This window comes from Romboutsia sp. LXY-2 (genome assembly GCF_056171995.1).
On the sequence record NZ_JBKFGI010000001.1, the window covers coordinates 115,344 to 576,716 of the forward strand.

Annotated in this window: 442 protein-coding genes, 1 tRNA gene, 1 pseudogene, 4 riboswitches and 2 other annotated features (1 of these 450 cut by a window edge); of the genes and pseudogenes, 85 read left to right on the forward strand and 359 right to left on the reverse strand. The window is 28.8% G+C overall.

Features of this window, described 5'->3' with window-relative positions; translation table 11 throughout:
• Positions 1–4: 4 nt before the first annotated feature.
• The 6 genes from ACI48P_RS00570 to ACI48P_RS00595 form a co-directional block, all read right to left on the reverse strand.
• A complete protein-coding gene (locus ACI48P_RS00570; protein WP_475212417.1) occupies positions 5–1,582 on the reverse strand; it encodes an aldehyde ferredoxin oxidoreductase N-terminal domain-containing protein in 1,578 nt (525 codons plus the stop codon).
• Between the two features lies 1 nt (position 1,583).
• On the reverse strand, positions 1,584–2,366 hold the full coding sequence (locus tag ACI48P_RS00575) for an ABC transporter ATP-binding protein (RefSeq protein ID WP_475212419.1): 783 nt from the start codon (positions 2,364–2,366) through the stop codon (positions 1,584–1,586).
• A gap of 1 nt (position 2,367) precedes the next feature.
• Positions 2,368–3,354, reverse strand: a complete 987-nt coding sequence (locus tag ACI48P_RS00580) for a FecCD family ABC transporter permease (RefSeq protein WP_475212421.1) — start codon at positions 3,352–3,354, stop codon at positions 2,368–2,370.
• Between the two features lie 6 nt (positions 3,355–3,360).
• Positions 3,361–4,404: an ABC transporter substrate-binding protein gene (locus ACI48P_RS00585; protein WP_475212423.1), complete on the reverse strand. Its 1,044-nt coding sequence runs from the start codon at positions 4,402–4,404 to the stop codon at positions 3,361–3,363.
• Between the two features lie 466 nt (positions 4,405–4,870).
• Positions 4,871–5,767 carry a restriction endonuclease gene (locus ACI48P_RS00590; protein ID WP_475212425.1) on the reverse strand — a complete coding sequence of 299 codons (897 nt, stop codon included), beginning with the start codon at positions 5,765–5,767 and terminating at the stop codon, positions 4,871–4,873.
• 112 nt (positions 5,768–5,879) lie between these two features.
• Positions 5,880–6,539 carry a hypothetical protein gene (locus ACI48P_RS00595; RefSeq protein ID WP_475212427.1) on the reverse strand — a complete coding sequence of 220 codons (660 nt, stop codon included), beginning with the start codon at positions 6,537–6,539 and terminating at the stop codon, positions 5,880–5,882.
• 470 nt (positions 6,540–7,009) lie between these two features.
• Here ACI48P_RS00595 and ACI48P_RS00600 point away from each other — a divergent pair, with 470 nt between their 5' ends.
• From ACI48P_RS00600 to ACI48P_RS00620, 5 genes are read left to right on the forward strand one after another with little or no spacing between them, the layout of a single operon-like run.
• Entirely contained in the window at positions 7,010–8,896 is a 1,887-nt protein-coding gene (locus ACI48P_RS00600) for a BglG family transcription antiterminator (RefSeq protein ID WP_475212429.1), read from the forward strand.
• Positions 8,886–9,317: a PTS sugar transporter subunit IIA gene (locus ACI48P_RS00605; protein WP_475212431.1), complete on the forward strand. Its 432-nt coding sequence runs from the start codon at positions 8,886–8,888 to the stop codon at positions 9,315–9,317. The genes ACI48P_RS00600 and ACI48P_RS00605 overlap by 11 nt, the downstream gene beginning before the upstream one ends.
• A gap of 11 nt (positions 9,318–9,328) precedes the next feature.
• Positions 9,329–10,696: a fructose-specific PTS transporter subunit EIIC gene (locus ACI48P_RS00610; protein ID WP_475212433.1), complete on the forward strand. Its 1,368-nt coding sequence runs from the start codon at positions 9,329–9,331 to the stop codon at positions 10,694–10,696.
• A gap of 29 nt (positions 10,697–10,725) precedes the next feature.
• Complete coding sequence (locus ACI48P_RS00615; protein ID WP_475212435.1) at positions 10,726–11,910, forward strand: MalY/PatB family protein; 1,185 nt, start codon at positions 10,726–10,728, stop codon at positions 11,908–11,910.
• 47 nt (positions 11,911–11,957) lie between these two features.
• Complete coding sequence (locus tag ACI48P_RS00620; RefSeq protein ID WP_475212436.1) at positions 11,958–13,529, forward strand: PTS transporter subunit EIIC; 1,572 nt, start codon at positions 11,958–11,960, stop codon at positions 13,527–13,529.
• A gap of 95 nt (positions 13,530–13,624) precedes the next feature.
• Here ACI48P_RS00620 and ACI48P_RS00625 read toward each other — a convergent pair whose 3' ends face one another.
• The 18 genes from ACI48P_RS00625 to ACI48P_RS00710 form a co-directional block, all read right to left on the reverse strand.
• Positions 13,625–14,290, reverse strand: coding sequence for a GntR family transcriptional regulator (locus ACI48P_RS00625; RefSeq protein WP_475212438.1), 666 nt, complete (start codon positions 14,288–14,290; stop codon positions 13,625–13,627).
• 76 nt (positions 14,291–14,366) lie between these two features.
• Positions 14,367–15,776 carry an aldehyde dehydrogenase family protein gene (locus ACI48P_RS00630; RefSeq protein WP_475212440.1) on the reverse strand — a complete coding sequence of 470 codons (1,410 nt, stop codon included), beginning with the start codon at positions 15,774–15,776 and terminating at the stop codon, positions 14,367–14,369.
• A gap of 94 nt (positions 15,777–15,870) precedes the next feature.
• A complete protein-coding gene (locus tag ACI48P_RS00635) occupies positions 15,871–16,932 on the reverse strand; it encodes a DctP family TRAP transporter solute-binding subunit (protein WP_475212442.1) in 1,062 nt (353 codons plus the stop codon).
• A 28-nt stretch (positions 16,933–16,960) separates the two neighbouring features.
• Positions 16,961–18,238 (reverse strand): TRAP transporter large permease, encoded by a 1,278-nt coding sequence (locus tag ACI48P_RS00640; protein WP_475212444.1) that lies wholly within the window; start codon positions 18,236–18,238, stop codon positions 16,961–16,963.
• A gap of 16 nt (positions 18,239–18,254) precedes the next feature.
• Entirely contained in the window at positions 18,255–18,761 is a 507-nt protein-coding gene (locus ACI48P_RS00645) for a TRAP transporter small permease (protein ID WP_475212446.1), read from the reverse strand.
• Positions 18,762–18,883: 122 nt separating this feature from the next.
• Positions 18,884–20,062, reverse strand: coding sequence for a M20 metallopeptidase family protein (locus tag ACI48P_RS00650; protein WP_475214108.1), 1,179 nt, complete (start codon positions 20,060–20,062; stop codon positions 18,884–18,886).
• Positions 20,063–20,143: 81 nt separating this feature from the next.
• Positions 20,144–21,337, reverse strand: a complete 1,194-nt coding sequence (locus tag ACI48P_RS00655) for a M24 family metallopeptidase (RefSeq protein ID WP_475212448.1) — start codon at positions 21,335–21,337, stop codon at positions 20,144–20,146.
• Between the two features lie 21 nt (positions 21,338–21,358).
• Positions 21,359–22,585: an aminotransferase class I/II-fold pyridoxal phosphate-dependent enzyme gene (locus ACI48P_RS00660; protein WP_475212450.1), complete on the reverse strand. Its 1,227-nt coding sequence runs from the start codon at positions 22,583–22,585 to the stop codon at positions 21,359–21,361.
• A gap of 252 nt (positions 22,586–22,837) precedes the next feature.
• Positions 22,838–23,905, reverse strand: coding sequence for an ester cyclase (locus tag ACI48P_RS00665; protein ID WP_475212452.1), 1,068 nt, complete (start codon positions 23,903–23,905; stop codon positions 22,838–22,840).
• Positions 23,906–24,042: 137 nt separating this feature from the next.
• Positions 24,043–25,641, reverse strand: coding sequence for a sodium:solute symporter family transporter (locus ACI48P_RS00670; RefSeq protein ID WP_475212454.1), 1,599 nt, complete (start codon positions 25,639–25,641; stop codon positions 24,043–24,045).
• A 148-nt stretch (positions 25,642–25,789) separates the two neighbouring features.
• Positions 25,790–27,094 carry an MFS transporter gene (locus tag ACI48P_RS00675; RefSeq protein ID WP_475212456.1) on the reverse strand — a complete coding sequence of 435 codons (1,305 nt, stop codon included), beginning with the start codon at positions 27,092–27,094 and terminating at the stop codon, positions 25,790–25,792.
• 277 nt (positions 27,095–27,371) lie between these two features.
• Positions 27,372–28,388 (reverse strand): LacI family DNA-binding transcriptional regulator, encoded by a 1,017-nt coding sequence (locus ACI48P_RS00680; protein WP_475212458.1) that lies wholly within the window; start codon positions 28,386–28,388, stop codon positions 27,372–27,374.
• A 270-nt stretch (positions 28,389–28,658) separates the two neighbouring features.
• Positions 28,659–29,594, reverse strand: a complete 936-nt coding sequence (locus tag ACI48P_RS00685) for a zinc ribbon domain-containing protein (protein ID WP_475212460.1) — start codon at positions 29,592–29,594, stop codon at positions 28,659–28,661.
• Between the two features lie 113 nt (positions 29,595–29,707).
• Positions 29,708–30,316, reverse strand: coding sequence for a transcriptional repressor LexA (gene lexA, locus ACI48P_RS00690; protein WP_475212462.1), 609 nt, complete (start codon positions 30,314–30,316; stop codon positions 29,708–29,710).
• Positions 30,317–30,485: 169 nt separating this feature from the next.
• Positions 30,486–31,799 (reverse strand): sarcosine reductase complex component B subunit beta, encoded by a 1,314-nt coding sequence (grdF, locus tag ACI48P_RS00695; protein WP_475212464.1) that lies wholly within the window; start codon positions 31,797–31,799, stop codon positions 30,486–30,488.
• A gap of 24 nt (positions 31,800–31,823) precedes the next feature.
• Complete coding sequence (grdG, locus tag ACI48P_RS00700) at positions 31,824–33,110, reverse strand: sarcosine reductase complex component B subunit alpha (RefSeq protein ID WP_475212465.1); 1,287 nt, start codon at positions 33,108–33,110, stop codon at positions 31,824–31,826.
• A gap of 40 nt (positions 33,111–33,150) precedes the next feature.
• The gene (gene hydA / locus ACI48P_RS00705; RefSeq protein WP_475212467.1) at positions 33,151–34,560 is read right to left on the reverse strand and encodes a dihydropyrimidinase; all 1,410 of its coding nucleotides are present in this window, start codon (positions 34,558–34,560) and stop codon (positions 33,151–33,153) included.
• A 167-nt stretch (positions 34,561–34,727) separates the two neighbouring features.
• Positions 34,728–35,465, reverse strand: coding sequence for an isochorismatase family protein (locus ACI48P_RS00710; RefSeq protein ID WP_475212469.1), 738 nt, complete (start codon positions 35,463–35,465; stop codon positions 34,728–34,730).
• Between the two features lie 405 nt (positions 35,466–35,870).
• On the opposite strand from ACI48P_RS00710, the gene ACI48P_RS00715 reads away from it, so the two are divergent.
• Positions 35,871–36,182, forward strand: coding sequence for a hypothetical protein (locus tag ACI48P_RS00715; RefSeq protein WP_475212470.1), 312 nt, complete (start codon positions 35,871–35,873; stop codon positions 36,180–36,182).
• A gap of 139 nt (positions 36,183–36,321) precedes the next feature.
• Here the strand turns inward: ACI48P_RS00715 and ACI48P_RS00720 are convergent, their stop codons facing one another.
• The 9 genes from ACI48P_RS00720 to ACI48P_RS00760 all read right to left on the reverse strand — a co-directional run bounded on the left by ACI48P_RS00720 (position 36,322) and on the right by ACI48P_RS00760 (position 47,366).
• Positions 36,322–37,701: a sigma-54 interaction domain-containing protein gene (locus tag ACI48P_RS00720; protein ID WP_475212472.1), complete on the reverse strand. Its 1,380-nt coding sequence runs from the start codon at positions 37,699–37,701 to the stop codon at positions 36,322–36,324.
• Positions 37,702–37,921: 220 nt separating this feature from the next.
• Positions 37,922–38,284, reverse strand: coding sequence for an HIT family protein (locus ACI48P_RS00725; RefSeq protein ID WP_475212474.1), 363 nt, complete (start codon positions 38,282–38,284; stop codon positions 37,922–37,924).
• A gap of 147 nt (positions 38,285–38,431) precedes the next feature.
• The gene (locus tag ACI48P_RS00730) at positions 38,432–39,487 is read right to left on the reverse strand and encodes an ABC transporter ATP-binding protein (protein ID WP_475212476.1); all 1,056 of its coding nucleotides are present in this window, start codon (positions 39,485–39,487) and stop codon (positions 38,432–38,434) included.
• On the reverse strand, positions 39,487–40,467 hold the full coding sequence (locus ACI48P_RS00735; protein ID WP_475212478.1) for an ABC transporter ATP-binding protein: 981 nt from the start codon (positions 40,465–40,467) through the stop codon (positions 39,487–39,489). The genes ACI48P_RS00730 and ACI48P_RS00735 overlap by 1 nt, the downstream gene beginning before the upstream one ends.
• A gap of 16 nt (positions 40,468–40,483) precedes the next feature.
• Positions 40,484–41,368, reverse strand: a complete 885-nt coding sequence (gene opp4C / locus ACI48P_RS00740; protein ID WP_475212480.1) for an oligopeptide ABC transporter permease — start codon at positions 41,366–41,368, stop codon at positions 40,484–40,486.
• A 10-nt stretch (positions 41,369–41,378) separates the two neighbouring features.
• Entirely contained in the window at positions 41,379–42,344 is a 966-nt protein-coding gene (locus ACI48P_RS00745; RefSeq protein WP_475212482.1) for an ABC transporter permease, read from the reverse strand.
• Positions 42,345–42,436: 92 nt separating this feature from the next.
• The gene (locus tag ACI48P_RS00750) at positions 42,437–44,107 is read right to left on the reverse strand and encodes an ABC transporter substrate-binding protein (protein WP_475212484.1); all 1,671 of its coding nucleotides are present in this window, start codon (positions 44,105–44,107) and stop codon (positions 42,437–42,439) included.
• A 261-nt stretch (positions 44,108–44,368) separates the two neighbouring features.
• Positions 44,369–44,812: a GNAT family N-acetyltransferase gene (locus ACI48P_RS00755; RefSeq protein WP_475212485.1), complete on the reverse strand. Its 444-nt coding sequence runs from the start codon at positions 44,810–44,812 to the stop codon at positions 44,369–44,371.
• A gap of 19 nt (positions 44,813–44,831) precedes the next feature.
• A complete protein-coding gene (locus ACI48P_RS00760; protein ID WP_475212487.1) occupies positions 44,832–47,366 on the reverse strand; it encodes a DEAD/DEAH box helicase family protein in 2,535 nt (844 codons plus the stop codon).
• Between the two features lie 104 nt (positions 47,367–47,470).
• On the opposite strand from ACI48P_RS00760, the gene ACI48P_RS00765 reads away from it, so the two are divergent.
• Positions 47,471–47,779, forward strand: coding sequence for a phosphoribosyl-ATP pyrophosphohydrolase (locus ACI48P_RS00765; RefSeq protein ID WP_475212489.1), 309 nt, complete (start codon positions 47,471–47,473; stop codon positions 47,777–47,779).
• Between the two features lie 287 nt (positions 47,780–48,066).
• On the opposite strand, the gene ACI48P_RS00770 is transcribed toward ACI48P_RS00765, so the two are convergent.
• From ACI48P_RS00770 to ACI48P_RS00805, 8 genes are all read right to left on the reverse strand, one after another.
• Entirely contained in the window at positions 48,067–48,237 is a 171-nt protein-coding gene (locus tag ACI48P_RS00770) for a hypothetical protein (RefSeq protein ID WP_475212491.1), read from the reverse strand.
• A gap of 132 nt (positions 48,238–48,369) precedes the next feature.
• Positions 48,370–48,462, reverse strand: a complete 93-nt coding sequence (locus ACI48P_RS00775) for a DUF2196 domain-containing protein (protein ID WP_475212493.1) — start codon at positions 48,460–48,462, stop codon at positions 48,370–48,372.
• Positions 48,463–48,711: 249 nt separating this feature from the next.
• Entirely contained in the window at positions 48,712–49,617 is a 906-nt protein-coding gene (locus ACI48P_RS00780) for an HNH endonuclease (RefSeq protein WP_475212494.1), read from the reverse strand.
• Between the two features lie 218 nt (positions 49,618–49,835).
• Positions 49,836–50,183, reverse strand: a complete 348-nt coding sequence (locus ACI48P_RS00785) for a hypothetical protein (protein ID WP_475212496.1) — start codon at positions 50,181–50,183, stop codon at positions 49,836–49,838.
• Between the two features lie 301 nt (positions 50,184–50,484).
• The gene (locus tag ACI48P_RS00790; RefSeq protein WP_475212498.1) at positions 50,485–50,793 is read right to left on the reverse strand and encodes a hypothetical protein; all 309 of its coding nucleotides are present in this window, start codon (positions 50,791–50,793) and stop codon (positions 50,485–50,487) included.
• 142 nt (positions 50,794–50,935) lie between these two features.
• Positions 50,936–52,738 (reverse strand): DUF262 domain-containing protein, encoded by a 1,803-nt coding sequence (locus ACI48P_RS00795; protein ID WP_475212500.1) that lies wholly within the window; start codon positions 52,736–52,738, stop codon positions 50,936–50,938.
• A 3-nt stretch (positions 52,739–52,741) separates the two neighbouring features.
• Positions 52,742–54,061, reverse strand: coding sequence for a DUF262 domain-containing protein (locus ACI48P_RS00800; protein ID WP_475212502.1), 1,320 nt, complete (start codon positions 54,059–54,061; stop codon positions 52,742–52,744).
• Between the two features lie 138 nt (positions 54,062–54,199).
• A complete protein-coding gene (locus tag ACI48P_RS00805) occupies positions 54,200–54,340 on the reverse strand; it encodes a hypothetical protein (RefSeq protein WP_475212504.1) in 141 nt (46 codons plus the stop codon).
• 194 nt (positions 54,341–54,534) lie between these two features.
• Here ACI48P_RS00805 and ACI48P_RS00810 point away from each other — a divergent pair, with 194 nt between their 5' ends.
• Entirely contained in the window at positions 54,535–54,720 is a 186-nt protein-coding gene (locus ACI48P_RS00810) for a hypothetical protein (RefSeq protein ID WP_475212505.1), read from the forward strand.
• A 394-nt stretch (positions 54,721–55,114) separates the two neighbouring features.
• On the opposite strand, the gene ACI48P_RS00815 is transcribed toward ACI48P_RS00810, so the two are convergent.
• The 3 genes from ACI48P_RS00815 to ACI48P_RS00825 form a co-directional block, all read right to left on the reverse strand.
• Positions 55,115–56,869, reverse strand: coding sequence for a Dam family site-specific DNA-(adenine-N6)-methyltransferase (locus ACI48P_RS00815; protein WP_475212507.1), 1,755 nt, complete (start codon positions 56,867–56,869; stop codon positions 55,115–55,117).
• Between the two features lie 118 nt (positions 56,870–56,987).
• Positions 56,988–57,917 carry a type II restriction endonuclease gene (locus ACI48P_RS00820; protein WP_475212509.1) on the reverse strand — a complete coding sequence of 310 codons (930 nt, stop codon included), beginning with the start codon at positions 57,915–57,917 and terminating at the stop codon, positions 56,988–56,990.
• 57 nt (positions 57,918–57,974) lie between these two features.
• Positions 57,975–58,664, reverse strand: a complete 690-nt coding sequence (locus ACI48P_RS00825; RefSeq protein ID WP_475212511.1) for a TRM11 family SAM-dependent methyltransferase — start codon at positions 58,662–58,664, stop codon at positions 57,975–57,977.
• 254 nt (positions 58,665–58,918) lie between these two features.
• Between ACI48P_RS00825 and ACI48P_RS00830 the strand changes: the two genes are divergently transcribed.
• Positions 58,919–59,164 carry a hypothetical protein gene (locus tag ACI48P_RS00830; protein ID WP_475212513.1) on the forward strand — a complete coding sequence of 82 codons (246 nt, stop codon included), beginning with the start codon at positions 58,919–58,921 and terminating at the stop codon, positions 59,162–59,164.
• A 344-nt stretch (positions 59,165–59,508) separates the two neighbouring features.
• On the opposite strand, the gene ACI48P_RS00835 is transcribed toward ACI48P_RS00830, so the two are convergent.
• Together ACI48P_RS00835 and ACI48P_RS00840 are read right to left on the reverse strand one after the other, a co-directional pair.
• Positions 59,509–59,754 carry a WYL domain-containing protein gene (locus ACI48P_RS00835; protein ID WP_475212515.1) on the reverse strand — a complete coding sequence of 82 codons (246 nt, stop codon included), beginning with the start codon at positions 59,752–59,754 and terminating at the stop codon, positions 59,509–59,511.
• Positions 59,754–59,996 carry a WYL domain-containing protein gene (locus tag ACI48P_RS00840; protein ID WP_475212517.1) on the reverse strand — a complete coding sequence of 81 codons (243 nt, stop codon included), beginning with the start codon at positions 59,994–59,996 and terminating at the stop codon, positions 59,754–59,756. The genes ACI48P_RS00835 and ACI48P_RS00840 overlap by 1 nt, the downstream gene beginning before the upstream one ends.
• A gap of 607 nt (positions 59,997–60,603) precedes the next feature.
• On the opposite strand from ACI48P_RS00840, the gene ACI48P_RS00845 reads away from it, so the two are divergent.
• Entirely contained in the window at positions 60,604–61,434 is an 831-nt protein-coding gene (locus tag ACI48P_RS00845) for an N-acetylmuramoyl-L-alanine amidase (protein ID WP_475212519.1), read from the forward strand.
• 80 nt (positions 61,435–61,514) lie between these two features.
• Here ACI48P_RS00845 and ACI48P_RS00850 read toward each other — a convergent pair whose 3' ends face one another.
• The 17 genes from ACI48P_RS00850 to ACI48P_RS00930 form a co-directional block, all read right to left on the reverse strand.
• The gene (locus ACI48P_RS00850; protein WP_475212520.1) at positions 61,515–62,972 is read right to left on the reverse strand and encodes a YjiH family protein; all 1,458 of its coding nucleotides are present in this window, start codon (positions 62,970–62,972) and stop codon (positions 61,515–61,517) included.
• Positions 62,973–62,993: 21 nt separating this feature from the next.
• On the reverse strand, positions 62,994–63,941 hold the full coding sequence (ftcD, locus tag ACI48P_RS00855; RefSeq protein ID WP_475212522.1) for a glutamate formimidoyltransferase: 948 nt from the start codon (positions 63,939–63,941) through the stop codon (positions 62,994–62,996).
• A 293-nt stretch (positions 63,942–64,234) separates the two neighbouring features.
• Complete coding sequence (locus tag ACI48P_RS00860; RefSeq protein ID WP_475212524.1) at positions 64,235–65,611, reverse strand: sigma-54-dependent transcriptional regulator; 1,377 nt, start codon at positions 65,609–65,611, stop codon at positions 64,235–64,237.
• On the reverse strand, positions 65,604–67,523 hold the full coding sequence (locus ACI48P_RS00865) for a transporter substrate-binding domain-containing protein (RefSeq protein ID WP_475212526.1): 1,920 nt from the start codon (positions 67,521–67,523) through the stop codon (positions 65,604–65,606). The genes ACI48P_RS00860 and ACI48P_RS00865 overlap by 8 nt, the downstream gene beginning before the upstream one ends.
• A 199-nt stretch (positions 67,524–67,722) precedes the next feature.
• Positions 67,723–68,208 carry a DUF4231 domain-containing protein gene (locus ACI48P_RS00870; protein WP_475212528.1) on the reverse strand — a complete coding sequence of 162 codons (486 nt, stop codon included), beginning with the start codon at positions 68,206–68,208 and terminating at the stop codon, positions 67,723–67,725.
• Between the two features lie 140 nt (positions 68,209–68,348).
• Complete coding sequence (locus ACI48P_RS00875; RefSeq protein ID WP_475212530.1) at positions 68,349–71,684, reverse strand: HD domain-containing protein; 3,336 nt, start codon at positions 71,682–71,684, stop codon at positions 68,349–68,351.
• A gap of 245 nt (positions 71,685–71,929) precedes the next feature.
• Positions 71,930–72,661, reverse strand: coding sequence for an NERD domain-containing protein (locus tag ACI48P_RS00880; RefSeq protein WP_475212532.1), 732 nt, complete (start codon positions 72,659–72,661; stop codon positions 71,930–71,932).
• 170 nt (positions 72,662–72,831) lie between these two features.
• The gene (gene rpmA / locus ACI48P_RS00885; protein ID WP_475212533.1) at positions 72,832–73,122 is read right to left on the reverse strand and encodes a 50S ribosomal protein L27; all 291 of its coding nucleotides are present in this window, start codon (positions 73,120–73,122) and stop codon (positions 72,832–72,834) included.
• 81 nt (positions 73,123–73,203) lie between these two features.
• The gene (gene rplU, locus ACI48P_RS00890; protein WP_475212535.1) at positions 73,204–73,515 is read right to left on the reverse strand and encodes a 50S ribosomal protein L21; all 312 of its coding nucleotides are present in this window, start codon (positions 73,513–73,515) and stop codon (positions 73,204–73,206) included.
• Positions 73,516–73,839: 324 nt separating this feature from the next.
• The gene (locus ACI48P_RS00895) at positions 73,840–74,175 is read right to left on the reverse strand and encodes a hypothetical protein (RefSeq protein ID WP_475212537.1); all 336 of its coding nucleotides are present in this window, start codon (positions 74,173–74,175) and stop codon (positions 73,840–73,842) included.
• Between the two features lie 196 nt (positions 74,176–74,371).
• Complete coding sequence (locus tag ACI48P_RS00900) at positions 74,372–74,542, reverse strand: hypothetical protein (RefSeq protein WP_475212539.1); 171 nt, start codon at positions 74,540–74,542, stop codon at positions 74,372–74,374.
• A gap of 136 nt (positions 74,543–74,678) precedes the next feature.
• A complete protein-coding gene (ggt, locus tag ACI48P_RS00905) occupies positions 74,679–76,289 on the reverse strand; it encodes a gamma-glutamyltransferase (protein ID WP_475212541.1) in 1,611 nt (536 codons plus the stop codon).
• Positions 76,290–76,292: 3 nt separating this feature from the next.
• Positions 76,293–77,204 (reverse strand): DMT family transporter, encoded by a 912-nt coding sequence (locus ACI48P_RS00910; protein ID WP_475212542.1) that lies wholly within the window; start codon positions 77,202–77,204, stop codon positions 76,293–76,295.
• Positions 77,204–78,385, reverse strand: a complete 1,182-nt coding sequence (locus ACI48P_RS00915) for a M20 metallopeptidase family protein (protein WP_475212544.1) — start codon at positions 78,383–78,385, stop codon at positions 77,204–77,206. The genes ACI48P_RS00910 and ACI48P_RS00915 overlap by 1 nt, the downstream gene beginning before the upstream one ends.
• Position 78,386: 1 nt before the next feature.
• Entirely contained in the window at positions 78,387–79,688 is a 1,302-nt protein-coding gene (locus tag ACI48P_RS00920; RefSeq protein WP_475212546.1) for an L-cysteine desulfidase family protein, read from the reverse strand.
• A gap of 97 nt (positions 79,689–79,785) precedes the next feature.
• Positions 79,786–81,210 carry a YfcC family protein gene (locus ACI48P_RS00925; RefSeq protein ID WP_475212548.1) on the reverse strand — a complete coding sequence of 475 codons (1,425 nt, stop codon included), beginning with the start codon at positions 81,208–81,210 and terminating at the stop codon, positions 79,786–79,788.
• 170 nt (positions 81,211–81,380) lie between these two features.
• On the reverse strand, positions 81,381–82,409 hold the full coding sequence (locus ACI48P_RS00930; protein ID WP_475212549.1) for a uroporphyrinogen decarboxylase family protein: 1,029 nt from the start codon (positions 82,407–82,409) through the stop codon (positions 81,381–81,383).
• Between the two features lie 246 nt (positions 82,410–82,655).
• On the opposite strand from ACI48P_RS00930, the gene ACI48P_RS00935 reads away from it, so the two are divergent.
• Positions 82,656–83,393: a GntR family transcriptional regulator gene (locus ACI48P_RS00935; RefSeq protein WP_475212551.1), complete on the forward strand. Its 738-nt coding sequence runs from the start codon at positions 82,656–82,658 to the stop codon at positions 83,391–83,393.
• Positions 83,394–83,583: 190 nt separating this feature from the next.
• Here the strand turns inward: ACI48P_RS00935 and ACI48P_RS00940 are convergent, their stop codons facing one another.
• The 4 genes from ACI48P_RS00940 to ACI48P_RS00955 are packed head-to-tail and all read right to left on the reverse strand — an operon-like array spanning position 83,584 to position 88,336.
• A complete protein-coding gene (locus ACI48P_RS00940) occupies positions 83,584–84,765 on the reverse strand; it encodes a MalY/PatB family protein (protein WP_475212553.1) in 1,182 nt (393 codons plus the stop codon).
• A 44-nt stretch (positions 84,766–84,809) separates the two neighbouring features.
• Positions 84,810–86,882 carry a molybdopterin-containing oxidoreductase family protein gene (locus ACI48P_RS00945; protein WP_475212554.1) on the reverse strand — a complete coding sequence of 691 codons (2,073 nt, stop codon included), beginning with the start codon at positions 86,880–86,882 and terminating at the stop codon, positions 84,810–84,812.
• 21 nt (positions 86,883–86,903) lie between these two features.
• A complete protein-coding gene (locus tag ACI48P_RS00950; RefSeq protein ID WP_475212556.1) occupies positions 86,904–87,656 on the reverse strand; it encodes an amino acid ABC transporter ATP-binding protein in 753 nt (250 codons plus the stop codon).
• Positions 87,657–87,670: 14 nt separating this feature from the next.
• Positions 87,671–88,336: an amino acid ABC transporter permease gene (locus ACI48P_RS00955; RefSeq protein ID WP_475212558.1), complete on the reverse strand. Its 666-nt coding sequence runs from the start codon at positions 88,334–88,336 to the stop codon at positions 87,671–87,673.
• Positions 88,337–88,532: 196 nt separating this feature from the next.
• Here ACI48P_RS00955 and ACI48P_RS00960 point away from each other — a divergent pair, with 196 nt between their 5' ends.
• A complete protein-coding gene (locus ACI48P_RS00960) occupies positions 88,533–89,339 on the forward strand; it encodes a transporter substrate-binding domain-containing protein (RefSeq protein ID WP_475212559.1) in 807 nt (268 codons plus the stop codon).
• A 207-nt stretch (positions 89,340–89,546) separates the two neighbouring features.
• Here the strand turns inward: ACI48P_RS00960 and ACI48P_RS00965 are convergent, their stop codons facing one another.
• Both ACI48P_RS00965 and ACI48P_RS00970 read right to left on the reverse strand, forming a co-directional pair.
• Positions 89,547–94,559, reverse strand: coding sequence for an NPCBM/NEW2 domain-containing protein (locus tag ACI48P_RS00965; RefSeq protein ID WP_475212560.1), 5,013 nt, complete (start codon positions 94,557–94,559; stop codon positions 89,547–89,549).
• A 184-nt stretch (positions 94,560–94,743) separates the two neighbouring features.
• A riboswitch (cyclic di-GMP riboswitch) is annotated at positions 94,744–94,826 on the reverse strand.
• Positions 94,826–95,035, reverse strand: coding sequence for a DUF5616 domain-containing protein (locus ACI48P_RS00970; protein ID WP_475214110.1), 210 nt, complete (start codon positions 95,033–95,035; stop codon positions 94,826–94,828). Its footprint overlaps the riboswitch before it by 1 nt.
• A gap of 113 nt (positions 95,036–95,148) precedes the next feature.
• On the opposite strand from ACI48P_RS00970, the gene ACI48P_RS00975 reads away from it, so the two are divergent.
• A complete protein-coding gene (locus ACI48P_RS00975) occupies positions 95,149–96,078 on the forward strand; it encodes an FUSC family protein (RefSeq protein ID WP_475212562.1) in 930 nt (309 codons plus the stop codon).
• Positions 96,079–96,247: 169 nt separating this feature from the next.
• A complete protein-coding gene (locus ACI48P_RS00980) occupies positions 96,248–96,748 on the forward strand; it encodes a cupin domain-containing protein (RefSeq protein WP_475212564.1) in 501 nt (166 codons plus the stop codon).
• Positions 96,749–97,150: 402 nt separating this feature from the next.
• On the opposite strand, the gene ACI48P_RS00985 is transcribed toward ACI48P_RS00980, so the two are convergent.
• From ACI48P_RS00985 to ACI48P_RS01015, 7 genes are all read right to left on the reverse strand, one after another.
• Entirely contained in the window at positions 97,151–98,143 is a 993-nt protein-coding gene (locus ACI48P_RS00985; protein ID WP_475212565.1) for a DUF4179 domain-containing protein, read from the reverse strand.
• Positions 98,136–98,705 (reverse strand): sigma-70 family RNA polymerase sigma factor, encoded by a 570-nt coding sequence (locus ACI48P_RS00990; RefSeq protein WP_475212567.1) that lies wholly within the window; start codon positions 98,703–98,705, stop codon positions 98,136–98,138. The genes ACI48P_RS00985 and ACI48P_RS00990 overlap by 8 nt, the downstream gene beginning before the upstream one ends.
• A gap of 534 nt (positions 98,706–99,239) precedes the next feature.
• A complete protein-coding gene (locus ACI48P_RS00995; RefSeq protein WP_475212569.1) occupies positions 99,240–100,439 on the reverse strand; it encodes an abortive infection system toxin AbiGii family protein in 1,200 nt (399 codons plus the stop codon).
• A gap of 3 nt (positions 100,440–100,442) precedes the next feature.
• Positions 100,443–101,264 (reverse strand): abortive infection system antitoxin AbiGi family protein, encoded by an 822-nt coding sequence (locus ACI48P_RS01000; RefSeq protein WP_475212571.1) that lies wholly within the window; start codon positions 101,262–101,264, stop codon positions 100,443–100,445.
• Positions 101,265–101,494: 230 nt separating this feature from the next.
• Entirely contained in the window at positions 101,495–102,508 is a 1,014-nt protein-coding gene (locus ACI48P_RS01005) for a retron St85 family RNA-directed DNA polymerase (protein WP_475212573.1), read from the reverse strand.
• Positions 102,509–102,794: 286 nt separating this feature from the next.
• Entirely contained in the window at positions 102,795–103,115 is a 321-nt protein-coding gene (locus tag ACI48P_RS01010) for a hypothetical protein (RefSeq protein WP_475212575.1), read from the reverse strand.
• Positions 103,116–104,018: a phosphoribosyltransferase-like protein gene (locus ACI48P_RS01015; protein ID WP_475212577.1), complete on the reverse strand. Its 903-nt coding sequence runs from the start codon at positions 104,016–104,018 to the stop codon at positions 103,116–103,118.
• A gap of 543 nt (positions 104,019–104,561) precedes the next feature.
• Here ACI48P_RS01015 and ACI48P_RS01020 point away from each other — a divergent pair.
• Positions 104,562–105,545, forward strand: coding sequence for a M20/M25/M40 family metallo-hydrolase (locus ACI48P_RS01020; RefSeq protein WP_475212579.1), 984 nt, complete (start codon positions 104,562–104,564; stop codon positions 105,543–105,545).
• 132 nt (positions 105,546–105,677) lie between these two features.
• Here ACI48P_RS01020 and ACI48P_RS01025 read toward each other — a convergent pair whose 3' ends face one another.
• Positions 105,678–106,430: an EFR1 family ferrodoxin gene (locus ACI48P_RS01025; RefSeq protein ID WP_475212581.1), complete on the reverse strand. Its 753-nt coding sequence runs from the start codon at positions 106,428–106,430 to the stop codon at positions 105,678–105,680.
• A 4-nt stretch (positions 106,431–106,434) separates the two neighbouring features.
• Complete coding sequence (locus ACI48P_RS01030; protein WP_475212583.1) at positions 106,435–107,130, reverse strand: hypothetical protein; 696 nt, start codon at positions 107,128–107,130, stop codon at positions 106,435–106,437.
• Positions 107,131–107,652: 522 nt separating this feature from the next.
• Here ACI48P_RS01030 and ACI48P_RS01035 point away from each other — a divergent pair.
• The 7 genes from ACI48P_RS01035 (at position 107,653) to ACI48P_RS01065 (ending at position 114,978) form a co-directional block, all read left to right on the forward strand.
• Entirely contained in the window at positions 107,653–108,687 is a 1,035-nt protein-coding gene (locus tag ACI48P_RS01035) for a cache domain-containing protein (protein ID WP_475212585.1), read from the forward strand.
• 33 nt (positions 108,688–108,720) lie between these two features.
• Positions 108,721–109,749: a sigma-54 interaction domain-containing protein gene (locus ACI48P_RS01040; RefSeq protein ID WP_475212587.1), complete on the forward strand. Its 1,029-nt coding sequence runs from the start codon at positions 108,721–108,723 to the stop codon at positions 109,747–109,749.
• Positions 109,750–109,940: 191 nt separating this feature from the next.
• Positions 109,941–111,113: a sensor histidine kinase gene (locus ACI48P_RS01045; protein ID WP_475212589.1), complete on the forward strand. Its 1,173-nt coding sequence runs from the start codon at positions 109,941–109,943 to the stop codon at positions 111,111–111,113.
• A 37-nt stretch (positions 111,114–111,150) separates the two neighbouring features.
• Positions 111,151–111,891 carry a response regulator transcription factor gene (locus ACI48P_RS01050; protein WP_475212591.1) on the forward strand — a complete coding sequence of 247 codons (741 nt, stop codon included), beginning with the start codon at positions 111,151–111,153 and terminating at the stop codon, positions 111,889–111,891.
• 225 nt (positions 111,892–112,116) lie between these two features.
• The gene (locus tag ACI48P_RS01055; protein ID WP_475212593.1) at positions 112,117–113,163 is read left to right on the forward strand and encodes an IS1595 family transposase; all 1,047 of its coding nucleotides are present in this window, start codon (positions 112,117–112,119) and stop codon (positions 113,161–113,163) included.
• Positions 113,164–113,369: 206 nt separating this feature from the next.
• Complete coding sequence (locus tag ACI48P_RS01060) at positions 113,370–113,696, forward strand: PadR family transcriptional regulator (protein ID WP_281537581.1); 327 nt, start codon at positions 113,370–113,372, stop codon at positions 113,694–113,696.
• Positions 113,683–114,978, forward strand: coding sequence for a DUF2812 domain-containing protein (locus tag ACI48P_RS01065; protein WP_475212595.1), 1,296 nt, complete (start codon positions 113,683–113,685; stop codon positions 114,976–114,978). Before ACI48P_RS01060 ends, ACI48P_RS01065 begins: the two co-directional genes overlap by 14 nt.
• A 332-nt stretch (positions 114,979–115,310) precedes the next feature.
• Here ACI48P_RS01065 and ACI48P_RS01070 read toward each other — a convergent pair whose 3' ends face one another.
• From ACI48P_RS01070 to ACI48P_RS01135, 14 genes are all read right to left on the reverse strand, one after another.
• Positions 115,311–117,395 carry a hypothetical protein gene (locus ACI48P_RS01070; protein ID WP_475212597.1) on the reverse strand — a complete coding sequence of 695 codons (2,085 nt, stop codon included), beginning with the start codon at positions 117,393–117,395 and terminating at the stop codon, positions 115,311–115,313.
• A 309-nt stretch (positions 117,396–117,704) separates the two neighbouring features.
• The gene (locus ACI48P_RS01075; RefSeq protein ID WP_475212599.1) at positions 117,705–118,451 is read right to left on the reverse strand and encodes a hypothetical protein; all 747 of its coding nucleotides are present in this window, start codon (positions 118,449–118,451) and stop codon (positions 117,705–117,707) included.
• A 12-nt stretch (positions 118,452–118,463) separates the two neighbouring features.
• The gene (locus tag ACI48P_RS01080; protein WP_475212601.1) at positions 118,464–119,147 is read right to left on the reverse strand and encodes a phosphate propanoyltransferase; all 684 of its coding nucleotides are present in this window, start codon (positions 119,145–119,147) and stop codon (positions 118,464–118,466) included.
• Positions 119,148–119,171: 24 nt separating this feature from the next.
• A complete protein-coding gene (locus tag ACI48P_RS01085; RefSeq protein WP_475212603.1) occupies positions 119,172–119,804 on the reverse strand; it encodes a BMC domain-containing protein in 633 nt (210 codons plus the stop codon).
• Between the two features lie 79 nt (positions 119,805–119,883).
• Complete coding sequence (gene cutD, locus ACI48P_RS01090; protein ID WP_475212605.1) at positions 119,884–120,828, reverse strand: choline TMA-lyase-activating enzyme; 945 nt, start codon at positions 120,826–120,828, stop codon at positions 119,884–119,886.
• 4 nt (positions 120,829–120,832) lie between these two features.
• Positions 120,833–121,114, reverse strand: coding sequence for a hypothetical protein (locus ACI48P_RS01095; protein ID WP_475212607.1), 282 nt, complete (start codon positions 121,112–121,114; stop codon positions 120,833–120,835).
• Positions 121,115–121,116: 2 nt separating this feature from the next.
• On the reverse strand, positions 121,117–122,124 hold the full coding sequence (locus ACI48P_RS01100; RefSeq protein WP_475212609.1) for a DMT family transporter: 1,008 nt from the start codon (positions 122,122–122,124) through the stop codon (positions 121,117–121,119).
• A gap of 21 nt (positions 122,125–122,145) precedes the next feature.
• Positions 122,146–125,550: a choline trimethylamine-lyase gene (gene cutC / locus ACI48P_RS01105; RefSeq protein ID WP_475212611.1), complete on the reverse strand. Its 3,405-nt coding sequence runs from the start codon at positions 125,548–125,550 to the stop codon at positions 122,146–122,148.
• A gap of 16 nt (positions 125,551–125,566) precedes the next feature.
• Positions 125,567–126,718 carry a 1-propanol dehydrogenase PduQ gene (locus ACI48P_RS01110; protein ID WP_475212613.1) on the reverse strand — a complete coding sequence of 384 codons (1,152 nt, stop codon included), beginning with the start codon at positions 126,716–126,718 and terminating at the stop codon, positions 125,567–125,569.
• Between the two features lie 32 nt (positions 126,719–126,750).
• Positions 126,751–127,017 (reverse strand): EutN/CcmL family microcompartment protein, encoded by a 267-nt coding sequence (locus tag ACI48P_RS01115; protein WP_475212615.1) that lies wholly within the window; start codon positions 127,015–127,017, stop codon positions 126,751–126,753.
• Positions 127,017–128,642: an acetaldehyde dehydrogenase (acetylating) gene (locus tag ACI48P_RS01120; protein WP_475212617.1), complete on the reverse strand. Its 1,626-nt coding sequence runs from the start codon at positions 128,640–128,642 to the stop codon at positions 127,017–127,019. The genes ACI48P_RS01115 and ACI48P_RS01120 overlap by 1 nt, the downstream gene beginning before the upstream one ends.
• A gap of 201 nt (positions 128,643–128,843) precedes the next feature.
• Positions 128,844–129,146 (reverse strand): BMC domain-containing protein, encoded by a 303-nt coding sequence (locus ACI48P_RS01125; protein ID WP_475212619.1) that lies wholly within the window; start codon positions 129,144–129,146, stop codon positions 128,844–128,846.
• 243 nt (positions 129,147–129,389) lie between these two features.
• Positions 129,390–129,671 carry a BMC domain-containing protein gene (locus ACI48P_RS01130; protein WP_475212621.1) on the reverse strand — a complete coding sequence of 94 codons (282 nt, stop codon included), beginning with the start codon at positions 129,669–129,671 and terminating at the stop codon, positions 129,390–129,392.
• 42 nt (positions 129,672–129,713) lie between these two features.
• Entirely contained in the window at positions 129,714–130,010 is a 297-nt protein-coding gene (locus ACI48P_RS01135) for a BMC domain-containing protein (RefSeq protein WP_475212623.1), read from the reverse strand.
• A 397-nt stretch (positions 130,011–130,407) separates the two neighbouring features.
• A riboswitch (cyclic di-GMP riboswitch) is annotated at positions 130,408–130,493 on the forward strand.
• 179 nt (positions 130,494–130,672) lie between these two features.
• Between ACI48P_RS01135 and ACI48P_RS01140 the strand changes: the two genes are divergently transcribed.
• A complete protein-coding gene (locus ACI48P_RS01140) occupies positions 130,673–132,223 on the forward strand; it encodes a hypothetical protein (RefSeq protein WP_475212625.1) in 1,551 nt (516 codons plus the stop codon).
• A 98-nt stretch (positions 132,224–132,321) separates the two neighbouring features.
• Here the strand turns inward: ACI48P_RS01140 and ACI48P_RS01145 are convergent, their stop codons facing one another.
• From ACI48P_RS01145 to htpG, 11 genes are all read right to left on the reverse strand, one after another.
• Positions 132,322–133,881, reverse strand: a complete 1,560-nt coding sequence (locus ACI48P_RS01145; RefSeq protein ID WP_475212627.1) for a ClC family H(+)/Cl(-) exchange transporter — start codon at positions 133,879–133,881, stop codon at positions 132,322–132,324.
• A 185-nt stretch (positions 133,882–134,066) separates the two neighbouring features.
• On the reverse strand, positions 134,067–135,437 hold the full coding sequence (locus tag ACI48P_RS01150) for a PTS ascorbate transporter subunit IIC (RefSeq protein WP_475212629.1): 1,371 nt from the start codon (positions 135,435–135,437) through the stop codon (positions 134,067–134,069).
• A 114-nt stretch (positions 135,438–135,551) separates the two neighbouring features.
• A complete protein-coding gene (locus ACI48P_RS01155; protein WP_475212631.1) occupies positions 135,552–135,824 on the reverse strand; it encodes a PTS sugar transporter subunit IIB in 273 nt (90 codons plus the stop codon).
• A 1-nt stretch (position 135,825) separates the two neighbouring features.
• The gene (locus tag ACI48P_RS01160) at positions 135,826–136,227 is read right to left on the reverse strand and encodes a PTS sugar transporter subunit IIA (protein ID WP_475212633.1); all 402 of its coding nucleotides are present in this window, start codon (positions 136,225–136,227) and stop codon (positions 135,826–135,828) included.
• A 17-nt stretch (positions 136,228–136,244) separates the two neighbouring features.
• Complete coding sequence (locus ACI48P_RS01165) at positions 136,245–138,260, reverse strand: BglG family transcription antiterminator (RefSeq protein WP_475212635.1); 2,016 nt, start codon at positions 138,258–138,260, stop codon at positions 136,245–136,247.
• 187 nt (positions 138,261–138,447) lie between these two features.
• A complete protein-coding gene (locus ACI48P_RS01170) occupies positions 138,448–138,777 on the reverse strand; it encodes an IS30 family transposase (protein WP_475214112.1) in 330 nt (109 codons plus the stop codon).
• 414 nt (positions 138,778–139,191) lie between these two features.
• The gene (locus ACI48P_RS01175; protein ID WP_475212637.1) at positions 139,192–139,812 is read right to left on the reverse strand and encodes an SGNH/GDSL hydrolase family protein; all 621 of its coding nucleotides are present in this window, start codon (positions 139,810–139,812) and stop codon (positions 139,192–139,194) included.
• 172 nt (positions 139,813–139,984) lie between these two features.
• Positions 139,985–140,227, reverse strand: coding sequence for a hypothetical protein (locus ACI48P_RS01180; protein WP_475212639.1), 243 nt, complete (start codon positions 140,225–140,227; stop codon positions 139,985–139,987).
• Between the two features lie 266 nt (positions 140,228–140,493).
• Entirely contained in the window at positions 140,494–141,840 is a 1,347-nt protein-coding gene (locus tag ACI48P_RS01185) for an APC family permease (RefSeq protein ID WP_475212641.1), read from the reverse strand.
• A gap of 352 nt (positions 141,841–142,192) precedes the next feature.
• On the reverse strand, positions 142,193–143,599 hold the full coding sequence (locus ACI48P_RS01190) for a M20/M25/M40 family metallo-hydrolase (protein WP_475212643.1): 1,407 nt from the start codon (positions 143,597–143,599) through the stop codon (positions 142,193–142,195).
• A gap of 270 nt (positions 143,600–143,869) precedes the next feature.
• Positions 143,870–143,954, reverse strand: a riboswitch (cyclic di-GMP riboswitch).
• A gap of 144 nt (positions 143,955–144,098) precedes the next feature.
• Positions 144,099–145,982: a molecular chaperone HtpG gene (gene htpG, locus ACI48P_RS01195; protein WP_475212645.1), complete on the reverse strand. Its 1,884-nt coding sequence runs from the start codon at positions 145,980–145,982 to the stop codon at positions 144,099–144,101.
• Between the two features lie 244 nt (positions 145,983–146,226).
• On the opposite strand from htpG, the gene ACI48P_RS01200 reads away from it, so the two are divergent.
• The 3 genes from ACI48P_RS01200 to ACI48P_RS01210 all read left to right on the forward strand — a co-directional run bounded on the left by ACI48P_RS01200 (position 146,227) and on the right by ACI48P_RS01210 (position 147,783).
• Entirely contained in the window at positions 146,227–146,652 is a 426-nt protein-coding gene (locus ACI48P_RS01200; protein ID WP_475212647.1) for a hypothetical protein, read from the forward strand.
• 75 nt (positions 146,653–146,727) lie between these two features.
• On the forward strand, positions 146,728–147,261 hold the full coding sequence (locus tag ACI48P_RS01205) for an N-acetyltransferase family protein (RefSeq protein WP_475212649.1): 534 nt from the start codon (positions 146,728–146,730) through the stop codon (positions 147,259–147,261).
• 180 nt (positions 147,262–147,441) lie between these two features.
• Positions 147,442–147,783, forward strand: coding sequence for a DUF4870 domain-containing protein (locus ACI48P_RS01210; protein ID WP_475212651.1), 342 nt, complete (start codon positions 147,442–147,444; stop codon positions 147,781–147,783).
• Between the two features lie 73 nt (positions 147,784–147,856).
• Here ACI48P_RS01210 and ACI48P_RS01215 read toward each other — a convergent pair whose 3' ends face one another.
• From ACI48P_RS01215 to ACI48P_RS01260, 10 genes are all read right to left on the reverse strand, one after another.
• Entirely contained in the window at positions 147,857–148,495 is a 639-nt protein-coding gene (locus ACI48P_RS01215) for an SGNH/GDSL hydrolase family protein (protein WP_475212653.1), read from the reverse strand.
• Between the two features lie 126 nt (positions 148,496–148,621).
• Complete coding sequence (locus tag ACI48P_RS01220; RefSeq protein WP_475212655.1) at positions 148,622–149,785, reverse strand: cyclically-permuted mutarotase family protein; 1,164 nt, start codon at positions 149,783–149,785, stop codon at positions 148,622–148,624.
• Positions 149,786–149,980: 195 nt separating this feature from the next.
• Positions 149,981–150,892 (reverse strand): dihydrodipicolinate synthase family protein, encoded by a 912-nt coding sequence (locus tag ACI48P_RS01225; protein WP_475212657.1) that lies wholly within the window; start codon positions 150,890–150,892, stop codon positions 149,981–149,983.
• A gap of 40 nt (positions 150,893–150,932) precedes the next feature.
• On the reverse strand, positions 150,933–151,634 hold the full coding sequence (locus ACI48P_RS01230; RefSeq protein WP_475212659.1) for an N-acetylmannosamine-6-phosphate 2-epimerase: 702 nt from the start codon (positions 151,632–151,634) through the stop codon (positions 150,933–150,935).
• Positions 151,627–152,649 (reverse strand): ABC transporter ATP-binding protein, encoded by a 1,023-nt coding sequence (locus ACI48P_RS01235; RefSeq protein WP_475212661.1) that lies wholly within the window; start codon positions 152,647–152,649, stop codon positions 151,627–151,629. The genes ACI48P_RS01230 and ACI48P_RS01235 overlap by 8 nt, the downstream gene beginning before the upstream one ends.
• Positions 152,642–153,646, reverse strand: coding sequence for an ABC transporter ATP-binding protein (locus tag ACI48P_RS01240; protein ID WP_475212662.1), 1,005 nt, complete (start codon positions 153,644–153,646; stop codon positions 152,642–152,644). The genes ACI48P_RS01235 and ACI48P_RS01240 overlap by 8 nt, the downstream gene beginning before the upstream one ends.
• Before the next feature lie 11 nt (positions 153,647–153,657).
• The gene (locus tag ACI48P_RS01245) at positions 153,658–154,581 is read right to left on the reverse strand and encodes an ABC transporter permease (RefSeq protein ID WP_475212663.1); all 924 of its coding nucleotides are present in this window, start codon (positions 154,579–154,581) and stop codon (positions 153,658–153,660) included.
• A gap of 11 nt (positions 154,582–154,592) precedes the next feature.
• Positions 154,593–155,555: an ABC transporter permease gene (locus ACI48P_RS01250; RefSeq protein WP_475212664.1), complete on the reverse strand. Its 963-nt coding sequence runs from the start codon at positions 155,553–155,555 to the stop codon at positions 154,593–154,595.
• Positions 155,556–155,835: 280 nt separating this feature from the next.
• Positions 155,836–157,506, reverse strand: coding sequence for an ABC transporter substrate-binding protein (locus ACI48P_RS01255; RefSeq protein WP_475212665.1), 1,671 nt, complete (start codon positions 157,504–157,506; stop codon positions 155,836–155,838).
• A gap of 108 nt (positions 157,507–157,614) precedes the next feature.
• Positions 157,615–158,439, reverse strand: a complete 825-nt coding sequence (locus ACI48P_RS01260) for a MurR/RpiR family transcriptional regulator (RefSeq protein WP_475212666.1) — start codon at positions 158,437–158,439, stop codon at positions 157,615–157,617.
• Between the two features lie 461 nt (positions 158,440–158,900).
• Here ACI48P_RS01260 and ACI48P_RS01265 point away from each other — a divergent pair, with 461 nt between their 5' ends.
• A complete protein-coding gene (locus ACI48P_RS01265) occupies positions 158,901–160,313 on the forward strand; it encodes an MATE family efflux transporter (RefSeq protein WP_475212667.1) in 1,413 nt (470 codons plus the stop codon).
• Positions 160,314–160,429: 116 nt separating this feature from the next.
• On the opposite strand, the gene ACI48P_RS01270 is transcribed toward ACI48P_RS01265, so the two are convergent.
• From ACI48P_RS01270 to mobB, 11 genes are all read right to left on the reverse strand, one after another.
• Positions 160,430–162,043 carry a sensor histidine kinase gene (locus ACI48P_RS01270; protein ID WP_475212668.1) on the reverse strand — a complete coding sequence of 538 codons (1,614 nt, stop codon included), beginning with the start codon at positions 162,041–162,043 and terminating at the stop codon, positions 160,430–160,432.
• A 209-nt stretch (positions 162,044–162,252) separates the two neighbouring features.
• Entirely contained in the window at positions 162,253–163,548 is a 1,296-nt protein-coding gene (gene brnQ, locus ACI48P_RS01275) for a branched-chain amino acid transport system II carrier protein (RefSeq protein ID WP_475212669.1), read from the reverse strand.
• A gap of 455 nt (positions 163,549–164,003) precedes the next feature.
• Positions 164,004–164,669 (reverse strand): hypothetical protein, encoded by a 666-nt coding sequence (locus ACI48P_RS01280; RefSeq protein ID WP_475212670.1) that lies wholly within the window; start codon positions 164,667–164,669, stop codon positions 164,004–164,006.
• Between the two features lie 67 nt (positions 164,670–164,736).
• Complete coding sequence (locus ACI48P_RS01285; protein ID WP_475212671.1) at positions 164,737–166,227, reverse strand: S8 family peptidase; 1,491 nt, start codon at positions 166,225–166,227, stop codon at positions 164,737–164,739.
• Positions 166,228–166,408: 181 nt separating this feature from the next.
• A complete protein-coding gene (locus ACI48P_RS01290; protein ID WP_475212672.1) occupies positions 166,409–166,849 on the reverse strand; it encodes a hypothetical protein in 441 nt (146 codons plus the stop codon).
• A 142-nt stretch (positions 166,850–166,991) separates the two neighbouring features.
• A complete protein-coding gene (locus ACI48P_RS01295; protein ID WP_475212673.1) occupies positions 166,992–167,798 on the reverse strand; it encodes a sulfite exporter TauE/SafE family protein in 807 nt (268 codons plus the stop codon).
• Between the two features lie 142 nt (positions 167,799–167,940).
• Complete coding sequence (locus ACI48P_RS01300; protein WP_475212674.1) at positions 167,941–169,170, reverse strand: aminopeptidase P family protein; 1,230 nt, start codon at positions 169,168–169,170, stop codon at positions 167,941–167,943.
• A gap of 183 nt (positions 169,171–169,353) precedes the next feature.
• Positions 169,354–170,304 (reverse strand): glycosylasparaginase, encoded by a 951-nt coding sequence (locus ACI48P_RS01305; protein WP_475212675.1) that lies wholly within the window; start codon positions 170,302–170,304, stop codon positions 169,354–169,356.
• Between the two features lie 26 nt (positions 170,305–170,330).
• Positions 170,331–173,483: a beta-galactosidase subunit alpha gene (gene ebgA / locus ACI48P_RS01310; RefSeq protein WP_475212676.1), complete on the reverse strand. Its 3,153-nt coding sequence runs from the start codon at positions 173,481–173,483 to the stop codon at positions 170,331–170,333.
• 31 nt (positions 173,484–173,514) lie between these two features.
• The gene (locus ACI48P_RS01315; RefSeq protein WP_475212677.1) at positions 173,515–174,708 is read right to left on the reverse strand and encodes a molybdopterin molybdotransferase MoeA; all 1,194 of its coding nucleotides are present in this window, start codon (positions 174,706–174,708) and stop codon (positions 173,515–173,517) included.
• A 1-nt stretch (position 174,709) separates the two neighbouring features.
• Entirely contained in the window at positions 174,710–175,213 is a 504-nt protein-coding gene (gene mobB, locus ACI48P_RS01320) for a molybdopterin-guanine dinucleotide biosynthesis protein B (protein WP_475212678.1), read from the reverse strand.
• Between the two features lie 309 nt (positions 175,214–175,522).
• Here mobB and ACI48P_RS01325 point away from each other — a divergent pair, with 309 nt between their 5' ends.
• Entirely contained in the window at positions 175,523–176,587 is a 1,065-nt protein-coding gene (locus ACI48P_RS01325; protein WP_475212679.1) for a 4Fe-4S dicluster domain-containing protein, read from the forward strand.
• A 183-nt stretch (positions 176,588–176,770) separates the two neighbouring features.
• Here ACI48P_RS01325 and ACI48P_RS01330 read toward each other — a convergent pair whose 3' ends face one another.
• From ACI48P_RS01330 to ACI48P_RS01355, 6 genes are all read right to left on the reverse strand, one after another.
• A complete protein-coding gene (locus ACI48P_RS01330) occupies positions 176,771–177,460 on the reverse strand; it encodes a radical SAM protein (protein ID WP_475212680.1) in 690 nt (229 codons plus the stop codon).
• A gap of 13 nt (positions 177,461–177,473) precedes the next feature.
• Positions 177,474–178,034 carry an ECF transporter S component gene (locus ACI48P_RS01335; protein ID WP_475212681.1) on the reverse strand — a complete coding sequence of 187 codons (561 nt, stop codon included), beginning with the start codon at positions 178,032–178,034 and terminating at the stop codon, positions 177,474–177,476.
• Between the two features lies 1 nt (position 178,035).
• The gene (locus ACI48P_RS01340; protein ID WP_475212682.1) at positions 178,036–179,004 is read right to left on the reverse strand and encodes a nucleoside hydrolase; all 969 of its coding nucleotides are present in this window, start codon (positions 179,002–179,004) and stop codon (positions 178,036–178,038) included.
• Positions 179,005–179,330: 326 nt separating this feature from the next.
• The gene (locus tag ACI48P_RS01345) at positions 179,331–179,837 is read right to left on the reverse strand and encodes a hypothetical protein (RefSeq protein ID WP_475212683.1); all 507 of its coding nucleotides are present in this window, start codon (positions 179,835–179,837) and stop codon (positions 179,331–179,333) included.
• Between the two features lie 179 nt (positions 179,838–180,016).
• Positions 180,017–180,388: a NifB/NifX family molybdenum-iron cluster-binding protein gene (locus tag ACI48P_RS01350; RefSeq protein ID WP_475212684.1), complete on the reverse strand. Its 372-nt coding sequence runs from the start codon at positions 180,386–180,388 to the stop codon at positions 180,017–180,019.
• 2 nt (positions 180,389–180,390) lie between these two features.
• Positions 180,391–180,759 (reverse strand): ArsR/SmtB family transcription factor, encoded by a 369-nt coding sequence (locus tag ACI48P_RS01355; protein ID WP_475212685.1) that lies wholly within the window; start codon positions 180,757–180,759, stop codon positions 180,391–180,393.
• A 343-nt stretch (positions 180,760–181,102) separates the two neighbouring features.
• Here ACI48P_RS01355 and ACI48P_RS01360 point away from each other — a divergent pair, with 343 nt between their 5' ends.
• Complete coding sequence (locus ACI48P_RS01360) at positions 181,103–181,540, forward strand: OsmC family protein (protein WP_475212686.1); 438 nt, start codon at positions 181,103–181,105, stop codon at positions 181,538–181,540.
• 169 nt (positions 181,541–181,709) lie between these two features.
• Here the strand turns inward: ACI48P_RS01360 and ACI48P_RS01365 are convergent, their stop codons facing one another.
• From ACI48P_RS01365 to ACI48P_RS01390, 6 genes are all read right to left on the reverse strand, one after another.
• Positions 181,710–184,097: an EAL domain-containing protein gene (locus tag ACI48P_RS01365; RefSeq protein WP_475212687.1), complete on the reverse strand. Its 2,388-nt coding sequence runs from the start codon at positions 184,095–184,097 to the stop codon at positions 181,710–181,712.
• A gap of 229 nt (positions 184,098–184,326) precedes the next feature.
• Positions 184,327–184,506, reverse strand: a complete 180-nt coding sequence (locus ACI48P_RS01370) for a hypothetical protein (protein ID WP_475212688.1) — start codon at positions 184,504–184,506, stop codon at positions 184,327–184,329.
• Between the two features lie 174 nt (positions 184,507–184,680).
• Entirely contained in the window at positions 184,681–185,562 is an 882-nt protein-coding gene (locus ACI48P_RS01375) for a hypothetical protein (RefSeq protein ID WP_475212689.1), read from the reverse strand.
• Positions 185,559–186,077: a sigma-70 family RNA polymerase sigma factor gene (locus ACI48P_RS01380; RefSeq protein WP_475212690.1), complete on the reverse strand. Its 519-nt coding sequence runs from the start codon at positions 186,075–186,077 to the stop codon at positions 185,559–185,561. The genes ACI48P_RS01375 and ACI48P_RS01380 overlap by 4 nt, the downstream gene beginning before the upstream one ends.
• Positions 186,078–186,208: 131 nt before the next feature.
• Positions 186,209–187,051, reverse strand: a complete 843-nt coding sequence (locus tag ACI48P_RS01385; RefSeq protein ID WP_475212691.1) for a pentapeptide repeat-containing protein — start codon at positions 187,049–187,051, stop codon at positions 186,209–186,211.
• A gap of 321 nt (positions 187,052–187,372) precedes the next feature.
• Positions 187,373–187,507, reverse strand: a complete 135-nt coding sequence (locus ACI48P_RS01390; RefSeq protein WP_475214114.1) for an ATP-binding cassette domain-containing protein — start codon at positions 187,505–187,507, stop codon at positions 187,373–187,375.
• 142 nt (positions 187,508–187,649) lie between these two features.
• Between ACI48P_RS01390 and ACI48P_RS01395 the strand changes: the two genes are divergently transcribed.
• The gene (locus tag ACI48P_RS01395; protein ID WP_475212692.1) at positions 187,650–188,030 is read left to right on the forward strand and encodes a hypothetical protein; all 381 of its coding nucleotides are present in this window, start codon (positions 187,650–187,652) and stop codon (positions 188,028–188,030) included.
• 103 nt (positions 188,031–188,133) lie between these two features.
• On the opposite strand, the gene ACI48P_RS01400 is transcribed toward ACI48P_RS01395, so the two are convergent.
• From ACI48P_RS01400 to ACI48P_RS01410, 3 genes are all read right to left on the reverse strand, one after another.
• Positions 188,134–189,036 (reverse strand): NAD(P)/FAD-dependent oxidoreductase, encoded by a 903-nt coding sequence (locus tag ACI48P_RS01400; protein ID WP_475212693.1) that lies wholly within the window; start codon positions 189,034–189,036, stop codon positions 188,134–188,136.
• Between the two features lie 38 nt (positions 189,037–189,074).
• On the reverse strand, positions 189,075–189,551 hold the full coding sequence (locus ACI48P_RS01405) for a glutathione peroxidase (RefSeq protein WP_475212694.1): 477 nt from the start codon (positions 189,549–189,551) through the stop codon (positions 189,075–189,077).
• A gap of 275 nt (positions 189,552–189,826) precedes the next feature.
• The gene (locus tag ACI48P_RS01410; protein WP_475212695.1) at positions 189,827–191,689 is read right to left on the reverse strand and encodes a sensor histidine kinase; all 1,863 of its coding nucleotides are present in this window, start codon (positions 191,687–191,689) and stop codon (positions 189,827–189,829) included.
• Positions 191,690–191,952: 263 nt separating this feature from the next.
• Here ACI48P_RS01410 and ACI48P_RS01415 point away from each other — a divergent pair, with 263 nt between their 5' ends.
• Positions 191,953–192,912 (forward strand): calcium/sodium antiporter, encoded by a 960-nt coding sequence (locus ACI48P_RS01415; RefSeq protein ID WP_475212696.1) that lies wholly within the window; start codon positions 191,953–191,955, stop codon positions 192,910–192,912.
• A gap of 108 nt (positions 192,913–193,020) precedes the next feature.
• Here ACI48P_RS01415 and ACI48P_RS01420 read toward each other — a convergent pair whose 3' ends face one another.
• Positions 193,021–193,518, reverse strand: coding sequence for a hypothetical protein (locus tag ACI48P_RS01420; RefSeq protein ID WP_475212697.1), 498 nt, complete (start codon positions 193,516–193,518; stop codon positions 193,021–193,023).
• A gap of 192 nt (positions 193,519–193,710) precedes the next feature.
• On the opposite strand from ACI48P_RS01420, the gene ACI48P_RS01425 reads away from it, so the two are divergent.
• Positions 193,711–194,703, forward strand: coding sequence for a catalase family protein (locus tag ACI48P_RS01425; RefSeq protein WP_475212699.1), 993 nt, complete (start codon positions 193,711–193,713; stop codon positions 194,701–194,703).
• 56 nt (positions 194,704–194,759) lie between these two features.
• On the opposite strand, the gene ACI48P_RS01430 is transcribed toward ACI48P_RS01425, so the two are convergent.
• Positions 194,760–195,323 (reverse strand): peptidylprolyl isomerase, encoded by a 564-nt coding sequence (locus ACI48P_RS01430; protein WP_475212701.1) that lies wholly within the window; start codon positions 195,321–195,323, stop codon positions 194,760–194,762.
• A gap of 288 nt (positions 195,324–195,611) precedes the next feature.
• Between ACI48P_RS01430 and ACI48P_RS01435 the strand changes: the two genes are divergently transcribed.
• Positions 195,612–196,001 carry a 3D domain-containing protein gene (locus ACI48P_RS01435; protein ID WP_475212704.1) on the forward strand — a complete coding sequence of 130 codons (390 nt, stop codon included), beginning with the start codon at positions 195,612–195,614 and terminating at the stop codon, positions 195,999–196,001.
• 50 nt (positions 196,002–196,051) lie between these two features.
• Here ACI48P_RS01435 and ACI48P_RS01440 read toward each other — a convergent pair whose 3' ends face one another.
• The 3 genes from ACI48P_RS01440 to ACI48P_RS01450 all read right to left on the reverse strand — a co-directional run bounded on the left by ACI48P_RS01440 (position 196,052) and on the right by ACI48P_RS01450 (position 200,502).
• Positions 196,052–197,572 carry a sensor histidine kinase gene (locus ACI48P_RS01440; protein WP_475212706.1) on the reverse strand — a complete coding sequence of 507 codons (1,521 nt, stop codon included), beginning with the start codon at positions 197,570–197,572 and terminating at the stop codon, positions 196,052–196,054.
• Positions 197,573–197,722: 150 nt separating this feature from the next.
• Positions 197,723–197,944, reverse strand: a complete 222-nt coding sequence (locus tag ACI48P_RS01445) for a YdbC family protein (RefSeq protein WP_475212708.1) — start codon at positions 197,942–197,944, stop codon at positions 197,723–197,725.
• Between the two features lie 185 nt (positions 197,945–198,129).
• Positions 198,130–200,502, reverse strand: coding sequence for an ATP-binding protein (locus ACI48P_RS01450; protein ID WP_475212712.1), 2,373 nt, complete (start codon positions 200,500–200,502; stop codon positions 198,130–198,132).
• A 226-nt stretch (positions 200,503–200,728) separates the two neighbouring features.
• Between ACI48P_RS01450 and ACI48P_RS01455 the strand changes: the two genes are divergently transcribed.
• On the forward strand, positions 200,729–201,256 hold the full coding sequence (locus ACI48P_RS01455) for a folate family ECF transporter S component (RefSeq protein ID WP_475212713.1): 528 nt from the start codon (positions 200,729–200,731) through the stop codon (positions 201,254–201,256).
• A gap of 44 nt (positions 201,257–201,300) precedes the next feature.
• Here ACI48P_RS01455 and ACI48P_RS01460 read toward each other — a convergent pair whose 3' ends face one another.
• From ACI48P_RS01460 to ACI48P_RS01565, 22 genes are all read right to left on the reverse strand, one after another.
• Positions 201,301–203,283 carry a sensor histidine kinase gene (locus tag ACI48P_RS01460; protein ID WP_475212715.1) on the reverse strand — a complete coding sequence of 661 codons (1,983 nt, stop codon included), beginning with the start codon at positions 203,281–203,283 and terminating at the stop codon, positions 201,301–201,303.
• A 152-nt stretch (positions 203,284–203,435) separates the two neighbouring features.
• On the reverse strand, positions 203,436–204,431 hold the full coding sequence (locus ACI48P_RS01465) for a GIY-YIG nuclease family protein (protein ID WP_475212717.1): 996 nt from the start codon (positions 204,429–204,431) through the stop codon (positions 203,436–203,438).
• Positions 204,432–204,593: 162 nt separating this feature from the next.
• The gene (gene saoL / locus ACI48P_RS01470) at positions 204,594–205,223 is read right to left on the reverse strand and encodes a MerB-like organometallic lyase SaoL (protein WP_475212719.1); all 630 of its coding nucleotides are present in this window, start codon (positions 205,221–205,223) and stop codon (positions 204,594–204,596) included.
• Between the two features lie 10 nt (positions 205,224–205,233).
• Complete coding sequence (saoA, locus tag ACI48P_RS01475) at positions 205,234–206,004, reverse strand: ABC transporter ATP-binding protein SaoA (RefSeq protein WP_475212721.1); 771 nt, start codon at positions 206,002–206,004, stop codon at positions 205,234–205,236.
• A complete protein-coding gene (saoP, locus tag ACI48P_RS01480; protein WP_475214116.1) occupies positions 206,004–206,771 on the reverse strand; it encodes an ABC transporter permease subunit SaoP in 768 nt (255 codons plus the stop codon). The genes saoA and saoP overlap by 1 nt, the downstream gene beginning before the upstream one ends.
• Positions 206,768–207,565, reverse strand: a complete 798-nt coding sequence (gene saoB / locus ACI48P_RS01485; protein WP_475212723.1) for an ABC transporter substrate-binding (seleno)protein SaoB — start codon at positions 207,563–207,565, stop codon at positions 206,768–206,770. Before saoB ends, saoP begins: the two co-directional genes overlap by 4 nt.
• Positions 207,552–208,661 (reverse strand): ABC transporter substrate-binding subunit SaoX, encoded by a 1,110-nt coding sequence (gene saoX / locus ACI48P_RS01490; RefSeq protein ID WP_475212725.1) that lies wholly within the window; start codon positions 208,659–208,661, stop codon positions 207,552–207,554. Before saoX ends, saoB begins: the two co-directional genes overlap by 14 nt.
• A gap of 39 nt (positions 208,662–208,700) precedes the next feature.
• The gene (saoC, locus tag ACI48P_RS01495) at positions 208,701–209,162 is read right to left on the reverse strand and encodes a Cys-Cys-COOH (seleno)protein SaoC (protein ID WP_475212727.1); all 462 of its coding nucleotides are present in this window, start codon (positions 209,160–209,162) and stop codon (positions 208,701–208,703) included.
• Positions 209,149–210,228 carry an efflux transporter SaoE gene (gene saoE / locus ACI48P_RS01500; protein ID WP_475212729.1) on the reverse strand — a complete coding sequence of 360 codons (1,080 nt, stop codon included), beginning with the start codon at positions 210,226–210,228 and terminating at the stop codon, positions 209,149–209,151. Before saoE ends, saoC begins: the two co-directional genes overlap by 14 nt.
• Before the next feature lie 9 nt (positions 210,229–210,237).
• A complete protein-coding gene (gene saoT, locus ACI48P_RS01505; protein ID WP_475212731.1) occupies positions 210,238–210,492 on the reverse strand; it encodes a thioredoxin-like (seleno)protein SaoT in 255 nt (84 codons plus the stop codon).
• A gap of 69 nt (positions 210,493–210,561) precedes the next feature.
• On the reverse strand, positions 210,562–210,894 hold the full coding sequence (gene saoD, locus ACI48P_RS01510) for a DsrE-related protein SaoD (RefSeq protein WP_475212733.1): 333 nt from the start codon (positions 210,892–210,894) through the stop codon (positions 210,562–210,564).
• 241 nt (positions 210,895–211,135) lie between these two features.
• A complete protein-coding gene (gene larAH10, locus ACI48P_RS01515) occupies positions 211,136–212,422 on the reverse strand; it encodes an NPN-dependent 2-hydroxyacid racemase, LarAH10 family (protein ID WP_475212735.1) in 1,287 nt (428 codons plus the stop codon).
• Positions 212,423–212,563: 141 nt separating this feature from the next.
• Positions 212,564–213,523, reverse strand: a complete 960-nt coding sequence (locus ACI48P_RS01520) for a bile acid:sodium symporter family protein (RefSeq protein ID WP_475212737.1) — start codon at positions 213,521–213,523, stop codon at positions 212,564–212,566.
• A 510-nt stretch (positions 213,524–214,033) separates the two neighbouring features.
• On the reverse strand, positions 214,034–215,239 hold the full coding sequence (locus tag ACI48P_RS01525; RefSeq protein ID WP_475212739.1) for a diguanylate cyclase domain-containing protein: 1,206 nt from the start codon (positions 215,237–215,239) through the stop codon (positions 214,034–214,036).
• A gap of 126 nt (positions 215,240–215,365) precedes the next feature.
• Positions 215,366–216,130, reverse strand: coding sequence for a formate dehydrogenase accessory sulfurtransferase FdhD (fdhD, locus tag ACI48P_RS01530; RefSeq protein ID WP_475212741.1), 765 nt, complete (start codon positions 216,128–216,130; stop codon positions 215,366–215,368).
• A 178-nt stretch (positions 216,131–216,308) separates the two neighbouring features.
• Positions 216,309–217,082, reverse strand: a complete 774-nt coding sequence (locus ACI48P_RS01535; protein WP_475212743.1) for a formate/nitrite transporter family protein — start codon at positions 217,080–217,082, stop codon at positions 216,309–216,311.
• Between the two features lie 23 nt (positions 217,083–217,105).
• Positions 217,106–218,074 carry a sulfite reductase subunit C gene (gene asrC, locus ACI48P_RS01540; RefSeq protein ID WP_475212746.1) on the reverse strand — a complete coding sequence of 323 codons (969 nt, stop codon included), beginning with the start codon at positions 218,072–218,074 and terminating at the stop codon, positions 217,106–217,108.
• A 12-nt stretch (positions 218,075–218,086) separates the two neighbouring features.
• On the reverse strand, positions 218,087–218,878 hold the full coding sequence (gene asrB / locus ACI48P_RS01545) for an anaerobic sulfite reductase subunit AsrB (RefSeq protein ID WP_475212748.1): 792 nt from the start codon (positions 218,876–218,878) through the stop codon (positions 218,087–218,089).
• The gene (gene asrA / locus ACI48P_RS01550) at positions 218,879–219,883 is read right to left on the reverse strand and encodes an anaerobic sulfite reductase subunit AsrA (protein WP_475212751.1); all 1,005 of its coding nucleotides are present in this window, start codon (positions 219,881–219,883) and stop codon (positions 218,879–218,881) included.
• Between the two features lie 145 nt (positions 219,884–220,028).
• Positions 220,029–220,694, reverse strand: a complete 666-nt coding sequence (locus ACI48P_RS01555) for a Crp/Fnr family transcriptional regulator (protein ID WP_475212753.1) — start codon at positions 220,692–220,694, stop codon at positions 220,029–220,031.
• Positions 220,695–220,703: 9 nt separating this feature from the next.
• Complete coding sequence (locus tag ACI48P_RS01560) at positions 220,704–221,213, reverse strand: nitroreductase family protein (RefSeq protein ID WP_475212755.1); 510 nt, start codon at positions 221,211–221,213, stop codon at positions 220,704–220,706.
• A gap of 42 nt (positions 221,214–221,255) precedes the next feature.
• Complete coding sequence (locus ACI48P_RS01565) at positions 221,256–222,224, reverse strand: P1 family peptidase (protein ID WP_475212757.1); 969 nt, start codon at positions 222,222–222,224, stop codon at positions 221,256–221,258.
• Between the two features lie 256 nt (positions 222,225–222,480).
• On the opposite strand from ACI48P_RS01565, the gene ACI48P_RS01570 reads away from it, so the two are divergent.
• Positions 222,481–223,194, forward strand: coding sequence for a hypothetical protein (locus tag ACI48P_RS01570; RefSeq protein ID WP_475212761.1), 714 nt, complete (start codon positions 222,481–222,483; stop codon positions 223,192–223,194).
• A 117-nt stretch (positions 223,195–223,311) separates the two neighbouring features.
• Here the strand turns inward: ACI48P_RS01570 and ACI48P_RS01575 are convergent, their stop codons facing one another.
• The 4 genes from ACI48P_RS01575 to ACI48P_RS01590 all read right to left on the reverse strand — a co-directional run bounded on the left by ACI48P_RS01575 (position 223,312) and on the right by ACI48P_RS01590 (position 228,005).
• A complete protein-coding gene (locus tag ACI48P_RS01575; protein WP_475212764.1) occupies positions 223,312–223,863 on the reverse strand; it encodes a helix-turn-helix domain-containing protein in 552 nt (183 codons plus the stop codon).
• A 32-nt stretch (positions 223,864–223,895) separates the two neighbouring features.
• Positions 223,896–224,795, reverse strand: coding sequence for a glycyl-radical enzyme activating protein (locus ACI48P_RS01580; protein ID WP_475212767.1), 900 nt, complete (start codon positions 224,793–224,795; stop codon positions 223,896–223,898).
• A 13-nt stretch (positions 224,796–224,808) separates the two neighbouring features.
• Positions 224,809–227,181, reverse strand: coding sequence for a glycyl radical protein (locus ACI48P_RS01585; RefSeq protein ID WP_475212769.1), 2,373 nt, complete (start codon positions 227,179–227,181; stop codon positions 224,809–224,811).
• A gap of 383 nt (positions 227,182–227,564) precedes the next feature.
• Positions 227,565–228,005: a hypothetical protein gene (locus tag ACI48P_RS01590; protein WP_475212771.1), complete on the reverse strand. Its 441-nt coding sequence runs from the start codon at positions 228,003–228,005 to the stop codon at positions 227,565–227,567.
• A gap of 389 nt (positions 228,006–228,394) precedes the next feature.
• On the opposite strand from ACI48P_RS01590, the gene ACI48P_RS01595 reads away from it, so the two are divergent.
• Complete coding sequence (locus ACI48P_RS01595) at positions 228,395–231,544, forward strand: DEAD/DEAH box helicase (protein WP_475212773.1); 3,150 nt, start codon at positions 228,395–228,397, stop codon at positions 231,542–231,544.
• A gap of 150 nt (positions 231,545–231,694) precedes the next feature.
• On the opposite strand, the gene ACI48P_RS01600 is transcribed toward ACI48P_RS01595, so the two are convergent.
• The 3 genes from ACI48P_RS01600 to ACI48P_RS01610 all read right to left on the reverse strand — a co-directional run bounded on the left by ACI48P_RS01600 (position 231,695) and on the right by ACI48P_RS01610 (position 235,242).
• Positions 231,695–232,582, reverse strand: coding sequence for a PfkB family carbohydrate kinase (locus tag ACI48P_RS01600; RefSeq protein WP_475212775.1), 888 nt, complete (start codon positions 232,580–232,582; stop codon positions 231,695–231,697).
• A 31-nt stretch (positions 232,583–232,613) separates the two neighbouring features.
• Positions 232,614–233,771, reverse strand: coding sequence for an XRE family transcriptional regulator (locus ACI48P_RS01605; RefSeq protein WP_475212777.1), 1,158 nt, complete (start codon positions 233,769–233,771; stop codon positions 232,614–232,616).
• Positions 233,772–233,991: 220 nt separating this feature from the next.
• Entirely contained in the window at positions 233,992–235,242 is a 1,251-nt protein-coding gene (locus tag ACI48P_RS01610) for a GntP family permease (protein WP_475212780.1), read from the reverse strand.
• Positions 235,243–235,422: 180 nt separating this feature from the next.
• Here ACI48P_RS01610 and ACI48P_RS01615 point away from each other — a divergent pair, with 180 nt between their 5' ends.
• Positions 235,423–235,968: a helix-turn-helix domain-containing protein gene (locus ACI48P_RS01615; protein ID WP_475212782.1), complete on the forward strand. Its 546-nt coding sequence runs from the start codon at positions 235,423–235,425 to the stop codon at positions 235,966–235,968.
• Positions 235,969–236,054: 86 nt separating this feature from the next.
• Here ACI48P_RS01615 and ACI48P_RS01620 read toward each other — a convergent pair whose 3' ends face one another.
• The 5 genes from ACI48P_RS01620 to ACI48P_RS01640 form a co-directional block, all read right to left on the reverse strand.
• Positions 236,055–236,600: an NADH peroxidase gene (locus ACI48P_RS01620; protein WP_475212784.1), complete on the reverse strand. Its 546-nt coding sequence runs from the start codon at positions 236,598–236,600 to the stop codon at positions 236,055–236,057.
• Between the two features lie 156 nt (positions 236,601–236,756).
• Positions 236,757–237,995, reverse strand: coding sequence for an MFS transporter (locus tag ACI48P_RS01625; RefSeq protein WP_475212786.1), 1,239 nt, complete (start codon positions 237,993–237,995; stop codon positions 236,757–236,759).
• A 149-nt stretch (positions 237,996–238,144) separates the two neighbouring features.
• Complete coding sequence (locus tag ACI48P_RS01630) at positions 238,145–240,148, reverse strand: fructose-1,6-bisphosphatase (RefSeq protein ID WP_475212787.1); 2,004 nt, start codon at positions 240,146–240,148, stop codon at positions 238,145–238,147.
• Between the two features lie 218 nt (positions 240,149–240,366).
• The gene (locus tag ACI48P_RS01635) at positions 240,367–240,864 is read right to left on the reverse strand and encodes a PTS sugar transporter subunit IIA (RefSeq protein WP_475212789.1); all 498 of its coding nucleotides are present in this window, start codon (positions 240,862–240,864) and stop codon (positions 240,367–240,369) included.
• A gap of 31 nt (positions 240,865–240,895) precedes the next feature.
• Entirely contained in the window at positions 240,896–241,849 is a 954-nt protein-coding gene (locus tag ACI48P_RS01640; RefSeq protein WP_475212791.1) for a calcium/sodium antiporter, read from the reverse strand.
• 185 nt (positions 241,850–242,034) lie between these two features.
• Between ACI48P_RS01640 and ACI48P_RS01645 the strand changes: the two genes are divergently transcribed.
• Positions 242,035–242,874 carry a hypothetical protein gene (locus ACI48P_RS01645; RefSeq protein ID WP_475212793.1) on the forward strand — a complete coding sequence of 280 codons (840 nt, stop codon included), beginning with the start codon at positions 242,035–242,037 and terminating at the stop codon, positions 242,872–242,874.
• Between the two features lie 75 nt (positions 242,875–242,949).
• Here the strand turns inward: ACI48P_RS01645 and ACI48P_RS01650 are convergent, their stop codons facing one another.
• Together ACI48P_RS01650 and ACI48P_RS01655 are read right to left on the reverse strand one after the other, a co-directional pair.
• Entirely contained in the window at positions 242,950–244,536 is a 1,587-nt protein-coding gene (locus tag ACI48P_RS01650; protein ID WP_475212795.1) for an AbgT family transporter, read from the reverse strand.
• Positions 244,537–244,897: 361 nt separating this feature from the next.
• Positions 244,898–247,999: a helicase C-terminal domain-containing protein gene (locus tag ACI48P_RS01655; protein ID WP_475212796.1), complete on the reverse strand. Its 3,102-nt coding sequence runs from the start codon at positions 247,997–247,999 to the stop codon at positions 244,898–244,900.
• A 167-nt stretch (positions 248,000–248,166) separates the two neighbouring features.
• Between ACI48P_RS01655 and pdaA the strand changes: the two genes are divergently transcribed.
• Positions 248,167–248,988 carry a delta-lactam-biosynthetic de-N-acetylase gene (gene pdaA / locus ACI48P_RS01660; RefSeq protein WP_475212798.1) on the forward strand — a complete coding sequence of 274 codons (822 nt, stop codon included), beginning with the start codon at positions 248,167–248,169 and terminating at the stop codon, positions 248,986–248,988.
• Between the two features lie 45 nt (positions 248,989–249,033).
• Here pdaA and ACI48P_RS01665 read toward each other — a convergent pair whose 3' ends face one another.
• Entirely contained in the window at positions 249,034–249,537 is a 504-nt protein-coding gene (locus tag ACI48P_RS01665; RefSeq protein WP_475212800.1) for a hypothetical protein, read from the reverse strand.
• Positions 249,538–249,675: 138 nt separating this feature from the next.
• Here ACI48P_RS01665 and ACI48P_RS01670 point away from each other — a divergent pair, with 138 nt between their 5' ends.
• Both ACI48P_RS01670 and ACI48P_RS01675 read left to right on the forward strand, forming a co-directional pair.
• A complete protein-coding gene (locus ACI48P_RS01670) occupies positions 249,676–250,659 on the forward strand; it encodes a zinc dependent phospholipase C family protein (protein ID WP_475212802.1) in 984 nt (327 codons plus the stop codon).
• Between the two features lie 16 nt (positions 250,660–250,675).
• Positions 250,676–252,112 carry a CehA/McbA family metallohydrolase gene (locus tag ACI48P_RS01675; RefSeq protein ID WP_475212804.1) on the forward strand — a complete coding sequence of 479 codons (1,437 nt, stop codon included), beginning with the start codon at positions 250,676–250,678 and terminating at the stop codon, positions 252,110–252,112.
• A 6-nt stretch (positions 252,113–252,118) separates the two neighbouring features.
• On the opposite strand, the gene ACI48P_RS01680 is transcribed toward ACI48P_RS01675, so the two are convergent.
• The 4 genes from ACI48P_RS01680 to ACI48P_RS01695 all read right to left on the reverse strand — a co-directional run bounded on the left by ACI48P_RS01680 (position 252,119) and on the right by ACI48P_RS01695 (position 255,175).
• Entirely contained in the window at positions 252,119–252,817 is a 699-nt protein-coding gene (locus ACI48P_RS01680; RefSeq protein ID WP_475212806.1) for a SpoIVB peptidase S55 domain-containing protein, read from the reverse strand.
• 81 nt (positions 252,818–252,898) lie between these two features.
• Complete coding sequence (locus tag ACI48P_RS01685; protein ID WP_475212807.1) at positions 252,899–253,132, reverse strand: hypothetical protein; 234 nt, start codon at positions 253,130–253,132, stop codon at positions 252,899–252,901.
• A 318-nt stretch (positions 253,133–253,450) separates the two neighbouring features.
• Positions 253,451–254,239, reverse strand: coding sequence for a GNAT family N-acetyltransferase (locus ACI48P_RS01690; protein WP_475212809.1), 789 nt, complete (start codon positions 254,237–254,239; stop codon positions 253,451–253,453).
• A 129-nt stretch (positions 254,240–254,368) separates the two neighbouring features.
• Positions 254,369–255,175, reverse strand: a complete 807-nt coding sequence (locus ACI48P_RS01695) for a MerR family transcriptional regulator (RefSeq protein WP_475212811.1) — start codon at positions 255,173–255,175, stop codon at positions 254,369–254,371.
• Positions 255,176–255,316: 141 nt separating this feature from the next.
• Between ACI48P_RS01695 and ACI48P_RS01700 the strand changes: the two genes are divergently transcribed.
• From ACI48P_RS01700 to ACI48P_RS01710, 3 genes are all read left to right on the forward strand, one after another.
• Positions 255,317–256,657, forward strand: a complete 1,341-nt coding sequence (locus ACI48P_RS01700; protein WP_475212813.1) for an MATE family efflux transporter — start codon at positions 255,317–255,319, stop codon at positions 256,655–256,657.
• Between the two features lie 95 nt (positions 256,658–256,752).
• Positions 256,753–256,905 (forward strand): hypothetical protein, encoded by a 153-nt coding sequence (locus tag ACI48P_RS01705; RefSeq protein WP_475212815.1) that lies wholly within the window; start codon positions 256,753–256,755, stop codon positions 256,903–256,905.
• A gap of 180 nt (positions 256,906–257,085) precedes the next feature.
• Positions 257,086–257,220, forward strand: a complete 135-nt coding sequence (locus tag ACI48P_RS01710; RefSeq protein ID WP_475214118.1) for a YvrJ family protein — start codon at positions 257,086–257,088, stop codon at positions 257,218–257,220.
• An 82-nt stretch (positions 257,221–257,302) separates the two neighbouring features.
• On the opposite strand, the gene ACI48P_RS01715 is transcribed toward ACI48P_RS01710, so the two are convergent.
• A complete protein-coding gene (locus tag ACI48P_RS01715) occupies positions 257,303–257,440 on the reverse strand; it encodes a Mor transcription activator family protein (protein ID WP_475212817.1) in 138 nt (45 codons plus the stop codon).
• Positions 257,441–257,661: 221 nt separating this feature from the next.
• Between ACI48P_RS01715 and ACI48P_RS01720 the strand changes: the two genes are divergently transcribed.
• Positions 257,662–257,904 (forward strand): hypothetical protein, encoded by a 243-nt coding sequence (locus ACI48P_RS01720; RefSeq protein WP_475212819.1) that lies wholly within the window; start codon positions 257,662–257,664, stop codon positions 257,902–257,904.
• A gap of 79 nt (positions 257,905–257,983) precedes the next feature.
• On the opposite strand, the gene ACI48P_RS01725 is transcribed toward ACI48P_RS01720, so the two are convergent.
• Positions 257,984–258,634 (reverse strand): Dph6-related ATP pyrophosphatase, encoded by a 651-nt coding sequence (locus ACI48P_RS01725; RefSeq protein WP_475212821.1) that lies wholly within the window; start codon positions 258,632–258,634, stop codon positions 257,984–257,986.
• 64 nt (positions 258,635–258,698) lie between these two features.
• Positions 258,699–259,127, reverse strand: a complete 429-nt coding sequence (locus ACI48P_RS01730; protein ID WP_475212823.1) for a DMT family transporter — start codon at positions 259,125–259,127, stop codon at positions 258,699–258,701.
• A gap of 181 nt (positions 259,128–259,308) precedes the next feature.
• Here ACI48P_RS01730 and ACI48P_RS01735 point away from each other — a divergent pair, with 181 nt between their 5' ends.
• Together ACI48P_RS01735 and ACI48P_RS01740 are read left to right on the forward strand one after the other, a co-directional pair.
• The gene (locus tag ACI48P_RS01735; protein WP_475212825.1) at positions 259,309–259,482 is read left to right on the forward strand and encodes a hypothetical protein; all 174 of its coding nucleotides are present in this window, start codon (positions 259,309–259,311) and stop codon (positions 259,480–259,482) included.
• Between the two features lie 79 nt (positions 259,483–259,561).
• Positions 259,562–260,110 (forward strand): DUF308 domain-containing protein, encoded by a 549-nt coding sequence (locus ACI48P_RS01740; protein ID WP_475212827.1) that lies wholly within the window; start codon positions 259,562–259,564, stop codon positions 260,108–260,110.
• Positions 260,111–260,173: 63 nt separating this feature from the next.
• Here ACI48P_RS01740 and ACI48P_RS01745 read toward each other — a convergent pair whose 3' ends face one another.
• Together ACI48P_RS01745 and ACI48P_RS01750 are read right to left on the reverse strand one after the other, a co-directional pair.
• Positions 260,174–260,743, reverse strand: coding sequence for an ANTAR domain-containing response regulator (locus ACI48P_RS01745; RefSeq protein ID WP_475212829.1), 570 nt, complete (start codon positions 260,741–260,743; stop codon positions 260,174–260,176).
• 38 nt (positions 260,744–260,781) lie between these two features.
• Positions 260,782–262,095, reverse strand: a complete 1,314-nt coding sequence (locus ACI48P_RS01750; protein WP_475212831.1) for a glutamine synthetase family protein — start codon at positions 262,093–262,095, stop codon at positions 260,782–260,784.
• Positions 262,096–262,281: 186 nt separating this feature from the next.
• Between ACI48P_RS01750 and ACI48P_RS01755 the strand changes: the two genes are divergently transcribed.
• The gene (locus ACI48P_RS01755; RefSeq protein WP_475212833.1) at positions 262,282–264,369 is read left to right on the forward strand and encodes a glutamine synthetase III family protein; all 2,088 of its coding nucleotides are present in this window, start codon (positions 262,282–262,284) and stop codon (positions 264,367–264,369) included.
• A gap of 63 nt (positions 264,370–264,432) precedes the next feature.
• On the opposite strand, the gene ACI48P_RS01760 is transcribed toward ACI48P_RS01755, so the two are convergent.
• Together ACI48P_RS01760 and ACI48P_RS01765 are read right to left on the reverse strand one after the other, a co-directional pair.
• A complete protein-coding gene (locus ACI48P_RS01760) occupies positions 264,433–264,948 on the reverse strand; it encodes a deoxycytidylate deaminase (protein WP_475212835.1) in 516 nt (171 codons plus the stop codon).
• Positions 264,949–265,082: 134 nt separating this feature from the next.
• Positions 265,083–266,549 carry a VanW family protein gene (locus ACI48P_RS01765; protein ID WP_475212836.1) on the reverse strand — a complete coding sequence of 489 codons (1,467 nt, stop codon included), beginning with the start codon at positions 266,547–266,549 and terminating at the stop codon, positions 265,083–265,085.
• Positions 266,550–266,734: 185 nt separating this feature from the next.
• Here ACI48P_RS01765 and mnmL point away from each other — a divergent pair, with 185 nt between their 5' ends.
• Complete coding sequence (gene mnmL / locus ACI48P_RS01770; RefSeq protein ID WP_475212837.1) at positions 266,735–267,673, forward strand: tRNA modification radical SAM protein MnmL/YtqA; 939 nt, start codon at positions 266,735–266,737, stop codon at positions 267,671–267,673.
• 40 nt (positions 267,674–267,713) lie between these two features.
• Here the strand turns inward: mnmL and ACI48P_RS01775 are convergent, their stop codons facing one another.
• Entirely contained in the window at positions 267,714–268,640 is a 927-nt protein-coding gene (locus tag ACI48P_RS01775; RefSeq protein WP_475212841.1) for a DMT family transporter, read from the reverse strand.
• 193 nt (positions 268,641–268,833) lie between these two features.
• Here ACI48P_RS01775 and ACI48P_RS01780 point away from each other — a divergent pair, with 193 nt between their 5' ends.
• On the forward strand, positions 268,834–269,418 hold the full coding sequence (locus ACI48P_RS01780) for a zinc dependent phospholipase C family protein (protein WP_475212843.1): 585 nt from the start codon (positions 268,834–268,836) through the stop codon (positions 269,416–269,418).
• 63 nt (positions 269,419–269,481) lie between these two features.
• Here ACI48P_RS01780 and ACI48P_RS01785 read toward each other — a convergent pair whose 3' ends face one another.
• The 3 genes from ACI48P_RS01785 to ACI48P_RS01795 form a co-directional block, all read right to left on the reverse strand.
• Complete coding sequence (locus ACI48P_RS01785) at positions 269,482–270,270, reverse strand: Cof-type HAD-IIB family hydrolase (protein ID WP_475212845.1); 789 nt, start codon at positions 270,268–270,270, stop codon at positions 269,482–269,484.
• Positions 270,271–270,279: 9 nt separating this feature from the next.
• Entirely contained in the window at positions 270,280–271,515 is a 1,236-nt protein-coding gene (locus ACI48P_RS01790) for a competence/damage-inducible protein A (RefSeq protein ID WP_475212846.1), read from the reverse strand.
• A gap of 145 nt (positions 271,516–271,660) precedes the next feature.
• Positions 271,661–271,734 (reverse strand) — tRNA-Cys (locus ACI48P_RS01795).
• 265 nt (positions 271,735–271,999) lie between these two features.
• Here ACI48P_RS01795 and ACI48P_RS01800 point away from each other — a divergent pair.
• Together ACI48P_RS01800 and ACI48P_RS01805 are read left to right on the forward strand one after the other, a co-directional pair.
• The gene (locus tag ACI48P_RS01800) at positions 272,000–272,896 is read left to right on the forward strand and encodes a D-alanine--D-alanine ligase (protein WP_475212848.1); all 897 of its coding nucleotides are present in this window, start codon (positions 272,000–272,002) and stop codon (positions 272,894–272,896) included.
• A gap of 41 nt (positions 272,897–272,937) precedes the next feature.
• Positions 272,938–274,392: an aminotransferase-like domain-containing protein gene (locus ACI48P_RS01805; protein ID WP_475214119.1), complete on the forward strand. Its 1,455-nt coding sequence runs from the start codon at positions 272,938–272,940 to the stop codon at positions 274,390–274,392.
• Positions 274,393–274,414: 22 nt separating this feature from the next.
• Here the strand turns inward: ACI48P_RS01805 and ACI48P_RS01810 are convergent, their stop codons facing one another.
• Positions 274,415–275,761, reverse strand: coding sequence for a glycosyltransferase family 2 protein (locus ACI48P_RS01810; protein WP_475212850.1), 1,347 nt, complete (start codon positions 275,759–275,761; stop codon positions 274,415–274,417).
• Positions 275,762–276,035: 274 nt separating this feature from the next.
• Here ACI48P_RS01810 and ACI48P_RS01815 point away from each other — a divergent pair, with 274 nt between their 5' ends.
• The 3 genes from ACI48P_RS01815 to ACI48P_RS01825 all read left to right on the forward strand — a co-directional run bounded on the left by ACI48P_RS01815 (position 276,036) and on the right by ACI48P_RS01825 (position 279,396).
• The gene (locus ACI48P_RS01815) at positions 276,036–276,743 is read left to right on the forward strand and encodes a M15 family metallopeptidase (RefSeq protein WP_475212852.1); all 708 of its coding nucleotides are present in this window, start codon (positions 276,036–276,038) and stop codon (positions 276,741–276,743) included.
• 38 nt (positions 276,744–276,781) lie between these two features.
• Entirely contained in the window at positions 276,782–278,704 is a 1,923-nt protein-coding gene (locus tag ACI48P_RS01820) for an ABC-F family ATP-binding cassette domain-containing protein (RefSeq protein WP_475212854.1), read from the forward strand.
• A 155-nt stretch (positions 278,705–278,859) separates the two neighbouring features.
• On the forward strand, positions 278,860–279,396 hold the full coding sequence (locus ACI48P_RS01825) for a GerMN domain-containing protein (RefSeq protein WP_475212855.1): 537 nt from the start codon (positions 278,860–278,862) through the stop codon (positions 279,394–279,396).
• A gap of 96 nt (positions 279,397–279,492) precedes the next feature.
• On the opposite strand, the gene ACI48P_RS01830 is transcribed toward ACI48P_RS01825, so the two are convergent.
• Positions 279,493–280,314: a tetratricopeptide repeat protein gene (locus tag ACI48P_RS01830; RefSeq protein ID WP_475212857.1), complete on the reverse strand. Its 822-nt coding sequence runs from the start codon at positions 280,312–280,314 to the stop codon at positions 279,493–279,495.
• 183 nt (positions 280,315–280,497) lie between these two features.
• Positions 280,498–280,718, forward strand: a binding site (T-box leader).
• A 93-nt stretch (positions 280,719–280,811) separates the two neighbouring features.
• Here ACI48P_RS01830 and ACI48P_RS01835 point away from each other — a divergent pair.
• Both ACI48P_RS01835 and ACI48P_RS01840 read left to right on the forward strand, forming a co-directional pair.
• Positions 280,812–282,191 (forward strand): YjiH family protein, encoded by a 1,380-nt coding sequence (locus ACI48P_RS01835; protein ID WP_475212859.1) that lies wholly within the window; start codon positions 280,812–280,814, stop codon positions 282,189–282,191.
• Positions 282,192–282,414: 223 nt separating this feature from the next.
• Positions 282,415–283,053 carry a cysteine hydrolase family protein gene (locus ACI48P_RS01840; RefSeq protein ID WP_475212861.1) on the forward strand — a complete coding sequence of 213 codons (639 nt, stop codon included), beginning with the start codon at positions 282,415–282,417 and terminating at the stop codon, positions 283,051–283,053.
• A gap of 44 nt (positions 283,054–283,097) precedes the next feature.
• On the opposite strand, the gene ACI48P_RS01845 is transcribed toward ACI48P_RS01840, so the two are convergent.
• Positions 283,098–283,688, reverse strand: a complete 591-nt coding sequence (locus ACI48P_RS01845; protein ID WP_475212863.1) for a DUF3867 domain-containing protein — start codon at positions 283,686–283,688, stop codon at positions 283,098–283,100.
• Between the two features lie 132 nt (positions 283,689–283,820).
• Complete coding sequence (locus ACI48P_RS01850; protein ID WP_475212865.1) at positions 283,821–284,726, reverse strand: S66 peptidase family protein; 906 nt, start codon at positions 284,724–284,726, stop codon at positions 283,821–283,823.
• Between the two features lie 267 nt (positions 284,727–284,993).
• Between ACI48P_RS01850 and ACI48P_RS01855 the strand changes: the two genes are divergently transcribed.
• Entirely contained in the window at positions 284,994–285,422 is a 429-nt protein-coding gene (locus tag ACI48P_RS01855; RefSeq protein ID WP_475212867.1) for a YrvL family regulatory protein, read from the forward strand.
• 19 nt (positions 285,423–285,441) lie between these two features.
• Here the strand turns inward: ACI48P_RS01855 and ACI48P_RS01860 are convergent, their stop codons facing one another.
• From ACI48P_RS01860 to ACI48P_RS01870, 3 genes are read right to left on the reverse strand one after another with little or no spacing between them, the layout of a single operon-like run.
• Positions 285,442–286,356, reverse strand: coding sequence for a DMT family transporter (locus ACI48P_RS01860; RefSeq protein WP_475212869.1), 915 nt, complete (start codon positions 286,354–286,356; stop codon positions 285,442–285,444).
• A 45-nt stretch (positions 286,357–286,401) separates the two neighbouring features.
• Positions 286,402–287,688, reverse strand: coding sequence for a Gfo/Idh/MocA family protein (locus ACI48P_RS01865; RefSeq protein WP_475212871.1), 1,287 nt, complete (start codon positions 287,686–287,688; stop codon positions 286,402–286,404).
• 13 nt (positions 287,689–287,701) lie between these two features.
• Positions 287,702–288,976: an HD domain-containing phosphohydrolase gene (locus ACI48P_RS01870; protein WP_475212873.1), complete on the reverse strand. Its 1,275-nt coding sequence runs from the start codon at positions 288,974–288,976 to the stop codon at positions 287,702–287,704.
• Between the two features lie 128 nt (positions 288,977–289,104).
• On the opposite strand from ACI48P_RS01870, the gene ACI48P_RS01875 reads away from it, so the two are divergent.
• Positions 289,105–289,449, forward strand: coding sequence for a RidA family protein (locus tag ACI48P_RS01875; RefSeq protein ID WP_475212875.1), 345 nt, complete (start codon positions 289,105–289,107; stop codon positions 289,447–289,449).
• 202 nt (positions 289,450–289,651) lie between these two features.
• Positions 289,652–290,275, forward strand: a complete 624-nt coding sequence (locus tag ACI48P_RS01880) for a GntR family transcriptional regulator (protein ID WP_475212877.1) — start codon at positions 289,652–289,654, stop codon at positions 290,273–290,275.
• Between the two features lie 26 nt (positions 290,276–290,301).
• Here the strand turns inward: ACI48P_RS01880 and glpK are convergent, their stop codons facing one another.
• Positions 290,302–291,807, reverse strand: a complete 1,506-nt coding sequence (gene glpK / locus ACI48P_RS01885) for a glycerol kinase GlpK (protein WP_475212879.1) — start codon at positions 291,805–291,807, stop codon at positions 290,302–290,304.
• Between the two features lie 202 nt (positions 291,808–292,009).
• A complete protein-coding gene (locus ACI48P_RS01890; protein WP_475212881.1) occupies positions 292,010–292,627 on the reverse strand; it encodes a YitT family protein in 618 nt (205 codons plus the stop codon).
• A 506-nt stretch (positions 292,628–293,133) separates the two neighbouring features.
• Between ACI48P_RS01890 and ACI48P_RS01895 the strand changes: the two genes are divergently transcribed.
• A complete protein-coding gene (locus tag ACI48P_RS01895; protein ID WP_475212883.1) occupies positions 293,134–293,589 on the forward strand; it encodes a hypothetical protein in 456 nt (151 codons plus the stop codon).
• A 56-nt stretch (positions 293,590–293,645) separates the two neighbouring features.
• Here the strand turns inward: ACI48P_RS01895 and ACI48P_RS01900 are convergent, their stop codons facing one another.
• Positions 293,646–293,915 (reverse strand): TIGR03905 family TSCPD domain-containing protein, encoded by a 270-nt coding sequence (locus tag ACI48P_RS01900; RefSeq protein WP_475212885.1) that lies wholly within the window; start codon positions 293,913–293,915, stop codon positions 293,646–293,648.
• Positions 293,916–294,094: 179 nt separating this feature from the next.
• On the opposite strand from ACI48P_RS01900, the gene ACI48P_RS01905 reads away from it, so the two are divergent.
• Together ACI48P_RS01905 and ACI48P_RS01910 are read left to right on the forward strand one after the other, a co-directional pair.
• Positions 294,095–294,514, forward strand: coding sequence for a hypothetical protein (locus ACI48P_RS01905; RefSeq protein WP_475212887.1), 420 nt, complete (start codon positions 294,095–294,097; stop codon positions 294,512–294,514).
• Positions 294,515–294,611: 97 nt separating this feature from the next.
• Entirely contained in the window at positions 294,612–295,367 is a 756-nt protein-coding gene (locus ACI48P_RS01910; protein WP_475212889.1) for a peptidylprolyl isomerase, read from the forward strand.
• A gap of 51 nt (positions 295,368–295,418) precedes the next feature.
• Here ACI48P_RS01910 and ACI48P_RS01915 read toward each other — a convergent pair whose 3' ends face one another.
• The 3 genes from ACI48P_RS01915 to ACI48P_RS01925 form a co-directional block, all read right to left on the reverse strand.
• On the reverse strand, positions 295,419–295,835 hold the full coding sequence (locus ACI48P_RS01915; protein ID WP_475212891.1) for a CBS domain-containing protein: 417 nt from the start codon (positions 295,833–295,835) through the stop codon (positions 295,419–295,421).
• Positions 295,836–296,039: 204 nt separating this feature from the next.
• Positions 296,040–296,240: a cold-shock protein gene (locus tag ACI48P_RS01920; RefSeq protein ID WP_475212893.1), complete on the reverse strand. Its 201-nt coding sequence runs from the start codon at positions 296,238–296,240 to the stop codon at positions 296,040–296,042.
• A 175-nt stretch (positions 296,241–296,415) separates the two neighbouring features.
• The gene (locus tag ACI48P_RS01925; protein ID WP_475212896.1) at positions 296,416–297,561 is read right to left on the reverse strand and encodes an amidase domain-containing protein; all 1,146 of its coding nucleotides are present in this window, start codon (positions 297,559–297,561) and stop codon (positions 296,416–296,418) included.
• 296 nt (positions 297,562–297,857) lie between these two features.
• Between ACI48P_RS01925 and ACI48P_RS01930 the strand changes: the two genes are divergently transcribed.
• A complete protein-coding gene (locus ACI48P_RS01930; RefSeq protein ID WP_475212900.1) occupies positions 297,858–298,679 on the forward strand; it encodes a pyridoxamine kinase in 822 nt (273 codons plus the stop codon).
• A gap of 373 nt (positions 298,680–299,052) precedes the next feature.
• Complete coding sequence (locus ACI48P_RS01935) at positions 299,053–299,373, forward strand: YlbF/YmcA family competence regulator (protein WP_475212903.1); 321 nt, start codon at positions 299,053–299,055, stop codon at positions 299,371–299,373.
• A 129-nt stretch (positions 299,374–299,502) separates the two neighbouring features.
• Here ACI48P_RS01935 and ACI48P_RS01940 read toward each other — a convergent pair whose 3' ends face one another.
• Positions 299,503–300,585 (reverse strand): hypothetical protein, encoded by a 1,083-nt coding sequence (locus tag ACI48P_RS01940; protein WP_475212906.1) that lies wholly within the window; start codon positions 300,583–300,585, stop codon positions 299,503–299,505.
• 283 nt (positions 300,586–300,868) lie between these two features.
• Between ACI48P_RS01940 and ACI48P_RS01945 the strand changes: the two genes are divergently transcribed.
• Positions 300,869–301,153, forward strand: coding sequence for a hypothetical protein (locus ACI48P_RS01945; protein WP_475212909.1), 285 nt, complete (start codon positions 300,869–300,871; stop codon positions 301,151–301,153).
• Between the two features lie 64 nt (positions 301,154–301,217).
• Here ACI48P_RS01945 and ACI48P_RS01950 read toward each other — a convergent pair whose 3' ends face one another.
• The 3 genes from ACI48P_RS01950 to ACI48P_RS01960 form a co-directional block, all read right to left on the reverse strand.
• Entirely contained in the window at positions 301,218–301,742 is a 525-nt protein-coding gene (locus tag ACI48P_RS01950) for a hypothetical protein (RefSeq protein ID WP_475212912.1), read from the reverse strand.
• 129 nt (positions 301,743–301,871) lie between these two features.
• On the reverse strand, positions 301,872–302,906 hold the full coding sequence (locus ACI48P_RS01955) for a M42 family metallopeptidase (protein WP_475212915.1): 1,035 nt from the start codon (positions 302,904–302,906) through the stop codon (positions 301,872–301,874).
• Positions 302,907–303,000: 94 nt separating this feature from the next.
• On the reverse strand, positions 303,001–304,323 hold the full coding sequence (locus tag ACI48P_RS01960; RefSeq protein ID WP_475212918.1) for a nucleoside recognition domain-containing protein: 1,323 nt from the start codon (positions 304,321–304,323) through the stop codon (positions 303,001–303,003).
• Between the two features lie 128 nt (positions 304,324–304,451).
• Here ACI48P_RS01960 and ACI48P_RS01965 point away from each other — a divergent pair, with 128 nt between their 5' ends.
• The gene (locus ACI48P_RS01965) at positions 304,452–305,585 is read left to right on the forward strand and encodes an MGDG synthase family glycosyltransferase (protein WP_475212923.1); all 1,134 of its coding nucleotides are present in this window, start codon (positions 304,452–304,454) and stop codon (positions 305,583–305,585) included.
• Positions 305,586–305,591: 6 nt separating this feature from the next.
• Here ACI48P_RS01965 and ACI48P_RS01970 read toward each other — a convergent pair whose 3' ends face one another.
• From ACI48P_RS01970 to ACI48P_RS01995, 6 genes are all read right to left on the reverse strand, one after another.
• Entirely contained in the window at positions 305,592–306,281 is a 690-nt protein-coding gene (locus ACI48P_RS01970; RefSeq protein WP_475212925.1) for a hypothetical protein, read from the reverse strand.
• Positions 306,282–306,578: 297 nt separating this feature from the next.
• A complete protein-coding gene (locus tag ACI48P_RS01975; RefSeq protein ID WP_475212928.1) occupies positions 306,579–307,430 on the reverse strand; it encodes a M23 family metallopeptidase in 852 nt (283 codons plus the stop codon).
• A 208-nt stretch (positions 307,431–307,638) separates the two neighbouring features.
• Positions 307,639–308,667 (reverse strand): galactose/methyl galactoside ABC transporter permease MglC, encoded by a 1,029-nt coding sequence (gene mglC / locus ACI48P_RS01980; RefSeq protein WP_475212930.1) that lies wholly within the window; start codon positions 308,665–308,667, stop codon positions 307,639–307,641.
• The gene (gene mglA, locus ACI48P_RS01985; protein WP_475212931.1) at positions 308,651–310,192 is read right to left on the reverse strand and encodes a galactose/methyl galactoside ABC transporter ATP-binding protein MglA; all 1,542 of its coding nucleotides are present in this window, start codon (positions 310,190–310,192) and stop codon (positions 308,651–308,653) included. The genes mglC and mglA overlap by 17 nt, the downstream gene beginning before the upstream one ends.
• A gap of 103 nt (positions 310,193–310,295) precedes the next feature.
• Positions 310,296–311,330, reverse strand: a complete 1,035-nt coding sequence (gene mglB / locus ACI48P_RS01990; RefSeq protein WP_475212933.1) for a galactose/glucose ABC transporter substrate-binding protein MglB — start codon at positions 311,328–311,330, stop codon at positions 310,296–310,298.
• A gap of 282 nt (positions 311,331–311,612) precedes the next feature.
• Positions 311,613–313,511, reverse strand: coding sequence for a type I glutamate--ammonia ligase (locus tag ACI48P_RS01995; RefSeq protein WP_475212934.1), 1,899 nt, complete (start codon positions 313,509–313,511; stop codon positions 311,613–311,615).
• 306 nt (positions 313,512–313,817) lie between these two features.
• Here ACI48P_RS01995 and ACI48P_RS02000 point away from each other — a divergent pair, with 306 nt between their 5' ends.
• Entirely contained in the window at positions 313,818–314,591 is a 774-nt protein-coding gene (locus ACI48P_RS02000) for a 3'-5' exonuclease (protein WP_475212936.1), read from the forward strand.
• Between the two features lie 49 nt (positions 314,592–314,640).
• On the opposite strand, the gene ACI48P_RS02005 is transcribed toward ACI48P_RS02000, so the two are convergent.
• From ACI48P_RS02005 to ACI48P_RS02015, 3 genes are all read right to left on the reverse strand, one after another.
• The gene (locus tag ACI48P_RS02005) at positions 314,641–314,967 is read right to left on the reverse strand and encodes a hypothetical protein (RefSeq protein WP_475212939.1); all 327 of its coding nucleotides are present in this window, start codon (positions 314,965–314,967) and stop codon (positions 314,641–314,643) included.
• Between the two features lie 100 nt (positions 314,968–315,067).
• Positions 315,068–315,820: an exodeoxyribonuclease III gene (locus tag ACI48P_RS02010; protein WP_475212941.1), complete on the reverse strand. Its 753-nt coding sequence runs from the start codon at positions 315,818–315,820 to the stop codon at positions 315,068–315,070.
• Positions 315,821–315,844: 24 nt separating this feature from the next.
• Entirely contained in the window at positions 315,845–316,798 is a 954-nt protein-coding gene (locus ACI48P_RS02015; protein ID WP_475212943.1) for a galactose-1-phosphate uridylyltransferase, read from the reverse strand.
• 390 nt (positions 316,799–317,188) lie between these two features.
• Between ACI48P_RS02015 and ACI48P_RS02020 the strand changes: the two genes are divergently transcribed.
• Positions 317,189–318,418 carry a pyridoxal phosphate-dependent aminotransferase gene (locus tag ACI48P_RS02020; RefSeq protein WP_475212945.1) on the forward strand — a complete coding sequence of 410 codons (1,230 nt, stop codon included), beginning with the start codon at positions 317,189–317,191 and terminating at the stop codon, positions 318,416–318,418.
• Between the two features lie 165 nt (positions 318,419–318,583).
• Here the strand turns inward: ACI48P_RS02020 and ACI48P_RS02025 are convergent, their stop codons facing one another.
• The 4 genes from ACI48P_RS02025 to ACI48P_RS02040 all read right to left on the reverse strand — a co-directional run bounded on the left by ACI48P_RS02025 (position 318,584) and on the right by ACI48P_RS02040 (position 323,514).
• A complete protein-coding gene (locus ACI48P_RS02025; RefSeq protein WP_475212946.1) occupies positions 318,584–319,036 on the reverse strand; it encodes a MarR family winged helix-turn-helix transcriptional regulator in 453 nt (150 codons plus the stop codon).
• A 194-nt stretch (positions 319,037–319,230) separates the two neighbouring features.
• The gene (gene yjeM / locus ACI48P_RS02030) at positions 319,231–320,745 is read right to left on the reverse strand and encodes a glutamate/gamma-aminobutyrate family transporter YjeM (RefSeq protein ID WP_475212949.1); all 1,515 of its coding nucleotides are present in this window, start codon (positions 320,743–320,745) and stop codon (positions 319,231–319,233) included.
• Between the two features lie 325 nt (positions 320,746–321,070).
• The gene (gene purB / locus ACI48P_RS02035; protein ID WP_475212951.1) at positions 321,071–322,513 is read right to left on the reverse strand and encodes an adenylosuccinate lyase; all 1,443 of its coding nucleotides are present in this window, start codon (positions 322,511–322,513) and stop codon (positions 321,071–321,073) included.
• A gap of 92 nt (positions 322,514–322,605) precedes the next feature.
• Entirely contained in the window at positions 322,606–323,514 is a 909-nt protein-coding gene (locus tag ACI48P_RS02040; RefSeq protein ID WP_475212952.1) for a tyrosine-type recombinase/integrase, read from the reverse strand.
• Positions 323,515–323,612: 98 nt separating this feature from the next.
• Here ACI48P_RS02040 and ACI48P_RS02045 point away from each other — a divergent pair, with 98 nt between their 5' ends.
• Positions 323,613–324,446 carry an undecaprenyl-diphosphate phosphatase gene (locus ACI48P_RS02045; RefSeq protein ID WP_475212954.1) on the forward strand — a complete coding sequence of 278 codons (834 nt, stop codon included), beginning with the start codon at positions 323,613–323,615 and terminating at the stop codon, positions 324,444–324,446.
• Positions 324,447–324,491: 45 nt separating this feature from the next.
• Here the strand turns inward: ACI48P_RS02045 and ACI48P_RS02050 are convergent, their stop codons facing one another.
• The 35 genes from ACI48P_RS02050 to ACI48P_RS02220 all read right to left on the reverse strand — a co-directional run bounded on the left by ACI48P_RS02050 (position 324,492) and on the right by ACI48P_RS02220 (position 364,378).
• On the reverse strand, positions 324,492–326,270 hold the full coding sequence (locus ACI48P_RS02050; RefSeq protein ID WP_475212957.1) for a DNA helicase: 1,779 nt from the start codon (positions 326,268–326,270) through the stop codon (positions 324,492–324,494).
• A gap of 103 nt (positions 326,271–326,373) precedes the next feature.
• A complete protein-coding gene (locus tag ACI48P_RS02055) occupies positions 326,374–326,655 on the reverse strand; it encodes a hypothetical protein (RefSeq protein WP_475212960.1) in 282 nt (93 codons plus the stop codon).
• Positions 326,656–326,731: 76 nt separating this feature from the next.
• Complete coding sequence (locus ACI48P_RS02060) at positions 326,732–327,667, reverse strand: YbgA family protein (protein ID WP_475212962.1); 936 nt, start codon at positions 327,665–327,667, stop codon at positions 326,732–326,734.
• A 296-nt stretch (positions 327,668–327,963) separates the two neighbouring features.
• Positions 327,964–329,505, reverse strand: a complete 1,542-nt coding sequence (rny, locus tag ACI48P_RS02065) for a ribonuclease Y (protein WP_475214121.1) — start codon at positions 329,503–329,505, stop codon at positions 327,964–327,966.
• A gap of 248 nt (positions 329,506–329,753) precedes the next feature.
• Complete coding sequence (gene recA, locus ACI48P_RS02070; protein ID WP_475212966.1) at positions 329,754–330,803, reverse strand: recombinase RecA; 1,050 nt, start codon at positions 330,801–330,803, stop codon at positions 329,754–329,756.
• 259 nt (positions 330,804–331,062) lie between these two features.
• The gene (pgsA, locus tag ACI48P_RS02075; protein ID WP_475212969.1) at positions 331,063–331,605 is read right to left on the reverse strand and encodes a CDP-diacylglycerol--glycerol-3-phosphate 3-phosphatidyltransferase; all 543 of its coding nucleotides are present in this window, start codon (positions 331,603–331,605) and stop codon (positions 331,063–331,065) included.
• On the reverse strand, positions 331,592–332,926 hold the full coding sequence (gene rimO / locus ACI48P_RS02080; RefSeq protein ID WP_475212971.1) for a 30S ribosomal protein S12 methylthiotransferase RimO: 1,335 nt from the start codon (positions 332,924–332,926) through the stop codon (positions 331,592–331,594). The genes pgsA and rimO overlap by 14 nt, the downstream gene beginning before the upstream one ends.
• Positions 332,926–333,978 carry a tRNA 2-selenouridine(34) synthase MnmH gene (gene mnmH, locus ACI48P_RS02085; protein WP_475212975.1) on the reverse strand — a complete coding sequence of 351 codons (1,053 nt, stop codon included), beginning with the start codon at positions 333,976–333,978 and terminating at the stop codon, positions 332,926–332,928. Before mnmH ends, rimO begins: the two co-directional genes overlap by 1 nt.
• 2 nt (positions 333,979–333,980) lie before the next feature.
• Positions 333,981–336,380 carry an FtsK/SpoIIIE family DNA translocase gene (locus ACI48P_RS02090; protein ID WP_475212979.1) on the reverse strand — a complete coding sequence of 800 codons (2,400 nt, stop codon included), beginning with the start codon at positions 336,378–336,380 and terminating at the stop codon, positions 333,981–333,983.
• Positions 336,381–336,511: 131 nt separating this feature from the next.
• Positions 336,512–337,312 (reverse strand): ClpP family protease, encoded by an 801-nt coding sequence (locus ACI48P_RS02095; protein WP_475212982.1) that lies wholly within the window; start codon positions 337,310–337,312, stop codon positions 336,512–336,514.
• 81 nt (positions 337,313–337,393) lie between these two features.
• A complete protein-coding gene (gene dapG / locus ACI48P_RS02100; RefSeq protein ID WP_475212986.1) occupies positions 337,394–338,608 on the reverse strand; it encodes an aspartate kinase in 1,215 nt (404 codons plus the stop codon).
• Positions 338,609–338,617: 9 nt separating this feature from the next.
• Positions 338,618–338,863: a YlmC/YmxH family sporulation protein gene (locus ACI48P_RS02105; protein ID WP_475212989.1), complete on the reverse strand. Its 246-nt coding sequence runs from the start codon at positions 338,861–338,863 to the stop codon at positions 338,618–338,620.
• A 24-nt stretch (positions 338,864–338,887) separates the two neighbouring features.
• The gene (locus ACI48P_RS02110) at positions 338,888–340,129 is read right to left on the reverse strand and encodes a M16 family metallopeptidase (RefSeq protein WP_475212993.1); all 1,242 of its coding nucleotides are present in this window, start codon (positions 340,127–340,129) and stop codon (positions 338,888–338,890) included.
• A 103-nt stretch (positions 340,130–340,232) separates the two neighbouring features.
• Positions 340,233–340,982, reverse strand: coding sequence for a polysaccharide deacetylase family protein (locus ACI48P_RS02115; RefSeq protein WP_475212997.1), 750 nt, complete (start codon positions 340,980–340,982; stop codon positions 340,233–340,235).
• A 251-nt stretch (positions 340,983–341,233) separates the two neighbouring features.
• A complete protein-coding gene (locus ACI48P_RS02120; RefSeq protein WP_475212999.1) occupies positions 341,234–343,345 on the reverse strand; it encodes a polyribonucleotide nucleotidyltransferase in 2,112 nt (703 codons plus the stop codon).
• A 174-nt stretch (positions 343,346–343,519) separates the two neighbouring features.
• Positions 343,520–344,365: a DegV family protein gene (locus ACI48P_RS02125; RefSeq protein WP_475213001.1), complete on the reverse strand. Its 846-nt coding sequence runs from the start codon at positions 344,363–344,365 to the stop codon at positions 343,520–343,522.
• 260 nt (positions 344,366–344,625) lie between these two features.
• Positions 344,626–344,880 (reverse strand): 30S ribosomal protein S15, encoded by a 255-nt coding sequence (gene rpsO / locus ACI48P_RS02130; RefSeq protein ID WP_475213003.1) that lies wholly within the window; start codon positions 344,878–344,880, stop codon positions 344,626–344,628.
• A gap of 103 nt (positions 344,881–344,983) precedes the next feature.
• Positions 344,984–345,913 carry a bifunctional riboflavin kinase/FAD synthetase gene (locus ACI48P_RS02135; RefSeq protein WP_475213005.1) on the reverse strand — a complete coding sequence of 310 codons (930 nt, stop codon included), beginning with the start codon at positions 345,911–345,913 and terminating at the stop codon, positions 344,984–344,986.
• A gap of 56 nt (positions 345,914–345,969) precedes the next feature.
• Positions 345,970–346,875 (reverse strand): tRNA pseudouridine(55) synthase TruB, encoded by a 906-nt coding sequence (gene truB, locus ACI48P_RS02140; RefSeq protein WP_475213007.1) that lies wholly within the window; start codon positions 346,873–346,875, stop codon positions 345,970–345,972.
• Positions 346,876–346,886: 11 nt separating this feature from the next.
• Positions 346,887–347,861, reverse strand: a complete 975-nt coding sequence (locus tag ACI48P_RS02145) for a DHH family phosphoesterase (protein WP_475213009.1) — start codon at positions 347,859–347,861, stop codon at positions 346,887–346,889.
• Positions 347,854–348,243, reverse strand: a complete 390-nt coding sequence (gene rbfA / locus ACI48P_RS02150; protein WP_475213011.1) for a 30S ribosome-binding factor RbfA — start codon at positions 348,241–348,243, stop codon at positions 347,854–347,856. Before rbfA ends, ACI48P_RS02145 begins: the two co-directional genes overlap by 8 nt.
• Positions 348,244–348,264: 21 nt before the next feature.
• A complete protein-coding gene (infB, locus tag ACI48P_RS02155; protein ID WP_475213013.1) occupies positions 348,265–350,214 on the reverse strand; it encodes a translation initiation factor IF-2 in 1,950 nt (649 codons plus the stop codon).
• A gap of 14 nt (positions 350,215–350,228) precedes the next feature.
• Positions 350,229–350,549, reverse strand: a complete 321-nt coding sequence (locus ACI48P_RS02160; RefSeq protein ID WP_475213016.1) for a L7Ae/L30e/S12e/Gadd45 family ribosomal protein — start codon at positions 350,547–350,549, stop codon at positions 350,229–350,231.
• Positions 350,539–350,814 (reverse strand): RNase P modulator RnpM, encoded by a 276-nt coding sequence (rnpM, locus tag ACI48P_RS02165; protein ID WP_475213018.1) that lies wholly within the window; start codon positions 350,812–350,814, stop codon positions 350,539–350,541. The genes ACI48P_RS02160 and rnpM overlap by 11 nt, the downstream gene beginning before the upstream one ends.
• Before the next feature lie 12 nt (positions 350,815–350,826).
• Positions 350,827–351,879 carry a transcription termination factor NusA gene (gene nusA, locus ACI48P_RS02170; protein ID WP_475213021.1) on the reverse strand — a complete coding sequence of 351 codons (1,053 nt, stop codon included), beginning with the start codon at positions 351,877–351,879 and terminating at the stop codon, positions 350,827–350,829.
• A gap of 28 nt (positions 351,880–351,907) precedes the next feature.
• Entirely contained in the window at positions 351,908–352,369 is a 462-nt protein-coding gene (gene rimP / locus ACI48P_RS02175; RefSeq protein WP_475213025.1) for a ribosome maturation factor RimP, read from the reverse strand.
• A gap of 173 nt (positions 352,370–352,542) precedes the next feature.
• Positions 352,543–353,127: a 4Fe-4S binding protein gene (locus ACI48P_RS02180; protein WP_475213027.1), complete on the reverse strand. Its 585-nt coding sequence runs from the start codon at positions 353,125–353,127 to the stop codon at positions 352,543–352,545.
• Between the two features lies 1 nt (position 353,128).
• Complete coding sequence (locus ACI48P_RS02185; protein WP_475213029.1) at positions 353,129–353,332, reverse strand: DUF362 domain-containing protein; 204 nt, start codon at positions 353,330–353,332, stop codon at positions 353,129–353,131.
• A 220-nt stretch (positions 353,333–353,552) separates the two neighbouring features.
• Entirely contained in the window at positions 353,553–354,008 is a 456-nt protein-coding gene (locus tag ACI48P_RS02190) for a hypothetical protein (RefSeq protein WP_475213031.1), read from the reverse strand.
• A 276-nt stretch (positions 354,009–354,284) separates the two neighbouring features.
• Entirely contained in the window at positions 354,285–355,256 is a 972-nt protein-coding gene (locus ACI48P_RS02195) for a carbohydrate kinase family protein (RefSeq protein ID WP_475213033.1), read from the reverse strand.
• Between the two features lie 15 nt (positions 355,257–355,271).
• Entirely contained in the window at positions 355,272–355,667 is a 396-nt protein-coding gene (locus ACI48P_RS02200) for an RDD family protein (protein ID WP_475213034.1), read from the reverse strand.
• Complete coding sequence (locus ACI48P_RS02205) at positions 355,657–357,105, reverse strand: glycoside hydrolase family 32 protein (protein ID WP_475213036.1); 1,449 nt, start codon at positions 357,103–357,105, stop codon at positions 355,657–355,659. The genes ACI48P_RS02200 and ACI48P_RS02205 overlap by 11 nt, the downstream gene beginning before the upstream one ends.
• Positions 357,106–357,189: 84 nt before the next feature.
• The gene (locus tag ACI48P_RS02210) at positions 357,190–358,575 is read right to left on the reverse strand and encodes a PTS transporter subunit EIIC (protein ID WP_475213038.1); all 1,386 of its coding nucleotides are present in this window, start codon (positions 358,573–358,575) and stop codon (positions 357,190–357,192) included.
• A gap of 246 nt (positions 358,576–358,821) precedes the next feature.
• A complete protein-coding gene (locus tag ACI48P_RS02215; RefSeq protein WP_475213040.1) occupies positions 358,822–359,802 on the reverse strand; it encodes a LacI family DNA-binding transcriptional regulator in 981 nt (326 codons plus the stop codon).
• A 277-nt stretch (positions 359,803–360,079) separates the two neighbouring features.
• Complete coding sequence (locus ACI48P_RS02220) at positions 360,080–364,378, reverse strand: PolC-type DNA polymerase III (RefSeq protein WP_475213042.1); 4,299 nt, start codon at positions 364,376–364,378, stop codon at positions 360,080–360,082.
• A gap of 169 nt (positions 364,379–364,547) precedes the next feature.
• On the opposite strand from ACI48P_RS02220, the gene ACI48P_RS02225 reads away from it, so the two are divergent.
• Positions 364,548–365,225 (forward strand): hypothetical protein, encoded by a 678-nt coding sequence (locus ACI48P_RS02225; RefSeq protein ID WP_475213044.1) that lies wholly within the window; start codon positions 364,548–364,550, stop codon positions 365,223–365,225.
• Positions 365,226–365,368: 143 nt separating this feature from the next.
• Here ACI48P_RS02225 and ACI48P_RS02230 read toward each other — a convergent pair whose 3' ends face one another.
• On the reverse strand, positions 365,369–367,420 hold the full coding sequence (locus ACI48P_RS02230; RefSeq protein ID WP_475213046.1) for an SH3 domain-containing protein: 2,052 nt from the start codon (positions 367,418–367,420) through the stop codon (positions 365,369–365,371).
• Positions 367,421–367,795: 375 nt separating this feature from the next.
• On the opposite strand from ACI48P_RS02230, the gene ACI48P_RS02235 reads away from it, so the two are divergent.
• Positions 367,796–368,686 (forward strand): hypothetical protein, encoded by an 891-nt coding sequence (locus tag ACI48P_RS02235; protein WP_475213047.1) that lies wholly within the window; start codon positions 367,796–367,798, stop codon positions 368,684–368,686.
• 186 nt (positions 368,687–368,872) lie between these two features.
• Here ACI48P_RS02235 and ACI48P_RS02240 read toward each other — a convergent pair whose 3' ends face one another.
• Together ACI48P_RS02240 and ACI48P_RS02245 are read right to left on the reverse strand one after the other, a co-directional pair.
• On the reverse strand, positions 368,873–369,352 hold the full coding sequence (locus ACI48P_RS02240; RefSeq protein WP_475213049.1) for a hypothetical protein: 480 nt from the start codon (positions 369,350–369,352) through the stop codon (positions 368,873–368,875).
• 165 nt (positions 369,353–369,517) lie between these two features.
• Positions 369,518–369,772 carry a Mor transcription activator family protein gene (locus ACI48P_RS02245; protein WP_475213051.1) on the reverse strand — a complete coding sequence of 85 codons (255 nt, stop codon included), beginning with the start codon at positions 369,770–369,772 and terminating at the stop codon, positions 369,518–369,520.
• 148 nt (positions 369,773–369,920) lie between these two features.
• Here ACI48P_RS02245 and ACI48P_RS02250 point away from each other — a divergent pair, with 148 nt between their 5' ends.
• Positions 369,921–370,064: a hypothetical protein gene (locus ACI48P_RS02250; RefSeq protein ID WP_475213053.1), complete on the forward strand. Its 144-nt coding sequence runs from the start codon at positions 369,921–369,923 to the stop codon at positions 370,062–370,064.
• Positions 370,065–370,225: 161 nt separating this feature from the next.
• On the opposite strand, the gene ACI48P_RS02255 is transcribed toward ACI48P_RS02250, so the two are convergent.
• The gene (locus tag ACI48P_RS02255) at positions 370,226–370,477 is read right to left on the reverse strand and encodes a hypothetical protein (protein ID WP_475213055.1); all 252 of its coding nucleotides are present in this window, start codon (positions 370,475–370,477) and stop codon (positions 370,226–370,228) included.
• A 239-nt stretch (positions 370,478–370,716) separates the two neighbouring features.
• On the opposite strand from ACI48P_RS02255, the gene ACI48P_RS02260 reads away from it, so the two are divergent.
• The 3 genes from ACI48P_RS02260 to ACI48P_RS02270 all read left to right on the forward strand — a co-directional run bounded on the left by ACI48P_RS02260 (position 370,717) and on the right by ACI48P_RS02270 (position 371,450).
• Complete coding sequence (locus ACI48P_RS02260; RefSeq protein ID WP_475213057.1) at positions 370,717–370,935, forward strand: DUF1659 domain-containing protein; 219 nt, start codon at positions 370,717–370,719, stop codon at positions 370,933–370,935.
• A gap of 34 nt (positions 370,936–370,969) precedes the next feature.
• Positions 370,970–371,200, forward strand: coding sequence for a DUF2922 domain-containing protein (locus ACI48P_RS02265; RefSeq protein WP_475213059.1), 231 nt, complete (start codon positions 370,970–370,972; stop codon positions 371,198–371,200).
• Between the two features lie 127 nt (positions 371,201–371,327).
• Complete coding sequence (locus ACI48P_RS02270) at positions 371,328–371,450, forward strand: YvrJ family protein (protein ID WP_475214123.1); 123 nt, start codon at positions 371,328–371,330, stop codon at positions 371,448–371,450.
• 254 nt (positions 371,451–371,704) lie between these two features.
• Here ACI48P_RS02270 and ACI48P_RS02275 read toward each other — a convergent pair whose 3' ends face one another.
• The 27 genes from ACI48P_RS02275 to ACI48P_RS02405 all read right to left on the reverse strand — a co-directional run bounded on the left by ACI48P_RS02275 (position 371,705) and on the right by ACI48P_RS02405 (position 390,061).
• Positions 371,705–372,094, reverse strand: coding sequence for an SdpI family protein (locus ACI48P_RS02275; RefSeq protein WP_475213060.1), 390 nt, complete (start codon positions 372,092–372,094; stop codon positions 371,705–371,707).
• Between the two features lie 524 nt (positions 372,095–372,618).
• A complete protein-coding gene (locus ACI48P_RS02280) occupies positions 372,619–373,107 on the reverse strand; it encodes a hypothetical protein (RefSeq protein ID WP_475213062.1) in 489 nt (162 codons plus the stop codon).
• A 135-nt stretch (positions 373,108–373,242) separates the two neighbouring features.
• Positions 373,243–373,419: a hypothetical protein gene (locus ACI48P_RS02285; protein ID WP_475213064.1), complete on the reverse strand. Its 177-nt coding sequence runs from the start codon at positions 373,417–373,419 to the stop codon at positions 373,243–373,245.
• Positions 373,420–373,569: 150 nt separating this feature from the next.
• Positions 373,570–373,998 carry a DUF5301 domain-containing protein gene (locus tag ACI48P_RS02290; RefSeq protein WP_475213066.1) on the reverse strand — a complete coding sequence of 143 codons (429 nt, stop codon included), beginning with the start codon at positions 373,996–373,998 and terminating at the stop codon, positions 373,570–373,572.
• Positions 373,999–374,758: 760 nt separating this feature from the next.
• Complete coding sequence (locus ACI48P_RS02295; RefSeq protein WP_475213068.1) at positions 374,759–375,022, reverse strand: hypothetical protein; 264 nt, start codon at positions 375,020–375,022, stop codon at positions 374,759–374,761.
• Positions 375,023–375,229: 207 nt separating this feature from the next.
• A complete protein-coding gene (locus ACI48P_RS02300) occupies positions 375,230–375,652 on the reverse strand; it encodes a hypothetical protein (protein WP_475213070.1) in 423 nt (140 codons plus the stop codon).
• Positions 375,653–375,765: 113 nt separating this feature from the next.
• Positions 375,766–375,966: a nucleic acid-binding protein gene (locus ACI48P_RS02305; protein WP_475213072.1), complete on the reverse strand. Its 201-nt coding sequence runs from the start codon at positions 375,964–375,966 to the stop codon at positions 375,766–375,768.
• A 919-nt stretch (positions 375,967–376,885) separates the two neighbouring features.
• Positions 376,886–377,176: a hypothetical protein gene (locus ACI48P_RS02310; RefSeq protein WP_475213074.1), complete on the reverse strand. Its 291-nt coding sequence runs from the start codon at positions 377,174–377,176 to the stop codon at positions 376,886–376,888.
• A 105-nt stretch (positions 377,177–377,281) separates the two neighbouring features.
• The gene (locus ACI48P_RS02315) at positions 377,282–377,719 is read right to left on the reverse strand and encodes a GNAT family N-acetyltransferase (RefSeq protein ID WP_475213076.1); all 438 of its coding nucleotides are present in this window, start codon (positions 377,717–377,719) and stop codon (positions 377,282–377,284) included.
• 83 nt (positions 377,720–377,802) lie between these two features.
• Entirely contained in the window at positions 377,803–378,558 is a 756-nt protein-coding gene (locus tag ACI48P_RS02320; protein WP_475213078.1) for an aminoglycoside adenylyltransferase domain-containing protein, read from the reverse strand.
• Between the two features lie 132 nt (positions 378,559–378,690).
• Complete coding sequence (locus tag ACI48P_RS02325; RefSeq protein WP_475213080.1) at positions 378,691–379,077, reverse strand: hypothetical protein; 387 nt, start codon at positions 379,075–379,077, stop codon at positions 378,691–378,693.
• 257 nt (positions 379,078–379,334) lie between these two features.
• The gene (locus tag ACI48P_RS02330) at positions 379,335–379,919 is read right to left on the reverse strand and encodes a type 1 glutamine amidotransferase family protein (protein WP_475213082.1); all 585 of its coding nucleotides are present in this window, start codon (positions 379,917–379,919) and stop codon (positions 379,335–379,337) included.
• Between the two features lie 124 nt (positions 379,920–380,043).
• Positions 380,044–380,562, reverse strand: a complete 519-nt coding sequence (locus ACI48P_RS02335) for a GNAT family N-acetyltransferase (RefSeq protein ID WP_475213083.1) — start codon at positions 380,560–380,562, stop codon at positions 380,044–380,046.
• A 143-nt stretch (positions 380,563–380,705) separates the two neighbouring features.
• Positions 380,706–381,176: a GNAT family N-acetyltransferase gene (locus tag ACI48P_RS02340; RefSeq protein WP_475213084.1), complete on the reverse strand. Its 471-nt coding sequence runs from the start codon at positions 381,174–381,176 to the stop codon at positions 380,706–380,708.
• The gene (locus ACI48P_RS02345) at positions 381,166–381,582 is read right to left on the reverse strand and encodes a ParB/RepB/Spo0J family partition protein (protein ID WP_475213086.1); all 417 of its coding nucleotides are present in this window, start codon (positions 381,580–381,582) and stop codon (positions 381,166–381,168) included. The genes ACI48P_RS02340 and ACI48P_RS02345 overlap by 11 nt, the downstream gene beginning before the upstream one ends.
• Before the next feature lie 111 nt (positions 381,583–381,693).
• The gene (locus ACI48P_RS02350) at positions 381,694–382,212 is read right to left on the reverse strand and encodes a GNAT family N-acetyltransferase (RefSeq protein ID WP_475213088.1); all 519 of its coding nucleotides are present in this window, start codon (positions 382,210–382,212) and stop codon (positions 381,694–381,696) included.
• Between the two features lie 155 nt (positions 382,213–382,367).
• The gene (locus tag ACI48P_RS02355; protein WP_475213090.1) at positions 382,368–382,670 is read right to left on the reverse strand and encodes a GNAT family N-acetyltransferase; all 303 of its coding nucleotides are present in this window, start codon (positions 382,668–382,670) and stop codon (positions 382,368–382,370) included.
• A gap of 9 nt (positions 382,671–382,679) precedes the next feature.
• Positions 382,680–382,832 carry a hypothetical protein gene (locus tag ACI48P_RS02360; RefSeq protein WP_475213092.1) on the reverse strand — a complete coding sequence of 51 codons (153 nt, stop codon included), beginning with the start codon at positions 382,830–382,832 and terminating at the stop codon, positions 382,680–382,682.
• A gap of 223 nt (positions 382,833–383,055) precedes the next feature.
• Positions 383,056–383,442: a hypothetical protein gene (locus tag ACI48P_RS02365; RefSeq protein WP_475213094.1), complete on the reverse strand. Its 387-nt coding sequence runs from the start codon at positions 383,440–383,442 to the stop codon at positions 383,056–383,058.
• 72 nt (positions 383,443–383,514) lie between these two features.
• Positions 383,515–384,012 carry a M50 family metallopeptidase gene (locus tag ACI48P_RS02370; RefSeq protein ID WP_475213095.1) on the reverse strand — a complete coding sequence of 166 codons (498 nt, stop codon included), beginning with the start codon at positions 384,010–384,012 and terminating at the stop codon, positions 383,515–383,517.
• A gap of 324 nt (positions 384,013–384,336) precedes the next feature.
• Positions 384,337–384,939 carry a histidine phosphatase family protein gene (locus ACI48P_RS02375; protein WP_475213097.1) on the reverse strand — a complete coding sequence of 201 codons (603 nt, stop codon included), beginning with the start codon at positions 384,937–384,939 and terminating at the stop codon, positions 384,337–384,339.
• A 27-nt stretch (positions 384,940–384,966) separates the two neighbouring features.
• Positions 384,967–385,485 (reverse strand): GNAT family N-acetyltransferase, encoded by a 519-nt coding sequence (locus tag ACI48P_RS02380; RefSeq protein WP_475213099.1) that lies wholly within the window; start codon positions 385,483–385,485, stop codon positions 384,967–384,969.
• Between the two features lie 20 nt (positions 385,486–385,505).
• Positions 385,506–385,994, reverse strand: a complete 489-nt coding sequence (locus ACI48P_RS02385) for a hypothetical protein (RefSeq protein ID WP_475213101.1) — start codon at positions 385,992–385,994, stop codon at positions 385,506–385,508.
• A gap of 136 nt (positions 385,995–386,130) precedes the next feature.
• Positions 386,131–386,445 carry a hypothetical protein gene (locus ACI48P_RS02390; protein ID WP_475213103.1) on the reverse strand — a complete coding sequence of 105 codons (315 nt, stop codon included), beginning with the start codon at positions 386,443–386,445 and terminating at the stop codon, positions 386,131–386,133.
• Positions 386,446–386,964: 519 nt separating this feature from the next.
• Positions 386,965–387,405: a hypothetical protein gene (locus ACI48P_RS02395; protein WP_475213105.1), complete on the reverse strand. Its 441-nt coding sequence runs from the start codon at positions 387,403–387,405 to the stop codon at positions 386,965–386,967.
• Positions 387,406–387,712: 307 nt separating this feature from the next.
• Positions 387,713–388,996, reverse strand: coding sequence for an FAD-dependent oxidoreductase (locus ACI48P_RS02400; protein WP_475213107.1), 1,284 nt, complete (start codon positions 388,994–388,996; stop codon positions 387,713–387,715).
• A gap of 96 nt (positions 388,997–389,092) precedes the next feature.
• Positions 389,093–390,061, reverse strand: coding sequence for a hypothetical protein (locus tag ACI48P_RS02405; protein WP_475213108.1), 969 nt, complete (start codon positions 390,059–390,061; stop codon positions 389,093–389,095).
• A gap of 214 nt (positions 390,062–390,275) precedes the next feature.
• Here ACI48P_RS02405 and ACI48P_RS02410 point away from each other — a divergent pair, with 214 nt between their 5' ends.
• Positions 390,276–390,938 carry a TMEM164 family acyltransferase gene (locus ACI48P_RS02410; RefSeq protein WP_475213110.1) on the forward strand — a complete coding sequence of 221 codons (663 nt, stop codon included), beginning with the start codon at positions 390,276–390,278 and terminating at the stop codon, positions 390,936–390,938.
• A gap of 125 nt (positions 390,939–391,063) precedes the next feature.
• Here ACI48P_RS02410 and ACI48P_RS02415 read toward each other — a convergent pair whose 3' ends face one another.
• The 20 genes and pseudogenes from ACI48P_RS02415 to ACI48P_RS02510 all read right to left on the reverse strand — a co-directional run bounded on the left by ACI48P_RS02415 (position 391,064) and on the right by ACI48P_RS02510 (position 405,729).
• The gene (locus ACI48P_RS02415) at positions 391,064–391,222 is read right to left on the reverse strand and encodes a hypothetical protein (RefSeq protein ID WP_475213112.1); all 159 of its coding nucleotides are present in this window, start codon (positions 391,220–391,222) and stop codon (positions 391,064–391,066) included.
• Between the two features lie 193 nt (positions 391,223–391,415).
• Entirely contained in the window at positions 391,416–391,595 is a 180-nt protein-coding gene (locus tag ACI48P_RS02420) for a hypothetical protein (protein ID WP_475213116.1), read from the reverse strand.
• A gap of 84 nt (positions 391,596–391,679) precedes the next feature.
• Positions 391,680–391,907, reverse strand: a pseudogene (locus ACI48P_RS02425) (IS1595 family transposase); the annotation flags it as partial.
• Between the two features lie 430 nt (positions 391,908–392,337).
• Positions 392,338–392,904: an accessory gene regulator ArgB-like protein gene (locus ACI48P_RS02430; RefSeq protein WP_475213118.1), complete on the reverse strand. Its 567-nt coding sequence runs from the start codon at positions 392,902–392,904 to the stop codon at positions 392,338–392,340.
• A gap of 79 nt (positions 392,905–392,983) precedes the next feature.
• Positions 392,984–394,300, reverse strand: coding sequence for a GHKL domain-containing protein (locus tag ACI48P_RS02435; RefSeq protein WP_475213119.1), 1,317 nt, complete (start codon positions 394,298–394,300; stop codon positions 392,984–392,986).
• Complete coding sequence (locus ACI48P_RS02440; protein ID WP_475213121.1) at positions 394,294–395,007, reverse strand: LytR/AlgR family response regulator transcription factor; 714 nt, start codon at positions 395,005–395,007, stop codon at positions 394,294–394,296. The genes ACI48P_RS02435 and ACI48P_RS02440 overlap by 7 nt, the downstream gene beginning before the upstream one ends.
• A gap of 363 nt (positions 395,008–395,370) precedes the next feature.
• Positions 395,371–396,810 (reverse strand): leucyl aminopeptidase, encoded by a 1,440-nt coding sequence (locus tag ACI48P_RS02445; protein WP_475213123.1) that lies wholly within the window; start codon positions 396,808–396,810, stop codon positions 395,371–395,373.
• A 58-nt stretch (positions 396,811–396,868) separates the two neighbouring features.
• Positions 396,869–397,315 carry a MarR family winged helix-turn-helix transcriptional regulator gene (locus tag ACI48P_RS02450; protein ID WP_475213125.1) on the reverse strand — a complete coding sequence of 149 codons (447 nt, stop codon included), beginning with the start codon at positions 397,313–397,315 and terminating at the stop codon, positions 396,869–396,871.
• 172 nt (positions 397,316–397,487) lie between these two features.
• Positions 397,488–397,910 carry a spore germination protein GerW family protein gene (locus ACI48P_RS02455; protein ID WP_475213127.1) on the reverse strand — a complete coding sequence of 141 codons (423 nt, stop codon included), beginning with the start codon at positions 397,908–397,910 and terminating at the stop codon, positions 397,488–397,490.
• On the reverse strand, positions 397,864–398,541 hold the full coding sequence (locus ACI48P_RS02460; protein WP_475213128.1) for a DUF2953 domain-containing protein: 678 nt from the start codon (positions 398,539–398,541) through the stop codon (positions 397,864–397,866). Before ACI48P_RS02460 ends, ACI48P_RS02455 begins: the two co-directional genes overlap by 47 nt.
• Positions 398,542–399,292: 751 nt before the next feature.
• The gene (locus ACI48P_RS02465) at positions 399,293–399,796 is read right to left on the reverse strand and encodes a GNAT family N-acetyltransferase (protein WP_475213129.1); all 504 of its coding nucleotides are present in this window, start codon (positions 399,794–399,796) and stop codon (positions 399,293–399,295) included.
• 53 nt (positions 399,797–399,849) lie between these two features.
• Positions 399,850–400,650: a DUF2785 domain-containing protein gene (locus ACI48P_RS02470; protein WP_475213131.1), complete on the reverse strand. Its 801-nt coding sequence runs from the start codon at positions 400,648–400,650 to the stop codon at positions 399,850–399,852.
• A 47-nt stretch (positions 400,651–400,697) separates the two neighbouring features.
• Positions 400,698–400,877 (reverse strand): hypothetical protein, encoded by a 180-nt coding sequence (locus ACI48P_RS02475; RefSeq protein ID WP_475213133.1) that lies wholly within the window; start codon positions 400,875–400,877, stop codon positions 400,698–400,700.
• Between the two features lie 130 nt (positions 400,878–401,007).
• A complete protein-coding gene (locus ACI48P_RS02480) occupies positions 401,008–401,184 on the reverse strand; it encodes a hypothetical protein (protein WP_475213135.1) in 177 nt (58 codons plus the stop codon).
• A gap of 20 nt (positions 401,185–401,204) precedes the next feature.
• A complete protein-coding gene (locus ACI48P_RS02485; RefSeq protein WP_475213137.1) occupies positions 401,205–402,191 on the reverse strand; it encodes a lipoate--protein ligase in 987 nt (328 codons plus the stop codon).
• Positions 402,192–402,203: 12 nt separating this feature from the next.
• On the reverse strand, positions 402,204–403,061 hold the full coding sequence (gene lipA, locus ACI48P_RS02490; protein WP_475213139.1) for a lipoyl synthase: 858 nt from the start codon (positions 403,059–403,061) through the stop codon (positions 402,204–402,206).
• Between the two features lie 118 nt (positions 403,062–403,179).
• On the reverse strand, positions 403,180–403,602 hold the full coding sequence (locus ACI48P_RS02495; protein ID WP_475213141.1) for a VOC family protein: 423 nt from the start codon (positions 403,600–403,602) through the stop codon (positions 403,180–403,182).
• Between the two features lie 87 nt (positions 403,603–403,689).
• Positions 403,690–403,833 (reverse strand): hypothetical protein, encoded by a 144-nt coding sequence (locus tag ACI48P_RS02500; protein WP_475213143.1) that lies wholly within the window; start codon positions 403,831–403,833, stop codon positions 403,690–403,692.
• A gap of 60 nt (positions 403,834–403,893) precedes the next feature.
• Positions 403,894–404,328, reverse strand: coding sequence for a hypothetical protein (locus ACI48P_RS02505; protein WP_475213145.1), 435 nt, complete (start codon positions 404,326–404,328; stop codon positions 403,894–403,896).
• Positions 404,329–404,352: 24 nt separating this feature from the next.
• Complete coding sequence (locus tag ACI48P_RS02510; RefSeq protein WP_475213146.1) at positions 404,353–405,729, reverse strand: MATE family efflux transporter; 1,377 nt, start codon at positions 405,727–405,729, stop codon at positions 404,353–404,355.
• A 174-nt stretch (positions 405,730–405,903) separates the two neighbouring features.
• Between ACI48P_RS02510 and ACI48P_RS02515 the strand changes: the two genes are divergently transcribed.
• Positions 405,904–406,431 carry a TetR/AcrR family transcriptional regulator gene (locus tag ACI48P_RS02515; protein ID WP_475214125.1) on the forward strand — a complete coding sequence of 176 codons (528 nt, stop codon included), beginning with the start codon at positions 405,904–405,906 and terminating at the stop codon, positions 406,429–406,431.
• Between the two features lie 142 nt (positions 406,432–406,573).
• On the opposite strand, the gene ACI48P_RS02520 is transcribed toward ACI48P_RS02515, so the two are convergent.
• The gene (locus ACI48P_RS02520) at positions 406,574–406,909 is read right to left on the reverse strand and encodes a winged helix-turn-helix transcriptional regulator (RefSeq protein WP_475213148.1); all 336 of its coding nucleotides are present in this window, start codon (positions 406,907–406,909) and stop codon (positions 406,574–406,576) included.
• Between the two features lie 162 nt (positions 406,910–407,071).
• On the opposite strand from ACI48P_RS02520, the gene ACI48P_RS02525 reads away from it, so the two are divergent.
• Positions 407,072–407,566 carry a lactoylglutathione lyase family protein gene (locus ACI48P_RS02525; RefSeq protein ID WP_475213149.1) on the forward strand — a complete coding sequence of 165 codons (495 nt, stop codon included), beginning with the start codon at positions 407,072–407,074 and terminating at the stop codon, positions 407,564–407,566.
• 189 nt (positions 407,567–407,755) lie between these two features.
• On the opposite strand, the gene ACI48P_RS02530 is transcribed toward ACI48P_RS02525, so the two are convergent.
• From ACI48P_RS02530 to ACI48P_RS02565, 8 genes are all read right to left on the reverse strand, one after another.
• On the reverse strand, positions 407,756–409,087 hold the full coding sequence (locus ACI48P_RS02530; RefSeq protein WP_475213151.1) for an alpha/beta hydrolase: 1,332 nt from the start codon (positions 409,085–409,087) through the stop codon (positions 407,756–407,758).
• 196 nt (positions 409,088–409,283) lie between these two features.
• Positions 409,284–409,823: an SMC-Scp complex subunit ScpB gene (gene scpB / locus ACI48P_RS02535; protein WP_475213153.1), complete on the reverse strand. Its 540-nt coding sequence runs from the start codon at positions 409,821–409,823 to the stop codon at positions 409,284–409,286.
• Positions 409,823–410,551: a segregation and condensation protein A gene (locus ACI48P_RS02540; protein ID WP_475213155.1), complete on the reverse strand. Its 729-nt coding sequence runs from the start codon at positions 410,549–410,551 to the stop codon at positions 409,823–409,825. The genes scpB and ACI48P_RS02540 overlap by 1 nt, the downstream gene beginning before the upstream one ends.
• Positions 410,552–410,577: 26 nt before the next feature.
• Positions 410,578–411,168, reverse strand: coding sequence for a site-2 protease family protein (locus ACI48P_RS02545; RefSeq protein ID WP_475213157.1), 591 nt, complete (start codon positions 411,166–411,168; stop codon positions 410,578–410,580).
• 186 nt (positions 411,169–411,354) lie between these two features.
• Positions 411,355–412,506, reverse strand: a complete 1,152-nt coding sequence (locus ACI48P_RS02550) for a D-alanyl-D-alanine carboxypeptidase family protein (RefSeq protein WP_475213159.1) — start codon at positions 412,504–412,506, stop codon at positions 411,355–411,357.
• A 44-nt stretch (positions 412,507–412,550) separates the two neighbouring features.
• Positions 412,551–412,760 (reverse strand): CD1290 family small acid-soluble spore protein, encoded by a 210-nt coding sequence (locus ACI48P_RS02555; RefSeq protein WP_475213161.1) that lies wholly within the window; start codon positions 412,758–412,760, stop codon positions 412,551–412,553.
• Positions 412,761–412,913: 153 nt separating this feature from the next.
• Positions 412,914–413,249 carry a YlbF family regulator gene (locus tag ACI48P_RS02560; protein WP_475213163.1) on the reverse strand — a complete coding sequence of 112 codons (336 nt, stop codon included), beginning with the start codon at positions 413,247–413,249 and terminating at the stop codon, positions 412,914–412,916.
• Positions 413,250–413,387: 138 nt separating this feature from the next.
• Entirely contained in the window at positions 413,388–415,025 is a 1,638-nt protein-coding gene (locus tag ACI48P_RS02565; protein ID WP_475214127.1) for a ribonuclease J, read from the reverse strand.
• 260 nt (positions 415,026–415,285) lie between these two features.
• On the opposite strand from ACI48P_RS02565, the gene ACI48P_RS02570 reads away from it, so the two are divergent.
• The gene (locus ACI48P_RS02570) at positions 415,286–416,023 is read left to right on the forward strand and encodes a metal-dependent hydrolase (RefSeq protein ID WP_475213165.1); all 738 of its coding nucleotides are present in this window, start codon (positions 415,286–415,288) and stop codon (positions 416,021–416,023) included.
• Between the two features lie 19 nt (positions 416,024–416,042).
• Here the strand turns inward: ACI48P_RS02570 and ACI48P_RS02575 are convergent, their stop codons facing one another.
• The 18 genes from ACI48P_RS02575 to ACI48P_RS02660 all read right to left on the reverse strand — a co-directional run bounded on the left by ACI48P_RS02575 (position 416,043) and on the right by ACI48P_RS02660 (position 434,407).
• A complete protein-coding gene (locus tag ACI48P_RS02575) occupies positions 416,043–416,483 on the reverse strand; it encodes a Fur family transcriptional regulator (protein ID WP_475213167.1) in 441 nt (146 codons plus the stop codon).
• Between the two features lie 88 nt (positions 416,484–416,571).
• The gene (locus tag ACI48P_RS02580; protein WP_475213169.1) at positions 416,572–417,465 is read right to left on the reverse strand and encodes an LCP family protein; all 894 of its coding nucleotides are present in this window, start codon (positions 417,463–417,465) and stop codon (positions 416,572–416,574) included.
• Positions 417,466–417,593: 128 nt separating this feature from the next.
• Positions 417,594–419,315, reverse strand: coding sequence for a hydroxylamine reductase (gene hcp, locus ACI48P_RS02585; RefSeq protein ID WP_475213171.1), 1,722 nt, complete (start codon positions 419,313–419,315; stop codon positions 417,594–417,596).
• A 107-nt stretch (positions 419,316–419,422) separates the two neighbouring features.
• Positions 419,423–420,061 carry a hypothetical protein gene (locus ACI48P_RS02590; RefSeq protein ID WP_475213173.1) on the reverse strand — a complete coding sequence of 213 codons (639 nt, stop codon included), beginning with the start codon at positions 420,059–420,061 and terminating at the stop codon, positions 419,423–419,425.
• Between the two features lie 339 nt (positions 420,062–420,400).
• Complete coding sequence (locus ACI48P_RS02595) at positions 420,401–420,586, reverse strand: DUF1858 domain-containing protein (protein ID WP_475213175.1); 186 nt, start codon at positions 420,584–420,586, stop codon at positions 420,401–420,403.
• Complete coding sequence (locus tag ACI48P_RS02600) at positions 420,576–421,262, reverse strand: nitrite/sulfite reductase domain-containing protein (RefSeq protein WP_475213177.1); 687 nt, start codon at positions 421,260–421,262, stop codon at positions 420,576–420,578. The genes ACI48P_RS02595 and ACI48P_RS02600 overlap by 11 nt, the downstream gene beginning before the upstream one ends.
• A 76-nt stretch (positions 421,263–421,338) precedes the next feature.
• Positions 421,339–421,527, reverse strand: coding sequence for a ferredoxin (locus ACI48P_RS02605; protein WP_475213179.1), 189 nt, complete (start codon positions 421,525–421,527; stop codon positions 421,339–421,341).
• Between the two features lie 55 nt (positions 421,528–421,582).
• Positions 421,583–423,241 carry a hydroxylamine reductase gene (gene hcp, locus ACI48P_RS02610; RefSeq protein WP_475213181.1) on the reverse strand — a complete coding sequence of 553 codons (1,659 nt, stop codon included), beginning with the start codon at positions 423,239–423,241 and terminating at the stop codon, positions 421,583–421,585.
• Between the two features lie 287 nt (positions 423,242–423,528).
• Positions 423,529–423,804 (reverse strand): DUF1292 domain-containing protein, encoded by a 276-nt coding sequence (locus ACI48P_RS02615; RefSeq protein ID WP_475213183.1) that lies wholly within the window; start codon positions 423,802–423,804, stop codon positions 423,529–423,531.
• A 67-nt stretch (positions 423,805–423,871) separates the two neighbouring features.
• A complete protein-coding gene (ruvX, locus tag ACI48P_RS02620; protein WP_475213185.1) occupies positions 423,872–424,297 on the reverse strand; it encodes a Holliday junction resolvase RuvX in 426 nt (141 codons plus the stop codon).
• 176 nt (positions 424,298–424,473) lie between these two features.
• Positions 424,474–426,645, reverse strand: coding sequence for a hypothetical protein (locus tag ACI48P_RS02625; RefSeq protein ID WP_475213187.1), 2,172 nt, complete (start codon positions 426,643–426,645; stop codon positions 424,474–424,476).
• 7 nt (positions 426,646–426,652) lie between these two features.
• A complete protein-coding gene (locus ACI48P_RS02630; protein ID WP_475214129.1) occupies positions 426,653–426,910 on the reverse strand; it encodes an IreB family regulatory phosphoprotein in 258 nt (85 codons plus the stop codon).
• Positions 426,911–426,935: 25 nt separating this feature from the next.
• Complete coding sequence (alaS, locus tag ACI48P_RS02635) at positions 426,936–429,581, reverse strand: alanine--tRNA ligase (protein WP_475213189.1); 2,646 nt, start codon at positions 429,579–429,581, stop codon at positions 426,936–426,938.
• A gap of 93 nt (positions 429,582–429,674) precedes the next feature.
• Positions 429,675–429,894: a binding site (T-box leader), on the reverse strand.
• A gap of 76 nt (positions 429,895–429,970) precedes the next feature.
• Entirely contained in the window at positions 429,971–431,053 is a 1,083-nt protein-coding gene (gene mnmA, locus ACI48P_RS02640) for a tRNA 2-thiouridine(34) synthase MnmA (RefSeq protein ID WP_475213190.1), read from the reverse strand.
• 183 nt (positions 431,054–431,236) lie between these two features.
• Positions 431,237–431,686 carry a Fe-S cluster assembly scaffold protein NifU gene (nifU, locus tag ACI48P_RS02645; RefSeq protein ID WP_475213192.1) on the reverse strand — a complete coding sequence of 150 codons (450 nt, stop codon included), beginning with the start codon at positions 431,684–431,686 and terminating at the stop codon, positions 431,237–431,239.
• Positions 431,687–431,728: 42 nt separating this feature from the next.
• Entirely contained in the window at positions 431,729–432,922 is a 1,194-nt protein-coding gene (nifS, locus tag ACI48P_RS02650) for a cysteine desulfurase NifS (protein ID WP_475213194.1), read from the reverse strand.
• A 17-nt stretch (positions 432,923–432,939) separates the two neighbouring features.
• Positions 432,940–433,398, reverse strand: a complete 459-nt coding sequence (locus ACI48P_RS02655; RefSeq protein WP_475213196.1) for an RrF2 family transcriptional regulator — start codon at positions 433,396–433,398, stop codon at positions 432,940–432,942.
• A gap of 334 nt (positions 433,399–433,732) precedes the next feature.
• On the reverse strand, positions 433,733–434,407 hold the full coding sequence (locus tag ACI48P_RS02660; RefSeq protein ID WP_475213198.1) for a hypothetical protein: 675 nt from the start codon (positions 434,405–434,407) through the stop codon (positions 433,733–433,735).
• A 346-nt stretch (positions 434,408–434,753) separates the two neighbouring features.
• On the opposite strand from ACI48P_RS02660, the gene ACI48P_RS02665 reads away from it, so the two are divergent.
• Positions 434,754–435,101: a hypothetical protein gene (locus ACI48P_RS02665; RefSeq protein ID WP_475213200.1), complete on the forward strand. Its 348-nt coding sequence runs from the start codon at positions 434,754–434,756 to the stop codon at positions 435,099–435,101.
• A 136-nt stretch (positions 435,102–435,237) separates the two neighbouring features.
• On the opposite strand, the gene ACI48P_RS02670 is transcribed toward ACI48P_RS02665, so the two are convergent.
• From ACI48P_RS02670 to ACI48P_RS02715, 10 genes are all read right to left on the reverse strand, one after another.
• On the reverse strand, positions 435,238–437,622 hold the full coding sequence (locus ACI48P_RS02670; protein WP_475213202.1) for a glycosyl hydrolase family 18 protein: 2,385 nt from the start codon (positions 437,620–437,622) through the stop codon (positions 435,238–435,240).
• A 210-nt stretch (positions 437,623–437,832) separates the two neighbouring features.
• Positions 437,833–437,915: riboswitch (cyclic di-GMP riboswitch) on the reverse strand.
• A gap of 319 nt (positions 437,916–438,234) precedes the next feature.
• Positions 438,235–439,125, reverse strand: a complete 891-nt coding sequence (locus ACI48P_RS02675) for an AraC family transcriptional regulator (protein WP_475213204.1) — start codon at positions 439,123–439,125, stop codon at positions 438,235–438,237.
• A 178-nt stretch (positions 439,126–439,303) separates the two neighbouring features.
• Positions 439,304–439,876 (reverse strand): DUF2238 domain-containing protein, encoded by a 573-nt coding sequence (locus ACI48P_RS02680; RefSeq protein WP_475213206.1) that lies wholly within the window; start codon positions 439,874–439,876, stop codon positions 439,304–439,306.
• Positions 439,877–440,058: 182 nt separating this feature from the next.
• Positions 440,059–440,544, reverse strand: coding sequence for a thiol peroxidase (gene tpx / locus ACI48P_RS02685; RefSeq protein WP_475213208.1), 486 nt, complete (start codon positions 440,542–440,544; stop codon positions 440,059–440,061).
• A 132-nt stretch (positions 440,545–440,676) separates the two neighbouring features.
• On the reverse strand, positions 440,677–441,390 hold the full coding sequence (locus ACI48P_RS02690) for a DUF434 domain-containing protein (RefSeq protein ID WP_475213210.1): 714 nt from the start codon (positions 441,388–441,390) through the stop codon (positions 440,677–440,679).
• 96 nt (positions 441,391–441,486) lie between these two features.
• A complete protein-coding gene (locus ACI48P_RS02695; protein ID WP_475213212.1) occupies positions 441,487–442,299 on the reverse strand; it encodes a ZIP family metal transporter in 813 nt (270 codons plus the stop codon).
• Positions 442,300–442,493: 194 nt separating this feature from the next.
• On the reverse strand, positions 442,494–445,088 hold the full coding sequence (gene clpB / locus ACI48P_RS02700; RefSeq protein WP_475213213.1) for an ATP-dependent chaperone ClpB: 2,595 nt from the start codon (positions 445,086–445,088) through the stop codon (positions 442,494–442,496).
• 248 nt (positions 445,089–445,336) lie between these two features.
• The gene (locus ACI48P_RS02705; RefSeq protein ID WP_475213215.1) at positions 445,337–446,230 is read right to left on the reverse strand and encodes a CAP domain-containing protein; all 894 of its coding nucleotides are present in this window, start codon (positions 446,228–446,230) and stop codon (positions 445,337–445,339) included.
• A gap of 257 nt (positions 446,231–446,487) precedes the next feature.
• A complete protein-coding gene (locus ACI48P_RS02710; protein WP_475213216.1) occupies positions 446,488–446,874 on the reverse strand; it encodes a DUF1284 domain-containing protein in 387 nt (128 codons plus the stop codon).
• Positions 446,875–446,876: 2 nt separating this feature from the next.
• Positions 446,877–447,410: a biotin transporter BioY gene (locus ACI48P_RS02715; protein WP_475213218.1), complete on the reverse strand. Its 534-nt coding sequence runs from the start codon at positions 447,408–447,410 to the stop codon at positions 446,877–446,879.
• Positions 447,411–447,632: 222 nt separating this feature from the next.
• Between ACI48P_RS02715 and ACI48P_RS02720 the strand changes: the two genes are divergently transcribed.
• Complete coding sequence (locus tag ACI48P_RS02720; RefSeq protein WP_475213220.1) at positions 447,633–448,151, forward strand: nitroreductase family protein; 519 nt, start codon at positions 447,633–447,635, stop codon at positions 448,149–448,151.
• Between the two features lie 215 nt (positions 448,152–448,366).
• Here ACI48P_RS02720 and ACI48P_RS02725 read toward each other — a convergent pair whose 3' ends face one another.
• From ACI48P_RS02725 to ACI48P_RS02755, 7 genes are all read right to left on the reverse strand, one after another.
• Positions 448,367–449,602 carry an NAD(P)/FAD-dependent oxidoreductase gene (locus ACI48P_RS02725; RefSeq protein ID WP_475213222.1) on the reverse strand — a complete coding sequence of 412 codons (1,236 nt, stop codon included), beginning with the start codon at positions 449,600–449,602 and terminating at the stop codon, positions 448,367–448,369.
• Positions 449,592–450,047, reverse strand: a complete 456-nt coding sequence (locus ACI48P_RS02730) for a 4Fe-4S dicluster domain-containing protein (RefSeq protein ID WP_475213224.1) — start codon at positions 450,045–450,047, stop codon at positions 449,592–449,594. Before ACI48P_RS02730 ends, ACI48P_RS02725 begins: the two co-directional genes overlap by 11 nt.
• A complete protein-coding gene (gene cooS / locus ACI48P_RS02735) occupies positions 450,040–451,941 on the reverse strand; it encodes an anaerobic carbon-monoxide dehydrogenase catalytic subunit (protein ID WP_475213226.1) in 1,902 nt (633 codons plus the stop codon). The genes ACI48P_RS02730 and cooS overlap by 8 nt, the downstream gene beginning before the upstream one ends.
• 256 nt (positions 451,942–452,197) lie before the next feature.
• The gene (locus ACI48P_RS02740; protein ID WP_475213228.1) at positions 452,198–453,496 is read right to left on the reverse strand and encodes a hypothetical protein; all 1,299 of its coding nucleotides are present in this window, start codon (positions 453,494–453,496) and stop codon (positions 452,198–452,200) included.
• 398 nt (positions 453,497–453,894) lie between these two features.
• A complete protein-coding gene (locus ACI48P_RS02745) occupies positions 453,895–454,740 on the reverse strand; it encodes an ABC transporter substrate-binding protein (RefSeq protein WP_475213230.1) in 846 nt (281 codons plus the stop codon).
• A gap of 31 nt (positions 454,741–454,771) precedes the next feature.
• Positions 454,772–455,440: an ATP-binding cassette domain-containing protein gene (locus ACI48P_RS02750; protein WP_475213232.1), complete on the reverse strand. Its 669-nt coding sequence runs from the start codon at positions 455,438–455,440 to the stop codon at positions 454,772–454,774.
• 13 nt (positions 455,441–455,453) lie between these two features.
• On the reverse strand, positions 455,454–456,101 hold the full coding sequence (locus ACI48P_RS02755; RefSeq protein WP_475213234.1) for an ABC transporter permease: 648 nt from the start codon (positions 456,099–456,101) through the stop codon (positions 455,454–455,456).
• Positions 456,102–456,514: 413 nt separating this feature from the next.
• On the opposite strand from ACI48P_RS02755, the gene ACI48P_RS02760 reads away from it, so the two are divergent.
• A complete protein-coding gene (locus ACI48P_RS02760) occupies positions 456,515–457,492 on the forward strand; it encodes a substrate-binding domain-containing protein (protein ID WP_475213236.1) in 978 nt (325 codons plus the stop codon).
• Positions 457,493–457,599: 107 nt separating this feature from the next.
• Here the strand turns inward: ACI48P_RS02760 and ACI48P_RS02765 are convergent, their stop codons facing one another.
• Positions 457,600–458,121, reverse strand: coding sequence for a GNAT family N-acetyltransferase (locus ACI48P_RS02765; protein ID WP_475213238.1), 522 nt, complete (start codon positions 458,119–458,121; stop codon positions 457,600–457,602).
• Between the two features lie 33 nt (positions 458,122–458,154).
• Entirely contained in the window at positions 458,155–458,886 is a 732-nt protein-coding gene (locus ACI48P_RS02770) for a gamma-glutamyl-gamma-aminobutyrate hydrolase family protein (RefSeq protein WP_475213240.1), read from the reverse strand.
• A gap of 255 nt (positions 458,887–459,141) precedes the next feature.
• Between ACI48P_RS02770 and ACI48P_RS02775 the strand changes: the two genes are divergently transcribed.
• Complete coding sequence (locus ACI48P_RS02775) at positions 459,142–461,001, forward strand: sensor histidine kinase (RefSeq protein ID WP_475213242.1); 1,860 nt, start codon at positions 459,142–459,144, stop codon at positions 460,999–461,001.
• A 36-nt stretch (positions 461,002–461,037) separates the two neighbouring features.
• Positions 461,038–461,199, forward strand: coding sequence for a hypothetical protein (locus ACI48P_RS02780; RefSeq protein ID WP_475213243.1), 162 nt, complete (start codon positions 461,038–461,040; stop codon positions 461,197–461,199).
• A 43-nt stretch (positions 461,200–461,242) separates the two neighbouring features.
• On the opposite strand, the gene ACI48P_RS02785 is transcribed toward ACI48P_RS02780, so the two are convergent.
• Positions 461,243–461,373, reverse strand: partial view of a sulfate/molybdate ABC transporter ATP-binding protein gene (locus ACI48P_RS02785; protein WP_475213244.1) — the 3' portion only. Its footprint extends 916 nt past the window's final position; only the last 131 of its 1,047 coding nucleotides appear in the window; its start codon lies beyond the right edge, outside the window; it ends in the stop codon at positions 461,243–461,245.

Sequence of the window (461,373 nt, forward strand, 5' to 3'; positions counted from 1 at the left end):
TTTTTTATATTGCAAAGTATCTATATAATACCTTAGTAAATGGCGGTATATTTTTTACAATACTATCATTAGCACACTTACCTTCATAATCAAGTTCTATTTTCATACAATCTTTAGCATAATTTATTAAATCTAAAGGTGTAACTTCTATTCCTGTTTTATAAGTAAATAACTTAGCCATTAAATCTAGTGACTCTTCACTGTTAACTGTGGCAAAAGATGAAAATATACAAAAACCTAAGTTTTCAAGTACAAATATCTGAGCATACAATAATTCCATATCACTCATGTCACTTAGTTCTTCACTAAATTTATGTAAAGATACTTTAAAATTACTTTCATCTTGAATAGCTTTTCTATCTAATAATGACTCTAAATTTTTGTTATCTTTATATAATTGTGATATGCCATGAGTTCTTGACGCTACTAGCCTTCCTATTATACTTCCTTTATCTATTTCATATAACAAATCTAGTATATCTTCTTTAGTTGAAGGTAATTTAGTTGCTTCAAAATACACCTTGGCAGCTGTTACAAACTCAGTACCTACTATACCTAGTTCGTAAGCTTTACTTCTTACTTCTTTAGTAAATTCATAGTCATCTATATCAAAACATGACTTTAAAGCTTCTCTTACTTCACTTTCATCTGGTGATGAATATACATCTCCATCATTTACAGAGTGTCTATTTAAACATCCTATTACACACATAGGTGCACAACAAAAGTTAACTTTTTTATCCCTTTTATTAGGATTTTTATTTTCTTTAACAGTCTTAGTATTATCTTTATCTTCTTTTAAGCTTGCTAGCACTTTTTCTTTGTCTTTTAATAATCTTATTAAAGTAACAGAACCAAAGGCTGGTAATGCTCCTCCACAAATACCATTTTCCATTATTAACCTTGCAAACTCTTTGCCTGTAGAACTAAAGTTTTTTTCATCTACACATTCTCTATTAAGATATCTATCTCCAGTTACTACTACTGCTCTAAGATTTTTGCTACCAAATACATCTCCAAAGCCACTTCTTGGACAATGGTACTCTGGTTCTCCATCTGGATAAGTACATATAAAGGTACTTAGTGACATTTGCATGTCAGCAGATTTACCAACTGCTATAATTCCTGCATCACTTCCAAATCTAGCTTTTAACTTTTTCATCATAGAAGATGTGTTGTTGTTTTCTAGCTCTGGCATAGATATTATTTCTATTTTATCTTTACTGATATGTAATATTGTATTTTTCTCATTAGCTATTCCCTTTACTACTAGTCCTGCAAAAGCTAATGATGCAAGTTTTTGAGGAAAATTACCTGTTGTGTTACTAAGTTGTATTCCTTTGTTTTTATCTTTTTTAGTGGCTATCATTACTCTACACGAACTTGCCACCTTACACCCTGTAAGTAATCCCGGTACAAATGCAATTGCATTATCTTTAGAATATCTACTTACACTAGTAGGTACATTTTCTTCTATTAAGTTCATTGCGAGACCACGACCGTAATGCCCTTTTTCTTTTAAGTCATAATCCTTGTAAGATACTTCATTTGTACTTAAATCTGCTATTAATATTTTCTCCATCCTATTCCCCTTTTACCACAAAATATTGATTCTTATAATCAATAAGGTCTATTCCTTCATAAATTACTGATAATTTTTCTTTTATCTCGTTTTTTGAATGTTTGTTAGTATCAATGTGCTCTGCTATTTTCCCATCTTTTAATACTAGTATCTCATCACAATATTTAAGTGCATAATTTGGATCATGAAGTGTAATTAAACCACATGATTGATTTTCATAAAGGACATGTCTAATCTTATTTAATATCATATGGTGATTAGGAAAATCTAGAGCACTATCTGGCTCATCAAAAAACATTATTGGTGCTTGCTGAACTATTGCTCTAGCAAGTATTGTTAACTGTTGTTGACCACCGCTAAGCCTCTGATAATCCTCCTCATACTTTTCCTCTAGACCTAAAGATTCTAGTACTTCCTTTGCAAACTTCTTTTGTTTAGAAGATGGTGACTGCATAAATTTTAAATATGGATTAAATCCCATAGAAACAACATCTAAAGTAGAAATGTTATAAGCAAAGTTACTTTTTTGTGGTACATAGCTTATATACTGTGCCTTTTTCTTATTCTTTAACTTTTTTATTTCTTCACCACAGGCTATACATTTATCACTTTCTGATGGTATTAGTCCACAAATAGCTTTTAACATTGTTGTTTTTCCTGCTCCATTTAGACCTAAAAGTGCAGTTAATTTTCTTTTTCTAAGATTTAAACTTACACCTTTTATTATCTCAGTATTATCATAAGTAACACGTAGATTATCTATTTCAAATAAATTTTCTTTCATATCATCGTCCCTGCTTATAAAGTAAATATACTAAGAATGGCACACCAATAGCTGAGGTTAAAATACTTATTGGAATCTCACTACTACCTAGGCTTCTTGCTAAACAATCAGCAAATAGCAATATAATTGCTCCAACAATTCCACTTAACATACAAGTACTAAAATCACTTTTCTTTAATAGTATTCTAGCTATATGAGGTGATACCAATCCTATAAAACTAATCACTCCCGTAACACATACTGTAGATGCAACTAATAATGTTGAACTCATTAGTACAAAACAACGCGTAATACCTACTCTAACTCCCAACATCTTAGCTTCGTCATCATCTAAAGCTAATAAATTTATTTGCCATCTTAATAAAATAATACCCACAAATCCTATTAAGAATATTGGTAGTACCCACTGTAGTTTTGTTAATGTAATATTTGCAAAACTTCCCATAGTCCAATAATCAATAGAAGCTAATTGTTGCTCAGGATCTGCAAAGTACTTCATAGTCATAATAATAGAATCAGAGATTGCTTTAATGGCAATCCCTGCTAATATATAAGTACCTGAAGATCGTTGTTTTATTAAAGTGGTCAAGCCTATAACAGACATAACTGCAAGTAAACCACCTGTAAAGGAACTAAATACCGATGCTAATATCCCCCCCTGAAAACATACTATTGCAATAGCTGCTCCTGCATTTGCTCCAGAAGATACCCCTATCAAGTCTGGTGCTGCCAATGGATTTTTAAAGATTGTCTGGTATATAGATCCTGCCATACTAAGTCCTATGCCCGCTAACATTGCCATTATTACACGTGGTAATCTTAAGTTAAAAAATACATTTTTTGACATTGTATCAACTTCGTTGCCACTTATTATATCTATTATCTCAGGAATAGATATTTCATATTGTCCTATTGTTAAAGATACAATAAATGTAATAACAGCTAAAAATGTTCCTATAATGAATATTCTTTTAGAACGCTTTTTCATTTTATATTATTTCGTGATTAAAGCTTTATCTATATCAATATTGTAGAATTCTTTATAGAACTTAGCTGCATCATCTTTAAATTTATCAAATGAATAATTTTCTTCATTTATTATACTTGCTAACCACATACTTCCAAGTACACCTGATGGCACTGGAGAATCCCAAGCTTCAAAATCTGATGGCATTTCAAATACTTTACCATTTTTAACTGCATCTAAGTTTGCTAATTCTTTATTATTTAATACATCTTCTTTAGTAAATTCTGCTTCTGGTATTATTACTATCATATCTGGGTTGTAAGCTATTAATTTTTCATAAGATATAGTGGCCCAAGATGGATCAGTAATATCTTTTGCTACATTTACTCCACCAGCTTTTTCTATAACGCTATTTTGATACATTGCACCTGTTGCTACTGATAATATATCGCTTGTTCCTGCTAAATAAACACTAGGCTTTTCTGTATTATCTTTTGTTAATTTTTCTAATTCACTATATTTTGAATCATAATATGATATAAGTTTTTCTGCTTTTTCAGTTGTTCCTGTTGCTTTTCCTATCATTTCTATTGTTTCTTTTAAAAGTTGTTCATTTTCTGGATTTACTACTATAACTGTTATACCCATATCAGCTATAGTTTTTGCTTGATCTGTTAGTTTTTTAGGTAGGATTACTAGATCTGGTTCAAGTGCCAAGCATCCTTCTAGATTAAATTCTTTTGCTGTTCCTACATTTGGTAATTCTAAAAGCTCTGGTGCTGCTAGTTTGTACATTGGTCTTTTTTCTGCTTTTGCTTCTATACCTACTATTTTATCTTCTAATCCTAGTGCTACTAGCATTGATGATGATATGTAATATCCACTAACTATTTTTTCGTAGTTTCCTTTAACTTTCACTTCTCTTCCTGCGTGATCTGTTATTGTTAATTCCTTATGCGTTTCTTCTTTTGGTGTGTCTTTTTCCTTGTCTTTAGATGCGCTACACCCAATTAAAGATGTAGTCATCATCATTACTACTAGAAGCAATGATATTAATTTTTTAAGTTTCATTTGTATCTCTCCCCCTACATGTTTTTACATATTTTTTCATTTTCCCCTATGCAAATATAAGTATATCATCGATTTTTAATTGGGTTAAATTGTAAATAACTATATGCTTTAGGTTGATTATAGATATTATAAATAGAATGTTTAAACTTATCTCTGTCTATAATGTTTAATTGCTTATGCTTATAAAATAATAAAAATCGTAGGCTAATTACCTACGATTTTCATTGTTATTATAAGTTTTCTTTATAAATATCTCTTTACTTTATGTGTTCAATATCCACTTCTAAAGTAATAGATACTTCTGTAATAAAAGCTATTCGTATATTGAGATATATTTCTCTTGTGTTTACTCCTTTATCATTTTATAAGTAATTCATTCACTTAACCTATATTCTGTCTTTTTTGAGAAAGAGCTACCAGAGTCTCTTCAGTACTACAATTTTAATCTATACCCCTACAAAATTTCTTACTCTAAATATTCATTGAACACATCTGTATCAATCATTTTAATTTCAAAAACTTTTTTAACTGTAACCCCAAAATTGTGCTCAATCATCAATTTCGCTAATTTTTCACCATCAATTAAAATAATATGCTGATCTTTGGCATATTCAGATGCATGTTTTGAGAATTTCGCAGTTGTTACAAATAGCCCTTTTCCACCTTTTCCCGAAATAGCACCCACAAAGCTCTGTACATCAGGTCTTCCTACTGTTCTACTCAAATCCCATTTCTTGGCTTGAATATAAATTAAATTAAATCCAAGTTTGTCCTCCATAATAATACCGTCAATACCTTCATCCCCAGTGATAGACGTCGTCTTTCCAGCATTTTCAAATGCACCATATCCCATTTTTGATAATAAATCAATTACCATTTGCTCGAATGCAGTTGGTGAGAGCTTTACAACCTCGGTCAAAAGATCATCGGATAAACTTTTGTTAATTTTTCTAAAAGAATCTTCAAATGTATCATCTGGCGTATTGTTTGGATTATCAGGATTAGGTTGCATATCTTGATTCTCACCCTGAAATTCTCTAAAGCTTTCAAATCTCATTAAGTAGTTACTATCAATAACACTAAGATTCTCATTAAGTACTTCTAAACCACTATCAGTTATAACAAAGGTAGCTCGTGCAGGACTATTTATTAATCCCGCCTTCTTTAAGTATGTCCTTGCCCAACCAATACGATTGACAAATACTGTTTGTCTTCCACTAGGAAGCAATTCTGAAAGATCTTTTTCTGTCAAATTGAAATACGTACTTACATGCTGCTTTAATTCTTTCAATGTATGTATCTGCCCATCTTTTAGGTATTCAAGAAAAGGTTTATGCATCTCATAGTATTTTGGTAATTCCATTTTAATACCTCCCAATATTGCATAATCATTAATTAGTATGATTTTCATATATCTTACTGGTTAATTTAAGTTGAAAATATACTACAAGAACGTTGTAGCAAAATTATCTACCCTAATTAACCAATAGTGATTTTGTATTATTATTAATTTCAAAAACATTACTGCTATTGCTATATTCAATTTTTCTTAACAGCTGTACTCCTAATACTCTTGCAGCATAATATGATGTAAGAGCCTCATACGCATTAAAAAGTCTCTCTCTAGATTGGTCTTGATTAACCTCGTGTTTAGATAAATTATATATTTTTACAAAGTTCTCAAGGGCAATAATAGTACTACTAGTTAATATATTTAACCCTTTTATTAACTGCACTGCTTTACCAAGAGTAGTATTATGAAATCGTAAATCCCCAAATACTTTATACGCCTTTAATACTAGTCTACATACAGTTTCTAAGTGCATACCACAATTTTGGACAACATATCTTGCATGTATTCTAATATCACACATATCAATTTCAGATCTTACATATTGCAGTGGTCTATACAATGATCTTTCAATCCCACCCGGAAATGGATTTTTAAGAGGATCTGCTGGCATTGCATAAGCACCTATTCCACCAATATTCTGATCTATAATCCAAAGTTTATCCGCCTGATATTTTTCTTTCTGTCCAAGTTCTAAAAAAATAAAATCTCTAATGCCTTTTTGTATGTCGCTATCAAGAACACTGTCAAATAAATATATCAATGGTTTATGTGTCAATTCCATTTATTCTACCCCCATTTTAATGTTCTGTACTTAGAGTTGCCCTGAACTTCACAACCATTAGCCTCTAAAAACTTATACGTTTGTAAATTATCCTCACACTATCTAATTACAAATTCATAGATTGATATTTTACATACCCATCTTATATTATACATTTTTTACCAACCATTCGCTATTATACTTAAAAGAGACTATGTTTAAGCGCTATTATGTTGACTTAGACTTAGCCTCTAATACTAGAGCAATCTCTAGTTTTTTCATCTGTCTTATCAACAGAGATTTAATCTTTTCAAATCAATAACACTTATAATAAAATATATTTCGGGTAATAGATAATACTACAACTACCAAAATCCACTAACTCTTTTGTCGTATTTTGTTGTACTTTGCAAAATTGTCACTTTCAAGTGACAACTATACATATTAAGGAAAACGAATTTTTAAAATATAATTAACTTAGGTGAAAGATTATGAATGAAAAAAACAAAATGATTCTATCTTATCTTAAATCTAACGAAACTTACACACAAAGTAGCGCATTAGCTAAATACTTAAATGTAAGCGAAAGAACTATAAAAAGATATATAAAATCAATTAATGCAGATTTAGAAAAACATGGTGCAAAAATAGACTCTACTAAAGGATTAGGATATAAGTTATTAATATTTTCTAATGAAGATTTTAATAGATACTTAAGTATGAATACTGGTATAAGTGAAAAAAAATCATCTATAACAATAGACTTACTAATAAATATACTAAAAGATTATCCTATAAAGTTAGATTCTATAGCCACAAAATTATACACAAGCAGGTCTACTCTTCAAGCTGAGCTGTCTAATATTAGGGATTTGTTAGATGAATATAACATAAATCTCCAATACAAACCCTACACAGGACTTTATTTAGAAGGCAAAGAAGAAGATATAAGAAAGTGCTATATAAGGTACTTATTTAAAGAAGATAGTCCAAATGAAATACAATTATTAACGGACTTAGGAAATGTAAATAACGAACTTATAGCAGTTCTTAAAAAGTATATTGAAAGAAAAATTATAGAAAAGAAAATTGATAAAAATGACTATGAAATAGAATATCTAACAAAGTTCATTGCTGTTTCTTGCTTTAGAGCAAAGCTTAATCATAACTTAGATAAAAGCTTATCTGAAAATAAAAACTATGAACGCGTATTTGACAATGAATTTAATAACTTGTTAGAAGATATTTTTAAAGTAAGGTTATCTGATGATGAAATAAATTATATAAACGTGTTAATTAAATCAGATGATATAAATTCAACTGATGAAATTATTAATAAAGATAAAATAAAAAAACTTATTTCAGAATCTATAAGACAAATTGATATTAGATACAAATCATTTTTAAATGAAGATTCATTACTTATATCAAGTCTAACTAACCATATTTTAAATTCTTATCATAGATACAATTTAAATATTGATGTTGAAAATATTATTTTAGACCAAGTAAAAAGGTCTTACCCTGATGCATTTAATTATGCCTTAGATTTATGTAGTATTTTAGAAAACAATCTTAATATTAACATAAATTCTAATGAAGTTGGTTATATAGCAATACACTTTGCAACATCTATTGAAAGAGCTAAGCAAAAAACAACTTACAAGGCAATAATAGTTTGTAATACTGGAATGGGAACTTCTGAACTAATAAGAATAAAGTTAAGAAGATACCTTCCTCAAATAGAAGTTTTGGGCTGTTATCAAGTTCACTACTTAGAACATATTAACTTAGAAGAAATAGATTTTATTATATCTACAATAAATATTGATAAACCACTTATAAAAGATAGGGCTCTAATTACTGTATCACATGTTTTAAATGATGATGATATCCAAAATATAGAGCATGAACTAAACAAAATATATTTACAAGGTTATCTAAAATCACTTTTCAATGAAAAAGTATTTTATAACAGGTTAGATGTTAAAGATAAAAATCAATTACTTGAGTATGTATGCTCAGACATGGTAAACAAAGATTTTATAAGCTCTGAAGACAAAGAAATTATTTTAAATAGAGAGAAATTATCTTCTACAGAGATTTCAAACTTAGTGGCAGTACCTCATTGTATTTCAGCAAAAAATAAAAATTCAATAGCTATATGTACTCTAACAAATCCAATTAACTGGGGAAATGCAAGAGTCAAACTAGTATTTGTTGCTTGTTTAGACCCAGATAAAAAAGAAAATAAGCATGTATTCCCTTTTATTCACTCTAGAATAAAAAAAGGAAAAATAGTAAATGATTTGTGTGAAAGTACTAGCTTAGAAAACTTTATAGAAATTTTAATGAGGGATAATGATTATGATAGTTAAAAAAGATTTAGTTTTTAGAGATAAATTAGATGCCCTTACAAATATAGCAAAACTGGCTGAGGATGAAGGTTTTATAAGTAATTATAGACTATTCCTAAAAGGGCTAATAGAAAGAGAAAATACATTTAGTACAGGCATGGGTGATGCTATAGCTATCCCCCACTGCAAATGTGAAGATATACAAGAAGTATTTATTATTATTTGTACCTTAAAAAACAAAATACAGTGGCAATCTATAGACAATCAAGATGTAGATTTTATTATTACACTTGGTATACCTAGTAATAAAATAGATAACAATTACCTAAGCATTATGTCAAAGTTGGCCAAGAAACTAATGAATAAGGAATTTATAAAAGAATTAAAATCCTTAGATAGTGAAATAGAAATAATAAATAAAATTAAATCTACAATAAGCTAGGATGTGATTTTATGGGATATAAAATTGTGGGCATAACAAATTGCCCTATCGGTGTAGCACATACTTATATGGTAGCTGAAGAACTTACTAGCTTAGGTAAAAAACTTGGTCATCATATAAAAATCGAAACTCAAGGCGCTTTAGGTAATGATTTACAACTTACAGAGGAAGATATTCAGGAAGCTGACTATGTTGTTTTAGCAATAGGTATTGCTTTGTCTGATGAAGAAATGAAACCTTTCTTAGGTAAAAAAATATTAAGAAAAGATATTAATGAAGTACTAAGAAATCCTAATATAGTATTTGACAATCTTGAAAAAGAAAGCAAAGTCTATAAAGGCAAAAGAACTGATAAAAATATAGGATTTTTCAAGCATATAATGACTGGTGTATCTTATATCATTCCACTTGCTATTGCATCTGGATTATTAATATCTATTTCATCCATACTCTCAAAAGGAGAAATGCCTCAGATTGGATCATATGCATATTTACTAACTTCAATTGGTGTTATAGGTACTGAGATGATGATACCAATACTTGGTGCATATATCGCCTACTCTATAGCATCAAAGCAAGCTTTAATACCTGCTCTTTTAGGAAGTTATTTAGTATCTAGTGAAAGGCTACTTCAGACAGTAAATAGCGGAGGTTTTTTAGGCGCTATAATAGTAGGATTTTTAGTTGGTTATTTTGTAAAATACCTAAAAAGCATAAAGATAGATAAAAATTTTGCTCCAGCTATGTCCTTCTTAGTAATTCCTTTTATTAGTACCTTGTTTATAATTACGATAGTATTTTACTTCATAGGTCCTTTTGTAAGTACCATAATGAGTATAATGATGGGCTTTCTGAATTCTCTATCTACCACAAGTTCTATAATCGTTTGTGTAATAATTGCAATAATGTTGGTTTTAGATATGGGTGGTCCTATAAATAAAACAGCTTATCTATTTGCACTTAGTATGGCTAAAGAAGGTAACTATATTTACTTTGGTACAGTGGCAATAGTAACAATCTTACCTACTGTTTCAATAGGACTAGCAACAATGTTAAAACCTGATTTATTTAATAAAGAGGAAGTTGAAAACGGAAAATCATCATTTATAGTTGGGTTGTTTGGAATTACTGAACCTGCAATAGCTTATGCTGTAAATGATCCTAAGGCTGTTTTAACATCTCAAATAATAGGAGCATCTGTAGCTGCTATTTTAGGTAATTTTTTAGGAGTAAAACGTATTGCTCCTGGGGCGAATGTAATAGATCCTTTTTTAGGTAATGTAACTCCATTTTTCGGATTTTATTTATGTATTATTGTCGGAGTTATAATTAATACTTTATTACTTATTTTTATTAAAGAAAGATATACAAAAATTTAAAAATAAATTAGAAATTTAGAGGTGAGATTATGTATGATTTTAATTTTAAACCAGACCGTGTTTCTGAAAAATGTAGAAAATGGGATTTAGATATTATAAGAAGCAAGTTTGGAGATGTTGATGAAGACTTCATTCCTATGTGGATAGCTGATATGGACTTTAAGATACCTTCTCAAATAGAAGCTAAGTTTATAGAAGCTATAAAACGTGGTGTCTTTGGATACACATACTGTTATGACGAGTTTTATGATTCAGTAATAAACTGGCAAAAAGATATGCATGATGTGGAAATTAAGAAAGAAGAAATAACTCTGACTTATGGAACAGTATCAACTATTCACTACACTCTTCAAGCTTTTTGCAATGAAGGTGACAACATAATACTTAACACACCTGTTTATGATCCTTTTGAATCAGCTGCTAAAAAACAAGGTGTAAATGTAATAAAAAACACTTTAGATGTTATAGATAACAGATATTATATAAACTTTGATAGATTAGAAAAACAAATTAAAGAACATAAACCAAAGCTTATGTTATTCTGTACTCCTCACAATCCATCAGGAAGAATATGGACTTTAGAGGAAATAGAAAAAGTTGCAAAACTTTGTTTAGACAATGGCGTAATATTAGTTGCAGATGAAGTACATGCAGAACATATACACTTTGGAAAATTTGAATCTATCTTTAAATTAAGTAATGAATTATTAAAAAACATTATATTATTAACATCACCAAATAAAGGCTTTAACTTAGGTGGACTTAAAACATCTTATTCGATAGTTAGAAGCGAAAAAATAAGAAAAACATTTAGAGATAAATTAACTCAAAACTCTATAACATCACCTAACGTATTTGGAATTATAGGGTTGATAACTGCTTATGATGAATGTAGATATTGGTTGTCTGAAGTTAATGATTATATAAAAGAAAACTACAATACAGTAGAAAGCTTTATAAATAACAAACTACCAATGCTTAAACTAATGAAAATGGAATCATCATATTTAGCTTGGGTAGATATAAGTGAATTAAACATTAGTGCAACAGAATTTACTAATAAATTAGCTCTTGAGACTGGTGTATTAGTAGAAGATGGCTCGCACTTTGTACAAGATGGGGATAAGTTTATAAGACTAAATCTAGGCACACAAAAAGATAACGTATGTAATGCCTTAGATAGAATAGAAAAGTTTATAAACAATTTAAATTAGTTTGAAATAATATTTCATATATATTACAACTTGGAGGAGAATGAGACATGAAACAGAAATTATTTAATTTTTTCCAAAAGCTTTCTAGAGCTTTCTTATTACCTATAACATTGATATCATTTGCATCTATGTTACTAGGATTAGCATCAGTTTTCTTATGGCATGATCAATTAAAGGAAATGATTCCTTTCCTTAACACGCCTGGTGTTCAATACTTTGCAAACTTAATGAGTACTATAGCAAACGTTATGATGAACAATATTTCTCTACTATTTGCAGTAGCTTTAGCATTTGCTATGGCTAAGGAAGATAAAGAATTCGCTGCTTTAGGAGGGCTAGTAGGTTACTTAGCATTCTTAATGGGTATGGGTACTTTAATAAGCTTTAAGCCTGAAGTAGCCGCTATGTTCCCAGAAGCAACTTTAAAGCCAATACTTGGTATCCAAACAATAGATACAGGTATGGTTGGTGGTATAGTAGTAGGTTTACTTGCTTCTTACATCCACAACAGAACTCACAAGATACAATTACCAATGGCTATATCATTCTTTGGTGGAAATAGATTCGTACCAATAGCTTGTGCAGTATTATTCGTATTATTAGGACAAGTATTCCCATTCATATGGGCTGGAGTTTCTGCAGCAATAAACACAGCTGCACAAGGTGTTGCTAATGCAGGAGTATTTGCACCATTCTTATATGGATTTGGTGAAAGATTATTAATACCAACAGGACTTCACCACGTTTGGAATGCAGTTATAAGAGATACAGCAGTATCAGGAGTATATGCTTTCCCAGATGGTAACGTAATAGAAGGTTCAAGACTTGCTTACAACTACTACTTATCAACAAACGTATTACCTGATGGAACTACAATAGCAGAAATGGTTAAGTTCTTAAGAGGTGGACAAGTTCCAATGACATTATTTGGACTTCCAGCAATAGCACTTGCAATGTACCACACTGCTAAGCCAGAAAATAGAAAATCTATAAAGCCTTTATTACTTACAGGAGTATTCTCTATATTAATAGCTGCAGTTACTGAGCCAGTAGAGTTTGCATTTATGTTTGCATCTCCAATATTATACTTTATATATGCTATAATAACTGGTTTAAGTTTCATGATAAGTTTCATACTTCAAACTGGTATGGGCGGATCTGAACCTAACTTAATAGGACTTGTTTTATACGGTGTATTAAGACCAGAATCTAGATTCTTTATACTATTATTACTAGGTATACCATTTGGACTTGGATGTTACTTCTTATTCAGATGGTGGATAGTTAAGTTTGATGTTAAGACTCCAGGTAGAGGTGGAGAATATGATCAAAACATGGAAATGGTGGATGATGCAGATAAAAATGCTGACCCAACTGTTTTAAAAGCTAAGGTTATAATAGCAGGCCTTGGTGGTAAGGATAACTTAGATGTTGTAGATTGTTGTATGACTAGACTTCGTGTTACTGTTAAGGATATGAGCTTAGTTGATGAAGCTAAACTTCAAACAACAGGATGCATGGGTATTGTAAAAGTTGATGAACATAATATACAAGTTGTATATGGTCCATCTGTAAATGTTATAAAAAATGCTACTAACAAGCAGTTAGCTTTAGCATAAATAAAGGGTGTCGCGTTTTGCGACACCCTTTACTTAATTTTTGTCTATAGTGAATTTTTTTTATTATCTTAGCTTATATACAATACCTTTTCACATTATAAAATACTTTGTCTATAACTAATTATATGATTAATCAAATACTCATTTGTTTTCTCTATATCTTTTTTCTTTAATCCATCAATTATTAATCTATGCTCTAATCCGCTTTCATCAATATTTTGCTCTATATTAGTATCCAATATCATCGCAAGCTGTAAATTTAGATACATGTCATTTAAAATTTTTATTCGTAACTTACTTCCCGATCTATTCCATATATATCTATGAAATTCTATATCTTTTTTACTCATTTCATAAACTTTACTAGATATATCCTTACTAGAACTTGCTATCTCATCCATTTCTGATGTTATTTTTTCCATATACCTAAAGTCATTTTCATTTAAGATATCTTCTTTAATAAGGATTTTTATAATATCACCCTCAAGTGAACATCTTATTGAAAATATTTCTTGAATATCCTCTTTTGACTTCATAGGTACACAGCTTCCTTTTCTTGGAGAGAATTCTATCAATCCTTGTTGCTGAAGTACTTTTATAGCTTCTCTTATTGGAGATCTACTTATCTGTAAGTCCTCAGCAATTGTTCTTTCTATTATTCTGTCTCCTGCTTTATACTCACCTTTAAATATTTTTTCTGTTATGTAATCTATTACTACATTGCTTAAACTAGAATTTAATTGATAGTAATTATTTTCCATGAATCCTCCCCACATCTTAGGTTATTGAAATACTTAGCTTTTACCTAAGTATTTCAATAACTTTATTATTATAACTCTATTTTACATATATACTCTTTACTTCTAAAAATTCAGAGTATCCCTCTTCACCACCTTCTCTTCCAAGACCTGATTGCTTATATCCTCCAAAAGGTGCATCTACATCCCACTCACCTTTATTTACGTATACTGTTCCTGTTCTCATTTTTCTTGCTACTTCATTGGCTTCATTTTCAGGACCAAATACAGCTCCTGCTAATCCATATATACTATTATTTGCTATATCTATTGCATTTTCTTCACCATCATAAGGTATAACAACTAGGACTGGACCAAATATTTCTTCTTGGGCTATTTGCATATTATTATTAACATCAGTAAATACTACTGGTTTTATATAATATCCCTTTTCACAACCTTTTGGTAATTCTCCTAGGAGCATTCTAGCACCTTCTCTTACACCAATTTCTATATACTCTTTAACTCTATCGAATTGCTTTTTTGATGCCAAAGGTCCTATATCAACAGTCTTATCATCTGGAGTACCAAATTTGTAGTCATCAGTTTGCTTTAATATTATTTCTTCAACTGATTTTAAATCTTCTCTTGGAACTAATAATCTAGTAAATGCATTACAAGTTTGCCCCGTATTTAAGTATACCGTATCTAATGTAGATTTAACACCCAATTCATAATCTCCACCTTGTAATAATATAGTAGCTGATTTTCCTCCAAGTTCAAGTGCAAGTTTCTTTATAGTATTAAGTGCAAGTCTTGCAACTTCTCTTCCTGCTTCTGTTGACCCTGTAAATGATATCATATCTACATCCTCATGAATAGCAAGCGCATTTCCAACTTCTCCTCCTCTTCCACAGACTAAGTTGTATACCCCATTTGGATATCCTGCTTTATCTATCATTTCTGTTAATATATAAGCTGTTAATGGAGTCATTTGACTAGGTTTTAGTACTACACAGTTACCAGCAAGTAAAGCTGGAACAACTTTTTTTACTATTTGCTCTAACGGGAAATTCCATGGAGTCAATCCCCCAACTATACCTACAGGTTCTCTCCTAATAATTGAACCTGTTAATTTCTTTTCATATTCAAATTCTTTAGCAATTTTAATATAATTTTCGGCTTCTAATATAAACGGATCTACATGAACATCTCTTGATACTTTATAGGGTGACCCTAACTCTTTAGTTATAGTCTCTATTAATAGTTCTCGATTTTCTTTTAATCCATCTACCACTTTTTGCATTAATGTGATTCTATTTTCTAAAGTTTCATATTGCCATGTATTAAATGCTTCTTTAGCACTAGCAACAGCTTTATTTACATCTTCTTTATTCCCTCTTGGGACTTTTGCTATTATTTCTTTATTAGCAGGATTTTCGATTTCTATAAACTCATTACTACTTCCATCTATCCATTCTCCATTAATATATAACTTTTCAAAGTTCATATTGTTATCCCCCTTAAATTTGTAGTTTATCGATTATCGACCAATGTTTACCGTCCATAAATTCAATTTTATTTTTTATATAATTATCATAAGTTTAATTATTATTTATATCTTCAACCTCTTCTATCAACAATTCTAATATTGCCTCAGCATGTTCTCCATACATTTTGATATATTTTTCATACGCATATGATGATTTTTCTTTAAAAGCTACACGTTCTTCTTCGGTAAGCTCTTTTAGTTCTACATCCGTACTATCTAACATTTTTTCTAGAGCATTATTATTTAAATTTTGCTCAATTAAATATGATTCATAATGCATTTCATCTACAACTTCTAATATCAAGTCTTGAAGTTCTTTAGGCAACCCATCAAAGAATTCTGGATTTGTACAAGTCGTAGCTACATATAAACTAGGATTTGATAATGTCAAATAGTCTTGAACTTCTGTAAACTTCATTTCTTCAATTGCTGACAGCGGGTTTTCTTGTGCATCTATCATTTTAAGTTGTAATCCGCTATACACCTCCATATATGGCATTGGTGTTGGATTTGCACCATAAGCCTCGTATGAAGCTAATAATATTGGTGATTGCATTGTTCTTATTTTTAGATTTTTAAAAGCATCTGGTGAATTAAGCTCTTTATTTGAAGTCCATTGCTGAAATCCTTCCTGCCAATAAGAAAGTACTTTTATATCTTTTTCTAAATATCTTTCACTAAGTAATTCATTTATTGCCTTACTTTCTTTTAATATTTTCATATTAGTCTCCATATCATCCGTGAATAAGAAATGAAGAGAAAATATATTTGATTCTGGAACTAATGTACCTATATTTCCAGGTGACATAATAGCAAAATCCACACCACCATTTTGTAATAATTCTGCTTGTTGTAGTGCATCTCCTATTTGATTTACTGGATATATTTCAATTCCTATTTTACCATTTGATTTTTCATCTATTAACTCTGCAAATTTATATGCATATTCAGCTTGCAAACTAATTGGACTTTCTTCATGGACAAGTCTAAATATATACTTATCTTTCTCCTTATCATAGTAAGACTCTAAATTATTACTATCTTCACTAGTACAACCACTAATACCAATACACAACATAATTGAGGTAATAGTAACTATTAATTTCTTTATCATAAATTCACCTTCCATGGATTAATATTTTTTACTTGGTTATATTTAGTAATATTAATGATAATTGAGGTAATACGGTTATTATTACTGTACATAAAATTAACATTAGTAAATATGGTTTTAATCCTGACACTACCTCCATGAATTTCTTGCTAAATACCACACATGCAGTAAATATATTACATCCAAATGGTGGTGTAACAGATCCTATTGCTGCTTGTAGTGTAACTATTATACCTAGGTGAACTGGGTCTATTCCGGCTTGAACAGCTATTGGGTAAAATATTGGTGTAAGTACTATTATTACAACCAGAGAGTCTACAAACATACATCCAATAAAGAAGAATATTGTAATTACTACTAATACTTTAAAAGCAGATGGGTTTCCACCTAATAATGTGCCTGTAAGCATTTCTGGTATTTTTGCATATGACATAACCCAAGAAAATATTTGACCTGCAGCTAATAATATAAATATCGCCGATGTAACTACTGCTGTAGATAACAGTATATCTTTTAAATCTTTTAATTTTATTGATCTAAATACGAAAAGTTCAAGTATCAATGCATACAGTACTGACATAGCAGATGCCTCTGTCGGACTGAACATTCCTGAATATATACCGACAAATATTATTATAGGAAATCCAAGTGGAGCAATCGCTTTTTTTATTGAATTGATTTTCTCTTCTTTTGTGGACTTCTTTGCTCTTGGTATGTTAGCTTTCTTTGCAAAGAAAAAAGAATATATTGAAAATGTTGCTAATATAAATAGTCCTGGTAATATACCTGCTATAAATAAATCTCCTACCGATGTACCTGTCACAACACCATACATAATCATTGATATACTAGGAGGTATAAGAAGTGCTATTATAGATGATGATATTATTAAAGCCAATGAATCTTTATCTTTATATTTAGACTCAGAAAGTCTTTCATGCATAGGTTTACCTATTGCAACTACTGTTGCTTGAGTGGAACCAGATATAGCTCCAAATAATGTACAAGTTGCAGCAGTTGTAATAGCAAGACCTCCACTAATATGACCAACAAAAGTCTCAACTAAGTCTAATAATCTTCTCGAAGTTTGACCTACACACATTATGTCTGCAGCAAGCATAAACATAGGTACAGATAATAAAACAAATGGTGATACACCCGCTACTAGTTGTTGTATTACAATAAATGGTTCTACATTTTGCATAGTTGTTAAAAGTAAAAATAAAGGAGCTACTATTAACGGTATCATTAGGGGATATCCCATAAATAATAATACCAACATTATTACTACTAATAAAATCTCCATATTATATTCTCCCCCCCTATATATTTTTGGCTTTATCCGGAGTATTTTCTTTGCCTTCTCTCATACATTCTATAAATTTTATAACATACGTTAGCCCACATAGTAAAAATCCAATAGCTACTATACCTGTATTTATATAGTAAGGTAATTGAAGCGCAGGTGTAACTCTTTCAAGTTCTCCTACTCTTATAGAATATAATATACTTAAATATCCCATATAAAAGCAAACCACTGAAGTTGTAGAATATATTATGTTTTCAACTATTTTTCTCTTTTCTTTTGGTAGTAGATCTATTATTGCTGACATATTTATATGTTTATTATTTCTTGCTGCATATGCTAATCCCATAAAACTTGAAAAAATGACCATAATCTGACATACTTCTTCTGCAAAATACCAGGTCGATCCTGTAATTAATCTTGATAAAACATTACCAATTAAAACTACAGCTATTATACCTATCGATATAGCTAGTAACCATTCTTCTATTTTATAAACTAACTCTAACTTTGATTTTTTCATATTTACCCCCTTGTATAATAATGAAAGCAATACCCCAAAGTCATAAATCTTTAATAGCTGTTAGTATAAACTTATTTAACAACTTAGAAACTAAATAAGTTTATTTTAGAAAAAAATCTAAATTATGTTAAATATGTTAGTGTATTTCTTACATGCATTTCTACTCCTACTATCAGATTATCTTCATCTATATTAAACTTTGGATGGTGATGAGGATAATCAGTTTTTTTATCTTTATTACCCGTACCTAAGAAATAGAAAACACTTGGAATCACTTTAGAAAACTCAGCAAAATCTTCCCCTGCTATATAAGAATACTCAACAACTTCACTACCATTAACTGTTTTTAATGCAGACTTTCTAGCTAGCTCCACCATATCTGAATTATTTATTATAGCTGGACTTGGATTAAAGTATTCAATTTCATATTCAGTACCAGACAAATAGCATACTCCTTTAATTATCTTTTCAAACTCTTCTTTTAGTAACTTTCTTTTCTTATCTTCATCTTTATATAAAAACCTTAATGTACCTTCTAATACTGCACTTTCAGGTATTACATTACAGGCATTACCCGCATCCACTCTACCAAACATTATAACTGTTGGCTCTCGTGGGTCTAATACTCTAGTCTGAATTTGTTGGGACGATTGAATAATTTGTGCTGATGCTATTATTGGATCTATAGCAGTGTGAGGTGATCCAGTGTGACCTCCTCTTCCTTTTATAGTAATCTTAAATTCTTCTAACGCCGCCATAACCGCACCATTTGATATTCCGATTTTGCCGCTCTCAAGTTGAGTCCATATATGTATGGCTGATGCTGCGTCTACTTTAGGATTTTCTAATATTCCTTCTTTTATAGTATCAAGAGATGACGACCCTTCTTCATTTGGTTGAAATAATAACTTTACATTTCCATTTAACTTATCTTTATTTTTACTTAATATTTTAGCCGCTACTAATAACATTGCTGTATGTGCATCGTGTCCACACGCATGCATGTTTCCATGATTTTTTGATTTATAATCTACCTCTGTTTCTTCTAACACAGGCAATGCATCTATATCTGCTCTTAATAAAATTGTTTTTCCAAAATTTTTTCCCTTTATTAATCCAACAACTCCTGTTTTACATATAGTACTTACCTCTATATCTAAATCTTTTAAATAATTATAGATTTTCTTTGATGTTTCTACTTCTTCATATCCTAACTCTGGATTTTCGTGAAATTCTCTTCTCAAATCTATAACTTCTCTCTCATACCCCTTAACAGTTGACTTTATATCCAAAAGACTCATCCTTTCATAGTTCTTATATATAGTGCTATATATATAGCGCAAAATCACTCTACCTATATAGCACTTTTCATAAAGATTTGATTACTTAGTTAATAATGCTCTTTCATAGTTTGTAAATGTTTCACATCCATCTTTAGTCACTCTAAATGATTCACTTATTTCAACTCCACAGTCATCCAGCCATATACCTGGTATCATATGGAATGTCATATTTTCTATTAATACTGTCTTATCCCCTGGTCTTAAACTAGCTGTATGCTCACCCCAATCTGGTGGGAAGTTAAGACCCATTGAGTACCCTATTCTAGAATCTTTAATAAATCCGCTCTTAGCAATAGATTTTGCCCATACTCTTTCAACCTCTTCACAAGTCATACCTGGCTTTATAGTTGCCAATGTTTCATTTACCCCTTCGGCTACTACTTTTCCTAAATCCTTCACTCTTTCAGGTACATTTTGTCCTAATATCATAGTTCTCGCTAATGGACAATGATATCTTTTATAATTTCCTGCTAACTCAAGTATTACAGTATCCCCATCTTTATACACTTCATCAGTCCAGCTTAAGTGTGGAGTTGATGTTCTTTTTCCAGCAGGCATCAGTGGTATTATAGAAGCATAATCTCCTCCATATTCTTTTGTTCCACTTATTAACGCTTTATAAACTTCCGCCGCTGCATCGCATTGTCTAACGCCTATATCTACACTGTCATAAGCTACTTTCATTCCTATTTCAACAATTCTTGCTGCTCTTTTTATAAATTCAATTTCATTGTCTGATTTAACTATCTTTACCCAGTTTACTAAGTTATTTCCATCTAAGAATCTCGCATTTGGAAGTGATGATTCTAATCTTTCTTGACACTTAGCTGTATAATAATATGCATCCATTTCTGTTGCAATATTTTTGTTATCTAATCCCTTAGATATTAATATATCTGCGACATATTCCATAGGATGTTTTGTCATAGAATGAACATAGTCATCAGTGTAGCTAAATATATTTTCATTATCTAACCAAGTTGTAAGCCTTGCAGAATTTGAATCTTGACCTCTTCCTATCCAAAGTGGTTCTTCTAATTGTGTTGCTACTACAACACATTGATGAACATAAAATGACCATCCATCAAATCCTGTTACATAATTCATATTCGCCGGATCTGTAATTACTAAAACCTCGATCCCCTTTTGTTGCATACTTTCCTTAACATTCTTTAATCTTTGATGGTATTCTTCAACACTAAAATTTAACCATCTTTCATCTAAATTACCCATCTCATTCTCCCCCTTTATATATTAGAAGCAATAATGTAGCTTATCAAATTTCTTAACAAATTCTTTTACTTCTTTTGATACCTCTGTTACATCTTTTTTATCTATTATTATATCTTTGAATAATTTAGCTATTTGCTTCATATCTTCTTCCTTTGCCCCTCTTCTTGTCATTTCTGGAGTACCTATTCTTATTTGAACACTCTCTCCTGAGAAATCATCTGAACATAATATAGATGCTGATTCTAATAATTTTCCTGGTGCTGTCTCTAAAGGATACTTATCTATATCTACCAACATTAAATGAGTATCTGTAAACCCTTTTTCTTTATTTCCAATAACGTCAAATCCTAAATCATATAACTCTTTTGCTAATGCCTTTGAGTTTTTTACAATTTGATTTGCGTATTCTTCTCCATACTCCTTCATCTCTAATAATGATGCCGCAAATGCTGGTAATCTGTTTAAATGATGGCTTGTTACTAATGATGGAGATAATGCATTACCTATTTTTTCTATATATTCTTCAACATTTGAAACTACAAATCCACCTTGAGGTCCAGGGAATGACTTATGTGTGCTACCAAACATTATATCTGCACCATTTTCTATCGGATTTTGCATTACCTTTCCTGCTATAAGTCCTGTAACATGAGATGCATCATAAGCTACTATAATATTTTTATCCTCTACAAATTTCCTAAATTCTTTTACTGGTTCTGCAAATATAGTTCCAGAACCTCCAAATATAACCATCCTAGGATTACATTTTTTACAAAGCTCTATTAGACCGTCTAAATTTACCTCTCCATTTGAAAAAGGCATATACTCTACTTTTATAGTTTCAGCAAATTGACTAATTTGTCTCATTGGACCTACAAGCCCATGTCCCCAATCTTTTAGTGATACTTCTACTACTGTATCTCCTGGTTCTAAAATTCCAAGTACTACAGCCATACCCGCCATATGTCCACTTATAGGTCTTAAGTCTACATATTTACCACCAAATACATCTATTACTAATTGATGAGTATCTAATTCAACTTCATTTATATATTTATTCCCCGTATATTCTCTATCCTCTGGTTTTAACGTTGTGTAACATCCATATCTATTACTAAAATCACAACTTAAATAACTTCTTACAGTATCACTTGCACAATTTTCAGACGCAATTAAATTTAAACAATTATTTCTATAAGCTAAATGTTCATTTAGCTTAGCATTTATATCTTCTAAATTTTTAAACATTATTTATCCCCCTTCGCGTTAGTCGTTTGTCTATTGTCGACCAACTTTTATTGTTAATATAATTGTAGTAACGTTTTCATAGATTCGCAATAGCTTTTTGTTAAAATTTTAATATTTTATATAAAATAAAAACTAATAATTCTTGTCATATCCATAATATGAAACAAATTATAATAGCCCTAGGTCTATAATTATTACCTAGGGCTAATCTATTTATATATATTTCAATCTTATCTGTTTTGTAAGTTTATATTAACCTATAAACTCTGGATTTAATATCTTTTGAGTTCTTTCGAATATATCAAGTCCTTGTTGCTTTAACCAGAATGGTAAATCTATTAATACCCAGTTTTCACAAAGCTTGTCACCTTCTCTGTAGTATACGTCTACAACTTGCATATCTGCACTAGTTCCACCAGCTGGCATTCCTAAGAATCCACCGATTGATCTGTTAGATAAGTTTGGCCATCCGAAGAAGCAAGAGAAGTTTCCTTCTGCAAATCTACATACGTGTCCATTAAACTTCTTGTCCGTTAAGTTATTTCTAAATGGTAATTGATGTTGCATTTGGTATCTAGGTATAGTGTATGTTGCTCCTATTCCTGCTGGTCCGTACCATATCATGTCTTTAGACCAAGATAATTCTAATACTTCAGGTGGGCATCCCATAGCTCCACTTCTATTTAATACATCTAAATCTTCAACCATTTTGTTTACTAAGTTTACAGTTTTTACTCCTTCTTCTTCTGGAGCATCTTCAAATAATAATCCATCATGGTTTCTTGGACCTGGATATACGAAGTATTGTCCTGTTGATGGTGGTAATGGGTAACATCCAGCTTGTACCATCATTCCTAATAAGTCTACAAATAAACCTGTCTTAGTTATTTTTCCATTTTCAACACAACTGAATTCTGCATATCTTAAACTTACCATTTTTCCTGTTGCTCTTATTCCTAAGAAATCTTTATCGAATAATCCCATAAAGTGACCCATACTCATTACCCATTGTTCTTTGCTTGAGTCTTTTCCAGTTGTTGGATCTACTTTAACATCATTTGTTCCAGCTATGAATATATCTTGTCTTCTTTGCATACGCTTTAAAGACTTAGATAATGGTGCCCAGAATACTTCAACAACATTCTTCGCTCCTTCTTGTTCTCTGAAAGGATATACCCCTCTCCATAAATAATCTTCACTTGTATGCTCTTTTAATACGTCTGTAATAGACTCTACAGTTGCATTTTCACATTTAACAGCAGCTTCTAAAGCGTCGAAATAATTTCTTACTACTCTTTTACTTTCTTGGTACTTACTCATAATTTCCTCCCTGAGTTTATCTTATGTTTTTATTTTATGTTTTTTATTTATATATATTTAGCATACTATTATGCTAATCAAAACCAACTCTTAATTTGTAATTACCTTTAATTAGCATAACAGCATATTCAATTAATTTATTTAGCTATTATCATTAAAACTACAAATTGTAATATAAAAAATCCTAATAATATATAACTATATCTGTCTAGCTTAAATGGAAGTAAACTCACTCCATCTTCATATATGTTAGTAGACTTTATTAATTCTTTTCTATATCCGAAAACTGTATATTTTAGCGATTCTTTATTACTCTCATCCTTAAATAATATACTAGCCACATATCCTATAACTAAAGTTAATACCATGCCTATTGCAGAGTTCCACATCCAAGTTAAACCTGTGTTTTTCCCAAATACTATCATTATTATGAAAGCAGTTATCGTACCAATACTTACACCTTTATCATTTGATTTGTTTGTTAACATTGCAAGGATAAATACTCCACAAGCTGGACCACTTATATATGATATATAACTTCCTATAACTTCAAGTATTGATTTAGTAGTTCCTGAAAAGGCTATTATAGTTACAAATACAATTAATATTCCCCATATAAGAGATATAAACATAGATATTTTTAAGCTAGCTTCTTTGCCTTTACTTATATATGGTTCATATATGTCTTTTATAAATACTGTTGACATAGAGTTTAGTATGGAATCAACACTAGACATTGCTGCTGCAAATAGTCCTGCTAATAATAGGCCTATTAAACCCACTGGCAAATCTCTTATAAATGAAATCATAATATCATTAGTGTTATCAAATGCTCTTCCACCGTATTGTACAAATAATAAACTTCCAAGTAATATGAATATAAAGAATAATGTGTTCATAAGTATTCCACTTATAACAAAAGATCTTTTTAAATCTTTTATAGACCTTGAAGTATTCATTCTTTGTACTTGAGATTGATCAAATGCAAAGTATCTAAGCCACATTACACTACCACCTATTAAAGCAACTAATGCTCCATTTTCATTAATAAGTGATGTTTGTATAGAAAAATCTATAGCATTTAGCTTCCCAGCTTGTTGTGCCATTTCTAAGGTTTCAAAAAATCCTATTCCACTATTTGAGAAAGTATATATAATACCTCCTAATACACCACCCCATATAACTATCATCTGTATGGCATCTGTCCATATAACAGCCTTCATACCTCCTAATAGAGTGTATATAATTGCTGTCAATACAATTATTGGTATTATTATATTCATATTCATTCCAGTAAATCTTTGTAATACTAAGGCTGGTATGAATACCATCGAGCTCACTTGAATTAATGAGTTTATTAAAAATGCTATTACTGTTACTAATCTTGTTCTCTTACCTAATCTAAGCTCAATATACTCATATACTGAAGTTAGCTTTAGGTTGTATAATACTGGTGTGAATATTGTTACACTTAAAAATAAACTAAACGGAACTGCTATATTTTGCATAAATGGAAGGAGTCCATTTTTATATCCCCATCCAGGTCCACCTATAAATGAGTTACAACTAATCATAGTAGCTGCAATAGATAGTCCTACTGGAAACCAAGACATTGACCTTCCTGCTAAAAAGTAGTCTTCTTGATTTTCATTATCTTTTCCTATAAAGTACCCCATTAATAGCATAAGTGCCATATAAGCTACAATTATTATGATGTCTATATTAGATAGTATCAACTATACAAACCTCCTCTCTTAGATGTCTAACTGTATTTGTTTTTTAGATAAATTTTGAGTAAATATGGTTAATATACTATTAAATCAACCATATTTACCCCACTATCAATTTTTTATATTTAACTAGTACTGACTCACAAATTAATTACTATGCTGCATCAAGCTCACTTGCATTTGGATCATAACCTTTGTATAACTTTCCTGCTTTTAATGTTTCAGGAAGGTTAAGCCATATTATAGCTGCTATTGCAAATATTATTGGCGCTCCCCACATTGCAACTTGTAAGCTTGCTATTTCTCCAACGAATACTACTATTGATGGAGCGAATAATGATATTATTCTTCCTCCATGGAATAAAGATGCACCCATACTTCTTAAATGCTCTGGGAATATCTCTGTGAAGTATCCACCCCATATAGATGCTGAGTTTAGACCTACTCCATATAAGAATCCTATTATACTTAATATCATTACGTTTGATGGTGCTACGAAGTATATACATAACATCGCTGATGATAAGAAGAATCCTAGCGCATTTATCTTTCTACCAAACTTATCTGCCATCATACCCCATAAGAATCCGCCTATTAACTGCCCAGAAGATGAAGCTGATATTAGTATACCCATTGTAGCTAAATCGAACATTCTAACATCTTTTAAGTAAACTGTAACGAATCCGTTAAAGAACTGGAACCCCATGAAGTTAAGTCCTGATAGTAATATACAGAATATAGTGAACTTAGCATATTTCTTGCTAAACATTTCTCCCCATGTTCCTTTTCTAACCTCTTTAACTTCTTTAGTTTCTTTTACTTCATTACTTGAACCATAAGGTATTACTTTTTTATCATCAGCAACAAAGAATACCATAACAAATGCAGCTATTATTGGAGGAACTCCACCTATCCACATTAATGTTTCCCATCCTTCAGTACCAACTATACCACCAAGGTTAGCCATTACTATTGTAGCTATTGGGAATAATATAGAAGCTGTAGCCACTACCTTACCTCTAACTTTCGGTTGGAATAATCCTACCATTGTAGAAACTGCCACTGTGTAGTATCCACCTAAAGATATACCTATTATAAATCTCATAGCCATCCATATTTCAAATCCAGTAAATGTCATATTAATTATTGTACATATACCATTAACCAAAGTTATTGCAATTAACGTTTTCTTTCTACCTATATTTTCAGCAAACCATGCACAGGCAAAAGCTCCTATTAATGCTCCTAGAGACTGTGCTGTATAGAACATTGCAGTTTGTTGCATTGTCATTCCATAGTTTTCCACTAAAAACGGTCTAACATAATCTATTACAGAGAAATTATAACAATAGAAGAAATATCCTACTAATATAGTTATATAAGCTATCATTCTCTTTGACATCGGTATATTGCTCATATGTATCTTACTGATACTGCTTTTTTGATTTAAATTACTCATTTTGACCTCCATGTTTAGTTAAACCTTGTAATTTTTTCTATTATATTTTATAATTACATTTGAGTTTATTTTTTATGTTTTTATTTTATATAAGTAAAACAAGTCTTTGATTTGTTTTACTTTTTTTTATTTAGTATAAAATAATCCACTGCTTAATAATTCATCATTTCGGCATACGTATTCCAAAATACCAAAATAAAAAGTCCTCACATATCTCCTTTCTATATAGTAGTTAGATTTATATAAATACTAAGAATTATAATTCTTAGTATTTATATTACTCTATCGGCTTTGTGGATTTTCTTATGACTAAGTTTGGACTAACTTTTTCTATTATTATAGAGTCATTTGATTTATTTATTAATTCAAATAGTATACTCAAAGTTCTACTAATTAATCTTTCTATCGGCTGATGGATAGTAGTTAATTCATAAGATTTATAAGATGCTTGTGGTATATCATCAAACCCAATTATTGATATATCTTTAGGTACATTCAAATTGGATTCATACTTTATTGCATCCATTATACCCATTGCAATAAGGTCACTTACACAAAATATTGCATCTGGTATATTTTCTTCTCTCAGTATATTTAGTCCTACTTTATAACCATCTTCATATTCATAGTCACAGTATTTTTCTTCTATATTTGTTATACCATTACTGTTTAAAGTATTAAAAAATCCTTCTTTTCTATCACTAACTGTAGATGCTAGATTTTCATATCCAACATAAACTATATTTTTATGGTCCGTATTTAAAAATAGCTTTGCTGCTAGCTCACCAGCTTCTATATTATCACTATATACACAACTTACATTGCTATTTGGTTTATGTATGTTAAATAATACTACTGGAAGCTCGTTTAATACACATTCGTTAGCAATTTCTTCAGAAAGTGCTGATGATGTTATTATTACCCCATCTACCTGATACTGAAGTACTTTATCTACTATGTCTTGTATATCTAGTTTTGTATCTAATGTAAAAATTAGTGGTTGACATCCATTTTCTTGTATCTTTGATGTCAATCTTGTTATTATTTTAGAGTAAAAGGGACCTATTGGATTTCCAACTACTACACCTATCATGTTAGTTTTTTTGCTTACTAGGCTTCTTGCTATTATATTTGGTTTATAGTCTAATTGCTTAGCTGCTTCTAACACTTTTATTCTTATCTCATCTTTTACATTTCTATCCGTTTTGGGATTAAATACCCTAGATACCGTAGACTGAGACACTCCAGCAAGTAAGGCTACATCTTTTGACGTTGCTCCTTTGATTTTATCCATGCTTTACTCCTTTAAGGACTACGTATTCCATTTACTTTTTTATAGTATCACAATCATTTTATGATGTAAATATTTTTTTTATGATTTCAATCTTTTTATCTTCTCAATGTATTATTTATTGTTTTTATTTCTTCTTATTCATTTTACTTTATATAAGTAATTTGAACTGCTCCCTGTCAATTATACAGGAAGCAGTTCATTGTCTAGATAAGATTATTTTTTAAGTTATAAGTTTGATTCTATAAATTATTAAACTTTAAGATATATGATTTATATACTTTTTACAAACTCATCATATTCATTTCTTTTAGAAGCTAAATTACTATCTACCTTAGCTTTATTACTTTTTAAATTACTTAATATACTTGCAACACTTCTTTCTAAGTTACATACATTTTCATAAGAATCTCTTATATGACTATCTACTGAAAGATCACTAAATATATTATCAAAGAAAATATCAAAAGTCTTAGTAGTACTTGAAAAACCTACACCCTCAATGTTTACATCTTTTAACTCTTTATTAAAAGATTTTGTTAAACTAGAAATCCTAGCAAAATGACTTTGAGCATCATCAATTTTACTGTGCTTAGCCATTGAAGTTAAGAAGTCACCACCAAACAAATCTAAAGTACTCCAGTTTTTTGCAGAGTTTAATAGTTTTTTAGCTTGTGATATTTCACTCATTAAGCTGTCTCCAACATAAATTGATTCATTAATTTCTTTAATTTCTTTTAGATATGCATCTATTTTTTCTTCCATATCTATAATTTTATTTTTAGTATTTTCATCGCCGTATACATTTATTAACTCTATCTTTTGCTTTAGTAAATTATCATAATCACTTTTATAGTTTGTTATATCATTTAACCTTTCATTTACTTCTCTAATGTCCGCTTTTATTAGATTCACTCTAGACTTACAGCTATCGTATTTGATTTTTGCCATTATGTATTCTTGTTCTTCTTTTTGCAGTTTCTCTTCTTTGTTACCTTTTACAGTAGATAAAAAGTTTGATAAAGATAGCTTTTTTAAATTATCAACATCTTTCTTCTCTTTACTTAGGCTATCTTCTAAAATGCTTAGCTCCTCTTCACCTTTAAATAATTCTTTTTTAAGCTCATCTAGCTTATTTTCTAATACATATTTTTTTGCCAGTTCATCTTTTACTTTGTTTATTTTTATATTTATTTGTTCTAACATCATAATCCCCTCCACTTTAAGTCTACCATAGTTATTCTTTTAATAGATTATTAAACAATAAATTATTAATCTTACCCCATAAATTCATTTTAAGTTCTTTATCTTAATTTTTAAGATTAATTAGGCTTTATAACCCCTACTGCACTCCCTATAATTCTCGCATCTTCAACATTTACTATTATAGGTTCATAGTTAACATTTTCAGGTATAAGTATTAACTTGTTACCTTTCACTTCAAATCTTTTAAGTGTGGCATGTCCATCAACTTCAACAGCTACTATACTTTTTTTGCTTACTTGAGTCTCTTTCTTTATTACAACATAATCTCCATCATCTATACCTGCATCAATCATACTGTCTCCCCTTATTTTCAGCATGAATAAATCCTTGGTCCATCTTATAGCATCTCTTGGGATGTAGAAGTATTCTTCGTAGTCTTCATACATGTATATTGGTGATCCTGCTGAGATTTCACTTAGTAATGGTAGTCTTAATCCTTCTACTTCTTCTCCTGATGAAGATGATATTACGCAGTGATTTATAGATGAGTCTTTTTCAAATAAGTATTCCCTTCTATTATCTAGCCCTACATATTTATATTTTTCTATACAGTCATATATGTTATATGATTGTTTATTGTCTTCTTCTTTGTCATAAGTCAAGCCAAAAGATAGTTGCTCTTGATTAGCTTTATCTGTATTTTTGCTTTTGATTTTCTTCTTCATGTATATTCACCCTTTTCTTTAGCTAATGATTAATATATACTGAAAAACTTGCTAGTTTATTTTTACTTTTATATTTATAAATTTATTATATATTATAACATTATTCTTTAGTTTAATAAACTAAAGCCCTATGTCATCTTATACGACATAGGGCTTTATATTACTTTTCTTAATTAGATTCAAATACAGTCTGACTATCTATCTCTGTTTGAAGTGCTTTTAATCCTCTTAATACCAAGCTTCTTCTTATCTTCTTACTATCAACATCACTTAAGTTTGGATCACCTAAAGGATATGGTATACCTACTGCTGGTACTATTCTATTTGCGCCTATTGTTAAAGATATCGGAACCACCGTGCATATATGAACAACTGCAATCCCTGCTCTTTCTATTTCTTTTACCATCGTTGCACCGCAACGTGTACAAGTACCTCACGTAGAAGTAAGTATAACAGCCTCAACACCATCTGCTACTAACTTCTTAGCAAAATCTTCACCAAATCCTTTAGCATTACCAACACTTGTTCCAGTACCTGTTGTAGTTACAAAATAATTAGCTAACTCTCCTATTACATTTTCTTTTTCTAAATCTCTTAAAACATCTAGTGGAACTACTAAGTTAGGATTTTCTAGTACATAAGCTCTGTCATATCCTCCATGTATTGTTGTAAAATCATCTTTTGACATAGAGTCCATTCCTGTTAAATCATATATACCATACTTTGTAGCACTTGAAGATTCTATTCTATCTGGGTTATCTGTTGGTACTATACCTCCTGATGTAACTAATGCAACCTTTACTTTTGATATATCAGCTATTGCTTTAGCAGGCTCCACTCTATCAAACACTGGCATTGGATACTCAGTTGTATATTTTTCTTTATTCATTTTCTTAACTAGCATTTCTACTGCTCTTTCAGATCCTCTTAGCTCATGGAAGTAGTTAATTCTTATTCCTCTTTGCATATATCCTTCAACTTCCGGTGGTCCTACTTCTTCGCCTTTTGCTAGTTTTAGACCTATGTTTGCCATCTTAGGAACTGATTTTCTTAAATCTGCTGCTGAGTTTCCAGTTGATACTATATATAAATCTAGCTTAAACATATCAGCACCTGGATTTTCAATATACATTCCTGTGACTACTGGTATATTTAATTCTTCTTCAACTTTTTTACAAATAGTACCACAAGCAACTCCATATCTTCCTGCATTAAAAGCTGGCCCTGCTATAAATAGGTCTGGTTTTTCTTCTTTTATCATTTCTAATAATACTTCACAAGCTTTATCTATATTTTCCCCAAAATATGAATCTCCACAGATTACTGTTGATACTATTTCAGCTTCATCACCTAAGCACTTTTGAAGAGCTAATCCCGGACCTACTATTCCTGCTCTTTTTTCAGGTTTTATATCTGCTTTTTCTTCTCCTCCAATTCCTGCAAAGAAATTGTTTATATAATGAACTACCCTTATTTTACTCATAAAAATTTCCCCCTATTTTTAATATTAATAGTATCTAGCTGTTAGGTGGTTGTATCCATTTGCTATTGTAGAAGCTATTATTATTTGTAGCTCTGCATACATACTTCCATCTTCTTCTATACAACCTTTATATCCACCTATCATCATCTCTACATACTCTAGAGTCCCTATTACTTTATCCATAGCTGGGAAATGTACCACTAAGTTACCTTGGCCACAAGATACCAATGCATCAGCTTCTTTAGTTGCATCAGCTACTGATTGACTCTTACCATCTTTTCCAGGAAACTCATCTGTTATTAATACAACATCTGCCCCTACATCAGTACACTTTTTGCAGTTCATCATTAAGTCTGTATCTGGGTTACCATAGCCTTCTTCTGTTATGATAATTCCATCTACACCTAAGAATTCAGTTAACTTTGCAACCATGTCAGAACTTCTTTCTTTATCCATTAAGAACACATTTTCATTAGTTAATATTACTCCCACAAAGTTTAAATCTTTTCCATGTCTTTTATATAAGTCTTCTATTACAGGATTGTTTAAATGATGGAAGGTAGTTACCTTATCACATGGTGCAACACAGTTTCCTGATATTATAGCTCCATCCATTATTTCTGTAGGATACATAAATGTAGGAACCATCTCTTTTGCATCTACTCCATAATAGTATGTATCATGAAGTAAACCTTGAGATTGTAACATATGAACATAAGCTACTGTTGGAAGATTTTCGTATTCTTTTACTTGTTTTAATAATGGCTTTGTTTCGTAAGTTACTATTTCATCTGGCTCTAATTCTTTACCTGCCTGACCTATATATGTAGCTACCTTAAGGCCTGCCATTCTTGCAGCTGCTTCATAGCTGTGAGTTTCTAAGTTTTCCTTAGGTTCTACTACTACACAAACATTGTTTGTTTGAGAAAATGGTGTATACTTTGCAGTAGGTCCACTCATGTCTATTACACCTTCTTGGAAGCCTACTATACTACCACAAGTAACTACACAAGCTCCTACTAATGCATGAGTTCTTCCTTCTCCTACTGTTTTTACCTTACTTATAACCCCTGGGAATATTCCACTTTCCGAATCTACTTTAACTCTAGGCTCTATACAATCTTTTACTGGAGCAATTCTTATTGATTCTCCCGGTCTAGCTAGCTCAACTTTAACTCCTTTTAATCTTTCATCTTCTAATACTATTTTTTCTATATCCTCTTTATTTACGTAAAGTGTTGATTTTACTACCTTAGTTTCTTCTCCAAATTGTACATCCTTTATAAATATTTTACCTAATTCTAACTTCATTAAAATACCCCCTTTTATTTATAAAGTGTCTTTAATCCTACTAATTAGGTATTAATGATTCTTCTCTAAATCCGTCATAGCATAGTGCATATGGCTTTGGTTTAATGTATTTTCCCTTACCTAATTCCCCTACAAATTTTCCTCTATTAGCTACAAGGCTACCACGTAAAAATACCTTATCAGCTATACCACATCTTTCAAATCCTTCAAATGCCGCATAGTCTGTTCCTTCATAGCTATCTTTATGTGTAATAACACCTCTATAATTAGGATCATATATTACAATATCTGCATCCGAACCTGGAAGTATAGCTCCTTTTTGAGGATATAATCCCACTACTTTTGCAGGTGTAGTTGAGAATATTTCTACAAATCTTTGTCTAGATATTTTACCTTTTTCAACACCTTGAGTCCAAAGCATAACCATTCTATCTTGAACACTAGGGCAACCATTAGGAATTTTTGCAAAATTATTAAGTCCATCTTTTTTCTTTTCAAATCCACCTGCTACAGCTGCATGATCTGAACCTACAGCAAGAAGATAATTATTTTTTATTGCATCCCACATAGCATCAAGATGTTCATCTGTTCTAAGAGCTGGCGAGCAAACATATTTAGCACCTTCAAATTTAGGCTTTTCTAAGAAAGATTGATTTAGAGTAAGATAATGAGTACATGTTTCACCGTATACCGGTAATCCTTTTTCATTAGCATTCTTAATATGTTCCATTGCACCTTTTGATGAAACATGAACTACAAATAAAGGACATTCTGCAAGTTCTGAAAGATAAATAGCTCTTCGTGTAGCTTCATCTTCAACGATAGGAGGTCTTGAATATGCATGATAAACTGGTTCTGTCTTCCCTTGTGCTAATAGCTGATTTTGAAGAGTATAAACCATATCTCCATTTTCAGCATGGACCATAATAGTTATCCCGTAATCTTTAGCTATTTGCATTCCCCTAAATATCAAATCATCTGGTACCATAAATGGAGTGTACTTATACGCCATAAAAAACTTTAGTGTAGTAACACCTGCATCTACCATTTTAGGAATCTCGTCTAGTAAACTATCACTTGTATCCATAACCATTCCATGGAATGAATAATCTGATGATGATTTATCCTTTGCAAATTCTTTGTCTTGTATCTCTATAGATTCGATTATCCCTTTTCCTTTTATTTGAGGAGCAAAGTCAACTATAGTTGTTGTTCCTCCAACAAGTGCAGCATGAGATGTTTCAAAAGAAAGTGTATTAAAAGAACCCATATGAACGTGTTCGTCTACTCCACCTGGCATTACATATTTATTAGAGGCATCTATTACCTCATGGCCATCCTCACATAAGTTAGGACCAATTTTTTTTATTTTTTCTCCTTCTATAAGTATGTCTGAAACATATTCGTCATTAGCAGATATAATCGTACCATTTTTTATAATTATCCCCATTAACATACCTCCTACAAAATTCACTTCGTTCATGTCGCCAACGTCTGTTCGGCAGGCTCACATCCCGTTGCTCAAATTTCACTTTATTCACTTCGTTCAAAATAAGGAGGCACTTTTATTTTGTGCCTCCTAAGTTGGTAAATTATATGTTATTTACATTAAGTAGATTATTTGTTATCCATTTTTCTAGATGGTTTTGTGTATACACTTGAGTCTATTCCCTCTAAGTACTCAACAACTTCTTCAACTGAAACTACATCACAGAATTTAGCTTCCATATCAAATAAGTTCCACTCAACAACACCAGGAACTCTATCTCCTACTGTTCCTCTTGGTACTATTGTTTTGAATCCATATCCTGTAGAGTCCATTACTGTATGTCTAACACATGCACAAGAAGTAGCTCCCATTACTATAAGTGTATCTACTCCTAGGTAGTTAAGTGTTTGAGCTAAATGAGTTCCAAAGAAGTTAGATGCATATTTTTTATGTATAACTGGCTCTTCTGGTTGTGGGTTTAATTTAGGATCTATATCCATCCACTCAGAGTTTATATCAAGAGCACTCATAGGTATTTTTTCATCCCATCTTGGTAAATCCCATTGTGCATCTCCTACGTATCCAGTAGTAGTGTGGAATATTGGTACTCCAGCTTTTCTTCCTGCTTCTAATACTTTTAGTGATTCTGCACAAACTTCTTCAGCTTTATCACAAGTGAATGGGTGTCCTTCGCTCATCCAAGCTTTAGCCATATCTACAGTTGTTATAGCTGGTGCTTTACCATATCCCATCTTTCTCATGAATCCTCTTTCTTTATATACTTCTCTAGCTTCGTCAAAAGCTTTTTTTAATAGTTCCTCATCAAATAGATAGTTATCAACAAATTTAAAATCTTTATTCTTCATAATATAATCTTCCCCCTATGTATTTTATTTAAGGATTTTTTCCTTTGCCTTAATATATAGCAAGGTCCGTGCCAAAAATAAATATAGGTGAAATCAAGTTATATAGCTATTTTTATACTATAAGATAATTTAGTCTTTGCAATTTTGCAAATTTAATTTATCCTAATATCTCCAATTCGTTTAAATAGTGGTTTTATCATTTCTGCAAAGAGAAATAGTTTTTTGCATTATTGCAAAGAGTGTGCAAAATTATCCTAAATTTCTTTATATAATAGATTTTCTTTAATATTTTTTATTTTATTTTGCTATGTTAAACAAAATTGTTGTTAACTATTTATTCCTTAAAATAGGCTATAATATAAGTATAATATATACTTAACATTCCAATAAAAAGGGGGAAACTAAGTGAAATTATATGCAAAACTATTCATATTCATAGCATTTATTAGATTATTTGAGAGTTTATTAAACATAAATAGAAAAAAATTGTCATCTTATGAGTCTAAAAGGTTTGAGGTTTTAGATGATAAATATTATAAGATTGTTTTTATCAGTGACGTTATACTATTTATGATAATCTCAATTATAACTTTATTGTCACCCAAGATAGATAGCCTAGGTTTATACTCTGCTATATGCTCTCTAATGGTTGTATTAACAATAGAGTTTTGTAAGTCTATAGGTTTAAGAAAGATGTATATAAAAAAAATCACATAATATTAAAAGAAATGAATAGTCTTAAGACAATTCAAATTAACTATAAAAATGACTGGTAATTTATAACACATTGAATACAGTATAAAACCAGTCATTTTTAAGTACACATTTTAACAACCAAAATGTTTAACGTATCCTACTATTTAAATTTTAATTTATACTTGTTCATTTTGCGTGACAAAGTAGAATAGTGTATTCCCAAAACCTTTGAAGCTTCTTCTAGGGTATTGTATTTTGTTATTGTATCTTCTATAATTGTTTTTTCGTATAAATTCATAAGATAGTTTAATTTTTCTTTTTGAATTAAATTACTTCCGCTTTTGTAATCGGATATCATTATTTGTGATAAGATTTTTCCTGGTATCATTTCTACTTCTATTGTCTTTTCACTTAAAACAAATAGATATTCAACTAAGTTTTCAAGCTCTCTAACATTCCCAGGATAATCGTATCTTAGGAGATAGTCCTTCGCTTCATTAGATATGTCTTTATGTGTCTTGTACTTATTGTTAAGTTTTTTTATAAAGTAATTTATAAATACTTCTACATCTTCTTGTCTTTCTCTAAGTGGAGGTATTGTAATTGGAAAAACATTAAGTCTAAAGAAAAGATCTTGTCTAAACTTTTTATTTTCTACTTCTTGTTCTAAGTTTCTGTTTGTAGCTGCAATTACCCTTATATCAAGTTTGATACGATTTTTTCCACCTACTCTTGTAATCTCTTTTTCTTGAATAGCACGTAGTAATTTTGATTGTACTGATAGTTCTAACTCTCCTATCTCATCAAGAAATAAAGTACCTTCATTTGCAAGTTCAAAGAATCCTATTTTTCCATTAGAAGAAGCCCCCGTAAAAGCCCCCTTTTCATATCCAAATAGCTCTGATTCAAATAGCTCTTTTGGTATTGCTGCACAGTTTACTTTTATAAATATATTATCTTTTCTTGAGCTTAGGTTATGAATATATTTACTTAATACTTCTTTACCAGTTCCTGATTCCCCATATATCATAACTGTAGAGTCAAACATAGCTACCTTTGCTGCAAGATTTTCAGTATCTTTCATTGCTTTACTTACAAAGATATAGTCTTTGTTTTTGTTTATTATACTTTTCAAGTGGCTAATCTCTTGATTTGCTTTTTCCTCTTTAGCAATATGTCCTTTTATTACTTCTTTTAATTTTATAAGATCTTCTATATCTCTAGTATTGTTTACTACACCTATAATATTTTTATCATTATCAAATATAGGCTTTGCAGAGCTAATAGCTGACTTGCCAGTTATGTATCTATGTCTTGTAGAAATAGATTTTTTATTTTTTAATACTTCTAAAGATATTGCTCTGTTTATAGTTTTATTGCTTAAAAGAGTTGTTAGGTTTTTGTTTATTATATCTTCTCTTTTTAAGCCTGTTATATCTTCATATTGTGAATTTACATATATTATATTTCCTTCTCCATCTGTAATCAGTATTCCATCATAAGATGAGTCAATGGCATACTTATAAAAGCTGCTATTCAAAATTACTCCCCCTTTATTACTGACAACTAATTATTAATTATCTACTTTAATGATTTATTCTATTAATAATTGTCATATCCTTTAGTTATAGAAAGTATTGTCTAAATTAAGATTATTTTCTTATATTATATATAAAAGCCCTAAGTCATAAATCACGACTCAGGGCTTACTTATCTCCTATCACTAGTACGTCTGATTGCTAGTGAAGTGGTATTTTAATTTAATATTTCATTTTCTCTGGTATTACTCCTCTTACACCACCTTGTGGTGCATTGGTATCACCTTTGTATCTTGGGATTAAATGGACATGTACGTGCATTACTGTTTGTCCTGAGTCTTCACCACAGTTTACTCCTACATTGTAGGCATCTGGTGAGTATTTTTCATCTAGTAGTTTTTTACCTTCGTCTACTAGTTCAAATATTTTATCTCTTTCTTCTTTTGTTATGTCAAAGAAGTCTTTTACATGTCTTTTAGGTATGAAAAGCATGTGACCTTTGTTTACTGGAAATTTATCAAAAATTGCAAATGCAAGTTCATTTTCTAGTATGTAATCTTCTATATCACAAAATATGCAGCTCATTTTTTCCTCCTTGTTTCTGTCTTTTTCCTTAAAAAATATTTTCTAGTATAATTTTATATAATTAATCATGTTTTAACAATTTGTTTTTGATTATTTTTACAAAAAACCCCCTGCGTCTCGAATTTCGACTTAGGGGATTTTCTTCTCTTATTTATATAAATGACAACATACTTTATTTCCATTATCAACAATCTTCCAATTAGGACTTTCTTTTTCGCAAATATCTAACTTATATGGGCACCTAGTATGAAAACCACAACCATTAGGTATATTAACAGCACTAGGAATACTTCCTTTTAATATAATTCTTTCTTTAACTTCCCTTGGATTTTGTATTGGTACAGATGATATTAATGCCTTTGTATATGGATGTTTTGGATTATTATAAACCTCTTTTGCATTACCATACTCAACAATCTTTCCTAAATACATAACAGCTATTTCATCACAAAATGATTTAACTACACTAAAATTGTGTGAAATAAATAAATATGTTAGTCCAAATTTATCTTTTAAATCTAGCATTAAGTTTAGAATTTGAGATTGAACTGATACATCTAATGCAGCAGTTGGCTCATCACAAACAATAAATTTAGGATTCATAGCTAAAGCTCTGGCTATTCCAATCCTTTGTCTTTGACCACCGCTAAACTCATGAGGATATCTAAATATACTGGTAGAATCCATACCACATAGATTTAGTATTTCTATAGTTTTATCTTCTACTTTATCTTTAGTAACTATATTATGTTTCTTTATTCCTTCAGCTACAATTTGACCTACACTTTTTCTAGGATCTAAACTTGCATATGGATCTTGAAATATTATTTGTATATCACGTCTTAAATTCATCATTTCTTTAGATGATATTTTGATATTATTCTCAACATCAAATAATACATCTTTACCATTATAAACAACTTTTCCACCTGTAGGAGATGTTAATCCTAAAATAGTTTTTCCGATAGTTGATTTTCCACATCCTGATTCACCAACTAATCCAAGTATGGTATTTTCTTTTATTGAAAAACTTACATCATCTACTGACTTTACATATTGATTATTTTTGCTGAATGCTTTCTTTCTAATTGGATAGTATTTTTTAAGATTCGAAACTTCAAATATAATTTTATTACTATCACTCTTAACCTTACTCTTGCTATTACTATTACTATTACTATTACTATTACTATTACTATTCATTATTTCACATCTCCTTTCTCAAGTTTTTTAGCATTAATACATCTTATCTTATGCCCATTTTCTAACTCTACCATATTAGGGTTTTCTTTAGTGCACTCAACAGAACTCTCCAAGCACCTTTTATAATAAGGGCATCCCTTTACTTCTTCATACAAGTTAGGAACATTTCCTTCTATAGAGTTAAACCTTCCATTAAAATTATCTGGCATTGCATCTAATAGTGCCCTTGAATATGGATGTTTTGCATTATCAAAAAACTCGCCTACACTACATTCTTCTACTACTTGTCCAAAATACATAACCGCTACTCTTTGAGCTAATTCTGCAATCACACCTAAATCATGAGTAATTAATATAATTCCACTATTACTTTCCTCTTTTATATCCTTAAGTAAATCTATTATCTCAGCTTGTGTTGTAACATCTAGTGCAGTTGTAGGCTCATCTGCAATTAGAATATCTGGATTACAAATCATACCCATAGCAATCATTATTCTTTGTTTCAACCCGCCACTTAGTTCAAATGGGTACTTATTTAAAACAGATTTTGGATCAGGTATTTTTAATTTTTCTAATAAATCTATTAACTCTTCCTTACAATTATTTTTCTTATCAGGTCTATGTATTTTATAAACCTCTCTTAATTGTTTATATACTGTTGTTACAGGATTTAGTGATGTCATAGGTTCTTGGAATATCATAGATATTTTATCTCCTCTTACCTTGCACATCTCTTTTTCTTTTAGCTTCAATAAGTCTTTTCCCTTAAATACTATTTCTCCTGAATCTATTTTTCCCGAAGCATTATTTATAAGACCCATTATAGCTAATGAGGTTACACTTTTTCCACTACCCGATTCTCCAACTATTCCTAACACTTCTTTAGGATTAACATTTAAGCTTACTCCCTTTACAGCCTGAACTCTACCCATTGCTGAATTGAAGGAAACTTTTAGGTCTTTAACTTCTAATATACTCATTATCATTTCCTCCTTATTATTTAATTTTAGGATCTAGTGCATCACGTAGACCGTCCCCTACAAAATTTATAGATAAAACAGTTAATATTATCAAACTTCCTGCTGGTATCCACAACCACCATTCTCTCTGTAAAGTTCCGATATTTTGTGCTGCTATAAGCATATTACCCCAGCTAGGTTGTGGTAACTTTACACCTATACCTAAGAAACTTAATGAAGCTTCTGTTAAGATTCCATTAGCTATAGCAAGTGTTGCAGCAACTAGCACTGGAGATAGTATATTTGGCAATATATGATTTCTTATTATTTCAAAAGAAGATAGTCCCATAGCCTTTGCAGCTAATATATAGTCGTTCTCCTTCAATGATAATATTTCAGCTCTTACTATTCTTGCAATATTTGGCCACATTAAAAAACCTATTATTATGATTAAATTTTTTACACCTGGTCCAGTTATCGCTGCAACTGATACTGCAATAACAAAGAATGGAAAGCACATAATAATATCTATTATTCTCATTATAATTTTATCTACTATACCACCAAAGTAGCCAGCTATTGCTCCTAAAGTCACACCTATTAATAGCTGAACTGTCATAGATGCAATTCCAACCAATATTGATACCCTTCCACCATATATTAATCTTGTAAAAACATCTCTACCCAAATCATCTGTACCCAAAATATAATCTTTACTTGGTGGCATTTTTATATTAAATAAATCAGTTTCACTAATAGTATAGTTTGTAAGTAAAGGTGCACATATAGATATTATTACTAATGCCACTATTATAAAAAGTCCAGCTACTGCTAACTTATTTTTTAAAAACTTACGAAATGATATTTCAGTTAGTGATACATATTTTTCATCCTTATTTTTTTTAATAATAGTTGTAGTCATATAGCCCTCCCTATTGCTCTAATCTTATTCTTGGATCAACTACCACATATAATATATCTGCTACAATATTTGCAATTACAATTACTACTGCAATAAGCATTGTTATTCCCATTACTAACATATAGTCTCTATTCATTATTGCATTATAGTTTAATGTACCTATACCCGGCCATACAAACACAGTTTCTGTAATTAAAGCACCTGAAACTAATGATGGCAGTTGTAAACATAGTACTGTTATTATAGAAATCATTGAATTTCTTAATCCATGAGTCCATATTGCTTTATTTTTAGTAAGCCCCTTAGCTTGAGCTGTTCTCATATAATCTTGGCTAAGTGTATCTATCATTGATGATCTTGTATATCTTATCAGTGTAGCTGTTTGAGTAAGTGATAAAACAGTAACTGGCAAAATCATATGTTTAATAATATCCATAAGACGTGAAATACCAGTATAGCTAGCTGTCAACGTCTCCATACCTGATGATGGAAGTATAGCTAAATCATATCCAAACCACTTAACAAGTAATAATGCAAAGAAAAATGTTGGTATAGAAATACCTATAAATGAAATAAAGGTTATTATATAATCAATCCATGTATTAGATTTTGAAGCAGTTACTACACCTATTACTATTGCTAATACTGAACTTATAACAAATGATACTATTGATATTAATATAGTATTTTTTAGTGCTTCAACTATAATTGAAAATGCTGGTGCATTATATTGAGTTGAATAACCAAAGTCTCCTGTTAGTGCTCTTCCTATCCATTTTATATACTGAACATAAATTGGATCATAATATCCAAGTGATCTTAGTTTTTGTTCTATTACTTCTGGCCCTAAGTTAGGGTCAATCATATTTAGGTATGGGTTACCCGGTTGCATATGAATTAATGTAAACACCGTTACAGATACACCAAACAACACAATAAGTGCAACCCCAATTCTTTTAAGCAAGAATTTAGCCATAACTTTAATCTCCTCCCATGTAAAAATATTTTAAATCCTATTCACCTTAAAAAATGGGTTGTTTTCAAGAAACAACCCACTTAGTCTAATATCTATTTAATTGACCAATTGTGAACATTGTAGAATTCATTAAATGTTGATGGCTCATATCCTTCTAACTTAGGATTATATACTCTTTCTATATCTTGACAGAATAAGTATGCTTGAGGAACATCTTGATTTAATATTTGCCCAAACTTAGAATAAATCTCTTTTCTTTGAGCTTGATCTAATACTGCATTTCCTTCTTCAATTAATTTATCTGTTTCTGGATTTTCATATGCAACTATGTTGTATCCTACTACACCTTTATCATGAGATATAGCATCTGAATGCCACATTGCTCTTGGGTCTGGATCTAATGATAATGTATTACCCATCATATATAAATCAAAGTCATGATTTGCAACTACTTTATCCATAACAGCTGAGAATTCCATAGATTCAATATCTACTTTCACTCCTATAGCCTTTAAGTTCTCTTGAATTACTACTGCAGTTTTTTCTCTTACTGGATTATCAGTTTGGCAAACTAGTTTTAACTCTAGCTTTTCACCTTTACTATTTTCAACTATTCCATCTTTAGCTTTATCTTCCCATCCAGCTTCTTTTAATAGATCTTTAGCTTTTTGTTCATCATAGTTATAATCATTTAATAATGACTCATTTGGGTATGCCCAAAGAGATGGAAGCATTGGAGCATTAACAACTTGTCCACGACCTTCAACAACATTATCAACTATTCCTTGGCGATTTATTGCATGCATAAACGCTTGACGAACTTTAACATCTTTTAATTCTTCTTTTCTTAAGTTGAATCCCATATATGTAAATTGGAAGTTAGGATATGCTTCTGTTTTATATCCTTCTTTAACTAAAGCATCTATATCTGCTTTTCTTAAAGCTTCAACATTTGCTATATCTATAGAAGCATTTTTAAATTCTGCTTGCGTAGTATCTGCGTTTATAACTTTGAATACTAAATTAGGAGTTTTAACTTCCCCTCCAAAGAAATCAGATACAGCTTGGAACTTAACAAAAGATCCACTTTTGTATTCAGTTAATTTATATGGTCCACATCCTATTGGGTTGTTTAACAATTGAGTTTGATTTTTCCATTCTCCTGGAGCAATATCTCCCCATATATGTTCTGGTAATATATTTACTGTTCCTAAGTTTGTAACTGCTGGTGCATATGTATTTTCAAATACTATTTCAACAGTGTCTTCATCTACTACTTTTATACCTTCTACACTCTTTGCTTTACCATCATGGTATTCTTTAGCACCTTTTATATTTTGAACATCACCATAGTAGCCACCTGTATAGTCTCCAGCTGCCATGCTAGTAAATGTGAACGCTACATCTTCTGCTGTAACCTTTTCTCCATCATGCCAAGTAGCGTTTTCTTTTAGATCATAAGTTATTGTTTTTTCATCATCAGATATTTTGTAATCCTTAGCTAAATATGGTTCTAACTCACCCTTTGGATTTACAGTCATTAGAGAGGCATATGCTACTGAATTTACATAGTTATCTATAGATATGTTTGATATAAGAGGATTAAATATCCCTTGTGGTGACATATTCATAGAATATACTATTGTATCTTTGGCACCTTGGTTTTCGCTTGAGGCATTTCCCTTATCAGAACTACATCCTGCTAATGTTGTTGCTAGCATAGTTGTTGATAAAAGTACACTAATTAATTTTTTTGATTTCATATATATCCCCCGTACTTTGTCATTTTATGGAATTAACCCACGTCTTCTATTATAATCACTCCTTATTTATTAGTAAAATTGCTTGTATCTATATGTTATGTTTCAGATATAGTTTTTTTCTATTCGATTTCTAATTATATAAGAACTGCGGTTGATTTAGTTGATAATAGGTTGAGAATTATATGATTGATTAAAGCCCTAGGTCATGTTTTTTGACTTAGGGCTTTTGATACTTTTTATTTATGATTAGCTTTTTAGTTTTTATTTTTTGTATAGCATTTCTAGGTGCTCTATATCATCTTCTAGGTAGATTTCTGATACTTGTTCAAATCCTAGGCTTTTGTAGAAGTCTATAAGGTAGGCTTGTGCTGATATTCTTATTTCATTTTCATTCATAGTTTCTGTTATGAATTCTATTGCTTGTTTTAGCATTTCTTTTGATAATCCATTTTTTCTGTGGGGTTTTTTTGTTAGTACTCTTCCTATTGAGGTTTCTTTGTAAGAGATTCCTTTTGGGATTATTCTTGAGTATGCTATTATTTGGTTGTTTTCTTCTAGGTACAGGTGGTATGATGCTAGGTCTTTTGTGTCTATATCTTGGTATATGCAGTTTTGTTCTACTACGAATACTTCTGATCTTACTTTAAGTATTTCGTATAATTCTTTTGTACTTAGTTCATCAAATTTTTTAATTTTCCAGTTCATTATGTCTTCTTCCTTTTTCTTATTTGGCATCATTTTCAAATCTATTTTTATAATACTCTTTTGTTCTAAATTCAATAGCATCCTTAACATTATTTAAGAATACTTCATTATTAATAAATTGCTTTAACTCTTTGTTTAAGCATACTTTATCATCTTCAATATAGAAAAATTCACTACTACTTTTGCATAAGAAATGTACAGGATTTTTTCTTGCTAAGTTTATATATTGTTGCGGTTTCCAATCCCTAAACTTTGAGGTAGACTTATCTCTTAACATATCAACTGCATTTGAACCTTTATGGTAGAATTCTTTAAAAGACTTATATAAATCCTCATCATTTATCTCAAGTTTCATTTCTCCATTATTATAAAATGCTAGTATTACTGGAATTTTATAAGTTTTGCTCATACTAGTATTTTCAATAAATTTTATAAATTCATATCCAATACCATCAAGAGCTGTTTTTTCATCTGTATCAAAATCTCCAACACTATCTAAGTATCCTATATAATCTTTAAATACATTAACCTTTGCTTTCTTTTTCATATTAGAATAAACATCATCATCCATGTATGTAAATAACTCTACCCTTGATGGTATATGCCCTAAGTCTTCTTTTACTTTAAAGTATTCTTCTTTTATAAAATCCTCTAACTTTTGATTAGCTTTTTGCATTCTTTCAAAAATATCTATTATTCTAAAGTCAAAATCAACAAAGCAATCTTCAGGATAATTTTCTTCACATAGGGGGTCGTGTTTCTTTACGCCTTCTTTTGGTGAAGTATTTCCTGATAACAGCAATGGTACTAAATTTGCTTTTTTATAGTTTCCTATAAAATCTAGAACGTTAAGATATTTTTTACTTTTGTCTTTTCTAAGTCCCCTTCCTAACTGTTGCAAGAACACGGTTGGAGACTCTGTTGGTCTTAAGAATAAAACCATATCTATACTCTTAACATCTAACCCCTCATTGAACATATCTACTGAAAAGATTATCTGTAAATCTTCATCTCTAAGTTTCTTTAAAGCTATACTTCTTTCTTCGTTATATTCACCTTCGTTACCACTATACACTGCACATGCGCTTATACCATTTTCATTAAAATATTTAGCCATAAACTCAGCATGAGCTTTACTTGTACAAAATCCAAGTGCCCTTTTAGACTTATATTTTTTGTAGTGGTTTAGAATTAACTCTGCTCTATTATTAATACTTAAAGCTGTCTCTAGTTCTTTTTCATTGTACTTACCATTCTTAAACTCTATATCATCATAATCTATACTGTCATCATAAATTCCATAATATCTAAAGGGTACTAACCATCCTTTATCAATTGCATTTTTAAGGGTTACTTCATATACAGTGTTATAATCACAAATACTAAATACATCTTTATTATCTAGCCTATCTGGTGTTGCCGTTATACCTAGCATAAACTTTGGCTCAAAGTAGTTTATTATGTTTTGATAGTTTTTTGATACTGCATGATGAAATTCATCTACTACTACATAATCAAAATAGTCTTTTGAAAAATACTTTTCATTTAGGTATTCAGGTTTACCTAAACTTTGTACTGAAGCAAAGATTATGTCTTTATCAGTATCTTTGGTTGAATTCATAAAGAATCCCATGTTGTATTCTTCTTCACTTATGCTATCCTTATTGTTTAAGTCATAAGAATATGCACTAGAGCTATCAGCTACTTTTTCATAATCTTCACTATTACTATTAATTATTTTATCTCTTCTTATATTTTTAAAACTATCATAAGCTTGTTTAAGTATTTCTTCTCTATGAGCAACAAATAATATCTTTTCATATTCTCTACTGTCAAAAGCTGCTAAGTAGGTTTTCCCTATTCCTGTTGCTGCTACTACAAGCCCTTTATCATTTCCTTCTTCTCTAGTCTTTTTTAGCTCATACAGTGCTTCTATTTGTGCTCCTCTTGGTTCAAATAAATCTACCATTTTAGGTTCATCATAAGAGTAATTTAGTTCTTCTTTTTTGCTTTCTGCTCCCAGGTTTAACTTTGGCTTTTTCCATGTTTTTGAATATCTTTCAAGTTCTTGGTCGTTTACTATTATTGATTCGTTGTTAAACAAGTCTTCAAACATATTTTTGAAGTATGTAAAGTCTTCTAGGTTTTGTTCTTTATCTATTCTATAGTTCCATTCTATTCCACTGGTCCATGCTGATCTTGAAAGGTTGGATGATCCTATGAAGATTTCGCCTCCATTGTTGTATTCAAACATGTATGCTTTTGCGTGAAAGCTTCTTTTTGTATCACTATAAAATCTTAGGTCTAGGTTGTCTCCTAGAAGATCTTTGATTAGGTATAGTGCTGATGGCTGAGTTATATTTAAATAGTTTCCTGTAAGTATTCTTATTGGAATGTTTTTATCTTTTATTAATTTTAGGTCTTCTTGGATTAGTTTTACTCCTGATTCCATTAAGAAGGAAACTATGATATCTATTGATTTTGCGTTGTGTATGCTTTGCTGTAGGTGTTTGTACAGGTGGTCTTGGTGACCTGTTATACAGTTTAGGTTCATAGCTTTTTCCTTTCTTTGTTCTAATAGTTATATTTTAACATGTTTTGACAGATTAGATTCTTACATTTATAATTTTAGGTAGAATTATTAATTGGAGGTTTTTTATGAATGTTTATGATAAATTGGTAAGGGATAGGATTCCTGAGATTATAGAGGCTAGTGGTAAGAAGTGTGAGGTTGAGGTTGTTAGTGATGAGGTAGCTTTAGAGTACCTTTATAAGAAGTTAGAGGAAGAGGTTAGTGAGCTTTTAGAGGATAAGAATCTTGAGGAGATTGCTGATGTTATGGAAGTTCTTTTTGGTATTGCTTGTAAGATGGGCTATTCTGAAGAGGATATTCTTAAGAAGAGGGATGAGAAGAATTCTAAAAATGGTGGATTTAAGGAAGGTATTGTACTTAAAAGTGTTTATTAATATAATTGCATATATACAATTATCCCATCCTAATTAAGGTATGGGATAATTTTTCTATTATAAAAATTTATGTGATGTAATAATTGAGAATGTATCATCTAAAGTTATATTTGACTCTTTAATAAAAGCTATTGAAGCCTTCTATGGCTTTATATAGCCTTGGCTTAAGTAAAATTTAAAAGGTGTCTTTCTATATCTTCTTAATATTCGCTATTATTTAACCTTTCCGCTTCATTTTCTTCATTTAACCGATATTCTCTTTGATATTTTTCTTGTGATTCTTCTAACTATAGATTGTAATTTTGTTTTGGATATTTAAATATCTTCTCTGTTACGTTAGCTTTTCTTACATTCAGAACTGTCGGCTTTCTATATGATTCTAATACCTCTTTTGGCAGGACTATTCCATCTATTTCTTTTCTTCTAAATTCTATCTGTTTGATCAAGAATAAAAGCATAAGATTCAACCTATGCTTAAGTACTATTTTTTATATTTGTATTTCTTTAACTCTTCCTACTATGCCACTTTCAAGCATTACTTTTATTTAATGGTGATGATTTTGTGAATTAGTAAGAATTCTTTTTACTATTCATTCAGTTAACTTTCCAATTCTTTGGTCTTGTTTTTGTACTGCATATACTTTTGACCCTATTTTTATATCACTTCTTTTAGTTACGACCATAATTTATACCTCTTGCTTTCTTGTAAGATATTTTATTATATCCAAGATATCTATATAAAAATCTTAATTGAATATTAATGCGTCTATTACATCAATATAATAGTTTCACTAATTCTAGCTTACTTTTACTGAATATTAAGCGCTTTACTAGCTCTGTAGTTATTAATAAGCACTAGATAATCAATTGGTCGTCATCTCTAGTTGTCTTACTACTTCTCTTTTATCTTACTTTCATTGCAATCATATAATTTAATATTTTACACCTTTTGTCCTATTACATTTCCAACATAGAGTTTGTAAATTACCTTCTTCTGTTAAACCACCTTTTGCTAAGGGTTTTATATGATCTATCTCTAATAATAGGTTTGGCTCTTTTTCACTTGATATCCCACAACTTTTGCAACTATAATTATCTCGTATTTTAATTTTTTCCCTTAATGATGAAGTCATTAATGCTCTTTGACCGCCAACGCTCTTCCTAAATTTAATTATTTCTGATAAATAGTTAATGAATCTATCTAGATTTTCAATATTAAATACAACATCACAATTCATGGAGCTATTTCCTCCAGCACTAACATATTTAAATTTGAATTTTGGAAAATATAACTGACTAAGATCTATATCTTGAAATCCTAGTTTTTGAATTAGTGTTTTTTTACTAAATATTTTAATCAAAGTAGGTATTTCATTGCTAATACTTTCTACTATCTTATCCCTCTGATTTTTCAATAAAACTTTTCCTTGCTCTGCTGCAGAAAAATCATTCAGAACATGTTCAATATTTTCTAAAGTTTCTTCATTAGCTTTCATATTAAAATACTTACAAATATATTTAAATGGTTGTTGTTGTGCATTTTTACAAACAGTTAAAGAACAGTCACATGTATTTTGTTCTTGCCTCAATTTTTTTAACTCTGGTCTTTTATAATTATACACGCTCTTATCAATATAATTCGCTTGCCCATAATCAATTTGTTTAAATCCTATAAATGCATTCTTCAGACCCTCAATATGTTCATTTAGGTCATTACATTCCTTTGTATATTCTTGAATATTATCTTTAATTCTTAAAAACTTTTCACTTTTAAAATAGGAATATGCATAAACTAAGTAAACTATTAACAAAGTTGTAATCATAATTATAAATATCATTTTACTACCTCCTTATTCAAAATCCAATCTTAACCAAAACTTAGTAAAAGTATCAACATATTCTTTTATAAAACTAATCAATAATTTTATATTATCGCTACCTCATAAATACTTGTTTAATATTATCATCCTCAAGTTTTTAATGATGTATTCACATATATTTACATAACTTCCATTTTACAGTCTCTTAAATCTTTCACATATATCATTTTTATTAATTATTTTATTATTAATCTGTACGAAAAAATATAATCATGTATTTCAGGTTTATATTTTTTTACCCCATCATATCTATACTTTCTTTCTCCTTTTAATTTACTTTTTATTTCACGTATATCAACTATTTCTTTTGTTGGTATAATCCTATGTTTATTCTCTACTTCATCTAATAATAGTATATAATTTTTATTTTCTAGATACTCTATTAGATCTATAGGATTCAAATCACTGTATGTAATTATTCTCTCAGGTTCTTTGTAGTTACCTCCCTCTGTAAAGTAAAAATAACTATCATTTATCCAAATTTCATATAAGTTATCTGGATACATATAAACTTTTTTCTCCATAATAAAATCCCCCCTCACTACTAGATATATTCTAGTAGCGAAGGAGGTATAACATCTTTTCAGTTTCTTTAATTTATATGAAGAGTGTGTGCTGCTTTTTACTAATTGCATAAGTTACTTTATTATTATGATAAATAAGTACGCTAAAGCATTATCTTAGTTCTTAAATTTTTATTTCCTAAGCTAATACTTTTATTTTTAAGTAACTATTTAATAATACCCATGTTATCTTTTCTTCATTGTCTAATATTAGAGTATCCATATTTTGCCCTAATAATTTTATGCTATAATCAAATTGAATTTATACAGATATATAAGCTCCATTGCTATAGTACGCCAAATTCATGTTTACTAGTACTCCACCTATAGTTGTATAGTTACAAGGATTACTTTCTGCCCTTTTCCCAAATGTAGTGTTAAACCATTGTCTATCTATAAATTTATAATCCTGTAATGTAGATATGGCTATTTCTAATTCTTTAAATAAGACCTTTTTAGAATTTTCCTTACCTATCCTATATCTAAAACCATCATTATCAACTTTAGTTATAAAAGTTGTTTTGGTAGGCTTTGGTATAATTACTCCTTCATATATATAATCATTAAACATCATATTCACCCTTTCCATAGTATATATCTATTTTACATGTATAGCTATACTCTTATATGATTCCAATGCCCTAGTGATACTTCCATACATAAAGTGGCTCAGTTACTAACTGTTTAGACACTCTCTGGAATATTATTTACTTTTACCATGTTACTTGTTTATGAAGTATATTAAACATTTCACGCTTATGTATTTCTAAAATTTCTTTATTCCATACATTTTTATTCTCTACAAGCATCTCCTTCATAATTTTTAATTTAAGACTTTGATCAATAACATTTTTATATGAATTTATTTTTCCTGCTGGTGGCAAATTAGAAAACTTAGAATTTCCAGATACCGTTATCAATGCCAAGTTACCAAAACTATTCAAATCATCATCTTCCAATTTCATATAATTCTCTGTATCTATTGGGTTTTGCGGGTAAAAATGCTCTATTGAATTTCTAAATTGGAACTGCCAGTCATCCTTCAATGATGAAATAATTTCTTTATTTTTGTATGAATATCCATCTCTATATAATATATAATCCAAATATGTAAATACAATACGCTCAAACCCAAATCCTTCACGACCTTCATAATCAGAATTCTTTACTTTTCCTTCACAATATTTTTCTAATATAGTTAAAATATCACTACTTTCATTATCCATTAAACTTCTTAATACTAATGAAATCCAGTGCATGGTCTTAGGTGATGTGTATGTAATACGTAAGCAAGATTGTAATGTCCTTGCTTGCTTATTGTTATTATCATCATCTCCTCCAAACGTTCCTACATATTTTGGCTTTAAATATATACTTTTATTATCCCTATATGATTCTAGACGTTGCAAAGACCATTTACCCGTATCTTTATAATCCTTTGCAAACTCTCTCTTTAAAATGTATTTGTCAAACAACACTCTGCATCTTAGTAAATTATATAAAAAGTTCTTTGCTGTATCTTCACTTTCCCAATTTTTTTCTATATTCTTTAAGAAATTCTTATCATCAAGCATTGATTCATTTTCCTCTAAATTAGATATAGACTGATTTACCTGCAATATAAAATTAGGGAAAGAAATAATAGATTCAAATCTCTCATTTTCCTCTTCATCTTTTGATAATCTATTTTTAGTAGGCATAGACAATTCTAGTATTTCGTATAAAGTTTTGCTATCATCATTTAAATTATCATCTTCTTCAATACTAACTATTGCCTTAACTTTATCAAAACCACTCACTTGAGGCTCTAAACTACTCCAGCCATCACCAAAAATTTCTTTTCTAATTTTAGAATCAAAGTTCATTTGTACATATGAATCCATCTTAGAACAAGCTTCCCAAATAAGTGCTCCAACCTTCTTATCCTCTTTTGTTGATAATTTACTCAATAGCTTAGCTTTTGCTATTTCATGTACTTCTAATTGTTCACCGCGCGTATTCATAATTTCAAAGTAATGGTTCAAATCTATATTTTGTGGTACTTGAATTCTAATTAATAAAACACTATTTAATTTATCTTTAAACTTATTTTCATTAATTTGATTGTTATTAAAGTAATCTTTAATGATTTTATAACCATTAATGAGTTCCTCTGATTTTAACTCATCTAAAATAGTATCATTTTCATCTTCGCCAATTACAGAAAGTGTTCTATTAGATTTATCTCTTGCTTCAAAATGTAGCGAATCTTTTAACATATTAATTTTTAGATATCGTTCTAATAAATATAGTGTTGTTAGACGTTGCTGTCCATCTATGACTTCATAAACATCTGATTCTTTTTGATTAACAATCAAATTACCTAAAAAATACCCCCCATCTGAAGTATAAATATCATCAATCAATTGCTCAATTTGCTTTGATTTCCAAGCATAGTTTCTTTGGTATATAGGAACCTCATATTTTACATTACTAAACACCTTTGATACTTTTATTATTTTTGGTTTTTGTTTCATTTTCTACCACCCATTTACCTCTCGTAATAATTCCCATACTTTTTTATACTTAGTTATTTGATTCTTTACTTGTATTTCATCTACTTTTTCTAAAAAAATAAGATTTAATTCTCCAGGTTCATTCATTTCATTAATCTTAGCAAACATATCTAAGCCCGTATTGATTCTGTCATGTTTTCCAAGAGCATAATTATTAATTGTCTGTGGGTAAACTAACATCATTGTCAATCTAAGAGAGTAACTCCACGTATATAACTGTTTTAATACTGCATCATTGATTGAATCAATGCCAAATCTATCTGCAAAAAATAATAATACATTTTCATAGAGTTCCTTTATATAAATATCACCTGTTCTTTTGCTTGGTATTTCCTCTATATCTTTGTGAAAATGTTCAATTTTTTTTATTATTTGCTCAAGCAATCCTTTGTAATGAAGGGTATATGAGAAAAATCTTTTACCTGCAATTAATTGTTGAGTTAATTGGAATTGATTTAGTGATTTAGATGCTAGTATTTCCATGCTGCCATTGTTGTTCATTTGCTCAATAAAAAGATTTGAAGCCTTTTGATAAATAGCATAATTATAGAGATTATTACTCTTAATCCCCTTAAAAGTTGCAATTTTTTCACTTGAATAACCCAAACCATTTTTCCATTTGTACCATTGAGTAAGAGGAAATAGGTAGGATTTAAATAACTTTCCTAAGTCTTCCTGATCATTATTTTCCCATCTCTTAATAGTCTTTATTTTTATGTTTTCTTCTTCATTGTTCATTTCTCTCAAGTGATAAGATTTTAATAAATCATGAGGAGATAACTCCTTACCTCTTGAGTTTTGAGAGTCAAAAAATTGGAACGCTTCTTGTTCTTCATCTGTTACTATTTTTACTATGGTACAGTTGTCTAATAAGTATTTTTCATAGTATTCACGTTCATTTTCTTGTAATTCTGAGACTCTCTTTTTTAATGTATTTAAATTATTTATAATTGCATTTATAGAAAGAGAGTTGTACTTTTCGTTTAGTATACCTTTCTCTTTATATCTATCTTTATCTAAAAGGCAATATAGTAATATTGATAATGTTGTAATACGTTGCTGTCCATCAACTATATAATACTTATCGTCTTTTTTGTGTAAGATAACAGAACCAAATCTATATTCATTTAAACTTTGTTTATAGGCTTCATAAGTATCCATAAACAATGTATTTGTAGATGAAGAACTCCAGCTATACGGTCTTTGATATTCTGGAATAGCTAAATCTAATTCTAGTAATTCTTTGATTGTAACAATTGATAATTCATTTTCGATTAACCCCATCTTTATATCCCTTCTATTATGTACTTTCTATTAGCTTTTATATTATATGATGAAAATATCATCTACGCCATAAAAAAAGTGCCTTCAGACACGTTTTTCACCCCCATTAGTTTTCTGAGACACTAGGTGCCTCAGCTGCTAAGCTTTATTATTTATTATATCCTCAACTTCTTCTACTGTAATACCTGTTCCTACTTCTGTTTGATATCTATTGATTTTACGTTGTGTATGCTTTGTTGCAGGTGTTTGTACTGGCAGTCTTGGTTTACTATTATGCAATTTAGATTTATAGCTTTCTTGGTTCTAATAGTTATATTTTAACATGTTTTGACAGATTAGATTCTAATTTTAAAATTTTATTTAGTATATTATGGTAGGTTTTTTAGATGAAAATTTATGATAAATTAGTTAGAGATATGATTCCTTAGATAATCCATACTTCTGATAAGATATGTGAGGCTGTTAGTGATGATGTGCTTTGTAGTATATTTAGTAAGAAGTTAAATGAAGAAGTTATTGAGCTTTTAGAAGATAAAAATCTAAATGAGATTGCTAATAAATACGAATATAGTGAACTCGTTCTTATGAATAAAGCAACTCAAAAGAAGAGCTATAAATGGAGCTTAAAAAATATTATTTTAAAAAAACTTATTAGTTAAGTCTATGACTAAACTTTTTATTTTCAATTTCTTGCTATTTATAATAATTTTTCAGTATTCTTAACGCCATTCAACGGTATAAATTACTAACTTAAGGACCTTGTAATAACTAAAGTCGACGTGATTTTATTTGTTCTATATAAAACTAAAAATATTTGTATAAAATATCTAGTATAAATAGTAATAAAAAAAATCACTATCTATATTCCAGATAGTGATTTTTGACATAAACTTACTTTATTATATCTTACATGTAAATCTATAGTATTATATATTTTATTAACTTTTAACATTTATAAACAATTTTATAACTATCCTTATTCCCTGTCTTAATATAAAAATCTCTGCAAAATTATCTAGGATATTATTCCAACCCTAATCTATACATATAATTTTATCTATAGTTCATAACTAGTATTTCGGTTATATTGCCTCTTCCTTTTCCATTTGAATTTATCATTCTGCTTGCATTAACTCTTTCTATACTAAATTTATTGTACAATTTGTCAAAAAACAAATCATTCACATCTAAATTTTTAGGATCTGAGTTACTAAGCATTAACATCGCTCCTCTCGCTTCCATTTCATCGTAGAATTTTGAAAGCTCTATTTGTGCATCATCATTAAAACCACTCTTATTATAATCATTAAATCCACCTTTAGTAACCGGTCTATATGGAGGATCAAAATAAACTAATGTATCACTATTAATATACTCTTTTAACTCTTTATAATCTTTGTTTTCTATAATTATCTTATCTTCACCTTTAGCATTTTTTACGTTTAATAATGCAGACATACTTCTTAATTGTTCTTCATCATACATAGAAGGATTTTTATGTTGACCCCAAGGTACATTGTATCCCCCCTTCTTATTTTCTCTATATAAACCATTAAAGCATGTCTTGTTTATAAAAATAAAATTAGCAGCCTGCTTTATATTATCTACACTGTCCCAATTGTTAAACTCATCTCTCACTTTTAAATACATTTCTTTTTGATTATCTTCTTCGTAGCTTAAATATTCTTCTCTCATAATATTAAGTCTGCTTATTAAATCCTCACAATTATCCTTTAGTACTCTATATACATTTATAAGCTTATAATTAATATCATTTATTACTATTCTATTAAAATTATAATTAGATGCTATATAAATGAAAAACGCTCCAGCTCCAACAAATGGCTCTACATATGTATCAATTGTTTTACTTCTTTTTATCTGCTCTGGTAAATTTTCTTCTAAAACTGGTAATAATTGAGTCTTACCACCAGCCCATTTTAAGAAAGGTTTGTTCTTAACCGCGCTCATATCTATAGTCTCTTCCTCTCTGCTAATTCTTTTATCCTTATATGGTTCTACAATATCATCAAACGATACTTGATTTTCATTCAAAGCATCTATCCTTGTTTTTGATATACTTAAATACTCTTCATTTATATCTATACCAATATATTTTCTTTTTAATCTTTTGCATACTACACCAGTTGTTCCACTTCCGTTAAATGGATCTAATACTGTATCATTTTGGTTGGTAGATGCTAATACTATTCTTTCAAGTAGCCATTCGGGCTTTTGTGTTGGATGTTTACCAAATATTTTTTCTTTTTTAGATGTTGTAGATGAACTCCATACATCTTTCATCTGCTTATTCCCATTTAATTGCTTCATTATATCATAGTTGTAAATATGTTTGACTTTTTTAATATCTTTCTTTGCCCATAATATAGTTTCTGTTGAGTGAGTAAAGTATCTACAACTCATGTTAGGTGGTGGATTAGTTTTTTGCCAAGTAATATTATTTATAATTTTAAACCCTAATTCTTCTAGTACATAACCAACCAAATATATATTATGAATTGTGCCCGATATCCATATAGTTCCATTATCCTTTAATTTTTCCTTGCAAATTGATATCCATCTTTTATTGAAGTTATACTTATCATTAAATGATATTGTTTTATCCCATTCTCCCTTGTCTACACTTTCCATCTTTCCTGATTTACAAGTAATACCTCCGCTTGATAAAAAGTATGGTGGATCTGCAAATATCATATCTATTGATTTAGATTCTATATATTCTAAAACACTTATACAATCTCCGTTTATTAATTTTGTATCTCTATCTTCATAGAATATATCTTTCATAATTATTCCATCCTTTTTCTTATATCTACTTATGTTATAATACTTATTTTTGACAAAAAACGCAACAAAAAAACCTCAAATAGAATTTACATATAACTTCCATTTGAGGTAATGTTTCTTATTTAACTATTTCTTCCAACACTCCATCTGCTAGCATTTTTAAATTTAGTATGTAATCATTGTTCATAAAAGTCTCATTTATAGCAGTTTTAGCCGTATTCCACCCTGCTCCATCTGTTATCCATATAAGCTCAAAACCTTGATTAGTTATTAAACTATGTAAATCTTTATATTCACCAGCTGTTGCTTTAAGTTTTGACCCTCCTCCACTATAGAAATTAACTTCTGATAAATATAAGTTTTCTTTTCCTTTTATGGCAAAGTCAAATCTTCTGTCAATTTTATCTGCTTCTACAGTTATATTCCATTTTTCTTTTATTTTTTTGCAGGTAGCTTGAGTCATATATTCAAATCCATTTTCATCACATAAGTTTTTGATAAACACTTCTGTTAATGACTCCATACTTGTACCCGTTCTGTTTTTTCTTCCATTTGTATCCATACCTACTTCTACACCTTTACAGTAGTCTAATAGATTTGATACTTCCTTATCAACTAAAAATTTCTTTATTCCACTTCCTTCAAAAAATAATAGAAAATCTTTTTGTTCTTTATGGCTTAAACTATTTTTTGCCTTGAACAAATGTGATTTATTTTCGGATGTTAATGAATCAAAATCATTAATTATTGCTGTATCTTTTAATTTTGCTGGTCTAATAGCCACTAGTAATAATATCGCTTCTTTAACTTTAGGTGATTTTTCTATTAAATTTAGCACCTTTTCATTAATTAAATTTTCATCTTGACCTATTAGCCCACTTAATAGCTCCAGTTCTACTCTATATTTCTCTGCATTACTCATTGATTTTTTAAAATCTGTGAAGTAGTCCCAAGTGTATATACTATCCTTTAGTGTATTAATAAAATAGTCAAAAACTTCATCTTCACTTTGTTTCTTAATATCATCATAATATTTTAATTTTTTCATATATAATCCTCCTCAGCTTAAACGCATATTTAGATTATATACAATTTTGTTATTTTTTCATATATTTTCCTTTTTAAATACAAATAAATATTCATGTGCAATTAAATAGAATTTCCTACTTTTGCTTATATCCTTCCATTTATCAGTTGACTTACAATTGTGTTGTTCTTTTATTATAATTTCCTTTAATTTAAATCCTTGGTTTATAAATATGCTCATTGTGTTAAACCCTAACGGTACTATAAATCCATTCTTTCTGGTATCTCCTATCAAAATTGCGCAATATTTATCTCTTTTCAATACTCTATAGCATTCTTTTGCTACATCTTTCATCGAATTATAAAATTGCTCTTCTTCTAGTAATGATATGTCTCCATCTATACTTGTACTATATTTTATTATATTAGAGTATGGTGGGTGAGTACAAATTAAATCTATAGCACTATCTTTTATAAAGCTTATATTTCTTGCATCTCCTTTTTTTAATATAAAAGTATCTTTCTTGATATGCTTTGTTCTATCTAAAGATATTTTTAATGCATCATCGTTTATATCTATACCTATACAATTTCTATCTAATCTACAAGCTTCTACTATTGTAGTTCCACTGCCTATAAACTGATCAAGTACTATATCATTTTTATTTGAATACATAGATATTATATTTTTAGGTACATGAGGGCTCCAATTCCCCCTATAATCTCCCTTATGAGATAGCCAATCACCTCTATCTGGAAAACTCCACAATGTAGTGCATTCTAAAAGATTATCTATATTAATCCACTCCTATCATTTTTCCTAATTATGTACAATTTCTTAGTTTATAATTCAAAATTATATTTATTTATAATTTAAAATCTTTCAATTTATTTTCTCAATATATTTTATACCTCAATATAATAGTATCAGATGAAAAATCATTAATTTTTTAACTTCTATTTACTGCCAATCGTATTTGATGTAAAATTTACCATATGGAATATTAGGAGGTGAAAATATCTATGAATTGTACATGTTGTAACCAACCACTAAATAAATCTATAAGAGTTAATGGGTTTAAATCTTGCCCTAGTTGTTCTAGCAATAATTCTGCCAATGAGCATGTATTTTATCCTGAACAAGACTTTGGATTTACAGAAAAACGTATAACAAATAATACCCCGGATGGTATTCAAAGTCATTGTACTTCTTGCAGAGGAGGCAATGGTAATCCAAATGCAGGCACTATGTGTAGCCAAATGCCTTAGCTCTATTTTATTCATAGCTAAACAATATTTAGGATATTTATATAGTTTTCTATGATAATTTTGTTAAGGCATGGATATGACAATTATTCATCCATGCCTTAATTTAATTTACTACACTCCTCTTTAATCATAATAGTTCAATGTACATTCTGAGGATAGTTAGCCATTTTATGATATCTCTTATTTGTCGCACCATAAATATATATAGCTTCATAAGACCTTTCTTCACTCTTCCTCAAATACCATAGTAATCTCATCATTAAAATTTTCATTATGCTTGCTAAACTTCTTACTATATTTCCCTTTCAAATAGTTGGCACAATGCTTCTTATCATTACCTGTAGCTACATACTTAGACCATAACAACTTGCCTCATATATCAAGTACTCATCCTCTATAAAGTCTGAAATTTTTTCATTATTAGTCCATCTTACTTCGCTAAACCTCTTTGCATATGGATAGGTTATTTTTAATTTCATAAATATTAACTCATCTTTAAAAAAACTCCTAGCATTTTTTAGATACTCCCCTAAATCAAAATCTTTCTTTTCAAATTTATCTTCCAATAATCTAATATCATCTATTCTCATTAGTTTGAACTGTCATAAATCTTTTTACTTTCACAGTATCCAACAATATAGTTTGCTTCATAATATGTAAACATAGCATATGGATGGACTATTCTATCTGAAGTTTTTCCATTTGCATTTTGATATTTTATAATTATCTTTTTATTATTTATGATTCCATCATTGATAATTAACCACTTTTCTCTTTCTTCTTTGTATATTAGCTTTGCTTCTGTACTTTTATCGTTAGAGTTTAATTGCACTCTTGATGTATTGTTTTTGGGATTAACTGCTTTTATTTTATCTATTAAAAAATGATAGATGAAATACCATTTTTACCAGATGACAGAAGTGAACTCGGCCACTTTTAAAGTGATACAGTTATAGGAGTTTGAAGGAAAGGTGCTATTGCTACTCATGTTGATAGAAAATTAGATATATTTTCAAATTACACAGTGAAAATGTTTAGTAATATTTCTAAATCTGTTATTAAAACATTTACATGTGACAATGGGAAAGAGAAATCAATGAAAATACAAATGGCCTTCTTAGACAGTACTTTCCAAAGGGCTATAGCTTTGAAAATATCACTCAATAAGACCTTGATATAGCTATACATAAAATTAATCACAGCTCTAAAAAAGTGCTAGATTTTAGAACTGAGCATAAAGTTTTTTAAAATGAAATTAATAAATGGTGTTGCAATTAACTTGACAATTCAAGTTATACAAAACATGGATATTTATATTTTACACAAATATACCTAAATCCCATTTAAACTTATTCCCCAAATATTCACTTTACAATATTTGACATTCCACATACTGAAGTCGTATAATATTATCTCATAACTTTTATATAGGAGGGCATATGACATTAAAAAATAATCGCATCGCTATGACAGTAGCACTAACATTACTATCATCAGCATTATCATCTAATAAAGCTTCCGCACAAGAAGAAACAAAAACTGTACTTATAGACCCAGGACATGGTGGCCATGACAACGGGACTTCTCATAACGGATATTCAGAAGACTTATTTAATCTTCAAATATCAAACAAGGTAGCTCAAAAACTAAAACAACACAATATAAAGGTTTTATTTAGTAGAACAAGTGACTCCTACGTATCACTTTCACAAAGGACAAGTAGGTCAAATAACTCAGGGGCAGATTTATTTATATCAATTCACCAAAATGCATCTGAGTCAAGCTCTCCAAATGGAGTAGAAACTTTTTATATGGGTAACAACAAAAAGCTTGCTAGAAGTATACAACAAAATCTTGTACAGAGTACCTCTGCAACTGATAGAGGGTATAAAGTAGCCAATCTTCAAGTTCTTAGAGATAATAATTTGCCATCTGTATTAATAGAGTGTGGCTTTATATCTAACCCTGAAGAAGGATATAGGTTAAATACTAAACATTATCAAGAAAAAATAGCTGATGGTATAGTTAAAGGTATTCTACAATATTTAAACACAACGCCTTCAACTTCTCAAAATACTTCAACTTATGACTTTAATATTAAAACTGCTCTTAACAGAGTCAATGTAATGAGTGATCGTGATAATAACTCTAAAGTTATAGGTGTATTACCTGCTGGTACAAAGGTTGAGGTTATAGATTCTAAGTTTGATTGGTTAAAAATTAAATATAACGGTGAAATTGGATATGTTTCAGGTGTTTATGTTAAATAGATTTTGACTATATAAAATAATCTCTAAACCATTATTAATTAATGATTTAGAGATTATTATTTTTTCATCTATATATCCCATTAAAATATTATACTAACAAACAAAGCTGCAAATGGTATAGCAATTATAGTTCTCTGTATAAACAACACCACAAGCTTAGGAATACTTACAGGTATACCCGTAGACTTCATAACAACTATAGACTCAGCAAAGAAAATAACCTGCACAGTAGACACCATAACAACAAAAGCCCTAGCCGCCTCACTAATAACACTAGCTTGATCTGCAATAATCAGTGTAGGAATAAACATCTCCGTAATCCCAACTGGTAAACAAGCTGCAATAGCTGCTGCATCCGGCACATTAAATAAATTTAATATAGGTAAAAATACATATCCAAGCCATGTAAACACAGGTGTATTCTTAGCTATAATCATACTAGCAATACCAATAACACACAACAGTGATACAACCTTAGGTAAAACCTTAAATCCATCTATCAAACTATCTTTTATACTCTTAAATAAGTTCTCAGAGAAATATGCTCTCTTAGTAGCTCTGTCAATCCCCTTACTTATCATACCTGAGCCGTATCTAGGTTCATTCTTTAAATCATTTTCACTTTGTAATCTTTCATTAATATATTTATTTTCCATCTTATTTATAGGCGGAATTCTAACCATGAATAAAGTTACTATAAATGTTAATAAGAATGATGCAAAATATATAGGTAAGAAATACTGCTCTACTTGTGCTGTCTTCATAACTACAAATGCATATCCAACACTTACCGCACTAAATGAACTTGCAATTATTGTTGCTTCCTTTTTAGTATACGTTTGATTTTTATATAACCTACTTGTAATAATTATAGACATAGTAGTCGAACCTACAAATGAAGCAGTTGCATCTACTGCACTTTTACCCGGTATCTTAAATAATGGTCTCATAAGAGGCTCAAGTAATACCCCAAAGAAATCTATACTTCCATAGTTTAAAAGGAATGGTACAAAGAATGCTCCAACAGGAACTATCCAAGCAACACCTATAACTATGTCGGGAATCACGACTCCCCCTATTCCATCGCCAACTATAATCTCAGGCATATTAAGACCTGGTACTGTTATATGAAGGCAATACATTATCATAAATACAGCTGCCGATACATAAAGTATTGGATGTATAATAGAATCACTTTTATAGTATTCATGTAGCTTAGTTCCTGGCTTAGATAAATATTTACCGTATACACTAAGCACTGCATTTCCTGTTATGATAGCACATACATACCAAAATCCTGGAACACCTAAGAAACTAACAATAGCGTTATAAATTATTCCAAAAGGTATATTTTGCTTACCATCTTGCTCAATAGGTACGAAGAATATAAATATTGCTATTGCTGAAAATATCAAGAATTTTATTAAGCCACTTTTTTTCTCATCTTTAGTTAGTTGAATAGAGTCCATAACTTTGGAGTCATTTAGTTCTTCACTTGAATAATATTCTTTATGCTTCAGGGCGTTATTACTATCCATACTATCATCCTCCAAAATTTTTTATAAATCCATAAGATGAGTCTCTAATATTTGCTCTTTTCTAAAATCTTCTAATCTAAAATAAAATTCAAATGATTTTAATATTGCATCTAATTTTATTGGTCCTACTAGTTGAGATCCTGTAACTGCTACCCCGTATCTACTAGCTTCTTGTTTACAGAATTCAAAAACTCTATATATAGGAGTATTAATGCAGTCAAACATATTCATAGATACTACAACACCTTCATGTTCTGGGAATTTGATTCCAACCGCTCTTATAGATGTAAACCCTCCGCTTGGTCCTCTTACTCCTTTAGCTATTTTCTTAGCTATTTCTAAGTTTTCTGTTCCTAAAAATACATTGTAAGCAGTTAATCCTTCTTCTTCAGTAGATACAATAGTAGCTCCAGCGCTCTCATGTAATAATCCATCTACACTGTAGTCTGGTTTTCTACTTTCATATTCATCTTTTCTACTTTCATCATCTTTGATTTCACTAAGTAGTGATTTTAGACCCTCAAATTGACCAGCTCTTATAAATGCAAAAGCTTTTCTCTCTTCACTTCTTGCATTTTCACCTGCAAATATTACAGGTACCTTTGTTGCTTCAAAGAATTCTTTACCTATTTCTTCTGCTAATTCTTTCGTTTCTTCTAATGATATATTTTTAAATGGGAATATTGGAAGTGTGTCTTGTGCCCCTATTCTTGGATGTGTTCCTCTTTGCTTGTTCATATCTATTAGTTCACTAGATTTTTTTCCTAGTGCTATTAGTGCTTTTTTTAGAGGTTGTGGCTCTCCTATTAATGTTACTACTGTTCTGTTAAAATCATGCTCTGGCTCATAACTTACTAGTTTTACACCTTCAAAATCTCTTACTTCATCAACAATAGCTTCTATTACGTCTTTTCTTTGACCTTCACTAAAGTTTGGCACTGCCAATACATATTTTTTTTCGTTGTTCATAATATTCCTCCTATAATTTTTATATGATTTCTATAAATTTTTTTATGATTTTTTTATGATTTTCAAAATGATTTATTTGTTATGCTTTCTTTGAGATTATTGTTTATTTGACTATTATATAAAGCAACTACTATGCCACTTTTGAGTGTATTATTTTATTATTTATTTTTCATTGAAATTTCAATATTCTTATCTTAATCTTCATTCTCAAAATATTAATTATTGCCTAAAATTTATAAAAATAGCCCTGCAATTTTTTCCGTAGGCAAAAACTGCAGGGCATTTATTTCACTTTATAATCCATATTCCTTAATCTTATACCTTAAGCTTCTTTCACTAATACCTAGGGCTTCTGCTGTTTTTCTTCTGTTGTTATCAAAATACGCTAGGTTTAACTTTATTGCCTTTAACTCTATATCCTTCATATTTTCTCCTGGTTTAATAATTTCTCCTATGTCTTCATTTATAATATTAATATCCTCATACTCCTTAGGCTTATCTATATATATTTTTTCACTATTTATATCACTAAATATATTTAGATATTCTTCTTTTAAAATATTTGATGTTGCCATTATTACACTTCTCTCAATAATATTTTCTAGTTCACGTATGTTTCCATCAAATTTATAGCTTTCAAGCTTTGCTAGAGCTCTATCAGATATATCATCTATTTTTTTATTAAATTTATCACTATACTTCTTCATAAAATATCTTGCTAACATCTCTATATCACATTTTCTCTCTCTTAATGGAGGTAGCTCAATGTTTACTACATTTATTCTATAATATAAATCTTTTCTAAAATTCCCTGAACTAACTTCTGCTTTAAGATCTCTGTTAGTAGCACAAACTACCCTAACATCTACATTATAAATTTCCCCACTTCCTACAGGACTTACTTCTTTTTCTTGAAGAAATCTAAGTATTTTAGATTGTAGCTGTAAATCCATCTCACCTATTTCATCTAGAAATAATGTTCCTTTATCAGTTTTTCTTATAATACCTATATCATCTTTATAAGCACCTGTAAAAGCCCCCTTTTTATATCCAAATAGCTCACTTTCTAATAAATCTTTTGGTATAGCTGCACAATTGATTACACTAAACACTTGGTCTTTTCTTATACTACTAGAGTGAATCTTTCTGGCTATGAGCTCTTTACCTGTTCCACTCTCTCCGGTTATAAGTATATTTACATTAAAGTCTTTTATCTTGTCTATTACTTTTATAATATTTTTAATTTGTTCACATTGACCTATTATATTTCTTTGAGATTCTTCTTTTAGGGTTGTTATTTCTTTTGACATATTAATGGTATCTTGTGCTTTATCTAGTAATACAAAAAGTTCATCACTTTTTATTGGTTTTGATATGTAATAAAATGCTCCAAGTTTTATAGCTTCTATAGATGTTTCCACACTAGAATAAGCTGTCATTATAATTACTTTTGCATTTTGGTTTATTGATAATATCTCTTTAAGTACATCAAGTCCACTTACCTTATTAAGCCTTAAATCAAGAAGTACTAATTCTATGTTCTCTTTTTCTAAAATTTTTAACCCTTCCTTTGGATTATCACATACATACACCTTATACTTATCTTCTAATAAAAACTTTATAGATGTTAGTATAACTCTTTCATCATCTATTACTAAAATCTTATCCAATCTCAATCACCTTCTTCATTTTTATAATTATCTTTAGACCTTCCCCTTCTTTACTTATTAAGTTAATAATTGAGTTATTTTCTTCTACTAATTTTTTTACAACAAATAGTCCAAGACCTGTACCAGTCATTTTAGTTGTAAAAAATGGCTCAAATGCTTTTCTTTGAGTTTCTTTACTCATTCCATTTCCATTATCAGATATTATTAATATATTAAAATCCTTCTCTTCTTTTATCTCTATATTAATATTTGGATTATTTATGTTTTCTAAGGCATCTTTAGCGTTTAGCATTATATTTATTAATATTTGACTTAAATGATTTTTATCAAATATTACAAATCTACTTTCTTCTTTTACTTCACATCTAAAGTTTACTTCTACTTCTTTCATTTGATTTTTTAGAAATCGTAAAACTGTGTTTATCTCATCTACAAGATTTATTTTTTCTTTTGTTGGTATTTTTGGCGATGTAAATTCTATAAATTCTTTGATTAGGCTGTCTATTCTTTCTATTTGAGTTGGTATATCTTTTGATATGGCTTCTTGAAATTCTTTGTCATTGATTTTTTTAGGTATTAATTCTGCATACATCTTTATTGCGGTAAGTGGATTTCTTATTTCGTGAGCTACTGATGCTATTATTTTTTCCATCATCTCAAGTTTGTCACTTCTTTGAATATCCTCTTCCATTTGCTTTTCGGATGTAGCTTCTATGTACATTGCTATTTTGTATTTTATTTTGTTGTCTATTTTTAGATTTGTAATATAGTATTTTATATATTTTTCATCTATCCACTCACCATCTATTCTTTCTTCGTATTTATCCGTAAGTTCTAGTATGTGATTTTTTATTATATTATTTTTATCATCTATTTTAGAATTATTTTGAATCTTATTTGTAAATATTCTACCTTCTTCTAAGGAAACTACTAGTATTTCCATGAATACATTATTTAGTATTACTTCTCTAAAATCTCTTTCTTCTAACAATTCTTTGTTACTCTTTTTTAGTTTTTCTATTAATAGTCTTTGGCTTTCTGTTTTTTCTTCTACTTGTTTCTTTAGTTCTTCATTCATTCTATTGTGGCTCCTGTAAATGTATATGAATATCATACTCGATACTAAAAATATTATTGTTACTGCCTTCATTCCTTCTTTATATGTAGGTACAGTGTTTCCAAACCATTTTCTATATATGGTGTCATAGGTTCCATTTTTTTTAATTTGGTCAATTCCCTTATTTAGTATTTGTTGTAATTCTTTATTGTCTTTTGATACTGCTATAGCATAATTATTGTTGGTAAATTCTTTTCCTCTAACTGTTACTTCGTGTTCTAGTTTTTCCCTTTGTATTATATTGCTAACCGTTAGTGTATTTCCTATTATTACTTCTATCTCGCCTGATAAGAGGGCTTTTAGAGCTTGTTCTTGTGTATCATAGCGGTATAGCTCAATGTCTTTGTTTGCAATTATATCTTCTCCTGTATCATTTTTTTGTACTCCTACTTTTTTACCTTCAATATCATTTATGCTGTTAATTGTTTCGTTTTCTTTGAGTACAAACATGGACATGGTGTTTTCTATTAATGGTTTTGTAAATGAGAATTTGGATTGCCTTTTTGCTGTTATTGTTATTCCTTGGATTATATCTGATTTGTTATTTTCTATTGATGTGTATACTTCTTGCCAGGACATTGGTACAAAGGTTATTTCTATTCCTGTTGCTAGGGCTATTGCGTTCATGATGTCTATGTTGAATCCTCGATATATTCCTTCTTCGTCGATGTATTCGTATGGTGGATAGTTTTTGTCTCCTGCTACTTTGTATTCTTTGGTTGCTGCTAGTATGTTTAGGGGAGATAGTAGTATTAGTAGTATTGTGGTTATTATATATTTACTTTTTCTTTTCACTAAATCACTTCCTGATATAATTTATATTAGGTTTAATTAAATATATAAGTATGTAATTCCTCTTTTGTATAATAAATTTATTTTGAACTTAATCACTACTTTTATATGATAATTACATCATCTATAACATAAAAAAAGTGCCTTTCGACACTTTTTATACCTAGGTGGTGGTACCCAATATACCTAGGCTTTATAATATTTACACTTCTTTTTCTTGATTGAATTTACCTTTTTCCCAAAGTATTCTTTCATTACTTATTATTAATTCTACTTTTTTAATAAGAATTTTTTCACTATCTACATCATCATAATCATCTATTTTTGAAATACATTTTACACATTCTTGCTTAATTAGCTCTGCATGATTCCTATATCTATACCATGTGTCTTTCATCGTAAATAAAGCTAAAATACTTGTAATTATAGCTGCAATACTCGATATTATAGATACTATTACATCTTTATTATTTATTGATAACTGACTAATAACTGGTATAGATGTATTTATAATGATAGCTACTAAGCTGAAAAAATAGAATGTATTTTTATATATAGTAGCTTTTCTTATATACCAATCTAATAGATGTACTATTCTATCTTTTATAACAGGTGTTTCTATTTTTTCTGTATATATTTGTATTGATTTTAGTTCTTTTTTTAAGTTATTTGTATTTTTACCTAACATTTTTATTATACCTCTGCATTACGATTATTATAATTCATATGATAAAAGTAGTTACAACTTAATAATGTAACTACTCTTAAATACTCTTGTTTATATATTTTTATAGTACATATATCAATTATTTCTATAAATTAACTTTATTATTCTGGTTCAGACACAAGTTCAGTATCAGTTTGTCCAAATGCTACTTCTCTATATTGAATATTTTGTGAATCCTCAATATCTTCCTGATCATTATCACTACTAATGTTGTTATTTTTTGGGCTATGATATTCTTTAGCTACATCAATGCATTCTTGAATAAATATCTTATATGCGTTTTCTACTTCTTCTTTAATATTTTTATCCTTATATTTATCTTTCTCTATAGAGTGTTGAGATACCCAATCTAGTAACTGATTAAAATATCTTTCTCTTTTTATGAAATCTACTATATAGTCAACGTCCTTCTCTGTAAAATATTCTATTGGTATATTATAAAATGGCAATATGATACTATATATTCGTGATGCTCTTAGTTCTAATCCTATACGCCTATCATCTATATCTAAATATCTATCTGTTACTAATACTCTATAATTATCACCACTAATAGATTTTATGGGAGATATTTTAACTCTTTTACTCAAACTTAATAATTTACTAATATAATCAGATTTATTTTCTTGTCGCATAAATCCTAGTGTTTCACACCTATTATTCCTACATAGATGCACTATAATCTCTTCATACCACAAGTTTTCCGTTTCCGGTTGTCTTAATAACATTTTATTTATAAAATTATTATCTATATAAGTATTCATGTGATCATGATACATATACCTATCATTCATTACAAATATATACTTGATATCGCTATACTTATATTTTTTAATAACTTCTTCTAATATCTCATTATTTTCTACATTGCTGTAACATATTATATTTTCTAGATTTTGTAAATCATAATATGAGATACCATCAGAATCGACTAGTTTATTATTATCTAGTATTTTAGGATAGCCCATAATTATTTTCTTCGCTACTTCATCATTTTTAAATATTAGGTTCTTATTTGTGTGCAAATTGTATAGTGTTAAAAAAACTGCGAATTCATCATTATCTAACACTTCAACCTTGTCTATTGAATCGATCTCCTTAATATTATTACCTATTATATTGAATGCCTTTACTATTAGTTCCTCTATCCTGACCTCGATTGATCTCTTTTTAGACCGATCTATATTATTTCTAGATGCATCTAGTATATTTTTAGCTTCTCCTTTGTATATATTAATACTTGGCTCCAAATAATTATAATTCGCCAAAAAATCATCATCACATTCGATTCCCTTAAACATGATATTAGCATCACTAAAATTATTTTTATCTATATTTAAATTTAATATTATACCTTCCTTTTTATCTCTAATTTCTATGTTGAAGATATTTTTATTATCTTGAACTAGTTTAGCATTTTCATCTATTACATATGTTTCATACTTTAAATTTTTATATTCTATTCCTGATCTATTTTTGATAATCTCATCATTTGCAATATATTTATTCTTATTTATATATATATCTAATGCATCTATATTCTTTATAATATGCTTAGTATACTTTTCTATATCATATAATAGTGTATGTTCTACTTGTTCTCTTCTTCTTTCATCAAAAATATCTAATTCCTCATCATAATTATCAAAATCAAATTTCTCAAACTTTTTATATCCAACTATACTACTTATTATGCAATCACTTATTTGTTTTCTTCCTTTAATTTTTACTGTTATCTTACTTCCAATAACATTTTTCTCTTCATCTTTTTTTACCGTTATATATCCATTATTTCTTCTTGATACAAAAGTCAGCTCATACCCTCTATCATCTTCCGATTTCGTATTAATGACAATCTGATCTGTTGCTAAAAATACAGAATGTAAACCAATACCAAAATTACCTGTTGGTCTTAAAAATTCTGGCATATCATTTATAAACTTGCTCAGCTTACGATCTTGATTCCAACTACCACCTACATTCTCCATTCTTTTCAAATCAGAAATGCTTATCCCACAACCTCTATCTTCGATAATAAAACTAATTTCTTCATTTTCTACATCATAACTTAAACTTATATGGATCGGGTAATATGTCTTAATTTTTTGAGGAAGATCATTTGGGAACTCAAAATCATGCTTTTTCTTTATCTCTTCTAATCTACTCTCTGGAATTCCCAATAAAGCATCACTCATTCCATCATATTTTCCATTTTTTATATCTTTCCACATTTGTATCTTAGTTGCATCCATTGCATTTTGTATTAGTTCTCTTATAAATATAAGTTTATCAGAATATATTCCTTGACCTTCAATTAATTCAAATGCTCTTTTCTGATTTATATTAAATTGTAAGTCTAATTGTTCATTAATATTTTCTGAACCTTCTATACTCAAATTAATATTTCCTAAGCTCGGTGGCCCACCTTTAAATCCTTTGGGAACAATATCTGACCATCTACTACTTAAGTTTTTAACTTCTTCCTTAAGCCAATCAAACCAAGCTCTAGTTTCTCTGTATACTTCTGTGTCTTTGCATATTGCAGACACTTGAATTTTCTCTGGAGATACTAAAAATAAAGTAATAGACCTGTGCTTATCTTTATGGATTTTAGATGAATTGGGGAATAATGCAACTTTTTCAAAGGTATCATTAAATCTTCCATCATCTAAATCTAATAAATCTCCTAATCTCAATAAACATGATATAAATCTAGGATGAATTGTATCTGTTCCTATACCATTATCAATATGCTCTAATTCATCAAATGCATCTTCAAAATTTACACCATGAGATACTGCAATTTTTTGGAGTAGTACAATTAGTCTCTTAGGTATTAGTTTATTATAATTTGAATGTAGGCCTATGTTCCCACCTTGACTTATGAAATTAGAGCTTCGAACATTATGTTTACTTCTATAATATTCAGAGTTTATGATAGTTACATAATCTCTTACTTTTATTGCCCAATCGTTTTCTTGTAATCCTTCTTTATTTTCCTGTAGTTCTAATAAATATGTAGCTGCTTGTATTACATCTCTATCATAACTATTTTCTTTTAGTTCATTCAAAAATATCTTAAACGATGGCTCTTTCCATTCTTTTAACAACTCTTCCTGTGCAATGACCATTCCTATATCATGTAAATATGCACTTTCTAAAATTAAAAATGTATCAGTTGGACTAAGTGATTTTATACGTTCTTCCCCTAATAACATTTCAATTTTATTTATTATACTCAATGAATGACTTTCGTCGTGCATACTATAATGTGGAAAATTATAATAAATTGCAGCTAGAGCTCTAGAATGTGCTTCTTTATCTAGTGTCCAAACTGCATATAGGTTTTTATATTTTTCATTATTGCTACATGTATTCTTAAGGTGCTCAGATAGAGAATACTCACTCCACTGACTATCATTATATCTTTCAATCATCCCTGCTCTCCTCAATTTGTTATTTTATAACAATAATTATATATTAATTTACTTTATACATGAATACTACTGTTTATTTTAATTTAATTCTTACTCTTTATATTTCGAACTATTACCTATCATTCTTGTATAAATGTATATTTTTTTAACTTATCTATGTGTTCTATCTCGCTACTTTAATACTATATCTTTCTTCATCTCAATATTGCTTCTCTAATATCCATTTATCCCTACTGTAATATATTTTACTTAAATACATACCTGCACTTAGGATAAGAGCTACATCCTAAAAACTCACCGTACTTCCCCTCTCTTTTAACAAGATCACTCTTACATCTAGGACACACCTTACCATTCTCCTCAATAGTCTCCTTCACACTCTTAACATGAGCCACAGCATCCTGCCTAATACTTCTCATACTATCTAAAAGCATATTCCAACACTCTTTAACCTCTTCATCCCCTAATAACACTTCCTCATAAGAAACAATAGTATCATACAATTCATGCTCATTAATAACCCTAATCCCATCACCACTAACATCTATCTTCCTCAGCTCAGCCCTGTCACCAAATACAATAATAGAATACATCTTATCCTCATTACCAAACACATCAACCAAAGCTTTAATATGCCCTTTGTTTTGCAACACAGGATTATAAAAGGAATTCCTACTACCTCCCATTACCTGAGTCCAATTTCTATCTTTCTCACTACCATAAATACTTCCACTAAAATTTTTATTCTCAATAGCAAAAATACCATACCTAGATATCACCAAATGATCTATCTGTGAAGTCTTATCCCTATACGGAATAATAATATTGTTAATTACCTTATAACGTTCTCTATCAAGCCTATGTAGCCTCATTTCCTGTCTTAGCTCACCCATAGACCCTTTTATCTCTACCCTAGTTTCCTTACTCATACTTTCCTTCTCTTTTTTGAACAACATACCTGCTAACTTTCCTAACATAATCTCTCCCCTAAATGCATCTATTATTTCTTCTACCTACTTACATAATAATATATTTTTATATTTAAGTCATACATATATATTAACTCTAGTAATTTACAATTTCACACACCAAAAAGAGCCATCCACCACAATCATAAATTGCACGTGAACAGCTCCTACATAAAATGTTACTCAGCTATACTTACTGGGTAAACACTAACTTTTTTTCTCTTCTTATCTTTTCTCTCAAATTTAACAGTACCGTCAACTAATGCGAATAAAGTGTCATCTCCACCTATTCCAACATTAGTACCTGGATGTATCTTAGTTCCTCTTTGTCTAACTATTATACTTCCTGCAGTAACTAATTGTCCGTCATATCTCTTTACACCTAATCTCTTAGCTATAGAATCTCTACCATTCTTAGAAGATCCTACTCCTTTTTTAGATGCAAGTAACTGTAAGTTCATTTTTAACATATAAAGTTCCCCTCTATCTTTTATTATTCTTATTTATTCGGGTATTCCCGTTTTAATTTCTTTTCTAACTAGTCGTTAATATTAAGCGTTTATCTTTTCGATAACTATCTTAGTATATGGTTGACGATGTCCTTGCTTTCTTCTGTAGTCTTTCTTAGCTTTGTACTTGAAAACTATTATCTTCTTAGCTTTACCTTGTTCAACAACTTTAGCTACAACAGAAGCACCTTCAACTACTGGAGATCCTACTACTAATTCTCCATCTTTAGTGCAAGCTAATACTTCATTTAAAGTAACAACTTCACCTTCATTAACTTCTAATTTTTCAACAAATAAAACGTCTCCTTCAGAAACTTTATATTGCTTTGAACCAGTCTTTACTATTGCGTACATTACATAATCCTCCTCGGTATTAAACTCGCCTATAAGGTACTTCACTTAGGAAGATTTACAACCTTTTTTGTGCGGTCTTGCATTTACTAATATATAATTTTTTTAGCATTTTGTCAAATCTTAATGAAAACAATATAAAAAAATTCGCTTCGCTCATGTCGCCAACGACTCCGTCCGTTGCTCAAAAGCTTTTTTACTTAAAATTGGTGTATTGGTATCACTTGCTTACATGAGTTTTTCACAGATTTTGAACTATCATAAATTCCTTATACGTAAAAAAGTAGGAGCTGTGCTCCTCCACTTCTGACTCACAATTTTTAACTACTATTCATCAAGTTTATCCTCTAACTTGGAGTTTAGATAGTTTACATTTTTACCTTTTGCTTTTGCATACTCTATTTCAGATTTAGTGGACGTTCCAATATATCCACCTACATTGATTACAAATATTTCATCTGCCATATCAATTTTTCTCTTATGCATATCATCTAGCATTTCTTTTGTATCATCACTCCAAACCTCATTATCACCACTATGACCAAACAATCCTACCGAAATAACAATATTCCCTTGTAAAGTAAGTTCTTTTTGTGCTTTTATAAATTCATCTTTGAATTTTGTACTTCCGCATAACGTAATTACTTTATATTTTTCTACCATGCACTATCCCTCCTAAATTCAAATTTATCTATATGTTATCAGAAGTGTTATTACTTCGTATTATAAAACCCTTGTTATTAAAAAATTCGCTTCGCTTGAGCGACTACGTCTGAGAATCACCTCATCCCTCCAACGACTTCGTCCGTTGCTCAAAAAAAGAGCCTCTCTTAAAAGAGATAGCTCTTCGTATTATTATTTATACTTCTTCAGTAGCTAATACCTCTTCAGCTACTTCTTCTGCTTTATTATAGTGCTCATACCAAATATTAATTATTTGTGATGTTTTAAGTGATTCTAATTTTTGTCTAGTCACCGGATGTCTATAAACATTCACACTATGTAATTCTTTTATTAATTTACTTTTCATCTAAAAATTCCCCCTGTATGTTAAAATTAATTAGATGTTTACCATAAAATGTCTAATTCCCTTAAGCATATTGTATCACATTTCTTCTAGCATCGTAATATTAAAGCTCATTTTTATCATATCCCTAAATTTATATCTACCAAGATGCTATCTGCCCGTCACATCTTGACTCTGTTGCACAGGCATAAGTACCTTGAGAAGTTTTAAAAATAATCTCCCCTCTACCCATAAAGCTTGAATCACTTACTATCTTTACATCGTGTCCCCTATCTCTTAATTCTCTAGTTATATTTTCATCCATTTCCGCTTCTACTTCTACAGTTTTACCTCCAACCCACTGCCATCTAGGTGCATCTAATGCTTCTTGAGGATTCAACCCAAAGTCAATAATATTTGTTAGTACTTGAATATGCCCCTGTGGTTGCATATAACCACCCATAACTCCAAAAGGTCCTATTGCAGAATTTTCCTTACATAAAAATCCAGGTATAATTGTGTTATAAGGTCTTTTAAATGGTTCAAGTACATTATGATGATTAGTATCTAAGCTAAAAGATTTACCTCGATTATTAAAAGTTATTCCTGTTCCAGGAATAACAACTCCTGATCCAAATCCCATATAATTACTCTGTATATACGAAACCATATTTCCCTTACTATCTGCAGTGGCTAAATACACAGTTCCACCACAAGATGGATTTCCTTTCTGAGGATTCATAGCCTTATATTTTATTGATTCACTTCTCTTTTTTGCATACTCGTCATTTAATAACGCCTCTACCTTTACATTCATACAACTTATGTCTGTCACATAACTTTGAGCATCTATGAATGATAATTTTAAGCTTTCAATTATCTTATGAAAATTTTCACTTGTATCTCTTTCTGAGTCTAATTTGAACTCTTTTAATATATTCAATGCCATTAATACAGTTATTCCATGTCCATTAGGAGGCATTTCATATACAGTATAACCTTTATATTCTGTACTTATTGGTTCTATCCACTCTGGTTGAAATTTTTCTAAATCTGATTTTCTTAAATATCCACCGTACTCTATAAAAAAATCTTCTATTTTGTCTGCTAAATTTCCTTTATAAAAACTATCTCCATCAGTACCTGCTATTTCTTCCAATGTTTTAGCTAAATCTATATTATAAAATATATCTCCTGGCTGAGGTACTTTATCATTTTTAGCAAATGTTTCAAACCAGAATTTAAGTTCCTCATGAATTATTTCTTTTTTATAAATATTGTATCCTCTCTCCCACAACTTTGAAACATTTGGCGAAACTGCAAATCCTCCTCTTGCATAATTTATAGCCGGCGTTAAACACTCTAATAGACTTAGAGTTCCATACTTTTTATTCAATTCTACCCATGCTGCAGGCACACCTGGTACTGTTACTGACTTCAATCCGTAGGTTGGTATTGAATCTAATCCCCAATATTCTTCTATTTTCATTTTTTCTGGAGCAAATCCACTTGAATTAAGACCATAAAGTTTCTTCTCTTCCTCTATCCAAACAATAGCAAATGCGTCCCCCCCAATACCATTTCCTGTAGGCTCAACAACCGTTAGTGCCGCTGCTGTTGCAATTGCAGCATCTACTGCATTCCCACCCATTTTTAGTGTGTCTAGCCCAGCTTGAGCTGCTGCAGGTGTTGAAGTCGCAACAGCACCATTTTTTGCATAAACAATATTTCTTGTAGAATTATATTTGTGACTCTGGCTATTAAATATCAAAATCTACTTTCCTCCATCTATGACTTTATTATCATCTATTTCTATTTCGTTTAAATTTTCTTTTTTACTGTAAACAAATAAGATTAAAGCTGCTACTATCACTAAACCTGAACCAATTATACTTAAATAATCAGGTAATTCCCTAAATACTATAAATCCTAATATTCCTGAGAATACTATACTCGAAAAATTGTATATACTTACTTCAGATGCTTTTGCATACCTATAAGATAGTGTTAACATTATCTGACCAATTCCTGCAAATATTCCAATACAAAGAAGCATTATCATTTCTTTGCTATTTGGTATTACAAATTCAAACATCATAAATGGAATACATAATAAACAAGATAATACCGAAAAATGTAGTACTATAGTCATAGAATTTTCCCTATCTCTGATATAACTTATAAGGGTATATGCTCCTCCGGCTGCAACAGCTGATAATAATCCAATTATTGCTGGTAAAACACTAGAATTTAGCTGAGGTTTTACAACAAGTATTGCGCCTATAAATGCCACTAGTAAACATGGTACTTGAACTTTATTTAATTTTTCTTTTAAGAAGATACAAGAAAAAATTGTTACGAAAAAAGGTGAGCTTTTATGTAGAATTGTTGCGTCTGTAACTATCATATTATTTGTAGCATAAAAATACATTACTACCCCTAAAAATCCTAAAATTGATCTCCCTATAAGAAGATGTTGATTTTCTATACTTCCAAAGTATTTAACTTTTGCTTTTCTCACAAAATATAATGCAATAAATATAGTTATAAAGTTTCTAAAAAATACTTGTTGCATAACTGGTATTTTACCAGCGGTTAGCTTTACAAAAATTTGCATTATACATAAAGAAAATGCAGATAGCAGCATATAAACTACTGCTATCTGTCTTTTATTTTTTAAATTCATCAATGTTTCCCCTCTCTCAACCAGCCAATAGCACTTTGGGCATATATGGCGGTTCCAATATAAAAACTATCTTCATTAAATACCGCCCTAGTTGAATGTTGTCCATTTTCATACCCATTGTACTTATCTTTACCTACTCCTAAAAATAAAAATGTACTTTTTACTTCGTCACTTATATGTGCAAAGTCTTCTGAACCCATTTTTACTACTGGAGTATTATCTATCATTTCACTAGGTAAAATCTCTTTTATAAAACCCAAAATTTCATCTGTGAATTGTTCATCACAATGAACCGGTGGAGTTCCGCTTACTACATTTACAGTTGCTTTTGCTCTAAAAGTTTCAGCTGTTAAAGAGCATACCTCTTTTAATCGTTTTAGTAAAAATTCTCTTACTTCTGAGTTGTATGTCCTTAAACTACCTTTTAATACAGCTTTTTCTGGGAAAATATTAAAAGCATCTCCTGCATTAAATGAACAAATTGTTAATATTCCAGTCTCAGATGGTATACATTCTCTAGCTAACAATGTTTGCAGTGATATGTTTATATGTGAAGCTACATTTATTACATCAATACATTCATGAGGTCTCGCTCCGTGACCACTTTTTCCTTCTACTAATATTTCAAATGAATCTGATGAACAAAATGCACATCCTCTTCCATACATTACTTTCCCTAATGGTGATTTAGCATCTACATGAAGAGCTATAGCTCTATCTACAGTAGGATTTTCTAAGATTTTATTTTTAACCATATCCTTTGCACCATTTCCGCCCTCTTCGTCTGGTTGAAATAAAATTTTTACTTGCCCTTCTAATTTATCTTCATTTTCTTTTAATATTTTACAAGCTCCTAATAACATAGCTGAGTGTGTGTCGTGTCCACACATATGAGAGTAATTTGTAATAGATTTAAAATCCAATTCATTTTCTTCTACTAATGGTAGTGCATCCATATCTGCTCTTAATAAAATTACTTTTCCTTCTTTTTTTCCTATTAAAACAGATATACCACAAGTACCTATATCTATTGGCTCTAATCCCATATCCAAAAGTTTTTCTTTTATAAATCTACATGTGTTTTCTAATTCATTTCTTATTTCTGCATGTTTATGAATATATCTTCTATTTTCAATAATCTCAGCCTCTAATTCCTTAGCTCTTCTTAATATTCCACTCATATTAGCAACACTCCTTAGAAGATAACATTATATCTATAATAGCATTATCTACTTTATCCATTCCAAATTTACTTAGTGATCCTAGATTTTTTATTGATTCTTCAGCGCTATTTGTAACTATTCCATTATCCTTATCTACTGTGTACCCACCTTTTGCAAGCATAGCAGATTGTACTCCTGATGATGCTGCCGTAGCTAATTTTAACGCACATCCAGCTTTAGCTCCATCGCATACTACTCCAGTTTGATTAGCAAGAATATTTTTTATTGTTCCTTGTATTGCATCAGTATTTCCATCCATTAGCCACCCTATTGCACAAGATGAACCTGTTGCTGCTGCTATTGAACATCCACAAAGAGAAGATAGTCTACCTATATAATTTTTAATGTATGCTGTTATAATATGGCTTATTGCTAAGGCTTTTGCTAATTTTTCATCACTAACTTCATTCATTTGAGAATATGCTGCTATAGGTAAAATAGCTGTTATACCATGGTTTCCGCTTCCGTTTGAACTCATTACTGGTATTGGAAGACCTGACATTCTTGCATCAGATGCAGCTGCTGTAAGTACTAATGCTAAGTTTGGTAGGTCTTTTGATATTATTCCTTCATCTAATTTTTCTTTCATAGCATAACCTACACCAATTCCAAGCTTGTTTTTTAATCCAAGCTCAGCAGCTTTCATATTGATATCCAAACCATCTAACATAAATTTAATTTCATCTAATTCAAATTTTTCTATTTCTTCTATAATATTTTTTATTGGAAGACTAAATATCTCTTCATCTATTATCATTGAACTGGTATTATTAGCTTGATTTTTTTCTAATATAACTTCTTTATTATTTAGTTTAATGCTAGTTATGTTATCATGCTGGTCTTCTATAATAGATTTTGCTACATTATTTTTTGTCTTTACTATACTCTCAACATATATTCTTTTAGGGCTATCTTTAAATAAGTTTATTTTTACTTTGTTAGCTCTTAATAATTCTTTTGCATAATTAACGCTACTTTCATTTAATTCACTTAATATTGTAAGTTTCTTACTAGGATCTTTTATAGCCGCACCTAAAGATGCCGCTACATCTAATCCAACTTCATCAATATTTGGTATTCCTACAAACATACCATTTTTATAAATATTTGGACTTAGATTTACTTCTACATATTCTATTTCTTCATTTAATTTATTTGCAGCCGCTGCAACACCCAAAGCTATTGCAACAGGTTCTGTACATCCTACAGCAAGTTTTACATCATTGGTTAATATATTTAATATAGTTTCTTTTAATCTCATAAAGTATCTTCCCCCTGTATTGTTTGCTTTTTATGAATTAAAAGAAGCTGGTATAAAATATTTATATCAGCTTCTTAGCATTAATTTAATAAATATTTTAGAATGGCCCTAAGTTTATTACTGTAGCTATTGTTACTAAAACACCACCTATTACTGCATTTGTAGCAATTATCTTCCATATAAACTTAACAAATGTTGGATATTCAACTTTGGCAAGCACACATGCACCTATAGTTGTCGCTGACATTGGTAGTAATAAATTTGTTATTCCATCTCCATACTGGAAGGCCGTTACAACTGTTTGTTGAGTAAGACCTAATACTTCTCCTAATGGAGACATTATCGGTATTGTTGTTAACGCTTGCCCAGAACCTGAAATAATAAAGAAGTTTAATACAAATTGGAAAACATACATGAATAATGCACTTACTACTTTTGGTAATCCTACTAGTAAACCTGAGAAAGTATATACTATTGTATCTATTATATTACCATCCGCTAATACTACACTTATTCCTTTTGCAAATCCTACAACTAATGCTCCCATAACCATTGTTTTTGCACCATTAACAAATTCTGAAGCGATTTTATTTGGTGAATATCCAGCTACTATACCAACAGCTATTGTTAACATTATAAATATACCTGGTGCTTGTGTTTTAAAATCTAATTTTTGAGTTATAGCTCCGTATACAATTATTCCCATTCCTATAAAGAATGTAATTAATATCATTATTTTTCTTTTATCTAACTCTGGTAATTCTACACCACCATCTCTTTGTGCTTCTCTTTCTACATCATATATCAGACTTTGAGTTGGATCTTTCTTAATTTTCATTGCATATTTTATTGTCCAGAATGTAACACTTGAGTATAATAATACAAACCCTAAAACTCTAAACCACATTGCAGAGAACATCGGAAGTCCTGTTATACCATGAGCCACCCCTACTGTAAATGGGTTCATAATCCCGCTTGTTAAACCTACATTACCTGCAGCAACAATAATTGCAATACCTACAAGAGCATCAAATCCTAATGACCTTGCTATAAGAATGCCAATAGGCACAAATGCCAAATATGATTCCATATTTCCTATAAATGATGGTAATAAAGCAAATGCAAATATAATAAAAGGTATAGCCATTATATTTTTATCTTTTGCCCCACCTAGTATCTTATTGAAGAATGCTTGGATTGCACCAGTATTTTCTATAGTCTTAAATGTTCCACCTATAATTAAAACTAAAAATGCTATCCATGCTGTTTCTTGCATACCTCTTGGAATAGATGTAAATATACTCATAATTCCTGCTGGTGTTGATTCTATCCTTGTGTATGAATCAGGATCAACTAATACTCTTCCCGTTGTAGGATCTTCGACTCTTACATATTCACCTGCAGGTATCAAATATGTAAGAATTGCAGCAAATATAATTATTCCAAATATAATTACTAACGTATGAGGAAATTCTCTTTTTTTCTTTACTCTTTCTTTGGTAGTAATTGTTTGTGAACTCATAAATAATCCCCCTCTATTATTTATAGATTTTCTACTTTATTGTTTTCTATTATACTTATATGTTTTTATACAAACACCTTCATTTTTCTTAATTTTCATACAAATATAACCATATAATCTTTATTGCAGATGTGATTTTTGTAATTTGTTGCTTATATATATTAACTTAATTATCCTATACTAATCTCTACTTCATCTAAAACCATTCTAATTGCTCTTAAATTTGTTTCTGATGTTTTTGGATCTGCAACGCATCCTGGACCTACCATAATTCCTATGCCATTAGTTTCTTCTAGTGCCTCTATAACATGTTCTTTTATCTCTTCCTCTGTACTATTTGCCATTATACTGTCATATTGTAATACTCCATCTACAAAATACGGTACTTCTCTAATTCCACCTAAGAAACATTTATTAGTAAGTCTTCTTGCTTCTTTCAAGCTAGGCTTAGTGTGTCTATCATGCCAGTTTAAGCAATTACAAGGATAATCTTTAATTATATCAAACATTATATTATCACCATGTATGTGAACAACATTAAAATACGTTTCATTTACATATGAATTCATTACTTTCAAATCATATTTTTCTCCAAATTCTCTAAATATATCTTCTTCCATTACATCAAAACTTGCACATTGAGTTGCAAAGAAGAATCCGCTAACTCCTATTTCTATATTTCTTTTTATAAAATCTATAGTGGTATCTGTTATGTTTTGAAGTGCTTGATGAACTAGGTCTGGTCTTTCTTTTAGATCTGTAAATAGTCTATCTCCAGCTAATTTTTTAGCTGTGGTAAGTGGACTAAATATAGTCTGTATAAATGGCGTTTCATCCTTAACTAATTTTGATACTTCTTTAGCTAACTGCAATTGTTTTCCCCAGTTGCCGTGAATTCCAGATAATCTTTTTATATTTGTCCAATCTTCTATGTCTTTTATAGCTGTATCTGCTACAATAGGTTCTTTATATTTGTCACAATAAATTTTTAACTTTGCTCCCCAATCTTGTATAGAATATGTTCCGAAAGGCATTAATTTTATAAAGTCATAATCATATTTTTCATTAAATTCCACTTGTGTTTCTGCTAATGTTTTTGGGTCTTGATCTACCTCTGAGAAATGCATCCATGCACTTACTGGTGCTCTATCTACTTCCTTCAACTCTAGAGCTGCTTTTACTCTTTCTACTCTATTCATTTCCAATCCCCCTTGTATCCTTGTTAGGTTGTATTTACAACTTTAAGTTAATAGTATTGAATTGTTGTAAAGTTGTCAACACAAGTTGATGTAAAAAATATCTTTTATTTATAATTACTTTATTATGTATACTACCATTGTCTATATTAGTAAAAAAACAGTATTATTTTGTCAAAAATGTATCCACTTATTTTTTTTATGATATAATTATTTTAACAAATCATGAATATTAAGGGGCGTTGTTGTATGGATGACTTTACACCAAAATATATACATATACAACAGTATATATTGGATTTAATTGAAAATGGGGAACTTAAACCTGGAGATAAGATTCCTTCAGAGAATGTCTTATCTCAACAATTTAACGTAAGCAGAGTAACTTCAAATAGAGCAATAAGGGAACTTTATACTCTAGGAGTTGTTGAAAGGGTTCAAGGGAAAGGTACATATGTTATAGAAAAATCAAATAATAGTGAGTATTCTTCTTTTATGTTTTCAAATAATATACATGCACATATATCTAAGGATCATTTAGGTCAAAAGGAGCATGAGATAAATAAAATAGAGATTATTAAGCCTGATGATGATATTCAGGAGCTTCTTTCGTTAAATTCTTCAGATATGGTATATAAAATTACTAGAACGGTCAATAAAGATAATTGTGTTGTTTCTATAGACTATAGCTATGTGCCTGTTTCTTTATTAAGTGCTCAATGTGATTTCCAAAAACTTGAAAATACTTATTTACATGTATTTTTACAAGAAAATATGTCAAGCACACAAGCTGTTCATCTAGGTGTATACGTTAAATCTAGATTTCCAAATAAGTTTGAGTCAAAATTACTAAGAGTTGATACCAACACACCAGTTTTAGTCTGGGACACACGTATATGTAATGGAAATAAGAATGTAATTGCTTTAACTACAAGCGTTGCAAGATCTGAAAATTATAGACCGTTTATTAATTTTACACTTGATTAATCAAATTTTAAATCTGTATAGATAATTTAATAATTAATTATTAAATGCGAATTTGGTAGATGGTATGAATCTCATATGAATCAATTATAAAGCTTACTCTTTCATACAATTTATTAACTTAAAAAGACTATGCTTTTAACTTTTAGCATAGTCTTTTTACTCTAAATTTTATTGAAAGTCTGTCTCTATATTATTCTATTACAATACTATTAACCTTCTTTTCTATTCTCTCTAAAGCTTCTCTTAAAACATCTCTTTGTGTAGCAATATTTAACCTTTGGAATTGACCATAGTTTTTACCAAAATCACTTCCCTTGTTTAATATAACCCCACAATCATTAATTAAAAATCTACTTAACTCTTCTTCATCCATATTAAGATTAGAAAAATCTATCCATAATAAATAAGTTCCTTCTGGGTGAGTAACTTCTAACTTAGGAATTCTATTTTTTATAAAATCTATAGTAAAGTTCTTATTTTCCTCTAAATAATCCATTAGTTCTTCATACCATACTTGCCCATTTTTATAGGCTTCTTCTTGAGCTATAGTACCCAACAATGTATGACTATCCATGAATAATTTTTCCATATATTTTTGCAATTTTTCTCTTATATCTTTATTTGCAACTATAATATTTGCAGTCTTAAAGCCAGCTATATTAAATGTTTTATTAGGAGCACTACATATTATTGATATATCTTCAAGCTTTTTATCTATTGTTGAAAATACAGTATGCTTATATCCTTTATATACAATATCACTGTGTATTTCATCACATACAACCAATATATTATGCTTTAAGCATATCTCTCCCAGCTTAATTAACTCATCTCTCTCCCATACCCTTCCTATAGGATTGTGTGGGCTACATAATATTATCATCTTAGTTTTATCATTTATTTTATTTTCTAAATCATCAAAATCCATTTTATACTTACCATCTTTAACTATAAGAGGATTATCTACAACCTTACATCCATTATTTTCTATAATATTATAAAATTGATGATATACAGGACTTTGTATAATAATCTCATCGCCTTTATCTGCAAATGCACCTACTACATAACTAATTCCTGGTACTACCCCTGGAGCAAAAACAACCCATTCTTTTTCTATGTTATAATTATGATTTTTTATCATCCATGATTGTAGCGCTTCATAATAAGAATCTGGAGTTGTCCCATATCCAAAAATACCGTGTTCTAATCTTTTCTTAATTCCATCTACTATACTATTCTCTACTTCAAAATCCATATCCGCTACCCACAAAGGTATTGCATCTTCATTATTGAATCTACTTAATAAAGTATCCCATTTTACGCTATTACTACCTTTTCTATCAATTTTTTTATCAAAATTATATTTCATGTTATCATTCCCCTAATAAAATATTTTACTTCTTAGTACACCGTCTATTTATCTATTTTTCTTATTCTCGCTAGTAGAGCTCTATCTGGAGGAAACCCAGTTACAGGATCTAAACATTTATTATCTGTAAGCTCATTAGAATTTGCCGTATCCCATCCATGAGGTATAAAGATACTATTATTAGCTACGTCTTCTGTAATACATACATTAATCTTAATACTTCCTCTTAAACTTTCAACTATTACAGTTTCTCCATCTTCAAGGTTATAATCTCGTGCAGTTGTTTTATTCATCCTTACTTTTGGCAAAGCTTCTTCATTATAATCATTTATAGGTTTAATATTTCTAAATCTTGAATGATAATACTGTACATTTCTCGCTCCAGTTGATAAGGTTAACGGATAATCTTTAACCAAATCTTTACATGAAATAGGACTCTCAGCTGGCTCTTTATAAGTTGGCAGTGGATCTAATCCTAAGCTCTCTAGATAATCAGAATATATCTCTACTTTCTTTGATGGAGTATTAAATCCATATTTCTCATATTTTTTTGTTTCATATGGACCATACTCATATCCATAGTCTATATTTAGCATTTCTTCAAAAGTTTTTTTAGTAGGTTTTAATCTATAATCTATTGCATCTTCTTCTTTCTCCCAAACAAACTCTTCACCATAACCCAATGCTTTTGCCAATTCACTCAAAAACTGCCACTCTGTAACTACATTACTATTAATTATTTTCTTTGATAATCCCATAAGTTCTTTTCCAAATCTCATTGTTCCATTCCATATTTCATTTCTTTCAACATAGTGGGTTCCAGGTATTATTAGATCTGCTAGCTTTGCAGTTTCTGTCATAAAATTATCCATTACAACTAAGAAATCCAATGACTTAAATGCCTCTCTTAACTTATTAGCATCTGGCCATGTAAGTATAGGATTACTTCCTATTACTATCATAGCCTTTAGTGGATATGGTTTTTCGTACAGTATTGCATCACTGAAAATATTAGCTTGTGCTCTTCCGTTTAGCTGATAAAACAATGGATACTCTTTACTTCCTATAGGTTTCTTCATAAGCATTTCTTTATTATTTATAACTACATTACTTAATGGCATAGGTCTATTAATAATTGCACCACCACTTATATCTATATTACCTGTAATAGCTTGAAGTATTGATATGGCTCTTGCACTTTGGAAACCATTACTTTGCAACTCTATAGCTATTCCTGGTGATATATTTGCAGGCTTATTTTGGATATATAATTTAGCAGTCTCAATTATTAATTCTGATGGTACTTGTGTAATTTTCGAAACATAATTTGGTGTATAATCCCTAACCAAGTCTACTAATTTATCAAATCCAACAGTCCATTTTTCAACAAACTCATGATCATATAACTTATCTTTTATTATTAAATGTATTAGACCAAGTGCTAATGCGCCATCAGTTCCAGGTCTTAGTTTCAAATGTATGTCAGCTCTTTTAGCTAATTTAGTTTCTTGTGGGTCTATTACTATTAGCTTTGCACCATTTTTTATTGCTTCATTTATATAAATCATTTGTGGTGGTGAAGAATTTAGAGGATTATATCCCCAAAGAACAATGCACTTACTATTTTTATAATCTGCATTTGGTAATGCACCTACTGTAACCCTATTTGCAATCTCTTTCGATGTGTGACAATGACTTCCTGCTGTAGAGAAATTCGGTGTTTCATATAGAGTGCAAAATCTTTCTGCATAATCAGTAAATTGCATAGCTACACCACTTTGTCCAGTATGCATAGCTAATGATTCTGCCCCAAATTCCGACTTGATAAATTTAAGCTTATCAACTATAATTTCTAAAGCCTTTTCATAGCTTATACTTTCCCAATTACCATCTTTATCTTTTTTTAATGGTAGTACAATTCTATCTGGTGAGTGAACTATATCTGGTAGTGATTTTCCTTTGATACATATAAATCCCTTTGTTAATGGATGTAGTTTATCTCCTCTGACTTCAATAATTTTATTATTTTTTACTACTGCTTCTATTCCGCAAAAAGCATTGCAAATTCCACAGTTTCCTCTTTTTATTTCTGTATCTATGTATTTATCATCAATCATATTCCCTCTCCCAATAATCATTTATCCTGCACAGCATTCTTCCCTATTTATAATATTTAAAAATTGAGCAGTTCTTTTATTTTTAGGATTAGTAAATATGTCTTGAGGTCTTCCTTCCTCAACTATAACACCTTCATCCATGAATATGATTCTATCAGCAACTTCCTTAGCAAAGCATATTTCATGTGTAACTATAAGCATAGTTATTCCTTCCTTAGCAAGAGACTTTATAACGTTTAATACCTCTCCAACAAGCTCTGGATCTAGTGCTGAGGTTGGCTCATCAAATAATATAACACTTGGATTTACTGCCATAGCTCTAGCTATTCCCACTCTTTGTTGTTGTCCTCCAGATAATTTTGATGGATAAAAATCTTTTCTATCTATCATTCCAACCTTATCTAATAACTCTAGTGATATTTCTCTTGCCTCTGATTTGCTTTTTTTATGTACTACTATTAATGCTTCCATAACGTTTTCTAATGCTGTTTTATTCTTAAATAAGTTATAATTTTGAAATACCATAGATGTATTTTTTCTTAACTTTGATATATCTTTCTTTGTAGCTTTACTTATATCTACTTCTGCGTCTCCAATAGTTATCCTACCTTGTGTTGGCTCAACTAAGTAATTTAGACATCTAAGCAAAGTTGATTTACCTGTACCTGAAGGTCCAAGTATTGCAACAACTTCACTTTGATTTATTTCTAAGTCTATTCCTTTTAATACCTCTGTATTGTTAAAGCTTTTATGTAAATTTTCTATTTTTATCATTTATATATATCCCCCTAGTACTTATAACATACTTTGTTTTCTATTTGCTTTTGAATTTGTTCAAATATTATAACTAATATCCAATAAACTACCATAACAGCAAAATATGCTTCAAAGAATTTAAACGTTGTTGCTGAAGCTATTTTTGCCTTTGCAAGCACGTCAATAACCCCTACTGTAAACCCAAGGGATGAACTCTTTATAAGCATTATGAAATTATTTCCTATTGATGGTATAGCAACCCTTATAGCTTGTGGTATTATTATCCTTACCATCGCCTGTATGCTATTCATACCAACTGAACTACAAGCTTCAAATTGCCCTTCTTCAACTGACTCAAGCGCCCCTCTAAAATTCTCTGCCATATATGCTGACATATTTAAGCTTAAAGTTACTATAGTTGCGGTTACCGCACTCATATTTTGAAATGCTGGTATAATCTGAGGAACCCCAAAACTTAAAAAGAATAATTGAGCTAGAAGTGGTGTAGCTCTAAAAAACGAAATATAAATACCTAGTATTTGATTTAATATTTTCACCTTAAAAAATCTAATTACCGATATAACACTCCCTAGTATAACTGTAAATATTAAAGATACTAATGCTATGTATAAAGTTACTTTTACTGCTGAAATTAGTAGTGGATATAAACTCATCATATACTCTACGTCAAATTTCATAAATCTCCCCCCTTAATTAACTACTTCTATTTATTCATGCAATTATAATTATATATCCTTTCTATTATGCATATTAATCGATTTTTCCTATTTCCAAATAATGGAATATAGAAATTTGCGATTTGTTTTATGACATATTCTGTTATAAAATGAGTATGTTTGATTTAATTACACATATTTTAGGGGGATAATCATAATGAGATTAAGAAAAAAAATATCAATTGCTGCAACTTCACTGTTAGTATTTGCTTTACTTACAGGTTGCTCAAGTACAGATGCAAAGGATGATAAATCAGCATCTTCTTCAGATGTTATAACAGTAGGATCCGATCAAACTACTGTACCATTTACTTATATTGAGGATGATAAACACGTTGGATTTGAGGTTGATGTATGGAATGAAATAGGGAAAAGATTAGGTAAAGAAGTTAAATTTGAGATGGCACAATTCTCTTCTTTATTTGGAATGCTAGATAGCAATAAGATTGATACTGTTTCTAACTATGTTACTATAACACCTGAGAGACAAGAAAAATATGACTTTGCTACTACATACTGCTATGGAAGTATTGGTTTTTTAGTTAATCCAAGCACTTCAAATATTAATAGTATAGAAGATTTAAAGGGGAAAAAAATCGGGGTTATTAATGGTTCAGAAACAGTTACTATGCTAGAAAGTCTTAAAAAAGAAAAAAATATTGACTTTGAAGTTATAGTATATGACGATGATGACATTTTATATCCAAGTTTAAAAGCTGGTAAAATAGATTTATATTGTACTAATCTTGCAGTTGCTTTAACTGATATAAAAGATGGACGTACAGATGCAAAAGTTCTTGATTTAACACTTTCTGAAGTAGAATGTGGATATGCTTTTTCTAAAGAAAATTCTAAACTTAAAGATGAAGTTTCTAAAGTTATAAGTGATATGCACTCAGATGGAACTTTGACTAAGATCTCTGAAAAGTGGTTTGGTGGAGATATTACTAAGTCAAATATGTAAATAATATAAAAATACAAAAATAGGTTTATAATATTTTTTATAAATACATTAAAATATAACTAAAAAACAAAAGAGCTGCTCATGACAATATACATTGTACATGAAGTAGCTCTTATTTAATATATTACTCAGCTATTGAAACTGGGTATACACTAACTTTTTCTTCTTATCTTTTCTCTCGAATTTAACAGTTATAGAGTCATCTATCTACAAGTTAGGTTTTGAGTTAGTAATATAAAACTTAGTGTCTCCATAAGATGCAAAGTCTCCTAATAAATTTCCATCGTGATCATTAGCTATTAATTTAAGTTCTCTAACTCCACTTAAATCTATTGAAACAAATTCAGCATCACTATCTTTTCTTATTGTGTTTGATCTAAACACTTCAACACCATCTGCTAATATCCTAAAGTCTATACTTGTTCTATTATCATCGTAATTTTTATCTGTTCCTAAATATGTTGTAAAGTAATTATAATCTTTTCCTTCTAGGTTATATACTATTTCAGAATTTGTAGCAACACCGATTCCTTTATCAAATTCTTTTACAGTACCATCTACTTTTAGCTTTATCTTATTATTAGAACCTACTGCTTTGTCTTTATTTACAGTTCTCCATCCAGTTGTTGCACTTTCCCATACTACATCTGATGCATAGTTTATATCACTATATACTAATATCTCCTTAACCTTAGTAACTATATTATTATCACTATCAGTTACTGTATAAGTTACTTTATAGTTTCCAGTTTTATTAAAATTAAATCCTCCATCTTCAACTGTAATACTTTGAGTTAAGTCGCCATCTTCTATATCTGTAGCTACTACATTATCTAAAAGGTTAAATTCTGTTCCTAACTTCATTTGAACAGTCTCATCACCTATAATTAATGTTGGTTTTGCATTATTATTAGTTAACTTCGGGCTTGCTATAACTGCATGGTCAGAAGAATTTCCATTGCCACCATCGTGAATTTCTATCTTAAGTTCTTTCGCTCCTTTTATATCAGCACTTACATATACTGCATCATCTTTATGTTTTAGTACATTTGTAGTTTTTACTGTTTTTCCATCTACTACTATTTTAAATGTTATAGATGATCTATCTTGTGATTCTATACCCATATCCACACCTAAAAGAGCTTCAAACGTGTCATAATCTTTATCACTTAAATCATATACAATTTCACCATTTGCATGAATTCCAAATCCTTTTTCATACTCTTTTATTTCACCATTTCTTCTTACTTTTATGTTGGTATTTTTTCTTGGTGTTCCATACTGTGTACTTACACTTTTCCATTCTTTATCTGATAAATAGTCATATTCACTTACAACTTCAACTTGCATAGAAGCAAATGACTCTACTCCATTATCTAGTACTTTGTAATCTACATTATATATCCCAGCCTTAGATATATCTATATTATGAGTTATTTCTATATTTTCTAGCTTTTCACCCTTATAGTTAGTAGCGACAACATATTCTTTTAAATCAAATTTTTCATTTACTGCTAAAGTAATTTTTTCATCTGACTTAATATTTGGTTTAAATGCATTAACAATTATGATTTTTCCAGGGTTAAGTTTTAAATCATAAGGTATTACCTCATATCTTGCGTTTTCTGTTATATCTATATTTTCAATAACAAACTGATTAGTTCTGCTAAATCCTATAACCACTCCATCCTTTAATATTTCATATCCTAATAAATGCTTTTTGTTTTCTTCATCCATATCAAAGGTTAAGGTATTAGTTTTATTATTTTCATCTATTTTAGAGTTCACATTTACAGTTAAACTATCAGTAAATCCATTATCTTTATAATCCCTTGCATTTGAATGTATGTACCATATTTTTTGATCTAATTCTGGTAATTTAGAAAGTTCGTTTTTAGCTTCTTCAGATAAAGTAAATCCATATCTTTCAAAGTATTCTGTTAGATTTTTACCTACTATCTCACTAGAGTACTTTGCAAGTGTATCTTTTTTATCTTGATAATCTTCTATACTTGGTCTTTTCTCTCTATACATTCTTTCTAACTGTGACCAGTACCCAACCTTATAAGCTTCTAGTTGTCCAAACATTGCTAAATTAGCACCACTTACTTCCTTATAATTATGGTTTAGTGCTACATTTTTATCTACATAATTATAATCTAGATTACAACCAAAACCTTCTTTGATGTAGATTTCATTAGCCCACATATTATTAGTTACTTCTCCCCATGTTCTTTGAGGTATATCCATTTGATGTCCAACTTCATGCATAGTTCCCCATGCTATACCTTTTATGCTATTCTTATCAGTTCTTAAGAAATCATCTGCAACATGTTTTTGTATACCTATATGGTCTGATGCTGCATACGCTCCTCCAAATGGTTGCATAACTCTGACTGCGGTTCTAACATTTGTAGAGTCGTGCTGTTGTTGTGTTTTATCGTCTTCTAGACCTGCAAATTTAAATCCGTCTTCAAATCTATCACTCCAAACATTTATCCCCTCTTCAACATCTATACCTTCATTTACAAACACTTGATAAGCATCACTTGCAGTACCTGTAAATAATATTCTATCTGAATTATATTCAAATATATCTACTGCTGTATCTGGATTTGCATCCATATATTCTTTATAAGCTTTCAACTCTTCTATAAACTGAGCTTGATTATCACCTGTATTAAATACTGGGAATTTTTGTCCTCCTTCGATAGATACTACCGGTGCCTTACTTTGATTTTCATTTGTATATGGATTTAATAAATATATCGCTCCACCTTTGTTAGCTTTATGTGTCCAGTTTTCATCGTATATTTCAGGTACTATAAATTTATTGTATCCTTGTTTTAATTGATAATTTCTTCTCCAATTTCCATAATGACCTTGTGATTGAGAAAATACTATCTGCGGTAGTGGCTCATCTTTATTAGCCTCAACGTAAACTTCTATAACTTCACCTGGCTTTGCAACTATACCTGTTGTTATAAAGTTTGTACCAAATGAAGACATTAATAAATTATCACTAGCATGACCATGTACATCACCAAGTTGAGGTAGAGTTATTTTGATTTGGTCTTTTTCAAAATCATTGTTTATAACTGAATAAGCTCTATCTATAAACTCTTGTAATCTTTCTTTATTAGGATGATTATTAACTTCATTTTGTAATAAATCTATAGCTTCCTTAGAATTAAATTCTTCTTTTAAGCTTGTCATAGTTCCATCTATAAACATATTGTTTAGCTTTTCATTTATTTCATCTTGTTTGTAGAATAAAAATTCATTTGCCGTTGCCCAGTTTTGATTAGATTTTTTATACTTAAACTTTATTCTCTTAACCTCTGTTGGATTAAATTTCGCTTCTACTAATCCATTTACTCTATTATGAGAACCTGTTGATATTAATTGATATGTATCGCCCTCAGAAGTTTTTGAACCATATATTTCAAATTCTTCAGCAAAACCTTTTGTATCAACTTGTCTAGCTCCGTAAACAATTCTATCTAGTACAATATTTTCTTTAAATTCTATTTCTACTTCATTATTAAAGTCTGCTCCATTAGCTTTATTTGTTTCCCAGTATGTATTTAAATCACCATCTATTGCATTTGCTATAACTTGAGATGAATAATATCCTGCATTGTTTTTTATAGATTTTATATTACTTTTATCTATTTGAAACCTTTCGTTATATGCGCTATTTTCATATAGTTCATATTGAGATGTAATTGCTTGGCTTGGCTTTATTTGTTCATTAGCTAACAAAATTTTAGCATTTTCTATTTTTTCTTTATATACATCATATAATGGATGTATTTTCACTTCATTTTCAAGTTCTTCTAATTTTTCTATAGTATTGAACTCTTCGCTCACTACACTTAAAGTATTATCAATGAACAGTCTATCCATTTTTTCTGAGACTAAATCTTCTTTATAAAAAGCAATTTCACTAATTGTAGCCCAGTTATCTTTTCCTTTATTAAATTTAAACTTCATTCTTTTAAATTCAGTTGGATTAAAGTTAGCTTCTATTAGCCCTTTTACTACGTTATGTTTTCCTGTTGCTACTAATTCATATGTATCTCCTGAAGTTGTTTTTGAGCCATATATCTCAAACTCCTCTGCAAATCCTTTGCTATCAGATTGCCTAGCTCCATAAACTACTCTATCTAATACAACTTTTTCTTTAAAAACTAATTCTAATTCATTTTTAAATGTATCAGAGTTTACTGTATTACTTTCCCATGCAGTGTTTATATCTCCATCAGTTGCATAACTTAGAGGTTTATTCATGTTATGTCCTGCATTATTCTTAATTGACTCTATGTTTGAATTGTCCATTTTAAATACTTCATTATATTTTTCATTATCATAAAAATCAAATGAAGTTATTTTGGCTTCAGTTGCTACTACTTTATCGCTTTCTACAAGTACCTTTGCATCTTCTAATTTTTCTTTGTATGCATCATATAAAAGGTGTGTTTTAAGTTCATTCTCTAAAGCATCTATTTTTTCTATTGAGTTAAACTCTTCACTTACTACACTTAAAGTATTATCAGTGAATAGTCTATTCATCTTATTTATTACTTCATCTTCTTTATAAAACCACATTTCAGAAATACTTGCCCAGTTAGCTGTTCCTTTATCAAATACGAACTTTATCTTTTTTACATTATTTTTTTCAAAATCTATTTCTAAAAAATCTTGTGTATTTTTATGTTCTCCATCAGCTATTTTTACAAATTCTGAATCACTTGAACTAGCTCCATATATAGAAAATTTCTCTGCAAATCCTCTATCTATGCCTCTTCTATTTCCATAAACTATTCTACCTATATCTATATTTTCTTTAAACTCAACTATAACCTCATTTGTAAATATATCACTATTTAACTTTCCTGTATGCCAATATGTATTTATATCTCCATCCACTGCATCTCCTATAGGTCCTCCTAAAGAGTTTCCACCGTTAGTAGTTATAGACTGTATATTACTGTTATCAATTTTGTATGAATCATCATATTGAGATAAATTTTTTGACTCTAATGCTAAAAATTTATTTATTCTTGTTTGTGTATTATGTATTTGACTGTCATTGCTATAACTTTCTACAGTTTTAATATTTGCACTTAATTCCTCTGCAAATACTTTTATTGCAGGTGTACCTGCATTTATTGCTGTTACTACAGATAGACCTATTGCTAGCTTTCTAAATTTCATAATCTTCTCCCTCTAACTTGTATTTTTATTTTCCCCCAGTTAAAGTTCTTTGTAACAAAATTCGCCTTGCTTCATGGCACCAACGACTTCATCCGTTGCTAAAAAAAGCTACTCCAATTTTAGAGTAGCTAAAGTTTGCACAACAAATATAAGTATAATCGTCGTAATACAAAGACATACAATCTCTGGCAACTGGCTGGCATAGTTAAAACCTTAGCCCCTTTAGCTTTGCGTCACTAGATTTCTCTAGTTTTGCCTATTTATTTTTATAGATTATACCATATTATTCCAAATATATACAATATTTTTACAAATTCAAAATTAATATCTATATCAAATTCATTAAAACACTCTAGTATCTTATATCTTAGATTGCCAGAATTAGATACCGGTGAGTCTAGATAAATTTTGACTTGTTTACAATTATGTTTTTCTAAAAATTTACCTATTAGCTTAATGCTATTTCTGATTGATATTTATCACCTTATTGTTGTATTTATATTTGAATTTATTGTTTTAATCTAGTATAATTATCAAAATAATATATACTATAGGATATTAATAATTTGGAGGATAAACCTTATTACTTATGAAGAATATAGGAATGAGAACAATAAAAACAGGACTAGGAATATATTTATCAATACTACTTTCACCATTGATAGTAAAGACCCCTCTTTATGCTGCCATAGCTTGTATGATGTCTATACAAACTTCAGTAAAAGGATCAGTAGTAAAAGGTCTTAGCAGAATAAAAGGGACTATATTAGGAGGTATTATAGGTTTCTTAGTTACATATTTCTTAATGCCTAACAGTGCTATAATCTGTGGTCTTGGAGCTATATTAACAATATATTTGTGTCTTTACCTAAAGATGAAAGATGAAGTATCTATCGCTACAGTTACTTTTTTATCTATAAATTTAGGGGCTATAGGTCCTAATTTGATAGATCATTCTATTCAAAGAGTAATTGATAACTCAGTGGGTGTATTTATAGGTATTTGTATTAACTACTTTTTAGCAAGACCTAATCATGCAAAAGATGTAATCAACACCTTAGAGAACATATCATTAAGTATTGATAAATTTCTTAATTCTAAGATTTTAAAAAAGAAAAAAGTAATATTTGATATTGAAAAATTGGAGTCACTTATTGGTGTGCTTGAAAAAACACATACTGAACTTGTGGTTTCTGTAGACTATGACAGAATCGATGAGAATATAAATTTCGAAGAAAAGGAAAAGTCTATTGAAAATTTAATAACCCTTTGTAGGGAGTTGTATTTTCATATTCAATCTATTATGCATTTAGAAAGAAAGCTATTTTTAAGTAATTTTAATTATAGAAATTTGAAAGAATTATATCCAGACGATAATATCAGCTGGGAAATAGACGATGTTAAGAGCCCAGTTTTTAATTATCATTTGAGTAAAATTTTAAGTAGATACTATATTCTTAATGAAAATTTAGTTAAGATTGGAATAGAATTAGACAACAATAAAACAGATGAAGAATAATATTTATCTTTCATCTGTTTTATTATGTTTAAAAACATAAATATATTATTTATGCTTAGACTGATTCATATCATCCTAAGTTTATTTGTAATTTATTATTATTTTATTTATAATAAATTACAAATAAACTTATATATTAAATATTAAAATAGAATCGGAGGAAGTACATATGTATTCAGCAGAGTATTTCATAAAAAATTTAGATCTTGAAAAACATGTAGAAGGTGGATATTTTAAACAAACCTTTCTTTCAAGTGAAAGTATTACATCAAATGATTTAAAAACAAAATTTGAAGGAGAAAGGACACTTTGGACTAGTATCTATTTTTTATTAATGGATGGTGAAGTATCTAACTTACATAGACTAAAATCTGATGAAATGTGGTATTATCATGCTGGTTCACCTTTGACTGTTTATATGATAAGTCCAGAGGGAGAACTTACTACTCATGAACTTGGACTAAATATTGAAAATGGTGAAGTTCCACAAGTTTTAGTTCCAAAAAATTATATATTTGGTTCTTCTATGAATCATAAAGGGTTTTCGTTAGTTGGATGCATGGTTTCTCCTGGATTTGAATTTAAGGATTTTGAATTGTTTAAAAGAGATTATTTACTAGATTTATATCCTCAACACAAAGAAGTTATACTGAAATTAACTAGAGACTAATCTCTATTAGTCAAAATTAAAAGCAAGTCTTACGAAAATCAACTTAAAATATTTTTGTGTATTCTTAACCAAATTTAAAGAACAATAATCATTAATATTGAAGGACTATGATGAATATATCATAGTCCTTTTTACTTATTTCTTTCATTTTTGCAAAAAGAAATACCTACCTAATAAAAAGTGTCATTTTTAGCAAAGTACACCCACTTGATATAGAAAAATGTTCATGATTTATGCTTAGACTCAAGTGTAAAAAGTACCACGTCGTAAAACACGACGTGGCCTTTGTATTAATATCTATTTAATTTCAACAGTCTTTTCAACAGTCTCTTCTACTGTTCTCACATAATCAACACCATCTATATTTAGTATATCCGAGTGCTTAGAGTTATTATCTGCTACCTAATAATTATATTTATATAATACTACCTTTATATTAGATATATTTTCACGAGCTTCAAAGAAGTGCTTATCTATATTCCCGTAACTTTCTCCACCCTTCATACGTATTTCATTATCTTGTTCATCATACATTTTTACTTCATATAATTGTAGAATATCATCTTCTGTACGGCTCTCATTTCCATAATCTACAGTAACTATAGTCTCTAAAGGTGTAGCTATAACTGAGTCTAAAGTTACTCCATTTGAAAGACTCTCATTAATATTCACTTCTTTTTCAAAACTTCTTTCTACTTCTACAGGTACTTTAAAAGCCCAGCTCCCATTATACATTTTTGTCTCGGGCATAAATGGTATTTTCCTTCCTTGTTTTCTTGTCATAAAAGATGTTATCTTTATCTCAAAATCAAATTTATCTGGTATATCTACTCCCAATGCTTCTAAATTATATGTGTGCATTCCTACAAAAGTTTTATCATCTATAAACCCACCATTTATTCCACTAAATTCCCAAGTCGGAAGCTCCTGATCTGTAAAACTTGCTCTATTATATTCTTCTATAGTACCTAACTGTGTTATGTCTAGATGGTCATATTTTTCTTCTGTATATGTCCATTTAAATGGTTTTTCATTTTCCACTGAATATGTTACATATAGCTTATATCCATCACAAACGACTTCTTTTAAAGTTACACTTATTCCATTAGATGTTACTACTTGATCTATGGCTGTAGCATATTGAGAATATTTTGTTGGAAATAATATCTTTTCCTCAATAATCTCAAAAACATTTCCTATAATAGGTATTTTAGAAGCTAATGCTGGATTTATTATTCCAATGATTATTATTGCTGATATACTTGCAACAATAATGTTCTTTATACTTTTCTTTTTCTCATACGTTTTTTCATGTGAGGCTTTTTTTATTCCTTCTTTAATAAAAGAATCTATTCTATCAGGAACTTCTATTTCATCAAAGTAATTTTTACTCATTTAAATAATCCTCCCTTAGTACATTTTTCATACATTCTCTGGCTCTTCTTAAGTGACTTTTTACAGTATTAATCGGTATTCCCATTACATATGAGATATCTTCAACTGTCATATCATCAAAATATTTTAATATTATAATTGTTTTGTATTCTGGTTTTAAGGTATCTATTGCTTCATGTAAATCCACTTTTTCTTCAATAGTTACTTCATTTTGTATGTATACTATATTTTCATCTATTTGACTTATTGGTATTTTACTTTCTTTTTTTAAGGAAGTTATCGCTATGTTCACAAGTATTTTACATATCCAAGGCTTAAAGGATGTTTCCTTCTTTAAACTCTTTATATTTTGCCATGCTCTGTATGTACATTCTTGTATTAGATCTAATGCCTGATCCTCATTTTTTGTGTAGCTAAATGCAACTTTGTATAAGTAAGATTTATACTTTTTTACTAACTCTTCAAAACATTCTCCGTCCCCTTTTATTGACTTCTTGATTAGTTTTTCTTCAGACCATATTTCTTTTTTACCTTTATTTAATAATAAAATGATATTATCCACTCGATTCCTCCCCTTACTTTTTGTGATCACATATCTATAGACATTAATATTATATATTTGGTTGCAACTTTTTTAATTTTTTTATACAAAAAAATAGACCCTACCATAAATATCGGTAGAGTTGTTCTATATATACTTAGTTTTATTATACATTAACTCTTATTAATTTTATAAGATTAACTTCTTAGTGTGTAAAATAAGCGTCTCACACTTGATAAAAAATATATAATTAAAATCGTTCATTATACACTTTGTTATTTTATTTTTCTTCTATATTTCATTCAGTATATATTTTAATACATAAAAATGACTATATACAATTAAAAACACAACTACAAAATTATCAATGTATTTTTCGCAAATTTCAGTGGTGGAGACGATTCACAACAATAATACCCACAATTTAGTTTTGCACTTTTCTACATAGATTTTGCCCCCATGAGTCATACAAGGATAAAGTCCTTGTTGATAATAATTTTACACACCTATTCTTATTTAACTAATAATAGGTAAAAGTTGGTGTATTATTAAAATCTATACTTCTATTTTTAATTCTTGTGCTCCACTTAATTCTTCTACAATGTTGTCTACCGTACTTATATAATTGTCGTGTTCTTCTTTATTCTTAAAGTGTATACACGATTTATAGATTTTCTTTCCCTCCATATTTGTTATATCTAAATCATAATCGATTATATTTTCACTCTTCTCTTTATTTACCTTAGTGACTATAATATTGTAGATAACAACTATCGTAGGTAATACTATAGTTGAGCCTAAAATATTACATTCAAAGTTTCCAGATGATTGAAAAGCTGCACCTTTTTTACCAAGAAATATATCTTCGTCTAATTCTTTACTCGACTTAAGATTCAATTTATTTATATTTATATTTTCTTTATATGGTTTTTGTTTAACTAGAGTTGTATATAACTCCTCTAGTGAATATATATCTTCTCTACTTATATTTTCTTTTGGTATAACTTTTATATCTATTAGGCTAGTTACTTCTAGCAACTTTTGATAGAAGTCAATCATGTCGGACACTGCTTCATTATTTATATTGGTTTTAAATTTATGAGCTCTATCTCCTAAATCTATTCCCGCAACTTTAAGTTTACCTTCTCCAAACGCTTTATATAATTTAAAATTTTCTATCAGTTGTTCTAGCGAATTACAACTTTCAAAATTTATATCTATATTAAAATCTATTTTTTGCTCTTTTAAATCCATCATATATGAAAACTCTAAATCACTTGAGTCTACGCTCTTAATATTTATCTTATTTATATCTTCTGATGCTTGTCTCTTTACATTTATTATTTTTTTTACATTATCACATTCTAATTGTAGAGTAAATACTTCAAATGGAATAGGTAATAATGCAAGTTCACTAGTAGATATTTTTTCTGCGCTGAACGGAAATTTAACCATATCCTCTACTTTAATTATTTTCGAATCTATTTCTATGCTATTTTTAAATTTTAATGGTTGTTGGGAGCTATATGTATATTGTAATATTTCATCAATGCTCTTATCTTTTAATTCTTTTGATATTATGAAAGATTCTTTCTTAATTATTTTATTAATATCATCTGGTATCATTATACAAGCTCCATCATTATTAGGCTTATAATAAAATCCTTTAGGTAAATCTTTTTCAAGTTGCTTAAGTATTGAGTTTGGGATACTAGTTTCTCTTTTTTGAAATGCTTTTTTAAAACTTGCGCACATATATTATAAATCCTCCCCTATTGAATCTAATATAATTATTTTTGATGCTAAAATAAATTTTTCTTCTATCGATATATCAATCTCATTATTAATATATTGTATAATATCATATCTATCTGCTTCATTTTCTAACAATAGATACTTGATATCACTATATTCAAATTTTAACCATAATTCTTCATAACTTAATATACCTTTAGAAAATGTATTATATGCAGTCTGATTCATATAAATTTCATCAGATATAACTTCTGGTAAATCAATATCATTAGCTATATTGGGTATATATCTCCATTCTTTTTCATCATGAAAATTTGTAGATTCATATTTATCTTTTCTATACATTTCACCTTGTAAAGGTTTTATAAATATCAAATGTTCTAATAAATAATTCTTATACGGTTCTAATATTTGCTCATTCACATCTTCATCTTCTATCTTAAATAAATCTATCAATTCCTTAAATATTCTTGATTTATCATTTATATAATGTATTGGTTGTATTCCATTTTTAATTCCCCATGATTTGTTCATCCCTATTCCTATATTTCCATAATTAGAGCAATGAAATTTGATTTTTTGAACATGTATATCACAAAAACAGGTCATAGGAAAGGCTATTCTATTAACTCCATCTAATCCTAAATAATCTATTACCTCTTCATAATATCTAGGTATAAAAGCCTTATTTCTTAATATCAATTTTAAATACTCAGTTTGTCTCATAAAATTAAATAATGAATTTGCACTTTGTACAGATAAAATAACTTTATCTCTATCTTTATATGCTAATCCTTCCGTTTGTATCTGATTTAACTCACTCACTTTTACTTGTCCCCCTTGTATACCTAAATAAATGCTATTTGATATTGAGTTTTTATAATTGTGTTATCTATGTATAAAAAAAGGAATTTAGCAGTCATAAACCGTTTAAATTCCAATGTTTTTTCGATTAATTGTTGGATACGATTCTCAACAATCAAATCCACAACTTATATAATTATTCTTACATTATAAATCTTCTATAATATTAATATATCAATTCTAATAATGTTTTAACTGTTCCAATTTATACTATCTAATTCATTTATAAATCTTTTTCCACATTCGTATTCAACCATCTTTATAAAATATGCATGTCCATAAAGATATTCTTTGTAAAAAGATTTCCCTTCATTACCTGTATATTTTAAATGCCCATATACCCCAAATTTCTTACAAAAGTAAATATGTTGTCTTAAACTCTTTTTTAGTTCTTTTTTTACACTAAGTCTGTCATTAACAACTAGACCTGTAACCTCTTGCCTGGATTTTCTATACTGTATTTTAAGTTTGTCTAGATTTACTTTAAATCCTTGGCTTTCTATTATTGATTTAATAAATGGCACATGTACAACTATATCTCTATTTCCTGATATAGTTATATCATCAGCGTATCTAGTATAATCACTATTTATTTTTTTAGCTAAACCATCTAATCTTAAATCTATATTCATCATTATTATATTTGCTATATATGGGCTTGATGGTGCACCTTGAGGTAAAGTATCTTTGTAAGTTAGCAACTTTGATAGTACATAACATAACTCTTTTGTATAGCCTAGATTATAAAACATATAAAAAACCTTATTAAAATCTATACTTGGAAAAAAGTTACTTATATCTATATTAACTACTACATCTTTTTTAACATGATATTTAGCATTATCTACAATACTCCTATTTCTTACAAACCCTGTTGCTTTATTATGAACTTTTATATTATATAATATATTATCTAATACCCATCTTTGTATTTTTTTTAAATTATAACTCGGCATTGATATTACTCTATACCTTCCATTCTTTTTAGGTATTTTAATTTCATTATAAAATTCATCAGTATTTACTAAGTAGTAATTTAAAGTTGCTAAGTTAATTCCCATAAGCAAACTTAAATGTTTTTTATCAAAAACTACTGGAACTTCATTATCAATTAATTTCTCTGCATATGTAATACATGCACTTTTATAATAATCATCATATTCTAATTCATTTAATTTTTTTTCTAGCCTATTTAAATAGTCCATTACCCTCACCAATTGTATATTGTCAATAATCTCTACTTAAAATAAATAATATATCATATACCTAATAAACTAATTAAATCAGCTCTTTTGAAAATAGTTTTATTGGATTAAATTGGTTTTTATTTAATCCGATAAAACTGTTGAATTAAATTGCTTTTTATTTAATTCAACGCAGGACTAATAATGATTTTATATTAGTCCTGTATCTATAAAGAAACATTTCATCTTAAATAGCGACTCGCTATTAATTGCTAGAGATTATTGACTTTTTATATTATACCATATTTTACCTTATTTTTTTCATAAATTCATCTGGAATATAAACTTCTTCAATGTTCATTTTTTCATCAGTAAAAAGTTCTTCATCTTCACTCATTGTGTCAAAAAAATCTATATCTTTTAAATTATATTGATCTAAAACTTTAATTCCAATTTCTGTTAGTTTATAATATTTATCTAAAACTAAAGCACCATATTCTTCCATATCATTCAATATAGTTTCTATTTGCTTAAATGTTAATCCAAATAAATTAGATATCTCATTATATGAGTAACTAGATTTCATAGTATTTAGGTAGCTTAATATTAAAATATATTTATATTCCATTTATCCTCCTAATTTCTTTGCATTTCTATTTTGATTTTTTCTATTCTTTTTAGGTCTTCTTCTTGGTGTATATCTATGAAATAAAGGATTCCATTTTTTTTCTTCTCGCAACATCTCACTAGAAAGCCAAAAACTGCTGATTGTATTATTGGGAATATTATGTTCAAATCCAACTAGTAGTTGACTATCTTCATATCCTAATATATTCTTATTATTCTGACCCCAAACATCTGCTTCAAATTTATGTAGTTTATCCTTATGTCCACATTCTAGCCTATCTAGATATACAAATACTTTATCAAATTCATATTTATATTTTAAATATATTTTTAAATCATTATTTTCTTGTTTAAATTTATCTATTTCAATCTTAGCAACTTTAGTAATTGCAACTAAATTTATATATATTTCTTTCTCTCTAATAAAATCTATATTTTTTTCAAGAAATTTTATTATAGTCCCTCCAGTTCCAGATATATCATCAAAAAATATCACAGATTCAATATCATCTGATATTTCTTCTATTCCATGAACTATTGTATCTTTATATAAATATATATTACCTCTTTCTCTATCTATTTCTCTTATCAAAGGAATCATTTCACTTGAGCTATTATACACATTTCCAACAGATGGAAAATGGCATATATTTGCATAATCAATATCTACACATTTCAAGCATTCTATAAGTTGTTCTTCCATTATTTGTTTAATTTCTAATTTATTAAATAATTTGAACTCATTAAAAAGTTCTAATAAAATATTTTTTATCTCGATGTCTTCAGTATTATTTATCCAATTTAATAGTTTTTCTTTTATCCCCCTAGTATAATAAGTTTCTTCTCCATACTTCTCAATAAAAACTCTAATTATTTCATCTATATTAATTATATTATTTTGCATTCTTATAAACCTACATCAATCTCCTATTATTTACTCAATTTTTATTATATCAAATTTTTATAAATAACGTGTGATATATATTATTTATACATTATTTTTATATTTGTTCATAAAATTTATATCTATGCAATATTAATCAATATACACTATTCACTACTTTTACTATAATAAATAAAAAAAGATATTGACTATTTAGCCAATATCTTTTTCATGGATTACAATGATTGCGACGAATCTCATCGCTCCCCTCCAAACTACTTTCAATTATTTCTCTATTACAATCATCTCACTCTCCAAAACATACTCTTAAGAAAATAAATATGTTATCTATTTTTACTCTAACCGTTCCTGATCCTATATTAATATTTTACAAAAAATAATTATATATAAAAATAAACATTTACAATTTAAAACCCTAAACATAAATATATATAGGCCGATAACTATAGAAAGTATTAATTATGAATATTGGTATGTAAATGTGCTACGTCACACTTTTCATTATCTGAATATTCATTCTATTTTTAACAAGGGGGATTTATTATGAAACTAAAGAAAAAATTATTACCGTTAGCTACAATAGCATCTCTTATGCTAACTACAAGCTTGTCATTTGCAGTACCTAATGACTCTGCAAAATATGAGAAGATATTTCTAAACAGAGTTGATTCAGTGAGATCAATGGAACACATCAAGGTGTTATCAGAAGATATAGGACCTAGAATAGCAGCTACTGATGAAGAATATCAAGGTGCTTTATACGTTGCCAGTGAATTTAAAAAGTTAGGCTATGATGTAAATATACAGCCATTTACATATAACAGAGGTGGAGTTGACTATACGTCTTGGAATGTAGTTGCTAGTTTAAAACCATGGACTAAAGGAAATAAAATAGATAAAAACGACTCTAATGAAATAGTCCATGTAACTGCCCATCATGATAGTGTAAAAAATGCTCCTGGGGCAAATGATAATTCATCTGGTACTGCATCTTTGCTTGAAATAGCTAAGGCTATGAATAACATTGATATAGATAAAGAAGTTAGATTTATAGCTACTGGAGCTGAAGAAGTTGGACTTAGAGGTTCTTCTGCATATGTAAATAGCTTAACTGAAGATGAAATAGAAAGAAGTGTTGGATGCTTCAATTTAGATATGGTTGCTACTGCTTATGCACCTGCTAGCGAGTTAGCAGTTTATACTTCTGATGGGCGTGAAAATGTAGTTACTGATGCAATGAAACAAGCTGGTGAAATACTTTCTAATTTATCTACTGATACTGTAGAATATAATGGTGAGTATGATGGACCTATGGGCTCTTCAGATCACGTACCTTTTACTAACAAAGGTATACCCGCAGCTCTATTTATAAATGTTGACCCTTCTAAAAAAGATGACCCAAGAAGTGCTATAGAGCCATACTATCATAAACCAGATGACCATACAGGTAATGTAAGTACTGAAAGATTAGAAAGAACAATTAAATTAACAGGCTTAGCTATATTACAAACACTAAATGTAGACTAAGCATATGGACTATATTTATAAATAATCTATACAAATAAATAATACCCCATGTCAAGGTAATTAGACATGGGGTATTATTATTTCATCAAATTTCAAAGTAAAAATTATTAGAACAAGAATCATATATATACTCTAATAAATTCCTTTATACTGCTCTTTAGGTTTTTTATGTATTAAAACAGTAATAGCTTTTTTAGGACAAGCATTAACACATCTATAACATAAAATACAATCATCATTTTGCAAAATCTCTTTACTAGTTAAATTAAGGTTTTTCATAGGGCAAAGCTTCACACATAAACCACACTTAACACAATCCTCATCAACTTTTACAGAAGACTTATTCTTAGCTTCAATATCAGGCCAGTGTGCACTTTGGCTTTTTCCAACCATATTAGAAACTTTATTAAATCCACGTTTTTTTACTTTCCCCTTTTCTAAATCCTTACAAATACGATTCATCTTTTTATTAGCAGCTGTGATATACTTTTTAGTTTTTTCACCATTTTTTATTGGAAATATGTTAATGTTACATATGTTGTTAGGCATATTAAAGTGCTCTGCATAAATAACTTCACCATAGCCTTCAGGTAAAAGATCTGTAAAAGCTCTCGCACCATCACCAGAAAACATTAGCTGAGTGCAAAATATTATCAGCTTCTTATTTTTTAACTTTTCTACATTTTTAGTAACAAACTCCCTCATTATACGTGGAACATAAGACCCATATATAGGATAACAAAATGCAACTGTATCATGTTTTTCTATCTCTTTTTCAAAATCTATTTTTTCTTCAATAGAGTAACACTTTGCGCCTACTTTTTTACTAAATAAATTTGCTATATACTTTGAGTTACCTGTTCCCGAAAAATATAACATTAGCATAAAATCACCTCCCATCATAATAAAATACTACATCTTCAAAGAATCTCCTTGTTTCTTCTTTTCCCAATGCCTTTTCTAGAACTGAAGTTGATGGGTTTCCTTTATTTATTAAATCATTTATAAAATATTCAAGATGTTTATTTTTTATATCCATCTCTGATTCATCTTCACTAGCACAATCCAAATATGCATCTAATGATTCTAGTACCATCTGACAAAGTAAACTATCATCATTTTTTGTGCCTTTCTTTAAAGGTGAAAACTCATTTCTAAGGGGAGTGTACCAATTTGGATTCTCAATGTAGTTTTCAATGTTACTATATTTCTTATGTATTTTTTTCAATCTGCTGTCTAAGGTTATTGTGTGATTTTTTTCTACTATATGATTTGAGTAAAACTCTATGAACACGGTTCTTTTATTTGCCATTTTTATAAAATCTATAATTACTAAAGGTATATCTTTTTTGAAACTTGGTGTAAATACTACTGTTATCATTTTCATAAGTCCAAAGCCTCTACCCTGAAGTATTGCCATGTTTCCTAAATCTTTTACCTCATATTTTTCTATATTAAACTTTAAAAGATGTATAAGCTTTGGGTAGTAAAATTGTTTTTGAAAGTTTATGCTTGATTGGTTTACTATAAACCTAGATTTGACTTTACCTATTATCTCACTTTTAAATTCTTCAATATCAATCATTTAGCACTCTCCCCCGTCGTGAAACACGACCTCACCTTCATTTTCCTAAATTAGATACTTATGTGAAAAATAATTGTCCCTATTATCTGTTGTAATCATGTCAAATATTATATGATTTGTAATATCATCATAGAACCAATCACTAAAATAATATGAAATCAAATAGGAGCTAAATAAGTTACCATTAATGGTATATCTATCAGACCTCCCTGGGTAAGAACAACAGCCTTCATCTCATATATCTGCTACATTTACTCTTAGGAATTCGGGGAGTGTTGAACTTTGCCTTAGGCTTCCTTCAGATTCCACCTCACGGTGGACACCCTTGCCCTTCACTAACAGTTACAAACTGTAATATGAAAGGAAATTAATTCTATCCTAAATATCTAAGTACCTCCTTGCTAATAATATTGAGATAAAAAATTTACTTATAATTTGCCTTTTTAATATATAATATAATAATGTGTAATAATTCATATTTTTACATTTTATAACATATTTTTAATATCAGGAGGCTAATTCATGCTAAATAAAATGTCCCTTGGACAAAAGATTATTCTTTCTTCATGCATATTCCTTTTTCTATGCTTTGCAGGCATAAATTCAGTAACGCTAAAAAAAATGCATGCATACAGCAAAGAGCAAGGAAATTCGGCAGCAGTTTTTACAAGCAAATATAATAGTAAAGTATTTGAAAATTACTTCGATAAGATAAAAACTATAGGAGAAAGTATTGCTAGCCAATGTGAAACACTAATAGAAAATGAAAACCCATCCAGAGAATTGGTTATATCCACTTTAAAAAATACTCTAGCTACATATGACGATTATATTTTTGGTGCTACAGTTGCATATGAGCCAAATAAGTTTGACAATAATGACTCAAATAGTATCGGTATAGAAGGTAGCGGTGCTAGTGGTGAATTTTCACCATATGTTACTCGTGGAGAAAACGAAATGTATTGGGTTCAGTCTGCATTTTCTGATGATGATACACCTACGCAGAATAAGTGGTATAAAGAGACTAAAGAGAAAAAAAAAGTATATCTTACTGAGCCTACAGTGTATAAGGTCAAGGACAAATCTATTGCAATGGTATCTGTAACTATTCCCATAATTAGAGACAATGAATTTGTTGGAGTTGTAAGTATTGATGCTTCACTAGATTATTTACAAAGCCAAATATCTGATGATAAACCTTTTGGAGGCTTTAGTGAGGTTGTGTCTTCTGATGGTTTATATATTGCCAGCGGTAATGACTCTGACAAAATTTTAAAGCCTATATCATCTTATAATATAGATCCCCTTTTATATCAAGGTGATGGTGATATTAGCAATGTTTATATTGACCCCGAATCTAAAGAAAAATACTTAATGGTAAGTAGCCCTATCACCCTAGATGATTGTGATCAAGTTTGGAGATATATTAGCGTTATTCCTTTTAGTAATATTTTTAATAACTTTAATGTGTACTTTAAAGTCATCTTCTTTGTAGGTTTATTCATATTATCCTTTGTAATATATATAAACTATTGGATAATTTCTAGAGACTTATAGTCTTTTGTAATTTTTTATGGAGGAGTTATAAATATGTCAACAAATAATAATGGAACCATGTACACCTTTGGAAATATTATTGGAAATAACATTAACATTAAAGAAACTATAAATTATTCAAGAAAAATTGCATCTAGAAATTCTTCAGTTTTAACACTTGGTGATACTGGAACAGGGAAAGAACTATTCGCCCAAAGTATACATAATGAAAGCAAATTTGTAAATGGACCTTTTATTGCTCTAAACTGTGCTGCTATACCCGATTCCTTAGTAGAGAGTACCTTATTTGGTACTGTTGAAGGTGCCTTTACAGGAGCTAAAAATACTGAAGGTTTACTTTTTCAAGCTAATAATGGCACAATCTTTTTAGATGAAATTAATTCTATGAACCTTGATGCACAGGCTAAGCTTTTACGCTTTTTACAAAATAAGACTATAAGAAGCATTGGAGGTAAAACTCAAAAGAAAATTAATTGTAGAGTTATTTGTGCTGTAAATAAAAATATAGAAAATGAAATAAAAGAAAATAAAATAAGGGAAGATTTATATTATCGTTTATCGACTATAACTATTAACTTGCCACCTTTAGTTGATAGAATAGATGATATTCCTGTACTTAGTAATTTCTTTATACATAAATATAATAAAGAGTTTGATACTAACATCGTAGGAATAGACGACGCACTAGAGTCAAAACTTATGCATTATAGCTGGCCAGGAAATATACGTGAGCTAGAGCACTTAATTGAAAGTGCAATGAACATGGTAGAGCCTGAGGAAGTATATTTGTCTCTAGATCATCTATCTCCTTATCAAAAAAACAGAATATCTTCTTCTAAACAAACTACTAAAAGCAATAATTCAAGTAATGATACTATAACTTTTAGTGAAGATAAAACCTTAAAAGAGATTCTAGAAGATGTTGAAAGATCCGTTATCCTTAGTAGACTTACTAAAAATAAGGGTAACATAAGCCAAACGGCAAACGATTTAGGAGTCTTTAGACAAGCTTTACAGTATAGAATAAAAAAATACGAAATTGATGAAAGTGAATACAACTAAAACTATGCAAAAACAAAATGCATGCAATAATATATTGCATGCATTTTGTTTTTTATATACTAACTTTATTATAATTATATTTTTTAATACTAGTAATACCAACGTTTATATATACATTGTTATTTTTTAAACTTGGCATGAATATTGCTATTTAGTTATATATAGTGTTTTGCAAAGGGGAAAAATATATTATGAATAATTTAATAGAACTTTTAAGTCCTAATTATATATCTGAATTTCAAAATAAAATATCTGATAGACTCGGTATTTCTGTAGTAATATCAAACTTTATAGGGGATCAAATCGGTCATATGAAAGACTGTACCGAGTTTTGCAGATTAATAAACTCTACTCAAAAGGGAGCAAATCTTTGTAAAAAATCTAAGTCGAGATTTCACAAAGTATATTCATCTAGTAAAAATGAGTGTATCTGTTCTTGTCATATGGGGGTAAAAAACATAGCAAAATCCATAGTTATAGACGGTCAATTAGTAGGAAATGTTATTATCGGTCAATTTATTACTAAAGATGATTATAAGTTATTAGATACTGATAAGATAGCTACTAAACTTGATATAGATAAATCTAATATAGAGAATGCTCTACTTCATGTTCCTATTATATGTGAAAAAACTTTATACACTTATTTACAGTACGTTGATTTTATTGTTAACTACCTAAAAGAAGCATGTATGAAAACGATATATCACAATGAGATTAATACTTTAAAAGAAGAAATAAAAATAGAGAAGCTTAAAACTCTACAAAGCCAAATAAATCCTCATTTTTTATTTAACACATTAAACTCAATTTCTAGAATGGCACTTTTAGAAGATTCACCAAATACTTTAGAAATGGTTTATTGTTTATCTGATTTACTTAGATACACTATAGATAAATATGAAGAGTTTCCAACTATCGAAAGTGAAATAAGTAATATTGAAAAGTATTTATTTATCCAAAGTATAAGATATAAAAATAAATTGGACTTTAATATAGATATTGATAATGAAATTTTAAAATATAGAATACCGGCTATGATACTACAACCAATAGTTGAAAATGCAATAGTACATGGCATCGAACCAAAATCTACACATTCAACTATAGATATCACTGGGAGAATAAAAGATAACCAAATTCAAATCATAATTAAAGATTCTGGTGTCGGAATTGACGACGAAAGACTTAATAAGATAAAAGATAATAATTTCAAAGACTTTGGTATGGGTATTTCAAACCCTCATCAAAGAATAAAACATTATTTTGGGGATAATTTCGGGCTAAATATTGACAGTATCAAAAACGTTGAGACTACTGTAGAGATAAATATTCCTGCTTTTACTCAGTTGTCACTTGGTTAAAAAAATATATATGTAAGAAATAAAAGGGAGAGTTAATATGTATACGATTATGATTGTTGATGATGAGATATTAGAAGTAGAGGCTTTGGAAATGATAATTTCTAAGGAGTTTAGCATCTTTAAAAATATAATAACTGCAAGTAACGGAAAAGATGCCATTTTAAAAGCTAAGCAACATAAGCCTGACATTATTTTAATGGATATTTCACTTCCTGAGATAGATGGCTTTAGTGCACAAGAAAAGATAATTTCTATACTACCTAATACTAGTACGATTATGCTTACTGCTCATTCAAGCTTTGACTATGTCCAAAAAGCTATGAGGCTTAAGGCTAAGGACTATTTGTTAAAGCCAGTTAGGACTAATGATTTAAAATCTTCTATTAAAAAGATTTTAGGTGAATTAAAGGCTAATAATAACCATGCTGAGGAGTTTTTATATCTGAATAGATCTAAGTCTGATATTATTAGAAATACTATAGTTTATATGAATAATAATTATAAGAATAAGATAGATTTAAATTCTATTGCTAATGAGATTCATGTTAATCCTCAGTATTTGAGTAGGGTTTTTAAGAAAGAAATAGGTATGGGGTGTACTGATTATATAAATCTTCTTAGGGTTAATCAGGCTCGTGAGATGCTTGTTGAGACTAGTTATCCTGCTTATAGGATTGCTTGTGATGCTGGATTTAGCGATTCTGCTTATTTTAGTAGGGTATTTACTAAGCATGTTAATTTGACTCCATCTGAATACAGAAAAAGCTTCCTTAGGTAGGTGTGGGTCGCAAAATCGGCGCTTCGGGGATAGTGGCATGATTTCATCAAATACACCTGAGTTATTTATAATGTTTTTAATTCAAACATTTGATATTCTGTACTTTTTATAAGTACATTTATTTTAGGCTATGTTAGCTATCTTAGTGATTAATTATATCTAAAATAGGTTATAATATAGATATTACCTATATTTCAACTTATTTTAGAAAGGATACCTAATATTATGCCGAAAACAGAGATAAAAGATATGATAAAAGATTTAAAAAAGAATGAACTTAGAGAGTTAATTTCAGTAGCACAAGAAGTATTAAGTGGTTTATTTAACTCATCTGAAATTAGAGATAATGTTAAGGAAAGTAGATTCTCTAAGGGATATGAATGCCCTAAATGCCAATGCAAGAATGTAAATAAAAATGGAAAATCTAATGGTAGGCAAAGATACATCTGCAAGCGTTGTCGCACAAGCTTTGATGAGTTCACTTGTTCTCCATTTTCTAATACAAAATTAAGTTTAGATAAATGGCTTAAGTACTGTGAATTAATGATATTAGGACTTTCCATAAGACAATGTGCACAAGAAGTTGGTGTAGGTGTTAAAACATCTTTTTATATGAGACATAGAATTTTAGATGTTATTAATTTATCGCTTAAAGAAGATATAGTTGAAGGTATTGTAGAAGTTGATGAAGTTTTTGTAAGGTGTTCGTATAAAGGTAATCATTCAAAGAATCCAAATTTTGTAATGCCTAGAGAACCTAGAAAAAGAGGTAAAGGTAAAAAAGATAAGAAAAAAAGAGGTATTTCTAGCGACCAACTATGTATAGAAACTGGGATTGACCGTAAAGGAAATATAGTTATGGGAGCAGTTTGCAAAGGTAGAATCACAACTAACAAAATAGTTAGCTTTTTCGATGGCAAATTAGGGGAAGATGTTACTTTTGTAGTTGATAGTCATAGGTCATACGAAGGTATAAAGAAAGACTTGGATGTAGAATTAAAGCAAGTTCCTAGAGGGAAATCTATGCTAGATAGTGTTTACCATCTTCAACATGTGAATGCTCTTCACAGTGGATTCAAGAGATGGTTAATGCCATTTAATGGAGTGTCTAGCAAATATATCAACAACTATTTAGCTTGGTTTAAATTTTTGCAACTAAGCAAGAAGAATAAGAAGAGTGATAGAATCAAAGATATGTTAGTAGATGTAGCTACTAAAGATACCTATGTAACTAGAGCTACTATTAGAAATAGATTTATTGAATTAACTTAAAATAAGGAACTATACTCCAAATTGATGAGACCATTTTGAAATTGGAAAATAATTGAATATAGTATATAATGTTTAATATAGTCAAGTTCGCAATTGTTATATATTGACAATATCGATACACGATGTTAATATTTAATTACAAATATCGTGTATCGATATTGTCTAATATAGTGATAATTTTAGAATATAAAATTAGGAGTGTTAAAATGGCTAGAAAACAATTTCAGACATTGTCAGAACCGATGTATTATATATTATTAGCCTTAACAAGTGAATGTTGTGGCGTAGATATTATGAAAAAAGTTGAAGAAATATCAAAAGGAAGAATATCTGTAGGGCCAGGAACACTATACACATTACTTGGGAAATTTGAAAGTTCTGATTTGATAAGAGAAACAGAAGTTCAGGGAAGAAAAAGAAGTTACATAATAACAAAACAGGGATATGAAGCACTAAATCAAGAATATATACGACTTAAATCCATGGTGAATGAAGGAGCAGAATATATAGGGGGGCATTATGAGGATAAGTAAAAATAAATTTATTAAATTAATACGAATTAAAGAACATGAGTGCAAAGCATTGGAGGAGTATTTAGAAGAAAAATCATTGCAGGGGTGGATGCTAGAGGATATAATATGCGGATTTTTAATATTTAAAAAGGATAAGCCACAAAAATGTAAGTTTGCAGTAGATATATTTACAGATAACAATGAGGATGAATATATAGAATATTGTGAAGCTGGAGGATGGAAGTATTTATTTCAACATAATAAGTTTTTAATTTTTTATACTGAGGATAAAATTATTACACCTATACAAACTGATGAAGAAATAGTATTGAAAAAAGTGAGAAAATCTATTTTTAGAAGTTTATTAAACAATATTTTTCTTATAGGATTAATGATATCTAATTTATTTACAGGTGAAAAAAATGGTTATGGTTTTTTTAGTGAAATAGCTGATAATGGAGCTTTACTTGTAATGGCGTTACTAATTATAATAATTGTAGGTGCTGTAATTGATACAATTAAAGATGGATTATGGTATTTTAAATCTAATAGAGCTTTTAAGCTCAATGAAAATATAAATTATCCTAGTTTAAAATTACTAAAAGTAAAAAATGTTTGTGTTTCCATGTATATGTATATTTTACTTTTAATGATTATTAATTTATTTGGAAATATAGGTAGTGATAAAGGTCATATATTTTTAGCTGTTTTCGTAGTTATATGTGCTGTTTGTATAAGTAGACTTATAAATATACTACTTAAAAAGTATAAAAACGCATGTAAATTACTATCTGTTCTTATTTGTGTTGTTGGAATGTTTATATCTACTTATATTATAGTATCAGGAAGAGAAATGATTAATTATGTAAGAAATGAGAGTCAAACACCTATAATGAGCATAAGTGACTTTATAGATATGAATACAAAAAAAGAATATTTATATTTTGATAGTTCGAAGTCTTTTTTAGCAAGTTCTTATACTTATTCTTATGAAGGATATTATAATGATACAGAAGCTGTAGATAAGGTGGGAAGTGAAGCATATTTTGATTATGAAATATGTAAAAGTAAATATCAGTGGATAATTGATAAAACTTTTGAAACCTATTTAAAGAGGTACAAGTACTTTGAATATGAGGAAGTTAAAGATGATAATTGGGGTGCCTTAACTGTATACAAATCAGATAAATTGAATGGTGGATATTTGCTTAAATATGAAGATAGAGTAATTTCAGTTTCTGGAAGTATAGATTTTAGTAAGAAAAATATAAAGTTTATAAAAGAAAAATGTATTAATTGGTAATAAATAGGTGATGTATTTTTAACTTTTGAATTTGGAGTGACTATAAATTAAACTATAATTTATAAAACAGATTTGATGAACAATATTAATATATTATGCACTAAATATCTCAAATTATATAAATAACCACACTTTAGCTTTAAATCCATTGGAAATACTAAAGTGTGGCTATTTTTTACTATAATTATCACGAAGTAAGCTAACATAGCCTTATTTTAATAATATGAAAGAGGCTTATCTCTATTTGAGACAGCCCCTTTTATAGATTTCAATGGTGGAGACGATTCACAGGAATCATACCCACTATTATAGAATGTATAAATATTTTTTATTTAAAGTATATCCTCTATTGACTCTGAGAAAAATTCCACTATTGACTTCTCAGTTATAAAATAATAACGCTTGTCTTTATTGATGTAATCTACATTCTCTTTGTTTTTTAATGTTTTTGCAGCATTTGTAATAGTTAAATTATGTTTATCAATCAATGTACCTATTTCTTGTGCTGATAGTTTTTTATCTTTGTTATTATATAATATCCTAAGTATTTCTATGTGAACATCTGGTAAACTTTTATCTTTCCATTCATCTATTTTTTCTTGTAGTTTACTTTCAAACTTATTTTTCTTAATTACTGAATTTTTACTAGTACATTTAAAACAATTTTTATTTTCTTGATAAATATTATATTCCAATTCGCTATATACCTTACCACAACTCATACACTCTATAATTTCTATATTACTTAGTACTTTAGGTATAAAATCTGTTAAATCAAATTCCGGTTGTCTCCAATAATCATACTTTCTTCTGAGTTCTGGTCTTCCAAAATCTATTTTCTTCGATATACATAACCCATAATTTAAACTATAATATGATCCCTTTTCCTCTGCTCCTCTTATGCTACCTTCATTAACTTTATTTACTAAGTACGATAATTCTAATGTTTTTAAAAGATATTCATACTCTTTACTTATATAGAAATAAGATGTAGGAAACCAGAAACTATTCCCAGACTTATTATTTTCTATTGTTTCTTTATACAAATCATTATCAAGCTTACCGTCTTGGTAATTTTTTATAATAGTTCTCTTTACACCATATAAATATTTAACAATTTCATCTATTAAGTTTTTTTGTGCAACTTGATCTAATAAGTTTTTATCATCATAAAATGACTGCTTAAACCTTATATCATTTATAAAATCAGGGTATATATTATCATCATAATATTTTAATGCTGCATTCTTAATATTATCAATAGTGATTGGGTTACCATTATTTATTGAACCCAAATAACAGTAATTCAATATAAACCCTAAAGTTCTAGGTATAGCTGCAGTACACTCAAATAATAACTTCAAATATGTACCTAGATTTGCTTTTGATAAATCAAATATATCTTCTATTGCTATTTGATTGTCAGTATATACCTCTAATCTTTTATCTAAAGTTCTTTTTATATAATCCATTGAGTCTTTTTCTATACCCGTATAGTTTTTAGTATTTCTTTCAAATGCATCATAAAAATCTAAAGAAACAGGTATTAACTTTGTCGAATCTGAATTTCCTACATATATTCTTCCAGGGTATGCTGCTATTTTGACATTAAAGTAATCATTATAGGAAGCTATAATAGGTGATATTACTGAGTCTACAATTACCTTTTGCTTATCTTTGCTTAGTTCACTAAAATCATCTAAGAATAAGTATACTTTATTTATACCATTCTTCTTTAATATTTCCTTTATATTATTTAATATTGAACTAACTGAATATATACGAATCTCTTTTTGTATTTTTTTTGTTTTATATTCCGTACTATCTCCTTTATTATAACTACCTGTCATTGCCATTTCTTTAAGTGCTAATTTTCCACCTAGATCCTTTTTGTTATTTATATTTTTAAGTTCTTCTATTTCATACTCCTTTTTAAAATCAACATCCATATATTCTCCATTTTCAATTTTTGAAAATAATGAGTCCATCTCTTTATCATTTATATCATAATGACTAATACGTAGTTTTATTGATTTAAAAATCTCATTTAAAAAATTCCTATATGTTCTCATTTTCACTAATTCGTCATGTTCTTGCTCTGACCCATATGTTTTTATTTCTTCATAACAAGATTGTAAATTTATATATATAGGCAATGTATTTTTTTTATTTTTATTAATATAATCTTCTGCTTTAACAAATATAGTAGATTTTCCAGTACCTCTTCTACCTTTCAAAATAATATGATTATTATCTAATACTTGCCTTAGCATATAGTCATTTTCAAATAAATCAACATATATTTCTGATGTTATTATTTTATCATTTTCATCATATACATCTGGCCTCCCACTTTGCATTAATGATTTAAAAACATTTTCTATATTTCTAGATAATGATATTAATTCTGTCCCCATAAAGTCCTCCTTGAATAAATATATCCCCTCTGATTTAATTCATCATATATTTACTTATTTTTATAAGTTAATTATACATCTACATTCATTAAATTACCATATTTTACATAAAACTAATAATATGTATAAATATCTCCTTATACTAAAAGTTATTTCTATACGTATTTCATATTAATATAGAAATTTGATACTAAGATTATTAAATAACTATGTAAATAAAAAAGATATTATCATAATCACATGATAATATCTTTTCGTGGATTTCAATGGTGGAGACGAGCCTCACAGAACCCCTATTCACCAACTTATTTATCTTTCTACTACATCAATATTCTTTTCCAAAACATAATCTTGGACCAAATTAGTAAGCTTACTTCTTTTACTTATATGAAGCACATCCTTCCCCTCAACATCCTTCATAGTTATATACTTCTTGTCAATAACCTCACTAAAAGCATCATCCTCTTTTTCCCTACACCCCTTAGTAGCATTTTTAGACCCTAGCTCATTAAACAAACTTCTCTTAATCTCATATTCTAACTCAAATAAAGAAGCAGATTTTACCCCAAAGTTTTTCAATTTATCACTATACCCCAAAAGCATGCTGTTATAAGCACTATTCAAGTTAATCTTCTTTATCCTGCTACTTTCAGAATTAGGATTCCAAGCCAAATCAAGTGCCACTATATCCATATTTCTCATAATAGCAATCTGAATATACTCAGAAACTATATCATCAGCAACTCCCAAAGAAACTTTCGCTAACATATTCCTACTTAGAAAAGGTACTAAAACTAAATCAAATTTCTCTAAATAATCCTCTATATCTCCCCCCAAATTTCCCTTACTCGCAATACTCTTTATTTTTTCAAGCTTGCTGTATCCACTACAAGCTTCAGACTCTATATATTCAAACTCTATATTATCAAATCTACTTAATATCTTATAAACCTCATCAATATAAATATCACTCTTATCTAATATTAAGAGTACCTTCTTATTAAATTGGCTTTTTAATAACTTTTCTATTATCTGTTTTATTCTATATTCTTCCATGCTCTACCTCATTTATAAACTTACGTTTACAATCTTTACAGTAGCTTCTCTTCCTAAACAACATGCATTAGCTTCATCAGTATCAAGGTGACACTCTAATTCAAAGTTTTTATCTACTCTTACTAATACATCTGTAAATATTGCTCTTCTCTCACCTGATGTAATTACATTTACTAGTTGTCCATTTTGTACGTTTAATGTCTTTGCATCATTTTCATTCATATGGATGTGTCTTTTAGCTATTATTACATTTTCTTTTAATATTACACTACCTTTAGGTCCTATTACACATACACTGCCTGAGCCTTTTATGTCTCCTGATTCTCTAACTGGACACTTTATACCTAAAGAAAAACTATCAGTTTGAGATATTTCGACTTGTGTAGCTCCTCTTACTGGTCCTAGTATACGTACATTTTGTATGCTTCCTTTTGGACCTGCTATTGTTACTACTTCTTTAGCTGCATATTGACCAGGTTGTTTTAAATCCTTTATTTTATTTAACTCATATCCTGCACCAAATAGTGTGTTTAAGTCTTCTTGACTTAAATGTATGTGACGGTTAGATATTCCAACTGGAATACTATCTGTATTATTAGCATTATTAGCATTACTAGATACGCTAGCTTCTTTAGTTTGAGTATTGTTTTGATTTAATACAAACTCTATTGATTTTAATATTTCATTATTATTCATACTTTTTGCTCCCACTTACAATAATTATTTTTTATTGTTCTTTTTTTCTTCTTTCTTTGCTTTTTTGTTGTTTTTATTTGATTCTTGATTGATTGATTGATTTTTTTCCACTATATTTTGTAATTCTTTTACTTTTTCTTCATTTGATTTTATAGTTATTTCTTCTTGTTTTACTTCTTCTTTTATTTTTGCTTCTACTTCTTTGTTTTCTAATTTTATATTTACTTCTTCATTTTTTACTGAAGTTGTTTCAATTTTTACAGATTCTTTTTCTTGTTCTTCGTTTTTATCTTTTTTTGTAGCTTCAGTTTGCTTGTTATTTTCTTTAGCTTCTATTTTATCTTTTTTTTTTAATTCTTCCATAACTTCTTCATAAGAATTAGGAATTAACATCTTCATAACAAATTCATCTGGTCTTGCTATAGCATGGCTAGTTATTAGTGTCCCTGCTTTACTTGCAGCTTCTGCTCCCACTTCAACTGCTGCTTTTACCGCACCAACATCTCCTGTTACTATTACAGCTACGATACCTGATTTTACTTTGAAGTATTTGTTTCCTATTATCTCAACATTAGCAGCTTTAGTCATAGCATCAGCACCTACTATTGCAGCTATTAGTCCTTTAGTTTCTATAAATCCTATTGATTGAATTTTCATATATATATTCCTCCCTATTCAAAAGACGAAAAATCTTTTCATAAATATATTTAAAGATTTTTCGTCTATATTAAATTTACTAATGTCTTATTAGTTGTATTGGTAAGTTAAATAGTTTAAAGAATTCTTCTTTCTCTATTAACTCATTTTCTAAGTAAGATAAATCATCTTTTATTGTGTACTCTCTGTCTAATTGCTCAAATTTATTTATACCTAGCTTATGGTATGGAAGTACTTCTATTCCTAATAAGTTCTTATTTCTACTTATTATTTCTATAACCTTCATTGCACCTTTTAGTTGCTCCTCTGAGTCATTAAGTCCTTTTATCATAGGCATACGTATTATAATTTTTGCTCCTATATCAAATAGTTTGTATAGGTTTGTTATTATTCTTATGTTATCTACTCCTACTAACTCTTTATGAATCTTTGGGTTGATTTGTTTTATATCATATAAGAATAAGTCTACATATTGTGCTAGTTGTTCATATACTTTCCAATCAGCAAATCCACATGTTTCTATTGCTGTATGTATTCCTTTTTCTTTACATGCCTTTAGGATCTTTAGTGCAAATTCTGGTTGAGATGCAACTTCTCCTCCACTTAATGTGACTCCCCCTCCTGAAGTCATGTAAAATATACTGTCTTCTTCTATGATACTTATTATTTCATCCACTGTTTTTTCCTCACCTGCTATTCTTATAGCTTTGGTAGGACACTTACTTTCACAGTTTTTACAACCTATACACTTTGTACTTCTATCTATTTGATGAATTATATTTCCATCATAACTTCTCTGTATTGTGTGTATTCCTTTTTCACAGTTTGACATACATAATCCACATTTTGTACATCTACTGTCTGTGTACATTATGTCATAATTTCTAGATATTCCTTCTGGATTAGAGCACCATTTACAATTTAAAGGGCATCCTTTAAAAAATATTATTGTTCTAACTCCCGGTCCATCATATATTGAGTACTTTTGTGTGTTAAATATTATACCTGTTTCTTTACTTTGCATTTTCTTATCTCCACTCTTTTGGTAGATAGTTTTTAAGTAAGTTTTTTCCTTCTTCATTTATCTTGTAGTACGTTACTAATACATCATTTTCTATTTCTAGTCTATGTATATCTATTAGTCCGTTTTCCTTCATAGATATTAAATCTTCATCTATAGCTTTAAATTTAAAGTATTTCTCTTGTCCATATTCGCTATGTAATCCTGACATAACATCTGTAGTTGATGCTTCATTTACTTTTGAGAAAAAGTGAAGCATACGAAATCTCATTGGTAATATTTTTTTCATGATTATGCCTCCTTTTTCTTAAACATATCTCTTGGATCTATAGCAACAAGTATTGCACCTATTGTTACAAGTGATGCACCAGCTACTAATGTTGGAGTAATTTCAGCTTGTCCTAATAATATACTAAACATTATTCCAAACATTACATAAGTACTATTTAGGGCCATACCAACTGCAACACCTGACATACTATTACACTTATACCATGCTAAGAATGATGCAGCTGCTGCTATTGCAGCTACAGCTATCACCATCATAGTCATAGGTGTAGCTATGACCTTAGATAATACTCCTAATCCTCCCATTATAGGTAATACTATAACTATGAAGAATAATCCGGAGAAAGCTTGTCTTATATTTATTGCAATATTAGGGTCTATTACAGATGTACCAAATGCCGATAGCGTACCTTCTGCTCCCCATCCTATTGCAGCTACTAATGCACATACTAAACCTAATGTAAAGTTTGGCATATCCCCTGAAGGAGGAATATATCCTATAACTATAGCACCTACTATACATATAGCCATACCTATCATTACACGCTTAGTTACATCTTGCTTTAAGAATATCTTAGCAAGTATTGCACCTACCATTGGGAAAAGTGCTGATATTGGTATTGCGTAAGCTGGCCCTGCAAATTGTATTCCTAATAAATAAGCTCCATTTGCTATAGGACCCCCAATTATTGCAGCTAAACATATCATCATACCTGGCTTAGTTCTTAAACTTCTCCATATTTCCTTTTGCTTTCCTTGTGCTGTATTGTATATGAATAACCATATTGCAGCTAAGCTGTCATTGACAGCAGCCGCAACTAATGGAGCAAGCAATAAGCTTACCCCATCAGTAAAAGGCGCCATAACTAAAGCTATACCTATTACTGCACTTTGTAGTCCAAATGTAAGTCCTGAAAAGACGCCTATTAATGACCCTTTCTTTGCAAAACTTGCCTGTAACTTTTTTTGTTCAAGTATTGCTTCATTACTACCATATTGTAATTCTTGCATATAATTTCCCTCCTACTCTAATTAAAACCTGTCAAGCACTGTACGGCTTATTATCTCATCTTGTACTTCTTTACATAACTCAACGAAGTATGCACTATAACCAGCAACACGTATTATTAAATCTCTGTAGTTGTCTGGATCATTTTGAGCATCCTTTAGTATTTCGTTATCTGTATAACTGAACTGCATTTGACCATTTCCAAGGATAGATGCCGTACGAAGTAAAGTTATTAATCCATTTTCTCCTTCTGGAGTTTCAAGGATTCCCTTTAATAATTTGAAGTTATGAACCATGCCTATGTTCATACTTTCAACACTCATCTTACTTACAGATTTTATAATAGCTGTAGGACCTTTTAAGTCAGCACCTTGTGTTGGACTTATACCATCTGATAATGGAGTCCAGTCAAGTCTACCATTTGCACTTGCTCCTGTTAATTCTCCTATTGGAGTATTATTTGAAATTGATAATGTTCCATGACTAAAGTTTGAATATAACATCTTGTATTGCTTATGAGTATTTTCTGTAAAGCTTATTAAATCTGATGCTATACTATCTGCATAATCATCGTCGTTTCCGTACTTTGGAGCATTTAGACAATCATTTCTTATTCCGTCATATCCAACAAAGTTGTTGTCCATTGCTACTTTTAATTGCTTTAATGTATATTTCTTTTCATCGAATACTAATTTCTTTATAGCAGCCATAGAGTCTACGTATGTTCCAAGTCCTGACCATATAAGTCCAGGTCCTGCATTTACCATAGCGCCTCCACCCATTACGTCTTTTCCAGATTCCATACATCCTTCAACTAATAATGACATTAATGGCTTTGGTGCTAAATCCCTATGAACTCTTTGACTTATTACTGTTCCTATTGCAGATAATTTTGTTATGTGAGCTATTTGCTCTTTAACTGCTGCATCAAATTCTTCATAAGTCTTGAAGTTACCTAAATCTCCAGTATCTACACCTTGCTTAGAATCATATAACTTCATTACTCCACGGTTAAATACAAACTCTATAGCTATTGGCCATTGAGTGTATCCTGTTGATGTCCATTGGTATATACGTCCAGACTTTTGTGGCTCAACGCATCCCATCATACAGTAGTCTCTCGCATCTTCTATTGAGAAACCTTTCATAAGCATCATCTTTATATGAGAATCATCAAAGTGACAAGCAGGGAATCCAAGTCCAGCTTTTACAACTTCAACAATCTTCTTTAAGTACTCTTGTGGAGATTGGTTGTGTATACGACATGCAAGTGTTGGTTGATACATCTTAACTTCTTTTATAACATCCATTATTAAGTATGTTAAATCGTTAGTAGCATCTCTACCTTCTCTTGTTTGTCCACCTATTGTTACGTTAACAAATGGTTGGTATCCAGCGAAGTACTTAGCTCCTAATTCACTTTGTAACCACATCATCTCAGAACACTTTATAACGAAACATCCTAACATCTCGAATGCTTCATCTCTAGTCATTCTACCTTCTCTTATATCTGCTTCATATAATGGATATAAGTATTGGTCAAGTCTACCAAATGATAATCCTGTTTGGTTTTCTTCTACTACGAATAATGAATCTAGAGTCCAGATACATTGTAATCCTTCATGGAATGTTCTTGGAGGATTAGCTGGAGTATGCTTTAGCATATCTGCTATCTTTACTAATTCTTCTCTTCTATTTGCATTTGTTTCTTTTCCTGCAAGTTCTAATGCGTGGTTTGCTAATCTATTTGCATAAGCTATAACACCATCACAAGTATCTATTGCAGCTTTGTAGAAATATATCTTGTCTATATCCCCAGGGTTATCCATAGATAAATTTTCTAAGTTAGCTAAAGCTTCTTCCTTTATTCCGTTCATACCTTTTTTAACTAATATAACGTCAAACCCTGGACAAGTATCTCCACCACCGTTTATTTGGTGATATGATAAATCACTTACGAAAGTTTCTCCAGATAATTCCCAAAGTCCAGCTTCTCTGTATTGAGTCTCACAGTACTCATCTACAGATTTGCCTTCCCAGAATGGGAATATTTCTTCTGTTAATACTTTCTTATCAGCTTCATCTATTATGAATGGATCTTGAGGACGAGCGTGCATAGTATCAAGTTCGTCTCTTACCCATCTCCATGATATGTCTGGAGAGATTGTTCCTGCTCTTGGCTTTCCACATGGATGCCCTACTACTAATTCATCAGCTTGTATTAATAGTGGTGCAGTTTCACAAGCTTCCTTGAAAGATTTTGCTCTTAACATTATCTTTGGAAGTCCTGGGTTTTCTTTTGCTACCTTAGTGAAAGCTAGTGCTCTATTTATAGAAACGCTCGGCTTTGCTTTTAAGTAGTTTTCTTTTAATCTCTTTAGTCTACCTTCTAAACTATCTGTAGAAGTATCAGTAGTGCTACAAGCTGTGTTGTTTACTGAAGCATTGAATAACTTAACATTTAAATTATTGTCTGCTTGTAATAAGTTTTTAAGTGCACATAAGAACATCTCTGATAATTTGTTTATTATTATCTTTGAGTCAGTTAGCTTTCCACCATTTAATAAGTGGTCAAATAATGGATAACCATCTATATCTCTTGTAGCTCTTTCTTCACTAACTTGAGCTAACTTAAGCATTAGTGATTCTACTATTTCAAAAGCCTTAGCTTCATTTAATCTATTGTTTTTCATATCTCTTTCAAAGTATGGATATAAACACTTATCAAGTCCAGCTGGTGCTACTGAATATGCATCACACTCTAATTGCATCATTAATTGGAATAAGAAGAATACTTGTATAGCTTCTTCAAAAGTATCACAAGGGTTAGCTGGAACTTTATTTAGCATGTTTGCTATGTTTAAAAGCTCAGCTTTTCTATATTGATTACTTTCATTTTGAGCCATTTCGTAAGCTCTCTTTGCATATCTACTTGCAAAGTTTATAGCTGAATCACAAGCTATTACAGCTGCTTCTAAAAATCCTCTTTGTTGCTTAGAGTTTTCATCACTATTTGATGCTAATTGTTCTAATTGCTTAAGAGCTTGCTTTTTTATGTTATTAAATCCTTTTGATATTACTATTTCATAATTTGGGCTGTATTTTCTTTGTCCATTTACTTCTACTTCTTCTGAAATAAATGAAAATGCAGATAACCCATCGTTATTATTTAAATCAGGGAATAATAATGCATATCTTGCCTTAGATGAATGACTTCCTACTATCAATTCATCTAATTCTATGTTTATAGAAACTTCATTTAATAATCTATTTAATACCTTAGCTTTTTTTGTTAAAGCAGGTTCATTTCCAAACTCATTTAATGCATTTGACACTATTTCTCCTCTTTGTGTACAAACGCCAGTTGGGTTATTAAGTAATCTATCTTTTAATACTTTAGTTCTTGGCATCATTTCGTTAAAATTCATGTACTTTGCCTCCTTTTTATTTTCCTTCGTATGCTTTCATATAAATGTCTTTTATATCCTCAAGAGTTGGCTCTATTGGATTTGTTGGTGTACAGCTATCGTTTATAGCTAATGTTGATAATGTATCTAGCTCATTTTTAAAGTCGTTTATATCTATGTTTAAATCTTTTATAGACTTTGGCATATTCATTTTATCTTTTAATAGCTTTATAGCTCTTATTAAGCTTTGAACACCTTGCTTATCCGTGACTGCAGGTAAGTTTAGTTCTCTAGCTAAGTTTGCATACTTTTTCATAACTTCATTTTTATTATTTTTATTCATTGAAGAATTGTATTCTACTATGTGTGGAAGAAGTAATGCATTTGCTCTTCCATGTGCTATTTTAAATATTCCACCTAAAGAATGCGCTAAAGAGTGGTTTATTCCTAAAGATGCATTAGTAAATGCTATACCTGCCATACAAGATGCACTATGCATTTTTTCTCTTGCTTCTTTGTTGTTTCCATCTTTATAAGCTTCTACTAAATACTTAAATACTAACTTAACAGCTTTTTCGCTTAATGCATCTGTAAAATCACTTGCATTAGTTGAAACGTAGGCTTCTAGTGCATGACATAATACGTCCATTCCAGTATCTGCTGTTATAAAGTTTGGTACAGATTTTACAAATATAGGATCAAGTATAGCTATGTCTGGTAGCATCCACTCATCAACTAAAACTAGCTTTTCGCTTCCTATTTTTATAACTGAGAATGCAGTAACTTCAGAACCTGTTCCACTTGTTGATGGAACAGCTACAAATGTAGGCTTTTTAAAATCTTGACCTTTTGATTTTTTTAGTTTATCTAAACAGTACATTATAGCTTTACAAGCATCTATTACAGATCCTCCACCTACAGCTATAACTGCATCAAATTCAAATTTGTCCATTTCATTCATACCTTGTGTTATCATAGCTATGTCTGGATCTGGCTTAACATCGCTAAACACTACAGTATTTTTTATTTCTTTTTCATTAAGGATACCTATGATCTTATCTACAAAACCTAATTGCTTCATTATAGAATCAGTAACTATGAATACGTTTTTACAATCTATATCTTTTATACTTTCTATACTATTTTCATTAAAAAGTATTTTGGGTTGTAGCGAGAACTCTTGTGTCATAGTATCACCCCCTATTTAATTTTTCTATATTATTAGATTTGCATATTTTCAACTATTGCTACTATTGACATATCTTGTCTGGCTTCTGTTATCTTACTATCTGGATTTGCTAGGTAGCAATCTCCGACTAAGACAATATCTCCTTGACCAGCTCCTACCTTATCTATAGCCACATATATACAATCATTTATTTCATTTTGTTCTTTATCTACCTGACTTACTATTAATAACTTTGCTCCTGTAAGTTCTGGTGTTTTCTGATTTGAAACAACTCTTCCTATGACCTTTGCCAGTATCATTAGTTCTTTATTTCAGCAAGTACTTGTCTTAATAGCATTGCTACCTTTTCTTCTGTTATCTCTTCATTAGCATTTGATGCATTGTTAGAAGTTGGAACTGTATTATTGAATCTATTGTCATTAGAATTAGCACATACTGAACCAAAACTATTATCTACATTTGTAAACTTTATATCTTCACTTGAGCATGTATTTGCTACTGGTATACTTGCAAATCTTATATCATTATTTGAAGCACAGCAGTTGTTATTTGGTCTTAAGTCTTCTATTTCTCTTACTCCATAAGCAACCTTTTTGATGTTTATTAAATCAAGTGGTCCTATGTTGTTTGAAGTTGAACTCTTTCCTATAGCTCCACATCCAAGCGTTAATGCTGGTACTAAGTTTGTTGATCCACCTATACCACCAAGTGCTGAAGGTGTGTTTACTAGTATTCTAGATGCTGGTATTTCAACAGCAAAACGTCTTACTAAGTTATCATCATTTGCATGCATTGAGAAAGTATGTCCAGCTCCTTCATTAAGTAATATTTCCTTAGACTTTTCAAGTACTGCATCAACACTTTCTTCTACGTAGAATGTAAGTATTGGAGTTAACTTTTCTCTTGAATAAGGAACCTTTTTACCTACTCTACATTCTCTTACTACTAGGACCTTCGCGTTTTTATTTGCATCATGTAATCCAGCTAAGTTACATATATGCTCTACACTCTTTCCTACTATTTGAGGGTTCATTGTTCCGTTATCTCTCATTATGAATTTAGATAACTTCTCAGCTTGTTCTTCATTTAATATGCAAGCACCTTGTGCTTTTAATTCCTCAACAACTATATTTTCCATACATCTTTCTACTATTACAGATTGCTCAGATGCACATATAACGCCGTTATCAAATGTTTTAGAATCTATTATTCTCTTTACAGCTTTTTTAACATCTGCACTCTTATCTATAAACGATGGTCCGTTTCCTGGTCCAACACCTATTGCAGGAGTACCTGAAGAATACGCTGCTCTAACCATTGCTTCTCCACCAGTAGCAAGTATTAATGCTGTATCTTTATTTTTCATTAATTCGTTAGTAGCTTGTAATGTAGGTGTCGTTATTACTCCTATAGCATCCTCTGGACATCCAGCCATAACTGCTGCTTCTTTTAATATTTTTACTGTTTCAAGTATTGAATTTTTAGCACCTGGGTGTGGAGATAAGATTACTGCATTTTGAGATTTTATAGATATCATAACCTTGTATATTACTGTTGAAGTTGGGTTAGTAGATGGTATAAGTGCTGCTACTACTCCTACTGGAGTTGCAACATCTATTGTTTTAGCTTCTTTGTCTTCTCCTATTATTCCAACAGTTTTAGTATCTTTTAAGCTTTCGTATACTACTTTAGAAGCAAATATATTTTTTATTTCTTTATCTTCTGGCTTACCAAATCCTGTTTCTTCATTTGCAAGTATTCCAAGTCTTTTAGCGTTATTATATCCTGCATCTGCTATACTTTTTACTATCTTATCTATTTGTTCTTGATCTAACTTAGCTAAAGTTTGTTGTGCTTTTTTAGCTTTTCTTAGTAAGTCTCTTACTTCTTGTATTGAACGTAAGTCTTTATCTAATAATTCCATTAGTTATACCTCTTTCTTTAAAGTTGCTTCATTCTTGTCTATAATCTTATATAACTCACCATATAAGATTTTTATCTCTTATAAAATCTCACACTTATACCCAAACCATCTACTTGTTTTGGGTATAAGTGCTGCAGATTTCACTATCTTAATTTATGTATTGATTAGTAATTTTTATATTTTATTGTATAAATCTTTATATTAGTTAGCTATATCTTCTATTGTTAAGTTGTGTTGTGATAATATTCTTTCTATATCAGTGTGTGGTCTAGCTATAACATGAGAAGTTATTACCTCTCCAACGTTTTCACCAGCAGCAAGACCTGAATCAACAGCAGCTTTTACAGCTCCAACATCTCCTCTTATCATTACTGTAACCATTCCTGATCCTATGTTTTCGTATCCTATTAACATAACGTTAGCAGATTTAACCATAGCATCTGCTGCCTCTATAGCAGTTACTAAACCTTTAGTTTCTATCATTCCTAATGCTTCGTGTCTCATTTTATATCCTCCCGATTTTATCTCGTGTTATATCTAAATATCACTCTATTTGATGCATGACTTATTTATATTTTGATTCATCTATTTCTGGCTTATATTATTTCATATATTTCAATATATATTTCAACTTATATTCCTATGTCTATTTATATAATTCAATCAGTTTTCTAACTATATATATCATTTACTCAATGGACTTTACTAATTATGCATGGCGTACTTAACTTTATTGTCTATTATTAATTAAACGTTATATTGAGTTATTATTGAATCAATTTCATTGTGTGGTCTTGCTATTACGTGAGTAGATATTATTGTTCCGATTCTCTTAGCTGCATCAACACCTGTGTCTACAGCTACTTTAACAGCTCCTACATCTCCTCTAACAAGTACTGTTATCATACCTGAGCCAACGTTTTCGTACCCTACTAATGTAACATCAGCAGCCTTAGCCATAGCATCTGCTGCTTCTATAGCAGTTACTAAGCCTACTGTTTCTATCATACCTAATGCTTCTTGTCTCATTTTTGCCTCCTTAATTCTTTTACTTCCTAATCAGCTTGTATATTATAATAAGTGTTTATCTAATGAAGATTTCATACATTCAATTTTTTCTATTTCATCATGAGGACGAGCTATTACGTGTGAAGATATTACCTCGCCAACTCTTGTAGCTGCACTTGTTCCTGCATCTATTGCAGCTTTTACAGCTCCTACATCTCCTCGTATCATTACTGTTACCATACCTGAACCTATAGTCTCGTATCCAATCAACGAAACGTTTGCAGACTTAACCATAGCATCTGCTGCTTCTACAGCCGCTACTAACCCTCTAGTTTCTATCATTCCTAGTGCATCTCTCATAGGGGTACCTCCTTATTATTATTTTATTCTTACAAGTTTATTGTATAAAAATATTGATATGAATTCTTTTAATATCTATACCTTTTCTTGTACATTATCGACATTTTTTGTAGAAAATTGTATTTTTATTACTATTTTATTAGTTATATTTATATATAAAATAAAATTAGCTCCTAGACATATGCTAGGAGCTTTTAGTATTATTTTATTTAATTCCTTTATACTGCTCTTTATTATCAGCTTCTTATTTTTAAACTTTTCTACATTTTTAATAACAAACTCATAATCATATTAATGATTTAGTTTTAAAATTATTAAATATTCAAATATAATTTCTGGTAAATTATAGATTTATTATAAAATATATGTTATTCTATTTTTTAAATCGAGGTAAAATTTGATTCAATGGTAAACCTAGGGAAACCTAGGGGCACAAAGCTAAAGGGACTAAGGTTTTATAAACTATGTTAGCCAGTTGCCAAAGAATATACATATTCTTTGTAAAAATTTAATACTCTTTTAACTGACTTTAATTTTATAGCAATTATAATTATATCAAAGAAATATTTATGATACCTAAAAGAGTTGAAATTAGAGGCTTTAAATTTGTTTTATAACTGTACGTTTCTTTAATAAAATTAATATTAAAGGAGAAAGTTAAAATGAACAAAAGATTTTTTAGTTTAGCAGTAGCTGCAGCATTGATTGTTACTAATGTATCAATATCGTCTGCAAATGGAGTTGATGGTAATGTAGAAGTACCAACGTTAGAGGTATCTAGTGAACAAAAATCAGGAGCTAGTTTAGTATCAAAGCAAAGTAGCGTTAAATACTCTGACTTCTTAAAAGATGGTGGAGGATGGCAATGGGTAAATTTAGAACTTAAAGGTGCTAAATTTACTACTAAAGATTATTCTAAGCTAGGACCTGCAATAACTCAAAACTATGATGTACAGACTCAATTAATAGCACCTTCTGATGGAGTTAATTTTGAGTTTGGAGTATATGAGCCAAATCCAGGTATAGAATATATTGATACTTGGGAAATAACAATAGACTCGTCTGTACTTGATATAGACCATGATTTAACTGTAAAAATACCAGTTGTAAATGATTTAGGTGTAGCTGAAACACCTAAGATAGTAGCTAGTAGAACAAGTGTAACTAAAGATGAATTACTAAATGGATTTGATTTAACTTTAGAAACTACTGCTGGAGCTAGATTTAATACATCTTGTACTGCATATGCACCAAGAGTAAGTATTATAAAAACAGCAAATATGTACTTAGAAGTATTACCGTACTGTGATTCTATATCACCTTACAAAATAAAATTCTTTATAAAAGCATCAAATGGTGTTCCATATTATAGAGATGCATTAGAATTCAGAATAGAAGGAGATGCAACAAACTCTAACGTACCAATGATGGTTAAATTAGACATTAAATCAGATGTAAATCAATCTGACTTAGATAAATTAAAAAATATGATAAAAAATGCTCCAGATGTAACTTTAAATGAGTATACTCAAGAAAGTTATGTTAATTTCCAAAGAACTATAAGAGAAGCAACTAGAATTGCATACTCAAGTAACCCTGGTCAAGCGGAAGTTAAGGAGATGATAAATAAATTAGCTGATGCTATAGATAAATTAGAAAAAATAGAAAAACTAGATGAAGTAGTAAATATAGAAGATGAATCTTTAAGAAATGCAATAAAAAATTCTTTAGGATTAAAAAGTGATCTTATAACTGTAGGAGATATGAAAAAAGTTAAGTCGTTAAACTTTGAAGATGATATGTACCTACAAAACTTAAGTGGTATAGAATCTGCAACAAACTTAGAAAGTTTAAATATAAACTACAATGAGGTAACAGATCTATCTCCACTAAAGAACTTAACTAACTTAAAGGATGTAACTGGACTTGAAAATTATGTTATGGCTAAAGAGGTAGCTAAACCTAGCAAAGATAACTTCTTTGAATTAGACTATACAGCTATAGATTTAGATGGGAATATAATAAAGCCTTCAAAAGTAGTATTATATCCAAATCAAAATCCACAAGAGTTAAAATTAGAAGATATATTAGTTGATGGAAAGATAAAGATAGATGCAGATTTAGTAAGTGGTATGGGCTCAGTAGATGTTATATATGAAAGTGGTTATAACAACTTTAGCTTATATTCATTCCATTTCTTAGATAATAAATAATATAAATTACAAATAATATAGATAACAAAAAGGAGTAGATTTTTCTACTCCTTTTAATATACATATATTTTATATACATATATCTATAATCAAGTTATTTAACTCTCTGCCAACCTACTTACCTTTTCTAATATTTCAGAAGAACTGCTTTGATCTGTCATAACAGTCAAATAATCTCCTGCTATTATCTCTGTTGATCCTTTTGGTAATATCTCTTTATTACCTCTAATAATAGCAACAACTAGGCAGTTTTTAGGCCATGAAATATCTTTTATACACTTACCATCTATTTCACTGTTCATATGAACTGCAGCCTCTAAAAGAGTCTTCTTGCTACTACCATCATATTTATTAGTACCTTTACTTAACAATCTTTCTAATAAACTTTCATATATAGGATGTGATTTAAATAAATCAGATGTTAATTGAGCAACTAATACTACTATACAAAGTGCTAATAAATGCTGTAGTGAACCTGTCATTTCTGATATTAATATAATAGCTGTAATTGGAGCTTTTACTATTGCAGCAAAATGTCCAGCCATAGCTAATACTATAAAGTTCATTAAATAGTTACTTGGAATCCCAAAATATAATATTGATATAAGTCCAACTACATTTCCAACCAATGCTCCTAAAGTTAATAGAGGGAAAAATATACCTCCTGGAACTCCAGAACCAAAACTTATAAATGTAAATAAAAATTTAATTATTATGAATGTTAATAGTATAGTTATAGTAAAATTACTTTCTTGTAGACTCATTATAAGCTCATGACCTCCACCTAATAATATAGGTGACATTAACCCTACAAGTCCTGTCATTATAAATGGTATTATTATTTTAATTTCTGTGCTTAATTTACTTTGCTTAAAAATACTTTGAGTTTTTAAAACACCTTTATTAAATATAACTCCACTAATTCCTATTGCTATTCCTAAAAATATAAGTGCCCAATAATATTTTAAAGGCAATGATGTTAGTTTTTCAAAATGTAGTGCTGGAACTAATCCGAAAAATTGTTTAGATATGAAATCTGCTGATAAAGATGCTATCATGGCTGATAATAAAACGATAGGTGAGAAGTTTTTGTGGGCCTCCTCTAGGGCAAACATTACACCTGATAATGGTGCATTAAATGCCGCTGATAAACCTGCACTTGCTCCACTTGTTATTAAATATTTTTCTTCATTCTCTAGCTTATTTAATTTTTTCGATACACCTTCTCCTACACAAGCACCCATTTGTACAGAAGGTCCTTCTCTTCCTACTGATAATCCTACACCTAAGCAGATAAGTCCACCTACAAACTTATGAAATAAAACTCTAAACCAGTTCACCTTTAATCGTCTTGTTAAAATTCCTTCTACTTGAGGTATTCCACTTCCACTTATCATTGGTTCTCTTTTTACTTGTTTTGCTACAATGTATCCTAATAAAATTAATAATGCAAATATTAATGGTATTAGTAATATATTTTCTTTTCCTTTTGAGTATATGTTTATAAATATGTGGCCTAACTGTGATCCTAGTATTCTATATATTACTATTATTACACCAACAGCTATCCCTACTAAAAGAGAATCTTTTATTAGTGTATACTTAGAATTTTGAGACCTTTCTAGTAAATTGTAAACTCTATCTTTGCTACTACGCAAAAAAACATCTCCTTTCATTTAAAGAATTCACGTAAAATAGAGCCCATATAGGCCCTATTTTTGCTCAAGAATATACCTTCCTTATATAATTATAACGCAAAATATTATTATTGCAAATATAGACTCAACAATATATATTATTTTAAGTATACAAAATCCCCCGACATAGTCGAGGGATTTTTATACTAAGCTGCATCAGCTTCTTTATTTAATTGTGCTTTTGATGGTACCTTACTTATTACTACAAGTAAAATAACTATACCTACTAACACTCCTGTAAGTCCTATTTGACCAAATATTTCTTGTACTTTACCTAAGAATATTCCCATTATACCAAAGTCAGCATCTGAGAAAGTAGAGTTAGCTATTCCTAAGTTTCCAAGTACTGGTATTAACGCTACTGGTAACATAGATATTATTATACCATTAACGAATGAACCAACTATCGCACCTCTTCTACCACCTGTAGAGTTACCAAATACTGCAGCAGCTGCTCCTGTAAAGAAGTGAGGAACAACACCTGGTATTATAATTGTTAGTCCCATTGCCCCTAGAGCAAACATAGATACTACTCCACCTACAAATGAACTTAAGAATCCTATAAGCACTGCATTTGGTGCATATGGGAATACTATAGGACAATCAAGTGCTGGCTTAGAGTTTGGAACTACCTTAGTAGCTATTCCTTTAAATGCTGGTACTATTTCATTTAATACAAGTCTAACACCATTTTGTATTAATATAAATCCTGCTGCAAATGTTAATGCTTGCATCATTGAATAAACTATAAAGTTTTTACCACCTGATAGTGTAGTCTCAACAAATTCACTTCCTGCAACCATTGCTACTATTAAGTATAATACTAACATTGTTATAGATATTGATACTGCAGAATCTCTTAAGAAACTTAGTGATTTAGGAACCTTCATTTCTTCAGTAGATTTAGATCCCTTACCTACTAATTTACCTATTAAAGCTGCTACTGCATACCCTATAGATGAGAAATGTCCCATAGCCACTGAATCATTTTTAGTTATTGCCTTCATAAATGGTTGACACATTGCTGGTGATAACACCATTATTAATCCAAGTGCTAATGAACCTGTAAATATTAAATTAAATCCACTCATTCCACCTGAAACTAATATAACAGCTATCATACAAGACATAAATAATGTATGATGACCAGTTAAGAATATGTACTTAAACTTAGTGAATCTTGCTATTAATATATTTGCGATCATACCAAATGTCATTATTAGAGCTGTAGCTGTACCATATTCATCTAGTGCCATAGCAACTACTACTTCATTATTTGGTATTACTCCTTGTACATTAAACCCGAATTCAAACATTTTACCAAATGGTTCAAGTGCTCCAACTATTATACCTGCAGCTGATGATATTACAACAAACCCTACCATCGCCTTTAATGAACCTTTTATAATATCTTCAATAGGTTTCTTTTGAAGTACTAATCCAACTATAACCATTATACCTATAAGAACTGCTGGTTCAGAAACAAAATCTATTAATACTTTTAAAAATTCGTTCATTTTAACTCCCCCGCCATTTTTGTCTTAATAAATTCAATAATATTATTCCAAATTTACTGGCAAGATTTTATTATACTTGCCAGTACTGTAAACTTTAAGTAATCTATTTTTTGATTAACATCCTAATTTTTCTACTAACTTAACCTTTAATTCTTCTTTATCAAATAAAGCTTCTAAAGCTATTAAGTTTGGTAAATGAGAAGCACTTGATTCTAAATCCATTGCAGTTATAAATATATCTGCTTGATCTGCTGTTGCATCTGCTAAAGAACTATGAGATACTTCATATCCACTTAATCCTAATTCACTTAATATTTCATTTACATTCATTTCTACCATAAAGCTTGATCCTAATCCTGATCCACATACTGCCATTATTCTTTTCATACTATATTACCTCCATAATTTCATCTTCATTATTTGAATTTAATATTTTATTTAATTTGTTTTCATCCATACATATACTTGCAATTTTTTGCATAATATCCAAGTGTGAGCTGCTATCCTTAGCACTTAAAGTTATAAATATTTCTATATCTTTTCCTAGGAAATCTACCGCCTTATTTAACTTAAGTAGGCAAAAGTCATTTTTTAGTGCTCCATCTTCTGGTCTTGCATGAGGCATGGCTAACTTTGGAGCCATACAGAAATATGGACCAAACTGATCTATCTTATCCATGATTGCATCATAGTAGTTATCAGAAACAGATTCTCTTTCCTTCAATATATCGCAAGATATTTTAATAGCTTCCTCAAAGCTATTTACTTCATCTAATACCTTTACTATCAAGTCTTCTCCCCCTGTCTTTACGAATACTGTCTTACCATTTCCAAAACTTCACTTTCACAAGTTGCACTTAAAATTTTATCTACATTTTCTTTTTTCGATAACATTTTGTTTATTGAAATCAATGCATTTAAGTGTGATTCTTTATCTTTTGGTGCTAATACTATAAGGATTCTTGCTCTATGTCTTTCACTTTCTGAAAAACATACTGTTTCTTTAAAAGTTGTAAGACTTATTCCTAACCTATTTACACCATTTTCTGGTTTAGAATGAGGAAGAGCTACATTTTCTAAAATAATTATGTAAGGCCCTAATGTTTCAATGTTTCTAATCATAGCCTTCACATAAGACTCTTCTATAACCCCTAAGTTAAGTAAACTTTGTGAACTTACCTTAATTGCATCTTTCCAATCTTTTGCTTCTTGATTTAAGCTAATGGTATTTTTATTTAAAAGGTCTGATAATGACACCTTATAAATTTCTGTTTTTTCTTTACTTGAAAGAATTATATTTTCAATTTCTTCTCTTAGTTTATCTTTGTTATTAATAGTTGCGTATCTCTCAACACTATTTAAAATTCTATTTACAATCTTTTGACTTAAATTGAACTTTGATTGAGTACTAGAAATCTGAGATATTAAATTTTGCTTGTCTAGGTTATTTAGTACTGGATTAACCTTTATTACTTTTCCTTTGTCTTTAGAAATATCAACAGTAGTTATTGCAAAGTCATAACTCTTTTCATATTTTTCAAACTCTTTTAATGATAAAATATCGTTTATTTCTATTAAGTCAAATAAACCTTTTATCTGATTTTTTAATAGTTGTGATGTGGCCATACCATGATTACATACTATAACTATTTGAGGTATCTTTATCTCCACACCCATTTTTACTGCATATCCTCCAAAGTACATTGCTATGTAGGATAATTCATCTTCATTGAAGAAGCATCCAAGTATTTCTTCAACATTTTTCACTATTTGTTTAGTGAATTGGTATATTGATTTATAGTTGTTCATAACTTCATATTTAATTTGGTTAACAAAATATACACCATACCTTAGCTTAAATAGTGATGGCATCAAATGATTGAATATATTTTTTGCTAACTCTTCATAATCATCTATAAATATGCAAGATATTTTTTCAAACTCTTTAACCATAATCATTATTTCATTTTTATATATTTTGCTAATTGGCTGCTTAATAAAGAATTGTCTAATATTACTATCTTTAATGAAAAAAGCTTGTATATAAAATACTTCTTCATCTTTAATGTCTTTGCCTAATACACTTTTTATTTCCAAAAGGATATCGTTTGCAAATTCATTACTATTAAGAGCTTTTAAAGTTTCTATTTCTTCTTTATCAAAGCTTATATTTTCAAAGTTTCTATAGCAATATTTATACATCATAGTTAAATACTTAATGCTATATTCAAATTCTTTTGTATTAGCTAAATCCTTATTATACCTAGTAAGATTTTCTTTTACTTTAATGTACTCTTCTACAAAGTCAAGTTCACTAAACAGATAACCATAATTATTATACAAGTTTAAAATTAAATATCTTATGTCTTTAGACTCGCCTTTAATTTCATAGCCATAGTCTGATTCTATTCTAAGCTTATATCTACTAATATGGTCTCTTGATTCTTTTAAGTCATTTAGTATAGTGTTTCGACTTACATCTAACAGATTACATAGTTTTTCGATCGTAAGTTTTTCTTTATTCGTAAGGATAGAAATTATTATTTTTAAATATCTTTCTTTTGGAGAAAGTATGTAATCCTTACTTGCATATTTTAATAACTTACTTGCTTCTTTCTTATCTTGATCTGTTAGGAAATACCCAAGACCTCTTTTATTTTGTAGCTGAACTGAACTTTTTCGTAAATAATCTTCTAGTTTTTGCATGTCATAATAAACTGTTCTCTTTGACATCTTAAACTTTTTTGAAATTTCTTGTATTGTTATACAATCTTTTTCTATTAAAGTTTTTAGTATTTCTTCTAGTCTTTTGTTTATGTACATTTGTTTGCCCTTCTCTAATATTAATATACTTCTTTTTTATATTGCACAAAAGATTAAAATAAGTCAATATTTTTGTGCAATAAATTGTACCCCTATTTAAGATATCAAACATAACTATTTTTAATCGAAGTTCATTTTTTTCATACCTAAATTGTCAATTTAAATCAGACAAATTACTTATGATTCACTAAGAAACTGGAAGTAATCTTTTAAATCCAGTTACTTTTTTCATAACTTCATCTGGTGTTTGATAGTCTAGAGATTTTCTTGGAATAGAATTCCACTTAGAAGCAATATTATTTAACTCTTCTTGAGAACAAACAGATAAATCTGTATATTTAGGTAATTCTTTCCTAATTATCCCATTTGAATTTTCATTTAGACCTCGTTGTCCTGGGGAACCAGGATCTCCAAAGTAAATTTCAACATTAATTAAACTATCATTTTCGATTTCAGACCACTTTGAAAACTCCTTACCTCTGTCAAAAGTAATTGTAGTTACACAATTATTATCTATAGAAGATAGTCATTTACAAGTTGCCTCTTTAACATCCTCGCTTTTTCTACTAGCTTTAAAAAAACAATATATTTTGATTTCTTCTCTACTAATGTTACTATAGCTGATTTATGTTAATATAATTAAAAGACATTTTTGATACTCCTTTTGTTGATCTTAGTCGGTTGACTAAGTGTATCATAAGTGTCTTTTTTTATTTATATATTTATTTGATTTAATTATATAATTCAGGATATAAAAAATGACCTAAAATAGGTCATCTTAAAAACAAAAAAACTGTTCATAAAAAGGTTGCTTTAATTTTATGAACAGTTTCAATTATATTATCAATACTTCAACATATATCTTTAGCTAAGTCAAATCTGTTTGCGAAATCATATGTTTTATTGAACATATATTTCAGTTTAATTATCACTATTTTAAACTATCTAAGAAGACTGATATAAATTCAGCCTGTAACTTTCTAACTTCTTCTGTAAAATGAACATGGTCACAGTATATATCCTCTCCCAAGTTTTTTGTAAAACTATATAAATCTATGGCTTCAATATTCTTATTAATTATTACTTCTTTTGCTATTCTATTGTAAGATTCTAAATCTTTAATATATCTTAAAAATCCACCTTTTCTTGAATTATGAATAACTTCATTAAAAGGTGTTGTAGTAATCCATATTACTTGATTAGACATATCCATTGCTATATCGATTATTTTACTTAAATTTATTTTGTATTCAATTGGTTTTACTTGTTTCTCTAACGAGTTTCTATCAATCCTAATATCATGCATTGCACAATTTATAAGTAAAATATCATATTTAATATTTTTCTTATTTTCTTCAGTAAGATATTCTAAAACCATATTACTATCACCTGCATTGGCTCCTATTGGTCTATCTAAATCGTTTAACGCTTCTTTAATTCCACTTTTTCTATCATAGTTAAATCTATCTTTTATAATTTCTTTTAAATATGGTCCATAATGTATAGATATACTATCACCTATAATAAATATACTTCTGTTTTTACTTTTCATAAGTTACTTCCCCTTTAACTTGAAATTTATAGAAACTCATATTTAAATTGTATCAAAACTTATAGTAAAAAAGTGCCCACTAAAACAGATGTTTTTATGAACACAAAATAGAGTAACAGTTTTCAGTTCTATCACTTTATTTAATTCCCAATATATTAAGATTGTGAACTTACTATATTGAAGTAGTAATAAAAATGAACACTCCTGTTATGCTAAGAGCAATAACTTCTAACTTTTTTCTTCCTAATTTATAAGAATTATATGCTAGTACTAATAATTCTAATGCCATAAACTTAATACAAAAACCTAGCAATTCAAAATTACGAATAACTCCCATTCCAGATAATATCGATATAATAACAACTATGCAACTCATAGATATAACTAAACATTTAATCAGTTTATTATAATACATCTTTTCCCCCTTTTTAATGATTCATAATATATAACAATTGTTAATTAAATTATAGCAGAATTTAGAGTTTGAAAATATGTACACTAAAACAGATGTTTTCATGAATACTTATTTTTATAACCTTTTGTCACTTTTTACTTTTTTTAATATATTAGCATCACTTTAGTACACAAGTTTTCCATAGATTTTGAAGTATCACAATTTCCTTATAATAAAAAAAGCCTTGCCTCCATAAATATAGGAAGCAAGGCTTTAACTATCTATTTTTATACTGCTTTCTTAAAAGTTTCTGTTTCATTTTTACTACAATTTGATTTATTTATTACAAAGTATATTGGTAAACCAATTAAAGCTATTCCTAAACCAAGTAAAGCATTTTGAGTTTGAGTCATTAAAGTATTAACAACAACATACCCACCACCTATTATAGCGATTAAAGGAACAATCGGATATAGAGGTACTTTATAAGGTCTTTCTAAGTTTGGTTCTCTCTTTCTTAAGATTATAACTCCAACAAATGTAAGTATGTAGAATACCCAAACTATAAATATTGGAACATCTGTTAATAATCCAAAGTTTTGAGTTAAAGAATATAACGCTCCTAATACACTCATTACCCATATTGCATTACCCGGTGCCCCAGCTTTATTTATCTTAGAAACAAAAGGTATATTGTTCTCTACTGCAACAGCATATAGAGTTCTTGGCCCTGTAAGTATTAATGCATTTAATGTACCAAATATTGAAATTGCTATACCTGCAGTAATAAATCTTGCACCTGTTGGTCCAAATATTACGTTAGCAACATCTGATGCTGGTGATTCTGATCCAGCTAAAACATCTGCCGGTAATACCCAAAGGTAAGCCATATTTATTGCTACATATATTAAAGTAACAGCTGTTATACCTATAACTATTGCTTTTGGTAAATCTTTTTTAGGATTTTTCATTTCACCAGCTAAGTTACCTGCACTTAACCAACCTTCATAAGCGAATAATGTCCCAAGTAGTGCTGCACCTAATCCTGTTGCTATATTTATATCTGGATTTGTTATTGGGTATAAGCTTGTAGAAGCACTTCCATCACCTTTTACAAATCCTAATATCATTATTAAAAATAATGGTACTAATTTACATAATGTAGATACAGTTTGTATAGCACCACCTGCTTTTGAACCTAAACTGTTAGCAAATGCAAGTAGTACTATTACTCCAATAGCTATCACAGGTACTGCTGAAGCATCAAGTCCTACAAGTGATGCAAAATTACTAGCAAATATAAATCCTAGTGCTGCCATAAGACCAGGATAATATAATATAGATAACATCCACCCTGTTAAAAATCCAATTTTATTTCCATATATTCTTTTTAGGTATATTACCATACCACCCGTTTCAGGTATTGCTGCTGCAAGCTCTGCAGATGTAAGTCCTGCTGCTATTGTTATAAGTCCTGCTAATCCCCACGCTATGATTCCAAGTCCTGGTGCTCCTGTTGCTGCGAATACTGCATTAGCCTTAAAGAATACACCAGATCCTATTACTATACCAATAACTGTTGATAAAGCTGCAAATAATCCGATGCTCTTTTTTAAGTTTTTCTGATTGCTCATGTTGTCCTCCTTTTTGTAATACATTATAATTTTTAGAAAATTCCCTAAATTAATTAAACTTATTGTAATACATCTTTACCCAAAAATAAACAATTTTTTTACATTTTTTTCGACATATATTCTTTATTTATTAAATTAAAATTGAAGAAATCGTTTATTTTAATAACTCAAGCTAAAAAAATAAATTTAATTATTTTAAAATAAAACATAAAAAAATCATAAATGATTCAACTATATTTATATAGTTAACTTTAGATAACTATATAAATAAGCCAAGATAATTTAATATATTAAATCATCTTGGCTTAAAACAACTATCTCAAATATTGAGCTAATTATACTATTTTGTTACCTATTTTCTTGGCATCTGTTGATTCTCATATTCCATATCTGTTTTTACTATCTTTTTATTAGAATTTCCTGGTTTCTTATTATTCATATCCATAATCATATCTAATACTACAGTAGATGTTTCATATATGTTATTTGGATCTATTTTATCTACAGTATCTTCATCTGTATGATAGTATGGGTCCGGCGAGAATTGTATAAATACTGCCGGTATTCCTGCATATTCAAATGGTGCATGATCACTTGAACCTGAGTTATAATGTCCACCATATTCATATCCTAATTCTTTTATACTTGCCTCTGCAATATCAGTCATCTTATGATCTGCATTATTATTTATATTATATGTTACTAGACTCTCTCCAACTCCAACCATGTCAAGATTTATCATACCTGCTATATCTTTAGCCTCTCCTGAGTCTACAAGTTGGGCAACATATTCATCAGAACCTATTAACCCTATTTCTTCTGCTCCAAATGCCACAAATCTTACATTATATTGTAATTTATTTTTAAATTCTGGTTGAGATAATAATTTAGCAACTTCTAATATAGTAGCAGTACCACTTGCATTATCATTTGCTCCTGGACAACTTACACTATCAAAATGTGCTCCTATTACTATAGTTTGAGGGTTTTTAGCATTTTTGTGAGCTGGTATTTCTCCTATTACATTGTAAGAATAACTATCTTTTTTTACTAAAGTATTTACTTCAAGAGAAGCTTCTACAGTTTGTCCCGAATTTATCTTCGATAATAATGCTTCTCCATCTGCTTTACTCATACCAACAGTTGGCCCTTTACTATCAGCTAAAGAACCCAATGTCCCACTTAATGTTCCATTTGTATTGTTATATATAATTACACCTACTGCACCATTAGCATAAGCATTTTTTGCTTTTTCTGCAAAAGATATGCTACCCCTTTGTATAAGTGCTATTTTACCTTCTAAGTTCACTTCCCTACATTCATCTTCAGTTCCTATTCCAGCATAGGCTAATTCTCCTTTTAATTCTCCATTTGTAGGTTGAGAATATGTCATAGTTTTTACAGAAAGATTTGTCCCATCTACAATACAAGCTGACCCTTCATCTATAAATCCATCTATACCATCAATAGTTCTTAACTCTGTGTTAAGACCAAGTTTATTAAACTGACCTAATATATAATCCGCTGCCTCATGCTCCCCTTCAAATCCAGTTACCCTTGCATTATCTTTATTATTTTCTAATAACTCATCCATAGATAATCTTTCTATGTCTTTAATTATTCTATTAACACTTAATTGTCTCTCTAATTTAGACCATAATCCACTTGCATTGGCTCCTGCAAATGCTGGTGTTGTAAATATAATAGGTGCCGCTATTATAGCTGATGCTGCTATTGCATATATTTTTTTATTTTTCATACTCATCCCCCTGATTACTCTTTAAAATTTTCAACCTAATTAAATCTCTTTCCATAAGATATCAGTAATTGCTAAATAATTTTTTATTTAATCACCTCCATTATTAGTTATAAAACCATACATAATGTGGCACTGTAATTTAACTATTTATAACGTATTTGGCGGACTTGTAGTATATATTTCTTAGATAATAAAAAAACTACCTTTTATTTTTAAAGGTAGTTGCGTTATAAATAAACTTAAATATTTTCACAAAAATACTCAAGTTTATAGTGCAACTGGCTGGCTTATATAAATATACTTAGCCCCTTTAGCTTTGCGTCCTCAGATTTCTCTAAGTTTGCCAATTATATCAGGTTTTTATTAATTTAAATAGTATACGAAGTTTTATAATATTTCAACTACATTTTTAAATTTTCTGAAAATTTTTATTTTATATTTTATAATCATAATAAAAACCCCTCCGTCGCAAAAAATGACTAGAGGGGTTTTTTATAAACTATAATGATATTATCATATTCATAAGTTTGTTATTTCTCTTTATAAATTCATCTAACTCTTTAGAGTCTAATTCTTTATTAGAAAGTAATGCTACATCAACTATTTGATTACAAATTAACTCTACCTGCTCTTTCTTACTTTCATCATCTTTTAGCTCAACAATCTTCTTAACAATTGGACTGTTGTTATTTATAACTAATGTCTTTTCTTCTTCAAAAGACATGCCAAAATCCATACCAGCAAATTGAGACTTCATCTCAGCCATTCTTCTAGAGTGTTCTGAAACTAGTATTATAGCTGGTGTATCTTCACTCTTTAAGCTTTCTACTGTATAAGTTTTTATTCTTTCTCCTACAGCATCCTTAAATAAGTTTTCTATAGTTTCTTTTGTTTCACTGCTAGCTTCTTCACCATTTTTTAGAATATCAGATAAATCTGCATCTATTCTATTGAAACTAACACCTTGATTTTTATATTCTGCAAATGAAATAAAGTGATTATCTATTGTAGAATCAAGTATTACAGCATCTAATTCATAATCCTTAAATAATTTTATATATTGAGCTTGCTGCTGTTCATTACTTACATAGAATACTTTATTTTCATGTTTTTCTTTAGCTTTTTCTAAGTATTCATTTAACGTTACATACTCAGAGTTTATAGTTTTAAATAATATACTATCTTTTACCTTATCATAGAATCCTTCATCTTTTAAGCACCCAAACTTGATAAATACTTGTATATCATCCCAGAATTTTTCGTAATTTTCTTTTTCATTTTTGTGTAATGATTTAAGTTTGTCAGCAACTTTCTTAACAATATGCTTAGATATTTTACTTACATCTTTATCATTTTGTAAGAAACTTCTAGATACATTTAGAGGTAAGTCTGGACAATCTATTACACCTTTTAATAGTAATAAAAACTCAGGTATTACTTCTTTTATATTATCAGCAACAAATACTTGGTTGTTGTATAGCTTAACCTTACCTTCTATAAGTTCAAACTCGTTCTTTAATTTAGGGAAGTATAATATACCTTTTAAGTTAAATGGATAATCAACATTTAGATGTATCCAGAATAATGGCTCGTCAAAAGTTCTAAATACTTTTCTATAAAACTCTTTGTATTCTTCATCAGTACAATCCTTAGGTGATTTTAACCATAATGGATGTGTATCGTTTATTGGTTTTGGTTCTACTACTTCCTCTTTGTTTTCATCCTTAACTTCATCTGATTTTTCTTTAATTGTTTCTAAATATATATCTACAGGTAAGAATGAACAATACTTATCTACTATACTTCTTACTGTATATTCTTCTAAAAATTCCTTGCTATCATCTTCTAAGTATAAAGTAATTGTAGTACCTCTAGTGTCTCTAGTGTCACTTTCACTTATTTCATATTCTAGTCCACCTTCACTTACCCATCTTACAGGTTTAGAATCTTCTTTATAAGATAAAGTATCTATTTGAACTTTTTTAGATACCATGAAAGAAGAATAGAATCCTAATCCAAAGTGACCTATTATATCATTTTCTTCATTCATCTTATCCTTGTATTTATTGAAGAAATCTTCTGCACCAGAAAATGCAACTTGATTTATATATTTATTAACTTCATCAGCGCTCATACCTATACCATTATCTTCAAATATAAGCGTACCATTTTCTTTATCTATTTTTACAGTCACTTTATAATCTTGATTTCCTTGCCCCTGTATTTCTCCAAGTGCAATAAGTTTTTTGTGTTTATTAACAGCATCACACCCATTACTTATTAGCTCTCTGATGAAGATATCCTTATCAGAGTATAACCATTTCTTTATTATTGGAAAAATATTCTCCGTATGTATTGATATACTACCTTTTTGATTTAACATAATATCTCCTCCTGTGTTTCTTTTTTCCCTTATATTTATTATTATAATAATTTTGTTAGCAGTGTCAAGTATAGAGTGCTAATAATTATTTTTTTTAATATATAAGTCTTTTTTCTATATACTCCATTTATATATCTTAAGTATTAATAAGGCCAAACCTTGTAATTATTTATTATATTTTTTATAATCTATACATTAGAACCTAAAATATCAAATAAATTTTAACCAGGAGATTAATATAAATATGAAATTTTATATACCAAATATAATAGCAAATTCACCTACAAAGCTTCCTTTTTTAGAAAAAGTAATTCTTTACTATATAATTGATGAAGCCTTTAAATCACAACTTGATAAAAATCAATCTTCAGACTTAGAAATAGATATAAATCAACTTTTAAATAATTTAAACAACACAACAATAGATTTTGAAGATATAAAATCTCAAACAAAATCAGCAATAAATAATTTAGGAAAAATAAAGCTAAGTCTAGTAGACAACGGATTTCACATAAAACTCGCTCCTATAGAAAGTGTTTACATACTAATTAACACCTTATATATAACCCTAAATCCAATAATCATAGATTACCTAGATCAAATTTTCTCAGGTGAATACACGACCTATGACCTACTTAAAGACCCTATATTACATTCTTCAAAAGAATAAAGGAGTATTAAATTTCCAAATTTAACTAAAAATTGTATAATATAAATAATCAAAATATTAAGGGGTTGAGATTAAATGATAAACTACGAAACAAAAGATGGAAAAGTAATAACGCTAAGACTTCCAAATGAATCTGATGCAAAAGAAGTAATAGAATTTTACCAACAAGTTGCCAAAGAAACAACTTATCTTTCATTTGGAGAAGCTGAATATCAAGTAACAGAAGAACAACAAGTAAGTAGTATAAACTCTGCTAATCAATCTGACAACAATACAATGGTATTAGCTACAATTGATTCAAAATTAATAGGAATAGGGACTATATCATCTAATCAAAAGAAAAAAGGAAAGCATGTAGGAATTCTAGGAATAGTAATAGCCAAAGAATATTGTAATATTGGTTTAGGAAAAATAATGATGGACTATCTAATAGATTGGTGTAAAAACAATAATATAACAACAAAAATCAGCTTATCTGTAAGAAAAGATAATCCAAGAGCAATTCATCTTTATGAGAAATGTGGTTTTGTTACTGAAGGAATATTAGTTAACGAAACTCTAATAGATGGAGAGTATTTTGATATTGTAACTATGGGATTAGTTTTATAATAAATAAAAAATTCGCGACCCTTGAGCGACTTCGTCCGTTGCTCAAATTAACTAAAAAAACTATCAGTTTTGAGATTACTATTTTTCTAATATAATTTATATTTTTGTAATCATTCACCACTAAAACAAATACAAATATAATATAGTGTGTACAAATATAAATTATGGAGGCAAGCAAAAATGGACTCAAAGGCTATAGAAAGAGAACATCTATTAATGCTTATTATGGCAGCTGCAATAATATTATTTAATGTAGTTGGATTTATCGTATGCTATTTTGTTTGGAGAGAACTATCAAAAGACTCTAATTATATATATAGAAATGGAAGAAACTTACTAAACTTTCACATTTCTTTTATAATCTATGAATTTTTAGCAGGTCTTTCAATAATTGTTGTTATTGGAGCATTTTTACTCCCAATAGTTAGCATTGCATACTTAGTTCTTACAATAATAGGCATGATAAAATACGGATTAAATGAAGATTATCAGTATCCTTTTATAATTAGATTTATAAAATAGTATTATAGTAAAAATGGCTATCCATAACAACTTATTGTTGTTTAGGATAGCCATTTTCGAGGGCTGTTTATGTTTAATACTTTATAATATCAGTAACAACTTCATATAGCTTCTTTCCTAATGTTTCATGAGCTTCTTTTGAAAGATGCATATAGTCGTAATCACTGCATATCGCATAAGGCGATGGATTAAAATAATAACATCCAAGTGTTTTTGCAGACTTTTCATAAAGAGGTATTAATTCATAAGACTTCTTAGAACAATCTTTACCCATAGTATGGTAACACTCTACTGTTTTTATTTCTTCTCTTATTGGTAGCGGTGATACTACCAATATTTTTGGCTGGTTATTTCTAAAAGCTATATCACAAGATTTAACCTTTTTTATTAATCTCTCTAATCCTAGTGTTATAGCCTGAGCACTAGCCCCAAATCTATCTTTTGTATCATTAGTTCCAAGCATTATTATAATTAAATCAAGAGGTTCATGAGTCATAAGGCACGGAACTATATAATCAAGTCCACTTAAGCCTTCAAATAGTGGATCTCTAAAAACTGTAGTTCTTCCACTTAAACCTTCCTCTATAACATAATGTTCTTCCCCTAAAAGATTTTGTAAAATACCAGTCCATCTCTCATTTCTATTATATCTACCACCATTTTCTGGATTATATCCATGTGTGTTAGAGTCTCCAAAGCATAAAATATTCATTGTCTTCCTACCACCTTTTAAATTTGTAACAAATTACTTTTACCTAAATTTGTTATTTAGCTTATTTCACTTTATAATAACTTGTTTTCTATAATTATTTAATATATCTATTAGTTTATTGATTCATTAATTAAACATAGTTCCTACATATGTTCTATTAGTTCTCGTTCCTGGCTTTATTTCACCATTTATAGAATATACCTTGCTTCCATCAGTAACTAATCCTGCTCCACAAGGTGCATCAAATGGTACTTCACCAATTGTAGTCCACTTATTTTCCTCAGCATTGAATATTAATACCTTCTTATTCCATCTTAACTCTGATGGATCTGCACCAAAGTACTTTTGCTTAAAGGCATATAATTCATCACCTTTTAAAGTGTTCATTTGTTCTACTGCATAATCATATACAGTTTTATCAAATCCACCTATAACTAACATTTCATCTTCATTAAGCTTTACTGAGCTAGCTCCAAGTAAAGATATTTCTTTATTATCTATTTTTACACCTGACACTTTTTCCCATTTATTATCTTCTATATCATACTTGTATCCATCTGTGTAAGCTACTTTATCTCCACCACTAAATACATATAAATCATCGCCTAATATTTGAGCTACAGCTTGATTTCTAGTTTCAGCTCCTGGCATAGCTGCTATTTCTGTAGTCTTACCTGTTTTTATATCAAACTTATACATTTTGTTGCTTGCCTTACCATTTTGCTTTCCAAGACCTACATATATAGAATTTCCTTCTTTTACAGCTATTCCATCGCTAAATGTAAAAGGTAAATCACCTATTAACTTTTCTTTAAGGTTTCCTTTTTTATCAACAGTAAATAAAGTTACGTTGTTTGCTTCTTTACTATCAGTACTTCCACCTATATAATAAACTCCTTCATCTGTAGTTATAGAGCTTCCGTATCCTATTTCATATTTTAATTTTGTATGGTTAACTTGCTTTAGTCTTCCATTATCTTGTTTTAAAACATAAACATCTGGATAAAGTTTTTTAGCTCCTCCTTCTGCTACTGGCTTATCAGGGAAGTTTGCTCCTCCTCCAGCTATTATATAGTCGCCAGACATACCTACAAGTAATCCAGCAGTTCCTATATTTTTATCATAACCAAACTGTGCTTCTAAGTCCCCTGCATGTTCCCAAAGTATTCTTTCTACATCTAAGTTACTTCTCTTGTCTCCATTTACTATATTCGTATACCCTATACTAGTAATCCCCAATAAAAATGATGTAGATATGGCTATTGCCATTGCTTTTGTTCTTTTTCTCATTTTATCCCCCTAAATTTACTAAAATATTTTAATTAAAAGTTCAACTTTAATTAACTAATTTAGAACATGTTTAAATAAGCTATATTTTTGTATAAAGTATACTACTTTAAGTTATATAAAGCCTATTTAAACATTTATAATTTTGGGTCATATCCATTTATATGGAATCTCAATAGTTTAATAAATATCTTGATTTTACCAAGCTTTAGTTTCTTCTATAGTTTTCTTAATATCATTGTATAAGCTTATTAGATTTTCATCTTCACTGCTTACTGGTAAGAATGGAAGTCTAGGCACTCCTATATCTAAACCGTCTAATTTTATTAATGACTTAACACATCCATATAATGAAGCAAAGCCACACATTCTGTATACATAATCTAACATTATAAATTGAAGCTTTTTAGCTTTATCAAATTCATTTCTGCTTATTAAATCTTCAAGCTTTAAGTATAATTCTGGCATACCAGCATAAGTTCCACCTATACCAGCATCAGCACCCATCATTCTTCCTGCTAAGTATTGCTCATCTGGACCAGTGAATACTAGGAAGTCATCTCCTCCTATAGCCTTAAATCTTGCGATATCATGAGCTGGTTCTGAAGAACATTTAACTCCTTTTACTCTATCATTTTCACACATTCTCTTAAGTAACTTATCTGATAAGTTAAATCCTGTTAATTGAGGTATATTGTATATAAAGAATGGTAAATTACTTGCTTTAGTGATCTCAGTCCAATGAGTATATACGCTTTCTTCTCCTAATCTATAATATACACTTGGAACTGCTGATGTAGCATGTGCTCCACATTCTTCAGCATGTTTTGCAAGTTCACAAGAGTGCTTAGTACTTGCACAACCAACATGAACTATTATAGTCATCTTATCTTTTACTTCATCACAAACTGCTTCAACTACCGATTTTCTTTCTTCATTGTCAAGTAAGAAGCCTTCTCCTGTACTTCCACATACATATAAGCTTTTTATTCCTTTATTATATAAATAGTTTACTAACTCTCTAGTTTTTAATAAATCAACTTCTCCATTTCCTTTAAATGGTGTATTAAGAGCTACTGTAATATTTTTAAATCTTTCCATGTTATTCATTTTATTCTCTCCCTTTTAAGTAATAATATTTTGACTATATTTAAGCTTCTCCCTTAGCAGCACTCAAAAATCTTTGTGCTATTTCTAAAGGTCTAGTTATGGCTCCTCCAACAACAACAGCATAAGCTCCTGCATCTAACATTTCTTTAACTTGGTGAGGATAATGTACCTTACCTTCTGCTATTACTGGTATATCTATATCTTTTACAAGTAGTTTTACAAGTTCTAAATTACCTATATTTACTTTCTTACTTTGTTCTGTATATCCATTCATAGTAGTTCCTACTATATCAACACCACACTTATAGGCGTTTATTCCTTCTTCATAAGTTGAAATATCAGCCATAAGCATTATATCTGGATACTTTTCCTTAATTCTTGCTATAAATTCATTTATAGTTTCATCAGTTGGTCTTTTAGAGAATGTACAGTCAAGTGCTACAATATCACTTCCAGCTTCAACTAGCTCATCTACTTCCTTCATTGTAGGAGTTATATATACTTCACTGTTTTCATATTGCTTTTTTATTAACCCTATTACTGGTAGTTCTGTTTCTTCTTTAATATCAATAACATCTCTTACACCACTAGTTCTTATAGCTGGACTTCCTGCCATTTTTGCTGCCCTTGCCATTAAGTACATTATAGATTTTTCTTCTACATATAGAGGCTCATCAGGTAATGCCTGACAAGATATTATTACGTTATCTTTTATTAATTCTAATATTTCTTCTCTATTCATTTGAAACACCTTCTTCCATCTCCATAGCTGCAACATGACATGCCACAAAATGTTCTTTATCTTCTATCATGTATGATTTCATTTCTGGAACTTCTGTTTTACATATTTCCATACAATGTTTACATCTTGGGTGGAAGAAACACCCACTTGGAGGATTCATAGGACTTGGAACATCTCCTTCAAGTACTATTCTATCTTTCTTATGGTTTATATCTGCTACTGGTATTGCAGAAAGTAATGCCTTTGTGTATGGATGTAGTGTATTTTTATATAAAGACTTTGCATCTGCAAGTTCCACTATTTTTCCTAAATACATAACAGCAATTCTATCACTTATATATTCAACAACACTTAAGTCGTGTGTTATAAATATGTAAGTTAAATTATGCTTTTCTTTTAATTCTTTTAATAAATTTAGTACCTGTGCTTGGATCGAAACGTCAAGAGCTGATACTGCTTCATCACATATAACAAGCTCTGGATTTATAGATAAAGCTCTTGCTATACCTATTCTTTGACGTTGACCTCCAGAGAACTCATGAGGATATCTATCCATATATTCTCTTCTCATATTTACTGCTTCAAGTAAATCTCCTATTATCTTTCTTCTTTCCTCTTTAGAATTTACACCAAACTTTTTTAGAGGATCTGATAATGATTGATATATTGTAAATGATGGGTTTAATGAAGAATGTGGATCTTGGAATACTATTTGTATTTTCTTTCTAGCTAAGTCCATCTCTTCTTTTTTAAGCTTAACTAAATCTTTAGGTCCTTCTTCAAAGTTGTATATCATTTCTCCGGCTGTTGCTTTGTATAATTGAAGAATTGTTTTTCCTAAAGTTGTTTTACCACAACCACTTTCTCCAACAAGACCTAAAGTTTCACCTTTATATATCTCTAAGTTAATATCATTAACTGCTTTTACATAAGTTTTATTTTTATTAAACATTCCACCTTTTACTGGGAAATAATTTTTTACACCTTTTAGTGTTAATAATACTTCCTTATCCATTTAAAGCCACCTCCCTGCATTTTAAACATCTTGCCATATGAGTACCACTAAGTATTACTTCATCTGGCATTTGCTCATCACACTCTTTAGAGTAATAATCACATCTTGGAGCAAACTGACATCCAGGTGGTCTATCAAGTGGATCTGGTGTTGAACCTTTTATTGGATTTATTTCTTGGTCTGCACCCTTTCCTAATACTGGTATAGACTTAAGTAATGCTTTAGTATATGGATGGCTAGGTGACTCTAGCACTTCCTTTGCAGTTCCACTTTCTATAATATTTCCCATGTACATTACAGCAACATCATCTGCTAATTCACATACAACACCCATGTCGTGTGTTATTAGCATTATAGCTGTGTTATACTCTCTTTTTAATTTATCCATAAGTTCAAATATTTGAGCTTGGATTGTAACGTCAAGTGCAGTAGTAGGCTCATCTGCTATTAAAACTCTTGGATTACAACTCATAGCCATTGCTATCATCGCTCTTTGTCTCATCCCACCAGAAAACTCATGAGGATATTGATCTATTCTTTTCTCAGCTAAAGGTATTCCCATATCCTTTAATAACTGTAACGCTCTTTCTTTAGCTTCTTTTTTAGATATATTTTCATGACTTCTAATCATCTCAACTATTTGCCATCCTATTGTATAAACAGGATTTAGAGCTGTCATTGGATCTTGGAAGATCATTGCTATATCTTTTCCTCTAAGGTTTCTCATTTCCTTAGAGTTTTTTTCTAACTTATGTATTTCAATATCTTTACCGCTTTCATCATGGTAAATTATTTCGCCTTCTTCTATCCTTGAAAACTTAGGAAGAAGCTGCATTATTGAAGATGCTGTAACACTTTTTCCACAACCACTTTCTCCAACAATACATAGAGTTTTTCCTCTCTTTATTTCCATAGATACTCCATTTAAGGCTTTATTGCATCTATTATTAGCATAAAAATATGTTTTTAAGTTGTTTACTGTAATAATCTTATCCATGAATTTTCCCCCTATTCAACACTTGTTGGATCCGTAGAGTCACGAAGTCCATCTCCTACGAAGTTTATACTCATAACAAATAATGAAATAACAATACCAACAGGTAACCACATCCACCAGTTATTTTGAAGTGTAAATAAATCTTGAGAAGCATTTAAAATATTTCCCCATGTTGCTATTTCAAGAGGTACCCCAAGACCTAAGAAACTTAGTGCTGCTTCTTCTAATATAAACATCGCCGTACTTAATGTTATATTTACTGATACTGGTCCTATTATATTTGGTAACATATGCTTGTAGCATATTATAAAATCACTAAGTCCAAATACCTTAAGAGACTGTACATATTCTTCTTCTCTTATAGATAATATTTGAGATCTGGCCATTCTGAAGACACTTCCCCATCCGCAGATGATAAATATAATTACTATATTAGAAGCACTCTGACCTATTATTGAAACTAACATTAAAACTAATATTAATTGAGGGAATGACATAAATACTTCAGATAATCTAACTAAAAACTTATCTAATAATCCCCCTTTATATCCGCTGTAGCATCCTAGTGTAACACCTATTAAGGCGCAACCCATAGCACTACCAAATCCTATTAATATAGATAATCTTCCACCATATAAAATTCTTGTAAATATATCTCTTCCTATTTTATCTGTTCCTAATAAATGTTCACTTGATGGTGGTTTTAATATATTTTTCATATCAACTTGTAATGGATCATACTTTGTTAAAAGCGGTGCAAATATACAAGCTAATAATATTATCATAAATATTGCAATCCCTGCTACTGTAAGCTTATTGGCAAGCAATTTACTAACTGCTCTATTTTTAGGTTTGCTGAAAGCTTTATTCTCTTCTAATGCCTTTATTCTATCAAACTTTGCATTTAATCTTTTTTTAGGTGATAAACTAATCATACTTAACCTCCCTACTTCTCAAGTTTTACTCTAGGGTCTAGAATAGCTGTTAGTATATCTACAAGTGTAGATGCTATTAAAACCATAGCTACAAACATCAGTGCAATAACCATTACTACGTTATAGTTTGCTGATCTTATTGCTGTATTAAATACATTTCCTACTCCTGGCCACTGGAATATAGATTCTATTACTACTGACCCTGCTATAAGTGTCGGTAATCTAAATCCTATAAGTACTATAACCGGTGTTAATGATACTCTAAATCCATGTACTAAGTTTACTCTCCACTCTGGTAATCCCTTACTTCTAGCTGTTTTTATGTATTCTTTATTCATAGTATTTAACATACTTGTTCTTGCATATCTCATTACCCCTGCAGTCATCGATAGACCAAGTACAGTAGCAGGTAATATTAGGTACTGCATTCTATCCATAAAACTTACAAGGCCTGGGGCTGTTCTACCTCCTGCTGGAAGCCATTTTAGCTCTAGTGCAAATATTAGTATGGTAACCATACCAAAGAAGAATTGAGGTATTGAAACACCTATCATACCTGCAACTGTTAAAACATTATCTTCTATTGTTCCTCTTCTTATAGCACCAACAACACCTAATATACTACCTAGTACAGTAGATATTAATAAAGCTGCTGCTGATAGCTCTAAAGTTGCCGGTAATGTGTCTTTTATAATATCTATAACTGCCACACCACTACTTGCACTATATCCAAAATTCCCTTGTAATAACTGTGCAAGCCACTTAAAATATCTAACAACAAAGCCGTCATTTAAACCATATGCATCTTTTAAAGCAGCTAATTGGTCAGGAGATAATCTAGCTAATGACTCTGGGTCCATTAAGTGAGATATTGTATCTCCTGGAGTTAAATCTAGTAAAAAATAAATAATAAAAGTTATAATAAATAACATTGGAATCATACCAAGTATTTTCTTTAATGTATATTTAAACATTTTCTCACCCCTTAAAATTTAATTCTCTCATTCAGTGACAATCTACTCGGCACCAACATATCTTATAACTCGAAATTTGCGCCCTTGAGTGACTGTCCATGCAAATTAATTTACTTCGCTTTACTCTCTTATATTTAAATCGGGTTGCACAACCTTAAATTATACAACCCGACTTTTAGAAATTTAAATTTCTATTTATTTTACTTTAAGTAATGTATACATGATAAGTCTTTCCTGAGCATTATTTTAAAATCGTTTATATAAATCTACTAGGATTATTTTATTCTGCTAATGTCCACTTATGGATATCCCACTTGTAGTTGAATTGTGGGTTACCAAGTGCTTCTGGCATACCTTTTATCTTATCACTCTTCATAACAAATATTGGTTGATAATATAAAGGTAAAACAAATAATTCTTCATTTTCATATTTTTGTAATTCGAAGAATGCTTTTCTTGTTTCTTCTGGATCTAGTGTTGAATTAGTTTTTTCTATTAATGCATCTAACTCTGCTTTACCTGGAGTATGAGAGTTTAATGATGCTCCAGTTTGATATCTATCATAGTATTCATGCATTGAAAGTGCAGCAGTTGCTCCATATATTAAGTCATAATCTATTGCAGATGGTCCATTTACAGGATCTGCTGGTAATGACCATAACAATGTAGCTAAATCGCCTTCAACTAAGCTGAATTCCATTTTTATACCAACTTGTGCTAAGTAATTTTGTATTATAGACATTAAATCAACTGTTTGTTGATCATTATAGTAGTATCCAACTTTTAATACAGTGTTAGGATCCCATTTAGCTTCTGCTAATAATGACTTAGCCTTTTCTACATCGTAAGCATAATCATTTAATCCATCAACTTTATCAGCTCCGTTTGGAGTTAAACTATTTGCTGGTATTGCAGCACCTTCAAATATACCATCTAATATAGAGTTCATATCAAGAGCATACATTATTGCTTGACGAACTTTCTTATCAGCTAAAGGTGATGGAGTACCATCTTTTTTATTGAATTTGTTAGCGAAGAATAATCTTGTATATCTAACATCAACTTTTTCAATATCTATTCCTTCATTACCTTCAAGTGCTTTAACATCAGCTATATTCTTAGTGTATGTATAATCTAAAAGTCCAGCTTTTGCATTAGTTACTAAGTTTGGATCACTATCCCCTGGGCTTGGATTTAAGTGCATCTTGTATGATGGTGCTCCATCCCAGTACTTATCAAATCCTGCTAATGTAGTGTAGTTACCCATTTTTACTTCTTCAACTTTGAAAGGTCCAGAACCAACTGGATTTCTAAAGAACTCTGCTTGTTGGAACTTTATTGGATCCACATCTTTTAAATGTTTTTGTGGAAGTGGAGCAAATTGAGTGAATGTAAGTAATGCATCTGGTGCAAACTTAGCAAACTTTATTTCTATATTATTTCCATCTATTACTATTCCTGATATATTATCAGCTTTTCCATCTAAATATTCTGTAGCACCTTCTATAGATTTAAATGTATTTCCAAATACGTTGTTTAAAACTGTAGTTTTTAAACTGTATTCTATACTCCATTTTATATCTTCTGCTTTTATTGGCTCACCATCATGCCAAGTTATTCCATCTCTTAATACAAACTTTAAGTTCATACCATCTTCTGACATTTCGTAAGATTTAGCTAATTGCCCTTCCCCTGGTATTGGATCTAAGTTTTCATCTGCAAATATTAATCTGTCATATAAAACTTTGTTATATACGAAAGATCCTGGATTTAGCCATGGTGTTTCGAAAAATTCTTCTGGTCCACCATTAGCGTAAAGAGTATTTGCTGCTGTTTGTTCCTTTTTAGGAGTATCTTCACCTTCTGGCTTATCAGATGAAGATGAACATCCAACTAAGTTTAGTGCAAGCATTGATGTTACAAGTAAACTTACTAACCTCTTATTCTTCATAAAATCATTCCCCTCTTGTTTTGTTATAAGAAAATTTTAGCTTTCTTATCATATAACTTCTTAAAGCAATTTATTTTATAAGGTATAAAACCTAATAAATCATATTAATTATATGGAAACGCTTTCATAATCCTGCTCAAAAAGTGCATTCAAAGTATTCATTTTTTTCTGGTAATAGCTTTCAATATTGATAAAATACGTGTACAATATATCAACCATTACTAGTACAGGGAACTGTGGTGATATACAATCACCAGCTTCAAGAGAGTTTATTGTTGGAATTAAGATTATCTCATCGCAAAATCCTGATAGCTGGAAAGAGTTGTTTGATGTTATCATTACAACCTTTGCTCCATTAGCTTTTGCTATTCCTAACCCTTGAAGTATTTCCTTTGTTTTTCCACTTAAACTTATTGCTATAATAACTGTATCGTTATCAGCTAATGATGCTAACATCTTAATTCTATGTGAATCGTGTACAGCTTCAATATTTAATCCTAATCTCATAAATCTTAATTGAACTTCCTCGGCTGCTATTCCAGAGCTTCCCATTCCGAATACACAAACCTTTTTTGATGTCGACAATAGATGAGCTACTTTTTTTATTTGATCTTTATTTGTCATCATATGACAGCTATCTAATAAATCTTGATATGTATTTACAACTAAATTAGAAATCTCTTCTCTGTTGTATCTGCTTATATTTTTTTCATATTCAAATATAAATTCCCTAAAGCCCTTATACCCACATTTTTTTGCAAATCTTGATAAAGATGCTTCTGAAACAAATAATTTTTCTGAAACTAATTTTGATGAAAGTTTTTGTTCTTCCCTATTATTAATAAAGAATTCTGCTATTGTTTTTTCTATATTAGTTAAACTATCATATCTTGACTTTAGATTCTTTAAAACAGTATTATCTGAGTATTGCATACTATTTGCTCCTTTTCAATTTATCGTCAAGGTATTTGTTCTTTTGTTCTTTTTTACTTCATTTATACCTTAATTGTATTTACTTATTTAGTATAGCGCAACAATTATGAAAGTTTAGAAAGAAATTTCAGTTTTTTTTCATTTCTTCCAACACTTTCTTTGATTCCTCTGCATTTTTTATGTTATTGATGAAATTAATTTCATAGCAATAACAATTTTTTCGGATTTTTTCAAATGTATACAATATATTATTCATTAATAATCTATGTTTACATCTCCATATTATATTGATTTTGTTCCTTTTATATATATTCTTTTCTTTAGTTAATATATTTTCTAGTATAGCAATAAAAACTTTATTTGTTTAAAATCTTTTTATTACCTAATGTATATAGTGACACACTTATATCCTTATTGCTATAATATAAATTGTAGGCAAAATTTTATATCGGAGGGAGAGTATGGAGTCTAACAGCACAATTTCTCAAGCAGAAATAAGAAAAACCATACAGATAATGGTCCTTCCTATAGTAATCGAAAGTATTCTTCAAATGACATCAGGCTTTGTTTTGACAGGTATGATGGGAAGACTTGATCCTATCTCAATAAGTGCTTTCAGTTTAAGCAATAGAATAATTAACATCACATGGGCAGTTCTTAGAGGTATAACTATGGGAAGTGCAGTTTTCGTTGCACAAGCATATGGTTCTAAAAACACTCAAAGGATAAAATACATTATAAAACAGACTATCTTAGGTCTAAGTGTTTTTATTTTTATAATTCAACAATTTATTTTCCATAACACAGAATTTGTTTTATCAATCTTTAAACCTAGAACTGAATTAATGACAATAGCATCTCAATGTTTAAAAACCTCATCTTGGTCTTTATATTTTATGAGCATAATGCTAATTTGTACATCATCATTACAATCAATGAATAAAGCTAAGATATCTATGCAAATAGCAATGCTAATGAATATAATAAGCATAATGGTTGGCTATTTGTTTATATTTGGAAATTTTGCTATGCCAGAACTTGGTGTTCAAGGTGCAGCTATAGGAACCTTTAGTGGTTATTTTGTAGCATCTTTCTATGGAGCATATCTTCTATTTAATAGACGTAGAGGATATGTATATTTCGGTGAAAAAATCGAGAAAATTAAGTTTAACTTAAAAGTATTTATACAAGGCTTAAAACCAGACTTTGAACAAATAAAAAGTGTCTATCTTATTGGTCTTCCTATATCATTAGAAAATTCCTTCTGGCAATTATCAACAATAATATTAACTAGGGCAATTTTAAATTATGGTGAAGTAACACTTGCAGCTTATCAATTAGGTTTACAAGCTGAATCTATATCATTTATGCCAGCAAATGCATTTGCTATAGCTGCTACTGCTTTTGTTGGTCAATGTGTAGGTGCTAAAAATGAAGAACTAGGCAACGCATATATGAAAGAATTATTTAAATCTACTATAATGATTACTATATTTTGCTCTATTCCACTGTTATTTTTCCCAGGAAAGCTTATGTTACTTCTAACTAACGATCCTCAGCTTATAGATATAGCAGTTAAGTATTTGTTTGTAATGGGAGTTATTCAGATTGCTGGTAATTTAGGTGGAGTAATTAATGGTGCTCTAAGAGGTTCTGGTTCTACTAAACTTCCTATGATGATATCTGCTATTGGTATTTGGGGGATTAGAGTTCCTATGACTGTATTAATAGTATACTTAACTAACTTAGAAATACATTGGGTTTGGGTAGCTATGGGATTTGATGTGTGTGTAAGGTGGATAATAGGGTATTTGATGTACAAAAAGAAAGATATTTACTATACTGGGAGTAAATATATAGAAGCTATAGAATAGTAAAGCGCTGGTCATTCTAACCAGCGCTTATTTTTTATTATTAGATTTTTATATATTCAATTAATTATTATATATTTAACTCATTATTAATTTTTTAACTATAATTTTCATTTTTATTAATATATATCAGAAAACTCTATTTCAAATTTCTTTACAAAAGAATTATATTCAGCATTTAAACTTTTATTGATTTTCTCATCTACTCTTTCATCAATTAACTTGTTTGGTATTTTTACAATAAATTCTGTTCCTTCTCCTAGAGTACTTATAACATCAATAGTTCCACCATGCATTTCAACTAAAGATTTCGTTAGGGACAACCCAATTCCACTTCCTTCACTGATTTTTGTCATCCTATCATTAACTTGAATAAATCTATCAAAGACATTATTTAGCTTATCTTCAGGTATACCTATACCCGTATCTTTAATACAGATCTCTATATATTCATCTTTATTATTAATATTTAAGTATATCTTTCCATTTTCTTTATTAAATTTTATAGCATTAGATAATAGGTTTAAAATAATTCTTTCCATCTTATCCATATCAAAAGCTATTATCTTTTCTTCCATCTCTGTATCAAAAATAATATCAATATTTTTAGAAGTGGAATATTCTTCTATTGAATTAAAGACCTGCTCTACGAAATAAACAATATCTCCATTTTCATAAACCAAATCTAGATATTCAGAGTCTATTTTAGTAGAATCGATCAAGTTGTTAACTAACTTTAATAACCTTAGTGAATTTTGCCTAATTATTTTAATATACTTATCATCATTTCTCTCATTATTAATATTTTGTTTAGATTTTAATTCTAACAGCTGTAAAGAGCTAAATATTAAGTTTAAAGGTGTTTTTAATTCATGAGTAATATTTGAGAAAAACTCCATTCTAAGTCTTTCTAGCTCCATCTCTGATTCTTTTTTATCAGTAATATCACTTATTATTGTTATTTTCTCTGTATCATCAGCCTTATTATCTATATGATAATCTTTATACCTTACCCACTTACCCTCATCGTTTCTTGTGTTTACTTTTATTTCTATATCATAAGTTTTATCAAAATCATATTCTCCAAGCTTTGATTTGCATTCATTATCAAATAAATCATATAAAATATTTGGATTTTTGAGTAATTCATGATTTTTCACTCCAAACATTCTTTCAAAAGAATCATTTACATATATAATATTCTCACTATTTAATAGTATAATAGTATCATTTATAGCATTTAATATTTCATCAAATTGAATATTTTTCCTATGTAATAAATCATTTTGTATTTTTTCATTTGTTACATATCTACCGTTCTTATCCTTATACCATAATATAGATGGTAGCACTACATCATCGTATTCCTTTGTAATATTATTTCTTGGAACTTCGACAAAAGTCATATAAAATCCATTATCATCAACTTTATTAAATTTTACCTCGAAAAGATGATTAACATTTTCTATATAATTTAAAATACAAGGGTCGTTTTTTTTCATTCCATCATTTATAATTTTTAGCCAATCCAATCTGCTATTAAATAATATTTGACTCATGTTTTTACCAGTAATATCATCTTCTTCAAGCCCTAGTTTTTTTGCAAAAGCTTCATTTGTATCAATTATTATTGCATCAAAAATTTCCCCATTTTCATTATAAATGAATTCCCCATAAAAATAAGCAAATCTGCTATTTTTAATAATATCTTTGTATATGTCATTAACCTTCATTCCATCCCCCAAAGTATTTTGCTACATTATTTTTTATTTTATATTTAGATTATATATATTTCTACATTTTCGCTTATTTCCCTCTATATTTTCTTATAATTAGAAAAAGATTGTATCAAATTAACTTGATACAATCTTTCAAATAAATATCTTAAGTTGTCATAAATATTTAATAATTAAAAGTTGTTTTAATGATTAACTTTTTATTTCTATGATACTTTAGACATACTTCCTATTTGCGTTTTATCTTTTATTAAAATCATACCTAATAATCCACCTACTATAGCTGGTATTACCCAGTTAAAACCTATACTTGCAAATGGTAAACTATTTACGAAACCTATTTTTATACCTAAACTATCTACAACTGTAAGTAAACTTACTGCAAGAGTAGCATATGCTGCACCTACGAATACAGAGTTTCTTGTAAATATTTTATTGAATGTGCTCATAACTACTAATAATATTGAAACAGGGTATATTACTGTAAGTATTGGAGCTGCTATAGAAATTATTTTATCCACTCCTAAGTTAGAAGCTGCTGCACTGAAAACACAAATGAATGTAACTATATGAGTGTATTTTAGTTTTTTATTTGTAACATCTTCAAAGTATTTGGCTGTAACTGATGTTAAACCTATTGCAGTAGTTAAACAAGCAAATGCAACTATTAAACCTAATAACATTATTCCTGTTCTTCCTAATAAATCTCTTACTATATTAACTAATAAAGCTGTTTGAGAAATATTTCCATCGTAAATTGTTGATACTGTTGCTCCTAAGTATGCAAGTCCTCCGTAAACTAGTACGAGACCAACTCCTGCTATTGTAGCTGCTTTAACTGCTAATTTAGCATTTTCTTTTTTGTTAGTGTATCCTTTGCTAACTAATGAAGTCATTATTAATGCTGCTACACCACCTATACCTAAGGCATCCATTGTTTGGTATCCTTGAGTTATTCCATTTACAAATAAGTTATCTGATTTTATTTCAGTACTTATCTCTCCTATTGGTGAGAATATTCCCTTACCTATTAAAAATGCTAAAGCTATTAATAAAACTGGCGTTAAGAATTTACCTATAATATCCATAACCTTTGTTGGTCTTAATGTTAACATAAGCGTTAATCCAAAGAATAATACTGAGAATAATACTGGATTGAACGATCCAAATAATGGCATTATACTCATTTCAAATGTTGTTGCTGCTGTTCTTGGTATTACTAGTATTGGTCCTAAACATAACATCATAATTACTTCAAGACCTATACCAAACTTCTTACCAGCTCTTCCTACTACACCTTGGAATGATCCAGCTCTTGCTACTGCATTTAGTGATAATAGTATTATTCCTACATCGGCAATTACAAATCCTAAGAAACTAACTAACCAGCTACTTCCTGATGTAACTCCTATGTATGGTGGGAATATAAGATTTCCAGCACCAAAGAATATTGAAAACAATGCAAAACCTATAATTAATATATCTTTATTTTTTTTATTCATAACTACACCTCAATTTTTCTTAATTTTTTTTATATTCTTAAAATTTATCAATATATATAAAAAAGCCACATAGTATTTTTCACTATGTGGCAATTGGGCCTAGGATAACAAAAGCCACATAGTGATTATCTATGTGGCTTAAGCATAATAAATAACTTTAACCATCATAGATACAAACTTTCAACGTTTGTATCTATGATGACAATTCTATCTCATAAATACAAACCTATCTATAATAGCTAAAGTAATAATTATTTAATTTTAACTGGATAGTTAGATTCATATTGTTTATCATTTTAAAAACTCCTCGTATATTTATTTTATTAGTTTAATTTTTACTTATATTAATAATTTTTAGAAAATTTATATATTTGAGATTTATTATATCCACAATATAAAAAACTGTCAATACATAAAATAATAATTATTTTATATTTTTATTATAAATATTGCTTCTACTGTGTGTTTTTGTTAACTAATAATTCATTAATTTGCTTAAGAAGTTCATTTTCAATTTCTTCCATTGGCTTTTTAGTAGGTGGACATGGATGCTTATATAAAACTGGATTTTGTATACTTCTAACCCCAACAATTTTCATATTATTTTCAGTTATATACTCATTCAACTCCTCTTTTTTTTCATTTAAAGCCTTTGTTCCCGAACATCCCCAACCAAGTAAAACCCAAGGTATTTTATTAATATTTTCTTTAAAATCTTCAAAATCTAAATGTAGTAAAGTCTCGAACTCACAGTCTCTACTTAATTTTTTATAATAATTGTTAGCTTCGTTTATTCCGCCGTTCCTTAAGGTAAAAATATTATAAATATAAAATCTTCCACTCACATTTATTCCATGAGTTTTCTCAATTATTTTAACTAACTGCTTCATAGTTGGGTCTAAATTACCTTGACCTACTACCTCTTCTCCATCAACTAATTCCTTAAACTTTTTTTCATCTTTAAGGTTTGCACTTCCCGGATTAGATAACACGCACGCTCCTATTATCTTTTCATTTTCTCCAAATTGTAAATATGTAGAGTGCCTAAAAATATGTTTACCTTTTTTAATAAAGCTACTGAATACTTTTACTTTTTCATTATCCCCATTAATCTTTTTCATACTCAAGCCCCCCTTCCAAACACACACAAATCACTATTATATGTATATGATTTGGAGGGGCTGAATATTACTTTCTTAGCTTATAAATTATAAATATACATAATAATATTATAAGAGGAATTATTATATAACCACTATTTTTAGCTTTGTATAATAATCCTATTTTATATTCATCATCTACTGAAATATCTTTTAATTCATCACTATTATTTTTATTATCTTTTAATTTATCATCACTAGATGCTAAGTCTTTATTATTATTTTCTTTTTCCTTTTCTTTTATCTCAATGTGACTATCATCATCAGTATTTTCTACATTTTCAATATTATCTTTTTCTTTATCTAAAATTTCTATTTTCTCATCATTATAATCAGTTTCTTTTACATTTCTATTTTCCATAGATATTTTATTATTTTCTATATGTGGTGCTACATTCTCAATATATGCATTTTGCTCTACATCTTTTGATTCATTTAGCATATCCTCTTCTTTAAATTCATTGTTTATTTCTTCACTCTTTTCTTTTTCTTCAATAACTTCTTTATTTATTTCTGCAGTATCGCCCTTATAAGAAATGGAGTTATAAACATCTACTATTCCATAACCTGTATAAATATCAAATCCTGGCGCATCAATATCTTTTGCTGTTTTCTTTATTATACTTGCAACCTGATCTACAGATAATTCAGGACTTTTAGATAATATAAGCGCGGCCTGTCCACTTACAAATGGAGCTGACATTGATGTTCCTGAATCATATCCATATTCTCCACCTGGAAGGGTGCTTAGTATGTTTGTTCCTGGTGCTGATACATCAATATGTTCTCCATAGCTTGACATATAATTTTTATTATCATATTCATCTACATTTCCAACTGCAATTACCTTATCTACGGCTGCAGGATAAAATATAGTATTATCTCCAGAATTACCCATTGATGCTACTAATACTGCATTATTATCATAAGCATAGTTTAACGCTTCTTGAACTGCAGGATCATTATATCCTTTTATCTGTATACTCATATTTATAATAAGTCTTTTTCCTCCCACTTCTTTATAGTGGTCTACTGCATATCTTATTCCTTTTGCTACACTGTTGGATGAGCCAAGTCCAGTATTTCCTAATACCTTTATAGGCATTATCTTTGCTCCTGATGCTACTCCAGCTATACCTATGCCATTGTTTCTTATAGCAGCTGCTATTCCAGCCACATGTGTTCCGTGTCCATTTAAGTCTTCTGTATCATATGTATCTTCTAATGTATTATATCCTTTTACCATACTATCTTTTAAATCTGGATGATTAGAATCTACTCCAGTATCAAGTATCGCTATTACTATATCACTAGATGCTTTTTGAATTTCTCCCCAAGCACCAAATGTATTGGTATTATTAAAAGACCATTGTTCATTAATAAATAAATCATTAGGTATAGATTTATTCACATTTAAAATATTATTATCTTTTTCATAAGCTAAAATATTTAGTGGATTACTGCTAAGTAATATTGTTAAGCTAATTGCTAACCTTAATATCTTTTTATTATTTTGCATACAAATTCCCCCTATATATGCTAAATTATAACATGATATTAATTAGAATACAGACTTTTTTTCTTAGCTATATAAAGCTTCTCCCTTTATTTAATATCTTCTTCCATAAAACAACTATCATTATGAGAAATATCCTACTCTTCTTATAATAAAAAAAGAGGGCACTAATGCCCTCTACAAATTATTCTTTAACAACCATAGAACCATAAATTTTATTTAGTTTTTTTATAGCATCATCAGCTTTTGGATGATGTAAAACCTCTGGGTCTATTTCTTTTAATATTTTATCTCTCCAGTTCGTAGCTCTTTTCTCATTTTTAAAATGAGCTTTAGTTACACCAAGTTTTTTCATTCCAGTTTCTCCGTCTAGTTCTGTAAGATAGAAAATGTATTCACTAGATTTACTTGTAAAATAAGTCTTATTGTCACTGGCGCTCTTATTTGTATAACCTAAATTCTCCATGATGGCCCTAAATTTAACTATCGAAATGAAAACATCTTTCCAACTTCTTCCGTTTATTTTTATATTATCTCCTACATCGGATTTTATCTCTTTTGTAACTTCCCTAAAATTACCTAAAGCTTTCAACTCATCAACAGAATTTACATCAATCCATCTCATACACAAGCTCCTTTATTAATTTATTCACTATATGTATATTTGCAGGATTAATGTAAAATTACTGATTATTTTATTTTTAAAAGATTAATATTGTATACATTACAAATACCAAAAAAACAGCTTTAAATACTAAAATTTTTGACTAAAATAGATTTACAAAGTTAATTAAGATAATTAACACCATACAAACTTTGAAAGATGTTTTAACAGATTTTTTATCTAATTTACTTGATAAATAACTCCCTAAAAATCCGCCTGATATTCCACCTATTACCATAAATGGAAGTACTTCTAAGTTATAAGGACTTAACCCTTCATTCATAAGTACTGTCAGTATCTTAGAGCCTTGAGAGAAGAATATTATAAATATTGAATGAATTGCTGATGATTTAACATCCATTTTTAATATGTACATTAATACTATTACATTCAGTGGACCTCCACCTATTCCTAAAAATGCTGATACCGTACCTAGTAATACTCCAACTGTTAAACAGCTTAATAGCACTTTTACACTAGAACCATCTAGGTTATTTGATTTATTAGAGTTTTTTGATTTTATCTTCTCTTCCATATTATATAGAACTAATACCATTATCATTAGCAAGCACAAAGTAGCAGATTGAATTCTTTGAGCAAATAAATCATTGTTTAGTGCATTAACAAATATACTAAATAAGTTCTTACCTATAGTGCCTCCTAGAATAGAACCAATTGCTAATGCAATAGTTTTTTGACCTTCAAGTTTAACTCCTTTTACTAAACTTCTCCCCAGTGATACTATAGACATAGCAAAAACCGTAAAAGCAGATAATATACCTATGGTTCCTAGGTCATAGTGTCCAAAGGCATCTAATACAGGTTTTATTATTACTCCTCCACCTAAACCAGAAAGAGCCCCTACTGTTGTTGAAATTATTCCAACCATAAAATAAATTATTGAATTCATACTTTACCTCTTTTTCTTTTATTTCATATAAAAACTATTATAACATAAAAAAATTCTATAATTCTTCATCTTTTAAGACATTTAATTCTCGCCTAAATAATAAACCCCTATACCAAAAGCATAGGGGCTATTCTCTATTTTATTATTTTTTCATTAACTCTTCTATTTCTTCTATTTCTACTGGAATATGTTTAGATAGATTTATACAACCATCTTTAGTTACTAATAAATCATCCTCTAGTCTTATTCCTATACCTTCTTCTTCTATATATAAACCAGGTTCGTTAGTTATAACAACTCCTTCTTCTAACTTCCAGTCTGAAGACCATACATCATGAGTATCAAGACCTAAAGAGTGGCCTACTGAGTGGAAATAGTATTTTCCTATTTCATCTTCATTTTTTATTAATCCTATTTCTATACATCCTTTTGCAAGCTCTTTCTTAGCTACATTGTTTAGTTCTACTAAAGTAAGGCCTGGCTTAGTTGCTTTTTCTACTTCCTTCATAGTATTTCTTACTATTGAATAGATTTGCTTTTGTCTCTCAGTAAATTTACCATTTACAGGTATTGTTCTTGATATATCAGAACAATAGTATTTGTACTCAGAACCTAAGTCAAATAATATTAAATCACCATCTTTAGCTTCTTGGTTATTATCTTCATAATGAAGAACTGTTGCATTTTTACCAGCTGCACAGATTGTATGGAAAGCGTGTCCAGATGCTCCTCTTCTCTTTATCTCAAAATCAAAGTAAGCTTCAACTTCATTTTCCTTCATTCCTGGCTTAATATTTTTAGCCATAGCTATTATACCTTCTTTAGTTATATCTATAGCGTCTTTCATTATTTCTAATTCTTCTTCAGATTTAGTCTTTCTTAATTTAGATATCATACCATGAGCATTTTTTATTTTAATATATGGGTATTTAACTCTTAATATATTTGCCATATCTTGTGCTGGTGTACTTGGTATTTCAACTGATTGTCTTTCTAAATCAAGATATATTTTTTCTATTCCCATTCTGTTTATGTAAGAAGATAATGTAGCATCAAACTCATCTAAATATTTAGTTGATTGTATTTTAGAAGCTTCACTTGCTTCATCCTTACTTAATGCTCTTCCTATCCACTTAGCCATTACTTCATCTTCTCTTTCAACGAAAATTGTTTCCACAACGTCGTTAGATGTCTTAAGTATAGTAAGTATTACTTTTGGTGCAGCTACTCCTGTTAAATAGTAGAAGTTTCTGTGTGGCGTAAACTTGTATAATTGATCTCTACTTCTATATGGTGCATTTCCTGCAAACATTATCAGTAGTGAATTTTCCTTCATTTTTTCTACAAGTCTTTTTCTATTAGCTTCAAACATTATTTAATCCCCCTTTGTGATATTCGTTAAATTCATTTACTATTATCAAACCTAATATTTTAGCATTATTTTACATATATTATATCACATATATCTATTTCATCTAACAAATGCTAAAACTTTTAAGTATGATAATATTCATAACTATTATTTCTTTAATTATATATTTTTAATCAAAAAATATTATTCTAACCCTGTTACTATCATCTTTGCATAGTTGTCTAACCATTCTTTAGATGCTTTTTCATAGGTAGTTTTTCCATCAATAAGTTTAGTAAGATATACTGTTGGTTCATGATCTTTTGTACTTACACAAAATGCAAATTTCTTAATATTTGTAGCCACTCCAAATTCACCTTTGTTGTTCATACATATTACAGATATATCTCCAGCTTTTCCTCTTCTTTCTATTAAGTCATTATTTAGCTTACTTACGGCTTTTTGTACGGCTTCTTGTGGATGTAGTCCTTCTCCCATAAGTCTTACTACCTCATAAGATATACATCCTTTCATTAAGTCTTCACCAAGTCCTGTGGCTGAAGCTCCACCTATTTTACTATCTACATAAAAACCTGAACCAGATATTGGAGAATCTCCAACCCTTCCTCTTTTCTTCATAAATAATCCACTAGTTGATGTAGCTGAAGACATTTTACCACTATTATCTAGGCAGACCATACCTACAGTATCATGACCATCATAAGGAACTAATTCTTTTTCTAGATTTTCTTTTCTTTTATTTTCATAGTATTCTTTTGAGATATCTGTGAGATTATTTCTTCTTTCAAATCCATTTTTATGAGCATATTCTTCTGCTCCAGTTCCTACTAAAAAATTGTTATAGTTTTCATTACTTAGTTTTCTCGCAATAGATATTGGATTTTTAAAATCCTTTATTCCTCCAACTGCACCTATTGATAAACTATCTCCATCCATGAATGCAGCGTCTAGTTCAACTTCGCAGTTTTCATTTGGAAGTCCACCATATCCAACTGATCTATAATGAGGGTTATCTTCTACTATTTTTATAGCACCTTCTATTGCATCTAAACAACTTACACCATTAGAAAGCTTAATACTACCTTCCTCTACTCCCTCTATTGCCATTCTCCATGTTGCAATTATTCCCCACATAACCTTATCCCCTTTATATAGATTTTTTATAATAGTTCTTCTCTTCCTAAATGTAGTTCTGATACTTCTTTATTATTAAATATTGATATCCTAAAGCATAAATTAAATTCTTCAAACTTACATCTATATTTATCTAACTGACTTTGTCCACAAGAATTACTTCCAAGCCCATTTTGCTTATAATCAATATTAAGTACTATATAATCTCTCTTAACTAAGTCTATAGTATGTTTTGCAGATTCTAAGTCTATGTCTTCATAGTAAGAAGCGCTAAAATCAAATTTATCCTTAGCTATAGCCATAATTGACATTCCTCTATCGTTTCTTAAACTTACCCAAGAGCAGTCACTTCTGTTTCCATTTTCTTGAGGTTTTATATAGTTTGTAAATAGTCCATCAACACTATTTTCATATATTCCAAATAAGTTAGCTTCTTTACTATCTGAGTATGACTCATAAGGACCTCTTCCTTTATACTTAACAAACTCTAAGTCTTTATTTACTTTCATCTTAAGGCCTATTTTAGGTAACATTTCTGGTGCATTTTCTATTTTTCCAGATGGTACTCCACTTACATTTATCATTATATCTCCACTGCCAAATACTTTATATTCGTAATTAGATTTATAATGCCATGATGAGTTTGTACTTCCGTTTATTGTTTCAACCTTAAATGTAAGTATATTATCTTCAGTTTTATATTCTATATTTCTTATTACTTCATGCATAAGATGTATAAAGTAATTCTTTTTATAGTCTTCAAGTAAATACATATCATTGTCGATTGGAGCTCTCCAGAAGTTTAACTTAGGTCCTTCTTCAACTATTTTGTAATTGTCTCTAGTTATTTCAATAATATTACCTCTAACTAAATCAAAGATAACCTCAAAATTCTCTCCCTTTGCAATCAACTTATAATTATCCTTAATAACTTCTAAGCTACCTTTAGGCTTTATTAATATCTTATCTGTTTTTATTGGCAACTCGAATTGTGCATTTGCAAGTTCATGACCAGCTTTAGCAAAATTACAATCCTCTGATAATACATAAGATATATTTAGATAATATGTTGTACCATCTACCTTAGGAAAATCCAAATTATAAGGTAAGACTATTTGGCAAGTTCCTCTCCCCTCTAAACTTGGCATACTCACTCTTTTACTTTGGATTATTTTATCATCTTCCATTATTGTATATATTAAATCCAATATATCTAGATTTTTAAAATCATATCTATTAATTACTTCTATAATACCTTTTTCTAAATCTATAGCTTTGGTATTTACAGGTTCTATAACTTTTTTATATTCTATAAGTGCCGGTGAAGGTGTCCTGTCAGGCATTATTAATCCATCTATACAGAAGTTTGTATTACTTGGGTCATCGCCAAAGTCTCCACCATATTTATAATAAACTCTGCCATCATCACTTATGCTATGTATACCATGGTCAAACCACTCCCATATGAATCCACCTTGTAATTTATCATACTTATAAAATAAATCTTGATATTCTTTAAGGTTTCCTGGACCATTTCCCATTGCATGACCATATTCACATAATATGTGAGGCTTATTAATATTTTTTATAATATAGTCCATGTTAAACTTTTTATTATTTTCTATCCAAGTATACATAGTGCTATAAACCTCTGAAACAGGACCATCTTCATTAGATACCCTAAAGTCACCTTCATAATGAATTATTCTTGTAGGATCTAACTCATTGCATTTTTTTGCCATTGCTTTAAAGTTACATCCAAAAGATGATTCATTTCCTAGTGACCACATAATTATACATGGATGATTTTTATCTCTTTGAACCATTCTCTCTAACCTACTTACATAAGCTAATTCCCAATCTTTATTATCACTTATCCATTTATAGTCACCAGTTAATTCAAATCCATGGCATTCTAAATCAGTTTCATCTATTACATACATTCCATATTCATCACAAAGCTCATATAAATAACTAGAGTTTGGATAGTGAGCAGTTCTTATAGCATTAATATTATGCATTTTCATCATTATAATATCATTTAATATTTCTTCCTTCGCTACTACCCTTCCATTTTTAGGGTTATAATCATGTCTATTAACACCCTTAAATTTAATAGCTACACCATTTACAGTAAACGTTTCTCCTTTAAGTTCTATCTTTCTAAATCCGACCCTTTGTGGTATTACTTGGATGACTTCTCCATCTTTCATTAAGCTTATTAATAATGTATATAAGTTTGGCTCTTCAGCAGTCCATTTTAGAGGACTATTGACTTTTATATTTGCTTTATATAACTTAAAAGATTTATCTTGATTTTTTTCATTTTTAATTTTGTTTTCATCTTCATTAGTACCATTTTGTAGCTCTTCTATATCGTAACTTGTAAATTTATCTTCTTCACACGCAATACAATTATTATTTTTGTCAAATAACTCAAACTTAATATTTTCATTGCCAATATTTCTTAATTTTAATTCTATACTTAATGTTGCATCTTTATAATATTCATCTAAGTCTGTAATTACAGTAATATCATCTATTCCACTTATTGGCTCACTATACAGTTCTACATCTCTAAATATTCCACTTAACCACCACATATCTTGGTCTTCTAAATATGTACCATCGCTCCATTGATAAACTCTAACACAAATTTGATTTTTCCCCACTCTAACATAATCACTTATATCAAACTCTCCTTGTATTCTTGCACCTTTGCTATATCCTACTTCCTTCCCATTTATCCAAATATTATATGATGAGTCTACTCCATTAAATCTTAATATAATTCTTTCACTAGTCCATGAATCATCAATAACAAATTCTCTCTTGTATATACCTGTTGGATTTTCTGTTGGTACATATGGTGGGTTTATAGGAAAGTTGTACCATAAGTCTGAATAATGCATCTTACCATAGCCTTGCAACTGCCAGTTACCAGGAACTATAATATTATCCCAGTTTTCAATGTTAAATTCTTCTTTATAAAATCCTTCTGGTGAATACTCTGGAGCGTCTAAAAATAAAAACTTCCAGCTTCCATTTAAGTTTTTATAATTATGTGTGTATTTTTTATCCCCCATTAATGCTAGCTTTTTTGATGGAAAGCTTAAAAAGTTTGCTCTAGCATCTAACCTGTTTATTCCATCAATATTCATATTTTCCCATAATTTCATGATACAATCCCCCCAATTTAAAATCTATTTACTATAACCTAATTACCTTTACTACACTGCCAGCCTTAAGACCATCAGTATCTCCCATTATTTCTATTAAGCAGTTTGAGTTTATAGCTGAACTTAGCATTCCATTTCCACTTTTCTTTTGGACTATCTCTACATATTGACCATTTTCATCTGCCATTAACTTTCCTCTTAAATATCTTCTTTGAAAACTTTTTTTATTGTAGTCATTTAACAATATGGCTTTTTCATAATTAATATATATATCACCTTTTCCACTAAGCTTATCTAATGATGGCCTAGCTAATAATTCAAAGGTTGTAAGAGCAGCTGTAGGGTTTCCTGATAAACTAATAATTAATTTATTTTCGTATAAACTACACATTATAGCTGAACCTGGTTTCATATTTATTTTCCAAAATAAAATATTTCCACCTAAAGCTTCAATAACCTTATTCATATAGTCTTTATCCCCAACAGATACCCCACCTGTTGTAAGAATAACATCTACATCATCTTTTATATTAGCTATAACCTTAGCAATACCTTCTATATTATCCTTTGCATGGTTATAAAATGACACTTCATAACCGAGTTCTTTAAGCCTAGAAATTATACTATATTTGTTACTATTAAAAACCTTAGCATCTACTAGTGGTTGTCCAATTTCATATAGCTCATCCCCTGTTGTTATTAGTCCTATCCTTGGCTTTTTATATACTAAAACCTTATCTATTCCCGAGCTTGCTATTAGTCCAATATCAGCATAATCCAGTGTTTTATTTTTTTCTAATATCTTATCATTTATTTTTATGTCTTCACCTATTAAACATATATTTTCATTCTCTATTAATTTCTTATTTAGTATAATTTCTTCTTCATAACTAGTTACATCTTCTTTTTTTATTACAGCCTCTGCCCCATTTGGAATAGGAGCACCTGTCATGATTTTTATCGCTTCATTTTCTTTTATTTCACCTTTGTATGATTCACCTGCATATATACATCCAACTACTTTTAATTTATTGTTATTGCTTACTTTTACTGCATATCCATCCATCGCAGATTTATCAAATGGAGGATTATTAATATTTGAATAAATATCATTAACTAAAACTCTTCCAAGTGAATATAACAAATCAACAGTCTCATATTCCAATGAACTAATATTTTTATTTAGAATTTCTACTGCATCTTCAATATTAATTTTGTCTATCAATTTAACATTCTCCCTCATAACTTTCTTCTATCTCTATTAGATCTGCTAAGCTTTTATAGTCATCATGTCTTAATACAGTTACATCTTCAATTTGTAATTCTAGATCACTTGCTACAGCTATTAACAAATCTTTTTTGCTTATTATTTCACTACAAACATCACTTCTAAAAACCTCTATTTTTCTTAAATTACTTTTTTTATAGCCTTCAACTAAAATAATATCTTTGTCTTTCATCATTTCTATTATTTTATCTAAACTTAGCTCTTCCTCAACTTCTTTTATTATTGCCAGTCTGTTTTTTGAGGATAATACTACTGTAGTAGCACCTGCTTCACTATGCCTATATGTATCCTTGCCTTTTTTATCTATATCAAATCCATGACAACTGTGTTTTATTGTTCCTACATTATGTCCTCTGTATTTGAGTTCTTTTATTAAATTTTCTATAAGTGTTGTTTTTCCAACATTTGAACTACTTCCAATTACGTTAATAACTTTAGTCATATTACCACCTTATTGTTTATTTTCACAATTTTTACTCTCTTTTTAAGTATATATATCTTATGGTTTTTATTCAACGAACTTTATATAAAAAATTCGCTTCGCTTGAGCGACTATGTCTGCGAGCTACTTCATGTCGCCAACGTCTGCTCGGCAAGCTTTGAGCGACTACGTCTTCGAACCACTTCACATCCCGTTGCTCAAACTTAAAGTAGTTGGTATTATAAGTTTATACTACATAGACATGCTTATTACTAAGAACTATAATTATCATATATAAATAAATTCTTTTATCATAAACAGGGGGAAATCATGAAAAGAATAGACGAAAGAGATATAATGTTTTCTAGAGCAAACTATAAAAAAGGAACTGATAGTTATGATGACTACTATGCTCGTCATCCAGAAAAGAAGTCTATAGATGATAGTTTAAGAACTAGACCAAATCTTTGTGAAGAAGGTACTATGACCTATAATGAAATAAACTCAAAAATGGCAAGCACTGCCTTTGAGTTTTTATCAGATATAACCCATCTTTGTGAAGGTCCTATAGCAAATGAAAAAGTCCAAACTAACACTAAAATAATAACTAAAAGAATAAAAGGATTTGCAAAACATTATGGAGCTTGTGTAGTTGGTATTACAAAGCTCAAAGATTATCATGTCTACACTCATAGGGGAAGATTAGAGGAAAACTACGGAGAAGAAATTAATTTAAATCATAAATTTGCAATAGTTTTTGGATATGAAATGGATAGAGATTTAATAAATAGATCACCAATGCTATCAGAAGTTATTGAAACAAGTAAATGCTATGTAGGTGTATCAGTAATAGGTATGGTACTTAGTTACTTTATAAGAAGTCTTGGTTATGATGCTAGAAACCATATGGATAAAAACTATTTATTAATGCCTGTACTTGTGGCTAAAGATGCAGGTATAGGTGATATAGGAAGAAATACAATACTCACAAATAAAGACTATGGCTCTAGATTAAGGCTTGGTGTTGTTACTACTGATTTAGAACTTGAGATAGATGAACCAACTGACTTTGGCTTAGAAGATTTTTGTAATGAATGTAAAAAATGTTCTTTTTTCTGCCCTTCTCAATCTCTTACTAATGATACTAAGCATAATAATCGAGGGGAATATAACTGGACAATAAATGCAGAAAGTTGTTATACAAAATGGAGATATATTGGTACAGACTGTGGTATGTGTATATCGGTATGTCCATTTAGCCAAGACTTAGAAACTATAAAAAATACTGCCTCCTTTAAAAATAATCCACAAGCTATTAAAGATGCTTTGGATGAATATAAGAGAAAATATAAAAATAGACCTTTTGTACCTGGAAATCCAGATTGGCTCAGATAGATAATTTTCAAAGATTTTTTAAACCTAATAATTATTATTAAAATGACTACCTTATTTACTATATTTTAAAGTATGTTCTTATAAATTAATAAAAGACTTAAGTAAATATATATTTAGTTTTCTTAAAATATATATTACCTAAGTCTTTTTAATTTCCAAAAACTATTAATTTATTAATATTAATTAATCTCCTACTCCAAAGTCAGTATTGTTATATAATACCTCAACCTTTGGGTTGTTATCCAAGAATTTATATTTATCTACAAACCAAGAAACTATTTCATCATCTCTTTTAATCTCTGAAGTATTATTAACAAATACATTTATAGTAGCATGATCAAAATTATTTAAAACAATATCCATATCTTTATCAATCATATCTCTTGTTTGACCCTTAATTCCTACCATCATACAAGGAGAATCAAAATATTTCTTTAACTCTACATGATCTTTAAACTTAGCATTTTTATTTAGATATACATTTCTAAAATCATAATCAAAGCTCTCAACTCCAATTTTAAAAGTAATTGGAATACCAAAATAATCTCTCATTTCTTGTACTCTATTTCTATAGCACCAGTGACTTTCCAAGAATAAATGCTCTATATTTTTATCTTCTACTATTTCTTTAATTTTTTCTAGTGTAGATTTTGGTAATTCAAAACAGCTACCAGAATTTATAACCTCAAGTACCTTATACTTACCAGTTACATTTTCTAATACCTCAAAATTTAATTTATTTATTTCTTCCTCAGAATTAGAATTATCTAATATATAATCACAAAAACTACACTTTCCCCATACACAAGGAAACCCTTTAAGAAGAACTATTTCTCTAACATTCTTATTTGTAACTTCACTATATCTGTCCATAATATCTCCTTCTCTACTTGCCTGTCATAGACACCTTTATACTTTTAGGAAGTGCATTTACCGAAAGAGCAACAAGCGCAACTCCTACAAATTTATCTATATAATCTGTAAATACCTGTATTACAAAAACACTTAAAACATCCGGCATTCCTAGTGCTCTCATAATCTGTACAATATATGATGAACCTGAAGATGTTACTCCGCCAAATAAGTATGCAGCTATTATTGCACTTATTATTGAAGTTGGTATTGTAAATATTAACACTCCCAGAGGTGTCTTTTTACCTTCTAGGAATCCTTTGTTATACATAATCCCTGCCAGTAATCCTGTAGATATTTGTACTGGAGCAAAGTAAAGTGAGTATATATCAAAAGTCATACCACTTACTAAACTTCCACAAACACCAGTTATTACTGCATACTTTGGTCCAAGTAAACATGCTATAAGTATTGTTCCTATAGAATCTAAGTATATTGGTAATCTTAGTGTTAAAGCTATAAATGCACCTATTATATTTAAAGCTATTCCAAGTCCTATTAAGCTGATATTCCTTACATTTACGTTTTTATTCATATTATATCACTCCTTTCACAGAGTCTATAACATCTTCATATCCCCTAAATAACCTTTTAAGGAACATTTCCATAAATCTCTTCTCATCAACATCAGTTAAGACAATAGCATTTTTTTCTTTCTTGTAAAAATCAAAGCTATCAACTATTGATTGGCCCATAGCTTTGCCTTCTTCTACTACTTCAACAAAAGACTCAAATCCACTGCACATCTTTCTATCTATAAAATATGCAACTGCTAATGGGTCATTAATAACACATCCTATTATTCCCTCTTGCTCCCAATGGAAATCAATATAAAATCTTGTTATTTCTGTAATGTACTTAGCCATATCTTTATCAAGCCTATTTATAAACTCAATAATATTTGGTGTAAGTACTATCTTTCTTGTTACATCTAATCCTACCATATGAATTTTTTTAGGTAAGTTCTTGTAAACATAATCAGCACCATGAGGATCCACCCAATAGTTAAATTCTGCTACTGGTGAACAATTTCCATGAATCTTAAAAGCTCCTCCCATAGATATACACTCATCTAGGTTTTCAAAAGCTTCTTTATCTTTCATAAGGGCTTTTGCAATGTTAGTTAATGGTCCAAGTGCTATTATAGATACTTTTTCATGTTTCTTTAGTGTATCAATAATAAAATCTACTCCCCCGTCTGAAAAACCGACTCCCTCAATTTCTTCATAGAAGTTTTCTCCAACACCATCTTCTCCATGGGTATCTTGTGCTGTTACAAGCTCTCTTTTTAATGGGTATTCTTCTCCATAATATACTGGTACTTCTAACGAAGAACACATTTGAAGTGCTTTAAGAGCATTTTTTGCTCCTAATTTAGCGGGTACATTACCACTACATGTAGTAATCCCTAGTACTTCTAGCTCAGGTGAATTTAATGCTAGAAGAATTGCCAGAGAATCATCTATCCCTGGGTCACAATCGATTATTACTTTTCTTTTTTCCATAACAATCTCCTCCTCAAAAATTAATAATAAGGAGAACCTTACCACTTTTTTTGCGCACAAAAAAAGCAATATCTAAGGGTAAAACTTATATACTGCCACTATATAAATACCTTAGTTTTTTATACTTGGAGGCTCCCGAACAAGTACTAGATATAGCACATCTAGATTTCTATAATGTTTTTATAACTCATTTATTATATCATATTATATTTTAACTTTTCTACATAAATGTCATATTTTTTTATAAGCTTACCTCATCTATATTTAACAACAGGTAAGATAAGCTTACAATAATTAAATATCTTATTCATGTTAAAACTTATAAATTACTCACTTAGTTGCTCTTTTATTATCAGCAATGATTCATCCCCAGAACCTTTACTAGTATAATAACGTTCTAAGTACTTACTTGCATCTGAAGTGTTAGTTGATTCTAAGAATCCTTGTATATATGATAATGACATACTGTAATAATTTAATGTATTTAATAAAGATAGTGAAAGAGGATTTTTCTCTATATCACCACTTTCAGTTTTATGATATACACCTAATTCGTCTCTAAGATTTCTTATTTGTGATTTAATAAATGCAACATCTTTTAAAAGAGATGAATTATCTTTCTTAGTACTAATTGTGTCTAGTGAATTTGAGCTAAGTATATTTAATTGATTTGAAATACTTTCTAACTCCTTAACATAATTTTTCTCAATATCTACTTTGTCATTACTCGTAGTTGCAAACACCGTATTATAGCAATAAACATTTCTAGAATTAAAATTTAAATTAATAAATGTTATGGTTGATATAAGCATAAAAATAAGTAGTTTTTTCATTATTGTTCCTCCACGATAAAATGTTTTGCTATTATTATTTGTTATAATAACCATTAATACTCATGTACAATAAAATTTTAACTTATACGTAAAAAGATTTATCAGTTTATTATTAGAAAAACTTCTAATAAACCAATAAATCTTTTTAAATGCTTGTTTTAATTTCTTGTTATTATATCTTAGTGATGACTACATCCATCATGAGAACATGTATGAGTTGATGCAAATTCTTCAAGTTTGTTTTCTTTTAATTGTGCTATATTTTCTTCTACAGTACTTCCATTTGCTTTATATACTTTAATACCCATACTATTTAATTTAGATATTGCACCTTGACCAATTCCACCAGCTATAACACAGTCTACTTCTGTTCCTGATAATGCTTTTATTGGTTGGCACTTTCCATGTTCATGACCTAAATCACCATTTTGAAGTTTAGAAACATCTCCACTTTCTGTATCACATACTACAAACATAGGTGCTGATCCAAAATGATTAAATGGCTTACTATTTAATCCTTCATAGTTTTCTACTGGTACGCAAATTTTCATAGTTAAAACTCCCTTCTCATACAACAATTTTTTTTAGATTTACAATTAGTAGAACAATCAATATTAACATCTTTGAAAATATTGATTTTTTTCATACATTCACTAGACCCTTCTCCCAGATTTTTAATAAACTCAACACAGCTCCCAAAAACATCTTTATTGATATGATATATTACATAGTATCCTTCTTTGTATCCACTAATAATATTTGCATCCTTCAATATCTTTATATGTTGAGATACTGCTGAATCTGAAATATTTAGATGTCTAGAAATTCCTTTCTGACATATATTTCTATTTGAAACCAATAATAAAATATTAAGTCTAGTTTCATCACTTAAAGCTTTAAACAACTTTACTAGTTCTTCCATTAAATCTAATATACCCTTCCATCTACTTAAGTATTTACTTAATTAGATAATAGTCCTCTTAATTAAATAAGTCAACCACTTTTTAGAAAATAGTTTTCCAGTTCACCGTACATACTCTACCTATTCATCCATTAAGCCACGTATATCATATTTCAAGCATTATACATAGCTATTAGTTTTTCTTTATTTGTTAATTTTATTATTTAGATGAGTCAATTTAAGTAATAAAATATATTTAAGTATTATTTATACATAAATTTTTCATAAAAATTATATCTCTCTTTAGAGGAATTTGTTTTTTTTTGTAGAAATATATAATAAATAAATTTTAGGGGGAAAAACTATGGAAACTTTCAAAGCAATATCTCATTTAAAAGAAGGGGTAACAGTCGAATCATCATCAAGAAATTTCAAATTAATATTAGATGAACCAAAAGAGCTTGGGGGAAATGATGAAGCTATGAATCCTGTAGAAGCTTTGTTATGTACTTTAGGTTCTTGTCAATGTATAATGGCTAGAATGATTGCTAATAAAATGAAAGTTAATTTAGATGATTTTTATGTTGAATTAGAAGGTGATCTAGATTTAAGAGGATTAAGTGGCGTACAAGGTATTAGACCTGGATATCAAGAAATTAGAGCAACTTTCCATGTAAAATCTAACGATTCTGATGTTAAGGTAAATAAGCTTATTGATACTATTGAGAAGTTTTGTCCAGTTGGAGATAGTATAGCTAATGGTGTTAAAATAAACACAAAATACGTTATTGATAATGTATAAAAACTATAGTAAATACAGTTGATTAAAAAATATTAGATTAGTATTATTTTTTATCCTAGGTTTAAAATTAAAATCAAAAGTATATGTTAAATTAAACATTGGATAAATGAAATTTATAATCATTTAATCAAAAATGATATTTTTCACAAAAAAAGATAGCTTAACTTAGCTATCTTTTTATTAATTTCAATGCCTCTTCTTCTGGTAACGGTTTTGAAAAATAATATCCTTCGACGTAATCAATATCCATATCTTTAAGTCTTTTAAATTGTTCTTTAGTTTCTACACCTTCTGCAACAATAGGTAAATTTAGTGAATGAGAAGAATCTATCATTAGCTTTACTAATTTTATGTACTCATTTCTTAAATCCATTCCCTTAATAAAACTTTGATCAACTTTAACTACAGATAAAGGCAACTGTACTAAATAATTAAATGATGAATATCCTGTTCCAAAGTCATCTAGAGATATTTCTAGACCCATATTTTTCAATTCCTCAATCTTTTTAATGTTTTCATCTATATTTTCTAATAGAACGGTTTCTGTAATTTCTATTCCAATACAAGATATATCTACCTTTAATTTTTCAATTGTATCTTTAATGCTTAAAATAAAGTCATCATCCATAATTTGAGTAGCAGATATATTTACTGATATTACAATCTTATCTTCTCTATTTTCATTTATCCTTTTTGCAAAGTCAAATGCCTTATAAACAATATGCTTTCCAATTGCTATTATCAATTTGCTCTTTTCCATAATTTCTATAATCTTTATAGTTGGTATATTAGAATACTTTTCGTTATTCCATCTAAATAATGCTTCAAATCCCTTTATCACTTTATCTTTTGTATATTGAGGTTGATAATATATATTAATTTCATCATTCTCTATTGCATTCTTTAAGTCTCTTTCTATATTTGTATATAAGTTTTTTTCTGCTTCTAATTCTTTAGTGTATAAAACATATTGATTTTTTCCGTTTTCTTTTGCTTTGTAAAGAGCTATATCGCCTTTATTAAGTAATCTATCAATATTGTTACTGTATTTACAAATGACAGCCCCAATACTTACGTGAATTTGCTCATGATGGTTTTTGTAAGTAACTCCTTCTGAAATTTTTTTTAAAATTTCATCAGCTTTTTTACACATACTCTCTTCATCTATATTGTCATTAAATATTACTACAAATTCATCTCCACCTAATCTAAACAAGTCACCATTAGTGCATACTTCTTTTATTCTCTTTGTCAACCATACTAATGCTTCATCTCCTATGTTATGTCCATAAATATCATTAATGTCTTTAAAATTATCTATGTCAATTACCATAATACCAAGCTTTTCTATATTTAGTTTTTCATTAATTAGTTCATATAAAGCCCTTCTATTATAACTACCTGTTAGTGGATCTGTAAGAGCCTGATGCTTAATTTGTCTCTTTGCTTCTTTTAAATCCGTTACATCAATAATTACGCCACTAACCCCTATTACTTCATTTATCATTGCAAAAACAGGCGTTTTATACACCTCAATATGTCTTTTTCCTTTTATTGTTTCAATTGTTTTTACAACCTTAATAGGCTCTTTCTTCTCCATTACTTCATTATCTTCATTTTTAATTATAAGATACTCTTCTTCACTGCAAAAAGTATCCGTATTTTTTCCTATTATTTTATCTAAAATAGTATTATGATGTTCTGCAAACTTTTTATTAGCATTTAGTAACATACCATTTTTATCATTTAACCACACTGCAAATGGTATGTTATCCATAAGTATTTGTATTCTCGCATCCTTATCTTTTAAATCTGTAATATCCCTCGCTATTCCTATAGTTCCTACTACCTCATCGTATTCATTAATTACAGGAGCTTTGTATACGTTAAACTGTCTATATCCTCTTTTGCCTGGAATTATTTCATTGAATGCTACTCTTTCTCTTTTGTTCATTACCTCTAGGTCGTATTCTCTACATTTCTCATCTTTTTTTCCGTCCCAAACATAATAATCATTTCTTCCTTGTATTTGTTCAAATGTTTTTCCACAATGTTGTCGAAACTCATCGTTTACCTTTATATAGTTACTATCCTTATCCTTAAACCATACCATATACGGAGTATTATTCAAAAGAGCATCAAATTGCATATTCTTCATTTTTGAATCCTTAACAGATTTGATTATTAATATTTGATTATAAATTCTTATTGCCATAACTTCAATTGTATATGGCTTTAATATATAATCATTAACACCTAAATCGATATATTCTTGAAGACTATTAATATCTGCTGAATCTAAACAAGTAATAATATTTGTATCATATTTATAGCCATTACTTTTAATTTTTTTTATTGCTTCTAATGTTTCTTCATGTCCCATAGCTGTATCTATTAATAATAAATCTACTCTGTCATCTAAGATATCATTTACATTTGTGTAGTAATATAAGCTTATATCTTCATTACTTATTCTATTAACCTTACTAATCTCATGTAATATTTCAATAATTTCCTTTGAATCCTTAGAAAGTACAGCTATTTTTACTTTATTCATTCTTGTTGTCCTCCTAAGTAAAACTACTTTACATAAATAGGTTATACAAAAACCTATCTGAAATACAGTAATTTACCCTTTTTTATTCTTAATAACTCTGCTTTTTTAACTAAAATAATATTACCTATTTAAATCCTTTTTATCAATTAAACATTTAAAGGACTATATCAAGACTCACTTCTAAGCCTCATTATAGTCCTAATCAATGCATATATGCAACTATCTTATATCAAAACACCTCATAGCAATTATCTTCTTCATCATTATATGAGATATAACTACAGTTACCAAAGTAATTCATATTACTTTCATAAGGATTTGTGCACTCCATCTTATATGAATTATTAATAGCACAAGCCACCTCTTCAATATATCTATCACCATTATTAAATCCTAAATTATTTTCCATAGACATAACACCCACCTTTTTTTAAATATTTTTAAATTTAATATTTATTGTATTTATTCTGGGCATAAATGTCAATATAATAATTAGAATTTTCTGAATATTCTTTTATTTTTCTATGCACTTATATATATCCATTTATAAATAATAACTAACACTTACTTGCCATCCAACTTATTATTTTATTTTAGGACCTTCCCCTAAGTTTCTATATTCTGTAGAAAAATCCACGTTCAAACTTTCATTACTTTGTAAGTTATTCAAAAATGATTTTGCATCTTCTTCCATATCAAAAGGTCCAAATTGAATTATAAATTTTCCATTAGATTTCTTCTGTACCTCAAGACCAGAATAATAAAATAAATTTTCTTCTGCTATTGCTAGTTCTTCACCATATTCAAAATCTTCACTAACTACATAATAGCCTATTTTATTTATAACATCTTCCTTATTCTCTCTCAATTTTAATTGTATCATTCCTGGCTTCTTAAGTTCAGTGATATCAAAGTATATATCTTTATCAAATTCTACTGCTATTTTTCTGCTGGAATCATCTAATATCATAATACTATATACATCCTTTATAAATGGTAATTTCATTAATCTATCTTCTATATTTGTATTTTCAAATCCTCTAACTCCATTGAACGTAAATACAATAGTATATGGATATTCTCTATATTCTATATCATAACTCGGAGTATAATCAACATAATCACCATTTTTTGTAAAGTAAATATTTATACAGTCATTTTCAAGTGAGTCAAAAATAATATTATTTCCATCAGTTATAACTCCACCAAAACTACTGTTTCCTCTAATTTCTAATACTTTAACTATTTGACCAATTATAGGAACTCTTATTAATTCATTTGCAAAGGATGGAATATTTGACATTGTTGTAAGAATAAAAATACTTATTAATGCTGCTAGTGTAAACTTCTCTATGATTTTTTTCTTTTGGCTCTTCTTATTTTTCTGCCCCTTTTTTATTCCTTTATCAATATATTCATTTAAATTATCTGGAATGTTTATATCGTCGTATTCGCTAAAGTTCATACTTTGCCTCCTTGCAATATGTTTTTAATTTTATTTAATGCTCTATAATGACTAGTTTTCACAGAACTTTCAGGTTTTTTCATAGCCTTTGATATATCAGAAAATGTTAAGTCTGCAAAATACTTTAATACTAAAATTTTTTTTTCATCTTTTTTTAATTTATCTAGGGCAATATATAAATCTGTTTTTTCTTCAATATCATCATACGTATTTACAGTTATCTCTCTGTTACAATCTTCTATATGTATAATTTTCTTACTTTTTCTTAATAAATTAATAGCTTCATTAATAACTATTTTAACTAGCCAAGTATCAAAATATCTAATATCTTTAAGCTTTTCAATATCTCTATAGGCTTTATAAGTCGCTTCAGAAACAACATCCAAGGCCATAGCTTCATTTTTCACATAACAATAAGCAATTTTATAAATCTTTTCTCCATTTATTTTAATCAGCTTTTCAAAGCTGTCACTACATCCATTTTTTGCTTCTTTTATTAATATATAATAATCCAACTAATCACCCCCAAATCACCCTTATATGTATTAGACGATTTAAATGGTAATATAGTTTCATAATTATACAACTTTCCCTTAACATTTTAAGAAAATAAAATATCCCCCTTAAATATTAAGGAGGATAAATGTTATTTTTCCCAGTGTGAGGGCACATTTATATGCTTCGGCAATTTTGTTTTACTATTTCCTTTTGCCGAATTAATTTGAATTTGAGTAATAAATGAACTTTCACTTAAGTTTGCACCTCTTATATCTGTATCCCTTAAGTCTGCACCTATAAAGTTTGCATAGCTTAAGTCTGTATTGCTTAGATTTGAAGCTATAAGAAGGGCACCTTTAAAGTCAGCTCCCTTAAGATTATGTTTTCTTAAATCTTTCCCTATAAAGTCAAAACCTTTTACTTTATTTTTATTATTTTTGCTTACGTCTTTATCTATTAATTCACTTGCTTTTAATAAACATCCATTTACCTTTTGCCTATGCCTAATAACATCCAATTTCATTAGCTCTTTTGCATCTAACCTAGTAAGTGCATTTGTTTCTTTAATTATTTTCACTATATCATCATGAATACTTCTAATAGCTTTATTTTTTAAAGCACTATTAAGGTACCATAGCATTTCATGCAAACTTCTAACAATTAAAAATACTTCAAACATTTCTTTTGATAAATTTTTCTGTTCTCTCCAGTCTTTACCATTATATGTTATTTGAGCGACTTTTTGCCCTGCACCAAAACAGTCATAAATAGTGCACCCTTTAAGTCCCTTGCCCATTAAGTTACTATGTATCGAGCAACTAAAATCATTATTTAAGTTTTTACAAGGAGTTCCTGCCTCTTTATCATTTGGAAAACCATCTGTCTTAGAGAAAAAAAGAGCTACACAACAAAAACCAAAACAACTCTTGCAATCTATTTTTAAATCTTCAAACAAACTATTAAAATTTTTATCTTCACTTGTATTTATCATATATCTACCTCATATCCTAAAAGTATATATTTCATTCTAAAATTATATCATAACTATAACATTAATCAACTAATCTAGTTTTCCTTAATTTTTCCATATCCCAAATAAAATAAGCACCTATAACTTTAATACAGATGCTCATATACATATATGATTTTATTTTACAAACAACATTTTACCTTGATTTAGAGCTCATACACTGTCCGCAAAAGCTGATACTTCCTTTGAATGTGTAACTATAATAATATCTGGATTATGTGAAAGAGCTCTTGTTATAGCAACTCTTTGTTCTCTCCACCTGAAAGCTTTAAAATAGTTCTATCAGCTAAAACCTTCTTTACAAGAGTCTAATCCAGAAACTAGAGATAAGAAAGTAGTCTTTCCTGCTCCAGACTTTCCAATTATTAAATATATTTTCCCATATTCAAAATTAACATTTATATCAATGTAAAAGATATTAGCACCTCTTGATCATATATAACTTTTTTTAATAGTTATAAAAATTTTGAATATTAACATATATCCACATATTTTAATATAAATATGTGTTATATTTATTACATAGATATAATTATTATAAAGGGGTTAAGATTAGTTAATGAAAATAGTACAAAAAATTAATAAAAGCAAGTTTAAAGATTATATTATTGGGGCTCTAATATTTATCCTTTGCTTAGGTACTTTACTTACGCTTAAAATAATAGAGAATATAAACTTTGAACAATATATTGCTTCCCAATTAGATGAAACCGAAGATAAAAATTCTATTGAAGTTTTTTCTCCTAATAGTGAGTATTATGAAAACTTTATAGGTTTGTCAGCAAGTAAATTTATTAATGAGTTAGAAGCAAGTTTTTGGGAAGTAATCGATGACAAAGAATCTTATTCTACGTTCCAGAATGGTAATGGTGATGTTATCACTATCCACTACAATGAAAAAGATATTATTGAAGCTATAGATATTATGGAAATTAATTAATTATTTAATAATACTATTTAAGCGCTATGAATAAATATACTAATTAAAGAAGAAGAACCTATTAATTTTAAATTAATAGGTTCTTCTTTATATATAAATTCTTTTATTTAGTCAATATTTCAGTTTTGTCTTTTTGGCTTTCCTTCTTCTTAAGTTCATCTATATATGCTACAGCTGATAATGCTGCTATATTACCTTCTCCAGCCGCTTTAATATATTGATATGGAGTTCCAACTATATCTCCTGCTGCAAAACATCCATCTAAATTTGTCTTCATTAATCTATTAACACCAACATGGTTATCAACTATTTCTAATCCTGGAACTAGTTGCCCTGGAGATATACTATCTCTTAAAATGAATATTCCATCAGTTACTATTTCAGATTTTTTTAATACAAGCTTATTTACTAAGTTCTCACCTTGTATTTCAACAGGAATATCACGAACTATTTCTATATTACTGTCAACTTCAACCTCTTCTTTATACATTGGTATATAATAAACTTTTGATGCAATTGTTCCTATAAAATTAGCTTCTGCTTCTTCATGCTTATTATAAGATATAATTGTTACTACTTTATCCTTATAAAGTGGTGCATCACATGTTGCACAGTATCCAACACCTCTACCTAAGTATTCTTCTTCACCCTTAAATGGCTTTCCAAAGTTTACTCCTGTAGCTAATATTATTGATGTAGCTTCAAAGTTGTTTTTTGTTCCCATTAGTGCAAAATAGTCACCCATTGAATATATGTTATTTATTTTTTCTTCTGTTATCTCTATATTCATAGTTTCTAAATGTTTTGCAAACTCATCTCTTATTTCTGCTCCACTTTTACCATAAAAACCTAAGTAATTATTTACCTTATGTGCTCTAACTAATTTATTACTAATTTCTTTACTTCCAAATAATATAAACTTCTTATTTCTTATACTTGCATTTAGCGCTGCTGAAAGTCCTGCTGGACCACTACCTATTATTGCTATATCATATCTTTCATTCATAAAAACTTCCTCCTTTGTTATATCATCTGTAAATTTATTTATTTTAATAACTTTTCTATATCATCTTTTATCTTTAATGGAGATATAGTAGGTGCATATCTTTTTATAACATTTCCTTCCATATCAATCAAGAACTTTGTAAAATTCCACTTAATATCTTTAGTTATTAATGCTTTAGAATTATTTTTTAAGTACTTATATAATGGATGTGCATTCTTTCCATTTACATCTATTTTTTCAAACATTGTAAATGTTACACCATAATTTAACTGACAAAAGCTATTTATTTCTTCATTACTACCTGATTCTTGTTTTGCAAATTGATTGCATGGAAAACCTAATATTTCAAATCCACTATCTTTATATTTTAAGTATAATTCTTCTAGTTCTTTAAATTGAGGTGTTAATCCACATTTACTTGCAGTATTTACGACTAATATAGCCTTTCCTTTATACTGTTCCATCTTTATCTCTTGTCCATTCATTTTTCTAGCTGTAAAATCGTAAAATTTCATTTTAGTTCCCTCTCTAATGTTTTTATTTTTAAATAGCGACCATTTTAATTTATATAAATTTAATTTAACTCAACTGATTATATTTTAATAATATATCTGTTTTCTATTTATGTCAACAATAAAATCTATTTTTTATTGTTAACTTTAAAATATCTAGTTGTTTCTATATAATTTAATGTTAAATAAATAAAGTAGTAAAAAAGATTTTCAAATCTTTCTTACCACTTATATAATAATATCTATTAAACATTTTATCCAACTAATAACTAATATAATTATTTAATGGAGGAATATATATCTGAAAATTCAATATCTATATTCTCTACATATTTGTTATATTTTAGTGTGTTTCTATGTTGTTCACTATCTTTACAAATATTTATAGGAATTTTAATAATAAACTCACTACCTTTTCCTTTCTCACTCTTTACACCTATTGTCCCATTGTGAAGATCAACCAATGATTTTACGATGGATAATCCTATTCCACTACCTTCACTGATTTTAGTAATTCTATTGTTAACTTGCTTAAACAGCTCAAAAATATCTTCTAGCTTGTCCTCCGGTATTCCTATTCCACAATCTTTCACACTTATATACACATTTCCTTCTTTAAAAGAAAGGTTAACAAAAATTTTTCCATTCTCTTTATTATACTTTATTGCATTAGAAAGAATATTTAACATTATTCTTTCTATTTTTTCAAAATCAAATGCCATAATTTGTTCTTCTAATTCAGTATCAAAAATAAGACTAATCCCTTCAGCCTTTACATAATTTTGAACTGAGTCACATATGTTTTCAATAAACTCAACAATGTTATAGTTTGAAGGATTGTAATCAAGGCAACCTACATTTAGCCTAGTACTATCTATTAAGTTATTAACCATTTTTAATAGCCTATAACCATTCTGCTTTATAATATTCGTGTACATAATATAACTTTGACTATCTTGATTTTTTTCAATCATAAGCTCTAGCAGTTGTATAGAGCTGAATATTAAATTTAAAGGTGTTCTAAATTCATGTGATAAATTTGCAAAAAACTCCATTCTAAGTCTTTCGAATTCTAGCTCTGCTTCTTTTCTATGAGAAATATCTCTAGATATGCCTAGTACCCCTCCAACATATTGATTTTCATCTAAAAATGGTACCTTTATTGTTTCATAATGCCTTCTTCTTCCATCAATTCCAACCTTAGAATGACTTGTCATTATTGATTTTTTTGTTCTAATTATTTCCTTTTCTTCTTGTTTATACTTAGCAATTTTCTCTTTACTCGTATTTATTTCATCTTCAGTCTTTCCTATAATATCTTCTTTTGATAAGTTATTTTGAATTGCAAAAGCATCATTACAATGCCTAAAAACACCAAAAATATCTTTAACAAATATACTATCTGGTATTGTATCACTAATTAAATTAAGCATTACACCGTCTGATATTTTAGTGTCCATAAATTTACTAATTTCATTTGTATCAATAGCAAGACCTGCTATTCCAATTATTTCGCCTTTACCATCTCTAACTAGATGTATTAACCTATTTATACATCTTTTACCAAAGCATGATATATATTCTCTATATTCCGATTTGCCTTTTAATAGCTCTTGGTCTTGCTCTGTAATAATTTCTGCAACTGATTTGGGGTAGATATCAAAGTCAGTTTTGCCTTTTATGCTATCTGGCTTAATCTCTACAAACTCATCAAAACCTCTACTTATGTATATATATCTCCCATCAACATCTTTTAGCCAAGTATAAACTCCGACAGTATCTAATATTGTTTTCATACCCTTATCTAACTCTATTTTATTACTAAGCCAAACTGCAAAAACATCTGACTCAATTTCTATAATTTCAATTTCATAAAAATCATTTAACAAGCTTATATAAGCCGTAGTTTTAACTATTTCTTTATCATAATTTTTCAGATTTAAGAGTTTTTCTCTATCAAATAATAAACTTAGGTCATATGTATCATTAACATTTAATCTCTCTTTACTTAATTTTTTAAATACTTTATTATATCCTATTATTTTTATCCCACTGGACACGTCTTTAAGGTCATTGCAACTAAACCAAATACATGGTACTGGACTATGTTCTACAATTTTAAAAAACATTTCCTTTTTCATCAAATTCCCCCTCGTTTTGACCATTATTACTCTATTATATTACATTAGCACACAATATAATATGGATAATATTGATAATTGAGAATATTTACTCGACATTATTTTAAATTATAAACTTTGATTTAGACTATTTAACTATTACCAGGTAATAAGATGTATTCATATATGAATTTTTATTCACATTAATTGATTTCATTTGATTATTTTAAGATAAAATAGTATACTATATCCTATCGTATAAATTAAATATTGGGAGGAATAATATGTCATTTTTAGTTCTTATTATAGGATTCATATTCCTAATAAAAGGGGCAGATATATTTGTTGATGGTGCTGCGTCTATCGCTAAGAAATTTAATGTTCCATCAATGGTTATCGGACTTACTATAGTTGCCATGGGTACGTCAGCTCCAGAGGCTGCAGTAAGTTTAACATCTTCATTAGCTGGTCAAAACGACATGGCTGTTGCTAACGTTATAGGATCAAACTTCTTTAACATACTAGTAGTTCTAGGTGTATCATCAATTATAGCAACATTACCTGTTCAAAAAGATACAATCAAAAAAGAAACACCTTTCTTAATATTAGTAAGCTGTATATTATTATTATTTGGATTCGATTTAAAAATAACTAGAATTGAAGGATTAATGTTATTAGTAGTATTTGCATACTTCTTAATAAACACTGTTAAGTCTGCTAAAAAAGCTTCTTCTAACGAATCTTCATCATCTGCTGATGAAAGTGCCATAGCTATAGAAATAGAAGGGGTTGAAGAAGTTGCTATGCCAAAGACTATACTATTCAGCATAATTGGTATAATAGGTATAGTTATAGGTGGGGATATGGTTGTTGACTCTGCAACAAGTATAGCTACATCTTTTGGTATGAGTGCTAACTTAGTTGGTTTAACAATAGTTGCCATCGGTACATCTTTACCTGAGTTTGTTACTTCTATAGTTGCAATAAAAAAAGGTGAGACTGAGATAGCAATAGGAAATGTTATAGGATCAAACTTATTTAACATACTTTTAGTTTTAGGTTTATCTACTTCAATAAACCCAATAGCAATAAGTAGCTTAGCTTTAATAGATATAATGTTCATGGTTTTAATAACAGTTCTTTTATATGTATTTATGAAGCAAAAAAAATCTATTGTTAAGAGCCACGGTTTTGTATTCTTAGCTTTATATATTATGTACATGTCATATACTATAGTAAGATAATATATTTGCTAATATAATATTTTATAAAAATAATTAACTCAAATATATAAGAGTATCCTAATACACAAATATTAGGATACTCTTTTTTATTTATAAAACTATAATATATTATTTACCTATAAGTACCACAGTTCCATTTTCACCATTGTTAACAGGTGCTCCAGGTACAGTTACATTATATATAATTATTTTAAATTCTTCATCTTTTATAATATCATTATTAAAAGTTAATGTAAAAATTCTTTTAGATCCATCTACTGCCTCAATTTTCACCTTATCATCAGTTAATGAATTTTCTGGTGAAACTTGATCATTTTTTCCTAGGGTTGTAATACCCTGGTTTTCAGCATTTATAGTACTTTGAACCCAATAATTCATGGGCTTAGTAGCTAGTTTTGTATCTACATCTCTATCATATGTAATTTCAATTTGATTTGATGATATTTGCTTAGCCGCTATTAGCTTTGGAGTAGGAAATTCCTTATTACTAGTCATATTACTAGTATATACATCCTTTTCCCCATCTACACTTACCATGTTTCCAAGGGATAAAGTCCCTAAAATAATACTACAAGCAAGCAAACAGTAAATCATTATTTTTTTCATTTATAAAGCCTCCTAAAAATTCGTATATGTTATCACTTTTATGTTTTCCAAATTAACGAAAAATATTAGTAAAATATACAAATTTATACATTGTTAATCTGCTTATATATAAATATTTATTTTGAAATATAAAGTTATAGAATCCTAAAAACTAGACTAATATATGAATATAATATTTACTGGAGGTAACATATGATAAATAAATCTGAAGACCAATATATAGAAGAAATGATTCAAATTCTAAAAGAGAAATTAAAAAAAGATTATAAACCCGGAAGTGTAAAAAGGGATGCTCATCCCAAATGTTTAGGATTATTAAAAGCAACTTTTGTTGTGAGCCCTAACCTAGATGATAAATTAAAAGTGGGAATATTTAAGGAAGGCAGCACTTATCCAACCCTTATTAGAATATCTAATTCTAGTCCTAAAATAAATGGAGATAATAAAAAAGATGTTAGAGGATTTGCAATTAAATTATTAGATGTTGATGGAGCAAGATTTATTAGTGATGAAAAAAATACTCAAGACTTCTTACTTGTAAGTGCAAAAACAATGCCCTTAGGAACAGTTAAATTATTTTATGATGCTATTTATTATAATCTTAAAGTTAATCCATTAGTTTATCTTTATAAAACAATATCACAAGGTAATTTGAATAAATTAAAGGAAGTCGCAAAACTAAGAAAGCATCATACAAGTCCTTTAGATATTTCTTACTATAGCACTACCCCCTATTCATTTGGAAACAAATACGTTAAATATAGTATAGTACCTACTTCTAATTATAAAAGTAAATTTCCTAAAAAATTAACATCTTCTTATCTTACAAATAATATGCAAACTCATCTTAAAAATAATATTGCTACTTTTGATTTTATGATTCAATTTAGAAAAAATAATATGCCATTAGATGATGCATCTGTAGAGTGGGACGAGAAAATTTCTCCATATATCAAGGTGGCTGAAATAAGAATAGATAAACAGGATTTTATAAGTCTCAACAGATATGACTTCGCTGAAAAACTATCCTATTCTCCAGCTCACTCCTTGATGCAGCATAAGCCTATTGGTGGCTTAAATAAAGCAAGGTGTATTATATATAAGGATATGTCTATATTTAGGCATAAAAGAAATAATCAACGTATGTTTGAGCCATCAATTAATGATTATAATACTTTGGTTTAATATTATTTAGCTATTTAATATAAATAAGACTGCATATTTACATGCAGTCCTTTATATTAGATTTCTTTTTGTTCTAATTTTATTGGTTCATCATAAGTTATTCCAAAAGTCTCAACCTTTATTTCTTCTATTATTTCAGGATTTATTGGCTCGTTGACAATTACTCCACTTACTCCAATATCAACAGATTTAGTTTCTACACATTCTAATCTTTCTATTTCTTCAAATCCATCGATTACTTTTCCAAATCCTGCATATTTACCATCAAGTTTTTCTTCACAATCACCTACAGTTATAAAGAAACAACTTCCAGATGCTACAGATTTCCCATCTCCACCCATAGCTACTGTCCATTTTGCTACTTTTACATTATTATCATATCCATTTTCTCTAAATTCACCATCTATTAGAAAATCGCAAGCTGGATCTTTATCAAAGGCTGTAAAAGTTGGTTGAATTACAAAGCCAGGCACTATTCTTTTTATTTCTCTATTATTAAAACTTCCTTTTTTTGCAAGAGATATAAAACTATTAACTGTATTTGGTGCTTCCTTTGGAAATAACTCTATTGTTATTCTATTTCCACTTTTCATTAGTATTGTTGCTATTGGATTTTTCATTTTTACCCCCTAAATTTGTTTTAAATTTTTATAGAACAATTCTATACATCATTAATTAAAATCATTTACTATTCCAATTAGCTTCCCTATAGCCCCTATATTTTAATCATAAATAATAATAAATCTATTGTCCACAGTATATATTTTAACTTTTTACAAAAATAGCAATTCTATGTAATTCTCCATAAAAAGTTACAAACTTGTTACTTTTTGTGTATAATATTATCTATCAACAAAAGGAAGTTAAATATATTTGCATGACAAAACTAATAACGAAGGAGTTAAATTATGAAAAAAATATTAATAGTTGCTATAGCCTGTGCCACACTATTCTCTAATACGTATGTAAATACATTTGCTAATGAAAATAGCGAAAAAGTAAGTATGGTAGCATCTGAAAATATGAGCATAAAAACAACTCTTAACGTTAAAGCTACTGCTTATGCTGGTGATACAATAACATCTACAGGTACTACGCCTAGATGGGGAACTATCGCAGTAGATCCAAAAGTAATACCTTACGGAACTAAAGTTTATATACCACAATTTGATATGGTCTTTACGGCAGAAGACTGTGGGAGCGCTATAAAAGGAAATAGAATAGATATTTTTATGGACTCAGAAGATAATTGTGTAAAATTTGGTGTTAAAAACATGGATATTTTAATATTAAAATAATATACGTAAAAAAGCCATATAAAAGATATTCTTTTATATGGCTTTTACAATTATTTTGATATAGCATATATATCAGAAAGCTCAATATCAACATTTTCTACATATTTATTATATTTAATATACTTTTTCTCATATACATCATTTTCACACAAACTTATTGGTAACCTTACTACAAACTCACTACCTATTCCTTTTTCGCTTTTTGCCTCTATTTTTCCTTTATGTAAATCAACCAATGACTTAACAATAGATAATCCTATCCCCCTACCCTCTATTGTTTTGGTGTTATGATTATGTTCCTGATTGAATAATACAAATACATCATCTAATATTTCTTTCTTGATACCACTTCCATTATCTTTTATATTTATAAATAATTCTGTTTCTGTGAATTTTAATACTACCTCAATTTTACCCTTCTCTTTGCTATACTTTATTGCATTTGATAATAAATTTAGCATTATTCTGTCCATCTTTTCTAAATCAAAGGCCATTATCTTTTCTTCTAATTCTGTATCAAAAACTAATTCTACCTTTTCTTCCTTTGCATAGCACTGTAATGAATCACAAATATTTTCTATAAACTTAACTATATCGTAGTTTTCTGGCCAAAATTCTAAACAGCCAATACTTAGCCTTGTATCATCAATTAAATTATTTGCCATCTTCAATAGTCTATAACCATTTTGCTTAATAATATTGGTGTATTTTTTATACTTACTTACATCCTCTCCTTTATCAATCATGTATTCAATTAGTTGAGTTGAACTAAATATAAGATTTAATGGTGTTTTAAATTCATGAGATAAATTAGAGAAAAACTGCATTTTTAAATTTTCGTACTCAAACTCAGATTCTTTTCGGAGGGTAATATCTCTAGATATACCTAATACTCCTCCCATCACCATATTATTGTCTAAAAGAGGTACCTTTATAGTCTCATAATATCTAGTTTTACCATTTTTATCTACAAAAGAATGCATTGAGATCTTTGATTCTTTTTGAATTTCTATTTCTTTTTCTTCTTTTTTATACTTCTCTATTTTCTCCTTTGGAGTGTTTATATCTTCTTCGCTTTTTCCAATAACTTGTTCTTTACTCAGGTTTCGATTATTCGCAAAAACCTTATTGCAATGTATAAATATCCCATCTTTATCTTTTACAAATATACTATCTGGAATAGTATCACTTATTAAGTTTAATAATGTATTGTCTGATATTTTTTGAATTACCTCATCATTATAAATTTTTTTACTAAACCATACTAAGTATAAATTATCATCTATTTTATATATATCCATTTCATAAAATGAATTCAATTGACTTACAAACTTTATTATTCTTACACTATTTTCTTCTATAAAGTTTGTTTTAGTAAACTTCATAGTATCTTCTTTATCTAAAGTATAAATATATTCAAATTCACTATTCCCTATAATATCCCTAAGTTTTTTATTTCGCCCTATAATTTTTATTTCTCCAGATAAATTTCCGTCAATTTTATCAAAACTAAACCATAAACATGGTATTGGGCTATTGTCAAGAATACTCAAATCCCCTATTATCCCCATAAAGCGCCTCCTATTTTTAACAAATACAATTATATTATAATATATACGGTAGGATTTTTGTAATTAATACCATTTTCTTATAATATAAAATTTAATTATTATATATTTAAACTAAAAGAAAGAACTCTATAATATAGAGCCCTTTACTGGTTATATATTCATTTCATTTAATATTACTTTAAGTACCTTTAGTTCTTCATTACTTAGAGTGATCCCTTTTCCCATTTTATCGTGGTCAGGTGACCAATCTCTTATATCAAACTTAGGTGCATTATCATTCCAGCTAACAAGATTTATTTCTTTCTTCCATCCCTTAGATGTATCTGCTATTACTCCTATTTCTTCTATGATTTCAAACTTTATGCCTGCCATTCTAAATCTCCTAACTTTTTTACTCATTTTGCCATATTCTTAAGATAAATAGATATTATAAATATGTATATCTATAGGATATCATAATTGCTCCTATAATATTATTCGAAAATAAATAAATATAATGACGAAATTTTCTAATTGTATTTCTTAAATAAAATATTTATTTTTGTAATCATTAAAATCTAACTATATATATCTGAAAATTCTATATTACATTTTTCTATGTGATAATCACTATTACTTATTTCATTAATTATAGGACTTTCCTCCAAGACTTTTATTGGTATTTCGAATATAAACTCAGAGCCTTGCCCTACCTTGCTGAATACTTTTATATCTCCATCATGTAAATTTAATATTGATTTAACTAAAGACAAGCCTATTCCACTACCTTCACACATTCTCGACAGAGTACTGTTTACTTGACCAAACCTATCAAATATTACGTTTAGCTTTTCTTTCGGTATCCCTATACCATTATCTTTAATTGATACAACTACCTTCTCAGATTCTGTTCCTAATTTAACATCAATGCACCCACCTTTAGGTGTATATTTTATTGCATTAGACAATATGTTTAATATTACTCTCTCTATCTTATCAGGATCACAAGCTGTTATTACTTCTTCTATATTCGTATCAAACACTAAATCAATATCTCTGTTTTCTACATAGTCAGCTACAGATAAGGTTATATCTTCTATTATTTTTACAATATTTTGATTACTCAAGTTTAATTTATAATATCCTATATCTATTCTACTAATGTCTATAAGATTATTTACTAATCTAAGTAATCTGTAAGAATTTTGTCTAATAATATTAGTGTGTTTGTTTAATATTTCTGCATTTATATTATCTTGTTCAATATTCTTTTTAATCAATTGCATTGTACCAAGAATTATGTTTAATGGTGTTTTAAATTCATGACTTATATTTGCAAAGAATTCATTTTTAACACTCTCAAGTTTTATAGCTTCTTCAAGTTTTCTCTTCTCTTCTTCCATTTTCTTTTGATTTGTGATATCTTTTACCGTAACTATAAATTCTTCTTTTTCAATAATATATTTACTACTCCAATCCAGATGTACATATTCATTATTTTTGCATAAAACTCTAAGTGTACTACGCTTTATATCTGTTGGAATATCTTCTAATGATATACATTCAGTTACGAAAGATAATTCATCCGGATGAAATAACTCTGACATATTGATATTTAATAGTTCACTAGCCTCCCATCCAAGTACTTTACTCCAATTGGAATTTACTGATTTAAAGTAACCATCTCTTCCTATTATCCCAACTAAATCTACAGCTGTGTTTAGATATTGCTCTAATTCTTTTTCTGTAGCAGTTCTCATTTCATTTTCTCTTTTTAGCTCTGCCGAAAGCCTATGGTTTTTTATTATCATAGCTATTTTATCGCATAATACCCCCATAAAATCATCTTGGTCATATTTAGGAATTTTTTCGTGTCCATAAGATATATTAAGGGTTCCCAAATATTCATTGTCTAATTTAATACTGTATATACCCAAATAATTCACATTTTTTAAATACTTCATGATTTCGCTACATTCTCTAGCAATTTCTTCTCTTGATTTTAATCCACTATAGGTATTATTATTAAGAACATCTTTAACTGCTTCATCACTTATAGGCACTGATTTAATATTTTTAAGATTCTTTTTTGCTTCTCCTACATTTACAAAAGGAATAAGTGCCTTCTCATCTTTATCATATAGCGTTATTGACAATCCACTTGCATCAAAACAATTTACTATATCATTACCAATTAGATTTAATGTATCGTATAGACTAAATGAATTAGCTTTATTATTATCTTTTATATTAGCTATTAAATTATAATTTTTACTAAGTTCATCCCTTAGTCTCTTCTCTACATTTATATTCTTAGTCGTTGTAATAATATATTCAAGATTATCACCATTGTAAATTGGAGCTCTATATGTTTCATACCATAGTTTTTCTCCATCAACATCTATCAGCTCTTCAAACAATTTTGGTTTCTTCTTAATATTGTCGTCACTAATATACTCATCCTCATAGCCTTCACAAAAATATTGTTTATCATAACTTCCTATAAACTCATTTTGATCAACGCCTGCAAGTTCTGCACAAGTTTTATTTCCATAAATATACTTACCAAACTTATCTTTAATAAGTACACCCATATTAATATTTTCTAATAACATTTCTAATTCTTCTAGTTTATATATTTTCTCTTCTTTTGCTATTAGAAAATATACTTCTTCACCATTGAATTTACCCTTGCTTATTTCGCATGAAATACTTACTTTATTATTGTCCTTTGAATTCAAACAGGTACTAATTTTAAATTCACATAGACTATTATAAAAATTATCTATACTAATTTCACTGTCTGTTAATAATTTCTTTAAATGAAGAGCACAAACTTCTTCTAGTTTATATCCTAATTTTGTTAATAAATTGTTATTACAAAATTTTATATTTCCTATTTTGTCATATACTAAAATGTATTCACTAAGTTTATTAAGTAGTGATTGCATAATATAATCCCCCCCATAACTAAGCTAACATCCTTCTTAAAATTAATTCTTTATTTTCTTTGAAACTCCTTTATTCTTTGAATTTTATTGTCTTTTTTCCAATATATTTTAAGTTTTGTCACCATTTGCTGAAATAAGAAATGTGATAAGATTATAGGTTACAAATTATTTATGATATAATCTTAGTATGAAATAATAAACATCTGTATTTTACCTAGGAGGAATTATGAGCCAAGCAAATAGAAAAAAAATTAACACTCGTAAGCTTTCAAATTTAGGTCTATTAATAGCATTACAAATAGTATTTTCTCAATTTATTTCAATTAATACGCCTATAGTTAAAATAGGATTTGGATTTTTACCTTTAGCAATAATGGGTATACTTTATGGTTCCTGGACTGCTGGTACTGGTGCTGTAATTGCAGATATTATAGGGCTGATGATATTCCCAACTGGGGCATACTTCCCTGGCTTTACTCTTACAGAGTTCCTTACAGGATTTGTTTTTGGATATTTCCTGCACAATAAATCAAAAACTTGGACAAGAATTTTAATTCCAGTCACAATCATTTGTATAGTACTTAACTTATTGCTAAATACATACTGGCTAACTATAATATTAGGTAAAGGATACCTTGCACTTCTTCCTACAAGAGCAGTAAAAAGTATAGTAATGATTCCAGTTCAAGTAATTACGATTTCTCTTGTTTGGGAAAAATTCATATTAAAGATTAAACATCTTGCATATAGCTAAAATTTGACAAATAAAAATGTAGCTCATATAATGAGCTACATTTTTTAAATTTCTTCTTCATCCTTATCATATATATCTGCTAATTCTATTTGACTTGTATATTCAATTGGCATTTTCATAAAATTAGCATGTTTATTTTCTTTGTCTACTATGGCTATAGGAAGAGTTATAATAAATGTTGTTCCATGATTTATAGCACTTTCCACACTGATGGTACCTTTATGAACTTCTACAAGCCCTTTTACTATAAATAATCCTAAACCACTACCTTCATGCTCACGCTCCAAGGAAGGGTGAAAAGTTGCTCTCCTAAACTTTTCAAATAAGTGATTTTGTAGTTCTTCATTCATTCCAATACCATTATCTCTTACTTTTATAATTACGTTATTTTCATCTTTACTTACAGATACAAATATCTCTCCACCATCTTTTGTAAACTTAATGGAATTTGAAAGTAAGTTAAGCATTATTCTTTCGATTTTTGATCTATCAATTGATGTTATTATTTCTTCTTTTTCCGTGTCGAATATAATATTAATATTATTGCTACTAGCTAAATCAACTACAGATAAAGTTGCATCTTCAACTACATCAACAATATTTTCATTATTAAATGTTGTGTCAATATACCCTGTTTCAATTTTACTTACATCTATTATATTATTTATTAGTCTTAGTAATCTGTTAGAGTTTTTATTTATTAATTCTAATTGTTTAAGTGCAAATTCTTTAGTATATTGTTCACCATCTATTTTATATTTAAGTAATTTAGTTGCATTTATTATAATGTTTAACGGAGTTCTTAATTCATGTGAAACAGTTAAGATAAAATCGGTCTTTATCTCATGTCTTTCAAGGGATTCACTTAAAAGTTTATTATTTACTTTTACTTTCCTCTTATTATCAATGTATAAATAAATAAATAATATTACTGAAAGTAAAATCAAAATTAAGAATGCCCATATTATACATTTAAATTGCTTTGGCACTAATAAATCAAATGGTCCCTTATTAATAAATTCACTGTTTTTAGGTAATGTCAATGGATTAATATTGTAATACATCAATGCATCATAATTATATAATGGTCTATTTATGCTACTATGAGATGGTGTAAGTATATGTTTATTTTCTTCATATAAAACTGTAGTCAAAAAATTAAACGCCATCTTACCCAATCTATATCCATCGTTAATAATTCCACCTATTGCACCTGACTCAACATAAAATTTCATTTTAGTATATATTGGTGCTTTAGTTATTTCCTTTATTTCACTTACTACCTTATTTGATGGAATCTGATCTCCATTTATGCCGTCTTCATAACTACCGCATAAAATTATTGCTGATTTACTATCATCTATATATTTTAGTTGCTCCTTAACTTTTTCAAATTTGTATTCTTCTATAACATACATATTAAAAGGTCTTAAGGTAAATCGTTGTAAGCTTTTTATATTCTCTTTTAAGGTTTCTGAATATACACTATTATCTAGAACTAAATATATATCCTCTACATTTTTAGATGAATTCAGTATTAAATCTAAATCTAGCAAATTATCTTGCTGCTGAATAATTCCTGTAATATATTCACTTTCCTCTTCAGACAAAACAGTTCTACTATTGACTCCAACAAAAACTACAGGCTTTTTATAAATAAATGATTGCTCATTAAATAAGTTTTTTCTGACTAAATCTAATGCCTCATCATCTATAGTTAATATACAATCAATAGAATCGTTCATATATTTAAGATTTAGTAGTTCCATAAAGCTTTCATTATAGATATCATTATCTGCTGATTTAGAATCTAAGTAATCTACTTTTACAGAAATATTTTCTCCTACACTTTTTTTAATTCCTCTAACTATTGAAGCTTCCCATCTATTTTCACTATTATAGGACCCTAATATTAATATCTTTTTACTTGGCAGTTCATTTTCACCATAAGAGATTTGCTTATCTAAAATAAAGCTTAAAATTAATATTATTATTCCTAAGATTAAAAATCTATTTTTATTAGACATAAATACAATCTCCTTGTATTGATTTACTATACATTTAGTTGTATTTTATGTATTTATACTTATAATATCCTCAATCTAGTAATTGCTTTATTTTGACAACTATTTATATAAAAATTGTAAATATGAATATGATTAATTTTATGATTTTAAAATTATTTGATAATCATATGCTCAATCTCATCACTATATTTTATATAAGAATATATAATATTTACATAATCAATATCAAATTTATCAATTAATGTTTTAGTTTCCTCTAAATGATTCTTAGTATTTTTAAATTCATTTTTGAAATATTTAATTTTATCTATACCATCAAACTTATCTTTTGAAATAATCTCAGATTTTATTAACATTGCATTTTTTATTATATATATTTTGTAATTTTCATTATCTAAGTTTACCCATGCAATTATGCTATCATTTTCGAAACTATTATTAATCATGTTTTGTCTATTAAATAAGCTTTTTAATCTATCCATTTTTTGATTAATCATAGATGCCTTTTCAAAGTTCAACTTACCTATTTCATCATTCATTTCCTCTTGTAAAAGGCTTAATATATAACTTCCTTCTTGCTTTAAATCCTTGATTAAAATTTCAATAATATTATTATATTCTTCAACAGTTGTTTCATCTCTACAAGGGCCCATACACTTACCTAAATCATAATTAAAGCACTTACTCATCTTTTTACAGCTTCTAATCTTATATGCTTCATTTATGATATCTTTAATATCTTCTAATTTTTTACCAAGGGTATATGCTCCAAAATATAAGTTATCATCTTCTATATCCTTTGCTACTTCTAAGTAAGGATAATCTTGATTTTTATCTATTTTTAAATATACATAATTCTCAGGATTTCTCATTAGCTTATTATATAATGGTTTGATCTTTTTTATCATTTTACATTCTAATAATAAGGCATCTAGCTCTGTATCCGTATTTATGATTTCAATATCTGCTATTCCATTTACCATTCTTTGTGTTTTTCTAGAATGGGACTTAGAGTTTACGAAATAACTTTTTATTCTTTCCTGTAATTTTTTTGATTTCCCAACATATATTATTTCTCCATCCTTGTCTTTCATTAAATATATTCCTGGAGTTTTTGGGAATGAATTTATTTTATCTTTTAAGTCCATCTGCTGCTCCTTTAAGATGATTATTAATAGTATTTTATCATAATACATAAAAAAATTCACTTTGCTACATAAGTTATACACAGATTCTGAGCCATCATAATTTCCTTCTACATAAAAAAGTAGATTATCCTAAAAATATATCTAAGATAATCTACTTAATTTTTAATATACACTAAATATTTCTATAGATGCGTTAAGTGCTTCATTTATATTTAGGCAATATATGTTTTCATCATTATCAAACCCATTTTCATGTGACCAAACATCAAACTCATTCTTCGTCCAGAAGAAATTCATAATGTTTCAGCAGCTTGCCGCCCAGTTTTCATATTTCTCCAGGTCAATATGTAAAACACGTAAATCTTGATTATTAATATAATCTATTTTATTGTTTTTAAGATTTATTTTAATCTCTTTAGATGTAACACAACACATAGAATTTACTTCTATGTCTTGATTAAAAGTACATCCAACTCCAAGTGCATCTATTGCACACATAGCATTAATTTCTCTACCATCTTGTAGTTTTACTTTATGCATAGTAGGATGTGCTGACACTGGGTATATGAAATTAATATCGCCATTATCATCAACAACCATAATATTATTTTCTATAAATTTATTTAGAATTTCTTTTAGATAAGATTTCTCAATATTTTTACTTTCACTTAATATTTTTATTATCTCATCTACATTTACTACAGATTGCCTTTCGATAATAGTATTCATGATTTCTAATCTTATATCTTTTTCTATTTTTTCTAAGCTTTTATACTTATTTATGTTTTTCATGCTTTCTCCCCTATACGTCACATAACTCCATGCTATCATAACACTCTGATAAAATTCTAGTTAGCTTATTCTTATAAGCTTCATACTCTTCATCTACTCTATTTCTAGGTCTTTCTAAATTTATAGTCATATCTTCTAATATTTTACCCTTGTCTCTAGACATGACAATAACTCTATCGCTCATATATACTGCTTCATCTACATCATGAGTAACCATAATGGCTGTTATTTTATTTTTCATCCATATATTTTCTAATTGTTCTTGTAAATTTTGCCTCATTTTAAAGTCAACTGCCCCTAATGGTTCATCCATTAGTAACACCTCTGGATTACAAGCAAGAGCTCTAATTACTGCAACCCTTTGCTTCATACCACCGGATAGTTGATGTGGATACATCTTCTCTTTTCCTTTTAAATCAGACATCTTTAATAATTCTTCTAGTCTTCTTTCTCTTTCTTCCTTGCCTACCTTTTGTTGCTTCATTGGAAATAAAACATTTTCTCTTACTGTTTTCCACGGAAATAATGCATAATTTTGAAACACAAAGGCTCTATCAACACCAGGCTTACTAACTTGATTATTGTTTATTAATACCTGTCCCTCATCAGCATTTTGAAATCCACCTATTATTGTTAATAATGTAGTTTTACCGCACCCAGATGGACCTAATAAAGAGACAAATTCGCCCTCATTTATATCAATATTTATATTTTCTAATACTTTTTGCTCTATTTTATTGTTAATAAAGGTTTTGTTAATATTGTTAATTTTTAACTTCATTATGCATCAAACCTCCATTTACATAGACTTTTGTTTACAAATTTTAATACTCTATCTATCATGAATCCTATAATTGCTGCAAATATCATAAGACCAATAAGTAACTCAGTTTGCATCATACTCTGAGCTCTAACCATGGAGTAACCGAGACCGGCACTCGTTGCTATAAACTCCGCTCATATAACTGACATCCAACCTGTACTAATTGCTAATCTTGCCCCAGTTAATATATCTGGTAGTGCTGCTGGTAACATTACATTTGTGAAAATTACAAATGGAGAAGCTCCCATACTTCTAGCTGCATTATAATAGTCCTTAGATATAGACCTTACACCTTGAATTGTGTTTAGTATAATAGGGAAAACACCAGCAAATGCAATAAGAAATATTGTTGGTCCATCTCCTATACCAAACCATACTATTGTCAATGGCACCCATGCCATGATAGGCACTTGTCTAGCTGAATCTACTACTGGAGAAAATATCTTCTCGAATTTATTAGAAAATCCCATTGTTAAACCAATAGGCAATCCAAATATTAAAGCATAACTAAATCCTTTTAATACCCTTTGTAAAGTAATAAACACGTTCTTAACTATTTCAGGGTCTGTAATACATGTAATAAATCCTTTAAATACATCCATCGGTAAAGGTAGTAATAAAGAACTCCCTATCTTTACTGCACTAACCTGCCATAAGCCTAATATTCCTACCAACAATATTATTCTATAGATAAAGTCCATGGAACTAGTCTTTGGCTTTTTTATTGTTTTATTTGAAGAAACTCCAACTTCCACTTTTCTATATCCCCCATATCTCTATTTGTTAGCTTTTTATCTGTGTATCTTTCTAACTCTTTTTTCAATATTTTGTTATTGCTTATTTCTTTTACGCTTTCATTATATAAATCTACGAATTTTTCATATAAACTTGTATCCTTAAAACTTTTGTTAACTACTATTACATATGTATCATAATCTCCATTTTCAGTAGTTGAATATTTTTCACCCTCTAAATTCAATGCTCTTATTGCATCTACTAATACGCCTTCAACATTATTATTTTCAAGAGCATATATTAGTGCACTATTTATTAGTGGTATGGGTTTTGATTTTTTGTAATATTTATTAACTAAATCTATTTGATAATTTCTATTTTGTGTTATACCTATACTTTCAGGATTTTCATTTTTGAGAATAAATACATCTGAATTTTTTACTACAGGACATACTATTTCAAAATTATCATCATATTGAATAAATTTTTTTGCTGCCTCTTTACATATTATTGCCATATCTATTTCCTCTGAACTCAGAGCCCACTGCATAGTACTAGCTCAGCAATCATTAATTGCATATGGTTCTAATAGTGTTTCTACTTCTGCACTACTTAAATATTCTTTGTTCTTCATATAGTTTATGACAAAACCAGAGGTATCATCAGATACCCCTACTCTTATTTTTTCTTCTATTGTTTTGTTTTCTTCAAAATTTGTGAATAATAATCCGATTACGCCAATTACAATAAAAGTACTAATAAGTATGTTTTTAATTTTGTCCATCTATCTCCATTGCCTTTGCTTTCCAATCTTCATAGCTCATTCCTATAGGGAATACACTGTCTACCTTATCTTTTATAAATGTATCAAAATCATTAGCACCACAAGATTTTAATAATTCATCATTAACAACCTCTTCATAAGAAGGTACATTTTCAAAAGCTTTATATTCTTTATACATAGCTAAGTTATTTTTATATTCTTCTCCAGTTATTTTCCATGTAAGAGTTCTTCCTTCTCCTACAGTCTTTTTATAAATAGTCATAAGTGCAACTTCTTCCTCAACGTCATATGCTTTTGCAAATATTTGAGCCGCCTGAACTGGATTAGTGTATATGTACTCTATTGCTTTAGTATGAGCTAGTACCATTTTTTCTGCTAAATCTTTATGTTCCTCTATAAACTTAGTATTTAATGAGAATGAGCAACAGTTATATTCTTTACCTGTAGCTTCTTCTTTATATTTAGTACTTGCTATAATTTTTCCAGTACCTTCATATTCTGCAATAGATCCCCATGGGTCACATGCTGAAAATGCTTTAATTTGCCCTGTTTTAAAAGCTAAATATGCATCTTTACTTGAATCCATATTTACTACTTGGTATTTTGATGAATCAACTGGTAATCCTGTTTGTGGGCCATAATCAGTCGTCCATAATAAGTCTCCATCTGGATCTGATGCAATTGGTTGTCCTAATAAATCTTCAGGCTTTTCAATATCATTAGCTACTACTAAATATTCAGAACCGCCTCTATGGTTATTTGCTGCAACTATTATTGGAGATCCTTTAGGTATAGCACCTACTAATCCTTTTGTACCAATATATCCTGCATCCATTTGTCCTGCAGCCATAGCTTCAGGAACTTTACCATTTCCTACTGCTTCTACCTTTAAACCTAAATCATCATATATTCCTGCTTCAACAGCAACTGGTCCAGCAGTCATATGATCACACTTGTAATAACCTAATTTAATTGTGTAATCATTAGATGCTGTATCTTTCTTATCATCATTAGATGAACTACTACAGCCTGTTAATACACTAACACTCATTGTTCCAATTAAAATTAATGATTTTAGCTTTTTTGAAAATTTCATATTAAATCCCCCTATTATATTGTTTCTATATGTAACTTGTTAACAACAAGCTTCCATTCCCTCACCAAATAAATCTACTAATTTTCCTTCTTCTAATCTAAATATTGCATAACCTACGCTTCCATTTTTCGATCCAGATACCATAACTTCCATTTCATCTTTGCTGTCAATATCTTTAAATGTTATTACCACGTTTTCTCTAGGCGCTGCTACAGGTTCTGTAATATACATTTCTTTATCATTTATTATTGCAACCATCTTATTGTTTTTGCTATTATCACTGTAAATTACAATAAGATCCGCTTTATTATCATTATTAATGTCTTCCTCAGCATAAGTAACTATTTCATTAAATTCAATATTATCTTCAAAATAAGCTAATAGTTCCTTGCTTACATTCTTAATTCCATCTACTTCTCTACTTTTATCCCCAGAATAAATTACCAATCCTATTAAAAATACTATTATGGCTAATATTATAAATAATTTATTTCGCTTCATATTTAACAACCTTTCTAATGTTTGGTAATACTGCTTTAATAGCGAATAAAATTATAATGAAAGAACATAAATATTTCATATAATCTGGTATGTTAAGCATAATTTTATTAGCTACTGAGATATAAGCTTGTGAACTTTGTGAATTAACTATTACGCTAGAACCTAGAAGTATTTTGTTTGTAGCATATCCAATTACTAAAGCACATATTGATAAAGTAGCTGAGTATATGATTACTGCTCTTTTACCAATAACATTATAAATACTTATTAACTCTGGTAAATTAGTAGCAGCCCCTGCTATTAAAAAAGTAATCGCAACCCCTGGAGATGCTCCACTAGCTACTAATGCTGCAATAAAAGGAATATGACCAACTGCACAAACATACATAATACAAGCAATTATAGCTATACTTCCTAATGATAATACTCCAGGGTTTCCTAAGTATTTTTGTATGATACTAGTTGGAAATACTGTAGTTATAAATCCAGCCACAACCATTCCTATTATTACATATTTACTAATAGTCAATGCTAACTCACCAAATGCCCACTTAAGTCCATCAACTATATTTTCAATAAAGCTTCTTTTCTCTTCTTCTAATTCTATCGCTACATCATCACTCTCTATGTGTAAACATACTTCTTCTTTACCAAAGGTATTACCTAAAACTCCAACAAGCATAGGTACAATAAATCCAGATAATACATAAATAATAGTAATTCCAGGCCCAAGAAGTCCTAAACTTAATATTATTGCAATAGGATTAATTACTGGTGTAGAAGTCATAAATGCTAGTACCGGCCCTAAATATGCACCAGAATAGTACATACTAATACCAATAGGAATTACACCACAGCTACAAATTGGTAGTAACATCCCAGATACTGTACTTTTAAATATTGATGATATCTTATTATTTCCTAAATGTTGTTGAAATCTTTGTGGCGTTATTAAATTATGTAAAAGTCCTGCTATAATAAAACTAATTATCAACCATCCAGATGCTCCATTTAAAATATTTAGTGATGATAATAAAATATCTTTTATAAAATCTATAATAACCATAAAGTCACCTTATCCTTTTATAGCTTCTAAAATAGCTTTTTCGATGTTTTCTTTTGATAACCTATCGTATTTCTTTTGTTGATTAATAATCATAGTACCTTTTGTTATCATTCCATATTTTCTAACATAAGAAAAATCTCTGCCTGCTTGATATAACTTTATATCTACTTTATCACTGTGTTGTTCACAAATACTCTTAATAAGCCTTCCATGCTCATCACATGTTGGTCATGTATTAATAAATTCGACTAATATTTTTGCCATACTCCCCTTCATTGAACTCCCATCTTTTTTATTATCTAAAATAGCCCACAATATATATGGGCTTATGTATTATAAAGTTATTACTTGATCTATCCCCGCACTTCCTAAGCATGTATATAAGTTAGGGAAACATCCTATTGTCGCTCCCTCAACTAAATTATTTTCTATTCCTCTTTCTATAGCACATTGATCACATGCCATTATTATCATACCCGTGCTCTTATGTAATTGACTTAATTTTTCTCCTATTGGGTTTCCTTTTGCCAAAAACATTGTATTATCCATAAAGAAAAACATCCCAAGCACTTCTGCTACATGTGTATCAGTTTCTAATTGAGGTATTATCATCTTGTCTAATATTTTGTGTACATTAGTACTATTAAATATATAAGCTACTTTCATTTTATTATCCCCCCGCTATTATTATCTAAAATTGTTAATTTTTGTAAATTATCGTTTTCATTAAGTATTATACTAATGGCGCATTTCTTTGTACAATCGTTATTTTCTATTTACTTTTTAATTGATATAGTTTTTTTCTATAGCTAGCCATATATTTTTGTAATATAATTAGGCCTAGATAAAATATATCTAGACCTATTATTACTCTTATATTAATCCTGTTGCTTTCTATACGATTTACTTATAACGATATCGGCAGTGTATTTCCTCCATGAGGCATTAAGGTAATTTTAGGTTTTTCACATTCACAAATTTCATATGCAATCTTTACTGCCTCTTCTAAACCCTTACATGGTACCATATTAAATGATTTTACCAACTCATTATCTAAAGATGAAACCAATATTACGTTTCTATTTTGTATTGTATAGACCATTTTATAAGCAATATATCCTGGAACTGTGAATTTATTTTTTAGCTCATTTTCCATATTTTCTAATGAAGTAAATTTAAACCAATCAGCAAAGTCATCTGCACCGAGACCGTCACTACACTCACTTAATAAAATAAGTACGCTTCCTTCTTTACCTCCATATAACCCATTATCAACGGTTTTTACAGTTTGATATAAGTTTATATCTTTTGGGAAACCTCCCGCAGATCCTATTACTATATCTGCTTCACTTTGGATAGGTACTCCGTACAAACTTCTTATGTAGTCGCATCCTTCAAGCCAAGCTTTCTTATAATCACCAGCAACAAACTTTATAAAATTCCCTGAGGTATCTAATACTACATTAAATAAAAAGTCAGGTTTTACAATACCACAAACTTCATTCATATCATCTCTTAGAGGATTTCCATCTACATTATTTGATTTAACTTCTAAATTTAAACCACTACTTTTACCTTCATTAAAACATAGGCTATGGTTTGCTTGAATTGTTTTTATACCAACAACTCCAGGAAGTATACTTTTAGCACCTCCACCAAATCCAGCCATTAGATGAAATACTATTCCACCAGTTAATATAACTCTATCAGCTTCATGTACCCTCTTATTTAAATATATAGGAGTTTTTCTACTAGATTCCCCTAAGTAAACTAACTCATTTTCATCCTCACACTCGTGATCATATACCTTTATCCTTTTGTAAACCTCTTCCCCTACCACTGCGATCATTTCTTCTTCTGTACTTTTCCTATGACCACCTAGTGCTATTACAATAAATATTTCCTCATCCTTCACTCCTAAATCACTTAAGTAATTTACAATGTGAATAACAAATTCATCACTTTTCATCCATGCTCTAGTAATATCACTAACTATTATTGCAATTTTTTCCCCTGGAACAACAATATCTTTTAATGCCTTACTTCCATTTGGATTATTTAATACCTTAGTTAATTCCTCTTTAATATCTTTTATATAATCTGCATCTTTTGGCATTAAAGTATGAATTATATGTTTTTCATCTATATTAGCATACAACTTATCTCTACCATATTTTAATCCTATTTTTCTCATTTTCTCTTCACCCCAATTAAGTTTTAATTTCAGTACAGCACTATCTTTTGATTCCCACTTATATATTTCTGAATTTTCTGTATCATATACTGTATCCCTTAAGTTTTTAAAAATTCTCAAGGGATACTAATTATATATAAACTAAACTTCTAATATTTCCCCTATTACAATATCATCCTCACTTCTATTACTCCAGTAATTAGCAAGTATAGCATCTAGTACAGTTTGAAGCGGTCCTGATATAGCCGCTGCTACTGAAACCACTGGTGTAAAATGCGCTATAGCTAATGTATTTGCTAAACCTGAATTTTGCATGCCTACTTCTAAGCATATTGCTCTTCTTTTAGTTTTATTACATCCACATTTATATGCCATATAGTATCCTAAAATATGACCTATTGTATGATGAAGTAATACTGCCAAAAATATTATTAGCCCTGATGATTTTAGATTACTTATATTACCACTTATAGATCCTGCAACTAGTAGCATTAATAAAATACTTGATAACAATGGAAGTATTTTATTCATAACTTCACTAACCTTTGGAAGAATCTTAGTTATAATTACAGCCATAATAATTGGTAAAATAACAGTTTTTATAATCGATACAAACATGCTACCAGCTGCAACTTCTATTTGACTATTGGCCAGTATTAAAGTAATCATAGGAGTTGCTATCGGTGCAATTAGCGTTGATACTGTAGTTAAACTAACAGACAATGCTACATCGCCTTTTGCTATAAAAGTCATAACATTTGAAGATATACCTCCTGGACAACAGCCTACTAATATTAACCCTAAAGTAAGCTCTGGTGATAAATTTAATAAACTTGATAATAAATATGCTACTAATGGCATTATCGTAAATTGACCTAGAGCTCCGATAAAAACATCTTTCGGTCTTTCTAAAACTAACTTAAATTGATCTGTTCTTATTGTCATCCCTACACCAAACATCATCATTGTTAAAAATGTACTCATCTTAGGCATTGCCCAACTAAAAGTTTCAGGCTTTATAAAACAATATCCTGCCATCAAAACTATAAGTACTGCCATGTATTTAGATACTAAATCCCCTAATTTTTCAATCACTCTCATTTAAATTCCCCCTTAATTTTAGTTTTAATTTTTTACTTTTTATAGTTCTTTTAAAGCAATAGTCAAAGTCACTATCCATATTATCCCTCCTATGTCTTTGTAACAAAAAAATAAAAAAAGAGCTCTCAATAGAGCTCTTTTCTAAATATATAATAATTCAATTTTGTAGAATGAATACAAAATTAAATATAATATAAACAACTCATTAAGGATAAGGATTTATATAAAGTTTTGCAATACAATTTTCCAGCGCTAAAATAATAAAAGCCCCAGCTAAAGAAAAAGCTATAAAATTGTACGCATAAATCCTTTCCTAAGTTTTTCATATTATCCTCCTAAATTTATAATTAATTTTTATTAAATATTATAGTTATATGTTTATTAAAAATAAGTTTAATTTGTTACTATTATTTTTTCAACATTTTAATATTATTTATTTATGTTTTTTATATATTATGTATAATTATTTTTTTAATATAAATTTAAGCATAATAAAACTCTAAGCAATTATTAATTACTCAGAGTTTTATTATATTTACTATTGACTATTCCTTTTTTTAAACTTTTCTTATTCGACAGTTTTTGCTTATAAACTTTATCATCTGCTTCCTTTAAAAGGTTTAATATGTTATTATCTTTACTTTCTCTAACAGAGCTTCCTAAAGCTATACTAATATTAAATATTTCATTATCATAAGCTTCACATTTATCATTTATTAACTTAATTATTTCTTCACATTTTTCCTTATTTGTATTTGGAAGTAATATTACAAATTCATCTCCACCAATTCTAAAAACTTCACCAATATTATTACAAACATATTTTAAAATATTTGCCGTTTCTCTTAGCAAGTTATCACCTTCTTGGTGTCCAAATGAATCATTTACTTCTTTTAAACCATTTGTATCTCCCATTATTATTCCTAGTGGCAAAAAGTCTTCTTTTGAAAGTTCCGTTAATCTAGCTTCAAAGCAAGCTCTATTACCAACTTCAGTCAATACATCTGTATAACTTAAATACCTTAATTTTTCTTGGGCTACTCTTTTATCTGTTACATCCATAGACCTTCCAACTATGCCAGATACATTCCCCTCACTATCAATTAATGGTATTTTAACTACTTCCTTATATTGTTTTTCTCCACTTTCATCTTCAAATACTGCCTCATTATATATAGCTGATTTACTTTCAATGACTTTTTTATCATCTTCTAAAAATTTTTGTGCTAATTTAATATTTTCATTGATTTCTACATCAGTTTTTCCAAGTATATTATCAATTCCTTTTTGCTCATAAAAATCCCTACAATCTTTATTAGCATATACATATTTACTGTCTATATCTTTATAAAAAATTACCCCTGGCAAAATATCCATAATTTTCTCAGCTAAATTTTTTTCTTTTTCAGGATTTTCTTCAATAAACATACCTGCTATAGCTACTAAATCCTTGTTATCATTTACTATTGGAAATATAAAACAGTGCTTTAAAATACCATCTATATTAACACTAACTAATCTAGCTTCTGAGCTGTCTAATACATCTTGACAGTGTAATATATATATATCATCACTCTCTTCCATTAATAACTTTTCTTTTGATTTATTAAGCATTTTTGTATATCTATCATTTACAAAAATGTATTTAAATTCTAAATCTCTAACCCACATTGGAAAAGGCAGGCTTTCAAATATTACTTTAAATATTTTATTCATCAACTTTCCACCTTATTTATCTGTTGTTTAACATATATTGTATTATATCATATTTTAAAATTCTATTTAAACACAATAAAAGCCGTCTCACGAAGTATTTATTAAGACAGCTATTGTACTACTTAGTTAATATGTATATATATTCATTCTTGTTCCTCTTGCAAATCCTATTATTTTAATATTTACAATATTAGCTAGATCTATTGCAACATTTGTAGGTGCTGACCTAGAAACAATATAATTAATATTAAGTTTTGCACATTTTAATACAATTTCTGAAGTTATTCTACCACTAGTCAAAACTGCTTTTTCTTTTACATCAATTTTATTCTTTAAACATTTTCCAATTATTTTATCAAGAGCATTATGTCTCCCTATGTCCTCTTCAAAGTAAATAATTTCTTTGAAGTTACTTAACGCAACACTATGAACCCCTCCTGTATCCTTAAAGAGCTTTGATTGTTTATTAAATTCACTCATTATTTTAGAAATAGCTTCAAAAGGCAATTCCTTGTTACTACTGTAAGGATTTAGCTTTAAATTGTCGATTTCATTGTAATAAATGCTACCTTTTCCACAACCTGACGTAATCGTTCTTTTTACATTCGCTTTTTTATTTAATAATTCTCTACTCTTTAAATCAATATTTATATATCCTTTTTCTTCAAATATTGATATATTTTCAATATCGTCTAAACCTTCAATTATACTTTCCGAATGTAAAAAACCTATCGCTAATTCCTCTAAAGATTCTGGCGTACATATTAAAGTTATATATTCTTCGCCATCTAAAAATATTGTAAATAGATATTCTACTATTACGGTATCTACTTCTTTTTCTATATTCTCTTTATCATATTTACTTATATAATATTTTTTTACTATATCCATAATCTTCTGCTCCAGTATATTTTTTCTTATTAATAATTTCTACATTTTTATACATTTTCCTTTGTTGATATAAACATTAATTTATATATCAAGTTTAATAAATAATAAAAAAGCTGCCCTTTAAATAATTATAAATAATAAAAAACCTAGAGAAAAATTTTCTCTAGGTAATATTTTGCTATTTTTTTTCTTTTCCTAATATATAACTTCCAACTCCCATAAATATAGCTCCACCTACCATATTTCCAAGAGTAGCTCCTACTAGATTATATACTGCCCCTGCTAAAGTAGCTCCTTGTATTGTAGGTGATAATATTGCAACAGAGAATATTGTCATATTGGCAACGCTATGCTCATATCCACTTGTTATAAATGCAAATAGACACATGAATATTATTATTAATTTTGCTACATCATTTTCTGTTCTGAATGAACATAATATCGATACACAAACTAATATGTTACAAAGTACACCTCTAAAGAATAACTCCATAAAAGGTATAGATGCTTTTGCTATAGAAGTAGTTGCAAAAAACTCATTTACTGGCCCTTGTTTTGCAAGACCTGCCCCAACAAATAAAGCTGCTACAAGTATTGAACCTATTAGATTACCTATATAACTATAAATCCATATCCTTGAAGTATCTTTAAATGATACTCCTTTATTTAAAGTACCAGCGGTCATTATCATATTATTTCCAGTAAATAGTTCTGAACCTGTAAATATTACAAGACTAAGTGCAATTGCAAATGAAACTCCCATCATTATTTTAGTAGATGGTGATCCTGCTGATGTAAGAAGTCCTCCAATTGTAAATATTAATAATATTCCAAGTCCTACATAAAGTCCTGCATATGCAGATGATACTAAATATTTAAGTTTGCTATTATTTAAAAGGTTAACTTTATTCTTCGCTGCATTAGTTAACTTATCTAATGTTTCTCTATGCATATTAATTCTCCTTTAATATTAGTTTAATATCTAATTCCACTCCAATATATGTTTTCATTTATCTTTACTATAGAATCTAACTCAACACCTTCAAGAGCCCACTTTTTAAACTCCATAAATCCAGTTCTATCAACAATATATCCTATATGCTCTTTTCTATTTGGTGCATCTTTTGCTATATATTTTTCAACATATTTATAAGTATTTAATATTATTTTTGTTATTGATTCTTCATCAACCCATACTAAAAAGTCTTCTGCTAGTCTAGGATTTTTCTTTCCACTTCTACCCATTATAGCCAGTCTATAGTATTTCTTAGAATCTCTTGCCCATGCACTTGTTGGACAGTTTAGTGTACATTCTCCACAGCCTATACATTTATCATGGTCTCTTACTATTTTATAACTTTCCATTTTTAGTGCACCTGTAGAAAGTTTTTTACATTTCTTTACGCAAGCTCCACAAGATATACATCTATCTTTATCATATAATGGTAGAGTCATACCAATAATCCCAAAGTCATGCATTCTTACTTTTATACAGTCATTTGGACATCCAGTTAATGCAATCTTAAAGTGTAAATCATGAGGAAATACTGCCTTCTCTATTCTTTTTGCAAATTCAGTAGTACTATATTGAGCTTTTGGACAAACTTTATTTCCTATACACGCTGATATATTTCTAGTACCAGCAGCTGAGTATCCTTTATCTTTTTCAGGCTGATTTATTTCCATTTTTTCTATTACTGGCTGAATAATTTTATTTACCTCATCCATATCTTCCATACTAATTCCAAGGATCTCAAATCCTTGTCTAGTTGTAATATGAATTTGACCATTTCCATATTCATTAGCAATTTTTGATATTATCATTAAACTTTCAGGGTCTGCAAGTCCTCCAGGTATTCTAACTCTAAGTGAAGTTTCATACTTATTTTTAGTTATTCTAAAAGCATTTTTCATTACTTTTTTAGTATTTAAGTCTCTTATCATATTATATTCCCCCTAATCTATAAGATTTTTTGCATATGAATAATCAAATACAGGTCCATCAATACATATATAAGTATCATCCATTTTGCAGTGGCCACATTTACCTACTCCACAACACATTTTTCTTTCATATGAAACCCATATATTATTTTCTGCTAAATCCCTTTTTAAAAATTCTGCTACTGTAAATTTCATCATCATAGGAGGACCTACTACTATAGCAGACATATCATCAACATTTTCTATGTTTAACTCAGGTATATATTTTGTTACTAATCCTACAGGTCCATCATAATCTTCATCTGCACTATCTACTGTAACTAATATATCTAACTTTTTACTCCATCTTTCAATATCTGATCTAAATAAGACATCATTTGGAGTTCTAAATCCTACAATTAATTTAAAGCTCTTACATTTCTCTGGGGTGTTATAGAAGTGTTCTACTATACCTCTTACTGGCGCTAATCCGCTCCCACCAGCAACAACAACAACTTCTCTTCCTTCGTATAAGCTAACATCAAATCCATTTCCATAAGGTCCTCTTAAAAAGAAGCTATCTCCTACCTTATAATTAAATAATTCACTAGTAACCTTACCAACATTTCTTATTGTAAAGTCAACATAATCATCTCCATATCCAGAAACAGATATAGGACTTTCTCCATGCTTAGGTACTGATATTTCATAAAACTTACCTGGTAAAACATCTTTAGTGTTACAGTTTACTCTAAAAGTCCACTCTAATTCTGTATGTTTTGTAATTTCTCTTATTTGTGCACTTACTGGTATATATGGATTCATCTATTTTTCCTCCTTATTTACTAAATCATTTACTTTGTCTATGCATTCTGATAAAGATATATACTGTGGACAAGCATCATCACATCTTCCACATCCTACACACATGTGGTATCCATATCTCTTATTAAAGTCGTGTATTTTGTGCATTACTTTAAATCTCATTCTTTCTCCTTGCTTCTTTCTGAAAGAATGACCTCCCGCCATATCTGTATATCCATCTACTTGACATGAAGCCCAAACTCTTCTTCTCTCGCCAACGTTTTCATTCTCTTTATAATAAATATCCTGCATTGTAAAACATGTACATGTAGGACATACAAAATTACATCTTCCACACGCTATACATCTTTCATCATACTCATCCCAAATTGGATCTTTAGCTATAGCTACTGGTTCTATATTTTGTGGTATTTGTACTGATACTAAATTTTCTTTAACGTAATCTAAGTCAAAACTTGCACTTACTCCATCAAAAACTTTCAATTCATCATCTTTTATATCTAAGTAAACATCATTATCAATTATATTTAATCCCATATCATAACTATCACATTTATTACTTCCCATGCTTACACAAAAGCAGTTTCTAAAACTCTCTTTGCAGGCTATTAATACAAATTTAACTTTTTGTCTAAGTCTTTCATAGTAATAGTCTTTTTCTATTCCATTGTTAAGATATATCTCATCAATTCTCCTAACTCCATTTAAATCACAAGCTCTTAAAAATACTAATAATTTTTTATCATCAATGTCACTTTCTTTATACTCTTTCTCTGTGAAATAAAATAAAGTTTGAGTTATTGGAAGAATAGTTTCTTTAGCTGAAAAATTTGATTTTTTATTAAATTCAATTTCTTCAATGCTATTTATTTCTTCATATTTCACTAAGTCTGTATCTGAAAATACACCTTTATATGGTATCAATACTGGTGCAAGTATCTTATAATCTTTTTTTAAAATCTCTAATCCTTTATTAAAACTCATTTTATCTAATTTAATTTTCATAAGAATTATCCTCCCTCAACATTGTTAATTAAATATTAACATTCTCATTCGGGAATGGTCTGTGATATATATCACAATAACAAAAAAATATTCTGTAATTTAACAATTTCAACCTTTCAGTTTAATAGTCAAATTACAGAATATTTTACGTACTTTTAAAATACTCAGCTAATTCATATTTTTTTATATAAAATTTTTTATTGTCTAATTTTACTAAATCCTCATCTTGAAGAACTTTCATTGCCCTTGATAAACTTTCTCTCTTACATCCTAGCATATCGGCTAGATAGGTTATAGTTATATTTACATTTAATAAGGTCCATTCTCCCTTATCTATACCGAATTCTTTTCCTAATCTATATAACTTTGCAGCTAATTTTTTATCTAACCTAATTGATATAGTATTTTTTAGTTGTCTGTACAATCTTCTACTTCTATTTTGCATTGCATTGATAACATTTTTACATAAATTAAAGTCTTTTTCCATTAAGTTAATAAATTCTACCATTTCACATTCTAAAATAGTGGCATTTTCAAATGCTTCACATCCTGCTGCTGATGGCTTAACCTCATCAATTAATAAGTAGTTTATCATTTCGCCAGGTCTTAAAATAAATATTATCTTTCTCTCTCCGCTCTCATTTATCTTAAAAATTGATACTTTTCCTTCTATTACAAAATATACTTTTTGAACAATGTCTCTTTCATGAAATAGAATTTCTTTTTTACTAAGTTTTTTAATTTTAGAAATCTTTTTTATATATTCTTTTGTTTCAATTTTTGTATCTTTTAAGATATCTATATTGTACATAGCACCACCTTATTTACTATATCTATTTTTATGAATTTTATTTAAGTCATACTTATCTATAAATTCATTTTTATTATCACTATAGCCTATAGGCACTATATTATATGGCACAAGATTTTGTGGTAAATGAAGTACTTCTCTAACATATTCCACTCTTTTTAACTTTGGAAATACTCCTACCCAACAAGCAGCAAGTCCTTGATTTATAACTTCTAATAAAATATTTTGTGTACATGCTCCTAAGTCTTGAATCCACTTACCAGCTTTAATAAATCTATCTGAATTTCCTAAAACTACTATACATAAAGGTGCTTTATTTATATGCTTAGCTCTATGATGAGTTTTTGATAGTTTTTCTAGAATTTCTTTATCATCAACTACAACAAATTCCCATGGACAACTATTCTTTGAAGATGGGGCTTGCATAGCAGCCCTTAATATTTCTGTTATTTTATATTCTTCTACTTGCACTTCTGTATAAGTCCTTATTGACCTTCTGTCTCTTATTATATCTAACATAAATAATTCTCCTAATGATTACATTCTAATTTACTACATTAATTATTTGCATACTTCACTATGTGATTTTAATCCGTATGCTGATTTTGCTGATTTTACTGCATTAACTACTGCTCTTTCCATAACTCTTGCTGATAGTAATCCAACTACACTTTGATCTGCTTCTACTTCTCCTGTTGATAATGCAAATATTGTATCTCCATCATATATTGAATGTGCTGGTCTCATTGTTCTACCATATCCGTTGTGTGCCATTGAAGCTATTTTTGTTATTTCTGCTTTATTAAACTTTGCATTTGTAACTATTGCTCCTATTGTTGTATTTCCAGAGAATAAATTAGTTTTGTCATAATAATTATTAATCATTTCTTTTTCTGTATCTAAAAAAGTATTGCTATTATTATCTACTAATCCTGCTAATACTTTATTGTTATCTTCCGGGTCTATTACGTCTCCTAAACAATTTACTGCAACTATTGCTCCTACTTGTAAATCTCCGATTTGAAGAGCATATGTACCAAGACCGCCTTTCATTGCACCTTCTAATCCTTTGTATTTTCCTACTGCTGCTCCACAGCCTGCTCCAACATTTCCATTAGGACATTCCTTATTCGACGCTTTTTTGCAAGCTTCATATCCCATTTCTTTATCCGGTCTTACGTCAAATTTTCCAACAACTAAATCAAATAAACAAGCTCCCGTAACTATAGGTACCTTTGTAACTTGAACATCAAATCCTATGCCTTTCTCTTCTAAACACTTCATTACTCCACTACAAGAATCTAATCCAAATGCACTTCCACCTGATAGTACTACTGCATGTACTTGATTTACCATATTTACAGGGTCTAATAAATCCGTTTCTCTAGTTGCTGGTGAGCCACCCCTTACGTCTACACCTGCTGTTGCACCTTTTTCACAAACTATTACACTACATCCGGTTCCTGCTGTTTCATCTTCCATATGCCCTAATTTTATTCCTTCTATATCTGTAAATTGTATTTCTCTCATGTTTTCCTCCTTAGTTCTTATTGATGATGCAAATAATATTTATTTTTTACAATAAATTATTATTTAATCTACTCTATATTATTTATGAACTTTTGCTCTATTTCTTAAATTTAATAATACTATATTAGCATATTTGATTATATAATTTGTCATAAAATATACTAAATTTTCGTGAAAAATTATATAATAGATTTGAAATCTTATGTAAAACTAAAATACTAAGATATCTAAAAATAATAAGCATAAAGGTGATACTATGAAAAAATTTAATTATTACGCAACTATATCATTAATTTTAGTTGCCAGCTCTGCAATAATGTTTTATATACATTATTTGGCATTTGGACAAGCAGAAAATACTGCCTATTACTCTACTATGAACTTGTGTTTTATTCCTATAAACAGTTTAATAGTAACAATAGTTTTTGAAAGATTAATTAATTATAAGGAAAAGACTGACAGAATAAACAAGTTAAATATGTTAGTAGGAATTTTTTTCAATGAGGTAGGTTGTGATTTAATGAAGCATATTATCATTGCTGATGAAGGTGCTAAAGAAGCACTTTTACAATATGATAACCTAAAGACACTTGAGAAAAATATATTAAATCATGATTGTAATATTAATATAAATATTATTAATCTAAAATCATTAAAAGAGCTTCTATTAAAAAATAATGACTTGTTTATAAACTTAATAAGCAATGAAAATCTTCATCTTCATGAAACTTTTACAGATTTACTTATGGCTGTAGTTCATTTAAGAGATGAAATACTTTTTATTGAAAAACATGGCTACAATGATATCGATTATACACATCTAGAAGGAGATATAATCAGAGTATATAAAAGCCTAAATATACAATGGATAAACTATTTAAAATATCTTCAAAAAAATTATCCATTCTTATATAACAATGCAATACGAATAAATCCATTTATTAATGAATTAGAAACAGTAAGTTTATAGTTGCTCAAGTTGAAAGCAGTAGCTATTATAACTATCCACAAACCAAGTAAGTTATATCTTAGTATATAAAAAAGATGATTTCTATTCATTTAGAAATCATCTTTTTATCATAGTTATTTATCTATAAAGTTCAATATTATAAAATACAGCTTTTTTTGCACCTATATTTCTATAGGTATGACTATATGTTCCGTCAAATTTAATTGAATGGCCTTTTTCTAGTTTATAATTTTTTCCATTTATACACATCTCTAATTTTCCTTCTATAACTAATACATACTCTTCTTGGACGTTATTATGTGTCGCGGAAATATGTTCACAGTTTGGATAAAGTTCAATTAAAAATAACTCAAACCTACTTTGCGGATCAAAAGGAAATAGTGAATATAATCTCATGTCTCCATCTTCTTCTATTATGGGTTCTATCTCTTCTTTTTTTACTACTTCACATTCTTCACTGTTCTCACCTAATAAACTAGTAAAGTTTATTTTAAACCCTGTTGAAATCTTCCATAATGTAGATATAGTAGGGCTAGATTCCCCTCTTTCAATTTGCCCAAGCATAGCTTTACTAACACCAGTCATAACTGATGCTTTATCTAAGCTTATCCCCATATCCTGTCTTAGCTTTCTTAAATTTCGTCCTACATCAGGTATATTATCTTCCATATTGTAATCCTTTCTAAAAACATTAGTACTTGCTAATATTTAACAACTTTTACTCCAATATCTTCTATTGTCTTTTTTAATTTTAACATTAAACTGTCCTCTGGTGTTTTAAATTCATATATAAAATCTTCAAGACCAAGTGCCTTATATTTTTCTATTCCAAACTTATGATATGGTAATAGCTCAATACTACCATTTATTGTATTTTCTTTTACAAATATAGCAGTATTTCTTATATTTTCTATACTATCATTTACCCCTGAAATAACAGGTATTCTCACCGTCATGGGAATATTCATTCTAGCCATTTTACATATATTTTCAAATATTAATTTATTAGAAACTCCAGTGTATTTTTTATGAATATTATCATCCATTGACTTTATGTCTACAAAAATATAGTCTAGCTTTTCTATAATATTTTTTACCTTATCAAAATCAAAATATCCACAAGTTTCAATGGCCATATTGATACCTTTATCATAACATTTATTTACTAATTTTGTTAAAAAATCACTTTGAAGTGTAGCTTCTCCTCCTGAAAATGTTACCCCTCCACCTGAATTAATATAAAATATTCTGTCCTTCTCTACCTCTCTTACTACCTCATCTACGGTCATCTCTTTGGTCATAATAGAAATAGCATTATTTACACAGTTACTTACACATTTTCCACATAAATTACACTTGCTGTTTACTTCTTTTCTATTAAGTAATGAAGTAATATTTTTATCACATACTTCTATGCATTTGTTACATGATTTACATTTATCTTTTATAACTCCAAGCTTAACAATATTATTCCATGAATCAGGATTTGAACACCATTTACACTTTAGTGGACATCCTTCTAAAAAAACCGTAGTCCTTAATCCCTCTCCATCATTCACTGAAAAGTGCTGAATATTTACTACCCTACCAATATAACTCATATTAATCTCCTAACTAAAAGTTAGCATGTGCATTTCTTGCTATTATTGCATCTTGCATTTCTTTTGATAAATTAACAAATTGAGTACTGTATCCTGCTACTCTAACCAAAAGGTCTTTATAATCTTCTGGTGTTTCTTGTGCCTTCAATAATAATTCATTGTCTATAGTATTAAATTGTACATGGAATGCTCCTAATGAGAAATATGATTTAATCATAGCGTTAAGGTTTCTAAGACCTCTTTCTGTTGAAATAATATCTTGATTTAATCTCATATTAAGTAAAGTGCCTCCTGTGTGAACATCATGATTTATTTTAGCTGAAGATTTCATGGCCGATAGAGGACTACTAACGTCACTTCCAGCATATGGTGAAACTCCCTCTGTTAGTGGTTTTGTGGCTTCTCTTCCACAAGGTGTAGCTCCAACAATTTTTCCTGTTGGTACATAATTTGATATTCCCATAAATGCACTATTAAACTGTGAACCAAATATATCCTTATATTTTTTGGTCTCTCTATAATAAAAATCTGATATTTCTACTGCTAATCTATCCACAAAATCATTGTCATTTCCGTATTTAGGACAATCAAGCGCAAGCTTTCTAAGTTGGCTATATCCTTCCCAATTATTATCTAAAGCATTAGATAACTCGTCTAATGAAGTTATTTTATCATTAAATACTAACTTTTTAATTGCTGCTAAAGAATTTGCCACAACTCCTAATCCAATTCCTGTTAACACAGGCCCAACATTATATTTTGCTCCGCCCTTACTTAAATCTATTCCTTTTTCAGTACAACCATCTACACATGTAGATAGAAATGGTCTTGGCACTATTTCTTTATGAATTTGTTGTGCAACAACGCTTCCAATCACTGAATTTTTTATTAAATAAGCAAGTTGCTTAAAAAATGCTTCTTTGATTTCTTCAAATGTTTTGAATTCACATATATTCCTTTCGATAAGCCCCATAGTTTCCCCTGTTAGCCTACTTTTACCGCTATTTATTGCATATTCTAGGGCTGCACCAAAGTTAACATTTACTGCTGAAGTCCACTGACAAGTCTTTCTAAAGTGTGGTACTACACAGCCACAATTACTCCAATCTCTAGCATCCTCTGGATCATATCCTACTTGAAGCAGCATTTGTGATCCACAATTATCATTGTGAATTGCAGGGAATCCCGTTCCTGTCTTAACTAAATTTGCTACAGCCATTGTAAAATCATCAGGTGCATTTTGATGTATCCTAACACTTAGTCCTGGTTGGTGAGTTTTTACATTTTCAGTAGCTTTTAAACACATATATGAAATATCATTTGTTGCATCACTACCATCCCTTTTTCTTCCACCAACCGTTAAATTTTGAAATTGATTGTATCCTGCAAAGTAGTTTGCTGTATTTGATGATATTGTCCATACCCATTCTGATAATTTGATCCACAGGGCTTCAATTAATTCTTGAGCTTCATACTCTTTAATAATTTCTTTTTCTAAATCCTTTTTATAATAAGGGAACATATACTGGTCAAATCGACCTAAGTTTAAAGCTAACGGATTTTCCGATATTATTCCTCCCAATTGAACAAACCAAACAAATTGAATTGCTTCATAAAAATTACTAGGTGGTCTAGCTGGTACGTTTTTACATACCTTAGATATTTTCATAAGTTCAATTTTTCTCTTTTCATCTTTTTCTTCTTTGCCCATTTCTTCTGCTAATTTGGAATATCTATTTGCAAATGTCATTATACCATCTGCTACTATAGATATCGATTTATAGAAATCTATTTTTTCTATATTGTCTGGATTTGATATATCTAAAGATTTAATTTTTTCGTCTGCTTCTTCTTTTATTTTCATATAACCTTTTTTAAAAAGAATATCTTCATAATCTGGTGTTATTTCACCAACTGCTTGTCTCCATTTAGAGTCGTTATCTATTATACCTGTATCTATTAAAATTTTACCTGTATCTTTAGGAATTCTAGCTAAAAATACTTCTTCTAATGATTTTCCTTCCCAATATGGAAATATATTTTCTCTAACAAATTCTCTTTGTTCATCATTCATAAAATATGGATCTTGTTTTCTAGTGTCAAATGTATCCATCTCCTTGTCTACCCATTTCCAAGAGAACTCAGGAGTTAATATTCCGGTTCTTCTAAAGTTACCAGCTGTACCTACTATTAACTCATTGTTATATATTTCTATAGGTAACTCCCTACATACATCTAAAAATGCTTTTGCTCTTCTTATGCAAATCGCTTCTCCTTCACTTTTTTTATGAGACTCTGTAAAAATTCTAGCTCTTTCATAGCAAATTTTAGGTTTAGAATTTATATATTCCTTTCTAAACGCTTCTATTCTATCTGTAGTATTCATTTATATCCCCCTAATATCATTAATTTTTATACTAATATATCCATTAACTTTTGTATGTTATAACATACTTTATTTAATTATATTGCACATTTTGATTGATAATCAACTAAAATACACTATAAATATATTTTATTATGTAAAAATTAAATTTTATAATTGAATACAAAAAAACCTAGCTTCTGCTAGGCTTTATTTAGGCATCGTAAAAATTACAAATGACCAAAGTAAAATTAATATAGTTATAATTATTATATGCTTATATCTCCCTAATTTCAATTCTGATTCCTCCAAAAGATGAATTTCTCATATTTCCTATTTTGTATATTTCTATTGTTTCACCAATTTAATATAATAATAGCTTTTTTTATTTAATGCAAATAAATTTATAACATCATCAGTTTACTCCTCATTTCTTCAATATAATATTCATTTGCATACTGATCTTCACTACATATACACTCATCATTCACCATATATATAGGCGTAGTAGATGCTTCTTTAAAAATTCTTCTCCTTTTAAATCCTCCAATATCATTAACAAAAACTACATTCAATATATCATCGATTTCCATATTGTCTAAGTCTGTCAAACCTGCTTCTAGTAAGCTTAAATTTTTCACATTTATCCAATCTCTAAACCATCTTATTTTACTTAAAAACACTTTACTCTTATCATCTATATCACTTATATCTTCTAGGTTATTCATTTCTTCCTCTGCATAACTTATATCATTATATATTCTTAATTCTATCATCTTTAACGCCAATACTAAGCTTATATCATCTAGTTCCTCTTCTAAGTACTCTAAATCAAAATCAATCATACTCTCTCCTCCTATAGCATTAATGTGTTACATAGGTATTCCTTATAATTTATTAAATTTTCTAGGAGTTAATACCATAAATTTCTTTTGTTCAAATTTATTTTTAATCTGAATATCTCCAAGATTTTATTATTTTTTACATTTCAAGTATGCTATAATATTCCTATTGCTAATTTTTACTATAGGTTTACTTAAATAGTAAAAATTATTTTCTATTTTATTAGACATCTATTTATTAGGATATCTAATAATTTTGTATGGAAAGTGTAAAAATTTATATACTAATTTATAGATTACCTTTTATCACAATTTAAGATGTTAATCTATAGTATAGTCACTTAATATAGGCTATATGATTGTATATACAAAGTAAGGTAAGGTGAGAATGATTGGACTTTAGTAAAATAAAAACATTAATTAAAATAAATACTAACTCCTCTAGATGGAACAGAGGTGTTATATATTACAATAGAAGATTAGTTGACCATGTTAGCTATAATATAGACGGAAATACTTTAACCTTACAAGGTATGGTTGAATCTGAATATAATAATGAAGTATATCAAAATGCAATAATTGTAGATGGCCATAATTATAAAATACTAGGTGGAAAATGTAGTTGTGAAGACTGTAGAACAAAAAGTAGCCCTGATAGGTTATTTATATGTAAGCATATTGTTGCTACTTCTATATATGGACTTAGATTAGCTGAGAGAGATGCCAGTGGTAATATTTCTAGTCCTCCACCTGAAGATGTACAAAACCTTATACTCTCTCCAGTCAAACAACTATTACACTATTTTGATAGTTCTAACAAAGAAAAAGTTAATATAGATGTAAATATTAATATAGATTCTAGAAATATTTTTGCAGATTTTAAAATTGGTACTGACAAAATGTATGTACTTAAGAACATTAAAATCTTTGCAAATTCAAGGCTTACAGGTTCATCATTAGAGTATGGTAAAAACTTTATATATAATCCTGCTACTCATTATTTTGACGAGAATGATGAAAAACTTGTGAATTTAATTGAATACTTTGGTTCAAGTGTTTCTCAACTTAATAGTAGCACTTACAACCCTAAATTTATGGATATTGGTGCAAGTGGTTTAAGACAATTTTTAGAAATATTAGGAGATAAAGAATTTACTTTAAATTATTATGATGATATATATTGCCCTCGTGTAATAAAAGATAATATTCCTATAAACTTTGAGCTAAAAAAAGCTGATGATAAAATTCTATTTAACGCTAAGGAAAACCTACCAATACCTTTAACATCTAAAGGAGATGTTATTTTATTTGAGGATGATATATATTTGTTATCAAATGACAATGCTATCTATTATAAAAAAGTTTATGATTTATTAAATGAAGGCAAAGAATTATCATTTGATAAAGACGATATAAAAAGTATTTTAGGCTCTTTTGTTCCTAAGATAGAAGAATTTTCTCAAACTGTTGATCTTGATAATGAAATTAAAAATAACATTGTAAGTGATTTTAATGCTGGATTTTATTTTGACTTAAAAAAAACTAATGTTATTTGCGAATTAAAATTTAATTACGATGATAATAATGGTGAGAAATACATATTGCCTGATACAAAGAAAGAAAAATATTATAAAAGTATTCTTTTAAATAATAAATTCGTTAAAGAAAATGCTCACTATACCTTTAAAGGAAATGATGAAGAGCTATTTAATTTCCTAAATGAGGAATTAGATAACTTAAAAAATATTGGTGATATTTATTACTCTGATAAATTTAAGAATAGAAAAATATATAAATCCTCTTCTATTGTAGCTTCTGTTGGCGAAGGAATTAATGGCTACTTAGAATTTGACTTTAATATATCTGATATTGATAAAAAAGAATATAAAAATATATTAAATGCATTTAAAGAAAAAAGAACTTTCTACAAATTAAAAAATGGTAGTTTTATAGATCTAAATGAAGTAAAAACTAAGAATTTTTTAGAGCTTGTAGAAAATCTAGACTTTGTAAATACTCTTGATAATAAAATACACAACAATAAAATGTTATATATTAATGAAATGATTGAAGCTAACAGCCTTGACTTTATACAAGGTAAGGAGATTGTTAAAAACATTTGCACTAAGTTTAAAAATATAGAAAATATTAATATAGATGTACCTAAAGAGATAACTGCAACCTTACGTGATTATCAAATTAGTGGACTACAGTGGTTTAATACTCTTAATTACTATGAATTTGGTGGAATACTAGCAGATGAAATGGGTCTTGGTAAAACACTGCAAACTATTGCTTTTTTAGCTTCTAAAAAAGGATCAAAGTCTCTAATTATAACACCAACATCTCTAATCTATAACTGGAAAAATGAATTTGATACTTTCGCTCCTACTATGAATGTATTATTAGTTCATGGTAATAAATCCGATAGAGAAAAAGCTTTAGAAAGTATGGATGATTATGATGTAATAATAACTACTTATGGAACATTAAGAAATGATTTAGAACAATATGATAAAAAAATATTTGATTATTGCGTAATAGATGAAGCTCAAAATATTAAAAACCCTACAGCACTTAGTACTGCAGCAGTTAAAAATATTAAAGCTAAGTCTAAATTTGCACTTACTGGTACACCTATTGAAAATAACCTATTTGAACTTTGGTCAATATTTGACTTTGTAATGCCTGGTTATTTATATAATAGAAGTAGATTCCAAGAGCTATTTATTGGTAAAGATGGTAATGTAGAAAACTTAAAAAGACTTATAAAACCATTTGTTCTTAGAAGAACTAAACAAGAAGTAATGACTGAACTTCCTGAAAAAATAGAAAAGAAATTCTTTGTAGACTTAAATGTGGAACAAAGAAAAATTTATAGTGCGTATGTTGATGACATTCAAAAGAAAATGGAAAGCCATGATTTTAATAAAGATAAAATAACAATATTATCTTATTTAACAAAACTAAGACAATTATGCTTAGATCCAAGTGTATTGGTAGAAAACTACAATATAAAAAGTTCAAAAATAGAAGCTTGCTTAGATCTTGTTCAAGAGAGTATAGACGGTGGCCATAAAATATTATTATTCTCTCAGTTTACTTCAGTATTAAAGAATATAGGTAACCATCTAACTGAAAATGATATATCTTATTCTTATATAGATGGCCAAACAAATGCTAAGGAAAGAATAAAACTTGTAGACCAATTTAATAATACTGATGAAAATAAAATATTCTTAATATCTCTTAAAGCCGGAGGTACTGGACTTAATTTAACAAGTGCTGATGTAGTTATACATTTTGACCCATGGTGGAATCCTTCAGTCGAAAATCAAGCTAGTGATAGAGCTCATAGATATGGTCAAAAAAATGTTGTTGAAGTTATCAAACTTATTGCTAAAGGCACAATAGAAGAAAAAATTATTAAGTTACAAGAAACTAAAAAAGAATTAATTGATGAGTTTATTAATGGAGATTTGGCTAGTGGTAATATATTAAAAAGCTTATCTGAAAAAGAAATTGTTGATTTATTTAGTTAAATAATCAGTTTAACTTAATTACTTAATATAATAATAGCTTTTACTAAATCGATTATAAAAAAGCAAGGTGTATATTCACCTTGCTTTTTTATTACTATCTACTCTTATATATTAATGTAATTGTAATTCATACTTCTTATTTTTAAGGAGTTATTTTCCATTAAATAGTTTATCATCTAATCTACTTCCTTCGCTACTTACTACTGTTGCAGCTGCCTTATTTGCAATATAACAACTTTCTTCAAAGCTATATCCTTTCGAAAAACATGCAATTATGGCACCTATATGGCAATCCCCAGCACCCACTGTATTTTCAACTATTGCATCTTCTCCTTTTATATGGCTATATTCACCGTCTTCATAATATAGTACTCCGTCTTTTCCTAAAGTAATGAATACTGCATTATTAGTTTTTTTATAAATTTCTTTCGCTGCATTTAACACATCAGTCTCATTTGTGAATTTTAATGCCTCATCATCATTAAGATGTAATATTGGTTTTAATGAAAACATCTTATCCATAATATTTTTTTCTATGAAATTTATTCTAGGACCTGGTCCAAAGAATATATTTTTATTTTTTTGTTTCATTAGCCAATCTGTTATTACGATAGATGTTCGTCCTTCCATTTCGTACCCAGAAACATAAATATTCTCATAATTGCTACCATCTATCTGCTCTACCCATTCTTTCTTAAATTCATGCTCTATTCCTGGAACTGTAATAAAACTTCTTTCTCCATCCTTTTCAACTAAGCATAAACAATATCCATTGTCTTTACTTTCATCACTAATATGAATCTGGTAATTATTTTTTTCTAATTCTTCCCTAATTATACTAGCATATATACCCTTTCCAACCGGTGAAAATAAGCTATGGTCTGATCCAAAATTCTTTAATACAGTTGCAATATTATAAGCACATCCCCCCATTGATATTACATGCTTATTACAAACTAAATCATCACCAGTTTTAGGAAGATAGTCTACATTTATCATTACATCAACAAGTACATTTCCTAATACTAAAGTTTTCATTATATTTCCCCCTAAGTTTATCTATAAAACATTACCTTCTAAAATCTACTACTTTTACATTATCAATTTTTTCATCTTTTATAACTTTAGGTTTTAGCTTTCCCTTCTTTAGTCCTAAAAGTTCTTCTACATCTTCTGGATATAAACTTAATCCTCCTTTAGATAAGGCCTCTACTATTTTCTCATTCTTTATAAGATTATTTTCTTCCATAATTTCTAGTGCTTGTTTACTTAAAGCTGGATTAGCTCCCTTAATTTCCTCTAAAGGCTCCTTCTTATCCCATCCTTTTTTAGCCATTTCCTTTAATAAATAATCATATTTTCTATAACTTATAGCTCCAAGATCATATGCTCTCAAAATCATCATATCTATAGGAACAATATATTTTCTTTTAAGTGCAACATAATAATCTAAATCAGCTGGATATGCTAAATCACTTAAAAACTCTTCTTTTGGAAGTAAGAAAGCCCTAGAAAAACTATTTGCTTCTTCTTTTATACCATTAAACTTTTCTTTTGATATTTCTATATTTATTAATGGATCATGAAGTACTACATGTCCTAGTAAAACACCTAAATCATAATTTCTTTTTGGTACTGATTTTTTATCATTTCCCAATGCCATAAAGTATCTAGTGTTATTGTATAATGAATGCTTTTGTAAAAATGGTCCTACACTATTTTTAGAAGAATTTATTGTTGAAATAATAAATCCATTTCGCTCTAAAAGGTTAACCATATTAATAACTGGATCATTTGATAATTTATAATGTGCTCTTAATTTATTAGCTATATCATCTATATCAAGCTCATCTGCGCTTAAGTGTATTACATTTATCTTTGGAAATGTAATATATCTTTCAATAAAAGCAAATATCTTGTGAGTGATTAATATTTTTTCTATATAAGATTTCTCTTCTTTCCTATAATTTGATGAATGTACATTAAAAAATGAACCTTCGACTAATACATCCAAACTATCTTTTTGAAAAAAATAATCTTTTGGAAAGTTTAACTTATTACTTAAACTTAAGATATTTTCAGGTGAAGGTACTGCTTTAATTTCCTCAAATTCTGTAATTCTATCAATAAATATTTTTGTTTCCTTACTTAATTGCTCAATTGTTTTGTTTCTATATAATCTGGCACTTTTAAGTCTTTCTCCATTAAATTCTTTGCCTCTTATCATTTTTTCTCCTCTATATTTCATTTATTTAAATAATTATTTTTTATAGTTTAATTAATTTAATTCCACTACTTATTATAACTATAATTATATATCTTGTCTAAAGTAATTACACCATTATTTCTACATTAATTATAAGCTATAATAATTCCTTAATACGAAAAAAAATACCAGCAGTCATGCTGATATTTTTTATTTATTTTATGGGTGTATTGTAATTTTATTAAAATAATACTAACTGAATAACTGTAGAAACTGTAGTCATTACTATTCCTACAAAATCCTCGTATGGTATTAATTTAAATCTTTCAGTAATATCCATATTTACACTTTTAGCACTAGTATGGAACAATGACCCATGTGGAAGTTGTTCAAATACACTTGCTCCTGCATTTACTATACAAGCACCTGATAAATTAGATAATCCTGAACCCAGTATTGCATCTGAGAATGTTGATGATGCAATAGTTGCACCTGCCGTAGATGATGCGGTAGCCATTGACATTAATATTCCTGATATAGGAGCTAATAAAAACTGAGGCATACTTAACATTCCAAGTAATTGTATTGTACTTTGTTGAAGGTTAGACATTTGAATAATTCCTGCTAAAGTTCCTGTTCCAAGTAAAAGTATACATACACCTTGCATACTTATGATTCCATAAGTTAAATATTCATTAATATGCTTAGTACTTTTAGTAGCTATTAATGTAACAATACCTCCTATTGGTAGCGCTATAAGAGGATCTACAACTATAGAAGTTACATTTCCTAAGAATAATAAACCTATTGATACTAACGGACCAACTATAGAACTAAACAATGTAGGAAGCTTCTTATTATCACTTACCACCTCATCAATATTAACTTTATTTCCTTTATGAGTTAAATATTTTGCAATCATAACAGTTATTATCAAACCAAATATAGCTGGTATTACATTTGCAATCATAACTGTTGATAACTCAACATTAAAGTTATCGGCTACGGCTAAAGTATTTGGATTTGGTGATATTATATTCCCAGCTTTACCTCCGCCAGCTAGTGCTAATAATATTGCCATTTTAGAATATCCTAATTTTTGCCCTATTGCCAAACCAATAGGTGCCACTGTAATTATTGCTACATCAAGATTTACTCCAACTCCAGCTAGTGCCATTGTAGAAAGTGCTATTCCTAATATTGCTTTTTTATTTCCTAAAACTTTTATAATTTCTTCTGCAATTCTATCTACCGAACCTGTTTTTATTAAACATCCAGCTAATACCCCTGATGCTAATACTCTAATTATTGATGGCGATATGTCTTTAGCTCCCATAACCATATACTCAACTGTAGTAGGTAAATCTACACCACCTACTAATCCACCTATTAATGCACCAAACATTAGACTATATACTGGTTGAAACTTTTTTATTATAAGTATAATTGCAACAGATAATCCAAATAATGCTCCAAATGTCGTTACTATCATGACTCCCCCAATCCGTTAAATTATTTTTAACTAATTAAATATTATTTAATTTTATTATATTCATGAATAGGGGAAGTGTCAAATATTTATAACTTAATTAAATATAATTTAACACTTTTATGATATTATTATTAATTTATGCTATAATACCTTTATAAATAATTACTTAGGAGACTAATTATGAGTGAAATTAATATTGGTGAAAAAATATCATTTTATAGAAAAAAAAATGGGCTAAGCATTAGAGATTTAGCTAAACTGTCAAATGTTACTCCATCCCTATTAAGCCAAATAGAAAGAGGGCTTGCTAACCCTTCAGTAAATTCGTTAAAGTCTATTGCCTCAGCTCTAAACGTACCACTTTTTACCTTCTTTATCACAGAAGTTGAAAAAAAAGATCTTATAGTAAGAGCTAATAATAGAAAAAAAGTAATTCTGCCTGAAAGTAACAATGTTATATATGAAATGCTTTCACCAGGATTAACTGATAACTTAGAATTTGCTATAATGAATCTTCCTACAAAAACATCTTCTTGTGAAGAAGGTATTAGTCATAATGGATATGAAATAGCTTTTATATTAGAAGGTAAGGTTGATTTATTTTTAGATGGTGAAAAATTCACCTTAGATAAAGGTGATAGTATAAAAGTTCCTGTAGGTACTAATCACAAATGGCAGAATTCTTATGATTTTGAAGCAAAAGTTATTTTTGCAGTGGTTCTTTAAACATAAATACTATAATAAATTCCTGATACGAAAAAAGAGCTATAGATTAATTATCTATAGCTCTTCTTATTTATAATATTAAAAACTTACTTTGTAAAATGTCTTTCTAATAATCCTTGGAATGCTTTACCATGTCTAGCTTCATCTTTACACATTTCATGAACTGTATCATGTATAGCATCTAATCCTAATTGCTTAGCTTTTTTAGCTATTTTTAATTTTCCTTCAGTAGCTCCGTATTCAGCTTCTACTCTAGCTTGTAAGTTAGCTTTAGTATCTGCAACAACTACTTCTCCTAATAATTCAGCAAACTTAGCAGCGTGTTCTGCTTCTTCGAATGCTATTCTCTTATATGCTTCAGCAACTTCTGGGAATCCTTCTCTATCAGCTTGACGGCTCATAGCTAAGTACATTCCTACTTCTGTACATTCTCCAACGAAGTTAGCTCTTAATCCTTCTAATATTTCTTCGTCAACACCTTGAGCAACACCTATTCTGTGTTCGTCAGCCCAAACCATTTCTCCACTCATTTCTTCGAACTTTTCAGCTCCCACTTTACATACTGGACATAATTCTGGTGCAGTTTCTCCTTCATGTATATATCCACATACTGTACAAACAAATTTTTTCATGATTATTTTCCTCCACTGTGATTTTTATTTATATTTATATAATTTAATTTATCTTCTTTATTAAGATAATAAATATATACCCGGTATAAATAGCCTTAAACAAAATAATAATAATTTTTTTAATTTTTTATAAAGTAAGTATTTTTACTTATCACACTATATTGATTCTTTAGGATATAATGATTGCTTTGACTTATGCTTTAATTGCTCTCTATAAATATAAGCAAACATAAATATTGCCCCTAGGTAAATTACTATAGTTAGATAGTATGGTGAATTATAAGAAATAGACTCCATCATAAATCCACCTATTGCTATGCCAATAGCCCTACTTACATTGCTTGATAAAGACATTATACTACTTAAATTTGTTCTATCTTTTTCATCAACCATTTCCATAGATAAGTTTTGAATTAGTGGCATTGCCATATTCATAAGACCATTTCTCATAAAAAATGATAACGTTATGAGTCCTATTCCTTGAGGAAAAGCTATAGAAATTAAAAATGGTATTGATAAAAGTTGAGATAATATAACAGTGCGCGGCTTCCCTATTTTCCCTGCTATAAATGGAATTACAGCTCCACCTAATATACAACCAAATTGAGATATTGATAAAATTGTACCTACTATTCCATCAGATATATTCATTGAGTATTTTAAGTAGACACTAAAAAACGGTACAACCATACCTGCTCCTGCACCAATACAAAAGTTATATATCATAAAAACGATTACTTTCTTATTAGAAATATTTAAGTAGCCTTTAACACATTGTTTAAAACTTCTAGGCTTATGATTACTAGGCTCCTTCATAAAAAGAATTGGAAGTAATGCAATTAGAGATAATATAGATGACATTATGAATATATATTTTATTGCCTGTGTAGATGTAATATAACCACTCATATATGATGATAATAATCCTCCTAAGAAAGATGCACTCATCATCCCAATATTTGATGCAATAAAATTTATACTAAAAACAGAAACTCTTTCTTCTTCACTAGTATTCTCTGTTAAATACATACCTTCTGCTGTAGATTTAATGCTCATTCCACATCCATTTAATATTGCCATAAGTATTATTAGTATTGAATTATTAAATAGTACTATAGAGCTGCTCCCCACTGCAATTGCTATAAATCCTAATTTGAAACTTCTTTTTCTACCTATTTTTTCTATCAAATACGCACTTGGGATAGATGCAATTGCTATTGCAAATGTGTTTATTGATAATATATTCCCTACAAAATTTTCTTGATATCCAATTTCTTTGAGATATATTCCTACAAACATATTGAAAATTCCCATTGAAAAAGATGCTAAAATGTTAATAACTAAAAATAGATATATATTTTTATTAAACTTTCTTTTCGTACTAACTATACTCATATCCCCCACGCCCTTTATGATTATTAGCACAGTAAAAAACTTACTGAACATACAGCCCAGTAAGATTTTTATGTTAATACTATTACAATATTTATTATATCACAATACGTAGCATTTATTTCCAATTTGTTTACTATTACTTATATATTTTAAGATTCTTTTATAAGCCCTTTTCTATAAGCTAAAAGCAATAATTTCAAGTCATCTATTTGATTTTTTATATCTACTCCTATATCTGTATCTTTAACACGTTTTCTATTTATCTTATGCTCTACAACATCATTAGTTGATAATATATCACTTTCTTGAACTATAGCTTCTTCTGCACTAGTAAATGGCTGATGAGACACTAATTGTAAACTATAAGAATTATATATTAATGTATATCCAGCGGTTCCAGTTTTCTTTTGATAAGCCCTAGAAAAACCTCCATCAATTACTAATAACTTTCCTCCAGCCTTAATTGGACTCTCACCTTTTTTCTTTTCAACAGGTACATGTCCATTGATAATATGAGACTCCCTTGGATCTAATCCAAATTCTTCAAATACCCTATCACACATATCTTCACTATCTCTTAACTTAAAATATGGATTTTTATTTTCTTTATGAGTTTTAGTATCTTCTATAAAATATCTCTCAAAAGTTGTCATATCATCTTTTCCAAAAAGTGATGATACTGATCCAGTCCATAAATACCACATCATATCCATTCCATACAATTTTTCAGGGGTTTTAGACTTAAAGAAGTACCCCTCTCTAGCTACTGATTCCATTTTTTCTAATAGTTTTCTTCCGCTGTATTCCTTATTTTTAATTTTCATCTTCATAAATGAACCATCTTCATTTAAAGGTATGCATCCATGGAATAATAAATTAGAATTACATTTTAAATACATACTTCCTTTTGAAAATAAGAAAGTAACATGTTTTTGTAGTTTTTCGCTATTAATAAATGAAAATGCCAATTTATCTATTAATATTTGCTCTTCCTCTGTTAGCTTATTTGGATCTTTCGGATCTATAGTTGGGAAGTAATTATCTTTTAAACTATACTTTTGACCTTTTATAATTATTGTTTTATCATCATAATTAATTTTGTTTAACATAACTCTATGTTCCATATTAAACTCTGGATTTCTAGCAATTATTTCACTTTCGAGTTTAAATTGAATAATACTTATTGCTTTATGCATTTTAGCAACTAATGTTTTTTCAGTAATAGGAGAATCTTCATTAAAGTTTTTAGGAATAAAAGCTTCACATGGATCACCTTTGTATACATTTAAAGCAAATGTAGCTAATGGCAACAAGTTAATTCCGTAGATATCTTCTATTATATCTAAATTTGAATACCTAGCTGAAATTCTTAAAGCATTAGCAATACATGTTTTTTCTCCAGCTGCTGCTCCCATCCATAAAATATCATGATTTCCCCATTGTATATCAACAGAATGATAATCCATAAGGGTATCAATTATAATATCTGGTCTTGGACCTCTATCATAAATATCTCCTACTATATGCAGTTTATCTACTACTAGTTTTTGTATAACTTTTGAAATAGCAATAATAAACTCTTTTCCTCTATCAATTTCTATAATTGTATTAATAATACTTTCATAGTATTCTTGCTTATGTTGACTATTTATATCTTCATGTAATAATTCTTCAATAATGTATCTAAAATCCTCTGGAAGTAATTTTCTCACTTTAGATCTTGTGTATTTTAGTGATGCATATCTACATAGCTGTATTAATCTATACAAATTAATTCTATACCAATCGCTAATATTATCTTCTTCTTTTAAAATTATTTCTATTTTTTGTTCTGGATAATAAACCAATGTTGCCAAACTTCTTTTTTCACTTTCTCTCAGAGAGTTCCCAAATAACTCTTCTATTTTTCTTTTAATTACCCCTGACCCATTTCTTAGTACATGTACAAAAGGTTCATGTTCTCCATGAATATCAGTTAAGAAGTGCTCAGTACCCTTTGGTAAGTTTTGAATTGCTTCTAGATTAATAATTTCCGTACAAGTTTTTGATATATTTGGATATTGTTTAGAAAGAAGTTTAAGGTATTTAAGCTTATCTTCTAATTCTTCTTCACATATATTTAATATTTTATTACTCAATAGGATCGCCTCCATTTTTATCCAAGATCTTTATTATATATATATTATACTATATTTTTAAGATAATAAAAATATAAGTGCTACATTATTTTTAAAAGTGATACACTATTTATTTTACATAATAGATTATGAACTTATAAATCAAAGGTTAGAGGTATAAGCAAATAAATTTTTATAAAATAAATAAATTCATGAGAAAGCATATGCTTACCCATGAATTTATAATATATTTCTTAATTAAGTATTTTAATTCTATCAGCTTCACCTATCTTTACATTTCCGGTTACTACTTTTACTGATTGACCTTCTTTTAAGTTAGTAAAAATTATTGGACTAATATCTGATGGAGCATTACTTTTTATATACTCTAAATCCATATTTATAAGTTTTTCACCAGCATTTACTTTCTGCTTTTCTTTTACAAAAACTTCGAAGCCTTTACCTTTTAAGTTTACTGTATCTATTCCTAAATGTATCAATATTTCTAATCCACTTTCAGTTTTTAATCCTACAGCATGCTTAGTTTCAAATATCATCTCAATAACGCCATCAACAGGAGATACAATTATTCCATCATTAGACTTAATTGCGAATCCATCTCCCATCATTTTTTGTGAAAAAACTTCATCAGGAACACTTGACAATTCAAGCAGTTCACCATTTGTTGGAGAAACTATTTTTAGTGAATTTTTATCACCGTTGTCTTTTTTGAAAAAATCGAATAATCCCATGTTAACATCTCCTTAATTATCAGTAGAATATTTATTGTCTAATTATTATAAATGCCATGTATGCTGCATAAAGAAGTATTGCACATATACCTTCCCCTCTATTAATAGTTCTTTTTGTAGTTGCTAGTATATAAATTATTAATGTCACAAAAATCATAGCTAACATATCAATAAATACAATTGGATGAACTTGAATTTGATGTATTGTAGAAGAAATACCAAGTACAAAGAATATATTAAATATATTAGAGCCAACTACATTTCCAATTGCAATATCACTTTCTCCTTTTCTAGCAGCCACAACACTTGTAACAAACTCTGGTAAAGACGTACCTATTGACACTATCGTAAGTCCTACTAGGTTCTGACTCATCCCCCATGAAACTGCTATGTTTGTTGCTGAATCTACAACAATTTGGGAACCAATTATTATACCAACTACTCCTAATATGCTTAATAATATACTTTTACCCATAGATGTTTTTTCTTCAGCTTCATCTAAATCCATTTCCTCCTTAGATGTAATTGCCATTTCTATTAAATAGTACATGAATATAGAAAATAAGGCTAAAAGCATAAGTCCATCAGCCCTAGTCAGTGAGTTAGTACTATAACCTTGAAACTTTGTATCATGGGCTAATATTAAAAGCACTACCGTACCTAATAATGCAAATGGAAATTCTTTTAAAATAGTGCTTTTTTGTACCTTTATAGGTTTAATCATTGCCGCAACACCTACAACACCCAACAGATTAAATATGTTAGAACCTACTACGTTTGCAATAGCCATGTCATTATTTCCTTTTATGGCCGCCGTTATACTTACAGCTGCCTCAGGTGCACTAGTACCAAATGCAACAATAGTAAGCCCTATTATTAATGTAGGAATTTTCAAAGCTTTAGCTATTGCTGAAGATCCTGAAACAAATATATCTGCACCTTTGATTAGAAGTATAAAACCAACTAACAATAAAATATAACTCATAATCTTTCTCCTTCTATTTTTTAATTATTAAATAGCGTTATATTTTAGTTTTTCTAAAAAATATTAACTTATTCAAATATTAAATTATTCAAAAACAACACTAACTAATACCTTAATATTAGTATATTTTTTATATATTTTTAAATACTAATATTAAATGATTTATTAATGAAAGGAGAAAAATAATGAAAAAGAATTTAATCATACTATTAGTTTTTGTGTCTTTACTTGCAACTGCTTGTTCAATGAACACTAAAAACACAAAAGCTAATGAATACATCCATAAAGCTAGCGTTAACACAGAAAAAATGATGAACGCAGCATTTAGAGATGTAGAAAAATCTTTCGGTATGCCTCATTCCTCTGTTTATTATATTAATACCGATAATCTTAAAGGAAAAGATTTTAACACAATTACTATGGAAGATATACGTAATAGCGTAAATGTTCAATCTGCTTATGAAGTTGACAAAAACAAGGATTCATACCTTCACGTTTATTATGAAAATGGAAAAGTAAAAAATGCACTAACTGGAAATTATGATATGTATAATTCTGAAGAATTTACTAAAAATGTAGCAACTTCAAATGCTGACTACAAAATAGAGTTTTTCCAAAATAAAGGTTTAATTTGTGAGAAAGACTTTACTATCGAAAATTCAAAAAAAGATTTTGTAGGTGCCAATATAGCTAATTTTAATAAAGCTTATGAAGTTAATTCTGCCAACTTTGTTGCAAGTTCAGTTAATAACAATGATAAATTATATTTCTATCCATTAGTTCCACATGATATTCATCCAAATAAACAACATCCTCATTATTCTTCAAATAATGTAACTAAGGATAGTATAGTAAACCCTGTAAACAATAATATAAGTAATGTAAGTCAAACTGACAATAAAAAACTAGGTGACTATGCTAAAACAGCTGTATTAGTTCATACTAAAGATGGCGTTATTAAGGATATAGAAATAGTTAATAATGACTTTGTAAAAGGTTTATTAGGAAAAGTTATAGCTAAATAATACATTAAAAAAAGGATATCTTTTAAAAGATATCCTTTTTATTATATTTAAATATAAATTATTTTATTGTTTAAATTACATTGGATAAACTAATCCAGCTCCTGGTCCTAATGGTAAACCTAACATCATCCATATTCCTAATAATATTATCCATCCTATTAAGAATATTATAGAGTAAGGTATCATTGTAGATATTAATGTACCTATACCAGCTTTTTTATCATGCTTTTGAGCAAATATAACTATCATTGCAAAGTAACTCATAAGAGGTGATATTATATTTGTTGTAGAGTCACCTATTCTGTATGCAACCTGAGTTAACTCTGGAGATATACCAAGTTTCATGAACATTGGTAAGAATACTGGTGCCATTATAGCCCATTTAGCAGATGCAGATCCCATAAATAAGTTTATGAACCCTGCGAATAATACGAATGTTACTATAAGAACTAATGAACTTAATCCTAAAGATTGTAAGAAATTAGCTCCATTTACTGCTAATATTGTACCTAAGTTAGTGAATGAGAAGTAGTTAACGAATTGAGCCATTATGAAAGCAAGTGCTATATATCCACCCATTGAACTCATAGCTTTACCCATTTCATTACATACATCTTTTGTATCTTTAAATTGTCCTGATAATCTTCCGTATACCGTCGCTGCTACAAAGAATATTATTGCCATTATTGGAACGAATCCATTCATTAATGGAGAGTGATCTATTATACTTCCTGTTTCAGCATTTCTTAATAATCCATTTTCTGGAACTACTAAAGCTACTACTAAAACTATTAATCCTAATACCACTAAGTTAGTTATCTTTAAAGCTTTTGCTTCTTTTTCAGTTAAGTTCTTTAAGTTTTCATCTTCTTTAGTTAAGCTTCTGCTTCCTTTAAACTCACCAAGTCTTGGTTCAACTATCTTATCAGTTATGAACCAACCTAATAAAGTTATTAATACCGTAGATACCATCATGAAGTACATATTTGATGTTGCAGTTACAACATAGTTTGGATCTATCATCTTTGCTGCTTCTGTAGATATACCAGCAAGCATTGGATCTATTGTACCAACTATTAAGTTTGCACTGAATCCACCAGAAACCCCAGCGAATGCTGCAGCTAAACCTGCAAGTGGATGTCTACCAAATGACATAAATATTAATGCTCCTATTGGAACTAAAACAACATATCCTGCATCAGATGCTATATTTGACATAACCCCTAAGAACACTACCATTGGTGTTACTAATTGAGCGGGAGTCATAGCAACTGTTTTCTTAAGTGCAGCAGATATATATCCACTACCTTCTGCAGTACCTATACCTAACATACCAACTAAAACCATTCCTAATGGTGCAAAGTTGACAAAGTTCGATACAGCATTTTCTAACATGTATACTAAACCTTCTCTAGAGAATAAACTTATTGCTGTTATCGTTTGTAATTCAACTACTCCTGTAGTTCTATTGTATAATTCCCCTGTTGCAGATAATCCTGTTGCTGCTGCTATAGCAGATATTACCATGATTGCTAAACAAAATATTGAGAATAATGCGATTGGATGAGGTAGCTTATTACCAACTATCTCGATACCATCTAGACACTTTTGGAACAAGTTCTTCTTTTTTACTTCATTTGTATCTTTACCTTTACTACTCATTTGTATCCCTCCCTAAAATTTTATACATAATACCTAAAATTTATATATAACTTTTTTAATATACTTTTATTATAACAACATTCTGACAATTGTCAACATTAATGTATAAAATTTTCAATAAATTTAAACATTTGACTATTTAATATTTTTTTATTCTATATTTTTAACTTTGTTTTATATCTTAATATTATAGGAATCAAACCCAAATACAATAATAAAAAGCGCTAAAACGTGTATATTTCTGTTTTTACACATCTTAGCACTTTTAAACTTGCTATTATATCATTTTTGAGGTTTGTTTTAAAAAAGCAATTTATTGCATATGAAAAAAACAAAGTTTCATTTTTACTACATTATTTTTTCATTTATTAAGCGTTTCGATATATTGACCTTTCTTTATTAAATACTTTTTTGAGAAATACTTTATTTTAAAAGCCTCCTCTTTGTTGTCTATTTCATATATCTTACTGTTAATATATCTACTTTTCATTTCTCTATTAACTAAATACCTGACTTTATTTAGACTAGTACTTTCATCAATAGAAGTAACTTTAAAAATATCTCTTAAAGCTTTATCTAGCACTACTTCTCTGTTATAAACTAAGTGTGAGTAAATATACTTATACATATTATGTTTATTTAAAGATATTATTTTACATCCATGTAAATCTTTTTCTAATCTTTTTAGTGTGTTGTAGTTTGTACCAGTATTAAAAATTATAAAACATCCATAATCATATTTGCTTCTAAGCAATCTTCCCATAGCTTGTTTTACTTTTATTGCCATTTGAGGATAATTTATTTGATGATATGGTGTATTGTATTTTTTCATAATAGTATAATACAATGGGTCACTTGGATTTAGATTAGGAATTTTATCTAATGTAACACATGTAAGTCCATCCCCAGGAACATCTACTCCCTCAAAGCAACCTTTTGAACCTAATACAACACATTTTTTGTTTATATCTTTTAAGTACTTAATTCCCTTTTTATTTTTGTATACTTCAGTATCTTTTTCATGAAGATATTCTTTTACAATATCATAAGTCTTATTCAATCTATCTGTACTATTAAATAAAGCTAAGGTATGTCCATTTGTTAGCTGTGATGTCTTTGATATTATTTCACTCATTTCCAAAGGAAAGTTTTTATTCTTATAATCACATATATCATCTATTCTTATTACAGATACTCTTTTTTTATAGTTATATAATGGTTCAATAACTTTTTCAATATTATCTACTCTATTTATTCCTAATGTGTTCTTAAAATAGGACATCTTGTTTCCTATTGTAAGGGTTGCTGATAAAAATATCCCACTATTTAATTGGCTTAATATATTTTCTTCAAATAAATCCGCTAGCTTAAGTGGAGTTACTTTAAGTTCAAAATGATTAAAATTTTTATCTATCTCAACTATTCTTGCAATATGATCATCTTCACTATATTCTAAAAATATTTGTAGTGTATTTTTGCTATCTTCTAAATCCTTAAACCTAGATTTCCCAAATTTATAAATATCAGCTTCTTTATCAACACTATCATCATCCATACATCTATCTATTAAAAATACAATTGAAGATAAATTTCTTATTATCAACTCTACACTAGCTCTTATTTTCTCGCTATATAGTTTGTAAGTAAGATTTTTCCCTGCAACTTCGTCTTGTTGCAAATTCAATTCCCATCTTAAGTTAAAATCACTTGCATCACTGTATTCGCTAAAATTACCATAGTCTAAGATATTATTCATTTCCTCAACTATTAAGTTAATATTTCTACTAATTTTATCTTTTGAATCTCTCTCAAGCCTTATATGGTTGAAAAATTTATCAAACATTTTTATTTTCCTTGTCTTTTTACTAAATATAAAAGGGCTGCTGTGCATGTTTTCATAGGGATATATTTCTTGAAGTAAATATCTGAAGCTCCTCGATTCTATCCCACAAGAGAAAAAATCATATCCCTTTTCAGTTAAATTATGAGCCTCATCAACTATTATATTTTCTATAGGCTTTTCATCTTTATATGGCCACTTTGCAAGTAATGAATGATTTACAACAGTTATGTCTTCCTCTTTAAGCTCTTCTACTCTATTTTTGTATAAACATTCTCTGTAGCATTTTTTAGGTCTACAAATATTAGGGTCACAACTTACTTGCCTTAAATGGTATATTATTTCTTCATAATTATTTAATACCCAATGGTTTATTTCCTCTATATCTCCATACTTTCCATCTTCCGTTAATCTTTCAATATAAAACAAAGATATTATATCTTTTACAGTTGTTTTTTCAGGATTATAATCAGCCTTATATCCTTCTAATTTATCAACACATATATAATTATTTTTACCTTTAATGTAACCATAACTTACCTTCCCATTCAATCCCAATGAGTTTAACACATTAGGTATATCTTTATTTATCAATTGTATTTGAAGCTCTTTAGTATCTGTAGATATTATTATTCTTTTACTACTTAGCCTAGCTTCAAGAATTGCAGGTAATAAATAACCAACACTTTTACCTATACCAGTAGGTGCTTCTATGCATGCAATTTTTGCTGAGCCACCATTACCTTTAAATGTTTCTCTAATAGTTTTTGTTAGTTCGAATTGGCCTGGCCTATATTCGTACATAAAACCTTCTTTACTCAGCCATATTTCTCCATCTTTTAATAACTCTTCATAACTTTTAGAGTTTTCATATACTTTTTTAAAAACATATTTTTCTTTTTCTAAGTTTCTTATATTCTTTTTCTTATCTTCTTCATATAAAATTTCTTGCTTGATATCAGTATCATAGTTTGCATTTTCTAAATAATAGCTCCAACCCCATCTAGGTAGATTATGTTTTCTTAACAATGAATCTATTCTAAAGCTTAAAGGTTCTAATGTATTACTTTCTCTTTTTATGTGTCTTAAAAGTAATGCATTAACCACATTTAAAGTATCTATTGCATCAGATAATGCTCTATGTTTTTCACCATCAGAATTTTTGATTAGTGTATTCTTTAAATAGTCCAAGTTATATTCTTTATGATATGGCTCTAGAATTAATGCCAACTCCATAGAATCAATTATCTTATTTTTAATGCTGGAAAAATTATGACTTAAAAAGCTTTTTTTAACATCTGTATTATGGCATACTATAGTCTCATTTCCTAAAAATTCTATCAGAGCTTCTTTTACTTTATAAAAATCTGGAGCATTATTAAAATCATCATTTTTCATACCACTACATGATGATAATATTTCTATAGGAATTTCCTTTTTATTCTTTATCAAAGTATTAAATATTTCTATTTTAGAATCTTTAAATTTTATTGCTCCTATCTCTAAAATTTCTGACTTTAATGGATCTACTCCACTTGTTTCTATATCTAAAAACACAATATTATCTAGAATGCTTGATATATTGTCATTACTCTTAACTATGGTTTTTAAATTATTGTTCATTTTTTTATTCCTTTCAAACAGCTTTACAATAACCATAAAACAATCTAAATATTATTATATGATAAGTTTGTCCAAAAAGTAAAAGTCTAGTGAATAATTTTAACTATAAATATGAAAAATAAAACTAGTCTAATATAGTTATTATTATCTTATTAAGAGGTGAGGATGTGCAAAAAGACAATTTTAGAAATTATTTCGTAATAGGAGCTTTTTTATTAATTTTTGCTTTTATTGTTGGTACAAATTTAGATGTTTTGCCTAAATCCAAAACACAAATTTTAAATCCAGAACTTAGTACCGTAGAGTATAACTGGTATTTTAACCCTCGTAATGATGGAAAACAACCATCACCAATTCAGGAAGCAAGCTTTTTTAAGAGATACAGTTCTTATTATGTTGGTGACCCAAATGAAAAGGTGATTTACTTATCTTTTGATGCAGGTTACGAAAGTGGAAACACCGAAAAAATATTAGACACATTAAAGAAACATAATGCTCCAGCGCATTTCTTTGTAGTCGAAAGCTATATAAGAAATAATCCTGATCTTATAAAAAGAATGGAGGCTGAGGGTCATTTAGTATGTAACCATTCTAAAAATCATCTTTCTATGGCTACAGTAACAGACCCTGAAAAGTTCAAGAATGAAATCTTAAGTGTTGAACAAGCTTACAAAGAAGTAATAGGTAAAGATATGCCAAAATATTTCAGACCACCAATGGGTAAATTTAGCGAGCAATCTTTAAAAAGTACTCAAGATTTAGGATATTCATCAATATTTTGGAGCTTTGCATATGTAGATTGGTTAAATGACAAACAGCCAACGCATGAGTACGCAAAAGATAAAATATATACAAGAACTCATCCTGGCGCTATAGTACTTCTTCATCCAAACTCAACTACTAATACAGAAATACTAGATGAAGTATTAACACATTGGGAAAGTGAAGGATATACATTAAAAACTTTAGACTATTTAACTAAAAAATAATCTAATAATTAAAAGCTATACCATAAGTTTGGTATAGCTTTTAATTTATGCATCTATTAATATAGACTTACCATTATAATCTGCCACCCAATAAGGTTTATATATACTTTTTATATCAGTAATTTTTATGTCGTGAATACTTAATTTATCTACATTTAAATTCCTATAACTATCCGTAAGAAAGTTTACAATTTGGTTTTTAACTTCAAATATTAAATCATCTTCTTTAACTTTTGATCTTTTTATACAACTTTTTGATACATATCTTTTTGAAGTTATGGGTGCAATCTCAATAGACTGTGTATACCCATTATATGTATTTACAAGCATAGTAATTTTTCTTTTTTTCTTATTATATCTAAAAAATTTATTTTTCTTTTCCTTGCTAATAATCTCATAACTAAGTATTTTAAATTCTACATATTCTATATGTACATTTTGAGCAACTTTATTAAATTGAGCTACCCTACTCATTAAAGGAGTTTTACTTAATATATATTTCATTGCATCTTTTTTCTTTGTTTTTACCTCTATTACTTCTACAAGCATCCTAATCCCCCTGACACTTTCTATCTATATTTATAAATTATATTAATCTAATGGTACAAATAATGTATGTACAATAAAAAAATACACATCATATATCCTATAAATTAATTTTTACGCTTTTATTTAGGAGGTTATAATATGCCAGGTTCAATAACTCACTGTTTATTTGCTAAAGATTGTTTATCAAAGATAAATAGTGCTGATATGCAAAATACAATAAATAATAATTTTGAAATATATTTATTAGGCTGTCAGGGGCCTAACTTTTTTTCTTATTCTAACTATTTACCATTTTTAAGCAATCAAAACTTATCAGAAATAGGAGACAAAATACATACACAGTATATAAATGAGTTTTTTAAAAGCATGATTTTATATTGTAATAATACTAGTACTATTAGATATATTTTTAGTGATTCTAATTTTAGAGATATTACACTATCTTATTTGTATGGATTTATATCACATTATGCTTTAGATAAACATGCTCATCCATTAATTTATAGTTTACAGTTTAGCTTATGCAACCAATATAAAAGAAAAAGCTCTAAAGCTCTACATAAAAGTATAGAAACTCATATTGATAAACTACTATTGAAAGAATTTAAAAATATTAGCCCTATACAGTTTAATGAGTATAAAAAAACTACTCTAAATAAGAAAGAATTAATAATAATATGTGATATGTATTCATTCTTAATAAAAAAAATCTACGGTAAGTCTTTATCATATAACAATATTAGTAAATGCTTAAATATGTTTCAGAATGCTGAAAAAATGCTTAATAAGGATACCCTACATTCTAAAACATATCTAAAGTTTAAGAGTATTCTTTCTAAATCAAGTGATATTGATAGTAAAATATATCTAAATCATAATCTTTGTATTAATGATTTATTAAATATTAATAATTCTATTTGGATTGATCCTTTTACGAACAAGAAAAGTTCTGAGTCATTTAGTGATATTTATAATAGTAGTTTGGAATTTTATATTAGCTTTATGGATAATCTATATCTATATCTTAATAATGAAAAAACAATATCTGAATTAACTAATATGATTGATGATAACTCTTACTTAACTAATCAAAGCTGGAAAATAAATTACAATAATATATAACTAAGGACTGATGATTATGACAGTAAAAAAAATAATTTCTTCTATTATTATAACTATACTTATTTTATTGTTTTTTAATACTTATTCAGATTCTGACTCTAAAAAATCAGAAAGTGTAAACTTAATATCTGTTATTAATACTAATATTGATTTAGATGGTCCTATAATAGAAAGTATATCTCCATCTAAATGCCAAGAATATATTATAGGTAATCCATCAATAGAGGCCATATTTAAAGATGATAGTGGTGTAGATTTAAGCTCTATCAAGTTATACGTAAATTATATTGATGTAACTGATAAGTGTAAAATTACTAAAGATAAAATATCTTATAACACTGAAAATAAATTTAAAAGAGGTAATCAAATTGTTAAATTGGAGCTAAGTGATAATTTTAAAAATTCAACTGTACTTGAATGGTATTTCACAGTTGGCACCCCTATTTATAATCATTATCGTGGACTACTTCATTCACATACAAGTGCAAGTGATGGCCATGGAACTTTTAACGATGCCTACTATATGGCTAGAGATAAAGCCAATTTAGATTTTTTTGCTATAACAGAACACTCAAATTTACTAGATAATTGTGACTCATGTGACCTTAATGATGCAAATAATTGTAACAGTTGGAATGAATTGATCACTTGTAGAGATAAGTTTACTAAGAACAGTGAATTTATTGGGTTAAACGGATTTGAAATGACCTATGATTTTAATGTAGTAGATCCAATTGGTCATATTAATATTTTTAATTCAAAAGGTTTTGTAACTGCTAACAAACCTGATATGACCTTAGAAAAGTTCTATTCACTTATCTCAAAGAATGAAGATTTAATAGGTCAATTTAACCATCCTTGCGACAAGTTTGGAAATTTTAAAGAATTTAAATATTCACCTCAAGGAGATAAAGTAATGTGCCTTTTAGAAGTTTGTAATGGCTACAATAAGGATATGAACAAAAATATTAAATCATTTGATATGTATCAATTAGCTTTAGATAATGGATGGCATGTGGCACCTACTTGCGGTCAGGATAACCATCGTGTTGATTTTGGTGTAGCTAATGAATTCAGAACAGTAGTGCTTTCTACAAGCTTAAATAGAGATAATATATATGATTCACTAAGAAATATGAGGGTCTATGCTACAGAAGACAAGAATATTAGAATAGACTATACCATAAATGATACTCCAATGGGTTCTGAGTTAAATAAGCCATCTAAACTTAGATTTTCCATAAGTGCTGTAGACAATGATTACAAAGATAAAATAAAAACAATCGAGGTAATAAGCAATAACTCAGAGGTGATAAAGAACCAAGATTTTAATTCGAATTTAGCAAAGCTTGAATTTACACTAAAGCCTAAAGATAATACATTTTATTATGTAAAAGTCACACAAGAAAATAATAAAACTTCTGTTACAGCTCCAATATGGATAAAAAAATGATGGAAGTTAATCTTCCATCATTCTTTGTATATATACTGCCATTCCTTTAGTTGTATCATTACATGTAACATGAGACAATGCTCCTATAATTTTACCGTTTTGTATTATTGGACTACCACTCATTCCTTGAACAATACCACCATAATTATCTATCAAATCTTTATCAATAACTTTAAACTCAAAATTATAAGGCTCTGATATACCTTTATTATCAGGATTTATAATTTCTATATCATAGTAAATTTTTTCTGAATAAAAATTATCTTTAATTAAAAGTTGTGCCGGACCATTCTTTACTTCTTTAATACTACCAACATCATATATATTTTTATTAGTTAAAATTTCTTTTCCATTTATTTTTCCTCTAGCTCCAAATTCACTTATATCTATTATATTACCTTGTGATTCAAATATTGTATTTCCATGCATATATCCAACATCATCTTTATTTGATGATTTTAATTCTGATAAATTACATAAATATATATTACCACTTTTAGATAAAATTTCTTTGTCTTTATTTAAATGCATATTATGACCAACTGCTCCAAAAGTATTATCTTTAGGGTTAATATAAGTTAATGTAGCTGAAAAAGGAACTCTATCAACAAAAAATGAATGATGAATTTCTTTTTTTGTTAAAACTAAATCTTTGCTAACTCCATTTCTTTTTATTTTTACTTTAACTTTATCATTTTCTTTCATTCTAAGGTTAATTTTTAAAATATCTTCCTTAGTTATTTTTTTTAAAATAGCTTTATTATATAAATCTTCAATAACTTTTCCTTATAAGCTTTCTAACAAGTCATAATTTTTTAATGAATAACTAGCATTATCATGAGTATAAAACATTAATTTTGATGTTTTAATATCACATTGTAATAGTTCTCCACCTACTATAACTTGTTTAGGAATTTCTTCATTTTTTTGTATTGAGTAAGAGCAATTTGGAAATAATACTACTAATAAAAAAATCATCAAAAACTTAATAATTTTGTTATTCCTATTTGGATTTTCCATATACACTCTCCTTTTGCTGAAGTTTTGTGTCTTTTTTAGTATATGCATCTATAGGAATCTTATAATGGTAAGTAATCTACATACAAAAAAATAATGGCACTTTAATTTAATAGCGCCATTATTGTAATATATTTAGATTATAACTAATCTATTTTTTAATAATAATTCCTTTATATTTATTTATCCGAGTATGCCACACATCTATCATGTACAGGAATTCATCCTATACATAATATAATATGAAAAAACAATAATTTTTGACACAAAATTATATTTTTTTATTTTATTTGCCAAATAAATACATTTTTCTATTTTTTACTACTTAAACAACATTATCCAGTTGTCTTCAGGCTTATACCCAATTTTATAGTATATTTTTCCTGCTTCTTCATTATGGTAAAACAAACAAGGATACTTTCCTTCTTCTAAAAGCTTCTTACTCAAAGTATATACTAAATAAGTCGCTAATCCTTTATTTCTATAACTTTCTTCAGTTGCTACACCGTTAATCATAGCTAAGAAACTATTTTCTATACCTGTTCCACATGTGCTAATTACTTTATCATCTTTTCTAATAAAATAAACTCTTCCACTTTTCGTTTTAATTTGGTATGACTTTGATTGAATGTAATTTTCTAATTTAAAATCTTCATTTTTCCTAAGTAACTTAAAAATATTCTCTAAATCATTAACCTCAGATTCTTCTATCTTATAATCTTTTAAAGCGTCAAAATTCAAGTCATTTAACTTTGTTAAACTACAAAAATAACATTCTTTTTTGTCCTTATAATTATTAAATTTTGTGCATAGCCGATCTATAACAGACTTTTTTCCATTAATAGCATCGATATCTAAAGATTCTATGTGCTGAATTAATTCATCGACATCAAAATCATTTTTATGGCTATATACTATTAATGTTGAGTAATACCTTAATATTATAGAACATGTATTATTCTCATCATCTACCTGCATCCAGACATTTAGAAAATCTGTTTCAAATCCATAGCTTTCAACATCAGCTATTATATAAAGGTTGATGCATTCTTCATAGGATACATATTCCCAAAACTTCTTTTTAAAATCGTCTCCAATTTTTAAAATCAAATGCTAATACCCCCTAATTTTAACAAGTGTATGCCCATACTTATTTTCAATTATAATAGATGTTTTTTTAATTATAAAAAATGTTTTCCCATGTGTCAAATATTTTATCCAATGTATAATTTGAATAAACTACTTAGTTATTGGTATTTGAATCTCTGTAATAAATTCTTCTGTTGAACCAGTTTCATGAATATCTATTTTATATATTTCTAAAGGTTCACCATTAAGCATATAATTATATTCTTCCATAAATTTAAACATATCATTTACCAATATCTTATTTTGTTTATAAGTACCACTGTAAGTAAGAGTTAAATAATATCCTTCTTCAACAGTGATATTATATATTTCTTCTTCATCTTCTAAAAAGCAAAATACTGATTTAAATTCATTAAGTGCTCCCCTTTTAATTGAATCTAAACTCCATACAGACCCTATATTATTATTTCCAAGTATATTAAATCTATTTTCATATTCTTTTAGAAGTTTTTGAACAACAAAATCATAATCCTCATCTTTTTCAATCTCTTCATTTATTCTAATTGCTTTACGTTTGTCAATATACTTAATTTCCATCTTACCAAGCTCTGTACTTCTTGCTTCTTTTATTGAATCAATTCTTTTATTAATATTTTCTTTTTGTCTCACTAATTCCTCTATTTTTTTGTCAATTAAATCAATTTCTTCTTCTAATAAATTAGTTGTTGATTCTACTGTCCTTTCATCAAGATATTCCTTTATCTTTTTCATAGGGAAATTTAGACTTCTTAACTCTTTTAGTAAGTTTAATCTCCATATATCATAAATGCTATACATTCGATATCCATTAGTATCTCTTAAAGGCTTAATTATTCCAATCTCTTCATAATACATTAAGGAATCTCTTCCTATTCCGTATATTTTTGATATTTCTCCTATTTTATAATAATCTTTCATTCCTACCCCCATATATTTTAATTATTTTAATTAAATATATTATTTACCATCCTAACGCAAATAATTTGAAAATTTTTCTAATTATTCGTTGACCTTGGTATTATACCATAGTTTAACATCTTTATTAAGGGAGTGATAAAAATGGAATCTAGACTATCAATAAATCAAGATATTAGTTTAGGGAAAAAATTTTTAAAATATTTAGCACCATCGGTTATGGCTATGTGGGTTTTCTCACTGTATACAATGGTAGATGGAATATTTGTAAGTAAAGGTGCAGGTGAAATAGCCCTTGCTTCAGTTAATATATCCATGCCTTTTATAAACTTTATATTTGCTATCTCCGTATTATTTTCAACAGGTGCTTCAACAATAATCGCAATATTTCTAGGGCAAAAAGATATTAAGTCTGCCAACGAAACTTTTTCTATGAATATTGTTGTAGTAATTATCTTATCTATATTAATAACTATACTTGCATTATTAAATCTAGATAATCTTGCCTCCTTTTTAGGTGCTACATCTTCAACCTTACCACTAGTGAAACAATACTTAAGCATTATTATTGCTTTTAATGGATTTTTTATTGTTTCATATTCATTTGAGGTTATAGTAAAAACTGATGGATTTCCTGTCCTTGCAACTTTAGGAGTATTAATTTCAGCAATAAGTAACGTTATATTAGATTATTTCTTCGTCATTGAATTTGGTTGGGGTGTAAAAGGTGCTGCTATAGCAACAGGTATATCTCAAGTTTTCTCGACTATTTTCTTCTTGTCTCATTTTTTAAGAAAAAAAGGAACTTTAAAATTCACAAAGTTTAAATTTAATTTTGATACAATTAAGAGAATATTCTTTATAGGATTTCCAGATTCAACTACAGAGTTGAGTGGTGGTATTATAATAATTCTATTTAATCAAAGCTTATTGATATTTATAGGAGAAAATGCACTTATATCATATAGTGTAATATGCTACGTTAATACTTTAGTTCTTATGACGATGATTGGTATTACTCAAGGTATGCAGCCTTTATGTAGTTTTTACTACGGCGAAGGTGATATAGATAAAATTAAAGAACTATTAAAAATGGGACTAAAAGCTATTACAATAGCATCTCTACTAATATTTTTAATTTGTATTGGATTTACTGCTCCAATAGTATCTTTATTCATTAGTCCTGATGATGGCTTATTATTCGAATCATCAATGCAAGTATTTAGAACTTTCTCAGTTTCCTTCTTATTCTTAGGATTTAATGTTTTAGCTTCAGGATTTTTTGCTTCTATAGAAAAACCTGTTCTTTCAACAATAATATCTTTAGGAAGAGGCCTTGTGGTTATTACAATTAGTTTACTATTTATGATTTTACTATTCGGTGGAAAAGGAATATGGATAACTTCAGTAGTTTCTGAAGCTATATGTGTTGTTATATCTCTTGCTTTTTTAAAAAATAAAATATCAAAAATAAACATAAATTAATATAATTATAGTTTCCTTTAAATACAATCAATTCTTATTATATTTTCGTCATTAAAAGACAAAATATATATGAGTCTAATTTAAGGAGGCAATTTATGAATACTAATTTTTCTTACAATGGTTATGAGTTAGCACAAATAAGCAAAAATGAAGAAGATGCAATAAAGAAAGCTGAAAATTTAATAAAAGAAGAAACTGGTAAAGACTTCGTGTTAATAGCTTGGAAAAAAGAAGAAAAACTTAGCTAAATAAAATAAAAGTTTATTTCTAACTAAAAATGCCATTAGAAGCAAAAGTCGTACAAACTGAAACAACAGGATATTATCTTGTAGTCGCTTAGCCTTTAATAATTAAGAAATGTCCCTCTAACTTAATGAGGGGCTTTCTTATAATATTAATAGGTGTAATAGAGTTTGGAATTGGATTCGATGCAATTAGTTGCTAATCTAGGCTTTCCTGTTATAGTTACAGTGTATCTTTTGATACGTATCGAAGGTAAATTAGAAAATTTAAGTACAAGTATAAACTCTTTGAGTTCAAATATTAACGAATTAAATAATTAAATTTAAAAAACTAGAATTTAAGTATCTAAGTTTTCATCATATCTTTTAAATATATCAAGTCAATACCAATATTCTCCTTATGCTAAGCACTTTTCTTATTTATATTTATAATAGCTCTTATGTAACTTTCAGACATATTATATTTAACATCCAACTCTCTATGGTTAAATCCATTATAATTAGAGATTACTTCTCTATCTCTGGCTTCTTTGTATATCATCTTTTCAATAGAAAAGGACACCACATATTTATAATAAGGTACTTTTCATAAGTAAACCACATAGTTTTTATATTCACTATATAAATTACTATTTAAAGTATTTATGTAATAAAAAAGCAAATACTAATAGTATAAAAGATATTGATCAAATTTCAAATTCATCAAATACACTTTTTTTGTCGGTATTACAAAATAATGATATGGAAAGTGTAGAAAAAGAAATGAATTTTATACAATCTGAGTTGGATAGGGAAAGAAATTATATATTAGATAGCATTGAAGGAAGTGAAGATAAAGATAAAGTAATTTATTATTCATTACTTTCAACTTTAAATTTTTACCAAATTGCGCTATTACAACTACAAATATATTATAAAAATAATAATAGTGAATCATTGCTTAGCGCTATAGAAGCACTCAATGAAGGTAATTCAATGTTAGATATAATTAAAGCTAGAGTCTAAAATAATAAAATTATATTCTTGGAAATTCAACAAAGATAAAGCTATCTCTATTATTTGAGATAGCTTTATTTTTTAATATTTACTTAATGTTTAAATTTCCATAACCATTATCTATTATTATCCCTTTATTTTCAAAATCTATAGGGTTCTTAAATATAGGTCCATCAACTACGAATGTGTGATATTCTCCATTTTCACCACATGCATCAGAGCCAGTAGCTTTTATATCCTCAACAACTTCTTTGGTAAGCTTTTTACCTAAAAATTCTTCAGACATATGTTTTAGGTTTACAGTTTTAATAATAGTTTTAAAACCGCTATCTATAAATTCATATACTAGTTTTTCTCTATCTTCTTGCCATAAAGGAAACTCTGGTTGTAATCCAACTTTATCACATCTATCTACATCCCATTTTTTATGAGGCTCTAAGTCTATATCTCCAAATGCACAAATTTCAGCTCCCATAGTTTTTGCTATCTGTAAGTTTTCTTCGAATTTACTTTCATATTCATTAACATCACACTCTACTATAAGTAACGGAATATCAATACTCTTACTTACTTTATTTAATAGCTCCTTGCTCAAACCATGTGTCCATGATCTGTCTTCATTCTTTTTCGCTGTAGTAAGAAGTGCTACAGGCTCATATCCTTTTCTTATCATTCTATATAAAGCAAGTATACTGTCCTTACCACCGCTAAATGACATAACAAATTTTTTATTTTCCAACTTTTGTCCTCCCAATTTTATCATCTGTAAGATTTAATATATGTACACAAATAAAATATATATTTTAGTTTACTATAAAAAAAGTTCCTATTACTACTAATGCCGCTCCTATGTATTTGTATAAGTGCATAGTCTGTGTTTGAAGTACAACTCCATCAATAAAAAATCCTAAAAGTATTTGCGAAACTACTATTAATGTTAAGGTATTAGACACACCTAAGTTTGGTATTGCCTTAACTGTAAAATATATAATTAAGCCTCCAAATATACCTCCCAGTAGTAGCTTTGGACTTATTTCACCTATATTTACTAATGATTTAAATCCTCCAGTTAATAATATACTAATAAGAAAAAAGACTGCACCTACAAGTAAACTAATAAATGTTGCTATTAGTGCTGTAGTATTTTTCCCCAATTCCCCATTTATAAAAGCCTCTAAGGCAGTTGAACCACCGGCTAATATAGCAAATAAAATTGCAGATAAGTTTGACATACATATACCTCCTTTAAATGTTCGCTTAATTAATATTATGATACAACCTGTCTATTAATTACATTTAAAGGATATAAGTAAAATGTAACATAGTAATTATTTATTCTCAATATTTTTTGCTTTTTAGGGAAAACTAAAAAATATTATACATATAATTTCTATTGTTATTATGGAGGATAAAATGAAAAAAATATTATCTTTAACTTTAATACTATCTTTATTGGGATGTAGTAATGCTTACTGTTTAGAAACTAATGCCAGCAATAGCTCTCCTACAAGTGAAAAATATAAGGCGATTCAAAGATCTAATCAAAGAAATGAGCGAAAAGGTTTAAGAAATGGATCACTTAAATAATCAGAAAGGCATATAGATTTCTATATGCTTTTCTGATATAATGAAAAAAAATATTGTTTAATATCGTAGAGGTGAATAAATGTTTCAATTTTTTAGTTTCAATTTCGATAGTTTAAATAAAAAGGAAAATGCCACTAAATTTCTTATAATGGGATATTTACTAATAGCATTAGGTGTTTTCTCTTTTATCTATAAAGGCCTTGGAATAAAATTAGTATCATGGACTTTAGCAATAGCATTATTATTTATTGCATACTTAAATCTTAAAAATATTAACGAGTTAAAAAGATATGCTTCAAAAGAAGAAATATCACCTTATACTCGCTCGCAGTTTATTCTTCTAATAGCTGTTATATTACTATTTTTATTCCCAGAAAAGATTCAGAGTATGGTTTCTTTTGTAGGTGGTGCTTATATAATATTCTCACAAATAAGTAAAATGTTAAGTAATAAAAACAACCCCTACTACAGGTTTGGCTTTGGAAGTTTATTAATGTTATTAATAGGTTTAACTTTAATAATGTCTCCATTATTTTTATCAAGATTTATTGTATCAATAATTTCACTTATAATAGTATTAATAGGATTCCAGTTAATATCTACTGGTAATAGATTAAAATCATTTTAATTAGTTTTTAAAATATATAATTTTTTAATAAATAAAGACTACATTGTGAACAATGTAGTCTTTTTAGCTTTCATATGTTTTTAATATTTCCTTTGCAACTTCTTTTTTTGTACTTCTCATATCCATTGCTTGCTTTTCTATATATCTGTGAGCTTGTGACTCAGTCATATTTAAGTATTGTATTAATACACATTTAGCTCTATTTACAAGTCTTATTTCTTCTATCTTATTTTGTAACTTAATATTTTCAATCTCTAATCCTAAAATCTTAACCCTCGAAGCAGATACAAATTTTAATGCCTGATAAAAAAAAGATTTACTTATCGGCCTAGGAATAACAAAAACACCACAATCTTCAACCTTAGAACTTATTTCATCAGCCATCTCACTTTTAATAATCAATATAACTCCATAGGAATACATTTCTGTAACAGTTAAAGATAAGTCATGACCAAATTCATCACTAAGAGGAGTATTTATTATTACAATATCAAATGGCATCTCCATTAAGGTTCGTCTTGCTTCACATCCATTACTCACAGTAACTATTTTGGTATACTCATGAATACTCAAAGCTTCTTCTAGAAATATTTTTGCTTTATCATTACTAGATACTACTAGTGCACTTTTCATATAATCACAATCCCTTCTTATAAAACGTATCTAGCATACTATATATGCATAAAGTAAAGTTCTTTTTCGAAGCTTTCCTTGTCTGCAGTTGATAAATATTTAATATTTTCATCAATTTTGGATTGTATATATTTTTCTATGGTTATATTTGGTAATACATTCCTTACAAATTCACTATTATAGGTTAAATCTATAGCTTCTGATAAACTTAATGGTAATGTATCAACATCATCTAAGCTTTCTTCTATTAATTCATATAAATTATAATCATTACTACTTACAAGCTTCATACTTTTTTCTATGCCTTCCATACCTGCACTTATTATTAAAGCAAATGCTAAGTATGGATTACAAGATGGGTCCGGTGATCTAAGCTCTATTCTACTAAATTCTCCACTTGCTGCCGGTATTCTTATTAGTTGAGATCTATTTTGATTAGACCATGTTATATATTTTGGAGCTTTATCACTTCCAAACCTTTTATAGGAATTAGTAAGTGGATTTAAAAATGTTGTAATTTCTTTTATTCTATTCATTATTCCTGCTATAAAACTTTCCATATACTTTGACTCTTCTACCTTAGTAAATAAGTTTTCATTATTTTTAAATAAAGATATGTTAATGTGAAGTCCATTTCCGCTTTTATCAACAAAGGGCTTTGGCATAAAAGATGCAAATAAACCATTTCTTGAGGCCGCAGTTTTAACTATTGATTTAAAATTCATTAAATTATCTGCTGCACTTAAAGCATCACTGTATCTAAAATCTATTTCATTTTGACCTGGTCCTTGCTCATGATGAGAGCTTTCTGGTTGTATACCCATTTCTTGAAGTGCCATACATATTTCTCTTCGTATATTCTCCCCCTTATCTAAAGGAGATACATCACAGTAACCTGCATAATCATGAGGTATTTGTGTAGGCAATCCCTTTTCATCTTGCTCAAAAATATAAAATTCACACTCAGATCCTATTTTACACTTATACCCATTTTCATCTAATTGTTGTATTACTTTTTTTAATATATTCCTACTATCACCTTCAAAATTTCTTCCATCAGGATGTTTGATATCACAGAAAAATCTAACTACTCTTCCATGCTGTAGCCTCCATGGAGATATCGATAAAGTTTGTGGGTCCGGATGTAAAAATAAATCTGATTCTTCTACATTCATAAATCCTTCTACTGCAGATGCATCAAAAGATATTCCAGTTTCAAATGCACGATACACTTCCTCTGCTGTTATAGTAATGTTTTTTAGAAATCCGAACAAATCACAAAAATTAAGCTTAACAAACTTAACATCATTTTCTTCAATAAACTGAATAACTTCATTTTTAGTATAATTCATATTTACCTCCCTAATTATTATCAACTTATAATAAATTTTATGAACGTTTTTTCTTACTATTACATATAATTGAAATATAGAACAGCAAAGGCGCTGTAGGTTTATACCTACTGCGTCTTTTTTATTGAGTTTTATAGTTATGATTTCATAGATTAATTTTATATATAATTATTAGGAGGTATTTATATGGTAAACATACCAGAGTTATTCGGTAGTATGGTTTTTAATGATAAAGTCATGAAAGAAAGACTACCTAAAGAGATTTATAAAAAGCTTAGAAATACAATAGATGAAGGTAAACCACTTGATATAAATATAGCTAATGTTGTTGCCAACTCAATGAAAGATTGGGCAATTGAAAAAGGAGCAACTCATTTTACCCACTGGTTTCAACCAATGACTGGTGTTACTGCAGAAAAACACGATAGCTTTATTTCTCCCAATAGTGATGGAACTGTAATTATGGAGTTTTCAGGTAAAGAACTTATAAAAGGTGAGCCGGATGCATCAAGCTTTCCATCTGGGGGACTTAGAGCTACGTTTGAGGCAAGAGGATATACAGCTTGGGACCCTACATCATATGCATTTATCAGAGATCATACATTATATATACCAACAGCTTTCTGCTCTTATTCAGGTGAAGTCTTAGATAAGAAGACACCTCTTCTTAAATCTATGAAGGTTTTAAATGACCAAGCCTTAAGAATATTAAGATTATTTGGTGATAATTCCACAACCAGAGTCATTACAACTGTAGGCCCTGAACAAGAGTATTTTTTAGTAGATAAAACCTTATATGAAAAAAGAAAGGACTTAATATTCTGTGGCAGAACATTATTTGGAGCTAAACCTCCAAAAGGCCAAGAACTTGAAGATCACTACTTTGGTACTATTAAGCCAAGAGTATCATCATATATGAAAGAACTAGATGAGGGACTATGGAAATTAGGTATCCTTGCAAAGACAAAGCATAATGAGGTAGCTCCTTCTCAACATGAGTTGGCTCCTATATTTAGTAGCACAAATATTGCTACAGACCATAACCAACTTACAATGGAACTTATGAAAAGTATTGCAAACAAACATGGTCTTGTATGCTTATTACATGAGAAGCCTTTTGCAGGAGTTAATGGTAGCGGTAAACATAATAACTGGTCTCTTGGAACTAATACAGGAAAAAACTTATTGGATCCAGGAAAATCACCAATAGATAATACTCAGTTTTTACTTTTTTTATCAGCTATAATTAAAGCTGTTGATGAATATCAAGATTTATTAAGAATCTCTGTATCAAATGCCGGAAATGATCATAGATTAGGGGGCAATGAAGCTCCACCAGCTATAGTCTCAATGTTTATCGGTAGTGATTTAGAAGCTGTATTAAATTCTATAGAAACTGGCAGTGTATATACTAATGAAAATAATAATATGCAAATAGCAGTGGATACTCTTCCTTCATTTAAAAAGGATAATACTGATAGAAACCGTACCTCTCCATTTGCATTTACTGGAAATAAGTTCGAGTTTAGAATGCTAGGGTCTTCAGCTTCTATTGCTGGACCAAATATTATATTAAATACAATAGTTTCTGAATCACTGTGCCAACTAGCAGATGTGTTAGAAAAATCTAGCGACTTTGAAAATGATGTAATAGAGCTAATAAAATACACTATAATTAAGCATAAAAGAATAATATTTAATGGCAATAACTATTCTGATGAATGGGTAATTGAAGCAAAAAACAGAGGTTTATCAAATTTAAAATCAACAGTTGATGCTCTACCTCATTTTATAGATGAGAAAAATATAAAAGTATTTACTAAGCACGGTGTCTTTTCTGAAAGTGAAATGAAATCAAGATGTGAAATACTACTTGAAAACTACTGCAAAACAATAAATATAGAAGCACTCACTATGCTTGATATGCTAAGAAAAGATATAATACCAAGTGTTTGTGCATACAGCCATGATTTAAGTGATACTGCTTTATCTAAAAAATCACTTATTGCTGATATTGACTGCTCTTTAGAAATAAATTTAATATCTAAGATTTCTTATCTATCATCATATTTATATAGAAAATGTGAAGTCCTAGACAATCTATTACTAGATGCTAAATCATATACAGATATTAAAAAATGTTCTCAATATTATAAAGAAAATATAGTTACTACTATGCAAGATATTAGAGTAATTACTGATGAACTAGAACTTTTTATAGGTAAAAAATATTGGCCATATCCTACTTATGGTGAATTATTATATAGTCTTTAATCCCATATATTATAATAGCCCCTTAAACATTTAAGAGGCTATTTTTTAATTAATCTTTTCCATTTATATATTATCTAAATCAAATGATATTGTTAAAGAAGATGACTGAGGTTCTAGTTGTGTCAACTTAACACCAGCCGCATTAAGCATTTTCTTAGATGCTTTTACAATATCTGTATCTGCATATTTATCACTAAGATACACGATTTCCTTTATTCCACTTTGAATTATCGCCTTTGCACATTCATTGCAAGGGAATAGTGCTACATATAATTTAGAGCCAACTAAAGATTTCCCTTGAGCATTTAAAATAGCATTTAGCTCTGCATGAACTACAAATGGATATTTAGTTTCTAAAAAATCACCTTCTCTTCCCCAAGGAAATTCATCATCACAACAACCAGCTGGTAAACCATTATATCCAACACTTAATATAGTATTGCCATTTAAGCCATTAGAGTCTTGTCCACTTACAATACATGCTCCTACCTGAGTGTTTGGGTCTTTACTTCTTTTCGCAGAAAGAAGAGCCACTCCCATAAAGTATTCATCCCAAGATATATAATTAGTATTTTTCATACAAGTAATCTCCTATTCTACTTTGACATTATATATAAGTTTATAATAATTACAATTATGGTGCAAGAAAAATCCCTTTTTATTATTTTTCCATTATATATAAAAATGAACCATATAAAATACTTTTACATGGTTCATTGTATACATAAGATCCATATTTTTCTTTTTATTAATAATTTCTTTTTGTAAACACTAGAATCTATATATTTTTCATATACCTTATTACCATCTTTATCGTATCCATACAAATAAGTGTCTGCCTTCTTACCGCTTACATAGCTTACAGGTTCATAAGTTATTCCATTTGTAGCATCTTTATTTGACCATATTTCTATATATAGATTTCCATTTGATGTATAAGTATTAAGTACTATTGGGTATTTGTAAGTATTTACAAATCTATAATCAATACTACCACTTGCCAATGTTGCATCCAATCCTCTAGGTACATAATCTACAGCTTTTGAATGATTTCTTCTTTGAGTTGGAAGTATTCCTGCCTTTAACTGTGTATTATATAGTGTTGATGAAACTTGGCATACCCCTCCCCCTATACCCTTATCTATTTTGCCGTTTATTATTACCGATGCCTCTTTATATCCATTACTTGCTGATACTGGACCTATTGCATTTTCATAAGAAAACTCTTCCCCTGGCATAAGTACCATGTTGTCTAATTTTTTTGCTGCTATTTCTATATTACTCCCTCTACCACTTCCACCACCATAATGAGTTGAGAACTGAGATATTTTAGTATCTACTTTTCTAAGTTCATTGATATCAATGTTTGGTGATAATTTTTCATAATCGGCAACAATTGATATGTCATTATTATCAGATTTTAATATTGATTCATTTATTTTTTTTACTAAACCATCAGTATCTAATACACTCCCTTTGATACCCTCAACATATTCTATTTTATCTCCATCTATTACTACAGCATGCTCTTTAGGGCTTATTTTAGTCTCTAATTCTATAATATTTATCATTTCTTCTACTTTATCTTTATCTACTTCTACATCTAATTTGTAGTCAATATCTTTTTCCTTAATAATATTGATATATTTTTTTACTATGCTATCGTTTTTACCTTTACCCATTATTTCATTTAACAACTCTTCTTTATTGTTCTTTTTTATGATTTCATTAGCTTTTAAATTGTACTCTTTGTCATTAGCTTTAATATTTAAATTTTGGCTTTCTAATTTTTCTTCAATGTTCATAAGTTCATTTAATACTTCTTTTTCTGTAAATTTAGATATCTCTTTTCCATAAAGCATAGCTCCTGGATATACTAGACTTTCATATTTTTTTATTGTAGTGCTAATTAATAATAGTATACAAATTGTAATAGCTATAGATATTATGCTAAATATATATAACATCTTTTTATTATTTCTAGGCTTATCATTACTATCAATCTCATTTAAATCTTCATTCTTCTCAATGCCGCCATCATTATTTATGTTAGTTTCTATCTCCTTATTTACTATCTCTTTATCTTCTTTATCTTCTTTATTCTTATTGCTATTATCTAAATTATTAATAACATCATCACTACTTTTTTCACATTGCTTATCTTTGTTTTCTTCATCCATATTTACCATCCCCCCTAATCTGAGTCATTAATATAGATTATTGTTTGTGATAGTTATATATTCAGCTTAATATATTACATTGTTGTAATTATTAATACTTCTATTTACAACTGTATTTGTATATATAATTTTTTTATGGTAATATATTTTAATGTATACAATACTATTAGAAAAAGGTGATACAATTGAGTAAATTTAAATATGCTTTTGATAACAAGAGATATCATACATGGAATTACTACCTTAGAAATACCTTTGGTGAAAAAGTATTTAAGGTATCAATAAATGCAGGATTTACATGTCCTAATATAGATGGAACTGTTGCTTACGGAGGTTGCACATATTGTAGTAAGGAAGGTTCTGGAGATTTTGCAGGTAACCCTAAAGATGATTTAATAAAACAATTTGAAGATATCAAGCTAATGATGCATAAAAAGTGGAATAATGCTAAATATATTGGGTATTTCCAAGCTTATACAAATACTTACGCTCCACTTGAAGTATTAAAAGAAAAATATGAAACAATATTAGAAATGGATGACGTTATAGGTTTATCTATATCAACTAGGCCAGATTGTTTAGCTGACGATGTTGTTGAGTATCTTGGTGAACTTAATGAAAGAACTAACTTATGGGTAGAACTAGGACTTCAAACAATACACGATTCTACTTCTAAAAAAATAAATAGAGGTCATGATTATCAGACTTTCTTAGATGGTTTAGAAAAATTAAAAGCTAAGAATATAAAAGTTATTGTTCATATAATAAACGGTCTTCCTGGTGAAGACTATGATATGATGATGGAAACAGCAAAAGCTGTTGCTAATATGGGTGTAGATGGTATAAAAATACATCTTCTTCATATTATAAAAGATACTCCAATGGAAAAAATGTTAGAAAAAAATATGGTAGAGCTTATGACTCAAGATGAATATATAAACTTAGTATGTGATCAGCTTGAAATACTACCTGATACTATGATAGTTCATAGACTTACAGGAGATGGAAAAAGAGATGAGCTTGTTGGACCTCTTTGGAGTCTAAAAAAATGGGAAGTGTTAAATGCTATTGATGATACTATGGCTAAGCGTAACTCATACCAAGGAATAAAATATAATAAATAGTATTAATAAAAGCCTATAACTTTAATGTTATAGGCTTTGTTTATGCCATTTTAGGTTCAACAATTTCTTCTGTAACCTCTTTTTCAGTAGAAATACTTCTTATTGCTATTATAGATGAAATTACCATTAAACCTACTCCTAATAGTTTTACTATTGAAGACGCTTCTCCTATTACCGTCCATCCAATAAATGCAGAAACAACTAATTCAATTGATGCTATCACACCTGCTACAGATAACTCTACACCTTTACCAATTCCTTCTACATAGAATATATAAGCTAGAGCTGCTGGAACTATACCTAGTACTAACATTGCAACAACCACCTTAACATTACCTAAGTAGGATACCATTTCCATTGGCTTTGCAAATGGCAACATAAATAAAGCTCCAAACAAAAATCCATAAATAAGTATTGTAATACTATGATTTTCCTTTAACGCATCTTTACTTATTATAGGCATTAATGCGTAAGTTATAGCTGATAATATCCCCGTTATAATACCAGTTGTACTAAGACCACTAATATCTAATTTGCCTCCTGTTACTGCAAATATTGCCCCTATGAAACAAACTACTAGTGAAACTATTTTGTTTAAGTTAATATTCTCTTTATATACTAATTTCGAAAATAATGCTAGAAATAATGGCGATGTATAAAGCAATACTGCTGCCACTGAAACTCCAACACTTTTTATTGCATTAAAATAACACAGGTTAAATAAACCCTGACATATTATACCTATTATCATTGAATATACTATTCCTTTTTTACTTGCTTTTAGTAATTCTCTATTTTTTACTCTACAATAAACAGATAACACTATAAAGCCTAAAAATAATCTTACGAAAGCCACTTGTTCAGGCGTTAAGCCATTCTTCATTAGTATATCTCCTAGTAATCCAAGAGTCGCCCAAAGTATCCCCGCTATTAAGATATACAAATACCCTTTTTTTACTTCTACCATCAATATCCTCCCATAAACCATCATTCTTACTTAAATTGGTAATAATTAACTTATTAACATTTTTTTCATGTTGTATACTTTATATTTTCTTGATATTATTATAATGTATATAAATACGTTTTCTAACTTTTAGAATAATTTATTAGATAACTTAACATACTAAGTAATTCTAATTAAAATATGAGGTGTAAAAATGTTAATGAACACACATTTAATTATTGGTAAATCACTACTTGATAATATAGATTCAAATAAAAGCTTTTTAATTAGCGAAAAAAACTTTTTATATGGTAATATAAAGCCTGATATAACATCAAAATATTTATTTAATAAGCACTACCTTGATGAGTCTCTAGAAATGATTATATCTAAGATAACAAATTTATGCAATCTTACTATAAATAGTTTATCTAAGTATTTTTCTATAAGTAAATTTAGTCAAGAGATAGGAGTTATCTGTCACTTTTTATGCGATTTCTTTTGCGCTGCTCATAGCGAAAGATGGGAGATGACCCACAGCTTTAGTAAACACGTAAATTATGAAAAAAATCTTAATATGTCAGCAAAATCTATTGATTTATCAAAATATAAAGGTCAATCTCTAGACAATAATTTTGAGAACTTCTTTAATACGCTATATACTGAGTATAAAAATAAACTAGATTATGATAATGATTTATATTTTTCTACTTATGTTTGCAACAGTGTCATTGATTATATTTTAGATTCTATATTAAAAAATACTGCACACTCTTACACGCTAATACAGTGTGGTTAAATTTTTATATTTAAAAAGGCTACTACAAACATTGTCGTTTATAGCAGCCTTTTTATTTTGTTCTTAACTATGTAATTCACTATTTATTTTTATTATTTTTTCGATTGCATCCTTTACGCTTTTAGCACTATAATTTGCACTTTCCTTTACACTTTCTCTTGCATTCTCCATAGCAAAGCTATACTTTATTCCTTTTAGCATACATATATCATTTGGAGAATCACCTATAGTTGCTATTTCATCTTCTTTTGCGCCTAAAATATCACATACATATTTTATACCATCTCTCTTAGATACACCTTTAGCAACTAGGTTTAATGTTGTAGGTGATGAAAAGTATATATCTAAAACTTCATTAAATTCACTTTGTAAGTATAGTTCTATCCTACTTAATTCTTCTATATTTTCGGATACAACTCCAATATTTCCTACCAAATTATTAAAACTATCTCTTTTTATAAATTCCTTATCTATTACATAATCACTAGAATATATACTAAACTCCTTTTCTCCACCTGTAAGTACTACACCACCATCGTATTTGAAATACATATGCGCACTTTCAGATTCAAATCTAGCTATAACTTTTTTTACTATATTGTCATCAATAGTACCACTAAATATTTTGCTGTGCTTATAATCATGTATAAATGATCCGTTTTCACAAATATAATAACCATTCATAGCAATACTATCTTTAGTCATCTTATATGCTTGTTTAAAAATTCTTCCTGTGGCTATATGAAATTTTACTCCAGCTTCTTCTATTTCTTTTATTGCTTTAGCATCACCTTCATCAATGCCATCATGATAAAGTGTTCCATCTAAATCACAAAATATATGTTTTATCATTTTGTCCTCCTATAATTCTCCTAGAGCCAATCTTAAATCATTTAGTATAGTTCTTGTTGCTCTTTGTCTTATTCTACTTCTTGAACCATTAAAGTTATATTTCTTAATTATAGTATTTCCATTTATATATATTCCCATATATACAAGACCAACTGGCTTTTCTTCAGTACCTCCGCCTGGTCCTGCGATACCTGTGGTAGCTAATCCAATATTAGTGTTAAATCCTTTAGCTATTCCTTCTGCCATTTCTTTTGCCGTTTGTTCACTAACAGCTCCAAACTTTTCTAAAGTTTCTTCTTTAACTCCTAATCTCTTCATTTTTGCATCATTAGAGTATGTAACGCAGCCTTCCATAAATACAGAAGATATGCCTGGGTAATCAATTAGCGATGAAGATACCATCCCCCCAGTACAAGACTCAGCAACAGCTATTGTTAAATTTCTTTTCACTAAAAGTTTTGCTACAGTTTCTTCTAGTGATGTTTCATCCTCACCATAAACAAATTGTCCTACCCTACTTTTAATTTTTTCTACTACAGGCTTAATTAATTCATCTGCTTCCTTAATATTATTAGCTTTAGCAGTTATTCTTAATGTTACTTCCATATCTTTTGCATAAGGTGCTACGGTTGGATTAGTTTGCTCGTTTATTATATCTATTAACTTATCTTCTAAACTCGATTCACCTATTCCAAACATTCTTAATGTTTTTGATACTAATGTAGTATTAGTTAAGCTTAATAAATAAGGCTTAACACAATCTTCAAACATTAATGTCATCTCTCTTGGTGGTCCAGGTAAAACTATTATAGTTTTTCCATCTTTTTTTAATATACATCCAGGTGCAGTACCATTATTATTTGGAAGCACTATGGATTCTTTAGGGAAATATGCTTGCTTTCTGTTATTTTCAGTTGCCACAGTATTTATTTTTTTAAAAAAGGTATCTATTTTTTCCCATGATTCTTCGTGTAATTCTAGCTCTTGGCCAAAGTATTTTGCTGCAACTTCCTTTGTAATATCATCTCCAGTAGGTCCTAACCCACCCGTTGTTATAACTATATCACTTCTTTTTAATGATTCATCAAATACCTGAAGTAATCTATCTTCATTATCCCCTACAGTCCCTTGATAAAATACATCTAAACCAATTTCTGCTAACTCTTTAGCAATATACTGGGAGTTAGTATTTACTATATCACCTAATAGTATTTCTGTTCCTACTGTTATTATTTCAGCTCTCATATAATCACCTCTATATATAATATTACACTATTTTCCAAAAATATTATTCCCTTAAAGTAAAAAATTTTCCTTCTCTTTAAGCTATCATAATTTCATAATACGTAAAAAAGGTATTAAATCTTAAAGATTTAATACCTTTTCAAATTGGAGGCGACACCCAGATTCGAACTGGGGATCAAGGAGTTGCAGTCCACTGCCTTACCACTTGGCTATGTCGCCTTATTAACTTAACTTAATTATAGTATATTTTGCATAGATTAGTAACATGTTTTTCTATTATCTTACTATAAGATATTTTATAATAATATTTTATTATTTAATTTTCATTTTTATTATATAATATATTAATTTTTATAGAACCACTCCTATCTAAAACTCCATACCTAGTGGTACTTTCAATATATGTTTTCTAATCATATAATTCTATTAAAAGAATAACAAATGCATTTAAATACAATAATTTTAATATATAGGAGTGTTAATTATGAAAATAGCTGTTATTATGGGTGGTATCTCATCTGAAAGAGAAGTTTCTCTTAACTCTGGAAGAGAAGTATTTAATAATTTAGATAGAAACAAATATGAGGTTATTGAAGTTATTATAAATGAAAAAAAAGATATATTTAATAAAATAACACCAGACATCGATTTTGCATTTATTGCATTACATGGTAAATTCGGAGAAGATGGATGTGTTCAATCAATACTAGAAGCAATGGATATACCTTATTCTGGATGTGGGCCACTAACTAGCGGTATGTGTATGGATAAAAACATATCTAAAACATTATTAAGACAAGCAAATTTACCTACTGCAGACTGGTTAGTTGTAAGAAATCTTGATGAAATAGATTATGAAGCTATAGAAAAACTTGGATATCCAGTATTTATTAAGCCTAATAATGGTGGGTCAAGTGTAGCAACTTTCTTCATCCACTCAAAGGAAGAAGTCCATAATGCAGTTAAAGCAGGACTTGAAGTTGATAACTGTGTAATGATTGAAAAATATATTAAAGGTGGAGAATATACTTCTTTTGTTTTAAATGGCGAAGTTTTCCCTACTATATCAATAAAAGCTACTTCAGAGTTTTTTGATTATAAGTCTAAGTACTCAGAAAATGGAGCTATTGAGGAAATAGTATATTTAGAAGATAGCCTTCAAGATCAAATAAATGAAATATCTAAGACTTGTTGGAAGATTTTTAATTGCAAGGCATACGTAAGAGTTGATATTATTATAAGTGATGGAGTACCATATGTTCTAGAACTTAATACACTTCCAGGAATGACTAAAACTAGTTTAATACCAAGAAGTGCAAAAGCTAAGAATATTGGATTTGTTGAATTGTTAGATAAAATAATAGAGTACTCTATGAAATAGATTTAAATCTAAAATGAGGTGATAAATTGATTTTTTCAAGTATGGATTTTACCGACAATGATCCCATTTATATACAACTAAAAAATTATATAAGAGATATGATAATAAAAGGATTAATTCCTAACAATAGTAAGCTCCCTTCTACAAGGGAGCTTAGTCATATTATGAAAGTTAGTAGAAACTCTGTAGTGCAAGCTTATGAAGAGCTAAAATCAGAAGGAATTATATATTCTGTTTCAGGTAAAGGAACTTTTGTAAATTCTATAACTTTAAAGCCTGAAAGTACTTGGTCTATCAACTGGAATAACTTAGAAAATAACTACTCAAAAATAGCAAACGAAATGGATATTATAAAAAATGAAATCCCATGGGAAGCTGGTTTAATATCTTTTAAAAGTATATCTCCAGATGGTGAATTATTTGATATGGAAGAATTAAAAAAATCCTTTCTAAATAGAATATCTTTAGAAGGTCACAAACTGCTTAACTATGGATATGCACAAGGATATAAGCCTTTAATTGATTACTTGCTAAATTATATGAATAGTAAAGGTGTGGATACATCTAACAAAGATATTCTAATAACCAATGGATTTACTGAAGGCTTTGAAATGTTACTTTCTGCATTCACTAATAAAGGCGATTTCATACTTTGTGAAAACCCAACTCATAATACAGCTATTAAAATAATGAAAGCTAGAGAATTAAATTTTGCTACCTTTGACATCAATAAATATGGATTAGATTTTGATGATTTAGAAAAAAAACTAAAGGAACACAAAGGTAAAATTAAGTTTTCCTATATTACCCCATCATATCATAATCCAACTGGAATGGTTATATCTCCAGAAGATAGATATAGATATTATAATTTAATGAAACAAAACAATATAGCAATAATTGAAGATGGCTTTAATGAAGAACTTTTATACTCTAGTTCGCATATATTCCCAATTTGTTCTTTAGATAATTTAAGTAACGGTGTTGTGTACATAGGAAGTTTTTCTAAAATATTATTCCCTGGAATGAGGATAGGATGGATATTAGCTGATAAGAAAGTAATTGATAAATTGGAGAGCGTTAAAAGATGTAGAAATATTCATGTTTCCTTTTTAGATCAAGGTATACTTTATGACTACCTTATTAATGGTGGTTTTGATAGATATGTAAAAAAGATAAAGAAATTCTATGGTGATAAATATAACTTTGCTTATGACTGTGTAAATAAATACGTTCCTACTGAATATATCTTAGGTGACGGAGGGCTACATCTTTTCTTAAAATTTGATAATATAGATTGTAGAGAACTTCTATCTAGATGTTACAAAAAAGGTGTACTCTTTATGCCTGGCGATATATTTTACATAGATAATAAAGGATACGATACCTTAAGACTTGGTTTTTCAAGAACATCTATATCAGATTTAGAAAAAGGTATTAAAATAATTGGTGAAGTTGCCAATGAAATGAATAATAAAACAAAAAAAGGCACTTAATAACTTAAGTGTCTTTCTCATTTTATTTCCATACTCTCTTCATATTAAATAATTCTTGAACATATCCATATAATGAAACTGGTGACATTATTAACTGATATGATAATAAAAATATTAAAAATGCTAATCCATGTTTTCTCACTCTTAAGTTTAATACATCAAACACATGCTTTTTTTGATACATGAATAATATTAAAAAACTTACTAGCGTTATAGGTAATACTAAAATCATCATAGGTCCAACTATATAGAAATGTCCAAATAATGCTAAAATACAACCTGGTATAAAGAAAAATGTATATGAAAAATCCATATATGGTATTAATAAGTCTATTCCTGTTAAAAACTTATAATATATATTAGGTTGTTGCCATGGCTTTATAGCCCTTAATCCCTCTATCATACCTCTTGCCCATCTTGATCTTTGGCGTATAAAATGTACTAATTTAGTAGGTGCATCAGTAAAAGCTACTGCAAGTGGTTCAAAATATACTTTATGATTTTTAGCAAGCATATTCCATGTAAGTACAATATCTTCACCTATTGCATCAGACCATCCGCCTAGATTCGCTACCACTTCCGTTTTGTATATACTAAAAGCTCCTTGCGCAACTAAAGTCCCTTGGAACATTCCCTGCATTCTTTTTATTGAAGATATACTTAAGAAATAATCCCATTCTTGAAGCTTAGATAATAAATTATCCCTACTATTTCTTACTAAAATACTACCTGCTACTGCAGATATTTCACTTGGAGCACTATTCATTCTTGCTACAAGCCGTCTTATTGCTTGTTGATGTAATAATGTATCTGCATCTAATGTTAACACATACTTAGTTTTAGTCTTTTTAAGCCCAGTATTTAAAGCATTGAATTTCCCTGGATTTGGCTCATCAATACAAACCAAGTTCATATTTAGCTCTTTTTTAGCTCTATATACTTCCTTTACTGTGTTATCACTAGAATTATTATTTATAACTATTGTATTAATTTTACCTTTATAGTCTTGGCTCTTTATATATCTTAGGGTTTCATATATTCCACCTTCTTCGTTATAAGCTGCAACTAAAATAGTTACTTCGTCACCTGGATTTTCTTCTTTTACCTTTGGTTGCTTATCAAGAAGCAAACTGGATATTAAAAAGGCATTCATAAACCCAGGAACATATGCAATTCCGCCTATAATGAAAAAAGCTATAAATATATTTGTTAATTGTGATAAATCTTTCACCCAAGGAATTGATAGATATATAGAAAATATTACCCATGTAATTGACATTATTAAGGCAATAATAAATTTTTTGTTTATAGAAATATAAAAATCTCGTTTTTTGTTTTTACTTATGTCTGGTGATTTACTTAGCTGCATTATAACCTCCCACTTATGTCATTTTTGTTATATATTTCTAGGGGTTATGCTTTAGTTCATAGCACTTTGATTAATAATTATATACCTATTTTCTATTAAATTGAACTAGTATTTTTTAACATATTTTCAATAATATTTTTATTTATACTAATATTTTACTTTTACAGCTAAACTCTTATATATCAAGTTAAGTCTATTATTATAATAGCTTTATAGGTTATAATAGAAATAGTTTCTATTGTGACTAATGGATAACTATATGGGGGTGAAACATATGAAAAAAATAATAATGATACTAATAATATGTGTAATTGGTATACCTACTTATTTTGTATCTAAATTATCTTCTGATAATACAAGCTCAGAAATTTCTATACCAGAAAATATTAAAGATACTTCCTTTAACAAAAAAGACGAGCCAGTATTTGAATACTCTTCTATTCCAGATGATGTAAAAGATAAAATGATTGGAAAATCAATGCCCAGTGATGAGCCTGTAAATTTTGACAATTTATCTTATCTAAATCTTACTTATTATGGATTTGATGATAAAGCTCACATAGGTGAGATGATTGTTGATTCAAGAGTAGCTTCAGAGGTTGTTGATATTTTTAAAGAATTATACGAAGCCAAATATCCTATAAAAAAAATACGTTTAATAGATGAATATGATGCTATTGATGAGTCATCTATGGCTGATAACAATTCTTCAGCTTTTTGTTATAGAACTATTGCTGGAACAAACAAAATATCAAACCATGGTATGGGACTAGCTATAGACATAAATCCATTGCAAAATCCTCATGTCATTGGAAATAATACTAGCCCTAAAGAAGGATATGTTTATGCAGATAGATCAAACTCTGCTAAAGGTATGATAAAAGAAGGAGATGCAGCATACAACGCATTTACTAAAAGAGGTTGGTCATGGGGTGGACACTGGAAAAATCCTGATTTCCAACACTTTGAAAAAAAGCTGTAATTTAAATAATAAGAAATAGAAATTGAAGGTGATATAATATGAATTTAATGACTTTAGAAAATATTTGTAAAAGTTATTCTGAAAAATCTTTACTAGAAAATATATCTTTAGGTATAAATGAAGGTGAGAAAATAGGACTTATTGGAGTTAACGGAACTGGTAAATCTACTCTTCTTAAAATAATAGCTGATGCTGAAGAAAAAGACTCTGGTACTATTACAAAGGCTAATAGAGTTCGTGTAGAATATCTTCCTCAAAACCCAGATTATGATGATAATGCAACAGTATTAGAACAGGTATTCAAAGGTACTTCAGAAGAAATGAGAATACTTGGTGAATATGAAGAAACTCTTGCTAAAGTTAATACTAACTATGATGATAAATTAAATGCTAAGTTAATATCTTTACAAGAAAAAATAGATAATCTTAATCTTTGGGACTTAGAAAGTGAGGCTAAGTCTGTACTTACAAAGCTAGGAATAAATGACTTTTCACAAAAAGTAAAAGGGTTATCTGGTGGCCAGAAAAAAAGAATTTCGTTGGCTTCTGCTCTTATAACACCTTGTGAATTATTAATATTAGACGAACCTACTAACCACCTTGATAATGATACTATTGACTGGTTAGAAGAATACTTAAATGCTAGAAAAGGATCTTTATTAATGATTACCCACGATAGATACTTCTTAGATCGTGTTACAAACAGAATTATAGAATTAGATAAAGGTCGTCTTTTTAGTTATGAAGGTAACTACTCTGTTTTCCTTGAGAAAAAGATGGAGAGACTAGCTTTAGAAACTAGCATGGAAGAAAAGCGTCAAAACCTTATAAGAACAGAATTAGCTTGGGTAAGAAGAGGAGCAAAAGCTCGTACTACAAAGCAAAAAGCCAGACTACAAAGATTTGATGAGCTTGTTAATAGAGATGCAATATCAGCAGATGAAAAAGTTGATATATCTGTTGGATCATCAAGACTTGGAAATAAAATTATAGAAATACACAATATATCAAAATCTTTTGGAGATAAAAAAGTTATTGATAACCTTGAATATACATTAGCTCGTACTGATAGAATTGGTATAATAGGTAAAAATGGTATGGGTAAATCTACTTTAATAAACATACTAAATGGAAAAGTAGATCCTGATAGTGGTTATATTTCTATTGGTGAAACAGTTAAAATAGGTTGTTTCTCTCAAGATGATGCACATATGCACCCAGATATGAGAGCTATTGATTATGTAAAAGAAGCAAGTGACTATATAGAAACTAATGATGGGTCAAAAATTACAGCATCTCAGATGTGTGAAAGATTCTTATTTAATGGAACTATGCAGTATACTTTAATCAAAAAATTATCTGGTGGAGAAAGAAGACGACTTCATTTATTAAGAACCCTTATGATGGCTCCTAATGTACTTTTACTAGATGAGCCTACTAACGATTTAGATATAGATACATTAAACATCTTAGAAGACTATCTTGATGAATTTAAAGGTATTGTAATAACAGTATCACATGATAGATATTTCTTAGACAGAATTTGTAATAAAGTATTTGCTTATGAAGGTAATGGACAAATCCATATATTCACTGGTAACTATAGCGATTATCAAATATATAGAGAAATTCAAGGAATAGAGTTTGAAGAATTTGATAAAACAACTACTGAAGAAAAAATAGTATCTACTCCTAAAAAAGAAAAGCCTAAGTCTGAGAAAAAACTTAAATTTAGCTTTAATGAAAAAAGAGAGTTCGAAACTATAGACAGTAATATAGAAAAACTCGAGCAAAAAATTGAAGAACTTGAATCAAGTACTTCAAAATATTCAACAGATTTTATTAAACTTCAAGAGGTCCTAGATGAAAAAGCAAATTTAGAAAAAGAACTTGAACATAAATACGAAAGATGGGAATATCTAAATAACCTTAACGAAGAAATAGAAAACTCAAAAAATTAATATTGTTTATTAATATATAACCTAAACTTAATTATTGTGTGTTTTATCGATTAAATTTAAGTTATATTACATCCTCTTTTATCATACATTTATACTAACTAGCTTAAATACAAGCTTTTATCTCAAGTATATTGAAAAAGGGGATGTTTTTTATTGTGAAAAAATTACTGCTAATAGGACTATCATGCACTATTTGCTTTTCTTCTTTCGTTGGTTGCTCAAAACCAGCCGATGAAGAAAAAGAAGTTTCTTACATAACTATGGATAGCTTTGATGAAAAAAAATCTAATGATTCTACTAATGAAGGATTAGTCGCAACAATTTATACTACTGATGAAGATGCTCTTAATCTAGTTAATAAAGAGGTGAATGTTAAATCTATAACACCTGAAGTTATATTAGATGAATTAATAACTAATAAAGTAGTTCCTGAAAAAACTCAGGTTCTTAGCTTTAAAACTTATGTTTCAGATGGTGAGATGGAAGTCGGCGTTTTAGATTTTTCTGAAGAATTTTATAACTTTAATTTAGGTTCTGGTTTTGAAAGTATGATGCTTGATTCTGTTGCTAAGACTTATCTTGAGAACTTTGAATTAGATCAGCTAAAATTATTAGTTAATGGAAACGAATATCAAAGTGGTCATATATTATTTGAAAAAGATGACTTCTTTTCTATAAAGGATTATAAATAATAAAATAAGCATCTTTATTTTTATTTAAATAAAGATGCTTATTTTCATTTATTATAAAACTATTTAATTTAAAATCAAGCTATTTATTGTTAATTTTTATACAACTGATTCATCTAATATTTTAAAACTATATATTATGTGATCCACAATATCTTCATAAATAGGTTCTAGATATTTATCTACCATTACTCTTACGTCGTAAACTCCCCTTTTTCCCTTTACAATAAATATATAATTACAGGTCCCATCTAAACCTTCACCACATATTAATTTTCCATTACAATTTCCATTATTAAAATCTACAGATTCTATACATCCCATATTATTAGCTACTCTATCTAAGGATACACAACCGCTCATATTATCAGGTATTTCAATTAAGAATACCTGCATTTTTATATTAAATATTACTTCTCCATTTATGCTATCTATTGCAATAGTATCAAAACATTTTTTATTTTTAGATTCTAGTTCAACCCAATTACTTGGCATATCAATGCTATATCCTAAATCACTTATCTTAGTTTCAAATGTAGTGTTCACATCTTTTTCTAGCTTCCCTTTTTCTTCATATCTCATTTCTCTAAGTAATAGTCCCGACTTTTTAAAACCTTGTTTATAAGAATCCATAAGATATTTTTTAGCTAATCCTCTATCCTTCTCTACACCTAGTCCTTCTTTATAAAGTCTGCCTAATTCATACTGTGCCTGAGCATTGTTTGCTTTAGCACAAGGCTCTAAAAATACCACTGCTTCACTATATCTTTCTTCTTCTACTAAATCTATTCCTGTCTCAAAATCACTTAAAATATATCCACTACTTTCTAAACTTTTTTTGATTATTTCTCTTTGATGTTCTAGTTCTTTTTGCCTTTTTTGTTCATTAAACATCTCTCTAAATACTTTATTTATAGCCACTAAGCCTTCCCCCCCTTTATTAGCTTAAAACTCTATACTATATCTTATTTTTCGTTATGATATATGTTACTAATTATAAATCCTGAAATTTTTAGAAATTTATAAAAATATAATATTTCCAAAAAAAAATATATTGACTTTAAAAAGAAATTATTTTAATATTAATTACAACAAGTTAATAATTTAAATTCAGTGATGAAGAGAGTATATTAAATGAATTTTATAGAGAGCTAAGGATGGTGGAAGCTTAGCATTGAAGTTTAATAGAAGAGAGCTTTTGAGAATATTACCTGAAACTAAGTATGGTAATAGGTTATCTCGCCTTAAGAGATTGAGTGGGTATGTTTATTAATATTAATAAATTTACCAACGAGAGTGGTAACGCGGAAATTTTCGTCTCTTGGTCTTTAAGACCAAGGGACTTTTTTTATTTTAAAAATACATTTTGCAAAATATATTTGAAAACAAACAATACAAAATTAATGAGGAGGATTATCATGCAAAATTCAATTACATCTACACATAAGTCATCGACTTCAAGCTTATTAAAGTTTTTAATACCATCTATATTCGGATTATTTTTATTTATAATACCAATACCTTACGGAAGTATTGTACCTCTAGAAGGTTTATCGCCTATTAACATAGGAATTGGATTCTTAGCAGAACTAGTAAAGATATTTGGTGCTGATTATCTTAACACTCTTGCTTTAGTAGTTATTGTTGCATCAGCAATATTATCTTTATCAAGCAAATTTATAAAAATAAAAAATGAATTTTTAAATCACCTACTTGATGTTTCACCGTTTTGGTTAACATGTAGAATATTAGGTGCAATATTTATAGTAATGACAGTGTCAGGTGTTGGGCCTGAGTTTATTACATCAGAAGTTACTGGTCAAACAATGTTAGGTCTACTTCCTAGCTTACTTGCAATTTTCTTAGTATCAGGATTTTTATTACCTTTAGTAGTTGATTTTGGATTAATGGATTTATTTGGTACCTTAATATCTAAGTCAATGTATACTCTATTTAAAGTTCCTGGTCGTTCAGCAATAGATGCTGTATCTTCTTGGTTAGGAGATGGTACATTAGGAATAATGATAACAAATACTCAATATAAGCAAGGATTCTATACAGCTAAAGAAGCAGCAATAATATCAGTTTGTTTCTCATTAGTATCTCTTCCATTCTCTACTGTTATAGCAGAGCAATTAGGATTTATGCCTTTATTTGTTCCTTTTTATGGAACAGTATGTATAGCATCACTAGTATGTGCACTTATTATGCCTCGTATATATCCATTAAAAGGATTTAGAAATGATACTTATAATGATGTTGAGCATTTAAAAGAAGAAATAATACCAGAAGATGTACGTCCATTAAAGTTCGGATTAGAAAAAGCAATAAATAGAGCACAGTCAGCTCCTTCAACGAAAGAAATATTAATCAATGGATTTAAAACAGTAATAGATATGTATTTAGGATTATTACCATTAGTTATGGCTTGGGGTACTTTAGCACTTATTGTTGCTGAGTTTACACCGTTCTTTAATATAATATCTTTACCAATGGTTTATGTTTTAGAGTTTTTAAAGATACCTGATGCAGCTCAAGCAGCACCTGCTGTATTAGTAGGTTTCACAGATATGTTCTTACCATCAATAATGATAAGCGGTAAAGATGTAAGTCAAGTAACACAATTTATAATAGGAGCATTATCTATAACTCAATTAATATACTTAACAGAAACAGGTGCAGTTATATTAAAGTCAGATATACCTCTTAATTTAAAAGACTTATTCGTCTTATTCTTAACTCGTACTTTAATTGCACTACCAGTTATAACAATAATAGCAAAATTAATATTTAATTAAAATAATTAAAATAATTAATGTATCAAATCATAAACTTAATGCATAATATTAATAGAGAGAAGTATTCGACCTTGCGGATAACTTAATCTCTTAAAAAGACTACTTTTAAGTAATATATTTAAAGGTAGTCTTTTTCTATACAAAGTTTACTGTCTTGACACCTATCTTGACTTTTGTAATCAAACTTTGTACAATCTAATTAACATGACTAAGGGGGTTACAAATGGAAAATTTATTTAATGAACTTAAGATTATGAAAAATACTCTAGATAATGTGCCTGTAGATTATATTTCTAACTATGACCTAGATAAAACAGATTTATTCATAGTTGATGTTAATAATGGATTTGCTAAAAGTGGAGCTCTATATTCTCCTAGAGTTGAAGCTCTTATTGATCCTATATATAATTTTGTAAATGAAATTAAGGATAAATTAAACAATATAATCGCTTTTACAGATTGTCATGATAGTGATGCTATCGAACTATCTAGTTATCCACCACACTGCCTAAAAGGTGACATAGAAAGTGAAATAGTTGATGAACTTAAATCTATAGATAATATCAAGATCTTAGAAAAAAATTCTACTAATGGATTCTTTGCTCTTGATGATATTTCTTTTACTAATGTAGACAATATTATTATAGTAGGTGATTGCACGGATATTTGTATATATCAATTTGCAATAACTTTAAAGTCATACTTTAACCATAATAATATTAATAAGAATATCATAGTTCCTGTTAACTTAGTAGATACATATGATATACCTGGTACTCATCCTGCAGAACTATTAAACATAGTATTTTTCAATAGTATGTTACAAAATGGAATTAAGATTGTTAAAGAAATTTTATTATAAATAAAAAAATGTGAGATATCTTATTAAGGATATCTCACATTTTTTTAATAATCATATTCAGTACTATTTTCGCACATTACTACTCTTATTTTTTTATTGAACATATTCTTGTATGCTAATAATAATTCATTTAATTCAGCATCCATTAGATTTATTTTCTTATCACTATATAATAAAACTTTTTCCTGATCTATTACTATAGTTATATCATTGTTGTCATTCTTTACATAAGTAGTTATACAACTCTTTGGCTGTATTTTGTTTCCATACTTTTCATAAAATCCTGATGTCTTTTTTATTGTTTCTATATTCTCATTAGTTAAGTTGTTTAAGTCTATATTTCCAAACCCAGCCATAGAAGGATCTATTCCAAAATTTTTAAGTTGTTTTTCTATTTCAGTAGAATCCATCCCGTATCTTTCCATGAACTTAGTTTGTATTTTCATGAATTTTTCTTGAGATATATTATTATCATTCATATAATCAAATATTTTTTTCGAGAATTCAGCCATTGTCATACTTCCATCCATAACAGAGAAGTATAAATTGTATATATATTGCTCAAATTTATCAACATCAGTGTCTTTAACTTTATTTTTCAAATCATTAAAATCAATTATTCTATCATCAGACATATCTATTCCTCCTAGCTAAAGTTTTACTTGTATTAGATTATATCATATTTAGTACAATTATATATATATACAATTTTTTTTAACCTTTTAAATTTAAATAAATTTTATAATATTAATACTTATAGATATATTTTACTTTAATATTGTAATTTCCTTACTCGATGCATCTATAGTGCACTCTAATCCTAGTGGCAATGTTACCATAGGAGAACAGTGTCCTGACTTTAAATTATATATTGCTGGCTTGTTACATTTGTGAGCTATTTCTCTTAATAGGTTATAGATTGGGCTATCTTCTTCATTACTCTTTCTACAATCCTTAAAATCACCAAAGATTATTCCATTACAATCATCGAACTTACCTGCATGATATAGGTGAGTTAACATTCGGTCTACTCGATAAGTATATTCTCCTATCTCTTCAATAAATAGTATTTTATCTTTAGTATCAATTTCATATTCAGTTCCTAGGCTAGCTATAATCAACGATAAGTTTCCTCCTACAATTTTACCTTTTGCATATCCCTTCTTTATTGTATATATATTTTTATCCTTAGGATTTTTTATTCTTAACTCTTTTTTAAAATTTAATGCATTAATAAGTGATATATAACTAAATTCATCCCAATCTGGAGAATTTTGGGCCATTAAACCATGATATGTTACTAAGTTACATTTCTGATTAAAAACAATATGGAGTGCTGTAATATCCGAAAATCCAATAAATATTTTTGGATTACTCTTAATGATATCATAGTCAATTAAGTCTAATATTCTAGTCGTACCATAACCACCCCTAAGGCACATTATTGCATCTATTTCTTTATCTAAAAACATATTTTCTAATTCCTTAGCTCTAATTTCATCAGGTCCTGCTAAGTACCCATTGTAGCTTAAGTAACAACTAGCACCTATTTTTACTTTATATCCATAACGCCTAATTGCGTTATATACTTTTCTTATATTACATCTTGATGGGCCTGCTGGCGCTATTATACCAATAGTATCTCCTGGCATAAGTTTTTTTGATAATACCATATTAATCCCCCTTGATATTATAATCTCCGTTATTATAAAATAATCTTATCTTTATAATATTATTCATCTATGTTCCTTCTATGTGAATAATTTAGATTTACATCACAATTATATAAGTTTAATAATACATTTCAATATAAAAATATATTCATTGCAGAATTTGAGTAATATATATAAAATAAATCTAGGGGTAATTTTATCTTACTGCGCGTATTAGTTTAAATACTTTAACTATGTATATGACTATTTAATATATAACTTTAAGGAGTGGTCAAAATTAAGAAGAAACTTCAAATTCTTGAAATATTAGCATTAATAATATTTGCTCTAGTATTTATTGTTATTGCTTTTATCATATTTACCGCTATAGGTATTGGATTTTTATCCTTTTTAGGTTTTGAGTATGACTCATATAAATCTGTACTATTTTTCTTTATTATATATTTTTGTATTAGCAGGCCTATTGACTTTGTATGTACATCACTATTAGATGTTATTAGGTATGTAAATAAGCTTCCCTATATATCATATAAGTTTTTAGAAGCATTCTTTGATATTTCCCTTACCTTTGTATTGGTTAATATTTTAGATATTTTCATGAAGTCTATATATATACCTACTCATACAGAAATATTATTTGCCATATTATCATATGCACTTTCTCAGTGTATGGATTTTATGAGAAAAGATGGCTAAATAAAAAAACCATTATCTATTAAGATAATGGTTCTTCTTTTATTACACTAGTTTCTTCTATTTTCTTATCCTTTTTAGTTAAGAATGATAATTTAGTTTCTGCCATAATTATTGCAGATAATATTAATATGCTTCCAACTATTATCTTAACAGTGATTACTTCTTTTAGTATTATTATCGAAAATATAGTTCCAAACACTGCTTCAGTTGATAATATTATTGCTGTCTTAGTTTGAGTAGTTTTAGCTTGGCATACTGTTTGCAATAAATAACAAATTGTTGTACTAAATATGGCAAGATAACCTACTGCTCCTAATCCCTTAGCAGTTATAGGAATATTTGTATCTTTAGCTATTAATAATAATACTAGTGAAAGTACAAAGGCTGTAGCAAGTTGAACAGCTGTAAGAGCTACTGGATCATGATCCTTTGCAAACTCTCCAGTAAAAAATATATGCAGAGCAAATCCAAAAGAGCATATTAATGTTAAAAAGTCTCCTAGGCTAATTGAAAAGTCTGGTTCTAAAGACAATATTCCAATCCCTATTAGTGCTATTACACTACTTATTATCCCTATTTTATCAAGCTTCCTTTTATAAAGTAAATATCCTATAAATGGTACAATTACCACATTTGTAGCTGTAATAAAAGCATTTTTAGATGGTGTTGTAAACAATATTCCATAAGTTTGGAATGCAAATCCTATAAAAAGGAATATTCCTATCATAATACCTGCTTTTAAAGTAGATTTATTAATATTTTTAATATTTTTCCAAAATATCACACTCATTAAAATTGTAGCAATAAAAAATCTAATTGCCATTATTTGATTCGGACTTAGACCTGAATCTATAGCAAGTTGAGTTCCTACAAATCCACTTCCCCATATTATAGCTACAATAAATAACCCTATTTCTCCAGTATATTTCTTCAAAGCATCATCCCCCCAAATTAAACTGATAATTATCTCCAGTATATATTATTTTAATTTTTCTTCTAATTCCTTAGTCATATCTACTGCACTTTCATAAAAATCTTTTATAAAAATTACTTCATTACTTATTCGCGAATATTCAGATGCAAATGCAATAATATGGCTTTCAATTGAATTTTTAGCATTAGATTTTACTAAAGAATTATTATTTGCGCCTATTGCTCTTACAAAATCTTTAATTAACCTGCTGTCTCCTCCACCATGACCTTTGGTATTATTACAAGGATTTATTATCACTTCTTCACTTTTTCCAAATTGTTTAATCCTTATTTCATTATTCATTAGACTTCCGCCTACTTCACCATGGCTAAACATTAATTTTATCGTTCTATCACATTCTTTTGTAAAAGCTGATAAATTAAATGTAGCAGTTACCCCATTATTAAATTCTAAAATACTAACCATGTTATCAACTACATTATTATCACATTTATATACACATTTTCCATATGGACTGCTTTCAAATATATCTAATAAATTCTTTTCTGTTGGATTAATATGAACTGCGTAATTCATTTTTCTATCATTTTCTAAATATATCTTTTTACAGCTATAAGGACAATCTTGTTCAACTCCACATTTTACACAAGTATCTCCCATATTTTCTTTGAAATTCTTATTTTTAAAATGGCTTAAGCTTCCAAATGAAGAAATCTTTTTACAGCTACTATTTGTAAGATACAATAATATATCTAGATCATGACAACTTTTTGCTAATATTAATGGACTAGTATCGCTACTATTTCTCCAATTGCCTCTTGTATAACTATGAGCAAAATGCCAATATCCTATATTTTCATTATGTTGAATACTAATTAAATCTCCTAATAATTGGCTATCTATTATTTCCTTTAATTTATTAAAAAATGGCGTATATCTTAAAACATGAGATACCATAAAAACTCTGTCTTTATAATTTTCACATAACTCTTCTAAATTTATTATCTTATCTAATGTATTTGCCATTGGTTTTTCTAATAATATATGATATCCCTTTTCTAATGCAATTTTAGTTGGCTCATAATGTCTATCATCATTAGTTGCTATTACTACTGCATCTGCTATTTTTTTACTATTAAAAAAGTCTTCTATTTTAGAAAATCTATTTTCATTTGGTATATTATATTTATTTCCAAATAACTCTCTTCTATTTTCCTTTGGCTCTACGACTGCTATAATTTCACAACTTTCATTTAATTCACTAAGATATTCTCCATAGGTATGTATTCCTCTATTACCAGCTCCTATAATTGCTACTTTAACTTTTTTCATATACTCCCCCATTTTAAGCCATAATTAATTCATCCATTTTATTAGCTACCTTCTCGTAGTCCTTAAGCATATTTTTTAATATATTCTCAAAATACATTCTTTCTTTTACTGATGCTTCTAATATTTCATTATAACATTCTATTAGTGTATTGGTAATGTCACTATCTATTTGACCCTTTTCTACCATATCTAATAGTATTGTTATTACCATGTCTTTTGAAAAAGCTTTTTTATAGTGCCTTTTTTCTGTTAAAGCACAAAAAATATCACTAATCGTAATTACTCTATCTCCAATTGATAACTCACTATCTTTTAATCCACTTGGATATCCATCTCCCTTAAGTTTTTCATGATGACTACATGCTAAATGTATAATATTTTTGTCTATTTTTGCATCTTCTAAAATCTCTCTAGTATAAACAACATGCTTCTTCATAGCTTCATATTCTTCATCTAAAAGTCTTCCTTCTTTTTCAAGAATATGCTTTGGTATACAAACCTTGCCTAAGTCGTGTAGCAAAGCTCCCATTTTTATACTTTCTATATCTGATTTTGGTATACTTAATTTTTCACATAATTTCCTCGTTATGCAGTAAACCCCTACAGTATGTATGGATGTCTCAAAACTAAAAAAATCTATAGATAAAGGCAATAATACTATGTATTTTTCAAGTCTACTCTTACTCATGATAATATTACTGCTACTCTCTTTAATAAAAGATTTTCTGTAGTCCCCACTAATAATATCTTTTATTAATCCTTCTTGAGTAAGCTCTAAGAGAACTTCTAAATGTTCTTCTTTAAATCTACTTTTGTCTATATTGTTAATGTAGTTTAATATTTTTTTCTCATCATAACCGAATATACTACTTACCAATGATATGGTATCAGCCAAGGCTATCATAAAAGCCTCTTCTTTAATAGGAATATTATCAATTAATATGTTTTTATTTTCATAAGAGTGATGGTGATATAAGATAATTGATGCTTCTTTTTTAAACAGCTCAGTACACTTTAATAGCTCATATCCATAAATACTATGCTTTGCTGTATCTTCAATATGATATTGCTCTAAGTTGGTTTTAATGTCTGTTTTATATGCACCTATATCATGTAGAAATGCTAAGGACGTTATTGTATATATATCTTTTTTATCATAATTAAGTTTTTTTAACATTTTATATACAATATATGCCGTTTCAAGTCCATGATATGTAAGCTCTTTGTTTACCCTCTTTAATATAGACTGATTTATTCTAAATAAATCCATTGCATTAATAGTGCTCATAATATTTTAATTTACCCCTTCTAATTTTTCCCTTAAATTAATTATAGTATATTTTTACTATATTTATATAGAATAATCTACTAATTTATTATATAATCTAACTGTCAAATTATTTAGGAGGTTTTACAATGGAAATAAAGAGATATGAAAATAACGGAAGAATGAGTAGAGCGGTAGTACATAACAATACAGTTTACTTATGTGGACAAACACATGGTGAAGGTGACGTAAAAGAGCAAACTAGAGAAATATTAGCTAAAATAGAAGATTTATTAAATAAGTATGGATCTGATAAAAAACATATATTATCAGTAACTATATATTTAAGAGATATAAAAGATTTTGCAGATATGAATTCTGTATGGGATGCATGGGTTGAGCAAGGTTTCGAACCAGCTAGAGCTTGTGTTGAAGCTAGACTTGCAAGAGAAACTCTTTTAGTTGAAATGAGCGTAACTGCTGCAACAAAATAATATAAATTTGTAAGTAAATTAAAAAGTCTTCTTTAATATATTTTATAGGAGGCTTTTTTATTTTTACTCCCTGTACTTAGGTTAAAATACTATTTAATTTTAAGTAAAAAGGGTTCTATTTAAAAGTGTAATATATATTATTATAGATACTAAATATTTAGTATTTATTTTATTTAATTAAGATTATTTTAAGGGGGATATAATGAGAAACAATTATACAATGCCAATCTACCAACAAATAGCTTTAGATATAGCTAATCAAATTTATACTGGAGCAATTGAAGAAGGTAGCACAATATATGGCAGATCAATTTTAGCAGGTAAATATAGTGTCTCTCCTGAAACTATAAGAAGATCTGTAAAAATTCTAGAGGATTTAGGTGTTGTTACAAGCATTAAGGGGAAAGGAATAATTGTTACTTCTTCTAGTAATGCCTTATCATTTATAAAGAAGTATGAGGATATTACCAATATATCTACATACAAATCTACGCTTCATAATTTAATAAATACTAAAGCTAATTTAGAAAACGATATTGTTAATACCATAAATAAAATAATAGAGTATTCTGATAGATTAGAGATAATCAATCCTCTTATACCAGTTCAATTTACAATAGAATCTCACTGTAAACATATAGGAAAGACTGCTGCCGAGACTAAATTTTGGCAAAATACAGGAGCCACAATAGTTGCAATAAAAAGAGGTGACGAACTTATAATCTCTCCTGGTCCTTATATTGAGTTTTTAGAAAATGATATTATATCTGTAGTAGGAGATAAACATATTCATAATGCTGTACCAGTTTTTTTATATGAAGAATAAGGGCTGAATATTTCAGCCTTTATTAATTATTCATCGTCTTTTGCCCATTCTATAGCTCTAGATACAGCTTTCTTCCAACCACGATATAGATTTTCTTTTTTATCTTTATCCATTAATGGACTAAATTCTTTTTCAACTGCCCATTTTAATTTTATTTCTTCTTTATTATTGTATAAACCTATAGCGAGACCTGCTAAATATGCTGCACCTAAAGCTGTAGTTTCAACTATTTGGGGTCTATCTATACATACATCTAATATATCAGATTGAAATTGCATTAAGAAATCATTGCTACTTGCACCACCATCTACCTTTAGTGCTTTTAATTTAATGTTTGAGTCTTGCTCCATTGCTCCTAAAACATCTTTAGTCTGATAAGCAATAGATTCTAATGTCGCTCTAATAATATGTTCCTTTTTAGCACCTCTTGTTAAACCTAATATAGTTCCTCTTGCATACATATCCCAGTATGGTGCTCCTAGACCTGTAAAGGCAGGAACAACATATACTCCATTTGTATCTTCTACTTTTAATGCATAGGTTTCGCTATCACTAGCGTGTTTTATCATCCTAAGCTCATCTCTAAGCCATTGTATAGATGCACCTCCCATGAATATACTTCCTTCAAGGGCATATTCTATCTTGTCATCTATTCCCCATGCTATCGTAGTAAGTAATCCATGTTTTGACTTAACAAGATTTTCACCTGTATTCATCAATAAGAAGCATCCTGTACCATATGTATTTTTTGCTGTACCTTCTTCAAAACATGTTTGCCCAAATAATGCTGCTTGTTGATCTCCTGCACATCCTGCTATAGGTATTCTTGCTCCTGCTAACATATATTCATTAGTATGACCATAAACATAACTTGATGGTTTTACCTGAGGAAGCATACTAAGTGGAATATCTAATTCTTTTAGTATTTCTTCATCCCACTTTAATTCTTTTATATTAAACATCATTGTCCTTGATGCATTTGAGTAATCTGTTACATGTACCTCTCCTCTAGTTAAATTCCATATTAACCAAGTATCTACCGTACCAAATAATAACTCACCTTTGTTGGCTTTTTCTCTTGCGCCATCAACATTATCTAATATCCACTTAACTTTTGTTCCTGAAAAATAAGCATCTATCAATAAGCCTGTTTTTTCTTTTATACATTCTTCTAACCCTCTATTTTTTAACTCATCACAGATTTCTGATGTTCTTCTGCATTGCCAAACTATTGCATTATATATAGGCTTTCCTGTAAGTTTATCCCAAACAATAGTTGTTTCTCTTTGATTTGTTATACCTATTGCTGCTATTTCCTCTGGCTTTATTCCTGCAGTTTCAATAACTTCTCTCATTACACCACTTTGAGATCCCCATATTTCCATAGGGTCGTGCTCAACCCAAGCAGACTCTGGATAAATTTGTGTAAACTCTTTTTGAGCAACCTTTACTATTTCTCCGTCCTTGTTAAATAAAATAGCTCTTGAGCTTGTAGTTCCTTGATCTAAGGCCATTACATATTGCTTTTCCATATTGGCTCCTTTTATTATCTTTTAATTCATTAACTGCATTCTATATTAAAATATATATTTTTTATTATAAATCTTATTTATGTACAATATATGATTAATTATATAGTTTCCCAAATTAATTATTTTATTTTATAGTTTAATATAATCACACAAAAAACTATACCAAAACATAATAATTTTGATATAGATCTTTGCTTGTTTCCTATAGATTTTCTGCTACTACTACTTGTTCTTTAGAATGATAGTATATAAAGTCTATTACTCTACCACTTATAGTAACTGCTATTAGTGAGTAAAATACATCAAATGATGATAAATATGAAAGTGATAGTAATAATATTATCACATCTGTTATTATATAGATTTTACCAACATTTAAAGATGTAGTCTTAGAAATTACTAATGCTAAAACATCGTCACCTCCTGCAGCACAACCTGCACTTACTACGATGCCCACTCCAATACCTACGCTTAAACCTGCTATTATAGTAGCTAAAAACATACTATCAAATCTAGGTACTATAGGTCCTATAGCCTCAAACATATTATATAATACCGAAAAACTTACTGATGCAAATAAGGTATACAGTACAAACTTTTTACCAAAGAACCTGTATCCTATTGATATAAGCAATCCGTCTATTATTAAGTTTGCTATAGATGGTTCAATATCAAATAAATTTTTTAACAGTAGTAAAAGTCCTAACACTCCACCTTCCGTAATGTCATTTAGATAGTAAAAATTATACACTCCAAATGCTAAAATTGTTGTTCCTAACAAAATACGTAGTATTTTTCCTATAAATTGCCGCCTGGCCATTATATCCCTTCCTTTTCTCTTAGATTAATACTATTATATTAAATTAAGATGGCTTTGTATACTAAGGTTTTGCAAACTAAATATTATATAAAATTTAAGCCTAATTTTCAAGTCATTTTTTTCATTTTTTACTATATTTTTGTGAATACTTTTTCATGCTAGTAATACCAATGCTTTCAGAACATACTATTTTATATAAAGTTTATATTAGCTACTCTTTCAATTTAGTATATATAAATTATCGCTCATATAAATTTTTTTATTGTTTAGAAATACTATCCTTAATTTGGTGGTTTTTCATTCACTTATTTAAATTTATAAGTTTTTATTGCTTCATTTATTTTCTTTTTTATGATTTTATGTTAAAATATTTTATATATTTTGCTTTGCTTAGATATAATTTTTAATGCAAAAGTTGAACATAATATTACTATGATAAATTTTAGTTTAATGCAAAATATCATTGTTATCATAACTAAATATTTATTAAGTTTAGGAGGATTAATATGGGCATAAAAGACAAATTTGCAGAATCGTTTGCTAGATCAAAAACTATGACTGGTCCTGAAAAAAGAGCTAATGAAATAATGGGTAAAATCCTTATGAAAAAAGCTATAGTACCAATAGTTATAATGATCGTAGTTATATTTGCTGGAGCTATGATGAAACTTAACCCATGGCTTACTCTTGGTATAAACCTAGCAATAGCTGTAGGTACGTTCTTCTACATAAAGAATGCAAGTAAGAAATACCAAAACTTCAAACCGTATGTAGGTAACCTTATAAGTTTAGAAAAGAAAGGTAAGAAAGAGTACGTTGCTATAATTAAGCAAGGTAAATTACCAATAAAATTACAAATAGCTCATGGTGGAGAAGATTTAGAACATGTAAAGAAAAATCAATTAGTTCAAATAAGCTACAATCCAGATGCTAAGATAGCTATAGTTGTTGGAAAACAGTAAATTAAAATAAAAGCTTCTATTTTTTAAATAGAAGCTTTTTTAGTACTTACTATGTATTATTCTTCATCCTCTTCACATTCTACATACTCTCTATAAATTTTAAGAGCATTTGCCAGTTGATCTGGGCAAGATGTTCCTCTGTCCCTACAAGGTATACTTTCAAGAGACTCTATTACTTCATTCACACTTTTACCTTCGACCAAGTGTTTTATTGCTATTAAATTGCCTGCACATCCACCTTCAAAAACCACATCATATACTATTCCATCTTGTATATCAATTGTTATTGATTTAGCACAAACTCCTCTAGTATAATATTTATACATGCAAACACCTCCTAATAAATACCATATGTTTTTTTATTGCTATTGATGTCATATCTTCATTATTTTTTATCAATAATAATTATATGATAGTCCTAGCTTTTAGAATGGTGTTGTGATTTAATTAATTTATAGACTTTAAACCTATGGTCTATGTAACTATTAAGAAAGGATGATCTATTGTGAACAAAACCAAATTTTTTGATGACTATTTTAAGATATTAGTACTTTTATTTTGGCCAATAATATGGTTTAAATGGCAGTTCTTGGCTACGGATACTATATCTTTTACTTTATTCATAATATATCTAGCTTTGGCAACAGTATATTTCATTACATTTACATATTCATATTTAGTTAAAAAGAATTGTGAAAAAATAGTATATTTTTATAGAATTAGTACATTATTAGCTTTTATATCCACACTTTTAAGTTTTTTATTGTATCCTACAAACATGTTTTTACTATTAATAAAAATGATATTTGCTGCTATATATTTCTACGTTTCTTGCCTTATGGTATACAAATACAATATAGATGAGGGTGTTGTAGGTATATTATCAGTATTTTTATTAGTAGCAATAGTCGTTTTTATATCCTAAACACTTGGAAATATTAGACATATCCATTTTTTTCTGATATTATTTAAATTAAAGGATAATATTAATAAAGAAATACAAAATAAAGGAGTTAACTACTATGGAAAAAAAAGTTTTAGCTACAGTTGGTCAAAAAGAAATAACTAACTACGATATTGAAAATGCTTTAAAGAGCTTAGATCCATACCAAGCTATGCATTTTAACACTGAAGAAGGAAAAAAACAATTATTAGAAGACTTAGTTAACCAAGAGTTATTCTATATGGAAGCTACAGAGCAAGAATTACATAACGAAGAAAACTTCAAAGCAGAAATGAAGAGAATAGAAGAAAATATGTTAAAGCAATATGCTATAAACAATGTATTATCAAGCATAACTTTAACTGAAGAAGAAAAGCAAGCATTCTACAGTGCTAATAAGAGCAAATTCAATAAGCCAGAAACTGCTAGTGCTAAGCACATATTAGTAGAAACTGAAGATCAAGCTAATGATTTATTAAACAAAATAAACGCTGGAGAAATGACATTTGAAGATGCAGCTGGTCAATACTCTACTTGCCCATCTAAAGATGCTGGCGGAAACTTAGGATCATTCCCAAGAGGACAAATGGTACCTGAATTCGAAGAAGCTGTATTCTCAATGGCTAAAGACGAAGTTAGAGGACCAGTTCAAACTCAATTTGGATATCACTTAATAAAGTTAGATGATATACAACACGGTGGGGAGTCTGAGTACGAAGAAGTAAGAAATGAAATAGAAAAAACTTTAATGTACCAAAAGCAAACAGAAGTTTATACTAAAAAGATAAACGACTTAAAAGGTAAATACGGTGCAATGGTTCAAATAAACGAATAATATAAAAGCCTAGTAATTCATTACTAGGCTTTTATATTATTTATTTACTTCTTAAATGTCTTCTTCATTACGTATTTTTTCATAGCAATATTCTATTATATCTCTTCTCTTTATTATCCCTATAAATGTCTTTTGATCATCTATAACCGGAACAAAGTTTTGGTTCATTGACTTAGATATTAAATCTTCTATGTTTGCATTAACAGATACTGGCGCGTTGTCCATTCTTCTTTTTATATTCATTATAGGAACATCTTCAACTGATTTTAAATCTAGATAAAAATCATTTTTCAATGTCCATAATAGATCACCTTCTGTTATTGTTCCCACATATTTACCTTCTTTGTCAATAATCGGAATAGCAGAATATTTATGATACTCCATTTTTTCTAGGGCCTGTCTCATAGTGTAGTCTTCATATATATATGCAACTTCACTTTTAGGTGTCAGAAAAAATAATATGTTCATAATACTACACCTCCAAATTCTTGTGTAAATGTAAAATTCTCTAAGATAATTTTAACACATTTACACTGTTAAATAAATATCGATTCAAATATTTAGGAAATATTATGATTTTTTGCATTTTTTTACATATAGTAACGTAAAAAAGCCGCTATTAAGCGGCTGTGTTTCACATATTACTAGATTACTAATATATATGAATTTTAATTATAATCTTACTACGTTAGCAGCTTGAGGACCTTTAGCTCCATCTACTACTTCGAATTCAACACTTTGTCCTTCTTCTAATGACTTGTATCCGTCACCTTGTATAGCTGAGAAATGTACGAAAACATCTCCTTCACCTTCTACAGATATGAATCCAAATCCTTTTTCATTGTTAAACCACTTAACTACACCAGTTTTCATTAAAAAAATCCTCCTAAAAAAACACAATTATTTGGCTACATTAATAATGTAGCTTTAATATAACTTTATCATAACTACGTTTTCTTGTCAAATATTATTAATTTTATACATTTATCATGGTTTATAAATTAAATATATAACAACTTTGAATAAATAGTTTTATATGAGCTATTCACTAGTAATGAACATCTATTAAATGGAATCTTATAGATTTATCACTCCATCCTAAGTCCCATGGAACTAGTAGCCTATCACTATTATGGCAAGTAACCAAAGGATATCCTTTAGAATCTAACCCTGTTACTGTTGAAATATGAGTTATTCTTCCATCTTTCTCATAACCTACAAAATCTCCAGGTCTAAGATTATAGGCTTCTTTATATACTTCTTGATATTTACCTTTTGCTATATAGCTTCCTCTTCCACTATTTGTCATATAATTCTTAAAGCCTTGGGCATTAACCCAAGCTTTAGTTCCCTCTCCACTATAGCAGTTCCATGCATTATTTTGCTTAAATCTACCACTTTCAAACATAATTTGAGATGCAAAGTTTGCGCAGTCTCCACCTTCAGGGTTATAATCCCTATATTTCGGATTAAATTTAAATCCATATTCTTCATCAGCTGCAGCTCCGCAATATCTATGTGCATATTCTATTGCTTTTGCCTCTTCAGCTGTTAGTTGTAAATCTACATTTTCTTTTGACATAATGTATGTTCTTATATCATCGGATTTTAAATTTTCTAAATTAAGAGAATCTGCAAAAGGATCTGTATACCATTCCTTAGTTATAACATATTGATTATCTCTTATAATAACATTTAGATAGTGATATGTACCTATCCTAAACATGTTAGTTACTTCAGGCTGATTTTCATAGCTATACTTGTATTCTGTTGACACTGTACATATAATTCCATATAAGTCTTCTTCTTTTTCTTTTACTTTTTTTACTTTAACTCTCGTCTTTATATCACTAAATTTTACACCTTGCTTACTAGACCAATTTTCTAGGTACTTCATTTTTTTTACTTCATGCTCGTAAGCCCAAAGGCCTGTTTTTCTACTTGTTTCATATAATCCCTTTAATATTTCTGTGTTTTTTTCTAATATTGCCTTATTTCTAAAGTCAAATACGTGTTGAAGCTGAAGTTGATATTGATCATGATTTTCTTCTTTATCTATAGCACTTGCCTCTAGTATTTCTTCTTTCACACTAGTTTGTTGAGTTATAAGTGCACATATCATAATAGACAAAGTTAAGAATAATGATAATATCATACCTTTGACGTACTTTTTTTTCATAATGCCCTTTTTCAAAACTACACCTCCAATAAACAGTACATCATGTATCATTATACTTACTTATTTTCTCTTATTTTAAATTCTAAAGTTATTATATCCATTTATTTTACAAATAATTTTATAAATTCTAATAATAAATTATAAAATTTAACCAGTTATAAACATACATGATAATCAAATATTTATAATGGAAATTTTACTCTTTTTAGTCTATTTTTTAATTTATTATGTACTTTTTTATAAAAATTAGTAGTAATATATATTTATATAAATATTTTTATTTTCTAATTTCAAATAATGGAGGAAATGTTATGATAAAAAAAGTTGCTGCAGTACATGATTTATCTGGTATTGGTCGCTGTTCATTAACTGTAGCTATGCCAATACTTTCAGCTTTAAAAGTTCAATGTTGTCCTTTTCCAACAGCTATATTATCTAGTCAAACTGGTTATCCTGAATTCACATTTTTAGATTTTACTAGTGAAATGACTAGATACTATAAAACTTGGAAAAATCTTAATGTTGAATTTGATACTATATACACAGGTTTTTTAGGTTCCGAGCATCAAATAGATATTGTTACTAGTTTTATAAAAGAAAATACCGATTCTTTTGTAGTTGTTGATCCAGTGTTGGGAGATGATGGAAATCTATATCCTGTATTCACTGATAAGATGTGTAATAGAATAAAAAATTTAGTTCAATTATCACAGTTAACAACTCCAAATCTTACGGAAGCGTGTTTTTTAACAAATAGAGATTATTTTAATTTAAGCTTCAATAGAGATGAGCTTATTAGTATAGCTAAAGATGTTTCAAGTTTAGGTCCTGATATGGTAGTAATAACAGGAATAATTGAAAATAATAAAATTTTAAATCTTTCTTATGATAAAAAAAATGAAGAAGTTATTTTTACTGATGTAGAATACAATAATTGCTCTTACAGTGGCACAGGAGACATATTTACATCTATAGTTACAGGCTTATTAACTAATGGTAAAACCTTATCTGACTCTGTAAAAATAGCTACAGATTTTATATATAAATCTATAAATTATACTAAAGGGTTCAATACAGATAGAAACGATGGTGTATTTTTCGAAATGTTTCTAAACGATTTAACTAAAATTTAAATTACTTATACATAAAAAATTCGCTTCGCTCATGTCGCCAACGACTCCGTCCGTTGCTCAAAAGCTTTTTTACTTAAAATTGGTGCATTGGTATCACTTGCTTACATGAGTTATTCACAGATTTTGAACTATCATAAATTCCTTATACGTAAAATAGGAGGTCTATATAGACCTCCTTTTTCCACGATGTCAACCTTTATATATATGTCTTTTTGCTACATTATATATTATTACCAATTTAACGTTTTTGACACACATTTATATTTTTAAATATTAAATGAATGTGTAACATTGGTAATTATAAAAATTTTTAGTCTATATTTAATAAAATAAATATAAACTATACTATAACAATTTTAAAGGGGGCTATGTTATGGATATTAATAAAAAAGCTAAGGAGTTTGCATATTATGTAAAAAATACTGATGAATTTAAGTATATGAATAAATGTAAGCAAGATCTAGAAAAAAGTAGAAGTTTAAAAAATCAACTTAATTCCTATATTAATAAGAAGAACTCAATATACTCAAGTTATAGAATTGAAGACGCTACAAGTAAAGTAAATTCTCTAAACAAAGAATATGAAAGTTTCTTCAATACACCTGTTGTATCTAATTATATGAACTCAACAAAACAATTTAATTCTATGATGGAAAATTTATATAAGACTATAGAACAAGAGTTATTAAAGTAAATTATAAGCTAATTAGCTTCTTTTTTAGAACCTATCATTAGATTAGGCTATATTTAATATATAATCTAAAATATAACTTACTTATATAGAAAGAAGAATGCACTTGGCATTCTTCTTTTTTTACTCTTTCTACATTTTCATATTAGGATTCATATTTTGCATCATCATATTTTGCATCATCATATAGTAGTTCATCCACATGTCATTCATATCTTGATATTGATCCATATATGGATTCATATAAGGCATATCTAATGAAGGATATTGTTCATGCATTCCACCCATAAATTGCATTGGTCCCATATCATACATAGGGCTTACATATGTTGAACACATATTTGATTGGCACATATTATTTTTGCACATATTGTTATGACATAAATCCATATCTTCTACATATACCATTTCTTTTTTATTACAAGATTTCTTTTTAGGTTGAACCATTGGTTTTTCTTCGCATTCACAATCTACATACATATCTATATTGATATACTCAGACATTACTACAGATGGCTCATGCTTAGGTTTAGCATTACAATCAGATAATTTTGTGCTACATTTGTCCATCATAGCTTCACATTTTTTAGATTTTAATTCGTACTCTTTTATTTTTTCCCCTACTGTTTTATAACATTCTAATGATTTTTCATTACACTTCATAGCTTGACTATACAATTGTTTTGCCATGTCATTATGCTCTTGATATTTTTCGTATAAGCATTTAGCTTTTTCACAATGACATTCAGCTTCTCTTTCAATTCTCTCTGCTTCTTTATATAAACATTTAGCTTGTTCATTTAATTTTGCTGCTTTCTCCATTAGTTCTTTTGCTGTACATTCTGCTGCCTTTGCTTCTTTCTCACTATGGTTAGCGTTTTTAGTTAGCTTGCATGCTTTAGATTTTAATAACTTAGCACTTTTTTCACATTCTTCAGCTTGTTCTAATGCTTCTTTTGCCTTGCACTCACATTCTAAAGCTTTTTCGAAAAGTTCTTCTGCTCTTTTTGCTAAATCTACACATTTATCTTCGAATTTCATGTCAACATTATCGCAACCACAGTCAACATATTTCTTGATAGGTTTTTTACAAGTTTTTTCAGGTTTACAGTTCATTTCTATTTTTTTACATGAACAATTATCTTGCACTGGTGCACATGAACAGCTATCTTGTACTGGTGCACATGAACAACTTACTTTTTTCTTCTTTCTCATAATATGTCAAAACCCCTTTGCAGTATTTTAAAAATTGCATAAGAATACTTATGTTATTTAATATAATTATATGAATTTATCTTAATGTGGTTACTAATTATTTATTATTAAGATAGCATATGGCAAATTCTAGTAACTTTAAATACTAAAATTCGTTTCACTAATAAAAATAACTTTATTTTGCTTGTACTATTTATTTCATATAATAAATTAATATTAATTACACATCCTATATTTAAGCATAGACTTATTATTGCCTAAAAAAAAAGATTGAGGTGATTGTATGACTTCAGATGATATGAAAGATTTAGAAAAACAAGTTGAAGATTCTGTTGTGAAGTGTTGCTGTTACTGTAAAAATCTATCTCCTCTTGCTACAACTGGAATTATAGTTGGTTCTGCTTTAACAACTGCAACAATATTAAGCCCAAGGGTAAGAAAAGTTACTATACCTGTTGCTAAATATGTTGCTAAGCAACAGTTAAGACTACTAGCAGGAATAGGTATGTTATCAATAGCAACATACCTAGCTAGTTCTCCAGATGATATTGTAGAAGATTTTGAGTAATCTCTAAATATTATTATTGCATTAAAAAAAGCAGATTAGAAACATTATGTTTCTAATCTGCTTTTTAATCTAGTGTAATTAACTCGTCTTCATGATAAAGTTGTACCGTTTTTATCCAAGTACCCTTGTACTGTTCTTGAAGGACATTTTTAACTATTGTATTTATAGTATTTTCTTTATTTTGTTCATTAAGATAATCTTTTTCCCAAGATAGTCTATTATTTTTAGGATTAGCTGGCTCTTTCAATACAATTTTAGCCATATCACTACCATATATAGTTGCATTCATAGGCAATCCATTAAAAGCTTCTTCAGATATTGTATTAATAATTAACTCTACCTTCTCTTGAAGGGTGCTATCCTGCTTTATTTCAACGTCTATAATTTCTTTCATATCCTTAGATTTTATTTCAATAGGGAACGTTGAAATCCTACTAGTTTCACTTTTTTTACCTTCAATATTTTCTGTACCGCCACTTTTAGATTCACTATTTAATATAGTAATTTGTGAGTCAGTATCATATTCTGTACAAGCTACATTTAAGAAAATAGTTGCTATTAATATTGTAGTCACTATTATTTTATTCATAAGTATCCCTCTATTTCTTAGTTGTCTTTAAATTATACTATATTATATCATATGATACTGCCTATTTTATTCTTTTTATATTATATTTTTGTTACAATTATTTAACTTCTTACTTTCTAATATAATACATTATTTTGTAATGTAGCATAACATAAGTTTAATTGTTTCTACTACTGACTTTAAATGAGTTCTCTCATAACCATGAGAAGCAAATACTCCAGGTCCAATTAGTGCAAATTTAGCATCTAATCCTGCCTTTAGCGCAGCACCAGCATCTGAACCATAGCTAGGATATACATCTAATTTGTAATTTACATTATTCTCATTACATATACTTACAAGTTTTGTTATAAATTCGTAATCATAAGGACCATTTGAATCTTTAGTACAAATGCATACATCATATTCTGTTGAGTTTTGCCCCTCTCCTGGACATCCCATATCAACTGCAATGAACTCTCTTGTATTTTCAGGTATAAATCCAGAAGAACCATGTCCAACTTCTTCATAATTACTTATAAAGAAATTAACGTCATTTTTAGGCTTTATATTATTGTTAACCATATAATTTATAACATATAACATTGAAGCTACTGAAGCTTTATCATCTAAATATCTTGACTTTACAAATCCTGAATCTGTTATTTTAGTCCTTGTGTCAAATGAGATAATATCTCCTACTTCTATTCCTAAGTCTAATGTCTCCTGTTTAGTAGATACTTCTTCATCTATAACAACTTCATAATTTTTACAATCTCTTGGTAACTCTCTAGCATCTTGTCCATGTATATGAACTGATGGTCTAATCGTTTGCAAAGTTCCATCATATTTCTTATTATTTCTTGTATGTATTATACAATTTTCCCCTTCAATAGTGTTCATCATATAACCACCAATTTGTGTTACACTTACTCTCCCATTAGGCTTAATTTCTTTTACCATTGCACCTAATGTGTCAACATGAGCTGAAAATGTAGTGCCATAACTTGTATCCTCACCTTTAATTGTTGCTACTATTGCACCTTTATTCCCAACTATATAATCTACACCTAAATTTTCAAGTTCATTTTTTATATAATTACAAATATCATAAGTATAGCCTGTTGGACTTGGAATACTTAATATTTCTTTTATATATTTTTTTAATAAATCATTGTTATGCATATAATTTTTCTCCTATTCCTATATTTTTTATATCCCTTTATAAATAATTATATCACATTCATTCTTTATATTGCTTATATGATATATTATTCACTTACATAAAATACCCTATTAAGGTGTAACTTATTAAACAATATAAACCTATAATTAAGGCTATCCGTTGCAGATAAATTAAAATTAACTCTTTTATATTAATCGATATATTTGTGAATTTAATATAAGTAATATTACTGCTAATAGATATACAACCTACTAATGTTATCATACCCATAATTAGTTTTGTATTATAACTAATACTACTTAAGACACCATCTATAGCTACAATATTATTGTAAAAAACCACGACTAAAAACTTATTTAATTCTTCTATGTCTATTAGCTTTAAAGTAGTTAATATTGGACTTAATATATTGCTAATTAAACCTATTACATATCCGCTATTTATCAAAATATCACCTAAAAATAAAACTAACACTATATTTGGAATTAAATAAATTATTATTTGAAAACACTCCTCTAAGTTGTTAATTATTTCCTTGAAAATATTCCTCTTACAATTATTATTAAGATACTTGTCCATTCCTTTTTTAAACTTATCCTTTTTATGCACTGTTTCCTTATATCCAGTTTTAATAAAATAAGACTTCTTCTTTTTATTTAACGGATATATCCTACACATTATAATATTTACTAAAGTCAACATTAATAAACTTATAATAATCAAGTCTAACTTTTTAATGTTTAACTCATCACAGATATAATTTAATAACCATATTGATCCTATAGAGAAGTTAGCCATCAATATTACTGCTTCACTTTCTCTTAGTTTTCCTTTTTTATACATGCTATTTGTAATAAAATATCCACAAAAACAATCTGTAAATAAGAAGACTAAGATATTAACTATAGACTTACCACTCAATTTATATGTTTTCTTCATGAATTTTTGAAAATATGATTCTACTATATCTAATACCCCATAATCAAGCAAAAATGTCATAAATACCGCTGTTAATGGTAACATTGTTGAAATATTTAAAACTATCTCCTCAAGTAAGAATATTGTATTGTCACTTATGAGCGCTATGCTTTTATTACCATAAAATATATTTACTAATATAATAACACTTACAAATCTTAATATATTTAAAATCATATTCTTTCTTTCATCATCAAAAAATGATTTTATACTTCCAAGTATACTAAATACTACTATGCAAATTTTCAAAATTGAGCCCATGTCATTCTGTATATTAAATGAAATATGATATATAAGAGTAGCAACTTGATCATCAATTTTTATAGGTATAAAGAAAATGAATATACCTATTGTTGAATAAACAAATGATTTTATAATTTCAAAAAATCGACTTTCGTAACCATCGCTAATCTCTTCTATATTACTTATTTCCTCCATATTTTCACCCCCTAACTCAAATAAAAAACTATCTGCTATTTATAAAATAATAAAACTTATATTATTGATTAATTTAACACGTAACTGTATAATCTATAGTTAATACATTTTACTTTCGAGGTGATAGTTTGAGTAATCAATCACAAAATAAAACAAAAACAGTTTTAATTCTTACAGCTCAATTTGGTGCGGGACATATAAGTGCTGCAAATGCAATTAAAGATTACATATTAGAACAGGATGATAATTGTAATGTATTAATACAAAATTTCATTAATGCTAGTGTTCCAAAAATGAACAAACCTATGGTAAAACTTTATGAGAATAATACAAAGTATACTCCTGGTTTGTATAATTATTATTACTATCTAAAAAAATCTTTTGACTCTAGGTATGATATTGCCCATAAGCTTTATACACCCAAGCTTTCTGAATATATATTAGAGTTAATGCCAGATGCAATAATATGTACATTCCCATTGGCAGCTACATGTATATATAACTTTAAGCATAAACATCCAGATATAAAAATACCTAGCATCACTGTCATTACAGATGTTGTAGATAGCCTTGAGTGGGTATATCCAGGAACAGATATGTATTTTGTTCCATCTTCTGAAATTAAAAACAGGCTTGTACATAAAGGTAATAACCCTAACTCAATAAAGGTTACTGGTGTACCTATTAGCAAAAAGTTTTATGTTGAAAAAAAATTATCTTCTCCTGGCAAATATAGATTGTTATTAGTCGGAGGAGGCAGAGGCCTATTTGATATTGATGAAGATTTTATGTATTGGATTGACGAATTTATCGGTAATCATAAAGAATCTATAGAAGTTACTATTGTTACAGGTAGTAATAAAAAACTTTATGATGATTTAACTGAAAAGAAACCTTTATCTAATATAAAAGTTTTAGGTTATGTAAATGATATGTTTAATTTAATTAAAAGTTATGATCTTATATTAACAAAACCTGGAGGCGCTACTTTATTTGAATCTATTCATTCTCAAACTCCAGTTATTGTAAAGGTTCCTAAGCTTGGTCAAGAAATAGAGAATGCTAAGTTTATTATTGATAAAGGAATCGGTGTTGTATATAGTGACGACGATGATCTAAAAAACATTATCACTTCACTTCCTACTGGAGAATTTGATAGTGTAATTGACTTTATGCAATCTAATATAAAAGATTTTAAAGAATCAATTCATCCTGAAAATATATCCGAGTATATATCTGAGCTAATAAATAACAAGAGGTAACCCTTGTTATTTATTAGCATTTTTATATTGATTTAAATTTATTACTCTACTATTATTCAAATTATACTTTGATTTATGCTTATTTTTTATACTTTTATTTGCTGATTTCAACTTAGTAATTATCTTTGATAAAATATACAACTCACCTATAAAAAATATTATAGATATTAATATTTCTAAGTCTTGAGTTGAACTATAATTTAATTTTCCATATGTTGATATGGAATATATTTTTACTAAACTCACTAATGATAAGTGACCACTTATAACAAAAGATAAATGAGTAAATATCGGTGATAATCCACACTTCTTTACACTACTATAAATAGCTAAATTATTTATTCCTTTCGACCTTTGTATATCTCTATAAATTCTAAAGATAATATTTTTATTTAATGCTGTTAATAGTATTACTATTAGTCCACCAAACATTAACAGATAGGCTTCATACACGTATACTTGATATGGTGATTCAACTTCATTTTTAAATAACGTTAATACTATATATAAAACTGCAAAGATTAATCCTGACACATTTACTCTAGCTTCTTTTTGTTTACAAGTAATCGTATATATAACTACTAATGCCATAAGTGGTATAATTGAATATGTTCTGTATTCACTACCAATAATATTACACAATATAATAGGAGCTATCATATATATAGTTGCATCCAATATTAGTTTAGATTTCATAGCCATACACTCCCCTTAGTATATATTTTATATTACATTCGAGTAGCCCATTTACTACTTATTTTATATATATAAAAGTTCGATATTTTGGGTACAAATCCTTTTTTAATACTTACTTTTTTCCTAATTATAAATAGTTAAAACCTTGATAATCCCAATGTTTATCAACACTTTTTATATTAATAAATCAATCTATAAAAATTCTACATATATGTCATTTTTTTATATCATTTAGTGTCATTTAATCTACTAATAGGTAAAAAAAAGAAGGGCTAAAGACCCTTCTTTTTATATATATTAGTTATCAGTAATTACGGCGTTAATTGGATTTATGTTAACTTCATTAACTATAGTCTCAAAATGAACATGATTTCCTGTTGAATTACCTGTTGAGCCAACTTGTGCTATTGGCTGACCTTGTCTTACAACATCTCCTTCTTGTACTATATTAGAAGTATTATGTGCGTATACAGTTACTTTACCATCAAAGTGTTTTATTTTAACAACATTTCCATATCCATTTTGAACTCCAGAAAAAATTACTATCCCATCATCAGATGAAATTATTTCTGTGTACTGTGGAGCTGGAATATCTATACCCTTATGAAAATTTTCTTTATTTGTAATAGGATGAATTCTATTTCCAAAAGGTGAACTAATTTGTGTATATGATGGTACTGGCCAACATCCTTCTATGTATTCTAAATTATTTTCTTTTAAGTATTCTCTCTTTTCTGCTTCTAATGTTTTTTCTAGTCTTACTTCTTCTATAACACATTCTTGTATTTGTTTATTAATTTCTTGAATTTCAGCTTCTAAACCAACTATTTCTTGGTTTAATACATATGTAAGTTCTAAATTTTCATTATTAGTATTATTATTTTGTACAAAACTTAATTTTACAACTTCCACTTCATTTTCATTATCACCATTTTCTAATGCTGCAACTTTTTCAACTTTATTATTTAATTCATCGTTTAAAGCATTTAGCTTTGCTTCTAATTCTTTTTCCATATTTTTACTAAGTATTAATAAATCTAGATTATTTTCTAATTCTTGTGCATTTGAGTATTCATAGTATCCTTCATAAACAAATACATTACATACCATTAAGGTGACTATTAAAAACATTCTAATATATTTTTTCATATTTATTTTCACTCCTTTTCATCACTATAAATTATTATTGACTAATTTTAATAAAATATTACCTACTATTTTTTAGTAATAAGTCAAAACTTTATATATTTTTCCAAAAACTAAGTAAAATATGCTTAAATTATAATTCAAAAAAGACCTATAAATACAATTTAAAATTGTATTTATAGGTCTTTGCATATTCTTAAAATTATTAAATTTATTTCTTTTTCGCGTACTTTCTTGTATCTAATGCAACCGCTGCAATTATTATTATACCTTTAATAATAAATTGTAGATAAGTACTTACCCCTATAAATGAAAGTCCATAGTTAAGTACTTGGAATATTAATACCCCTGTTATTATTCCTCCTATACTACCTACACCACCTGCAAAAGAAACTCCTCCAACAACACAAGCTGCTATAGCATCCATCTCATACATAAATCCAGTATTGTTTGTTGCACTACCAACTCTCGCTGCTTCAAGTGATCCTGCTAATCCATATAAAAGCCCTGCTATTACATATATTATTATTAAGTTTCTAGCAACGTTAACCCCTGATACTTCTGCCGCTTCAGGATTTCCACCTATTGCAAACATATTTTTACCAAGCTTTGTTTTGTTCCATACAAACCACATTATTAAACATATTATAGCTGCATATATAACAAGATATGGTATTCTAAAGTTTCCTGAACCAACACTACCTACTGCCAATTGCTTAAATGTTTCATCAAGACCTGCTATAGGTTGTGCTCCATATGGTGGTCTATCAAAGTATAATGATGTTACCCCATATGCTAAAAGCATAGTACCCATTGTTGCAATAAATGGAGGTGTCTTTAATTTAGCTACAGCAAAGCCATTTATTGCCCCCATCATACCACATAATACCATCGCCAATAATATTGGTACTATTACTGGTAATTTTGGTAAATCCGGATACATACGGTATGCATAGTCTGTAGCTTGTAAAAGTGAAGCTGAAACTACTGCTGATAACCCTATAATACGCCCTGCAGATAAGTCCGTACCTTGAGTTACTATTATACCACCTACCCCAAGGGCTATTATCATACGAGTAGAACTTTGTGCTAATATATTTCTTAAGTTGTTTACAGAAAGAAAACTAGGTTCTATTATTATAATACCAATAAGTAATATTAATAAAACTATTTGTATTGCGTTATTGGCAAAAAACTCTTTAAAATTAAAATTTTGTTTTTCCTTAGCAAGTGACTTCATCTTTACTACTCTCCCCCTCTATAAATCTAGCTGATAACTTCATAATCTCTTCTTGCGTAGTATTCTTTGTTTCTACTATACCTGCAACTTTTCCATTGCTCATAACTAGTATTCTATCAGTAACACCTATAAGTTCTGGCATTTCTGAAGATATCATTATGATACCTTTATCTCTTTTAGCCAAATCATTTATAAGTTGATAAATTTCGTATTTAGCACCTACGTCTATACCTCTTGTAGGTTCATCTAGCATAAGTATTTCTGGTTTAGTTAACAACCATCTTCCTATAATAACCTTTTGTTGGTTACCCCCTGATAAACTACCTATAGTAGTCTTTTGTGATGGTGTTTTTACATTCATAGAATCAATTACCCATTTTGTATCATTAGCCATCTTTTTATCTGATAAAAATAATCCATTTACTTTATAATCAGACATATTCGATATTATAGCGTTAAAATTAACACTAAGTTGTGGAAATATTCCTGTACTTCTTCTTTCTTCTGTAACTAATGCAAATCCATTTTTAACTGCTGCCTTTGGATTTTTATTTTCTATTGCTTTACCATGTAACTTTATACTACCTTTATCTATGTGTCTCATTCCAAACAAGGCTTCAACTATCTCTGTTCTTTTAGAACCAACTAAGCCTGCTATTCCAAGGATTTCTCCTTTTCTCAAATCAAAACTAACATTATTAAGTCCAAATTTTATATTTTCTGTTAATCCTTCTACTTCTAATATTACTTCTCCTGGGTGATTTTCTTTAGGTGGGAATCTATCTGACATATCTCTACCAACCATCATACTTATTATCATGTCTGTAGTTAATTCTTTTGCTGACTTTGTCCCTATTAATTTTCCATCTCTCATTACAGTAACATCATCAGATATTCTTAGTATTTCTTCCATTTTGTGCGATATATATATAATTGCTACATTATTCTTTTTTAGCTTTTCAATTATTTTAAATAAATGGTCAACTTCTTTTTCTGTAAGAGATGATGTTGGCTCATCCATTACTATTACTTTTGAGTCATATGATACAGCTTTTGCTATTTCTACCATTTGCATCTGTGAAACAGAGAGTGAAGCTACTTTTCTTCTAGGATCTATATCTATGTCTAAATCTTTAAAAATCTTTACCGTATCATTGTACATTTTGGCTTCATCTATAATCATACCTTTTTTTGGATATCTACCAAGCCATATATTATCTAATATATTTCTTTGTCTTACTTGATTTAACTCTTGATGTACCATTGATACACCACTATCTAGCGCTTGTCTAGTGTTTTGAAATTGTACTTCTTTGCCTTCTAATATAATAGTCCCAGAATTTTTTTGATAAATACCAAATAAACATTTCATTAATGTTGATTTTCCAGCACCATTTTCCCCCATTAGAGCATGAACACTACCTGGTTTTACATTAAGGTTTACTTCTGATAATGCTTTTACACCTGGAAACTCTTTTGTGATATCTATCATTTGTAAAATAAATTCATTCTTCTTATTCTCCAAAGTTGCTCCCCCCTTTAGACGTATTAATTTCCCAATATTTAATTTAATACCTAAGAAATCATCTATACAAATAACTTCTTAGGTATTATTTAGCAATTTTTAATTACTTAGCTTGATCTATATTGTCTTTAGTTATACCAACATAAGGTACACGAACTGCTTTACCTTCTAATTTTAAATCAGTTCCTTCTACTGCATCTTTACCAGTAGCTAAATTTATAGATAAATCTATAACAGCTTTTGCTTGGTTAGGAGCATCATTTAATACAGTACCTACTACCTTACCACTTTCTATTAGTGTTATTATTTCTGGTATAGCATCAACACCTACTACAGGCATAAACTTATCTCCAGTAAAGTAACCTTCTTTTTCTAGAGAAGATATAGCACCAGATGCCATACCATCATTGTTACAAATTACAAACTCTATTTCATCTCCGAATCTAGCTAACCATGCATCCATCTTTTCAGTTGCTTTTCCAGCATCCCACATAGCTGTATCTATAGCTAATTCTTCAGTTTCTATTCCTTTTTCATTTACAGTCTTAATTGACCATTCAGTTCTAGCTTCTGCATCTGGATGTCCTGGTTCCCCTTTTAACAGAACATACTGCATTTTTCCATCTCCATTTTTGTCCCATGCTTCTTTGTTAGCATTCCATGCATCTGCTATAACTTGCCCCTGCATAACTCCTGATTCTTTTGATATTGTTCCTACATAATAAGCCTTGTCATAGCTGTTCATTGCAGCTTCATCTGGCTCTTTATTATAAAACACTACTGGTAATTCAGCCTGCTTAGCTTTTTCAATTACTGTACTTGCAGCCTTTGGGTCAACTAAGTTTATTGCTAAAACTTGAGCCCCCTTAGCTATCATTGTATCAACTTGGTCTAATTGTTTTGCTTGGTCGTTTTGTGAGTCATCAACTGTTAATACAGCTTTATCTTTTGCATTTGCTTCAAGTTCTCTACGAACTGCAGATATAAAATTATCATCTGCTTTGTAAACAGTTGCACCTATTTTTGGAAGAGCATCTCCACCATCTGACCCACCATCTCCCTTTGATGAGCTACATCCTACTGCTGAGAATAACATCATTGCAGCTAAACCTAACGCAAGAATCCTTCTTCTATTCATAAAAATACCCCCATATTTTTAATATGATATATTACATGACGTAAATATCTTTTCAAAATAATTATAAAACGTTTTCCATATACTTTCAATAAATTTTAAATATTTAAAATATTTTTTTATATCAAATACGTATATTTAGTTATCTTATGTTTTATTTTTTATTTATTAGGCTATCATTCTTACTTTTTTATTAAGAAAAACTGAATTTAATTTGGTAAACGTTTACTATACATATTTATTTATATATAAAAAAGAAGGGATTACTCCCTCCTCTTATCTAAACTAATATATATTCTTTTTGTAGTTAATATATAATTTTTGGATTTCTTCCATATTTTTTTTCAACTCTAGTTGCAGGTTAGATGCTAATTCATAATCTTTATTTTCTAAAGCTTCTCTTATTTGAGTAAATAAAGATTTTCTAGTTAAAGTATCTTTCATTATATTGAACTTAATATCAGAAATAGAGTTCCATACAACTTCATCTAATGCATCCATGTTTTCTTTAGTATGTAACTTTACACAACTTCTTAAATAGTCCATATTGTCATGAATTATTCTATTGCTTAGTTCATTTTCCCACTTATAAATTGCTCCATCCTTAAAAGAACTAATTATTTTATCAGAAAACACATTTCCTTGCATTAATGATTGTAATTTACATTCATAAACTTCAAGATTTTTCATATTCTCATATACTGTTGCAGGTGGCGTACCAAATCTTTCATTTCTTTCTTCTAAACTATAATGTTCAAAAACATCATTTTCATCTCTATAGGCTCTTCCCTTTTCTAAGTAGAATCCTTCTTCCCCAACATCCTTTGATAACTCTTTTTCAAGTTCTTTAGTAGAAAGCATACTTTTTGCAGTAGCTTTTATTCCATCTAGCATTGTTTGGTAACATCCAGCTATTACTAAATAAGTGTTTGATAATGGATTTGGAGATCTTAGCTCAAGTCTTACTGTCTTTGGATTTTTTATATCTCTAACTAAACCAACTAATACTGATCTATTTCTTGATGGTACCTCATAAGTATGACCTAATGATGTTACTATACAGACTGGTGCTTCAAATCCAGGAACTAATCTGTTAAATCCATCATTTGAAGATGTTACAATTGGATTTAAAACTTCATAGTTGTGAAGTAATCCCATAAGAGCTCCATAACCAATTTCACTTAAATAGTCTTCTTTCATATCTTTAGGTGCAAAAATATTTTTCATACTTCCATCTTTTAATTTTACACTAACACCTACATGTGTATGTCCTCCACTCCCTGCAACACCATGTAATGGCTTTGCCTTAAACGTTACTTCTAAACCATGAGATGTAAATATATCTTCTATAACGTCCCTAACTGTTAGCTCATTATCAGCTGCTTGTAGAGGTGATGCAAATTTCCAAGAAACCTCTAGTTGCTCCATAGCGTGCTTTGTTTTTCCATCTATACTTATAGAACTATTTATTCCTCCAACCTCTTTGTGCGCCATTTCTGGTTCAATTCCAAGATCGCTTAATATCATTAAACTTTTTTCTAAACAAGTTCTTATTATTCCATGAGTCCTCTTCCAATACTGCTCTTTTAAACTTTGAGATACATATAATTTTTCTAAATCTGCTTTATCTTCTGGTGTATTTACCCAGAATTCTAATTCAGTTGCTGCTGTTAAAATTATTTCTTCTATATCATCAACTTTTTCTATACCTATATTTTTCATCATGTGTGGATACTCTTCAAATATTTCTATGATTGATTTTTTAAAGTATTTTTCAGCTTTTTGAAGTATTCCCCTTGAACATACCTTCTTATTATCATGTATTAAGAATGCAGGTATTTTTAACGTACCTACTGGTAAGTTATACTCTTTATCTATATGATCAAAATTATAATCCACAAACCACTTAGAATTTACATCTGGCATTAAATCTACTTTTGCATTATTTAGTGTTGCTATATTATAAAGCTCAACACTTGAACCATCTGTTTGTATAGCAGATTTTAGAAAATCATCTATATCATCTAAAAATAACTCTACTGGTATCTTTTCATCAGTTGCATTTCCACCTAAATCTATCCCCATTAAAGAAACAAATCTTATATTTCTATTTTGTTCTAATATTTCTCTCAGATTTTTTTCATTATGATTTTCTTTTTCTATGGCATATAACATTTTGCTCATAATTTCACTCCCCTTGATAAATCTACTGTTGTATTTTTTTAATTCCCTCGCCGTTTATTGGACTTTTTTTATAAGTTTTATATTTTCATTCGGCTTTATATTGATATTATTATATATCAATATATTAAAGTTCGCAATATTTTGCGGTATTTTATTTTCTCTATAATTTTTATTCTATTTATATAATACTTCATTACAATAGTTTAACATTTTTTAGATATTAGGGTATACTAAATAGAGGGATATTTTTATATTCTTTACCTTATAATCATATTGTTATTAAAAATACATTAGGAGATAAATATTATGGAATATATAGTTTTCGATTTAGAGTTTAATCAAGGATTTGATAGAGAACTTAACAAGACAGTTTCTAACGAAAGATGTCCATTTGAGATTATTCAAATAGGTGCTATTAAACTAGATTCTCACTTTAATATTATAGATACTTTCAATAGTTATGTAAAACCAGAAATATACAAGTCAATACATCCATTTGTAGGCAGAATGACTAGTATAACTTATAATGATGTAAAAGACGCACCAAGTTTTGCTAGTGTTTATAAAGACTTTAGGAAATTCATCTCAGGTAAAGATCCTATTCTTTGTGTATGGGGTACTGGAGATTTAAAAGAACTTTATAGAAATATTAACTTTTACGGTTTACCATCAAAGTCATTACCAAAAGAATATATTAATATTCAAAAATATGCTTCAGAATATTTTAACAATCCATCTGGAAAAAGTATTGGATTACAAAATGCAATATCTATTTTAGGAATAGAAGAAGGTAAATCTTATCACAACGCTTTAAATGACGCCTATTATACTGCTCAGGTATTTATGAGAATTAATAGCCCAAGTGTTGTGCCTGATATATATATTTACACTACTTTAAAGCCTAACTCGGTAAAGAGAAATCCAAAAAAAGATATAAATTATGATAAATTATTTGCAGAGTTTAATAAAATATTAGGAAGAGATTTAACTAGAGACGAAAAGAAAATAATTGATTTAGCTTATAAGATGGGGAAAACTGGCCAGTTTTTAAATGAACCTCCTGTAAAAAATAAAAGATAGACATCTATTTTAGATTGTCTATCTTTTTTAATATATTATTTTCTACTTTTTATATATTAATAAAAATCATCTTAGTTAATTCATATTGCGCAAATTCTAATGATACAATTTCTTTACACCCTTCTCTTGAGTATTCACTACTACCTGTATATACTTGTCCATTTCCTATATTTACACATATTTCATTTAGTAACTTTATAAAATCACTTACTTTTATAGTTTCTTCGTCTGACTTTAATATAGTTATACTTTTATCCTCTTGATCCTTATATATGCTTCCTATTCCACATAAAAGATTATCTTCTTTTATATAAACAACTTCAGCACCTAAATTTTGACCTTTTTCCAGTTTACTTTTTAATTCTAAAATATTCATACCTAGCCCCCTGGTTAATTAATATTATTTAATCTCTAGCTTTAATCCCACTCTAATAAATACTATTAATACCAAAGGAAATATATGATATATATTCCTATTATTTAATTACTAATTCAACTGGACAATGGTCAGAACCTAATATTTCTGTGTGAATGTCTGCACTCACTAATCTATCTTTAAGTTTGTTTGAAGCACAGAAGTAGTCAATTCTCCAACCAGCATTATTCTTTCTTGCATTAAATCTATATGACCACCACGAATATGCTCCTTCTTTATCTGGATTAAAGAATCTATAAGTATCTATAAACCCAGCTTCTAATAATTCACTAAACTTACCTCTTTCTTCATCTGTAAATCCAGCATTCTTTTTATTAGTTTTTGGGTTCTTTAAATCTATTTCTTTATGAGCAACATTTAAATCCCCACATACTATTACCGGCTTTATATTATCTAAGTTCACTAAGTAATTTCTAAAATCATCTTCCCATTTCATTCTATAATCTAATCTTTTTAATTCATTTTGAGAGTTTGGTATATATACTGTTACAAAGTAAAAGTCTTCATATTCTGTTGTTATTACTCTACCCTCTTTGTCATGTTCTTCTATATTTATTCCATAACTAACACTTATTGGTTTTGCTTTAGTAAAAATAGCAGTTCCTGAATAACCTTTCTTTTCAGCATAATTCCAATACTGATGATATCCTTCTAAATCTAAATCTATTTGTCCTTCTTGTAATTTAGTTTCTTGTAGACAGAAGATATCTGCATCAACCTCTTTAAAGAAATCTAAAAATCCTTTCCCTACACACGCTCTTAATCCATTAACATTCCATGATATAAACTTCATAGTTGCCTCCTTTTATATTAATTTCTAATATTTTAATTTTAGTTTTTTAGCTATACCTTCTGGATTTCTTGAAGATACATATACTCCTGTTCCTAATTCAAATCCTCCAAAACTATATTTTCTTGGGATAATATGAATATGTGTATTAAAATAATCTTTACAATCCACATTGGTAGGATAAGTATGTATATATATATTAAAAGGTATTTTTCCTTCTACTTTTTCTATCTTTTTAAATAATTTATCAAATATTTTTGCTAATTCACTTATACTGTCATCACTAATTTCATTAAATATAACCTTATCTTTAAATAATATCCTTATTTCTCCAGTGTATTTTGTCGCTGATGGTATTAATGCAACAAAACTTTTTCCATTATATATAACTCTAGAGTCTAACTTAATTTCATCTTCTATTATATCCTCATATAAACATTTATTATTCATATCAAAGTATTCTTTTGAAACCTGTAGCTCATTCTTAATTTCTGGTGGTATAAATGGTAATGTAATAATTTGAGAATGAGGATGATCTAGAGATGCTCCAGCTTGTCTCAAATAATTTTTAAATATACTTACATATTCAACATTTGATCTATTATTTAAATCTAAAAATCTATTTCTATACATTATAAATAAGTTTTCAAATTCTTTTGTATCCATATCATAAAAACTTCCATCATGTCTATTACTTTCAATCATAACTTCATGTGTACCAAAAACTTCTTCTGAAGACTCATCAATAATTGGATACTTATTGTATATAGATCTTACCGTCCAACCTTTATCATCTTCTAATCTAAAAGTTTCATTTTCACAATCACTTTCATTTCCAATACAAAATGGACAATTTACTTTATACCCATCTTTTTCATTTTTATTCTCTTTAGGGTTACATTTATCCATAGGTCTTTTTAATCTATCTTCTGCAAATATTACTATATCATTACTTATAGGATCTATTCTCAATTCTTTCATAGTCACACCTCATAATTTCAGCACAATATTAATTTTCTCTATACCTAATTTAACCAATTTTATAACAAAGTGTCTACCCTTTTATAGCTTTATAAAAAATTTTATCCTATATTATCATACAGCTTATCCTATATTTCTATAATTTTTGCTAAAATATTTATTAATTTTTCATTAATGTACCTCTTAATATTAGTATATATCAAGTTTTTATAATTATATATTTAGGTGTATTTTTATATAATAATTTCTTTTTAAAATTTAGGATAAAAATACGTATATTTTGAGATTGTTTATATTTTATTTTGTGATGCGTTTTGGAAATAACTATGCTACCATTACTATTGAATAGAGATTTGTAATTTTATGTTCTTAATTTAAGGGGGTATTTATATGAAATATTCAGGAAGAGTTACTTCTATGCAAGCTTCTCCAATAAGAAAATTAGTTCCATATGCATTAGAAGCTAAAGCTAGAGGTACAAAAGTTTACCATTTAAACATAGGCCAACCAGATATCAAGACTCCTAAAGGATTTTTTGATGCAGTTAAAAATTTTGATAATGAAGTATTAGAATATGCTGTTTCACCAGGTCTTCCCCAATTAATAAAAGCAATGCAAGACTATTACGCTACATATGATATGCATTATGAAGAGGACGAAATATTAATAACAAATGGTGGTAGTGAAGCTTTACTATTTACTATGATGGCTGTTTGCGATCCAGGGGACAACTTATTAGTTGCAGAGCCATTTTATACAAACTATAACGGATTTGGACAATGCGTTAATGTAGAAGTTAATCCTATAACTACTAAAGCTGAAGATGGATTCCACTTACCTTCAAAAGAAGAGCTTCTTTCTAAAGTAAACTCTAAAACTAAAGGTATATTATTATCTAATCCAGGGAATCCAACTGGAACAGTATATACTAAAGAAGAAGTATGTATGGTTGCTGAGATAGCTAAGGAAAACGATTTATGGATAATCGCTGATGAAGTTTATAGAGAATTTGTTTACGAAGGATTAGAATACACTAGCTTTGGTAATTTAGATGATGTTAAAGATAGAGTTGTTATAATAGATAGTGTTTCTAAGAGGTATAGTGCATGTGGTGCAAGAATAGGTTCAATTGCTTCTAAAAACAAAGGTCTTATAGCTCAGATATTAAAACTTTGCCAAGGAAGACTTTGTGTTGCTACATTAGAACAATTAGGCGCTGTTGAATTATATAAAACTCCAACATCTTACTTTAAAGAAGTTAATGAAGAGTATAGAAGAAGAAGAGATGTATTATACGATGAATTAATGAAAGTTGAAGGGGTTGTTTGCAAAAAACCTACTGGAGCATTTTACATAGTAGCAAAACTACCAGTTGAAAATGCAGAAGACTTCGTAATATGGATGTTAAAAGAGTTCAGTAAAGATGGAGAAACTGTAATGGCTTGTCCTGCTGAAGGATTCTATGCTACAAAAGGATTAGGAAGAGATGAAATAAGACTTGCTTATATCCTAAATGAAAAGGACCTTCATAGAGCTGCAACATTGCTAAAAGAAGGACTTGAAGAATATGTAGCATTAAATAGAAAAGAATCTTTAAAAGAGTCTCTATCTGAAGCTTAATTATTAATATAAAATTTATTAGATTTAACATACAAAAAAGGATATCTCACTTGAGATATCCTTTTTTATCCAAATTTCAGCATATAAGTGTATCACTTATATTTTTATGAATTCCTTTTCCGAATCCATAAATCCTTTTCCTAACTAATAATATAATTGCTTATGTTAACTTAATTCTTCCATATTCAAAATATTTTGTAAAGTATTTATAGCCTCTACATATTTTGTTCTATCTTCTTCTGATAGTTTGAAAAATTTTTCTTCTAAATTAAAGCTAAGTTTGTTCATAAAATCAGAAGCCAATCCAACACCGTCATCTGTAATATTAATTAGGTATTTTCTTCTGTCAGCTAAGTCTTTCTCTCTAACTACATAACCTTTATTAGTTAGATCATCAACCATACTTGTTAAACTACCCTTCTCAATATTTAATTTAGAACACAAATCTGTCATACTAATAGCCCCATAATTGTTGATAAACATTAAAGCTCTTAATTGTGTCTTGTTAACATTGTATCCTGTAGAATATTGTTTTAAGTAGTCCAGATACAGACTTGAATAAATTTTCGGAAATGTTTTACTTATAAAACCTATTGTATCCGATACTATGCATTGCATTTTATCACCCCAGATGTTCAATTTATATATATTTTCAACTTTAATTACAGTTTACATTAAAATTATTTTATATACAATAGTTTTTAAGCAATATCTCAATAATTGTATGTTCTTTTATTGTTTAATTTCTAATATTATAATAAAAGACAAAGATAATCTAAAATGTTTTGATCATCTTTGTCTTTTTTAATTAATTATTTATTTTTAATGTATTTATTTTCATAAACAGTATATAAAACAAATGCAACTATACCAAATACCAATGGACCCATTACCATCATAATTGTGTCTAATGTTTTTCCTGATAATGAAGGTTCTATTATTGTAAATGCATTTGCGAATCCTATAAATATTGTTACTATTGTAGCAACAAATATAGCTATTCCACTTGACTTATATACCATAAATGGTTTGTCTATCTTCCCTTCTAGTTGTTTCTTTTTAAATGCTGGGAATGCACCACTTAAGAACATATAAGGTATTGTCATAGCAACATTAGTCATAAGAACTAGTATTCTAAAGAACTCTGATGCTCCACTACCACCAAATGCTATTGCTATTATCATTACTATTGCTATTATAGCTTGAACTTTCATTGCATTTATTGGCATACCATTTCTTATTTCACCTAGTTTACCTGGCCAAACCTCTTTAGGAGATCCTAGTATTAAAGTCTTTAGCGGTGAATATGTTAATGTAAAGAATGCTCCACTTAATGCTAAAAACATTGATAGTCCAACGAATCTTGCAAACCAAGCTCCTATTGTCATTGAAACTGATTGTGACATATTAAATACTTGTCCTAGTTGATAGCCTAGGTTTTGTATAACTATATATGCAACATTGGCCATATTTACATTTTCACTTGATAGTATGTCATTCCAATTAGTAAACATACCACATGCAAATATACCAACTGAATAACCTATAGATATTACTATAGCAGCTATTGTAAGACCTTTAGGGAAGTTTCTTTCCGCATCTTCTGTTTGGTCAACAAGACCTCCTAATACTTCTAGTCCTCCAAAAGCAAATATAGCAAACACCAAGAATGATAGTACTGTAACTGGTGTTTGATATGCTGGGTTTGGAGATTTTAAGAATGCATCTCCAAAATTAGTTATTGGTTGTGCAAATGTACCACCATTTAATGCTAAAACTACTACGCCACCAATAAGTAGTACAAAATTTAATGCAAGTACAGCTGTACCACCAATTGATGTTATTTTAGTTATTTTTTCAACACCTTTACTACCTATATAAGTTACTAATAATATCCAAATAACCCCTAGTACGCCTAGAGTTTGTGTCGAACTTAAACCTAATAATGACCATGTTCCTGTTTTATCAGCACCAAATATAAAGTTTGATAAAGGAACCCATATTGTAGATGCTACGTTAACCATCCATATTATGTATGATGCATACCACATGAATGTTCCAACGAATGCATATTTAGCACCTATTGATTTCTCCATCCAAGAATACATACCACCTGTTTCATTTTTAAATGCTGCACCAAATTCCGCCATCATAAATGCATAAGGTATAAAGAATAAAATTGCACTAATTATATACCAAGGTATCGCAGCATATCCCATTAAGTAAAATGCTCTTGGCATGTTTGCAAATCCAAATACAGATGTAAAAATCATTAATACTAATGCAACTAAAGTTAATTTTTTTGTGTTATTTGTATTTCCTGCCATTATTTTGCCTCCTTTGTAGATATAGGATTAGTTTTGCTTAAAATAGATTTTTAATACTCTATATTTAACATATTTATCTTTTTTTAATCTTTTCTATAATTATTTTATAATTATTTTATAATTATCTATAAGTTGTATTAAATTTATGGTATACTAGTTTCAGAAGAACTTCTCATTAATATGAGATTGTGACGCTAGCCCAATTAAAACACTCACTTCGGTGGGTGTTTTCCGTTTTTATAGACAAAATTATATTTTAGTATTCTAAAAAAAGTATAATCCAAATAAAAAAAGTGCTGAAATTTTCAGCACTTTTTATTATTTATTAAACATGTAATTCTATATCTAATCCTATACTATCTTTAAATGGATTTATAGCTGGTTGTAAAGTTTCATTTACAAATTCTACAACTTGCTCAGGTGCTCTACCTACGAAGTTTATAGGGTCCATTATTGATAATATTTCTTCTTTACTCATCTTAAATGAATCATCATTTATTATCATTTCAATTAAATTATTATCTTTACCTTCATGCTTAACTCTGTAAGCTGCCTTCATAGACATTTCTCTTATAATTTCATGTAATTCTTGTCTATCTCCACCTCTTTTGACAGCTTCCATAAGTATTGTCTCAGTAGCCATAAACGGTAGCTCTTCATTTACATGCTTTCTTATCATATTTTCATATACAACCATACCGTCAGTTACATTTATACCAATTTCAAGTATAGCATCTGCTGCCATAAATGCTTGAGGTATTGATAATCTTTTATTTGCTGAATCATCTAAGCTTCTTTCTAACCATTGAGTAGCTTGCACTAATGCTGGGCTTAGTGATTCTGATATTATATATTTAGAAAGTGATGATATTCTTTCACTTCTCATTGGATTTCTCTTATAAGCCATAGCTGAAGATCCTATTTGATTTTTTTCAAATGGCTCTTCTAATTCTTTTAAGCTTTGTAAAAGTCTTATATCATTAGTCATTTTGTGCATACTTTGAGCTATTCCTGATAATATGCTTATTACTTGGTAGTCTAGCTTTCTTGTGTATGTTTGTCCACTTACTGCATAAGAAGAAGTGTAACCCATTTTTTCGCAAACTATTTTATCTAATTCTTTTACTTTTTCATGGTCTCCTTCAAATAAACTTAAGAAACTAGCTTGAGTACCTGTTGTACCCTTTACTCCTCTTAACTTCATACTATCTATTCTATAGTTTAAGTCTTCTAAATCAAGTATTAAATCTTGAGCCCATAAACAAGCTCTCTTTCCTACTGTTGTAAGTTGAGCTGCTTGGAAGTGAGTAAATCCAAGTGTTGGTATATCTTTGTTTTTAAGAGCAAAATCTTTAAGGTTATCTATTAAGTTAACAAGCTTTATTCTTATAAGTCTTAAAGCTTCTGTCATTTGTATGACATCAGTATTATCTCCAACGTATGCAGATGTTGCACCTAAGTGGATTATACCTTTTGCTTTATCACATTGTAACCCGTATGCTTTAACATGTGCCATAACATCATGTCTTACTTCTTTTTCGAATTTTCTAGCATCATCAAAGTTTATATTTTCAATATTAGCTCTTAGCTCATCTAATTGTTCTTCACTTATATTAATACCTAATTCTTTTTCTCCTTCTGCAAGAGCAACCCATAATTTTCTCCAAGTTGAAAATTTAAATTGAGGAGAGAATATGAAACTCATGTCTTTGCTACAGTATCTTTCTGTTAAAGGATTTGAATATGTAGTATATTTGTTATCTATCATAATTTGCACCGTCCTTAAGTCTTTTTTATTACATTCTAATTATATAAAATTTTACGAACTATAACAAGCATTAATTTATTTTCGTTCATAGCTTACTTATTATTTATGTTCATATTATCTTTATTTATCATATAATCTATACTCTCACTGTCTACAAAATTTAATACATACTTATATCTTATTGCATAGTACTTATCAGACCAACCTAACTGCTTTTTTATATCTTGTTCATTAGCACCTAGTCTTAAGCTTATTGCAGCATAAGAATGTCTAAAATCCTTAGCAGAATACTTTGATAAAGATGCCAAGTCTAGTGCTTTTTTCACTATAAGTCTTACATTTCTATCAGTTATTGAGTTACTTTTTTGAGTAGTAAAAACAAAGTCTTCACTAGGTAATATTACTTCTGGTAAACCAGAGTAATCTCTATAATCTTCTATTAACTTGAAGCAATATGGATGTAGTTTAACTACTCTTTCTTTTTTACCTTTTCCCAGTCTAACATAATAGTTGTCATTTTCATCTAACATCAAATCTTTCCATTTTAAATTTACAAGCTCATTTAATAAACAACCTGTAGTTACTAGAAACACAATTATTACTCTGTCTCTAATATTTAACTTAGGAAGTGTGTCTATTAATTTGTTAATTTCTTGTATGCTTAAAACATCCTCTTTTGTTTTAATTCTTGTTACTGCAGGTTTTTCTACATATCTAAATGGGTTTGATTCTATATATTCTTCTTTAAGTAAATAATTATAAAAACTATGTAAATAGCTATAAATCTTTTCACATGTTGATTTTGCATATTTATTTTGAATCTCTTCTATAAATCTAGTGCAGTCATCTTTATCTGCATACACTAGGTCTTTATCCCCTATATACTCTTTAAATAATATTACTTTTGACAGATAATCATGCTGAGTATTTGGATTAAGTTTTCTTGAAAAATTATTAAATATTTCATATTCGTTATATTCTAAGGTTATCGAGTTGTTCATATTCTCTCCTCTTTTTATAAGTGTTAAATATTATTTCTTTATATTGAATATACCTCACAATATTGTTATACTGTAGATTGACATCTTTTGTGTTTATTATGATTTATTTGGAGGTAATTAATTTGCTTGAGATATTTAAAGCTATTATATTAGGAATAGTACAGGGTATAACTGAATGGCTACCTGTAAGTAGTACTGGGCATATGATACTTGTTGATGAGTTTATAAAATTTAATCAATCTAGTATTTTTGTAAGTACTTTTTTAGTAGTAATTCAATTTGGTTCTATATTAGCTGTACTAACTATATTTTTTAAAAAATTAAATCCTTTTGATGGATCTAAAAGCCAAATTCAAAAAAGTGAAACTATTGATTTATGGACCAAAGTTCTAATAGCAGTTATTCCATCTGGCATTCTAGGTTTATTATTTGATGATGCTATAGAAGAAATATTCTTTAACTCTAATACAGTTGCAATAACATTAATACTTTACGGTATAATAATGATTGCTATAGAAAATAGAAATAAGAAACCTAAGGTCGATGATTTTTCACAAGTTACATATAAACTTGCAATAGGCATAGGTTTATTCCAATGTTTAGCATTAATACCTGGAACATCAAGATCTGGTGCTACAATTATAGGTGCTATACTTCTTGGTACTTCTAGATATATAGCTGCAGAGTTTTCTTTCTTCTTAGCAATACCTACAATGCTTGGAGCTAGTGCCCTAAAATTAATTAAAGCCGGTTTTGCTTTCACTTCCAAAGAGTGGCTAATACTATTAACAGGATCTGTAGTTGCATATGTAATCTCAATATTTGCAATTAGATTCCTACTAGATTATGTTAAAAAACATGACTTTAAAGTATTCGGATATTACAGAATAGTATTAGGTTTAATAGTACTTTCTTATTTCTGGATTATATAAATATCATTAAAAGAAGCACTAATGTGCTTCTTTTTTAATACAATTTTACTTTGATTCCATTAATAGCTTGATTATATTACTAGCTTCTTCATTGAAAGCTGTTATTATACTCATGTAGTCTGTGGCTCTAGTTATTGCTAAATAAACCTTGTTTAAGTCGCCTACAAAATCATTTATTTGATAATCTTGTTCTATATCATTTATTGTGTGGTTATAAAGCATTTCTAATTCACAAACTACAGCAGCTTTATATTCTAAATTTTTTATTGTGTATATATTTGATATAGTTACCCCTATTTTTTTACTTAAATTAGTTAGGTTATCTTCTGCATATATAAATGGAATCTGAGCTTCCTCTAATGCCTTTTTTAATAAATATTGGAAATATATTGTCTTTCCGCTTTTTAGCTTTTTCTTATTAAATGGGTAAATAATAGCTATTTCAGAATAATTTAATCCTTTTTTATTTATTAAGTATTGTATCTCCCATATAACCGATTTTATCTGCTCATCAAGATCACTAACTTTTATTATATTTACTGCATTATTACCTTCTCTTATAGCTTTTGTTTCTAAAAAAGTATTGTTTACTTTATTTTCTCTTAGAGATTTTATATAATCATTGCTCTTACTTCCAAAATTATTAACAAATTGTGTCAGTTCTTCACTTTGCCTATAGTTTGACTCTAAGTTTACAACATCATCAAAGTCTATATCGCTTAATGTATCTTTAAATATATTTAAGTTATTATAAATATTTAATGTATTACAATTAAATACATTAAATATAAACTTTGACTTATATAAGAACTCTCTAATAAACTCTACTTCATCTTTTGAAAAGCTTTCACATTCATCAATAAAGATTCCCTTAAACATATGTTTATTCTTTATAATATTTCTAGCTTGTTTTATTAAGTTATTAAAAGCCTTTTCATAATCATTTTTAATAAGGCTATAGTCTATTACTAAGTTATACTTTTTAGCAAGCTTAAAGATAAATGTACTAAATGTATGAACTTCTAAATTGTTATTACCTTTATATAGTACATCAATTTTTTCCCTTAATTCTGTACACAACTGCTTTGTATAAGTAAATATTAGGAACTTATGATGAGGATACAGCCTGGCTAATTTTATAGCTCTAGATAACATTATAGTAGTTTTTGAGCTCCCTGACCCTCCTGTAAACAATGTATTTCCATATTTAACTGATACAACATCTTTTATTTGTTCTTTATCTAGCATTGCTGCTGTATATTGATAGTCATCATTTGAGAAAGATATCTTTTTAAAATGTTTATTTAGATGAAGTTTGTCATTAAGCAAATAATACTCTGGACAAATATCTAGCATAAATAAATTCAAATCAATATCACTATTATTTTCCTTTAAGTAATCTTTTAATAATTCTTTGTTATCTATAATTTTTTTAAGTTTGCTTCTGTCTACAATATTTTTACTAACGAAGTCAACAAATCCATAATCTTCACTAATATCTACATATGGCATAATAAATATATAGTTATAACTTATATTTCTGTTAATTTGTGCCATTTTTAACTTAAGTAATTCGAATTCTTCATTCATTACCTCTAATAATTCTTCTTCTAATATGAAGAACAAGTCTTCACTTGTATCCATAAACTTTATAAATAAAATTTTATTGTCTTCAATATATAACATATCTGTATTAATGCCTTTAAAAGGAGTAACTTTTGGCACTACATTCACGTCTTCATCTATGTTATTATAAAAGATTTCTTCAATTTCTTTTACTTTTAAAGCATCTAACTGAGAGTTTATATTTATGTACTTGCTCAATATACATTCCCCCTTTATTTTATAATAATTATACCATTTTACACCATAATAATCTATAGAGGTTTATATCAAAAAAGGAGAGTCTACAACTCCCCCCACAATTTTACAGCTTATAATTATCTTCAATCCATACATTCATTTTTCTTCTTACTTCATTTTCTTTTACTTCGTCAAATACTGCATCATTTGTAGTATAAGTTTGAACTAGATTTTCTACATTAGTAGGATACGCAATAAATCTTCCATTACGATTTTCAAATCCTACACTCATTATATCGTATTTATCTTCATGATTATTTAATACTACTCCATATTCAACTTCTTGAAGATTCTTTTCGTTTTTAGTTATTTTTACATATTGATTTTTTGCTAATTTACTTAACATAAAGCACCTCTTTTTCATTATGATATCTATATTATTACCAATTTTCTTTATAATCATATATATTTTCTTAGATTTTTTATAAATCTCTTCCTTTTCCAGAATCACAAATGCTTATAAGTCCTTCTGGATATGGAGAAAAAAATGTCTGATTTAATAATTCATTATCATTAAATCTTACTGCATACATTCTAATAGCAATAGCTAATGTATTGAAAGGAATCTTTTCATTTTGATATGATTTTATTAAATCATTGAACATGTTTATTTCATCATTATTTAATTTGTTTTTATACCTTTCAAATACTTTCATTATTATCTCTAACTTTTTCACTTTGTCTCTATCATTTTTTAAAATTTCATAAAATATTTTTTCATATTCACATCTATCATTTATAGTAAAATTATTTTTTTCTACTATTTTTAATAATTCTTTGCTTATATTTTCTTCATAGGAATTAAGCAATAAGTAATTTTGTTTGTGAAATGCTTTAATAGAGCTACTTTTTTTAAAGTTATTAATAACAAATACTTTTGTAAAAAAGCTATCCCTTATACTATAATTTTTAAGTCTTCCCTCATTTTCAATTGGAAGATAGTCAAATTTATTCATTACTTTAGATGAAAAAAATCCATTTCCATCTGACCTTATACTACATTTATTTCCCTGGTGATAAATTTTGACATCATTAATACCACATGAAGGAGATTTACTTTTTAATATAAACCCATCTATATCACTTAATTCACTTAAAAATTTATCACTAAAGTTATTCATATCCTCGCTTAAGTCTAATTTTGAATTATGCTGTATTAACTTAAGTTCATTCCCATGTTGTTCTATTCTTATTGCATTTCTGGGAGTTTCTAACCCCATTTCTACTTCCGGACAAACAACTTTAATATCAGCATGTTCTTTTAATGTAGATATTGTTTTGTCATTATATCCTTGTCCATCATATCTACATTTTTGAAAATCCAAACATTTGCTTACTATTAACTTAGGTCTTCTCATATTGCGTCTTACGCTCCATTAATATATTTTATTATATTTTTTATTATTTAAACTTTAACTTGTAAATATTCATTTTTCTATAGTATATAATTTGCTTACCAAGTTTATGTCGCTATCAACTTCGTCCATTGCTTAAAAGTTTTTTAATCAGTTACGTCGGGAATTTCATTTTACTCACTATTGTTAATTAGATTATCTTAATTGTATGAGATGTACAAAGATTATGAGCTATGATAGTTTCTTTATACGCAAAAAAGCTAGAAAACACATATGTATTTTCTAGCTTCTTAAAGAGATTACTTAGCGTATTCTATCGCTCTAGTTTCTCTTATTATACTTACTTTTATTTGTCCAGGATATTCAAGTTCATCCTCTATTTTCTTAGTCATGTCTCTTGCTAATAAGTGAATATCTTCATCATTTAAACTTTCAGGTTTAACCATTATTCTAACTTCTCTACCTGCTTGTATAGCAAATGACTTATCTACACCTTCATAAGAGTTAGCTATTTCTTCAAGCTTTTCTAGTCTCTTAATATAAGCCTCTAAAGTTTCTCTTCTAGCTCCAGGTCTTGCTGCAGATATTGCATCTGCTGCTGTAACTAAAACAGCTTCTATTGTTTGAGGTTCATAGTCTCCATGGTGAGTACTCATAGCATGTATAACATCCTTAGATTCTTTGTATCTTCTAAGTAAGTCCATACCTATTTCAACATGAGTTCCTTCCATTTCGTGGTCAACTGATTTTCCTATATCATGTAATAAACCAGCTCTCTTAGCTAATTTAACATCTGCACCTATTTCTGCTGCCATAATTCCAGCTATATGAGCAACTTCTATAGAATGCTTAAGTACATTTTGTCCATAACTAGTTCTATAATTAAGTCTTCCTAATAATCTAACTAATTCTGGATGTATTGCATGTACACCTGTTTCAAATGCTGCTTGTTCCCCTAATTCTTTAATAATATTGTCTACTTCTTTTCTTGATTTTTCAACCATTTCTTCAATTCTAGCAGGATGTATTCTACCATCTGCTATAAGCTTTTCAAGCGCAATTCTAGCAACTTCTCTTCTTATTGGATCAAATCCTGATAAGATTACTGCTTCAGGAGTATCATCTATTATTAGGTCTATTCCTGTTAGTGTTTCTAAAGTTCTTATGTTTCTTCCTTCTCTACCTATTATTCTTCCCTTCATTTCATCATTAGGTAGATTAACTACTGTAACAGTAGTTTCTGCAACATGATCTGCTGCACATTTTTGAATTGCATACCCTATTATTTCCCTTGATTTCTTGTCTGCTTCTTCTTTAGCTTGAGATTCTATTTCTTTAATCATTATAGACATTTCACGTCTTACATCTCTTTCAGCATTAGTTAATATTATTTCCTTTGCCTTGTCAGATGTAATACCTGATATATTCTCTAGCTTTTCTAGTTGTTTAGTTTTGATATCTTCAACTTCATTTTCTTTCTTTTCAACAACTTTTAATTTTTCGTTTAAGTTAGATTCTTTAGATTCTAAATTTTGTAATTTTCTATCTAAAACCTCTTCCTTTTGAATTACTCTTTTTTCATATTTTTGTAATTCATTTCTTCTTTCTTTGTTTTCTCTTTCTGCTTCAGTTCTCCACTTATGGATTTCTTCCTTAGCCTCTAATAGTTTTTCTTTTTGTACAGTTTCTGAATCTCTATTTGCTTTATCTATTATATCTTTGGCTAAGTTTTCAGCTTGGCCAATTTTTGCTTCAGAAATATTTTTTCTTACAAAATATCCAGCTATTATACCAACTGCTGCACCTATTAAAATTGTTATTGCAGTTCCTATGACATCCACCTCCTTTGTAAATAATCCCAAAATGTCATCATTACAATTTCAAAATCCTTTTTTATAATTACAAGTAAACCAATATTTATGTGATAAAAAATAGTATGCTTAAATTTTCTTGTAATCTCAACAAAATGTCCTTACTTATATTATAACTAAGAATACTTTGCTATAAAATCAAATTCAGATATTTATCCTCACTTAATTTTATAATTTTTTCTAGTCTGTGTCAAGTTAATAGGAGGTGTGTGATTATTTTATTCTTCAATATTTTCTAAAATATCATCATCTTCAGTAACATTTTCCTGATTTTCATCTAATTTATAGTGTTTTCTTACTTTTACATCTATTTCTGATATTAAATCTGGATTGTCAGTTAAGAATTTTTTTGCATTTTCTCTACCTTGACCTAGCTTTGTATCATTATATGCATACCAAGCTCCTGATTTTTTAACTACTTCTATATCTGCAGCTATATCTAATAAGTCTCCAACCTTAGATATACCTTCTCCATACATTATGTCAAATTCCGCTTGTTTAAATGGTGGAGCAACTTTATTTTTAACTACCTTAACTCTTGTTCTATTTCCTATAACCTTATCCCCTTGCTTTATAGAATCTATTCTTCTAACATCAAGTCTTACAGAAGAGTAGAACTTAAGTGCACGACCACCAGTAGTTGTTTCTGGGTTTCCAAACATTATACCAACTTTTTCTCTTAACTGGTTTATAAATATTGCAACACAGTTTGATTTTTTTATTGATCCTGTTAATTTTCTTAAGGCTTGAGACATAAGTCTTGCTTGAAGACCAACGTGACTATCTCCCATATCTCCTTCTATCTCTGCTCTTGGTACAAGTGCTGCAACTGAATCGACAACTATTATATCTATAGCACCACTTCTTATAAGTGCTTCAGCTATTTCTAGTGCTTGTTCTCCTGTATCTGGCTGAGATATTATTAGGTTATCTATATCTACTCCTAGTGCTTTTGCGTATACTGGATCAAGGGCATGTTCAGCATCTATGAATGCTGCTATTCCACCTTGCTTTTGAGCTTCTGCTACAGTGTGTAGTGCAACTGTTGTCTTACCTGAAGATTCTGGTCCATATACTTCTATTATTCTTCCCTTTGGAAGTCCACCTATACCAACTGCTATATCTAATCCTATAGCTCCTGTTGATATAACATCAATTTTCATACTAGTTGCTTCTCCTAGTTTCATTACTGATCCTTTTCCGAAGTCTTTCTCTATCTGTCCTAAAGCCGAATTAAGGGCTTTTAATTTTTCTTGATCTATACTCATATTAAAATCCATCCTTTCATTTTATCAAACACTTGTTCTGTAACTATAATTTGATTATATCTTATTAAGATTACCACGTCAATTCAAAAAATTTATTTTTTGATTTTATTGAACTATATTTTTTTAAACATACTTTCACAGTAAAATTTTACCACACTTATTTTATTTATAAACTTATATTTGCGTTTTTATACAATTTTTTAACATCATAGTAAAAAAGACCACGAAAGATTAATAATCTTTTATGGTCTTTTGATTTTTATTTGCTATTCATAAATAATTCTTTGTTTTTGTATAAGTATTCCCATCCAGAATAAAGTGTAAGTAATGTAGCTATTAATATAGTTATAAAACCAATAAATAACATAGTTTCATTAGCAAAGTTAGCACCTAATAGTAGTACAATTATTGCAACCATTTGACTTATTGTTTTTAATTTCCCACCACCACTAGCTGCTATTACTTTACCTTCAGCTGCAGCTATTGCTCTAAGTATACTTACTGTAAGCTCTCTAGATACTATTATTATAACCATCCAACTTTGAACAAGTCCTGCTTCTATCATACATGTTAATGCTGATATAACTAACAGTTTGTCTGCAAGTGGATCCATAAATTTACCAAAGTCTGTTACTAAATTATATTTTCTTGCTATATGTCCATCCATAGCATCTGTTATAGATGCTATTATGAATACTACACACGCTATTAAGTACTTATTCGGTATGTTAAGTAACATTACTATTATAAATACTGGTATTAAAAATATCCTAAACAAAGTTAATTTATTAGGCAAGTTCATCTACTAATTCCCCCATTAAATCATATTCTAAAGCACTGCTTATTTTTACATATACAAATTGCCCTGCACTTAGATGTTGTTTAGATTTAACATATACTATACTGTCTATTTCTTCAGCGTCCCCTTGTGTTCTACCTATATATACATTGTCTTCAATTTGTTCTTCTATTAATACTTCATATTTGTTTCCTACTTTGTTGCTGTTTAATTCTTGTGATATTTCTTGTTGAACCATCATTAAAGCATCTCTTCTTTGAGCTTTAACTTCTTCTTCTATATGACCAGGTAATTTATCTGCTGCTGTTCCTTCTTCTCTTGAATAAGCAAAAGCACCTAATCTATCAAACTTTACAACTTTTGCAAATTCTATTAACTCGTTAAAGTCTTCATCAGTTTCACCTGGGAATCCTGTTATTATAGTTGTTCTTAAAGTTGCATCTGGAATATTATTTCTTATCATTTCTATTTTGTTTAGTATATCTTCTTTTGTTGTTTGTCTATTCATAAGCTTTAATATTCTATTACTTGCATGTTGTATAGGCATATCAAAGTAATTACAGATATTATCATACTTCTTAACAACTTGTACTAATTCTTCAGTTATTGATTCAGGATATGAATACATTATTCTTATCCACTTTAATCCTTCTATTTGTGCTAATTCTTCTAGTAATTGTGGTAATACAGCTTTACCATATATGTCAGAACCATACATAGTACTATCTTGAGCTATAACTACAACTTCTTTTACACCTCTTTGAGCTAAGTCTTTAGCTTCTTTTACTATATCTTCTATCTTTCTACTTCTTTGTTTTCCTCTTAGCTTAGGTATTATACAGTAAGTACAGTGCTTATCACACCCTTCACTTATCTTTAAATACGCCATATGACTAGGTGTAGATATATATCTTGGAAGTTCTTCATTGTAAGCAAACTCTATATCATTAAGACTAACAACTTGCTTTTCTTCCTTTAAGTTACCTATTATTTCATCTATCTTTTGGTAACTTCCTGTTCCAACTATAGCATCTATTTCTGGTATTTCTGCTTTTAATTCATCTGAATATCTTTGAGCTAAACATCCAGTTACTATTAATATTTTTAAGTTTCCTGTTTCTTTTAATTCCGAAAGCTCAAGTATTGTATCTATAGATTCTTGTTTAGCTGATTCTATAAACCCACAAGTGTTTACTATTATTATATCAGCTTCTTCAAAGTTACCTACTAATTTATAACCTTTTTTATTTAATATTCCCATCATTATTTCTGCATCTACTAGGTTTTTAGAACATCCTAGTGATTCTAGTGCTATTTTTAACATTATATTGCTCCTTCCGTTGCTGCCTTGTGAAATTCTATAACTTCTTTTATAGCTTCATCCACATTATCAAAATTTATAACTTTATTGTATTTATATTTTTGTACTGAATGATTATATAATGGATCATAATATTCAACTAAATATTTTTCTACTAGTTCTTCATATTTTCCAGTATCTAATAATTCAATGTACTCATTAACTTTATCGTTACCGATTCTTTTCTTAAACTTCATTATACAGTTTTTAAGAACTTCTAAGTTTTCTTCGTCTTTACCATATACATAGTCTCTACAAAGTCTTTTAACTCTATTTTCAACACTACACTCAAGTAGTAAGTGATATCCATCTCTAACTATTGCATCATATATTTCATTTGGTACTAAAACATGTCCTACTCTTTTGCTTTCACTTTCTATAAATATATAATCTGTATCTGAGAAGAATAAATCTTCAAATATTTTTGTCTCAAACTTCTTTTGAGATGGTGGTTTTTCATCAAATGTTATAAATCCAAATGTTGAACCACTATTTTTAGCTATACCTTCTAAATCTATATTATCGATTTTCTTCTCTTCTAATATATTTAATAGGTCGGTTTTCCCGACCCCTGTTAATCCATGAACAACTATAAAGTTTTTAGTATCCATTATAGTTCTTAAATAATTTAATACATAGTTTCTGTAGCTTTTATATCCACCTTCTAATTGGTATACATTAATACCTAAAGAAGAAAATAAGTTTACTACACTTCCACTTCTCATTCCACCTCTAGCACAGTATATAACAATATTATCATATTCATTAGCTAAAGACATAGCTTGCATATACATATCTTTTAATTTGTATGATACATAATCAAAGCCTTTTTGTATCGCTTCATGTTTTCCTTGCATCTTATATATAGTACCTACTTCATTATGCTCATTATCTCTGAATAAAGGCATACTAAAAGCATTTAGGATATGATCTTCACTATGCTCTGACTCCGTTCTTACATCTATAAATATTGTGTTTTCTAGTTTTAATGCATTTTCAACTGATATTGTCTTCAATTCTATTCACCTTCTAAATTCGCTAAGTCTTGCTTACTTACTAATACCTTTCTAGGCTTACTTCCTTCACTTTGACCTACTATTCCTCTTTCTTCCATCTCATCTATAAGTCTAGCAGCTCTATTAAATCCTATTTTGAATTTTCTTTGTAGCATTGAAGCTGAACCTTGTCCACTTTCAACTACAAATTCTATAGCATCATTTAATAATTCATCCACGTCACTTGATTTTTCGATAGTTGCTTTAGAAATAGTATCCATTATTGTGTCTTCATATTTTACTTCTTCTGTAACTTGACTCTTTACAAAATCAATTACTCTTTCTGATTCACCTTCTGAAATAAATGCACCTTGTAATCTAACTGGCTTAGCTGCACCAAGTGGGTAGAATAACATATCTCCCTTACCTAGTAATTTTTCAGCTCCACCCATATCTAGTATTGTTCTTGAGTCAGTTTGCGATGAAACTGCAAAGGCAATTCTAGATGGTATATTAGCTTTGATTACCCCTGTTATTACGTCAACAGAAGGTCTTTGTGTTGCTACTATTAAGTGCATTCCTGCAGCTCTTGCCATCTGAGCTAATCTACATATATAGTCTTCTACGTCACTTGCACTTACCATCATTAAGTCAGCAAGCTCATCTATTATAATTACAATCTTAGGAAGTTTTTCTTCTGCCTTTTCATTGTAGCTTGTTATGTCTTTTACTCCATTTTGAGCAAATAATTTATATCTCTTGTTCATCTCTACTACTGCCCAGTTAAGTGCATTAGCAGCTTTTTTAGGATCTGTTACAACTGGTATCAATAAGTGTGGTATACCATTATAACTTGCAAGTTCAACAACCTTAGGGTCTATTAATAAGAACTTAACTTCATCAGGCTTAGCTTTATATAAAATACTGTTTATTAATGTATTTACACAAACACTTTTTCCTGAACCTGTAGAACCTGCTATTAATAAGTGAGGCATTTTACCTATATCACCTATTATTGGCTTTCCACTTATATCCTTACCTAAAGCCATAGCTAGAGGAGAGTCAAACTTTTTAAATTCGTCACTTTCTAATACTTCTCTTACTGATACCATTTGTGACTCTTCATTAGGAACTTCTATACCTATAGCACTTTTACCTGGTATAGGAGCTTCTATTCTTATGCTTTTAGCTGCTAAACTTAAAGCTATATCATCTGTTAGGTTTACTATTTTACTTACCTTAACACCAGGACTTGGTTGTATTTCATATCTTGTTATTGTAGGTCCTACTGTTACTTGGTTAACTTTAGCTTCAACTCCAAAGTCTGATAATGTCTTTTCTAATAGTGAAGCATTTTTTAATACTTTCTTCTTACCATTGTCATCAGACTTTTTATCAATTTTATTTAATAAGTCTACTGTTGGTTTTTTATAGTTAGCATAATTTGATTCAACTTTAATATCTAATGGTTGAGTTTTTTCTAAAGCATTATTAGGTTTTTCTTTTTTCTCTTCTGTAGTTATTGCTTTATTATATTCTTCAGATGCCAGATTTTCTTTGTCTGCATTTTGAAGTTCTTTAATAACATTTAAATCAAACATGCTTTGAGTACCTTCTAGTATTTCTAAATAATCGTCCTCTGCTTTGTTAAATCCAACTATCTTAATAGTTTTATCATCTACAGAATCTTCATTATCTATAACTTCTTCTTCTTTAGATTTATCTTTTTTATTCATAAATCCTTTTAGGAATCCTTCTTTTTTCATAACTGTTGCTTCATCAACTTCATCTGTTATCATATTAAGTGCTGATTCTTTTAAGTTTGAAACTTTTCCCTTAATATCAAGGTTTCCATTTTTAGCACTGTTTGATTTTGCCTTAATGTTTAATATTAAGTCTTTAAGAGAAATATTAAATGTAAATAATACTGCCATAATTAAAGCAAAAATACTTATTAACCATCCACCTGTTATTCCAAATATTTGTTTAATGTAATAAGTTATCGTTGTAGCTATAAGTCCACAACCTTCACCATTTACACCCATTCGCATTACTGGTTTTAGCATTTCACTACTTAGTGGACTTTCTACTGGAAGATTTCTAGAGTTCATTAATCCATAGAATATAAATATAAATGCTATTGCTAAATAATATATTTTAGTATTTTTTAATCTATATATATATTCATTACCTTCAAAGAACCCAAGTATACCTGTTGCTATTACAATAAATGGTATTGTTATTGAAAGTCCTCCAAATAAACCTTTAAACATATTTTGCATAAAGTTGCCCACTATCCCCATTGAGCTTGAGTTTAAACTATATAATAAAAATATACCTACGAATATGGTTACCAAGTTATGATATTCTGTATTAAAGCTTATTTTATTGTCTTTTTTCTTTTTACTTTTCTTCTTAGCCATCAATCTCACCTCTTAAATTAATAAGTTACCCATTCATAGCAAAAAGTGCTAATGCATTCACACTAACACTTTTTGCTTTATAATATTTTATTATATCATAGTTTGTATAAATTAAACAAATCTTATTTATTTTAGTTAGAATTATCATCATTATTAGCTTTATCGTCTTCTTCTTTGATTAATGATTTTAATTTAGCTAAAGCATCTTTTAAGCCTCCAACCTCATCTATTAAACCACAATCAACAGCTTCCTTACCAATTAAAACACTTCCAACATCACTTACTAACTCATCTTTTTCATGCATTATTTTTTCTAATTCTGCTCTTTCAATATTAGATGTTCTAGTAATAAATGTAGTTATTCTTTCTTGCATCTTTTTGAAATACTCAAAAGTTTCATTTACACCTATTACAAGTCCATTAGTTCTTATTGGATGGACTATCATAGTAGCTGTTGGTGCTATAAATGAATAATCACCTGCTGTTGCTAAAGGTACTCCTATACTATGACTACCTCCAAGTACTAGTGTTACAACTTTTTTAGATGTACTGTTTATAAGTTCTGCCATAGCAAGACCTGCTTCTACATCTCCACCTACAGTGTTAAGTATTATTAAAACACCTTTAATCTCAGGATTTTCTTCTACAGAATAAAGCATTGGTATTATGTGTTCATATTTTGTAGCTTTTTTCTGTGGATTTCCCATAAAGTGACCTTCAACTTCACCAATTATTGTTATACATTGAATATCCTTTGGTGGTTGTGATGGCATCGATGGAACACCCATTTGTTTAATGTTTTGTATTTCTTCACTTTCATTTTGTGGATTGTCTTCATCTTCTTCAGATTGATTTTTCATATTTTTAGATTCTTTTTGCATCCCAAATTCTATGTAATTATTAAATCTATGATTATCTTCATAAAATCTCATGGATTAATCTCCTCTCAAATATACTTTAGTTTAGTTTTACCAAGTATATTAAAAAAATTCACTCACGCGACTGTTAATACTTTAGCCTATATTAAATTCATGATGTATTGCATGAACTGTATTTACCATATCGCTATCTTTTACTAAACATGAAATTGTCATACTAGAATCTGAAGTTTGAAGTAATGATATGCCTGATTTTGATAGTGCTCTAACTATTTTAGCCATTATTCCAGGTATTCCAGTTATTTTTGAACCTATTATTGTGACTTTTGCACAGTTTCTTTTTATTTCGTATTCTACATTATAGCTATTAAATATATCTTCTAAAGTTTGGATATCTGCTTCTTCTACTACAAATACTTTTTGAGATATAAAGAAGTTTATCATATCAATACTAATATTATTTTCTTCTATTTTATTTAATATTTCTGTAAATACCTCTTCTTTAGAATTGATTTTTACTTGAGCTATCTTATCTTTATTTGCCACTGCTGTCATATAGCTATTTTCTACTTCGTATTCTCTACTTAATCCACTATTTTTGTATATTGATCCTATCTTAGTTCCTGGATAAGTTGGATTTAATGTATTTTTGATTACCAATGTTATATCTCCATTTTTTGCTAACTGAACAGCTCTTGGATGTATAACCTTTGCACCTTTGTCAGCCATTTGGAATACTTCTTCATAATCAATGAAATCTAAAATTTTAGCATCTGGTTCAACTCTTGGATCTGCAGTCATAATACCATCAACATCAGTATATATTTCTACAGTATCGCATCCTAGTGCCCTACCTATAGCTACTGCTGAAGTATCGCTACCACCTCTTCCAAGGGTTGTTATTTCACCATCTTCACTTCCACCTTGAAAACCTGCTATTACTACAACTTTACCATAGTCTAACTCCTGCTCTATTCTTTTAGGGTCTATATTCATTATTCTCGCATTTGAGAAGTTTTTGCTTGTTATTAAGCCTGCCTGTCTTCCTGTTAAAAATACTGCTTCAATACCCTTTGATTCAAGCATATTTACAAGTACTGTTCCTGATATTATTTCTCCACAAGACATTATTAAATCTAATTCTCTTTTTTTAGGAGATTCATTTACTTCGCCACATAAATTTATCAATGTATCAGTTGCATAAGGAGCCCCTTTTCTTCCCATTGCAGATACTACTATAACTAAATCTGTATCTTGTTCTTTATATGTTTTTATTATTTCACATACTGCATTCATTCTCTCATATGATTCAACTGATGTGCCCCCAAATTTTTGAACTAAAACCCCCATAAAAACCTCCTAATACACACCATCATATTCTATTATTATCATATCATTACCTATTTTTTTAACACTTCTCCATGGTACCTCAAGTACTGACTTATCTTTTCTAAGTCCAAAGAATCCTTTTTCTCTTGGTATTAGTAGTGCCAATATAGCCCCTGTAGTCTCATCTAATATAAGGTCACATTCACCAATTACACCTAGTCTTTCCCCTGTGACTAAGTTAACTATTTCTTTACCTGCTATTTCAGATAAATTCATGCTTATCCCCCCAATAGTATTAAACTATAATTTTATATCTTCTACATCTCTTCCTACGATACATACTCCTAGTTTGTCTAAGTTAAATACCTTATCTATTACTTTTTTAATAGTATCCATATCTACATTGTTGATACTATCAATTATTTCATCAGTATTTCTTACTCTTTTACTTAATAACATAGCTTTACCTGTAGACATCATTCTGCTACTAGTGCTTTCTAGTCCAAGTATATAACTACCCTTAAGTTGCTCTTTACTTTCTTTTATTTCTTTTTCTGTTAAATAATTTTCTCTTATATCTTTAATTTCTTCTATTATTAAGTTATAAACTTCTTCAAAACTTTCATTACTCATACTTGCAAATATACCAAAGTCTCCACATTCTCTATATAAACTTTGTGAAGAGAATATAGAATAAACTAAACCTTTTTCTTCTCTTATTTTTTGGAATAATCTTGAGCTTATGCTTCCTCCAAATACATTATTTATTACTGCTAGCGCATAAGTTTCTTCAATATTTCCCATAGGAATAGCTTCTAGGCACATAGCTAAGTTTACTTGTTCTGTGTCTTTATTTTTAGCTATAAAACAAGATTGAAATTCTGCAGGGTTTATTTCTACCTCTACATCTTGTTTTTTCCAATTTTTAAACTTTGTTTCTAACTTTTCAACCATTTCATCAAAGTTAAAGTTACCTGCTATAGATATTACTGAGTTATTAGGTACATAATATTTGTTAAAGTAATCTAACATTTCTTCTCTATTAATATCAAATAATGAATCTTTAGTACCAATAATATTCATACCTAAATCTTTATTATTATATATTCCTTCTGTTAATAAATCATATGCTAAATCTTCTGGTGAATCTTCATACATTTTTAATTCTTCAAGTATTACTAAGCGTTCTTTATCAATATCATTTTTGTCAAATGATGAGTTTAATATCATATCACTTAGTATATCTATTCCATAATCTATATGCTCATCAAGTAATTTTACATAATAACATGTACATTCTTTACTCGTAAAAGCATTTATTTGTCCACCTAAATTATCTATTTCACTAGCTATCTCCTTTGATGTTCTGTTTTTTGTACCTTTAAACATCATATGTTCTATAAAGTGTGAAACTCCACTTACTTTCGGGTCTTCTATTCTAGAACCTGCATTTATCCAAACACCTAATGTTATTGATTTTAAATAGGGTATTTCTTCTCCAATTATTGTTAGTCCATTTTCCAGTGTATGAGTTTTGTACATACTAATCCTCCATTTATGTTGTCTTAAATTTTATATAATACTGCATATGTTTCTGCATCTTATTTCTTTATATATGTATTAAATTATATGTTAGTAATATAATTTATTCAACTACAAATACATCACTTAGTCTACCAGGCTTAAATCCCCTATCCCTAACTATCTTAATAATATCGTCTAAACATTGTGTTGTTGCATTAGTAGGGTGCATTAGTATTATACTTCCATCTTTCATCTCTTTACCTTCTACTCTTTTGATTATTACATCTGGCTCTTCTCTATATTTCCAGTCAATAGTATCTATATCCCATTTAAATGGTATATAACCTAATTCTTTTGCTGCTCTCATAGTTCCTTCGCCAAAAGAACCTGCTGGAGCTTGGAAAAACTTAGTATCTTCTTTTATTATTTCTTCGATTATAGTCTTAGAAGTTTTCATTTGTTCTAAATTTTGCTCATAAGATAGTTTTGCATAATCTAAATGTCTATGTCCATGATTTCCTATTTCATGGCCCTCTGCTTTTATCCTAAGAAGCATATCTTGATTATTTTCTGCCCATCTTCCTGTAACATTAAATGTGATCTTTACATCTTCTTTTTTCAAAGTCTCTAGTATAGCCTCAACATACTCTGTTTCCCAGCCCAAATCTACATTGCAGGTCAAAGCAACATAACCACTGTTTGGTTTATTACCTTGAGTGTAGGGCAAGCTTTCACCTTCAAGTAACTTAAAGGTTTGAGATGTTTTATTTTTATTTAGCATAAATATGCCTCCTGCTATGAGGACTATAATAGCTACTACTGATAAAATTATTTTCTTTAGTTTACTCTTATTCATTACCATCATTATCATTGTAGTCCCTCCTGAATTTGTACAAATTGTATCTTAATTCATTTTATTAATAGAGGTACAAGTTTATGCTAAAAATTCGCTTCCCTTATGTCGCCAACGACTTTGTACGTTGCTCAAAAATCTTTTTTACTTATAAGTTAGTGCATTGGTGCCTCTAGCTTTCATAAATTATTCATAGATTATAAGCCATCATAATTTCCTGATACGTAAAAAAGAGATAAGACTTTCGCCTTATCTCTTATCAATATATTTTATTGTTCTTTTTTATCAGCTTTTTCTGCTTTTGGTAAAAGTACTTTTCTAGATAAATTAACTCTTCCTTTTTCATCTATTTCAGTAACTTTAACTTCTACTTCATCTCCGATGTTTAATACATCTTCAACTTTAGCAACTCTTTCATGTGCTATGTGTGATATGTGAAGTAATCCTTCTTTACCTGGAAGTATTTCAACAAATGCTCCAAATGCCATTATTCTAGTTACTTTACCTTTGTATGTTTGTCCTACTTCAGCTTCAGCAACTATATCATTTATTCTCTTTTGAGCAAGAGCTATCATATCTGGATCTACTCCACCTATGAATACTTCTCCATCTTGTTCTATATCTATCTTAACACCAGTTTCATCTATTATCTTAGTTATTACCTTACCACCTGGTCCTATAACGTCTCTTATCTTGTCTGGGTTAATTCTCATTGTTATTATCTTAGGTGCATATCTAGATAATTCTGGCTTAGGTTCAGATATTGTTTTTCTCATTTCGTTTAATATGTGAATTCTACCAGTCTTAGCTTGAGTTAATGCATCTCTTAATACTTGTTCATCTATACCAGCTATTTTTATATCCATTTGTATAGCTGTTATACCATTTTCAGTACCAGCAACTTTGAAGTCCATATCTCCTAAGTGGTCTTCCATACCTTGGATATCTGATAATACTGCTACTTTATCATCATGCTTTATAAGACCCATCGCTATACCTGCAACCATATCTTTTAAAGGTACACCTGCATCTAATAATGATAATGTTGATCCACAAACACTCCCTTGAGAAGTTGATCCATTTGAACTTAATACTTCAGAAACTACTCTTATTGCATAAGGGAAGTCTTCTTTTGAAGGTATTACTGGAAGTAATGCTCTCTCAGCTAAAGCACCATGTCCTATTTCTCTTCTTCCTGGTCCTCTTGATGGTCTAGCTTCACCAACAGAGTATGCTGGGAAGTTGTAATGATGCATATATCTCTTACTTTCTTCTTCATCAAGTCCATCTAATATTTGAACATCACCTAAAGCTCCAAGTGTTGCTATAGACATTACTTGAGTTTGACCTCTTGTAAATAATCCAGAACCATGAGCTCTTGGTATAAATCCATTGTCACACCATATTGGTCTTATTTCATCTGGCTTTCTGTTATCTGGTCTTACATTTTCATGTACAATTAACTTTCTAACTTCTTCTTTTATTATTGCATGAAGAGTTTCTTCTATATCCATACCGAACTCTTCTAAAGAATCTTCAAAATGAGCAAATGTAGCTTCTTTAACTGCATCCATTTTTTCCATTCTTTCAAGCTTTTCTATCGTTTTTACTGCTTCTTTCATTTTGTCAGTAGCAAATTCACGAACAGCTTTTTCTACTTCTTCATCTATTTTATGTAGCTCAACTTGTATTTTTTCTTTTCCAACTTCAGCTACTATCGTTTCTATAAATTCTACAACTTTCTTTATTTCTTCGTGTGCAAATAAGATTGCTTCAAGCATTAATGCATCAGGTATTTCTTCTGCTCCTGCTTCAACCATCATTATAGCATCTTTAGTTCCAGATACTACTAGATGTAGAGTACTCTTTTCTCTTTGCTCTGCAGTTGGATTTACAACGAATGCTCCATCAACTAAACCTACTAATACAGAACCTGTAGGACCATTGAAAGGTATATCAGATATAGATAATGCTACTGATGAACCTATCATAGCAACTATGTCAGGAGTACAATCTTGATCTACAGATAATACTGTAGCAACAACTTGTACATCATTTCTGAATCCTTTTGGGAATAAAGGTCTTATAGGTCTATCTATAAGTCTTGATGTAAGTACCGCTTTCTCTGAAGGCTTCCCTTCTCTTTTTAAGAATCCACCTGGTATTTTACCAACTGAGTATAACTTTTCTTCATAATCAACACTTAGAGGGAAGAAATCTATTCCATCTCTTGGTTTTGCTGACTTAGAAGTATTTACCATAACCATAGTTTCACCATATGTTAATATAGCACTACCGCTAGCTAACTCAGCTATTTTTCCTATTTCAACAGAAAGCTCTCTTCCTGCTAAATCCATCTTGAATATTTTATGTTCAAACATTAATGCTTGTACCTCCTCTTATATAAAACCACGTTATTTATCCTATGTACTATCTTATCAAAAATACTATAATTTAACAACATAAAAGAATTTAACACATAAAAATGTATTCTTTATCTTTTAGTACATTTGCTTTAATATATTATTGACTTTTTAGTACATATTTAGTCATTACTATTTAGAGCAACTTATGGCAAGTATATCCGGTCCTGTATGAGAACATATTACTGATCCACCTCTAGTATACAGAATTCTTCTTGCTTTTAATTTTTTATTTACTTCATCTTTTAATTTTTCAAAGTCACTTAAATTATCCCCATATCCTATTGTTATTATTTTATCTTCTACATTATTGTCATTCATTTCTAAAATAATATCCACTAATTTAGAAGCTACGTGTTTTGCTCCTCTTACTTTAGCTACCACTTCTGCTTCTGCATTATTGAAATAGAATATAGGCTTAATACTTAACATATTACCTATAATTGCTGTTGCCACAGGTACTCTACCGCTTTTCTTTAAGTATTCTAAGCTTCCAGGTACAAATAATAACCTTACGCTATCTTTTATATCCTCAAGACCTTTTACAACCTCTTCTAGGTTTAAGTTTTGTTCAATAAGTTCTGATGCCTTTATTACATATTGCCCACTGCCTAAAGATAAATTCATAGTATCAAATATATGTATTCTATCATTAGCTTCCATATCATTTTTGGCTATTGTAGCACTTTGAAATGTTCCAGAGGATTTAGATGCACCAGTTATACATAGTATGTCAAAACCTTCTTCTATATATTTATCAAAAACTTCTTTAAATTGTATATATGTAACTTGTGAAGTTTTTGGTAAGTCATCACTTTCTCTTAACATTTTATAATATTCTTCATTAGTTAGGTCTACATTATCTTTATATTCTTTTCCATTAAAAATAATTGTAAGCGGAACTATTTCAACATATTCTTTGTCTTCTATCTCCTTAGGAATATCACATAGACTATCGCATATTAGCTTTATTTTCATTGTATCAACCTCCCATTAGATAAACTTTCTATATATTTTTATGCAATTCCTCTTATTTATTTCATTTTATTGATTTTTATGTACAAAAATTCACTTTACTTGAGCCATTACGTCTGCCAACTACTTCAACATCCCGTTGCTCAAGTTGAAAGCGGTGTGGATTATAACTTATGATAATATGAATTTACTAATATTCCAATAATTTTATTATAATCAAAAAAGCAGGTATCTAGTATACCTGCTTTAAAAAGAAAATATAATTACTTTCTTAATCCTAACTTAGCTATTAACGCTCTGTATCCTTCTAAGTCTTTTTCCTTTAAGTAACCTAATAAGTTTCTTCTTTGACCAACCATCTTTAATAATCCTCTTCTTGAGTGGTGATCTTTCTTGTGGATCTTTAAGTGTCCGTTTAATTCGTTTATTCTAGCTGTTAATAAAGCTATTTGAACTTCTGGAGAACCAGTATCTCCTTCTTTTCTTCCAAACTCTTTGATTATTTCAGTTTTGTTCATAGTGTTATACCTCCATTATTTTTTAAATCCCCTATTACTAAGCATTGATTGGAGTATTCGAATGCCGAGTAATGGTTAATTACTTGATATATAATATCATACTTTATGATTTTTTGCAAACATACTTTTCATATACAAATTTTGTATCTTTTTTTAGCTGATTTTTTAATTCATCAAGGGAATTAAATTTCTTTTCTTCTCTTATTCGCTCTAAAAATTCAACTTTAACTATTCTTCCATATATATCTTCATCAAAGTCTAGTATGTGAGTTTCTACTGATAACTTATCACCATTTACAGTGGGATTAAATCCAATGTTAGTTGCTCCATAGTATTCTTCACTTCCAATATATACTTTGGTTGCATATATACCTCTTCTAGGAACAAGTGCATCCTCATCAATTAGTATATTAGCAGTAGGGAAACCTATTGTTCTTCCTATTTTTCTTGAATGTATTACAGGCCCCTCTATCATATAGTTATATCCTAGATACTCCTTAACCTTAGATACACTACCTTGTGATACTAAGTTTCTAATATATGTGCTGCTTACTCTAATATTATTTATTTTTACAGGTTTTACTATTTCTACACTAAAGCCATATTTTTTAGAAAGTACTTCCAAAACATTAGAGTTACCTTCTTTATTTCTAGCAAAGGTAAAATCATGACCTATTATTATTTTTTTAGCACCAAGTTTATCTACTAATATTTCTTTAACAAAATCTTTTGCAGATATTCTTGTCATATATTCATCAAAAGGTATACTTATCATTATATCAACATCTAAGTCTTTTATTCTTTTTGATTTTTCTTTATTGCTTATTAATTTTTTTATAAAGTTATGTCTAAAAAAATTAACTGGGTGATTTTCAAAAGTAAAAACTATGCTATTAATATTATTATCTTTAGCATATTTCACAGCCTTTTTTACAAGAACTTGATGGCCATTGTGTAAACCATCAAAATTTCCTATAGTAATAACACTTTCTTCTATTTTCTCTATTTCGCTTATAGATTTTATAGTCTTCATCTTATGTTCCCCACTACAATTATAATTTATATTACACGAAAATTAGTATTTTCATTTTATATAAATAGTTTATCACTTTTTAGGCTTAGCGTGTTGTCACGTTTTAATAATTTTCCTACACCTAAAAATTTGTCATCACTATAAACTCTAACAAATTCACAACAAGATTTTTCATTTTCTATCTTAAATCTTCTATCATCTATTACTCCACCATTGCAATAATATTTCATTGCACTTGGGTTTAGATTAACTTTTTCAAAATTATGAAGTACATAATCTATATCATATAAATGATCATTAAGGTTATTATTTTTGTGAAGCTCTTCTAATTCTTCAAGTGTTATAGCATTTTGTAGATTAAATCTTCCAGATGATGTTCTAAGTAAGAAAGACATATGACCACCACAACCTAGGATTTTTCCTATATCGTAGCATATACTTCTTACATAAGTTCCCTTAGAACACTCAACTAAAAACATTACTTTATTTTCATTTATACTAAGTATTTTAAGTTCTTTTATGTTTACTCTTCTTGATTTTACAACTATTTCATCAGCTTTACCACTTCTAACTAAATCGCACATTCTCTTTCCATTTACTTTAAGTGCAGAATAGATAGGAGGTAACTGGTCAATTTCTCCACGTTGAGATTCAAAAGCTTTTTCAATTTTTTCTTTGCTTATATTAAAATCATCAACTCTCTCAATTATTTCTCCTGATGAATCATAAGTATCAGTTGTAATACCTAATGTTAACTCACATATATATGACTTATCCTTATTAAGAATAAGCTCACTAACTTTTGTCGCTTTTCCTACACATATAGGTAATACCCCTGACGCATCTGGGTCAAGGGTACCTGTATGTCCAACTTTTTTTATATTTAATATTTTTCTAACTCTACTTACAACATCATGTGATGTCATTCCTGTAGGCTTCAATATGTTTATAATTTTGTTCATAACTTATCACCTTAAATTGATTTTAAAACTGCTTCTAATACCATCTTTTTAGCGTTTTCTATAGTATCATTTATAGTACATCCAGAAGCTCTAACATGTCCTCCACCACCAAAAGATTTGGCAATTTCACTAACATCAACATAATTTTTTGATCTTAAGCTTATCTTAATCTCATTTTCCTTTTTTTCTTTAAGTAGTATACCTACTTCAACACCTTTAATATCTCTAGTATAAGATGTTATACCATCAACATCATTAAAGCTTATTAAGTTATCTTTAAGCATCTCTTTAGTTATCATTATACTTGCTACATTTTCATTAACTATATCTAAAGTATTTAGCGCTTCACCTAATAATTTATAATAATTGTATGGATTGCTTTGGAATACATTTTGAATTACATCATTTCTTTTAGCTCCTGCAAGCATTAATTCCTTAGCCATTTCAAAGCTACTTGGATGAGTATTTGAATATGAGAAGTTACCAGTATCTGTAACTAATCCAGTATATAAAGCTGTGGCAACCTTTTCATCAATAACATTGTTATTAAATCTTTCGTTGTATCTAACTAAATAATTATATACTAGCTCACAAGTTGAAGACGCATCACTATCTATATAGTTAATGTCACCGTATGCATCATTACTTGCATGGTGATCTATACATATTACAGTTTTTGCATTGTCTTTTATTTCATCACTTACACAGATTCTAGGTCTATCCCCACAATCAAGTGCAATTATTGTATAATCTTCCATATTAAAATCGCTAGACTTTATTATATTTACATCTTCTGTTAAAAATCTTAGGTTAAGTGGTAAGTTATCATCTAATACATAACAAACTTCTTTTCCTAGTTTTTGTAAGTAGTAGTACATAGAAAGAGTGGAACCTATGTTATCTCCATCAGGACTAACATGGGAAGTAACTACAAAGTAGTTACCTCCATTTATATAATCTATAATATTATCAATATTATTAATCATTATCTGTTTCCTCGTTAACTTCAGACTCATCATTAGATACGCCTTCATTAACTTTTCTTATAAGATCAGACATGTACATTCCATTTTTTATAGAATCATCTACTTTGAAGATTATTTGTGGAGTATGTCTTAACTTAACATTTCTACTAACTTCTCTTCTAATGTAGTTTACAGCACTTCTTAACCCTACTAATGTAGATTCTTCATCTCCACCTAATATACTAACGTAAACATATGCATAGCTTAAGTCATTTGTAACTTCAACATCAGTTACGCTTACCATAGATGTTATTCTAGGATCTTTTATTCCACTTATTAACATTGTACTAACAACTTTTCTTATTTCTTCTGCTATTCTTCTTGTTCTATTATATGATGCCATTAATTATCGACCTCTTTATATCTATTTTAATTTTCTTTCTATTTCTTTAGTTATATAAGCTTCTACTATATCGCCTTCTTTTAAGTCGTTATAGTTAACGAAAGTCATACCACATTCGTATCCATGGTTAACTTCTTTAACATCATCTTTGAATCTCTTAAGAGCAGCTAATTGACCTTCATGTATTATGAATCCGTCTCTAACTATTCTTACTTTAGATCCTCTGAATATCTTACCAGTAGTTACATAACATCCAGCTATTGTACCTACTCCAGATAACTTAAATATTTCTCTTACTTCAGCTTTACCAGTATCTTCATCTCTGTATTCAGGATCAAGCATTCCTGTCATAGCAGCTTGAACATCTTCTATAGCCTTGTATATTATTGTGTAACTTCTTACATCAACTTTTTCTTTTTGTCCCATTAATTCAGCACCTGGAACTGGTCTTACGTTGAATCCTATTATTATAGCATTTGAAGCAGCAGCAAGCATAACGTCAGATTCAGTTATAGCTCCAACTCCACCATGTATAACTCTAACAGCAACTTCTTCATTAGATAATTTTTCTAAAGATTGCTTAACAGCTTGAACAGAACCTTGAACGTCTGCTTTTATTACTATGTTTAATTCTTTAACTTCAGCGTTACTCATTTGACTGAAGAAATCATCTAGAGACATTCTTTGGTTAGATTTTAACATTTCTTCTCTAGCCATTTGAGTTCTCTTTTCAGCTACGTTTCTAGCTATCTTGTCAGTTTGAACTGCAACGAATTGATCTCCACCTTGTGGAACTTCAGATAAACCTAATATTTCTACAGCTGTAGAAGGTCCTGCAGTCTTAACTCTCTTACCTTTAGAGTTTATCATTGCTCTTACTTTACCTGATGCAACACCACATACTATTGGATCTCCAACGTTTAATGTTCCACCTTGTACAAGTACTGTAGCAACTGGTCCTCTACCTTTATCAAGTTCTGCTTCTATAACTGTACCAACAGCTCTCTTGTTAGGGTTTGCTTTTAATTCTTCTACTTCAGAAACTAAAAGAACCATTTCTAGTAATGTATCTATTCCTTCATTTTTAAGAGCTGATACTGGAACTGCTATAACATCTCCACCCCAGTCTTCAACTAATAATCCTTGTTCAGATAATTCTTGCTTAACTCTATCTGGGTTAGCACTTGGCTTATCTATTTTGTTTATAGCAACTATCATAGGTACTCCAGCAGCTTTAGCATGGTTTATTGCTTCTATAGTTTGAGGCATTATACCATCATCAGCAGCAACAACTAATATAGCTATATCAGTTACTTGTGCTCCTCTAGCTCTCATAGATGTGAAAGCCTCATGTCCTGGTGTATCTAAGAATACTATCTTTTGTCCGTTTACAGATACTTCAGACGCACCTATATGTTGAGTTATTCCACCTGCTTCACTTGTAGTAACTCTTGTTGATCTTATAGCATCAAGTAAAGATGTTTTACCGTGGTCAACGTGTCCCATTACAGTAACTACTGGTGGTCTTGGCATTAAGTCTTCATCTCTATCTTCTTCTATTTCCATTAAAGCATCTATTGCTTCTTTTTCTTCTTCGTCATTAGCTCCACCTACAACTAAATCAAATCCATATTCTTTAGTTAAAAGTGATGCTATTTCAAAGCTTATTTCTTGGTTTATAGTAGCCATAGTTCCCATTTTCATAAGCTTCATTATTACTTCAGAAGCACTTTTTTCTAAACTATTAGCTAATTCTTGAACTGTTAATTTTCCTTCTATTCTTATAGTTGGACCATCGTTAGATGCTGCAACTTCTCCTGATAATATTTCTAATACTAATTCTACTTCTTCTGCTTCTAACTCAGATTTTTCGTTATCTGCAGCTATTTCTAATTCCTTTAATTTTTCAAGTAAATCCTTACTTGACATTCCTAATTCTTCAGCTATTTGGTATACTCTTGTTTTTGACACAAGATCACCCCCTATTATATTTTTGGTAATTCTATTAATTCGATTAACTTCTTAGCAAAGGCGTTGTCTTTTATACCAAGAACTGCTCTTGGCGACTTCCCTATTGCTAATCCGATTTGTAATTTTGTAGAAAAATACACTTGTGGTATATTTCTATGTGATGACTTATCTTTAAAAAGTTTTTTAGTATTTTCTGATGCATCTTCTGCAACTATTACTAATTTAACTTTGTCTCTTCTCATTTCTAATAAGGTAGAATCATCGCCTGAAACTATTTTTCCTGCACGCATTGCAAGACCAATAAATGAATATATCTTTTCGTCATTATTTTTCATATGCTTCTAACTCCGCAAGTAATTTTTCATATACCTCATTAGATACTTCTACTTTAAAAGCTTTATTTAAAGCCTTAGTTTTTATAGCTTTCTTTAAACATTCAGAACTTTTGCATATGTATGCGCCTCTTCCGTTTGCTTTTCCAGATGGATCTAAGAATATTTCACCGTCTTTATTCTTAACGATTCTTATAAATTCTTTTTTAGATTCTCTATCCTGACAAGCTATACATTTTCTTTGAGGTACCTTCTTTATTTTTTGCAAAGATATCCCTCCCTATTCTTGTTCTTGATTTGCTTGAGACTCACTCTTTATATCTATCTTCCAGTTAGTAAGTTTAGCTGCAAGTCTTGCATTTTGTCCTTCTTTACCTATCGCTAATGATAATTGGTAATCAGGTACAACTACTAAAGCAGATTTTTCTTCTTCATTAACATCTACTCTAACAACTTTTGATGGACTTAATGATGCAGATATAAATTCTGCTGGATCATCACTATGCTTTATTATATCTATTTTTTCATCGCCTAGTTCATCAACAATGTTCTTAACTCTAGAACCTTTAGGTCCAACACAAGCTCCTATTGGATCAATCTTATCGTCTATTGATCTAACAGCCATTTTAGTTCTTGAACCAGCTTCTCTAGCTACAGATTTAACTTGAACTATTCCTTCAAATATTTCAGGAACTTCAAATTCAAATAATCTCTTAACTAAACCTGGATGACTTCTAGAAACAACTATTTGAGGTCCTTTATTAGTTTTCTTCACTTCTAATATATAAACCTTTATTTTTTGACCAGCTTTGTAGTGTTCTCCTGGTATTTGCTCAGTTTGAGTCATTACAGCTTCTATTCTACCAAGATTTACATATACTATGTTTTTGTTTACTCTAGCTACTTCTCCTGTAACTATTTCATTTTCTTTTTCTATGAACTCTTTATATACTATTTCTCTTTCAGCTTCTCTTATTCTTTGAACAACAACTTGCTTAGCAGTTTGAGCAGCTATTCTTCCAAAGTCTTTAGGTGTAACTTCATTTTCTATTATATCTCCTAGTTCATAGTTAGCATTTATTTCTCTAGCATCAGCTAATTCTATTTCTAAGAATGTATCGTATAAATCTGACTCATCAACTACTACTCTTTGAGAGAATACTTTTATATCTCCCTTTTCTTTGTCGAACTCAACTCTAACATTTTGAGCTGCTCCAAAGTTTTTCTTGTAAGCAGTTAAAAGTGCTTGCTCTATTGTATCTATTAGTATATCTTTGTCTATGCCTCTGTCCTTTTCTAATTCGTCCAGCGCTTCTATAAATTCGTGATTCATCTTTCTTTCCTCCCTGGTAATGTTACACCTAAAACTTTATAGCAAGTCTAACTAATGCTACTTCTTTTTTGTTAAACTCAACTTCATTATCATCTATTATCACTTTTATATTATTATCTTCAGTTAATCCAACTAACTCCCCTTCGAACTGCTTTGATCCGTTCATTGGTTTATATAATTTTATTTCAACATCTCTTCCTGCATATCTTACGAAGTCTTTATCTTTCTTTAATGGTCTATCTAGTCCTGGTGAAGATACTTCTAAGAAATAATTATCCTTTATTGGATCTTTTACATCTAATACTTCACTTAAAGCTCTACTTACTTCTTCACAGTCATTTAAAGATATTCCACCTTCTTTGTCTATGTATACTCTTAAGTAGTATTCACCAGCTTCTTTAACGTATTCAACGTCTACAATTTCAAAGTTACGAGGGTTTGTAATTTCTAAAACCATTTCTTCTATTGTAGCTTCTATACTCTTTTTCATTTTTATTACCTCCTATTCAGTTGTCATTTTAGTATTTAAAACAAAAGAGTGAGCACGTCGGTCTCACTCTTAGTTTCTGCAAAATATACTATTTTATATACTATAATACCATATATTACTTTGCGTTGCAAATTTTTTAATATTTACATCTTTTTATAGTATTAAGTATAATATTAATTTTCTTTGTATTTAGCTTTAGATATCATCTGAGTCATAGTTCCCATTGGACAATATACACACCAAGAACGAGGCTTAAATAAAAGCATTGTTATTATTCCAAGAACTGTTGATGTTACCATTAAGCTAAAGAATCCAAAGGCAAATTGAGCTACCCAAGGACTTACCATACTTACATCCACCCAGTTCCACGGCATTTTGAAGGTCCATAACAAGGTTAATACTTCTTTTAAATCATTAGTCCCTTTAAATACTAAGTATGTGTTAAATGCCATATTTAAAAACATAGTTAAGAAAAATACTAAAAATCCATATCTAAAAGTCTTACTTCTTAAAAACTTAGGTATATCTCTGTATCTTGATAATTTCATCTTATTACCCATTATATCTAATAATTGCCCTCTACCGCAGTAATTATTACAGTAGCTCTTTCCTTTTCCACTAACAGACATTATTAATGGTATTAAAAAACATAACATTCCTATCCATGCAAATAATATATTAAACATTCCTAAAAATAAATATAGCGCTGATAATATCCACATATAATCTTTAAATGTTTTTTTATTTTTCTTTTTCATATTACTTAGCCACCTCCACTTTTTGTATTTCTATTACAGAAGCTGGACAAACTTTTGCGCACTTTCCACATCCAACACATTTATCTGTATTAATTTTTGCAAATACCCCTTGTTCAATACTTATTAGATTTAGGGGGCACATCTTCACACAACTCCCACATGCTACACACTCATTTATGTTTACAATTGCTTTTTTCTTTAACATTTATTATTCCTCCCTCATTACTTTTATTTATTAATAATATTTATTTCGTTTCTATATAATATATTTTTTGCCATAAGTATTCTGTAACTAAGTCACAAAACTTACACAAGTTTCCACAATAAAAATCGCAATATACAAAACCTATTTAAGGTGTGTATATTGCGATTTGTAGTTCATCATATTTAAAATAACTCAAGAAATCTATATTTCAAAATTGAGTTTATTTTACCTTATTTAATAAATAATTCATATAAAATATTAACATAAGATAAGCTCCTAAAATAAAACTAAATACATTTAAATGAGAATATACCAATAAACAATATCTATCAAGAGGAGTGAGTGTAATAGCCAATCCCACTGAAATTATAAAACCAACTATTGAGGTAATTAGTATTTGTTTATTGTTATAATGTTTCATTAACTCTGTATAAAAAGAAGTAGCAATTATCCATAAAAATAATAATATAAATGCATGAGAACTACGTTCTAGAATTCTACCCTGTAGTTCTGTTGCAAATAAAACACTGAAAAAAACAATCGCTATTATTGATAGAAAAACATCAAGTTTCAATGTGACTTTTTTATATCTTTCAATTTGCTCAATACCTTTTACTTTGGTTTTTAAAACAATAAATAGAATTCCTAATAAAATAATTAACGTAATACAAAACAAATTTCTATACCTTCATTAAGTAAAATCGTTTTATTTTAAATCCCTCTAACTTATATTCTTTCGTAAGAGTAACTTCCACTAGCTGAATTCCTATTTATCTATATTATATCAAAAGCATCATTACTTCGCATTATCTAACAATTGCGTCCTAATTAATATAATATAACGCCAAACTATCTTGCGATTTTAATTGTGATTTAACATGTTATTTTAAGAATTGAACCTCATAGATAAACCCGTTAATGTAAGATAGATTTCTTTTTAATTAATTTTAACTTATTTATTTTTTATGTATTCATTTATTTCATCAAGTGTAGCATATGAACCTATAGCACCTTTTTTTGTTGTACTATAAGCTGCGTAATTATTTGAGAATAACAAATACCTCTCCATAGTTTCATTGTCTATTTTATCTAAATCTTCTATACCTATATTATTACTTAATAAGCTATATAAAAATGCACCTATAAATGAATCCCCAGCACCAGTAGTATCTACTACCTGTACTACATTTCCAGGTATTTTAACAAAGCTATCCTTAGTATAAGCTTCTGCACCATCCTTCCCTTTAGTGAATAATACTAGCTTAACATTACCTTTAAATAATACTTCTTTTGCATCTTCAATATTATCAAAGCCAGTTATAAACTCTAGCTCCTCATCAGAAATCTTGACTATATGTGAATATGGTAAAAACTCAAGTATTGCTTCTCTACATGACTCTTCACTATCCCATAGAGGTAATCTTACATTTGGGTCAAAACTTATTATACTATTATTTTCTAATGCATATTTTATAGCCTTTTTATGTGCTCTTTTCATTGGACATTCTATTAAATCCACAGAACAGAAATGTAGGCTATGACAATTATCAAACCACTCTTTTTTTATATCATTATCTTCAAGTAACATATCCGCACTTGGATTTCTATAAAATGAGAAATCACGATTTCCATCTTCCTTTAATGATACAAAAGCTAATCCAGTATTTGCTTTATCACTTCTTAAAACATATTCAGTATTAACATTAGCTTCTTTTAAAACATCTATTATATAATCTCCAAAAGCATCCTTACCTAATTGAGAAATAAAATTAGCCTTTCCACCAAGCTTTGCTACTACAGCACTAACATTCGCTGGCGCTCCACCTGCTACCCTTTCAAATCCTGCTACTTCTTTTAAAGAACATCCCTTTTGATTTGGTATAAAATCAATTAAAGCTTCTCCTATACTAATAACTTTTTTCATGTGTATAACCACCCTCTATATATTTATCACTTTAGTTTTCGCTATTATATCGTGAATTGCTTTTCCATCTTCTCTTACATTTACCATATAGTTAGAAATAATTGCAAGTATTACTCCTACTATAGGTATAATATATATCATTTTGCACATTTCTCTAACTAATATATTAAATATTGATGGGTTATCATAATCATCTTTAACTATTTTCATTCCCATCATATACTTTCCAAAATGATATCCTTTAAATAATATAGGAGCTAATATTATATATATTGTAAATATTAAACTACCTATACTTAATGAAGCTTCTGTACTCTTTCCTATATTAATAAAAATCCCAACTAGTAGCGCATATATTATCATATTGTCTATTATTAATGCCAATGCTCTAGATATTATTTTAGTCTTCAATAGTGAAAGCCTCCATTTCATAAATTGTTAATTTTCCAGATAAGTTTTGACCATCTATTTTTAATCCATTTTGATCTTTTTTTGGATAAAATCTAGTAGTAAATACTTCTTCTCCATCATTAATAAATATCTCAATAGATGAAGTATCAGTAAGAATTCTAAGATTCTTTAAATCTTTAACTACAGCACTTCTAATATCTCTTCCATATCCACCATCTATAAAGTAAAGACTAAATAACTCATTTTCCCTACTATAATTTATAGTAGCACAGTCTTTTATTGTAATATTAATATTTTCACAAGTTTTTATATCCATAACCATATCAAAAGTATCATAAGCTTCATTGTATGATTTAGAAGTTAATTCTTCATTTATAGATTTTCTTCTTAATTCTTCTATTTCTTTTATAGGACTTTGTAATACCTTTTTATCTTTAATACTAAGTTCTCTTGGTACTGTTAATCCATGTTGCCACCCATAGTGTGTAGTTGGGTTAGAATATAAGTCTTTTACATCAGGCAGTCCCATCCAACCTATTAATATTCTTCTTCCTTTTGAATCTTCAAAGGTTTGAGGTGCGTAAAAATCAAATCCTCTATCTATTTCTTCAAAATCATTTAAAGTATAATTATCACTTTTATAATCTCCATCCAAAACATAATATCCACTTTGATATATATTGTTATATTTGATACCCTCTTTTTCTATACCTTGTGGAGATATTAATAATATAGTCTTATCTTCTAACTTTATTAAATCTGGGCACTCCCACATATAACCAAACTTTTCTTTACTTTTTATAGTGTTTATAACCTTCCAATTTATCATATCATCACTTTCAAAAACTAAAACCTGCCCTACATCGTCCTTACTTCTAGCTCCTTGCACCATATAAAACTTATTGTCTTCCTCCCAAACCCTAGGGTCTCTAACATGGCAAGTCAAATTATCAGGATAATCTTTATTAGTCATTATTAGCTTTTTATCATTAAAAGTCTTTCCATCTTCACTAACTAAAAGAACAGTATTATGCTCTCTTCCAGAATTTATATAATCATAGTCTCCTATGTTTTTTACGTTTCCAGTATAAAATATATTCATTTTTCCATCATGAACTAAAGTTGAACCTGAATATGCACCATGACAATCATATGGTTGATCTGCTAAAACATCAGCTCCTTTGTTTTCCCAGTTTATAAAATCCTTACTACTATAGTGTCCCCATAGCTTCACTCCTCCATTTTCATCAAAGGGTGAGTATTGATAAAACACGTGATATTTTCCATTAAATTCACAAAGCCCATTAGGGTCATTTAACCATCCAACTGTAGGCATCAAGTGGAATTTCATTCTCCAGTAATCACTGTTAACTCTTTCTTTTTCATTTCTTTCTATTATATTAACCAACCTTCTTAGGTCTCTATTTAAAGCGTTCATGTATTTCCTCCAAATTTTGCCTCTACTTATCTTAAATGTATAATAAGGTGCCAACATAATAACATCGACACCTTTTTATTTTAATTATTTTGATTCATCCCATCCTAATAATAGTGTTACTCCAAAAGCAACTCCTACTGATATCGCAAACATTATTATATAGTTTATTGGATTGTGTAAATGTAGTAATATACCAAATATTCCTGTAACACCAGTTCCTGTAGCTCCAAGACCTACTATTGAAGCATAAAGACCACCTGCTGCACCTCCTAGGGCTGCTGCTATAAATGGCTTCATAAATCTTAAGTTTATACCAAATATTGCAGGCTCAGTTATTCCAAGCATAGCACTAAGTGCTGCTGGATATGCTAGTGCCTTTATTTTACTATCCTTAGATTTAAATCCTACTGCTAAAGCTGCTCCACCTTGAGCTATATTTGCAGCAGATGCTATTGGTAACCAATAAGTGTAACCTGTTTGAGCTATTTGCCCTATATCTATTATTGAATACATATGATGTATACCAGTAACTACTGTTGATGCATATATACCACCTATAATAAATCCACCTATACCAAATGGTAATTGTACTATTTGTTGAACTCCTGTTAATAAAGAGTTTTCTAAGAAAACAAATACTGGTCCTACTATAGTAAGAGTAATATATCCTGTTGTGAACAGTGTAACTAATGGAGTTACAAATAAATCTAGCATTTCAGGAACAATTTTATGAAGCTTATTTTCTATAAAACTCATAATATATGCTGCTATTACTATAGGTATAATATGTCCTTGATAACCAACTAGCGGTATATCATATAAGCCAAACCATACAGGCTGACTATTTAAAACACCTTCTGATGCAACAGTCCATGCATTTTGTAAATCTGGATGTATCATTACCATTGCTATTACTGCACCTAAGAATTGATTTCCACCAAAAACTTTTGCACTACTAAATCCTATAAGTATTGGTAGGAAAATATATGCTGCGTTACTAAACATTTGCAAGAATACATACCATGATGCACTAGTATTTATTGCTAAGTATCCATTGTTAACACAGAAGTTTATCGATTCTGTAAGTCCCATCATAAGACCTCCAGCCACTATAGCTGGTATTATAGGTACGAAAACATCTCCTAAAGTCTTTATTATCTTTTTAAATTTATTATCATTAGCACTTGCTGCCTTCTTTAAATCATCTTTACTTACTTCAGTTTGACCCGTTAATTTTAAAAGTTCTGCGTGTATTTTGTTAACAGCTCCAGTACCACATATTATTTGAAGTTGACCAGAAGCAAAGAACACTCCTTTTACACCTTCAATACTTTCTAATTCTTTTTTGTTTACGATGTCATTTGATTTTATAACTAGCCTAAGTCTTGTTGCACAGTGTGCTGCTGATACAATATTTTCACTTCCCCCAATTTCATTTAAAATTTGTTGGGCTACTTTCTTATAATCCATAATTACTCCTCCTCACCTTATATCATGGTATCGATACCATACGTTATAAAAAAATCTAATCATAGTTCTAAACTATACTTTTTACTTATTTTGTAAATAAACCTATAAATACATAGTTTTGTTTTATATTATGTATAAATATTTTTGTGGTATCGGTATCATATTTAAACTCATTATACATTATTTTTTTCAATCCGTAAACATTTTCCTAATTAAAAAAAGTAAATAAAATAGGAAAGTATTTATTTATATACTTTCCCTTTTAATAATTTCATATCCTAATTTTATCTTTACTTCCTTCTTATCTTCATTCTTTACTTTATCAATCATCACTTTAGCAGCTTCTATTCCACTTGTTTTGTAATAATAGTGAACTGTACTAAGTTTTGGAGTTACAACTCTAGATAATTTTGAATCTCCTATAGATACTACCCCTATTTCTTTAGGTATATCTATATTATTTTCTTTAAGATAATCCATAGCCCCCATAGCCATATTGTCTGTTGCACATAATATAACATCCATATCAATTTTCTTAGATACTAATTCTTTACAAGCTTCATAACCAGATTGAGTTGAAAAATCCCCAATTGCTATTTTTTCATTATCTATATCCATATTGCAGTCAGTAAGAGCCTTTAGATATCCTTTTTTTCTCTCAAGACCTACTGCTATATCCTCTTCACTAACACCTATATATCCAATGTTTTTATAATTATTGTCTATTAACATTTTTATTAAATCATATGTAGCTCCATAATCATCATGATATACACAAGAATATCTTTCTATATTTTGTCCAACTATTACTATTGGCACTTTTATATTTTTCATTATATCCAAATGCTTTTGTGTTATTATTGTTGCTACAAAAATTATTCCATCTACTTCGTTATTCTTAAATATATTTAAATATTCTATTTCCTTTTCTATATTCAAATCAGTATTTCCAAGCAATACATTATATCCATGCTTAGATATTTCACCACTTATGCCATCTACTATTCTACTTATAGTTTCAGAACTTATTTTAGGAAGTATAACACCTATTAAATTAGTCTTTTTTGTTCTAAGTGTTTGTGCATAAGAAGATGGTACATATCCCGTTTCTTCTATTACCTTTTGTATTTTTTTAGTGTTTTCTACACTGACATATCCATCATTTAAATATCTAGATACAGTAGACTTTGAAACACCTGCCAACTCCGCAATCTTACTTATATTCATTAAATCACCCTATTTTATAATCTAAATCACAACGTATTTATGATTTTATACAAATCTAATACTAGTTATTCTTTAGTCATTTTCTTCAATTTTCTTTAGTATATCATATAACATTTTTACTATCTAGGTTATAAAACCAAATAAAAATCATGAAGCAATATACTAAGCCAAAATAATTTGACTAATCTTTTACATCACTTCATGATTAATATGTTTAAATTTATTTATGTTTATTTATATATTATTAAAATCTTTTTATATCTTGTTTACATCTTATTTAGAATAAAGATAATTGATTTTCATCACTCATCCCATTTAGAGAACCATGGTTTGTAAGTGTTTCAATAACAGTTTTAGAAATCTTAGTTCTCTTTCTTAACTCTTCCTTCGAAATAAATTCACCATTATCTCTTTCTTTTTGAATATTTATTGCCGCATTTTCTCCAACACCTTGTAGGGCAATCATTGGAGGAAGTAATAGGCCTTTTCCTGGAACTTGGAAAGTTGTTGCATCTGATTTATATATATCTACTGGAAGTATTTTAATACCTCTAGCATACATCTCAAGTGCAACTTCAAGAACTGTTAGCATATTCTTTTCTTTTGTTGTTGCATCATTTCCCAAACTTTCTATTTCATTTATTTTACCCTTTATTGCTGGTAGACCCTTAACAATTAAGTCTGCATCAAAGTCTTCTGCTTTTGTTGTAAAATAGGTTGCATAGAAAGCTTCTGGATGATGAACTTTACAATAAGCAAGTCTAAAGGACATCATAACATAAGCAACTGCATGGGCTTTAGGGAACATGTACTTTATCTTTTGACATGAACCTATATACCACTCAGGAACATCATTTGCATGCATTTCTTCAATATGTTCTGGCTTTAGTCCTTTACCTTTTCTTACGTTTTCCATTATTGTAAAGGCATTTTTAGGTTTTAGTCCTTTGAATATTAAGTAGTTCATTATATCGTCACGGGTAGATATAACCTCGTCTATCCCAACTATTTCATCTCTAACTAAATCTTGAGCATTATTTAACCAAACGTCGGTACCATGAGAAAGTCCAGATATACGAACAAGAGCTGCAAATGTTGTTGGCTTTGTATCAAGTAACATTTGTCTAACGAACTTTGTTCCAAACTCTGGTATTGCAAGAGAACCTATAGGACAATTTATTTCTTCAGGTGTTACACCTAAAGCATCTGTTGATGTAAATAAAGACATTGTCTCTGGGTCATCTAGCGGTATATCTGTCGCTATTATTCCTGTAAGGTCTTCAAGCATCCTTATCATGGTCGGGGCATCGTGGCCAAGTATATCAAGTTTTAGTATTCTACCACTTATTGAGTGGTAGTCAAAGTGTGTTGTTATAACTCCACAAGTAGTATCATTGGCTGGATACTGTATAGGAGTAAAGTCATATACATCTTTATAATGTGGAACAACCATAACACCACCTGGATGCTGTCCTGAAGTTCTTTTTACACCAGTACATCCATTGGCAAGTCTTAGTGCCTCTGCACTAGGAACATTAATATTATTTTCTTCTATATATTTTCTAGCATAACCAAAGGCTGTCTTTTCAGCAACAGTACCTATAGTTCCTGCTCTATAAACGTATCCTTCTCCGAAAAGTTCTTCAGTATATTTGTGTATTGTAGGCTGATAATCTCCAGAGAAGTTAAGATCTATATCTGGTTCCTTATCCCCTTCAAATCCAAGGAAAACTTCAAAAGGTATATCGTGTCCATCTTTTCTCAGTGGCTTACCACACTTTGGACAATCTTTATCTGGTAAATCCACTCCAGAACCATATTCCCCTATTTCAAAGAAGTATGAGTACTTACACTCTGGATCATCACAAATATAATGGGCTGGAAGAGGATTAACCTCTGTTATATCACTCATGGTAGCTGCAAAAGATGATCCAACTGACCCTCTCGAACCAACTAGATATCCATCCCTTAATGATTTTGTAACCAGCTTTTGAGAGATTATATACATCACGGCATATCCATTACCTATGATAGAGTTTAGCTCTCTATCAAGTCTATTAATAACAACCTCAGGTATTGGATCACCATAAATTCTTTTAGCTTTTTCATAACACATTTCTCTTAGCTCAACATCAGATCCTTCAATTACAGGAGGATATGTGTCATCAGGTATTGGCTTAATACTTTCTACCATATCAGCAATCTTATTAGTATTTTCAACTACAACTTCATAAGCAAGCTCTTCACCTAAATATCTAAATTCCTCAAGCATTTCATCTGTAGTTCTAAAGTGTAGGTAAGTTTCTTCTTCATCTACCTTAAAGCCTTGAGAATACTTTAGTACCTTTCTAAGTACAGCTTCGTGCTTATCTAAAAAGTGTACATCTCCTGTAGCCACAGGAATTTTATCAAACTTTTTAGCAACTTCTATTAATTTTCTATTTAAATCTCTTAGTTCTTCTATATCTTTTACTTCGCCTTTTTCAATCATAAACTTATTGTTTTCAACTGGCATTACTTCTATATAGTCATACATCTCAATGACTTTAGCCATTTCTTCATCACTTACATTTTTCTTAACAGCTTGGAATACTGTTCCTGCCTCACAAGCAGAGCCAATTATAAGCCCTTCTCTATGTTCATTTAATACACTTTTTAATATTCTAGGCGCTCTGAAAAAATGATTTACATGAGCATCAGATACTATTTTGTATAGATTTTTAAGTCCTGTATAATCTTTTGCAATTAGTGTTATATGATTAGTAGCTAGTTTTTTATAATCTATTTTACCTAAAACAGTATTTACATCTTCTAATGTTTTAGCACCCATATTAGTAAGCATCTCTAAGAACTTATTAAATATATGAGCAGTTGCTTCAGCATCATCTACTGCTCTATGGTGATTTAGTAGTGGTATTCCTAAAGCTTTAGCAACAACATTTAATCTATGTCTCTTTAGATCAGGTAATAATACCCTTGCAAGCTTTAGTGTATCTATACTTTTACTGTTGTATTCTAGTCCTTGTTCTCTACATTTTTGTGATATAAATCCTGTATCAAACTCAGCATTATGAGCTACAAGTACACTATCTCCAACAAAATCCATAAACCTTGGTAAAACCTCTTCTATAGTAGGCTTATCCTTAACCATATCATTAGTTATACCTGTAAGTTCTTGTATTTTGTACGATATATCTTTCTCTGGATTTATTAATTCACTAAATCTCTCTACCACCTTAAAGTTTTCTATTTTAACTGCACCAATCTCAGTTATCTTATCATTTGTATTTGAAAAACCTGTTGTCTCTATATCAAATACTACAAAGGACTGAGAAAGTTCTTTATCATTTGGATCATCAATCATAAGAGCATCATCATCTACTAAGTATCCTTCTACTCCATAAAGAATTTTGATACCATTAGCTTTTCCAGCATGCATTGCATCAGGGAAGGCCTGAACTATACCATGATCAGTAATTGCTATTGCTTTATGTCCCCATTTTGCAGCACGTTCTACAAGTTTTTTTACAGAACATATAGCATCCATTGATGACATTTGAGTATGAGCATGTAACTCTACCCTTTTATTTACAGCATTATCTTTACGTTCAAGCTTAGATTCTTTTCTTATTCCACTTACTGTCATAGTTATTTCTCTTTGGTAAGTATCGTAAATTACATCTCCCTTTATCTTTAAGTAAGCTCCTTTTTTAACTTCATCTAATACCTTGTCCTTATTTAAGTCGTTTAGGAATAGTTTACAGTTAATAGAACTTGTGTAATCTGTAATAGATGCAATTAATAATATCTTTCCATTTTTTAATTCTTTAGTTTCTACTTCAAAAACTTCTCCAACAATTCCTATAGTTCCTGAAGATGCGCTTAGTTTGTTAACTGGCTCAATAAGTACATTTACATTTTCACCATATATTAGATTTTCATCTACTTCTGGTTTTATTACATAGCCTGTTTCCTCTTCTTCACTTGGAGTATTACTTTTATTAAACTCTAATTCTCTTATTCTTTCTTCTATTTCTTTATCATTTTTCTTAATCAATCTCTCTACATTTACCTTTTCATCTACTGCTCTTTCAATAACAATATCAAGGTCTAAACCAACTTCCTCGGCCAATACAGTTTTTAGAACATGTATTATATTTTTGTTCATTAATCTTTCATAAAACAATCCTTTAGGAAGCTTTATCTTAAGCTCATCATCTAAGCATAAATACTCAACTTGTTTTTTCCAGCCATCTATTGATGGACAAAGGCTTTTTAAGATATATATAATATTTATCCAATATCTTTTTATAATATCTTTATTTGATTTTCTATCTAAACCTGTGTATCTAATTTTCATCTTTATATCTTTGAAATAACTTAAATTTTCTTTAAGCTCTTCTTTTAATCTATCTAATAGTTCATAAGACACAATGTCCTTAGAAGTCAGGTAAAAATATACTATCTTATCTTCTTTAAAATAAACTACTTTATTTATATAAACATCTTTTAACTGCTTGGTTAAGACGTTATTATTAATCTCAAGTTTATCTAAGTACTCTTTTACATTTTCCATAAAATCACCTTCCTTAGACTAAATATTATATCATAGCTATATTTATAATGATTAAATAATTTTTTGGAATAAATTAATATTCATTATTTAAATTGGATTAGCTACAAATCTTGTTTTTTTTAATATTATATATAAATACTATACTCTTTAAATATAAGGCGGTGTTAATGTGGCTAATTCTATACAATCTAAATTCTCCAAGATACTTATCTTTTATAATGACCTTGGAGAAAAGAAACTACTTAAAACTTCACTTAAAGATCTTAGTATAGATAAAAAGGTTCGTTTATTCTATTCCAAGAATAAACATATACCTATCTGTGCACTGCCTAGGCTAAGATTTGTATTAGCCTCTAAGCAAGGATTTGTATCCTTTTGTTATAACTTTTTCGCTTATATAGATTCTACTTCAACTACTAATAATATTACCATCTCCTCATCAAATATAAAATCTATTGCTAAATTTGTTATATCTCATGAGGTGGGTCATATCCTAGACCCTACCATATACGATGCAAAAACCAGCTATGGAGATATATTATCCAAACTAATTGATAAACTTATTGAATATGATATAGATATTAATGATAGTAACTTACACAAAATGAATCTTCCAGTAGACTTAGAAGAATGTGTTATGGATCTAAAAAGGAACTTAATTGACAGGGAGTCAAAAGCTTGGGACATAGCAAAAACTATTGTAGTAATAGAAAATTCAAAGGAAGAATATCTATTCAATAAAATACGTGAATACGCTCTAGCTACTTATAACTATGGAAACCTTAAAAATATAGTTAAGGAGCACAATATTGATGTATTATTCAAATACAAAAGATACTTATCTTAAAATATTTTATACAATCTTTTTAATACAATAAAATGGCTATATATTTAATATATATAGCCATTTTTTTATGTTTTAATCTCATAAATAAAACATCCTTAATATAATTTACTTACTGATGTATATTTTACTTGCTGAGAAAATTCTTATTTATATTTAGGAACTTCATAAGTTAAATTACTTGATGAGTCATATAATTTTGCCACTGTGTTCATTATGCCTGAAATCCCGTTTGCCCAGTTTACATCAGTAGCATATTGATGCCATGTATAATCATAATTCCACTTCATTTTGTATATAGTATTTTGGTTATACTTTGAACTATTTATGTAGTTTTGAGATATCCACTTAGCTGAACCATCAATAGTCGCTTCAATACTTGTCCATCCATTAGAGTATGCTGCTTCTGCTCCTGACACGTTTGCACTAGCATCTATAGCTCCTATACCAAAGAAGTTATAAACCTTTACAGGTTCTGGAAGTGGTTGCCCTTTAAATGATGTAAGAGTTTGACCTTGTGCTAAAGTTGATCTACCATAAGCAGTTTCCCACATAGCATGAGATACAAGATAAGATAAATCTATATTATATTTTCTAGCTGCATTTATAAATGCTTGACCTTGATTATAAAATACGTTTGTTCCTGATGAAGCAGGTGATAAACTATTTAAATAACCATTTAATGCTGATACTGATATACCTTCACTATACTTATCAATTCTTAAGAATTGCATCATACCTTTTGAGCTGCCAGTAAAGTTTGCAGGATTTAAGAAGTACTCTAAATCACTAACATCAGCTGGTATAAATCCTCTTGTTTGCGCTGCCATAGCTAATACTTCACCACTTCTTGGCTTACTAGAATCTATTACATTCCCTCCAACACTAACTCTTTCTAACTGCTTATTAACATGACTAGATAATGTATAGCTTAATGGGTTGTAATTAACGCCTGCGTTTCCTGTTCCTTCATCTGGATTTGTACCAGGTGTTTCTGGTTCTGTTGGTTTTTCACTTATATTTGATAAGTATGAACTTGCCACATATGACTGACCATTATTGTATTTAATCTTTGACCATCCATTGCTATCAGATATTACATCTACTTGATCGCCTTTGTTTAACTTACCTACAATAGAATGATTAGTACCTGCTCCACTTCTTACATTTAAACCATTTGTGTTTACTTCTTTTTTAACAGTAGCAACATCTGGATTTTCTGGTTTTGGTTGTTCTGGCTTTGGTTGTTCTGGTTCTGTTGGTTTTTCACTTATATTTGATAAATACCTACTTGCTACATATGCAGTCCCGTTGTTGTATTTGATTTTAGACCATCCATTACTATCAGATATTACATCTACCTGTTTTCCTTTGTTTAACGTTCCTACGATAGAATGATTAGTACCTGCTCCACTTCTTACATTTAAACCATTTGTGTTTACTTCTTTTTTAACAGTAGCAACATCTGGATTTTCTGGCTTTGGTGTTTCCGGTTTTGGTTGCTCTGGTTTTGGTTGTTCTGTTACTTTTGACAGATATGTACTTGAAACATACGCCTGACCTGAATTGTATTTAATCTTAGACCATCCATTACTTTCTGATATTACTTCTACAGTTTGATTTTTTTTCAATTTACCTACTATTGAATTGCTTGTGCTTGGTCCACTTCTTACGTTTAAAGTGTCTGTATTTACTTTTTTATTTGTAGTATTTTGATTATTATCAGATTTGATGTTTTCTAAATACTGGCTTGATGCATATCCAATTCTTCCATCATGTTTAATTTTTGTCCATCCATTGCTTTCTGATATTACTTCTACTACTTGACCTTGCTTTAATACAGTAATTACTCTGTAGCTTGTACCTGCTCCACTTCTCATGTTTAATGCGCTTACAGATACCTTTTTTTGATTTGTTGAAGTTTGTTGGTCACTAGTGCTATTCACTGAAATATATGTACCAGAAGCCCATCCTTCTTTTCCAGAGCTTAGCTTTACTTTGTACCATCCATTTGACGAACTTAAGATAGTAACTTTTTCATTTTTCTTTGCTGAAGCAATAACGCTATAGCTGGTAGATGGTCCACTTCTTATATTTAATGAAGTTGTTGTAACTACACCTGTTTGTCCTGTAGCGTTTGCAGTTGCTACACCTAGCGGAATCATGGCTAGTGTTGCTAATGCTATTTTCTTTTTCATAAGTATTCGCCCCTTTCGTTCTAATTATCTACACTTATTATAATTATACGACAGGTTATATTAATAGTAAATATTACCAGTGGTTATATTTTGTATATTTTGAAAATTAATTGTTGGTTGATCTTGGGGATTTATATTTATATTAAAAGATTCATAATGCAAATATTTAACATAAAAATACCTAATATAAATTTAGGCTTTGTTAGACTTATCAAGAGTAAATTTTTATAAATATTAAAAAAACTTAATAATTGAAAAAGATAAAATAGCAACTAAATAATATATATATCTGATATCATATAAATATGATATATTCAATTTTAAGGGGGGATATTTTGAAGAAAATAAAATTTATTATACCTTTTAATTATAATATTGCCCGTATTATACCTTATTACTACAACCAAACCAAATCCAGAGCCTAAGTATGATAGTACAAAATCTAAACATGATAATTTAGAAAGTGCATTTTTAGACTATGCTGAGATTTTATACAGTGATGAAACTCTAACCACTGACGATATAGTAAAAGATTTAACTGGACTTGACTCATATGAGACCGTTTCCTCTAGCGTACAATCTTTAGATTTTGAATATGAGGATAAAGTACTTGATATATCTTTTGTTGAAAATTCTATTCATGACCTGAGATTAGAAACAAATATTGATAATCTAGATAAATCAATACAATTATCTGAGACTTATAGTGCTAGTGCTTATGTCACATCCAGTTCTATAAATACACATAAAAAACTACTAAACTCCATAGATTCTTCTTTTGATATTGAATTTATAGAAATTAATAAGGAAACTATTGATTCTTATCTTTTATTATTAGAAATATTAGAAACCGATGGATATCTTACACTTGATAGTTGTAGAAATGTACTTGGTTTAAAACTGGATACGATTGATGATACAGTAGATTTGACAGGTGATTACAAGTTTGGATACTGGAAAATTTATAAAGAAAAAGAATATACTATTACTACTTATGAGGATGTTGTTATAGATATGTATCTTCAACTTAATGCTATTAAAACAGGTGTTGAACATTCTATTTTAATAGGTACAACTAATGATTTTATATTTAGTGATGAAAATCAAGTTAATACTTTTATTACTAAGCCAGACATTAATGAGCTTTTAGATTCTTCTTATAGTATTAATACACATATATTTCTATCACCTGACTATAATGAGGTTCATGAAGTTCCTAAAGAAAAGTTTTATAAGTTATATGATTTAGTAGCTTCCTTAAGATAGTTATCATCAAGTAATAAATACCTTCTTTGGTTATTGTCCAATTTTAACTTCCTGCACTTTCATCTTTAGTTCACCTTCTTTTTGCTTAGTTTGTGCTTATCTATCACATATTATATTTAATTAAATAATTGTGTGATAATATATAAGGAATGACATATATTATTGAAATATAGTCATTCCTTAGTGTTATTTAAAATATTTACCGTATGGTTTGAAATGTTTCAGTTCTTCGATTACTTCATCTAAAGGGTTTTCACTTTTTTTAATATCATCACCAACAAATTTAGATAAGCAATTAAATATAAATTCTCCTATTCCATCCATTATAAAACTATCTAAAGTCTCTCCATCTATACTTTCTAATACAATAATTATCAGTTTTCCTGTACTTATTTGATACTCGTAAGATGAACACTTTATGTCCTCAGAGTTTTTATCAAAATGCTCTATAGTTATTTGTATTTCTGATTTTTCATTCTCACTTAATAATGATTGAATAAAATTAGAATCACTTATTTTGTATATTATTGAGTTGTCATTTAACTCTAAAGTAGAAATATTTTCGCTTAATTTTAAAAATTCTTCTTTCGTAATTTCTTGTGCTTTAAATTCATCTACTAAACATTTTGAAATGCTTTTTATTTCACATTTATTCTCTATACCCATTATTAATACCCCTTTGTATTTAATATATATTTATATAATAATATTATATCATTTCAATATATCTATTACGCTATAATAATCTAATGTCTTTTATAACCAGTTCCACTCTTTCTATCTTTTGATTTTTTATAAACTTTTATGAAGTTATATCCAAAACTAAAAAAACTACCCTTTATTAATAATATTCCTAGCCTGAACCTCACTAATCCCATACTTCATAGATATATCCCTATAACTTCCCCTAAACGCTTCCTTAATTCTTCTATTTCTAATAGGCTTAACAAGATTACTCTCATTGGGTATATACAAATTACTTCCGCCAGCTAACTTTACCAAATCTTTAAAAGCATCAATACCTATCACATCAACAATGTCCTTCACACTATCAGGCAAATCCCCTTTAGTCAAATACTCCAACATACAAATCACCCCACTTAATGAATTATCTATATATTCTATATCTCACATCAAACATCCTACCTTAAATAATAAAATACTTCTATATCCAAGTTAACTAAACTCATAGTACCCTCTAATAAATAATAATAAAACTTAAGGAGGAATAACTATGAAATGGTACTTAGACTATGGCCATGGAGGAAAAGACTTTATCTCAAATATAGAAGTTGAAAACAACTTAAAATGTAGTAAGTATATAAAAGAAATCTCAGACACCATATCTACTACCTTACTTACTTTTTTGAATAAATAATGATAGTAATAAAAATCTGTTAGCCATAATTTTTAAGATAGGCTATATTGACTAACCTTTTGATTAATATAATAAAAATCCCCGTATAGTATATAAGAAAACTTATAATTATTTACGGGGATTTATGAACTAGTTTGTAAAATATTTATATTGCTCTTTTTCTAATCTTGTTTTGATACCACCATCTTTGTAATTACCCATAATATCAAAGTAACTACTGCAGAAATAACTCCAATTTTCACTGAATAAGCCATAGCACAAACACCTGCTATTAAGCAAATAAGCCAGCTTATAGGGCTATATCTAAATTCTGAATATTTCATAGCGTGACGTTTCTCGTATACATATACCCCTAATCCAAATAGTATTAATACTACTCCTATTACAGTTCTTATAATTTCAACTGTATCCATAATATCCCCCCTTACCCCTATATTTACTTCCTTACTTAGATAGTATCATAAGTATTTCAAATGTCTACAAATAGTTCATCATTTATAAATTTATATGTTAACATTGGCATTTAAAACACTAATGTCCTTAATATAAAATTTTAATAAAAAACTTTAGTATATGGCTTAAAACAAAAATCCTATACTTATATCAAGAAAATAAGATAACTACTTTCTTAATAACAAAGGAGGAAATCTATATGGTAGTTACAGCAATTAACAGTCCATCTAGCCTAAATTTAAAGTTTAGCTTTGGAATGGTTGATAGAAAGGAAAAAAGAAAAATTAAGTCTTATTCTTATTTAAAGCATGATGCAATAGCTCAAGATGTATATGATGTAGCAGTAAGATTAGCTTCACTTCAAGATCATATCCTTATGGATATATGCAAAGTAGATAATACATCTATAGCTCAATAATGTATTTTTAATATTAAGAAAGGGGGATTTATAAATGGAAACTACTAAAATATTATTAATGACCTTTGCTAATGAAGATGGAAAGAAAGTATCTTTATCAATAGATGATCCTAGAGAAGATTTAACTGAGGAAGAGATAAAAGCTACTATGGACTTAGTTGTGTCTAATAATCTATTTGCTCCAAATGGTTATGATTTAGTTTCGTCTGTTGAAGCTAAGGTTGTTGTTACAGATACTACTCCTTATGATTTAGTCATAGGATAGTTGTTAATTAAAATATTATAAAACTAATAAAGACTATGCTTTTGAATTTGTATTTTTGAGCATAGTCTTTTTAGTTAAATTGCTTTGAAAGGTTGTGTTTATGATGAATTCTTAAATTCAAAATCTGATAGCTTCTGTAGGCTTTCCTATTGCCCTTAGCATGTATTTGCTTATAAGGATTAAATGTAAGCTGCAGACTTTATCTGATAGTATTAATGAATTATCTAAAAATATAATAAGTATGAAATAATAGTGTTATATGGTCCTTATACTGTAAATTTAAAAGAGGGTATCTCTGTTTTTGAGATGCCCCTTCTTAGTTCGTAGTATGTTAATATTGTTCATCAAAACTTCCCTACAAATTGGAATTTTAAAATTTTATCTCAATCCTCCTACTTATTTTAAAAAATAGTAGCGAGCACATTCTCATACTCACTACTTAAATCTAATTTTTTAAAATCGATACCTCAGTTTGAAACATTCCCTTTATAACCTTCATATCCGTTAATTATCCTCACTACCGTTTCTAGTTATTGGTAAATTTTTCACCTTTTTATTTAATAATAAAAATCCAAATAGAAGTACTATACTACCACTTGAAACAGACAAAATTTGATATACCATAGGACTGATTATATCTTTTAAGTATAAAATATTTTCTATTGTTCCTATAACAAAAGTAATTACACTCCCCATTATAAGCATATTTGTTCCAACACGCTGTGCATAGTCCCAATGTTCTTCAGATTTTAGTGCACTACTTAATAATATTCCAGAATTTAAAGGGTTTTTGCCCGTTGGTGGATATTTAGGCTTTATTATTTTAAAAATAATACCCAATATTAAGTATATTACTGGATATATATATATTAATAATATATCTGAATCAACCATATTAATTTATTTCACCTCCTACCTCTTAGTTCGTAATATATAACAATTGTTTTCTAATAAATGTTTCATAATCACTAGCTCTTCCTTGCCCTAAAGGCCCACTCACATGAACATCTATATTATACTTACTTGCACATTCAACTATTGATAGTTTATCCTGTTTGTATTTTTGATTTTTATTTTCAACACATAATCTATCCTCAATATTTATAGTGCATATTCTATTGACTCTCTAAAAAGTCTTGAATTTTCATCACTAAAGTCTCCCATAAAAGTACCTAACCCTAACTTTGAATATATATATCTGTCATTTAATACAATAATTCCTAACTTAATTGTATCAGAACTTACTCTTTAAAAGATATACTCTAAAACAGATTTTATATACATTAGATTTTGGCTCTGCTAGATATTTTCGTGACAAATGGTAAATAAAAAAGGCTATAAAAACTGAAATACATCAATTTCTAGCCTTTTTATATTTTAAAATAATAATTTATAGTATGTTAGCAATGTTATTATTACTATTTTTGATTAACTATGTACACTTTAAATATAAATTCATCAATCTCATTAAAATCTACCATTAATTCGTATTGACCATCTTTTTCTACTGCATCTACTAATATAGCGCCATCTACTGGTGCTGAAGTTTGGTTAAATAGGTAATCTTCATTTGAATTATCTTTTAACATTACTGTAATAGGATAGTCAGTCTCTGTTTCAATCCTTAGCGATTGTCCTTCTTTTAAATTTATATTAACAGCTTTCTTAGACATATTATCTTTACTACCCATAGTTACATCACCCATAAAACTCGCACTATTTTTATCTGAATTAGCTGGTTCTTTTGCACTATATGACCATTTTACTATCTCTAAATCTTCGTCATTTACTTGAGCATAATCATTTAAATCAATATCTTTTATAGTTTCGCCATTATCTTTGTTACATCCTGTTAAACCAAATACTAATGTAACAATTGATAGTGTTAAAATTAATTCTTTCTTCATTTTACTCCCCCTTACATTGCTACCTAAACAAATACGCAATATATAACAATTGAAAATTTTATTATATTATACATTACATTGAATTATTTTCCAATTACAGAATGGCTTAATTAAACTAAATAGTAATAGTTTACGTTAAGTATACTCTACTTCTACATCATTTTTTAATATAATTTTTGCAAATCTATATAAAGATATTTTATGTTCTTCAATTAAGTCTACAAATTCTGCTTTACTAATCTCTGGTATATTTATATTTATATTTATTATTTTTCTACTCATATTTGTTATATTCACTCCAATCCCTAACACCTAATCACCTCCTACATATATAAGACTCTTTTGTTATCCAATAAGTTCTCAAATTTTATTTTACAATAAAAATCCATCCTACAGACTCTGTGGATGGATTTCTCTTTTAAATTCTATACTATTTTCTTTTTTTAGCTTTTTTAAATATGTTTATAATTGATTAATCAATGTATCTATATTATCATATGATTCTTGTGTTATACTCCAAATATCACTGTAAGGTTTTTCAATATAATATTTGTCTTTTAGCTTATACACATAATATCTTTCGCCTACGTTACCCCCATCCGTAGAATATAAAAATTCTAATTCTATATAATTTTCTATATTTGCAGGTGTTTCATTAACAGATTCTTTACTTGTTTTTTTAGAGTCGGATTTAATACTATCAAAAATATTTTTAATTTCTTCATTATCAGTAATTGTAATACTAATATTTTTTTTACTATGTTCTGATAAAACAATGCTTTCTAAATCACTTTCATTTGGCAAAGTAATTTTAAATTCGTCACACCCAACAAAACTTAAACCCAACCCAAGTACAATTATTAAAGTACTTAATTTTTTACTTAGATTCATCCTTCAATCTCCCTAAATTTATATTTATCCCGTATAATATCAAACTTATTGTAATTTCATATTATACAACAATTGCAAACTTAGATTCTGATATACATAATATTTAATTATTTTTTATACATCTTCCGTAATACTCTATATTATATATTAATCTTTCTACGCTTATTTCTAATTCTATCATATCTCTTCTCTCTGATACTTACTCAAACCCTAATTTTTCATGTAATTTTAATGATCCATTTATCTTTTTGGACAATAACCTTTTTAGCTAGTTATGTTCCTAGTAATAAAGTATGCCTAGTATAATTTTTTTATAATAACTTAGACCTTCAAAAGTTCCTATGAAGCATTTTCCATGAAAAACACAAGTTGGATAATTATAATAAATCTATTTATTTCTACTTTTTTTGTATTTTCTATAAAAAAGGAAAACTATCTTTTTAATATGCTATGTTAGATTCATAAAGAGTAAATTTAAATAAACGTTAAAAAAACTTAATCTTAACATATTATATATGTGTATTATTTATAAATTAAAAAATCCATTAGATGAAAAAACTAATGGATTTTTGGGTTCGTAATATATCAATATTGTCTATAAATTAGAATTTATCATCTTAGAAATTCTATCTAAATATTCTGTTCAATAAATCATCTATTTAGTTTCTTGAACAAGAACCTAAATAGATGATTATGTTTATATTAATAAAAAAAATATATCTCGAATGTTTAAATTAACATATGTTTTATTTAATTGTTTTTATTCTAACTCTATTCTAAATCCACAGTTTTTACAGTATTTAGAACCACTACTAAAGCTTAAATCCCTCAGAAGAATTATAGAATCACAATTACTACATCTTATATATTTAATATTAACAAACCAGACTAAAATAATTAGGATTACTGTAGGAAACAATAATACATTAATGAATGTAGATATAGCAACTCCAATTATAGATAGTACTACTAATATATAAGCTAATATTACTTTTCTTTTATCAATTATACACATCTCATCCAAGACACACACCTCCATTAATTTTAATATTTGATACATAATATGAAATAATTCACCACTTATATTAAGTATATCACCACCTAAATATATTTATCACGATTCACTTCCTATAATTAATAAACTCAAAAGACTATGCTTCGAAATTATCTTTTCTGGCATAGTCTTTTTTTAACTTATTTTTATTTGATTCATTTGAGTTCTACCTTAATTCTATTTCATATATTCAGTGAAACTTACAGATTTATAACCATCCTCATATCCGATATAGTCTAGATAAGCCCCTACTATCTTATTATTTTTAATTAATAACCCTAAATAAATATTCCCATCATCAATTTTAGATTTTTCTTCTAGTTCGAAACTTACATATTTAGTTTCTTCATTAGATTCTAATTCTTTTAATGAATAGCCTCCTTGAACACAAGCGTCTTTCATTAATTCATATGCACCAGAATCTCCATTCATTGATTCATTATAAGTATCTGATTTTATAGAGTAACCTTGTTTAGTTGCTATTTGTTTAGCTTCCTTAGTGATATCATCAATTGATAATTCTTTAACTTCTTTTTGACATCCAACCATAATTATTGATAATAATAAAATATAACAAAATACTTTAATATATTTCTTCATTTTTTCTTCCCCTTAAATTACATAATATTTCATTAATCACACTATATGTCTATTATGTATATACGCATATATCATACATTTTTCTATCATTCGTATTTTATTAAAATCATTCATTACTTAACTTTATCTAACCTATCAAAATATATTGAAATCTCGCCACAATTAGGACAAACACTAGCCTTTACCTTCCCCTTTGTATCTGAAAAAACTCCACTTCCTTTTCCCAACACTACTGATGCGTAAGCTGTGAAATTTTCAGTCTTTAACATATAATCTTCAACCATAACTTCATCACATCTTAAACATTTTCTCATGCTATATCCTCCCTTAAAGTATTTATAATATATACATATTTGTTAATTTGATTATATCAGAAAATCTAATCTAATGTATGTCCATTAAAATAGATGTTTTTATAAACACTTAAAATAAATTCTTATCCCTTCAACCTATAATTCAACCTCTTACCCCTAACCTCAACCACACACGTATCACTGCTCACCATAACAGGCAAATTTTTAAAATACCTATGATTTATCAAAAGTCTTTTTCCTAAACTCACTACTAATACCACTGCGCTCTAAATTATCCTCAACCTATCTCAAGCGCACGTAAGATTTTAGAAGAGCGAAAATTCAATTTCGTCACTATATCACTAGAATATGCTAATGAATTACCTAATGGGTACTATTATAAAGAAGGTATATCTCGTAATGTACTTATATAGAATGGGCTTAGTTAACATGAAGCAAGGGGTGTGTATACACACGAACTCATGCACTCTCAATTGCATCCAGAAATAAATACACTACAACTTGACCTTTATGATCCTGTATTCGTAAAAAAAAATCGAGCTAGAAGCAGATGCTGCCACTTCCGAATTTTTATTAGATGATAATATCTTTAAGAAATATATTAACAAATCAATTTATGAAATAGCTTGTATAGAACATGTTCCCGTTGAACTTGTAAAGCTAAAGCTTAAAAACCTTGATAAATCATATTTATACGATTTTTATAATTATAACTAGGTGTTAGGTTTTTAGATATAGAAATTAGAGTTGAAACCTCTTTTTATATCCATCATCAATTTTTTGATGTTTATCAATGGTATTAAAAAAATTAAAAATGCTTATATTTAATATATTACATGTGCGTAGTATATTAAATATAAGCATTATTTTTTAGGTGTATTAGGACTTATAACTACTTTTTTCTAGAATCTAATAACACTTATTTCAAACTTATAGAGTCCTTATCAATTTCACTATATAAAGAATATCCACTAATTAATACCCCAAATCCACCCACTAAAGAAATTACTAATCCACCAGTTCTATAACTTGTTGTACTATCTTCAATAATACGATCATATTCATTAGTGTTCATCACTCCACCATTTTCTGTAATAGCCTTAGTCCCTTTACTCTGCCCAATATCTGATGATGAAAATATTAATATAAGCCCAATTACAAATACAATTCCTGTAACTATTAAAGAATTTGTAGCAATTTTCTTTTTCATATGCCCCCCTTAAATCATTAATTCATACTATATAACATTTGAGGATAATTTGTTTTTTACTATACAGAATTTAAACAGGAGTAAATAATATGTCTTTATAAATTACTAATAACTTTTTCTAAATCCTGTAACTATTCTAAATTTATTACTTTTATAGAACTCATCTGCACTTTCAGTTGATAATAAATCAAACCTTGCTCTAGGGTATAAATCATGACATACTTCTAATAATGCTTTACCTATGCCTTTCCCACGATAGTTAATATCAACTATAATTTCAGCTATATACGTGGTTATTTTTCCGTCACTTAACGCTCTAACTAATCCAACTACCTTGTTACCATCAAGAGCAACAAGTGTTATAGTTGAATTTTTCCACGCTTCCAAAGCGTCATGATCTCTATTTATAAAAGTCATCCATCCTTCTTTTTCATATAAGTTTTTAATTAAGGGAAAATCTGTTTCTATGAACTGTCTAATTAAAATTCCTTCTGACAACTTTACTTGTAAATCTAAATACTCACTTGTAGAAATCTCATTCATACAAAACACCCTCTTTCCTACTAAGATACCTTTATTAACTTAATGGCACAATTCAAATTTATAACGATGTAATTATTTAGAACTTATTTATAAAGTATATTCTCTATCATATAGTTACTAAATTTTAATAATATTTCTCTATCAAAAATTTCATCTATATCTGATTTATAATTATTCAATGCTTTAGATATCAATTCTATATATTCTTTGGGAAGATTTGATATTCCCCATAACCCGCCTTGTTCTTTTGATAAAATTAAAATATCATTTTTATATGCTATCACACGACATAAATTCAAAATAGTATAAACAGTATTCTCAATAACATCTTCTTTTGCATTTTCTACATCTGCTTTAATACTCTCTAAATAATAAGTGTTAGGAATATCCCCAAACACTTCAATTATTTGTTTTCCTACAAGAGTATACCCAACCTTTTTTATAACTGTAAAATGGGCGGCTAAATCCTTATCTGTTCCATTCATTGATTTACAATATTCTCTTAATCGTTCTTCACAATGTTTTAAGTGAATAATTGAATAGTGTAATTCAAATGGAGTTGGATAGATGAAATTTTTACAAAACCTTGATAAAACCACACTCATTTCAAATCCTTTTGCGGGTGCTTCTAATAATAAAGCTAACAAAGTTTTTATTAGCATCTCTTTCTCTTCTAGAGTAGGTGCATTATTTACAACAACTATAAAATCTATATCACTTTTATTAGGATTAAAACATCCAAATGCAAGAGAGCCATGGACGTATATTCCAACTAAGTTATCTCCTAAAATACTTTGATATTCCCTAGCAATTTTATTAAGTATTTCTTTACACATCATATTTATTACCTCTTCATATATCAAAAAAAAATCTTTTTTTATTCTTTTATACTCATTATGAAGGTATATCACAAATCCAAATCCAACAAACTAAGTTATTGGATTTGGATTTTTATTTATTCTAAAATTTATTTAGTAAGCGTGCTTTTTTGTATATGATATTAAAGTCAATATTATTTGAATTAAACTTAGCAGTATAGCCTGAACCGTAATTAAATAAATATCACCTAATACCTTTACTGATAATAAAATACTAAGCAAAAGAAACATACCCATTATACCTGACAAAACAATCCCTTTACTCTTATCTCTAAAAATTAATTGTAACACAAAAATATTCCCCGCACCGTATATGATTATCCCAATTATACTAGGATATAACCAATTAGTAAAAGGTGTTCGACTTAACCATTCTGTCGGATATTCACCCATCGAACCTGTCATTATCATAATACAAGTAACTATTATGCCTATACCTAAAATGAAATTATAGTAGCCAAGCATCTTTTTTACTTTCATTTTACTACTTCCTTTCTATATTAGATTGTATAATACAATAGTTTATATAAATTATAAATATATTACACAGATGTAGTATATTAAATATAAGCATTGTTTTTTAGATATATTAACCATTCTAGCGGTAAATAAATCAATTAATAGAATAACTATATCTTAATAATTTTGATGCTTCAAAGCTCTAAAATACAATATTAACATTGTTCATTAAACCTATTCTATAAATTGGAATTTATCGTTATGATTTTACTTGTATTCTAGCGAATTGCACCATTTTTAAAATTATCATACCATTCCTCAATTTCTTCATCACTGTCAATCTTTAATAGTTTAAAGATTTCATAAGCAAATTGAACAGCGGCAGTTTCATTTGCAGTAATAACTTGATTGTCAACAACTACCTGTTCATGAATATAAAAGTCTTTCCCTCTATATTCTTTTTGCTCTTGGAATAACTCAAGGCTATCTCCTGTATGTTTTACATTATCAAGTAATCCATGCTTACATAGAAAAGTCGTTGAACCACAAATAGCGGCTATAGGAATATGTAATTCCATTATGTTTTTTATAAACTCTGCAATTTCTTTATAGTCATTTTTTTCCCATGAAAGACCTCCTGGGAGAATAGCCATTGAAAGATTATTCAAATTCTTATAGTCATTTATAGTGTAGTCAACAGATGCATTAATACCTCCCATTGATATCTTTGGAAAATCATCAACTGCAATTGTTCTAACCTTATAGTCTGAAAAAGAATTGAGAACTGAAATAGCATAACTTGCTTCCCAATCATTCCATTGCTCTGTCAATACAATTAGTACCTCATTTTTAATGTTATTCATTATATCCCCCTAATATTTTTAATCTAAGTTTCAAATTCATATTTACCTATATAATATCAAACCTTTTCCTCTTTCGTATTATATTAATATTTCACAAGAAACTTACTGTAGATCATACTTATTATCAAAGTGTAATCCAATATATTTGTTGTTCTTTACCTTTATAGAGATTTTCGCCCGCTAATATACCACCGCAACTTATCGTAGTCTGACTTGATGCAATATTATCTTTATCACAGGTAATCATTACTTTTGGAATTTTCATATCTTTTGCAATTTCTAAAATAAGTAATAACTGTTGCTTACCATAACCTTTTTTTCGCTCTGTTGGTCGAATTCCATAACCTATGTGCCCTCCATGTTTTTCTAATTCATCAGTTAAAAAGTGGCGCAGTTGGATACTTCCTCTAATTTTATTATCCGATTTTATTACAGAAAAGAATGTGCTGGCATGAACATTATTACGAAGTTTATCTTTCTCAATTGATAGAACAATTTCAAGCCATTCATCAAAATTATTATAACGGTATAGTCCACAACTGCCATTGATATTAGTTTCCTCAAAGTCTAAATACTCTTGTTTGTATTCCAAAATTTTTTCTTCTAAAACCTTTGATGGTTTTACTAAAATTAATTCACTCAATTTAATACCCCCTAATATAAATAGTCTGTGGTTCACCTTATATATAACTATTGTTAATTTAATTGTAGAAGAACTTACAGTTTTAGAAATGTTCACTAAGGCATATGTTTTATTGAACTAATAATTTTATCATTTTTAGTTAGCTATATATTTTTTTTCATTTTAATAAATTCATAGTCGCTATTATTTGTTCTTTGAACATATTTTTCTACAAATTTAAATCCCATATTTTCATATAATTTTATAGCTCTTTGGTTAAATAATGCAACAGCTAACATAATATAAGTTTTTGAATATGCAAATTTTTTTAATCCGAATTCAATACCACTTGCAACAAACTCATTTCCAATACCAACACCTGTTAAACTAGGCTTTAAACCAAGTCCAATCCACATAATTTCATCTTCAAATATATATGAGAAAAAACCAATTAATTCACCTTCAGTGTCCATAACTGCAAAGTAACTATTTATCCAACTGTCAGGATCAATAAATTCTTTTAAATCATCTTCATCTGATGTCATATCATAAAAAGAATATTCTCCGTCATATTTCCAATTATAAGCAATTTCATTAGCATATTCTTTATTCATATTGATAAAACTATAGCTCATTCTCTATCCTCCAGGTATGTATCTCTTTCATCAAATTTTCACAAAAACGTACCCATAGTTTCGTATGTTCTTCTGGAGTTACTATTCTGTTTTTTAGAGATGCTATAGAGTTTAATCCATTTTCTTTTGCTTTAACATGAATAGCTTTATATAAGTCTATAGGACCCTCTAATTCCTCTATTGGATATATATCTGCAATGATAGTTTTTAATCCTCTTTCAAATGCACCCATAACCCTTGAGTGGCCATCAATTAAGGAATACTCATTACCTATAACCGCAACTAAAACTGGAGGTAAATCGCTCTGATTTTCAATACTATAAACTTTTCTTATATTATTTAGCTTAAATTCATTAATATAAAAGTTATTAGGTATTAATTCACTTATATAAATTTCTTTTAACATTGTTTGCTTATCCCCCTACAAATTCATATTTACCTATATATTATCAAGCGTTTTTCTATTTCTCATTATATTAATATTGCACAAGAAACTTAAAGTAGATTATGCTTATTATCAAAGTGTAATCCAATATATTTGTTGTTCTTTACCTTTATAGAGATTTTCGCCCGCTAATATACCACCGCAACTAATCGTAGTCTGACTTGATGCAATATTATCTTTATCACAGGTAATCATTACTTGTGGAATTTTCATATCTTTTGCAATTTCTAAAATAAGTAATAACTGTTGCTTACCATAACCTTTTTTTCGCTCTGTTGGTCGAATTCCATAACCTATGTGCCCTCCATGTTTTTCTAATTCATCAGTTAAAAAGTGGCGCAGTTGGATACTTCCTATAATTTTATTATCCGATTTTCTTACAGAAAAGAATGTACTGGCATGAACATTATTACGAAGTTTATCTTTCTCAATTGAAAGAACAATTTCAAGCCATTCATCAAAATTATTACAACTGTATAGTCCACAACTACCATTGATATTAGTTTCCTCAAAGTCTAAATACTCTTGTTTGTACTCCAGAATTTTTTCTTCTAAAACCTTTGATGGCTTTACTAAAATTAATTCACTCAATTTAACACCTCCTAACATAAATAATCTGTGGTTCACCTTGTATAACAATTATTAATTTAATTATAGAAGAACTTACCGTTTTAGAAATGTTCACTAAAACATATGTTTTTATAAACACTTAAAATAATAAAATAATCATGATGACAAATTGGAATTTAGTATAAAGTAGAAGCGACATACATTCTTGTAGTATTACCCTCATCATCATTCACTGTAGTTAAAAATTCCCAATCATACTTTTCATAAAATTCTGTATGGTCTGTAATTAAATATATTTTTTCAAAACCCATACTACCTAAATCTTTTCTTACAAAATCTAAAATATATTTTGCTATCCCCTTTTTACGATATTTTTCTTCAACAAATAATGCACATAAATTAGGGATTAGATCTTTGCGTTCATGGAAATCATTATCTATAATTCCTGCCCCTGCTATAATTTCTTGTCTATCATCCAATACAATATACTATTGGGGTATTCCATTTTTTTCATCAATACTTTTTTGGATACTTTCAAGATAAGCTTCAACTGGAATCCCCCATTTTTGCGAGAACCAATACGCAGACTTCTCACACAGCTCAGGGTATTCACATAGTTTTTTTAATATTATAGATTTCATTTTACCCTCACCTCAAATTTCCTATTTATCTATATAGTATCAAAAGTATCTTTACCTCGCATTATCTAACAATCTTTAATTAATCAGTTATAATATAATCCTAATTTATATTAAGTTATTTTCTACGATCTTAATTTTTTCTTTATCCTCATTATGAAAATATATCATAAATAAAAAAAATCCAATAAACTAAGTTATTGGATTTTTATTTACTCTAAATTTATTAGTAAGCATGCCTTTTAGTATATGATATTGCCGTTAATATTATTTGAATTAAACTTATCAGCATAATCTGAACCGTAATTAGGTAAACATCACCTAGTACTTTTACTGATAATAAAATACTAACCAAAAGCAACATACCCATTATGCCTGACAAAACAATCCCTTTACTCTTATCTCTAAGAATTAACTGCGACACAGTAATATTCCCCGCACCATATGTGATTATCCCAATTATACTAGGATATAGCCAATTATTAAAAGGTGTTTTACCTAACCATTCTGTCGGATATTCACCCATTTTACCTATCATCATCATAATACAAGTAATTATTACGCCTATACCTAAAATGAAGTTATAGTAACCAAGTATCTTTTTTACTTTCATTTTGCTACTTCCTTTCTACTTTAGATTGAAATATTTTATTGATCTTTAAAAATCTAGTGATAATAACCCATCTTAATTATTTTCTTTGAGATGTTGTAATATTTTATAACCATCACTTGTATGCCCAATATAAGGATTATAAAAATACTTTATCGGTAAAATAGTTAATAAAAATTGAAATACACTAAATATAAACAACGCATTAAATGATACCATTAAAACATATGGTAAGCTTACATTTACTAGGTAAATATATAAGAAAATTGAAACTAGTAATGATGTTATAGGACCTCCTAAAATCATAAAAATCACCTTAATTCTATTATCTGATGGGGTCCAATTAACATAACCATAAGACACGTCTACTAAATACTTATATCCATTCAGATTGATTACCAACCTATTTAGCTTTATTTGCTTATTTAAATTAGAGTTACCTATATTAACAGTTACTATTTTCTTTGTAAATAATAAGGCTGGTATCGCATGCCCCAATTCATGAATTATAGTTAATACAGGCGTAAAAATAATATAAACTAATGAATATACTACAAAATCTATTAAATCCATAACTCCCCCTTATAAATTCTTCTTTATAGTATAATTATTTCACTTTACATACTTTAATAACTTTAATTTCATTTAATTCTAAATTATTAACTACTCTATAAATTAGAATTTATCATCTTTGATAAGAAAACCATTACAACATTTTACTCATTATTATATTAGTTGCTTTATAGCCTAATTTTTCATATAAATTTATATGTTTATAGATAATTTTATTGTAGCAGAATATCTAGATTAACATATCTTTCTTTAAACACAAAAAGAAGTAGTAATTCTCAAATTACTACTCCACTAGCTCTATTATAGATCTATTTTTCATCAATTCTAAACGTGTGATGTATCTGCTTCTAATATAAAATCATACTCATCTTCATTACACTCTAATATTGTTACGCATGTATTCTTTATAAATGGAGGGTTCCAAAAATCATTTAATTCATAATCTTTAATAATTGCATATATAGCTTTTATAACTATTGCATGTGTAACTAATAATATATTTTCACCCTTATTTTGATCTATAATATAATCCAAAGTAATTTTCACCCTTTTTATAAGTTCGTCAAAAGTCTCTCCATCTGTTGGTATATATAAATGAGGCTCATTCCAGAATTTATAATGTTCCTCTTTATAGTCTCTTAAAACATCATCATTATACATACCTTCCCATATACCAAAATTCATTTCTTTTAAGTTTTCACATATTTCTACAGGTATATCTTTATCTCCTTTTATAAGTAATGCTGTGTCATATGCTCTACTTAGTGGACTAGTGTATATGTACTCTATTTTAACATCATTTAAGCTATTACCTAGATTTAAAGCTTCTTTTTTCCCTTGTTCTGTTAAATTTGAATTTTTAGATCCTTGCATTCTACCTTCTACGTTCCAATCTGTTTGTCCATGCCTAGTTATATATATTTTCAAAAGTTCTCCCCCTAAAGCTTAAATATGTTATTGAATACAACAATCTTTCTCAATTCCCAATTCAATGCACTTCCAATCTTCGTTTAAGACATTAAAGTATTTTGTCTCTTTTTCATAAACCTCTTTGAAGCCAACGGATTTATAACAATGATACGCAGATTCATTATTTTCAAATACTCCCAATGTTACTTTATATACTTTCAAAATCTCAAAAGCATATTTTAAAGCTAATTGTAACATTTCTTTACCGTAACCTTTGCCGCGTTTTGTATCATCTATGATAATAAATCCAAAACGTAATATCTTTTTATCTTCATCTACAAACCTCATTATTAAATGCCCCACTGCTCCCGTATCGTCAAAAGCCGTCATTTGATAAAAATCATCTATATATGCAACGCTATCATAGTGTTCATTTATATCTTCTGGAGATATCGGATATTTGTCATATCTATCTGCACACCATCTTCTAAAAGCTACTTCATCCTTAATCCAACTTACTATATATTTTGCATCACATTTTTTATATTGCCTTAGTCTTAACATAAAATCCCCCCACCAAATTCTTATTTATTTCCTGCAAATGACTCTCCCATTATATCTTTTAAGTCAGATATTATTTTTTCATCATCTCCAATATATTGAACTATAATTTTACCTTTTTTATAAAAATGAGGAGTTTTTGGCCATTCAATTTGTATCGGATTATCAGTTCTACTAATTTCACTAGCATCTTTATTTATAGTTCTTGCTTCTTTTTCCATTTCTTCATTATCTGCATAAGAATAGATGACTACATCTGTATCGTATAAAATAACTTGTTTATCATCAATTATTATACTATCATTTAAAAGCATATATTGAGATATAGGTGTTAATAAACCTTCTTGTAAATCCTGTCTTTTATATTCATATCCTTTTGCTTTCATTTCATTTTCAAATTCCTCTAAATCAAACCCACTATCTGATTTATCTCCACTATTACAACCTATTACTCCAATTAAACTCGTAATTGCTAATAACCCTAAAATTAATAATTGACTTAATTTTTTCATTTTTATCTCCCCGTTTTAAAATACTCCATAACTTAATTATATAAAAACTTGAAGTTTATGATATGTCCAACAAAACAGATGTTTTCGTGTATACTTAAAACAATTATATCATTTACTTTGCATTCTATTAATTTTATTAGCTAATTACATTTATATATTCTTTTCTTATTGCTAAATGTTTTATTACAGAAACTACAATCCAAAAAAGCACTGCTAATAAAGGAAAGGTTCCCTCGCTAATCTGTAAAGCCGTAGCTATAATTATAAAAATTAGCATTACTAAGCATGTAATTAAACTGCCTTTAAATTGATATTTAAAATATATATCATTAAGAACTTTAACTGTCTTACTACCTATCCATATAGATACATTTTTCTTCTTAAAACATATCCAATTATACATTATATATAGTGGAATAAATATAATTCCAAAGATTAAGAAACTATTCATAAAATCCCCCTTTTACTATGTGTACCCTTCTATTACTATTATTCATTAACTCACCTCAACTTAAAATAGGTTACTACTATATAAAAAATCAATTTAATTAGATTAATACAACGTTTTTTATTCCATCTACATCACTTTGTCCAAAATTTTCAGCACATACTATTGAGTTTAAAGATTTACATGCTACATATATAGCGAGAATATTCCAAAACTCTAATTATAGATTTCTATTAAAATCAATTACATCTATCATATTTAAAGGAGTTAATATTAAATTGCCTACATGATAATTACCATGTTTATACACTGGATATGATGAATTAATTTTTCCAATATTCTTCTTAACAAAGTCTATTGCAAACTGATCATTTTTCACACGATTTATATTATTTTTATATTTAATAAGATTGATTAGCATTTTATCTTTCTTATCAACCGAAAGCAAATTATCTTTAAAACTAACTTGTAATATTGGAATTTATGAGGAAACATAAATTTAATTCCATTATTTTTAAGAACTTAAATATTAATAAATCTCAATTCTTTTTCAGCTTCTAATTTAGATTCATAAAATATAACTTCATAGTATGGTTTAAGATTATTTTTCCAATTTTTAGCCATTTCTAAAAACTCTTTCCCGCTATTTGCAATTAGAAAACACTCTTTATTTTTATTGATATAGCATATTGGAAAATCACGTTGTAAATCTGTCATTGAACCAACAGTTCCAATTAAACCACCTTCACTATCTGTTGCGAAAACATCTACTAGAGGAACTGGATAAAATGATAATTTAATAATATCATCATCAAAAACAAAATGTATATCATACTCATCATCATATTGTTGATAAGTTTCATTTTTATCCTTTGAATCCATTTGATAAACAGTAATACCTGATTTAATAACTTCCGTATCTTTTATATCTATACATATAGCTGGACAATTTTTTCTTTTCATTACATCTAATTATACTTTATTCATCTCCCCTCCATAAATTCTTATTTATCTATATAGTATCAAAAGTATTTTCACTTCGCATTATATAACAATTGAGACCTTTATTAAATTATAACACTAACTCAATTCTTATATTGCATTTAAGTTATTTTGTCACTTTTTACTTTTCTGAATACATTGATACCACTTTAATACACAAATTTCCCACAGATTTCAAAGCATTATAATTTACTTATAATATAAAAAAGGCTATACCTATTGATTAACCTCAATAGTCCTAGCCTTCTCTATATATTATCAAACATTTCTATTTTATTATCTGCTTATTATAAATTCCCTCAAGACCTGCCTTTTTCACCCTATCTGCAATAACATCCTTATCTAAAGTATAAAAATTAAGCTCTTTCATCCTATTAAAATAAATACTACCAGCAAAAGTAAATCTCAACTTATCTCCATCTTCCTTATGAGATAAATTATTAGCATAAGATATAAAATCACCAATCAATATATTAGTAGGAAGTTGCAACAAATACATACCTACACAACTTCTAGCTGCATTATGCCCTGCCAAACTACCAGTAGATATAGCTTCAGTATGACCAACAAAGAACCCTGATTTTTCTCCACCTACAAATAAATTACTAACACCTTTTGATCTTAAATAATTATCTCTTGGACATACAGACATATACCTAATAGAATTTCCTTTTCCACCTGCATAAGGATCAACTATTATTGCATTTTCAAAACCTGGTATTAGTCTTAACTTCTCTAAATTATAAAAAGGAGACATTAATTTAGCATGACCTGTATCTATTAAAACAACATTTTCAGCAAACTCAGGTAATGCATACTGTTGACATACTTTTATATCCAATTTTTCTTCATTTCTAAATTCTTCCGGTAATGGAACTACTGAACATCCTTTTTCATTTAATTCATCTTGAATTTCTTGACTTAAAGATTCCTTTAATAGCTTCATAGAGCCACTAAATGCACCATAATCTCCATTATTTCTTCTACCTATCATATCTTCTATTCCACATTTTGAACTAACACTAACTCTTCCACCAAAAGATGGGCATCTTAATACACACATTGCACATCCATTTCCATACTTCATACAATTGCCCATAGGACCAGAAGATCCTGTAGCTTCTACAAAAGCATCTCCACTTACTTTATCTTTATTTTCTAACAGTACAGAAGTTATTTTTTTATCATCCATTACTACATCTACAACCCTACTAAAAAACTTCACTTCTATACCCATATTTAATATTAAGTCTCTAACTTCTTTTTCAATCTTAGTTACATCATATATTGTAGAATGTTTGTGACCTGGAAAATCCATATTTGCATGTGTACAAAACTTATCAGTAAGTTCAAATAACTCGCTTGCTCCAAGAACAATATTTTCCTCTGTAGCAGTGTATCTTCCATTGTTTCTCATTATTCCACCAATATTACCTAATCCTAAAAGTAAGTCAGTTCTTTCTAATATAACTACTTCTGCTCCAGCTTTTTTTGCGGAAATTGCAGCTGCACAACCAGCCCATCCGCCTCCTATTACAACAACCTTAGCCATAGCATTTCCCCCTTTATAAAATTACTCAATAAGAGACACACGCCTTGTTCATGTCTCGTTTTTTTAATTAACTAAATCAATATTTTATATTATTATTTATATGAGCAATGATTTTAGATATGTTCTACTATCTATTTGAGCCTTACAAGATTTTACTCTCGTTCCGTTTAAGTTAACAGTACATGCTCCACAAATACCTTCTCCACAACATATAAGGTTATTATTTGGTATAACAAGTTTAATATCTGGATTTATTGAGTCAATTTTATTCATCATTTTTTTATTAAAACTTGTATGACCTCCACAATAAACTAACTCCACATTATTTCTTTTTAGGTAGTCCTTTATAAAATCCTCATCTTCATTCATGTCAATAGTACGCACATTTGCACCAGTTTCAATTATCTTATTAACCACTTCTTCTAAAATAACGCCTTGAGTATTTAAAAATACATCTACCTTATTATTATTGTTAATTAGTGATTTAATAATATTAATTGAGTTCACCTGAGATAAACCATTTAGTATTACAGCACAATTAGAGTTTGCAGTATATTTAATATCTGCTATTCCAAATACACCATTAAAGTAAGGTCCCTTTAGCCAAACTTGATCAAAATCAACTAAAGTCTTAGTCTTGATTCCTCTTGGCTTAATAATCATTTCCAAAATATTATTTTCAACATCTACATTCATTACAGATATTGGTGTATTAAAAATTATACTGCTTCTATCCTTACTCTTTAATAAAACATAAGCTCCCGGACTACATAAATCTTTAACAATAGTCTTTGGTATTGATACTCTCATTAATATTATGTTATCTTCAAGTTCTTTTACTTCTACTATTTCACAAAGACTCTCTTCTCTTTCACAAATTTGTGCATCTTTATTATGTTGTAACTCGCTGTAAATACATACACCCTGCCATAAACAATCACAAGTTTTCTCTCCTCGAATTAAGCTACATTTGATACAGTCCCCAGAATAGGCAAGATGACAAGGACAGTATTTGCTCCCTGCATCAGCACATGATTGTATATTAGTCTTTTTCAAGCTATCCACTTCCTTAAAATGATATTTTTCAATTGTCTTACGATATATATTTAATTTATTAATTTAAGGTGTATTTTGTTACATAAGGTTTTAATAATTTAAATTGGCTAGATATTTTTTGTCCAAAAATTTTAATGTAATATTTAAATTCTTGTATATCAAATGGCTAGTACATGAATATACTTATAGAAAAATAAAGTATAATTTGATAGGAGATAATTATATGACCAATACCTTTCTTTTTTCTAAAGAACATCTGGCAATACTATTAATATTTGCAATATATTTATACATCGTTCCAAAATTGACTAGAAATTTATTGCCTTATAGTTATTTGGTAGAAAAAATCATCTGTGGATTGATCGCTTTAGAAATAGTTTTAGAACAAGCAACCCTTATGTCTCTTGATCAATATAACGTATTAGAATCTCTTCCAATAAGTATAGGTAGCGTTACAGCTTATATTTGTATATGCATATTACTTTTTAAGCAATACCAATTGTTTAATGTTTTCTTTTCTTGGAGCTTAGTGAGTACTATAGGGGATTTGATTTTTTTCAAAGATATGGGGTGTAGGTTCCCTAATTTCATTTACTTTTTATATATAGGATCTAAGTTCTTATTAATATATGCAAATGTTTATATGTGTGAGGTTAGAAAATTCAAGATTAGTAATTCTGCAATAAAAGATAATCTTATAATGTGTTTAATTTATTTTTCATTTATATTATTATTAAATACTTTTAGTCAAGCCAACTACTATTATACTTTCGCTACTTACAATGTTTTCAGCATTCTTATATTTGTACTACTTACAACATTAATCTATATACCTTATCTTTTCTCTAACAATAATATAAGGTTTATTAAGAAAAGAAGTAAGTAAAATTCATCCTGTAAAATTATTTATTAAAACATAAAAAAGCTACACAACCTATATAGTGAACTGCTCCTTGTCAAGTAGACAGTTAAAATAGTAAAAATTAAGCAACTAAGGTCTGAGTCCTATATTCAACTTGACTTAGACCTTAGTTGCTTTGTCTGTAATCTTTTACTATTGTAAAACTCTATATAATTATCTACCTTGAACATTGATCCTGTTAGCGTATTTACCAATAGTTGTTCTTCTGAATTTAATTCTATAAATATATTATAATTTGAAAATTTCATCTCAATCCTCCTACTTATTTTTTGGCTATGTTTTAATATAATGTTGATATTAGGAACAATTTTAATAACAAAAAAGTAGGGGTATATATTATATTAAACAAAGATATAACTCCTACTTTTAGTTCGCATTATATTAATGTATTCACCTTAAATCCGCTCAGATTATTAGAATTCATCTGACTTAATATTATATTTATAATTCTAAAATACTTGATACAAAACAAGTTTTAATAATCTTAACCTTACCATTTTTTGCATATTTAAATTTAATCCAATCATTATCTACACTAATAATGCTTCCTTTGATTTCATTAATACCTAAAAAAGTAATTTTACATTCCTTACCTATCATCTCTAAAAGCAACTTACTCATGTTATCCACCCTATCCAATTTATATTCTATAACAATTGCATACTTGTTTTTATTATAGCATTATTTTTACCAATTTATTACCAATTACATAAACTCTGCTGTTCTTAATTTAAAATCCTTGATCTTAGTATAAGAGTATGCCACATTACTTTGTACAATAAAATTTTTACTTTTAATAGAATCTCTATCAGTTTCAAATATTCTTAGCCATTTAAACCATTTCATATAGTTTGAGATATATTTACTTGCAACACCGTTAAATCTACCCATCCATTTCTTCAAATTACTATGAAGACTATTGATTGATTTAATGGTAATGTTTGTATATCTGTTAATATAGACTTCATACTTGAAGTCTAATCTTTAAATTTGATACCGCAATTTGAAGCATTCCCTTTACAATCTTCAAGATTCAATCCACAGACTCCAGTATTTACGATACAAGAAACAAAATTAGCTATACATACGCTAGGTCTTGGTTCTTGATTATAATCATATACATTACCTTCATATTCGTTAATTATCATTTCTAGTTATTAGTAATTTTTTCACCTTGTGGATACTTAGGCTTTATTATTTTAAAAATAATCCCCAATATTAAGTACACTACTGGATATACATATATTATCAAGTCATATTCATTCATAATATCTCACCCCTTTTGATATTTGTTAATAAAATTAATTCTACCACTGCTAATATTACATTACAGTATCTATGAAAACCAAGTGAACCTAAAGCTTTAGAATTTGTTTTTGATAAGTGCCACATTCAACAAAATATTTATCCAAAATAATGAGAATGCACTATATATATAATAATTCTTACTTACAAATATAAATAAAAGTACTAATGTCGCAATCAATCTCGCCTTTTTCTTATACTTAACTTTTTCATCTTCTTCTAAAATATTATTAATATGATCCACTGGTGACAGCAAGCATATGCTAGTCCAATTTATAACGGAAAATAATATTATTAAAGGCCTTGTACCTGCATGACCTAAATTATTTGCTATAAATATGGTTGCTATAAATATAACTACAAATGTAAAAAAGCATTTTCCATATGTATCAGCATGATATCCACCCGTAAATTGCCTTAATGGAAAATAGCAAAGTAAAAATACTACTGTATGCATGAATCTATCAAATAATAGACCTATTAACAATATTGATACTGTATTTAAAATTAATGCTATTATAGACTCAAACCCATACAAGTACACTTCATACTCGTATTTGTCACTATCTATGTAATTATTGTAATATAAAAAGGATGTTACCTTATTTGCACTAGATTTAACCATTTAATCTCTCCTTAAATCATCTATGCTTATAATGTAACACCCTTATTTTTAATTTTCTACAAATTGGTACAAGTAGTATTTATTTTGGTACAAGTGGTATAAATATTTTCATAATAAATTTATTTTCACTGTGTTCTATAACTACTTCACCATTATATTTAGATACTGAGCCTTTTACACTTTTTATTCCTAATCCATGTAAATATGTATCTTTCTTGTCTGTTTTTATATTTTTATTTTTTATATTTATTTTATTCTGTTTAGTATTTTCCATTCTTATAACAAAAAAGTTATTTACTATGGTCCCTCTCAAGTTAATTTTTTTATTAGAATCACTTATTTTTTCACATGCTTCTATTGCGTTATCAAAGATATTTGAAAATATGCTACAAATATCTATTGTATCTATAAAACTACATATTTCAAAGTTGTTTATATCTATTAATAGTTTTATATTATTTTCCTTACAAACTTTATTCTTTTCATTTAATATAATATCTAAAATCATATTCCCTGTGTTAAAGCTATTATCATATCTATTTAACTCATCTTCTATACTACTTATATAATTAGTTGCATCCTGATTACTCTCTGGAACTCCCTTTATACATGCAATATGATTTTTAATATCATGATGTAATTGTCTTACTTTCATATAATCTTGTTGAGTATTTGTGTAATGAGTGTGTTGAAACTTCATTTTTTCTTTTATCAAATTTCCCTCTGCTATCTTCTTGCTATCAAGTATACTTTTCCTAATTGACAATACTAGACATATATTTGATACCACTAATAAACATGATGTTATTATTAACTCATTACCTTTTAAGAGGTAAAGTTCCTTCATTTTACTAACATATCTGTATATAACAAAAGATGATACTATATTACTTATTATTGGTATTAACACATATACTATATCCCTCTTGCAAATATCTACATCTATTCTAAGTCTACAATAATACACAACCACAGTTATAAGCATACCCTTAGACAAAATAATAGATTGTAATCTATATATATTTTGCGTCATTAATTCACTCATTGAGTTTAATGAATTAATCCAAACTATTATGCTCATGCTAAATGAATCTATTCCTAATACTATCATCCAATAAATCAATGGTATTATAATTACTTTTATTATATTTTCATCGCAAACATATCTATAATAAATAATTGTTAAACTTATTCCCATCATTACTCTATACTCTGGATATATATTATGTAAACTAGTATATATTATAAACGAAATTAATAGTATTAATGTAATACGGAGGTTTAATTTAGATACTCTGATGTGACTTGTATTAATTATTATTTTGTTTAATAAAATTAGCTCTAAAGTTGTAATGGTAAGAGTTATTAAAATCCATATATAATTGTTATCTAACATAAAGTATCTCCTAATATATGAGCTAAGTTTATCTTTAAAGACTTTAGCTTGTACCTACTTACAGGTATTTTAGCGCTATCTATAATAACTATACTTTCTTTTTCACTTAATGAGCTTACTTTCTTCAAGTTTATTAAGTAACTTTTATGGCATCTGAAAAATCTCTTTTTAACTAAATTCTCTTCTACACTTTTCATACTAATTTTAAATATATACTTATCTTCTTTTGTATAAATAGTTATTTCTTTTCTTAGTACTTCAATGTACAATATATTATTTATTTGTATAATAGCAGTTTGAAATCTATCCTTTATAACAATAGTGTCTTTCTTGTCCATCAAATCATTTATGCAAGATTTAGTATGTTTTAAAATACAATCATACTCTAGTGGCTTTAGTAGATATCTATATGCTCTAACTTCATATCCTTCATGTATATAATCTATTATTGCTGTTGTAAATACTATCTCTACATTACTATCAAATTCTCTAATCTTTCTAGCTGTATCCATTCCTGTTAATTTATCCATCTGTATATCTAAAAATAATATATCTACTTGGTCTGGATAATTACTTAGTAATTCTTCCCCTGAACTATACTCTATAAGTGAATAATCAAATTCTAACTCTTTAAATATTTGTTGTAAATAACCCGCTAATACCTCCCTTTGTAAAATATCATCTTCACAAATAACAATGTAAAACATCTCTTTCTCCCCCTATTTCATTGCACCTTTATCTAGTCCAATAGCTTTTTATTGCTCTTATCGATTTTTTTAACTTCAAAGCTATTTCTTTTTGTGTTAATCCTTTTCTCTTTAATAATTGATTTTATATCTTTTATAAATTTATTCAAACTTATGTTTATCTTCCTCACAATCAATCATTGTTAAATATAAAAACATACGTCATCTCAATATACTTTTGTTACCTAATTTATACATAAAAAAAGCCCGCAATTAAGCGAGCAAATAATTTTTACTTTCATATTCTAATCTGTAAGAAGAAAATAAAAATCTTAGGCTAATTAAATTATAACATATAATGGAACTTTTGGAAAATTTTTATTTTTATGATTTTGCTAAATAAAATAGAGTCCTAACACCTTCTCCAGTCCCACCTTTTGACTTATAGCCTTGTGGTTTATTACATGAACTAGTTCCAGCTATATCCATATGTATCCAAGGTGTAGTACCTACAAACTCTCCTATAAATAATCCAGCTGTAATTAAACCAGCTTCTCTTCCTCCACTATTTTTCAGATCAGCTTCAGAGCCTTTTAAGAATTTTTTATACTCATCAAATAAAGGCATCTTCCAGATTTTTTCACCAGATTTTTTCGCACAATCTTCTAGTTCAGCATAAAACTCATCATTATTTGTTACTATTGGAGTAGCCACACTTCCAAGTGTTACTACAGCAGCACCTGTTAATGTTGCTATATCCACAACTTTACTTGCTTTTTCATTATTGATTATATAATAAACTGCATCAGCTAATGTTAGTCTTCCTTCAGCATCAGTATTTACAATTTCAATAGTCTTATTCCCCATAGAGTTTATAATATCTCCTGGCTTGTATGAATCCATTGATATTGTATTTTCACAAGCAGCAACTACTGCTACAACATTTTTATTTATTTTTTCATTACTTATAGCACACATAGCTCCAATTACACTTGCAGCTCCTGCCATATCTGTTTTCATATCTACCATAGAATTAGTAGGTTTTATAGAATATCCACCTGAATCATATGTAAGCCCCTTACCCACTAAACCTAGTATCTCTGAATTTTCTTTATCGCCCATATGTCTCATGACAATAAATCTAGGTTTATTAATAGAACCTTTTCCTACTGCTAAAAAAGCTTCCATTTTTAATGCTTTTATTTTATCTTCTCCATAAACCTCAACTTCAAATCCAAACTCGTCCCCTAACTTTACCACTTCTTCAGCTAAAGTTTGTGGATAAATTATATTTGCAGGTTCATTTACTAAATCTCTAGCTATAATTATAGATTCTGCTAGTATTTTAGCATTTTTATAATCTTCTTCTATATTTAATTCTGAATAAATTTTTATCGTCAGATTTTTTTCTTCCTTAGCTTTACTTTTATATTTATTAAATTCATAATTTCCAAGCATTATCCCTTCAATAAAAGGTGATACCAGCTCACTTTTAATACCATTAATATCTATACAGAAATTATTATCTTCTCTATTTTTCTTATTAGCAATTGTTTTTAATTTTCTCGATAAATTTCCACCAATTACCCTAGCCATTTCTTCATTTAGCTCTTCTTCTTTCCCCATACCAACCATGTATAAGTTAATTAAATTATCACAATTAAACAATTTATAGTTTTCAAAGTTATTATTTTTACTCTCAAATTCATGACAAATCTTTTCTATATCTTGAATCCTAAGTAATGCTTTAGTATCTTCGAAAGATAATATTATTAAATTATCACAAGCATTTTCTATTTTACCTTTAATAATCTCTATATTCATAACTCCCCCTAATATATAATTCTATAAAAGCTACCTTTAACTTGGTAGCTTTAACATACTATAATTCGATTAATTTGTTCATAATATTGCTTACATTTAATAAAGAAACACTAAAAGTATCTTTGTCTTCTTGATTTAATTCATTTAGCATGTTTCTAGATATTTCAACAAACTTTTCTACTTCTTCATTCATAATTTCATTACCTTTTTCAGTAATTCCATAGAATGTGTTTCTTCTATCTCTGCTATCTTCTTCTCTATAAACATATTCTTTTTCTACAAGTTTATTAAGAAGAATACATAAGCTAGATGTTGATACATGTAAATCTTTGCTAAGATTTTTTAACTCGATTTTTTTACAATCTTGTAGCCTCAACAATACGAAGAATTGCTTCTCTGTAAGAACCTTCCCAATGTTATATCTTTCTGTGTTAGCTATTTTTATTAGGTTTCTAAAATCACCCATATTTTTTAAAAGTAACATTGATATATCTTTGTCATTCATATTCTTCACCTCATTTAATAGACTAGTCACTTTCACTATGCACTATTCTATCTATAATTATGTATTTGTGTTTATATCTTATCCTTATATTATACTATATTAATAGAGTGTTATCCATTTAATTATAAAATAAATAGCACAGATTACAAGATTTAGTAACCTGTGCTGCATTTTACTTATGTTTTTTATCATTTTTGTTAGCTATTCCTTGAATTTTATCAATAACTTTAGGTGTTATTGATAATATATTATCTACAAGATTAACATTGTCATCTAGGCTCATTAGCCTTGTTGCACCATTTTCCACTACTACAAAAGCCACTGGTTGTACCGAAATTGCCCCAGCACTACCTCCTGCAAAATTAGTATCACATCTTTCAGATTTGCTTTCTGATGATTTAACATGCTTCTCATCATATCCTTTGGAATATTCTCCTCCACCTATACCGAATCCTATAGTTACTTTTGATATAGGAACTACTACAGTAGTATCTGTTTTTATTGGATCTCCAATAATTGTATTAGCATCTATAGATCCTTTAATTGTCTCAAGCGTTGTTTCCATTAAACTCTGTATTGATCCTGTTGCCCTCATTAAATTTACCTCCCTTTGTCTTACGTTTATTTTTGATAAATATCTTTAATAGCTCTATTAAAATCATAACCAACTCTTTAATAGTTGGCTCTATATGAATTTTAAAGCTTCCTATAATAAAGTTCTTTGTGAAATCAGGATACACACCTAAATACATCTTCCCTGGATTTAGATAATTGGCCGCCATTCCATAAATACTATTTATTATTACATATAGTGAAGATGTTATTTGTATATACTCTGTACCAAATTGTATTCTAGAATATAATTCATGTATCTCAATTTTTCTTACAAGTTTATAAATATTAACTATCTCTGATAATGTGATCTTTATATTTTTATTATTTCCTTTCTCTTGATTTTTTTTCTCATTTTTTTCAGGCTTTTTTCTTTTTTTCTTCTTTTTCTTTCCCTTTTTATTCTTTTCTTTTAGAGGATAAATTTCTTTATTTATATTTATTAAATCAAACATAAATTTTAAATTTAGCTTTATAGATATATCGCTATTATTTATATCAGAATACAGTATTATTTTTAACTTTGAATTTAATGTTATGATTCCTAGTAATACAACCAATAAAATTAACAGCATTAATAAGGAACTTAGTTTAAATATTTCATTATAATCCATAATTATATTATTTTCTAAAAAATACCTATATATACTATATATTCTTATTTTTATAGATTTAAGTTCAAGATATGTAACTAGCACATCCTTGTATTATTCGATACTTAAACTTCTAAATGATTAAATTTTAAAATTTATTGAAATAGTGTAACAGATGATATACCATTATATTAATACAAAGTAGGGAGTGTTTACATGGGTGATTTCTTTAAAATGATAACAGAAAATCCAGACGCCATTATGAGACTTACAATGGGAGTGATAGCAATTATTTGTCTTTTCGCACTGGTGAAAATTGCTCACTCAAGATTTGATTATAATAACAATAGAGATATTCAGAAAGATTGCAAATACAAAGAATCTAAAAAGTAGTATAAGTTATAGCTTAGAGATAATTCTCTAAGCTTTTTTTAATTTATATATATATATATATATACATACTAAATACTAATCAACGGATTCACTTTTGGGGTGAAAAAGTTATTTTTACACAAAAAAATCAACTATATCAAAGTTAAATATAATTGATTTTTGAGTTGGCTATACATTAATATTGTCTATTAAATCTTCTCTATAAATTATAATTTATCATATTAGAAATTCTATCTAAATATTCTGTTCAATAAATCATCTCTTTGATTCCTTGAACAAGAGTATAAATGGATATATATATTTATATTAATATAAATATATATATCGAATGTTTAAATTAACATATGTTTTATTGAACAAACTATCACTGTATCCGTTTTTATAATTTTTTACAATACATAACCTCTACTGCATCACAAAATTTCTTGGATTTATTAGTTAAAACAAATCCGTGATTTTCATAAAAGTTACACGCTCTCTTATTTTCTTTGAATACCCATAGTACTACATTATTAAATCCAGCACCTTTGATTTCACTTAGAATATATTCCATCATCTTTGTACCGTATCCTTTTCCCCAATTTTTAGAGAAACTATGAATGCAAATAATCTCTGCATATTCTTCCATTTGTTCTTCCCTTGCTTTATCCCAATATGCTATACAGTGTGGAATATCATCAATTGATAATATAAACCCATTTCCAATATCTTTATTCAATAGCTTTTCATACATATCTATAGCTCTATCAATATTAGTATATTTCTCTAAATCTTCCCTCGATAAGATATTAGTAAACGCACTTTTCCATGATTCTGTTTGTATATATGCTAATACACTAGCATCTCCATCTTTAACCTTACGTATATTAGTAGTCTCTCCCATAGATACTCTCACCTTTCAATTTTCCATTTTTCTATAATTTAACTTACCTCACTTTATATAATTTCAAAAGTTTCATAGAAAAACTTTAAGTAATTAGTTATTAAAATTTGTGTTTCTTCAAACTCAATATCTTCGAATTTAAGCATATAAGAAAGAGCCATTAAAAATTTGCCCCAACACAAGTTAAAAGCTTTAGATTCTTCAATAATTTTGTTATTTGATTCTATCCAACCATTCAGCTTAGATTGATCTAATTTACCGTATTTTATTAAAGCTATAATTACTTTAACAATTCTACTTTCCTCGCCATATAGAAAGTTTTCAATATCTATTAAAGCCCTTGAAATACAATTTAATATCCTTACTACACTATCAGAAGTTAAATATATAGATTTTGAAATAGCTTCTAACAAATCAGCCCCATGAGCAAAAGCGTGAGCCCATCCTTTTTCTTCTACAAACCCCCTATTGTCTTTTTCATTTTCCATATAATCAATAGACGCGTCGATTATCTTTCTCTCCAATTCATCTTCTATGTATCTATTTTCAAAATGACTTTCAAGTAAAACAACTAATAATAAAGATGCAAAACTTCTGGTGAACACTTTATCAGAGAATTCCTCTTCAATTCCATCAAATAATAAATTCCTAGATAGAACTTCATCTAATAACCAAAGTTTTTGATTTTTTGAAATCTTATTAGACTCTACTAAATTAACCCACCCTATATAAATAGTTTCATCTCTCAATTTAGGAGATATGGTACCAATATTTTCTAACATTAACTCAATCAACTCATCTGAAGCCATTTTTTCAGAATTTAAACCATTTATAATTTTTTCTTCTTCATTCATTTTATCACCTCTTATATTTTGAGCTTTAACGATTGTATCAATATGATTTACTTTTTTCTGAATATAAAATTAGTAATAGTACCTAAAATTAGAGCCGGTATTATAGCTCCTACTAATATCCCCATTACAGGTTTTAATGATAGTTCTGCTAATTGAACTATAAACATAGCTGAAATAATTAAATAAAATAATATATAATCTAATTTCCGAAATTTATAAAAATCCATACAATCACCCCTTTTTTTCACGTTATTAGAGCCTTAAATACTTGATTTAAGGCTCTGTTAATTTTAAATTTGCATCTAAAAAGTAAACTCATTATTATTAATTAGTGTCTCGCTCACCTAATTTATATAGTTATTTCTTTAATTTATTATTCTTCGTATTAAATATACAAGTTCCCCAGCAAACACTAGCAACAACCCATAAAAAACCATTACTCATACTTCCCTTTGTAAAATTATATACGCCTGCTGCTGCACATAATATAGTCGCAACTACATAAATAACTATCATCAACTTTGGATTACTCATTTTATCACCCCAATGTAGTATTAAATTATACAATCTATTATTTCATCACAACTTATATTATAAAAATATTTATTCACGTCTATATTATTTAATACATGTCTAATATCTTCTTTATTATATTTACATCCACAAAGTGCATTAGTTACGTCTTCAACTTCGCCTTCTCCAAAGAAGTCTCCATTAACGCTACAGTTTTCTATTATACCCTTATTAACATTTATTTTAAATCCAACTTTTCCACCTTTGTATCTAGAAGACTTTGTTATATTAAACTTTGGCGATGCTCCATAATTCCAATCCCATGATTCAAATTTATCTTTTGCTATTTCATTTATACGCTCTATATCATTATCTGTAAGCTTATATGTACTATTAGTATTTTTAAGCAAACTTTCAAGCATTATATCTCTAAACATAAGGCTATCTATATTTTTATTTTCCAAATGGTCATATATATTTGTTACTCTGTCTCTTACTGATTTTATTCCTTTAGATATTATCTTATCTTCAGCTAATGTTATACTTCTTACCATTTCTTCTACATTTGTATTAAATAATATTGATCCATGGTGAAGTTTAGTGCTACCTTTAATACACTGGGCATTACCAGAGAATTTTTTCCCATCTATTTGAAGGTCATTTCTTCCATTTAATACTGCATTAATTCCTTGTTCACTTAGTGCTTCTATTATTGGCTGTGTAAAAGTTTTAAAATCTATACCCCCACCCTTGTAGTTCTTAGTAATAAAACTATACTGCCAACCATCCATATCAGTATAAATAGTTCCTCCTCCAGTAATACGTCTTACTACATTTATATTTTTTTCTTCAACATATTTCTGATTTATTTCTTCAATAGTATTTTGAAATTTTCCAACCATAAGAGTAGGTTCTGTTCTCCAAAACATAAATATATTATCATCACCTAAATCCTTTTCATGTAATAGATAATATTCTAGTGCAAAATTAAAATACGGATTGTTTGAATTATTTTCAACGTATATCATGTCTTTCTCCCCTTATCTTATAGCTTCCTCTGCTTTATATGAACTTCTTACTAATGGACTACTTGCAATATATTTAAATCCTTTTTCTATTCCCTCTAATCTATATTCTTCAAACTTTTCAGGAGTAATATATTCCTCCATCTCTATGTGAAGTTTTGATGGGCGTAAATATTGTCCTACTGTAAATATGTCACAACCTACAGCCAAAACATCGTTCATAACTTTATATACTTGCTCATCAGTTTCTCCCAAGCCTACCATAATACCTGTTTTAGTTAATATATGAGGAGCTTGTTCTTTTACGTATTTTAATACATTTATAGACCTTTCATAAATCGCCTCTGGACGCACCTTCTCATATAAACCTTCTACGGTTTCCACATTATGGTTAATAACATGTGGATTAGCTTCTATTACTATATCTAAATTTTTCTCTATCCCCTTTAAATCTGGTATTAAAACCTCTACTGTTGTATTTGGATTAAGTTTCTTTACTGCTTTAATAGTTTTGGCAAAATGCTCTGCTCCACAGTCTTCTAAATCATCTCTAGTAACACTAGTTATAACAGCATGATTTAATCCTAGTTTTTTTACAGCTTCTGCAACATGAATTGGTTCATCTAAGTCAAGCTTTGAAGGTTCACCATTAGTTACATTACAAAATCTACAGTTTCTAGTGCATTGGCTTCCCATTATCATAAAAGTAGCAGTTCTTTTTTTATAACACTCTCCTAAATTAGGACAGTTAGCTTCCTTACATACTGTATTTAAAGATAATTGTTTCATCATTGTTTCTACTTCTTTTACAGATTCTACATTATACTTAACCCTTAACCATTCAGGCTTTCTTCTTCTAACCTTCTCACTCATTCTTATCCCCCCTGATAATAAAATTCAAGCTTTTTACATAATTTGACTTTTCTTTTTTAATTCCTTTATTTTTTGAGTAGATAATTATATTTTTGTTATTTTTTTCTCAAAGTATTGTTTATTTCACTCTTTCAAACATTGGATGCTTTTCGTTAAACTCAATTAAATCCCATAAATTACCGTATAAATCTTTAAATACTGCAACTGTTCCATAATCCTGTTCTTTAGGCTCTCTAACAAATTCTATTCCCATATTTTTCATTTCATTATAATCACGCCAAAAATCATCAGTTCCAAGGAAAATAAAAACTCTTCCACCTGCTTGATTTCCTATGAAATACTCTTGTTCTGGCTTAGATGCTCTTGCTAACAATATAGTTGTTCCATTTGAACCTGGTGGAGATACTACGACCCATCTTTTATCTTGATCTGGTTGATATGTATCCTCTATTAATTCAAAATGAAGCTTATTTGTGTAGAACTCAATTGCTTCATCATAATCTTTTACTACTAAAGCAATATTTACAATTGATTGAATCATTAATTTTCATCCTTTCTATACTCTGATTATCAAATAGTTAATCAGATGTGTAGCTATTTCATATTACTTCTTTTTTATCTATTAAATTTAGTTTTGAATATTTACTTGTTTTTCTATTTCATCTCTTGGCTCTGAAATAGTTTTAATATATATTTCATCTGAAAACTTTGCCACAAAAATTAAAGGCATAGCCACCACTCGGTCTAAAGCAATATTATATTCTTTTTTCATAAAATATCCCTTACAAAATTAATTACCTCTGATGGAGCATTATTAGAAATTATAACTAATCTATAGTATAAACTCTAATAATACCGCTAAACAAAATACAGCAATAAATGAAGCAATCATTATTCCTAATGTTTTAGAATAACCAGAAGGATTTATTTCTCCTCTTTCATCTAGACCTTTTATTATAGGGTATAACTTCCAATAAAAAGATGCTATAGATAGTATTAATGCAACTCCACTTAATAACTTAGTAGTTTCACTCCCTGTAATCAAAATTACTATTAATAGTACAATAAAGATTAACTTTGTTCCTGCTACCCAATATACTAAGTATTTAACAAATTCATGTAAATTAGCATCCTCTTTAGATTTTTCCCAAGCCTTAAAAACTGCCACTCCATTACCTAATTTAGAATCTGGTTTGAAATATAATATTATTACATTAGATAATTCCAATAAAATAAATAATACTATGGCTATTGATAATATACTCATGATTTCACCTCTCCCCTTGTATTTTTATATAATCGTATCCTTTGGATCAATCTTACCATTTATATCTAGTAACTCTTTAGAACATATTTTTGATATATACATACTCGATAACACTCTCATTATAATATCAGTAGCTGGTTGGGCATATATAAATCCATTAAATCCGAAAACAGCATTTAAGATTAATAATAATGGTATATAAAGTAATCCTTGTCTAGATATAGATAGTATCATAGCAGGTATTGCTTTACCCATAGATTGGGCAGCAGTTGTTGCTATCATCTGCCCTCCTACAAAAGGTAATGACCATATTAATGCCCTTAATATTACTGTCCCCTTATCTATCACTTCTGATTCCTTTGTAAATAATCCTATTAATATTGGTGAACTAATTGCAAACACACCTAGTAGTACTATACCTATAATACAAGTTAGTCTAGTACCTACTTTGATTACTTCTTTTACTCTCTCTAAATTACTAGCTCCATAGCTATATCCTATAATAGGTTGGCATCCCGTAGAGAAGCCTATAAATATAAAGGTTCCTATCATCATTATCTTTGTAGCTACACCCATCCCTGCTACAGTTTTAGTTCCATACTGTATAGCTATGTTGTTTGCCACTATAGTTGCAGTCCCCATTAGTATTTGGTTGAAGGATGATGGTAAACCTATTTTAAATATTTCGCTTAATATCTTTTTATCAAAACTAAATAGTCTTAATTTCATCTTAAGAGCTGTATTACCTTTTATAAAGCATACTAAATAATATATAAATCCTACCATGTTCCCTATTATCGTAGCCAATGCTGCTCCTGATACGCCAAGATTAAATTTAAAAATAAATATAGGGTCTAATACTAGATTAAGAATTGTACCTATTACCATACCCATCATTGACTTCATAGCATTACCTTCTGCTCTCAATAATTGACCAAATGCAAAATTCCCCATTATAGCTATAGAACCTACAAGCATTATACTAACATATTGATAAGTATATCCATAAGTATCACCACTAGCTCCAAGAGCTTTTACTAAGGGTTTACAAAAAGCTAAACCTACTACAGTTACAACTATTGCAATGATTAACAATAATCCTGCCGATATTGAGGTTGTTTTATTTGCTTGTTCATAATCTGCGCTACCTAGACATCTTGAAATGTATGATGATGCCCCTGTACCTATAATACTTGCTATTCCCATTAATAACATGAATATAGGTAATGCTATATTAGATGCTGCCAGTTGACTAGAATCACCTAGCATACCTATAAAGTATGTATCTACAAGATTATAAAATACCTGTACCATCATTCCCATAACCATCGGAATAGACAACTTGACTATTGCTTTATATACTGGTTGATTTGATAATAAATCAATATTTTTTTCATTCATTTTTTACCACCTTTCTAACACTTTTATAGTATATTTCCGTTACACTTGTTTCATAACTAGATATATTATATAATCTAAAATAGTATTTCTCAATAATATCTATAAATGTGGTACAGGAGGAACTAATATGTATCAGAAAAAAAAGATAAGCGTTCAATCCAATCTAGTGAGTGGATATACGAAGCCTTAAAAGAACTAATTAATATCAAAGACTACTCTAAAATAACTGTCACAGATATCGTTAATAAAGCTAATTTAGGGAGAACTACTTTTTATAGAAATTTTGAAACTATAGATGATATTTTAAAAATAAAATGTGAAGATAAATTTAGTGATTTTCGTGAATACTGCATTAATTATTATACTTCTAACGAATTTGAAGATAAGACATTTTTGAAGCCTTTTCTTAGATATTGGTACCATAACTCTGAAATTATAGAGTTGCTTATTAAAGCTAACCGTGAAAGTATTATCAAGGAGTGTATAACTAAAGAGGTACAATTTTTTATCGGAGCTTCTTCAATTGATAAAAATCAAGTTATCTGTTCTCATTTAAACTATTTCATTGAAATGAGAGTTGCTAATTCTATTAGTATTTTAACTGAATGGATAAAAAATGATAAGAACATTGCGCCTGATGATCTTGCTGATATTATTGGCTATCAGGTTAAGGAATCGCTTAATTTAAATTTACTATTTTAGTAGTTGAGTATTCATACTTTTAATGCTGAATATGAACAAATAATCTCACTTAGTTTTTCATAATTAAAATATAGGAGCAAATTGATATGCTCCTATTCCTTTAATTTCCATTCTTATATTAGTACAATATAAAGAAATCTACTTATAATTTAATATTATTTTCACCTGCATACTTCTTTGTCCATGCACACATTTCATGAATTATAGGAGTAAAACTTTCACCATATTTAGTCATTGAGTATTCTACTGTAGGTGGAACTGTTGCATAAACTTTCCTAGAAATAATTTTACTACTTTCTAATTCTCTCAATTGCTCAGTAAGTATCTTTTGAGTAATCACCGGTATAGATTTTCTTAACTCAGTAAATCTCTTTGGGCTTTCAATTAAATACCAAAGAATCATCAACTTCCATTTCCCACCTATTAAATCTATTGTAAGCCCTAATGAGCATGTATATTCATCTTTAATTTTTGCCATTTTATCCTCCAAAAATTTATTATGAGTTTCATTTTTGTAAGTATATCACAAAAATGTGCCGTATTGTTCCGTGAAAAATAACTATATATAATAGTCTTTGCCAAGGCAATAAAAAACATATACAAAATTATAACATAATAAAAATAGATAGGAGAAATAAAAATGACATATCCAAGATCTTTTTCGCACATAGGTTTATCTGTTACAAACCTAGAGCAAGCAGTAAAATTTTATAAAGATGTTATGGGATGGTATGTAGTTATGGAACCATCTGATGTGGTTGAAGAATGTGAAACAGCTATAGGTCAAATGTGTATAGACGTATTTGGTGAAGGATGGGGAAGTTTCCGTATAGCGCATATGGTAACATCTGATGGAATAGGTGTAGAAGTATTTGAATTCCCTAATAGTGAAAAGCCTGAAAATAATTTTGAATACTGGAAGTCAGGGGTATTCCACTTCTGTATTCAAGATCCAGATGTAGAAGGAATGGTTGAGAAAATAGTAGCTAATGGTGGTAAACAAAGAATGCCAATTAGAGAATACTATCCAAATGAAAAACCATATAGAATGTGCTATGTGGAAGATCCATTCGGTATAATATTTGAGGTATATAGCCATAGTTATGAAGTAACTTACTCTTCTGGAGCATACTAAAGAATAAAAAGTGTATAAATCGTATCTCTTTATAATATGCTTTATACACTTTTTATTTAGAAATTTTCTAATTTCATCTCCTTGATTAATGAGAGAATGACATTTATTATTAAGTATATTTATATTAACATAGTATATTAATAATTTTCATTCTATTTTTACTTCCTTTGGTATTCCTAATACTTCTTATTAATTATTTATCCAATTTGAAATATCTGAAATTACAGCATCATCCACATTTCCTTTAATATCATATTCTGTTATATCTCTTTTTCCATTGCTTTTCATAAATAAATGATTTAATTTTGGATATAACTTAAATTCTGCATTATCTTTTCCATTACATAATTCTTGCCACTGTTTATAGTCAACATCTGCATATACTTGGAAATCATCTTCACCTTGTAAGAATAACATTGGTATTGATAATTCTTTTAATATTTTAGCAGTATCTATATTATTTAGACTAATCCAATACTCACTATTTATACCAAATATAGCTTGAGATTTGTCACCTTCTTTTAAATTCTTAACTTTATCAACTTCTGATTTAACTTGTTTCATAAGTTCTTCTTTTTGAGAGTCACCTTTATCTGTCATAGCATTTACTGCATCATTATTTTGGTCATATATAATATCTTCTAGTTTTCTAGGGCTACCCGCTAAGGATATTATTCCACTAACTTTATTATTTTCTTTAGCTATCTCTGGAGCAAGCATTCCTCCAAGACTATGACCAAGTACAAATATCTTTTCATTATTTAAGTCTTTATTATTTGAAGCTATATCTATTGCTAAGTTTGCATCATTTATAACTTCACCTTGAATAGTTAAATCTTTAGGTGCTGCTTCTGGATATTGGTAATAACGCTTATTATATCTTATTGATGCAATTCCATTTTCAGCTAATCCATATGCTATGTCTTTAAAAGGCTTATTAGCTACAGCTCCAATAGTTTCATCCATATCACTTTGCCCAGAACCTTGAACCATTATTACTACAGGTGGTTTTTCAACATCTTTAGGTAGCGTTAATATTCCATCTAATTTCTGCTCTCCTTCTCCTATAAATATTTCTTGTTCTTCAAATTTGTCATTTGAAGCTAATTCTTCTTTTATAGGTGCATAATTTAATAATAAACCAGCTACATTGTTATTTGAATCATAAGATAGTGTAAGTTTTAATCCATTTAGCTCATATTTAAGAATTACATCTATAATGGCCATATTGTTTTGTTCTTTATAAGATACACCATTAATACTCTCATACTTACCTATTTCTTTTACTACTCCATTCCAAGTTTCCTTCATAGTATCTTCATTAAGCTTCTTTTTAACATCTTTTGAAAAGTTTGAAACAACATTAGAAAAATCCCCACTAGCCATTTCCTCTGCATACTGCTTACTTAAATTTGTTAACTTATCTTCATCAAAACTAACTTCACTAGATGAGCTACATCCAAACATGAATAAACTAGTCACAACGCTCATCATGATAAAAATAATTCTTTTTCTTTTCACAATACCACCCCTAATTTTTTTATTTATGTACTTTATATGGTTAATGTATCATATTTTATTTTAAGTTTCTTAGCTTTGACATATAATACAGTTTTGATTACATAAGATACAGATTAAGTTTTTGAAATTTTATATTGTATAACTTCTTTACAATATAAAAAGAGCCAAGATTTCTTGGCTCTATTTGCTTTGCAATTTATTCTTCTATCTCACTCTCAGTATATGATTCAATAGGTGGTAAATCCTCTAGCTTTTCTATACTAAGTAGTTTTAAAAATTCATTTGTTGTTTTATATATTATTGGCTTTCCGATTTTATTTAATCTTCCGGCCTCTCTTATTAACTCATTTTCAAGAAGAGTTTGAAGTACTTTATCACACTTAACTCCTCTAATATCTTCTATTTCTACCTTAGTTATAGGTTGCTTATATGCAATAATAGTAAGTGTTTCTAATGTTGCCTGGCTTAATGTCTTCTTTTTCTTAGGCTCTAACACTTTCTTAATATAATCTGCATAGTTCTTATTAGTACACATTTGGTACTTGTTTTCAAGCTTTATTATCTGAATACCTCTATTATCACAAGAATACTCTTCTATTAATGTATTTAACATTATCTCTATTTCTTTTTCAGATAACTCTTCATTAACTATATAATTTAGCTCTTTTATACTAATAGGCTCTCCATATGCAAACATTACAGCTTCTATTATATGCTTTATATCTTCACGTCTCATTATATCACTTCCGATTTCTTTATTAAAATGTCATCAAAGAATAAATCTTGAACTACATATATTTCTTTAGCTTTGATTAGCTCAAGTAAAGATAGGAATGTTGCTATGATTTCATCTTTATCACAGTCATCAACTATACTAGTAAATCTAAATTCATTATTTTCCTTAATTATATCTCTAATATACCCTATTCTCTCTTCTACGGAAACTATTCTTCCCTTAACGATTTTATTTAATCTATCATCTTTAACATCTTCTTTTGATTCTACTTTTCTCACCTTTAGTATATGAGGAAGTATATTCTTTATGGCTTCTATAGATATTTCATCTAAATCTACTTTTTCATCCACTATTATTTCTTCTTTATTTCTAAAGAACAGTTCAGCTACATTGCTAACTGTACCTTTTAAGTCTTCTGCTGCTAACTTGAACTTTTTATATTCTTCAAGTTTTTCCATAAGTTCTAATCTTGGATCTTCCTCTTCTTCATCATCTTTTTGCTTGTATAGTAAATACTTTGATTTTATCTGAAGAAGCTTAGATGCCATGGTAATAAACTCACTAGTTATTTCTAAATCCATTTTTTCTAACATATTTAAATAATTAATATATTGCTTAGTTATTTCTATTATAGAAATATCTTTAATATCAATTTTTTGTTTAGAAATAAGGTCGTATAATAAATCTAATGGGCCCTCATAGACTTGTAATTGTATATTATATTTCATCAAACTACCTCTTAGTCATTTTCTATTTATGCAAAAAATCTAACTATGGTCCATAATACATTGTGTATTGGACTTAATATTATTTGGTAAACCCCTGTAAATAAAGCTATTAATAATATTACATAACTCATACTTTCATATTTATATATAAATTCATTGTATTTATATGGTATGAAAGTAGATATTACTCCCCATCCATCTAGTGGTGGTATTGGAAGTAAGTTAAATGCTGCAAACCCTAAGTTATATAATATAGTCGTATAAGCAATTAAATTTATTGCATACATATTAACACTCTTATTTATAAGTACACAAACTATTGCTGTTAGTACGTTTGCTATTACACCTGCAAGTGATACTATCAAATTTCCTACCTTGTAGCTTTTAAAATTATTTGGATTAACTGGCACTGGCTTTGCCCACCCAAATTTAAATATTAATAACATTATTAACCCTATAGGATCTACGTGTGCTGCAGGGTTTAAAGTCATTCTACCGTTCATCTTTGCCGTATCATCACCTAGTAAATGTGCTGCATAGGCGTGACCAAATTCATGCACTGATATAGCTATGGCAATTGCCACTAAACTTACTAATATATCAACAAAACCATTCATATAATTTCTCTCCTACTTTTTTTCGTTTTAATACCATTATACCAATATATATTATTATAATCAAAACTTTTATGCATATTTCAAGGTTATAGGACAAAATACATAGCAATTACTTATAAGCTATCATAGATTCCTTGTACATAAAAAAGTCTTGTGTCTAATAAATTAAACACAAGACTTTGTATCTTATAATAAGTTATCAATAACTCTTTGAAGCATTTTTAAATAACTTGCTTTATTAATATCTTTAGTATTTACTAAATCAACTTTACCAATTAACTTATCATCCTTGTAAACCTCAACATTACCAAGAACTGTTCCTGCTTTTATTGGTAAACTTGGGTTTTCACTTACTTTTATTTTCTTAGTAAAGTCTTTTGCGCTACCTTTTTTAATTAATAACGATAAATCTTCTTTAGCTACTAAATCAACCTTATTTTCTTCTGCTTTATCTAATGTAAGACTAGCTATATTATCACCTTTAGAACATAGCTTTACACTTTCATAATTAGCAAAACCATAGTTTAATAATTCTGTTGCATCTTTAAATCTTTCTGGAGAAGTTTGCGCACCTAGTGTTGCTGCTACTAAATGTGTCTCTCCTCTTTTAGCAGATGCTGATAAACAGTATTTTGCTTCTTGTGTAAATCCAGTTTTAACTCCTGTAGCTCCTTGGTAGTGCTTAATTAATTTATTTGTATTAGCTAATCCTACAGTAACTTGTTTTTTACCTACTACTACTTGATCCATCCATGTAGTTAAGTATTTATTTATTACATCATGTTTTAATAATTCCTTTGACATTATTGCTATATCATGTGCTGAAGTATAATGATTCTCTACTGGTAAACCATTTGTGTTAGCAAAATGTGTATCATTCATTCCTAATTCTTTAGCTTTTGCATTCATCATGTCTACAAAGCCTTCAACGCTACCTGCAACGTACTCTGCCATTGCAACACAACCATCATTTGCTGAGGCAACTGCGATACCTTTTAGTAAGTCATCTACTTTTTGACTTTCTCCTGCTTCTAAGAATATTTGAGAACCACCCATACTAGAAGCATTTTCACTTATTTGAACTTGGTCATCAATCTTTATCTTTCCACTTTCTAATGCTTCACATATAAGTAACATAGTCATTACTTTTGTTACACTAGCTGGTGGTAATTTTTCATGAGAGTTTTTCTCATAAAGTATTTGTCCACTTCCTACATCCATCAGTATTGCTGATTTGGAAGAAATATTTATTGGTGCGCTATCTCCATTTGCAAAAGATGTTCCTAAAGTACTAGATGCTAGGAGTATAGCCAATACTAAACTAGCCAATTTTTTCATCACTGTCACCTCTATATATTTATTTAAGCTTATTTTCTCATAGTTTACATTTTTTTATTCGAAGAGCTGTATATATTTCCATGTAAGTTTCTTTTTTCTTCTAATTTTTTAAAATGTCCAGCTAAAGAACCTTGACTATTGGCATTTTCGATTATGTCAAATACATCATCATGACCCATACCATAATCTGCTGCTATTTCCATTCTTAGTTGTTTTAGCGCTTTTTTTGCATTACTATCAACTATTTTACTCATATTAATCCTCCTCTAATATTTGATATATATAAGTATTTTTTCCTAAATCTCCCTACTTATAGATGGTATTTTATAGAAATAAAAATAATCTCATCATAAAGCTTTTTAATTCTTATACAATGAGATTTTTTTATATTCTATAAAATTTTTATATTACTTGTAATCATCTTCTATAGTTTTAGCTAGTATCTTGTTTATATTATCCATTAGTATTGTTATTTCTCTCTCGCTTGTTAGATAATTACTTACTTTTTTATTGCCATTCGCCTTCTTTTGTATGCTTTCAATTTTTCTTTGGAGCTTTTTATCTATAGGTAGGTTTCTCATTGTTTGCTTTTGGATTTCCATTTGAATTATTCTGTAGTCTTTTAAAAGAGCTTCTGCATTTTTATCTTTCTTAACCTCTTTCATACTGTTTTTAAAATGTTTATACTCTTTGCTACTTTTAATTTCACTAGCTAGCTTTGTAGCTGTATCATAAACGCCCATAAATACCTCCTAAGTAATCATTAACTAATATTTTATTGAATAACAATTTATTGCAACTTATGTTTTATTATTTATCTGTACATATTTTCTTGCACAAAAAAAGATTGAATATAATAAATTATATTCAATCTTTTGGAATTATACCTCCATTATAATCGGAAGTATCATTGGATTTCTTTTAGTTTTTTGATATAGGTATTCTTTTAAGTTTTCTTTTATATTATTCTTTAAGTATGCCCATTCTTTTATGTTTCTTTCTTCGCAATCCTTTAACACGTTCTTGATTACATCTTTTGCTCCATCCATTAAATCTTCAGATTCTCTTACATATACAAATCCTCTAGATATTATGTCTGGACCAGCTAAAACTTTTCCATCTTCTTTTGATATTGTTACAACAACTATCATTAATCCATCTTCTGATAAATGTTTTCTATCTCTTAATACTATGTTCCCAACATCTCCAACACCTAATCCATCTACTAATACATTACCTGTTGGTACATGAGAAGTTACTTTTGCAGAATTTTTATCTAATTCTAAAACTTCTCCTGTTTGCATTACAAATATATTTTGGCTTGGCATTCCTAATTCTTCAGCTAATTCAGCGTGTCTTTTTAACATTCTGTATTCCCCGTGCGCTGGCATAAAGAACTTAGGTTTTACTAATCTTTGCATAAGCTTTAATTCTTCTTGGCAAGCATGACCAGAAACATGTATATCAACTATATCGTTATATACTACTTCTGCACCTTTTTCGAATAATCTATTTACTACTTTAGATATTAATTTTTCATTTCCTGGTATTGGGTGAGCTGATATTATTACTAAATCGCCTCTTCTTATTTCTACTTTCTTATGCTCTGAACTTGACATTCTAGCAAGAGCTGACATAGGCTCTCCTTGTGAACCAGTTGTTATTAGTACTATTTCATTATCTTCATATTTAGATAAATCATTTAAGTCTATTAATACGTCATCATCTATATCTAAATATCCTAAATCCTTAGCAACTCCCACAACGTTCACCATAGATCTACCTGATACAGCTACTTTTCTATTGAACTTTTGAGCTGTATTTATTATTTGTTGTAATCTATGAATATTTGAAGCAAACGTAGCAACTATTATTCTGCTATTCTCCGCTTTTCTAAATAAATCATCTAACCCTACTCCTACAGTTCGCTCTGACATTGTTGAACCTGGTCTTTCAGCGTTAGTACTATCAGCTAACATTAAAAGAACGCCTTTTTGACTCAACTCACAGATTCTATGCATATCCATAACTTCTCCATCAATTGGTGTTAAGTCTATCTTAAAATCTCCTGTGTGGTATATTATACCTTGATCTGTATGAACAGCTATAGAACAAGCATCCGGTATACTGTGGTTATTCTTTATAAATTCCACTTCCATGTTGCTTAGCTTTATTATTTGTCTAGGTTTTACTTCGTGTAATTTAACGTTATTTAATTTGTGTTCCTTTAATTTTACTTGTATTAATCCTATACTTAATCTTGCCCCGTAAATTGGTACATTTATCTTTCTTAGGATATATGGAAGCGCTCCGATGTGGTCCTCATGACCATGCGTTATAAATATACCTTTTATCTTGTCCTTATTTTTCACTAAATAAGTTATATCCGGTATTACTATATCTACCCCTAACATTTCGTCTTCTGGGAAACTAAGCCCCGCATCAATTACAATTATCTCGTCTTTATACTCAACAACTGTCATATTTTTCCCGACTTCGTTAAGTCCACCAAGCGCCATAACTTTAATCTTGTTGGCGTTTTTTCTGAACAATTACATCCTCTCCTTCTGTCTATTTAGTTGTATCTTTTATACACGTTCTATAAATTTTATTAATATCAAATCACGCACTCTTTACCATTATTATCATTGTACCATATTTTTGATTATATTTTAAGTCATAATTAAAATACATTTCTAGTATTATTTTGACAAACCTATTTTATTCTGATATTCTCTCAATATATTGATAAATTTAATAGTTTAAAATAGGGGGTAATATGCGCGGTAAAACACATTGTACAATAGGTATCTTAGCAGCGATTCAAGCTTCTATTCTATTTAAAATTCCTATTTCTCTGTTTAACCTAATGATTTCAGCAATTTTTTCTCTATTGCCAGATTTAGATGAATCTAATTCTATTGTTTCTGATTTCTTTTTTAAAAAGAAAGTATCTAAGTTTTTATATAAATTATTAATATATATGATTAATGTAATTATTTTCTTTGTATCTTTAAAAATAAATGATAACTTTTACATAAGCTCTATTGTTACATTTATGGCAATAATAATTATTGAATCTAAATTAACACATTTATTTTTAAGAAAAATATTCTTATCATTAATTTTTATATTACTTGCTCTGTGCTTATATTTTATTGATGCACAAATTTATTTTATAATTTTCACTTTGATGCTTGCTATATTTCCTTGGCTTAAACATAGAAGTTTTTCTCATAGCATCTTTGCCATAGTAATAATATACTTCTTATTGAAACAAATCGAGCTACTAACTAATATATCCAATTTATCATTTTTTGGTACTATAAGTTATGCTAGTCATATATTTTTAGGAGATTTATTTACAAGACAAGGCGTTCCCCTTTTTTATCCCTTAAATGATAAAAAAATTTCTCTAGGATTTTTAAAAGTAGGAGGAACTTTAAGCAATTTGCTTGAGATTTTATTTATAATAATTCTCGTAGGTTTGATAATTTTTTCAATAATAAAAATATAAGTCCCATTCGGGACTTATTTTATTTACTACAATCTTCACATAAACCATAAAACTTAACATCATGGTCAAGTATTTTAAATTTATATAATTCTTGTATTTCTTTTTCAATATTATCTAATAAATCTTCTTCAGCTTCCATTATTTTACCACAACTTTTACAAATTAGATGGTGATGGTTATGACAATCATCTTTGTCTAAACTTAATTCATATCTTATACATCCGTCGTCTAAGTTAAGCTTAGATATTACATCTATTTCATCTAATAATTGCATAGTTCTATAAACTGTAGCTAGTCCTATTTCTGGACAATCAACTCTTACTAAATCATATATTTCTTCACTACTTAAATGAGTGTGATTGTTTTTTAATAGTATCTCTATTATAGCCCTTCTTTGTGGCGTTATTTTAAATCCCGTTTCTTTTAACTTCTCTTTTAATATATCCATTGTACTCATCATAATATCACCCTTATTTTTCAATTGATAATCTTTATTAATTATTTTAATTGATAATCAGTTATTTGTCAATACCAATAAAAACAATTAATTACTGATTTTTATAAATGAAGTTGTGTAGCATTTCTATGTTTTTTTCTTTATTCCAGTCTACTACAAAACTTCCATTTAATTTTGTTTCTTCTCTATATTCCTCTTTAGGAAACTCTAATTGCTTCATTTCATAGCTTGCTAATTCATGTGAAGTAAAAGCCATTTTTATAAGTTGATTAAAAGCTATATTTACATCTACGTTTCTAACTAAACTCTTTATTATTGATGGATATTTAGAAATAGATGTATTTGATAATTTGTCAGCTATATTTGTTAATATTGCTCTTTGCCTTTCATCTCTTTTATAAATAGTATCCATTTTTCTAATTCTTGCGTAAGCTAAAGTTTGATAACCATTAAGATGTTGGTTTCCACTTGTAGTAATATATCTAATTTCCTCTTCATTATTTGATGATAAATTATAACAAGCACTTATCACTTTGTTTAATTGACCTATTTCATTTTCTTTAACTTCCATATCTACACCACCAATAATATCCACTATTTCAATGAAAGAATTAAAGTCTACAATTGCATAGTCTTTTATATCCATATTTAAATTTTTATTGATAGTTTCTAATAACAAATCAATTTCACCATATGCATAGGCATGATTAATCTTATCTAAGCCTTTACCAGGTATTTCTACTAATGTATCTCTAGCTATAGAAGTTAATTTCAAACACTTATTAAGGTTATCTATAGTTAAAATTATCATAGTATCTGATCTATTTACGGAAGAATCTTTTGTACCATCTTTACCAATCAAAAGTATATTTTCAACCAGATGATCATAGGGATTCTCACTTTGATTTGCAAAACTTTGATTATTATTAAAGCTAAATAAAACACATGAAATTAAAGCCAATATTATAGCAATTTTCTTTTTCATATTTTATCAACACCTTTATAATGAATTGTAATATTATATATTTTCCCCTTTATAGACCAATTTACACATATATATTTTATGTAATAAAAAAACTCTCTCATTTAATAACGAGAGAGTTTAATATTATATTATTCTAAGAACATTTTCATATCATCTTCAACATTAGTTATTCCACCTATGCCAAAGTTTTCAACTAAAACCTTAGCTACATTTGGTGATAAGAATGCTGGAAGTGTTGGTCCTAGATGTATATTTTTCACACCTAAGTATAATAATGATAATAATACTATTACAGCTTTTTGCTCATACCAAGCTATGTTATAAGCTATTGGTAATTCATTTATATCATTAAGTTCAAATACTTCTTTTAATTTAAGTGCTATTAGAGCTAATGAGTATGAGTCATTACATTGACCTGCATCTAGTACCCTAGGTATTCCACCTATATCACCTAAATCTAATTTATTATATTTGTATTTTGCACATCCTGCTGTTAATATTACAGTATCTTTTGGTAATGCCTTTGCAAAATCAGTATAGTAATTTCTTGACTTAGCTCTTCCATCACATCCTGCCATTACAAAGAATTTCTTTATTGCTCCAGATTTTACTGCATCAACTACTGCATCTGCAAGTGCAAATACTTGATTATGTGCAAATCCACCTATTATTTCTCCAGTTTCGATTTCTTTTGGAGGAGCACATTTTTTAGCTTGCTCTATTATTTCTGAGAAATCTTTGTTATCTTCGCTTATACCTTTTATATGCTTAACTCCGACAAATCCTGCAGCACCTGTTGTGTATATTCTATCTTTGTAGCTATCTTTTGGTGGCACTATACAGTTTGTAGTCATAAGTATTGGTCCATTAAAACTTTCAAACTCTTCTTTTTGCTTCCACCAAGCATTTCCGTAGTTTCCTGCAAAGTGAGAATACTTTTTAAATGCTGGATAGTAATGAGCTGGTAGCATTTCTGAGTGAGTATATACATCTACTCCTGTACCTTCTGTTTGCTTTAATAATAATTCTAGATCTTTTAAATCATGCCCTGATACAAGTATTCCTGGGTTATTTCTTACACCTATGTTTACTTTAGTTATTTCTGGATGTCCGTAAGTTCCTGTATTTGCACTATCAAGTAGAGCCATACCATCTACCCCAACCTTACCAGTTTCAAGCGTTAAACCTATTAACTCATCTATACTTAAGTTATCGTCTAGTGTTTTTGCTAATGCTGACTGCATAAATGCATTTACTTCTTCATTATCATATCCTAAAGCATTTGCATGCTTCATATATGCAGATAATCCTTTAAGACCATATATTATAAGCTCTCTTAAACTTCTTACATCTTCATCTTTAGTAGCAAGTACTCCTACTTTAGTAGATTTTTCATCTAGTATTTTATTTATATCAACTGATTCTTTTCCACTTCCAAGTATTGCATTTTTGATTTTACTTAATACATTAACTTTATCGTCCATCTCAGCGTTTGAATTTGCATTCCATAATGCTGCTTCTGATAAATTATCTTTATTTTCTAATTTAGCTAATAAAGCTTCTTTAACTGCTAAGGTTTCTTTAACCCTTGCATAAAATACTGCATCATCAAAGTTTGCATTAGTTATTGTAGTGAATAAATTTATAGTTATTAAATTATTTATCTCTGAATCTATTAGACTTCCTTCTGCTCTAAGTCTAGTAGTTACTTCTGATAAACCTTTTGTTGCATATACTAATAAGTCTTGCATTCTTGCTAAATCTGGTGATTTACCACATACTCCGAATTTTGTACATCCACTACAACCTGCTGTTTCTTGACATTGATAACAAAACATTAAATTTTCCATATTTATCTCTCCCATTAAAATGTATATTTTTATACTCTTTTAGAGTTTAAATTTATTTTATAATTTATTCTTAGTAAAATTAATTTATACTAAGAATAAAGGTTTAACTATTTTCTTTCACTTATAGAGTACTCTATTTCACTTTTTTGTATAAATTCAAAATTGCCATTTACTTCATTTACAAATGCTTTTATCCATAAATTTCTTAAATCATAGAATACTTCAACATCCATTCCTTCTTTTTGCCATATATCTTCATGAACGCAAATTCTTCTTTTCCACTCAACGATATTATCTTGTGAAACAATAACTTCATTAACTCTATCGCAAGGCATACCGTCTAATATATAATCATTTAAGCTATCATATATGTCTTTTGCATTTAGAAGATTCTTATTGATTTTTACTTCTTTAGCAGCTTTAATACCTTGATGTATATATACATTCTCTAATTTAACTAAATTATTTTTATTATTTTCTAGCACAACTTTAGTCCATGATGCCATTCTTCCTTCTGAAGAATGTATTTTACTTTGTAACCATCCATGTATGTTACTTGTGTCTATTATTTCTTCTAGATTTTTATTTTGAGTTTTCTCTCCATATTTTAAATCTATTTCATTTTTAATTTCTTCTATATTTAATCCTTCTTTTTTAGCTAACTTAATAATCTCATCTTCTAAGCCTTCAAACCATAAAATCTTATCAAATAGCCAATAGTGTATTTTTCCTAAAAATAAACTCATTTTAATTCTCCTTATATTAATGTGTATTTTTTATACCCTTTTATGATATACATATTCTTTTAATTTTTAATTTGTTACTATGTTTACAGTATATTACAATACTTATAAAATATCTGTAACGTAGGTTACTTATTTCAAGTTTTATAAAAAAATTTTTATATTTTTAATTCTAAAAAAAAGATTTATATAATGGTATATTATAGTAAAAACTTTAACAGAGAAGAATATAATCTAGAAGATATCCTTTAAAAGACGATACCGTCTAGATTAATATATTTTTCTCCACCTTCAGACTTCATAAGCCATCCTACCCAACAAGTACTACATCCCTTTAGACTATTATAATTCGTTCAATTTTTTTAAAATTTCATCTAAATTTAATCCATGTATTTCACAAGCTTGCTCTAACTTTTCCATCTGCGCTGATGGGCAACCAATACAGCCCATACCATAACTCATGAGTATTTGAGCTGCATTTGGTTTAGACTTTATTATATCTGCTATTATAGTATCTTTAGTTATCATTTTTTTGCTCCTTAATATCTGCTATTTTTAAAACTTCATCTTTAAATCTATCTATTTTTATTTTATCAATGAAATCTCCTAGTTTTTCGCCTAGTTGAGCATTTTCATTATAATATTCTAATATAGTTTTAACTAAAATAAATACTTCGTCTTCTGTTAATCCTTTTATTAAAATATCAGCACTACGTGGATTAAATCCTGCACTTCCACCTACTGTTATAAAAAACTTTCCATCAATATCAACTAAAACTCCGATATCTTTTGAATAAACGCTTGTACATGCATTTCTACAGCCAGCAACACCTATTTTTGTTCGGCATGGTAAATCCATTCCATGAAAATTCTTGCTTATTTTCATTCCGATACCGATGGTTGGATATTTGGATCTTTTACAAAAATTTGCCGGACATATTTCAACATTCTTTAATGAATTTTGGCTTTTAACTGCTGGCTTCATTCCTAATTCATTCCATATGGCTTGTAAATCCTCTTGTTCTAAATTTGTGATTAAAATTCTTTGACCAGAAGTAAGCTTTAAAACACCATTGTATTTTTTTGCAACCTCTCCTATTTTTATAAGATCATCTGCAATTATAAATCCCCCTGGAATGTGTGGAGTTATAGCAAATGTCCTTTTTCCTTCTTTAATTTTTTGTAGATTTCCATAAGCACTCATTTATATTTTCCTCTTCATTAATAGTTATATAAACAATGACTATATAAAAATATAGTCATTGTTTAAAATCTTCTAATTAATCTATACTTATAACTGAAACTGGACAACCATCTCTAGCATCTTGAGCTGATTCTAATAAATCGTTAGAAATATCTTCTTTTATAGGCACTGATTTACCTTCATCATCCATACTAAATACTTCTGGGCATGTTCCTGCGCACGCCTCACATCCTATACATCCGTCTCTATCAACAAAAGCTTTCATATTTTATCTCCTTATAAAATTAATTTATTTTAAAAAGGTGGTTGTTGTATTTTAATTATTTAGTAGGAACTTCTAAACAAGATCCTAAATCTTTTTCTGGTGTACTTATAGGTTTTATATCAAATGTATCAACTAAGTATTGAAGTACATTTGGACTTAAAAATGCTGGTAACGTTGGTCCAAGATATATTCCTTTTATACCTAGTGATAAAAGGGCTAATAAGTCTGCTACTGCTTTTTGTTCATACCAAGATAAAATGATAGAAAGTGGTAAGCTATTAACGTCTGTATCAAAAGCATCAGCAAGTGCTAAAGCTATTCTTACTGCTGAATAAGCATCATTACATTGTCCTACATCTAATAATCTTGGAAGTCCTGCTACTTCACCAAATTCTAATTTATTAAATCTATATTTACCACAAGCTAATGTAAGTATTATACAATCTTTTGGAACTTGTTCAGCAAACTCTGTATAATAGTTTCTTCCAGCCCTTGCTCCATCACATCCTCCTATTAAGAAGAAGTGTCTTAGTTTTCCTGATTTAACTGCATCTATTATAGCTGGTGCATTGCTTAGAGTAGCATTATGCCCAAATCCAACTAATATTTCTTTAGGCTCTTGATCTTCTTTAAATCCACCAAGTTCTAAAGCTTTATTTATTATTTCACTAAAGTCTTTATCTCCATTTTCGGTTTTTCCTATATATTTTACTCCATCCCATCCAACTACACTTGTTGTAAATATCCTGTCCTTATATGAATCTCTAGGCTTCATTAGGCAGTTTGTAGTCATAAGTATACATCCTGGTATATTATCAAATTCTTTTTGTTGGTCTTGCCAAGCTCCTCCAAAGTTTCCTGCTAAGTGAGGATACTTATTAAGCTCTGGGTATCCATGACATGGAATCATTTCTCCATGAGTATATATATTTATTCCTTTTCCTTCTGTTTGTTTTAAAATCATCTCTAAATCTTTTAAATCATGACCAGAAACAATTATAAATGGACCTTTCTTTACATGCACATTTACTTTGTGAGGAGCTGGGTTTTTATATACTGTAGTATTTGCTTCATCTAGTTTTTGCATAACAGCAACACTCATGTCCCCTGCTCTCATAGTCCATGTTATTAAATCTTCTACTGTTAATTTGTCATCACACGTTGCTGCTAATGCTCTAAAATAAAATTCATCTACTTGATCATTATAATACCCTAACTCTCTAGCTTGATGTCCGTATGCAGATATTCCCTTTAATCCATATATAATAGTTTGTCTTAAAGAACGTATATCAGCATCTAAATCTTGATCATACATTATTCCAGCTTTTTTTGCATCGATTAACATTTTGTCTCTAGTATCACTTAAATTATATGTAGCTTGCTCACAACAGTTTTCACAAGTTGAAACCTTACTCCTTAATGATTGTTTTATTTCTTGAGACTCTTTTAACATTTTTTCATGAACATCACCATCAAAGTTAACATTCGTAAGTGTTGTAAATAATGTATTTTCAACAAAGCTAACTATTTCTTTATCTACTTTTTCACCCTTTTTGATTAACTCATTTACATAGCAACTTATTCCTTTTACTTGATATACAAGCAAATCTTGAAGGGCTGCTATTTCAGGTGTCTTTCCGCAAACCCCTATTTTTGTACACCCCTTGCCTCCTGCTGTTTGTTCACATTGATAACAAAACATTGGAAAATCCATATATATTCACTCCTTTTTGTTTAATTTTCATATTTATAATGCCCATAAAATTCACATAATATAAGTTGGATTAATGCTTATTATTTGTTTTAATCTTTAGTTTTTTCTATTTTAAATACATTTATCACTTTCACATCTGGACAACATATTATGCAACTGTTTTTATCTTCTTCTCCTGGTATACCTCCACAATTATACACAAGTTTCCCACAGTTTTTTAAGTATCATAATCCCCTTGTAATTAAAAAAATCCCAACCATGATATTTTCATAGCTGGGATTTCAATTTTATTGTTCGTCTTCGTCGTAGTTTAATCCTTCTTCTTCCATTATAGCATTGTAAACAGCTACAACAGTTTCATACTCATCATCATTATCTAATGGTAATAATATTTCACCTTGCTCATCTTCATCAATTCTGAATATTAAAGCTTCTTCTGCATCTTCATCATCTACTGGTAATAATATAGCATATTCCTTACCTTCAGCTTCTAATGTTAATATTATTTCAAATTGTGTTTCAACACCATTTTCATCTATTAAATTTATTATGTTTTCTTGCATAATCTTCACCTCTAATTTTTAGTATTTATTATATTATATCTTATTATTTTAATTTTTTATATATTTTTTATAAATTTCTTTGTCTATCTAGATAACCTTGCAGTATTATTACTGCAGCTAACATATCTATAACTTTTTTTCTTTTACTTCTACTTACATCACCTTCAATTAATGATCTTTCCGCTGCAACTGTAGATAGTCTTTCATCCCAGAACTCTATTTCAAGTCCTGTTTCTTCTTTTAATAATTCACAGAATTTGATTACTTTTTCTCCTTGCGGCCCTAATGTTCCATTCATATTTTTAGGAAGGCCAGATACAATCTTATTTACTTGTCTTTCTTTTATTATAGCCTTTAATTCTTCGATATCTTTTTTCTTTCCAACTCTTCTTACAGTCTTAACACCTTGTGCTGTTAATCCCATTAAATCACAAACTGCTACACCTATTGTTTTGTCACCTATATCTAAGCCCATTATTCTTCCATCTAACATAGTATCTCTCCTTATATCGTCTTTATACAATAGTCTTTAATTTTAAATTATATTTTATATTTCATAGTTTAATCTTTATATACAAACTTATACTATCTAATAATAAAAGGGCATTTCTCAAAATAAATCTTATCTTTGAGATTGCCCCTTATTATATAAGAAAATAATAATATTAGTTATTTTTCTTCAAATATTATCATATTTATACTTATTATTAAAAGCGGTATTAGTATATATATAGCTGCAGTTGATGCTGCTACTATTCCTGAATCATTTACTAAAAGAGTCACTATACAACCAACTATTGATGCAATAAAACCTTTAAATATTAAAGGATACTTTTCAGATATATGTCTGAAATGCTTTGATGGTTTAAATATAAATATTGCAACAATACCTATCCCAGCAAGTAATATATTTACCCATACAGTTGATTGAGCAAGTTTTAGATTCATTTCAATCTTTCTAGTAAATGTTTGTATTATTGCCATTGGACCATTTAATAATATTTGCTTAACAAATAATGCTAAGTGAGATTCCGTTCCTAAAACTAAATCTAACACTGCAAATATTAATACAACAGCCACAGCAGCTGCTCCTAATAACATAACTTTTTTGAAATCTAGTTTTACATCAAATATTAAAAGGACAAATAATAGATATGCAACACATTCTGATATCGCTCCACCAACGTTAGCTCCCATAGATGGATAAGCACTAGTTATTAATATTATTAAAGATAATACTGCAACCAATGGTTTTGGTATGTTTTTATAGTTTAGTAATACTGCAAGAGCAAAAATAGCACAACCTATTGTAACACCTTCATATTCATTACCTATACCATAGTACCTAGCTCCTATTATAGCATCATAACTCATTATGTTATTTTGCATTAAATAAGTTCCAAATACTGAATCTATTGCTATTAAAGTAATAGTAAGTCCAGCTAAGAATCCCATCTGCTTAATATCATCGTCTTTAAATAGCACTCTTCCTAAGATATATAAAATTACTGTAGTCATAACAATTCCTATAGCTATTGTAACATCTGTTTTAAAATTAAATATAGGTGCTAGTAAAAATGCTAACGGCATTATTATTCCTAGTTTGATAAACTCTTTTAATATTTTAAATACTCTTTCTTTATGAGGTATACGCTCTTTAAATAATAGAGCAACCATAGCTATTACCCATGATGCTGATACTATACCTACAAAAGTATTAACAACCATAGATCTAGCTGTAGATATTGATACTATTTTTTCAAATTCTCCAAGTATATAATCTACATTGTTTTCTTTATCTACTAAGCTGTAACTTCTTCCTAACATAGCTTCATTTTTAAGACCAAATTCATTAAGTATATCTACACCAACATCTAAATTTGCTACAACACCATCTCTTCTTGTTGTATTAGATGTTAGTACACCTTTTCCATCGCCTTTAAATTTAACTATAGGAGATAATCTTCTATTATTTTTGTAATCTGCATCACTAGGAAATGCACTAGATATATATACAGTATCATTTTCGCCTACCATAGAAAATACTTCTGCAAGGTATGAATCTATATTGTTAAATATCATTTCCCTCATATCAAAGTAAGAGTCTTCATTTAGATACTCTTTATATAAATCTAATCGATATGTATCTCCAAGCTCTATAAATAAAGCATCAGCTTCTTCATAGTATTTTTTAGTTTCATTTTTTAACTTCTCATAGTCTGTAGCTACTCCAAATGGCATATATCCATCTTCAATATTGATATCATCAACATTTCCGTATTCTATTCTACCATATTCATCCATAGCTACTAGCCCAATATTTCTATTTTTGACTACTTTTCCATCTTCTACTCTGTCTGCGTTTCCAATAGCAGCAACCTTATATCCATTTTTTGTTAGAGTTTGTCCTAAAGCTCCTAAAGTAGAACCATATTCACCTTTTTCAAGGTTTTCATTAATTGACTTATTAATGGTAATATTGTTTATTTCTTTAGCACTTTGGCCTGTTGCTACTTCATACATTTCAGAATTTTCCTTAGTAGCTTGTTCGAAGTTAATATAATCTTGTGTGGCTACATTAGCTCGTCCTCCTGCACCCATAGAAGCGTAACTTCTTCTATCATCTGTACCTTTATCTCCTCTTATATTCATAAGGCCTATATAACCTTTTGAATTAATTTGTTCTTCAAGTACAGGTATTTTAAGCATATTTACAAGATTAGTTCTATTCATATTAATAAATATTACTTTACCTTGCTCTTCTTCTGCAAAGGAATAACTAGAAATAGAACTTACAAGTATCATAATTACTGCTAATAATGATACAATCTTCTTTTTCATTATTGACCTACTTTCTGTTCAGATAATGAGTGATAACTTCTTCTAATAATTCGTCTCTCTCAAATTTTTTGATTATAGATCTTGCATTTTTATGACTTGTTATATAACTTGAGTCACCTGAAAGAAGGTACCCTATAATTTGATTTATAGGGTTATAACCTTTCTCAAGTAATGCTTGATAAACAAGATCTATAGTATCTGAAACACTAATTTTATCATCTGTTACACCTTCGAATTTCATAGTATAGTCTAAATCTTTTTCCATACTCAACTACCCCCTTATTTGGTTGCTATTTAACTTGCGATTTTACAACCTCACTAGCATGGCTTAAAGCTTCCTCAACCTTTGATACATCACTAGCTCCAGCTTGTGCCATATTAGGTCTTCCTCCACCTTTTCCGCCAGCTATAGAAGCTACTTCTTTAACTATGTTTCCACAGTGTATACCTTTGTCTAATACATCTTTAGTAGCTGTAACAACAAAGTTTATTTTATCATCAGCAACATTTGCTAATACTACTACACCACTACCTAACTTATCTCTTAGGCTGTCTGCAGTTTCTTTTACTGTGTTCATATCCATACCTTCAAACTTTGTAGTTATTAGGTTTACTCCATTTATTTCAACTTTAGAATCTAATATTGAATCTACTGATTGTAAACTCATCTTAGTCTTAACTTCTTGTAATTCCTTAGCTAAATGCTTGTTTTCATCAACTAAACTTTGAGCTCTTTGAGTTAAGTTATCTTCTTTAGTTTTTAATGTTTGACAAACTTCGTTTATAACTGCTTCTTTTTCCTTTAAGTATTCGTATACTGCTTTACCTGTAATAGCTTCTATTCTTCTTACACCTGCAGCTACACCACCTTCAGATAATATTTTGAATAGTCCTATTTGAGAAGTATTTCTTAAGTGAGTTCCTCCACAAAGTTCTACAGAATAGTCACCCATAGATACAACTCTTACCTCATTACCATACTTTTCGCCAAATAGTGCCGTAGCTCCTTTTTCTTTAGCTGCATTTATACTCATATTTTCACAATTTATTTCTAAAGCATCAAGTATTGCATTGTTTACTTTTTCTTCTATTACTTTTATCTCTTCTTTTGATATAGCTTCAAAGTGAGTAACGTCAAATCTTAATCTTTCAGGAGTTACTAAAGATCCAGCTTGGTTAACGTGATCTCCTAATACTTCTTTTAATGCCTTATGAAGTAAGTGAGTAGCACTATGGTTTCTAGCAGAAGCCATTCTTATATCTTTATTAACTATAGTCTTTAAGTCTTCACCTACATTTATTTTACCAGACTTAACAGTTCCTATATGCTTAATAGTGTTATTTGCACCTTTTCTTGTATCAGTTACTTCTATAACTATATCTTCTGCTTTGTTAGTAAGTATACCAGTATCACCAGCTTGACCTCCACCTTCTGGATAGAAAGTAGTTTTATCAAGAACTATTACAACCTCTTGACCTGCAACTGCATTTTCTACTAATTCACCTTCAACAACTATAGCTTTAACATTACCTATATCGTCTAAGTTTTCGTAACCATTGAATTCACTATCAACAGTAGATTCTAACTTTGATAAAGGATCTTCCTTCCATCCTTCACCTTCCATGTTACCTCTAGCATTTCTAGCTCTTTCTCTTTGCTTGTTCATTTCTTCATTGAAAGATTCTTCATCTAAATCTAGACCAACTTCTTCTAAGATTTCCTTTGTTAAATCTATTGGGAATCCATAAGTATCATATAATTTAAATGCATTTTCTCCACTTAAAGTAGTTTTGTTGTTTTCTTGTAATTCTTTTATATAAGTAGAAAGTATTTCACTTCCTTGATCTATTGTTTCATTGAACTTTTCTTCTTCTATTCTTATAACTTTCTTGATGTAGCTTTCTTTTTCAACTAACTCTGGGTAAGCTTCTCCACTTACTTTTATAACTTCATCAACTAATTTGTATAAGAAGTTTTCTTTTATTCCTAATAACTTACCGTGACGAGCTGCTCTTCTAAGTAATCTTCTAAGAACATATCCTCTTCCTTCATTTGATGGTAATACTCCATCAGCAACTAAGAAACTTACTGCTCTTGTATGGTCTGTTATTATTCTTATAGATATATCAGTTTTGTCACCTTTACCGTATTCAACACCAGCCATTTTTTCTACAGTGTTTAATATTTGCTTTATAGTATCTACATCAAATATAGTATCAACACCTTGCATTATACAAGCCATTCTTTCTAGACCCATTCCTGTATCTATGTTTTTGTTGTCTAACTCTGTGTAGTTTCCATCTTCATCTCTATTAAATTGAGTAAATACGTGATTCCAGAACTCTAAGTATCTGTCACAGTCACATCCTGGCTTACAATCAGGGTTGTCACATCCATATTCTACCCCTCTATCGAAGTATATTTCTGAACAAGGTCCGCAAGGTCCTATACCTATTTCCCAGAAGTTATCATCTTTACCAAGTCTTACTATTCTTTCCTTAGGGAAGTTCATTTCTTTTTCCCATAAATCGAAAGCATCGTCATCTTCTTCATATACTGTTACCCATATTTTATCTTCAGGTATGTTTAGGTGCTCTGTAACGAACTCCCATCCCCATCTTACAGACTCTCTTTTAAAGTAATCTGCAAATGAGAAGTTGCCCATCATTTCAAAGAAAGTACCATGTCTTGCAGTCTTTCCTACGTTTTCTATATCACCTGTTCTTATACACTTTTGACAAGTAGTCATTCTCTTACTTGGCGGTACTTCTACTCCAGCAAAGTAGTTTTTAAGTGGAGCCATACCTGAGTTTATTAATAATAAACTTTTATCGTTGTGTGGTACTAAAGAAGCACTTTCTTTAACGTAGTGTTCTTTAGATTCAAAGAATTTTAAGAATCTACTTCTTATTTCGTTTAATCCCATTGGTTGCATTGTTTTTTCCTCCTAAATTTGTATTATTTCGCTCATGTTAAGCTATTTTATGTATTTAATACAATAAAAAAGCTCACACCTATAATATAAAATTATAGGGGCGAGCATTATATTCGCGGTACCACCCTAATTATCATTAAAAATAATGACATCTTCGGAAAACCTTAGCTATAACGTAACTACCGTCATTCCCTACTTAGTTTCAGGAATGCTACTCTAAGACTGCTTCAACTATTTTATTCTAAGGGCTTCCACCATTTCCCTCTCTCTGTAAGACGTCAAATAATTTACTATTTCTTTTCACTGTATTTAAATTAAAATTTTATTATATTTTTCATATAGTTATATTACTAAATTTTATTTAATTAATCAATAGTATATGAGAATTTTTAATCTATTATTCCTCCACCTACTACAACATCTCCCTGATACATAACAACAGATTGACCTTTTGTAATAGCTCTTTGAGGTTCATCAAATACTATTTTTATTCTATCATTACCTAATGCGTACACTGTAGCTGGAGATGGCTTAGCAGAGTATCTAATTTTTGCTTCTACTCTTATAGGCTCTTTTATATCAGCATAATCAAATAATATGAAATTTGCATCTTTAGCTTCTAATTCTTTTGCAAATATATCTTCATTATCGCCTAAAACTACTGTATTTCTCTTTGCATTTATATCTACAACAAACATAGGCTTTCCAAATGCTATTCCAAGGCCTTTTCTTTGACCTATAGTATAGTTTATTATTCCTGTGTGTTTTCCTAATATTTTACCATTAGTATCTACAAAATAACCTTCTTCAATTCTCTTTTTAGAATGTTTTTTAACATATCCTGCATAGTTATTATCTTTAACAAAGCATATTTCTTGACTATCAGGCTTATTATGAACATCCATACCCATTTCTTTTGCAATTTCTCTTACTCTATCTTTTTCATAATCTCCTATTGGAAGTAATGTATGCTCTAATTGCTCTTGAGTAAGATTATAAAGTGCATAAGTTTGATCCTTCTTATCAGTAACTGATTTTTTTAGAAGGTATCTTCCTGACTCTTCATCCTTTTCTATTTTAGCATAATGACCTGTCGCAACATAATCACAACCTATTTGACGAGCTTTCTTAAAGAAGTCATCAAATTTTATATGTTTGTTACAAGCTATACACGGATTAGGAGTTCTTCCTTCTAAATATTCATCTATGAAAGGTTCTATTACCTTCTCTTTAAATACATCACTGAAGTTTAACACATAAAATGGTATACCTATTTTATCAGCAACTCTTCTAGCGTCTTCTACTGCTGCTAAAGAACAACATCCACCTTCATTCTCTATTAATTCATCATCATCATCTTGCCATAATTTCATAGTAACACCTATTACATCATAGCCTTGTTGTTTTAGTAGGTATGCTGCTACCGAACTATCTACTCCACCACTCATACCTATCATTACTCTTTTGCTCATGAAATCACCTCGTTCTTTATATTATATATACTTTACTATATTTTTAAAAGTATATAATTTTCTATAACCTTCTAAAACCAGTTTTATTTTAATAATACCTAGGTATTATATACAGTCCTTTTTTAAGAAAAATATCCCTCTCAAGTAATATTTACCTAAAAGGGATATTGTAATCATTTTATTTTAAGCTTCTTCTTCCTCTATATCATGGTGATGATCATGATCATCGTCTATAACTACACCATCTAATTCTTCTATGTGGATATTGTGTTTCTTAGCATAGTCTATTAAAGCTGCTTTTATTGCTTGTTCAGCAAGAACTGAACAGTGCATTTTTACTGGTGGTAAACCATCTAAAGCTTCAGCAACTGCTCTATTAGTTACTTCTAAAGCTTCATGTATTGTTTTTCCTTTTACCATTTCAGTTGCCATTGATGAAGACGCTATTGCTGATCCACATCCGAAAGTCTTAAACTTTACGTCTTTTATTATTTCGCCATCTATGTCAAGATATATTCTCATTATATCTCCACATTTAGCGTTACCTACTTCACCTACACCACTTGCATTATCTATTTCCCCAACATTTCTAGGGTTCATGAAATGATCCATAACTTTATCACTATATTGCATCTTAATTTCCTCCTAATTCTCTCTATATATATTATCTGTTAATTATCTATTTGCTCTTTCCTTTTTAGCAGCATCGTAAAGAGGTGACATACTTCTTAATCTCTCTATTACAGCTGGTAAGTTTTCTATTATATAATCTATATCTTCTTCTGTTGTAAAATCACCTATTGATAGTCTTAATGATCCATGAGCTATTTCATGCGGTAGACCTATTGCCATTAGAACATGAGATGGATCTAATGATCCTGAAGTACATGCTGAACCACTTGATGCAGCTATACCTAACATATCTAACAGTAGAAGTATTCCTTCTCCTTCTATGAATTCAAACGAGAAGTTTACGTTCCCTGGTAGTCTATTTTCTAGACTTCCATTAACTTTTGTAAATGGTATTTCTTTTAATATGCCATCTATTAATTTTGCTCTTAAAGAAGTTAAAGTTTGAACATGATTTTCCATATTAGCCTTAGCCATTTCAGCTGCCTTACCATATCCTACTATTGAAGGTATGTTTTCAGTACCAGCTCTTCTTCTTCTTTCTTGTGCTCCACCGTGAACAAATGTGTGTAACTTTGTTCCTGTTTTGATGTATAATGCACCTATTCCTTTAGGTCCATATATTTTATGTGAAGACATACTCATTAAGTCTACGTTTAATTCTTTAACATCTATTGGCACGTTTCCAGCTGCTTGAACAGCATCTGTATGGAATAATACTTTATGCTTTTTAGCTATTTCACCTATTTCTTTTATAGGTTGTATTGTTCCTATTTCGTTATTTGCATACATTATTGTTATTAATATTGTATTATCTTTTATTGCTGCTTCTAATTCATCTAATTTTACTCTACCGTCTTCGTCAACATTTAAGTAAGTAACTTCAAACCCGTGATGCTTTTCTAAGTACTCACATGTGTGAAGTATACCGTGGTGTTCTATTTTAGATGTTATTATGTGGTTCCCTTTATCTCTGTGAGCAAATGCAACTCCTTCTATTGCCCAGTTATCACTTTCAGTCCCACCTGCTGTGAAGTATATTTCATTTGTTTTTGCATTTATAAGGTCAGCTACTTGACCTCTAGCTTTATCTAATGCTTGCTTAGCTTCTCTTCCGAATGTGTGAAAACTAGATGCATTCCCAAAATAATCCGTTAAGTATGGCATCATCTCATCTAGTACTTCTTTTTTAACAGGAGTTGTCGCAGAGTAATCCATGTATAATCTTCTTTTTTCCATTACATTCATCTCCATATCTATTTAATAATTATATTAGTTATATTTGTTATGTCGTTTTCTAATTTGTTTTTGTTGAAGTCATTTATCATGTCTTGAAGTGTAATAGACTCTATAACATCTTCTATACCCTTCTTTATCTTCTCCCAAACAACTTTAGTTACGCATATATTTGAATTCTCGCAAATCTCATCATCTAATAAACAATCCGATAGTGATACTGGTCCTTCAAGAACTGTCAGTATATCACCAACCGTAATATCTTTTGGGTCTCTATTAAGAAGATAACCTCCTTGGGCACCCCTTACACTTTTCACTAGTCCAGCTTTCTTTAGGGCTGAGAATAATTGTTCAAGATATTGATCTGATATATTTTGCTTTTTAGCAATAACCTTTAAAGAAACAGGTCCATCGTTTTGATTTAATGATAATTCAAACATAGCTTTTAGCCCATATCTACCCTTAGTAGATAACTTCATTATTATCACCCTCTATACGAAATCTAATTCATACTGTTTCAGTAGGAATTATCTTTAAACTTATTTTATTATAACCTAGTAAACTTGTCAAGATTAAATTCATAGTATTTTTGTAGGAATTAAAATTCGCTTCGCTCATGGGCCAACGTCTATTCGGTAGGCTCCTGTCCCATTGCTTAAAACTCGATATTTTCGTAGCGTCAATGTAAATTCAGATAGCTCATCACACCTTTTTACATACAAATAAGGAGTATGTAATCATACCCCCTCTTTTAAATTCCTTCATATAAAAATTGTTAAGATTTCATTCGATATCTTAATCGTTCTTTATGTATTACTTACTCCATATGTTTATAAGTAAGGCAAAATAAAATACAATATAGGAGATAAAATATATCCATTTACTCATCTTAATATTTTTTTCACTTATTTCATAATTTAATAAATTATTTAAAATCCTAGGTATAATAAAATTATATAAAATAAATACTGGCAGCGCTATATATACAATAATTCCAAACCAAAAGTGATTAAATATAGTATCTAATATAAAATCAGATCTAGTTTCAGCGGGTATAACAAGTATAACTACAATCCAAAATAGAAAAATAGGTATAGACATATATGAATCTACTAAATTACGATACTTATTATATCTTATAATGTATTTTAAATAATAGTCTTTATACATTGATGTAGATATACTATCTAGAATATCTTCTTTAGGTAAAAACTTTGAGTTATCACAATACATATAAACCTTAACTAAGTACATAATAATATCTTCAGTATCATTTCCTTTATTTGATAAATCAAGCTTAGGAATTTTTTTAGAAACCTTATCTACTCTAAATGCTTTTTTATCTAGAATTTCTCTAAGTTTATCTTCCAGTGTGAACCTTAAATCTTCTTTTTTATCAATTTCTATTTTTATAAAAAAGTTATTTTCGTGGTAAAGTATATCATCATAATCATTTTTAACTATTATTCCTACAGTCTTTTTATCCATAAATTCCCCCTATAAATCCTCGTTTCATATTTATCTATTGACATAATATTAAAACAAAGACCCTTCTTTCCTTTGTTCTCCCCAATTAAATATCTTGCTATAACTATTGATATCCCCCAGTATCTACTAGTTAGCTATCCATATTTTTTCATACAGAAATTTTTTAGTCTTTATTTAATATTATATAACATTTACATGTTTATTTTCATCCTATCATTTTTAGTATTCATTCAAAACATAACTTTATTTATAAATATTTATATACTTATCTCCTAGTAAATTGTATTTTATGATGGTAAAATATCTTTCATATGTTTTTATACAATTAGCTACGGAGGTTACAATTATGTATAATGTTAAAACTAAAGCTGAATTAGAAGCTGCTCTTAAAAATAATGAACCTAATATTTTTATATTTGATGAGAAAATAGTAAAATCATTTAAGCCTTTAGATAATGTAAATATTTCTAGTGCTTTTAGAAATAGATGTAAGTATACTCTTGAGAAATCTTATGATGGTTCTGCTTTTTTAGGATCTTTTGGGTTTGCCCCTATGATATCTGAAGTTGGTGATATATCTTTCTTCAGTGCAATGAGTATGATTTCTAGTGTAGGATTACATCAGATTCTGATTATTTTTTCACACTACAATATTAAATTCAAAGATAATGGTATTTTATTATCTAAAATCTAAAAAATATTATTTAAATAATAAAAAGAGCAATAATCAGGTATTAACCTACATTATCGCTCTCTTTATTTGTGTTTTTTATTTAATAAAATGTTGTGTTAAAGTGGTTTCTTTCTATCATTGACTTTTACTACACTTTTTATACTAACTTCCATGAGTCATCACTTCCTGGTGTAGATGTTGTCCACCATTTAGCTTCATATTTTTGACCGTTGTATACTACTATATCACCTCCAACATAAGCTTTACCTGGCATATATTCTTGACTTCCATCAGGATTTGTTTCTATTACTAGTTCCCAAGCTGCACTTGTGTCTGGATTTTCTCCTTTTACCCACCATTTAGCTACATATTCCTGCCCATGATATACTACTCTATCACCTTGTAAATATACTTGATCTGGATTATATGTATCTCCTGATGTTGAAGGCTTTTCTTTTACTGTTATTGTTCTCTCTTTAGACGTTGTTAATCCTTCACTGTCTATAACAGTGTATGTTAACTTATATGTACATACATTCGTTGTATCAATATTTCCTTGTACATCTATTTTTGATGTTAAATCTCCATCTTCTTTATCATTCGCAGTTATACCAGCCATTTTATCAAAGCTGTCTCCAACCGTTATAGTTTTATCTACTACTCCATTTAATACTGGTGCTTGATTCTTAGGATCTTCTGGCCCACTACCTCCACCGTCATTTCCACCATTTTCTCCAACTGGCTTCATTCCGTTAAAAGTAACATTTCTTACATCTGAGAAGCATAGTCCTATCATACCTTGAAGGTTTGTAGTTGCTCCTGGTTCTAAGCTTTGCCATCCTGAAGATTTCAATGTTATTGTAGTAAAATCTCCATTATCTTTTTCAGTAGCAGTACCTCCCCAAGATGATTTGTATATTGCTGATTTTGGTAAATCAAATGATAACTCCCATCCACCATCTATCTTTTCTTTAGTGTGGTTAGTTACTTCAAAATCATATGTATAGTTTGGATGGTCATAAGTTCCTGTTAAGTTTACTTCTACACCGATTTCTTCTAAGTTTTTATTGTCTTCTTCTGTTTTATTAGCAGGGCCCATTTTATCAAGACCACTACTTAATCTCTTAGTTAATGTATCCCCGTATGTATACTTACCTTCGTTTACATCATTTGAGCCTTCTACATAATTAGGATTTGGTCCATAATCTCCATCCATAACCCAAATTAAAGCTCCACCAAGATTCTTCTCTTCTATATACTTTAATCTTTCATCTATCGATTGCTCATTTTCAAAAGTTAAGAATACTTTTTCATTATTTTGCCATATATATGGTACTTTACCCACTTCATCCCAATGAACTTTTAGATTTGGATCTTGTTCCATTAAGTTTAGTACATGCCATAATGGATTTGCTCCTGCAGGTATTTGCTTACCATTTGCATCTAAATCTCCCCATATGTTATACTTTCCTGTTGCTGGTGTTTTACTTGAACCATGAAGTCCGTTTCCATTTCCACCTTGAACATTTTCCCATCCTCTTGTGTAATATGGTACACCCATTAATATTTTTTCTGGAGGTAATACCCCTCTATAATACTTGTATGACCAGTCCATACCAAGAACTGGCCTTATCATATTCATTGTTTCTCTATCTGCTGGGTCTGGATATATATTAGCTTGATTTTCAACAAACTCATTCCATCCACCGTGATAATCATATGACATTATACTTAAGAAATCTAATTCTTTTGCATATTCATTTGATTCTACTCCACCTAATACCCATGATGACGCACTTACAGCTGCTGTTAAAAGATATTCTGTATTATCTTCAGCCGCTGCTTTATCTAAAGCTTGGTTAAGCTTTTTCATCATTATGTTATATCTTGCATTTATAGTTTTTCTTCTTGGCTCAGAAACCTCAAAGTCGTCAGGGTTACCAGATTGACTAGTTGATGAAGGGAACTCAAAGTCTATATCTACCCCATCAAAACCATACTGTCTTACAAAGTCTACACATGATTGAACAAAAGTATCTATTCCCTCATCAGTATCCATCATTGTGTAGAATCCTTTTGAGCCTGCCCATCCCCCAACAGACATTAATAATTGAACATCTGGATATTTTTTCTTCATCTGTTGTAAAAGATTAAAATGACCTTTGTATGGTAAACTTTCATCTAATTCTATTTTTTCTCCGTTATAAGTTAAATCCATACCTTCAAAATTTTCTTCTAATGCTGCAAATTTATCACCAAATGATATCTTATTTGTTTGTGAGTCTACCATAGCAAAAGAATATTGAATATGAGTTAAAGAATCCCATTGTAAATCTGTTACATTAAAATAGTTGTGCTCTTTGCTTTTATAAGCCCACTCTGGAAAATACCCAACTATTTTTCTTTCTAAGTCTTCATTCTTTTGATTTACTTGAGTAGTTTCAAAATCACCTGATTTTAGTGCTGAAGCGTTAAGTGGTGTCACTATCATTGTAAGTAATGTTGCTAATGACATGATTTTACTTAATTTTTTTAGTTTCATAATACCTCCTATAATTTCAAATAAAAATTTACTACATTTGAGCTACTACATCCGCAAATCACCTGGCATTTTGCGGTGCAAAAATGTTTTAGGTATAAACTAAATTTAATAGAGGTGCCTATTTGATAAGTATTTCAATATGTTTTGGTAAAACATGTTAAGATAATAACTTTTGCATAAATAAAGCCTACAAAAAATATATAAATACTCTTTGGCAACTGGCTGGCATAGATTTTTCCTTAGCCCCTATAGCTTTGCGTCACTAACTTTCGTTAATTTTGCCCTATTAAATTTTATTTATTAATAATCTTCCATTTAATTGTATATACATTCACCTGTACATCCAACGAAATGTATATACATTATGTACGTCACAGTATTATAATAACTTTAGCTATAATTTACTAATATGCAAAAAGAGTTATTTATAAATAAACCTTTCCTCTTCGTCTGTTGCTTAAAATATTTTACGCTCAAAACCTTATTTTATTGGTATTACATAGATTCAACAATAATTTTCATTACAACTTGTGAAATCATATGTTTTATTGGACACTAAAAGAGCACTATTTCTAGCACTCTTTAACTTGAAATTTTAATACAATTGTAAATCTATCTTTCTAATATAGGAACATAAATATCCATAACAGTATCTTTTCTATGGTGACATCTTTCATCATAAAATTCAAAGTCTATCTTTTCTTCATCAAAAACATAGCCACTATCTTTAAACCACTCTTCAAATATATATTTCCAAGTTTCTTTTATTATTTTAGCAAAATCATCTTGAGATAAATCATCAGTCGTATCCACTGGTGGAGTTGTAAAGACCGCATATGTTGCTTCTGGGATTTCTATTGTAATCATGTCTTCTGTAACAGATTTAAAATCATTAACAAGTACACCCAAAAGATATGTCGCTTCTCCATCTTTGTTACAAGATGGAATGCATACTCCAACTTCACCATGTTTTTCTGGTTTTAAAATTTCATACATTTTACTTTCTAAATTTTCACCATTGTAATTACTCCAAAATGAAGCAATATCCTTAGTAAAACTTCCATTAGAAATATTTGTCTTTATACCATACCCTGCAACTTTAAATGCAGGCTTATTTACAATAATAGGATTCATAATATAACCTCCAAGTTTACATATTGATTCTTTATTAGAATAGCAGCCTTCCATGCGTTTTATATATTGTGTTGGGCTAAATCCATACTCTTTTTTAAATGCTTTCGAAAATCCATTGTGTGTATCAAATCCATACTCCAAGGCTATATCTATAATTCTATTTCCATCAAATAGTTTCATAGCCGCCAAGGATAATTTTCTTTTCTTTACATATTCCATCAAAGTAATACCATAATACATATTAAATATTCTACAAAAATGAAAAGTAGAATATCCACATCTACTTGAAATCAACTCCGGAGTTAATTCATTATTTATATTTTCTTCAATAAACTCAATAGATTTTGACATTACTTCGCTATAATTCAATTGTTCACCTACTTTCATCACGTGATAATTAAAGTATATCAACTTAATTGAAGTTATATTGTTCCTAAATTGCTATGTTTATTTAATTGTATAAAAAAAGCCATCTTAATAAACAAGAGTTTATCAAGATAACTTTAATATTGTATATATTTTCAATAATATTATCTATTATTTACTTTCACCTTAAGGTTGGGTCTTTTGATAAATACTTATTATAATAATAAATAATCATTATTATTGCTCCAATAGACGCATCTATCATGTCTTGCATTGTATCTTTTAGACCACCAGATTGTGTTTTCATGTGTGCATAAGTATCTAGTAAATACTCTGCTATCTCACAAATTGAAGAGATTCCTATTGCGAAGAAAAATAAAACTACACAAAGCCACAATTTCCCTGCACTTAATTTTACATCTGAATCTTTTAAAATATTCCATCCTATTTTGACAGTTATAAATCCTGACCAAAAATGTAGTAAATCATCATAAATTTTTATTTTATCATATAAATTATATGATGATCCTAGAACAAAAGAAAATAAAATAAACAAATTCCCTACTAAATATACGCTTTTATCTAGAACAGGTGATTTTTTCAAATATATTTTTGTTAATACAAACAAAATAACTAGTGAAAGTACACAAAGTCCAAATCTTCCATAGTCTTTCTTAAAAAGAAAAAATCCTATAGAAAAAACATATATTATATAAAGTATGTATTTAAATATATTAACTCTTTTATCATTCAAATTATTACCCTCCTTATTACTTAGTTAATATCTATTATTTCTAGCTAATATATTTTTATAACCTTATTTTTGATCAAAGCCTTCTTTTGCTTACATAGTATACTTTTCTTAATAGCACAAAAAAAGCATATCGAAATTATAAACATAATTCGATATACTTTTATTAAGCAAATTGCTAGATTTTATTTAACAAAAGCTAACGCACCTTCATAATTAGGCTCATTAGTTATCTCAGATAAGTATTCTGTATAAGTAACCTTTCCTGATTCATCAACAACTATTACAGCTCTTGATACTAATCCTAATTCTTTTATATATAATCCATAGTTCTTAGAGAACTCTCTATCCTTATAATCAGATGCAGTTATTACATTTTCTACTCCTGCATTCCCACACCATCTAGCTTGAGCAAATGGTAAGTCCATAGATATTGTGCAAACTGTTACATCATTCAATTTTGATGCTTCTTGATTAAACTTTCTAACTTCCATATCACATACAGGTGTATCTAATGATGGTACTGCAACTAGTATCTTTTTACCTTTTATATCACTAAACTTTATAGGGTTTAAGTCATTTCCAACAACAGTAAAATCTGGTGCTACATCTCCTACTTTTACTTGGTTTCCTTCTAATGTTAATGGCGCTCCTTGGAATGTAACTTGCATAATATTTCCTCCTTATTGTGTAACTTAATTTATTTGTTTCACATTTTATATTTACCCTATGTGTCTTATTCTAATCACAGATTTATTTAAAATTTTTGTACATGAGGTTATATATGAACACCGTTGTATCGATTACAAATTAATATTAATTATTTTAGCCTCAGGAATATAATCTTCTATTATTGATTTACATAAATTAAAATAGCCACTACATTTATCAATTATTGCCGCGTCACTACTTACAATTCTATCTAGCTTATCTAATACTATATCTGCATTATTTACTAACTCTACTTCAGTAATAAAATTATAATTTTCCATTATCTCTAATATATTGCATTTTAAATTACCTGAATTTGAAACTGGGGCATCTAAATAAATTTTTACATGTTCCGCTTGTTGTTTTTCTAAATAATCAGCTATTATTTTTATAGCTATATCTGTTTTATCAATTATTTTATAAGTCCCTCTAAGCCCTGCTAAATCTCTAATATTCCCATCTCTACCTTGTATCAAAGTTCCACCGGATAATGCTACCTCTAAGGTAATTATTAAATTAAATCCATCTATGTATATACCATCATTTTTTATTTCATCACAAGATAATCTTTTAGACATTCTTAATTCTTTCTGTTTTGTGGTACAAGTAGCCCTTTTAAGTGCATCTCTTTGTCTTATTGAAAACTGATATCTATCTCCTACAAATGTAACTACTGATTCTATTTTATATTCTCTATCTATTAACCACTCTATCTCTTCTTTAGCCTTATTCAGTCTAACTAACTCTTTTTCTGAAAACCACCTTATATCACTTTCATGATACCCTCTTTTTGATATTTTGCTCATTAACTACACTCCTTAATTGAGATGATATATTATTATTCTAATATGCACAAAAAGAAGAGACTAATATGCCTCTTCTTAACTATCTACTTTAATGTGTTAACCTAGGGCAACATCTAATATCATCATAACCATAAATCCTAAAATTACTCCTATTGCAGCTAAGTTTTTATTTTCACTTGCACTTTCTGGTATTAGCTCTGAAGACACTACAGAAATCATAGCACCTGCAGCAAAAGCTAATAAAAATGGTAACATACTTCTAATAGTTATAGCGGCAAATGCACCTAGCATACCTGCTAAAGGCTCCACCATACCTGATGCTTGACCGTATAAAAATGACTTTCCTCTACTATACCCCTCTCTTCTTAAAGGTAAGGACACTGCTGCTCCTTCTGGAAAGTTTTGTAATCCAATTCCTAAAGCAAGTAATAACGCTGAAATTACTGTAGCTCCCTCAACACCTGATGCTACACCACCAAAAGCGACTCCAATAGCCAATCCCTCTGGTATATTATGAATTGTAACTGCTGCTACTAATAACATACTACGCTTTAATGAGCTACTTTCTCTATTCATATCATTGTCTTTCCATTTTGTAAAATAATATTTATCTAAAAACTTCTCAGATATAACAATAAATATTCCTCCTGCGAAAAAGCCTAAAGCAGGTCCAATCCAAGAACACTGAACTCCCATTTGTTCACTTAATTCAATGGCAGGATTTAATAATGACCAAAAACTCGCGGCTATCATTACACCCGCTCCAAAACCTAACATAGAATCTAAAATCCTTCTATTTATACTTTTAAATATTAATACTACCGCTGCTCCTAATGCTGTCACTGCCCATGTAAATAATGTTGCTATCAGCGCTTGTATAACAGGAGACTGCTCTAAAAACCATTCCATATATGTCCCTCCTATTTTCATATTCATCTCTGTATAGTATTTATATTCAAAGTATTCATGTTAGGTTCCTTACTTTTAATAATTTGTACAATTTTTATCAACACATATAAACTTACCCTATCCATAAATTATCTCTAATAAAAATAGGAGTTGTGCTAACAATTAACTATTAGCTACAACCCCTATTATATATATTATTTTACAGTTACATTTATATTATCTTCATTTCCATCTATAACTACAGTACATCCATTATGAACTTCTCCTGCTATCATTTTCTTAGCAATTATAGTTTCTAATGTATTACTTATATATCTCTTCAATGGTCTAGCTCCATAAACTGGATCGTATCCTTCTTTTGCCATTATTTCTTTTGCACTATTAGTTACTTCAATTTTTATATCTTTTTCTTTTAATCTCTTTCTTAAAGAATTCATGAATATATCAATTATTTGTTTTATACCTTCTAAATCTAAAGGTTTAAACATTATTATATCATCAACTCTATTTAAGAATTCTGGCTTAAATCTACGTTTCATTTCATCCATAACTATATCTTTAGTTTGGTCTGTTATATTATCACCAGCCTCTAATAAATAGTGACTACCAATGTTTGATGTCATTATTATAAGAGTGTTTTTAAAGTCAACAGTCTTGCCTTTATTATCAGTAAGTCTACCATCATCTAATATTTGAAGGAACATATTAAATACATCTTCATGAGCTTTTTCTATTTCATCAAATAATATTACTGAATATGGATGTCTTCTTACTGCTTCAGTTAGTTGCCCGCCTTCTTCGTATCCTACATATCCTGGAGGTGGCCCTACAAGTCTAGATACTGCATGTTTTTCCATGTACTCTGACATATCTATTCTTATTATATTATCTTCACTGTCAAATAAGTTGTTTGCAAGAGTCTTAGCAAGTTCTGTTTTACCAACTCCTGTAGGTCCTAAGAATATAAATGAACCGATTGGTTTATTTTCATCTTTAAGTCCTGCACGAGCACGTATTACAGCATTTGATACTGCAGTTACTGCCTCATCCTGTCCTATTACTCTCTTATGAAGTTCATCTTCTAGTTTTAATAATTTTTCTCTTTCACCTTCAACAAGTTTAGCCACTGGTATTCCAGTCCATTTAGCAACTATTTCAGATATTTCATTCTCTGTTACTTCCTCTTTTAAAAGAGCATTTTCATAGCTTTCTTTAATTTTTGCTTCATATTCTTTGATTTGTTCTTCAAGTTTTGGAATCACTCCATATTTTACTTCAGCAGCTTTATTAAAATCATATTCTCTTTCGTATTTTTCAACATTTCCTTTAGCCTCATCAAGTTGTGCTTTTAAGTTTTTAATACCTAATATTTGTTGCTTTTCTTTTTCGTATTTAGCACTCATCTCATCATTTTTAGATTTTAACTCTGAGATTTCTTTTCCTAGCTTTTCAAGTCTATTTTTACTTTTTTCATCATTTTCTTTTAATAATGCTTCTCTTTCTGTTTCTAGTGTGAATAACTTTCTTCTTACAGTATCAAGTTCTGTAGGTAAGGAGTCAATTTCACTTCTTATCATAGCACCAGCTTCATCTATTAAATCTATTGCTTTATCAGGTAAATATCTGTCTTGTATATATCTATCTGATAATTTTGCAGCTGCTACTATTGCATTATCATGTATTCTTATACCATGATGAATTTCGAATCTTTCTTTTAATCCTCTAAGAATTGATACAGTATCAGAAACACTTGGCTCTTCAGCTATTACAGGTTGGAAACGTCTTTCTAATGCTTTATCTTTCTCTATATATTTTCTATATTCATCAAATGTTGTTGCACCTATACAGTTTAATTCACCACGCGCAAGCATTGGTTTTATTAAGTTACCTGCATCCATTGAACCTTCTGTTTTTCCAGCTCCAACTATTGTGTGTATCTCATCTATAAATAGTATTATATTTCCATTTGCACCTTCAACTTCTTTTAATACAGCTTTTAGCCTTTCTTCAAACTCTCCTCTGTATTTTGCACCAGCTATTAATGCCCCCATGTCTAAGGCATATATTACTTTATCCTTAAGCCCTTCTGGAACATCTCCTCTTACTATTCTTTCTGCAAGACCCTCAACTATAGCTGTTTTACCAACACCAGGCTCACCAATTAATACTGGGTTATTTTTAGTTCTTCTTGATAATATTCTTATTACTCTTCTTATTTCTTCATCACGACCTATTACTGGGTCTAATTTATTTTTCTTAGCTAATTCAATTAAGTTTGTTCCATAACGTGCTAAAGCTTCATATGTGCCTTCTGGATCTTGAGTTTCTACTCTTTGATTTCCTCTTACTTTTGATAATACATCTAAGAAATCTTTCTTAGTAATGTTGAATTGTCTTAGTATTTTCCCTACTATATTATTACTTTCCATATCCATCATAGCAAGCATAACATGCTCAACGCTAATATAATCATCATTAAACTCTTTTGATATTTCTTCTGCTTTTATTAATACTTCATTTATTCTTCTAGTAGCTGTAACCCCTTGTGAACTTATACCTTCTCCATGTATTTGAGGAAGCTTTCTTAATTCTAAATCTATTGTATTTTTTAATGAATCTACAGATACATTCATCTTATCAAATATATTTGGAATTAATCCATCTTCTTGATTTACAAGGGCTGCAAAAAGATGAACTACATCAACTTGCTGATTATGATTTTTTACTGCAATATTAAAAGCATCATTTAAAGAATTTTGTACTCTTATTGTCATTCTATCTACATTCATATCTAAACCCTCCACTTTCTATATTTAAGCAATATTTATTATACGCATATTTTAAATTTATATTTTGTTAGCAGTCTCATTTATCGAGTGCTAACTCGTTAATAAAAATATACTCCTCTTAAATAATTTTGTCAACAGAATATTTTTGATTTATTCTAAATTCCAATATATACAATTTATATGAAGCAAAAAGAAAAGCTAGTCAAATTGACTAGCCTTCATTTATATAATTATTATTAATTTTTATTTTAGTTTCCTATGAACATTTGAGTCCAGTATAATTGACCCTTAGCGTTTTTAGCTACACCTACTCCTATTTCAGTGAAACTAGAGTTTAATATATTTTTTCTATGTCCGTCAGAATTCATCCATGCCTTCATAACTTCTTCTGGAGATGTTTGTCCCATAGCTATATTTTCTCCTGCACTCTTATATGATATTCCAAATTGCTTCATCATATCAAATGGAGATCCGTATGTTGGAGAGTTATGGTCAAAGTAGTTTTTGTCTATCATGTCTTGTGATTTAGTTGTTGCTACATTTGATAACTTTGCATTTAATGTTAATGGTTTTGCTCCAACTTTTGCTCTTTCAGCATTAACTAATTCTAAAACCCTTTGTTGGAATGCTGCATAATCACTTGAAGTACCAGGATTTTCCTCTGGTTTTTGTTCAGGCTTTTGCTCTGGCTTTGTTGTGTTGTTATCATTTGAATCTCCTGGTAATGCTGGAGTTTCATTTGGAGTTTGCTCTGGCTTTTCTTCTGGTACTACAGTATTGTTATCATTTGAATCTCCTGGTAATGCTGGAGTTTCATTTGGAGTTTGCTCTGGCTTAGCTGTATTATTGTTACATGTTTTTCCTGATAATACTAATATATTATTAAGTAATTTTTCTGGAGTTAATATTTTATTTAAATCACAGCTACTAGAGTTACCATGGTTAGATTCGCAATCATCAGTTCCACAGTTGTTTAAATTACAGTTGCTTTTCTTATTACCAACTTTTATTGAACAACTACTTTTGTGAGTTTTGCAAGTAGTTTGTCTATTTATAGTTTGTGCACTTGCTGGAACAGTTGCTCCTAATGTTATTATCGATACAGCTCCTATTGCTACTAAATGTTTAATTTTCTTTGTCATATCCTTCACCTCTTTTTGAATTTTGAGATTACGAATTACATTTGTTACTTTTTTGTAATGTTTTGTAACCTTTTTGTAACCTTTTGTTAAATCTATAATATCACATATTTCGACATTTTCTATTGGTAGTTTTTTGTAGTTACCCCTTTCCACTTATACAAAACCTTCCTTATACCTGTTAAACACTAGCTTTCATAAGAATTTTAAAAATAAAAAAAGAGCTAAATTCAATTTATAGCTCCTCTATTTCATAGGTGTTATAAGTTTAAATTTAGCTCTTTACAATTAGTTAGAGTATACCATGCACAATTACTACATATATCTGTAAACATATCTTCATTCATTTTTTTGTATATCTTATCTTTTAATTCCTTATAAATATACTTATCTTCTTTTATATCAAAGTAATCTATAATTTTTGAATCTATTTTTTCAACCTTTTCTTGACTTTTACAAAGCCGATTGCCTAAATTGTATGGACATTTTGAACATATATCATCTAAACCAAATACAATTTGAATATCCTGTGAATCATCTTTTAACTCATTAATTATCTTTTTCATATTAATATTAAAATCTTCACTATAACCTTTACCAACATAAGCTTTCATACATAATATATGATGTGGCCTTATTTTTATCATTATTACACTCCTAAGTTGATTCTTTTATTTATACTAGTTCCTACTATATATGCTAATATTATTTTTAATATATCTACTGCAACAAACGGAATTACACATGCCATTAAGCCTGCCATAAAAGTCATGTCTGTTACAAAACAGAATTGAAGAGTCCCTATTGTATAGCTTATTATAAGGCCTATTATCATTCCAATAAAAACCATTGGCTTACTTTTATACTTCTTAGAAAAGTAACCTACTATTAAAGCTATTAAAGGAAAAGATAAAATAAATCCTCCTGTAGGCCCTAGTACTATTCCCATACCCCCACTCATTTGTGCAAATACTGGAATACCAATCGAACCAAGAAGCACATATATTATTTGAGATATAGTCCCTAGTTTAGGACCTAATAATATTCCAGACAACATTATTGCAAATACTTGCATCGTAAGTGGAATTGTTGTAAATGGTAATGGTATTGATATTTGAGATAATACTGCAGTTATACTAGCAAATAAACCACACACTATAATTTCTTTAGTTGTTAATTTCATATAAACTTCCTCCATTTTTAGTAAACCATTTTATTTTTTATGGTTTACATTTATTTTATATCAATTCTAGTTCAAAAGCAATTTTTTTAAGTGTTTTTATTTATATTTATATCCACTCAAACAATCCATAGTTTTTTTTAGATATTAACGAACTCAAAATATAGATAATCCATATATCAATTGATATAATACTAGTAATAAATGGATGAAAGGGTGAGTAATATGTTAGAGTTGCTAAAGAGTAGAAGAAGTATAAGGAAATATGAAGATACCCCGATTGAAAAAGATCTACTAAACAAAATATTGAAATGTGCATTAATTGCTCCATCTTCAAAAAATAAAAAGCCTGTTGAGATTATCGTAGTTAATGATAAAAAAACTTTATCAAAACTAGAAAAGTGTAAAAACATGGGAACTTTAGGACTTAAAACTGCACCAACAGCTATAGCAATAGTAGCAAATACAGAGATCAGTGATGTTTGGGTTGAAGATGCGTCTATTGTAGCTACTATAATCCAACTAGAAGCTGAAGCTCTAGGACTTGGGTCTTGTTGGATCCAAATGAGACAAAGACAAAGTGAAAATGGAGACTCTGAGGTTGATGTAAAAAAAGTACTAGATATACCTGATAATTATGGTGTGTTATGTGTTTTATCCATCGGATATAAAAATGAAGAAAAGAAACCTTACAATGATTCAGACTTCAATTTTAGTAAAATTCATTATAATAAATTCATTTAGTTTAACTTTGTTATAATAAATTCATTTAGTTTAACTTTGTTATAACTTTTGATTTACTACAAATTAAAAGGTTTTCAATTTATAATCTTTTTTATCATAGTTTATTACTTTATAACTATACTATCTCTTATTGTAGATAAAATTAATGGCATTAATTCATTTTTATTATGAACTAATGCCATTTAATTTTATCTATACCAACTTATTATTGGATATTAAACACTATAACAAAATTCTCCGTTTTCCTTCATTTCAAAGAAATCTCCATATCCAATATCAAATGCTCTTTTTTCAATATCACATACTTCTACCTGATGTTTTATTAAATATGTTAAAACACCTGTATAAGATATATCACCCTGAATTGCAGCTCCACAAATTTTATTATCTTTATATACTATTTTTTTGTAATAATCTTTTCCACATCTAGTCATTACTTCATAGCTATCATCTTGAGGATTACATAAACCTATTGATACAGTAGGTATCCCCATAAAATTCATACTATTTTTTAGCATAAATTTATCATCTATTTCCTTTTCAAGACCTACCATGTTATATGCTGCTACTATTCCTTGTTTAACAGCTAAGGGCCATATAGCATTTTTGCCAACAACATCTCCAGCTGCATACACATCTTTTTTATTTGTTTCACATTTATCATTTATTACTATGCCCCTATTATACTCAATGCCGCTGTCATCTATAAAGGTCGCATTAGGAACTACTCCAGTTGCCACAATTATCATATCACATTCAACTACATTTCCATCTCCAAGTAATATTGATTTTGCATTGTCATTATCATCTAAAACAATTTCTTTAACTGCCGAATTTGGATAAAGCTTCACACCTGCCTTAACAAATTCTTCTTCATATACCTTAGATAAAGGTGGATCTAACTGTAAGTTCAATATATTTGGTTCCATGTAAACTACTGATATTTCTAGGTTTTTATATTCTAATAAACCTGATAATGCATCTATACCTACTAATCCTGCACCTATTATTGCTACTTTTTTTGATGTTTTTGCTTTATCAATAATTTGTTCTACATCGTCAATATTTCTAAGAGAATATACAAAATTACCCTCTCTTAAATTTTTTATTGGTGGTATAAATGAAGATGCACCGCTTGCTATTAGAAGCTTATCGTAATTTACTATTATTCCATCCATTTCAACTATTTTAAGCTCCGTGTCTATATCATTTACAACATGACCACTTATCCAGTTTATATTATTAACTTCCATGAAGTTATCTTCAATAAAATTTATACTTTCTAAGGTTCTATGCCCAGATATTACATGGTGTAGCATACATCGAGAGTATACATTTTCATCTTTGGAGATTAATGTTATATTAGCATTTTTATCTAACTCTCTTAATTTTTTACAAGCATTAATTCCAGCTGCACTAGCTCCTATTATTACATAATTATTATTTGTCATAAGATTCCTCCTTTTGTAAACTAATTGCACCACTTGGACAGTTAGCTACACATTTAGGATATTCCTCATCTTTACATAAGTCACACTTTAAAATATTTTGCTTACTTCTGTCATCTGGCTTTAATACTCCGTATGGGCATGACATTACACACATATAACAAGAACCACATCTCTCTTGTTCATAAGATACTATTCCTGTTATTTCATCTTTTTTAAGAGCTCCACTCATACAAGTCAATACGCACTCCGGCTCATCACAATGCCTGCAAAGTATTGGAATTGGGTTGTTATATTTATCTAATTCAATATGACCTCTAGAGTCATTATCTATATTTTCTAAATCTAGTGTGTATAGGTTATTACTATCAGTATGTTTTAACATACAAGCTAATACACAACCTTTACAACCCATACACAAATCTTTATCTATTAAGATTCTATGCATAAACTTCCACATCCTTTAATCCAAGTTTTTGTCTTCTGTCTACTATTATTTCTTCTAAAACATTAGCTGAATCTACTGGATCTGGATTTACTATAACATGACCTCCTGTTATTTCTTTTAATTTTTCTGTAAGTATTTCTGTTACTAATTTTCCACCTGTTATAAATGGAGGTAGTGCTAAATGTAGAGGTAATCCAAGTGCTAATCCAAATGCACCATCTGCTAAAGCTTGTTCTTCTAACCACTGTGGAGCAGAAAGTACTAATGGTAACTGCGGTAAATCTATTCCAAGTTCTTCAGCAAGTTCTGTTGCTACTATTTCTAGTCTTCCTATTGCTAAACATGGACCAAAGTTAAGTACTGGCGGTATACCTAAGCTCTTACATACAGCTTTTAAATTTTCACCTGCTAATTCTTCAGCACCTGGTGACATTAAGCCTACATTTTCTAAACCTCCAGTTGAACATCCTGCTGATAATACTAATATATCTTTCTTAATAAGCTCTTTTGTAAGCTCTACTGTATTCACATCGTGTCCTCCAGCAGTCATATTTGAACATCCTACTACTGCTGCTATTCCTTTTATTTTACCTTCAGCTATTAAGTTAATAAGTGGCTTCCATGAATCTCCTAAAAACGCCTTTAAGTTTGTTTCACTTATTCCTGTTAAAGACTGTTCATAACCATGATCTTTTGGTATATCTATTTCTACAACATCTCTTCTTGATTTATAAGAAGAAACTGCTTCATTTATTAAGTTTTTAGTTATTTCATCTATATTATTTCTATCAAATGCTATAAAATCAGCGTTTGCTTTTTTAGCAACATCATCTAAGCATATCATTTTAACTTTGTATTTATCTGCTATAGGTTCAAGCCCTGGTATTGTACAGTTAAATTCAGATAAAACTATATCTATTGCACCTGTTGATAATACTGCTTCACTAGTAAAGTTATTACCTGCATGACCTGCAAATACTTCTTGATAATGTTCACCTCTTAGTTGTAAGTCTTGACCTACACATGTACATCCAACTAATCTAAACCCTTTTGCTCCTACTGATTTAGCAAGTTCTACTACCTCAGGTTTTTTTAGCTCATCTTGGAAACTTGAGAATGTTGAGTGTTGATGACCTGTTATCATTATGTTTATATAATTTTCATCTATTACATTAAACCCAACTGGTGCCATTCTTATTACTGGCTCACCTAACATAACGTCATTCAGAAGATTTGTAAGTGTAAGTCCATATAAACCTGTTGATATACCTAAGTTTAATGTGTTAACTAACATATCTACTGGATCACTATTTAAGTTTGTTGAAGACTTCACTATGGCATCAAATACCTCTGATTTTGCTCCCCCAGGCATTATTCCTATCTCTTTCCATTTTTTAACTCTTGGTCCATAAGCTATCTTTTCAACTAATTCCATTTTTTCAAATCTTGGTTTATATAAATCAGCTAATACTTTATTAGCAATTTTTATACACTTTTCATGTTTATCGTTTTCCTCAATCTCAAACTTTTTAGCTAATCTTTCAAGAGTAGCTTCTCCTTTTATTAAACCTTTTGTTTCTCCTAGGTGTTTTAAATTTAAAGCTGTATTCTCTACTACATGTAAATAACAAGCTGATCCTGATGCCACAGCTCTTAAGAAGTTTCTTGCTACAATAGTATCTGCATCTGCACCACATATTCCCCTTGGAGATGATGGAGTTACTCTACATGGCCCATTTGAACAAAGTCTACAACATATCCCCTGTAGTCCAAATCCACATTTTACCTTTTGATTTTCTGTTCTGTGAAATGCCGTTTCTACATCCTTAGACGCAACAAAGCTTTCTAATTTCTTATCTGCACTCTCGCACATTTTACACGTATTACAAGACATTTTTTGAATTCCCCCTTAGTATTTTGGTAATTAGATAATGGAATAGCTTATGAAGTGACTTTCGGATGATTATCCCATTGTTAATTATTTATTTTTTACCCCTCGTTTTTTCATTTAAACAAATTTGATAAAAAAATAATCCTACAAATTTCAACAAATATGAAACTTCATAAAACCTTAGAAATAATTATTAATTTTAATAATGACTATATTTAATATAATAACTGTATACAAAAAAAATAAGAGGTTATCCCTCTTATTTTCCAAAGTTTTCACTATCACTTAATTCTTTTGGTATCTCCATATTATTTTTTAACAATATTTCTAAATATCTTTCCTTAAAATATTCATCACTACTAAAAAGCTCTGTAATTCCTTTATGAAAATCTCCATAAGTAGTTTGAACATAATACTTGTTTAATACTTCTACAATATCTAAGTCTATATCATATCTAGTAATGTAATATTTAATACGAATCCAATTTTCATTTATATTGACTATTCCCTTTGGCCATTCATATATCTCTTCATTAAATAGACTATTCTTTAGTTCAACAAAATATCCAATATCAGTTAAAATATCAACCATATCATCTGATGGTAATGTTTTTATCCTTGTAATCATTCTCTTCACAAATTCATTTTGTTCTTCTTCTGGTATTACTTGATTTCCAACTAAAGTACTAATACATCTCCAGCCTGTTTTATTATTATTTTTAAATACATCCCAAATCCAATCCGTCCAAAATATTCTAATAAATTGTTCATCCATTATAAATTCATAGAACTTATCTGTGTATTCAACTATAAAATCTATAAATATATCCTTTTCTTGTTTTACAAAATCCAGTAAGTTTTCTCTCAATATTGCGTCTTCAGAATAAACAATCTCTTCCCAAAAGCTATGTGCCACATGTTTACTAGAAAATACATTCCATAATTTTAGATCATTACTAAAGAACCAGTATATTTCTTCAATAAAATCTACTATTTCATTAGTGCTTACTGAAGATTTTATTGCTTCAACAATATAACTTACATTTGCATTTGGAGATGTATATCTAATATCATAGTGTTTTTTTATCTTTTGCATTAACCCAAGTCTTCCACCATTTACTACAAACTTATCATAATTTGCTTGAATAAATAACCAAAAAGCTTCAACATGAGGATAATCTATAATATTACTTTTAGCATGAGCACAGTCATTTCTTATGTTTCTCCAATAATCATATTGCTTTCTTATGTCATCACCAATAACAAATACACTATCTGGATTTTTCATATTTACAACATTAAAAACCTCATAATCCCACATTCTATCATCTTGAATTCTATTTATAATATCATTCCATTTTGATTGGGGCATTTTACTTGGCTTATGAGTTGCTGATAAAATCCTATTTTTTATTGCTATTTGTAACCCTAAGTATGTCATAATAAATGCTGCTCTATATGCTCCTACCCTGTAACACATTATTCCTTCATCAAATAAACTTAAGGTTTCTTTATTTATACTATTATTTTTATACCAATTTTCAAATCGTATCTTCAATAGCAATCCCCCCTTTAGTCACAATATTTTATCTGCACATTACTAAAATTACTATTTTATACTAATGAATCAGTAATTCTTATTTATATTATATATATGAATTTAATAGTATTATAATTTATTATATGAATTGCCACAATTTCTGCTTTAATAAATACACAAAAATTCGCTTCGCTTGAGCGACTACGTTTGCGAATCACTTCATCTCGCCAAAATTTCATGTCGTCAACGTCCATTTGGCAAGCTTATGTCCCGTTACGCAAAAAATAACTAGCAGGTTTCCGTTACCTACTAGTTATTTTTGCGAAGATATATACATAAAAAGGATGGTAGAATAATTATCTAATGCTTCTAAATTATCTCCATCCTTAAATATTTTATACTTCTTTTATAAATTTTTATTCAAATATGAAGAATAAAGGCTCCTTGTATTTATCAACTCCATATTCTTTTATTTTTTTCTGTACATCATCAGACTTATAATATTCAACTAACTTATCTGTTATAGCCTTCATGTCTTCATCTAAATCAGATATTGTTACTATACTATAAACATTCTTTAAGCTTTCATCTGCTTCAATTACTATTTTTAAATCATTATTTTCTCTAGTCGCAAGATAAGTACCTATATCAGTTAAAGTATATGCACCCATTTCACTTGCCATTTGTAATGTGGCAGCCATTCCTTTACCTACTTCATTGTAGTTTTCAAAGCTTGGTTCAACACCAGCTTTTTCCCATATTGCTAACTCTTTAGTGTGAGTCCCTGAGTTATCTCCTCTAGATAAAAATGGTATATTATTTTCTTGTATATATTTAAATGCTTCTTCTACACTTAATCCACTTATAGCATCTGCATGTTCATCATTTTCAGGACCAGCTACTACAAAATAGTTGTACATTATCTCACTTCTATCTACTCCATAACCTTCTTCTATAAATGCTTCCTCTTTTGCTTTAGCATGTACAAATAGTATATCTGCATCTTTTCTCTTTCCTAATTCTAAAGCTTCTCCAGTTCCTTTTGCTACAACTTCTACATCCACATTATTTTCTTTTTCAAAATCTTTTAATGTTTCTTCCAAAAAACCTGTATCATCTAAGCTAGTTGTAGTAACAAGTGTTATTTTTTCCACACTATTTGATGGTGTTTCTTCCTTTACATCATCATTTGATGGAGAACATGCTACCATAGTAAAACTTAACATCCCCGCCATTAATAAACTTAATAATTTTTTGCTCATTTTTCTCTCCCCTGATATTTATTTTATTTATCTAGAATACATACTTTGTAAAGAAATCTTCACATGTATATGTATCTATATAACTTAGATTTTCCATAAATACTATGTAATCACTTAGCTTTTTAGCTTGTAAAAAATCATGAGTTACGAGTATTACTGTTTTCCCCTCATCTTTTAAATCTAACAACTTTTTTTCCACTTTTTTAATTGTCGCAAAATCCATATTTGCCATAGGCTCGTCCAACAAATTAAAATCTTTATTCATAATTAGCGTTCTAATAAATTGGGATTTTGCTTGTTCACCACCTGATAACTTTCTAATACTAGTATTTAGTTTATTATTTAATTCAAACTCTACTAATAGTTCATTCAATTTCTTTCTATCTAATAAGTTTCTATTCTGGCTATACTTATAAACATATTCAAAATTATCACCTAGACTTCCTAATAAGAAACTTGATTTTTGCGGATTATAAGCAAGGTACTTATGTATTATCTCTTCACTAAATCCCTCATTATTAATGCTAATACTTCCCTTTTGAAAACTTTCAATGTTGTACACTATTTTTAGAAATGTACTTTTTCCACTTCCGTTATGCCCCAAAATAGAATAAATTTTACCTTTTTCAAAAACTAAATTACTTACCTTTAAAGGCTTTTGGTTTTTGATTTCTTTTTCTATGTTATTTATGTATATCATAATTTCACCTAGTTTAATCTTCCTTTTGCAGTCTCTTTATTAATGTAGTTGAAATAATAGAAATAGTAAGAAGTATACCTGCTAATACTAATGATTCATCAAAATCTCCCATAGATGTAGAAAGTGCAATATAGGTTGTCATGACTCTTGTTGATCCTCTTATATTTCCACCTACAAGCATTACTGCACCGACTTCTGAGATTCCCCTGCTGAAAGTGGTTATTAATACCGTAATTAAATGGTATCTCATTTCCTTTATAAATATTTTTGCTGTATTTTTCTTATCTATTTGTAATACTTTACAAGTAATCAGTATTTCTTCTCCAAATTTATTAAGTAAATCTAATGTTAAACTCATAGCCATAGGTATAAGCAATAAAGTTTGAGCTATTATCATAGCTGTAGGCGTAAACAACAACTTAAAACTACCTAAAGGCCCTTTCCTAGATAATGCTAAAAATACCAAGAGACCCATTACTACTGGTGGTGTACTCATTAATGCATTAATGAAAGTTATTAAATGTTTTTTTAATTTAAAATTTCTTAAATATATAAATATACTAAAAAAAGTACCAATGATTGTAGCTATTATTGTAGCTGTTATAGTAACAAACATTGATAATAGTATAATTTCTATTATTTCTAATATCTGTAATTCCATATCTTATCACCTTTTTAAAAGTTAATTATCATAGTTTAATGTAAGATATATCTTAAATTTTACTATTCTTTTTTAATCTTAATATTTTAGTTATTAATTTTCTTTATGTAACTATTTTATCATCAAATTTTTCCTCTTTTCAACAGTACTATTTCAACATTTTTATAGAATTTATTATAATATATGACTTCATTACTATATTATTTTCCACTTTTAATTCCATCGTCAAATATAATTATAGCTATAAGTTTAAGATGTATTTTTATTATACTTTTTATTTAATTTATGAAAAAAATTAACCTTAACTATCTCTTAATAATTTTAAAACTACTTATTATCTCTTTGTCATTTCTAAATATTGTTTTACAGTATTTACCTCATAATGATAAAATAGAGTATAAAGGGGGTGCATTATGAATCCATCATCATCTTTAACAGCAATTGAGGTTGCTGAAATACTAAAAATAACAAAAAATACAGTATATGAATTAATAAAAAGAGGTGAATTACCTGCTTATAAAATAGGTAGGAAATTGAGAATAGATAGAGAAGATGTAGAAAATTATATAAACAATCAAAAAGGCCCTAGCTCTTTAACAAGAAGTTTAAGTCCTAAAAATACTGATCATATAGTAGACAGTAATCCTACTTTTACTAGTGTAAATACATCTTCTACTAACAAAAACTTAGAAATAATAATAGCTGGACAGGATATTATATTAGATATATTAGCTCAAAATATAGAAAAGTATATACCTGGTACAAAAGTATTTAGAGTATACACTGGCTCTTACAATGGCCTTTATGAACTTTATAATGGAAGAGTTTCAATTTCTTCTGCCCACTTATGGGATAAAGAAAGCAATGAGTACAATACTCCTTTTGTAAAAATGCTATTACCAGGTATACCATGTACACTTATAAACTTAGCATATAGAAAGCAAGGGCTTTACGTAAAAAAAGGTAACCCTAAAAAAATAACTAATTGGTCTGATTTTTCTAAAGAAAACATTAAAATAATTAATAGAGAAAAAGGTTCTGGAACTAGAATACTTTTAGATAGTAAACTAACTTCCCTTAACATTAGTCAAAACAATATATCTAATTATGATAATATTGAGACATCACATTTAGGAGTAGCAAGTGCTGTAGCTAGAGGCCTAGGGGATGTTGGTCTTGGAAATGAAAAGGCTGCTCTTCAAGTTAGTAATATTGACTTTATTCCTTTACAAAAAGAACGTTATGATTTAATAATAAAAAACGAAGACTTAAATAGTCCTTTATACAAAAAAATAGTTGATATAATAAATTCTAATGAGTTTAAATCAGAGATTGAAGGTATAGGTGGATATGACTTAACAGATACTGGTAATATAGTTGGAAGATCTTAATATTAATCTATTATTATATTTTAGGTGCATATGCTATAGATAAACTGTGATCAATTGTAGATTCTTTGTACTTAAAAAGCGTAGACTTTATCTACGCTTTTACTATATTAAATATATTTTTCCATCCTTATATCCTTGTGCCATCTTCCTTTGTAATAAACAAAGTCAGCTATTTCTCCTATTTTTTCATATCCAACTTTTTTATAAAGATCCATGGCTCTTTCATTATATTCGAAAACACCTAACTCTATTCTATTAATATCCAAACTTTTTCCTAATTCTTCAAGATGATTCATAGCTATTTTAGATATTCCTCTACCTCTATATTCTTTCTCACCAATACAAATCCCTATCCATGCAGACTTTTTTTCTTTCTTATACAAATAATTAAAATCTGTGTCAATATTTATGTATCCTATTTTTTTATTTTCACAAGCTATCATAAATATTTTTTTATTTTCATTATTCTTAAAACCTTCTATTATTTCTTCAGGCGTAATATTATCTATTTCACCTTCATTGAAGTTAGGTCTAATAAAATATTTAATTTCTTCATCATTATCCCAGTGTGCTATTAATTTAAAATCATCCTCATCATTTTTATCTAATAGTTTAAACTTAATGTCCATAATATAATTCCCCTTATCATTAATGTTATATATTTATTCTCCTCCATTTTCGCATTGATTTATAAAATACTTAAATAAAGTAAGCATTTTATAATCACTATCTATCATTAGTTCTGGATGCCATTCTACACCAAGTACAAACTTTTCTCCTTTCATTTGCACTGCTTCGATTATTCCATCTTTTGAATAAGCTATTGCCTCTAAATCTTTAGCAAGCTCTTTTATGCATTGATGGTGATAACTATTTACAAGTGTTTCATTCCCCATAATATCACCAAGTATGCTATTTTCTTTTATTCTAACACTATGAGTTCCAAAATATTTTTTTGTTTGTTGCATGTGCTTTATATAACTACCATCTACAAGCTCTAAATCTTGATACAGTGTACCTCCAAGTGCTACATTGAGAACTTGAATTCCTCTGCATATTCCCAGAATAGGTTTTTTATTTTCAAGAGATATTTTTATTGCTATTATATCAAATTCATCTATATCTGGATGAAAATTCCCCATTTTTCTTAAAGGTTCCTCATTGTATAGCATGGGGTTAACATCAATACCACCAGAAATTAATATTCCATCACATAATTCAACTTGTCTTTTAATATTTTCTTCACTTGTATTAACAGGTATGATTATAGGAACTCCTCCTGATTTTATAATAGCATTAATATATGAACTGTTTACAAATATTTTTTCTACGGTGGTTCCATCATTCTCCTCAGGCATGCTTATATTAGATAATATTCCTATTATTGGCTTCAATTAAAGTGACCTCCTTTTATAGTAAATAATTATATGAAATATCCTAATTCTATTATTAAATGCTTACTATTTTATATATATGCTAATTAGTATTAAATATCGTAAAATTCTTAAAATTGCTTAATATAAAACTATAGTAGTCATAGTAATTATGGTATACTTAGAATTGACATAAATATTTATCAAGCACTAATACTCTACAAATTAATTTTCAGATTTATTTTATGTAAATAGATTAATGTAAAGGAGATTGAAATGAGCTCTAATATTGTAAATGATAATTTCATTAATAATATACCTGTTCCCTTTATAAAAGTGCAATTAGATTCCAATAATAACAACTATTTAAATTTCTACGTTGATTATATAAATAATAGTATGTTAAATCTTTTCAATAACAATAAAAAAGACTTCAAATCGACAAAACATTTATTAAAAAATAGTTATGAAATAAGAGAAATTATTGCATCTTATGTAGTTGAACATGTAACTACTTTTAAAAAGTATATTCCTATATTTACAAACTGGTTTAAAATTGACATTCAAATTATAAATCCTAATGATCTTATGCTATACTTTACTCCTATTTTGCACGAATATAAAGAAATACTACATTCCATGAGTTCTTCAAAGAAAATGTTTTTCATTAAAGATAAATTTGGTGACTATGTGGACTGTGATGAAAAATTTGCACTTTTTGCAAACTGTGATAAGAAAACTATTTATAAAAAAACAGACATAGATTTATGGGGATCATCTATAGGAAAAGCTTTTACCGAATCTCATCTAAATGCTGTAGCTAATAAAGAAACCTATGTTGAAAAAATCTGTCGCATAAAAAATAGATTTTTTAGCGTTGAAAGATATTTAATTTATTCAGATAATGATGAACTAGTGATGGTAATAGGCGTATGCGAAGAGATACATTCTTCTGTAATTGATGATTACAATGTTCACAATTATAAAAAAATAATACAATTAATAGAAGATACAACTCCTGATATTATATACTATAAAAATATTGACGGTAGTTTTATGTGGTGTAATAATACAATGGCTCAAAGTATTGGAGTTGCAAAAGAAGATATAATAGGCAAAACTAACAAAGATATTAAATCCCTAAATCACTTAAGTCAGAAATGTGATATAACTGATAAAGAAGTTTTACAACTAAAATCAAAAAGAATTTATTACGACTATATGACTATAGGTGATGAAGAGAAGTATTATGAGGTAATTAAATCACCATTGTTTGATAACTATAATAACGTAATTGGTTTAGTTGGTATCCTTAGAGATATATCCCACAGAACTATGCTAGAAGAAGAAATGGATAAACTTAGGTTGGAATTCTTTGCAAATTTATCTCATGAGCTTCGTACACCAGTTAACTTAATTTCTAGTTCACTACAGCTTATTAACAGAAGTAGAGAACGAAATGATTTAAACAACGAAAACTTGCCTAGGTACTTGGATATTATCGCTCAAAATGGTGATAGATTGTTAAAGCTTATAAATAATCTAATCGACTCTACAAAGTTAGATTCAAATTATTTGGACTACTGCCCTCAAAATAAAGATGTTATAGCTTTTATTGAAGGTATTTGTATGTATACAGTTGACTTTGCAAAGCAAAACAATATTGAACTAATATTTGATACTCAAATAGAAGAAAAAGTCGCTTCTTTCGACCCGGATAAGCTTGAAAGAATAATTCTTAATCTACTATCTAACTCTATTAAGTATAATAAACCAAATGGTAAAATATTTGTTGACTTAGATGTTAAAGATGATATACTTGAAATTAAAATAAAAGATACTGGTATAGGTATACCTACAGATAAGCTTAACTTTATTTTCAATAAGTTTAAACAAGTAGATAATAGATTTACGAAGATAAATGAAGGAAGTGGCTTAGGCTTGTATATAGTAAAGTCTCTTGTAGAACTTCATAGCGGAACAATAAGTGTAAGTAGTACTTTAGGAAAAGAAACTGAGTTTACTATTAATATTCCTTGTAACAATGAACAAATTATAAATTGCGATGACTTAAATAAAGAAATTAAAAATGACTTAAATAAAAGAATCCAAATCGAATTTTCTGATATATATTAATATCAATTAAAGCTTTTGACAGAAAGGGAGTATACTATGGAAGATTTAGAAATATCAATGGATGAAATGCTAGAATACATTCATCAAAAATGCGGTGAGTCAATTTCTAAGGATACAATAGAACTAATACTTGATTTACAAGTAGAATTTTTAGATTCTAAAGGTTTAATACAAGTAGAAGTAGATGATTTATATTAAATATAAAAAACTAGCAAGCTAATGGCTTGCTAGTTTTTTTATACTACTTAAAAGTAAATAGATTATCTTCATTGAACTTTACTAGTACTTTATCATTTATTTTATATTTTAATACTTCTTTATTTACTTCCACTTCAATAATATTACTATGAGGAAATTCACTATTTTTTAAGT

Coding starts and splice junctions, on each gene's coding strand:
- ACI48P_RS00570 (WP_475212417.1), bottom strand. CDS start 1,582: ATGGAGAAAATATTAATAGCAGATTTAAGTACAAATGAAGTATCTTAC.
- ACI48P_RS00575 (WP_475212419.1), bottom strand. CDS start 2,366: ATGAAAGAAAATTTATTTGAAATAGATAATCTACGTGTTACTTATGAT.
- ACI48P_RS00580 (WP_475212421.1), bottom strand. CDS start 3,354: ATGAAAAAGCGTTCTAAAAGAATATTCATTATAGGAACATTTTTAGCT.
- ACI48P_RS00585 (WP_475212423.1), bottom strand. CDS start 4,404: ATGAAACTTAAAAAATTAATATCATTGCTTCTAGTAGTAATGATGATG.
- ACI48P_RS00590 (WP_475212425.1), bottom strand. CDS start 5,767: ATGGAATTACCAAAATACTATGAGATGCATAAACCTTTTCTTGAATAC.
- ACI48P_RS00595 (WP_475212427.1), bottom strand. CDS start 6,539: ATGGAATTGACACATAAACCATTGATATATTTATTTGACAGTGTTCTT.
- ACI48P_RS00600 (WP_475212429.1), top strand. CDS start 7,010: ATGAATGAAAAAAACAAAATGATTCTATCTTATCTTAAATCTAACGAA.
- ACI48P_RS00605 (WP_475212431.1), top strand. CDS start 8,886: ATGATAGTTAAAAAAGATTTAGTTTTTAGAGATAAATTAGATGCCCTT.
- ACI48P_RS00610 (WP_475212433.1), top strand. CDS start 9,329: ATGGGATATAAAATTGTGGGCATAACAAATTGCCCTATCGGTGTAGCA.
- ACI48P_RS00615 (WP_475212435.1), top strand. CDS start 10,726: ATGTATGATTTTAATTTTAAACCAGACCGTGTTTCTGAAAAATGTAGA.
- ACI48P_RS00620 (WP_475212436.1), top strand. CDS start 11,958: ATGAAACAGAAATTATTTAATTTTTTCCAAAAGCTTTCTAGAGCTTTC.
- ACI48P_RS00625 (WP_475212438.1), bottom strand. CDS start 14,290: ATGGAAAATAATTACTATCAATTAAATTCTAGTTTAAGCAATGTAGTA.
- ACI48P_RS00630 (WP_475212440.1), bottom strand. CDS start 15,776: ATGAACTTTGAAAAGTTATATATTAATGGAGAATGGATAGATGGAAGT.
- ACI48P_RS00635 (WP_475212442.1), bottom strand. CDS start 16,932: ATGATAAAGAAATTAATAGTTACTATTACCTCAATTATGTTGTGTATT.
- ACI48P_RS00640 (WP_475212444.1), bottom strand. CDS start 18,238: ATGGAGATTTTATTAGTAGTAATAATGTTGGTATTATTATTTATGGGA.
- ACI48P_RS00645 (WP_475212446.1), bottom strand. CDS start 18,761: ATGAAAAAATCAAAGTTAGAGTTAGTTTATAAAATAGAAGAATGGTTA.
- ACI48P_RS00650 (WP_475214108.1), bottom strand. CDS start 20,062: ATGAGTCTTTTGGATATAAAGTCAACTGTTAAGGGGTATGAGAGAGAA.
- ACI48P_RS00655 (WP_475212448.1), bottom strand. CDS start 21,337: ATGGGTAATTTAGATGAAAGATGGTTAAATTTTAGTGTTGAAGAATAC.
- ACI48P_RS00660 (WP_475212450.1), bottom strand. CDS start 22,585: ATGTTTAAAAATTTAGAAGATATAAATGCTAAGCTAAATGAACATTTA.
- ACI48P_RS00665 (WP_475212452.1), bottom strand. CDS start 23,905: ATGAGTAAGTACCAAGAAAGTAAAAGAGTAGTAAGAAATTATTTCGAC.
- ACI48P_RS00675 (WP_475212456.1), bottom strand. CDS start 27,094: ATGAGTAATTTAAATCAAAAAAGCAGTATCAGTAAGATACATATGAGC.
- ACI48P_RS00680 (WP_475212458.1), bottom strand. CDS start 28,388: ATGGATAAAATCAAAGGAGCAACGTCAAAAGATGTAGCCTTACTTGCT.
- ACI48P_RS00685 (WP_475212460.1), bottom strand. CDS start 29,594: ATGATGTTAGAACAAATAAATATAAAAATAAACAAAGTAAAAGATGAA.
- lexA (WP_475212462.1), bottom strand. CDS start 30,316: ATGAAGAAGAAAATCAAAAGCAAAAATACAGATAAAGCTAATCAAGAG.
- grdG (WP_475212465.1), bottom strand. CDS start 33,110: ATGAAGTTAGAATTAGGTAAAATATTTATAAAGGATGTACAATTTGGA.
- hydA (WP_475212467.1), bottom strand. CDS start 34,560: ATGGGGATAATTATAAAAAATGGTACGATTATATCTGCTAATGACGAA.
- ACI48P_RS00710 (WP_475212469.1), bottom strand. CDS start 35,465: ATGAAGAATAAAGATTTTAAATTTGTTGATAACTATCTATTTGATGAG.
- ACI48P_RS00725 (WP_475212474.1), bottom strand. CDS start 38,284: ATGAGCTGCATATTTTGTGATATAGAAGATTACATACTAGAAAATGAA.
- ACI48P_RS00730 (WP_475212476.1), bottom strand. CDS start 39,487: ATGAATAGTAATAGTAATAGTAATAGTAATAGTAATAGTAATAGCAAG.
- ACI48P_RS00735 (WP_475212478.1), bottom strand. CDS start 40,467: ATGAGTATATTAGAAGTTAAAGACCTAAAAGTTTCCTTCAATTCAGCA.
- opp4C (WP_475212480.1), bottom strand. CDS start 41,368: ATGACTACAACTATTATTAAAAAAAATAAGGATGAAAAATATGTATCA.
- ACI48P_RS00745 (WP_475212482.1), bottom strand. CDS start 42,344: ATGGCTAAATTCTTGCTTAAAAGAATTGGGGTTGCACTTATTGTGTTG.
- ACI48P_RS00750 (WP_475212484.1), bottom strand. CDS start 44,107: ATGAAATCAAAAAAATTAATTAGTGTACTTTTATCAACAACTATGCTA.
- ACI48P_RS00755 (WP_475212485.1), bottom strand. CDS start 44,812: ATGAACTGGAAAATTAAAAAATTTGATGAACTAAGTACAAAAGAATTA.
- ACI48P_RS00760 (WP_475212487.1), bottom strand. CDS start 47,366: ATGAACCTAAACTGTATAACAGGTCACCAAGACCACCTGTACAAACAC.
- ACI48P_RS00765 (WP_475212489.1), top strand. CDS start 47,471: ATGAATGTTTATGATAAATTGGTAAGGGATAGGATTCCTGAGATTATA.
- ACI48P_RS00770 (WP_475212491.1), bottom strand. CDS start 48,237: ATGCTTTTATTCTTGATCAAACAGATAGAATTTAGAAGAAAAGAAATA.
- ACI48P_RS00775 (WP_475212493.1), bottom strand. CDS start 48,462: ATGGTCGTAACTAAAAGAAGTGATATAAAAATAGGGTCAAAAGTATAT.
- ACI48P_RS00780 (WP_475212494.1), bottom strand. CDS start 49,617: ATGATATTTATAATTATGATTACAACTTTGTTAATAGTTTACTTAGTT.
- ACI48P_RS00785 (WP_475212496.1), bottom strand. CDS start 50,183: ATGGAGAAAAAAGTTTATATGTATCCAGATAACTTATATGAAATTTGG.
- ACI48P_RS00790 (WP_475212498.1), bottom strand. CDS start 50,793: ATGTTTAATGATTATATATATGAAGGAGTAATTATACCAAAGCCTACC.
- ACI48P_RS00795 (WP_475212500.1), bottom strand. CDS start 52,738: ATGAAACAAAAACCAAAAATAATAAAAGTATCAAAGGTGTTTAGTAAT.
- ACI48P_RS00800 (WP_475212502.1), bottom strand. CDS start 54,061: ATGGGGTTAATCGAAAATGAATTATCAATTGTTACAATCAAAGAATTA.
- ACI48P_RS00815 (WP_475212507.1), bottom strand. CDS start 56,869: ATGAAAGATATATTCTATGAAGATAGAGATACAAAATTAATAAACGGA.
- ACI48P_RS00820 (WP_475212509.1), bottom strand. CDS start 57,917: ATGAAAAAATTAAAATATTATGATGATATTAAGAAACAAAGTGAAGAT.
- ACI48P_RS00830 (WP_475212513.1), top strand. CDS start 58,919: ATGAATTGTACATGTTGTAACCAACCACTAAATAAATCTATAAGAGTT.
- ACI48P_RS00835 (WP_475212515.1), bottom strand. CDS start 59,754: ATGAGAATAGATGATATTAGATTATTGGAAGATAAATTTGAAAAGAAA.
- ACI48P_RS00845 (WP_475212519.1), top strand. CDS start 60,604: ATGACATTAAAAAATAATCGCATCGCTATGACAGTAGCACTAACATTA.
- ACI48P_RS00850 (WP_475212520.1), bottom strand. CDS start 62,972: ATGGATAGTAATAACGCCCTGAAGCATAAAGAATATTATTCAAGTGAA.
- ftcD (WP_475212522.1), bottom strand. CDS start 63,941: ATGAACAACGAAAAAAAATATGTATTGGCAGTGCCAAACTTTAGTGAA.
- ACI48P_RS00870 (WP_475212528.1), bottom strand. CDS start 68,208: ATGTTAGGTAAAAATACAAATAACTTAAAAAAAGAACTAAAATCAATA.
- ACI48P_RS00875 (WP_475212530.1), bottom strand. CDS start 71,684: ATGATTGAAAGATATAATGATAGTCAGTGGAGTGAGTATTCTCTATCT.
- ACI48P_RS00880 (WP_475212532.1), bottom strand. CDS start 72,661: ATGTTAGGAAAGTTAGCAGGTATGTTGTTCAAAAAAGAGAAGGAAAGT.
- rpmA (WP_475212533.1), bottom strand. CDS start 73,122: ATGTTAAAAATGAACTTACAGTTACTTGCATCTAAAAAAGGAGTAGGA.
- rplU (WP_475212535.1), bottom strand. CDS start 73,515: ATGTACGCAATAGTAAAGACTGGTTCAAAGCAATATAAAGTTTCTGAA.
- ACI48P_RS00895 (WP_475212537.1), bottom strand. CDS start 74,175: ATGGTAGAAAAATATAAAGTAATTACGTTATGCGGAAGTACAAAATTC.
- ACI48P_RS00900 (WP_475212539.1), bottom strand. CDS start 74,542: ATGAAAAGTAAATTAATAAAAGAATTACATAGTGTGAATGTTTATAGA.
- ACI48P_RS00910 (WP_475212542.1), bottom strand. CDS start 77,204: ATGAATTTAAAAAATAAAAGACAGATAGCAGTAGTTTATATGCTGCTA.
- ACI48P_RS00915 (WP_475212544.1), bottom strand. CDS start 78,385: ATGAGTGGAATATTAAGAAGAGCTAAGGAATTAGAGGCTGAGATTATT.
- ACI48P_RS00920 (WP_475212546.1), bottom strand. CDS start 79,688: ATGAGATTAAAAGAAACTATATTAAATATATTAACCAATGATGTAAAA.
- ACI48P_RS00925 (WP_475212548.1), bottom strand. CDS start 81,210: ATGAGTTCACAAACAATTACTACCAAAGAAAGAGTAAAGAAAAAAAGA.
- ACI48P_RS00930 (WP_475212549.1), bottom strand. CDS start 82,409: ATGAATAGAGTAGAAAGAGTAAAAGCAGCTCTAGAGTTGAAGGAAGTA.
- ACI48P_RS00935 (WP_475212551.1), top strand. CDS start 82,656: ATGGATGACTTTACACCAAAATATATACATATACAACAGTATATATTG.
- ACI48P_RS00940 (WP_475212553.1), bottom strand. CDS start 84,765: ATGAAATATAATTTTGATAAAAAAATTGATAGAAAAGGTAGTAATAGC.
- ACI48P_RS00945 (WP_475212554.1), bottom strand. CDS start 86,882: ATGATTGATGATAAATACATAGATACAGAAATAAAAAGAGGAAACTGT.
- ACI48P_RS00950 (WP_475212556.1), bottom strand. CDS start 87,656: ATGATAAAAATAGAAAATTTACATAAAAGCTTTAACAATACAGAGGTA.
- ACI48P_RS00955 (WP_475212558.1), bottom strand. CDS start 88,336: ATGAAATTTGACGTAGAGTATATGATGAGTTTATATCCACTACTAATT.
- ACI48P_RS00960 (WP_475212559.1), top strand. CDS start 88,533: ATGAGATTAAGAAAAAAAATATCAATTGCTGCAACTTCACTGTTAGTA.
- ACI48P_RS00965 (WP_475212560.1), bottom strand. CDS start 94,559: ATGAAATTTAGAAAGCTAGCAATAGGTCTATCTGTAGTAACAGCAATA.
- ACI48P_RS00975 (WP_475212562.1), top strand. CDS start 95,149: ATGAAGAATATAGGAATGAGAACAATAAAAACAGGACTAGGAATATAT.
- ACI48P_RS00980 (WP_475212564.1), top strand. CDS start 96,248: ATGTATTCAGCAGAGTATTTCATAAAAAATTTAGATCTTGAAAAACAT.
- ACI48P_RS00985 (WP_475212565.1), bottom strand. CDS start 98,143: ATGAGTAAAAATTACTTTGATGAAATAGAAGTTCCTGATAGAATAGAT.
- ACI48P_RS00995 (WP_475212569.1), bottom strand. CDS start 100,439: ATGTGCGCAAGTTTTAAAAAAGCATTTCAAAAAAGAGAAACTAGTATC.
- ACI48P_RS01005 (WP_475212573.1), bottom strand. CDS start 102,508: ATGGACTATTTAAATAGGCTAGAAAAAAAATTAAATGAATTAGAATAT.
- ACI48P_RS01010 (WP_475212575.1), bottom strand. CDS start 103,115: ATGGAATATAAATATATTTTAATATTAAGCTACCTAAATACTATGAAA.
- ACI48P_RS01015 (WP_475212577.1), bottom strand. CDS start 104,018: ATGCAAAATAATATAATTAATATAGATGAAATAATTAGAGTTTTTATT.
- ACI48P_RS01020 (WP_475212579.1), top strand. CDS start 104,562: ATGAAACTAAAGAAAAAATTATTACCGTTAGCTACAATAGCATCTCTT.
- ACI48P_RS01025 (WP_475212581.1), bottom strand. CDS start 106,430: ATGCTAATGTTATATTTTTCGGGAACAGGTAACTCAAAGTATATAGCA.
- ACI48P_RS01030 (WP_475212583.1), bottom strand. CDS start 107,130: ATGATTGATATTGAAGAATTTAAAAGTGAGATAATAGGTAAAGTCAAA.
- ACI48P_RS01035 (WP_475212585.1), top strand. CDS start 107,653: ATGCTAAATAAAATGTCCCTTGGACAAAAGATTATTCTTTCTTCATGC.
- ACI48P_RS01040 (WP_475212587.1), top strand. CDS start 108,721: ATGTCAACAAATAATAATGGAACCATGTACACCTTTGGAAATATTATT.
- ACI48P_RS01045 (WP_475212589.1), top strand. CDS start 109,941: ATGAATAATTTAATAGAACTTTTAAGTCCTAATTATATATCTGAATTT.
- ACI48P_RS01050 (WP_475212591.1), top strand. CDS start 111,151: ATGTATACGATTATGATTGTTGATGATGAGATATTAGAAGTAGAGGCT.
- ACI48P_RS01055 (WP_475212593.1), top strand. CDS start 112,117: ATGCCGAAAACAGAGATAAAAGATATGATAAAAGATTTAAAAAAGAAT.
- ACI48P_RS01060 (WP_281537581.1), top strand. CDS start 113,370: ATGGCTAGAAAACAATTTCAGACATTGTCAGAACCGATGTATTATATA.
- ACI48P_RS01065 (WP_475212595.1), top strand. CDS start 113,683: ATGAGGATAAGTAAAAATAAATTTATTAAATTAATACGAATTAAAGAA.
- ACI48P_RS01070 (WP_475212597.1), bottom strand. CDS start 117,395: ATGGGGACAGAATTAATATCATTATCTAGAAATATAGAAAATGTTTTT.
- ACI48P_RS01075 (WP_475212599.1), bottom strand. CDS start 118,451: ATGGAAGAATATAGAATAAAACAGATAATAGAAAAGTTATTAAAAAGC.
- ACI48P_RS01080 (WP_475212601.1), bottom strand. CDS start 119,147: ATGAATAATAATGAAATATTAAAATCAATAGAGTTTGTATTAAATCAA.
- ACI48P_RS01085 (WP_475212603.1), bottom strand. CDS start 119,804: ATGAAAATTCAATCAATAGGATTTATAGAAACTAAAGGACTAATAGCT.
- cutD (WP_475212605.1), bottom strand. CDS start 120,828: ATGCAAAGTAAAGAAACAGGTATAATATTTAACACACAAAAGTACTCA.
- ACI48P_RS01095 (WP_475212607.1), bottom strand. CDS start 121,114: ATGAAAAAAATATTACCAATGAGATTTCGTATGCTTCACTTTTTCTCA.
- ACI48P_RS01100 (WP_475212609.1), bottom strand. CDS start 122,124: ATGCAAGAATTACAATATGGTAGTAATGAAGCAATACTTGAACAAAAA.
- cutC (WP_475212611.1), bottom strand. CDS start 125,550: ATGAATTTTAACGAAATGATGCCAAGAACTAAAGTATTAAAAGATAGA.
- ACI48P_RS01110 (WP_475212613.1), bottom strand. CDS start 126,718: ATGACACAAGAGTTCTCGCTACAACCCAAAATACTTTTTAATGAAAAT.
- ACI48P_RS01115 (WP_475212615.1), bottom strand. CDS start 127,017: ATGATACTGGCAAAGGTCATAGGAAGAGTTGTTTCAAATCAGAAAACA.
- ACI48P_RS01120 (WP_475212617.1), bottom strand. CDS start 128,642: ATGGAATTATTAGATAAAGACTTACGTTCAATACAAGAAGTAAGAGAC.
- ACI48P_RS01125 (WP_475212619.1), bottom strand. CDS start 129,146: ATGAGACACGAAGCATTAGGAATGATAGAAACTAAAGGTTTAGTAACT.
- ACI48P_RS01130 (WP_475212621.1), bottom strand. CDS start 129,671: ATGAGACAAGAAGCATTAGGTATGATAGAAACAGTAGGCTTAGTAACT.
- ACI48P_RS01135 (WP_475212623.1), bottom strand. CDS start 130,010: ATGAGAGATGCACTAGGAATGATAGAAACTAGAGGGTTAGTAGCGGCT.
- ACI48P_RS01140 (WP_475212625.1), top strand. CDS start 130,673: ATGAACAAAAGATTTTTTAGTTTAGCAGTAGCTGCAGCATTGATTGTT.
- ACI48P_RS01150 (WP_475212629.1), bottom strand. CDS start 135,437: ATGAACGAATTTTTAAAAGTATTAATAGATTTTGTTTCTGAACCAGCA.
- ACI48P_RS01155 (WP_475212631.1), bottom strand. CDS start 135,824: ATGAAAAGAATAATGGCAGTATGTGGATCAGGATTAGGATCAAGCTTT.
- ACI48P_RS01165 (WP_475212635.1), bottom strand. CDS start 138,260: ATGTACATAAACAAAAGACTAGAAGAAATACTAAAAACTTTAATAGAA.
- ACI48P_RS01175 (WP_475212637.1), bottom strand. CDS start 139,812: ATGAAAAGTAAAAACAGAAGTATATTTATTATAGGTGATAGTATATCT.
- ACI48P_RS01180 (WP_475212639.1), bottom strand. CDS start 140,227: ATGTATTATAATAAACTGATTAAATGTTTAGTTATATCTATGAGTTGC.
- ACI48P_RS01185 (WP_475212641.1), bottom strand. CDS start 141,840: ATGAGCAATCAGAAAAACTTAAAAAAGAGCATCGGATTATTTGCAGCT.
- ACI48P_RS01190 (WP_475212643.1), bottom strand. CDS start 143,599: ATGAAAAATAAAAAAATATATGCAATAGCAGCATCAGCTATAATAGCG.
- htpG (WP_475212645.1), bottom strand. CDS start 145,982: ATGTTAAATCAAAAAGGTAGTATATCAATACATACGGAGAATATTTTT.
- ACI48P_RS01200 (WP_475212647.1), top strand. CDS start 146,227: ATGAAATTTTATATACCAAATATAATAGCAAATTCACCTACAAAGCTT.
- ACI48P_RS01205 (WP_475212649.1), top strand. CDS start 146,728: ATGATAAACTACGAAACAAAAGATGGAAAAGTAATAACGCTAAGACTT.
- ACI48P_RS01210 (WP_475212651.1), top strand. CDS start 147,442: ATGGACTCAAAGGCTATAGAAAGAGAACATCTATTAATGCTTATTATG.
- ACI48P_RS01215 (WP_475212653.1), bottom strand. CDS start 148,495: ATGAATATTTTATGCTTTGGAGACTCTAACACACATGGATATAATCCA.
- ACI48P_RS01220 (WP_475212655.1), bottom strand. CDS start 149,785: ATGAGAAAAAGAACAAAAGCAATGGCAATAGCCATATCTACATCATTT.
- ACI48P_RS01225 (WP_475212657.1), bottom strand. CDS start 150,892: ATGAATAACATGGAAAGATTTAAAAATATTACAGTAGCTCTTAATACA.
- ACI48P_RS01230 (WP_475212659.1), bottom strand. CDS start 151,634: ATGAATAGAGAAGAAATATTAGAATTAATAAAAGATAACGTAATAATA.
- ACI48P_RS01235 (WP_475212661.1), bottom strand. CDS start 152,649: ATGGATAAGGAAGTATTATTAACACTAAAAGGTGTAAAAAATTATTTC.
- ACI48P_RS01240 (WP_475212662.1), bottom strand. CDS start 153,646: ATGGATAAGATTATTACAGTAAACAACTTAAAAACATATTTTTATGCT.
- ACI48P_RS01245 (WP_475212663.1), bottom strand. CDS start 154,581: ATGATTAGTTTATCACCTAAAAAAAGATTAAATGCAAAGTTTGATAGA.
- ACI48P_RS01250 (WP_475212664.1), bottom strand. CDS start 155,555: ATGTTTAAATATACATTAAAGAAAATACTTGGTATGATTCCAATGTTA.
- ACI48P_RS01255 (WP_475212665.1), bottom strand. CDS start 157,506: ATGAAGAATAAGAGGTTAGTAAGTTTACTTGTAACATCAATGCTTGCA.
- ACI48P_RS01260 (WP_475212666.1), bottom strand. CDS start 158,439: ATGCAATACTCAGATAATACTGTTTTAAAGAATCTAAAGTCAAGATAT.
- ACI48P_RS01265 (WP_475212667.1), top strand. CDS start 158,901: ATGGAGTCTAACAGCACAATTTCTCAAGCAGAAATAAGAAAAACCATA.
- ACI48P_RS01270 (WP_475212668.1), bottom strand. CDS start 162,043: ATGAAGGTTAATGACATATACAAAGATATTATTAAAAATAGCAGATTT.
- brnQ (WP_475212669.1), bottom strand. CDS start 163,548: ATGAATAAAAAAAATAAAGATATATTAATTATAGGTTTTGCATTGTTT.
- ACI48P_RS01280 (WP_475212670.1), bottom strand. CDS start 164,669: ATGAAAAAGATTAATGGGGATAATGAAAAAGTAAAAGTATTCAGTAGC.
- ACI48P_RS01285 (WP_475212671.1), bottom strand. CDS start 166,227: ATGCAAAATAATAAAAAGATATTAAGGTTAGCAATTAGCTTAACAATA.
- ACI48P_RS01290 (WP_475212672.1), bottom strand. CDS start 166,849: ATGAGATGGATTGATGTAAATTCTGTTGATGAGTTGAAAGCTTTAGGT.
- ACI48P_RS01295 (WP_475212673.1), bottom strand. CDS start 167,798: ATGAATTCAATAATTTATTTTATGGTTGGAATAATTTCAACAACAGTA.
- ACI48P_RS01300 (WP_475212674.1), bottom strand. CDS start 169,170: ATGTTTGAAGCTAATAGAAAAAGACTTGTAGAAAAAATGAAGGAAAAT.
- ACI48P_RS01305 (WP_475212675.1), bottom strand. CDS start 170,304: ATGTGGGGAATAATTGCAACATGGAGAATGGCAATAGAGGGAGTAGAG.
- ebgA (WP_475212676.1), bottom strand. CDS start 173,483: ATGAAATTATGGGAAAATATGAATATTGATGGAATAAACAGGTTAGAT.
- mobB (WP_475212678.1), bottom strand. CDS start 175,213: ATGACTAAAGTTATTAACGTAATTGGAAGTAGTTCAAATGTTGGAAAA.
- ACI48P_RS01325 (WP_475212679.1), top strand. CDS start 175,523: ATGAAAAGAATAGACGAAAGAGATATAATGTTTTCTAGAGCAAACTAT.
- ACI48P_RS01330 (WP_475212680.1), bottom strand. CDS start 177,460: ATGGACAGATATAGTGAAGTTACAAATAAGAATGTTAGAGAAATAGTT.
- ACI48P_RS01335 (WP_475212681.1), bottom strand. CDS start 178,034: ATGAATAAAAACGTAAATGTAAGGAATATCAGCTTAATAGGACTTGGA.
- ACI48P_RS01340 (WP_475212682.1), bottom strand. CDS start 179,004: ATGGAAAAAAGAAAAGTAATAATCGATTGTGACCCAGGGATAGATGAT.
- ACI48P_RS01345 (WP_475212683.1), bottom strand. CDS start 179,837: ATGAAAAAACTACTTATTTTTATGCTTATATCAACCATAACATTTATT.
- ACI48P_RS01350 (WP_475212684.1), bottom strand. CDS start 180,388: ATGAAAATTTGCGTACCAGTAGAAAACTATGAAGGATTAAATAGTAAG.
- ACI48P_RS01355 (WP_475212685.1), bottom strand. CDS start 180,759: ATGGAAGAACTAGTAAAGTTGTTTAAAGCTTTAAGTGATGAAACTAGA.
- ACI48P_RS01360 (WP_475212686.1), top strand. CDS start 181,103: ATGGAAACTTTCAAAGCAATATCTCATTTAAAAGAAGGGGTAACAGTC.
- ACI48P_RS01365 (WP_475212687.1), bottom strand. CDS start 184,097: ATGAATAAAGTAAAAATAGCTGTACTTTCTAAGGATTCAAAGGAAATT.
- ACI48P_RS01370 (WP_475212688.1), bottom strand. CDS start 184,506: ATGGAAAATAATTTAGGATTTAATAATGGTGATAGATATATTGAAGAG.
- ACI48P_RS01375 (WP_475212689.1), bottom strand. CDS start 185,562: ATGAACTTTAGCGAATACGACGATATAAACATTCCAGATAATTTAAAT.
- ACI48P_RS01385 (WP_475212691.1), bottom strand. CDS start 187,051: ATGATAAATACAAGTGAAGATAAAAATTTTAATAGTTTGTTTGAAGAT.
- ACI48P_RS01395 (WP_475212692.1), top strand. CDS start 187,650: ATGAAAATAGTACAAAAAATTAATAAAAGCAAGTTTAAAGATTATATT.
- ACI48P_RS01400 (WP_475212693.1), bottom strand. CDS start 189,036: ATGAATGAAAGATATGATATAGCAATAATAGGTAGTGGTCCAGCAGGA.
- ACI48P_RS01405 (WP_475212694.1), bottom strand. CDS start 189,551: ATGAAATTTTACGATTTTACAGCTAGAAAAATGAATGGACAAGAGATA.
- ACI48P_RS01410 (WP_475212695.1), bottom strand. CDS start 191,689: ATGAAAAAGGAAATGTTTTTTAAAATTGTAGAACATAGTCCAGTACCA.
- ACI48P_RS01415 (WP_475212696.1), top strand. CDS start 191,953: ATGTCATTTTTAGTTCTTATTATAGGATTCATATTCCTAATAAAAGGG.
- ACI48P_RS01420 (WP_475212697.1), bottom strand. CDS start 193,518: ATGAAAAAAATAATGATTTACTGTTTGCTTGCTTGTAGTATTATTTTA.
- ACI48P_RS01425 (WP_475212699.1), top strand. CDS start 193,711: ATGATAAATAAATCTGAAGACCAATATATAGAAGAAATGATTCAAATT.
- ACI48P_RS01430 (WP_475212701.1), bottom strand. CDS start 195,323: ATGAAAAATCCAATAGCAACAATACTAATGAAAAGTGGAAATAGAATA.
- ACI48P_RS01435 (WP_475212704.1), top strand. CDS start 195,612: ATGAAAAAAATATTAATAGTTGCTATAGCCTGTGCCACACTATTCTCT.
- ACI48P_RS01440 (WP_475212706.1), bottom strand. CDS start 197,572: ATGGGGATAATAGGGGATTTGAGTATTCTTGACAATAGCCCAATACCA.
- ACI48P_RS01445 (WP_475212708.1), bottom strand. CDS start 197,944: ATGGCAGGCATAAAGTTTGAAATCATAGAAGAAATAGGAGTAATAGCA.
- ACI48P_RS01450 (WP_475212712.1), bottom strand. CDS start 200,502: ATGCAATCACTACTTAATAAACTTAGTGAATACATTTTAGTATATGAC.
- ACI48P_RS01455 (WP_475212713.1), top strand. CDS start 200,729: ATGAGCCAAGCAAATAGAAAAAAAATTAACACTCGTAAGCTTTCAAAT.
- ACI48P_RS01460 (WP_475212715.1), bottom strand. CDS start 203,283: ATGTCTAATAAAAATAGATTTTTAATCTTAGGAATAATAATATTAATT.
- ACI48P_RS01465 (WP_475212717.1), bottom strand. CDS start 204,431: ATGGACTTAAAAGATAAAATAAATTCATTCCCAAAAACTCCAGGAATA.
- saoA (WP_475212721.1), bottom strand. CDS start 206,004: ATGAAGTTAAAAATTAACAATATTAACAAAACCTTTATTAACAATAAA.
- saoX (WP_475212725.1), bottom strand. CDS start 208,661: ATGAAATTTTCAAAAAAGCTAAAATCATTAATTTTAATTGGAACAATG.
- saoC (WP_475212727.1), bottom strand. CDS start 209,162: ATGAAGCGAAATAAATTATTTATAATATTAGCCATAATAGTATTTTTA.
- saoE (WP_475212729.1), bottom strand. CDS start 210,228: ATGGTTATTATAGATTTTATAAAAGATATTTTATTATCATCACTAAAT.
- saoD (WP_475212733.1), bottom strand. CDS start 210,894: ATGAAAGTAGCTTATATATTTAATAGTACTAATGTACACAAAATATTA.
- larAH10 (WP_475212735.1), bottom strand. CDS start 212,422: ATGAGAAAAATAGGATTAAAATATGGTAGAGATAAGTTGTATGCTAAT.
- ACI48P_RS01520 (WP_475212737.1), bottom strand. CDS start 213,523: ATGAGAGTGATTGAAAAATTAGGGGATTTAGTATCTAAATACATGGCA.
- ACI48P_RS01525 (WP_475212739.1), bottom strand. CDS start 215,239: ATGAATAAAATATTTAAAGTAATATTTGAAAGCCTGCCTTTTCCAATG.
- fdhD (WP_475212741.1), bottom strand. CDS start 216,130: ATGGATATAGTAAAAAAATATTATATAAGTAAATATGATAAAGAGAAT.
- ACI48P_RS01535 (WP_475212743.1), bottom strand. CDS start 217,082: ATGCATAGAGAAACATTAGATAAGTTAACTAATGCAGCGAAGAATAAA.
- asrC (WP_475212746.1), bottom strand. CDS start 218,074: ATGATAAGAGACTTAAATACTAAAAAAGTAATGAAAAATGCTTTTAGA.
- asrB (WP_475212748.1), bottom strand. CDS start 218,878: ATGAATCCATATATACCAGTAAGTGCACAAATAAGAGAAATTACAAAA.
- asrA (WP_475212751.1), bottom strand. CDS start 219,883: ATGAAAATTAAATTAGATAAAATGAGTTTTAATAAAGGATTAGAGATT.
- ACI48P_RS01555 (WP_475212753.1), bottom strand. CDS start 220,694: ATGTACAATATAGATATCTTAAAAGATACAAAAATTGAAACAAAAGAA.
- ACI48P_RS01560 (WP_475212755.1), bottom strand. CDS start 221,213: ATGTTAGATATAATAAGAGACAGAAGGTCAATAAGGACTTATACAGAA.
- ACI48P_RS01565 (WP_475212757.1), bottom strand. CDS start 222,224: ATGAGAGAAATACAATTTACAGATATAGAAGGAATAAAATTAGGGCAT.
- ACI48P_RS01570 (WP_475212761.1), top strand. CDS start 222,481: ATGAAAAAATTTAATTATTACGCAACTATATCATTAATTTTAGTTGCC.
- ACI48P_RS01575 (WP_475212764.1), bottom strand. CDS start 223,863: ATGGAAGATAATATACCTGATGTAGGACGAAATTTAAGAAAGCTAAGA.
- ACI48P_RS01580 (WP_475212767.1), bottom strand. CDS start 224,795: ATGAGTTATATTGGTAGGGTAGTAAATATTCAGCACTTTTCAGTGAAT.
- ACI48P_RS01585 (WP_475212769.1), bottom strand. CDS start 227,181: ATGAATACTACAGATAGAATAGAAGCGTTTAGAAAGGAATATATAAAT.
- ACI48P_RS01590 (WP_475212771.1), bottom strand. CDS start 228,005: ATGATTGATTTTGATTTAGAGTACTTAGAAGAGGAACTAGATGATATA.
- ACI48P_RS01600 (WP_475212775.1), bottom strand. CDS start 232,582: ATGAAAACTTTAGTATTAGGAAATGTACTTGTTGATGTAATGATAAAT.
- ACI48P_RS01605 (WP_475212777.1), bottom strand. CDS start 233,771: ATGATAAGAGGCAAAGAATTTAATGGAGAAAGACTTAAAAGTGCCAGA.
- ACI48P_RS01610 (WP_475212780.1), bottom strand. CDS start 235,242: ATGATAGTAACGACATTTGGAGCATTATTTGGATTATCTGTTGCAATT.
- ACI48P_RS01615 (WP_475212782.1), top strand. CDS start 235,423: ATGAGTGAAATTAATATTGGTGAAAAAATATCATTTTATAGAAAAAAA.
- ACI48P_RS01620 (WP_475212784.1), bottom strand. CDS start 236,600: ATGAAAAAATTTGTTTGTACAGTATGTGGATATATACATGAAGGAGAA.
- ACI48P_RS01625 (WP_475212786.1), bottom strand. CDS start 237,995: ATGAGTATAGTTAGTACGAAAAGAAAGTTTAATAAAAATATATATCTA.
- ACI48P_RS01630 (WP_475212787.1), bottom strand. CDS start 240,148: ATGGAGGCGATCCTATTGAGTAATAAAATATTAAATATATGTGAAGAA.
- ACI48P_RS01635 (WP_475212789.1), bottom strand. CDS start 240,864: ATGGGATTATTCGATTTTTTCAAAAAAGACAACGGTGATAAAAATTCA.
- ACI48P_RS01640 (WP_475212791.1), bottom strand. CDS start 241,849: ATGAGTTATATTTTATTGTTAGTTGGTTTTATACTTCTAATCAAAGGT.
- ACI48P_RS01645 (WP_475212793.1), top strand. CDS start 242,035: ATGAAAAAGAATTTAATCATACTATTAGTTTTTGTGTCTTTACTTGCA.
- ACI48P_RS01650 (WP_475212795.1), bottom strand. CDS start 244,536: ATGAGTAGTAAAGGTAAAGATACAAATGAAGTAAAAAAGAAGAACTTG.
- ACI48P_RS01655 (WP_475212796.1), bottom strand. CDS start 247,999: ATGAACAATAATTTAAAAACCATAGTTAAGAGTAATGACAATATATCA.
- ACI48P_RS01665 (WP_475212800.1), bottom strand. CDS start 249,537: ATGCTTGTAGAAGTAATAGAGGTAAAAACAAAGAAAAAAGATGCAATG.
- ACI48P_RS01670 (WP_475212802.1), top strand. CDS start 249,676: ATGCCAGGTTCAATAACTCACTGTTTATTTGCTAAAGATTGTTTATCA.
- ACI48P_RS01675 (WP_475212804.1), top strand. CDS start 250,676: ATGACAGTAAAAAAAATAATTTCTTCTATTATTATAACTATACTTATT.
- ACI48P_RS01680 (WP_475212806.1), bottom strand. CDS start 252,817: ATGAAAGAAAATGATAAAGTTAAAGTAAAAATAAAAAGAAATGGAGTT.
- ACI48P_RS01685 (WP_475212807.1), bottom strand. CDS start 253,132: ATGGAAAATCCAAATAGGAATAACAAAATTATTAAGTTTTTGATGATT.
- ACI48P_RS01695 (WP_475212811.1), bottom strand. CDS start 255,175: ATGAAAGATTATTATAAAATAGGAGAAATATCAAAAATATACGGAATA.
- ACI48P_RS01700 (WP_475212813.1), top strand. CDS start 255,317: ATGGAATCTAGACTATCAATAAATCAAGATATTAGTTTAGGGAAAAAA.
- ACI48P_RS01705 (WP_475212815.1), top strand. CDS start 256,753: ATGAATACTAATTTTTCTTACAATGGTTATGAGTTAGCACAAATAAGC.
- ACI48P_RS01710 (WP_475214118.1), top strand. CDS start 257,086: ATGCAATTAGTTGCTAATCTAGGCTTTCCTGTTATAGTTACAGTGTAT.
- ACI48P_RS01715 (WP_475212817.1), bottom strand. CDS start 257,440: ATGATATACAAAGAAGCCAGAGATAGAGAAGTAATCTCTAATTATAAT.
- ACI48P_RS01720 (WP_475212819.1), top strand. CDS start 257,662: ATGAATTTTATACAATCTGAGTTGGATAGGGAAAGAAATTATATATTA.
- ACI48P_RS01730 (WP_475212823.1), bottom strand. CDS start 259,127: ATGTCAAACTTATCTGCAATTTTATTTGCTATATTAGCCGGTGGTTCA.
- ACI48P_RS01735 (WP_475212825.1), top strand. CDS start 259,309: ATGAAAAAAATATTATCTTTAACTTTAATACTATCTTTATTGGGATGT.
- ACI48P_RS01740 (WP_475212827.1), top strand. CDS start 259,562: ATGTTTCAATTTTTTAGTTTCAATTTCGATAGTTTAAATAAAAAGGAA.
- ACI48P_RS01745 (WP_475212829.1), bottom strand. CDS start 260,743: ATGAAAAGTGCACTAGTAGTATCTAGTAATGATAAAGCAAAAATATTT.
- ACI48P_RS01750 (WP_475212831.1), bottom strand. CDS start 262,095: ATGAATTATACTAAAAATGAAGTTATTCAGTTTATTGAAGAAAATGAT.
- ACI48P_RS01755 (WP_475212833.1), top strand. CDS start 262,282: ATGGTAAACATACCAGAGTTATTCGGTAGTATGGTTTTTAATGATAAA.
- ACI48P_RS01760 (WP_475212835.1), bottom strand. CDS start 264,948: ATGAAAAATACTAATTATATATCTTGGGATGAATACTTTATGGGAGTG.
- ACI48P_RS01765 (WP_475212836.1), bottom strand. CDS start 266,549: ATGGATGAAGAAAACAAAGATAAGCAATGTGAAAAAAGTAGTGATGAT.
- ACI48P_RS01775 (WP_475212841.1), bottom strand. CDS start 268,640: ATGGTAGAAGTAAAAAAAGGGTATTTGTATATCTTAATAGCGGGGATA.
- ACI48P_RS01780 (WP_475212843.1), top strand. CDS start 268,834: ATGTTAATGAACACACATTTAATTATTGGTAAATCACTACTTGATAAT.
- ACI48P_RS01785 (WP_475212845.1), bottom strand. CDS start 270,270: ATGATAAAACATATATTTTGTGATTTAGATGGAACACTTTATCATGAT.
- ACI48P_RS01790 (WP_475212846.1), bottom strand. CDS start 271,515: ATGAGAGCTGAAATAATAACAGTAGGAACAGAAATACTATTAGGTGAT.
- ACI48P_RS01800 (WP_475212848.1), top strand. CDS start 272,000: ATGAAAATAGCTGTTATTATGGGTGGTATCTCATCTGAAAGAGAAGTT.
- ACI48P_RS01805 (WP_475214119.1), top strand. CDS start 272,938: ATGGATTTTACCGACAATGATCCCATTTATATACAACTAAAAAATTAT.
- ACI48P_RS01810 (WP_475212850.1), bottom strand. CDS start 275,761: ATGCAGCTAAGTAAATCACCAGACATAAGTAAAAACAAAAAACGAGAT.
- ACI48P_RS01815 (WP_475212852.1), top strand. CDS start 276,036: ATGAAAAAAATAATAATGATACTAATAATATGTGTAATTGGTATACCT.
- ACI48P_RS01820 (WP_475212854.1), top strand. CDS start 276,782: ATGAATTTAATGACTTTAGAAAATATTTGTAAAAGTTATTCTGAAAAA.
- ACI48P_RS01835 (WP_475212859.1), top strand. CDS start 280,812: ATGCAAAATTCAATTACATCTACACATAAGTCATCGACTTCAAGCTTA.
- ACI48P_RS01840 (WP_475212861.1), top strand. CDS start 282,415: ATGGAAAATTTATTTAATGAACTTAAGATTATGAAAAATACTCTAGAT.
- ACI48P_RS01845 (WP_475212863.1), bottom strand. CDS start 283,688: ATGTCTGATGATAGAATAATTGATTTTAATGATTTGAAAAATAAAGTT.
- ACI48P_RS01850 (WP_475212865.1), bottom strand. CDS start 284,726: ATGGTATTATCAAAAAAACTTATGCCAGGAGATACTATTGGTATAATA.
- ACI48P_RS01865 (WP_475212871.1), bottom strand. CDS start 287,688: ATGAAAAAAGTTAAAGTAGCAATTATAGGAGCTGGTAATAGAGGAATA.
- ACI48P_RS01870 (WP_475212873.1), bottom strand. CDS start 288,976: ATGAGCACTATTAATGCAATGGATTTATTTAGAATAAATCAGTCTATA.
- ACI48P_RS01875 (WP_475212875.1), top strand. CDS start 289,105: ATGGAAATAAAGAGATATGAAAATAACGGAAGAATGAGTAGAGCGGTA.
- ACI48P_RS01880 (WP_475212877.1), top strand. CDS start 289,652: ATGAGAAACAATTATACAATGCCAATCTACCAACAAATAGCTTTAGAT.
- glpK (WP_475212879.1), bottom strand. CDS start 291,807: ATGGAAAAGCAATATGTAATGGCCTTAGATCAAGGAACTACAAGCTCA.
- ACI48P_RS01890 (WP_475212881.1), bottom strand. CDS start 292,627: ATGGCCAGGCGGCAATTTATAGGAAAAATACTACGTATTTTGTTAGGA.
- ACI48P_RS01895 (WP_475212883.1), top strand. CDS start 293,134: ATGGGCATAAAAGACAAATTTGCAGAATCGTTTGCTAGATCAAAAACT.
- ACI48P_RS01900 (WP_475212885.1), bottom strand. CDS start 293,915: ATGTATAAATATTATACTAGAGGAGTTTGTGCTAAATCAATAACAATT.
- ACI48P_RS01910 (WP_475212889.1), top strand. CDS start 294,612: ATGGAAAAAAAAGTTTTAGCTACAGTTGGTCAAAAAGAAATAACTAAC.
- ACI48P_RS01915 (WP_475212891.1), bottom strand. CDS start 295,835: ATGAACATATTATTTTTTCTGACACCTAAAAGTGAAGTTGCATATATA.
- ACI48P_RS01920 (WP_475212893.1), bottom strand. CDS start 296,240: ATGAAAACTGGTGTAGTTAAGTGGTTTAACAATGAAAAAGGATTTGGA.
- ACI48P_RS01930 (WP_475212900.1), top strand. CDS start 297,858: ATGATAAAAAAAGTTGCTGCAGTACATGATTTATCTGGTATTGGTCGC.
- ACI48P_RS01935 (WP_475212903.1), top strand. CDS start 299,053: ATGGATATTAATAAAAAAGCTAAGGAGTTTGCATATTATGTAAAAAAT.
- ACI48P_RS01940 (WP_475212906.1), bottom strand. CDS start 300,585: ATGAGAAAGAAGAAAAAAGTAAGTTGTTCATGTGCACCAGTACAAGAT.
- ACI48P_RS01945 (WP_475212909.1), top strand. CDS start 300,869: ATGACTTCAGATGATATGAAAGATTTAGAAAAACAAGTTGAAGATTCT.
- ACI48P_RS01950 (WP_475212912.1), bottom strand. CDS start 301,742: ATGAATAAAATAATAGTGACTACAATATTAATAGCAACTATTTTCTTA.
- ACI48P_RS01955 (WP_475212915.1), bottom strand. CDS start 302,906: ATGCATAACAATGATTTATTAAAAAAATATATAAAAGAAATATTAAGT.
- ACI48P_RS01960 (WP_475212918.1), bottom strand. CDS start 304,323: ATGGAGGAAATAAGTAATATAGAAGAGATTAGCGATGGTTACGAAAGT.
- ACI48P_RS01970 (WP_475212925.1), bottom strand. CDS start 306,281: ATGAAATCTAAACTAATATTGGATGCAACTATATATATGATAGCTCCT.
- ACI48P_RS01975 (WP_475212928.1), bottom strand. CDS start 307,430: ATGAAAAAATATATTAGAATGTTTTTAATAGTCACCTTAATGGTATGT.
- mglC (WP_475212930.1), bottom strand. CDS start 308,667: ATGAAGTCACTTGCTAAGGAAAAACAAAATTTTAATTTTAAAGAGTTT.
- mglB (WP_475212933.1), bottom strand. CDS start 311,330: ATGAATAGAAGAAGGATTCTTGCGTTAGGTTTAGCTGCAATGATGTTA.
- ACI48P_RS01995 (WP_475212934.1), bottom strand. CDS start 313,511: ATGAGCAAAATGTTATATGCCATAGAAAAAGAAAATCATAATGAAAAA.
- ACI48P_RS02000 (WP_475212936.1), top strand. CDS start 313,818: ATGGAATATATAGTTTTCGATTTAGAGTTTAATCAAGGATTTGATAGA.
- ACI48P_RS02005 (WP_475212939.1), bottom strand. CDS start 314,967: ATGAATATTTTAGAATTAAAAAGTAAACTGGAAAAAGGTCAAAATTTA.
- ACI48P_RS02010 (WP_475212941.1), bottom strand. CDS start 315,820: ATGAAGTTTATATCATGGAATGTTAATGGATTAAGAGCGTGTGTAGGG.
- ACI48P_RS02015 (WP_475212943.1), bottom strand. CDS start 316,798: ATGAAAGAATTGAGAATAGATCCTATAAGTAATGATATAGTAATATTT.
- ACI48P_RS02020 (WP_475212945.1), top strand. CDS start 317,189: ATGAAATATTCAGGAAGAGTTACTTCTATGCAAGCTTCTCCAATAAGA.
- ACI48P_RS02025 (WP_475212946.1), bottom strand. CDS start 319,036: ATGCAATGCATAGTATCGGATACAATAGGTTTTATAAGTAAAACATTT.
- yjeM (WP_475212949.1), bottom strand. CDS start 320,745: ATGGCAGGAAATACAAATAACACAAAAAAATTAACTTTAGTTGCATTA.
- purB (WP_475212951.1), bottom strand. CDS start 322,513: ATGATAGATAACAAATATACTACATATTCAAATCCTTTAACAGAAAGA.
- ACI48P_RS02040 (WP_475212952.1), bottom strand. CDS start 323,514: ATGAACAACTCGATAACCTTAGAATATAACGAATATGAAATATTTAAT.
- ACI48P_RS02045 (WP_475212954.1), top strand. CDS start 323,613: ATGATTTATTTGGAGGTAATTAATTTGCTTGAGATATTTAAAGCTATT.
- ACI48P_RS02055 (WP_475212960.1), bottom strand. CDS start 326,655: ATGTTAAGTAAATTAGCAAAAAATCAATATGTAAAAATAACTAAAAAC.
- ACI48P_RS02060 (WP_475212962.1), bottom strand. CDS start 327,667: ATGAGAAGACCTAAGTTAATAGTAAGCAAATGTTTGGATTTTCAAAAA.
- recA (WP_475212966.1), bottom strand. CDS start 330,803: ATGAGTATAGATCAAGAAAAATTAAAAGCCCTTAATTCGGCTTTAGGA.
- pgsA (WP_475212969.1), bottom strand. CDS start 331,605: ATGAACTTGCCTAATAAATTAACTTTGTTTAGGATATTTTTAATACCA.
- rimO (WP_475212971.1), bottom strand. CDS start 332,926: ATGTTAAAAATAGCACTAGAATCACTAGGATGTTCTAAAAACCTAGTA.
- ACI48P_RS02090 (WP_475212979.1), bottom strand. CDS start 336,380: ATGGCTAAGAAGAAAAGTAAAAAGAAAAAAGACAATAAAATAAGCTTT.
- ACI48P_RS02095 (WP_475212982.1), bottom strand. CDS start 337,312: ATGAGATTTTATGAAGATAATCATAGATTTAATAATTACATAGAATTT.
- dapG (WP_475212986.1), bottom strand. CDS start 338,608: ATGGGGGTTTTAGTTCAAAAATTTGGGGGCACATCAGTTGAATCATAT.
- ACI48P_RS02105 (WP_475212989.1), bottom strand. CDS start 338,863: ATGAATTTATCTGAAATAGCAGGTAAAGAAATAGTTAACTTAGTCACA.
- ACI48P_RS02110 (WP_475212993.1), bottom strand. CDS start 340,129: ATGTACAAAACTCATACACTGGAAAATGGACTAACAATAATTGGAGAA.
- ACI48P_RS02115 (WP_475212997.1), bottom strand. CDS start 340,982: ATGATAATGATGGTAATGAATAAGAGTAAACTAAAGAAAATAATTTTA.
- ACI48P_RS02120 (WP_475212999.1), bottom strand. CDS start 343,345: ATGTTTGAACATAAAATATTCAAGATGGATTTAGCAGGAAGAGAGCTT.
- ACI48P_RS02125 (WP_475213001.1), bottom strand. CDS start 344,365: ATGAAAATAAAGCTAATATGCGATAGTCTATGTGATATTCCTAAGGAG.
- rpsO (WP_475213003.1), bottom strand. CDS start 344,880: ATGAACAAAACTGAAATAATCAAAGAGTTTGGAAGAAAAGAAGGAGAT.
- ACI48P_RS02135 (WP_475213005.1), bottom strand. CDS start 345,913: ATGAAGACTATAAAATCTATAAGCGAAATAGAGAAAATAGAAGAAAGT.
- truB (WP_475213007.1), bottom strand. CDS start 346,875: ATGAACAAAATTATAAACATATTGAAGCCTACAGGAATGACATCACAT.
- ACI48P_RS02145 (WP_475213009.1), bottom strand. CDS start 347,861: ATGATTAATAATATTGATAATATTATAGATTATATAAATGGAGGTAAC.
- rbfA (WP_475213011.1), bottom strand. CDS start 348,243: ATGGCATCATATAATAGAACAAGAAGAATAGCAGAAGAAATAAGAAAA.
- ACI48P_RS02160 (WP_475213016.1), bottom strand. CDS start 350,549: ATGAAAAATAATGACGAAAAGATATATTCATTTATTGGTCTTGCAATG.
- nusA (WP_475213021.1), bottom strand. CDS start 351,879: ATGAATCACGAATTTATAGAAGCGCTGGACGAATTAGAAAAGGACAGA.
- rimP (WP_475213025.1), bottom strand. CDS start 352,369: ATGAAAAAGAGTATAGAAGCTACAATAGAAGAAATGGTTTTAGAAATT.
- ACI48P_RS02180 (WP_475213027.1), bottom strand. CDS start 353,127: ATGAAAAAGAAAAATAAAAAAACATTTAAAGATTATATGTGGATATTA.
- ACI48P_RS02185 (WP_475213029.1), bottom strand. CDS start 353,332: ATGTTAAAGAAAAAAGCAATTGTAAACATAAATGAGTGTGTAGCATGT.
- ACI48P_RS02195 (WP_475213033.1), bottom strand. CDS start 355,256: ATGAAAAAAGTTATTAGTATAGGAGAAGCTTTAATTGATTTTATACCA.
- ACI48P_RS02205 (WP_475213036.1), bottom strand. CDS start 357,105: ATGAACGCTTTAAATAGAGACCTAAGAAGGTTGGTTAATATAATAGAA.
- ACI48P_RS02210 (WP_475213038.1), bottom strand. CDS start 358,575: ATGGATTATAAGAAAGTAGCCCAACAAATTTTAAATGAAATTGGGGGA.
- ACI48P_RS02215 (WP_475213040.1), bottom strand. CDS start 359,802: ATGAATATAAGTAAGATTGCGGAGTTGGCAGGTGTTTCAAAGTCTACT.
- ACI48P_RS02220 (WP_475213042.1), bottom strand. CDS start 364,378: ATGGAAAATGTAAAAGAGTACTTAGATAAACTTGAGATTAATAATAAC.
- ACI48P_RS02230 (WP_475213046.1), bottom strand. CDS start 367,420: ATGAAAAAGAAAATAGCATTAGCAACACTAGCCATGATTCCGCTAGGT.
- ACI48P_RS02240 (WP_475213049.1), bottom strand. CDS start 369,352: ATGGGTATAGAGAATAAATGTGAAATAAAAAGCATTTCAAAATGTTTA.
- ACI48P_RS02245 (WP_475213051.1), bottom strand. CDS start 369,772: ATGTTGGAGTATTTGACTAAAGGGGATTTGCCTGATAGTGTGAAGGAC.
- ACI48P_RS02250 (WP_475213053.1), top strand. CDS start 369,921: ATGAAATGGTACTTAGACTATGGCCATGGAGGAAAAGACTTTATCTCA.
- ACI48P_RS02255 (WP_475213055.1), bottom strand. CDS start 370,477: ATGGATACAGTTGAAATTATAAGAACTGTAATAGGAGTAGTATTAATA.
- ACI48P_RS02260 (WP_475213057.1), top strand. CDS start 370,717: ATGGTAGTTACAGCAATTAACAGTCCATCTAGCCTAAATTTAAAGTTT.
- ACI48P_RS02265 (WP_475213059.1), top strand. CDS start 370,970: ATGGAAACTACTAAAATATTATTAATGACCTTTGCTAATGAAGATGGA.
- ACI48P_RS02275 (WP_475213060.1), bottom strand. CDS start 372,094: ATGGTTGATTCAGATATATTATTAATATATATATATCCAGTAATATAC.
- ACI48P_RS02280 (WP_475213062.1), bottom strand. CDS start 373,107: ATGAAGAAAGAATTAATTTTAACACTATCAATTGTTACATTAGTATTT.
- ACI48P_RS02290 (WP_475213066.1), bottom strand. CDS start 373,998: ATGAATCTAAGTAAAAAATTAAGTACTTTAATAATTGTACTTGGGTTG.
- ACI48P_RS02300 (WP_475213070.1), bottom strand. CDS start 375,652: ATGAAGAAATATATTAAAGTATTTTGTTATATTTTATTATTATCAATA.
- ACI48P_RS02305 (WP_475213072.1), bottom strand. CDS start 375,966: ATGAGAAAATGTTTAAGATGTGATGAAGTTATGGTTGAAGATTATATG.
- ACI48P_RS02310 (WP_475213074.1), bottom strand. CDS start 377,176: ATGAAAAAGAAAATTGCTACAAATTCTTTAATAGTTACAGGAATTGTA.
- ACI48P_RS02315 (WP_475213076.1), bottom strand. CDS start 377,719: ATGAATGAGATTTCTACAAGTGAGTATTTAGATTTACAAGTAAAGTTG.
- ACI48P_RS02320 (WP_475213078.1), bottom strand. CDS start 378,558: ATGATGTGTAAAGAAATACTTAATAAAATTGCTAGGGAATATCAAAGT.
- ACI48P_RS02325 (WP_475213080.1), bottom strand. CDS start 379,077: ATGAAAGTAAAAAAGATGCTTGGCTACTATAATTTCATTTTAGGTATA.
- ACI48P_RS02330 (WP_475213082.1), bottom strand. CDS start 379,919: ATGAATAACATTAAAAATGAGGTACTAATTGTATTGACAGAGCAATGG.
- ACI48P_RS02340 (WP_475213084.1), bottom strand. CDS start 381,176: ATGAGCTATAGTTTTATCAATATGAATAAAGAATATGCTAATGAAATT.
- ACI48P_RS02345 (WP_475213086.1), bottom strand. CDS start 381,582: ATGTTAAAAGAAATTTATATAAGTGAATTAATACCTAATAACTTTTAT.
- ACI48P_RS02360 (WP_475213092.1), bottom strand. CDS start 382,832: ATGAAATCTATAATATTAAAAAAACTATGTGAATACCCTGAGCTGTGT.
- ACI48P_RS02365 (WP_475213094.1), bottom strand. CDS start 383,442: ATGAAAGTAAAAAAGATACTTGGTTACTATAACTTCATTTTAGGTATA.
- ACI48P_RS02370 (WP_475213095.1), bottom strand. CDS start 384,012: ATGGATTTAATAGATTTTGTAGTATATTCATTAGTTTATATTATTTTT.
- ACI48P_RS02380 (WP_475213099.1), bottom strand. CDS start 385,485: ATGTTAAGACTAAGGCAATATAAAAAATGTGATGCAAAATATATAGTA.
- ACI48P_RS02385 (WP_475213101.1), bottom strand. CDS start 385,994: ATGAAAAAATTAAGTCAATTATTAATTTTAGGGTTATTAGCAATTACG.
- ACI48P_RS02390 (WP_475213103.1), bottom strand. CDS start 386,445: ATGAATAGTTTCTTAATCTTTGGAATTATATTTATTCCACTATATATA.
- ACI48P_RS02395 (WP_475213105.1), bottom strand. CDS start 387,405: ATGAAAAGAAAAAATTGTCCAGCTATATGTATAGATATAAAAGATACG.
- ACI48P_RS02400 (WP_475213107.1), bottom strand. CDS start 388,996: ATGGCTAAGGTTGTTGTAATAGGAGGCGGATGGGCTGGTTGTGCAGCT.
- ACI48P_RS02410 (WP_475213110.1), top strand. CDS start 390,276: ATGACCAATACCTTTCTTTTTTCTAAAGAACATCTGGCAATACTATTA.
- ACI48P_RS02415 (WP_475213112.1), bottom strand. CDS start 391,222: ATGAAATTTTCAAATTATAATATATTTATAGAATTAAATTCAGAAGAA.
- ACI48P_RS02420 (WP_475213116.1), bottom strand. CDS start 391,595: ATGAGTAAGTTGCTTTTAGAGATGATAGGTAAGGAATGTAAAATTACT.
- ACI48P_RS02430 (WP_475213118.1), bottom strand. CDS start 392,904: ATGGTTAAATCTAGTGCAAATAAGGTAACATCCTTTTTATATTACAAT.
- ACI48P_RS02435 (WP_475213119.1), bottom strand. CDS start 394,300: ATGTTAGATAACAATTATATATGGATTTTAATAACTCTTACCATTACA.
- ACI48P_RS02440 (WP_475213121.1), bottom strand. CDS start 395,007: ATGTTTTACATTGTTATTTGTGAAGATGATATTTTACAAAGGGAGGTA.
- ACI48P_RS02445 (WP_475213123.1), bottom strand. CDS start 396,810: ATGAATATAGAGATTATTAAAGGTAAAATAGAAAATGCTTGTGATAAT.
- ACI48P_RS02450 (WP_475213125.1), bottom strand. CDS start 397,315: ATGAATGACAAAGATATATCAATGTTACTTTTAAAAAATATGGGTGAT.
- ACI48P_RS02455 (WP_475213127.1), bottom strand. CDS start 397,910: ATGAGGGCAACAGGATCAATACAGAGTTTAATGGAAACAACGCTTGAG.
- ACI48P_RS02460 (WP_475213128.1), bottom strand. CDS start 398,541: ATGGATTATAATGAAATATTTAAACTAAGTTCCTTATTAATGCTGTTA.
- ACI48P_RS02465 (WP_475213129.1), bottom strand. CDS start 399,796: ATGGGAGAGACTACTAATATACGTAAGGTTAAAGATGGAGATGCTAGT.
- ACI48P_RS02470 (WP_475213131.1), bottom strand. CDS start 400,650: ATGAATGAAGAAGAAAAAATTATAAATGGTTTAAATTCTGAAAAAATG.
- ACI48P_RS02475 (WP_475213133.1), bottom strand. CDS start 400,877: ATGGATTTTTATAAATTTCGGAAATTAGATTATATATTATTTTATTTA.
- ACI48P_RS02480 (WP_475213135.1), bottom strand. CDS start 401,184: ATGAGTAATCCAAAGTTGATGATAGTTATTTATGTAGTTGCGACTATA.
- ACI48P_RS02485 (WP_475213137.1), bottom strand. CDS start 402,191: ATGATATACGTTGAAAATAATTCAAACAATCCGTATTTTAATTTTGCA.
- lipA (WP_475213139.1), bottom strand. CDS start 403,061: ATGAGTGAGAAGGTTAGAAGAAGAAAGCCTGAATGGTTAAGGGTTAAG.
- ACI48P_RS02495 (WP_475213141.1), bottom strand. CDS start 403,602: ATGATTCAATCAATTGTAAATATTGCTTTAGTAGTAAAAGATTATGAT.
- ACI48P_RS02500 (WP_475213143.1), bottom strand. CDS start 403,833: ATGAAAAAAGAATATAATATTGCTTTAGACCGAGTGGTGGCTATGCCT.
- ACI48P_RS02505 (WP_475213145.1), bottom strand. CDS start 404,328: ATGAGTATATTATCAATAGCCATAGTATTATTTATTTTATTGGAATTA.
- ACI48P_RS02510 (WP_475213146.1), bottom strand. CDS start 405,729: ATGAATGAAAAAAATATTGATTTATTATCAAATCAACCAGTATATAAA.
- ACI48P_RS02520 (WP_475213148.1), bottom strand. CDS start 406,909: ATGGCAAAAATTAAAGATGAATATACATGCTCATTAGGGCTTACAATA.
- ACI48P_RS02525 (WP_475213149.1), top strand. CDS start 407,072: ATGACATATCCAAGATCTTTTTCGCACATAGGTTTATCTGTTACAAAC.
- scpB (WP_475213153.1), bottom strand. CDS start 409,823: ATGAGACGTGAAGATATAAAGCATATAATAGAAGCTGTAATGTTTGCA.
- ACI48P_RS02540 (WP_475213155.1), bottom strand. CDS start 410,551: ATGAAATATAATATACAATTACAAGTCTATGAGGGCCCATTAGATTTA.
- ACI48P_RS02545 (WP_475213157.1), bottom strand. CDS start 411,168: ATGAATGGTTTTGTTGATATATTAGTAAGTTTAGTGGCAATTGCCATA.
- ACI48P_RS02550 (WP_475213159.1), bottom strand. CDS start 412,506: ATGAAAAAATTGGCTAGTTTAGTATTGGCTATACTCCTAGCATCTAGT.
- ACI48P_RS02555 (WP_475213161.1), bottom strand. CDS start 412,760: ATGAGTAAAATAGTTGATAGTAATGCAAAAAAAGCGCTAAAACAACTA.
- ACI48P_RS02560 (WP_475213163.1), bottom strand. CDS start 413,249: ATGGGCGTTTATGATACAGCTACAAAGCTAGCTAGTGAAATTAAAAGT.
- ACI48P_RS02565 (WP_475214127.1), bottom strand. CDS start 415,025: ATGGCGCTTGGTGGACTTAACGAAGTCGGGAAAAATATGACAGTTGTT.
- ACI48P_RS02570 (WP_475213165.1), top strand. CDS start 415,286: ATGCGCGGTAAAACACATTGTACAATAGGTATCTTAGCAGCGATTCAA.
- ACI48P_RS02575 (WP_475213167.1), bottom strand. CDS start 416,483: ATGATGAGTACAATGGATATATTAAAAGAGAAGTTAAAAGAAACGGGA.
- ACI48P_RS02580 (WP_475213169.1), bottom strand. CDS start 417,465: ATGAAAAAGAAAATTGCTATAATATTGGCTTTAATTTCATGTGTTTTA.
- hcp (WP_475213171.1), bottom strand. CDS start 419,315: ATGGAAAATTTAATGTTTTGTTATCAATGTCAAGAAACAGCAGGTTGT.
- ACI48P_RS02590 (WP_475213173.1), bottom strand. CDS start 420,061: ATGAGTTTATTTTTAGGAAAAATACACTATTGGCTATTTGATAAGATT.
- ACI48P_RS02595 (WP_475213175.1), bottom strand. CDS start 420,586: ATGATAACTAAAGATACTATAATAGCAGATATAATAAAGTCTAAACCA.
- ACI48P_RS02600 (WP_475213177.1), bottom strand. CDS start 421,262: ATGAGTGCTTATGGAAATCTACAAAAAATTAAAGAAGGAAAAAGGACA.
- ACI48P_RS02605 (WP_475213179.1), bottom strand. CDS start 421,527: ATGAAAGCTTTTGTTGATAGAGACGGATGTATAGGATGTGAGGCGTGC.
- hcp (WP_475213181.1), bottom strand. CDS start 423,241: ATGGATTTTCCAATGTTTTGTTATCAATGTGAACAAACAGCAGGAGGC.
- ACI48P_RS02615 (WP_475213183.1), bottom strand. CDS start 423,804: ATGCAAGAAAACATAATAAATTTAATAGATGAAAATGGTGTTGAAACA.
- ruvX (WP_475213185.1), bottom strand. CDS start 424,297: ATGTTAGATGGAAGAATAATGGGCTTAGATATAGGTGACAAAACAATA.
- ACI48P_RS02625 (WP_475213187.1), bottom strand. CDS start 426,645: ATGAAAAAGAAGATTGTATCATTATTAGCAGTAATTATGATACTTGTA.
- ACI48P_RS02630 (WP_475214129.1), bottom strand. CDS start 426,910: ATGGAAAAAGATTTAGACTATACTATGAAATTCGAAGGTGTAACAGAT.
- alaS (WP_475213189.1), bottom strand. CDS start 429,581: ATGCAACCAATGGGATTAAACGAAATAAGAAGTAGATTCTTAAAATTC.
- mnmA (WP_475213190.1), bottom strand. CDS start 431,053: ATGAGCAAAAGAGTAATGATAGGTATGAGTGGTGGAGTAGATAGTTCG.
- nifU (WP_475213192.1), bottom strand. CDS start 431,686: ATGCAATATAGTGATAAAGTTATGGATCATTTCATGAACCCTAGAAAT.
- nifS (WP_475213194.1), bottom strand. CDS start 432,922: ATGGAAAAAAGAAGATTATACATGGATTACTCTGCGACAACTCCTGTT.
- ACI48P_RS02655 (WP_475213196.1), bottom strand. CDS start 433,398: ATGAAGTTATCTACTAAGGGTAGATATGGGCTAAAAGCTATGTTTGAA.
- ACI48P_RS02660 (WP_475213198.1), bottom strand. CDS start 434,407: ATGGATAAAAAGACTGTAGGAATAATAGTTAAAAATGATTATGATGAT.
- ACI48P_RS02665 (WP_475213200.1), top strand. CDS start 434,754: ATGTATAATGTTAAAACTAAAGCTGAATTAGAAGCTGCTCTTAAAAAT.
- ACI48P_RS02670 (WP_475213202.1), bottom strand. CDS start 437,622: ATGAAACTAAAAAAATTAAGTAAAATCATGTCATTAGCAACATTACTT.
- tpx (WP_475213208.1), bottom strand. CDS start 440,544: ATGCAAGTTACATTCCAAGGAGCGCCATTAACATTAGAAGGAAACCAA.
- ACI48P_RS02690 (WP_475213210.1), bottom strand. CDS start 441,390: ATGAGCAAAATATCAAAAAGAGGGTATCATGAAAGTGATATAAGGTGG.
- ACI48P_RS02695 (WP_475213212.1), bottom strand. CDS start 442,299: ATGGAATGGTTTTTAGAGCAGTCTCCTGTTATACAAGCGCTGATAGCA.
- clpB (WP_475213213.1), bottom strand. CDS start 445,088: ATGAATGTAGATAGAATGACAATAAGAGTACAAAATTCTTTAAATGAT.
- ACI48P_RS02705 (WP_475213215.1), bottom strand. CDS start 446,230: ATGACAAAGAAAATTAAACATTTAGTAGCAATAGGAGCTGTATCGATA.
- ACI48P_RS02710 (WP_475213216.1), bottom strand. CDS start 446,874: ATGATAAAAATAAGGCCACATCATATATTATGTATGAAAGCTTATGTT.
- ACI48P_RS02715 (WP_475213218.1), bottom strand. CDS start 447,410: ATGAAATTAACAACTAAAGAAATTATAGTGTGTGGTTTATTTGCTAGT.
- ACI48P_RS02720 (WP_475213220.1), top strand. CDS start 447,633: ATGTTAGAGTTGCTAAAGAGTAGAAGAAGTATAAGGAAATATGAAGAT.
- ACI48P_RS02725 (WP_475213222.1), bottom strand. CDS start 449,602: ATGACAAATAATAATTATGTAATAATAGGAGCTAGTGCAGCTGGAATT.
- ACI48P_RS02730 (WP_475213224.1), bottom strand. CDS start 450,047: ATGCATAGAATCTTAATAGATAAAGATTTGTGTATGGGTTGTAAAGGT.
- cooS (WP_475213226.1), bottom strand. CDS start 451,941: ATGTCTTGTAATACGTGTAAAATGTGCGAGAGTGCAGATAAGAAATTA.
- ACI48P_RS02745 (WP_475213230.1), bottom strand. CDS start 454,740: ATGAGCAAAAAATTATTAAGTTTATTAATGGCGGGGATGTTAAGTTTT.
- ACI48P_RS02750 (WP_475213232.1), bottom strand. CDS start 455,440: ATGATATACATAAATAACATAGAAAAAGAAATCAAAAACCAAAAGCCT.
- ACI48P_RS02755 (WP_475213234.1), bottom strand. CDS start 456,101: ATGGAATTACAGATATTAGAAATAATAGAAATTATACTATTATCAATG.
- ACI48P_RS02760 (WP_475213236.1), top strand. CDS start 456,515: ATGAATCCATCATCATCTTTAACAGCAATTGAGGTTGCTGAAATACTA.
- ACI48P_RS02765 (WP_475213238.1), bottom strand. CDS start 458,121: ATGGACATTAAGTTTAAACTATTAGATAAAAATGATGAGGATGATTTT.
- ACI48P_RS02775 (WP_475213242.1), top strand. CDS start 459,142: ATGAGCTCTAATATTGTAAATGATAATTTCATTAATAATATACCTGTT.
- ACI48P_RS02780 (WP_475213243.1), top strand. CDS start 461,038: ATGGAAGATTTAGAAATATCAATGGATGAAATGCTAGAATACATTCAT.